Annotated in this window: 405 protein-coding genes and 2 pseudogenes (1 of these 407 only partly in view); 186 read left to right on the top strand and 221 right to left on the bottom strand. The window is 44.9% G+C overall.

What is annotated here, in order from left to right; translation table 11 throughout:
* Positions 1-273, bottom strand: partial view of a LysR family transcriptional regulator gene (locus ATB74_RS02010; RefSeq protein WP_061016185.1) — the 5' end (the start) only. 675 nt of this gene lie to the left of the window's left edge; 273 of the gene's 948 nt are visible here — the first part of the coding sequence; the start codon lies at positions 271-273; its stop codon lies off the left edge, out of view.
* A 126-nt stretch (positions 274-399) separates the two neighbouring features.
* Here ATB74_RS02010 and add point away from each other — a divergent pair, with 126 nt between their 5' ends.
* Both add and ATB74_RS02000 read left to right on the top strand, forming a co-directional pair.
* Positions 400-1,398 carry an adenosine deaminase gene (add, locus tag ATB74_RS02005; RefSeq protein ID WP_061016183.1) on the top strand — a complete coding sequence of 333 codons (999 nt, stop codon included), beginning with the start codon at positions 400-402 and terminating at the stop codon, positions 1,396-1,398.
* Positions 1,399-1,707: 309 nt separating this feature from the next.
* The gene (locus ATB74_RS02000) at positions 1,708-2,292 is read left to right on the top strand and encodes a sugar O-acetyltransferase (RefSeq protein WP_061016181.1); all 585 of its coding nucleotides are present in this window, start codon (positions 1,708-1,710) and stop codon (positions 2,290-2,292) included.
* 121 nt (positions 2,293-2,413) lie between these two features.
* Here ATB74_RS02000 and ATB74_RS01995 read toward each other — a convergent pair whose 3' ends face one another.
* The 3 genes from ATB74_RS01995 to ATB74_RS01985 all read right to left on the bottom strand — a co-directional run bounded on the left by ATB74_RS01995 (position 2,414) and on the right by ATB74_RS01985 (position 5,087).
* A complete protein-coding gene (locus ATB74_RS01995; RefSeq protein ID WP_061016179.1) occupies positions 2,414-3,247 on the bottom strand; it encodes a hypothetical protein in 834 nt (277 codons plus the stop codon).
* Positions 3,248-3,284: 37 nt separating this feature from the next.
* Complete coding sequence (locus ATB74_RS01990; protein ID WP_061016178.1) at positions 3,285-3,908, bottom strand: HAD family hydrolase; 624 nt, start codon at positions 3,906-3,908, stop codon at positions 3,285-3,287.
* 222 nt (positions 3,909-4,130) lie between these two features.
* Entirely contained in the window at positions 4,131-5,087 is a 957-nt protein-coding gene (locus ATB74_RS01985; protein ID WP_061016175.1) for a helix-turn-helix domain-containing protein, read from the bottom strand.
* 340 nt (positions 5,088-5,427) lie between these two features.
* Between ATB74_RS01985 and ATB74_RS01980 the strand changes: the two genes are divergently transcribed.
* The 4 genes from ATB74_RS01980 to ATB74_RS01965 all read left to right on the top strand — a co-directional run bounded on the left by ATB74_RS01980 (position 5,428) and on the right by ATB74_RS01965 (position 11,980).
* The gene (locus ATB74_RS01980; protein ID WP_061016173.1) at positions 5,428-6,672 is read left to right on the top strand and encodes a membrane dipeptidase; all 1,245 of its coding nucleotides are present in this window, start codon (positions 5,428-5,430) and stop codon (positions 6,670-6,672) included.
* 629 nt (positions 6,673-7,301) lie between these two features.
* On the top strand, positions 7,302-8,069 hold the full coding sequence (locus ATB74_RS01975) for a hypothetical protein (protein ID WP_060980727.1): 768 nt from the start codon (positions 7,302-7,304) through the stop codon (positions 8,067-8,069).
* Between the two features lie 179 nt (positions 8,070-8,248).
* Positions 8,249-10,939: an alpha-glucosidase gene (gene ygjK / locus ATB74_RS01970; RefSeq protein WP_061016170.1), complete on the top strand. Its 2,691-nt coding sequence runs from the start codon at positions 8,249-8,251 to the stop codon at positions 10,937-10,939.
* A 333-nt stretch (positions 10,940-11,272) separates the two neighbouring features.
* Positions 11,273-11,980, top strand: coding sequence for a GntR family transcriptional regulator (locus ATB74_RS01965; protein ID WP_060980729.1), 708 nt, complete (start codon positions 11,273-11,275; stop codon positions 11,978-11,980).
* A 120-nt stretch (positions 11,981-12,100) separates the two neighbouring features.
* Here ATB74_RS01965 and ATB74_RS01960 read toward each other — a convergent pair whose 3' ends face one another.
* Positions 12,101-13,195 carry a carbohydrate porin gene (locus ATB74_RS01960; protein WP_061016168.1) on the bottom strand — a complete coding sequence of 365 codons (1,095 nt, stop codon included), beginning with the start codon at positions 13,193-13,195 and terminating at the stop codon, positions 12,101-12,103.
* Between the two features lie 760 nt (positions 13,196-13,955).
* Positions 13,956-15,155 (bottom strand): enolase C-terminal domain-like protein, encoded by a 1,200-nt coding sequence (locus ATB74_RS01955; RefSeq protein WP_060980731.1) that lies wholly within the window; start codon positions 15,153-15,155, stop codon positions 13,956-13,958.
* 261 nt (positions 15,156-15,416) lie between these two features.
* Between ATB74_RS01955 and ATB74_RS01950 the strand changes: the two genes are divergently transcribed.
* The 3 genes from ATB74_RS01950 to ATB74_RS01940 all read left to right on the top strand — a co-directional run bounded on the left by ATB74_RS01950 (position 15,417) and on the right by ATB74_RS01940 (position 18,576).
* Complete coding sequence (locus ATB74_RS01950) at positions 15,417-16,850, top strand: PTS transporter subunit EIIC (RefSeq protein WP_060980732.1); 1,434 nt, start codon at positions 15,417-15,419, stop codon at positions 16,848-16,850.
* Between the two features lie 112 nt (positions 16,851-16,962).
* A complete protein-coding gene (locus ATB74_RS01945; RefSeq protein WP_061016167.1) occupies positions 16,963-17,931 on the top strand; it encodes a sugar kinase in 969 nt (322 codons plus the stop codon).
* Positions 17,932-17,946: 15 nt separating this feature from the next.
* Entirely contained in the window at positions 17,947-18,576 is a 630-nt protein-coding gene (locus ATB74_RS01940) for a bifunctional 4-hydroxy-2-oxoglutarate aldolase/2-dehydro-3-deoxy-phosphogluconate aldolase (RefSeq protein WP_060980734.1), read from the top strand.
* Positions 18,577-18,659: 83 nt separating this feature from the next.
* Here the strand turns inward: ATB74_RS01940 and ATB74_RS01935 are convergent, their stop codons facing one another.
* The 6 genes from ATB74_RS01935 to ATB74_RS01910 all read right to left on the bottom strand — a co-directional run bounded on the left by ATB74_RS01935 (position 18,660) and on the right by ATB74_RS01910 (position 24,896).
* Complete coding sequence (locus ATB74_RS01935; RefSeq protein ID WP_060980735.1) at positions 18,660-19,811, bottom strand: M20 aminoacylase family protein; 1,152 nt, start codon at positions 19,809-19,811, stop codon at positions 18,660-18,662.
* A 24-nt stretch (positions 19,812-19,835) separates the two neighbouring features.
* Positions 19,836-20,798, bottom strand: coding sequence for a DMT family transporter (locus tag ATB74_RS01930; RefSeq protein WP_060980736.1), 963 nt, complete (start codon positions 20,796-20,798; stop codon positions 19,836-19,838).
* A 3-nt stretch (positions 20,799-20,801) separates the two neighbouring features.
* A complete protein-coding gene (locus ATB74_RS01925; RefSeq protein ID WP_060980737.1) occupies positions 20,802-21,797 on the bottom strand; it encodes a DMT family transporter in 996 nt (331 codons plus the stop codon).
* A gap of 80 nt (positions 21,798-21,877) precedes the next feature.
* The gene (locus ATB74_RS01920; protein ID WP_052879296.1) at positions 21,878-22,840 is read right to left on the bottom strand and encodes a DMT family transporter; all 963 of its coding nucleotides are present in this window, start codon (positions 22,838-22,840) and stop codon (positions 21,878-21,880) included.
* 26 nt (positions 22,841-22,866) lie between these two features.
* Positions 22,867-23,637 carry a maleate cis-trans isomerase family protein gene (locus tag ATB74_RS01915; RefSeq protein ID WP_060980738.1) on the bottom strand — a complete coding sequence of 257 codons (771 nt, stop codon included), beginning with the start codon at positions 23,635-23,637 and terminating at the stop codon, positions 22,867-22,869.
* A 95-nt stretch (positions 23,638-23,732) separates the two neighbouring features.
* Positions 23,733-24,896, bottom strand: coding sequence for a M24 family metallopeptidase (locus tag ATB74_RS01910; protein ID WP_060980739.1), 1,164 nt, complete (start codon positions 24,894-24,896; stop codon positions 23,733-23,735).
* 342 nt (positions 24,897-25,238) lie between these two features.
* On the opposite strand from ATB74_RS01910, the gene ATB74_RS01905 reads away from it, so the two are divergent.
* From ATB74_RS01905 to dpaL, 3 genes are all read left to right on the top strand, one after another.
* On the top strand, positions 25,239-25,916 hold the full coding sequence (locus ATB74_RS01905; protein ID WP_017095787.1) for a helix-turn-helix transcriptional regulator: 678 nt from the start codon (positions 25,239-25,241) through the stop codon (positions 25,914-25,916).
* Positions 25,917-25,938: 22 nt separating this feature from the next.
* Complete coding sequence (locus ATB74_RS01900) at positions 25,939-26,322, top strand: RidA family protein (protein WP_004732389.1); 384 nt, start codon at positions 25,939-25,941, stop codon at positions 26,320-26,322.
* A gap of 123 nt (positions 26,323-26,445) precedes the next feature.
* A complete protein-coding gene (gene dpaL / locus ATB74_RS01895; RefSeq protein WP_061016165.1) occupies positions 26,446-27,624 on the top strand; it encodes a diaminopropionate ammonia-lyase in 1,179 nt (392 codons plus the stop codon).
* A gap of 79 nt (positions 27,625-27,703) precedes the next feature.
* On the opposite strand, the gene melR is transcribed toward dpaL, so the two are convergent.
* A complete protein-coding gene (gene melR, locus ATB74_RS01890) occupies positions 27,704-28,708 on the bottom strand; it encodes a transcriptional regulator MelR (protein WP_060980741.1) in 1,005 nt (334 codons plus the stop codon).
* A 327-nt stretch (positions 28,709-29,035) separates the two neighbouring features.
* Between melR and ATB74_RS01885 the strand changes: the two genes are divergently transcribed.
* The 3 genes from ATB74_RS01885 to ATB74_RS01875 all read left to right on the top strand — a co-directional run bounded on the left by ATB74_RS01885 (position 29,036) and on the right by ATB74_RS01875 (position 34,193).
* Positions 29,036-30,388, top strand: coding sequence for an alpha-glucosidase/alpha-galactosidase (locus ATB74_RS01885; RefSeq protein ID WP_060980742.1), 1,353 nt, complete (start codon positions 29,036-29,038; stop codon positions 30,386-30,388).
* Between the two features lie 72 nt (positions 30,389-30,460).
* The gene (gene melB, locus ATB74_RS01880; protein WP_060980743.1) at positions 30,461-31,888 is read left to right on the top strand and encodes a melibiose:sodium transporter MelB; all 1,428 of its coding nucleotides are present in this window, start codon (positions 30,461-30,463) and stop codon (positions 31,886-31,888) included.
* 94 nt (positions 31,889-31,982) lie between these two features.
* Positions 31,983-34,193, top strand: coding sequence for a hypothetical protein (locus ATB74_RS01875; protein WP_060980744.1), 2,211 nt, complete (start codon positions 31,983-31,985; stop codon positions 34,191-34,193).
* A gap of 107 nt (positions 34,194-34,300) precedes the next feature.
* Here ATB74_RS01875 and ATB74_RS01870 read toward each other — a convergent pair whose 3' ends face one another.
* The gene (locus tag ATB74_RS01870) at positions 34,301-34,561 is read right to left on the bottom strand and encodes a DUF5062 family protein (protein ID WP_060980745.1); all 261 of its coding nucleotides are present in this window, start codon (positions 34,559-34,561) and stop codon (positions 34,301-34,303) included.
* Between the two features lie 447 nt (positions 34,562-35,008).
* On the opposite strand from ATB74_RS01870, the gene ATB74_RS01865 reads away from it, so the two are divergent.
* A complete protein-coding gene (locus ATB74_RS01865) occupies positions 35,009-35,224 on the top strand; it encodes a hypothetical protein (protein WP_060980746.1) in 216 nt (71 codons plus the stop codon).
* Between the two features lie 131 nt (positions 35,225-35,355).
* Here ATB74_RS01865 and ATB74_RS01860 read toward each other — a convergent pair whose 3' ends face one another.
* From ATB74_RS01860 to ATB74_RS01765, 20 genes are all read right to left on the bottom strand, one after another.
* Positions 35,356-36,102 carry a phosphatase gene (locus ATB74_RS01860; RefSeq protein WP_060980747.1) on the bottom strand — a complete coding sequence of 249 codons (747 nt, stop codon included), beginning with the start codon at positions 36,100-36,102 and terminating at the stop codon, positions 35,356-35,358.
* A 17-nt stretch (positions 36,103-36,119) separates the two neighbouring features.
* Complete coding sequence (locus ATB74_RS01855; RefSeq protein ID WP_061016163.1) at positions 36,120-36,854, bottom strand: nucleoside/nucleotide kinase family protein; 735 nt, start codon at positions 36,852-36,854, stop codon at positions 36,120-36,122.
* Between the two features lie 10 nt (positions 36,855-36,864).
* On the bottom strand, positions 36,865-37,398 hold the full coding sequence (locus ATB74_RS01850; RefSeq protein WP_081090046.1) for an MltR family transcriptional regulator: 534 nt from the start codon (positions 37,396-37,398) through the stop codon (positions 36,865-36,867).
* Between the two features lie 42 nt (positions 37,399-37,440).
* The gene (locus ATB74_RS01845) at positions 37,441-38,712 is read right to left on the bottom strand and encodes a zinc-binding dehydrogenase (protein ID WP_060981133.1); all 1,272 of its coding nucleotides are present in this window, start codon (positions 38,710-38,712) and stop codon (positions 37,441-37,443) included.
* 50 nt (positions 38,713-38,762) lie between these two features.
* Complete coding sequence (locus ATB74_RS01840) at positions 38,763-40,166, bottom strand: PTS mannitol transporter subunit IICB (RefSeq protein WP_061016161.1); 1,404 nt, start codon at positions 40,164-40,166, stop codon at positions 38,763-38,765.
* Positions 40,167-40,192: 26 nt separating this feature from the next.
* A complete protein-coding gene (locus tag ATB74_RS01835; protein ID WP_060980750.1) occupies positions 40,193-40,636 on the bottom strand; it encodes a PTS sugar transporter subunit IIA in 444 nt (147 codons plus the stop codon).
* Between the two features lie 543 nt (positions 40,637-41,179).
* Positions 41,180-41,836, bottom strand: a complete 657-nt coding sequence (locus ATB74_RS01830) for a Qnr family pentapeptide repeat protein (protein ID WP_061016159.1) — start codon at positions 41,834-41,836, stop codon at positions 41,180-41,182.
* A gap of 445 nt (positions 41,837-42,281) precedes the next feature.
* Positions 42,282-42,764, bottom strand: a complete 483-nt coding sequence (locus ATB74_RS01825; RefSeq protein ID WP_017061075.1) for a MarR family winged helix-turn-helix transcriptional regulator — start codon at positions 42,762-42,764, stop codon at positions 42,282-42,284.
* A 487-nt stretch (positions 42,765-43,251) separates the two neighbouring features.
* Entirely contained in the window at positions 43,252-44,463 is a 1,212-nt protein-coding gene (choV, locus tag ATB74_RS01820; RefSeq protein ID WP_061016156.1) for a choline ABC transporter ATP-binding protein, read from the bottom strand.
* Positions 44,464-44,465: 2 nt separating this feature from the next.
* On the bottom strand, positions 44,466-45,308 hold the full coding sequence (choW, locus tag ATB74_RS01815; RefSeq protein WP_060980753.1) for a choline ABC transporter permease subunit: 843 nt from the start codon (positions 45,306-45,308) through the stop codon (positions 44,466-44,468).
* A 95-nt stretch (positions 45,309-45,403) separates the two neighbouring features.
* Positions 45,404-46,381 carry a choline ABC transporter substrate-binding protein gene (locus tag ATB74_RS01810; RefSeq protein ID WP_061016155.1) on the bottom strand — a complete coding sequence of 326 codons (978 nt, stop codon included), beginning with the start codon at positions 46,379-46,381 and terminating at the stop codon, positions 45,404-45,406.
* Between the two features lie 105 nt (positions 46,382-46,486).
* Positions 46,487-48,199, bottom strand: a complete 1,713-nt coding sequence (betA, locus tag ATB74_RS01805) for a choline dehydrogenase (RefSeq protein WP_061016153.1) — start codon at positions 48,197-48,199, stop codon at positions 46,487-46,489.
* A 72-nt stretch (positions 48,200-48,271) separates the two neighbouring features.
* Positions 48,272-49,732, bottom strand: a complete 1,461-nt coding sequence (gene betB, locus ATB74_RS01800) for a betaine-aldehyde dehydrogenase (protein ID WP_061016151.1) — start codon at positions 49,730-49,732, stop codon at positions 48,272-48,274.
* A gap of 101 nt (positions 49,733-49,833) precedes the next feature.
* On the bottom strand, positions 49,834-50,436 hold the full coding sequence (gene betI, locus ATB74_RS01795; protein WP_004732441.1) for a transcriptional regulator BetI: 603 nt from the start codon (positions 50,434-50,436) through the stop codon (positions 49,834-49,836).
* A gap of 402 nt (positions 50,437-50,838) precedes the next feature.
* Entirely contained in the window at positions 50,839-52,020 is a 1,182-nt protein-coding gene (locus tag ATB74_RS01790) for a M24 family metallopeptidase (RefSeq protein ID WP_061016149.1), read from the bottom strand.
* Positions 52,021-52,056: 36 nt separating this feature from the next.
* Entirely contained in the window at positions 52,057-53,400 is a 1,344-nt protein-coding gene (locus ATB74_RS01785) for a TRAP transporter large permease (RefSeq protein ID WP_061016146.1), read from the bottom strand.
* Positions 53,397-53,939, bottom strand: coding sequence for a TRAP transporter small permease (locus ATB74_RS01780; RefSeq protein ID WP_061016144.1), 543 nt, complete (start codon positions 53,937-53,939; stop codon positions 53,397-53,399). The genes ATB74_RS01785 and ATB74_RS01780 overlap by 4 nt, the downstream gene beginning before the upstream one ends.
* Positions 53,940-54,060: 121 nt before the next feature.
* On the bottom strand, positions 54,061-55,104 hold the full coding sequence (dctP, locus tag ATB74_RS01775) for a TRAP transporter substrate-binding protein DctP (protein ID WP_061016141.1): 1,044 nt from the start codon (positions 55,102-55,104) through the stop codon (positions 54,061-54,063).
* A 192-nt stretch (positions 55,105-55,296) separates the two neighbouring features.
* Positions 55,297-56,508, bottom strand: a complete 1,212-nt coding sequence (locus tag ATB74_RS01770) for a M20 aminoacylase family protein (RefSeq protein ID WP_061016139.1) — start codon at positions 56,506-56,508, stop codon at positions 55,297-55,299.
* A gap of 101 nt (positions 56,509-56,609) precedes the next feature.
* Positions 56,610-57,404, bottom strand: coding sequence for a maleate cis-trans isomerase family protein (locus ATB74_RS01765; protein ID WP_061016137.1), 795 nt, complete (start codon positions 57,402-57,404; stop codon positions 56,610-56,612).
* A gap of 310 nt (positions 57,405-57,714) precedes the next feature.
* On the opposite strand from ATB74_RS01765, the gene ATB74_RS01760 reads away from it, so the two are divergent.
* A complete protein-coding gene (locus tag ATB74_RS01760; protein ID WP_061016135.1) occupies positions 57,715-58,206 on the top strand; it encodes an Lrp/AsnC family transcriptional regulator in 492 nt (163 codons plus the stop codon).
* A 150-nt stretch (positions 58,207-58,356) separates the two neighbouring features.
* On the opposite strand, the gene ATB74_RS01755 is transcribed toward ATB74_RS01760, so the two are convergent.
* Both ATB74_RS01755 and ATB74_RS01750 read right to left on the bottom strand, forming a co-directional pair.
* On the bottom strand, positions 58,357-59,547 hold the full coding sequence (locus tag ATB74_RS01755) for a diaminopropionate ammonia-lyase (RefSeq protein WP_061016133.1): 1,191 nt from the start codon (positions 59,545-59,547) through the stop codon (positions 58,357-58,359).
* 306 nt (positions 59,548-59,853) lie between these two features.
* Positions 59,854-60,948: a hypothetical protein gene (locus ATB74_RS01750; RefSeq protein WP_061016132.1), complete on the bottom strand. Its 1,095-nt coding sequence runs from the start codon at positions 60,946-60,948 to the stop codon at positions 59,854-59,856.
* Between the two features lie 279 nt (positions 60,949-61,227).
* On the opposite strand from ATB74_RS01750, the gene ATB74_RS01745 reads away from it, so the two are divergent.
* The 9 genes from ATB74_RS01745 to ATB74_RS01705 all read left to right on the top strand — a co-directional run bounded on the left by ATB74_RS01745 (position 61,228) and on the right by ATB74_RS01705 (position 73,822).
* Complete coding sequence (locus ATB74_RS01745) at positions 61,228-61,932, top strand: response regulator (protein WP_061016130.1); 705 nt, start codon at positions 61,228-61,230, stop codon at positions 61,930-61,932.
* Between the two features lie 37 nt (positions 61,933-61,969).
* Complete coding sequence (locus ATB74_RS01740; protein WP_061016127.1) at positions 61,970-63,289, top strand: sensor histidine kinase; 1,320 nt, start codon at positions 61,970-61,972, stop codon at positions 63,287-63,289.
* Positions 63,290-63,389: 100 nt separating this feature from the next.
* On the top strand, positions 63,390-63,665 hold the full coding sequence (locus tag ATB74_RS01735) for a hypothetical protein (protein ID WP_017065177.1): 276 nt from the start codon (positions 63,390-63,392) through the stop codon (positions 63,663-63,665).
* Positions 63,666-64,228: 563 nt separating this feature from the next.
* On the top strand, positions 64,229-66,598 hold the full coding sequence (locus ATB74_RS01730) for a M4 family metallopeptidase (RefSeq protein WP_061016125.1): 2,370 nt from the start codon (positions 64,229-64,231) through the stop codon (positions 66,596-66,598).
* Positions 66,599-66,741: 143 nt separating this feature from the next.
* Positions 66,742-68,298, top strand: coding sequence for a M28 family metallopeptidase (locus ATB74_RS01725; protein WP_060980768.1), 1,557 nt, complete (start codon positions 66,742-66,744; stop codon positions 68,296-68,298).
* A 774-nt stretch (positions 68,299-69,072) separates the two neighbouring features.
* Positions 69,073-69,444: a methyl-accepting chemotaxis protein gene (locus tag ATB74_RS01720; protein WP_081090045.1), complete on the top strand. Its 372-nt coding sequence runs from the start codon at positions 69,073-69,075 to the stop codon at positions 69,442-69,444.
* Positions 69,445-69,643: 199 nt separating this feature from the next.
* A complete protein-coding gene (locus tag ATB74_RS01715; RefSeq protein WP_061017695.1) occupies positions 69,644-72,271 on the top strand; it encodes a hypothetical protein in 2,628 nt (875 codons plus the stop codon).
* Positions 72,272-72,283: 12 nt separating this feature from the next.
* Positions 72,284-73,033 carry an ADP-ribosyltransferase gene (locus ATB74_RS01710; protein WP_060980769.1) on the top strand — a complete coding sequence of 250 codons (750 nt, stop codon included), beginning with the start codon at positions 72,284-72,286 and terminating at the stop codon, positions 73,031-73,033.
* A gap of 15 nt (positions 73,034-73,048) precedes the next feature.
* The gene (locus tag ATB74_RS01705) at positions 73,049-73,822 is read left to right on the top strand and encodes an ADP-ribosyltransferase (RefSeq protein ID WP_060980770.1); all 774 of its coding nucleotides are present in this window, start codon (positions 73,049-73,051) and stop codon (positions 73,820-73,822) included.
* A gap of 85 nt (positions 73,823-73,907) precedes the next feature.
* Here the strand turns inward: ATB74_RS01705 and lhgO are convergent, their stop codons facing one another.
* The 4 genes from lhgO to ATB74_RS01685 form a co-directional block, all read right to left on the bottom strand.
* Positions 73,908-75,125 (bottom strand): L-2-hydroxyglutarate oxidase, encoded by a 1,218-nt coding sequence (gene lhgO / locus ATB74_RS01700; RefSeq protein WP_061016122.1) that lies wholly within the window; start codon positions 75,123-75,125, stop codon positions 73,908-73,910.
* Positions 75,126-75,151: 26 nt separating this feature from the next.
* A complete protein-coding gene (locus ATB74_RS01695) occupies positions 75,152-77,329 on the bottom strand; it encodes a TRAP transporter permease (RefSeq protein ID WP_060980772.1) in 2,178 nt (725 codons plus the stop codon).
* 128 nt (positions 77,330-77,457) lie between these two features.
* Positions 77,458-78,471, bottom strand: a complete 1,014-nt coding sequence (locus tag ATB74_RS01690; RefSeq protein WP_060980773.1) for a TAXI family TRAP transporter solute-binding subunit — start codon at positions 78,469-78,471, stop codon at positions 77,458-77,460.
* A 323-nt stretch (positions 78,472-78,794) separates the two neighbouring features.
* The gene (locus ATB74_RS01685; RefSeq protein WP_060980774.1) at positions 78,795-80,132 is read right to left on the bottom strand and encodes a sigma-54-dependent transcriptional regulator; all 1,338 of its coding nucleotides are present in this window, start codon (positions 80,130-80,132) and stop codon (positions 78,795-78,797) included.
* A gap of 229 nt (positions 80,133-80,361) precedes the next feature.
* Here ATB74_RS01685 and ATB74_RS01680 point away from each other — a divergent pair, with 229 nt between their 5' ends.
* Complete coding sequence (locus ATB74_RS01680; RefSeq protein WP_061016120.1) at positions 80,362-82,425, top strand: ATP-binding protein; 2,064 nt, start codon at positions 80,362-80,364, stop codon at positions 82,423-82,425.
* A 121-nt stretch (positions 82,426-82,546) separates the two neighbouring features.
* On the opposite strand, the gene ATB74_RS01675 is transcribed toward ATB74_RS01680, so the two are convergent.
* The 7 genes from ATB74_RS01675 to ATB74_RS01645 all read right to left on the bottom strand — a co-directional run bounded on the left by ATB74_RS01675 (position 82,547) and on the right by ATB74_RS01645 (position 91,302).
* Positions 82,547-84,997 carry a family 20 glycosylhydrolase gene (locus ATB74_RS01675; protein WP_061016119.1) on the bottom strand — a complete coding sequence of 817 codons (2,451 nt, stop codon included), beginning with the start codon at positions 84,995-84,997 and terminating at the stop codon, positions 82,547-82,549.
* A gap of 77 nt (positions 84,998-85,074) precedes the next feature.
* Complete coding sequence (locus ATB74_RS01670) at positions 85,075-85,728, bottom strand: oligogalacturonate-specific porin KdgM family protein (RefSeq protein ID WP_244270897.1); 654 nt, start codon at positions 85,726-85,728, stop codon at positions 85,075-85,077.
* Positions 85,729-85,945: 217 nt separating this feature from the next.
* Positions 85,946-86,575, bottom strand: coding sequence for a bifunctional 4-hydroxy-2-oxoglutarate aldolase/2-dehydro-3-deoxy-phosphogluconate aldolase (locus ATB74_RS01665; RefSeq protein ID WP_061016117.1), 630 nt, complete (start codon positions 86,573-86,575; stop codon positions 85,946-85,948).
* Between the two features lie 20 nt (positions 86,576-86,595).
* Positions 86,596-87,543: a sugar kinase gene (locus tag ATB74_RS01660; RefSeq protein ID WP_061016115.1), complete on the bottom strand. Its 948-nt coding sequence runs from the start codon at positions 87,541-87,543 to the stop codon at positions 86,596-86,598.
* A gap of 90 nt (positions 87,544-87,633) precedes the next feature.
* Positions 87,634-89,148 (bottom strand): sodium:solute symporter family protein, encoded by a 1,515-nt coding sequence (locus ATB74_RS01655; protein ID WP_061016113.1) that lies wholly within the window; start codon positions 89,146-89,148, stop codon positions 87,634-87,636.
* 206 nt (positions 89,149-89,354) lie between these two features.
* On the bottom strand, positions 89,355-89,747 hold the full coding sequence (locus tag ATB74_RS01650; RefSeq protein ID WP_061016111.1) for a RidA family protein: 393 nt from the start codon (positions 89,745-89,747) through the stop codon (positions 89,355-89,357).
* 121 nt (positions 89,748-89,868) lie between these two features.
* Positions 89,869-91,302: an N-acyl-D-amino-acid deacylase family protein gene (locus ATB74_RS01645; protein WP_061016109.1), complete on the bottom strand. Its 1,434-nt coding sequence runs from the start codon at positions 91,300-91,302 to the stop codon at positions 89,869-89,871.
* Between the two features lie 176 nt (positions 91,303-91,478).
* Here ATB74_RS01645 and ATB74_RS01640 point away from each other — a divergent pair, with 176 nt between their 5' ends.
* Complete coding sequence (locus ATB74_RS01640) at positions 91,479-92,753, top strand: amino acid deaminase (RefSeq protein ID WP_061016106.1); 1,275 nt, start codon at positions 91,479-91,481, stop codon at positions 92,751-92,753.
* Between the two features lie 177 nt (positions 92,754-92,930).
* On the top strand, positions 92,931-93,794 hold the full coding sequence (locus ATB74_RS01635) for a MurR/RpiR family transcriptional regulator (RefSeq protein WP_060980783.1): 864 nt from the start codon (positions 92,931-92,933) through the stop codon (positions 93,792-93,794).
* On the opposite strand, the gene ATB74_RS01630 is transcribed toward ATB74_RS01635, so the two are convergent.
* Complete coding sequence (locus tag ATB74_RS01630) at positions 93,791-94,333, bottom strand: hydrolase (RefSeq protein WP_061016104.1); 543 nt, start codon at positions 94,331-94,333, stop codon at positions 93,791-93,793. The two genes, ATB74_RS01635 and ATB74_RS01630, sit on opposite strands and share 4 nt — an antisense overlap.
* Before the next feature lie 192 nt (positions 94,334-94,525).
* Between ATB74_RS01630 and ATB74_RS01625 the strand changes: the two genes are divergently transcribed.
* The 10 genes from ATB74_RS01625 (at position 94,526) to ATB74_RS01580 (ending at position 104,189) form a co-directional block, all read left to right on the top strand.
* The gene (locus ATB74_RS01625) at positions 94,526-95,107 is read left to right on the top strand and encodes a porin family protein (RefSeq protein ID WP_061016102.1); all 582 of its coding nucleotides are present in this window, start codon (positions 94,526-94,528) and stop codon (positions 95,105-95,107) included.
* 225 nt (positions 95,108-95,332) lie between these two features.
* The gene (locus ATB74_RS01620) at positions 95,333-96,955 is read left to right on the top strand and encodes a phosphoethanolamine transferase (protein WP_061016100.1); all 1,623 of its coding nucleotides are present in this window, start codon (positions 95,333-95,335) and stop codon (positions 96,953-96,955) included.
* Positions 96,956-97,103: 148 nt separating this feature from the next.
* Entirely contained in the window at positions 97,104-97,919 is an 816-nt protein-coding gene (locus tag ATB74_RS01615; protein WP_061016098.1) for a GNAT family N-acetyltransferase, read from the top strand.
* Between the two features lie 143 nt (positions 97,920-98,062).
* A complete protein-coding gene (locus ATB74_RS01610; RefSeq protein ID WP_061016096.1) occupies positions 98,063-98,962 on the top strand; it encodes a helix-turn-helix domain-containing protein in 900 nt (299 codons plus the stop codon).
* Between the two features lie 52 nt (positions 98,963-99,014).
* Entirely contained in the window at positions 99,015-99,650 is a 636-nt protein-coding gene (locus ATB74_RS01605) for an esterase/lipase family protein (protein WP_061016095.1), read from the top strand.
* 302 nt (positions 99,651-99,952) lie between these two features.
* A complete protein-coding gene (locus tag ATB74_RS01600) occupies positions 99,953-100,810 on the top strand; it encodes a hypothetical protein (RefSeq protein WP_061016093.1) in 858 nt (285 codons plus the stop codon).
* Positions 100,811-100,899: 89 nt separating this feature from the next.
* Positions 100,900-101,817 (top strand): LysR family transcriptional regulator, encoded by a 918-nt coding sequence (locus ATB74_RS01595; RefSeq protein ID WP_061016090.1) that lies wholly within the window; start codon positions 100,900-100,902, stop codon positions 101,815-101,817.
* A complete protein-coding gene (locus ATB74_RS01590) occupies positions 101,814-102,575 on the top strand; it encodes a hypothetical protein (RefSeq protein ID WP_061016089.1) in 762 nt (253 codons plus the stop codon). The genes ATB74_RS01595 and ATB74_RS01590 overlap by 4 nt, the downstream gene beginning before the upstream one ends.
* 72 nt (positions 102,576-102,647) lie before the next feature.
* Positions 102,648-103,154: a magnesium transporter gene (locus ATB74_RS01585; RefSeq protein ID WP_244270896.1), complete on the top strand. Its 507-nt coding sequence runs from the start codon at positions 102,648-102,650 to the stop codon at positions 103,152-103,154.
* Positions 103,155-103,157: 3 nt separating this feature from the next.
* Positions 103,158-104,189, top strand: coding sequence for an HlyD family secretion protein (locus ATB74_RS01580; RefSeq protein WP_061016087.1), 1,032 nt, complete (start codon positions 103,158-103,160; stop codon positions 104,187-104,189).
* A gap of 70 nt (positions 104,190-104,259) precedes the next feature.
* On the opposite strand, the gene ATB74_RS01575 is transcribed toward ATB74_RS01580, so the two are convergent.
* From ATB74_RS01575 to ATB74_RS01545, 7 genes are all read right to left on the bottom strand, one after another.
* Positions 104,260-105,051, bottom strand: a complete 792-nt coding sequence (locus ATB74_RS01575) for a LysR family transcriptional regulator (protein WP_061016085.1) — start codon at positions 105,049-105,051, stop codon at positions 104,260-104,262.
* A gap of 138 nt (positions 105,052-105,189) precedes the next feature.
* Positions 105,190-106,275: a DUF1214 domain-containing protein gene (locus tag ATB74_RS01570; protein ID WP_061016083.1), complete on the bottom strand. Its 1,086-nt coding sequence runs from the start codon at positions 106,273-106,275 to the stop codon at positions 105,190-105,192.
* A gap of 218 nt (positions 106,276-106,493) precedes the next feature.
* Positions 106,494-108,188, bottom strand: coding sequence for an alkaline phosphatase family protein (locus tag ATB74_RS01565; RefSeq protein ID WP_061016082.1), 1,695 nt, complete (start codon positions 108,186-108,188; stop codon positions 106,494-106,496).
* A gap of 140 nt (positions 108,189-108,328) precedes the next feature.
* A complete protein-coding gene (locus ATB74_RS01560) occupies positions 108,329-109,153 on the bottom strand; it encodes a hypothetical protein (protein ID WP_061016080.1) in 825 nt (274 codons plus the stop codon).
* Between the two features lie 115 nt (positions 109,154-109,268).
* Positions 109,269-110,414, bottom strand: a complete 1,146-nt coding sequence (locus tag ATB74_RS01555) for a DUF1214 domain-containing protein (protein WP_061016077.1) — start codon at positions 110,412-110,414, stop codon at positions 109,269-109,271.
* Between the two features lie 159 nt (positions 110,415-110,573).
* Complete coding sequence (locus ATB74_RS01550) at positions 110,574-111,407, bottom strand: LysR family transcriptional regulator (RefSeq protein ID WP_060980798.1); 834 nt, start codon at positions 111,405-111,407, stop codon at positions 110,574-110,576.
* Between the two features lie 146 nt (positions 111,408-111,553).
* Positions 111,554-112,528, bottom strand: coding sequence for an arginine deiminase-related protein (locus tag ATB74_RS01545; RefSeq protein ID WP_061016075.1), 975 nt, complete (start codon positions 112,526-112,528; stop codon positions 111,554-111,556).
* Positions 112,529-113,112: 584 nt separating this feature from the next.
* Here ATB74_RS01545 and ATB74_RS01540 point away from each other — a divergent pair.
* On the top strand, positions 113,113-114,945 hold the full coding sequence (locus ATB74_RS01540; protein WP_061016074.1) for an ABC transporter ATP-binding protein: 1,833 nt from the start codon (positions 113,113-113,115) through the stop codon (positions 114,943-114,945).
* Between the two features lie 311 nt (positions 114,946-115,256).
* Here ATB74_RS01540 and ATB74_RS01535 read toward each other — a convergent pair whose 3' ends face one another.
* The 13 genes from ATB74_RS01535 to ATB74_RS01480 form a co-directional block, all read right to left on the bottom strand.
* Entirely contained in the window at positions 115,257-115,475 is a 219-nt protein-coding gene (locus tag ATB74_RS01535) for a hypothetical protein (RefSeq protein ID WP_061016071.1), read from the bottom strand.
* Between the two features lie 141 nt (positions 115,476-115,616).
* Positions 115,617-117,512, bottom strand: a complete 1,896-nt coding sequence (locus ATB74_RS01530) for a hypothetical protein (protein ID WP_061016067.1) — start codon at positions 117,510-117,512, stop codon at positions 115,617-115,619.
* Positions 117,513-117,548: 36 nt separating this feature from the next.
* Positions 117,549-117,668, bottom strand: a complete 120-nt coding sequence (locus ATB74_RS23605; RefSeq protein ID WP_258182968.1) for a GpE family phage tail protein — start codon at positions 117,666-117,668, stop codon at positions 117,549-117,551.
* 32 nt (positions 117,669-117,700) lie between these two features.
* On the bottom strand, positions 117,701-117,985 hold the full coding sequence (locus ATB74_RS01525; RefSeq protein ID WP_004737238.1) for a phage tail assembly protein: 285 nt from the start codon (positions 117,983-117,985) through the stop codon (positions 117,701-117,703).
* Positions 117,969-118,694, bottom strand: coding sequence for a phage terminase small subunit (gene gpM, locus ATB74_RS01520; protein WP_061016065.1), 726 nt, complete (start codon positions 118,692-118,694; stop codon positions 117,969-117,971). The genes ATB74_RS01525 and gpM overlap by 17 nt, the downstream gene beginning before the upstream one ends.
* An 11-nt stretch (positions 118,695-118,705) precedes the next feature.
* Complete coding sequence (locus ATB74_RS01515) at positions 118,706-119,071, bottom strand: phage tail tube protein (RefSeq protein ID WP_061016063.1); 366 nt, start codon at positions 119,069-119,071, stop codon at positions 118,706-118,708.
* A 3-nt stretch (positions 119,072-119,074) separates the two neighbouring features.
* Positions 119,075-120,211: a phage tail sheath subtilisin-like domain-containing protein gene (locus ATB74_RS01510; RefSeq protein ID WP_061016062.1), complete on the bottom strand. Its 1,137-nt coding sequence runs from the start codon at positions 120,209-120,211 to the stop codon at positions 119,075-119,077.
* Positions 120,211-120,429, bottom strand: coding sequence for a DUF2635 domain-containing protein (locus ATB74_RS01505; RefSeq protein ID WP_061016060.1), 219 nt, complete (start codon positions 120,427-120,429; stop codon positions 120,211-120,213). Before ATB74_RS01505 ends, ATB74_RS01510 begins: the two co-directional genes overlap by 1 nt.
* Complete coding sequence (locus tag ATB74_RS01500) at positions 120,429-120,968, bottom strand: phage virion morphogenesis protein (RefSeq protein WP_061016058.1); 540 nt, start codon at positions 120,966-120,968, stop codon at positions 120,429-120,431. The genes ATB74_RS01505 and ATB74_RS01500 overlap by 1 nt, the downstream gene beginning before the upstream one ends.
* On the bottom strand, positions 120,965-121,429 hold the full coding sequence (locus tag ATB74_RS01495) for a phage tail protein (RefSeq protein ID WP_061016056.1): 465 nt from the start codon (positions 121,427-121,429) through the stop codon (positions 120,965-120,967). The genes ATB74_RS01500 and ATB74_RS01495 overlap by 4 nt, the downstream gene beginning before the upstream one ends.
* Complete coding sequence (locus ATB74_RS01490; protein WP_061016054.1) at positions 121,429-121,878, bottom strand: head completion/stabilization protein; 450 nt, start codon at positions 121,876-121,878, stop codon at positions 121,429-121,431. The genes ATB74_RS01495 and ATB74_RS01490 overlap by 1 nt, the downstream gene beginning before the upstream one ends.
* Before the next feature lie 121 nt (positions 121,879-121,999).
* On the bottom strand, positions 122,000-123,037 hold the full coding sequence (locus ATB74_RS01485; RefSeq protein WP_061016052.1) for a phage major capsid protein, P2 family: 1,038 nt from the start codon (positions 123,035-123,037) through the stop codon (positions 122,000-122,002).
* 46 nt (positions 123,038-123,083) lie between these two features.
* Entirely contained in the window at positions 123,084-123,917 is an 834-nt protein-coding gene (locus tag ATB74_RS01480) for a GPO family capsid scaffolding protein (RefSeq protein WP_061016050.1), read from the bottom strand.
* A 134-nt stretch (positions 123,918-124,051) separates the two neighbouring features.
* Here ATB74_RS01480 and ATB74_RS01475 point away from each other — a divergent pair, with 134 nt between their 5' ends.
* Together ATB74_RS01475 and ATB74_RS01470 are read left to right on the top strand one after the other, a co-directional pair.
* Positions 124,052-125,803, top strand: a complete 1,752-nt coding sequence (locus tag ATB74_RS01475) for a terminase large subunit domain-containing protein (RefSeq protein WP_061016048.1) — start codon at positions 124,052-124,054, stop codon at positions 125,801-125,803.
* 21 nt (positions 125,804-125,824) lie between these two features.
* Entirely contained in the window at positions 125,825-126,793 is a 969-nt protein-coding gene (locus ATB74_RS01470; protein WP_061016046.1) for a phage portal protein, read from the top strand.
* A 24-nt stretch (positions 126,794-126,817) separates the two neighbouring features.
* Here the strand turns inward: ATB74_RS01470 and ATB74_RS01465 are convergent, their stop codons facing one another.
* From ATB74_RS01465 to ATB74_RS01360, 22 genes are all read right to left on the bottom strand, one after another.
* A complete protein-coding gene (locus ATB74_RS01465) occupies positions 126,818-127,339 on the bottom strand; it encodes a hypothetical protein (RefSeq protein ID WP_061017691.1) in 522 nt (173 codons plus the stop codon).
* Between the two features lie 2 nt (positions 127,340-127,341).
* Positions 127,342-127,878: a lysozyme gene (locus ATB74_RS01460; protein WP_061016044.1), complete on the bottom strand. Its 537-nt coding sequence runs from the start codon at positions 127,876-127,878 to the stop codon at positions 127,342-127,344.
* Positions 127,875-128,117, bottom strand: coding sequence for a hypothetical protein (locus ATB74_RS01455; RefSeq protein ID WP_061016042.1), 243 nt, complete (start codon positions 128,115-128,117; stop codon positions 127,875-127,877). The genes ATB74_RS01460 and ATB74_RS01455 overlap by 4 nt, the downstream gene beginning before the upstream one ends.
* A 152-nt stretch (positions 128,118-128,269) precedes the next feature.
* Positions 128,270-128,827, bottom strand: coding sequence for a hypothetical protein (locus ATB74_RS01450; RefSeq protein ID WP_061016040.1), 558 nt, complete (start codon positions 128,825-128,827; stop codon positions 128,270-128,272).
* Between the two features lie 9 nt (positions 128,828-128,836).
* The gene (locus ATB74_RS01445) at positions 128,837-130,015 is read right to left on the bottom strand and encodes a hypothetical protein (RefSeq protein WP_061016038.1); all 1,179 of its coding nucleotides are present in this window, start codon (positions 130,013-130,015) and stop codon (positions 128,837-128,839) included.
* Positions 130,012-130,491: a hypothetical protein gene (locus ATB74_RS01440; protein ID WP_061016036.1), complete on the bottom strand. Its 480-nt coding sequence runs from the start codon at positions 130,489-130,491 to the stop codon at positions 130,012-130,014. The genes ATB74_RS01445 and ATB74_RS01440 overlap by 4 nt, the downstream gene beginning before the upstream one ends.
* Positions 130,473-131,516 (bottom strand): baseplate J/gp47 family protein, encoded by a 1,044-nt coding sequence (locus ATB74_RS01435; RefSeq protein WP_061016034.1) that lies wholly within the window; start codon positions 131,514-131,516, stop codon positions 130,473-130,475. Before ATB74_RS01435 ends, ATB74_RS01440 begins: the two co-directional genes overlap by 19 nt.
* Positions 131,513-131,914: a phage GP46 family protein gene (locus ATB74_RS01430; protein ID WP_061016032.1), complete on the bottom strand. Its 402-nt coding sequence runs from the start codon at positions 131,912-131,914 to the stop codon at positions 131,513-131,515. Before ATB74_RS01430 ends, ATB74_RS01435 begins: the two co-directional genes overlap by 4 nt.
* Entirely contained in the window at positions 131,911-132,510 is a 600-nt protein-coding gene (locus ATB74_RS01425; RefSeq protein ID WP_061016030.1) for a phage baseplate assembly protein V, read from the bottom strand. The genes ATB74_RS01430 and ATB74_RS01425 overlap by 4 nt, the downstream gene beginning before the upstream one ends.
* Positions 132,503-133,441 carry a hypothetical protein gene (locus ATB74_RS01420; RefSeq protein WP_061016028.1) on the bottom strand — a complete coding sequence of 313 codons (939 nt, stop codon included), beginning with the start codon at positions 133,439-133,441 and terminating at the stop codon, positions 132,503-132,505. Before ATB74_RS01420 ends, ATB74_RS01425 begins: the two co-directional genes overlap by 8 nt.
* Positions 133,438-134,628 (bottom strand): DNA circularization N-terminal domain-containing protein, encoded by a 1,191-nt coding sequence (locus ATB74_RS01415; protein WP_061016027.1) that lies wholly within the window; start codon positions 134,626-134,628, stop codon positions 133,438-133,440. The genes ATB74_RS01420 and ATB74_RS01415 overlap by 4 nt, the downstream gene beginning before the upstream one ends.
* Before the next feature lie 295 nt (positions 134,629-134,923).
* A complete protein-coding gene (locus ATB74_RS01410; protein ID WP_061016026.1) occupies positions 134,924-136,636 on the bottom strand; it encodes a tetratricopeptide repeat protein in 1,713 nt (570 codons plus the stop codon).
* 144 nt (positions 136,637-136,780) lie between these two features.
* Positions 136,781-137,038: an ogr/Delta-like zinc finger family protein gene (locus tag ATB74_RS01405; protein ID WP_061016024.1), complete on the bottom strand. Its 258-nt coding sequence runs from the start codon at positions 137,036-137,038 to the stop codon at positions 136,781-136,783.
* Complete coding sequence (locus ATB74_RS01400; protein ID WP_061016022.1) at positions 137,032-138,957, bottom strand: rolling circle replication-associated protein; 1,926 nt, start codon at positions 138,955-138,957, stop codon at positions 137,032-137,034. The genes ATB74_RS01405 and ATB74_RS01400 overlap by 7 nt, the downstream gene beginning before the upstream one ends.
* Positions 138,958-138,960: 3 nt before the next feature.
* Positions 138,961-139,239 (bottom strand): hypothetical protein, encoded by a 279-nt coding sequence (locus ATB74_RS01395; protein WP_061016021.1) that lies wholly within the window; start codon positions 139,237-139,239, stop codon positions 138,961-138,963.
* Positions 139,236-139,457 carry a hypothetical protein gene (locus ATB74_RS01390; protein WP_061016020.1) on the bottom strand — a complete coding sequence of 74 codons (222 nt, stop codon included), beginning with the start codon at positions 139,455-139,457 and terminating at the stop codon, positions 139,236-139,238. The genes ATB74_RS01395 and ATB74_RS01390 overlap by 4 nt, the downstream gene beginning before the upstream one ends.
* A complete protein-coding gene (locus ATB74_RS01385) occupies positions 139,454-139,684 on the bottom strand; it encodes a hypothetical protein (protein ID WP_061016018.1) in 231 nt (76 codons plus the stop codon). Before ATB74_RS01385 ends, ATB74_RS01390 begins: the two co-directional genes overlap by 4 nt.
* Complete coding sequence (locus ATB74_RS01380) at positions 139,684-140,091, bottom strand: hypothetical protein (protein WP_061016012.1); 408 nt, start codon at positions 140,089-140,091, stop codon at positions 139,684-139,686. The genes ATB74_RS01385 and ATB74_RS01380 overlap by 1 nt, the downstream gene beginning before the upstream one ends.
* A 21-nt stretch (positions 140,092-140,112) precedes the next feature.
* Positions 140,113-140,370, bottom strand: coding sequence for a hypothetical protein (locus ATB74_RS01375; protein WP_061016010.1), 258 nt, complete (start codon positions 140,368-140,370; stop codon positions 140,113-140,115).
* A complete protein-coding gene (locus tag ATB74_RS01370) occupies positions 140,367-140,585 on the bottom strand; it encodes a hypothetical protein (RefSeq protein ID WP_061016008.1) in 219 nt (72 codons plus the stop codon). Before ATB74_RS01370 ends, ATB74_RS01375 begins: the two co-directional genes overlap by 4 nt.
* Before the next feature lie 10 nt (positions 140,586-140,595).
* The gene (locus tag ATB74_RS01365) at positions 140,596-141,138 is read right to left on the bottom strand and encodes a phage regulatory CII family protein (RefSeq protein ID WP_061016006.1); all 543 of its coding nucleotides are present in this window, start codon (positions 141,136-141,138) and stop codon (positions 140,596-140,598) included.
* A 110-nt stretch (positions 141,139-141,248) separates the two neighbouring features.
* Complete coding sequence (locus ATB74_RS01360) at positions 141,249-141,461, bottom strand: hypothetical protein (protein ID WP_061016004.1); 213 nt, start codon at positions 141,459-141,461, stop codon at positions 141,249-141,251.
* A gap of 271 nt (positions 141,462-141,732) precedes the next feature.
* Between ATB74_RS01360 and ATB74_RS01355 the strand changes: the two genes are divergently transcribed.
* The 3 genes from ATB74_RS01355 to ATB74_RS01345 all read left to right on the top strand — a co-directional run bounded on the left by ATB74_RS01355 (position 141,733) and on the right by ATB74_RS01345 (position 145,118).
* Complete coding sequence (locus ATB74_RS01355; protein WP_244270895.1) at positions 141,733-142,287, top strand: helix-turn-helix domain-containing protein; 555 nt, start codon at positions 141,733-141,735, stop codon at positions 142,285-142,287.
* A gap of 71 nt (positions 142,288-142,358) precedes the next feature.
* Positions 142,359-144,110: an AAA family ATPase gene (locus ATB74_RS01350; protein ID WP_061016001.1), complete on the top strand. Its 1,752-nt coding sequence runs from the start codon at positions 142,359-142,361 to the stop codon at positions 144,108-144,110.
* Complete coding sequence (locus ATB74_RS01345; protein WP_061015999.1) at positions 144,111-145,118, top strand: hypothetical protein; 1,008 nt, start codon at positions 144,111-144,113, stop codon at positions 145,116-145,118.
* A gap of 104 nt (positions 145,119-145,222) precedes the next feature.
* On the opposite strand, the gene ATB74_RS01340 is transcribed toward ATB74_RS01345, so the two are convergent.
* From ATB74_RS01340 to ATB74_RS01335, 3 genes are all read right to left on the bottom strand, one after another.
* On the bottom strand, positions 145,223-146,080 hold the full coding sequence (locus ATB74_RS01340) for a YDG/SRA domain-containing protein (RefSeq protein ID WP_155645115.1): 858 nt from the start codon (positions 146,078-146,080) through the stop codon (positions 145,223-145,225).
* A 152-nt stretch (positions 146,081-146,232) separates the two neighbouring features.
* A complete protein-coding gene (locus ATB74_RS24050; protein WP_155645114.1) occupies positions 146,233-146,643 on the bottom strand; it encodes a hypothetical protein in 411 nt (136 codons plus the stop codon).
* A 149-nt stretch (positions 146,644-146,792) separates the two neighbouring features.
* Positions 146,793-147,173 (bottom strand): hypothetical protein, encoded by a 381-nt coding sequence (locus tag ATB74_RS01335; protein WP_061015994.1) that lies wholly within the window; start codon positions 147,171-147,173, stop codon positions 146,793-146,795.
* A 134-nt stretch (positions 147,174-147,307) separates the two neighbouring features.
* On the opposite strand from ATB74_RS01335, the gene ATB74_RS01330 reads away from it, so the two are divergent.
* Positions 147,308-148,336, top strand: coding sequence for a phage integrase (locus tag ATB74_RS01330; RefSeq protein ID WP_061015992.1), 1,029 nt, complete (start codon positions 147,308-147,310; stop codon positions 148,334-148,336).
* Between the two features lie 468 nt (positions 148,337-148,804).
* Positions 148,805-149,509: a hypothetical protein gene (locus ATB74_RS01325; protein WP_061015990.1), complete on the top strand. Its 705-nt coding sequence runs from the start codon at positions 148,805-148,807 to the stop codon at positions 149,507-149,509.
* 111 nt (positions 149,510-149,620) lie between these two features.
* Here the strand turns inward: ATB74_RS01325 and ATB74_RS01320 are convergent, their stop codons facing one another.
* A complete protein-coding gene (locus tag ATB74_RS01320; RefSeq protein ID WP_017075645.1) occupies positions 149,621-150,109 on the bottom strand; it encodes an Lrp/AsnC family transcriptional regulator in 489 nt (162 codons plus the stop codon).
* A gap of 280 nt (positions 150,110-150,389) precedes the next feature.
* Between ATB74_RS01320 and ATB74_RS24210 the strand changes: the two genes are divergently transcribed.
* Complete coding sequence (locus tag ATB74_RS24210; RefSeq protein ID WP_179946884.1) at positions 150,390-150,560, top strand: hypothetical protein; 171 nt, start codon at positions 150,390-150,392, stop codon at positions 150,558-150,560.
* A gap of 891 nt (positions 150,561-151,451) precedes the next feature.
* On the opposite strand, the gene putP is transcribed toward ATB74_RS24210, so the two are convergent.
* The 4 genes from putP to ATB74_RS01300 form a co-directional block, all read right to left on the bottom strand.
* Entirely contained in the window at positions 151,452-152,978 is a 1,527-nt protein-coding gene (gene putP / locus ATB74_RS01315) for a sodium/proline symporter PutP (protein WP_170926838.1), read from the bottom strand.
* Between the two features lie 134 nt (positions 152,979-153,112).
* Positions 153,113-153,817: a hypothetical protein gene (locus ATB74_RS01310; RefSeq protein WP_061015985.1), complete on the bottom strand. Its 705-nt coding sequence runs from the start codon at positions 153,815-153,817 to the stop codon at positions 153,113-153,115.
* Positions 153,818-153,828: 11 nt separating this feature from the next.
* On the bottom strand, positions 153,829-156,966 hold the full coding sequence (gene putA, locus ATB74_RS01305) for a bifunctional proline dehydrogenase/L-glutamate gamma-semialdehyde dehydrogenase PutA (protein ID WP_061015984.1): 3,138 nt from the start codon (positions 156,964-156,966) through the stop codon (positions 153,829-153,831).
* 182 nt (positions 156,967-157,148) lie between these two features.
* Complete coding sequence (locus tag ATB74_RS01300; RefSeq protein WP_060980807.1) at positions 157,149-157,973, bottom strand: AraC family transcriptional regulator; 825 nt, start codon at positions 157,971-157,973, stop codon at positions 157,149-157,151.
* Positions 157,974-158,454: 481 nt separating this feature from the next.
* Here ATB74_RS01300 and ATB74_RS01295 point away from each other — a divergent pair, with 481 nt between their 5' ends.
* From ATB74_RS01295 to ATB74_RS01285, 3 genes are all read left to right on the top strand, one after another.
* Positions 158,455-159,558 carry a PEGA domain-containing protein gene (locus ATB74_RS01295; protein WP_060980808.1) on the top strand — a complete coding sequence of 368 codons (1,104 nt, stop codon included), beginning with the start codon at positions 158,455-158,457 and terminating at the stop codon, positions 159,556-159,558.
* 187 nt (positions 159,559-159,745) lie between these two features.
* Complete coding sequence (locus ATB74_RS01290; protein ID WP_061015983.1) at positions 159,746-161,575, top strand: formylglycine-generating enzyme family protein; 1,830 nt, start codon at positions 159,746-159,748, stop codon at positions 161,573-161,575.
* Between the two features lie 381 nt (positions 161,576-161,956).
* The gene (locus tag ATB74_RS01285) at positions 161,957-162,733 is read left to right on the top strand and encodes a helix-turn-helix transcriptional regulator (protein WP_061015982.1); all 777 of its coding nucleotides are present in this window, start codon (positions 161,957-161,959) and stop codon (positions 162,731-162,733) included.
* Between the two features lie 124 nt (positions 162,734-162,857).
* On the opposite strand, the gene pdxH is transcribed toward ATB74_RS01285, so the two are convergent.
* A complete protein-coding gene (gene pdxH / locus ATB74_RS01280; RefSeq protein WP_061015981.1) occupies positions 162,858-163,493 on the bottom strand; it encodes a pyridoxamine 5'-phosphate oxidase in 636 nt (211 codons plus the stop codon).
* A gap of 167 nt (positions 163,494-163,660) precedes the next feature.
* On the opposite strand from pdxH, the gene ATB74_RS01275 reads away from it, so the two are divergent.
* The 6 genes from ATB74_RS01275 to ATB74_RS01250 all read left to right on the top strand — a co-directional run bounded on the left by ATB74_RS01275 (position 163,661) and on the right by ATB74_RS01250 (position 173,266).
* Positions 163,661-165,598, top strand: a complete 1,938-nt coding sequence (locus tag ATB74_RS01275) for a sensor histidine kinase (RefSeq protein WP_061015980.1) — start codon at positions 163,661-163,663, stop codon at positions 165,596-165,598.
* A gap of 100 nt (positions 165,599-165,698) precedes the next feature.
* Complete coding sequence (locus tag ATB74_RS01270; RefSeq protein ID WP_061015978.1) at positions 165,699-166,985, top strand: sigma-54-dependent transcriptional regulator; 1,287 nt, start codon at positions 165,699-165,701, stop codon at positions 166,983-166,985.
* Positions 166,986-167,097: 112 nt separating this feature from the next.
* Positions 167,098-168,489: an HlyD family type I secretion periplasmic adaptor subunit gene (locus tag ATB74_RS01265; RefSeq protein WP_061015976.1), complete on the top strand. Its 1,392-nt coding sequence runs from the start codon at positions 167,098-167,100 to the stop codon at positions 168,487-168,489.
* Positions 168,490-168,548: 59 nt separating this feature from the next.
* Positions 168,549-169,217: a transglutaminase-like cysteine peptidase gene (locus ATB74_RS01260; protein ID WP_060980815.1), complete on the top strand. Its 669-nt coding sequence runs from the start codon at positions 168,549-168,551 to the stop codon at positions 169,215-169,217.
* Between the two features lie 5 nt (positions 169,218-169,222).
* Positions 169,223-171,133 (top strand): bifunctional diguanylate cyclase/phosphodiesterase, encoded by a 1,911-nt coding sequence (locus ATB74_RS01255; protein ID WP_060980816.1) that lies wholly within the window; start codon positions 169,223-169,225, stop codon positions 171,131-171,133.
* Positions 171,134-171,151: 18 nt separating this feature from the next.
* The gene (locus tag ATB74_RS01250) at positions 171,152-173,266 is read left to right on the top strand and encodes a type I secretion system permease/ATPase (protein ID WP_061015974.1); all 2,115 of its coding nucleotides are present in this window, start codon (positions 171,152-171,154) and stop codon (positions 173,264-173,266) included.
* Between the two features lie 145 nt (positions 173,267-173,411).
* Here ATB74_RS01250 and ATB74_RS01245 read toward each other — a convergent pair whose 3' ends face one another.
* From ATB74_RS01245 to ATB74_RS01230, 4 genes are all read right to left on the bottom strand, one after another.
* Positions 173,412-175,082, bottom strand: a complete 1,671-nt coding sequence (locus tag ATB74_RS01245) for a DUF342 domain-containing protein (protein WP_061015971.1) — start codon at positions 175,080-175,082, stop codon at positions 173,412-173,414.
* 418 nt (positions 175,083-175,500) lie between these two features.
* Entirely contained in the window at positions 175,501-177,594 is a 2,094-nt protein-coding gene (locus tag ATB74_RS01240; RefSeq protein WP_061015970.1) for a GNAT family N-acetyltransferase, read from the bottom strand.
* Between the two features lie 93 nt (positions 177,595-177,687).
* Entirely contained in the window at positions 177,688-178,662 is a 975-nt protein-coding gene (locus ATB74_RS01235) for a ParB/RepB/Spo0J family partition protein (protein ID WP_060980820.1), read from the bottom strand.
* Between the two features lie 5 nt (positions 178,663-178,667).
* The gene (locus tag ATB74_RS01230; RefSeq protein WP_060980821.1) at positions 178,668-179,885 is read right to left on the bottom strand and encodes a ParA family protein; all 1,218 of its coding nucleotides are present in this window, start codon (positions 179,883-179,885) and stop codon (positions 178,668-178,670) included.
* 1,259 nt (positions 179,886-181,144) lie between these two features.
* Between ATB74_RS01230 and ATB74_RS01225 the strand changes: the two genes are divergently transcribed.
* Entirely contained in the window at positions 181,145-183,124 is a 1,980-nt protein-coding gene (locus ATB74_RS01225; protein WP_060980822.1) for a replication initiator protein RctB domain-containing protein, read from the top strand.
* A 380-nt stretch (positions 183,125-183,504) separates the two neighbouring features.
* Here the strand turns inward: ATB74_RS01225 and ATB74_RS01220 are convergent, their stop codons facing one another.
* The 3 genes from ATB74_RS01220 to ATB74_RS01210 are packed head-to-tail and all read right to left on the bottom strand — an operon-like array spanning position 183,505 to position 185,786.
* Positions 183,505-184,023: a hypothetical protein gene (locus ATB74_RS01220; protein WP_061015968.1), complete on the bottom strand. Its 519-nt coding sequence runs from the start codon at positions 184,021-184,023 to the stop codon at positions 183,505-183,507.
* On the bottom strand, positions 184,020-184,952 hold the full coding sequence (locus tag ATB74_RS01215; RefSeq protein ID WP_061015966.1) for an ATP-binding cassette domain-containing protein: 933 nt from the start codon (positions 184,950-184,952) through the stop codon (positions 184,020-184,022). The genes ATB74_RS01220 and ATB74_RS01215 overlap by 4 nt, the downstream gene beginning before the upstream one ends.
* Before the next feature lie 9 nt (positions 184,953-184,961).
* Positions 184,962-185,786: an ABC transporter ATP-binding protein gene (locus ATB74_RS01210; RefSeq protein WP_061015964.1), complete on the bottom strand. Its 825-nt coding sequence runs from the start codon at positions 185,784-185,786 to the stop codon at positions 184,962-184,964.
* Between the two features lie 362 nt (positions 185,787-186,148).
* Between ATB74_RS01210 and ATB74_RS01205 the strand changes: the two genes are divergently transcribed.
* A complete protein-coding gene (locus ATB74_RS01205; RefSeq protein WP_004736928.1) occupies positions 186,149-186,343 on the top strand; it encodes a PA3496 family putative envelope integrity protein in 195 nt (64 codons plus the stop codon).
* Between the two features lie 263 nt (positions 186,344-186,606).
* Positions 186,607-187,092, top strand: coding sequence for an NADAR family protein (locus tag ATB74_RS01200; RefSeq protein WP_061015954.1), 486 nt, complete (start codon positions 186,607-186,609; stop codon positions 187,090-187,092).
* Between the two features lie 183 nt (positions 187,093-187,275).
* Here ATB74_RS01200 and ATB74_RS01195 read toward each other — a convergent pair whose 3' ends face one another.
* The gene (locus ATB74_RS01195; protein WP_061015952.1) at positions 187,276-188,034 is read right to left on the bottom strand and encodes a substrate-binding periplasmic protein; all 759 of its coding nucleotides are present in this window, start codon (positions 188,032-188,034) and stop codon (positions 187,276-187,278) included.
* 88 nt (positions 188,035-188,122) lie between these two features.
* Here ATB74_RS01195 and ATB74_RS01190 point away from each other — a divergent pair, with 88 nt between their 5' ends.
* Positions 188,123-190,531 (top strand): hybrid sensor histidine kinase/response regulator, encoded by a 2,409-nt coding sequence (locus ATB74_RS01190; RefSeq protein ID WP_061015949.1) that lies wholly within the window; start codon positions 188,123-188,125, stop codon positions 190,529-190,531.
* 99 nt (positions 190,532-190,630) lie between these two features.
* Here ATB74_RS01190 and ATB74_RS01185 read toward each other — a convergent pair whose 3' ends face one another.
* Positions 190,631-191,359 carry a UTRA domain-containing protein gene (locus tag ATB74_RS01185; RefSeq protein ID WP_061015947.1) on the bottom strand — a complete coding sequence of 243 codons (729 nt, stop codon included), beginning with the start codon at positions 191,357-191,359 and terminating at the stop codon, positions 190,631-190,633.
* A 211-nt stretch (positions 191,360-191,570) separates the two neighbouring features.
* Here ATB74_RS01185 and ATB74_RS01180 point away from each other — a divergent pair, with 211 nt between their 5' ends.
* The 6 genes from ATB74_RS01180 to ATB74_RS01155 are packed head-to-tail and all read left to right on the top strand — an operon-like array spanning position 191,571 to position 196,947.
* The gene (locus ATB74_RS01180) at positions 191,571-192,674 is read left to right on the top strand and encodes an ABC transporter substrate-binding protein (RefSeq protein WP_061015945.1); all 1,104 of its coding nucleotides are present in this window, start codon (positions 191,571-191,573) and stop codon (positions 192,672-192,674) included.
* 33 nt (positions 192,675-192,707) lie between these two features.
* The gene (locus ATB74_RS01175) at positions 192,708-193,592 is read left to right on the top strand and encodes an alkaline phosphatase family protein (protein WP_061015944.1); all 885 of its coding nucleotides are present in this window, start codon (positions 192,708-192,710) and stop codon (positions 193,590-193,592) included.
* Positions 193,589-194,482 (top strand): ABC transporter permease, encoded by an 894-nt coding sequence (locus tag ATB74_RS01170; protein ID WP_061015942.1) that lies wholly within the window; start codon positions 193,589-193,591, stop codon positions 194,480-194,482. Before ATB74_RS01175 ends, ATB74_RS01170 begins: the two co-directional genes overlap by 4 nt.
* A complete protein-coding gene (locus ATB74_RS01165) occupies positions 194,482-195,267 on the top strand; it encodes an ABC transporter permease (RefSeq protein WP_004732591.1) in 786 nt (261 codons plus the stop codon). Before ATB74_RS01170 ends, ATB74_RS01165 begins: the two co-directional genes overlap by 1 nt.
* The gene (locus ATB74_RS01160; RefSeq protein ID WP_061015940.1) at positions 195,267-196,286 is read left to right on the top strand and encodes an ABC transporter ATP-binding protein; all 1,020 of its coding nucleotides are present in this window, start codon (positions 195,267-195,269) and stop codon (positions 196,284-196,286) included. The genes ATB74_RS01165 and ATB74_RS01160 overlap by 1 nt, the downstream gene beginning before the upstream one ends.
* A 1-nt stretch (position 196,287) precedes the next feature.
* Positions 196,288-196,947 carry an HAD family hydrolase gene (locus tag ATB74_RS01155; RefSeq protein WP_061015938.1) on the top strand — a complete coding sequence of 220 codons (660 nt, stop codon included), beginning with the start codon at positions 196,288-196,290 and terminating at the stop codon, positions 196,945-196,947.
* Positions 196,948-197,041: 94 nt separating this feature from the next.
* Here ATB74_RS01155 and ATB74_RS24355 read toward each other — a convergent pair whose 3' ends face one another.
* Positions 197,042-197,224: a hypothetical protein gene (locus ATB74_RS24355; RefSeq protein ID WP_081090042.1), complete on the bottom strand. Its 183-nt coding sequence runs from the start codon at positions 197,222-197,224 to the stop codon at positions 197,042-197,044.
* Between the two features lie 83 nt (positions 197,225-197,307).
* Here ATB74_RS24355 and hppD point away from each other — a divergent pair, with 83 nt between their 5' ends.
* From hppD to maiA, 4 genes are read left to right on the top strand one after another with little or no spacing between them, the layout of a single operon-like run.
* Positions 197,308-198,381 (top strand): 4-hydroxyphenylpyruvate dioxygenase, encoded by a 1,074-nt coding sequence (gene hppD, locus ATB74_RS01150; protein WP_061015936.1) that lies wholly within the window; start codon positions 197,308-197,310, stop codon positions 198,379-198,381.
* Positions 198,374-199,504 (top strand): homogentisate 1,2-dioxygenase, encoded by a 1,131-nt coding sequence (locus ATB74_RS01145; RefSeq protein WP_061015933.1) that lies wholly within the window; start codon positions 198,374-198,376, stop codon positions 199,502-199,504. Before hppD ends, ATB74_RS01145 begins: the two co-directional genes overlap by 8 nt.
* 12 nt (positions 199,505-199,516) lie before the next feature.
* Positions 199,517-200,554 (top strand): fumarylacetoacetate hydrolase family protein, encoded by a 1,038-nt coding sequence (locus ATB74_RS01140; protein ID WP_061015931.1) that lies wholly within the window; start codon positions 199,517-199,519, stop codon positions 200,552-200,554.
* Positions 200,555-200,607: 53 nt separating this feature from the next.
* Positions 200,608-201,297: a maleylacetoacetate isomerase gene (maiA, locus tag ATB74_RS01135; RefSeq protein ID WP_061015929.1), complete on the top strand. Its 690-nt coding sequence runs from the start codon at positions 200,608-200,610 to the stop codon at positions 201,295-201,297.
* 313 nt (positions 201,298-201,610) lie between these two features.
* Here the strand turns inward: maiA and ATB74_RS01130 are convergent, their stop codons facing one another.
* Both ATB74_RS01130 and ATB74_RS01125 read right to left on the bottom strand, forming a co-directional pair.
* Positions 201,611-202,540 carry a carbamate kinase gene (locus ATB74_RS01130; protein WP_061015927.1) on the bottom strand — a complete coding sequence of 310 codons (930 nt, stop codon included), beginning with the start codon at positions 202,538-202,540 and terminating at the stop codon, positions 201,611-201,613.
* Between the two features lie 522 nt (positions 202,541-203,062).
* Positions 203,063-205,066 carry an acetoacetate--CoA ligase gene (locus ATB74_RS01125; RefSeq protein ID WP_061015926.1) on the bottom strand — a complete coding sequence of 668 codons (2,004 nt, stop codon included), beginning with the start codon at positions 205,064-205,066 and terminating at the stop codon, positions 203,063-203,065.
* A gap of 199 nt (positions 205,067-205,265) precedes the next feature.
* On the opposite strand from ATB74_RS01125, the gene phhA reads away from it, so the two are divergent.
* The 4 genes from phhA to ATB74_RS01105 all read left to right on the top strand — a co-directional run bounded on the left by phhA (position 205,266) and on the right by ATB74_RS01105 (position 207,661).
* Positions 205,266-206,060, top strand: a complete 795-nt coding sequence (gene phhA / locus ATB74_RS01120; RefSeq protein WP_060980841.1) for a phenylalanine 4-monooxygenase — start codon at positions 205,266-205,268, stop codon at positions 206,058-206,060.
* Positions 206,050-206,388, top strand: coding sequence for a 4a-hydroxytetrahydrobiopterin dehydratase (locus ATB74_RS01115; RefSeq protein WP_061015924.1), 339 nt, complete (start codon positions 206,050-206,052; stop codon positions 206,386-206,388). The genes phhA and ATB74_RS01115 overlap by 11 nt, the downstream gene beginning before the upstream one ends.
* Before the next feature lie 250 nt (positions 206,389-206,638).
* Positions 206,639-206,848, top strand: a complete 210-nt coding sequence (locus ATB74_RS01110; protein WP_004732615.1) for a DUF3283 family protein — start codon at positions 206,639-206,641, stop codon at positions 206,846-206,848.
* Between the two features lie 96 nt (positions 206,849-206,944).
* Positions 206,945-207,661, top strand: coding sequence for a YebC/PmpR family DNA-binding transcriptional regulator (locus tag ATB74_RS01105; RefSeq protein WP_017057670.1), 717 nt, complete (start codon positions 206,945-206,947; stop codon positions 207,659-207,661).
* 173 nt (positions 207,662-207,834) lie between these two features.
* On the opposite strand, the gene ATB74_RS01100 is transcribed toward ATB74_RS01105, so the two are convergent.
* The gene (locus ATB74_RS01100) at positions 207,835-208,065 is read right to left on the bottom strand and encodes a DUF2798 domain-containing protein (protein WP_061015922.1); all 231 of its coding nucleotides are present in this window, start codon (positions 208,063-208,065) and stop codon (positions 207,835-207,837) included.
* A gap of 85 nt (positions 208,066-208,150) precedes the next feature.
* On the opposite strand from ATB74_RS01100, the gene ATB74_RS01095 reads away from it, so the two are divergent.
* Both ATB74_RS01095 and ATB74_RS01090 read left to right on the top strand, forming a co-directional pair.
* Positions 208,151-209,053, top strand: a complete 903-nt coding sequence (locus ATB74_RS01095) for a LysR family transcriptional regulator (RefSeq protein ID WP_061015920.1) — start codon at positions 208,151-208,153, stop codon at positions 209,051-209,053.
* Between the two features lie 12 nt (positions 209,054-209,065).
* Positions 209,066-209,941 (top strand): NAD(P)-dependent oxidoreductase, encoded by an 876-nt coding sequence (locus ATB74_RS01090; protein ID WP_061015918.1) that lies wholly within the window; start codon positions 209,066-209,068, stop codon positions 209,939-209,941.
* Between the two features lie 175 nt (positions 209,942-210,116).
* On the opposite strand, the gene ATB74_RS01085 is transcribed toward ATB74_RS01090, so the two are convergent.
* Together ATB74_RS01085 and ATB74_RS01080 are read right to left on the bottom strand one after the other, a co-directional pair.
* Entirely contained in the window at positions 210,117-210,473 is a 357-nt protein-coding gene (locus tag ATB74_RS01085) for a nuclear transport factor 2 family protein (protein WP_061015917.1), read from the bottom strand.
* 45 nt (positions 210,474-210,518) lie between these two features.
* Complete coding sequence (locus ATB74_RS01080; protein ID WP_061015915.1) at positions 210,519-211,430, bottom strand: DMT family transporter; 912 nt, start codon at positions 211,428-211,430, stop codon at positions 210,519-210,521.
* Between the two features lie 103 nt (positions 211,431-211,533).
* On the opposite strand from ATB74_RS01080, the gene ATB74_RS01075 reads away from it, so the two are divergent.
* The 15 genes from ATB74_RS01075 (at position 211,534) to rlmJ (ending at position 231,352) form a co-directional block, all read left to right on the top strand.
* Positions 211,534-212,427, top strand: a complete 894-nt coding sequence (locus ATB74_RS01075) for a LysR family transcriptional regulator (RefSeq protein ID WP_061015912.1) — start codon at positions 211,534-211,536, stop codon at positions 212,425-212,427.
* Positions 212,428-212,623: 196 nt separating this feature from the next.
* Positions 212,624-213,304, top strand: coding sequence for a hypothetical protein (locus ATB74_RS01070; RefSeq protein WP_061015910.1), 681 nt, complete (start codon positions 212,624-212,626; stop codon positions 213,302-213,304).
* A 66-nt stretch (positions 213,305-213,370) separates the two neighbouring features.
* The gene (locus ATB74_RS01065; RefSeq protein WP_061015907.1) at positions 213,371-214,069 is read left to right on the top strand and encodes an ABC transporter ATP-binding protein; all 699 of its coding nucleotides are present in this window, start codon (positions 213,371-213,373) and stop codon (positions 214,067-214,069) included.
* Positions 214,057-215,346: an ABC transporter permease gene (locus tag ATB74_RS01060; RefSeq protein WP_061015905.1), complete on the top strand. Its 1,290-nt coding sequence runs from the start codon at positions 214,057-214,059 to the stop codon at positions 215,344-215,346. The genes ATB74_RS01065 and ATB74_RS01060 overlap by 13 nt, the downstream gene beginning before the upstream one ends.
* Positions 215,339-216,142: an outer membrane lipoprotein-sorting protein gene (locus tag ATB74_RS01055; RefSeq protein ID WP_061015903.1), complete on the top strand. Its 804-nt coding sequence runs from the start codon at positions 215,339-215,341 to the stop codon at positions 216,140-216,142. The genes ATB74_RS01060 and ATB74_RS01055 overlap by 8 nt, the downstream gene beginning before the upstream one ends.
* A gap of 9 nt (positions 216,143-216,151) precedes the next feature.
* Complete coding sequence (locus ATB74_RS01050) at positions 216,152-217,444, top strand: hypothetical protein (protein WP_061015898.1); 1,293 nt, start codon at positions 216,152-216,154, stop codon at positions 217,442-217,444.
* On the top strand, positions 217,444-218,478 hold the full coding sequence (locus ATB74_RS01045) for a sensor histidine kinase (RefSeq protein ID WP_061015896.1): 1,035 nt from the start codon (positions 217,444-217,446) through the stop codon (positions 218,476-218,478). The genes ATB74_RS01050 and ATB74_RS01045 overlap by 1 nt, the downstream gene beginning before the upstream one ends.
* A 72-nt stretch (positions 218,479-218,550) precedes the next feature.
* Complete coding sequence (locus tag ATB74_RS01040; protein WP_061015894.1) at positions 218,551-219,399, top strand: LytR/AlgR family response regulator transcription factor; 849 nt, start codon at positions 218,551-218,553, stop codon at positions 219,397-219,399.
* A 175-nt stretch (positions 219,400-219,574) separates the two neighbouring features.
* On the top strand, positions 219,575-222,337 hold the full coding sequence (locus ATB74_RS01035) for a M16 family metallopeptidase (RefSeq protein ID WP_061015893.1): 2,763 nt from the start codon (positions 219,575-219,577) through the stop codon (positions 222,335-222,337).
* Positions 222,338-222,699: 362 nt separating this feature from the next.
* The gene (locus tag ATB74_RS01030; RefSeq protein WP_061015888.1) at positions 222,700-225,474 is read left to right on the top strand and encodes a M16 family metallopeptidase; all 2,775 of its coding nucleotides are present in this window, start codon (positions 222,700-222,702) and stop codon (positions 225,472-225,474) included.
* 252 nt (positions 225,475-225,726) lie between these two features.
* The gene (locus ATB74_RS01025; protein WP_060980857.1) at positions 225,727-226,191 is read left to right on the top strand and encodes a hypothetical protein; all 465 of its coding nucleotides are present in this window, start codon (positions 225,727-225,729) and stop codon (positions 226,189-226,191) included.
* A 331-nt stretch (positions 226,192-226,522) separates the two neighbouring features.
* The gene (gene secD / locus ATB74_RS01020; protein ID WP_081090041.1) at positions 226,523-228,322 is read left to right on the top strand and encodes a protein translocase subunit SecD; all 1,800 of its coding nucleotides are present in this window, start codon (positions 226,523-226,525) and stop codon (positions 228,320-228,322) included.
* 2 nt (positions 228,323-228,324) lie between these two features.
* Positions 228,325-229,248, top strand: a complete 924-nt coding sequence (gene secF, locus ATB74_RS01015; protein ID WP_060980858.1) for a protein translocase subunit SecF — start codon at positions 228,325-228,327, stop codon at positions 229,246-229,248.
* A gap of 309 nt (positions 229,249-229,557) precedes the next feature.
* The gene (locus tag ATB74_RS01010; protein WP_061015886.1) at positions 229,558-230,169 is read left to right on the top strand and encodes a LysE family translocator; all 612 of its coding nucleotides are present in this window, start codon (positions 229,558-229,560) and stop codon (positions 230,167-230,169) included.
* 316 nt (positions 230,170-230,485) lie between these two features.
* Positions 230,486-231,352 (top strand): 23S rRNA (adenine(2030)-N(6))-methyltransferase RlmJ, encoded by an 867-nt coding sequence (gene rlmJ / locus ATB74_RS01005; protein WP_061015884.1) that lies wholly within the window; start codon positions 230,486-230,488, stop codon positions 231,350-231,352.
* A gap of 297 nt (positions 231,353-231,649) precedes the next feature.
* On the opposite strand, the gene ATB74_RS01000 is transcribed toward rlmJ, so the two are convergent.
* The 3 genes from ATB74_RS01000 to ATB74_RS00990 all read right to left on the bottom strand — a co-directional run bounded on the left by ATB74_RS01000 (position 231,650) and on the right by ATB74_RS00990 (position 234,773).
* A complete protein-coding gene (locus tag ATB74_RS01000; protein ID WP_061015882.1) occupies positions 231,650-232,738 on the bottom strand; it encodes an alkene reductase in 1,089 nt (362 codons plus the stop codon).
* 59 nt (positions 232,739-232,797) lie between these two features.
* Entirely contained in the window at positions 232,798-234,006 is a 1,209-nt protein-coding gene (locus ATB74_RS00995) for an MFS transporter (protein ID WP_061015880.1), read from the bottom strand.
* Positions 234,007-234,089: 83 nt separating this feature from the next.
* Positions 234,090-234,773 (bottom strand): SDR family oxidoreductase, encoded by a 684-nt coding sequence (locus ATB74_RS00990; protein WP_061015879.1) that lies wholly within the window; start codon positions 234,771-234,773, stop codon positions 234,090-234,092.
* A gap of 116 nt (positions 234,774-234,889) precedes the next feature.
* Between ATB74_RS00990 and ATB74_RS00985 the strand changes: the two genes are divergently transcribed.
* From ATB74_RS00985 to ATB74_RS00955, 7 genes are all read left to right on the top strand, one after another.
* On the top strand, positions 234,890-235,819 hold the full coding sequence (locus tag ATB74_RS00985; protein ID WP_061015877.1) for a LysR family transcriptional regulator: 930 nt from the start codon (positions 234,890-234,892) through the stop codon (positions 235,817-235,819).
* A 627-nt stretch (positions 235,820-236,446) separates the two neighbouring features.
* Positions 236,447-236,851 carry a hypothetical protein gene (locus ATB74_RS00980; RefSeq protein WP_061015876.1) on the top strand — a complete coding sequence of 135 codons (405 nt, stop codon included), beginning with the start codon at positions 236,447-236,449 and terminating at the stop codon, positions 236,849-236,851.
* Between the two features lie 14 nt (positions 236,852-236,865).
* Positions 236,866-238,428, top strand: coding sequence for an NAD(P)-binding protein (locus tag ATB74_RS00975; RefSeq protein WP_061015873.1), 1,563 nt, complete (start codon positions 236,866-236,868; stop codon positions 238,426-238,428).
* Complete coding sequence (locus tag ATB74_RS00970) at positions 238,425-239,216, top strand: hypothetical protein (RefSeq protein ID WP_061015871.1); 792 nt, start codon at positions 238,425-238,427, stop codon at positions 239,214-239,216. Before ATB74_RS00975 ends, ATB74_RS00970 begins: the two co-directional genes overlap by 4 nt.
* Positions 239,217-239,397: 181 nt before the next feature.
* Positions 239,398-239,790, top strand: a complete 393-nt coding sequence (locus ATB74_RS00965) for a GFA family protein (RefSeq protein WP_017070209.1) — start codon at positions 239,398-239,400, stop codon at positions 239,788-239,790.
* A 29-nt stretch (positions 239,791-239,819) separates the two neighbouring features.
* A complete protein-coding gene (locus tag ATB74_RS00960) occupies positions 239,820-240,305 on the top strand; it encodes an OsmC family protein (protein WP_061015870.1) in 486 nt (161 codons plus the stop codon).
* Between the two features lie 96 nt (positions 240,306-240,401).
* A complete protein-coding gene (locus ATB74_RS00955) occupies positions 240,402-240,746 on the top strand; it encodes a ribosome recycling factor family protein (protein WP_061015868.1) in 345 nt (114 codons plus the stop codon).
* 135 nt (positions 240,747-240,881) lie between these two features.
* Here ATB74_RS00955 and ATB74_RS00950 read toward each other — a convergent pair whose 3' ends face one another.
* The 15 genes from ATB74_RS00950 to ATB74_RS00880 form a co-directional block, all read right to left on the bottom strand.
* Positions 240,882-241,121 carry an RNA recognition motif domain-containing protein gene (locus ATB74_RS00950; protein WP_017057644.1) on the bottom strand — a complete coding sequence of 80 codons (240 nt, stop codon included), beginning with the start codon at positions 241,119-241,121 and terminating at the stop codon, positions 240,882-240,884.
* A gap of 131 nt (positions 241,122-241,252) precedes the next feature.
* Positions 241,253-241,516 carry a hypothetical protein gene (locus tag ATB74_RS00945; protein WP_017061275.1) on the bottom strand — a complete coding sequence of 88 codons (264 nt, stop codon included), beginning with the start codon at positions 241,514-241,516 and terminating at the stop codon, positions 241,253-241,255.
* A gap of 226 nt (positions 241,517-241,742) precedes the next feature.
* Positions 241,743-242,285, bottom strand: coding sequence for a DUF3833 domain-containing protein (locus tag ATB74_RS00940; protein WP_061015864.1), 543 nt, complete (start codon positions 242,283-242,285; stop codon positions 241,743-241,745).
* Positions 242,282-242,857, bottom strand: a complete 576-nt coding sequence (locus ATB74_RS00935; RefSeq protein ID WP_061015861.1) for a chalcone isomerase family protein — start codon at positions 242,855-242,857, stop codon at positions 242,282-242,284. Before ATB74_RS00935 ends, ATB74_RS00940 begins: the two co-directional genes overlap by 4 nt.
* Positions 242,858-242,860: 3 nt before the next feature.
* Entirely contained in the window at positions 242,861-243,382 is a 522-nt protein-coding gene (locus tag ATB74_RS00930; protein ID WP_048663953.1) for a DUF2878 domain-containing protein, read from the bottom strand.
* A complete protein-coding gene (locus tag ATB74_RS00925; RefSeq protein WP_061015859.1) occupies positions 243,360-244,640 on the bottom strand; it encodes an SAM-dependent methyltransferase in 1,281 nt (426 codons plus the stop codon). The genes ATB74_RS00930 and ATB74_RS00925 overlap by 23 nt, the downstream gene beginning before the upstream one ends.
* A 105-nt stretch (positions 244,641-244,745) precedes the next feature.
* Positions 244,746-245,552, bottom strand: a complete 807-nt coding sequence (locus ATB74_RS00920; RefSeq protein WP_061015856.1) for a DUF1365 domain-containing protein — start codon at positions 245,550-245,552, stop codon at positions 244,746-244,748.
* On the bottom strand, positions 245,549-246,820 hold the full coding sequence (locus ATB74_RS00915; RefSeq protein WP_061015854.1) for an NAD(P)/FAD-dependent oxidoreductase: 1,272 nt from the start codon (positions 246,818-246,820) through the stop codon (positions 245,549-245,551). Before ATB74_RS00915 ends, ATB74_RS00920 begins: the two co-directional genes overlap by 4 nt.
* Before the next feature lie 2 nt (positions 246,821-246,822).
* Complete coding sequence (locus tag ATB74_RS00910) at positions 246,823-247,554, bottom strand: SDR family NAD(P)-dependent oxidoreductase (RefSeq protein ID WP_061015852.1); 732 nt, start codon at positions 247,552-247,554, stop codon at positions 246,823-246,825.
* Entirely contained in the window at positions 247,554-247,985 is a 432-nt protein-coding gene (locus ATB74_RS00905) for a nuclear transport factor 2 family protein (RefSeq protein ID WP_061015851.1), read from the bottom strand. Before ATB74_RS00905 ends, ATB74_RS00910 begins: the two co-directional genes overlap by 1 nt.
* A gap of 14 nt (positions 247,986-247,999) precedes the next feature.
* Positions 248,000-249,445, bottom strand: coding sequence for a deoxyribodipyrimidine photo-lyase (gene phrB, locus ATB74_RS00900; RefSeq protein WP_061015849.1), 1,446 nt, complete (start codon positions 249,443-249,445; stop codon positions 248,000-248,002).
* Entirely contained in the window at positions 249,442-250,389 is a 948-nt protein-coding gene (locus ATB74_RS00895) for a YbgA family protein (RefSeq protein WP_060980880.1), read from the bottom strand. The genes phrB and ATB74_RS00895 overlap by 4 nt, the downstream gene beginning before the upstream one ends.
* A 139-nt stretch (positions 250,390-250,528) precedes the next feature.
* Positions 250,529-251,209, bottom strand: a complete 681-nt coding sequence (locus tag ATB74_RS00890) for a ChrR family anti-sigma-E factor (RefSeq protein ID WP_061015847.1) — start codon at positions 251,207-251,209, stop codon at positions 250,529-250,531.
* Positions 251,202-251,849 carry a sigma-70 family RNA polymerase sigma factor gene (locus tag ATB74_RS00885; protein ID WP_060980882.1) on the bottom strand — a complete coding sequence of 216 codons (648 nt, stop codon included), beginning with the start codon at positions 251,847-251,849 and terminating at the stop codon, positions 251,202-251,204. The genes ATB74_RS00890 and ATB74_RS00885 overlap by 8 nt, the downstream gene beginning before the upstream one ends.
* A gap of 110 nt (positions 251,850-251,959) precedes the next feature.
* Entirely contained in the window at positions 251,960-252,580 is a 621-nt protein-coding gene (locus tag ATB74_RS00880; RefSeq protein ID WP_061015845.1) for an LON peptidase substrate-binding domain-containing protein, read from the bottom strand.
* Positions 252,581-252,832: 252 nt separating this feature from the next.
* Here ATB74_RS00880 and ATB74_RS00875 point away from each other — a divergent pair, with 252 nt between their 5' ends.
* Positions 252,833-253,219 (top strand): tautomerase family protein, encoded by a 387-nt coding sequence (locus ATB74_RS00875; protein ID WP_060980884.1) that lies wholly within the window; start codon positions 252,833-252,835, stop codon positions 253,217-253,219.
* Between the two features lie 103 nt (positions 253,220-253,322).
* Here the strand turns inward: ATB74_RS00875 and ATB74_RS00870 are convergent, their stop codons facing one another.
* Positions 253,323-254,120 carry a DUF4344 domain-containing metallopeptidase gene (locus tag ATB74_RS00870; RefSeq protein WP_061015844.1) on the bottom strand — a complete coding sequence of 266 codons (798 nt, stop codon included), beginning with the start codon at positions 254,118-254,120 and terminating at the stop codon, positions 253,323-253,325.
* 326 nt (positions 254,121-254,446) lie between these two features.
* Between ATB74_RS00870 and ATB74_RS00865 the strand changes: the two genes are divergently transcribed.
* Positions 254,447-254,803, top strand: coding sequence for a YibL family ribosome-associated protein (locus ATB74_RS00865; protein WP_060980886.1), 357 nt, complete (start codon positions 254,447-254,449; stop codon positions 254,801-254,803).
* Positions 254,804-255,119: 316 nt separating this feature from the next.
* Positions 255,120-256,346, top strand: coding sequence for a sodium/glutamate symporter (gene gltS / locus ATB74_RS00860; protein WP_048660602.1), 1,227 nt, complete (start codon positions 255,120-255,122; stop codon positions 256,344-256,346).
* Positions 256,347-256,545: 199 nt separating this feature from the next.
* Here the strand turns inward: gltS and norW are convergent, their stop codons facing one another.
* From norW to ATB74_RS00840, 4 genes are all read right to left on the bottom strand, one after another.
* Positions 256,546-257,715, bottom strand: coding sequence for an NADH:flavorubredoxin reductase NorW (gene norW, locus ATB74_RS00855; protein WP_061015842.1), 1,170 nt, complete (start codon positions 257,713-257,715; stop codon positions 256,546-256,548).
* Between the two features lies 1 nt (position 257,716).
* On the bottom strand, positions 257,717-259,216 hold the full coding sequence (norV, locus tag ATB74_RS00850; RefSeq protein ID WP_061015840.1) for an anaerobic nitric oxide reductase flavorubredoxin: 1,500 nt from the start codon (positions 259,214-259,216) through the stop codon (positions 257,717-257,719).
* A 297-nt stretch (positions 259,217-259,513) separates the two neighbouring features.
* The gene (locus ATB74_RS00845; protein WP_060980889.1) at positions 259,514-260,170 is read right to left on the bottom strand and encodes an NAD(P)H-dependent oxidoreductase; all 657 of its coding nucleotides are present in this window, start codon (positions 260,168-260,170) and stop codon (positions 259,514-259,516) included.
* 325 nt (positions 260,171-260,495) lie between these two features.
* A complete protein-coding gene (locus ATB74_RS00840; RefSeq protein ID WP_060980890.1) occupies positions 260,496-261,362 on the bottom strand; it encodes a hypothetical protein in 867 nt (288 codons plus the stop codon).
* Positions 261,363-261,926: 564 nt separating this feature from the next.
* On the opposite strand from ATB74_RS00840, the gene ATB74_RS00835 reads away from it, so the two are divergent.
* The 3 genes from ATB74_RS00835 to ATB74_RS00825 all read left to right on the top strand — a co-directional run bounded on the left by ATB74_RS00835 (position 261,927) and on the right by ATB74_RS00825 (position 265,741).
* Positions 261,927-263,819, top strand: coding sequence for a PTS mannitol transporter subunit IICBA (locus ATB74_RS00835; RefSeq protein ID WP_061015838.1), 1,893 nt, complete (start codon positions 261,927-261,929; stop codon positions 263,817-263,819).
* A 186-nt stretch (positions 263,820-264,005) separates the two neighbouring features.
* On the top strand, positions 264,006-265,154 hold the full coding sequence (locus ATB74_RS00830) for a mannitol-1-phosphate 5-dehydrogenase (RefSeq protein WP_061015836.1): 1,149 nt from the start codon (positions 264,006-264,008) through the stop codon (positions 265,152-265,154).
* A 50-nt stretch (positions 265,155-265,204) separates the two neighbouring features.
* Positions 265,205-265,741, top strand: a complete 537-nt coding sequence (locus tag ATB74_RS00825) for an MltR family transcriptional regulator (RefSeq protein ID WP_208989042.1) — start codon at positions 265,205-265,207, stop codon at positions 265,739-265,741.
* 307 nt (positions 265,742-266,048) lie between these two features.
* On the opposite strand, the gene nagB is transcribed toward ATB74_RS00825, so the two are convergent.
* Positions 266,049-266,849, bottom strand: coding sequence for a glucosamine-6-phosphate deaminase (nagB, locus tag ATB74_RS00820; RefSeq protein ID WP_008216780.1), 801 nt, complete (start codon positions 266,847-266,849; stop codon positions 266,049-266,051).
* A gap of 566 nt (positions 266,850-267,415) precedes the next feature.
* Positions 267,416-267,769, bottom strand: a complete 354-nt coding sequence (locus ATB74_RS00815) for a DUF413 domain-containing protein (RefSeq protein WP_019819999.1) — start codon at positions 267,767-267,769, stop codon at positions 267,416-267,418.
* Between the two features lie 154 nt (positions 267,770-267,923).
* On the opposite strand from ATB74_RS00815, the gene ATB74_RS00810 reads away from it, so the two are divergent.
* Positions 267,924-268,814, top strand: coding sequence for a LysR family transcriptional regulator (locus tag ATB74_RS00810; protein ID WP_060980894.1), 891 nt, complete (start codon positions 267,924-267,926; stop codon positions 268,812-268,814).
* 185 nt (positions 268,815-268,999) lie between these two features.
* Here ATB74_RS00810 and ATB74_RS00805 read toward each other — a convergent pair whose 3' ends face one another.
* Positions 269,000-269,203: a hypothetical protein gene (locus ATB74_RS00805; RefSeq protein WP_061015833.1), complete on the bottom strand. Its 204-nt coding sequence runs from the start codon at positions 269,201-269,203 to the stop codon at positions 269,000-269,002.
* A 235-nt stretch (positions 269,204-269,438) separates the two neighbouring features.
* Here ATB74_RS00805 and ATB74_RS00800 point away from each other — a divergent pair, with 235 nt between their 5' ends.
* The 3 genes from ATB74_RS00800 to ATB74_RS00790 all read left to right on the top strand — a co-directional run bounded on the left by ATB74_RS00800 (position 269,439) and on the right by ATB74_RS00790 (position 271,932).
* Positions 269,439-270,815: an AlkA N-terminal domain-containing protein gene (locus ATB74_RS00800; RefSeq protein ID WP_061015831.1), complete on the top strand. Its 1,377-nt coding sequence runs from the start codon at positions 269,439-269,441 to the stop codon at positions 270,813-270,815.
* Between the two features lie 79 nt (positions 270,816-270,894).
* Positions 270,895-271,377 (top strand): methylated-DNA--[protein]-cysteine S-methyltransferase, encoded by a 483-nt coding sequence (locus ATB74_RS00795; protein ID WP_061015829.1) that lies wholly within the window; start codon positions 270,895-270,897, stop codon positions 271,375-271,377.
* A gap of 171 nt (positions 271,378-271,548) precedes the next feature.
* Entirely contained in the window at positions 271,549-271,932 is a 384-nt protein-coding gene (locus tag ATB74_RS00790; protein WP_061015827.1) for a hypothetical protein, read from the top strand.
* Between the two features lies 1 nt (position 271,933).
* Here ATB74_RS00790 and nhaD read toward each other — a convergent pair whose 3' ends face one another.
* Together nhaD and ATB74_RS24205 are read right to left on the bottom strand one after the other, a co-directional pair.
* A complete protein-coding gene (gene nhaD, locus ATB74_RS00785) occupies positions 271,934-273,373 on the bottom strand; it encodes a sodium:proton antiporter NhaD (protein ID WP_060980899.1) in 1,440 nt (479 codons plus the stop codon).
* 228 nt (positions 273,374-273,601) lie between these two features.
* Entirely contained in the window at positions 273,602-273,772 is a 171-nt protein-coding gene (locus tag ATB74_RS24205) for a hypothetical protein (RefSeq protein ID WP_179946883.1), read from the bottom strand.
* A 531-nt stretch (positions 273,773-274,303) separates the two neighbouring features.
* Here ATB74_RS24205 and ATB74_RS00780 point away from each other — a divergent pair.
* The 4 genes from ATB74_RS00780 to ATB74_RS00765 all read left to right on the top strand — a co-directional run bounded on the left by ATB74_RS00780 (position 274,304) and on the right by ATB74_RS00765 (position 277,054).
* The gene (locus ATB74_RS00780; protein WP_048610036.1) at positions 274,304-275,041 is read left to right on the top strand and encodes a nucleoside recognition domain-containing protein; all 738 of its coding nucleotides are present in this window, start codon (positions 274,304-274,306) and stop codon (positions 275,039-275,041) included.
* A complete protein-coding gene (locus ATB74_RS00775; protein ID WP_004737023.1) occupies positions 275,041-275,508 on the top strand; it encodes a YjiG family protein in 468 nt (155 codons plus the stop codon). The genes ATB74_RS00780 and ATB74_RS00775 overlap by 1 nt, the downstream gene beginning before the upstream one ends.
* A gap of 626 nt (positions 275,509-276,134) precedes the next feature.
* Positions 276,135-276,521, top strand: coding sequence for an MAPEG family protein (locus tag ATB74_RS00770; RefSeq protein WP_061015825.1), 387 nt, complete (start codon positions 276,135-276,137; stop codon positions 276,519-276,521).
* A gap of 8 nt (positions 276,522-276,529) precedes the next feature.
* Positions 276,530-277,054: a hypothetical protein gene (locus ATB74_RS00765; protein WP_061015823.1), complete on the top strand. Its 525-nt coding sequence runs from the start codon at positions 276,530-276,532 to the stop codon at positions 277,052-277,054.
* A gap of 33 nt (positions 277,055-277,087) precedes the next feature.
* Here ATB74_RS00765 and ATB74_RS00760 read toward each other — a convergent pair whose 3' ends face one another.
* Complete coding sequence (locus ATB74_RS00760) at positions 277,088-277,723, bottom strand: START domain-containing protein (RefSeq protein ID WP_061015821.1); 636 nt, start codon at positions 277,721-277,723, stop codon at positions 277,088-277,090.
* A gap of 232 nt (positions 277,724-277,955) precedes the next feature.
* Positions 277,956-278,432, bottom strand: a complete 477-nt coding sequence (locus tag ATB74_RS00755; RefSeq protein ID WP_061015818.1) for a YHS domain-containing (seleno)protein — start codon at positions 278,430-278,432, stop codon at positions 277,956-277,958.
* Between the two features lie 110 nt (positions 278,433-278,542).
* On the opposite strand from ATB74_RS00755, the gene ATB74_RS00750 reads away from it, so the two are divergent.
* Together ATB74_RS00750 and ATB74_RS00745 are read left to right on the top strand one after the other, a co-directional pair.
* On the top strand, positions 278,543-279,367 hold the full coding sequence (locus tag ATB74_RS00750; protein WP_061015816.1) for an AraC family transcriptional regulator: 825 nt from the start codon (positions 278,543-278,545) through the stop codon (positions 279,365-279,367).
* Between the two features lie 232 nt (positions 279,368-279,599).
* Complete coding sequence (locus ATB74_RS00745) at positions 279,600-280,478, top strand: 6-pyruvoyl trahydropterin synthase family protein (RefSeq protein WP_061015813.1); 879 nt, start codon at positions 279,600-279,602, stop codon at positions 280,476-280,478.
* A gap of 121 nt (positions 280,479-280,599) precedes the next feature.
* Here the strand turns inward: ATB74_RS00745 and ATB74_RS00740 are convergent, their stop codons facing one another.
* Together ATB74_RS00740 and ATB74_RS00735 are read right to left on the bottom strand one after the other, a co-directional pair.
* Positions 280,600-281,640 carry an acyltransferase gene (locus ATB74_RS00740; protein ID WP_061015812.1) on the bottom strand — a complete coding sequence of 347 codons (1,041 nt, stop codon included), beginning with the start codon at positions 281,638-281,640 and terminating at the stop codon, positions 280,600-280,602.
* Between the two features lie 123 nt (positions 281,641-281,763).
* Entirely contained in the window at positions 281,764-282,720 is a 957-nt protein-coding gene (locus ATB74_RS00735; protein WP_048610020.1) for an AEC family transporter, read from the bottom strand.
* A 161-nt stretch (positions 282,721-282,881) separates the two neighbouring features.
* On the opposite strand from ATB74_RS00735, the gene ATB74_RS00730 reads away from it, so the two are divergent.
* Entirely contained in the window at positions 282,882-283,475 is a 594-nt protein-coding gene (locus ATB74_RS00730) for a TetR/AcrR family transcriptional regulator (RefSeq protein WP_061015810.1), read from the top strand.
* A gap of 223 nt (positions 283,476-283,698) precedes the next feature.
* Positions 283,699-284,547, top strand: a complete 849-nt coding sequence (locus ATB74_RS00725) for an alpha/beta hydrolase (RefSeq protein ID WP_061015808.1) — start codon at positions 283,699-283,701, stop codon at positions 284,545-284,547.
* A 120-nt stretch (positions 284,548-284,667) separates the two neighbouring features.
* Here the strand turns inward: ATB74_RS00725 and ATB74_RS00720 are convergent, their stop codons facing one another.
* Together ATB74_RS00720 and ATB74_RS00715 are read right to left on the bottom strand one after the other, a co-directional pair.
* Positions 284,668-287,208 (bottom strand): glycosyl hydrolase family 18 protein, encoded by a 2,541-nt coding sequence (locus ATB74_RS00720; protein WP_061015806.1) that lies wholly within the window; start codon positions 287,206-287,208, stop codon positions 284,668-284,670.
* Between the two features lie 394 nt (positions 287,209-287,602).
* Positions 287,603-288,067 carry a DUF2850 domain-containing protein gene (locus tag ATB74_RS00715; RefSeq protein WP_061015803.1) on the bottom strand — a complete coding sequence of 155 codons (465 nt, stop codon included), beginning with the start codon at positions 288,065-288,067 and terminating at the stop codon, positions 287,603-287,605.
* Between the two features lie 307 nt (positions 288,068-288,374).
* Here ATB74_RS00715 and ATB74_RS00710 point away from each other — a divergent pair, with 307 nt between their 5' ends.
* A complete protein-coding gene (locus ATB74_RS00710) occupies positions 288,375-288,656 on the top strand; it encodes a pyrimidine/purine nucleoside phosphorylase (RefSeq protein WP_017057600.1) in 282 nt (93 codons plus the stop codon).
* A gap of 245 nt (positions 288,657-288,901) precedes the next feature.
* On the opposite strand, the gene ATB74_RS00705 is transcribed toward ATB74_RS00710, so the two are convergent.
* Positions 288,902-289,774 (bottom strand): pirin family protein, encoded by an 873-nt coding sequence (locus ATB74_RS00705; protein ID WP_060980912.1) that lies wholly within the window; start codon positions 289,772-289,774, stop codon positions 288,902-288,904.
* A gap of 158 nt (positions 289,775-289,932) precedes the next feature.
* Here ATB74_RS00705 and ATB74_RS00700 point away from each other — a divergent pair, with 158 nt between their 5' ends.
* On the top strand, positions 289,933-290,217 hold the full coding sequence (locus tag ATB74_RS00700) for a hypothetical protein (RefSeq protein WP_048614058.1): 285 nt from the start codon (positions 289,933-289,935) through the stop codon (positions 290,215-290,217).
* 25 nt (positions 290,218-290,242) lie between these two features.
* Here the strand turns inward: ATB74_RS00700 and ATB74_RS00695 are convergent, their stop codons facing one another.
* Complete coding sequence (locus tag ATB74_RS00695) at positions 290,243-291,433, bottom strand: GGDEF domain-containing protein (protein ID WP_061017686.1); 1,191 nt, start codon at positions 291,431-291,433, stop codon at positions 290,243-290,245.
* Positions 291,434-291,747: 314 nt separating this feature from the next.
* On the opposite strand from ATB74_RS00695, the gene ATB74_RS00690 reads away from it, so the two are divergent.
* The 6 genes from ATB74_RS00690 (at position 291,748) to manA (ATB74_RS00665) (ending at position 298,988) form a co-directional block, all read left to right on the top strand.
* A complete protein-coding gene (locus tag ATB74_RS00690; RefSeq protein ID WP_061015800.1) occupies positions 291,748-292,086 on the top strand; it encodes a DUF1840 domain-containing protein in 339 nt (112 codons plus the stop codon).
* Positions 292,087-292,489: 403 nt separating this feature from the next.
* Positions 292,490-293,884, top strand: a complete 1,395-nt coding sequence (uhpT, locus tag ATB74_RS00685) for a hexose-6-phosphate:phosphate antiporter (protein ID WP_061015799.1) — start codon at positions 292,490-292,492, stop codon at positions 293,882-293,884.
* Between the two features lie 147 nt (positions 293,885-294,031).
* Positions 294,032-294,640, top strand: coding sequence for a transcriptional regulator UhpA (gene uhpA, locus ATB74_RS00680; protein ID WP_017061545.1), 609 nt, complete (start codon positions 294,032-294,034; stop codon positions 294,638-294,640).
* The gene (uhpB, locus tag ATB74_RS00675) at positions 294,640-296,136 is read left to right on the top strand and encodes a signal transduction histidine-protein kinase/phosphatase UhpB (protein ID WP_061015797.1); all 1,497 of its coding nucleotides are present in this window, start codon (positions 294,640-294,642) and stop codon (positions 296,134-296,136) included. Before uhpA ends, uhpB begins: the two co-directional genes overlap by 1 nt.
* Before the next feature lie 8 nt (positions 296,137-296,144).
* Positions 296,145-297,485 carry an MFS transporter gene (locus tag ATB74_RS00670; RefSeq protein WP_061015795.1) on the top strand — a complete coding sequence of 447 codons (1,341 nt, stop codon included), beginning with the start codon at positions 296,145-296,147 and terminating at the stop codon, positions 297,483-297,485.
* A 297-nt stretch (positions 297,486-297,782) separates the two neighbouring features.
* On the top strand, positions 297,783-298,988 hold the full coding sequence (gene manA, locus ATB74_RS00665) for a mannose-6-phosphate isomerase, class I (RefSeq protein WP_061015793.1): 1,206 nt from the start codon (positions 297,783-297,785) through the stop codon (positions 298,986-298,988).
* A 115-nt stretch (positions 298,989-299,103) separates the two neighbouring features.
* On the opposite strand, the gene ATB74_RS00660 is transcribed toward manA (ATB74_RS00665), so the two are convergent.
* Both ATB74_RS00660 and ATB74_RS00655 read right to left on the bottom strand, forming a co-directional pair.
* Complete coding sequence (locus ATB74_RS00660) at positions 299,104-301,791, bottom strand: hypothetical protein (protein WP_061015791.1); 2,688 nt, start codon at positions 301,789-301,791, stop codon at positions 299,104-299,106.
* Between the two features lie 384 nt (positions 301,792-302,175).
* Positions 302,176-303,348 carry a DUF5666 domain-containing protein gene (locus ATB74_RS00655; protein ID WP_061015789.1) on the bottom strand — a complete coding sequence of 391 codons (1,173 nt, stop codon included), beginning with the start codon at positions 303,346-303,348 and terminating at the stop codon, positions 302,176-302,178.
* 84 nt (positions 303,349-303,432) lie between these two features.
* On the opposite strand from ATB74_RS00655, the gene ATB74_RS00650 reads away from it, so the two are divergent.
* Together ATB74_RS00650 and ATB74_RS00645 are read left to right on the top strand one after the other, a co-directional pair.
* Entirely contained in the window at positions 303,433-304,101 is a 669-nt protein-coding gene (locus tag ATB74_RS00650) for a response regulator transcription factor (RefSeq protein ID WP_061015787.1), read from the top strand.
* On the top strand, positions 304,073-305,344 hold the full coding sequence (locus tag ATB74_RS00645; RefSeq protein WP_061015785.1) for a sensor histidine kinase: 1,272 nt from the start codon (positions 304,073-304,075) through the stop codon (positions 305,342-305,344). Before ATB74_RS00650 ends, ATB74_RS00645 begins: the two co-directional genes overlap by 29 nt.
* An 81-nt stretch (positions 305,345-305,425) precedes the next feature.
* Here ATB74_RS00645 and ATB74_RS00640 read toward each other — a convergent pair whose 3' ends face one another.
* The 3 genes from ATB74_RS00640 to ATB74_RS00630 all read right to left on the bottom strand — a co-directional run bounded on the left by ATB74_RS00640 (position 305,426) and on the right by ATB74_RS00630 (position 308,317).
* Positions 305,426-305,683, bottom strand: a complete 258-nt coding sequence (locus ATB74_RS00640) for a YdcH family protein (RefSeq protein WP_009846137.1) — start codon at positions 305,681-305,683, stop codon at positions 305,426-305,428.
* A gap of 193 nt (positions 305,684-305,876) precedes the next feature.
* Positions 305,877-306,866 (bottom strand): rhodanese-related sulfurtransferase, encoded by a 990-nt coding sequence (locus ATB74_RS00635; protein ID WP_060980923.1) that lies wholly within the window; start codon positions 306,864-306,866, stop codon positions 305,877-305,879.
* A gap of 302 nt (positions 306,867-307,168) precedes the next feature.
* Complete coding sequence (locus ATB74_RS00630; protein ID WP_061015783.1) at positions 307,169-308,317, bottom strand: PLP-dependent aminotransferase family protein; 1,149 nt, start codon at positions 308,315-308,317, stop codon at positions 307,169-307,171.
* Between the two features lie 115 nt (positions 308,318-308,432).
* Here ATB74_RS00630 and ATB74_RS00625 point away from each other — a divergent pair, with 115 nt between their 5' ends.
* Both ATB74_RS00625 and ATB74_RS00620 read left to right on the top strand, forming a co-directional pair.
* Positions 308,433-309,302 carry an AraC family transcriptional regulator gene (locus tag ATB74_RS00625; protein WP_061015781.1) on the top strand — a complete coding sequence of 290 codons (870 nt, stop codon included), beginning with the start codon at positions 308,433-308,435 and terminating at the stop codon, positions 309,300-309,302.
* 24 nt (positions 309,303-309,326) lie between these two features.
* Entirely contained in the window at positions 309,327-309,569 is a 243-nt protein-coding gene (locus ATB74_RS00620) for a hypothetical protein (RefSeq protein ID WP_061015779.1), read from the top strand.
* 106 nt (positions 309,570-309,675) lie between these two features.
* Here the strand turns inward: ATB74_RS00620 and ATB74_RS00615 are convergent, their stop codons facing one another.
* The 3 genes from ATB74_RS00615 to ATB74_RS00605 all read right to left on the bottom strand — a co-directional run bounded on the left by ATB74_RS00615 (position 309,676) and on the right by ATB74_RS00605 (position 316,106).
* On the bottom strand, positions 309,676-312,531 hold the full coding sequence (locus ATB74_RS00615; RefSeq protein ID WP_061015777.1) for an FAD-binding and (Fe-S)-binding domain-containing protein: 2,856 nt from the start codon (positions 312,529-312,531) through the stop codon (positions 309,676-309,678).
* Between the two features lie 462 nt (positions 312,532-312,993).
* Positions 312,994-314,133: an FMN-dependent L-lactate dehydrogenase LldD gene (lldD, locus tag ATB74_RS00610; RefSeq protein WP_050620158.1), complete on the bottom strand. Its 1,140-nt coding sequence runs from the start codon at positions 314,131-314,133 to the stop codon at positions 312,994-312,996.
* A gap of 278 nt (positions 314,134-314,411) precedes the next feature.
* Positions 314,412-316,106 carry an L-lactate permease gene (locus ATB74_RS00605; RefSeq protein WP_061015773.1) on the bottom strand — a complete coding sequence of 565 codons (1,695 nt, stop codon included), beginning with the start codon at positions 316,104-316,106 and terminating at the stop codon, positions 314,412-314,414.
* Between the two features lie 234 nt (positions 316,107-316,340).
* Here ATB74_RS00605 and ATB74_RS00600 point away from each other — a divergent pair, with 234 nt between their 5' ends.
* From ATB74_RS00600 to ATB74_RS00555, 10 genes and pseudogenes are all read left to right on the top strand, one after another.
* Positions 316,341-317,258, top strand: coding sequence for a LysR family transcriptional regulator (locus ATB74_RS00600; protein WP_061015771.1), 918 nt, complete (start codon positions 316,341-316,343; stop codon positions 317,256-317,258).
* 65 nt (positions 317,259-317,323) lie between these two features.
* Positions 317,324-317,533: pseudogene (locus ATB74_RS00595) on the top strand (prolyl oligopeptidase family serine peptidase); the annotation flags it as partial.
* Between the two features lie 373 nt (positions 317,534-317,906).
* Complete coding sequence (locus tag ATB74_RS00590) at positions 317,907-319,196, top strand: carbohydrate porin (RefSeq protein WP_061015769.1); 1,290 nt, start codon at positions 317,907-317,909, stop codon at positions 319,194-319,196.
* A 622-nt stretch (positions 319,197-319,818) separates the two neighbouring features.
* Positions 319,819-320,826, top strand: a complete 1,008-nt coding sequence (locus tag ATB74_RS00585) for a LacI family DNA-binding transcriptional regulator (RefSeq protein WP_061015768.1) — start codon at positions 319,819-319,821, stop codon at positions 320,824-320,826.
* Positions 320,827-320,844: 18 nt separating this feature from the next.
* The gene (locus ATB74_RS00580) at positions 320,845-322,092 is read left to right on the top strand and encodes an ABC transporter substrate-binding protein (RefSeq protein ID WP_061015766.1); all 1,248 of its coding nucleotides are present in this window, start codon (positions 320,845-320,847) and stop codon (positions 322,090-322,092) included.
* A 67-nt stretch (positions 322,093-322,159) separates the two neighbouring features.
* Positions 322,160-323,146 carry a carbohydrate ABC transporter permease gene (locus ATB74_RS00575; RefSeq protein WP_017068577.1) on the top strand — a complete coding sequence of 329 codons (987 nt, stop codon included), beginning with the start codon at positions 322,160-322,162 and terminating at the stop codon, positions 323,144-323,146.
* A 46-nt stretch (positions 323,147-323,192) separates the two neighbouring features.
* Positions 323,193-324,041: a carbohydrate ABC transporter permease gene (locus ATB74_RS00570; RefSeq protein ID WP_179946899.1), complete on the top strand. Its 849-nt coding sequence runs from the start codon at positions 323,193-323,195 to the stop codon at positions 324,039-324,041.
* A gap of 17 nt (positions 324,042-324,058) precedes the next feature.
* Entirely contained in the window at positions 324,059-325,408 is a 1,350-nt protein-coding gene (locus ATB74_RS00565; protein WP_061015764.1) for a GH1 family beta-glucosidase, read from the top strand.
* The gene (locus tag ATB74_RS00560) at positions 325,408-326,499 is read left to right on the top strand and encodes an ABC transporter ATP-binding protein (RefSeq protein WP_019826228.1); all 1,092 of its coding nucleotides are present in this window, start codon (positions 325,408-325,410) and stop codon (positions 326,497-326,499) included. The genes ATB74_RS00565 and ATB74_RS00560 overlap by 1 nt, the downstream gene beginning before the upstream one ends.
* A 108-nt stretch (positions 326,500-326,607) precedes the next feature.
* Complete coding sequence (locus ATB74_RS00555) at positions 326,608-329,022, top strand: GH36-type glycosyl hydrolase domain-containing protein (protein ID WP_061015762.1); 2,415 nt, start codon at positions 326,608-326,610, stop codon at positions 329,020-329,022.
* Between the two features lie 115 nt (positions 329,023-329,137).
* Here the strand turns inward: ATB74_RS00555 and ATB74_RS00550 are convergent, their stop codons facing one another.
* On the bottom strand, positions 329,138-330,085 hold the full coding sequence (locus ATB74_RS00550; protein ID WP_061015760.1) for an aldose 1-epimerase: 948 nt from the start codon (positions 330,083-330,085) through the stop codon (positions 329,138-329,140).
* A gap of 64 nt (positions 330,086-330,149) precedes the next feature.
* Here ATB74_RS00550 and ATB74_RS00545 point away from each other — a divergent pair, with 64 nt between their 5' ends.
* Positions 330,150-333,248, top strand: coding sequence for a GH116 family glycosyl hydrolase (locus ATB74_RS00545; protein WP_061015758.1), 3,099 nt, complete (start codon positions 330,150-330,152; stop codon positions 333,246-333,248).
* 97 nt (positions 333,249-333,345) lie between these two features.
* On the top strand, positions 333,346-334,359 hold the full coding sequence (locus tag ATB74_RS00540; RefSeq protein ID WP_060980945.1) for a LacI family DNA-binding transcriptional regulator: 1,014 nt from the start codon (positions 333,346-333,348) through the stop codon (positions 334,357-334,359).
* Positions 334,360-334,555: 196 nt separating this feature from the next.
* On the opposite strand, the gene ATB74_RS00535 is transcribed toward ATB74_RS00540, so the two are convergent.
* A complete protein-coding gene (locus ATB74_RS00535) occupies positions 334,556-336,184 on the bottom strand; it encodes an ABC transporter ATP-binding protein (protein ID WP_061015756.1) in 1,629 nt (542 codons plus the stop codon).
* A gap of 12 nt (positions 336,185-336,196) precedes the next feature.
* A complete protein-coding gene (locus ATB74_RS00530) occupies positions 336,197-336,691 on the bottom strand; it encodes a hypothetical protein (RefSeq protein WP_029235272.1) in 495 nt (164 codons plus the stop codon).
* A gap of 240 nt (positions 336,692-336,931) precedes the next feature.
* Between ATB74_RS00530 and ATB74_RS00525 the strand changes: the two genes are divergently transcribed.
* On the top strand, positions 336,932-339,292 hold the full coding sequence (locus tag ATB74_RS00525; protein ID WP_061015754.1) for a Lon protease family protein: 2,361 nt from the start codon (positions 336,932-336,934) through the stop codon (positions 339,290-339,292).
* Between the two features lie 162 nt (positions 339,293-339,454).
* Here the strand turns inward: ATB74_RS00525 and ATB74_RS00520 are convergent, their stop codons facing one another.
* Complete coding sequence (locus tag ATB74_RS00520) at positions 339,455-340,201, bottom strand: flagellar brake protein (protein WP_061015752.1); 747 nt, start codon at positions 340,199-340,201, stop codon at positions 339,455-339,457.
* A gap of 273 nt (positions 340,202-340,474) precedes the next feature.
* Here ATB74_RS00520 and ATB74_RS00515 point away from each other — a divergent pair, with 273 nt between their 5' ends.
* Positions 340,475-340,759 (top strand): GNAT family N-acetyltransferase, encoded by a 285-nt coding sequence (locus ATB74_RS00515; RefSeq protein WP_060980948.1) that lies wholly within the window; start codon positions 340,475-340,477, stop codon positions 340,757-340,759.
* A gap of 11 nt (positions 340,760-340,770) precedes the next feature.
* Positions 340,771-341,895, top strand: a complete 1,125-nt coding sequence (locus ATB74_RS00510) for a phosphotransferase (protein ID WP_061015751.1) — start codon at positions 340,771-340,773, stop codon at positions 341,893-341,895.
* A 77-nt stretch (positions 341,896-341,972) separates the two neighbouring features.
* Here the strand turns inward: ATB74_RS00510 and dsbD are convergent, their stop codons facing one another.
* From dsbD to ATB74_RS00420, 18 genes are all read right to left on the bottom strand, one after another.
* Positions 341,973-343,769 (bottom strand): protein-disulfide reductase DsbD, encoded by a 1,797-nt coding sequence (dsbD, locus tag ATB74_RS00505; RefSeq protein ID WP_061015749.1) that lies wholly within the window; start codon positions 343,767-343,769, stop codon positions 341,973-341,975.
* The gene (locus ATB74_RS00500; RefSeq protein ID WP_061015747.1) at positions 343,766-344,743 is read right to left on the bottom strand and encodes an FAD:protein FMN transferase; all 978 of its coding nucleotides are present in this window, start codon (positions 344,741-344,743) and stop codon (positions 343,766-343,768) included. The genes dsbD and ATB74_RS00500 overlap by 4 nt, the downstream gene beginning before the upstream one ends.
* Complete coding sequence (locus tag ATB74_RS00495; protein ID WP_060980952.1) at positions 344,733-345,959, bottom strand: DUF3570 domain-containing protein; 1,227 nt, start codon at positions 345,957-345,959, stop codon at positions 344,733-344,735. The genes ATB74_RS00500 and ATB74_RS00495 overlap by 11 nt, the downstream gene beginning before the upstream one ends.
* 88 nt (positions 345,960-346,047) lie before the next feature.
* Complete coding sequence (locus tag ATB74_RS00490) at positions 346,048-346,548, bottom strand: DUF4266 domain-containing protein (protein WP_060980953.1); 501 nt, start codon at positions 346,546-346,548, stop codon at positions 346,048-346,050.
* Positions 346,548-347,012 carry a TlpA family protein disulfide reductase gene (locus tag ATB74_RS00485; protein WP_061015744.1) on the bottom strand — a complete coding sequence of 155 codons (465 nt, stop codon included), beginning with the start codon at positions 347,010-347,012 and terminating at the stop codon, positions 346,548-346,550. Before ATB74_RS00485 ends, ATB74_RS00490 begins: the two co-directional genes overlap by 1 nt.
* Before the next feature lie 85 nt (positions 347,013-347,097).
* The gene (locus ATB74_RS00480; protein ID WP_061015742.1) at positions 347,098-348,303 is read right to left on the bottom strand and encodes a hypothetical protein; all 1,206 of its coding nucleotides are present in this window, start codon (positions 348,301-348,303) and stop codon (positions 347,098-347,100) included.
* Entirely contained in the window at positions 348,296-348,856 is a 561-nt protein-coding gene (gene tadF / locus ATB74_RS00475; protein WP_061015740.1) for a tight adherence pilus pseudopilin TadF, read from the bottom strand. Before tadF ends, ATB74_RS00480 begins: the two co-directional genes overlap by 8 nt.
* Complete coding sequence (locus ATB74_RS00470; protein WP_061015738.1) at positions 348,846-349,289, bottom strand: TadE/TadG family type IV pilus assembly protein; 444 nt, start codon at positions 349,287-349,289, stop codon at positions 348,846-348,848. Before ATB74_RS00470 ends, tadF begins: the two co-directional genes overlap by 11 nt.
* Positions 349,289-350,029 carry a tetratricopeptide repeat protein gene (locus ATB74_RS00465; RefSeq protein WP_061015736.1) on the bottom strand — a complete coding sequence of 247 codons (741 nt, stop codon included), beginning with the start codon at positions 350,027-350,029 and terminating at the stop codon, positions 349,289-349,291. The genes ATB74_RS00470 and ATB74_RS00465 overlap by 1 nt, the downstream gene beginning before the upstream one ends.
* Positions 350,026-350,877, bottom strand: a complete 852-nt coding sequence (locus tag ATB74_RS00460) for a type II secretion system F family protein (protein WP_061015734.1) — start codon at positions 350,875-350,877, stop codon at positions 350,026-350,028. Before ATB74_RS00460 ends, ATB74_RS00465 begins: the two co-directional genes overlap by 4 nt.
* A complete protein-coding gene (locus ATB74_RS00455; protein WP_061015732.1) occupies positions 350,874-351,788 on the bottom strand; it encodes a type II secretion system F family protein in 915 nt (304 codons plus the stop codon). Before ATB74_RS00455 ends, ATB74_RS00460 begins: the two co-directional genes overlap by 4 nt.
* Positions 351,785-353,131 (bottom strand): CpaF family protein, encoded by a 1,347-nt coding sequence (locus ATB74_RS00450; RefSeq protein ID WP_081090040.1) that lies wholly within the window; start codon positions 353,129-353,131, stop codon positions 351,785-351,787. Before ATB74_RS00450 ends, ATB74_RS00455 begins: the two co-directional genes overlap by 4 nt.
* On the bottom strand, positions 353,131-354,291 hold the full coding sequence (locus tag ATB74_RS00445; protein WP_061015731.1) for a P-loop NTPase: 1,161 nt from the start codon (positions 354,289-354,291) through the stop codon (positions 353,131-353,133). Before ATB74_RS00445 ends, ATB74_RS00450 begins: the two co-directional genes overlap by 1 nt.
* A complete protein-coding gene (locus ATB74_RS00440) occupies positions 354,288-354,911 on the bottom strand; it encodes a CpaD family pilus assembly lipoprotein (protein WP_061015728.1) in 624 nt (207 codons plus the stop codon). Before ATB74_RS00440 ends, ATB74_RS00445 begins: the two co-directional genes overlap by 4 nt.
* A 7-nt stretch (positions 354,912-354,918) precedes the next feature.
* Complete coding sequence (locus ATB74_RS00435; RefSeq protein WP_061015726.1) at positions 354,919-356,313, bottom strand: type II and III secretion system protein family protein; 1,395 nt, start codon at positions 356,311-356,313, stop codon at positions 354,919-354,921.
* A complete protein-coding gene (gene cpaB, locus ATB74_RS00430) occupies positions 356,306-357,187 on the bottom strand; it encodes a Flp pilus assembly protein CpaB (protein ID WP_061015724.1) in 882 nt (293 codons plus the stop codon). The genes ATB74_RS00435 and cpaB overlap by 8 nt, the downstream gene beginning before the upstream one ends.
* 30 nt (positions 357,188-357,217) lie before the next feature.
* On the bottom strand, positions 357,218-357,400 hold the full coding sequence (locus ATB74_RS00425) for a Flp family type IVb pilin (RefSeq protein WP_061015722.1): 183 nt from the start codon (positions 357,398-357,400) through the stop codon (positions 357,218-357,220).
* A gap of 70 nt (positions 357,401-357,470) precedes the next feature.
* Positions 357,471-362,306 (bottom strand): DUF1566 domain-containing protein, encoded by a 4,836-nt coding sequence (locus ATB74_RS00420; RefSeq protein WP_061017681.1) that lies wholly within the window; start codon positions 362,304-362,306, stop codon positions 357,471-357,473.
* A 265-nt stretch (positions 362,307-362,571) separates the two neighbouring features.
* On the opposite strand from ATB74_RS00420, the gene ATB74_RS00415 reads away from it, so the two are divergent.
* On the top strand, positions 362,572-364,575 hold the full coding sequence (locus ATB74_RS00415; protein WP_061015720.1) for a hypothetical protein: 2,004 nt from the start codon (positions 362,572-362,574) through the stop codon (positions 364,573-364,575).
* A 201-nt stretch (positions 364,576-364,776) separates the two neighbouring features.
* A complete protein-coding gene (locus ATB74_RS00410) occupies positions 364,777-365,958 on the top strand; it encodes an MFS transporter (protein WP_061015718.1) in 1,182 nt (393 codons plus the stop codon).
* A 108-nt stretch (positions 365,959-366,066) separates the two neighbouring features.
* Here the strand turns inward: ATB74_RS00410 and ATB74_RS00405 are convergent, their stop codons facing one another.
* The 3 genes from ATB74_RS00405 to ATB74_RS00395 all read right to left on the bottom strand — a co-directional run bounded on the left by ATB74_RS00405 (position 366,067) and on the right by ATB74_RS00395 (position 369,830).
* Positions 366,067-366,981, bottom strand: a complete 915-nt coding sequence (locus tag ATB74_RS00405) for a DMT family transporter (protein WP_061015716.1) — start codon at positions 366,979-366,981, stop codon at positions 366,067-366,069.
* A gap of 878 nt (positions 366,982-367,859) precedes the next feature.
* The gene (locus ATB74_RS00400) at positions 367,860-368,783 is read right to left on the bottom strand and encodes a LysR family transcriptional regulator (RefSeq protein ID WP_060980971.1); all 924 of its coding nucleotides are present in this window, start codon (positions 368,781-368,783) and stop codon (positions 367,860-367,862) included.
* A gap of 153 nt (positions 368,784-368,936) precedes the next feature.
* On the bottom strand, positions 368,937-369,830 hold the full coding sequence (locus ATB74_RS00395; RefSeq protein ID WP_061015715.1) for a DMT family transporter: 894 nt from the start codon (positions 369,828-369,830) through the stop codon (positions 368,937-368,939).
* Between the two features lie 123 nt (positions 369,831-369,953).
* On the opposite strand from ATB74_RS00395, the gene ATB74_RS00390 reads away from it, so the two are divergent.
* On the top strand, positions 369,954-370,436 hold the full coding sequence (locus ATB74_RS00390; RefSeq protein ID WP_017054932.1) for a MarR family winged helix-turn-helix transcriptional regulator: 483 nt from the start codon (positions 369,954-369,956) through the stop codon (positions 370,434-370,436).
* 98 nt (positions 370,437-370,534) lie between these two features.
* On the opposite strand, the gene ATB74_RS00385 is transcribed toward ATB74_RS00390, so the two are convergent.
* Both ATB74_RS00385 and aceB read right to left on the bottom strand, forming a co-directional pair.
* Complete coding sequence (locus ATB74_RS00385) at positions 370,535-370,975, bottom strand: GlcG/HbpS family heme-binding protein (RefSeq protein WP_008220964.1); 441 nt, start codon at positions 370,973-370,975, stop codon at positions 370,535-370,537.
* A gap of 102 nt (positions 370,976-371,077) precedes the next feature.
* On the bottom strand, positions 371,078-372,703 hold the full coding sequence (aceB, locus tag ATB74_RS00380) for a malate synthase A (protein WP_061015713.1): 1,626 nt from the start codon (positions 372,701-372,703) through the stop codon (positions 371,078-371,080).
* Between the two features lie 313 nt (positions 372,704-373,016).
* Between aceB and gcl the strand changes: the two genes are divergently transcribed.
* The 5 genes from gcl to ATB74_RS00355 all read left to right on the top strand — a co-directional run bounded on the left by gcl (position 373,017) and on the right by ATB74_RS00355 (position 379,060).
* Positions 373,017-374,789, top strand: coding sequence for a glyoxylate carboligase (gene gcl / locus ATB74_RS00375; RefSeq protein WP_061015712.1), 1,773 nt, complete (start codon positions 373,017-373,019; stop codon positions 374,787-374,789).
* 115 nt (positions 374,790-374,904) lie between these two features.
* Positions 374,905-375,681 carry a hydroxypyruvate isomerase gene (hyi, locus tag ATB74_RS00370; RefSeq protein ID WP_061015709.1) on the top strand — a complete coding sequence of 259 codons (777 nt, stop codon included), beginning with the start codon at positions 374,905-374,907 and terminating at the stop codon, positions 375,679-375,681.
* Positions 375,682-375,718: 37 nt separating this feature from the next.
* Positions 375,719-376,615 carry a 2-hydroxy-3-oxopropionate reductase gene (locus tag ATB74_RS00365; RefSeq protein ID WP_061015707.1) on the top strand — a complete coding sequence of 299 codons (897 nt, stop codon included), beginning with the start codon at positions 375,719-375,721 and terminating at the stop codon, positions 376,613-376,615.
* A 311-nt stretch (positions 376,616-376,926) separates the two neighbouring features.
* Positions 376,927-378,237, top strand: a complete 1,311-nt coding sequence (locus tag ATB74_RS00360; RefSeq protein ID WP_061015705.1) for a glycerate kinase type-2 family protein — start codon at positions 376,927-376,929, stop codon at positions 378,235-378,237.
* Positions 378,238-378,445: 208 nt separating this feature from the next.
* Entirely contained in the window at positions 378,446-379,060 is a 615-nt protein-coding gene (locus tag ATB74_RS00355) for a TetR/AcrR family transcriptional regulator (protein ID WP_061015703.1), read from the top strand.
* A 96-nt stretch (positions 379,061-379,156) separates the two neighbouring features.
* Here ATB74_RS00355 and ATB74_RS00350 read toward each other — a convergent pair whose 3' ends face one another.
* Both ATB74_RS00350 and ATB74_RS00345 read right to left on the bottom strand, forming a co-directional pair.
* Positions 379,157-380,407 (bottom strand): sensor histidine kinase, encoded by a 1,251-nt coding sequence (locus ATB74_RS00350; RefSeq protein ID WP_081090081.1) that lies wholly within the window; start codon positions 380,405-380,407, stop codon positions 379,157-379,159.
* Between the two features lie 50 nt (positions 380,408-380,457).
* A complete protein-coding gene (locus tag ATB74_RS00345) occupies positions 380,458-381,162 on the bottom strand; it encodes a response regulator transcription factor (protein WP_061015699.1) in 705 nt (234 codons plus the stop codon).
* Positions 381,163-381,359: 197 nt separating this feature from the next.
* Between ATB74_RS00345 and ATB74_RS00340 the strand changes: the two genes are divergently transcribed.
* The 4 genes from ATB74_RS00340 to ATB74_RS00325 all read left to right on the top strand — a co-directional run bounded on the left by ATB74_RS00340 (position 381,360) and on the right by ATB74_RS00325 (position 387,911).
* Positions 381,360-382,193 carry an efflux RND transporter periplasmic adaptor subunit gene (locus ATB74_RS00340; RefSeq protein WP_061015697.1) on the top strand — a complete coding sequence of 278 codons (834 nt, stop codon included), beginning with the start codon at positions 381,360-381,362 and terminating at the stop codon, positions 382,191-382,193.
* A gap of 2 nt (positions 382,194-382,195) precedes the next feature.
* Positions 382,196-385,240, top strand: a complete 3,045-nt coding sequence (locus ATB74_RS00335; RefSeq protein WP_061015695.1) for an efflux RND transporter permease subunit — start codon at positions 382,196-382,198, stop codon at positions 385,238-385,240.
* 217 nt (positions 385,241-385,457) lie between these two features.
* On the top strand, positions 385,458-386,894 hold the full coding sequence (locus ATB74_RS00330) for an amidohydrolase (protein WP_061015693.1): 1,437 nt from the start codon (positions 385,458-385,460) through the stop codon (positions 386,892-386,894).
* Positions 386,895-387,167: 273 nt separating this feature from the next.
* The gene (locus tag ATB74_RS00325) at positions 387,168-387,911 is read left to right on the top strand and encodes an oligogalacturonate-specific porin KdgM family protein (protein ID WP_061015691.1); all 744 of its coding nucleotides are present in this window, start codon (positions 387,168-387,170) and stop codon (positions 387,909-387,911) included.
* A 108-nt stretch (positions 387,912-388,019) separates the two neighbouring features.
* Here ATB74_RS00325 and ATB74_RS00320 read toward each other — a convergent pair whose 3' ends face one another.
* A complete protein-coding gene (locus ATB74_RS00320) occupies positions 388,020-388,664 on the bottom strand; it encodes a MurR/RpiR family transcriptional regulator (protein WP_061015689.1) in 645 nt (214 codons plus the stop codon).
* 172 nt (positions 388,665-388,836) lie between these two features.
* Here ATB74_RS00320 and ATB74_RS00315 point away from each other — a divergent pair, with 172 nt between their 5' ends.
* From ATB74_RS00315 to manA (ATB74_RS00290), 6 genes are all read left to right on the top strand, one after another.
* Positions 388,837-390,240, top strand: a complete 1,404-nt coding sequence (locus tag ATB74_RS00315; protein WP_061015687.1) for a PTS fructose transporter subunit IIC — start codon at positions 388,837-388,839, stop codon at positions 390,238-390,240.
* An 84-nt stretch (positions 390,241-390,324) separates the two neighbouring features.
* A complete protein-coding gene (locus ATB74_RS00310) occupies positions 390,325-392,982 on the top strand; it encodes a glycoside hydrolase family 38 C-terminal domain-containing protein (protein ID WP_061015684.1) in 2,658 nt (885 codons plus the stop codon).
* Positions 392,983-392,992: 10 nt separating this feature from the next.
* Positions 392,993-394,729 carry an alpha-amylase family glycosyl hydrolase gene (locus tag ATB74_RS00305; RefSeq protein WP_061015682.1) on the top strand — a complete coding sequence of 579 codons (1,737 nt, stop codon included), beginning with the start codon at positions 392,993-392,995 and terminating at the stop codon, positions 394,727-394,729.
* A gap of 10 nt (positions 394,730-394,739) precedes the next feature.
* The gene (locus tag ATB74_RS00300) at positions 394,740-395,387 is read left to right on the top strand and encodes a fructose PTS transporter subunit IIA (protein ID WP_061015680.1); all 648 of its coding nucleotides are present in this window, start codon (positions 394,740-394,742) and stop codon (positions 395,385-395,387) included.
* 14 nt (positions 395,388-395,401) lie between these two features.
* Complete coding sequence (locus ATB74_RS00295) at positions 395,402-396,562, top strand: glycerate kinase (protein WP_061015678.1); 1,161 nt, start codon at positions 395,402-395,404, stop codon at positions 396,560-396,562.
* A 57-nt stretch (positions 396,563-396,619) separates the two neighbouring features.
* A complete protein-coding gene (gene manA / locus ATB74_RS00290; RefSeq protein WP_061015676.1) occupies positions 396,620-397,807 on the top strand; it encodes a mannose-6-phosphate isomerase, class I in 1,188 nt (395 codons plus the stop codon).
* 113 nt (positions 397,808-397,920) lie between these two features.
* Here the strand turns inward: manA (ATB74_RS00290) and ATB74_RS00285 are convergent, their stop codons facing one another.
* From ATB74_RS00285 to uraH, 4 genes are all read right to left on the bottom strand, one after another.
* Positions 397,921-399,282, bottom strand: a complete 1,362-nt coding sequence (locus ATB74_RS00285) for an 8-oxoguanine deaminase (protein ID WP_061015675.1) — start codon at positions 399,280-399,282, stop codon at positions 397,921-397,923.
* Positions 399,283-399,457: 175 nt separating this feature from the next.
* A complete protein-coding gene (locus tag ATB74_RS00280; protein ID WP_061015673.1) occupies positions 399,458-400,870 on the bottom strand; it encodes a nucleobase:cation symporter-2 family protein in 1,413 nt (470 codons plus the stop codon).
* Between the two features lie 224 nt (positions 400,871-401,094).
* Positions 401,095-402,438: an NCS2 family permease gene (locus ATB74_RS00275; RefSeq protein ID WP_055319166.1), complete on the bottom strand. Its 1,344-nt coding sequence runs from the start codon at positions 402,436-402,438 to the stop codon at positions 401,095-401,097.
* Positions 402,439-402,697: 259 nt separating this feature from the next.
* Positions 402,698-403,051: a hydroxyisourate hydrolase gene (uraH, locus tag ATB74_RS00270; protein ID WP_055319165.1), complete on the bottom strand. Its 354-nt coding sequence runs from the start codon at positions 403,049-403,051 to the stop codon at positions 402,698-402,700.
* 411 nt (positions 403,052-403,462) lie between these two features.
* On the opposite strand from uraH, the gene puuE reads away from it, so the two are divergent.
* The 9 genes from puuE (at position 403,463) to ATB74_RS00225 (ending at position 410,868) form a co-directional block, all read left to right on the top strand.
* Positions 403,463-404,398 carry an allantoinase PuuE gene (gene puuE / locus ATB74_RS00265; RefSeq protein WP_061015671.1) on the top strand — a complete coding sequence of 312 codons (936 nt, stop codon included), beginning with the start codon at positions 403,463-403,465 and terminating at the stop codon, positions 404,396-404,398.
* Positions 404,399-404,424: 26 nt separating this feature from the next.
* The gene (gene uraD, locus ATB74_RS00260) at positions 404,425-404,940 is read left to right on the top strand and encodes a 2-oxo-4-hydroxy-4-carboxy-5-ureidoimidazoline decarboxylase (RefSeq protein ID WP_061015669.1); all 516 of its coding nucleotides are present in this window, start codon (positions 404,425-404,427) and stop codon (positions 404,938-404,940) included.
* Between the two features lie 123 nt (positions 404,941-405,063).
* Positions 405,064-406,050: an allantoicase gene (alc, locus tag ATB74_RS00255; protein WP_061015666.1), complete on the top strand. Its 987-nt coding sequence runs from the start codon at positions 405,064-405,066 to the stop codon at positions 406,048-406,050.
* Between the two features lie 15 nt (positions 406,051-406,065).
* Positions 406,066-406,626: an ureidoglycolate lyase gene (locus ATB74_RS00250; RefSeq protein WP_061015664.1), complete on the top strand. Its 561-nt coding sequence runs from the start codon at positions 406,066-406,068 to the stop codon at positions 406,624-406,626.
* Positions 406,627-406,640: 14 nt separating this feature from the next.
* A complete protein-coding gene (locus tag ATB74_RS00245; protein ID WP_060981000.1) occupies positions 406,641-407,957 on the top strand; it encodes a urate hydroxylase PuuD in 1,317 nt (438 codons plus the stop codon).
* A 288-nt stretch (positions 407,958-408,245) separates the two neighbouring features.
* Positions 408,246-409,112 carry a hypothetical protein gene (locus ATB74_RS00240; RefSeq protein ID WP_061015662.1) on the top strand — a complete coding sequence of 289 codons (867 nt, stop codon included), beginning with the start codon at positions 408,246-408,248 and terminating at the stop codon, positions 409,110-409,112.
* A gap of 237 nt (positions 409,113-409,349) precedes the next feature.
* Entirely contained in the window at positions 409,350-409,589 is a 240-nt protein-coding gene (locus ATB74_RS00235; RefSeq protein WP_017092275.1) for a hypothetical protein, read from the top strand.
* 16 nt (positions 409,590-409,605) lie between these two features.
* A complete protein-coding gene (locus tag ATB74_RS00230) occupies positions 409,606-410,079 on the top strand; it encodes a GrpB family protein (protein WP_061015660.1) in 474 nt (157 codons plus the stop codon).
* Positions 410,080-410,346: 267 nt separating this feature from the next.
* Entirely contained in the window at positions 410,347-410,868 is a 522-nt protein-coding gene (locus ATB74_RS00225; RefSeq protein ID WP_061015658.1) for a hypothetical protein, read from the top strand.
* A gap of 125 nt (positions 410,869-410,993) precedes the next feature.
* Here the strand turns inward: ATB74_RS00225 and ATB74_RS00220 are convergent, their stop codons facing one another.
* Both ATB74_RS00220 and ATB74_RS00215 read right to left on the bottom strand, forming a co-directional pair.
* Entirely contained in the window at positions 410,994-411,626 is a 633-nt protein-coding gene (locus ATB74_RS00220) for a DUF3299 domain-containing protein (RefSeq protein ID WP_061015656.1), read from the bottom strand.
* Between the two features lie 166 nt (positions 411,627-411,792).
* Positions 411,793-413,169: a metal-dependent hydrolase family protein gene (locus ATB74_RS00215; RefSeq protein ID WP_061015654.1), complete on the bottom strand. Its 1,377-nt coding sequence runs from the start codon at positions 413,167-413,169 to the stop codon at positions 411,793-411,795.
* Positions 413,170-413,480: 311 nt separating this feature from the next.
* Here ATB74_RS00215 and ATB74_RS00210 point away from each other — a divergent pair, with 311 nt between their 5' ends.
* A complete protein-coding gene (locus ATB74_RS00210; RefSeq protein WP_061015651.1) occupies positions 413,481-413,900 on the top strand; it encodes a nuclear transport factor 2 family protein in 420 nt (139 codons plus the stop codon).
* Positions 413,901-413,916: 16 nt separating this feature from the next.
* On the opposite strand, the gene ATB74_RS00205 is transcribed toward ATB74_RS00210, so the two are convergent.
* The 10 genes from ATB74_RS00205 to ATB74_RS00160 form a co-directional block, all read right to left on the bottom strand.
* Positions 413,917-414,798 carry an AEC family transporter gene (locus ATB74_RS00205; protein ID WP_061015649.1) on the bottom strand — a complete coding sequence of 294 codons (882 nt, stop codon included), beginning with the start codon at positions 414,796-414,798 and terminating at the stop codon, positions 413,917-413,919.
* Between the two features lie 248 nt (positions 414,799-415,046).
* Entirely contained in the window at positions 415,047-416,381 is a 1,335-nt protein-coding gene (gene guaD / locus ATB74_RS00200; protein WP_061015646.1) for a guanine deaminase, read from the bottom strand.
* A gap of 59 nt (positions 416,382-416,440) precedes the next feature.
* Positions 416,441-417,322: a xanthine dehydrogenase accessory protein XdhC gene (xdhC, locus tag ATB74_RS00195; protein WP_061015645.1), complete on the bottom strand. Its 882-nt coding sequence runs from the start codon at positions 417,320-417,322 to the stop codon at positions 416,441-416,443.
* A 67-nt stretch (positions 417,323-417,389) separates the two neighbouring features.
* Complete coding sequence (gene xdhB / locus ATB74_RS00190) at positions 417,390-419,780, bottom strand: xanthine dehydrogenase molybdopterin binding subunit (RefSeq protein WP_061015644.1); 2,391 nt, start codon at positions 419,778-419,780, stop codon at positions 417,390-417,392.
* Positions 419,773-421,218 carry a xanthine dehydrogenase small subunit gene (xdhA, locus tag ATB74_RS00185; RefSeq protein ID WP_061015642.1) on the bottom strand — a complete coding sequence of 482 codons (1,446 nt, stop codon included), beginning with the start codon at positions 421,216-421,218 and terminating at the stop codon, positions 419,773-419,775. Before xdhA ends, xdhB begins: the two co-directional genes overlap by 8 nt.
* A gap of 451 nt (positions 421,219-421,669) precedes the next feature.
* Complete coding sequence (locus ATB74_RS00180) at positions 421,670-422,404, bottom strand: GntR family transcriptional regulator (protein WP_048611788.1); 735 nt, start codon at positions 422,402-422,404, stop codon at positions 421,670-421,672.
* A 194-nt stretch (positions 422,405-422,598) separates the two neighbouring features.
* Entirely contained in the window at positions 422,599-423,285 is a 687-nt protein-coding gene (locus tag ATB74_RS00175; RefSeq protein WP_060981011.1) for a DNA-3-methyladenine glycosylase I, read from the bottom strand.
* 101 nt (positions 423,286-423,386) lie between these two features.
* On the bottom strand, positions 423,387-423,884 hold the full coding sequence (locus tag ATB74_RS00170; RefSeq protein ID WP_061015640.1) for a GNAT family N-acetyltransferase: 498 nt from the start codon (positions 423,882-423,884) through the stop codon (positions 423,387-423,389).
* Between the two features lie 50 nt (positions 423,885-423,934).
* On the bottom strand, positions 423,935-424,561 hold the full coding sequence (locus ATB74_RS00165; RefSeq protein WP_061015638.1) for an HD domain-containing protein: 627 nt from the start codon (positions 424,559-424,561) through the stop codon (positions 423,935-423,937).
* A gap of 196 nt (positions 424,562-424,757) precedes the next feature.
* Complete coding sequence (locus tag ATB74_RS00160) at positions 424,758-425,417, bottom strand: HAD family hydrolase (RefSeq protein WP_061015637.1); 660 nt, start codon at positions 425,415-425,417, stop codon at positions 424,758-424,760.
* A gap of 412 nt (positions 425,418-425,829) precedes the next feature.
* Between ATB74_RS00160 and ATB74_RS00155 the strand changes: the two genes are divergently transcribed.
* A complete protein-coding gene (locus ATB74_RS00155; protein WP_010432780.1) occupies positions 425,830-427,158 on the top strand; it encodes an anaerobic C4-dicarboxylate transporter in 1,329 nt (442 codons plus the stop codon).
* A gap of 216 nt (positions 427,159-427,374) precedes the next feature.
* Here the strand turns inward: ATB74_RS00155 and nagA are convergent, their stop codons facing one another.
* Positions 427,375-428,511, bottom strand: a complete 1,137-nt coding sequence (gene nagA, locus ATB74_RS00150; protein WP_179946882.1) for an N-acetylglucosamine-6-phosphate deacetylase — start codon at positions 428,509-428,511, stop codon at positions 427,375-427,377.
* Between the two features lie 19 nt (positions 428,512-428,530).
* On the bottom strand, positions 428,531-429,223 hold the full coding sequence (locus tag ATB74_RS00145) for an N-acetylmannosamine-6-phosphate 2-epimerase (protein WP_060981015.1): 693 nt from the start codon (positions 429,221-429,223) through the stop codon (positions 428,531-428,533).
* A 227-nt stretch (positions 429,224-429,450) separates the two neighbouring features.
* Between ATB74_RS00145 and ATB74_RS00140 the strand changes: the two genes are divergently transcribed.
* Together ATB74_RS00140 and ATB74_RS00135 are read left to right on the top strand one after the other, a co-directional pair.
* Complete coding sequence (locus tag ATB74_RS00140; RefSeq protein WP_061015632.1) at positions 429,451-431,058, top strand: PTS transporter subunit EIIC; 1,608 nt, start codon at positions 429,451-429,453, stop codon at positions 431,056-431,058.
* Between the two features lie 93 nt (positions 431,059-431,151).
* Complete coding sequence (locus tag ATB74_RS00135) at positions 431,152-432,000, top strand: MurR/RpiR family transcriptional regulator (RefSeq protein WP_060981017.1); 849 nt, start codon at positions 431,152-431,154, stop codon at positions 431,998-432,000.
* Between the two features lie 107 nt (positions 432,001-432,107).
* Here the strand turns inward: ATB74_RS00135 and ATB74_RS00130 are convergent, their stop codons facing one another.
* A complete protein-coding gene (locus tag ATB74_RS00130) occupies positions 432,108-432,431 on the bottom strand; it encodes a DUF4144 domain-containing protein (protein WP_061015630.1) in 324 nt (107 codons plus the stop codon).
* Positions 432,432-432,516: 85 nt separating this feature from the next.
* A complete protein-coding gene (locus ATB74_RS00125) occupies positions 432,517-433,308 on the bottom strand; it encodes a CLCA_X family protein (protein ID WP_061015628.1) in 792 nt (263 codons plus the stop codon).
* 251 nt (positions 433,309-433,559) lie between these two features.
* Between ATB74_RS00125 and ATB74_RS00120 the strand changes: the two genes are divergently transcribed.
* A complete protein-coding gene (locus tag ATB74_RS00120) occupies positions 433,560-434,891 on the top strand; it encodes a ferredoxin reductase family protein (protein ID WP_060981020.1) in 1,332 nt (443 codons plus the stop codon).
* 139 nt (positions 434,892-435,030) lie between these two features.
* Positions 435,031-435,438: a hypothetical protein gene (locus tag ATB74_RS00115; RefSeq protein WP_061015626.1), complete on the top strand. Its 408-nt coding sequence runs from the start codon at positions 435,031-435,033 to the stop codon at positions 435,436-435,438.
* A gap of 68 nt (positions 435,439-435,506) precedes the next feature.
* Here the strand turns inward: ATB74_RS00115 and ATB74_RS00110 are convergent, their stop codons facing one another.
* Entirely contained in the window at positions 435,507-436,949 is a 1,443-nt protein-coding gene (locus ATB74_RS00110; RefSeq protein WP_061015625.1) for a hypothetical protein, read from the bottom strand.
* 287 nt (positions 436,950-437,236) lie between these two features.
* Between ATB74_RS00110 and ATB74_RS00105 the strand changes: the two genes are divergently transcribed.
* The 3 genes from ATB74_RS00105 to ATB74_RS00095 all read left to right on the top strand — a co-directional run bounded on the left by ATB74_RS00105 (position 437,237) and on the right by ATB74_RS00095 (position 441,386).
* On the top strand, positions 437,237-438,715 hold the full coding sequence (locus ATB74_RS00105) for a DUF1214 domain-containing protein (protein ID WP_061017679.1): 1,479 nt from the start codon (positions 437,237-437,239) through the stop codon (positions 438,713-438,715).
* 118 nt (positions 438,716-438,833) lie between these two features.
* Positions 438,834-440,327, top strand: a complete 1,494-nt coding sequence (locus ATB74_RS00100; RefSeq protein WP_061015623.1) for a DUF1254 domain-containing protein — start codon at positions 438,834-438,836, stop codon at positions 440,325-440,327.
* Positions 440,328-440,447: 120 nt separating this feature from the next.
* Positions 440,448-441,386, top strand: coding sequence for a LysR family transcriptional regulator (locus ATB74_RS00095; RefSeq protein ID WP_061015621.1), 939 nt, complete (start codon positions 440,448-440,450; stop codon positions 441,384-441,386).
* An 80-nt stretch (positions 441,387-441,466) separates the two neighbouring features.
* Here ATB74_RS00095 and ATB74_RS00090 read toward each other — a convergent pair whose 3' ends face one another.
* Positions 441,467-442,114 carry a glutathione S-transferase family protein gene (locus tag ATB74_RS00090; protein ID WP_061015619.1) on the bottom strand — a complete coding sequence of 216 codons (648 nt, stop codon included), beginning with the start codon at positions 442,112-442,114 and terminating at the stop codon, positions 441,467-441,469.
* A gap of 98 nt (positions 442,115-442,212) precedes the next feature.
* On the opposite strand from ATB74_RS00090, the gene ATB74_RS00085 reads away from it, so the two are divergent.
* Positions 442,213-443,064, top strand: coding sequence for a LysR family transcriptional regulator (locus ATB74_RS00085; protein WP_061015617.1), 852 nt, complete (start codon positions 442,213-442,215; stop codon positions 443,062-443,064).
* A gap of 101 nt (positions 443,065-443,165) precedes the next feature.
* Here the strand turns inward: ATB74_RS00085 and ATB74_RS00080 are convergent, their stop codons facing one another.
* The gene (locus tag ATB74_RS00080; protein WP_061015615.1) at positions 443,166-445,280 is read right to left on the bottom strand and encodes a methyl-accepting chemotaxis protein; all 2,115 of its coding nucleotides are present in this window, start codon (positions 445,278-445,280) and stop codon (positions 443,166-443,168) included.
* A gap of 403 nt (positions 445,281-445,683) precedes the next feature.
* Positions 445,684-447,474 carry a sigma-54-dependent Fis family transcriptional regulator gene (locus tag ATB74_RS00075; RefSeq protein ID WP_061015610.1) on the bottom strand — a complete coding sequence of 597 codons (1,791 nt, stop codon included), beginning with the start codon at positions 447,472-447,474 and terminating at the stop codon, positions 445,684-445,686.
* A gap of 327 nt (positions 447,475-447,801) precedes the next feature.
* Here ATB74_RS00075 and exaC point away from each other — a divergent pair, with 327 nt between their 5' ends.
* Positions 447,802-449,322, top strand: a complete 1,521-nt coding sequence (exaC, locus tag ATB74_RS00070; protein WP_061015609.1) for an acetaldehyde dehydrogenase ExaC — start codon at positions 447,802-447,804, stop codon at positions 449,320-449,322.
* An 88-nt stretch (positions 449,323-449,410) separates the two neighbouring features.
* Here exaC and ATB74_RS00065 read toward each other — a convergent pair whose 3' ends face one another.
* Positions 449,411-450,307 carry a LysR family transcriptional regulator gene (locus tag ATB74_RS00065; protein ID WP_061015607.1) on the bottom strand — a complete coding sequence of 299 codons (897 nt, stop codon included), beginning with the start codon at positions 450,305-450,307 and terminating at the stop codon, positions 449,411-449,413.
* Positions 450,308-450,424: 117 nt separating this feature from the next.
* Between ATB74_RS00065 and rhtB the strand changes: the two genes are divergently transcribed.
* Positions 450,425-451,048, top strand: a complete 624-nt coding sequence (gene rhtB, locus ATB74_RS00060; protein ID WP_061015605.1) for a homoserine/homoserine lactone efflux protein — start codon at positions 450,425-450,427, stop codon at positions 451,046-451,048.
* Positions 451,049-451,165: 117 nt separating this feature from the next.
* On the opposite strand, the gene ATB74_RS00055 is transcribed toward rhtB, so the two are convergent.
* From ATB74_RS00055 to ATB74_RS00035, 5 genes are all read right to left on the bottom strand, one after another.
* Positions 451,166-451,906 carry an NUDIX hydrolase gene (locus ATB74_RS00055; RefSeq protein ID WP_061015602.1) on the bottom strand — a complete coding sequence of 247 codons (741 nt, stop codon included), beginning with the start codon at positions 451,904-451,906 and terminating at the stop codon, positions 451,166-451,168.
* 188 nt (positions 451,907-452,094) lie between these two features.
* A complete protein-coding gene (locus tag ATB74_RS00050; protein WP_061015601.1) occupies positions 452,095-452,496 on the bottom strand; it encodes a hypothetical protein in 402 nt (133 codons plus the stop codon).
* A gap of 174 nt (positions 452,497-452,670) precedes the next feature.
* Positions 452,671-453,003: a DMT family transporter gene (locus tag ATB74_RS00045; RefSeq protein WP_061015598.1), complete on the bottom strand. Its 333-nt coding sequence runs from the start codon at positions 453,001-453,003 to the stop codon at positions 452,671-452,673.
* Between the two features lie 149 nt (positions 453,004-453,152).
* Positions 453,153-453,992 (bottom strand): S-formylglutathione hydrolase, encoded by an 840-nt coding sequence (gene fghA, locus ATB74_RS00040; RefSeq protein ID WP_061015596.1) that lies wholly within the window; start codon positions 453,990-453,992, stop codon positions 453,153-453,155.
* Positions 453,993-454,173: 181 nt separating this feature from the next.
* Positions 454,174-455,322 carry an S-(hydroxymethyl)glutathione dehydrogenase/class III alcohol dehydrogenase gene (locus tag ATB74_RS00035; protein ID WP_060981037.1) on the bottom strand — a complete coding sequence of 383 codons (1,149 nt, stop codon included), beginning with the start codon at positions 455,320-455,322 and terminating at the stop codon, positions 454,174-454,176.
* Between the two features lie 371 nt (positions 455,323-455,693).
* Between ATB74_RS00035 and ATB74_RS00030 the strand changes: the two genes are divergently transcribed.
* On the top strand, positions 455,694-456,257 hold the full coding sequence (locus ATB74_RS00030; RefSeq protein WP_061015594.1) for an outer membrane beta-barrel protein: 564 nt from the start codon (positions 455,694-455,696) through the stop codon (positions 456,255-456,257).
* An 86-nt stretch (positions 456,258-456,343) separates the two neighbouring features.
* Here ATB74_RS00030 and ATB74_RS00025 read toward each other — a convergent pair whose 3' ends face one another.
* Positions 456,344-457,366, bottom strand: coding sequence for a GGDEF domain-containing protein (locus tag ATB74_RS00025; protein WP_061015592.1), 1,023 nt, complete (start codon positions 457,364-457,366; stop codon positions 456,344-456,346).
* A 143-nt stretch (positions 457,367-457,509) separates the two neighbouring features.
* The gene (locus ATB74_RS00020) at positions 457,510-458,124 is read right to left on the bottom strand and encodes a hypothetical protein (RefSeq protein WP_061015589.1); all 615 of its coding nucleotides are present in this window, start codon (positions 458,122-458,124) and stop codon (positions 457,510-457,512) included.
* 395 nt (positions 458,125-458,519) lie between these two features.
* On the opposite strand from ATB74_RS00020, the gene ATB74_RS00015 reads away from it, so the two are divergent.
* A complete protein-coding gene (locus tag ATB74_RS00015) occupies positions 458,520-459,227 on the top strand; it encodes a response regulator transcription factor (RefSeq protein WP_061015587.1) in 708 nt (235 codons plus the stop codon).
* A complete protein-coding gene (locus ATB74_RS00010; RefSeq protein WP_081090039.1) occupies positions 459,220-460,569 on the top strand; it encodes an ATP-binding protein in 1,350 nt (449 codons plus the stop codon). The genes ATB74_RS00015 and ATB74_RS00010 overlap by 8 nt, the downstream gene beginning before the upstream one ends.
* 202 nt (positions 460,570-460,771) lie before the next feature.
* Here ATB74_RS00010 and ATB74_RS00005 read toward each other — a convergent pair.
* A pseudogene (locus ATB74_RS00005) lies at positions 460,772-461,373 on the bottom strand (iron-containing alcohol dehydrogenase); the annotation flags it as partial.

Genomic DNA, 461,373 nt, shown 5'->3' with positions numbered 1-461,373 from the left:
GTCCGGCACAGTTAGCTGTTCAACTTGCAGAAGGATCTGATGAATCTTAGGCGCTAAAGAGGTGGCTTTCGGGGTTGGAAACAGACCTTTTGACTCGCGTTCAAACAAAGGGTCATCAAACAAAGAGCGTAGCTTGGTGAGTTGTTTACTCACCGCAGACTGGCTAAGGAACAATCGCTCTGCCGTTTTGCTCACGCTGCGCTCTTCAAGCAACACGTGTAAACACAGCAGTAAATTCATATCACATTTGAGTAAGCTCTTAACATCTACCATGATATTCCTTAGATTCAGATTAATGATGACTTTATGTCACTTTAAATCATATCACAAACTTGTTAATTTAAGCCCATGTAACCTATGAGTTAATAACTCAAAAAATAATAGACCTAAGGAATACTCATGAACTTTCTAGCACTCCCTAAGATTGATCTGCACTGCCACCTAGACGGAAGCGTTCGTCCAGACACCATTATTGATCTGGCGAAACAGTACGGAATCGAACTTCCAGAAGACCGTGAAGCGGTAGTTAAGTCTCTAACAGTGCCTGAAGATTGCAAAAACCTTGATGAGTACCTAGCTTGCTTTAGCCTGCCGCTGCAAGTGATGCAAACGGAAGAAGCGATCGAACGTATATCTTTTGAGCTTTACGAAGACGCTGCACTAGAGAACGTTAAATACCTTGAAGTTCGTTTTGCACCGATTCTTCACGTAAACAAGGGCTTGTCTCTTGATGCGATCATCGCAAGTGCGGTTAAAGGCATGAAGCGTGCAGAAGAGAAATACGACATCAAGGGCAACTACATCATGTCTGTACTGCGTATGTTCCCTAAAGACTCGATCAAAGACGTGATCGACGCCGGCCAACCTTACCTAGGTAAAGGCGTGGTTGCATTTGATATCGCTGGCGGTGAAAAGCCTGGCTTCTGCGCTGAATTCCCGGAGTACACGCAATACGCGATCGAAAAAGGCTACCGTGTGACGGTTCACGCAGGTGAGCAATGGCATGGTCAGAACGTTTACGATGCCGTAACACTGCTTGATGCTGAACGTATCGGCCACGGTGTTCACATCCAAGGTAACGAAGACGCATACAACATCGTTAAAGAGAAGCAAGTTGCGCTTGAAACTTGCCCAACAAGTAACGTGCAAACTAAGTGTATTCACAAATTCAGCGACCACCCAATTGCTGAATTCAAGAAAGACGGCATCGTTGTAACGATCAACACAGACAACCGCACTGTGTCGAACACAACCATGACTAACGAAGTGAAGCGTGTATGTGAAACCTTCGGCCTAACACAAGAAGATTACGCAGAGATCTACAAGTACTCTGTAGAAAGCGCTTTTGCTTCAGACGAAGTGAAACAGCACTTGATGGGTTTCGTTAAGCAAATCTAATTTAAGCAATCTTGATTGCTAAGTAGAAAAACAGGAAGAGAAAGGCTGAGGCTTTTCTCTTTTTTTATGCCCGAAAATCGCTAATCTTGCAGTATTCGTCATTTATACCAATCACAATAAGTAAGTGCTCATAAATAGCGCAGGAAAAAGGCTTAAGAACAAGGCGGCTCTATTCTACAAAGAGTTTCGATAAGTAGTTATTCTACAATCAAAATTTCTAACGCAGTTATTGAGCGTTTTAACCAGCTAGGATGACCAGTTATTTACTACGATTGGTATTAAACCGAGACTCTCGGAGAGTGGGCAAGCATGAGTAATACAAACGTTAAAACTGAACTAGAAAAGATGCTATCTGGGCAAGTATATAATGGTGCAGACCAAGAAATTGAAACCATGCGTTCCAATGCCAGAAAGTCGCTAATGGCTTTCAACAGCCACCAAGACCCAGACCAGCAACACACATTGCAAGAGCAGCTATTTGGTAAGGTTGGTAGCAGCAGCTTAATCCAGCCCCCTTTTCATTGTGAGTTTGGTAAAACAATCGAGATTGGTGACGACACCTTCATCAACATGAATGTGGTGATGCTTGACGGCTCCAACATCAAAATTGGCAACAATGTATTGGTGGGACCAAGTGTCCAGTTTTACACTGCCTCTCACTCACTGAACCACCTCAGTCGTCGCAAGTGGGAAACTTTCTGTCTACCTATCGCAATCGAAGATGATGTCTGGATTGGTGGAAACTCGGTGATTAACCAAGGCGTGACCATTGGTGCTCGCTCTGTGATCGCAGCCAACTCTGTGGTCAACAGTGATGTACCACCAGGTTGCTTGTACGGCGGCACACCAGCAAAGCTGATTCGACACTTGAATGCCGAACAAGCCCACGACTAAAAAAGCAAGTTGCGTATCCAAATCTAAAAACAAAAAGAGCCATGTTTCAATAACATGGCTCTTAATCTAATAAACAGCGTTGTTCTATCGTACGGTTAACTTTCTACACAGTTAATCTCACTCACTGCTCTGAGGCCTGCAATGGGCTCCGTTCTAAAGCCTTCTCATACTCGCTTTGTGGTGAGCTAAGATAGGTATTTTTCACGAAATCCTTCCACCCTGAAAATAGCGACTCTATCGGCTCATTCGTTATTCCAGATACATCACCGTTACTCTTTATGAGCTTGATAAAAGCCTCCTCCCCCCAAGAACGCTCGATAAACTCACCGATGGTATAACCGACTTCATAGATTGTTGAACCACCATTAGGGTTGATATATAACTCTTGAACAAGCCCATCAAAACGGGCTTTGATGGCATTCCTGTTATTCATGTGGAACCAATAATCTTCAGATTTATAGATAGCCACCGCTTCCCACAACCAACGAGGGTTATTCGCAAAATTGGGGTTGATTTGAAGTGTCAGTAAGTGCACAAACTCATGCAATGCTATTCGTTGGATTTCACCACCAAAATAAAGCAGCCTGATTTCATTACTTTTAGGCTCGATGTAGCCTGTAGAAAACGCATATCGCTGTCCAATGCTACGCTCTTGCTCATCTAAATAGGCCTTTTGGCTTTGCCATACTCTCACTGTTATGACCGGTATTGAGTCCAGGCCGAAGCTCTTCATCAAAGGAGCCTGCTTGAGTAATAGCTCGTTGTGAATACTTGGAATTATCGCAGGTGAAGTTCCATCGTAAAGGACAAACTTAAACTGTCCTTTATCTGATTCATAGCAACTATCACATGTTTGTTCACCGCGAATTTGAAGCACGAAAGCCACGACTAAAACCAGCACCGACATAGTCAAAAACAAGAATGTAACGATAGACTTAGGTGGGTATCTTTTCATTTTCTACATCCTCAAATTTAACTCACTCGCCAAGGTGTCAATCTATTAAATTAACGCCAAGCGCCTGCAAGCTGTTTTCACACAGAACGGCATCGGTAAACTGGATAGCAGCCATACCCACAGATCTCGCACCTTCAACGTTATAAGGCATATCGTCGAGGAAGACGGTTTCTGAAGCTTTAAGCCCATAATTAGATAAAAGCGCTTGGTAGATTTCAGGTTGTGGCTTAAGCATACCAAGCTCAGCGGAGACTGCCGCACCATCAAACAACGCCCAAAATTGATAGGTATTTTTTAAGTAATCAACAATCTCGACCACATTGTCTGTAAGCGCGTACACACCATACCCAGATCGCTTTACACGCTCGATGAGTTCAACTGAACCGTGCAGTAAGATCTGCGTTTGCTTAACGTAATAGAACAGGCGATCGCACTCTAATGGAGATAAGCCGAGCTCATGTTGATAACGCAGCTTAGCCTCACTTTCGGTCAAGAATCCTTTGTTCAAATCCAACCAAATCGTGCTTTGGAAAACAGAACGAGCTCGAGACTCCAAGTTTTCAGTATCACCAAAAGTAAGACGGGCAATTTCCAGAGGTGCCCAACGCACAATGACATTACCCACATCAAACACCACATTTTTGATTTCATTAGAACTCATACATACTCCTGTGATCGCCATGTTATTGATGGAAAAAGACACAAAGTGCCACGCATCAAGATTCATAGCGAACGTTTATAAATTAAAAGTCTCGAGTAGAATATACAACCAATAGAGTACAAAAAAGACCATCATTACGACGGCCTTCTCAATATTCACTAACGAGTCAATCATCAACATAAATCAGCTTCAGATGGGAATATGGTCGGTGCTTTATAAGCGTTATACGTTTATGTCATCACCTGCACTCTTTTTGTTCTTTTTCCATTGAAGCGGTGTTATTCCGTTCGATCGCTTAAACGCTCTTATAAATTGTGAGGCATCTGCGTATCCCAAGTGAAGCGCAATATCTGAGATCGAATAGTCTTGCTCAGTCATAACGCGCTTGGCGAACTCAAAAGACAGAGCTTCTTTGATAGTCCGAAAAGTCGTCCCCTCTTCACTAAGCGCCCTTTGGACTGTGCGCTTACCCATTCGGTTTATCTGACCAAACGAGACCAAATCTACATCTACTCGACCGATATAAGGAAGTAATGCTTGTGTCACCTTGAAGGTAGAAGTAGTGGCCGTTGACACCGCTTTGATTGAGCAATCTCGATCAATGGGGTGATACGAAATGCACGTCTCATTTTGACCTATATACTGTGGCGTTTCCGTTTGTATTCTCAACTCACTTAACGCACTCGCCGACACCGAAACTAAATCGTAACGAATTGGCTTATCAATATTAGTCTGCTGAGTTTTGAAATAAGTGTGGCTATAAACAATCAAAAACAGCTCGGCTTCAATACCATTGAGCGAGCTATTAGATACTCGAAATGAAAGCTTCAATGACTGTGAAGACGATTCAACGGACCATTGTTCAAACGGAAAAAGGGCGAGAAAATCTTGAGCTGAATGGTTGGAAAAATCGAGTTCGAGAGCGGCTCGTTTAGCACTGCCTAATAACGAAGAAACAAACACCTCAGACGGTAATACCTTCCTCAAACCCTCTAAGAACTGAGTAAACACATTAAACGAGACATATTGAGCAACTGAAGTCTCCATTGAGAATGGCATGCTCACTTGAACTGCGAGCGCTTCTATCGCGGCATGATATAGATCTAATGACTTATCTTCCCGCACACACTGTTGAAAATGGCTCACAACACTCTTCGCAATCAATGGTAACTCAAGCATCAGTTCACGATTCCTTTATCTTGTTCAAAACAGGTAAAGTCCAAAACTCAACCCAATATCAGCATCAATATCTTCATCAATATCTTCATCAATACCGGCTCTAAGCTCATTGGCACAAAATGCGCATTTTACTTTTCTAGCTTAGCTACTATTACCTCAAGTTAACAAGAGACGCTTTAAGTTTTTGCATTAAGGCGAAATCACAATTCAGGACGTAACGCTTTGATTACAAAGTATGACAGGGTTATCAATTTTAAATGACTCAACGATACCGTCAGGGTCTACTATTAAATCTAGGCATAAATATAAATGGACTTAAGCCTGTAATTGAGAGGTTTTCATGTTTAAAAAGATCACGTTAGTAGCAGCAAGCATCGCAATGAGTGTTGGTGTTGCACAGGCAAGTGTTGAGAGTAAGACCTGGCCAGCATCAGACAAGGCTAAAACATTTGTCCAAGACACCATTGTCATTGGTATGCTCGCAAGCCCTTATGGTGCTGGTTGGCAGGACGAGCAACAACTGTTGGATTACTTCCAAGATGCTCGTGATGCAGGTATCACAGGGCATGAATACACCATTACCGCTGCTGATCACAACTTTGATGACTTCTTGTTTCACCATCATAAACACCGCTCTGCAATGGCAAAGCAACCTGACAATTTCATCATCGCGCATTCCAATAATGACATTGAAAAAGCGCACACCGAAGGCAAAACCGCCGTACTTTGGAACAGCCAAACCGCCACTATTCTGGAAGAAGATGTGACCAAAATGGCGATTCTAAAAGACATGGGTTTAAAAAGCATGATCTTGGCGTATAACGACATTTTCAGAACAGGCTCAGGGCAATTAGCAGCATTTAACGGTAGAGATATAGGCCTAACACCTTGGGGAGAATCTGTTATTGATTCGATGGTCGAGTACCAAGTCATTCTCGATCTCAGCCACACAGGCTCAAAGACTGCAAATGACGCGATGGATTACATGGAAGAGAAGTATCCTGGAACTCCATTTGTTTACACTCACTCAGTGCCTGCAGGGCTTTATAAGAGTGAGCCAGATGCAACACCACAAGGTTGCTACCGTGCTATTCCCGATGATGAGGCAATACGCGCGGCTAAATCAGGTGGCTACGTTGCCCCAACCTTCACGGAATGGATGATGGACGGCGTTTGGCCTGAAGATATACCTCCTGTTCAAGCTGCTGATATGATCGATTACTACGTAAAATTGGTAGGCGTTGACCACGTAGGTATTGCAACTGATGATATGTTCTCTACCGCAATGGTTGTGGATTTCGCAACCAAGAATGCAAAAATGTACGACGATGGCGGCTACATGATAGAAGCATTCAACAAAGGTGCGACCGGTAATGGTGAGCTGTCAAAGATCCTAGCGGCGATTACCGATGAACTGTGGAAACGCGGTTACAGCAACGATGATCTTGCCAAGATCTACGGTGGTAACAAGATGCGAGTGTACGCTCAAGTATCTGAGGGTACTGACCCAGACAAGTTCCAAAAAGAGTACGCAAAGCGTCTAAAAGCGCTCACCAAGTTAAGAAATGAAAACTTAGCTATGTAGCTCGCTACTAACAAAGCTCAAACACTCGAAGCACGTCCTATTGGGCGTGCTTTTTTCTTGCCTGCTTGTAGGCAATCTCCTCATTCCGCCTATCAAGCAAAGAGAGAAAGGTGAGATACCAAGTATTTTTAAGATCGAGTAATAAATAGGACAAATATATAGTAAGTTTAGGAAATAACTATATAATATGATTACGCTTCAATAATTAAACTCTCCATTTAACTAACCTCCTTACTCCTTATAACAATATTTTCACTGGTCACCTCCTCAATAAAATGCCAGTCAATCAGAAATATTTTGTGATATCAGTCTAGACTAAATTACCAAGTACAACTTTTTGATACTGCCCACCCAATAAACTAATCTCTCGTAAGAAAACTTTTACTAAAATCCACCATAAACTTAATTTTATGCATCAAAACAATTATACTCATCGCATACTGACAAAGAGATAAACAGCAATAATATTGAGTAAAACTTGTACAAATAACAACAAGTAAAAACCTCAAGTTTGGCAATTATTTAACTCACAGTAAATATTAGAAATATTTGGAACCAGAATCACAAGAGTAGGACTCTCTTGAAATTATTATCAAGGATGCTGACAAAAATAAAACAGGCATTGTTAGATGAATAATTCTGCAACGTATTTACTTGCTGCTTTACGAGAAAAAATCAAAGAGAAAGGTATTTGTTATTCCGATCTCTCTACTGGGATGGCAATTCCTCTCTCAACGATTAAAAGACAACTGCACAATACGTCTTTGGGGCTGGATAAAATACTTTCGTATGCCACTCATTTAGATACTGACTTAGTAGAATTATCTATGCGAGGCAAACAATTACAGCAAGAGAACGAGCAGTTTATTACCGACATCAACAGTGAAATATTTAACCAATATCCATATTTGTTTGATTTCCTGTATCTATTACGACGCAAGGAATGGTCACCACAAGATATTGCCAAAAAATACCAACTGAGCCATACGTCAGTCGCCATATATTTTCGCGCATTAGAAATGATGGATTATGTTGAATTGAAAGGTAATGACCAATACCGATTCAAAGATCAAGGCCGTTTTATTTTTGAAGAAGGTTCTAAGCTTGATACTTTATTCGCTAAACGTTTTCGAAATGAAGTTTTCAGCCATGATGTACGTCCCCCTATCTGTATGGGAAGCATTGCCATTACTGAAGAACAAGAAGAGAAACTGGCGAACGAAGTATACAACAAACTGATTGAGTTTGATGTACAAAACAAGAACAGTGAAGGTAGCGAACGACTCAGGAATGTGTTGATGACCTACACACCAGGCAATCAGATATTTCTTTCTGATACGATTCCAAATATTGATGGTGAATTATTAAAAGCCATATCGATGGCAAACGAACAATAATTAATTACTTGTTGTTTAAACAAGTTTAATAAATAAAGAAAAGACGTAAATAAGCGATCTTTTCTCATACCAATAAGTGAAATAAATAAAGCTGAATCTTCTTCACGAAACTCGGCAGGGCATGTCTCGACCTTTTTTCGCCTGATCAGATTCAAAAACCAATAAATGAAGGATATAACATGCAGTTTAAAACGTCTTTATGTGCGATTGCTGTCGGGGTTGCTCTAACACTAAGCGGATGCAACAGTAGCGATAATAGCTCGAATGTGGATGCTCCACTTAAAGCGACCGAATTCCACAACACCATCGATCGTGCTGGGGTACCAGTGGCATTACGTGATTTGCACGGCGGTCACCTGCGCTACATTCCGATGTTCGATAACGGCTCATGGCATGGTCATACGCTAGACACCAAAGGTGGTGAAATAACTCTAGGTGGTACAGCACTGCTGACCGAAGAATACGTGTCATTCATGGCCGCACGTTTTGACCGTTTGGCCCTAACTGTCGACGGCCAGCCAATGCCGCTAGAACTGACAAAAGCATACTCACAACCAGGTGCGTTGATCCAAACGTATACTGGCGATAACGGTATTCAAGCCGAGCTAGAAATGCGTTTTGTGACTAATCGAACTTCTCTTGTGAAAACCACCATCAAGAACCCAAATAAGCTGGATATTCAAGGCGAATGGGGTGGTGAATTGATGCAAAACTATCGTGCAGATGATGGCACGGCATACAAGAATGAAGACAGTACAGTCCGTAGTGTTGAAGAAGCTTACCCAACTTACTCCCGTGAAATTACAGCGACAGACAGTGGTGTAGAAGTCTCTTTTGGCGCAGTTCGTGATTCATGGTCATTGTTGACATCTGGCGATTCAAAGTTCGAAGTAACGCGTTCTATCAAACCAGAAACTTCTACCATCAATGATGATAAGAAAGGTTTCGTGCAAACGGCCTCTCTAGGTGATGGCGAAGAGATCACCTTATACACGGCTTACACTCACGTTCAAAACACCAAAGAGCAAGCGTCTGAGTTTGCAAAACTGGATAAAGTGATGGCCGATCCAAAAGGTTACATGCACGATTCAGCAATGCGTTGGGAAGAATACCTAGAAAACGGTCTCACCAACGATGCGGCTTCAAAAGAGCATGAGTTTGTTGCAGTAAAAGCAATGGAAACATTGAACGCGAACTGGCGTGGTGCTGCGGGTGCGATTGACCACGACACGGTAACCCCTTCCGTTACAGCTCCTTACTTCTCGGGCAACATGACATGGCCGTGGGATACATGGAAGCAAGCTTACGCAATGTCACACTTCAACCCAGATGTAGCGATGGAAAACATTCGTACTGTATTCCAATACCAAGTGCAGTCTGATGATCCAGTCCGCCCTTGGGATGAAGGCTACCTACTTGATGTCGTGACTTACAACCTACCAGCAGAACGTTGGCAAGGCATGTCTGCGGAATACAAAAAAGTATTCCCTCAAGCGACCGATGGCCTGAACTGGAACGAGCGTAATACTAAGCCATCACTGGCTGCATGGGCTGTTTGGGAAGTGTATACAGCACTGAAAGACGAACATAACCGTCCCGAAGAAGCACAGAAGTGGCTAGAAGAAATGTATCCGAAGCTAGTGGCATTCCACGATTGGTGGTTACGCGCTCGTGATACCAACAAGAACGGAATACCGGAATATGGCGCAGCGAAAGACCCAATTCATACCGTTTTCGAAGATGATGTGAATAACGGTTCTTGGGGACCAGATGCGTCTGTGGACGACATGAAGTTCCAATATAAAGACGAAGCGAATGGCGATACGTGGATCAAAGAAACGAGTATCGAGAAGTACAACGAATTACTGACTTCTGGTGAGTACACTGCGATGAGCATACCTGCGAAAGTTGCAGCGGGTTGGGAGTCAGGTCGTGACAACGCGGGGGTGTTCGGTTTTATCGACACCATCGACAACCTACAAGGATTAACTGAACAACCGACTCAAGAAAAAGCGGAAATGATAGACCAAATGGGTCGTTACGCTCATGACACTAATGGTTTCGACAATACGTATGACATCGCTATGGGCACAGACGGTTCAGTGGTGACTTACCTCGATGATTCAGTTGAGAACATGAACAAGCTGGCTCAGGCGAAGAAAGATTGGGAGGTGAAGTTCAACGAGAACACAGACGATTCAAACAACTTATCAGGTTATTCACTGATGCAAGAGTCGGTAGATCAAGCGTCTTACTGGTACTCAGACAACCTATACCTATCTCAAATCGCCGACGTATTGGGTAAAGCCGACAAAGCCGCTGAGTTTGCAGAAAAGGCGGCCGACACCAAAGAGTACATCAACCGTTGTATGTACGATGAGTCAACAGGCTTCTACTACGATATCGAAGTAATACCAAATGGACTGCCTAACCAATGTGCAGGTCCGGTATTGGTGAAGCGCGGTATGGGACCTGAAGGTTGGTCACCACTATTCAACAACGCAGCGACGCAAGAACACGCGGATAAAGTCGTAGAGAACATGCTAAATACCAGCAAGTTTAACTCACCTAAGATTCCGCTAGGTACGGCATCAATGGACAACCCGGCTTACGGCCCAGACATTTACTGGCGTGGTCGCGTGTGGCTGGATCAGTTCTACTTTGGTGTACGCGGTATGGACAACTATGGGTACGGTGTAGAAGCGCGTCAAATGGTCGACAAGCTATTCCAAAATGCGCAAGGCCTAACAGAAGCTACCCCGATTCAGGAGAACTACAACCCAGAAACGGGCGAGGTTCAGGGCGCGAATAACTTCTCTTGGAGTGCCGCGCACCTTTACATGTTGTACAACGGTTTCGTGGGTAAATAGCAGCCACACTCATTAGATATTAGGCGTTGCAGATCCCCCCCTAGCATCTGCAACCGCTTAACCCTCTTCAAGTTAGATTCAAAAGTCACAGTAAATGCTGTGGCTTTTTTATATCTGCTTACACGTAAGTTCGCCTTCACGCTTATCTAACCAAGAAAGAGAATGAAGTCACACACCCAGAAGTAATGCTCGAACTCGCCCTTCAAAACACCCTATTTCTCATCATCTAAATGGCCTTCTATGTTAGAATTATCGGCTAGTTCGGAATGTGCTGAGTCTCTGATTTAGTTAACTATAATTTTATCACCATGAGTGTTTTTTTAAGTTTTTAGAATGAAAAAATATGAATTAGTTGTTCAAGATATTGTGAGCAAAATTTGCCAAAACAGTATCAGCCATAAGCTTCCTGCTGAAAGAGAACTGTCTGAAATATATGGATTATCTCGTTTCACGATTCGTAAGGCACTAGCCAAGCTAGAGGCCATTGGAATGGTGAAATCTAAGGTGGGTTCTGGTTACTTCGTCAACACTTCTCTCATTGGTACACCACTGGTGTACAACTCCATTACTGAAAACAGTTTTGAAGAGATCTCTTATAAAAAGCTCCAGCTGAATAAAGCGCTACCCGACAACCACGAACAGCAGATTTTTTCTTTAGACGACAATGATTACATTTGGAAAATTAGACGGCTTCGATTGATTAACAACAAAGTAGTTCAGATCGAAGAAGCCAAGATCCCTGTCAATGTCTTCCCAGAGATGAATGCCGAGATCATTGAAAACTCAATCCAGAAACATGCGCTAGCAAAAGGCCTTCAGATCGATAGCTACTTAACGACGTACCAAGCGATCAATGTGTCTAAAGAAGATGCGGAGTTGCTCGGCTGCAAAAAAAATGCGGCGGCGATGAATATCACCAACCGAGGTTTCTTAGCATCGGGGGAGCTGTTTATCGTCAGCGATATCATCGACATCAACTACCAATGCACCTACCACACGCCTTTTAACAGTGAGAGCATGAGCTTCCGAGACAAAAAGTAACGGTTTTATTTGTATTCAGCTACTTTGTCTTCCCATGTTTAGTTTCTCTAGTTTCCGTTATTCCCTAAAAGCAACAACCCGCACAGTGGCGGGTTGTCAGTAGAATTGAATCAACTGTTATTAGAATTCGTAGTACAAACGTACGCGAGCACCAAAATCATCGTCTTCAGAGAACGCAGATGTATTGGTCGTTTTGTTGTCGACCGTCGTGTAATAAGTACCAAGAAGAACAGAGAAGTCTTGTACTTCGAGCACATTCTGGAACTCATAAGATGCGTAACCCGTGTTAACCGTCACATCACCTTTCGCCCATGTGGAATCATATTCGTTCGCACCATAGATGTAACCGATACCGAAGTTGTTATAAAGCGCGTTCAAACCCGCGGTTGCATTGGTCTCATCTACCGCATCTAAGTAAGCAAAGTTAGCGTTAACGCTCCAAGAATCATTAGACCAATTACCTGTTAGACCATAGCCAGTTCGGTCAGAGATATCTTTACCCGAGGTGTCGACAACGGCATCGCTAACTAAGTTAGTTTCCATTGAGGCTGCAACAGTAAAGTCACCCATTTTATATGACACAACCGGGCGAACAAGGAACGCGTCTTTGGCGTTGTCGTGGTCTACGTCCACACCATGGTAGCTATCAGAGAACAAGTCAGAGCGGTCACCGATCATCGTACCAACCTCGACATACAGATCCCCAAAACTTTGGCTATACATCAACTGACCATCAGAACCACGACCGCGAGCTTCTTTCATCTGGTAGATATAAGCGCTGCCACCTGTATAAAGTTCATTTGAGGTATCACCTGAATACTCTAGGAAAACATCAAGGCCGACAGGGAACATATCGTAGGCTTCAAAACGACCCGCTTTGATCGCCCACCCGTCTTTTTTGCCGAACTCAAAGTAGGCATCATCGAGTGCAACATTGCCTGTGCTTTCAAATAAAGGCTGCGCTTTAACCCCAACATAGTGACCATTACTGGTGTACTTTTCGCCAGCGAACTCAATCAGAACTCGACCATCTTGGTTGAACTCTGCGTCACCATTATCATTCGACTCTCGATCTTGGTAGTTGAAGTTCAGCTCCACGTTACCACCAACAGAGAAGTTACCTTCTTCTGTATCAACAATGGCAATGCCTGCATGAGCCCCCATTGCAGAAGTAACTAAAACAGCAGCTAAAGACAGTTTGAATGTGCTTTTCATATAAACCCTAATATTATTTTATTGTTATTAGTTGCATAGCAACTATTTGATCTTCAAGTTGAAATATATGGACAGTATTCGACTCGATTTCTAGGGCGTATATTTACTAATTAACTCCTCATTCACAATATTATTAATCTGGAATTGCAGACCTAAATCACTGTTTTACACTTATCAAAATAACCTTTAAATTCAACACTTTAAATATAAAACACAAAATCAAAAACTAAAATAACCTCTATTGCACAATACAGGCCAAATAACACTAAAAACTTGGGTAATTTTATAACAAACACGCTAAATTACTTAACTTTCAATACCCTGAAATTTATTTAATAACAGCTAAATTGTTAATTAAACTTTCAATAGCTAAAGGTTAATGAAGCCATATTAAAGATATTAATAGTGATAATTAATGTAAATCACTACTTTTTCATGAACCGATCAAATCAAACTTAAATTTTTATCAAAAATAAAACCCTAGTAAGTAGCCAAATTAATGTGCATTTATAATGAAGTATTTTCATGATAATCAGCCTGTTAATTCTGAACTATTTAAAGTCAGTTAATTGAAGGTATGTGAGAGGTAATACTAATAGTTTGGATATGAAAATTCTGATTACTTGCTGATTGATTAGCTAGGCCAGCAACAGCAACAGCAACAAATCGAGAACGAAGACTGACAAAAAAGCTAAAACTAACGATAAGTTTCAGACAAAAAAAGGCCGCTATCTGCGGCCATTTTAGTTAACTCAATGAGTTATGGAGTGTGAATCGCGCCATCAGGAAGGCGACTTTGAGTCCACTCGTGGGGGCGATACATAACGGGGAACTCGGCTGCAACCTCTCGGTCAATTTCAACACCAATACCTGCGATTTCTGAAGCGTATAAGTAGCCATTAATTGGCTCTGCAGCGTTCGGGAATACCTTGTGCGTATTCTCGTTATATTCGACATGCTCTTGAATCGCTGCATTATGTAAATGCACGTTCAAATGCGTATTCACCGCAGCGCCAATTGGCGTCATATCTGGCGGACAGTGCCACGCAATACGTACACCGAAGTTCTGGCATAGATGCCCGAGTTTCAGAGCTGGCGTAATACCACCGATTTGTGAAACATGACAACGGATGAAGTCGATTCGACGATTCGCGATTAGAGACTTCCACTCTTCAGGGTTATTAAATAACTCACCTAAGCCCAATGATACTGAGCTTTGGCTACGAATATTGTCTAGCCATTCCGTTTGGTTTGGCGGAAGAATATCTTCAATGAAGTACGGCTTATATTGCTCCACTTCTTTGGCAAATTGTATCGCTTGGTTCGGGAAAAGGCGCTCGTGAACATCATGAAGAATATGGAATTGATTACCATACTTCTCTCTCAACGACTTAAACATGGTTAGCGTGTTGTCCATGTACTGATCTTGGTCGTAGTACGAGCCTTCAGTCGGGCTTTGAGTGGTATGCAAATCGGTTGGAACGCCACCATAGAAACCAAGCTGACAACGAATGTGCTTGTAGCCTTTGTCTAAGAAAGATTCCACCAGCTCATAAATACCTTCCATTGTGTCGCTAGTCGCGTGTGTGTATACAGGAATAGCATCACGAGACTTACCACCAAATAACTGGTGTAACGGCATACCCGCCAATTTGGCTTTAATATCCCACAGTGCCATATCAACACCGGAAATTGCATTATTGATAACAGGGCCATTTCGCCAATAAGCGTTGACCATCATCATTTGCCATAAGTCTTCAATATTATTGGCGTTTTTACCAATAAGAATAGGTTTTAAATATTCATCGACCATTATTTTTACAGCAAGCGGTCTTTGTTGGAATGTCGCACAACCAAAGCCAGTCACACCTTCATTCGTTTCTACGACAACGGTAATGAGGTTGTGTCTGTCTGGTTTAGTAATAATACAATGGATATCGGATATAATAGTTTCTTTCACAATTAAATAACCTAAACTTAAGTCAACTCCTATTATCTAACCGCTTTAAAAATCACATTTCAAGCGCTAATTTTTGCCCAAAAATAATTGGTACGTTAAGTGTTTTTTTTTGATAAACAAAACATACCAATTGGCAAAAAACGCTGAAAAATTAATTTTTCGAATTTTAAATGTGATTGAGATCTCTTTTTTCTCCGTTGGATTTAAATTGGTTGTCGTTATGATTTCTCGAGTTAAATATATTCCAATAACAGGTGTAGTATGCAAATGGTAGAAAAGAGTGATGCCGTTGTGAATAACTCTAAGTCATCATCGAAAAAGAAAAATTTCAACGAAAATATACAGTTATTAGTCACCGCTGTTGGTGGTGAAGACAACATCGTGAGTATCACGCACTGTATGACAAGGTTGCGCTTCAAATTAGCAGACGAATCGCTGGTAGACGAAGAAGCGGTCAAGCAGATCGCAGATGTGAAAGGTGTGGTCCTTCAACAAGGCCAAACCCAGGTCATCATTGGAGTTGAGGTCGAGAAGTGGTTCAACGCACTCTCAAACACTCAGCAAGCTGACGCGACTCCTGCTGATGAGCTAGAGAAAGGCAAGCTATTCCAAGGTGTGATGCGCATTGTCGCGGGCATCTTTGGTCCTGTTGTACCAGCCATTGCTGGTGCCGGTATGCTCATGGGTCTGTTATCAGGTCTCATTGCAACCAATGTTATCTCTGAAACCTCAGACACGGTTTACTTCTTCCGTTCAATTTCTGTCGCGGTGTTCTTCTTCTTACCTATGTTGGTTTCTTTCTCTGCAGCTAAAGTATTCAAAGTAAACGAATATATTGCGCTTGCTGTCTCTTCAGCAATGCTAGCGCCTCTGCTTGTTGATAAAGCAGCAATGCTAAAAGACGCAGGTGCAGCTCCGGAGCTAACCGTTCTTGGCGTGGTTCCTATTGAGCTGCTCAACTACGGCGGTGCAATTGTTCCTGCGATTCTTGCAATCTGGTTACTGTCTAAAGTGACTCCGTTAGTTGACCGTCTAGTACCTTCTTCAGCGAAGCCTGTATTTACACCACTGCTTGCCTTTACGGTTACTTCAACCATCACGCTATCATTTGTTGGTCCTGCTGGCATTTGGCTAAGTAACGGTGCTGGTTGGGTAATGAGTTCATTGCTGGAGATCTCTCCGACGTTAACAGGCTTTGTATTTGGTCTAACTCGCCCGATTACTATTGTATTTGGTATCCACCACAGCATGACGCCAATCAGCCTGAACAACTTTGCACTGTATGGTAAGGATCTACTTATGCCAATCATGTGTTTGGGTAACATGGCAATTGCTGGCGCGACAATGGCTATCTGGCACAAGCAACGTAAAACGGTTTCTAAAGAGCAATCTTCAATTACGATGGGCTCAAGTGTTACCGCTATCTTAGGCATCACGGAGCCAGCTCTATTTGGTGTCCTAACTAAATATACCAAAGCGATGATGACTGCGAGTTTAGCAGCAGGTGTGTTCGGTGCTATCTCAGTAACGATTGATACTCACTTAACGAGCTACATTCTTTCGTCTGTATTCAGCCTGCCAGCTTACCTTGCAAGCGGTACACAAAACTTCCTTCAAGCAATCATGGGCGTGGTAGGTGTGTTCGCACTGTCTTACGTATTAACACTGTTGTTCGTGAAACTAGACAACAAATAATCGGCTAGTCTTACTCCCGTAAGATTAGATTCGAAAAAGCATGACCATATCTCGTTATGGTCATGCTTCCTCAATACGAACAAAACCAACCTTTCCTTTCTAAGGCTATATTATGACCCACATCGCAATCATCGGTGAGTGCATGATTGAACTAAATGGGGCTCCATTTGGCAACATGCATCAAAGCTATGGTGGAGACACATTAAACGCGGCAATCTACTTGAACCGTAGCGCTGCGGCTAGCAATCCCATGAGTAGCAATAACACTGCGAATCCAGCGATACAAACAAGCTATGTTACGGCGCTTGGCTCAGACGCTATCAGCCAAGAGATGCTTAACCGATGGCAGGATGAAGGGCTATCAACCGAGTTCGTACTGATTGACGAGCAGCGTTCACCCGGGCTCTATCTCATTCAACTCGACAATGTTGGTGAGCGCACCTTCCTATACTGGCGTAACGATTCGGCTGCTCGCTACATGGTACAGCACTCAGATTTCGATAAGATAGCGAACCAACTTCGTGACGTTGATATGGTGTTTCTAAGTGGTATTTCCCTCGCGATACTGCCACACAGCGATCAACTAAAGTTGCTCACTATCATAGAAGGCCTACGTGAACGTGGCGTTACCATCGCCTTTGATAGTAACTATCGACCAAAGTTGTGGGGCTCAGAGGCCGCAACTAAAGAGTGCTATCTATTGGGCTATAAAGCGACCGACATAGCTCTAGTCACGTTCGATGATGAACAACTGTTGTGGAGCGATCAAACACCACAAGACACCATAACAAGGCTGCATGCACTCGGTGTCAAAATCGTTGTTGTCAAGCTTGGAGCTGAAGGCTGCTTGATCAGCGAAAACCCCGCAAATGAGCCCGTAAAAATCACAACGACACCTGTCGAGACTGTGGTTGATAGCACCTCTGCTGGCGACTCTTTTAACGGCGGTTTCTTCTCTTGCTATCTCGCTGGAGGTTCTATTGAAGAAGCCTGCCACCAAGGTAATGCGTTAGCCAGATTGGTGATTCAACATCATGGCGCAATCATCCCAAAATCCATCACCGACACTCTTTCAAACTGATATTAAGAAGTACACATGTCTACAATTAACGAACAGCTAAAAGCACTTAAAGTTATCCCTGTTATCGCCATTGATAACGCAGAGGATATTATCCCTCTAGGCAAAGTATTGGCTGAGAATGGGCTTCCAGCAGCTGAGATTACGTTCCGTTCAGACGCCGCTGTTGAAGCTATCCGACTGCTTCGCCAAGCACAGCCTGACATGCTGATCGGCGCGGGCACCATCTTAAACCGTGGGCAAGCACTCGCAGCAAAAGAAGCGGGCGCGACGTTTGTGGTATCACCGGGCTTTAATCCGAACACAGTTAAAGCATGCCAAGAGAGCGGCATCGATATCATTCCAGGTGTGAACAATCCAAGCACCGTTGAAGCGGCATTAGAGATGGGCCTAACAACCTTGAAGTTCTTCCCAGCAGAAGCATCAGGCGGTATCAGTATGGTTAAATCGTTAGTTGGCCCATACGGCGATATTCGACTGATGCCTACAGGCGGTATCACGCCATCAAACATCGATAACTACTTAGCAGTGCCCCAGGTATTAGCCTGCGGTGGTACATGGATGGTGGACAAGAAGCTGGTTATAGACGGTGAGTGGGACGAGATCGCACGCCTAACGCGAGAGATTGTTGAGCAAGTGAATAGTTAAGCAAACTAAGGCGTTCACCAATTTGATAACGCCTTACATACAAAAAGAGCGAGTAGCTTACCTCTCGCTCTTTTTTCATCTATCTATTGTGACAATTGTTGCTCTACAAGCGTCTTCCAGAACCCAACGCCATGTTCCAGAATATTATCGTTGAAATCGTAGTGTGGGTTATGGAGCGCAGTGCCTCCACATTCACCGACACCATTCCCAACTAGCACATAGCACCCTTTTACTTCGCGTAACATGAACGAGAAATCCTCACTGATGGTGAAGCGTTCACAAGCTCCATTCACATTCTCTTCACCAACAACCGCTTGTGCTGCTTTCACTGCATGAGCCGTCTCTTCAGGCGTGTTAATCGTTGATAAGAAGCTGTTGTTGAAGTGGTATTGATAATCAACACCTGCCGACATGCACTGGCCAGCGACGACACGCTCAATCGCTTTCTCAATTTTATGCAATGCTTGATCGGTAAAGCTGCGAGTGTCACCAGAAATAGTCACTTGCGAAGGAATCACATTCACGGTGCCATTGGTAACAAAGTTAGTCACCGAGATAACCGCCGTCTCATCAATCGCGCTCAAATTACGCGAAACGATGGTTTGCAGTGCTGTGACCACCTGAGCTCCAACAACAATCGGATCGGTTCCCATGTGTGGCATCGCCGCGTGGCCGCCCGTCGCTTTGATCACAATCTCAAAACTGCTTTCACTTGCCATAAGCGAGCTTGGACGAGTCACAAATTTACCTTCTGGAATACCCGGTAAGTTATGCATAGCGTAAATCGCATCCATATTCCAACGAGTGAACAGGCCATCAGCGATCATCGCTTTCGCTCCTGTGCCTCGCTCTTCATCTGGTTGGAAAATGAAGTATACAGTGCCATCGAATTGCTTACTGGTTGCTAACTCTTGCGCCGCACCCAGTAGCATCGCGGTATGGCCATCATGTCCACAAGCGTGCATCGCTCCTTCATGTTTTGAAGCGTGACAAAAAGTGTTCTGTTCATGAATGCGCAGCGCATCCATATCCGCACGTAGACCAATCGAGCGATCGCTTGTGCCATTTTTCAGAATTCCAAGCACACCTGTTCCGCCAATACCGCGGTGAACTTCAATGCCGAACTCTTCGAGCTTGTTCGCTACAAATTCAGATGTTATGAACTCTTCAGTACCGAACTCTGGGTACTGATGTAAATGGCGGCGCCATTCTGTAACGTTGGCAATGTTAGTCATGGAAACTCCAATAAATACTTAAAATTAATTTGTTAAAACTGTTTTAGGTGTCATCTCGCGGGACTTGTTGGATGCAGCAAATAGCATCATTGCCACAATAATCAAGCCAACAGCCAGCGCCCTAAAAGGTGTGATGGGTTCTCCAAACACCAAAACAGCGATGAAAAATGCAGACATAGGGATGAGGTTTAAAGCCATACTGCTGCCTTCAACACCAACACGCTCTATGCCGTATATGTATGCGATGTAGCCCAGCCCTGATACAAAGCCACCTAGCACGATAATGCAGAGTAACGACCAAGAAGGGCGAATCACCAGTAACAGGCTTGGTACATCAAGGCCTGAAACCAGTAAGTAAATGAAAAATCCAACCGCCGCAAAACCAAATTGATAATGCATGGTGCAAGTTGCACCGTATTTTTCTGCAAGCTGAGCGCGCAAATGAGTCACCGACGCAAAGCTCAGCACACTCAATAGACAAATCAGGTGCCCGATGTTTACTCCTCTATCTTGAGACGTAAACGGAGGAGCGAGCACTAACATGCTGACGCCAACCAAAGCAATTCCGCTAGAGACGATTTGCATGCGAGTAAATCGAGCGCCGTAAAAAATCTGACCTATCGCCAAGATAGCAATGGGAACAAGTCCCTGAATGACGCCATTTTCTGACAGTGAAATATAGTCCAACGAGAGAAACGAAAGAAAGCTAAACAAACCTTGGCCAACGACACCGCATACCAACAACTTGAATAGATCGCTCCGATTAGCCCAACTAAACGCCAACTTCGGTTTGCTTTGAGTTTTCTTGTGGAGCATTGCCGAGAAAATCAGGACTAAAGATAAAACAAAGAATGCCATCATGTAGCGTAGCCACACCAACAATCGCGCATCAATGGTTTGTAATGGCAAGGTAGCTAATGCGCCCTCTGAACCCCATAACAACCCTACGCCAATCGCTGCCATCCAACCTTTAGTCACTGATTTCATCACTTAGCTAGCTTCTGGTGTTGCTTTTTTATCGCAAGCTAAATTTTCTGATGATTGCTCTTCCTGCTTTGTCTCAAACTTCGTAAACACGTAAAGTGCGACCACAATTAATGAAACAACGATGGTTTTACCCATTGCCATCTGTTCGCCAAGTGTTAAAACCGCCACTAAGTAGCCAACCAAAGGCATGAGATTTAATGCCATCGTTGCCTTTTCGACACCGATACGCTTGAAAGAATACAATTGAATCAAGTAGCTACCGCCAGAGATACCCGTACCTAAGAAAATAAGCAAAGCAATTAACAGCGGGCTAGAGAAGATAATGTAAATCTGAGATAGGTCTAAGCCCATGGTCAATACAACGATGATGCCCATTACTGCAACTGAGATGTATTGGTAAAGCATCGAAACAACTGAACCGTATTTGTCCGCTAAACTAGCTCGTAAGTGAGCTGTCCACGCTAACGCCAACATTGAACACGTCACGTAAACGTAACCTAGTAGTGGCGTACCACCTTCAATGGAGTTTGTCGGGCCAACACTCATTGCGTAAATACAAACCGCCGAAGCAATGAAAGCACCCCACTGAATCTTGTTCATGCGGAAGTTCATAAACATCATGCCAAAGAAAACCGTCGCGAACGGCTGCATGCCTTGAATAACACCGTTTTCAGTCGCACCAATGTGAGAAAGAGAAAGGAAGTTGAACAGTGAAAACACCCCTTGTCCAACGATGCCACAAAGCGCAATGCGACCAATATCTTTGGTATCGATCTTTAACGAAGAACCCAAGTCAGCGCTTAAGCTTTTGCTACGTGATGTAAAAAAGAAAATGGTGGAAAGGCCAATTACCGCAGTAACGTAGCGGAAAAATACCAATGTCATCGGGTCAACAGCCATAGAAAGCGGCTTAGATACCACCCCAGTTACGCCCCAGATACAGGCAACAGCAATGGCAGCAGTCCATCCTAAAAATGTGTCTCTGTTTGTTGTGTTCATCTGTCTATCTTCCATAATTTTTAGGTAACGGCGGTGCGCACACCGCCTTGTTACTCATAATTTTATTTAGTGGTTTTTCGCTAGTTAACGTCTGTCGCCGTTTTCAGCTGAGGCGCTTTTTTCTTCGCCTTACCAAACTTCATGAACAGCATCATTGAGCCAATAACGACTGCAATCGCTAGTAGTCGCATTGGCGTTACCGCTTCACCGAGAGCAAACACAGCCAGGACGAAAGAAGACAGAGGCATCAAGTTAAGTGCCATACCCGTTCCGTCTACGCCGACTCGTTCCATTGCATAGATGTAGATTAGGTAGCTGATACCTGAAATACCCACACCCAGAATTGCAATACAAGCCATACGAAGTGGAGAACTGAAAATACCGAGAGCTGAAGAGAAATCGGCGCCGACAACCAGTAGGTAAAGACCGAAGCCAATTGCCGCAAAAACAAACTGGTGATACATCGTCGCTACTGAACCATATTTCTCAGCAAGCTTGGCACGAGCATAAGCCATCGTAGAGAAGCTCGCGGCACTACCCAGACAGATCAAGTGACCAATGTTAAATCCGCTGCCTTCAACAGAAGGGTCCATGACCAAAATAGCGACACCAACGAAGGCGCCAACAGCTGCCAAGATTTGTAGTGGTGTAAAACGCTCGCCGTGGCGAAGGAAACCGACACACAAAATGATGATCGGGATAAGGCCTTGGATCACGCCGTTTTCTGAAGCAGTAATGTAATCAAGAGATAGGAACGATAGAAAACTGAAAGCACCTTGACCAATAATGCCGCAACATGCCGCCCAGAAGATGTCGTGTCGGTTTGCCCAATTAAGTTTAAAATCGACTTTTTTCTGTGGTTTACCCATTGCATTGCTGACTTGGATAATCACAAACAGAGTAATGAAAGCGACGGTATAGCGAACCCATACCAAGACTTGTGCGTCCATTACTTCTAAAATGGGTGTCCCTACGATCCACGGAATACCCCAAAGCATGCCAATGAAAATGGCAGCTAACCAACCTTTAGTTGTATTACTCATCTTAAAATTCCTTTATTCATTGGTTGCTATTGATTTAGCAATTGTCCGTAACCTGGACATTGAGCTTTGTTGCCGACTAAGTGCATGCAGTGCCAGAACATCGCAGAGTTGCTGCACACGACTGGGATACCAAATTGATCTTCAATCTCTTGAATGTGGTCAAGAACACGAAGGTTGGTGCAAGACATAAACACCACATCGGTACCAGAGCCCGGCAACATTTTGCTCAACGCTTCCATCATTGATTCCTTTGAAACCGTCGTGATGTCAGTGTCTTTCTCAATGCCAAGTGAACCTAAGACAGGAACTTCAAAGCCAGCAGCAATCAGTTGTTGATAAAGAGGGAAGTTCACTTCTGTTGGGTAGGGGGAAAACACGGCAACTTTTTTTGCACCCAAGTGCTTAAATGCGGCTTGAGCAGCTGTCCATGGATTGGTTGCGGGAATATCACCGCGATTTTGTGTAAGAAGGTTAGCGACTTTTTCTTCACCGATAATGATAGAAGCTGAAGTGCAACCAAACGCCATGACATCCATGGGTAAACCCGTCGCTATCAGATCGGATGCTTCGCTGATCCCAACCGCAATTTGGTCGAGTGCTTCTGGAGTCATTTCGCTACTGTAATAAACACGGGAGCTAAACACTCCTGCTTGTGTGCCCAGTAATTTTGCCCAGTCCATCTCTAAAGAGTGGTCAGTACTTAGTTGCACTAAACCGATATGAACTCGACCAATCCTTGGAGCCTGAACGTGCTGTAATGGGATTTCAAATTGTCGAAACTGTTCTATTGTTTGCATGAGAAACTCGTATTTTTATAGTTTTTATGTGCTGACTCCAGAGTCCAGAGTCAGCTTTTGTAGGGTGTTAAATTTGTACGGTGCTAAATTTTTAGCTAAATAATGATCAGTTCTGGTTCAGCTCGTTCGCTCAACCATTCAGCGCCGTCTTCAGTGATCACGATGTTCTCTTCGTGAACCATCGACTTACCCGGTGCGTAAACCATGCCCGGTTCTAGCGTCATCACCATGCCAGGCTTAAGTACTGTGTTGTCGGTAGCGGTGTTAGACGGGCGCTCTGTCAGTTCCATACCTAAACCGTGGCCAAGACGACCAACGTCGTTACCCAATGCACCATTAGCTTCTAGTACTCCCCACATCGCGTTGTAGATATCCGTCGTGGTTGCGCCCGGTTTCGCAGCCTCGAAACCTTTAGTTGTTGCTTCGTAAGTAGCGCGGTATGCCGCTTTGGTTTGCTCACTTGCATGACCAAATGCCCAGTTGCGGTCGAAATCAGAGAAGTAACCATCACGTACGGCGCCCGTATCGATGATCAACACATCTCCCGGTTCAATAATGCGATCGGTAGGACCCATGATGATGCTGTCATAACCATCAGGCCCTGAGCCTGCGATGATGTAAGGGCATTCGTCCGCACCTTCTAACAACATATCGATACGGAACTGTTTACAGATTTCACGCTCGGTCATGCCGGCTTGTGCGTAACCCGGAATCTTGCTAAACCCAACATTAGTAATGCGGCAGATTTCGCGAGTTTTTTCGATTTCAGCTTGTGATTTAATCTGACGAAGCTCATGCATTGCTAAAGACACATCAACAAAGTCTTTCTTAACCATGGTGGTTAATTTCAAGTAGTTGTTCACCGGCATACGTAGGTGAGATTCAATGCCCAGCGTTGCGCCCACTCGGCCATGACGACAAGGCAGAGAGTTCAATGCGCTAGCTACTAAGCTAATGCCATCATCTTCAGGACGAGGAGAAGGCCAAGTAATAATGTTGTCGACCCATGTTCCCGCCATACCACTTGCTCCGATTTCAGGAACAATCGCAATCGGCTTTCCTTCTGCAGGAACGATGACAAACCATGGACGAGTTGGGCTGTGCCAAAACTGAGTGTGGAAGCCAGTAAAGTAGCGAACGTTTGGCTCGGTTGTGAAAATCATCGCATCCAGATTCATCTCATGCATGACTTTTTGAGCGCGTGATGTTCTGTGTTCAAACTCAGCTTGTTCAAAGCCGCGGTTTAGGTAGTTAGTCATTGGAACCTCTAATTATTGTATTTAGGTAGGCACTTCTGCTGCTCTTCACAACCAGTAACCAACCCTATAGTTCAATTTTATTTACGTTACGCTGAGCATCTTACTGACATTTCAGTTAAATAATGTGACCAAGATCTTAGGGTTAACTATAGTGACCAGAAACCATCTAAAACTGGAAATATTGTTGATTACGATCAATTTTGGGTACTTATTTGTAACTTTAGGCTTGTGTAGGGAGCGAAGATATAGTCTTATAGTTACATAAAGTTAATTGGCAACTTGAAATACATCGATTAACCAAAGATAATGAAAGGCAATTAAAGTTAACAACAGTGGTCTAAAATGAACGCATCAGCATATAAATCGTTTAACGTTGAATTCACCGACAATGATAGAGAGCATCTCGCACTGAATTTTCGCTTAGCCGAAACTATTGCCGACTTTATTGGTCCGCACTGTGAGGTTGTGATTCATTCATTTGAGAGCTTTGAAAAGTCGGTAGTGAAGATAGTGAACGGCCACCACACGGGTCGAGAAGTAGGGTCACCTATCACCGATCTAGGGCTGAAAATGCTGAGTGTGTTTGAGAGCACTGGTGAGGTCACGCCAAAGAGTTACTTCACCACCAGCAAAGATGGGTCACTGCTTAAATCTACGACCTGTGTGCTAGCTGGAGAAAATGGCAAACCGATTGGGCTGTTCTGTATCAATATGAACTTGTCTCACCCGTTTCCTGAGATCATAAAAACTTTAATGCCAGACATGGCTCATGCCCCTGTGGGTGTGCATGAGAACTTTGGAGCTTCAACAACAGAAGTGATTGAGCAAGCGCTTGAGCACGCTATTTTTGAAGTCGACAACGATGAGTCAGTCAACTTAAAAGGTCGAAACAAAGCCATTACCAAGCTATTGCTTGAGAACGGTATTTTCGAATTAAAAGAGGCGACAGCATTCGTATCTGAGCGTCTTGGTATTACTCGCCACGCTATTTACAAATACATCCGCGAGTTTAGAGCATAGAAACCCTATAAAGAGAAACGAAATGAAAACAAAAATCCATACAGATCTAGCACCAGCAGCAATCGGCCCCTACTCTCAAGGTATGGCATTCAAAGACCTAATCTTCACTTCAGGTCAATTACCGCTTGATGCAAAAACAATGGCGTTTGTTGAAGGTGGCATCAAAGAGCAAGCTCGTATGTCACTAGAAAATCTAAAAGCAGTTTTGGAACAAAGTGGTGGTTCACTGGATACCGTTATTAAAACCACATGTTTCTTATCTGATATGGAAAACTTCGTTGCATTTAACGAGGTGTACACGGAAGTATTTGGTACAGAGAACGCACCTGCACGCTCTTGTGTTGAAGCGGCTCGTCTACCAAAAGACGCATTAGTTGAAGTAGAAGCGATCGCTTACATCAAGTAATCACGAACCGCTTTAATTGAAGACGTATAGCTTAATCCAATAACGTGAAGCTATAACGAAAAACAAGGTCATTAAGCATCGTTGATGGCCTTTAAATCCTCTGCCTGTATCTAAGTGTGCCCTATGTTAAAACTATCAAAAAATTCATTCTACACTGGTCAAGTCTGCGAACTGTTTACCGCTTCTCAAGCGCAACAAGCGCGTGAGTTTCACCGCCAGATCGAAGGCTACCAACCTACTCCTCTCGTGTCTCTTCCACATCTTGCTAAACAGCTTGGTGTTAAGGCGATCCTCGTTAAAGACGAATCAAAACGCTTCGGTTTGAATGCATTCAAGGTACTCGGCGGTTCTTACGCTCTGGGTCGCCAATTGGCAAAACACCTTGGCATTGATATATCTGAGGTCAACCTTAAAACGGTCGCTTCAAAACTAGAAAAACCACTTGTTTTTACTACAGCAACCGCAGGCAACCATGGTACAGGTGTCGCTTGGGCTGCTCGTGAAATGGGCCAAAAAGCCGTGGTTTATATGCCAAAAGGTTCATCTCAAGCAAGCGTTAACCGTATTCAAGGCCTAGGCGCTGAATGTATCGTGACAGAAGTGAACTACGACGACACGGTACGCATGGCGAACCAAACCGCTCAAGACAACGGTTGGATGTTAGTTCAAGACACGGCATGGGATGGTTATGAAGAGATCCCAACGTGGATTTCTCAAGGCTACATGACAATGGCAGATGAAGCAGTTGAGCAAGCTCAAGCATTGGAGTTTGGCGCTCCAACTCACGTTCTTCTGCAAGCCGGTGTAGGCGCAATGGCAGGTGGTGTGTTGGGTTACCTTGCAGATAAACTGGGAGCTGACACATTTGAAACCATCATTGCTGAACCAGCAGCGGCAGATTGTATTTTCCGCTCTGGCGAGAAAGGTGAAATGGTTAATGTAACGGGCGAGATGAACTCCATCATGGCAGGCCTTGCTTGCGGTGAGCCAAACCCAGTAACGTGGCCTGTACTGCGCGATTGCAGCAATCACTTTGTTTCGGTTGACGACAATGTTTCAGCAACGGGTATGCGTATCCTTGGCAACCCACTTAGTGGTGATGAACAAGTGATCAGTGGCGAATCTGGTGCTATCACACTTGGTTTACTTTACACGTTATGTCGTGAAGGTGCAGACCAAGCAGTACGTGATGAGCTAGGTTTAAACCAAGACGCAACCATCATGCTATTTAGCACTGAAGGTGATACCAACCAACCGCGATACCGCGACATTGTTTGGAACGGCTTACACCTATCTAGTTAACTAAAAGACTCCACAACTCCAATCAAAAAGCCACAGCAAAACGCTGTGGCTTTTCTTTTATCGGGTTGTATCAATATCGCTAACTGTCTGTCGTTGTTAGCGGCCGCTTACCGTCACACGCCCCTTTCTCAAGGTCGTATAGCGGACTGGCTCCATGGCTGCTCCATCGGTGATCTTCTCTAGCTAATTTTCTATATTGAGTCGGCGTGACACCAATGTACGTTTGGAAGGTTTCATAGAATCGGCTGCTCGAATTAAAGCCCACCGTGAGTGAGATATCAAGAATGGTTCTATCCGTATCACTCAGCAAAGCACGAGCGTGGTTGATGCGCATCGCAGTAATGTACTGCTTAATGGTCATCTGCATCGTACGCTGAAATACGTTCATCGCGTAGTTGCTGTGTAACCCGATATGTTCAGCGATATCTTTAACGGTCAATGGCTGATTATGGTGAGTCGCAATATATTCCAACATCTGGCTGACATAGAATTGGGAGTGTTTCGATACCCCTTTCTTGGTCGACTTATCCTGTCGATTTACCAACAGTTGTTGCCAGCCATCAAGGCAGATTCGTTTAAGCATCAAGCCAATTTCATCCATAGCCAACTGTTGACGACTTTCGGACGAATGCTTTATCTCTTGCGCCCAACGTGAGATTTCAAATTCACTGATCAACGAACAAGAATCCGATTGCAACACACTGCCGTGAGTGATCTGGTTGACTAAATCTCGACTGAGAGCCCACGACATAAAATGGTGAATCGGTATATTGATGATCCCCATATTATGGCATTGGCCTGGATTCGTAAGTCGATGAGGGACCGATGCCCAAAACAAGCCAATCGACCCACTTTTGACCACAACCGGACTGCCGTTAATGATGTACTCCACATCATCGCCAAAGGGTATATTCACCTCAATTTGACCATGCCAATGATAACCAGGCATGGAATGAGGGGCTCTGAGTTCAATATCGATTTTCTCATAGGAAGAATAGAGAGACAGCGGGCTTACCGACACGGTCTCGGACGAGTACTTGTCTAAAGTGATAATTCTCACCGTATCTGGGGCTGATTGCGACATGTCTCGCTCCTTAGGAAATCGTATATGTGACTTTTAGCAGCTCCTCGATAATAAAACTCAGAAGGCGATCATAGAGCTGCAATAGCCCATTTCATAAGATTATAACTCTGTGATTAGAGTTCAAAGCTTGAGTGTAAGACAGCCTTCATTGCACAACCTATCTCCTTAAAACCCGATAAATTATCCCATTTCCTAAGATTTCCATTCGTGAATTCAAAAATATTAGAAAACCGGAGAGCTCTTCGGTTATCTGAGACGAATCGGCATGGGTTCTAGGTGTAATTTATCTGCATCAACAAAGAACTAAGAGAGATAAAGGATTCCACTATGCAAAGCCCTAAAATCACATTCATCGGTGCAGGCTCAACCATTTTTGTTAAGAACATTCTTGGCGACGTTTTCCACCGTTCAGCACTACAAAATGCTCATGTCGCATTAATGGATATTGATGAGAACCGATTAGAAGAGTCTCACCTTGTCGTCAGTAAGTTGATGGAATCATCCGGCGCGACCGGCTCTATCTCATGCCATTTAGATCAAAAAGAGGCACTACAAGGTGCAGATTTTGTTGTCATAGCCTTTCAAATCGGTGGCTACGAGCCATGTACCGTCACAGATTTCGAAGTGTGTAAACGCCACGGTCTTGAACAAACAATTGCTGATACATTGGGGCCTGGCGGGATTATGCGTTCACTACGCACTATTCCGCACCTTTGGAGTGTCTGTGAAGATATGACCGAAGTTTGCCCGAACGCGACCATGCTCAACTACGTCAACCCAATGGCAATGAACACATGGGCAATGTACGAGAAGTATCCGCACATTAAACAAGTCGGTTTATGCCACTCTGTTCAAGGGACTGCAGAAGAACTAGCACGAGACCTAGACTTAGATTACGCAGACCTTCGCTACACCTGCGCTGGCATCAACCACATGGCTTACTACCTAACCCTCGAGAAGAAAACAGAAAATGGTGAGTACGTCGACATTTATCCAGACCTACTTGAAGCTTTTGAGAGTGGCAAAGCGCCTAAGCCGGGTATTTATCACAATGGTCGCTGCACCAACTTGGTTCGCTATGAGATGTTTAAGAAGCTTGGTTACTTCGTGACAGAGTCTTCTGAACATTTTTCTGAATACACCCCCTACTTTATCAAACCAAATCGTCCAGATTTAATCGAACGTTATAAAGTGCCACTTGATGAGTACCCTAAACGTTGTGTCGAACAAATTGCAGATTGGAAAAAAGACCTTCAAGAGTTCAAAACAGCCGACAAGATCACCGTTGAGGAATCTCACGAATACGCTAGTACCATCATGAACTCTATCTGGACAGGTATACCGAGCGTCATCTATGGCAACGTTAAAAACGAAGCCTTAATTGACAATTTACCTCAAGGTTGCTGTGTTGAAGTCGCCTGTTTAGTGGATGCCAATGGTGTTCAACCAATCAAAGCTGGACGCCTACCAAATCACTTGGCCGCATTGATGCAAACGAACATCAACGTCCAAACTCTATTAACAGAAGCCATTCTCACTGAAAACCGCGACCGTATTTATCATGCTGCGATGCTTGACCCTCATACTGCCGCTGTACTTGGAATAGAAGAGATATACGCGCTGGTTGATGACTTGATTGAAGCCCATCAGGGTTGGTTACCAGAGTGGGTTAACAAGTAATTTCATACTAATAAAAACATACAATAACGTGAATATTAACGCCTTCTCAGTGAGGAGGCGTAAGGAGTGGCAATGAGTATCTCAATGAATACCAAGCTAAGTTATGGCTTTGGCGCATTTGGTAAAGACTTCGCAATCACCATCGTCTATATGTACCTAATGTTTTACTACACGGATGTAGTCGGTATTTCTGCCGCTACAGTCGGAACTATTTTCCTCGTCGCACGCATCTGGGATGCAGTCAATGACCCTATTATGGGGTGGTTAGTCAACAATACACGTACTCGATGGGGCAAGTTCAAACCTTGGATTTTAATTGGCACACTCGCTAACTCCGTGGTTCTTCTGATGGTGTTTAGTGCGCATTACATCGAAGGTCCTTGGTTAATCGCATACGCCGCTGTCACCTATATCTTGTGGGGCATGACTTACACACTAATGGATATCCCTTTTTGGTCACTGGTCCCAACACTGACTTTGGACAAGCGTGAACGTGAAGAGCTTGTTCCATACCCTCGATTTTTCGCGAGCCTTGCATGGATAGTAACCGCAGCAATCGCTATGCCTTTCGTGAACTACGTAGGTGGGGACGATAAAGGGTTCGGCTTCCAGATTTTTACTCTCTTGTTGATCGCTTGTTTCTTGGTATCAACTTTCATTACTTTGCGTAATGTAAAAGAACGTTATTCAACCGCCAACCTAGACACAACACAACCCGAAGAAAAGGTTTCACTGAAAAAGCTTCTAGCGCTTATCTACAAAAACGACCAACTGACCAGTGTTCTGTGTATGGCGCTGTCTTATAACCTCGCAACCAACATCATTACAGCGTTCGCGGTTTACTACTTCACTTATGTGGTGGGTAATGAAGAACTTTTCCCTTACTACATGGCTTATGCAGGTATTGCTAACCTCATCACACTGGTGCTGTTCCCTAAACTTGCCCAGATGTTTTCACGCCGAGTTCTGTGGGCATGTGCGTCCTCTTTCCCTATTTTAGGCAGTGCAGTACTCATCTACGTTGGCATGTACGACAAACAGAGCATTCTGCTGATATCAACAGCAGGCGTTTTTCTACAAATTGGTACAGCACTGTTCTGGGTACTTAACGTCATCATGGTGGCAGACACGGTCGATTACGGTGAGTTTAAACTAGGGTCTCGTTGCGAAAGCATCGCTTACTCAGTGCAAACCTTGGTCGTAAAAGCAGGTTCGGCATTTGCCGCTTTCTTTATCGGTATCGCGCTCACCGCTGTTGATTATGTACCTAACGTAACGCAAAGCCCTGAAACCGTATTCGGTATGCAATGCATCATGGTCGGCCTACCTGCTTTCTTCTTTGCCATTGCGTTAATCATCTACTTCCGCTTCTACAAACTGAACGGTGCCTATCACCAAAAGATTCAAGATCACTTAACAGAGAAATACGACCATATTACAAACGAAGGCTCAGACAAAGGGGAAACCGCGAAACCGACAGAACCGGCACAAGCAACATAAATCATAAAGCGACGTCAATGTAGGTTTTCGACCACATTGACGTTCATACCAACACCCCTCACTAGCCTTTCTACTTCCAATAAAAGAGATCCGTATGAAACTCAAAGTACTTGCTTCTGCCATCACTTGTTCCCTCATGCTATCAGCTGGGGCACACGCACAAAAAAACGACAACATTCTTACTAACCCTAGCTTTGAAAATAAAGGGTTAGGATGGAGCTATTGGTTTTCTAACATCAAAAACGACTTCACTCATGAAGGAGAATACCGGGGTCGTATCGCTCAAGGTAAGAATCACCACATCAGTCAAATCGTAACGATTCCCGAGACAGGCTACTACGATTTATCTGCGTATTTTATTAGTCCTTCAAACGACGCAACCCTCGCAATGACTAACCTCACCGATCAAATATTAGTGAGTGACAAAATAAAACAAAGCACCAAATATCAACGAAAAAACCTAAAACACATCCCACTAGAAAAGGGCGAGCAGCTAAAAGTCTGGTTCTCAGGTTCTAACCAAGGAGGGGTCAGTGTCGACAGTGTTGCATTAATCAAAAGTAATAAAAGTAAACCTCTACATTTCAACCAAATTATTCAGCTCTCAACTCAAGAACAAGTCGGTGTCACTAGCGTTAATAAGATTTCTAGGGATATAAAGTTCCAGGTCCCGTTTGGCACAGATCTAACCGCATTAACCATAGGAAAGTTCCTAATCTCTGAAGGCAGCTATTCGTCTATCAACTCGGGTGATGTCATCGATTTCAGTCAGCCGGTACAAGTTGCAGTGATAGATGACAACAATAAAGAACAGCTGTGGACGCTCACCGCTATCGAGAGGGAAAAGCAAGTGGTGGTCACCTCTTCGAATACGAAGCTCCAAGACTCTTTCGAATGGGCTATAGATAAAACTCAGCGCTTCGTAATGACAGGTCAACATGACCTCGTGAATCGAGATGAATACAATAATGATGGTGATGGCAGCGCAGATTACATTCCATCTTATTGGGCTGGCTACTTTGACCGAACAGCCTTTTACTCAAGAGATTTCTTACATCAGGCAAGTGGTGCAAAAATCGCAGGGCTTGAACCAGAGAATTTCTCAATGTTCAAAACCTTCGCCAAGCATTCAACGGAATCAAGAAAGTGGTACACACTATGGGCCATTAATTTTGATGGTACGCCACACACTATTGATTATGATGACGACAATTGGTTTGTTCGTGAAGTGCCAGCACAGTTTGAATTTGTTGAAAAGGCATGGAAGCAATATCAATGGACGGGAGACAAACGTTATATAGAAGATGATGATCTCTGGCAGTTTTATACCAAGGTTCTCACCGATTATATCGAGCTACATGATGACCAAGATCCAAATGGTATCGCTGAAGGTTATGGTGGTATTTTTGAAGGTTCTGCCACGTACAACGAACGAGGTGAGTTTCCAATCGAAGCGGGAGACGGAATTGGTTCTCAATACCAAGCGACACTCGCTTACTCAGCAATGCTAGAAGCACGAGAAGAATACAACGAGGCGACATTATGGCGAGAAAAAGCCCAAGAACTTAAGCGTTATTTTAATGAAGACTGGAGCATCGTAGACCCAAATAAACCATTAGAAAACTACGTTAACATTGTTCAAAAAGATGGACTCCGCCTAAACGATTTTGGTAAAGAGAATAGTTGGTTCATGCCGATGAAACTCATTACAGAACCCGGAGAGCGAAATAACAGATACCTTGATTTCATTGCTAGCAATCTAGGTAATGGCATTGGTAGCACACCAGAGGCACCAAACAATATTGAAGCCTACACATACATTCCTGAAACCTACTTCCCATATAACCGCAATACTGAAGCATGGAAGTGGATGCAGTACATAATGGACACTAAAGATCAGCCACACGAACGTCCAACTCAAGGAACCAATGGTGACTACCCAGAAATATCCTTTACATTCATTTCGAACACGATTGAAGGCTTAATGGGCATCAAACCAAACGCAGCAGACCACAGAGTGACGACAGCTTCTCATCTCACCAGTGACATAGAATGGTTAAGTGTGGATCAGTTACCAATGGGTGAACATGAACTAACCCTACGTCATGATGGGCTCACGAAGTCAACGCTGACCAATAGCTCTGATCATGTCCTCGAATGGGAAGCATGGTTCTATGGTGATTACCCAACGTTAATCGTAGATGGCCAAGCAATCCGCAGCCAAAACAAACAAGTGAACGGGCAACAAGTTAGCTATGTGATTGTCCCCATAGCGAAAAACTCTACTCGTGTTATTGAAAGGTAACGCTTAAAACAGAGCCTAGCGAATAATCGCTAGGCTTCTTAGTTCAAATGTCAGGCTAGTAACAAGCTAAAAATAAACAAGTGAGGGCATTCCTGTTTAGCTACAGCTTACTTTAATGGGTCATTGTCCGGCAGTGCTTTGTGAATCCATAACGCCAAACGTTTTTTAATATTTGCCCCATCCAGCTTATTTTCAGGCAGAGGCGTAATCTGGTTAACTTCGACTAAGAACAAATACACCGCTTTAACCTTTATCGGTTGGGATGAATTTGGCAAATCAAAACCTTGTAGTTTTGCCATCTTAAAACCGACTTCAACTGCTTTTTTTACCAGTTTATCTTCATTAATGATCTTCGCGGTTTTCGACATATCATCTCCATCATCTTCATCGAATGAACACTAAGTATATCAAACCAAAAAATTCACAAGATTACTTCGCTCTCAATTTGAGGAGTCGCTTTGATAAATAACATAAAACGAATAACAGGCTCTAAACTGATTCTAATTAGATTTATATTTACGCCATCAATACCTATACGCAAACGATCTCTTAACAGAACACTCAATAAATGAGATCCTCAGTCAATAACTGAAAATCGAACCATATTTCACTTACTATTCCAAAGAATACGGAATACTATGATTCTCATTACAATGGTGTACACTCTATAAAAGATAAATAAACTCCTGTTATTTAACCAGTTTTATACTAAAACGACTTAGATCATATTTACAGAAACCTGTAACAGAATATTATTTACAAAACACTCACTAAGAAAATAGAATAAAACCACTAATATTATACTGGTGTTAAAAATGCGTTACCTATGGGCTTCATTCTGTCATAAAAATCCGGTCATCGGACGAATCGTTCATATCTTTGTTATGTTGGTAGCGTTAGCTTCTATCGTTGTTCCATTGATATCAAAAGACGCAACAACCATCTTAGTTTCACTGTGTGTCGCTCTGGTATGTTTCGTACTATTTATCTTCTTTGCTCTTGCCGACAAAATGCGCTCAGGTATGCACTAAACTCAAATTTTCATAACTCGCTGTCTGTTTTCTAACAATGATAATAGACGGCCAGTTTCCAGATACAAAAACGCCCAAAGTTATTAGCTTTGGGCGTTTTTGTATCTGGAAGGTTAATTTCGATAAAGTTCTTAATATAGTTCGGAGAACTCTTCTATTCGACTCTTACCGCGCAATAATAAAAAATTCAAAAAGCGAGATGTTGAGGTCGTGATTATTTTATCTTCTTCCACTCCGTGCTTTTCAAGTAATGCTTTTACGAGATCCAAACGAGCAATTTCTTCGCAGAAATGCGCATCAGAACCAGTAGAGAAATAAACGCCAATTCGCTTACCAAGCTCGACAATTGTTGAGCATCGCACATCACTTCCTTTACGGCTTTTACCCGTCAGTGATGTGTTGTTCACTTCAATCGCGACATTGTGATCCTTTGCGCACTGCAGAACCGCTTCCATATCAAACTGATAGTTTGGGTTCCCTAAGTGCCCCAACACATCAACTTTGCCACTCTTAATAACATTCATTAATGCCTGTGTGTGTTCTTGCTTCGTCGAGGGCTTGAAAACTGGTTCATGTAAACTAGCAATCACCCAGTCTAAATGTTGGTAAGAAGAAGGAGGAAGATCCAACTCACCTGCAATGTTCAGCGTGTTAGCTTCCACACCGCGCAAGATACCGACACCATGAAGAAAGCGGGGCAAAATCCTTTGGTTGTTGAAAAACCAGTAGTGGGGGGCTCCCGGCATTTCAGGAGCATGATCCGTTGTACAAAGGAGTTTTAGCCCCTTATTTTTTGATGCTAGAGCATTCTCAATAATGGTGCTATAGGCATGGCCACTTGCCAATGTATGGGTATGGCTGTCGACAACAATCTCCATCATGACCTCCTATTTGTTTAATTAATTTCAAACGAACCGTCTTGGTTCATATACAGAGTCAGATCAGCCTTAATCGAATGGTTTAAGACTTTGGCCACGTTCTTCGAATCCGACTTTTCGTAAAAATCTTGTGCCGCTTCCGGAGTTGAGCCGCCACGAATTTTTCGGTTAACAAGGCGCTCTTCCAGAAACTTGGGATCGGTATCGATAAAGATAGTGAAATCCGCCAACTCATGTAGCCCATTCCAGACAGGCTCATCTAGCAACAACCAATTGCCCTCAATCACCACGATCTCTTCATTGACGGCTATCGCATTATCTACTGGGTCATGAAGGTTGCGGTCATAATATGGCCACATTGGGTCTTTGATCTTAAGCTGTTTAAGTTTTTCAATCAGTGACGTTAAATTAAAGGTTTCGTAAGCCCCTTTAATGGTGCGAAGTTGAATTTTTTCATCTCCTCGAACGATATAGTTTGAATCCAATATTTCGTTGGGATAATGAAAACCATCAAATGGCAGAACTTGAAGTGGCTGACAATTCGCTTCTGTCTGTGACAAATGCTCCCAAAACGCGGCTAACGTCGATTTGCCACTACCAGGAGGTGCAGCTAAGAAGATGACCGTTCGATCATTTTTCTGTTTGTAGAGCGAGGTGAATTTTTCAACCAGCGGTTTATGAATAAGCTCAATGTCGCGATCGGGAAAAACAGCTTCTGTTTCAAAGCCACTGACGTTTAATGACACTTGCATGCTAACAACCTTAATTTAGTATTTCTTTCTCAACAGTTTCTAACAAGCTTTCACAAGATAGTTTGAGAACCGTCTTGATGAGCGACTCGTAGCGAGCTTTAGAAAATGCATCGAATGACGAAAATTTCAATTGATTAATAGAGTCTAAATAGATGTTGTTTTCAGCTTTAGAGAATGTCGACTGATTACAAATGAAGTCGTAAATCATGTCATCATCAAATTGAATCGCGTGAGGTTGCTTGGTAACAAACCCATGCATTTGTTCGAACAATCCAATATCGGCATAAGTTTCCAACGATATTTTTCCCATGGCGAACATCAATTTTGATACCACATCAATCTCGACCAAAGGGCCATTTTCTTTAAGGAGAGGCGTCACCGCATACTCTATAACCAACGGATCTTGCACAAACACCCTTGGGAGCAGTTGCTTTAGCTTTGAGTTGATCAGTTTATGAGATGCTTTAATGAAACAAGTCGCATTGGCGCACTCTTCTAGAGCATCTAATAATTCTTCTTGGACTGTAATATCTAACTTCCTCATGCATTGTGGTAGCAGGCTAGCTACCACAATATCAATTGTCGATTAAGCCGTTAAATTCACATCGTAGAACTCAAGCAGGGCTTTTTCTGCCTGTTCATTCCATACGTAATTGTTGGCTTTAACAATAGCGTCAAGTTCGTTAAAAAACGGATCAACATCCGCTAAGGTATGGAACTCATCTATCGCTGTTAGTGGCATATCTATATGAGGGTAAATCAATTTCTTGCCACCTGGAAGATCCAGCTGATTCAAAATGGTATGTGGCGCGGCTTCAAGGCCACCGATGTGCGTTAACATGAACGATGGGTTGATCTTGCCTGCTTCTGACAGCTCTACTGACTCAATCAAATCACCTGTTGAACCACCAGAGGTACCGACGATATGCGTTGATTCGTAGTGAACGTTGTAGAAATTAAACGGTACTTTGAATTGTTTATCCGTAGGACCAGCAAAGAAGTTTAAACAGCCATCATTACCAAGTAGTTCATCGGCTTGCTCTAGCACCTGTGCAACTGCTGCGTATACCATGACATCGTCATAGCCTTTATCTTTATTCAAACTTTTTAGGTAGGTAACCGGGTCATCAACTTTAGCAGTATTCACATAATGTAATTCAATACCGTTTTCCGCAGCTTTTGATACTGGAATAAGGCTTTCAGCGCGCGCTAGACGTGCTTCATCAATGTCAGTCACTACAATCAAGCTTGGTTTCACAGGTCCATTAATCGCATAATCAATCGCGCCGATGCCCATAGGACCAGCACACGCAAGTAAAGCGAGTGAACCACCTTCTTTAATACCCATTTGATGTTCATAGACATATTGCGTTGTATGGTAGCTCGCATGGAATGCACCAATAATGCAAGACATTGGCTCTGCTAACGATGCATTTGCGTAATATGGGCTTTTGTATGGGAGGACACAATCAAGGTCAATCGCCACTTTCGGGATAATCGAGTAAGTCGCATTCCCACCAAAGGTTTCGTAGCTATAACCTGCTGAGTAGCCAGTTGGTAGGCCCATTGCAGGTTGCAGTACAAATGGTTCGCCCGGCTTGAAGCGATCTTTTAGATTAGCGCCAACTTCAACAATCACACCCGCATATTCGTGCCCTGTCATCACTGGCACTTCAGAGATGTTGTCAGGAACTCGTTTATGATTACTACCTAGCAGTGCTGCTTTGTAAGTTGAGAGGCAAATACTATTAGAAATATTTTTTACTAGCAGTTCATCATCCGAAATCTTTGGTAGATCAAAGGTTCTAAGTTGAACGTCTTTCTCACCACAAATAACCGCTGCAGTTGTTTGAACCATGATTTTATCTCCGAAAGGTGGGGCCATGACCTGATCCCAAAATTTAAAATTTAGGCTTGTTGACCGATTGTATCCATTAGCGTGTCTAACGCTGGATCGTGAAGGAAGTTCTTAATTGTTACTACTGGTAGCCCTGTAGCTTTGATTGCACGACTCTCTAGGCTTTCGTGAGTAACCACCACATCGGCATGGCTCGGCACTTTCTCAATCGCATAGTTTTTTACTTCAACTTCGTAGCCTGCTTTTTCGAGCTTACGTTTGAACGTTGAAGCGCCCATGGCACTTGAACCCATCCCTGCATCGCATGCAAAAGCTACAAATTTGATGTCTTTCGCTTCAGTTTTCGCTGCTGAAACAGGAGTTTTAGCCACTGAACCTTCTGCTTTCATGTCTTTCATGTCAGTCATCGATTGTTCGAACTCATCTTCAGTTTCTTCCTTCTTGCTCACTTTTAGGATTGCACTTGCCACTAGGAAAGACACAATCGTTGCTGTTGCTACACCCGCGATGGTTGCGAAGAAGCTGCCTTTTGGTGTTAGAGCTAAGTAAGAGAAGATTGAGCCAGGGCTAGGGCCAGCAACCAGACCACCATCAAGCAGGTTGAATGTTGCGATGCCTGTCGCTGCACCCGCAATCATCGCGAGAATCATGATTGGCTTCATTAAAACGTATGGGAAGTACAACTCATGGATACCACCAAAGAAGTGAATGATGATTGCACTTGGTGCTGACTTCTTACTTAAACCTTGACCGAACTTAGCGTAAGCCAGAAGCATACCTAGACCAGGACCAGGGTTAGATGCCACCATAAAGAAGATAGATTTGCCCGTTTCCGCCGCTGCTTGCAGGCCTAATGGATAGTAGATACCTTGATCAATAGCGTTGTTCAGGAACAGAACTTTTGCTGGCTCATTAATAATGGCGAGTAAAGGGAGGAAACCAGTCGCTACAAGCGCTTCGATGCCCGATTTAACGAATAGGTTCGCTGCAGTCACAGCAGGACCAACAATCGCGTAAGCAAACAGACACATCAACATGCCGAAGATACCTAGCGAGAAGTTGTTTACCACCATCTCGAAACCTGAAGGGATCTTGTCTTGTAGACGTTTATCGATTTGAACGATTACCCAGCCACTCAATGGGCCCATAATCATCGCACCTACAAACATTGGAATTTCGGCGCCAGCGATAACCCCCATGGTACCGATAGCACCCGCTACCGCCCCACGCTTATCACCTACAATTTGGCCACCGGTGTAACCGATAAGTAGTGGCAGTAAGTAAGTTATCATTGGGCCGACTAACTCACCGAAATATTCGTTAGGCACCCAGCCCGTTGGAATAAATAATGCGGTAATAAAGCCCCACGCAATGAAGGCTCCAATATTTGGCAAAACCATGGCGGTCAGATGACCACCGAAGGCTTGTATTCTGGCTCGTAAATTTGTAGACACGTTATATTCCTTATACAAGGTTATTATTAGTAACTTTTGATTATTTCAAGTACGTCTTGTTTCGATGAAGAAGCGGCCAGTTTGGCAATATTTTCCTCATCACAAAGCATTTCGCTTAATGCTTGAATCACTTCAATGTGAGTATCTGAATCTTGTGCTGCTAGGGTCAGTAATACATGCGCTGGTCCCATATCTGAACCGAAGTCGACTGGGTTAGAAAACACATGGATACCAAGGCCTGTTTTTAGAACTCCAGCCTCTGGGCGAGCATGAGGCATTGCAATACCTGGACAAAGCACGTAATAAGGTCCATTATCATGCGTTGACTGAATGATCGCGTCTGCATACTTATCGTTTACATAACCTTTATCCTGCAAATAACGCGTCGTTTCTTTAACTGCATCTTCCCACTGATATTCTGAGTGGTTAATGACGTCAATTAAGTCATGGTCAATAAGGTCATAAAGCATAATAAATCCCAGTTATTCGTGTTCGTTGTTGTTGGGTTTATTATCAATGGAAGTATAGAATTAGAGAAATGACCAATAAAGTAGACATGGATCACTAAAAATATCGAGTCAATCAGCAATTAATGATGAACATCACGATAATTAAATGTTATTTAATTACAAATTTATAATTAACAACAAGTCAATAATGTTAATTAGATATAACCCTCATATTTGATATTATTTAAAAATCCATAAAACGTGACAAAAATCAAATTAACCCTATTGACCATAAATTAAACGTGATGATGATTAGGTTTATATCTAATGATAATTAAATGTAGCACGTAAAAATTAGTGACCTAGATCGCGTGTGAAATCCAAGCACCATTCAACTGAAAGTTTACGACATAACAAACTGCTAACTCACTCATCCAGCCTCACAACATGCAAACGACCTGCATAAAAAAGTCAGACGAAACTCCAAATACGGAAAAGCCCAAAGTTATTAGCTTTGGGCTTTTCTTCTAGCGACTGTGGTTGATTACAACCGAATGATAAGAATCAATCAGGCATTACAACAATACCCATGCTTTCAAGCAGTTGCTCTTGCTGCCAAGCGACAATTTTAATTCCAGATGTATCAACCTTACGAGGATCTAACCCTTCTAATTCAGCATGGCATAAATTAGCACCTTGCATACTGAACTGCCCCCAGACATCTTCCGAGAACACGCCTCGGCTGAGATCAGACTCTTTCAGTGACGCGCCTCCAAGGTAAGTACCTATCCAACGGTTCTCAAACAGCTCGCACTTCTCTAAACAAGCTTGCTCCAAGTTGGCGTATGACAGGTTGCAGCCCGTAATATACGCGGAGCAAAAATACATTCTATTGCTTACCTGGTTGGCAAAGTTAGCACGAGTAAAGTTCGCCCCTTTCAGGTTACAATCACGTAACTCAATACCATAGCAATTCGCGTTACTGAAATTCGCCATCGCCAGCTGGCAATTCTGAAAGCTTGCATCTCGTAAGTCGGCAATATCAAAGTGGCATCCCTCAATATCGCCTTGTTCAATAAACTTACAGTTAATAAACGTAGCATCACGTAAGTTCGAACGTCTGAAATCACAACGGATAAACGTGCAGGCTGTAAATGTAAGCTCTGATAAGTCTTGCTGAGCAAAACTGTGGTGATGATAAGTGCTGTTATTGGTGTCCATTTAACCCCCCAAAGAAATCAAGCTAAGACTACCATTGCGATCTTAAGAAAACACCAAATTAAAAACCAACAAAAACAGCAACTTAAAACACCCTATTTTGGCCAATTTAAGGCATCAAACAAGCTCTTTAAGGGTGTTATTTTCGTTTTATAGCATGCGCTTATCTTGAAAAAAGTTTTGTCGCTTAGAAGGAGTATATAAGATGAGACACAACGAGAAGATAATCATCATATGTCAGTATGAACTTGATGCATACCCTATACAGATACACTCGCTGACAATCGGTCTTTCTCAGGCCAATTTGTATCGACAGGCCACAACTAAAAGGTGACTTTTACCAGTAAAATCTGAGGTGTAGGGAGGCCAAGATCAAAAATGGCCGCTTAATGCGACCATTTGATAATTATTTAAGTTGTTGTTCTAAATAAACAATTTAAAAATAACGTTAGCTTTTGGCTACGTTTGCAATGCCTTCAAGCTGAAGTACTGGAGCGGCGTCGATGTCTTCTGCGTTCATCATTGATGATACTCGCTGCATTGAAGAAAGCAGTAAGCTTTGCTCCCACGGCTCTAGGTTTTGGAATTTTTTAACGAAGTTATCTTGCAGCGGTGGTGGCGCATTGTTTAGCAACTCTTGACCTTTTTCAGTCAGATTTGCGTGTACTTTGCGGCGATCTGACGAGCTGCGAACACGTTGTACATAGCCGTTCAGTTCCAAGCGATCGATGATCGTGGTTGTGGTGGCTTGGCTTACATTGGTGTGATTAGACAATTCTTTGATCGTCACATTACCCATTTCTTGGATTGCTCTCATTAAGATTAATTGAGGGCCAGTCAAACCATACTCTTTACTCAGCTTTTTCGAGTGTAAATCGATAGCGCGAATAATTTGGCGAATAGCGACCAGGATTTCGTCATGTTTGTCCAAGATGCAGACCTTTGTACTAATATACTGTGAATGGTTTTACAGCGTCGAAGCGATGAAATGTCCTGATTATTTACGTCAGGTGAGCTCGAATTACACTGTAAATTGATAAATTACTTCATTGATTTTTCCGCATTGTACTGATGTTCATACTATTCTCAATCTTTTATATGCCTCTGAATTTGCGCATGGCAACACTTTTGTACAATGAGTAGCGATCTTCAGTCTTAAAGTGGTAAACAAGGCAAGAAAAAGCGAGATATTGTCGGTAAATAAAAAGCCGCATACTCAAAATAATTGGATTTGCAGCTAGGCAACAAGTAAGTTCATCCTTATGAGCGTAGAAGTTCTATGTGATTAGGGTGCACTTAAGCAGTTAACAACGCTGCAGCTTCAAGAATGAAGAGTATAGATTCATCTAGGTAGCGAGATTTGAACACCTCACTACCTATTTTATTCGTTAGAGAACGAATTATTTCAGTTCAAACCACTAAGCGGCATTATTGAGTTGAAAATTACCCGTTAGCGCGTTGTAAAACTCGCTGTTATCCAAAATACCCACCAATTGATTGTCTTCCACCAGCAAAATCGGGTGATTACTTAGCTGTTTCAATTTAATCGCATCACGCATGCCAATTTCCGGGCTTGCCACAACTACACTCGACGCGCTGATCGCGGTTAGGTCGTCAGATTCGCTCCACTCGACAAGCGCCAAAGTAGATTCACCTTTTACTGATAAAGCACCTTCACTCTGTTCAATCCAGAGATCTTTAGAATCGCAGATCTTCCAGCTTTCATTCTCTTGCGTCAGCGAATCAAGAGGCTGCATCAAAGAACGGCCTTTAAGCACATTCAATGGGTTGGTGTGAGCAACGAAATCTTTCACATATTCGGTTTTTGGCGTCAATACGATCTCTTCAGGCTTACCGTGTTGAATCAGTTTGCCGGACTCCATGATCGCGATGTTGTTACCAATCTTCAGTGCTTCATCTAGGTCGTGACTCACGAACAGAATCGTTTTGTTGAGTTTGTTTTGCAGCGTGATCAGTTCATCTTGCAGTTGAGCACGAATCAATGGGTCAAGCGCCGAGAACGGTTCATCCATCAATAGAATGTCAGTATCCATTGCAAACGCACGCGCCAAACCAACACGTTGTTGCATGCCGCCAGAAAGCTCATGAGGGAATTTGGTCTCCCATTCCGCTAGGCCGACCATTTCCAGTTGTTCTCGCGCTTTTGCACGACGAACGTCTTTCGGTACACCCTGCATTTCAAGACCAAACGCCACGTTATCTAATACGTTAAGCCATGGCATTAATGCAAACTTTTGGAACACCATTGATACACGGTGAGTACGAAGATGACGCAGAGTCGCTTCATCACACTGTGCTAAATCGACTTGTTGGTCACCGTCTTTAATTGTTAGTGAACCACGGCTGATCTCATTCAAACCGTTAACTGCGCGAAGCAAAGATGATTTACCAGAACCAGACAAACCCATCAATACACAGATCTCGCCTTCTTCAACGGTCAGCGACACATTGTCTACGCCGACAACTTGACCGGTTTCATCGATGATCTCTTGGCGAGTTTTACCCTGGTCGAGTAGTTCCAGCGCTTGATTGGCTTTGTTACCAAACACAACATCAAGGTTTTTAATGGTAATCGCGTCCATTGCCTTTTGTTCCTGAGAGATAGACATGATTAAGCTTCCTTCTGGTTTGGTGTTTTGCACAAGCGGTCAAGGATGATTGCGACTAAAACAATCGCTAATCCGGCTTCAAAACCTTGTGAGATGTTCACTGTGTTCAATGCACGAACAACAGGTTTACCAAGCCCGTCAGCACCAACAAGAGCGGCGATAACCACCATCGAAAGCGACAACATAATACATTGGGTGACACCCGCCATGATGCTTGGCAGAGCGGCAGGTAATTCAACTTTGAGCAGTAACTTCATGCGACTTGCACCAAAGGCTTTACCCGCTTCAATCAGCTCTTCAGGGACTTTCGTTACCCCTAAGTAGGTCAAACGAATCGGTGCAGCTATTGCGAAAATAATGGTCGAGATTAAGCCAGGCACGATGCCTAAGCCGAATAGAACCAGAGTTGGAATCAGATACACAAACGTCGGGACCGTCTGCATTAAATCGAGAATTGGGCGCAACATCGTATAGAGCCAAGGACGGTGAGCAGCCATGATGCCAACCGGTACGCCAATTAATACGGAAATCGTTGTCGCCGCAAAGACGAGAACAAAGGTTTCCAGCATTTCTTGCCAATAACCAAGGTTAAGAATTGTCAGCAGTGCTGCGACCACAAAGATCACCAGCGAAGGTTTACGGTGCAAGTACCATGCAATCGCAGCGGTCATCACGATTGGCAATGCAGGCGGCATCCACTTAAATACATCGACTAAAAACATAATGACGGTTTCTAAAAAAATCGAAATAGCGTCAAAGAATCCTGCAGCATTGATTGTTAGCCAATCAACACCCGCTTCCATCCATTGACCAACAGGGATTTTGTTTTCCGTAATAAAATTCACAATATTGCCTTTTATTATGGGTGGGCTACTTCAAACCAATCGATAAATTGGCAAGCCCACCTTTATTATTTATGTAGCTGTTGAGATAGGTAGAACTAAGCTTTAACTTGCTTTAGGTATTCAGTAACCGCTTGAGTCGCTGATTCACCTTTATGCGTTTTTACGTTGTCTAACCAAGCTTCAACTTGTTGAGGGTTGTTGTTCAACCATTGTTGAGCCGCTTTTTCTGGCTTCACTTTTTGGTTAAGAATCTCTTCCATCAACTGGTTTTCCATTTCTAGAGTGAATTCTAAGTTTTGTAGAAGTTGACCGACGTTTGCACACTCAGATAGGTAGTTTGAACGAACGTTAGTGTAAACATTCGCGCCGCCGTAGTTAGGGCCGAAGAAGTCGTCACCGCCTGAAAGGTATTCCATCTCAACATTGCTGTTCATCGGGTGCGGAGCCCAACCAAGGTAAACAATCCACTGGCTACGGCGTGCTGCGCGTGATACTTGAGACACCATGCCCGCTTCGCTTGATTCCACTAGGCTGAAATCTTTCAAGCCAAACGCGTCAGAATCAATCATCGATTGGATTAAGCGGTTACCATCGTTACCCGGCTCAATGCCGTAGATGCGGTCTTTAAATTTGTCGGCATGTTTTGCTAGGTCGGCGAAGCTTTTCACGCCAGAGTCGTACACGTATTTTGGTACGGCTAGCGTGTATTTTGCGCCTTCAAGGTTGGCACGAACGGTTTCAACCGTGCCCTCTTCGCGGTACTTAGCAATATCGCCTTCCATGGTTGGCATCCAGTTGCCTAGGAATACGTCAATATCGCCGTTCGCCATTGAAGAGTATGTCACCGGTACTGAAAGTAGGTCGGTTTTGGTTTTGTAACCAAGACCTTTTAATAGTTCAGAAGTAACGGCGGTTGTTGCGGTAATGTCAGTCCAGCCTACATCAGCGAAGCGAACGTTTTCACATTGCTGTGGTTCTAATGAAGCGTTGGCGTAAGCACTGAACGCGAATGAACTGATTGCTAGCGTTGCGAGCGCCTTTTTTGTAGCGGTTTGTTTATGTTGAGTCGTCATAATGATTCCTTTTTATCTTTCCTTTTTCTGCCCTAACTCATACTCATCGGGGCTGTTTTGCTGACTTTTGACTAATTTTGCTATTTTTACCTCAATAACAGAGGCTTACGCATCTCTTACTGGTTTATTGATTCTTTGCTTCTCTTCCCACTCAGGTGCAATCCACACTGGAACGTCTTGCTCTTTGAGCATTGGTTTACCCAAAATCAAATCGGATGCACGCTCGGCAACCATAATGGTCGGGGCATTCAAGTTTCCGTTTGGAATGGTTGGGAAAACAGACGAATCAACAACACGCAGATTATCAATGCCGCGAACACGACACTCTTCATTAAGCACCGCCATTGGGTCGTTATCAGCACCCATTTTGCAGCCACATGAAGGGTGATACGCACTTTCAACGTTCTGTTTAACCCATTCGTCGATTGCTTCATCGGAAGTAATGTTTAGACCCGGCTGAATCTCTTCGCCTCGGTAAAGATCCATCGCAGGTTGCGACAGAATTTCGCGCGTCAGACGAATACAATCACGCCAATCTTGGCGGTCTTGTTCGGTTGAGATGTAGTTGAAAATGATCTCTGGCTTGGCATGCGGATCAGCAGAAGTGATCGCAACCGTGCCGCGACTCTCTGGCTTATTAGGCCCTACGTGTACTTGGAAACCGTGACCATCAAAGGCCGCTTGTCCGTCGTAACGCATCGCTGCTGGCAGGAAATGATATTGAATGTTTGGCCACTTCAATCCTTTACGAGAACGAATGAACGCGCACGATTCAAAGTGGTTAGTGGCACCAAGGCCTTTACGAGTCAGAATCCATTCCGCGCCAATCATGCCCTTGCTGACCAAGCCAAGCTTGCTGTTGAGCGTGATGGGTTCGTTGCAGTGATATTGGAAGTACACTTCTAGGTGATCTTGAAGGTTTTCACCGACACCGCTCAGTTCGTGTTTCAGTTCAACGCCGGCCTTTTCAAGCACCGCTTTCGGGCCTATACCAGAAAGCTGCAGCAGTTGAACAGAACCGATAGAACCCGCAGAAGAGATCACTTCTTTGTTCGCCACAGCCACCTGGGTATTGCCTGACTTTTCAAACTCAACACCAACGGCTTTTAAGCCTGATTGACCTGTTGAGTCTTGTGCTTCAAGTAAGAAACGACGCGCCACGATACCTTTCTTCAAGGTCAGGTTTGAACGCTTCAAGGCTCGACGTAGATAAGCGTTAGAGGTTGAGGCTCTAACACCTTTGTCCACCGTCATATGCATAGTGCCGAAGCCTTCTTGCTGGTAGCCATTGTAATCTTGGGTTTCTGGGTAACCGGCGTCTTTACCTGCATCGATGAATGCTTGGTAAAGCGGGTTTAGCTCCATATCGTTGCCATTACATGTGCCAACAGGGCCGTTATCGCCACGGTATTCGTCACCACCTTTATTCCATGATTCAGCACGGCGGAAGTAAGGCAAGCAGGCTTGGTAATTCCAACCGGCTGCGCCCTCTTCTTCCCACTGGTCAAAATCACACGCGTGGCCACGAACATAAACCATGCCGTTAATTGATGAGCTGCCGCCTAACACTTTGCCACGTGGGCAATGCAGTTCACGTCCATCAAGGCCCGGTTCTTGTTGGGTCTCAAATTGCCAAGCGTACTTTTCAGTATTCATCGGGTAAGAAAGCGCAGTCGGCATTTGGATAAAAATGCTCTTATCCGTGCCACCCGCTTCCAGTAATAAAACGCTATGTTCACCGCTTTCCGTTAGCCTATCCGCTAACACACAGCCGGCCGAACCCGCGCCGACGATAATATAATCGTAGCGTTGTTCCATGTTTTGATTTCCCTGAGATGAGTCAGTAGGGCTAGCTTTTTTAAGCTAACCCATAAAATTGAGTGTTACGCGTTAGGCATAAGGGCTGGCGTAATCGCCAAGTTCAATAAGAATGCTCTTAGTCTGCGTATAATGAAGTAGGGTTTCTGGTCCATTTTCACGGCCAATACCCGAAAGCTTGTAACCACCAACAGGCATTTCTGCCGGAGAGTCGCCCCACGTGTTCACCCAACAAATACCTGCCTGCATTTGATGAATAATACGGTGCGCACGAGAAAGGTTTTGCGTGAACACACCAGCTGCAAGGCCATATTTGGTATCGTTAGCGCGGCGAATCACATCGTCTTCGTCGGTAAACTTCAACACTGACATCACAGGGCCGAAGATCTCTTGCTGAACGTGAGGCATGTTGTCTTCGCAATCCACAAACACGGTTGGGATAACAAAGTTGCCGTTTTCGAGGCCGTTATCTGTCACTTGATAGCCGCCCGTCAGCAAGGTTGCACCCGACTGCTTAGCTAGCTCAATTGCTTCAAGGACTTTTGAAAGGTGTTCTTTAGAAATCAACGCGCCGATCTGAGTCTCCATCTCCATTGGGTTACCAATGATCAGCTTCTCAGTGCGTGTCTTAAGTTGGTCGATAAATGCATCATAGATGTTTTCGTGTACATAAACGCGAGTACCGTTAGTACACACTTCGCCTTGGGTGTAGAAATTAGCGACCATTGAAGCCGACACCGCATCGTCCAATTTCGCGTCATCAAACACGATCATTGGTGATTTACCACCGAGCTCCATCGTTACAGACTTGAGTGTTTTAGCACTGTCTGACATTACCGCTTTACCGGTACCAGTTTCACCAGTAAACGACACTTTAGCGATGTCTGGGTGAGCCGTTAGCATTTGGCCGACACGGTAATCGCCCTGAACTACGTTGAATACTCCATCTGGAAGGCCAGCTTCTGTGAAGATTTCAGCAAGTTTAAGTGCCGTTAGCGGCGTTTCTTCTGAAGGCTTGAAAATCATCGCGTTACCCGCGGCCAATGCCGGAGCCGATTTCCACATTGCGATTTGGATAGGGTAGTTCCACGCACCAATACCCGCACAGATGCCTAGCGGTTCACGGCGAGTGTAGAAAAACTGAGATTCGCTCAGCGGTTGTTGGTCGCCTTGTAGCGTTGGAGCCAAGCCAGCAAAGTATTCAATAACATCAGCGCCAGAAGCCACATCCACTTCAATTGCTTCTTGCAGCGGCTTACCCGTATCAACAACCTCAAGGTTTGCAAGGTCATCATTTCGAGCTCTAAGTATTTCCACTGCCTTCAAAAGAATACGGCTGCGTTCCACAGCGGTCATTGCAGACCATACCGCAAATCCGCGTTTCGCAGATTCAATAGCACTGTCGACATCTGCTGAAGATGCTTGGCCTAACGTCGCGATAGGTTCACCGTTTGCAGGGTTAATGCTATCAAAGGTTTCACCAGAGGTTGCTTTAACCGCTGCGCCATCGATGTATAACGAGTTCATTTCCATTTGAGATTCTGACTTAATTATTGTTATTAGACTCTACTGGTCTATATGTGAGTATTGGGTGTAATTAGTGGTCGTTCTAGGTCTAGCGCTACCACTGCGATCTATTTGCTGTGACACGAGTAGAAAGTAAGTTGTTTGTCTAGATAATCATTGATGATGGCACGTGCCTTTTGAGCATCGATACCATCTGGGTTTAGTGTGCCTCTCAGCCACAAACCATCAATCAGAGACGCAATCCCGTGAGCAACGAGATCCGCTTGTTCATGATTCAAAATACCTTTCAACTCAAGACGTAAGTGTGAAATCAAACGTTTTTCATTCACACGCTGCAGTCTTTTCAGCTGCTCGTCATGCATTGAATATGACCAAAATGCCAACCACGCCTTCGCGACCTTATTTTCAGCTTGGTAACCTTCGAAGTTACCATCGATGATCGCGTTGATTCTCTGTTGGTGAGCATCAACAGGAAGCGCTTTTAGTGAAGTCGTGATCGTGTTGGAGAGTTGGCGAAGGATTTCACGCATGGTCTCTTCGAGCAGCCCATGCTTCCCGCCAAAATAGTGATTAATAATGCCAGTGGAGACTCCCGCTTCTTTGCTGATCAACGCAATACTCGCGGCATGCAAACCAACTCGATCAATCACCGTCATGGTCGCTTGAACAAGCTGTGGTTTACGTATGTCAGGCATCCCAACCTTCGGCATTTCTTAGTCCTTTTATTTTTTATTGAACGTTCAGTTAAATATAAAATGACAGAAATTTAGTTAGGGTTCAAATGATTATTTAAAACAAACTTGTAACAACACAGCATTCAAAACAAACAAAGTCATTATAAAACAATGAATTAAATATCATTTAGAGCGCTAACGAAAACAATTAAAGATTTGAGGTGTGATAGTTAATGGTCAAATGTTTTTGTTCAATAAGTACAATATTCAGACAGAAAGAGAGATTATCGAAACAAGAAAGAATTCGGAAACTAGAGGGGGTTGGGTGTAAAAGATGAAGGGGTATGGTGAAGTAAAAAACAAAGAAGAGCATCCAAAAAGATGTTTGAATACCCTACGCTGTGATGGTTTGATATTAACGCTAGATTCTAAGCACAATTAGCCAATAATCGGCATCGATTGCCAAGCTCTTTGATGCAGCATTTCGCAGCCAGATTCTGTGATGACGATATTTTCCTCATGTACCATCATGCGATTTTTCGCAAATGCCATACCCGGCTCAAGCGTTAACACCATACCCGGTCTTAAGATCACATCACCGTTAGGCACATGTGATGGCCACTCTGTTAGCTGCATGCCTAAGCCGTGCCCCAGGCGACCCACATCGTTGCCGAGTGCACCGTTCTTTTCGAGCACCGACCACATAGCTTGCCACACGTCTCCAGTGGTGCGTCCCGGCTCTGCAATCGCGAGCCCCGCCTCTGTCGATTGATAAACAGCATCATAAGCTGCGATAGTGTCAGGTGTTGCATGCCCAAACGCATAATTCCTGTCAAAGTCACTGAAGTAGCCATCAAAGTTAGCCCCCGTATCGATGATCAAAACATCCCCTTCAGAGAGTACACGATCGGTTGGCCCCATGATGATGTTGTCATAGCCACCTTGCCCGGATGCCGAGATCAAGTAAGGACACGCATCGGCACCCAAACGCAGCATTTCTAAATGCATGGCTTTACACGCCTGTCGCTCTGTCATGCCTATTGCTAAATTTTGGCGAAGGTACTCAAAACCCGCCGCCGTGACTTGGCACGCAAAGCGTACTTTATCGATTTCGACTTGAGACTTAACACTGCGCATATCGCGAATCATCAGCGATACATCAACCACACTGTGTTGGCTTAGCTTCTGCTGTAACAATGCATAGTTAGTGGCCGGCATACGCAGATGTGTTTCTGGGCCGACCATCGAACCGATTCGACGAGAACCTCTCGATACTTCAGACAACGTGGACGCTAACAAAGAAATACCGTCATCTTCAGGCCTTGGTGACGGCCAACTGCGTACATCTTCAATCCATGTTTCTTCAAAGCCAGCGACACCGATCTCTGGCACTACCGCTATAGGCTTGCCAACCACAGGTATCACCAAAAACCAAGGTCGAGTTGGACTTTCCCAGAACTGCGATTTGAAACCACTGAAGTAGCGGAATTCAGGCTCGGTTGTGAAAAACGCAGCATCAATGTTTTGAGCACGCAGACGTTGTTGTAACTCGACAGTGCGTTGCTCGAGTTCTGCTGATTCAAACCCTCTCTGCGGAGGTGTTAACGGCAATATACTCATATCTCTATCCTTGAATGAAGAAAGGTAACCCTAGAATTAATTGAATAAAACATCTCTTGGTAGCAGAGCGATGCTTGGGAAGAAAATCAGCAAAGCAGACATCAATATCAAAATAAGGAAAAACGGTAATGTCCCACGGATCACTTCCATGTAAGGTCGCTCGAAAATAGCTATGGCAGTAAAGATGTCACAACCGAATGGAGGAGTTGCCGACCCAATGGCCATTTGCAGCGTTACCATCACACCGACCAAGATTGGATCAATACCTGCAGCGTCGACAATCGGCATGAAAATCGGCGTCAAGATCAGTAGCACCACCAAAGAGTCCACAAACATGCAGCCGACAAAAAAAGTCAGTGCGATGACAAACAGAATGAATTCAGGTGAAGCATCTTCTAAGTTGAGAGGAGCCAGTAATTCCTGAGGAATTTGTTCAAACGAGATATACCAAGAGAACGCCTGGCCGACACCCACCAGCACAAACACAACCGCGGTAATCAAGCCGGTATTTAACGCCGCATCACAGATGTCTTTTACGCCAAGTTTGCGATAGAAAATGCACTCAACGATGATTGCATACAACACTGCAAAGGAGGCTGCTTCGGTAGGTGTGACTACGCCAGAATAAATACCACCGATGATCAAAGCGGGGAAACCAAGAGGAAGAATCGCTTTCTTTATCGCTTCAATGCGTTCTGCGGTGTTGGCTTTTTCAACCAAAGAGATGGTGTCACTGTGTTTCACGCTGTAGGCGTAGCTATAAAGCGAAAACAGACTAGCGAGCACTAAGCCCGGACCAATACCAGCAATAAACAATTCCCCTACACTGGCGTTGGCTAAGGTGCCGTAAAGAATCAAGCCGATACTCGGCGGAATAAGAAACGCGATGTCACTGGCATTGATAATCAACGCCATCACAAAGCTGTCTTTGTACCCTGCTTGTAGCAACTTAGGGCGCATGATTTGCCCAACCGACACCACGGTCGCTTGGGTCGAACCGGAAACAGAACCAAACAAGGTACAGCTGATACACGTAGTAATAGGTAACCCGCCACGCAGATGTCCTACAAAAGCTTGAATCAGACCCAGTAGGTTATACGCCGTGTGACCACGCGTCATAATATCCGCAGCCAAGATGAACATCGGCACCGCAATCAGAGCGTTCGGCGAAATACCTGTCACCATCTGCTGAATCAATACACCGGGCTCAACCTGAGAGAAATGAATCAAGCCAATCAAAGCCCCAACCGCTAACGGCACAATCATAGGGAAGCTCAAAAACAGCAAAATCACCATCACAGAGACAAGAGTAAATGTGATGACATAAATATCTAATTCGCCGGCAATAATGTCCGAGAAAAACTGTGCAACATCGCTCATTCGAACTCACCTACTTTTGTATTTCTATTTTCAATCACGTCAAATGACACGTAGATCTCTTTATGCAGTAAGTTCATCAAGAAACTCATGCTGTATTGCAATCCCGCGATAAAAAACCCGATCGGAATGATCGCGTACACCCAATACACAGGGAACTGTAAGGCTGGACTTAACCGGTTGATATCTTTCAGCTCTTTAACGTAAAAGAACGCATGGTAGGTGAGATAAAACATCAGCATTGCAGTTAATAACGCAATGATGGTTGTGAGAATTTTCTGAGCTTTAGTGCTCAATGAATCATAGACCGCGGTCATGCGTATATTTCGGCCTTGGCGCACCGCATAAGCGAAGCCGATGAAGGTAACAGAGACAATCAGAAACTGGTTGAGCTCTTCCGAGAAAAATAGGCTTTTATTGAAGGCGTAACGACCAATCGCATTGGCTGTTGAGTTGATCATCATCGCGAGAATGGCAGTCATGATCAGAAAGCGCTCTAGCTTTTCTGTCGCGACACTTATTTTATGTAGCAGTTCTTTCATAGCAGGCAGTGCTCCATACTTCGTTCAGTGACACGAGTCCATTGCCACTATTTGGAGAAGGTTGGGATAAGCTATCCGCTGACACATATCAACGGATAACTATCATCCATACTCACGCTTTCTATTGCGTTGCTGAAGCAGCCTTCACTTCACCTAGGATCTCTTCGAGAATGGTTTTCGCACCCTCACGAGCTTCGCTTTGCTGACCCGCCGGGTAAGCATTCGCCACTACGTCGTAGTATGTCGTGTGCAGCTTCTGGCTTAACGTTTTAAAGCGCTCACGCTCTTCATCCGTCAAGACAACCACTTGCATGTTTGGACGCTCTTTCAAGATCTTGTCCATGTTCTCTTTGTTGATGCGGATCTGGTAGTCATAAGCAGCTTGGTCTGCGGCTTTGATCGCTTTGTCGACCATAGCTTGCTTCTCTTCCGACAGACCGTTGTACCATTTGCTGTTGGTCGAAACGGTGCTCACATACGGTTGCTGACCTGGGAACATCAAGTAGTCTTGAACTTCATGCCACTTCGCGTTGTAGATGAAGTAGATAGGGTTAACCATGCTATCGATAGTCTTAAGTTGCAGTGAACCGTACACTTCACCCCAAGAAAGAGGAGTAGGTGTTGCACCAAACGCTTTGTAGGTTTCAACAGGAATGGTTGAAGTGAAAGTACGGATTTTCTGGTTAGCAAAGTCCTCAGGTGTACGGATAGGTTTGTTACCACCCCATACCATTTCGCCTTCCGACATCATCGACAGCAGCTTTAGGTTTACGCTCTCAAACTTGGGTGCCAATTTGTTGTAGATGGTTGGGCTTTCCGTTAATACCTTATGCGTGATCGCTTCGTTGGTACCCAGTACATACGGCAAGCTCACCGCTTGTACTTCAGGAACATAAGACCCTAAGTGACCCGCGCCAACAGACACAAATTGAATCGTGCCTTTAGCAGCCAATTCTACGATGTCGTTCTCTGTGCCCAGTTGTCCGTAGTAATAGATGCGAACACGAATATCGCCATCAGATTCCTTCTTAATCACTTCCGCAAATTTTTGCGCATAGATGTCTTGAACGTCTGTTTTGTCCTCTTCTGAAGCAAACTTCCATGTTTCGGCATGAACGCCAAAAACCATGCTCAAACTTAGCAGTGCTACGCCTAATCGTTTCATCCTATCTTTCCTTTTATTATCCTAATTGCGCGCTGATGACTTTGGTCACTTCACGCGCTTCAGTTTTGGCTGTGTCGACAATAAACTCCGTTTAAAGTCAACCATCTTGCAGTGGCAAATACGTCACTGTCACTGCTGAATCTGTTTCTCTACTTGTTGCTTCTAATTGAGTTACTTCTAATTGAGCCGTTTCTAAATTGATCTTGCTAAACGATCGTTCACCAACTGAATCCAGTAACTCGCACCGAGCTTTAAGATGCCGTCGTTAAAGTCGTATTCAGGGTTATGTAATGCGCAGCCACCGACCGATTCCGTGCCATTACCCAACAACACATAACAACCCGGTTTTACACGCAACATGCTGGAGAAATCTTCCGAAATTGTCAGTGGGTCGCAGGCGTCATTAACGTTCTCGACACCAAGTACCTTCTGCGCGGCGGCAACCGAATATTGGGTTTGTTGCTCACTGTTGATGGTTGGGTAGAAGGTATTAATAAACTCGAAATCGTAAGTCGCACCTGCCGCCTGACAAATGCCCGCCACGATTCGCTCCATACTTTGCTTGATTCGATCGAGAGAAGGTTCAGTAAAACAACGGCAATCTCCCTTAATATTCACTTGAGTCGGGATGACGTTAACCGTGCCGTCTGTAATAAACTCGGTCGCAGAGACTACAGCCGTATCGTGGATCGCACTAAGATTGCGAGAGACGATGGTTTGCAGACCAAGGATTACTTGCGAGCCAACGACGAGAGGATCGACCCCTTGATGCGGCAGAGCGGCATGCCCACCCACACCGTTGATCGTGATCTCAAAGCTGCTCTCACTGGCCATTAATGATCCAGGACGAACCATCAATTCACCTTCCGCTAAACCGGGAAAGTTATGTACGCCATACACTTCATCAATCGAAAATCGCTCAAACAGGCCGTCATCAATCATCGCTTGCGCGCCGCAGCCATGCTCTTCATCGGGTTGAAAAATGAAATACACCGTGCCATCGAAGGTTGGGTTCCCTGCCAATAGTTTTTCGGCCAAATAGCTTGCAGCGCCAAGCAGCATTGCGGAGTGTCCATCGTGACCACAAGCGTGCATCTTCCCATCATGTTGTGAGCAGTGTTCGAAGTTGTTTTGTTCGTGAATATGTAGAGCATCCATATCAGCTCTCAGACCAATGCTCGCTTCACTTGATCCTGAACGAAGTATCCCTACTAATCCTGTTTTACCGATGTTACGCACCACTTCTATACCAAAACTGTGTAACTTGTCGGCGATGAAATCGGAGGTCAGATTCACGTCAAAACCACACTCAGGGAAACGGTGTAAATGTTGACGCCACTCCGTCATGCTTTGAATAAGCTGAGAAGACAGTTGGTCTGGTTTAATCGAGAGAGTAGACGGCATAGTAGTAGTCCCAAAGTGTAATTCTTTGTATTAACGTAAAATGTGGAGTTAGCTTGGCTGCTGAATGTAAACGCGAAGCAAGCAGCTTTAATCAAAGGTCGTTACAACGACTTCGACCTTCGGTAATTATCTGAGGGTGGCTCAAGATGGTGCTCTAGTAGTGCACCGAAACCTTTTATGGGTATGGGGTAGTTCATCAACTGAAGGGAGTGCCAAGCCAATACCTGATTACTGCTGACTACAGGTTTATCTAGTTCAGCTTCAATGATTTCGATGACTGATGCTGCACGCAATGCAGTACAAGAGATAAACAGCAAGTCCGCATTCGGGTCACAGACTTCAATCGCGGCTTGTTTAATGTCCTGTGGTGAAATGAACGTCATCGCGGTGTCATCTTCAAAGCCGAAGCCAGCAATGCTCAACACCTCAATGCCTTGCGACTCAAAAAACGCGGCCACGTCTTGATTCACAGCTTCGGTATAAGGCGTTAATACCGATATGCGCTTAGCTTTCAAGCTGTCGAAAGCCGCTAAGGCCGCGGTCACCGGATTCGTTACTGCCGCATTTGGGCAAGACTGATGAACCAGCTGAGTAATACGTTCACTGCCGATAGCAACCGTGCCAGATGTACACGCATAAATAACCACATCTAGATCTGTGCCGGGCAAAATGGTATCAGCACACGCTGCAATTCCCGGTTCCATTTTTCGCAGATTATCAATTGTCAACGGGTTGTAATTTCTAACACGGCTAGTGAAAGATTGAACGCCATCTGGGTAGAGTAGACTGAGGTCTTGCTCAATATTGAAATCGGTCGCCAAAGCGATCACACCGACACGTCCTGCGGGTGCCAATGTTTCTAATTCAAACTCTAAAGTTGCGATTCCAGATCTCATATTTGCCGATTCCTTGAGCTTATAAAGTTTTAATGAAATGTAGGATTACAAATTACAATCGAGCCAACCAAAGCTTTACATTTCATTTACAACATTAATAATGCCCCGATAAGTTTAAGGATTATCGTCAAATGAATGCTTTATTGTGCGGAAATTCCGCATTTTTATTGCGTTATAGTGGCTTTTCGTTCTCAACGGTAGATGGCTAATTGTTAAGGAAAAATACCTTTATCTTGATCACACAACGACCAATCAGAAATAATGAATTCACAAACTTGATATTGAGAAGCAGATACGAGGAAGAATAGGGATGACACAGCAAGCAACATGGGTAGTCGACAGTTTCGACAAAAAGATCCTCAACATCGTACAAGACTCAAATCGAGCGACTTCGGACAAAATCGCAGAAAAAGTTGGGCTCTCCCCTGCTGCTGTTCAGCGTCGTTTAAAACGCATGCGCTCACAAGGTGTGATACAAGCGGATGTATCTGTCATCAACCCCAAAGCGGTCGGTCATGCGATGACGTTTATCGTCCAAGTGACCTTGGAGCGTGAACGCGTTGATTTGATGCATAACTTCAAAAAAGAGATGAGTGCCAATCGATCTGTACAGCAGTGCTATTACGTAACCGGTAGTTCAGATTTCATAATGATAGTCACGGCAGCAGATATGGAGGGTTATGACAACTTTACTCGTGAAGCCTTCTTCGACAACGCCAATATCAAGAGCTTTCAAACTAATGTGGTGATGGATAACGTCAAGGTTGGACTGACTATTCCGATTGATGAGCAGCGTGATTAACAGGTTCAAGTGAATGGAATATATCCGCAATGACCATGCTCTAAAAACAAAAAAAGACGGCATGACATTACTTTGTAAAAGTAGCATCTATACCGTCAACTTGGGGCTTACGTTCTTGTTATGTAATCTTCTAAACTAGCAATAAAATCATTAACCTATGATCTGTTGGTACAGCTCAGGGTCAGTCGCCCCTTCTGTGCCAATCACCAGCACTCGGCTGTCTTGAGTTAAATTCAATTTTTCAGCGAATGTCCTATCTTGCTTAGCGATGATCGCAGCAGCAAAACCAGGAACCGCAGACTCGCCACCTTCAATCGCCACTTCCGTGTGTTCGCCACTCGCCAACATGCGCATTGCTTGTGGGATCGCATCCTCACTCAGGGTCATGAAATCATCGGCGCCGTTTTCTAAAATCGTCCAAGCCAAGCTTGAAACCTCACCACATGCGAGGCCTGCCATCAGTGTCTCTAAATCGCCTGTAACTACCACGGGCTTGCCCGCTTGAGCACTCTTCTGTAAACAGTTAGCTTGCTCTGGCTCTACGATGATAAAACGTGGACGCTGTGCTCCCCATAGATCCCAGAAATAGCCACAAACAGCAGAGGCGAGGCCGCCAACGCCACCTTGTACGAACACATGAGTTGGAATCGCGCCATCCAATTGATCGACAATCTCAGCCAACATCACTGTGTAGCCAAGTGCTACGTCTTTCGGAATTTCCATGTAACCTTCATAAGAGGTATCCGAAACAATCACTCGGTTTTTCGCTTTAGCTTCAGAGTCAGCCATCCGAACCGATTCATCATAGTTCCCAGTAATGCGTATAACTTCAGCACCGAACGCTTCCATTGCTTGTTTACGCCCTTCAGATACGTCACGGTGAATATAGATCACACAGCCACAACCAAACATTTGTGCGCCCCATGCCACTGAACGGCCATGGTTTCCGTCAGTTGCGCAGCTAACGACAATTTCTGCGACCTCTGATTTCCAGTCGCCATTGAGTAGCTCGCTGATGGTTGGACTTTTTCCATAATGCTTAGCAATTTCAACCTGTAGTTGACGAGCCACAGCATAAGCACCACCCAAGGCTTTGAAACTTTTTAAACCAAAGCGTTGTGATTCATCCTTATACCAAAACTGACTTACATCGATTTTCGCTGCGATGTCTTTAAGTACATGCAAGGGCGTCACAGAGTATCCCGGCCATTGCGAGATATCTTTAATCGCCTGCTCAGAGGCCACCACACTTAATATTTCACGTTGCTGACTTGAGTATTCCAGCTCAGAGTGAGCCTCAGGGTTAGAATAATGTGTCAAAGTGCCTGTCAGTAACTGCATAAATGATCGTCCTTATTAGTCATTCACATTGCTCCTTACAGTACTAAGCTTATTCTGCTTTGATCTGTAAGGCTTGCGGATAATAAATTCTATCGGTAAAAAAGTGCCGTGATCGTGCTTTCTAAAATCAAAATCTGCGGTAATTAATTGTTATAGTGCGTTTAAATGCAGTATTTATTCACCGCTAACTATCGGTACTTGACTCCTCTATAAGCCAGCACGTTAAACAACAGATACCAAAAAGGTTGGTGACAACAACGTCATCACCAACCTTTTAGTTATCTCTAATGTTATTACGAGCCTAAGCTACTCAATGCGTGTGATGAAACCGTATTTATCTGACTCAGCCTTAGTCACCCAGTGTTCACCAGAAGCCGGAGCAGAATCCAACGTGAAGATATAGAAGTCGATTCCTTTGTCTCCCATTACCTTTTTAAAGTAGGTCGCTTGCTTGCGATGACTTTCGTTCGTGTATGGGAAATCTTTGGCTGTTTTATCATCCTCAGCCCAACTGTGCACACCAACCTGCTTATTAAGCTCAATGGCTTTGGTGGTATCTGCTCGTTGCAAAACCCGTGGGTTACCCGCAGCGAAAAGATCCGTGCCGCCAGAAAACACCGACCCCGTAGGCGTTACGATCGTCGTCATGTTGTTACTGTGGATCATGCGCCCGGTATACATATTGATATCGTCGTCAGCGCTGCCACCAATATGGTTGGTAAACTTCAATGTCATCTCACTGCCTCGATACAATTTCACGATATCAAAAAGCTGAGAATAGGTTGATGCACCCAGAGTCGACTGAATTCGCTCAATAGCACCAGTCTCATTAAGCACATCGCGGTAAAAAGCGTTGAAAGCAAACGATGTGGTAATGGTTACCTTGTTGCCAGTTTTGGTGTTACTCAAAACCGTAGACCCGAGACTAGTCACGTATTGCGACAGCTCGTTTTGGTATTCAAGCTCAACAGCAAGCTTTCTATTGCCCGTTGTCGTTTGGATTAACGTCGTATCATTGCCAATTGAACGTAGAGCCGTACCACAATCAAATGAATCAAAAAAATTACCCTCGCTGTAAATCGCACAATCATCGACTCCTGCATCTGGAAAATACAGGTCAACGCTTTGGCCTAAGCTATCTGCAAGCCTAACTACTTTTTGCTTATCACTAATATCTTCAGCAAACTGAATTTTTTCATACTGAACACCATCATAAGTAAGCTTCATTGCTTCTTGGAGCTCTTGTCGCTCTTGATACAACTCACCAAGCTTAGCCGATGAAAATACGTAATCAGCTTTAGGCTTCGTTTGCGCCTTGGTGTCAGCCTTGCTTGAGCTTGAATTACAGCCAGCTAAAAAAATCAAAGGTAACGCCAGTAATGCCTTTCGATAGTCGTTCATAAAATCATTCCCATAATGTTTTGATGGAGATGATTCTATTATTTAAACCCGCAAGCATCTGTCCCGTGAATGTATGAGAATGTAATTCTTTTTGAACGTTGTTTTTTATTTTCCCCAAAAGTCAAAATCATCATTGAACTGACGTAGAAAGTGTTTAATCATTCACGTTAGGTATTTTTCGTGAAGCGTTTAAATTTAATATGCGATATCGACTTGCATAAGAGGAAAATCGCTCACGTCATCTCGATAAGTGAAATGCATGATAAGGCTGGGAGTGGAATGACAAAACCTAAAATGATCATCGTGGAAGACGATTTAAAACTTCAGAAAATGTTGCAGGATTACTTTGTCACGCAAGATTTTGATGTCTCCACGTTAGATGATGGCGGTGATGCCGCGCATACTATCCTATCTGAGCAACCTGATATCGTACTCTTAGATCTGATGCTTCCTGTAAGTGACGGACTTACAATCTGCCGACAGACGCGTACACACTACAAAGGTAAAATCCTGATGCTCACCGCTAGTGATGACGACTTCGATCATGTCGCTGGTTTAGAGACAGGGGCTGATGACTATGTCACCAAGCCAATCAAACCCAGAGTTCTGCTGGCAAGAGTTCGTTCACTATTACGTCGCCAAGATACCAATACAGCTTCAGCCGACGATTCAGGCAGCCTACAGTTTGATAAACTGGTGCTGAAAAACACCTATAAGAAATGCGAACTTTCAGGTGAGGTTTTGTCACTCACAGACAGTGAGTTTGACCTACTTTGGTTATTGGCAAGCAACCCCGATACTCCACTATCACGTGACTACTTGACGAAAACGCTGCGTGGTATTGAGTACGACGGAATCGACCGAACAATTGATAACAAGGTGGTACGTCTAAGAAAAATATTGGGCGACGACCATGCGCCAGCAGAGAAAATTCAGACGATTCGCGGAAAAGGCTACTTATTTGTTTCCACCGCCTGGCATTAAACCTCGCTCAATACGAGCGTAATGAAAGAGAGCGATTATGCGACGTATCTATTTGGAGTCCCTACTAGGGCTATTGATTTGTTTTATTAGCGGTATTGTCGCCTACGAAATTTGTGTTTATCAACTTAATACCGACTACGAATATGTACTGCAAGATTATGAAGCAACAGCCCACCAACAACTGATAGAAAACATCGCCAAGAATCAAGGCCTTGAAGCGGCTCATCAAGCGATAAACCAGTTTGTAGAAACCACACGAAATAAACTGGTTACGTTCAGCCCAGACGATGAAATACCAGGCCCCGTTTCTAAGTTTTTCAGTACCAACCCGAGTACCTTTATCTTTCATGATGAAGAGCGAGATCTTTGGTTTCGCTTAGCAAACAGTGATAACACCTATCACTACCTACCCAACAGTGAAGCATTCGTTAGGCAAAAAATCGAGTTAGAAGATGACCTGATTTGGTTGTTCTTTTTAGCAAGCTTTATCTTATATGGCTTATGCCATGTACTGATCATCTTCCGCCGAGTAAAAAAACTGGAATCAGCCACTCTGAGTTTTGCAGAAGGGGATCTCTCCTCGCGCGCTGAAACCTCAAGTGGCATTGCGATCGGTTCACTGAACAAATCCTTCAACCTAATGGCCGACCGAATTCATCGCTTAATTGAAAGCAATCGCTCACTCACTAATGCTGTCGCTCATGAACTGCGCACGCCAATATTTCGTATTCAGTGGCAAGCTGAAATGTTGAAGGACACCCAGCTAAACGCAGAGCAAGAAAGTACGATTGAGAGTATTGTCGAAGACACTGAAGAGATGGAAAAAATGGTTGATGAGCTATTGTATTACGCCAAACTTGACAGCTGTGACCTAGAAAATTTGCAGCAACCATTAGAGATAAGAGACCTTCTCGACCACGCAATGACGCGCTGGAACAAAGATACAGAGCTCGACATAAACCTATCACTGCCAGAGCAACCTTATGAGATTCTTGCGGATGAGATACTGCTAAACCGCGCTCTAGATAATCTAGTACGCAACGCTATGAAATTCGCACGCTCTCAAGTGCTAATTGAAGCAACCGCGCAGCAAGAGCAGCTGCAGATTGCGGTACATGACGATGGTGATGGCGTAGCACAAGAACATCAAGCTCGCCTATTTGAACCCTTTTACGTTGGCGACAAAGCGCGTAATAAAGCCAAGAGTGGCCATGGATTAGGGCTTTCTATCGTCGAGAAGATCTGTGCTCAACACGGCGCTACCGTGGAAGTAGGTCAAAGCCAAACCTTAAAGGGTGCAGTATTCACTATAACCATTCAGCTATGTAATGATTCAGCTGACAAACCCATACAGTAACTACAAAACACCTCTGGAATAATGTTCAACATCGGTCGGGAGATGCTGTCTCCCTGTGAACCTATTGAATCTAAACTCCAATCATTCTTAAGGTGTGTTTATGAAAAAGTTATTAGTTGTTTTAGGCATTGTTTCTCTAGCGGGTTGTTCTGGTATTAGCCACAATGAAGAAGTGTACACAGCGCACGCAGAGAGCTTCAACATTGTCGGTTTCCAAGTTCCAGGTAATACTCAAGACCGCGCAATGGAGTTGGTTCCTGAAGGCGCAACCGTTGATACGATTCGCTCAACAAACTCTGATACGAGCTCTGTTCTGGGTATCATCAACCGTATTATCGGTATCGACTACGTTCAAGTTGGCGGTAAAAAGCAGTAGTTCACTTTAGTTATATACCTAGATAAATACTTGAGTTACGTACCTTTAATCAGTAGCCTGTACAAACTAAGTTAATCTAAGCCAGTGACCCGTCGCTGGCTTTTTTCATCCAGCAGATTTTGTGCTCTGTGCCAAAGAAGTGCCCAATCACCCTTCCCTCTTGTAACTAACAATTCGAAAAATAAGCCTAAAAATCTTCAAATTCTTATCAAAACTGCCCTTAAAATCGCTTAATAACCTTCAGGCTAAAATGACACCTTCAAATCGTTGATCCTTCTATCAGCTCGGAACACCTTAACTGAGGCACAGATCAATTTACTCAAGAATCTTAATTTCCAATAGAAATTAACACTTAATAAAAGTGTCATGATTTTATAAATAAAACATATAGGTGCGTTCAAAAATAAACAGAAACGATAACTATCTGTAAATACGAAAAATATAAGTTTCATGAATAAAAGAGATCGTTGCCATGCTACTAATTAATCGGATCGAATGATGTAAATTCGCTGTGAGAATTTTGTTGCGTTTTCTTGGATTTTACATGGAAAGAGAAAATAACAATGAAAATAAGAAAGCGTTTAGTCGCCGTTGCTATAGCCAGTGCTATGTCTTTGTCAGTGCATGCAAATGAATCGGTTCAGATTGATCAACCGATCAACTTTACTAACTTTTCTGGGTTGAACGGCCAGTTAGGTGTTAGCAATGCTTCTAGCTTCAAGATGGTTAAAGAAGTGAACCTGAAAAAGCGCGGTATCTACAAAGTTAAGATCCAGCAAAACATCTGGGGAACGCCGGTATGGGGGCACTACCTAAATGCAACCCAAAGTGTCCAAGGTGGCGCACTTAAGTCCGTTCAAGGCCGCTACCTTAAAACAACAACCCTAGAGCGTTCTTTTGTTAAACCATCCATCAACAGCGCTCAAGCGATTGAACTGGCGAGTAAAGATCTTAAGATTCAAGGCTTAACCAGCAAATCTCTAGACAATGTCCAACATCAGCTATTTATCTATCAAGGTTCAGTGAAGCAAGGCATCGGGCAACAAAGCGTAGATAAAACACGACTAGTATACGTTGTCTCTTACCTAGTAGAAGGCAGTGAGCAACCGACTCGACCGTTCACCATGCTAGACGCACACACAGGCGAAGTTATCGACCGCTGGGAAGGTATTGCCCACGCTCAGATCGGTACAGGCCCTGGTGGTAACGAAAAAACAGGCATGTACGAATACGGTACCGACTACCACTACCTTGATGTTCAAGAAGTGGGCACAGAGTGTGTGATGGAATCGGAAAACGTGGTCACGGTTGACCTGAATGGTGCAACAGACGGCGACACCACTTACAGCTATGAATGTCCTCGCAACGAACACAAAGCCGTGAACGGCGCATTCTCACCACTGAACGATGCCCACTACTTCGGTAACATCGTGTTCGACATGTATAAAAATTGGTTCGACACAGCACCACTCTCTTTCAAACTCATGATGCGTGTTCACTACGGTAACAACTACGAGAATGCATTTTGGGACGGCAGAGCCATGACCTTTGGTGATGGTGAAAGCTTCTTCTACCCACTTGTAAGCCTGGATGTATCAGCGCATGAAGTGAGTCACGGCTTCACAGAGCAAAACTCAGGTTTGATCTACGCGAATCAATCCGGTGGTATGAACGAAGCCTTCTCTGACATGGCTGGTGAAGCGGCAGAATACTACATGAAGGGCACCAACGACTGGATGGTCGGCCGCAATATATTCAAAGGCGAAGGTGCTCTGCGTTACATGGACGATCCCTCACGCGATGGCTCTTCAATTAACAACGCATCCGAATACTACGATGGCTTGAACGTGCACTACAGCTCGGGCGTGTTCAACAAAGCGTTCTACCACCTAGCAACCACACAAGGTTGGGACACCAAGAAAGCGTTCGAACTGTTCGTGTTAGCCAACCAAATCTACTGGTCTGAAAACAGTGATTTCTGGCAAGGTGCTTGTGGCGTGAAAAACTCAGCAACCGACCTTGGCTACAGCACCGATGATGTTGTTTCTGCGTTCAACTTAGTGGGCGTGTCATCTTGTGGCGAGCCGCCACTTCCGCCAGAGCCGGAATATCAACGTCTTGAGAATGGTGTTGAAGCTGCAGTTGCTGGTGAAACAGGCTCTAAAACTTACTTCGATATCGAAGTGCCAGAGGGTCAAAATAAGCTGACGATTAACCTTGCTGTCACTACCGGTGACCCGGATATGTATGTCGGCCTAGATTACGCACCAAGCTCTCAAGAGAACATCTGTAAGAGTGAAACCGTGACCGATGAAGTGTGTGTGATTGAGAACCCAACAGCTGGTCGCTACACGGTGAACATTCTGGGTTACTCAGATTACGCAGGTGCAAACCTGAAAGCATCGTACGAATCAGGCAATGCTAATGTACCGCCAGTTTCTTCTTTCGAACACACGGTCGTAGGCAAAGAAGTAGAGCTGCGTAGCACAAGTTCGGACAGCGATGGCCAGATCGTTTCTTACCAATGGAACCTAGGCGATGGCAACACGCAAACTGGTGAAGTGACTCGTTATACCTACGCTGAAGCTGGCGACTACGTGGTGACTCTAACCGTGACTGACGATGCAGGCGTTGCAACATCGACAAGCAAGTCGATCACGATTGAAGGTGACTCAGCAGAAGGCTTCCCGCTAAAACTGAAGTTTGGTAACAAAAACCCGAACGGTAAGGCTCGCGTTAAGCTGGCATGGGATTACGACACCAATGACTACTTCGTGATTAAGCGTAATGGCAAGAATGTTGGTGCTACAGACTTTAACTCATACGTCGACAAGTTCCGTCACAACGGCACAGTGGATGTGGAGTACCAAGTGTGTACCTCAAGCGATATCTGTTCAGAAACCAAGCACTACCGTTTCATTAAAACACAATAATCGATAGTAAATTCAGGGCTCCGAAAGGGGCCCTTTTCGCGGTTATCTGTTCAGAAAATGAAACATCTACACAAAAACATCCACGTGTTACACAAAAATCACCCCCATCAACATAACAATACTCACCATAAAAAGGACGACAAATGGCTATTCAAAAAAGCATGCTAGCTTTGGCTGTACTCGGAGGCTCTTTAGCCTTAATCAACAGTACTTCGGCTTACGCATCCCTAGGCATCACACCACCAGCGAACGAAGAAGTCTGGATTACCACCGATGCTGACGCACAGCATATAATGACTCAACATGGCGCAACGGTTTATCCAAGCGTGACTGGGAACAAGCACTCCATCGTAGCTAAAATCAACCAGAAAGAGCTGGCGAAACTATCCAGCCACATGCATGAAGAAACTCACCGTTGTGGTGGCTACATGGTGCACGAAGACAAAGCAAGTGCACTCAAAGCCGCAGCGATGCCACTGACAATGAACACCTTCGAAAAACCGGTGATCAGCCATCAAGACACAGTGAACGATCTGCTATCTCAGGTCGAGCCGAACAACATGGTCACGACTATTGAAAACCTAACCAACTTCACCAACCGTTTTTATACTACTTCTACTGGTGTCGCTGCTTCAGATTGGCTTTTAGAGCGTTGGGAAACAGAAATTAAGGATGTGCCGTATGCGTCTGCACGCCAGATCACGCATGCCGAATACCCACAGAAATCCGTTGAAGTGACACTGCTTGGCGCTAAATATCCTGAAGAGATCGTCGTAGTTGGTGGACACCTTGATTCGACCGTTGGATCTTGGACAAGCGAAGGCACCATCTCACCGGGAGCCGATGATGATGCGTCTGGTATTGCAACGGTAACAGAGTCGCTTCGCCTGATGATCGCCAGTGGTATTCAACCAGACAAAACCATTAAGTTCTATGGTTATGCTGCAGAAGAAGTTGGGCTACGTGGCTCACAAGATGTCGCTAATGCATTAAGAGACGAACAAGCAAACGTTGTATCGGTACTGCAATTAGACATGACCAACTACAACGGTTCAGCACACGATATTACCTTCATCACCGACTACACCGACAGCAACCTAACGGCTTACCTGAGCGAGTTGATTGATACCTACGCGAGCGACATCAGTTACAGTTTCGACCGTTGTGGCTATGCCTGTTCCGATCACGCATCATGGCACAACGTTGGCTACCCAGCAGCTATGCCGTTCGAGAGCATGTTCAACGATTACAACCCTAGCATCCACACGCAGCATGATACGATTGAGAACTCAGATCCAACTGCAACCCATGCCTCGAAGTTCGCTAAATTGGCGATTGCTTATCTCGTTGAAACTAGTCTGGATTCACCTGTTGCAGGTCCAACAGAACTTCAATATGACGTCCCTGTTGAAGGACTTACTGCAGGATATGGTGAAGAGCAATTCTTCACATTTACGACGGAAAGTGCAGGTCAGTTAACGGTAACATTAACAGGCCCTCGTAGTGGAGATGCCGACTTGTATGTGAAACACAATGGTACCGTATCGAAAGCGAGCTACGATTGCCGTCCATACCAGAACAGCAGCAACGAACAGTGTGTATTGAACAAGCCAGCGGGTGAATTCAACATAATGGTGCGCGGCTACCGTAACTTTAACGATGTCACCATCGTCGCTAGCTTCGTGCCGGGTTTGCAGTAACTAACCAATAGTAGCTAATCATTAGTAACTGGCAACTGACAACCCAACGAATCTTGGTGGTAAGTTTCAATTAAGCATATACCAGATTTACTCAGCTAACCTATTGGCTAACCACTTAGACAAAAAACATAACGCAGCTTAATTGGCTGCGTTTTTTCAGTAGTAACGTAAGTGTAGATGTAGATGAAAATAGTTACTTCACCAAAATCTAATTAAGCATCTCTAAATATAAATCAAAAGTTATATTTAAATTAAGTAATTTGACCACCTTACCCCAACACACCCACCTTATATTCAATTCTATAAATAACCAACACGAATAATAAAGCGATCACTTAATTAGTTAATGCTTATTCTATTGCTCTCTAACCCGTTAAGCAAATACCTAGCACCCAAATCCAAACGCCAATTTAAATATAATTCCACAAACGCTCATTTAATTACTTATTTAACGAAGCTCAACATCATACCCATATAATAAAAGAGGATAAATACTAAAAAAGGAGTAAGCGACAACAAAGATATGGTCAACAAAAACAACAAGTAAGACCAGTTCATCGGCATAAGGAAGAACTGGTTCAATTAAATCCAGCACTCCACATAATCATAAAAACAGACAACAAACACATATAATAAATATTGCATATATCAAACGGATATATATTATCTATAAATTATTTTAGCCTATATGTGCATTTTGTAAGTTTTGTTTTCAATTCAACAGGGACAATCCTGAATTATAAAAATCAAACACGACTTATATTGGGATTAGTTATGAGTAATAAACTAAAAAACAATATTTATTTTACGGAATTAATTGTCATTTTAACCATGACGACGAGCTTATTGAATTGGAATAATTTCAAAAAATCGTCAACCGTAAGTAACAGAAAACCGTTGGGATACAAATTTAATGCCCCCACCGAAGCTGCACTCGCTGGTGTTCAAGGATTTGGCTTTGCCATCTTAGCCGATGAGGTTCGCCACCTCGCTAACCGTACTCAACAAAGTACCACCAAAGTTAAAGAAGTTATCACCTCACTTCAACACGAGGCTAGCAACTCAATCACCACAATTGAAGATATGAAGGCTCCCGTAAGCCGTAAGCACGTTCAAGATAAACGGTTAAAACCTGTGTTCATTTAACGCTAAGTAGGAGAAGCAGTTCCCCCTACTGACAACATCGAAGTTAAACAATCAAGCCACCTCTAAGGAGGCTTGATTCAACGATTTATCGCATCAACCAACAAACTAAATCCCTAGCGTTCTCTTTACCATATTGGCAAGGAGAGGCTTTTTGCTTTCTAAAACAAGCAAACAACTTCGCAAAAACAAGGATAACTCTATGAAATTAAATAGATTAGCGCTCATTTCAGCCATGATTTCATCTAGCGCCGGCGCTTTTGAAATCTGTAAGATTGGGGACGAATATAACGTCTTAGATAGCGAAAGCTTCCACCAAGTCCGTCAAAAAAACTACGACGCATTTAGTGATGGCATTACCCCTGAAAACCTATTTCCATCATCGCCAGAGCACATTGTCGACTTAAAACCTTCTCTCTCTGAAGCCAGTGATGTTTTCCCAGAAACTGCCACCTTACTAGAAACAGGACCCGCCTCAGCTGTTACGCTAGCACCTGAGGAAGCAGCAAGGCTGATGGACACTTTGGGCCGTTCAACGACAGGGCTAGCGCAAGGTGCACTAGAAGCTCTGGGACCGATTGGCGACGCAGTTGCCGTTGGACTTTGGGCAAATGAGGTCGCAACTAGCTTCCAAGATGAATCACGTACCTCTTACGATCGATTTGCCACAGTAATGGGACTCGTCGATTGGTTTGGCGTTTTAAAACTTCCCGCGAGGGAGATCGACCGCCAAATTTTGAGTAGTCGCTGGGATAGAATTGCAGCAGGTAACCATTACAGTTATCACGTTCATGAGGATCTCGTCACCCAGCAAGATTTAAGAGACAAAATTTATTGGGCCGAACTCGCCTCAGACCAGCAAGCGATGTGGAACGCCGTAGCACGCGGCTTTGCCACCGATCTTGCCCTCAAATACGAGCAGAATTATCAAGAAGTGGTAAAGGCTCAGACCATTATGGCGGAAGAGCTGATCACCGCGGTCGACCACGAGCTACGCAAAGCCATCTTTAGCCAACTGGCTCTCGACCATAAAGACTCTCGACTGTTTGCATCGGACATTGCCTCTAGCTGTAACGAGGAAACTAAAGTGCTCGCAGACCTTTATCCTGATCATGATATTGATATTGATATTGATATTGATATTGATATTGAAGAGAGTAATTCCCTACCACCAGCATTACCTTCAAAACGCCAAGCGAACCGCGCACTGGCTAAACTTCAGCATTGTCAGCAGAATCTGCTAGATCAAGCAATTACCAAACTGAATGAGTTACGAGCAGGTCAAATTGAAGGGCTTGACCAAGCTGCAGTTCAACAGCTTTATGCACGCACACTTGCAGCCAAAACCCAGATCATTGAAACCGCGGACAACCATGTCAATTTGCTCAAGAGTAAGCTGCAAAGAGATATGTTCACACAAGGTGAAATCGCCGTTGAACGACTATTCCGTTCAGGCTCTGTAGAGACCATGCATAACTTCTTCAAGGCGCAAGCTGAGCGCAGCGCCATTGACGAGATGACACGCAGCATTCTAGGGCGCCCAGCAACAACACAAGAAATACGCAACAAAGAGATCGTTCTTCAAAGTGGTTACGAAAAATGCGTTCGTATTGGCATTCTAGGAGGCGACCCAAACTTTAGAGGTTGCGTTGAGTACGCTTGGGTGCCAGCAGAAACTCGCCCATTTATTCCATCTGAAGATACCGTTATTGCTCAGATCTCGCCGCCAAGCAAAGAAGCTGTAAAGCGCGTGCTTTTCGATTCACTTAGTAACCTAATTGATCATGGTTGGAATGCCGAAGCTGAGGAGCGTTGGTTGGAACAACAGTTGCTGGACTTTTCTGCGCAGCAACGCCTAAAACAGCAAGCCGAATTCGACAAACAACAGGTTTATCACTGGTTACTGGACTCAAGCGCAATGCTTGAAGGTGAATGTGGTGGCGGTAGCGCATGTGCTGGGTGGAGCTTGTCTTACCTTCAAAAAGAGAACCTTTCACGACAAGCGTCGCTGCATTACATCAACAATTGGCACGCAAACTACTCAGGCAAAAGCGCCTATGTGCACTCGAAGCGCTATCAAAAGCTTGGTGGCTTGATTGCCGCTGCGCTAGAAAGCGAGTGGCAAGCTAAGAAAGCTGTCGAATTTCATAGCTTCACTTACCCAGGTAGCATTGATCTTCAAAAAAATGCACCACTAATTTATTCCGCACTGAAATCATCCTCACTGGATCTTGCTCATCTGGAAGGCAACACGCTGCAACTCGCGAAAGGGATCGTAAAAACTCGTCTTGCTGAAGCGATCAGTGTCTCCGACAGCAACGGTGTTAAGTGGCTACATTCACAAGTGGGCCAATTCCAGCGCTATACATCGATCATACATTCTCAGCATATCTCTACAGGGCACCACGCCTCTGGGGAAGGTGAAGTCACCGCTCTGTTTTCAGAGATGCTGCCTGCTCACCTTATGCGCTACCTGATTTCAGACATCATCCCTGATAGCTACGATGCGCGCATTGAGCGCTCTATCGATGCCATCTTTAACCTAACGTCTGAACTCAATCAAAAGCTCGATAAGTTAAGCAATACAAACGAAAACTTTACCGATAAACCGGGTCATAGCTGCATGATTTACTACCCATACCTTAAGAGCGCACTGCTTGATGTTGCGGCTGATGATGACCTGTATTGGATTTCTCCTATCTCAGAATGGTACGACGCCGTCACTCGCCAACAGCTCAATATGTTTGGGGCGTTGAAGTTTGCCGTCATCAATCAGAACAATTTCGGCATTCCATGTGATTTAAGCCCTAACAGCTACCAATACCAATAAAGGGCGGACACTATGAATACTCGTTTTTTATTACTTCTCTGTTGTTTGAGTTTTGCTGCCTTCTCTCAACCGTTTGATGCGATCAAACAGCCAAACCGTTCAGAGGAAGAGGTCACCCAGCTAGCAGAAGACTTCAAAGACTGGTCAAAGGCTTCCAATGGTTGGCGCTACTCCTTCATAACTGCCAATGAAAAGGAAGCGGTGGAAGACTTTTCAATTTCCGGCTATCAGACCGCTAATGACTACCTAAGGGCGACTGACACCTCAACATGGGGTGTCGCTGGAGCAGATGCGAGGTATTACATTCGCACGGTTAAATCGGCCCTCAACAAGCTGCCGAAATACAAAGGGACCGCCTATCGAGGGGCTTGGGTAAAACTATCTCTGCTTAACAAGCTCGAAGAGGGGGACGTGTTGGTCGAGCCAGCATTTACTTCAACCTCTACTCTCCCAGAAGTCGCTAAGCGCTTTTCGGTAGTGCATCCCAACTCACCGCAAAGACTCAAGCGAATAGTCTTTGAGGTAAAGGTCAATCAAGGGGGTCACACCATTGCAGGGCTTTCGGAGTACAGCAAAGAAGCAGAGGTTCTATTTGCACCAAATGCACACTTTCGAATCACCCAGATAGAGCGAACTTCTAACCATACCTACATCGGCGTTGAGACGGTGAAGGCGTCTGCCGTCAAAAATACTCAGAAATATAATCTCTATTCAGGCGAAGAAGTAGAAGCATCATTTTGGCACTCTCTCGTTTGCACATAAGCTAAGGATCAAACAATGAAAAAATTTATTGGAGTGCTTTGTCTCTCTTTAATGACAAGTTTTTCGGCACAAAGTGAGGAGTTTCCTGAGTTTAAAGGGCGTTCACTCTCCTATCAGGCGCAACAACAAATTGCGGATGACTTGATGGACTGGGCAACGACGCACCATGTAAAAGCTGAAAAAAAGATGGTGCCTGAAGAATATTCCGCAATCAAAAACTATGGCCGAGTGGATCACGACGTGGTCAATGAATACATGCGGGCGGGAGAACCAGAAGGATATTTGTCTGAAATGTTTGGTCGCACATTAAAGTCGCGAGTCTTTCATATGCGAAATGTCATGAATAAACTTCCTAACTACAAGGGCACAGTCTACCGTGGCTCATCGATAAAAAATACGCTACTGGATAAGCTAAATGTTGGTGATATTCTGCACGAGAAAGCCTTTTTATCGACATCGACACTGCCTAGTGTTGCCAAGAACTTTTCGTCAGCTGGTGTTTACGAAGGCGCCTCTGCAGCTCAATTCAAAATTGAACTCAAGTCAGCAGGTCGCGCCATTAACGCGTATACGTTCAAACCGGATGAAGCAGAAATACTCGCGAAGCCAAACACCTACTTTCGAGTAGAAGCGATTGAGCGAGTCTCACCAAACAAAAACTACATCAAGATGCGAGAAGTAAAGAACCCTGCTCGATACCTAAAAGCGGAGCCTGATATCCACATCTATGACAGTTACAGCGGTGAAGAAGTCTCCCTTCGAAGTCGTAGCTCACTCTATTGCCTGTAGTGTAGCGTGCCTACGATTTTGTAAGCGGCTGATAAAAAAAGACCATCATCAAGATGGTCTTTTTTATTACTGGGGCTAGGGCTATTTAACTGGCTGTTTTACGCATTATCTCGCCACAAATGTATTCGCCAATAGGCATCGCTGAAGTCGCCGCAGGCGATGGAGCATTACACACGTGCAGGCTTCTTGGGCTTTCCGCAAACAGGAAGTCATGAACCAAGGTGCCATCCTTGAGTACCGCTTGAGCACGAATGCCTGCTGGGTAAGGTTTGAAATCTGACACAGTAATGCTCGGGCAGTACTTATTAACTAATTTTAGGTAACCCGGTTTCCACCATGAGTTCTTAAACTCGACCAATCCCGTTTTCAGGTGATTTGCAGTGACCTTCCAAAAACCCGCAAAACTGAGCATCTGCATCGTGTCCTTGAAACTAAAGTTCAGCTTGCCATACCCTTCTCGCTTCCAGCCTTGAACCGCATTTGGCCCTACTGTTACGGAGCCATCAATCATGCGTGTTAAATGCACGCCCAAGAACGGTAGCTCAGGGTCAGGGATCGGATAGATAAGATGATTCACCACTTGGTTGTGCTTAGCGTCCAACTGATAATATTCACCGCGATAAGGCACGATTTGGAAGTCGGTTTCAATACCAAGCATCTTGGTCATTCTATCCGCCATCAAGCCCGAGCAAGTGATCAAGAATCGACTGTTCAGCTGCAAGGTCTGCCCATCCACTTTGCAGGTCAATTGAACCTCATCGTCTTGCTCATCGACTAAAATCACTTCAGTCCCTAAGCTCAATTCCCCGCCAGCCTCAACAAACTGCTGAGCCATTACTTCGGTGACTTTTTTGTAATCGACGATACTGGTGGTTTTGACATAAATCGCCCCCAATCCCGTGATGTTTGGCTCGGCAAGTTTGAGTTGCGCTTGATCCAACAAATCGACATCAATATCGTTATCATGACAACGTTGATAAAGCGCGTTCATGCGCTCCACTTCCTGCTCATTGGTCGCGACCAACAACTTACCGCAGTTTTCGACGGGGATATCGTGTTGGCTGCAAAAGGCGATGGTGCGCTCTACGCCACGCTTACAAAAATCCGCCTTTAAACTGCCTGGAGCGTAGTAAACTCCAGCATGAATCACCCCGCTATTATGGCCAGTTTGATGCTGCGCAAAGCCACGCTCCTTTTCGACTAAAAGGATACTTTTATCAGGGTGAGCTTGCTGTAATTGCCATGCCGTTGATACACCAACAATGCCGCCACCAACGATAATATAGTCGTATATTGAGTTCATAATATTCCTACATTCAATCCTTTTAATTATAGGGGAGACACGACAGTGTCAGCCTCGGTTTGAGGTAAAGACTCTTGCTCACCGTCCGATTCCTTTTTCACTTGATTGATGTCGTATTTACGACCGCTGTAGATGAAGATGCCCACAAACAGCGCTACACACACCAAGCGAATCACGATTGACACATCAGGCCAAACCAAAGCCACACCCAAAGCAATCAATACCGCGCGCAGCACAAGATTAATTTCACTCTCTAAGTACCCCTCAATCGCGGCAACAAACGCGTAAGTACCAATGATAGCAAAGCCACCAGTGACCAAAACCGAGGTCACATCCCAACTTACTAAGTTGGTGTAAGCGATAAGCAGTGGCACCAAGTACAGGCCTTTGGCGATCTTCCATGCCATTAAGCCCGTTCTCATTGGTGGGGTTTTAGCAATGGTCGCGGCTGCAAATGCGGTTAAACAAACTGGCGGAGTTACGTTGCTGTCTTGTGATAACCAGAAGATGATCAAGTGTGCAGAAAGCAGCGCAAGGCTGATCGCTTCCAAGCCTAAGCTTTGCTCAAGTAGCGTTTCGACAAAGTCAGCAGGGACTAACGCGATCATCTCTTTGGCTGTTTCGAGAGCCATTGGCGCATTCAGTAAATCTAACTTGTCTGGTGCCGCTAACATGAAGATGGCTTTCGCCTGCTCTGGTAGCTGACCCGAAACCAACAGATCAAGCAACTGACTCTCAGCAATCAATTTATACAAAGCTGGAGCCGACAAAGTACCCAACACGATATAGGCCGCGGTTACTGGCAAGCCCATACCTAGAATCAAAGACGCTAGTGCGATCAAGGCAATCATGACTAGCAAGTCTCCATTCGCCCAACTGTTGATCATCAACGAGAAGGTGTTACCAATTCCGGTGGTGCTGATAACGTTAATCACAAGACCAATACCCACCAACAGCACAGCGGTGGTCGCCATGTTTTTCGCACCTTGAGAAAGCGCTTCGATGATCGCCTTTGGACCCATTTTGTGATTTTTAGAGAACCATGAAGCCACCACAACAGACAGAATTGAAATACCTGCAGCGTACGTTGGCGTAAAGCCTTTAACTAACAAAGTCACCAATACCGCTAGCGGGATCAGGTTGTGCCAACCCGACAGCAATACCTTCAATAGAGGTTCACAACCAGAAGTGACTTTTTGCACGCCACTTCGTTTTGCTTCAATACGCACAAAAAAGGCCACAGACAAAAAGTAGATAAGCGCAGGTAAGAAGGAAACCGCAATGATATCGACATAAGGGATCTGCGTGTAAGACGCCATGATAAACGCACCTGCGCCCATCACAGGTGGCATCAACTGTCCGCCCGTCGATGCAGCCGCTTCCACACCAGCAGCAAAACGCGAAGGGAAACCGGCTTTTTGCATCAGAGGAATACTGATGACACCTGTCGAAACCGTATTTGCTACGCTCGAACCAGACACTGATCCCATCAAACCAGAACCAATCACCGCAATGAAGCCGGGGCCACCAATCACTTTGCCTGCTGCCGCACGAGACACATCGATAATGTAATCACCAACGCCAGATCGCACTAAGAATGCGCCAAATAGGATAAACATGAACACGAAGGTCCAGCTGATTCTTGAGATAGAACCAAACATCCCTTCTGATGAGTAAAAGCTTCGATAAAGCAGTGTTTCAAGGCTCAAACCCGGAAAATGGAAGATGCCGCTGGTCCATTGCCCCCACAGCACCACATAGCTCAAACACACCAAGATAAGCACCGGAATAAACCAACCCATGGTGCGTCGGATAAGCTCGATTACGATAGCGATCGCCAAGATAGAGAAGAACCAGTCACTGGCGACAAACTTCACGCCTCGCTCATAAAGGGCATCTTCTGCAAAGGGAATGTAGATAAGACAAGCTAGAGCCGCCAAGGCGATCCCGATGTCCACAGCCAAAGCAATTTTGCTTCTTTTCAATGAGATGTGGGCGGGATACCAAAGCGCGCAAATGACCGCAAAACCGGCGAAGTGGGTCGCTGAAATCCAAAGCTCTGGCAAAGTAGATAAGGTGTTAAACCAAATGTGTAATAGGGAGAGGATCACTCCCATGGTTGTTATCGCTTTACCCACCCACGGAAAATCCGTTCGGGTCGGCAGTTCAAATTTTTTCAGTTCCTGCTGCAGCGAATCGCTCATAGAAAACTCCTGCTCTCCACAGCAAACGCGCAGAGAAAATCCATAAAGTAAGGAGGTGCACGAACACATTGTTGAGCGAACGTGCACCAAGCAATTAAGTCACGAAGTGGTTAGTTGATGGCAAACAGCTAGTTGACGATCAACTCAGAAGGGATCTCGATACCCACTTCTTGGTAGTAACGTGCTGCGCCTGGGTGAAGTGGCACAGGTAGGCCTGCAATTCCTTTCTCTAGTGCCATTGCTTTGGTCGCTTTGTGGATACCTTGTAGGAAAGGTAGGTTTTCATAAATTGCTTTGGTGAGCTCGTACACATCTTCTTCAGAGATGTCTTCACGAACCGCTAGGAAGTTAGGTTGTGCGATAGTCGTGATCGGCTTATCAACACCTGGGTAAGTATTTGCTGGGATCTCATATTTGGTCCAGATATTGTAATCACCGTTCGCTTGTTTGATCTGTGCATCAGTAAACGACAGGATTTGAATGTCTTCACCCAAGGCTGCAAACGCTTGAGTTACCGCACCAACAGGCACGCCAGCGGGTGTGTTCATGCCATCAATAGTGCCATTCTGTAGTGCACTCGCACTGCCGCCGTAACCCATAAAGGCAAGTTTAAATTGTTCTGGGTCTACGGACAGGCCTCGCATGATTTGACGGCCTGAATTCTCGGTACCTGAGTTCTTCTTACCGATAGAAAACTTCTTACCGTTCAAGTTATCAAGGTCACTCATGGTGCCCGTTTCTGTCAGATCAGAGCGCACGATAAAGTGCTCCACGTTCTGCCAAAGCATAGACACTGAACGTAACTGCTTTTGACTACCGGACTTCTCATATGGACCTAGCCCTTGCCACGCCCATGCGCCATACAGGCCTTGTAAGATGGCAAACTGTGCTTCGTTCTCATTCAGAAGTTTTACGTTCTCGCCAGATCCTGCCGAACTGATCGCAGCCAAAGAAAAGTGCTGCTTGGGCGCAAGCTTAACTTTACTCAATGTCGCCAACGCTACGCCTACAGGGTAGTAAGTGCCGCCTGTTGAAGCCGTCGCTAAAATGTAGCTGCGATCTTCTTGAGCTGAGGCATTACTGATGAGGCCAATAGATGCCATTGCGATTGCCAAAGTTTTAACTAGCTTGTTGTATTTCATTGTTACTCTCCATGTAGAGTTATTCACGTTATATTTTTGTTAACAACAATTACTAGATAGCAAGCGCAATGCCAATTTTTAACCACTTGTTTTAATTGTGTTTTATTTTAAAGGCTACTTTATATGAGCCATTTATTGCTTATTTAGTTGCTATTGGATGAGCTGTTTTTTGCTTATCCAAAGCAAGCTTTAACATCTATTTAAAGATAGCTAAGTCACACTGCGTCGTATTTATGTGATCAATATTTATAAAGTGACAAATATGAGGTGAGCTATTTTTTGCTCATTGATTCAGGCTGCACCTCTCATCTCTTCATCACTGCTTAATCAACATAATCACTTCGGTTCAACGCATAACGCACCATTTTTTGGTTTAGTGTTCGACGGGGTAAATCCAAATCTTGCATCACATCATTAATACGCCCCTGATAGCGAACCAAAGCATCATGAATCACCTTCCTTTCAAAGCTCTGTACCTGAACCGCCAACGGGATACCCGCCGTAGTTGTTTCTGTTACTGAGTTAGGTCGACACGCCAAAATATCCCCAACGGTCAGGCTTTCATCTAATGCAAAACGAATAGCCACATTACGTAACTCACGCACATTGCCCGGCCATGCGTACGAGAGCAGTGCATAGCGATCAGCCTCACTGGCCACTCGTGTTTCAGGGTTAGCTTCTTGGGTAAAGTGTTCAAACAAAAGCAAGGCATCTTCTTCTCGCTCACTTAGCGGAGGTAAATGCAATTGAGCAACGTTGAGACGATAGAAAAGATCTTGGCGAAAATCGGGGTGATTGAGTAGATCGCTTTTCGAGGCAGACACCACTCGCAGGTCGACATTTTGTTGCTGATTACCACCGACACGTTCCACGACATTATCTTGAAGAGTACGCAGCACTTTGACCTGCATCGACAGCGGCATACTTTCTATTTCATCAAGAAACACCGTGCCTTTATCGGCAAATTCAAGCTTACCAATGCGTCGTTTGGCCGCGCCAGTAAACGCTCCAGCTTCGTGTCCAAACAACTCACTTTCAAACAGGTTTTCTGGAATCGCGCCACAATTAAGCGGTACAAAAGGATGAGGTTTACGCTGACTAAACTCATGCAGACAAGAAGCAACCAACTCTTTACCACAGCCCGTTTCCCCATAAATAATCACATTAGTGTCAATGGAAGCGACTTTTTGTATTTGTTCGCGCAATTCGCACATCACTTTACTGCGACCGATCAGCACCTGTTCAATGCCTTTCAAATTATCTAGATAGCTTTGGCGGCTGATTCTGTCTTGAACACTTTGATGCTTTTCGACGGCTTCAGATACCGTTTGAGACAAACGCTCTGGATCGAATGGCTTTTCAATAAAATCATACGCGCCCTGTTGTAACGCCTTTACCGCCATATCGACATCGCCATGGCCAGTGATCAAGATAACAGGCACATCTGGCACAAGGCTTTTAAAGCGCCCTAGCAGTTCAACACCATCAATATCAGGTAAGCGAACATCGGTGATGATGGTCTGAAAATCACCCAACTCGACAGCATCTAACGCATCTTGCCCCACTTCAAATGCGGTGACATCAAACCCCGCCAACTGTAACCATTGGCTGGTTGCCTGACGCACAATCGCGTCATCTTCAATTAAAGCAATACGCTGCATAGTTTGGTTCCGTCGCTTACATCTGGATAATGTCGCCCACGGTATGTAAAAAAGGCGCAGACGAAAAGGAGCTAGCTCCCACTTTGAATAACACTCCTTTAACAGTTTAATAATGTTTGCTAGCTTCGATTTGTCCCACACTCCACCTTCCAAGCAATAAAACAGTGAAGCTTCGTATCTCATTAATCTAGATAGGTAAATCACTAATTTAAAAAGGATTTAATCAAGAATGGTTAACAACAATCGATATTGGTTATTCCTATGTGCCTGTTTATTGATTGGATTGGTGCAGGTCACCACCAAGAATGGCATCAGCCAGTGGAAACTCGAGCAAGCCCAACGCTACGCCGAACAACGCTTCCTTGGTTACATTGCCGAAGCGAGGCGAACCCTTAAACGTTTCTATTATCTGCCCTACCTGGTAACCAACGATGAAACCACGGTTCGTTTTATCGATGGTGAAGACCGCCTTGAAAAACGTATCAAGAAACAACTGATTCAATTGGATAAATCCGCCAATACCAAGGGCTGGTATCTGCTTTCTGGCGAAGGTGGTTTGTTGGTATCGAGTGTCGAAAGAAGCAAACTGAGCAATAAGAACGCCAGCACGATTGTTTCTAAGATCCACCATCAAGGTGGTGCGATTTCAGTGGTAACAAAAAACAAAGGTGTGACGCCCGATTACTTCATTGCCGCACCCGTTTATCGAGCATCCGATGTAGTGGGAATTGTGGCGGTACAAATCGACTTGTCGTTACTGACCGATCAATGGTTCGCCGATGGTGAAGCGATACTGTTCCAGAACCCTAGAGATCAGTTCTTCCTCTCCAGCGACAACAAGCTGAGTGCCGATTGGTTCAATGACACCTTCAATTCCCAACCGACAGCCACAAAACGCGAGTTGTACGACCAAACCCATATTCGTGTTTGGCGACTGCAAGGTAAGGATTACCTGATTCAGTCAATCAAGTTAGACGACCTCAATTGGCGTTTAACCTACCTCACCCCATTAACTAGCCTTAATCAAACCACTAACTGGATCAGCTGGAGCGTTGCGGTTGGCTGTCTTTTCATTCTGTTGCTATTGGTTATTCTTTACCAAAGACGCCAGAAAAAGCTCAGCAACCTGCGAATCCAAAAGCTCATCGAAGAGTCAGAGAAGCGACTGTCTGGGATGATCAATAAGACACATGTTGGATTAGTGCTGATTGACAAACACGGTCATATCCACGACATCAATCTAATGGCGAAAAACTACTTTTCCCTATCCAATTCAATGATCAACAATATCAAGGTATGGCAGTTATTTGAGGCGGGCAACCCGAACTCAACCACCTTGCAGTTGCTCAAGAACTTAGAACAGCACCAAGAGTTAGCCGAGATAACCAGCGTCGAAACCATGGCAAGACGCAGTGATGACAGCTACTTCCCGGTATTGTTCTCTATTAGTGCTTTTCCTTGGCACACCACAACTTATTACCTGTGTACCGTGATTGATATCAGTAAACGTAAGAAAGCGGAGATCGCGGTTCAGGAAGCCAATAAAACACTTCAACTGCGGGTCGAAGAGCGAACACAAGACCTCAAAGATGCACAACAAGAGTTGGTTGAATCAAGCAAACTTGCCGCATTAGGGCGGATGTCGAGTGCGATCACTCATGAGCTTAATCAACCGCTTACCGGTCTAAAAACTCTGCTTTCAAGTAATCAGTTACTGATGGAGAGAGGTGAAACTAAGATGCTGAAGGCCAACATGGATCTCGTGATGAGCCTCATCGACCGAATGGCCAACATGACCAGTCAATTGAAATCGTTCGCCTTTAAACGCTTGGAAAGCCCCTACCCGATTTCACTGACAGAAGCGCTTCAAGAGACCCTGCGTATTCACCAAGCAGAGTTAGACAACGTCGATATACGCGTACGTGTCGCCTCTAATATTTCGATGGTGATGGGAGAGGAAGCACGACTGAGGCAGGTACTTGGTAACCTCTTAAGAAATGCTATCGATGCTACGCAAAACCAGAAACCAGCGACCATTGTTATCAGCGCTCATACCGAACAAGAGCGTGTGATCATCAAGGTTCAAGATAACGGTTGTGGCGTATCCGAAGACCAACTAGAAACCATTTTCGAACCCTTCCACACCAACAAAAAAATGGGCGAAGGCTTGGGGCTAGGATTAGCCATCACAGCAAACAACGTGCGTGATATGCAAGGCACCTTAATAGCAAAGAACAATTCAGACCAAGGTATGACATTTACGTTAACACTGAAAAATGTCGATAGTGAGTAATCACTCACATAAAACTTAGATACCACATTTCATTTGAGTGCTACAACTAAAAAACCGCCCACATAAGGGCGGTTTTGATTCACTTATTGGCGTATGCCTTATTAGCTAATCCGTTAACGACTTACTCCGCTAAATGCTTCAACAGTAGATCTGTCGGACGAACAATCGCGATGATCGATTCGTCATAAATTTTCGCTGATTCAGACAATATCGCTTGGTAGGCATTCACGTCTGCTTCTCTCACCTTTTCGCCAGCTTGCGCTTTAGCAATCAAGGTTAACGCCAAGTCTGCAACTTCCGCCGTTTTCTCTGCAACAACCACCGTCTCGACCGAAGATACGTTACCAGCGAAGACAGTCTCTGCGGCGAGAGCTGCCGATTTCGCTTGCTGATAATGCCCTGCAAGTTGCTCTAGTGCTTGTTGATTGCCTGTCACCACTTCATTGACCAAGTCTTGCATCTCATAAACGGCATAGCTTTCCACAGGCAGTGCATCAACGAAGCGATTTAGACGCTCGTATTGGCTGTATAAAGTGCCCTTAGGTTCCGTAGAGTTCCACTTTTCCCAGTTACGTGCGTAGTACTGTGCTGGCTCGGTGTATTTCGCTAACACGCGTAGATCGTGGATATCCTGCCCTTTAGCAATACGTTTTAACAACATGTCGGCATCCGCATGGTGACGCAGGCCAACCGATACTTCAGACCATGTGTCCATCGCCTTCATGCGCTTGTACATACTGCGCTCGTCAGTCAGTTCCGCATCAGACCAGAAACGCTCTGCAATAGCGTAACTACGCGGCCATAGGTAGTTTTCTACTGTGAGGCTATCTTTGTTCTCTAGCCACATGGTGATCTCACCACCTAAAATCAGCTCTTTTTCTTTATCTGTTAATTCCGCAGGGTAACCGCCATTTGGCTCTGGAATCACGCTGCCTTCAACATCACTGCTCGCAATCACTTCACCTGTGGTTGGCCAGCGCACGTTACCAATCAACTGATAACTGCCTTCAGCAAACCCATTTGGATTCAGATTCAAGTTGAATTCTGTGTACGACATGAAGTTATCGAAGTGGCCGACAAAGGTTTTACCCGGCACATAATCAAGGATGTGGATCTCTTCACGAGACTTACCGTTGTAATCACTAAACGCACGGAAAGTACCGTCTTTCGCTTCAATGATAGTCAATGTTCCCTTACGCGGACCGCCTTTTGAGCGTGGCTTCTCCCATTGGTACGTCACGAATTTTTCACCACTGTTCAGCTTGTCGTCAACCGTGATGCCGCTTGGCATTGGATCATTACGATAGTGGTAGCTAGTCGGCTGAGGTTGGTCTAGGTAGTAACCGGTAGAAAGAATCCCTGGGTAGCCCTCTTTAGCAGCACGGCCAATGCTGTCATGGCCTTGCCAGCTTTGAATCACGATCGAAGTTGGCAAATCTTTGTGCCAAATTTCATCCCAACCCGTCATCTTCTTACCGCGCTCTTCAAGCATCTTCTCAACTTTTACATTGAGATAAGACTGCAAGCCGCGTTCGCCGTCGATATTGTTCTCTTCGATGAACTCTTGGTGCTTTTCGCTGTTTTTCCACTGCGCATAGTTCGGCTCATCTCCACCAATGTGGAAGTACTCATCTGGGAATAGCTCGGTCACTTCATCAAACACATCACTCAGCATTTCATAGAGCTCTGGGTTAAGTGGATCCATCAATGGCTCAAATACGCCCCAGCCACGTTCTTGTTCGTAGCTTTGACCTTCACCACCCGACATCAAGCGTGGGTAAGCGTGCGCCACAGCAGAAGAGTGGCCCGGCAAGGAGACTTCAGGAATCACACGAATACCAAGGTTACGAGCATACTCAACTAGGTAACGAACTTGGTCTTTGGTGTAGTAGTTGCCATCGGCGGTTTCAGACCACAGACGCGGCCAAGATTCCGTTTGAATACGGATACCTTGGTCGTCCCAAAAGTGCCAATGGAACACGTTCATCTTCGCCGATGCCATCGCATCTAATTGACGAATCAGGACATCAAATTCAATGAAGTGACGAGAGGTATCGTAAGAGACGCCACGCCAGCGGAAACGAGGCTCATCGACAATTGTTACGGCAGGAATATGGTAGCCAGTCGCTGTGGTTTCAACGAGCTGTAAAAGGGTTTCGATGCCGTGGATAGCGCCGTATGGGCTTGGTGCACTCAACGTGATTTGTTCGCCTTGAGTGGTGATCTTGTAAGATTCTACAGAGTCGATGTTCTGAATTTCAGACTTTGATGCGGCATCAATATCAATGATCAGATTCGCTTGATCTGCGCTATCAACCTGCCAGTTTAGAATCGGCACACCTGTTTGACGCTCAAGGCGGTCGATAAAGCGCTTCGCCGTATATTCAACACGGTCAGAATTAAACCCTTTAATGTAAACTTTAAACTCTCCGTCTACATTCACTTGACCTGATTTTAATTCCACGGTCTGAGGATAAGGCATTAAATTTAAGTCTGTATTAGGTGCCATTGCAAAAGCCATTGGAGAAACTACTGAACCGGATATCAATAGTGACAATATAGTTTTTTTCATTATTAATTTTCCTATATAACTTTCATTGTATTTTATTTATCAGAGCCTATTCACAAAAATAAATAAGCTTTGTTGAATTAGAATGAGAAATTAACACCAACTCGGAAACGCCAATCCGTTTTATCGTTTTCAGATTGCACCGTATCCGCATCAACCACTTCTGCATACGGCCTCACTGTTGGCTTCCATTTATATACTGCTTTTACGGTATGCTCGCGAGCATGTAGATCGCCGGTTGCGAGCTCTGTCGTATGATGTGTAATCTGATCGAAATACGTAAAGGCATACGAAATCATGTATTTATCTGTATTGTATCCCGTCCAAATATCATAACGGTTTCGCTTTGCTGTCTCTTCGTTGCCATAGTCATTCACTAAAGCTTCGGTCGAAAAGTCATAACGATAACGACCATGTACAAAGAGGCCATTGTCAAAGTTGTAATTGAGCTTTAGATAAGGCATCAAGAAAGTATTTGAGCCTTGAAAATTCATCACTACGCCAGGGTTCAGCATAAAGTTGTCATTGATGGCATAGGTGTAATAATGGGTAAACTCGGTATTAACCACCTTCGTTTCGTCATACGCTCCCGCGGCATGTCGAACATTCGTCAGTGTTTCTAAACCATACCCATTATCAAAATGGTGGCCAACAATAAAACGACTTCGGTACTGATCTGTCGTACTTCGATACTCTGCCCTTAAATCAACATAACCCCCGGCAGTTGAGGTCATTGGTAATAATGCTAGTAGTGTTAAAGGAAGTAATTTTTTCATAGTTCACCGATATTATGATTATAAAAACCCACCGCACATTGATATATACAGAAAGGTGTAAATACGGAGACTACCTTTTTATTTTCTTATTAATTATTTTGATTGTATGAAATGTATTTATAGCTACTGCTCATATTCAGTAGCTATTATTTATTTTAATAAAAGTTAGATTTAACTATTTAACCAATTCTACGGCTTCACGAACTAATACAGCAATCTCATCCCACTGCTCGTTCTCAATCATCTTCGGAGAGACCATCCAAGTACCACCGCAACATACAACGCGATCGACTGCTAGGTAGCCATTGACGTTGTGTTTGCCGATACCGCCCGTTGGCATTAGAGATACATCAACATATGGCGCTAGCAAAGATTTCACCATGTTGATGCCACCAGAGGCTTCCGCTGGGAAGAACTTCAAGAAGTTAAGACCAAGCTCAAGCGCTTGCTCTACTTGGCTTGGGTTGTTTACGCCCGGAACGATTGGCATACCGAGCTCTTGGCAACGTTTTACTGTGTTTGGATTCAAGCCCGGTGCTACGATGAATTCGCTGCCCGCCTCTTTCGCAAGGTCGATCTGCGCTGGCGTTAATACTGTACCAGCACCGATACACATCTCTGGGTAGGCATCACGCATCGCACGAATCGAATCCGCTGCCGCTTCGGTACGGAACGTCACTTCTGCTACTGGCAGGCCGTTTTCTACCAACACTTTTGCTAGTGGAATCGCATGTTCCACCTTGTTGATTTGGATAACAGGGATAACTTTGAACTGCTTAAGTGTGTTGATCATTTCTTGAGACATAATAAATTCGCTTTGTTTTTCTATTTTTTAATTAAGTGATTCATAGCGCTTACCGGGATGATCGCGCCTGAGTACTGAATAACGGTAGAAGCCAGTTGGTGACCGAGTTCAGCTGCATCATTGGTGCTCTCACCTGCAAGACGCGCCGCCAGATAACCCGCAGCGAAGGAGTCACCCGCTGCGCAGGTGTCGACCACGTTAGAAACACGAGTCGCGGATACATAACTCTCAATAACATCGCCTTGTTCAACTTGAACAATCTTGCATGGCTCACAGCCACGTTTGATGATGACCTCTTGGCAGCCTAAGCGAAGGCAGCGTTGTTGAGCGCTCTCGCTATTGCCCCAAACCAGCAGGTCGTCGTCTTCGGTAATCAGTGCGATATCGACCAATGGCAGTAACTTGGCGTACCAATGCTGAGCTTGTTCAGTCGTCCAGAGCTGCGGGCGATAGTTGTTATCAAAAATCACCTTGCCGCCTTGATTTGAGAACACGCTGATTGCTTTGAATAGGCGATCACGAGAGGCGTCATCTAAAATCGCAATGCTGATACCGCTGATGTAAACCGCGTCGACTTGTTTCTCTGTCAAAGCGATTTCAAGCTTATTCAGATCACTAGCTTGAAAGTAAGATTTTACTGCCGCGTCGTTGCGCCAGTAATGAAAGTGTCGCTCACCCGTTTCGTCTGTTTCTACCATGTATAAGCCAGGCAACTTGTTTGGAATGCGTTCAACGAAATTGGTTTGAATACCTTCTAATTGCCAACTATCAATCATGCTCTGAGACAATTCATCGCTACCAAGGCCTGTAGCGTAATGCACCGATAGCTTTTGATGTTGAGTTAAGCGAGAAAGGTAAAGCGCGGTATTAAGCGTGTCACCGCCAAACTTTTTGGTTAATGGAGAGCCGCTGATTTCGACCATACATTCGCCAAAGAAAGCAATATTGAAATGAGAAGATGCAGGCATAGCCGATCCTAAAATAGAGAGATAAATGGGGAAGAAGGCCCTGCCATTAAGCAGGGCCTGAATTAAGCAAACCAGTTGTGGAGACTAGGTTTAGCTTGTTTGATTTGCAGGACGTTGAGGTGCCGCTTCTTCTTCAAGTACACCTGAATCAGACATTTCCATCTCCATCAGAGCGCGTTCATCATCAAGAATCGCTTTCGCCATTTCTGGTGTTACTTGGTTAGCCGGAGTACACAGGCTCACTGCCACACCTGCTGCTAGAGCAAACAGACATGAAGGAATCACAGGGTTGCCCCAGAAAGCTGTGTAGTCAGCGTTTAGCATCACTACGAATGAAGCCACAGAAGCACCCGCTAGCGTTGCAAGCGCACCCTGCCAGTTGTAGCGTTTCCAGAATTTACCCAACATACCGCACACGAACATGCCCGACATTACCGTTGAAATCATCTTAGTGATGTAGCCAATGATGTCGTTCGACGTCAGTGCGAACAGCAATGCAAAACCAATCACCACAATCAGTGCCAAGCGAGAGTAGTTCAGCATTGATTCTTTGTTTGGTACGCGGCCTGTGAACATCACGTACACGTCACGCAGTAGGATAGACACGCCCGCAATCGCATCTGAGCTTGCACTCGACATGGTTGCAGATAGGCCTGCGATAAGAACAATCATGCCTACGCCAACTGGAAGAACCGTTGCAGCTACGTATGGGAACGAGTAGTTCGGGTTATCCAGCGTTGGGTCAATAGCGTGTGCCGCCATACCAATGATTGCTGGAATAATAGAGAAGAAAAGGTACAACACACCAGAAGCGACGAATGAGCGACGGATAGTTGAAACATCTTTACCAGAATAGATGCGCTGGCGGAATGAAGGTGTTGCAAGTACGCCCACACCGATAACCACAGCCAGAGAAACAGCAGGCAGAATGCCCAGTTTATCGATTGCTAAAAAGCTTGTAGCAGCAGGATCCATCGCAGCGTAAAGGTTGTCCATGCCACCAATGTGATCAACAGACATTACCGCCATCAAGATGAAGCCAGCAAAAAGGATGATTGCTTGAATCGTATCGGTCCATACAACTGCTGTGTAACCACCGATAACAACGTAGATAGTGAAAGCTGCAGCAATAATAATTTTCGCAAGGTTAAGGTCGATGTCTGCAATCCACGCTAGGTACATGCCGCCACCTAGAATGTGCGCACCTAACCAACCGATTGACGCGATAAAGATAAGTAGGCCAACCACGTTTTTTACGATTCGGTTAGCGCCAACGTAATAAGCCAGCTCTTCACTCATGGTCATGAAGTTCAGTTTACGAACCGGAGCAAACCAAAGTGCAAGCAATAGGATGCCCACAGCACCGCCAATTCCGTACAGAGCACCTGCCCAGCCATTTGCGTAGCCGAAGCCAACCGCACCCATACTTGAGCCCGTGCCGACCATAGTCGCGACGGTTGTACCCAGAACTAAGAATAATGGCAGGCCACGGCCGCCTAATAAGAAATCTTCGCCAGATTTTTGATTACGCGAGACAAACCAGCCTAACCAAATTAAAAATAATACGTACACGCCGAAGCCTGTAAGAAAAAGTGTGCTGTTCATTTGACACCTCTCAGTGAAATATTAAGCTCATTCCTGAACTTTTATTTATGATTCATTCATTTTATATTTCATATAATTACTTTATTGGTTTTGTATATTTTAATTAAAGTAATTTTTATAAATGTAGGGTGAGAGTATTAAAAGATAATAACAGGGATGACTACCCTCTAGTACTCTCTAAGTAGGTTATTGTGATTAGGTTATAACTAAACGCGATCAGCGCGGTAGCAAGTCACATCTACTTCAACTTTCACGTCTACTACTAGGTCACAGACCATGCAGATACGTGCCGGTGGGTTAGCACCGAAGAACTCCTTGAATACCTTATTAAAAGATTGGAAGTAACGAGAATCCGTTAGCACAACCTTTACGTGTACAACGTCTTCTAGGCCGTAGCCCGCTTCAGTCATGATATCGACACAGTTTTGGATCGCTAGGCGAGACTGGTCAACAATGCCACCCTCAACCACTTCACCATCTGTCATCGGTGTCTGGCCAGAAACGTACAGGAAACCACCCGCTTCAGTTGCGCGTGCAAATGGTAAATGTTGTCCGCCTGTACCTGTACCGCCTTCAACACCGTAACGTTTAATAGTCATTTTTAACTCCACTTATTTATAGATAATATTGGCTTTATAGATAAAACAGTTTCTGTTCCAATATATTTAAATTAATTCGTCGTTTTTATATTTACCGTAAATTTAATTTGATAATTAAAATCTAATTTCGGTAAATAAAAACGCCTGAACGATTATTTTTCACTTTTCCTTGCTGGTAAGTTAACTCACCATTTACAAATACGCTTTCTATTCCCTCAGCAACTGAAATAGGATTTTCAAATGTTGCTGTGTCTTTAATATTCTTTGGATCAAATAAAACTAAATCGGCAAATGCACCGCAGCGAACTTCGCCTCGGCCCGCTAAGTTGTAACGCTGAGCCGACATTCCGGTCATTTTGTGAATCGCTTCTGGCAACGAGAACAGTTTTTCATCTCGGCAGTAGTGACCCAATACTTTCGGGAAGGTGCCCCACAATCTTGGGTGTGGATGCGGGTCATTCGGTAAACCGTCAGAACCGACCATGGTTAACTTGTATTTCAAAACGCGCTTTACGTCGTTCTCATCCATGCAGTGATACACCGCACCGGCTGGTTGAAGTGCTTTCGCTGCATCCATCAGAGGTAGATTCATTTGATCAGCAATCTGCTTAAGCGTTTTTCCTGCATGTTCTGGCTTTGCTTCAGACCAAGTAATGAAGATATCGAAATCGTCCGTCACCTGTTTCAAATCCAGTGTTGAAGAGCTCGCTGAATATGGGTAGCAGTCACAAGACACATCTTGGTGCTCAGAAACCTTGTCCATCAAATCAAGTACTTCAACGGTTCTGCCCCAGTTGCCCGCACCTGCACATTTAAGATGAGAGATAACAACGGGCACTTTCGCGTATTGTCCTGTCTCAAACGCTTCTTCCATCGCGCTTAAGATCTCTTCAAATTCGGTACGCATATGCGTGGTATAGATGCCGCCATGGCTAGACAGTACCTTTGCTAACTGCATCACTTCGTTGGCATTCGCTTGTTTCGCACTTGCGTAAGCCAGACCAGAACTCAAACCTAATGCACCTTGCGCCATCGCTAAATCAAGGTTGGTTTGCATCGCTGCAATTTCATCTTCGTTTGCGGTGCGTTGCAGGTCGTCCATCACTTGGTTACGCAGTGTGGTGTGGCCAACCAACGCTGCTACGTTTACTGCGGGTTGAGCTTGCTCTACCGCTTGTGCATACGCCGCAAAAGTTGGGTATTTAAAATCAGCCTGCGCACCTAAAAGATTCATTGGGTCAGGTGGATCACCAGCCAAAACCGTTGGTGATGCGCTGATGCCGCAGTTGCCAACAATCACGGTTGTCACACCTTGGCTGATCTTCGGTAGGCAGTCTGGGTAACGAATTACGTTGGTATCGTCATGTGTATGTACATCGATAAATCCAGGAGCCAATGCTAAGCCTGCTCCCTCAACCAACTGGCCACAATCTTCGTGATCGACTTGACCAATTTCGGCGATTTTTCCATCAAGGATTGCTACATCGGCACAAAACGATTGTTCGCCGGTGCCGTCAAACACCTCTACATTTTTGATTATCGTATCGAACAACATTTTTCACTCTCTCAATCCACTGTGTTGATGGAGCTATATTAAGAATCCAGCCGATTATTTTCAGTGACAAAACACACATAATATTTTAATTTGTGTGATAGTTTCTACCACAAATTAGATTACAGATATATTTAAAGATTAAATAACAACAACTTAAATCATGTTAGGAATCAGCAATGAAACATAACCCTGTACAAAAAGATGTTATAAAGTATCAAAAAGATAGTTTCGTCTTGACTGAAAAAGGCCAAAAAGGGAGAGCAGTATCACAATCTGAGAACGGTATTTACCGACTGGTTGATGAAGATATTTCGCTTCCGGTAGCAATTATCAAACAATCAGCGTTGACCAATAACCTGAATTGGATGCAATCATTCGCCGATCACCATCAGGTTAAATTGTCACCGCATGGCAAAACATCAATGACCCCTGCTTTTTTCCGCCAACAACTAGAAAATGGCGCTTGGGGTATTACAGTAGCGACACCTGCACAAACAGAAGTTGCCGCTATGGCGGGTGCAAAACGAATCATCATGGCCAACCAGTTGGTGGGTAAAACCAACATGGCGATCGTTGAACAGCTGATCAGTGAATTTGATGTCGACTTTTACTGTTGTGTGGATTCATCGGTAAACGTGCAGCAACTTAACCAGTATTTCGCCAACACCAAACAGACACTAAAAGTACTGATCGAATTTGGTGTACCGGGCGGTCGCTGTGGTTGTCGTTCACCGGAAGAAGTTCTAGAACTGGCACAAACCATCCAAGACACACCTGCCCTTTCGCTCGCGGGTATTGAGGTGTATGAGGGTGTGATTCACGGTGACAACGCAGAACAAGATATTCGCACCTTCTTGAAACAGGCACTGACTTCGGTCGAAAGCCTCGCATCAGATGGCCTAATTGTAGGGCAACCTATCATCACGGGTGCTGGCTCTGCTTGGTATGACGTGGTTGCAGAATGTTTAGCGAACCTAACCGATTACTTGGCGATCATCCGCCCGGGCTGTTATGCCATTCACGACACAGGGATCTACCTAGACGCTCAAAGCAAAGTGTTGCAGCGTGCCCAAGTAAACCAAGGTTACGCGTGTGAATTGGGTGGAGATCTGGAATCGGCACTTGAGGTATGGGCGTATGTCATCTCTCGCCCAGAACCGACCAAATTAGTGGTTGGGTTAGGCAAGCGTGATGTGGCCTTTGATGCGGGTTTACCTATTGCCGAACGCGGCTATCGCAATGGCGAAGCTATCTCAGTGAAAGGCTTAACCTCTACCGCCGTGATGGATCAGCATACCTTTGTTGAAACAGACGGCTCTTCTGAAATTGAAGTGGGCGACATGATTGCGTTCTCGACCTCACACCCGTGTTTAACCTTCGACAAATGGCGCTACATTGCCATCAGCGATGACGAACATCAGGTGATCAACTGGGTGGAAACCTGTTTCTAGGTCGATTTTTCAATAAGCTAGAATCAACGAAGCAATAAGATATACTAACGGGGCTAAGGCTTAGTTTTATATAGGTTAGTGCTAAATAGCCTAGTTCTAAATAGCTTTGTTCTTACGAGCTAAGCTCTTAAAAACTAAGCCATAACGGTTAGCCCCATCAACAAAGGATCAAGATTCTTGAGTTTAGAAGTAGATATCATTTCACAGATAACAGAGCGTTTTCCCGCTCTTCGTGATGCAGAAAAGAAAGTGGCTAAGCTGATCATGGACGACATTGATTTTGCTGCAAACGCCAGCATCACAGAGCTTGCTGAAAGCGCTCAAGTGAGTGAAGCCACCATTACGCGTTTTGCTAAGGCTATCGGCTGCAGCAACGTACGTGATATGAAGATCAAGCTCGCTCAAACACTGACAGTCGGCCAACGTTTTATTCTCGAACCTGTTGACCAAACGGGTTATCAAGGTATCTACGAATCGATCAAGCAGAGCCTAGACATCAACCGCACCTTATTCAAAGAGCAAGATGTTGAAACTGCAGTCAGCTGGCTGCATAACGCCAGACAGATCATTGCTATCGGCATGGGGGGAGGCTCGACCATTGCCTCTCAAGAGCTGCAACACCGATTGTTTCGTTTAGGCTATCCAGTGGTCTCTTACAATGATGGCTTAATGTCACGCATGGTTGCTGCGACAGCAGATGCCAATGACGTGATGGTGATGATTTCCGCGACCGGTTTTACGCCAGTGATTACTGAAACGGCAGAGTTGGCTAAGCAGTACGGGCTTAAGATCATCGCAATAACCCCGCAAGACACACCACTGGCGAAGATTGCAGATATCTTGCTGCCTATCAAACACATGGAAACCGACTTCATCTACAAACCATCGGCATCTCGCTACGCAATGCTGGCATTAGTGGATGTGCTTTCGATGGGTATGGCGGTCAATCATAAGAACCGTTCGCGCGACAAACTGCGCCGCTTGAAGGTTGCTTTAGACTCCTACCGAGGCGGTGGCGATAGACAGCCCCTAGGTGACTAACGAATTAAGGATAAAATGAGCTTAAATTCTGGCGAGCGGCAGTCCTTTACTAGCTCGTATAAGCTCATTTCTAACCCTGTAATTTGCACGCCTACAGCTACTAGTCGACGGATAGCCAAATTTTTATTCTGGGCTGCTCGTGAACTAACACAATCACTAACCACCTGAACCTTATATCCAAGCTCTAACAGCCCCATTGCGGTTTGATACACGCAAATATGAGCTTCAATGCCACACACTAACCAAGTATCGATATCCTTAGCTTGTTGCACCGCCTCAACAAATTTAGGTTCATCACACGCGTTGAACGTGAATTTAGGTATCGGCTTAATATCGTTCAATAAGTCATTTAGTTCGCTAACTGTGGGTCCCAACTTCTCTGGGTTTTGCTCCAAGCGAATGATTGGTAGCCCTAATGCCTGCGAGCCTCTAATCAGCTTTCTACAATTAGAGATCAGCGCATCGCTCTCATCAACAAGGCGTGCCAACTTGCCCTGAACATCTACAGCCACCAAGCCTGTCTTTTGTCTCATTAGCATGTGTATTCCTTATTTTTGGCAGCCTAACTGACTACGCAATCTGATGGATATATTTTCTACTATGTAACGATTCAGCTTACAAAGCCATACAGTAATAGGTATAAGACTACGGAATAATACTCACCAACGGTCGAAAGGTCGCAAAACAAAAATGATTGATACTGGCATGACATTAAAGAGTGAGTAACCAAGATGAACAAAATAACAAAATCAGCATTAGCACTGGGTTTAATCAGCGCAGTTTCTCTTCCAGCTTTAGCTGCAGGTACTGACGGCGGTGCGTACATTGGTGGCGGACTTAGTATCTACCAAGACTCTGACACAGACGGCCACGGTAGTTTAGATTCAGATGGCATGGGCTACAACCTATACGGCGGCTACCAATTCAACCGTATCGTTGGCGTTGAACTTGGCTACACAGATTACGCAGACTACAAGCAGGGTGCTACCAAACTATCACCGACATCTGTATCTGTATCAGCAAACCTAGGTTATACATTCGACAACACAATCCGCCCATTCGTTTTGGCTGGTTTAAGCTCTGTTGACCTAAACGCAAATAAAAGTGCAGGTTACGCTGATGACAGCGGTACGGGTTTCCACTTTGGTGTAGGTGTTGAATACACGCCAATCGAACACCTAACGCTACGCTTGATCTCGCAAGCGGATGCAGTAAGTGTCGATGACTATTCTTATGGCAATGGGTCACTCAAAAACGATGACCACACGCTTGCCTTCAACAGCATTAGCTTCGGTGGTTCATACAACTTCTAATGTGATTGAACCACATAGAATAAGCTGAACATACTAATTCACTTTGCTGTTCCACCTTGTCATGAAGGTCACTCAGTAAAGTGAATTTTTGTATTTACACACCTATCGCGTCATTTCACTTTAGTCGGTTTATCGCCGCCTATCTGAGCTTTATGCGTTGATATTAGAGCTTTCTTGGTAGCCAGACTAAAATAAAGGGATAAGAGACGCAGGAAAATAAGACCTATGAATCTACCAAGCTTAAACATGTCGATAAACAAGCTGCCTTTTGTGTTGGCCGTGTATTACCTGCTTGTCATCAACCTACCTCTCACCCAAGAACTGTTTAGTATTGTTCAAGCATCGAAGTCTGAAAGCGTTGCGTTTCTTATATCCATTCCTATCTTCTTCCTTTCTGCCTTTAATTTCATCTTCCAAGTCTTCAACTGGCCTATCTTCTCTAAGCCATTTTTCATCTTATTGCTGATCACCTCAACCTTAGTCAGCTACAGCATGTTCAATTACGGCATATTCGTCGACTACGGCATGATAGAGAATGTGTTTGAAACCAATAGCGGTGAAGCAGCCAGTTATATCAGTGGTCACTCGATCTTATGGCTACTAACGATGGGCGGTATTCCATCACTCATCTTGTTGTTTACCAAACTTGAAAAAGAGTCTTGGAAAGATTTCTTTGTCTGGAAATCGATTGGCTTACTTTCTTCTTTGATCGTCATTGCGATTATTGCCGGGCTTTTCTACAAAGATTACGTATCGTTTGGACGTAATAACTCTCACATCAAAAAGATGATTATTCCGACCGAGTATGTGGCATCAACGGTCAAATACATCAATAACACCTACATCAAACAGCCCATCCCTTATCAAGAATTGGGGTTAGATGCTCAACTCAAACCACAAGCAAAAGCCGCAACCAAACCGACCTTTTTGGTGTTTGTACTTGGCGAAACCGCTCGCGTGTATAACTACCAGTATTATGGCTATGAGAGAGAAACCAACGCTCATACCAAGCCATACAACCCGATATTTTTCTCTGATGTTCAGTCGTGCGGAACAGCCACCGCGGTTTCTGTGCCTTGCATGTTCTCGAACATGAATCGCAGTAACTACGATCGCGACAAAGCCTACAACCAAGATAACGTGGTCGACATTATGAACCGCGCAGGCATCCACTCTATCTGGCGAGAGCATGATGGTGGGGATAAGGCTGTCGCGCATCGAATCAAAGAGATGACGCTCGTCCCAAAGGACAGCGACCCGTTATGTAATAACGACGTATGCTACGACACAGCCATGCTAGAGAACTTCGAGCAAGATACTCAAGATCTTAAACAAGATAGCATCATTTTCTATCATATTTCGGGATCTCACGGCCCAACGTACTTTGAGCGTTATCCAGAAGAACATAAGAAATTTACGCCTGATTGCGCTCGCGCCGATATTGAAAACTGCACCAAAGAAGAAGTAGTTAACACCTACGATAACACCATCTTGTACACGGATTTCTTTCTCTCACAGGCTATTCAAAAGCTAGAGAAACTCACCGATAAGTACAATGTCGCGCTGATGTACATTTCCGACCACGGTGAATCTTTAGGGGAAAACGGCGTCTACCTACATGGCATGCCTTATTCGTTGGCACCGAAAGAGCAAACCCATGTGCCGATGATAATGTGGATGTCTGATGGTTTTGCCGAGCAAAAAGGGATAAACCAAACCTGCTTGAGAAAGGCAGGCAAAGAACAGAGCTTCTCCCAAGACAACCTATTCGACTCTTTACTCGGCTTGATGGACGTACAAACCAAAGAATACCGAGAGAGCCAAGATATCTTCGCTTCCTGTCGCTAGTATCAAAGAGCGACTGATACATATTCCAACCAAAGGGGCTCATTTATGAGCCCCTTTTTTGGTCCAGAAAAAGTTGTCGTTTTTATTCAATACCGGCCTAAAGCACTCGCCTACACTTGCTGCCATTGAAACGACAGGAATTAACGCGATGTTAGACATCAAAAAAATCAAAACACTTAACGACTTAAGTGAATTAAAAACGGCTTACTTTTCAGAATCGACAGCACCACTTGATGGCATGTGGCACTTTGGCTTTGTACCTATGTCTGACCATTACGGCTTTTACGAAGGCGACAAGCTTGTCGGTTATTGCGTATTGAATGGTGAAGGCTACTTACTTCAATTCTATCTAGCACCAACTGCCAACACCAATATTGCAGACTTGTTTACCTTAATCGTAGAAAACAACAGCTCTGTGGTTGGTGAGGTGAAAGGCGCATTTGTGAGTACGGCTGAACCACAATATCTGTCACTATGCTTGGACAATACTGAGTCCTTCAAAGTCAACGCACTGATGTTCCGCCAGTGTCCAACAGCCGTCGCAAGCAGCATTGAAAACATCGAGATGACTCTCGCGACGGAAGAGCAACTCGATCAACTAGTCGAATTTGCTTCATCAGCGATTGGCGCGCTTAAAGAGTGGCTCAGCGGTTACTACAGCAACTTAATTACTCGCCAAGAGCTGTGGGGTTACTGGGAAAATAGCAATATTATCGCAGCCGGTGAGTGTCGTAAGTTCGATGAACACCAAACGCAGTATGCCGACTTAGGCATGATTGTCGCTGAGCAAGAACGAAGCAGAGGCTTAGCAACACGCGTACTGAACTTTCTAACACAACACGCCACCAGCCAAGGTTTAGAAGTTATATGCTCGACCGAGAGCAGTAATATCGGTGCGCAAAAAGCAATTGAGCGAGCTGGTTTATCATCAAAGCATCGCATCTTGCAGTTTGACTTTAACTAATTAAATACTCAGCCTAGCCCTTGCTCTGCTGAGTATGCTCAGGTGCAGCTCCAATACTAGGCATAATCCCTAAGGATAAAACTGTCGCCGACAAGGATATCCACATATAGTTGTGATGATACTCATCAAAAATAGAAGTTCGAATGATCAATTGGTTACAGTCTCCTCAATCCTCCGTTGTTGCTCAATACATTGATTGTTATTGGCTTATCGAGAAAACGCCAGATGCTCAAACTCATCAGTTTCCGATACTCAACCCTGACCCTTCAGCACATTTGATTCTGTCGCCAAGCGATCAACCATATCACTACACAATAGAGCAACAAGTCCAACAAGGAATTGGTAGTCACCTACTACTGCCCCATCACAAAGCCATAAAACTGGATCACTCAAAGCCGTTTATCCACTTTGGCATCAAGTTCCATGTAGGGGCTCTGTACTCGCTCACTATCCCTGATTGCCCGCACCCAAGTTTAGATCGCGTCAACAACATCGACCTTGCTGTTCTACTCAACAATTATGATGCCGATGTAACGTCACTGATTAAACTTGCTCAAAGCGACTTTAAAGCTTGTTGCCAACAGTTGGATGATTTACTGCTGCCTTGGCTATCGACCGCTAAAACCGATAGACATAGCGAGCTCACTCGAAAAGTGCTGGGTGTGCTTGGTTCAACGCAGATTGCTGAACTTGGTGACAAGCTGTTTTGCTCACAAAGAACACTAGAGCGAGGCTTTAACAAGGTGACAGGCCTAACGTTAAAACAGTGCCAATCAATGAACCGACTCGAAGCGATGCTCGAATACCTTTATAAGAAAGAGTTGAGTGACATAGACTGGCTAGACGTTGCCTTTCAATTTGGGTTTAGCGACCAACCACACCTGATTCGGTACCTAAAGAAGACCATTGGTCTCACACCAAATACCTATGCCAAAGAAGGTGGGTTAACCATAGATGTTTATGGCGGTGTCAGGCCAGAGGAAAGAACTGCCTGCGCGCTAGATCTCTGTCTATCGTGTCCCATTCGTAGCAAGTTTTATTGAGTTTAGAATTGCGACTCCATATACTGGAAACACCATCAGACGGAGGGCAATAATGAATAATAAAAACAAACACATAGTTTTAATTCATGGTCTATATATGCCTGCGTTGATCATGCAATATCTAGATAGAAATTTTAAGAAACGCGGCTTCACCACCCATAAGTTCGCCTACAACTCACTGCGCTTTCCATCCGCAGCAAAACGCCTAAATCGCTTCGTGAATGCTCGCTTTGATGAGCACGATGAGGTCTATTTCTTTGGTCACTCACTCGGTGGCTTACTGATTCGTCATTACTTTAAATTCTACCAACCACACTTCGCTGACACCTGCATCATTACAGCGGGTACACCTCACAATGGGGCAACCATAGCCAAAACGCTCTCGAATCATGGACTTGGATTTATCTTTGGTTCTACCAAACACATCCTCAACGATGGGCTGGGCGACTACGATAATGATGTGCCAATTGGTGTGATTACTGGCACCTACGACGCTGGCGTGGGACGAATCGTATTAGGAAAAAATCATGGCGATGGTACGGTCACTCTTGAAGACGCAAACCTAAAAGGTGCTACGGATACCTGTGCACTCAACCTCAACCACACCGCGCTAGTGTATTCGAAAGAGGTGGTGCAGCGGTCGGTAGAGTTTATTCACGACAAAAAATTCTCACCGACGAAACATTAATCTTTCGCAACGTCACTCAGCTCCTAGAAACCTTAAACCACCTTTAGATATCGAAGCGTCATATCGCAAATGGAATAAGGGTTATTCTTCGATCTTTGTTATTCCCCGCCCCTCCAGAGCCTATTACTATTTCAATCAAAAACAGATAGTTAGCCAGAAAACCTTTACCCATCACCAGCTAAGTCGAAAGGCGACTTTTCACAACTCGAGTAAAGGTGTTAATCCAAGTCGAATTGTTATTGATAATCAGCGCCACAACGAAATTCGACTCAAACCAATTAATTGGTGACAAAGGATATAACATGACTAACTACAAACACTCTCTCATCGCGCTTGGCGTTATTTCAGCACTTACTCTGTCTCACTCAGTAACAGCAGCAGAAAATGAGGTGCACGATGCCGACCCTCGTAATACGGCTTGGCGTGGTGGTATCGCTTCTGATGATAACGGCGAGATCAAGCTTGTTGCGGGCGGAGGGTTCAATAACCTCTACGGAGGCGATGGTGTAGAAACTCAAACCATCATGATTGGTGAATATTTCACGCAGTCAGAGGACTTCCGTTTTCGCTTAGCGAACTTCGACTCACGTTTTGGTGGTGTCTATGTCGATACTTATCTCACCGACACAACAGACATGTACACAGCGGGCTACATGCTGCCATTGACCGCTACCAATGGTAAGACAATGTTCTTCCCGTCGGTCAATTATTCGTACGTCGATTTTGACACTGACCAAATCGCGCAAAACATCCAAGGAACCATTGTACCTAACTCCATGAGCGGATATTCAACAGGTACAGGTCAAACCGCGCTTAATAATGCCCTTATGAACATCAATGGTAGCGCAGTGAAAGACGTATTAGGTGGGGATGATGCGCATATGGCGTCGGTCAACTTATACGGCCTTCAGCCATGGAACGATACCTTCTACACCGTATTCCAAGCCTTTGGTGGTTCAAGCTACGGTGGCGTAGAGATGGAAATGGTGGATTTGATGCTCTTACAAGGTACGCGAACCGAGGTTGGCGGCGCGATTTTCAACATCTACCTAGAAGCGAAATACACCAACATTAAGCTGAACGACATCAACATGCCTCATAAAGACTACTTGCGTGGCGAGGAAACCAAGATCTCTGTCGGCTTCGACTGGCGTTTCTAACCCGCTCCTCCAAATGACACCAGAAAGGACTCTGGTTTCATAACACTTATTCCATTCTTACATTCGACTTCGCTTAATATGGGAACATGATGATTGACAATATTGACCTCAAAGCAATGAGAATGCTCATTGACCTAAACGAAACTCGCAACACTTATGTGACCGCCGAGCGACTAGACCTATCACAATCTGCCGTTGCTCGTATGCTGAGTAAGTGTCGTACCGCACTCAACGACCCAATTTTTGTTCGCGCATCTGGAAAGTTACAGCCCACTAGTTTTGCCGAACACTTGCTATCTCGCCTACCCAATATCATCAGCGAAATTGATGATGCCATCAGTGCCAACCAAAAGTTCGAGCCAGTACAACTAAAAGGTAAGATTCAGATCTGCATCAATCGCCCAATCCAGTCACGATTTGGTCCCGAATTGTTTACACGTTTATCTGCCGAAGCACCAAATGCGACTTGGTACTTAAAAAGCTGGGAATCTACGGCCGTCGAGCAGATCTTAGATGGGCGAGTATTAATGGGAGTGAACTATTACAGTGACCATTTTCCAAAATCAATCACGCAAAAGATGGTCGCAAAGGATCAATTTGTCGTGCTGGCTTCAGAGAATCATCCACTTGCCCAGCTCGACAGCATCTCTATAGAAGCCGCATTAGAATATGGTTTTATTTCACTGACTTTGCCGGGCTGGGATGAAAAGAACACTCACCTAAATAGAGTATTCGGTCGCTCAGAGCGCTCCCCTCTCATTCGCTTGCAAACCGATAGCTTACACTTGGCAATGCAAGTCGCTCGTACAAATAACATGCTCTTGCCCGCCTCTTTAAAAATGAACACGGGTTATACCGGTCTCGTTCCACTAAAACTAGACTTTAGTGGCGCACATATACCCAATGCGAATGTGGTGAGTAGTGTGGCGTATAAAAATGCGAATAAACCCGTAGTGAACTGGTTAAATGAGCTTTTAGCAAACCTAGTAAAAGATAAAAACCTATGAACATTTCCAACAAACTCGGGTTTGTGTATTCAGCGCAGCTTGGCAATAAAAAAGTCTGGGTCAAACGATGTGGTGAAGACAAAAGAGGATGGTTAAATCGAGCAATTCATCACCTCTCTACTAAGTTGGGAGTTCTAAAACATTGGCAATTGAGTTCCGCGTTATGCCCTCAGGCTCGCTTCCAACACGAACTCGCACACCACCAACATTTTCAAAGCTTGGGGTTACCTGTCCCAAAAATTGTTTATCATACCCGTCACTTTTTCATTACCGAAGACCAAGGTATGAGAATTGACCGCTGTAATAAAGCAGCTAACGCAACCCAACTTTCGCTTGCCTTTGATGCTTTAATTCAATTTCATCAAGCTGGGGTCGTTCATGGTCGCCCAAGTATGAGAGATATTGTGTACCACCCTACATCAGGAGTTCACTTGTTGGACTTAGAAGAAGCAAAAGTCAGCAAGTGTCCTAAATTGAAGGCTCGTGATGCATTCCTCTTAATATTAGATTCATACCGCTTGTATGGAGTATCTCAATCCACTCGTGTACATCTCTTACTGCGTTGGTTAAAAGTATCAGGGGCTAACTCTGCACAATACATGAACTCGATACTCACCTTGTTAAAACTGGGTTTATGGGTCCCTGCGATCATAGTCAAGTTCCGCAACAATAGATTGTCAAAACAATTGCTACTTACCTTTAGGCTTCTTGAAAAAACAAAAGATCAATATCTGAAAAACAACACCTTTGCCTCGTAATATCGGCTATTCCCAAACTTCACCAATAACTAAGTATCGTGTATGTCATCCAATCACTGAGTGACAACCGCTATGTTTCACTACAATCAAACCAACGACGCTAAGGACAGCTTCGGTAAAAAGATAAAGAATGGCTTCTTTACCATCACCAAGTTTATAGTCAAATCTTGCGTGATAATCGGTGCTCTCATTGGAGCATCTGTCGGCTTATCCAAACTTGGGACCATTCATGGCAAATCCTTACCAGAGAACTATTTCATTGATGGTCACCCGACGATATTAAAATTGCTCGATTCAGAGGTCTTTATGGGCTTCGTGTTTTTTGTCACAGTCGCCATCCTCGTTTATGTCTTATATCTGTTGTGGGAATTACACGAAATAGCAGTCCATAGAGCCGCCAAGATGTCGAGTGCGCATACTCAAATCGTCTTTGCGCTCTCCTTATGTGGCCTGTTTATCGATAAAACATGGTGGGTGCTCGCCATCATCATTGCCTTTGCCCGCTGGGATATCCTCGCTGACGCGATTTCGGGCATCATCCGCAACGGCAATTCAACAACCAAGACTGCTAAGGAGTAACCCATGAAAGAGATCATGCTTCCCTACATCTTAATCTGTTGGATTTTAGTTAAAGCAGGAATTGTTCGCTGGACACTGAAAAACGCGACAATCATCGTCGGCATTGGTGTGTTACTCGCCTTCGCTCTATTTACCGCCCACAGGTTCTGGTCTCCTGCTGACCTCACCGACAGTACGACAGTCAAAGCGCCTCATGCAGTGTTAAGCCCATTGATCGGTCAGGAGGTTGAGCAAGTGTTTGTCGATCACAACCAGTTCGTAAATAAAGGCGACCTGATTTACACACTACGTTCGGTCGATACTGAATCGCAAATGAAAGGGCTAGAAGCTCAAAAACAAGCCGCACAAGCAGAAATATTAGCGCTCACACATCAAGTAAACAATGATAAGCGAACACTGCAACGCTTAACGCAACTGGGCGATTTTTCACAAGAATCTCAACGCGATGAAATTCGCACTCGAATTGATACCACCAACGCGAAAATGGCTTCTGCTCATGCTCAAATACTAAATATTGAAGCGCAAATCGCGACCGCAAAATGGCAGAATGAACGCCGTGAAGTGCGTGCTCCATTTGATGGTCAACTCTCTATTTCGAACATTGTTGACGGCACCCGTGTAGGCAACATGCATCTATACGATGTAAATAAGAAGTTTGTTGAAATGCGCATAGCTGACCAAACCTATAGCCGCATCAAGGTGGGGCAATTTGCGGAGTTTTACGTCAACGCCTACCCGGGTGAAATCTTCCGAGGCCGTGTCCATAGCCTGACGACCGGTACTGGTGAAGCAAGGGTTTCGGTAATGAACGGGTCACAACACGTAAGACAGCATGTCGGCAACAACATGAATGATCATGGCCGAACTGTCGTCATCGAGTTTGATGAGCCAGAAGGCTATAACATTCCTATCGGAGCGACTGGTTCTGGTTGGGTATCAGCGACCAAGCCTCACCCTATGCTCGGCTTCATGGACATTATTGGCGGAGTGACCGTTCGACTCAAAGCCTATAAAGCTTATCTTTCGGCTTTATAGCTCACAGAGAAGTCACAAAAAGAGAGGCCTAAATTAGCCTCTCTTTTCGCACATGAACAACAAAACTGCCTCACTCTTGATTAAGAATAGGTGTGACTAAATCACACAGCCACTGTGTTTGAGGGGAATAACGACGCGACGACTTCATGATCAAAGCCACCTCTAGGCTCAAGTCCGGCTGGGTTTCATCCATCACTTTCGAATATTGCAACGTATAGAATTCATCCATTAACTGCGACATTAACTGATAGTTATCGACAAATACTTGAGGCTCAATCGTAGGGTCAAGCTTATGAAAGTGATGTATTTGGTCATTAACACCAGGAACGACAAATTTAACGTATTGTTTAGACTCAACGTTGCCAATAAATGCTCCAGAACCACGGTGAAGACGTTTTTGATAGAAGCTCTGAGGCTTATCACTTAGTACGTGTACTCCTAGATCGACCTCTCCTTGCAAGATCAAACTCTCACTGGTGTCTCCCCATGTACGAATATCAATGACGGCATTCGTCTGACTTCTAATAGCTTGAATTATCGCTTTTCCTCTAGTGACTAAATAAGGCTCTGCAATGTGCAGCGTGACCGTTTCTAGTTGTCTAGGGTCAAACTTTTCGGGTTCTAATGCTTGGTTTAACTGCCCCAGTGCAGCACTGATTTTCGGCTCTATAGAAACAGCATAAGTCGTTGGGGTTAACCCTGTTGAGTTGCGTAGAAATAGAGGATCACCCAAGTCTTCTCTCAACTTCGCTAGAACCTTTGAAACGTAAGACTGAGAACGACCAATAGCCATCGCAGTGCGACTCGTGGATTGCGTTTTCATCAGCGAAACAAAAACATGCAATGTATTTAAGTCATTCATAGCTGGACCTCATTAATAAATCGTCGCAAAGTAAACGTAATATGCGATTAAGAGACCAAAACATAAGAACTCACACACTGCTGTTTACTCAGGCACAAAAAAAGCGAGCTCCCTTGAGCTCGCATCACAGAAAACGCCCTATTGAGCAATAGATAAGGAAGAAGTGACTTCTTTCTGGAAATCCAGAATTGAATCTAGACTCACTGGAAGGTAGTTACGGAACAGAGCGTTCCAGTTCTCAGATGTCTCAATATTATTGATTGCGTTGGCACCGCAGTTGAAGCTCACTGTGTATGAGCCATCTTCGTTCTGAGTCGCATCTGTAGAGTTCATACGGAATGTGTCAGTCACAACCCAGCCATTCGCGTCATAAGCAGTCAGAGACCAAAATGCCGAACGATCATATTGAAGTTCAGGTGCGTCAAATGTCATTGTGGAGCACTTTGCTGCTCGGGAATTTTCATCACCTGGCATCACAACAAAGTAGAAGGCGTCTTGTGCTGTAAGCCCCGCCCAACCTGCCGTATTTGCCATGTGGTAATGTGGGTATTCGATATCTGCAAGGTCAGTAATAAAGCCTTTGTGGATAACGACCTCAGCTGGAGCACGACGAATGATGTCCGTTCTTAGCTTATTGAAGCTTTCTACATCATATTGGACTGGTGATACATAATCCGTCTTAGCTGAATTGGTCACCTTTACTTTATCTTGTCTTACGTTCACTTCTGCCATGCCAGCGTCATCAAATGACTTAGGCTGGGTACGCATAAACAGGTAAACATGATTGCCTTTCGTCAGCTGATCAGCATCAATAGTCATGACTTCACCAGGGTAAGCAACACCCAGTGTCACGTGGTTTTCATCAAAAACTTGTACTGACTGATACAGCTCGCCCTCAGGCATACTTATTGTCACACCTTCAGAAGCATCAAATACACCGTAAGAGTAGATAGCATCGAAGTTTGAGCGAATGATGGTTTGGTTATTCAGGTCGATACCGGAACGTTCGTGACGGAACTCATTACCGCCATACAAAGCAATTTCTTCGGAAAAGTATTTTGCCGTTTCAGCTTGGATTAGGTTATCGAGCGTGACTTCAACACCGCCTTTTTCAGAGAAAGACGTGTTGCTTGGTAGAGCGACACCATTTTGTCCTACACCACCATCAGCGATAGCACCAAAAGACGTTGCAGCGATGGCCACGGATAACATTGTTTTTTTCATAATTGTTCCTCGTTGGGCTACCTCCTTGTAGCCAGGATAATTGACTTAATTGTTCTGTGGTAAATATAACGAGTACGTATTAATGGAAGTAGGTAGAGGGGGCTATGCTGCTTATAAGCACTGTTTATGTCACAACGGGAGACGATTTCCACATTTACATACAAAGTAAATAGAGCAGTAATTAACAGAAATTAACCACTGCTCTACTCGCACGTGCGCTATTCAACAGGTTCTAATAGAACTTGACCTGTTGATCCTGATGGTGGAGCAATACCTAAGATTGCCGATAGGGTTGGCGCGATATCATAAGGCGTCACTTCCTGATAAATCTTATGACCTTTAATACCGCTTCCAGCAAAAATAACCGGCACATGAGTATCATATCGCCATGGCGAGCCATGAACGGAAGCAACAGAGAGGCTATCAAATTCATTGATGTATACGCCTGGGTTAAACACTAAATAGAGATCGCCTGAGCGAGACGGGTAGTAATTGTTTTCAACGAGTGCCGCTATTCGTGTGTTAGGTAGGCGACCGGTTTCAATCGCGTTTGCTGTAAATGCAAATTCAATGCCTTCGATCTTATTGAGCTCCTGAGATAGAAACTGTTGCACCTCTGATAAGTCCAGCTTGTGCTGTTGTATTACCTTGTGATCGAGATAAAAGTTCGGGTTTTCGAACGCTTCAAAAAGCTCCTCTCCGACTCCGAAGCGCGTTTTTGCTTTATCAAAGATGCCACTTTTTTCAAGCGTATTGGCACCGAAGTAATGCCCTTCGGTAGAACCATGATTAGTAATGTAGCTCGGGCTGTCTGGCGCACCATGGTCAGCAGACAACACAATCAAGGTGTTTTCTAGCCCAACATAACTATCGACATAGCTAAACAGATCCGCGAAAGTGCGATCCAAACGCAGCAGAGTATCTTCAGCCTCAAGACTAGAGGGACCATTCGCGTGAATCACGTAGTCTGTTGCGGAGAAACTCACAGAAAGATAATCCGTAAACTCACCTTTACCAAGTTGCTCTTTATTAATTAGTGACTTAGCAAAGTCCGCTACAATATCGTCTGCGGCAGGGCTCAAGCTCAGCATGGTCGTAAAATAGGGAAAACTTGCCGGTCCAAAAGGATACGGAAAGCTGCGTTGGAAGGTCGCAATCTCTGTTTTGAAACTCACGTCACCCTCTTGAGCAAACAAGTATTCCTCACGAGGTTTCAATAGTTCCCAACGTTGATTGCTGTACTGCTGAATAAAGTCCTGCTTGTTCCAATCGGTTACCCAATCAGGATAACTATCGTAATAGTAATCACTCGTCACAAAGCCGCCCGTACTCTTGGAGAACCAGAAGGCTTTTCCAAGCTCACCAGCCAGTGGCACAGCGCCGCGATCTTTGAATGATACGGCGAAAGAGCGTGACTGCCCGTTAGAGGCTTTGACCAATTCATCACTAAAAGTCGAGGATTTAATGTTCACCGGAGAGCGACCGCTACTTAAGGCAATCGCCTGTGTATCATCTATCTCTATGGCTTTTTCAGTTTCAACATCAGTAGCAAGCTCATTACGCTCAACATCCTCAATGTTATAAACCTTTCGATCCATTTGTCGGTCGAACCAGACATTTCCGACCATTCCGTTCACTGACGGTGGCGCTCCTGTTGCAAGGGCTGCGTGTCCTACAATGGTTTCCGTGTTGGCGTGTTGATAATGGGCATTGGCATAATGAAGCCCATGATCGAGTAAGTAGTTAAACCCATCTTCACCCATATTATCTCGATACCGTTCGGGTAAATCGCCACGCAATGCATCAACGGTGATTTGTAAAATGAGTTTAGGCTGAGTGGGCTCATTGGCTAATAAGACGGGCGCGACACTGAACGCAGCGAGCCCAAGAACTAATGGATGGTACGTGCTCATAAAAAGATCCTACAGATATTTATATTGGTACGTTGTTGGTAGTGACTACAAAAAAATGAGAAGCAATAACGGCTTCTCATTTCAGGAACCTCTTGTCTTATGATTTAACTGACATAATTCGTATAGCCATCAAGAGACACCTAGAATTGGTAGTTAAATTCGACGCGGTGATCGCCATCTTCGAAATCAACTTCTTCATTCCAGTTCGCAAAGTAGCGAACATTGAGGCGTGGGTTGATTTGGTATGACGCTGCAAACTCGTGAGTCATGATTGAATTGTCACCGTAGAACGCACCATTTTTGTAGGTATCTGAGCCACCAATAGTTCCCATGTACATCGGGTTATAGTTCAGCCAGATCTTGTCGGTAATTTCTATTTTCGCGTACATACCCGCGACATAAAATGTGCCATGCATGTCATAACGGTCATGCAGTTCATCGGCATCAGAGCGAGACTTATCAGTTAGAGGCTCACCTGCGGCAATACCTGCTCCTGCTAGAGGATATAAGTTCACAGGACCAAACTTTGGCAACGCTTGAATGAAGCTATACGATGCAGAACCTTGGTTGGTATCGAAGTTATAGTTCACGTCAACTTGAGCGCCTCGACCATTGGTTAGGTCGACAGTAAAGTTGCGGAAACGTACCGAGTCTATTGAATCATCGACATCTTTGAACTTGGATTTATCGTTATCACGGAAGCCAATGGCATCACCAGCGATCCCTTTCACTTCTAAAACGTTCATCCCCATCGTGGTGTCTGAACCCGTATCGTAAGTTTGACCAAACTTTAAGTTCAGTCCTTTATCGCTGTAGCCTGCACCGGCCTGAGTGTAAACAGCCAGTGGGTCACTCATGTCTTGGACAGAGTCTTCTGCTTTTGCGACAGAAGGAACACAAATTAGAGCTGTAACAATGCCTACCGCTAATGTGCGCGGCACAAATGTATCTAAGTCAATTTTCATGGATGAATCCTTGGTTAGACGCGCATGTTTATACGCGTATTACTGCAATTGAAATTGCTCATCCATGAGCGAAACGATCACTTTTAATCAAGTAACTTAAGTAACGATAAGAGTGTTAGATTTTTAGTGGCTGGATTTCTGGCATGTTAGCTTCCCAGTCTTGAACGTCAGCTACATCTGGTAGGTACACTCGTAGTGTGAAGCCCCAGTTATCAGCAGGAGTTGCTGCGTAGTTTACGCCAGTTTTTTCAGCGTATTCACCACACTGCTCGCCACCGAATACCACGGTGAATGTACCGTCTTCGTTAGTCGTTAGGCCTTGGTTCGTTGATACGATATTGTTCTCATTGGTCATTAGGAACTTATCTTCACCGTAAACAGTGATAGAGTAGTAACCTCGTGGGTCCACTGACTTAGGGGCGCGGTATGTCGCTGTGTAACACTCACCGCCTTTAACGCCTTCTTTAGCGTATACTGGGTACATTGCTGTATCGTGTGGAGATAGACCCCAAGCCCCAGCGTTTGCGTATGTTAGACCTTCCCAGTTAGTTACGTCAGAGATATCCCACTCGATGTGCTTGTCTTGAGCAACAGATAAGTGGTTATTGTACCCTTCCATCAATGCTGCACGTACTTTGAACATGCGGTCGAGATCAGGAGCTTCGAAACCTTCACCGTCACCACCACCAACGATTTCGATTTGGTCTTGAAGAACACGTAGGCGAGCCATATCTTCTTCAGTACCGTCAGTAGCTAGACGGATACCGATTGCTACGAAACGAGTATCGAACATGTCTGGAGTGAAGTGGTAAGTGCCTGCTTCAACTTCGTACACTGGGATTGTGTGGTTTGAAGTTTGAATGTGTAGAGACTGGAACTTATCACCGTTTGAAGGAACAGTTACAGAAAATGGCTTGGAAGTATCGACACCACCTACAGAGTACAGGTGATCAAGCGCAGGTGTTACAACCCATGTGTCACCAACTTGGTTAAGCTGACGGAAGTTGTGTACGTTATTCCAGCCTGCTTTGAAGTTGTTAACAAAGTTATTGATGAAGAAACGAGCTTCTTGGTGAACAAATTCTTGAGCCGTCATACCGTGATCTTCAGGATTAACAGCCCAACCAGAAGAATCAATAGCGCTCATAAGCTCAATCGACTCAGCTGAGTAAAACTCAGAGTTCGCTTCATAAGCTGGAGTAGATGCAACAGCACCGAAAGAGGTAGCAGCAACTAACGTCGCTAAGATGGTCTTTTTCATTACAGTTTCCTCGTTAAATTTCTAATTTTTACCAGTAACGGTGATATGGTTAATGTAATTAGAAATATTGAGAGGAAGTAGTAGCGGTAATTAATGCTCTACATAAACACGGTTTATGTAGAGATAGATAATCAAGTAAAAAGATCGTTTGGTAGGGCGCTATATGTTTTTCAGATACTGATGAAGCTGAGCGCGAATTTCCGCATGGCTTTGATTATTTGAGTATTTTTTATGATAGACCAGATCAACTTGAATAGGGTCAATAGGGAAAGGCACCTGAATCTTCTTCAATCCAAGCTCCTCGATTAACGGGTCGTTATCATTAGTTGCACAGATAGCATCGGAGTGTCGCACACACAGCAGCATCGAGCTTGGACTTGTTACCTGCTTAACAATCTTCCTCGGCAGATTCATTTTAGCTAGCTTCTCAATACCAGAGACCTCACGCACCGTATAAGTCAGCGTCACGTGTTCAAGATCGTAAAACTCTTCTAACGTAACTGAATCTCCGATTGTTGGATGGTCTTGACGGCAAACGTAAACAAGGCCTATCTCCTGAATATGTTCATACACAAATGCCTGCTCTTTTTCTTGCTTAAAGCGGGACTCAATCGCCATGTCGATCTTATCGTGACGTAAGTGGTCAAGAACAAGATACTCAGACAACGGGTTCTCAATTAACTTCACCCCTTCAATCACTGGCAGCTGAATCACGATGTGTTCGGGAGCATAGACGGTGAACTCTCTGGGTTTATCCAGCGCTAACTCAAGTCTATGTTCTATCTCTTTAAAATGTTCAGCAAGGGCGTGAGCATCAGATGTGGGCTCAAGCCTGCGACCATGACGAACAAACAACGCTTTACCCAACTGTTGTTCTAGACGTTTAATGCTTGCAGACATAGCTGGCTGGGTAACGTCCAAAACGTCAGCAGCCTGAGTAATGCTGTTGAGTTCGTAAACACGTAAGAAAGGGATAATTAGATTTAAGTCCATACATTCCAACCGTTAGTCGTTAAGTCGAGTCGCCGTTTGGTGACTCTTTTAAGTGTTTGGGAAAGAGGTTACACCCTAAAACAAAAATACCACCCTTTAACAAAGAGTGGTATTGAATAACTTAAACAGAAATGTCGAAAGCAGACCTACAAACGATTCACTCGCGTTGGTAAAAACACCTCACCCAACATGCATCGCACCGAACCACCACCAATGTCTTCGATCGTTTTCACGTTAAATGGTAGCAGCTTACCGTGTGTCGAAAGTTGCGCGAGTTGAGCTGGAGAAAACGCATCATAAGCCGATTGAGACATGGCAATCACCTTGTCGCCATTCACGGTTTCCAGTTGTAGGATATTGCCGCAGAATCGGTTCATCTGATCGATTGAGATAGAGATAACCTGCTTGTCTTTGGCAAGAGATTTCACTACAAAGCGACGCTCAAATTCAGGGATCACTTCATCACAGATCACGCAGAAGTTATCACCAATCGCCATCATTACATTGGTATGGTAGATCGGCTGACCAGACGGCAGCGCAGTTTGGAAAGAAACCACGCGAGAATAGCCAATGCGCTTTGCGTAATCTTCTAATACCTCGCGGTCACAACGTTGAGAAAGCGCCGCATAGATGGTCTTGTTGATATGGTCGATAACCATCACACCCGTGCTCTCTAAGTAAGAACCTTGCGCGATATAAGACTCTAGAGACTCATTGTGGTTAACAATTCGACCAGACGCTTCCAACGCTTCAATAAGCGCATTCGGCTTAACTTCATTTTGACGGTTTTCACACGCCATAGGGAAAGTGAATAAGCTTCCATCACTACAAGTACTGAACCAGTTATTTGGGAACACTGCATCAGGGGTTTCGACACCCAATTCAGGGTAATCAAACTCCACAACTTGCACACCTTCTTTACGTAGCGAAGCGACCATCGCCTTAAATTCGGCCATAGTTTCTAACTTTACCTCAGCTTCAGTCAGATCGACTCTGTGCTGAAACTCGTTATCACGTGCTGTTTCTTCGTTAAATTTAAACTCTTTTGGCGGCACCATAACAACGCAATTGGCGTTTTGAACATTAGTAATATGCAGTGATTTTTTATGTAGGTTTAACATTTCAACCGTCCCTATCTTTTATTTACCTCAGAATTGTAAACAACTTGTTACGACAAGATTCACTGAAAAGAATAATGATTTGAATATTTATCCCAAACAATTACTGCAAATCTTAGATTAATCGGTAATTTTTACTGCAAGATAACAGCACATCAGAAAGAACCAACTGTATGCATATTCGTTAAGTCACTTTATGGATAAATATTCTGATTCCATTTTCTCGCCCATCACGAGTTTTGATTACAATTCAATCCATTTAACGTTAGGATTATCACCGTTGCATAACAATCAATTACGTTTGAAATAAGCTTAACTTTTCCTGTCTAATTCAATCTAAAATAAGCGTCATGAAAGACACTCTTTGGACCTTTCCTGCATCGCTTCGACAAAGTTTTAGTGTTAAAAGCCAAGTGCTTAAATAAACGCTAGAACAAAATCCATCGAATGACTTAATACTGATAAGAACCCATGGGCGCTTATATAATTTCAAACTAAGACAGTTAAATTTAAATCAAGACTATAAAAACAAAGCTGCACCAACGATGCAGTCGCTTATAGATGCACTAGTTTATAAAGGGAAATCTATGTACAAGAAATTTGAAGGCTTTACTGAAGCCTTTCCAAAGGGAGAACCGATACAACCTCCTACTGGAATACTGGCATTCTGCCGCCATTACACCCGAGGTTTCGAAAAACCATTGATCTTGCTCGGGTTGATGAGCATGACCATCGCGATCATCGAAGTCGCGCTGTTCGGTTACATGGGGCAACTGGTTGACTGGCTATCAACAAGCAACCCAGACACTTTCTTAGCAGACAACGAGTCGACATTGATGGGGCTCGGTATTCTATTGTTGGTTGTGATGCCAATCTTGATCAGTGTTTACTCTCTATTACTTCACCAAACTTTGCTAGGCAACTACCCAATGTCGATTCGTTGGTTAGCGCACCGTTACCTTTTGAAGCAAAGCCTGTCCTTCTATCAAGATGACTTCGCCGGACGTGTCGCCACCAAAGTGATGCAAACCTCGCTCGCGGTGCGTGAAACCGTGACCAAGATGGTCGATGTGTTTGTCTATGTGACAGTTTACTTCACGGCGATGCTGTTCATGCTTGCAGAATCAGATTGGCGCTTAATGGCTCCGATGCTGATTTGGTTATTCGTTTACATCGGTATCCAACTGCACTTCGTGCCAAAGCTAAAAGACGTTTCTTCCGAGCAAGCGGATGCTCGTTCGCTGATGACGGGTCGTATTGTTGATAGTTACACCAACATCGCAACTGTGAAACTGTTCTCACACAGCAAGAGAGAAACCGAATACGCCGAAGAAGGTATGGAAGGCTTCTTAGATACTGTCCATCGCCAAATGCGCTTAGTAACCGGCTTCAATATCTGCGTTGAATTCGCTAACTACTTATTAGTGTTCAGCATTGCGGGTATCTCTATCTACCTATGGTTAGATAACGCGATCACCGTAGGTGCGATTGCGATTGCGGTCAGTTTGGCTCTACGTATTAACGGTATGTCGAAATGGATCATGTGGGAAATCGGTGGTCTGTTTGAAAACCTAGGCACTGTAATCGATGGTATTAAAACCTTGTCTAAGCCCATCGCTATTGAAGACAAGAAAGACGCAAAGCCTTTGGACGTTCCACAAGGCGGTATCCACTTCGACAACGTGAGCTTTAACTACGGTGAGAATAAGGGTGTAATTAACAACCTAAATCTCAACATTAAGCCGGGTGAAAAAGTGGGCTTGGTTGGCCGTTCAGGTGCAGGTAAGTCGACCCTAGTCAACTTACTGCTGCGTTTCCACGATGTAGAAAGTGGCCGCATCCTGATTGATGACCAAGAGATCTCGAGTGTTACCCAAGATTCGCTGCGCAGCAACATAGGTATGGTGACTCAAGATACCTCACTGCTGCACCGTTCGATCAAAGACAACATTCTTTACGGTCGGCCTGAAGCATCAGACGAAGAGGTATACGCGGCGACTAAACAAGCGCACGCTCATGAGTTTATCGAAACCCTAACCGACCCGTTTGGCAATGTTGGTTACGATGCTCAAGTGGGGGAACGTGGCGTTAAGCTTTCTGGTGGTCAACGTCAACGTGTCGCTATCTCACGTGTTCTTCTGAAAAATGCTCCATTACTTGTTCTAGATGAAGCCACTTCTGCACTCGATTCTGAGGTAGAGGCAGCGATTCAAGAGAGCTTGATTGAGCTAATGGAAGGCAAAACGGTTATCGCGATTGCACACCGCCTGTCGACTATTGCCGCGATGGACCGCTTGATCGTGCTCGACCAAGGTAATATCGTCGAAGAAGGCACGCACCAAGAGTTAATTAACCAGAATGGTATTTATGCACAACTATGGAATCACCAAACCGGTGGATTTATTGGTGTGGAAGAATAACCAATTAAAAACAATCAGTTAAAGTAATTTTAATCACCAAGTGGCGATAAAGTGGCGGCAGGTTTTTTATTTTGCCGCTATTTTTCATCTACCGTAATGGTTCCATTTTTATTGAGCGTTTACACACCAAACATCAAGCATGTAGATTATCAATATATATCTACCCCAAACGCCTTTGCTTGCTGCGTCTGGATAGGTCAAGTTCGGGGGGAACTTGGCCGCCCTCTAACCTCTTCATCGAAATAAAAAGCGCCCTACAAAAGAGCGCAATTTATACCGACTGACAATCTATTTATTATTGTGTATCCAACTCAAAGTTGAAATTTTGGAGTGTCAGATTCAGCGGCCATTTCGATAATTGACTGTATCGCTTTCACTTTGTCTGCGTCTAATTCACCTTTATTATCTGCTATCAACAAGCCCATTAAGTAGCACCCTACCTGTGCACTTCCCGCACGCGACTCACTCATGGAAATACCATCAATAATGATCTCAAGCGATTGTTGAAACAGTTCTTTTTTATTAGACATACAAATACCCCTACCAACGTTACAAGAATAATACTGTATACATATACAGTAGTAAACAGGTGTTTTTGCGAGCTATTTGTTTCGAGAATAGGATCACGTCATACGCGCCTTTGCCGATTTCTGACACTCCAATTTGGAAAATCAAAAACTCGTCGCCATATTCCCCACATCTAAGTTCAAGTCAGTTCCCTTTTCGCTCTTAGCTTTTTCAATTGCGACTGGTTTGTCTGACTTGATGGTCAATGACACTTCAGATTTGCTTTTCACGGTTTGGTTACCTAGAGGACTATAAGCTGTGCTTTGCTTCATAGGCTGAACCCCTCCAGCTTGATAAGCGTGGTATCCCCGCTCGGTTTGGGTTCGCTCAGTTTTGTTTTGGGTTTCATTGGTCGTAATGCCAAGCGTCGCGCTCTTATCTTCAATACGATTGAGCTTAGCGGCTAAGTTATCAACTTCTTGACCAGCTTCATCAGTTTGAATTTTCCACCCATCAGGGATGAGTGCATCCGGCAGTTTGTTGATTAGCGCTTTGAATTTATCCCACAACCAACCAATGCTGTCACCAATCCATTTAATGACTTTGTCTAAGCCAATGAACTTATCGATTAAATAAGTGATGGCGATTACTGCAGCGGCAACAGCGGCTACTATGAGCCCGATGGGGTTTGCCAGAACAGCCGCATTCAAAGCAATCAACGCCACTTTTAGAATGGCGACCGTCGCCAGAATCCCTTTAAAGTTTTGCGCTAACCAAATAAGCCCTTTACCCAGCAGTTCAAAGCCTTGATAAAGACCATCTACGGTTTGGATCAGCTTTTCGATAAAATCGGTTCGCCAGGCTACGTTCTTAAACTTCTCCGAAAACTGGGTGAATGCTTTGGTCGCTTTTTCCATGATGGGGGCAAGTGCTGCAAACTTCATAGAGCGAACGCTTTCTTCTATTTTTTGCAGAGCATCATTGTAGGCTTCCGCTTTCGCCGCATCTTCTGCAGTCGCACCGCCACCCAATGCATTGAGTTCTTTTCGTGCTGCCGTTAATCCTTCGGTGCCTTCACGCAACATGATCAGCATCTTGCGACCGTCTTGTCCAAAGGCCGCATCGGCAAAGGCCATTTGCTCTTGCGGCGTTTCAAGCTGAGAGAACTCTTCAAGGAGCATCTCATAAGCCTGCTTGGTGTCTTTTGCTCCTTGTAAGTCTTTATGCAGCGCGTTATCACTCTTCTTGAGGTAAGAGCCTAATGCACCTGAGCCCGTTTGTTGCAGCACGCCAAGTCGCTTGGTAAAACGAAGCATGGAGTTAGACAGTGCGTCAGAGCTTACCCCTGCATGTTCAGCTTGGGACTGCATAGCTTGGAGTTCTTCAATAGGTAAGGTTAGGGTCGCCGATGTCTTTGCAAGGTTGTCCATTTCACCTGCCGCGCCATTCACTTGTGTCACTAACCCAGCAAAGCTCAACCCACTTAAAAGCGCGGCTCCTTTTCCTGCCGCTGCAGCGCCGACCTTTGGAAACTTGATTGAACGGTTCAGCTTTTGAATCGGGTTCATGACTCTTTGTAAGGTGGTATAACGCTTACTAAGCCTTCCAATTTCCTTACCGTGCTTCTTATAACTTCGATTCAGTCGGTCGTACTCATCATCGAGATTCCCTGTATTTACTCCTGTCTTTTTTAACTGGGTATCGAGCTTCTCTAAATGGGATTTGTAACCCTCTTGCTCAGTGTTCAGTTTGCTCAGCTTAGCTTGCTGCTTTGTGATTTTCTCCGTGAGCGCAGCGCTTGGGGATTCAACGCCTGCTGCTTTTACTTTTAACTCCTCAAGCTTTTCGCTGACTGCAGCAACAGCAATGGCGTTCTTGTCCATTGCTTTTCGTGACGTTTTTAACGAGTCAATCATCCCCATTGCGGCAGAATCATCAGCCTGTGTCTTCTGTACCTTTTTGATGGACTTGGCGTAATAGTCACTCTCGCCACTCATCCCTTTGAGAACGGCTGAAGTTTTATCTTTCATATCCATGAGAACAGACAGTTTCATTTTCATTCTGGATAGCCTTTTGTTGATACAAAAAAAGAGAGCTTATTCGCTCTCTTGTGGTGTTTGTTCGTGCCTTTGCCTGGCTAGCTCTCGAAACAGTAATAGATCGTCGTAGCTGAGTTTGTCTATTTCGCTTGGGGGCCAATGAAACACAAGGGCGATATCTGCGTAATAGTCTTCAACTCGCTCTATTACTATTCCGTCGCGACGAAAAAAGAGGCAAGTGTCGTGAGTAATGGTGCCCAGTTCTCTGGAGGCATATTGATAATGTCACGCTCATTCAAGCAAGAGATTCGAGGCAATAGCGTTTGTCCTGCTTCAAACTTCATTCCGCACACATCTATTAAGCTCAACCCGCGCAAATGCCCAGAGTGTGGCTTGCTGATATCAATATGCGTCAGCGCTTTGCCGTCTTTTTCAATAGGCGAGGCCAGCTCCGCGACCTTGACTTGTGACTCGTCTTTAATGGGGTTGGTCATAGCCAAGCTCCTTTTGTAATGCTTCTAGTTTTTTCTTCACACCGCCTTTGTTTGGATCTAGCTTCATCACTAGCTCAAACAAGTTGTGCGCTTTTTCTTTGTCGCCTGCTTCAAAGTGCCAGTCACCGACAAGGCGGAACATTTTCACTTTGAGTGGGGGGTTGGTAGCAAGCTCACCCGCCAGTAAATCATTGACGGCTTTAAGCAGGTATTCGCGCTTGTACGCTTTCTTTTCAGTGTGCGCTTTGTGCGTGTACTTAAAGACGTAGTCACAGAAGCCCGTTTGACCATTCACTTTGAAATTAGCCGGTGTTTCTAATCCGCCATCGATGGCCGATCGAAAGTCATCGTGGATCTCTTCAAACTGGCCAAGGTCAAAGTGCCACATATAAAAGCACCACATCACATCAAGGTTGCCGTAGTCGCCTTTGTGAGTGTCCAGTAGCTTTTCAACCAATGGTCGGTACTTGTTAATGAGCTCTTGCTTGTACGGATCTTTCTCTTTCGAACCCGACAAGGTGCGCAAGTAGCTTTGGTCTTGCTTAAACACGAGTTGCGTTTCTTCCCAGGGCCTATCAGCAAAAGCGGTGCGAACGGCTTGGCTTACTGTTGACTCGTTCATAGCGTCAACACTGTCGATCGCTTCAAAGGCTTTAACCGGCTCTGGCTTTGCCTTCTGAGCCTCTCGTTTCATCAGTATGGATAACATGTTCTTTCTCCTTACTGCGGGATGAGTTCGTCACCGTTGAAGAGCACTTCAAGCTGACCATCTTTTATCGCAACCGTAAGCGGGTCGACTGTCCATGCGCCTTTCAAGGTGTAAGCGCGGTTTGTGTTCGTTTCTAAAGTGATGTCTTCACCCACAAAATCTGCAATGGCTTTCTCATCGGTGTCTTGAGCGTGAATGATGGTGCATTTGATAAAAGGCGCATCCGAGAATTGCTCAGAGAAACCCAAAGGTCCATCGTCACCCATTATGGTTTCGCGCTTCATGTTGCCGAGGCCATATTCCGCCCCTTCTTTGATGGGAAGGCGCCCTAATGAGCCTGCGTTAAGGACAGCACGGCTAGTAATTTTTGTTCCCATGACTTACTTCCTAAATTGAATTTTGCCTGCAACGATAATCAAACCGTTCACGAACTGCGGTGAATCTTGGTAGTTGACGCGCTGCTTGTTGGTTTCATCTAGCTCGACAATGAGCGACTTTTTGTAGCCATCGAAATCTTGCACGATGCCTTGGTATTCCAAATCTCGATACAAGGTCAACAGCTTGGCTTTGAACATGGTCGGCGTCACAATCGGCTGACCTTTGGCGAACTTGGTTCCGTCTTTCGCTACCTTGTGGCGAGGGTAGACACTTAAGATCAATGAACGCTGTTTCTGACGAAAATACATGGCGGTTGCCGGTGTCATGACATCAAGGTAACTGTTGTCCGTTACGCCAGCTGCGTTTTCCGTGTAAGCGGTAACGGCGCGCTCGACTAACACTTCATTCGCTGAGTTCACCGTGTAGGTACTTAACCCTTCATACAAAAAGAGGTTACGTTCAGCCCAGTCCCATTCTTGTGCTGCCAGTGAGTAAACACCGTTCAACTTGAGCGTTTGCAGGGGTCTACAAGGGTCGATAGCCAGTGAGGGGGCGATTTGACCAACCCATGCGCCAATCGCTGCCGCGTCAGACAGTGGCGCTTCTGCAGAGTCACCCAAGTTATTGATGGGCAGAAAGTTGATTAACGCGCAGTTGCTTGTTGGTGCAAAGGTGATGAGCTCTGCGTGTGTGCCTTTCTTGGGTAGATACGCGATGCCTGGTACTTGCTCTAATGCGCCATATCGCTCTTCAAGAAAAGTCCCTAACTCACGAATGGTGGTGCTGTCGTTCAATGAACACATGATGTGGTGATATTGAACATCCCCCAATGCGGCTAAGGCGCTTGCGGTATCACTATCTTCAACACTGACCGCAAAGATAGGCATGGTTTTATCTTGCTTACGGAAATAGGTGATCATTTCCACTATGTCGCTATTGGCACCAAACGAAGCTGCAGCAATCGTCTCATCCATACAAAGCGTGATTTTGTTGGGCGCGACCGTTGCGTCACTAACCGCATTACCGATCGCCAAGACAACTTGCAAGTCTTCTGCGCTGTTTGCCAGGCTATTGTCAATTTCAATGTAGACACCGGGAACGCGAGCGGTGCTTGGTACTTCAGCAAAACCAATACTCATTATTTAGTTTCCTTTTGGGCTGTGGGCTTGGCTGTTTTATCGATGACCACGATACTTTTTTCAGCGAGTCGACGTAGCCAGTAAGCGTTACGAGGTTTATCTTCACCTGCCGCTTTCAGTGGCTCTCGGGTTGTGGGGTCTTTCACGATCAAACTTGTTGTCGCTGGCTTAATTTTGAAAGTGGGTAGCGCGGTTTTCTCGACTTCTTGTTTATCCATTACGCTGCATCCTCTAGTGCAAAGTGTTCCGCTGCCATGGCGAGTAACTCTCGCTCTAGAGCAGGCGTCCAACCAATGAAGGTTCGTTTGGGCATTTGGTAATTGCGTTTGGTTTTCACGCCACCTGTCCATTGACCTGTTTTACTGTTGTAGTGACCATTAACGCGAGTCGTAAACGACACTTGAGCGCCTTGGTTGTGTTCTTGGCCAATGCGACCTGCGATGCCTTTTAGGCCAACCTCAAAGCTCTCTTCTGTCACATGAGTTCTTAACGCCTTGCCAAAACCCAGCAACATGTTTTTATTGTTCACGGTGTTCTGCGCTTGAGTGCCATCCCATAGTTGGGTTGCCTTTCGCCGCGTTCGGCTTTGGTACGGGTTATTGTCTATATCTCGCTGAGCTCGAATTTGCTGACGAAAGAATTGTCTTGCGCGGTTGGCCATCCGTTTGTTCAGTTCAAACTTATCACTGGCCGTCAGCACCAAACTTTCCACAACTTGAGTCAGTTGCTCAGGCGTCGCGAGGGTTAATTCACTCATGGCAAATCATCTAAGTGGCCGACAAAGTAGACCAATTTACCGAGTTGGTCTTCATCGGCTCGCGCTTCAAATCCACTGACACATTCATAACGGGTATCACCTTGCTTCCAATTGCCTTGTTCGTTTTCTTGAAGGTCGAACTCTTCACGAATATCAATTTTCAGCTTGAGATCAAACGCACCTTTGTCGAGAGGCTCTAGCGCGAACGTCGGCATGGGCAAGCCTTTTTCCGCTCGCTCTGGGTCGTACTTGTTGAGCCAGCTGACTAATTGCATAAACAACACTTGCGGCTCTAGCTTGGCGCTTTGCAAGAAAACGATGGCGGTATACTCAATTTCAAACCCATCGACATCCGCACCCTGACCACAAAATAGGGCGCCATCTTCCGCCCACACATCCATTTTGGCCGCATCGGTCACATGGCTTTTGAATAGGTCAGTTAAGCTTTGCAGCGCTTTCATTACACCCTCTCAAAGCAGTAGGTTTCTTCTGCGTGAATCAACATGTCTATGGCTTGGCGGTACTGCACTTCGCACTCTTCTTTCTTACTGGTGAGCGCTTCTTGTCTGTCTGCCGCTTCGGCGGTGGTGTCACCACTCATTTGCACACTGATTAGTTGAGCGGCGGTTAGTGCGAATACGGCCTGCTTATAAAGTGTTTCGGCCGAGTCATCATTACCAAAGCGTTCTTGAGATAACTCCGTCAAACTAGCAAAGGGGGTTAAGGTGTCTTTAAGTTCAGAATGCACTTTGATGCGTGACACCGTAGCGTGATGCAGAATACCTGCCTCTGTTTCATTACTTTGGAAATGGAACAGAGACTGAAACTCTGAAATCTTTAGTACTGGATATTTAGCCGTGGCTGGCAACTCAGATTCATAGAGCTCGTTTTTATCACCGACAAATTCCATGATGTATCCTTACAGGGTTAGGGAATGCAGGCCGACAATCGCGAATAACAGTTAGCACCAAAGCGCACCTGAAACAGCAATAGAGCCTGCATTGAGGGGGTGTTAGTTTCTAGCGGTTGGCTTAATGCCAAGCACCGTTAATCCAAAGCTTCACGTTTTTGAATTCAATGGCTGCGGCTTTGCCAACTTCTTCGATCACGTAAGCCATGTTCATCGACTCAAAGTTTTCAATTTGGTCTTTTTCGTCGTTCTTCTTACCTGTAGAGCGGCGAACTGAACCTTCTTGAATGTAGATGGATAAGTTGTCGTAACTGGTCACCATGATGCCCGTCGAAGGGAAGCCTGGTACTTTCACTGCAGGCAGACCGCCATAAGTACCGATGACTTGCAGCTCTTGGATTTTGCCTTTTTCGCTTGGCGTATTACCGTGTGCTTCGTAGAACTTGGCTTTGTCATAAGCGAGCAGATCAGAGCCGATGATGGCGACAAGGTTTGAATCGTTTTCACAGGCGTCATGCAGTAGGTTTTTCGTTTCAAGCACGGCTAGGTCTAGGTTGATGAAGTCACCACCTTCACCGATACGAATTTCACCATCCGCTTTTTGTCCCGTGGTAATTAAGCGATTTTCGTTATGATCACGCATGGCTTGGAACCAACCTTTATTCACATCTTCACCGTTCGGATTAGCGCTAGCATCGGTATTTTTAGCGACACTTACGCCATACCAACCAATGGTGATTTTATTGGCGTCAATCTGCTCTCGGGTTGCTTTACTGATCAAGGCGTTGAAGTTTTTATGGTGCGCCCACGCGTCCAGTTTTGTGTAACGAAGCGCGGTATCAAAGTTCGTTTGCTCACACATGTAAGGCATCGCCCCCATGCTTGAGTGATCTTTCGGTGTGCGTTTGCCCGAGCCCGATGTATCGGTACGACTGGCAATCATGCCCGTAGCGCCAAGACCAATGGATTCACCTTTTTGATTTTTCACTGAGATGATGTTGATTTTGCCTAGGAACCAGTTGCTTTCACGGATAGCCGCGATAATGCGCTGAGTGCCATTCGGGCTCACATTAAACTTCTCGGTTGCATCATCCACATCGTTTTGCGCTGCCACAGCTTTCACGTAGGCACTGAGTTTTATTTTGGTCTGCTTTTGCATGTTCTTACCTAATTCAATTCGTTATGGGTTGAGGGCGTGTCGAAGCCTATAAGTAGCGCTCTTCGTCATTACCTTCGCCGGCTAACTTGCGCTGCTCTTCATCGGTTAACTTACTGAACTTTTCAATTTGGCCAGTTAGGTTTTCTACCTGTGAAGACAAAGTCTCTACCTGGTCTTTGAGCTCGGTGACATCCGTACTGTCTTCAGGTTCATCGGGTTGCTCGGGCGGCTTACCATTGGTGTTTAACTTTTCAACTTGCTCATTTAACTGGCTGAGTTGTTGCTGATTTTCTTTACCTTGCTCAATGCTTTGCTTGAGTAGCTCTTCAAATTCTTTACTCATGTCGTCTTCTTCCTGTTGTTGTGAGAGCTGCTCAAGTTCATCTTCGCCCTTAAGCCAGCGCTTAAATGTATGGAACATCGAGGTTTCTTCCTCGGTGCTTTGCGATAATTGTTCAGGAGCGATTTGAAAGCTCGTTGGCACGCACGCTTTATCTTTGCTGTTAGCCGACAGCTTAATCTGGGTCGTACCTAACGATGCAGGCTCATCAGTCAGGGCCAATCCGGTCAGATAGGCTTTCCCTGTATCTGCAAACTTTTCATAGAACTCACATGAGGTATGTAAAAGCTGCCCCTGCTCAGCCATACGCAAAAGCATTGAGTTTGGTTTCAGTACTGCGAATAGCTTGTCTTCTTTCTTTTCGACAGAGAGGACAGAGCCGTACTTGCTGCTCCACGGGTAATGGTCTGCATTAATTCGAGCTGTATAAACGTCTGGGCTATAAGTTTCTGCAATCTCATCAATGATTTTTTGCTCAATGATTCGACCATCAATGGTTGCTCCTGCCTGTAAAATACAAATTAGCTCTGATTGGAACATGCCTAAACTCTCCTAAATTCGATGATTCCAATTTACCCAATGCCTCCGCCTTTTTGTATTTGTCCTAGTTCTAAACGCTTGATATAGAAATCGTTCAAGCTGAGTAATCACAAGCGCTGTAGCACTATGCAAACATGGAAAATAATGTTGTTAGCGAACCGCTCTATACCGCCGACCAAACGAAAGCTTTGGGACTGTTTTTACGCCAACGTAAGCCTGCTGAAATTGCAGAATCGGTTAGTGTGGCCACTCGTACGGTTCAAAAATGGATCACTCAGTTTGATTGGAAAACGCTGAGGGATGACGCGCCCGTCGAATTAATGATGAGACAGCGCATTGCTTACTTGATGTGGGTTGACCAAAAACTTGAGAGCCAAGAGCGTGAGCTCAAGATGTTGCTCGAACAGCAATTTAAACGTGATGAAGCTGAGCAAAGGCGCAACCGACCAGCTAGCCGAAACGATGGCGAGAATAAGCGTGGTCGCAAGCCAAATAAGACGAAGAACGATGTATCCCACATCACCAAAGATATGTTGGACGAATATCGCGAGAAAACCTTCTTCGAATACCAAAAGGACATTCACGGCCACAAGCAAAACGATGAGATCAATGAAGTGCGCTTTTATCTTAAGTCGCGCCAGATTGGTCTTACGTTCTATTTTGCCTTTGAAGCGTTTGAAGATGCGGTGCTGACTGGCGACAACCAGGTGTTTATCTCTGCGTCGAAAAAGCAGTCTTATATCTTCAAAAACTACATTCGTAAGTTTGCGCTAGAGATTGGCGACGTTGACCTAAAAGGTAAGGACGACATCGAGCTCAGCAACGGCGCGAACCTTGGTTTTATGTCCACTAACGTAGCGACCTCTCAAGGTTTTAACGGCCACATGTATTGGGATGAGGTGTTCTGGATCCCAGGCTTTGCGGATTTAGATAATTACGCGGGCGGTATGTCGATGCAATCGCAGTTCCGCACCACTTACATTTCAACACCTTCCACCATGGCCCATGAAGCCTACCCAAAATGGCAAGGCAAGAAAGAGCACGGCATTGATATAAGCCACAAGGCGCTAAAAGCCGGCGCTTTGGGTGTTGATTTTATCTTCCGTCAAATGATCACTGTGGATGATGCGATTAAGAAAGGCGCGACCTTCTTCAACATGGATAAGCTCAAGCGTAAATATCCAGTTAAAGAGATTTTCGACAATCTATTGCGTTGTAAGTTTTTGGACGACAGCGCTTCATTCTTCTCACTGAAAGCACTACTGGCGTGTAAGGCAGACAGTTCACTTTGGAAAGATGTCGACCACGAGAAAGCAAGGCCAGTAGGTAATGCAGAAGTTTTAGTCGGTTATGACCCAAGAGGTGGCGGTACGGGTGAAAGCTCGGATGATGCAGGCTTAGTGGTGGCGTTAAAGCCTAGACGTAAAGGCGGCGTGTTCCGATTTATTGAGCGGGTTCGCCTTAAAGGCTCCAGTTATGAGCAACAGGCTGACACCATTCGCGGCATTACTGAGAAATACAATGTAGTGTACATGGCCATGGATACCAGTGGTGTAGGCTCGGCTACCGCTGAGCTGGTTCGTAAGTTTTACCCAGCTCTGGTCGAGCTGGATTACTCACCCGAAGTGAAACGACTGATGGCCTATAAGTCGAGAGAAATCATTAACAGTGGCCGCTTACAGTTTGAAGCGGAATGGGATGATCTCGTTCACTCGTTCTTAATGATTCGCCAGCAAACCACCAAGGTGAGTAACCAAATTACCTTTGTTTCCAACCGCAGCAAAATTGGCTCTCATGCGGATTTAGCCTGGGCTTCGATGCATGTGATGCGTTGGGAGCCGATTGATATAAACAATGACACCAACACCAGTGTCGAGTTCTTCTAGCCTAATTATTGGAGAGGCCAAGTGATAGAGATTGAATTTTCTAACCCCGTGAGCGTGATGAACAGCGACATTCTCAGCTATTTAGAAGTGGCGTTGGTTGATGGTTTATACGAACCCCCGATTGCACTCGATACATTAGCCAAGGCACTGCGCACGAACCCGATGCATTCGAGTGCGATTGAGTTTAAGCGCAATACGTTAATGCATGCCATTGCGCTGAGTGGATTACTCTCACGCCAAGATGCAAAGCGCTTTATTCAAGACTACCTCACTTTTGGCGGTGCTCACCTTCAGGTGATTCGTGATTACAGAGGTTTAGGCGAAGTCGTTAAGCTCAAGCACTTACCGACACTTTACATGCGTAGGCGTGAAGACTTGGGTTGGACGTATAAACCAAGAGCTTACGATGATGAAGGGCGTATTAATTACAAACCTAACCAAGTGTTCTATTTGGGTGATTATGACGTTGCTCAAGAGCTGTATGGTTTGCCGAGTCACATTAGCTCTTTGACGTCTATCTGGCTGAACGATGATGCCACCTTGTTTCGTCGTCAGTACTACCGTAACGGTAACCATGCTGGTTACTTGTTGTATATGAATGAGCCAACCATGACAGAGAAACAAGAAAAGGCCATTAAGAAGCAGCTGCAAGCTCAAGAAGGGATGGCGTTTAAAAACTTGTTTGTGAATGCCAAAGGTAAGGACACCAAAGCCCCAGAGCTCAAACCAATTGGTCAGGTGGAGGCCAAAGACTCTTACAAAGAAGTGAAGAACCAAACCATGAACGAGGTGCTTTCGGTTCACCGTGTGCCAATCGAGTTGATGAGCATTCGACGTGAGAGTATTACGTCACTCGATTTGAACAAGGTCGATTGGCTGTTCCACAAGAACGAACTGCTACCGCTCATTGATATGATGCAAGAGTTGAATGATGTTGTGGGGCAGCAGGTCATCACCCCTAAAGAATATAAAAGTTTGGATGCGGCTTAGTATCGAGTATAAGCTGATTCGCCTTTACTGCAGCCTGTGTTGAAGCTGCGCTCTTATCCAAGTTTGTAGTGATAAAAGCTTCTGAGCATTTTCAGCACAGGTTTGCAGGTTTGCTACATCTTCGTCTAAGACTTCGGCGTCTCGCTCGTAACCTGTAGCGGTTTTGGCGGTACCATCAGGGACGGTGGAGGGTTGCTGAATACCGATTGCTCGATTATGCGCTCGCACTGATTGGGCGCGGATGTGCATCCATTCAGCATCATTAACAACGCACTGCTTATTATTGTTCTTTTGAGCATACTTGATCACCTCTTTTTCTATCTCTCGAAATTCAATTCGAATATCAGGCTTTTGGTTCGCAAGCTTCACGGCGAGCTGAAAAGCCTCGTTTTGTTTTTGCTCTACTTTGTCCCATAGGACATTTTGCGCTTTTAAGGCTTTCACCTCAGTGGTGGTTACGCCGTAGTCATACGAACAATAAGCAACACCGCTAAGAACGGCAGCACAGGCGATGGCTTTAAACAAAGTTAGATATTGGTTTAACATGATCACCATCCACTCAAACAAACGTCTTTTTCTTTGGTTCTGCGTTTAGGAATGCCGGCACAGTTGCTTTGCTTGAGTCGGCAGTCTTTACCATTCACAAACACCCATCTTGGGTACTCGTTACAAGCGCCTTGATGATCACCTTGGTTAAACTTCTTCAGTAAGGTAGAGCGCGTGAAATTGCCAGCGCCAAGATTAAAGACAAAGCTCACCATCATGTCGTATTCGCCCTGGTTAGCTGTTTGGGTAATGTGTTTGTTTACCACTTGTTCGGCAGCTGAGATATCTTCAACAAAATACTCAGCCGCTTGTAGCTCGGTGAACATCATCTCGGGTGTAACGCTTTTTGTATGTCCAAGCCCCGCAGTCCAAACATCGGCACTGCATTGGTAGGGTTTGAGTATGCAACCTTCTTCATTTGCGACATGGCTGAGGCCTTGCTCACTGGTAGTAAGCTCTGAATCAATGGTAAAAACAATGGCAAGAACGGAGGCAACAGAGCACACCACAGTCTGTACTGCTTTGGTTTTTATGCTCATGCTGAACCCTCTTTTTTTGAGTTCAACTTGTCCAACTGCGCTTGGCTGAGTTTGGTTGCAATAGCGTAGTGGCGAATAGCCATGATGCCTGCACCAATACCGACCGCTACAGACAAAACTTGGAGTACGTCATTCACGCCAAAACTGATTAGGGTTGCACTAATGGAAGCGAAGATTTTCTTTAGGCCAGTGACATCGAGTAGTGATACGACGAGTGCCTTTGCCTCTGATTCATTCATTGGTTTCTCTCTTATGGCTAGATGATTAGTTCCCCCATAAGCAGTGTATCTCGTTGAGTTTTAAAGAGGACTGATGGCATTTCTAGTGTCGAGATATAGAAGTTCAGATAGCAGAAAGAGAAAACCCAGCATCGGAGCTGGGTTTGATAAGGTTAAGTAGCAAGTCCTGATAGCGTTGGCCGCTCACAAAACGGGAAACCTTCGACATTCGGGTAGTCACTGAGTAACTTGCGGTCTAAGAGCAATAAATTGTATTGCTCGATAGTAAATGGGGACGTTCGTAACCCCGATGGGTAGCTCTGATCTTTTTCGTATTGGTCTATACGATCGAGCACCTTTACCAACAGTAGATTTCTCCAATCCAATTCACACTCTGTTTTGTTTGGCCGCTGGAGCGCCTCACTGTATTGCCAAGAGTTAGTCTCATAGCGCCAAGTATCGTAAGGGCCCGGCTTAATAAACGTATGAGAGCTTGGAATTGCTGCCAACTCATAGGTCCAAAAGTCAGGGCGAATTCTGTCTTTAGCATAGGCTTTGCATTCAGGTATTTGATGCCATGTACTATCAATGAGAACTCGATGAAATCCCTCAACACTAAAAGGAGGCTCATTAAAAGTGTGCTTACTTGGCAGTAAAAAGGCTTCATCCTGGACAATGAACTCGTTGCACTCGTGGTCCCAGTAAGGGGTGTTAATCTTGGTTGCCGTCATATTGATACTCTACTTAAAACGTGGATTTTGGAGGGTAACTTCTCCGTATAAAATCATGCTGGTAACCGTAGGGTAATTATTATTCACATCTCGAAAATCCAATTGAGGGCTGTAGAGTTGCAGTGCTTTATTGCTTCCATTAGGAACGATACGAAAAGGCATCGCCGTTTGGTCTGAGGTTCCATTTGACGTATAAGCAAGCCCCGTCCCTCTGGTGCTGTAAGCCCACCCATCGACTCCCGCAGCGGAAAAGGCTGAATTCAATGCTTGCCATTCAACTTCGATATTCATGCCTGAGTCATGGTTACCTAATTGACTGAATGACGACAGCCTTAACTCAAAAGTGACGGTAATAGCGGAAGGGGTTGTGGTTACCCATACATACCAATAACCATATTCAATAGAGGTATCCGCACCAACATTGCCATTAAACCAAGAGTTGTTCACGTTCGTATTGGAGTAACGTCCTGTCTTAAACTTATTTTGGTGCCCTGTTAACAGGTCTTTTACTGTTTTGATGGCTTTAGCGCTGGCGTAAATCGTTGAACTTGTTGAGGTCGTGCTACTACTGATGTTCCGGTTATTGGGGCTGAATACTCGTCCACCTTTTTCTTTGAGCTCACCTGTAAAGTTCCACACACCTGAAATCGTTTGAGCTAACGACGTAATTTTGTCCCACCACTTACCGACTTTTAGCGGTGTCATTATCTTTTCATCATCGGAACCACTTTCAGCATCGGACTGTGTTGCAATCATTGCAACTCCCGAACGCTCCTCAGTCGCACTGTATGCCTCAAGCAATGCCACGGTGATGTTATCAATGGTTGATGCAGCAAGATTAAGTTCACAGGCCTCAATAACAACCGTATCTTTCTGTTTATAAGTAATGACTTCACCATCGCGGCTATCAACGGCGAAAAGGGTTCCGTCATCGAGCCAATAACCGAGCTCCTTACCTTCGAAGGCTTCAGCTCCATCCCACACGGTTTCGAAATGCAGTCGACCTAACGCCGCAACCTCTCCGCGAGTAATGGCTTTGCGTTGTACTTCATTGCGTAGGTTGATTTGGTCTGCTGTAGGCGTATAGCCCTCAGTGCCAATACTGATTTCTGCTATTTTGTAACTAATGCCAAGCTCGCCAGCTCGAATTGAAGCCGCGATACCCGCATCAGTAATCAATAAACTCATTGTGTTACCTCGTATTTGTGCAGGTTTCTAATATGTCGATAGTTCGCCATTTGGTGGTGAGCAATAAAAGCTGAGTGATACACCCAAGACACTTCAGTGTGTGGTAAGCGGTACTTTTCAAAAGCTTGCCACGCTTGAATGCTCAAGTGCCTAAATGAATCGTACAAAGAGCCATAAATAAGATTGGGTTCGCTGACCTCATCAAACACCATTCCACTTTGCTGGCCAGCTGTAGTGTTTAACAAACTTTGATAGTCCGACACTTTCCAACCAAATTGTTGCTCTTCAAACTCCGTTAGCAGCGACAGTTCAATCTCGTCATGGGTTTGCTTGAAGTCTTTGGCAATACCTTTAATGGTGCTGGCAAGCTCTAGGTTCTCGGTGTCTTGCCAATATTCGCCTTTGGGTAATAACCCTCGATAGGCGCCTTCAAAATCACCGGCACTGTATTCAATAATTAAGTCGGAGGTGTCCACGTCACACCTCCTAATACATGTATCTGATTGTTGTTAATGGCGACTTCTCCAACCGGAGAGCGAACAATAAAGTTGTTGGTCACGGTAGAGATAGTTAAAACAATTTCGGTGTTGGTGATGGATTCCGGCTTTTGGGTTGTCGGGTCGATGTTGCCCATTTTCTCTTTCACTAAGTTTTCGAGTGCAGTGACCACATCGTCTCGCACCACTTGGTCTTCAATACCTTGGATCTCGATATTGATTGGGACTTGCGCTGGTAGGTGAGCCAATGGGTGACAACCTGCGAGTCGATTGTCCTCAAAGGTGTCTTGCACTAACTTGACCACTTCACCGCTTAACGTTGGGTCGTTTTCTCGCGCACCTATATACACTTCAACCATGCCTCGCTGTGGGGTGTTATCAAGCGCCCAAGCAAAATCCACATCCGAGTGAGCCGATACGGCCCACACTTCATAATCCACCGCTTTGCCAATCAGCTCGTTTTTTTCAAATGCAACGATGACACGCGCTCGCCAGTGCTCTAGCTCTTCAATATTGGCGCCTCCGCCAATGCCAAGTGAAAGCACATGGTTTGGATCAATACCGCTCAGCCCTTCGCTTAACGTAAGTACTGCGCCTTCGGAAAGATTACTATCTACGCCAGATTCAAGTGCAATGACATCAACGGGGACGTTACTGTATTGTTCTTTGGTGGTTTCGTATTCGTGATTGGCATGTGTTAAACGGGTGCCTTTTTTGATCACCACCGCGCCGCCAAGTTCAGTGAACTGTACTCGGCCCGTTGCGAACGTGGGCAGCAGTCGAGGGGCTTTATGGCGATTAGCGTGTAGGTATAACCACTCTTCAGAGCAGGTCTCTGGATGCAGTTGCCTAAAAAGCAAGTCTTGATAACCATATTGTCCATAGCTGACGCCTGCAATGGCAGCGGCTATCGCTTTGGTTGCGGGGTTGTTTTGCCCTGTAGTAGATACCAGATTAGCTTCTGCGCGTGCAATTAAACTGTCTAGGCTTCGTTGTGTACTCATTGGTTAACCTTTGAAAGTAGAACATCAAACTGAGAGCCATCGGCTAAGGTGATCATCACATTGCGACCCATCTGATTTGGCTTCTCTCGCCATACTGAAACCTCAACCGCTTTAGCGTGGCCGTCTGTAATGAGCCAAGCGAGCGACTCTTCACAAAACCGTTTAGCGAGGCTGAGCGTTTCGTCTGTCAGCTTTGCTCGCTTGAGCGTCCAATCACGAGAGCCGACCACGTTTATCAACTCATTGCTCCAAGTGCCGCCACGCTTATTGCTTGCCATACGGGCGCGATCGTTTTGAGTGGATTCGGCGTAGTTATAAACACTCTGCAGAACGGCCTGGGTTAATCCCTCTGTAGAGCTGAGCGGCGCTGTCAGGGCGGTTAAGTTGAAATGACTCATCCTTTATTTGGCCCCTTGGTAGTTCTTGTTGTCCCATCGTCGGTGTAGTCGTGGTCATGCTTTTCAACTTTGACACCGCCGAACGTACCGGACGTGCCACCCACAGAACCGGTGACATCAGCGTTCTTGGTGACTTTCAGATTACCGCCGATTTCTACATCACCGGAAAACGTGGATTTAGGTGCGGTAACGTTCACAGCCGTTGCGTTCACTGTGGTTTCTTGCGCCGATATCACTTCTAATTTTGCGCAGGCGTTTATCTTGATGCCTTGCTGCGTGAAATGAACAAGGTTGCCTTTGTCGTCAAGTATCGCGACTTCACCAGGCTGCAAATCTATTTGGTGACGTTCGTCTTCTACGTTCACGGTAATGCCGCGAGATGTGGTTCCACCAATGAACAGGTTGTAAGTTTTCGACCCTGGTAATGGACGGCTCATAAACCCGTAGTTGTGCACGCGTTTTATCTTGTCGTTGGTTCGGCCTGTCGCGGTTTTGATTTGTAGCCGACCTGTGGTTGCCCCTGTGACAGTGCCGGTACCAATTACGTTTTTGATTCTGGCCATTAATCGCTGTTGCTGCTGCAGAGCACTAGACATAGCTTTGCTCCTTAAACGGCCTAAAAAGCTCAACCGATGTTTCTGTAGAGCTTTCAGACACTGATAGGCCAAGCGACTTGATCACCAACATCTCACTGAAGCTTTGCTCTTGGTCAGCGACTCGAATCACTCGGTTTAATCCATCAATGGCCAACTCAAGGAATATGTCAGCAATCGTGCTTGATGCTGTCAGGCTTTGAGCAATGGCGAGGTTGCGCTCATATTTAGCACGAGACAAGCAAGCTTCACGGATTTGCAATTGGTCACAGGTGATCACCATGGTGCGTGAGCTATCGACGTTTGGATTGATGACCTGTGCGCTTGCGTCATCCCACTGGCCTTGCACATCAATGGTGTGAAATTGCTGATTGAAGGTGCGTTTGATGTTCAGGCTGTCGATGTTGTTGCCCGTTTCTAGACCGATGTTGCTGATAATTGCATGCGCGGTGTTTTCAATGATCAACACGCCATTGCGCTCAACCAACATAAAACCTTGCTCTCGAATGAGCTGCGCCACGTTCTCTACGGGTGATTCGGCATTTATCTGAAATTCAGGGATGACCGGCATACTCTTCACCAGGCTTTTAACTTTCAAACCAAATGGCCTGGCGATATGGCGAAGTAGCTCTTCGACGTTCAAGTTATAAAGTGCATCCATCGTGATGCGTGAATCAATCATGTTGGCACTCTTCGAGCGGCCAGAAATGGAAACAGCGTGAGCGCTTGAATCGGTATTGGAATCCACACCATCAATCTGACCAATCAGAATCGACTTGTCGTTAAGGAAGAACTCGACCGATAACGGGCTTTCAATACTCATAGGTTCAATTGAGCAACTGAACGTGTGGGCCAGCTGTTCAATGGAGTAGTTGAGATTCGCTTGATAGAAGGCACGTGGCTTGCCATCAATGTGCATCGTTAGCGTGTTCATGACACATCCCTCACGGCAATGTCACCACGAATGAAGAGCGGGTGCTGCAGTGCATTCATTTTGGTGATGACTTTTTCTTGAGTGAACTCATCGTGCGCAATCGTCAGTGCAGATTGAAAGCGTGGTGACTGCACTATCCTATGGGACGCGGTACCGCTGACGACTTTATCTTGCTGAACCTTCACATTGCTTTTCAATGTCGTGACTGCGTCGAACAACTCAATGCTTTCAAGCGTCGATACTTGGGTGGTCTCTTTGATACGCTCATCGATACCGACAATCAAAGTAGACAGATCATTCTTAATGGTTTCAGGCTGCTTATCCGACTGGGTAATATCAAAGCGGTCGCCTTTCTCTAGGTGTGTGATGTCTTTGTTCATCTTCACTGCTCCCGTCACCATTTGCACATTGTGGTGCTGAGTTGGCGTGTCCGGTTTGACTTCATTTAACAGCAAAGCTTGAGCACTACGCGAGTTGTCTACCGCTTCATTGCTTGAGCTTGGCTCAGCTTGAACACCATCGGCTACCGCATCCACTGACGTAGAAAACAGATCAGCGAACTCAGTTGGGTTGGTGCTGAGGCTACTCACTGCCGAGAATGCTTTATTGATGGCGTCGTTAATGTCTTGAAGGTTTTCATCTTCAAGGTTCAAACGGTTGGTGATGTCTACCAACACGTTCAATGCGCTGGTGACATCACTCTGAACCCTGTGAATATCCGATACATCCAAGCCGTTTACTTCTTTCACGAAAGAACGTTTCGACAAGCTCTCAACTATGTTGGCCTGCGTTTTTGTACGAACGGAAGTCGGTGCAGTGATTGAAGGGGAAGAGCCAGCGCGAGCAAACTTCAGGCTCAGCGTGACTAAGCCTTTCTTGGTACTGATGCTCTGGGATACGTCTTCAAAGACAAGCGGCAGTTCACCCAACCAAGGATGTTCTAGCTCGCCCGTTGGTTTTGCTTCTAGGTTTTCAATGAGGACATTGGCATCGGCCAGAGAACTGGGACCAACGAACACAACTTCAATCGTGTAGGTACGGGCTTTTGTTCCCATGACTTTGATGTGTGGTAGGTTCGCATAGGGGATTTCGCTCACTTGCAAGCGCTTACCACCATCAAAGGCGGTCGAGAGGATGTTGAGCTTAAGCCCATTCCATCTAGCGTGCTCGTACTGTCGTTCCCACATCAAAAAGCCACCAACTACAGAAGAAAATCAGAATTAGGCAGCGAGAATAAAATGAGTAATGGAGTTGGACGCTCAGGCCCTGTTCGGACTCACCCTCCCCTCCACACCAAAATTCCACACTGCAATTATGCGATCTTAGAACCGCATTTCATTTCGGTAGTTGTATTGGAACACAGCCCTCGATGTATCTACACCGAGGGCTGTTTTAGATAGGAGATTTAGAGATCGTCTGAGATCGTTTTTGTGCGTTTATATGATTAAAGCAATCCGCGCTTTTTTATCATTTTTATAGCTATTATTTTTTTGAGAGTAGTGACATTTCATTTGTAATATTCAACCTGAGCTCTTTTCCATAGGGACTGTCAGGGTTAAGTTGACGGGCTTTGTCTAGTGCATTTAATGCACCATCAAAATCCTTTGTCTTCCATAGTATTTCAGCTAAAGTTTCGTAAAAGTAGAACTTTGTCTGATCAAGTTCTATCGCCTTGTCAATGTTTTCCTTAGCTTTTTCATATTCCCCAGTAAGTCTTAAAAAGTAAGCATAATTATTAAGGTCTGAAGGTCTATTTGCTCCTAAAGATAGAACTTTAAGTAACGCTTGTTCCGCCTTCTTTAGCGTTATTTCATTCGATTTATCTTTTTCATCAAGCGTACTTTTAGAAAGAAGTGCAATTGCGTGAGCAGAGATCGCATTGAGATTGTTTGGTTTGAGTTGTAAAGTGCTTTCTGACATAGCTAGCCCTTCATCCACAGACCCCGACATCAATAATGTGTGTACAAGATTGCACTTAATATCAATATCGTCAGGGGCTAATTCCAAAGCCTCATAGTAGTAGCTCTTAGCTTTATCAAATTGTCCTGTGTGCATATAAACGATACCAAGGTTCATAAGAAGTTCAGAGGATGTAGGTAATGCTTTTAATGCTTTTTCATAAACGGCTATTTTTTCGCCGTTTGATTCACGCTCTGAAGCTTCAAAGTCCCAATCTAGCCAATCTCTAGCTTCACCTGAATCGTTATCACGCAAGATAATTTTCACTTCTTCTGGGCTATCGTTATAAATAGCTTTGGCTTTTTCATCCAAAGTACCAAGCATGCGCTTAGTATGCTTTTCTACTGCCGCTTTTTGCTTTCGTCTGTTGTATCCCCAAGCTGAGCCTATTTCTAACATTAATTGGTCAAAACCTGGAGCGGGAACCAAAACACCCTGATGCTTTTTCAAGAGTTTGATAATTTGTTCGTTTGGCACTCCACCGTTTTCGTAATAGCACCAGAAGGGACGCCCGCTAATATCTTGCGTATCTAACTCGCCAAGAAAGTTCATTAGACTGCCATCGTTACCACCATATCCAATAAAAATGGGAGTATAAAAGCGGAAGATATTTTTTAGAGCATCACTCCATTGCGAATGAAGTTCAGAAACGCCATTGGCATCATTTATGGGGTCGGTAAACAAATCTCTATGTATCTTCGCAATCATTGGGCGTCGGGCCATTGGTTTCAAGTAGCCAGCGAGAGACTCGTGACCAATAACATGAGGGGTCTTACTTCCGTATATATATAGTGAGTCAGCTACTAAATTATCGAAATTAGTTGTTATCACCATATTGTGTCTCTCTTGAGCAAGTACCCAAGCTAAGACAGCGTAACCAAAACTAGGGCTGCGGTTGTCTATGGCTTTTTCTAATTCAGCGTATCCCGACTCATGATCACCTTCGAAACACTTTTCAAAAATTTCAGGATAACAGGCTGCTAAATTAGATTTGTCCCAATGATTCTCGATTTTTAATGGGTTACTCTCTAACCACTGTTCAAATTCAAGAACAGGTGCTTTTTGTTCTCGATTGAACATGATTCGCATCCACTCTTCAGCTAGGCTAGCTGCCCCTTTGACATTAGACTCTATAGAGGCTCCAGCACCCAAGATAAAGACAAATCGTCTATCAGGCATAGTCTCGTGTATGCGTTTCATTTCAGCTAAAAAACCATTGAGTGACCATTTCTGCATGCAATTCATTTAAGTCAGAACCTTTTGAATGTATTAAGCTCATGTTATCAATCACTTATTGTTTTTTCGAGTAAATACTTTGTTTAGTGATGTAAATGCGAGCATGTATGTTGGGGTGTTCAAGTTGTTTTATAACATAGAGTTTTATTTATTCGTAAGATTACCAGTCGCTTCAAAGATATCCATCTGGTTCACATCACCTTTGCACAGCTCGGGCTGTAGCTCTGAGCTTGGCTTTTCGCCTGTCGGTTCGATGAAGTGTGAAAACGACGTATGCGCTACAAACACTTTCCCGCAATTTAGGTTTAAACATTGGCAGTACAGCTCTCGCGTTTCTGAACTGATGGAACGCGAGGTCGCAATACGAGTTTTGCTTTCACATTTTGGGCATGTCACTAGCATTCTTGTAATCTCCCTTCTAAATAATCCGCTTTGGCACTTTGCCAATAACTCACTTCATCCTCATTGGGTTCTTCGGGTATGTAAGGTTCGCCAAGAACCGATCGCCAATAAGCCCGCCGTTCTAAGAAGTGGTGATATTGCGCTTGATAAGTTTCATCTGCTTCTTGCTTTAAATCGCTACAATCGATATCACGACAAGTCATCGACCAACCTCTGGCACCAGCTGCCCACATCAAGAAGTTATCCATTCGTTCTTTGGCTTCGTCGCCGTCAAAAGTTATCGAGAACCGGTTACCACTAGAAGCATGCATTTGGCGTGACTTCATTTCTTGCGTGGTTTTCTTGGCCGCGTGTTCTAAGCGAATAATTCGCGACTGCAGTTTTTTCAGGTGATCTTCAGGCTTGCCTTGTTGCTTGGCGATACTCGATGCTTTCACGGTTTGAGCTTTCTGCTTATTGATACGTGAGATAGTTCGTAGTAAAGGCTTTTTCCACTGCTCAAGCTTGTAACCCAATTCACGGATAACAGCAGTGATATTGTCAGCTTCGAATGATGCGAGAGTTTCCCAACTTGGTGCGCGTGAGACTCTTGCTATGCTGTAACGATTCCCCTTAATCAAACCTTGGTCAGCATTGTTACCTTTGGCCGCGTAACCAACCGCTTTGATGAGATAAGTGCTGGCTGCTTTCGGCTGTCTAATTCTTTCGATGTGAGCCATGCCATGACCCCATAGCGACTCCAAACGTTTAGCCCAGTCTTTGAAATGCTTTTTATCGACCGTCCATTTCAACAACAAGTGAACGTGCGGGTTGGGTTCGCCATCTTCATTCATTGGGCTTTCGGCTACCCACATATAATGGAAATCAGCTTTCTCTCTATCAGGGCCAAAGGGTGAAGGCTTCGCTTTGAATTGCCCAGGAACGTAGTCACCATCCTCAGTGTACCAACCGCGGTGAAACATCTTTTTGCTGCCATCGAGAAAGCGGGAAGTTTCGCGCCCAATACTGGTATCGAGTGGTTTAATGATTTTGAATGGTTGTTTGGGTAACTGTGTATACAGGCCATCTTTGCCAGGAATAAGATCACCGGTATCTCGTTCAAACTCTACTGGAGTAAATGGGCCGTCAGCATCGATGCCTTCGTCCATTGCGCCAAAAATGGCGTGACGTTGTGCCGGTGTAAAAGTCAAAGTTAGAAATGTAGTAAACCCTTCATGGCATTGAGCAACATATGCACCGCTCTCGAACATGTTAGAAACGCTCTTTGGTGTTAGCTTTTCCGTATAACGAGTACCCGAATTAGCCTCGGGTGCATTTCCTGCAGGCGTCTGGGTAACAATTTGAGCGCGCATTTGCCCAGACCAGTCTCGTTTTTGCAGTTGAAGAGAGATAGGGGAGAGCTTCCTTTCGAAAGGGGGCCTTTTCTCATGCTTCAGTGGTAAAACTCGCGCGGTATTTCGCTCTGTACTTGCGTATAACGCATCATAGCTTTCATGGCCCATTCGGCTATCAAGCTCTGTCTTGGTACCAATGGGTTGCCCAATAACCTTCACACGCTTGTTGATTCGAGCCAACTTTAAGCGCTTTTTCTCGTGTCGGACTTTTGCGCCCTTGGACAAGCCTAGTGTCTCCGGCCTTTCGGCCGCCGCTTCGCGGTCGGGTTTGGAGTTTGAATTTAGCCTTTTGAAATGTTCAGTTGCTAACTTAACATCTGTTACGTGTTTTGATTTTTGATTAAAAACACGGTCGTAAATAGGAAGAGATTTAACTACGCCAGAATCGAGTAATTGTTGCTCGTATTCTGTGTAGTGAGGAATTTTGGAACCTAAAAAACCAGCTTCATAGCTGGCATTAGCAATTTTAACTTCATCAATAGGCCGGACGGCTCCGGCCACATGGTACAGAGTTTCAATCTTCATCGCTTACTGTTTCACATCCCCTGGATTCTCATTACTTACCGAGCCCCAAGGTTCAGCGCACCCGTTTTCACTACACACATAATTCATTGGCTGAGAGTTGCCCTTAACACGCTTTTTAATGCCGTGTTTTTCGCGCAACTTCGACACTAAAAAGCGCGCTCGCTCTCGTTTCTTTGGATCTGGATTCTCCATTCCCGCCATATCAGGACAGGGCTTATGTATTGGAGAAGTAATAGGCAAATCAGCCGTCGATTTAGCCGGTCTAAAAGTCACATCACTCATGCTGCCACCTCAACAAATATCACTTCTGGTTTCTTCTTCTTTTCTTCTAACTTAGCGAGAATCTCTTTTACTTTGCCGTCATAAACACTTAAATACAGGTTTGCCCCTGCAAGACTCCAAGCCGTTTGAACTCGTTGCTTCTTCCCAAAACCACAGAAGAAGCGATCACCAATTTTTATCGCTACTGCTTGTTTTTGCGCTTGCTTGTAAAAACTCATAATTCGCTAAACTCCTGTGTGTCCATAATCATGTGACCGCCAGTGTGATTGCCTTTTATGATCACGCCATTCATAACGTGTTCGCAGTTCAATGCTTCGCATGCTGACTCAATAGCCAGTTTTGGCGTTTCAAACTCGCCTAAGTGAAGGTTCATTACTTCATTGGTTTCAGCGTGACGAACTACGCCGCCACCGCTGTTCAAAGTTACCGCTATATAACTCAGCATCAGTTCGCTCCCACAGCTGACAAACAAAACTGTTCGAATTGATATAACGCTTCATCATCAAAATGGCCTAAGTCACGTAGACCAAGCATTTCAAGAAACAGGTGGCGGTTACCCATATCTAAGCTCGTCCAGTGGTGAAGCTGTGAAACTTGTTCGATCGAACCGTTGCGATACCAACTAGGAAATGAATTCCCGAAAAACAAACGAGCACGTTCACCGTCCATTGCCTTTTTAATATCGGCTAATACATCAGCTTGAGAACGATGTGTTTCAATGGGTGTTTGCTTCTTAGCAATTGCATCTAATTGGCATAGCAATTCATGCTGTTGCGTTGTGCTACTTGAACTAAAGCGCTGTGCAATGAGTTCGAATGATTGTTCAAAAAGGTGATTTTCGAGATTACTCATGACGTCATTGCTCCTAAAAAATTAGTTGTGGGTGAAGTACGTATTGCATGGTTCTGCCTCCATCCCGAGTTTCTCTTTAGCGAGATGAAGAAACGCACGAACCTGAACTTGGTTCTGTTCAAAATCATCCAATTTGAACAAAGGGAAATGCATAGAAACACCCCAACCTTGAAGCCCTTCAAAATAGGCTTCTGCAGCTTTAACACCATCAACAAAACCACCTTCATATATAAGCACCGTGTCTTCATCTAACGAGACTTTTTTGAGCAATCTTTTCATACTGCCCCCTTCTCGCTGACTTTCAGGTTATCGATTACCTCACCTGCCTGTTTGTGAACATCACGCCACATACGAACAAGCGCACTTTGTAAGTTTTCTTGCCCCTCAACCGGGTTTTGCGTGTACTTGCCAATATTCAGTGCCGCTGCATTTTCAAGATTTAGCGCTTCATCTAACGTGTTAACTTGGATAACAATTGATTGATTGGTTTGCATAAAATGCCCTCTAACTTAAGCCTGGGATTGGTGCACCGTTGGCGATAAAGTCGACCCCCATACTCAAGAACGGGGTTACGCCAGTTGTGCGGTTTTCAAGGTCGGTAATTAAATGCACAAGGTTTGAAATTCCACTTTGTGCTGTTTTGATAAGATTTTGTTTATGCGTTCGGGTTAAACGCGTTGTGCCGCCAAGGTCTAGTGCTTGTTGGGCTAGGTCACCCGAATAAATAGAATTGGCTAGTGCTCTTGCGGCTAACGTTTGTTCTTCGTTTCCTTCCATATCAAACCCCACAGTCACAACGCCGAGGTCAAGCAAAAGGCTGTTAACTAACGTGTGGTTGCCGCTCGCTTTGGTGATTAGTAAAAGCTCAACAGGGCTAAGCACATGCGGTTGCTCTGGGTTTAACTTATTGCGCAGCATGGTTGGGCTAATACCCGCCTGCTTGGCAATCTCTGTCATATTCTCAGTGGCTCGAAACGCATGGCATACTTCGTCAAATACCTTTTGTTTGCGCTCACGTAATACGCACATAGCGATTTGTTCATCCATGTTTAACAATCTCTATAAGAAAGGGATATACAAATGACAACTTAATCAATAGCCAAAAGGTAAACAGACTTGGGTATTTGGGCAGTTATCAAGAAGGAAGAACAAAAGATTTAGCCAAGCAGATCTTTCGCTTCACGAGCCGCAAGTTCATGCATGGCAATCATGTTTACAAAGGCTCTTCCTTTGGCTTTCCCTTTTTCCTTAACGAGGATTTTTCCTTGTGATACATAGTCTTTGATGGTGCCCAAAGGCAAGCCAGAGATGCGGGAGTACTCTTCGTAGGTCACGAAAGGGGCGGGTATGACTGGGCTGATGGTTAGCATAGTGGTATCCTTGCTCGTTAGTTCAAACACATTCAGGTTCATGCAGCTTTGGTCGGCGGGTGAACCTGAGTACGAGAAAGATTATTGATCCATTTTCAACGGATTTCAATTACCAAAAGGTAAAATATCCACGAGTGTGGATTATTTTTTACTTTTGGGTGGCATCTTGTCTAATTTAAAGAATAAAAAAATACCTGCTTATAACTATTTGTTAGGTTCTGATTTCACAGAAAATCTAAAAATCCTAACAAAGAGTAAAAATCAAAAAGATATGGCTGACTTATTAGATTTGAAAACGTCGCTAATAAGTACTTGGAATACCCATAACCGAACTTCACATGAATTAATGGTTAGGCTTCATTTAGCCCTAGGGATACCTATTGAAGAACTTGCTCTTTCTGAAGAGGAGCGAGCAAAACTTCCATTCCACCCATCAGCAACACCCAGAATTCCAGCACAAGAAGCTGACAGCATCTCTAGCCCACAACACGGGACTGTGATTTTGAAAAGCTACAACCTAGAGAATGGAAAGCTAATGCCTACAGGTGATATGCCCTACGCAAAGCGTATGTTTAACGGGTGGGATTTGAACGAGCTAGCGACCATTGAGGTTGAAACCAACCAAGCGCGTTACTTAGTGGATCAGTCGCAAAACGACGCAGTAAGTGGAAAGTATCTGATAAACATAGATGGCCGTCTGTCTATCAACTCAATTCAGCGCTTACCAAACAAGTTAGCAATCGCATTTGGTGATACCACCATGGAAGTGTCTGAAGAAGACATCAAAGTTGTTGGGCGTGTAGCTGTAGTGTTGGAGAAGGTGTAGTTGACACTAATTTTTAATGTATAAAGTGAACTTGTCAGAAATCTATTAATTATAAAAATGGCTAATAATAAATGAAAAGAATAATAAAAAGTGTTGAATTCAACAACTATAAAGCATTCAAAAGTGGAAAAATAAACTTATCACCGATTTCGATTCTTCTAGGAACAAATAGTTCAGGGAAGAGTAGCTTAATAAAGTTATTGCTAATGTTGTCTCAATCATCAAACATACCCCGAAGCAAAGATGATTTTCTAATCACATATGGTGAATTAGCTGATTTGGGAGATATTAAAAACATATTTTTCAATCAAGATGAAAGGTCCGCTATAACATTAAAATTCAATCTAGATAGTTTGGATACCGCTCCCCTAATTAGAAGGGCATTAGCTTCAGCTTCAAGTGTGTTAGAAGATTCCATTCGAGACACATACCAACTACTACATGATATTGAAAAACCAAGAACAAACCACTATAAATCAATAATATTTGAAGCTAGTAGTATTCTTCGAAAAACAACTCGAACATCAGATGAAAACTATATTGAATCTATCGTTTATAAGTTTGAAAAGACAATAAAAATGGCACTAAGTGCAATTAACTATGTAAATAGAAATAAAGATAACTTAGAAGAAAAAAACTTAGAACTATCAGAAATAGAATTTCAAGAAAAAGTGCTTTTCGATTTAGACGAAAGCACCATTGATAAAGGCTTGAAAATATCTAACAATCTAAAAAATATTGAACATGCTGTAAAATTATTTACTCAGTTATCCACTATAAAAACCATCGATTCTCTCTCCTATACTATATCATCTCGTAATAAAGGGTTATGTGTTGATAGTGTCAGGCTAGATTCATCTTCTAATTTCATACAACTTGATTTATGGAATAATAAAACCAAACGTTCTCATACAAAAATAACAAGTAATATTATTGACACTAGTTCTATTGATAAATCAAAAAGAAGAATAAAAGAAGTTATCTCCTTTCAGGGGTTTGCCATTGGTTTACCAAAGGTTAGGCTCTATCAGAATATGACCTCCCCTAGAATGATAAGAGAAAAGTTAACTGAGTATGGTCCACTTTTTTTCTTAGCTTATACATTTGGAGATGTTAGCCAAAAAATTCAAAGGGAATTTTCGAGTAGAAATATAAACCATGTAAGTCCATTAAGATTTACTCCCGAGCGATATTTTTTGATGGACAATAAACAGGAGAATCAAGCAAACATATCTAATAGCGGAAAGCAATTATTAGAGATATTGAACGACAAACCTGATCTTAAAAAAGATGTTAATAAATGGATGAAAAAGTTTGATTTAGAGGTCGATGTAAATGATATAACTCACATTATTCATTCAATTAAAATTAAGGATAGTGGGTTAGATTTAGACATAACAGACGTTGGCTTTGGTGTATCGCAAATACTTCCGGTTATTTTACAATCAGTAATGGCTGCACCAAGATCACTAACTATCATTGAACAACCTGAAATACATATCCACCCTAAGATGCAATCTGCTTTAGCTGATTTTTTTATCGAACAAATAAACGACACTGAAAAATATTTTTTGATTGAAACACACAGTGAGGCTTTATTAAAGCGATTAAGACGAAGAATGGCTGAAAATAACTCTGATAATCGTATTGGAGTATCATATGAAAATGTTGATATTCATTTTATTGAGAAAAGAAAAGATAAAAAGTCAGGAGCTAAAATTAAAACTATAGATATTAGCCCTACAGGTGCATTCGAATGGCCTAAAGATTTTAAAGAAAATGATATAGAAGATACAATCGAGTTTATGAAGCATCAGGGGTAAATGATGAAGTTGACCATTTGCCCTAGTTGTATAGAGAAAGCGGATTCTACTTGCTATTCTGCAGCATTAATGTATATATCCAACCCAAACACGCCCTATAAACTACTTGTAGATAGAGATAACATTTTATTCGATACGTATAAGAAAGCCGCTTTATCTACATCAAATGATTATATGTCAACGATGCTTTCATTACTTGCTGATCACTATCATATAAAAGTAAAAAAAGTACCGATTACACATACCCCGACAGACAACCTAAATATCAATATATTGGCTAATGCTTATACAGGAGCACAGAAGGTGTTATTAGCCGCAGATGATAGCCTTCTTGAAGAACATGCTCTTAAAATTGATGAATATAATATTGAAATCAAAGATAAAAGTGAAACTTTAGAGCTTATTAAAGGTCATAATGACACTTCCCCTCCTTGTATTCTATCGAAACTGATTGATAAGTTGTGTGCAATGATGAAAAAGAAAACCTCAATTAAGCTTGAGGATTTTCACAATGATGAATTGTCAGTAGCACTAGAAAACTTTAACTTTGGTGTAGATGAGCAAGCTAGAGCAGGAATCACAAAAAGCAGAAAGAACCCTGGTTCCCTAGATATATTGATAAAAGCTACCAAAACGAATAGACCATTAGCAATCGTCGAAGCACTGAGAGAAAGCTCGTGTGGAGATAAAAACACCAACATTGCAGATCATCTTGATAAATTACTAAACGATTATGACTTCGTTGGGTTAGAGATTAATTACCTCATTACTTATTGTGAAGCGGCTAATTTTGGTAATTTTTGGGACAACTATGTTTCTTACATGGAGAACATTAATGAACACAGTAATTTCAGAGGTAGCATCCCTCAAATTAGCTTTGTTGACACTGGTAAAGACATTAGCAACTACACCGACTTAAGAATCGGCAGAGGAATATATAGTCGAAGTGGCCGCGATATCCAGGTTTATCATATTGTTTGCAATATGCATGTCCCTCAACCAGACTAATGACCATCCATAAATTCGTTTTTAATATATTACAAGGCCCTTTTTAGGGCTTTTTAACTGAAGTAATCGAGTAAAGGTACATCCATTTCCAGGGTCCAATCAATTTAGCCTAGATTATGAATTTTCCGGTGATACGCTAAAAACTCTTTATCGACTTCGTGACAAATATTAAGCTTCCCTTCTACCTCACCTAACAAATCGAAATCATCCGAAATCGCTAAGCTTCCTTTATCAAACATCGCATGATGGTTAGGGCACAAGCATAAAATATTATTCTTTTGGTCTGGCCCTTCATGGGGCTTACCTACAGGCTTAATGTGTGCACCTTCTGCGTAAACTCCACCTTTTACAGGTAAAGCAAACCCACAAACTTGGCATTCGAAGTTATAGAGTTTTTTAATTTCCAACGCTAATGCACTATCCCTAACTAGCCTTATAACCGTACTGGTTGTGTATGTGCGCTTTCTGCCATTTGATGGGTCAACTCCGGTTGGCAAAGGTTCGGTATAGTCTCCACAGTATTCCAAACGAAAACGACAAATAGCAAAACCATGCTTGCCCTGTTCGCTCCAGGCCTCCGTCACACTGTATAAGCCACCGTATCGGTACCCTTTTTTAGGTGAGTAGTCAGACTTATGCTGATGTCCTCTGATAACACGAACTGGGATTCCCATGTTCATACTAGTCACAAGGCCCTCATTACCTAAGTTATCCCAGGTTTGGTCTGCAATTTGTTTACCGTCTTTATTTCCACCAGCGCCGGTATAAATAATTTCATCACCGTAATCAACATCGTCGACATACCCACTTGATAGCACTATAGCAGAAGCACCTAGCCCTCTGGTTGAGTCTATTCCAGCCGCCCATTTACGATGGAAACTGTCTTCCATCATTGTTCTACGGCCATCAAATAAATGCCCTTCCTCATAGCCAGTAATTTTCCCAAACGATATGTCAGCCATACTTCCACTCAACCATTTTTACGCGTCAAAGATTAATTGGAGATTAACCTAACACATACTAACTGTATATATAAAACCCTCTCAATAGCCTTTAGCATCAATAAGTTAAAATGAACATCAACTGTTAACTTTAACTACTTGGGCTTTGTTTTTTAACTTTTAGACCATCGAAAGCAACACAACATAATTATCGCTGTAGGTATGAGTACAAAAATATTTTGCTCATTGTAGAAGGCGTACCACAGCGAAGCGATGGCAAATACACCTGGAACCACGAATCGGTGAAAAGTAGTAAAACGTCCTGCTAGATATAACCCTGCCAATGCGTTTAACCCTAACCAAACAAAAGATTGCCATGCACCAATAGATGATTTGATGGGAGCAGGTAAGTAAACAAGCGCAAACCCTTTCATTGGCGACAATAAGTCAGCCGCTAAATGAATACTTATCCCTGCACACAACCCGGCAACAAAAGGCTTAGTGACGTTTGATTTAACAAACAGCAGTAGCAATGGGAGTAATAGACTATGGGTCACGATAGAGCGGTGATGTAAAACGCTCATCAATTTCAAATCTAAGTCAGGCAAGTACAACCCTAGATAAAGAGCAAAGGCAAATATGGGTACTGATATGACGTTATTAATACTGTAGCTCCAATATTGATATTTGATGATGGAAGGTGAATTATACGTTCAGCTAGCCTGGTGTTTCGTCAAAATAAACCAAATACATTGTTCTTGCCATCTAGGTCTAAGCCTTTCATCTGATGGTGTTTTGGTTTTCCTTCAAACAACAAGATATAGAGCTTGTTCTCTCTGCATGTTCCTACTACATAGTGATCTTTTTGTATCACGTATTCAATCACGTCAGCTTCTTCATCTGTGCATAAATACTTAATATCGACGAGCTTCACCTTCTTCAAACCGATAATATTTTTAGCCTCAATAAAGCCACCGAACGGCGCGGTAAATCGACTTCCTCGCTTAAGAAGCGCATCCACCGACCCATCATTTTTTGGGTTCATCCCTAGCGGCCCATCACCGTTCATTCTGAATATGCTATAGCCAGAGCTAACCTGAATTGATTGAAACATAGCGAACCTAATTAGCCTTTTCTAAAACCAGAATCTTAAAAAGTAAACATGTGCCTTAATCTCAATTTAAAACATTGTTCTACGTTTCAGTCCGACTTACACTGTATGGACATACAGTTATTTTAAGCTTTATTATGTCTATCCGCAATTTAAAAGACGGCTCTAACAAACCATGGATATGCGAATGCTACCCAAACGGCCGCGATGGTAAACGTATTCGAAGGCGCTTTGCGACTAAGGGCGAGGCTGCGGCTTTTGAACGTTTCACTATGAATGAGATCGACGACAAGCCATGGTTAGGAGAAAAAGCAGATAACCGTAGGCTAAAAGATTTGCTCGATACCTGGTGGGAGGTTCATGGCCACACGGTAAAAACGGGTCAGAACTCATATGATGTTATGGCCAAAACGATCGCAATGCTAAATAACCCCTTAACGCGACTATTCACGAAAAAAGACTATTTGGCCTATCGCGCTAATCGAGTTAGTCATCATCCTAGCCGTCCAAATATTACTATCTCAGCCGCTACCCATAACATCGAGCTAAAAACCTTGCGTGCTATGTTCAGTCGGCTAATAAAGTATGACTTATGGAAGCTGCCGAACCCATTAGCGGATATTGAACTTGTCAAAAGTACCGAGAAAGAACTTAGCTACTTAACAAAAGAACAAATACCTGCCGTTCTTAGTGCTATAGCCGCTGATAGCAGCCTTTCAGCAAAGCAAATTTACACTGCAGCTAAAATCTGTTTGGCTACTGGGTGCCGTATAGGGGAAGCTCTTTCCCTCAAACGTTCTCAATTAACAAGATACAAACTGACCTACACTGAAACGAAAGGTAAGAAGAATCGATCAGTTCCTATTTCTCCTGCTTTATATGAAGAGATACTAGGGAGTTCAGCAAGTGGGCACGCCATATTCGATGTTACTTACCACTCCGCTTGGAAATGTGTAAGACGATCATTACCAAATCATGTACCGGAAGGGCAAGCCACTCACGTTTTTCGACATACCTTTGCTAGCCACTTTATGATGAATGGTGGCGACATTCTGGTATTACAGCGTATTTTAGGTCACAAGAAGATAGACCAAACTATGGCTTATGCTCACTTCGCGCCAGAGCACTTAATACAGGCCGTCGAGCTTAATCCGTTAGAAAACTAAATGGCGACAAAATGGCGGCAAAGCTCGTTTATGGTCGGATTTCGTCGTTTATTCTCAATTTTTACGTTTTTTGCATAATTCTCCTATCTAATAAAATCAATAATTTATGATAAGTAGCGGATGAGATAGATAAAACCGGTGGCTTCATTGCCGATGATCTTGAGCAAGCTACGAACGCTTAATTTTTGTGCTATTTTAAAAGTGCGGCGAGATTCACAACAATTTGTTAATTGACGACAAATTACACATAGCAGAATGTTATGTCGTAATTATATAATGGCATTAATACCAAAGACGCCTCGCTTGCGCGTTCTGGAATAAGGCTAGACTTCGGGGGGAGGCTAGCCTTTTTTATGCCTGCTATTCAACACCCTCTCCTACCCGTCAGATAAACTTCATCGATCCTTTTGTTTTTTTCTTGGCGTTTTTTTCTTAAAATGCGCGCAATATTCTTTCTAGAGATCAACCATGAACAAAAGTGCCCTAACTAACGTCATCGCGTTAGCACTGCTTGCTGGCGGCTATGTAACAGCAAACCAATACTTGCTTTACGCAGGCCTATTCGCATTTTCTGGTGCCATCACCAACTGGCTTGCGATTCACATGTTGTTCGAGAAAGTACCCGGCCTATACGGTTCTGGTGTTATTCCAGCACGCTTTGAAGAATTCAAAGCAGCCATCAAGCAACTGATGATGGAACAGTTCTTTACTGAAAGTAACATCGACCGCTTCCTAAGCAGCGAGATGACAGGAAAGTCGCTCAATCTAGAGCCAGTGATTCAGAAGATCGACTTTAACCCTGCATTCGACTCACTTGTGCATGTTATCGAGAACTCTCAGTTTGGCGGTATGTTGGCAATGTTTGGTGGCACTGAAGCACTAGAGCCGATGAAAGCGCCGTTTGTTGAGAGAATGCAAGAGTCTGTGATTGAAATTAGCAAGAGTGACTCCGTAAAAAATGCCATCAAAGATGAGCTAGAATCACCTGCGATGATGGATGAAATCAAAGAGAACATTGAGGCTATCATTGATCAGCGCTTGAATGAGCTGACACCTAAACTCGTTAAAGAGATGGTTCAAACAATGATCAAGAAACACCTTGGCTGGCTGGTCGTTTGGGGTGGGGTATTCGGTGGTGTGATTGGCTTAATTTCGGCGGCAATTACGTTGTAAACCGGACAAGTCTATCGGGTTGCTCTTTCACTAACATTCAACAAAAATGGAAGCTTATTGTGGCTTCCATTTTTTATATCTAAATAACTTTGGTAAGGCGAAAGCAGACCACTATTTTAGAGTTGCCAACAACTCAGGATTCACACCGAAACCCTTTTTATGCTCTTCAATCACGACTTCACTGCGTGTTTGAATCACACCAGGTAAAGTACCCAGCTTAGTGGCCATAAACGCTTGATACGCCTTCATGTCTTTCACTCGAACCTTAATCATAGTGTCAAAGTCACCCGACAGTGAGTAGCACTCTTCCACCTCAGGCATCAGTTCAACCGCTTGGGCAAATTTGTCGAAAATCGAAAAGCTAGTCTGATCGAGACGAATATGGATAAAGACTTGGACATCGAGCCCCAGCTTTTCAGAACAGAGCTCGGCATGATAGCCTGTTATGTAGCCCTCTTTCTCCAATCGCTTCAATCTATCAGAGCAAGGTGAAGTCGTTAAGTTGACCTGCTTTGCCAACTCAACGACAGGCAAACGCCCTTTCATATGCAGAATTCTTAGTATCTCTTTATCGATACGATCGAGTTGATGCTGAGACATAACATTCCTTAAACATTCTAAGTTCCGCTCAGTATATTCCATACCAAGAGCAATCGAAGAAAACCTCGCTCACACATTTAGAAAACTAAACGTACCATTCGTATTCACGCTAAATATAAATCAACAAACAACGATAGCAACCCTTATAAATCAAGCTCTAATTATTAACAAATTATTAGAGAAATGACCCGATTAACAAACAAGTTGAGCCAGAAACGAAAGAAAGGACATAGGTCAAAGTGAATAATAGAATTATCAAAGAGAAAGGATAACTCTAATTATGAAAACACAAGAACTCGCATACAAGCCTTACGGTATTGGTTCATGGACACACGTAACGGTATCAAAAGATGTTGCTCAAGCACTTGCAAGTGAATACTCAAACTATGGATGGGAAGTGAGGATTGATGGCGACGCCATTGACGTTGAGCCAGCGCTCAAAGCCGCATAGAAACACAAAAACCTCCTAAAACGGAGGTTTTCTCTCTAAGTTAGTGAGCGCTTACTATAAGCTATGCTAAACCAACTTGGGGGACAGTACTTCCTGTTTCGCAACGGCAGTTACACGTTCGACAAAAGTGCTGAGTTTCCATATCGTAATACAGGTTTCCACTAAATAGCTTTGACGTCCATTGCATCATACGTCCAGAGGCTGTCTCGGGCTCTGATTCACAACGTTTCATTATAGACTTATGTAGTGTTGTTTTTTTACATCCTTTGCAATAGAGATCAGGCATACCTTTGTCCTATAGGTCTTTAGTGGTTACTGACAATTGACACATCATGTCCAATTCAGTTCAACAATTCACCGAGCTAATGACAAAAGTGAGCGCTAAGTTCAAAAAACAGCCAATTTTCCCTTTGTTTTTTGATATCAAGCGTCATCAAGATCCTTCTTCTTCTATATATCCCCCCTTTAATCATTCGGTTTCGATTTACATTGTAAAACCCGATAACGGCAGTACTTCACCCGTATTCACCCGAATTTGAAATAAGACAAAAGTCGCACCCGGATAAAGAAAACTCGGCTTTTAATGATCACAAAAAACAGATTGATCGAGCACGAAGCAATAAACACCAATATTGATAAAGAACGCTAGGGTCACGTCATGGAGAATTGCGGGGGCAATGAAAAATACATGTACAACTGATACAGGCTGTTTGAGATGATGGAGCCAAGTGCCCATCAAAAGAGTTTGGAGTCATTGAAGATAGACCAGCACGAGGTCGAAAGCATTAGGGAATGGTCAAAAAAATAGAGCCACCGAAGTGACTCTATTGTTTTTATCAATTGGTTGTTGCCAATGTTCTTAGCTAATTCACATCTGCTTTACAATGTAAATTAGTCTAGCTCAACTAGGTTCTTCTCGAACTCAGCATGTTGCTTCTTAACTTCATCTTCTGGCTCGCCAGTAATCAAGCTAACCACAACGATAGAAATCGTTGATAGGATGATTCCCGGTACGATTTCGTACACATCGAACCAACCGCCTGTGAACTGTTTCCAAAGTACAATCGTAACACCACCAACTACGATACCCGCTAGAGCGCCGTTACGGTTCATACGAGACCAGTAAAGGCTCAATACGATAGCTGGGCCAAACGCAGCACCAAAACCAGCCCATGCGTAAGACACAAGGCCAAGTACTGAACTGTCTGGCGTCATCGCTAGCACAAGTGCAATGAGAGAGATTAGGATTACCGCGAAGCGGCCGACACGAACGATCTCTTCAGACGTCGCATCTTTCTTAAGCACTTGCTTGTACAAATCTTCTGCCATTGCAGATGAAGAAACAAGAAGTTGTGAATCTGCAGTACTCATGATTGCCGCTAGGATTGCAGCAAGTAGGATACCTGCGATAACTGGGTGGAACATCGCGTTCACAAGAAGCATGAAGATCTTCTCGCCATCGTCTAACTTAGGTGCACCTGAGTTCGTCACGTAGATTAGACCAACAAGACCCACCAGCATTGCACCAATCATAGACAGTGCAGTCCATACCACCGCGATACGACGCGCTGTTGTTAGGTCTTTATTAGTACGTGTTGCTTTGAAACGAGCAAGGATGTGCGGCTGACCGAAGTAACCTAGACCCCATGCCGCTAGCGAGATGATCGCGATAGCAGAAAGAGGCTCACCTTTCGCATCATTCCATAGCGTTAGAAGCTCTGGGTTGATGTTATGTAGGTCGCTAGATAGCTGACCAAGGCCGCCGTTCATTGCTGCGATTGGTACAATCAATAGCGCAGCAGACATTAGCAAGCCTTGAACTAAGTCAGTCCAAGATACCGCTAGGAAACCACCAAACAGGGTGTACGAAACCACACATACGGTACCGATAATTACCGCCGTTGTGTAATCTAGGCCAAATACCGTTTCAAACAATTTACCACCTGCTACCAAGCCTGAGCTTGTGTAGAAAAGGAAGAATAAAAGGATAAAGAAAGCAGAAATTGTTTGGATCAGCTTAGAGTTATCGTTGAAGCGACGAGATAGGAACTCAGGCAGCGTCAGTGACTCTGTAGTAATACTGTAAGTACGTAGGCGTTTAGCACTGATTAACCAGTTTGCCCAAGTACCCACAAGTAGGCCACCAGCAAGCCAGAATGCCTCAAAGCCAGCAGCGTAAGCGTAACCAGGCAGGCCAAGTAACAGCCAACCACTCATGTCTGATGCACCAGCAGAAAGTGCAGCAGGCCATGGGCCTAACGAACGACCACCTAGGAAGTAGTCAGTTGAGTTAGATGTACGTTTGTAAGCAATAACACCGATCGCTAGCATCATAATTAGATACGCAATGAACGTCGTCGTTATTGCAAAACTGTTTTCTATCATTTGATAGTCCTCATTTTGTAGAAAGCCTTCCATGCCTAATTCAATGCAAGACACTCACCGTAAAGGCAAGCGAGTGCATTGAGTTAGGTATTCAGGCTCCAAAGCACTATGGGTTAAATCCAAAAGTGGAAAAAAACAAAAGTGATTAGAGCCAATTTTACTGAAGGTTAGTGAGCTTCGCTTCCAAGTTCGAGCAAGGTCGCGTTACCGCCCACGGCTGTTATATTTATAGTTCGCGTGCGCTCGGTAATGAAGCGCAGCGATAGGTGTGGATCATTAGCAACATTCATTGCCGTCAGATCCGTTTCAGCGACTAAACCGACGATTGCACCGTCACGCTTAGCAAGCTGTAAATTGATAGCTTGTGCCGTTTGTGAATTACCCACGTAACCTGCACTTCGCACATCGCAAGACAGCAGCTGTTGAGCAGCGTCGTACGAGGCAACCTGTACTAAGTTGGTTGGCAAATTCGCTTGTTTCGCAGCATCGGCAATTAAGGCGTTGAACTGCACGTCATCACTGCACAATTGAACGCTGTTACCTGCCAATAGTGCTGCAGTCATCATCGCTGTTGCGGTTTGCAGTGCCGGCACTTTCTGTTCGCAATCATCAACAATTACCAAAGCTACACCGCGGCCGGCAGCGTACAACTCATTGGTTTCACCCGTAGGGCCCGCCATGAGGTGATGCTCAGAAAGCAGCGCAGACGCTTGCTCTAAATGATAAGTTGTCACTGCCGCCAAAGGCGCAGATTGACTTTCGATCTCTGATTTGAATGAAAGTACCTGAGCACTCTTATGATCAAAGTCGGTAAGATTCCATTGTTCCCACGCTAACAAAGCATCAGAAAAACCTGTCACTTGATGAACCATGATACTGCTCCTTATGCCTTGTCTTGTGATTGAGAGAAATGAACATCAGTAAAGCGATATAGGTAGTGAGGACCGCCCGCTTTAGGGCCTGTACCCGACAAACCTTGACCACCAAATGGTTGTACACCAACAACAGCGCCCACTTGGTCACGGTTGATGTAGCAGTTACCCACACGAACGTGTTTTTCGATCCAACGGTAAGTTGTTTCGTTACGGCTGTGGATACCCATGGTTAAACCAAAACCAGTTTGGTTAATTTGATCAACCACTTGCGCCAGTTCACTCGCTTTGAAGCGAACAATGTGCAGCACAGGGCCAAACTGTTCTTCTTTCAAGCAACTGATGTCATCAATTTCAAATGCACTTGGTGGGACAAAGTCACCATGTTCACAATCCGTACCTAGAGAAAGTTGAGCCACCTTCTTCTGGGTATTGGTCATGTTTTCTAAGTGAGCCAACAACTTCTGTTTCGCGTTTTGGTCGATAACAGGGCCCACATCCGTTTTATGAAGATGTGGAATGCCAACACTCAATTCGTCCATTGCACCATGAATCAATGCAATCACACGGTCTGCGATGTCTTCTTGGATGTAAAGCACACGCAGTGCAGAACAACGTTGACCTGCTGAAGCGAATGCAGAACGAATAACATCACGAACCACCTGTTCTGGCAGTGCGGTACTGTCGACGATCATCGCATTCTGACCACCGGTTTCCGCGATAAACGGAACAGGCTTAGCGTTACGACTTGCCAATGACACGTTGATACGTTGTGCTGTTGGTGTTGAACCCGTAAAGGCAACACCAGCAATTGCATCATGGCTGGTTAGCGCACTGCCGATCTCAGCGCCACGACCCGGTAGTAACTGAATCGTGCCAGCAGGGAAGCCCGCTTCATTCATCAGTTCAACAGCGCGAGCTGCAATTAAGCTTGTTTGCTCAGCAGGTTTCGCCACAACCGTGTTACCCGCAACCAAAGCTGCTGTAATTTGGCCAAGGAAGATCGCTAGAGGGAAGTTCCAAGGGCTGATACAAACGAACACACCACGACCTTGTCGAGAAGCGATTCGTGTTTGGCCATCAAAGCCTTTTAGTTCGAAACCTTGCAGATTATCAGCTTGCTTTGCGTAGTAACGACAAAAGTCGACCGCTTCACGCACTTCATCAATACTGTCGTGAATAGTCTTACCCGCTTCTTGATGACAAATTGCCACCAGCTCAGCCAGGTTCTCTTCCATCAGATCAGCCAGCTTATCAAGCGCAGCGGCCTTAGTTTCAACCGATGTCGCATTCCAATCAGCGAATGCCGCGTCTGCGCCAGTGATCGCTGCGGAAACATGATCAAGGTTAGCGAAAGCCACTTGACCCACATTAATACGACGATCGTAAGGTGCCGTCACTTGCTCAATATTCTGATCAGCCTTGATCATGCTTTCGGCAAGAGATTCACCGTTGATCACAGGGCCTGCAGTCCATTGATTGTTAAGGAAGCCTTTTACTTGCTCTTCAAACAGATGCGCTTCGCTTTCGATATCAATGTTCACACCGTAAGAGTTTTTACGCTCAGGGAATACCGCTGGAGGCAGAGGAATCTTAGTGTTGTTCAATGTATCGAATGCCAGAAGCATGTCGACTGGGTGTTGAGTCAGCTCTGCCACTGGGCAACGTGCATCAACTAGACGGTGTACAAACGAGCTGTTTGCGCCATTTTCTAACAAGCGACGTACTAGGTATGGCAGTAGATCTTTATGGCTGCCAACAGGTGCGTAAATACGTACCGACTGTTGGTAAGCTTCCATCGCATGGTTGTAAAGAGAATCGCCCATGCCATGTAAGCGTTGGAATTCAAAGTCTTTATGATCGGTCATCACTGCAATTGCAGAAACCGTATGAGCATTATGGCTCGCAAACTGCGGGAAGATATTGCCACGAACGCTTGGGCTCAGTAGGTAACGCGCACAAGCAAGGTAAGCCACATCCGTCGCTTCTTTACGTGTGTAAACTGGGTAATCAGTAAAGCCCGCTTGTTGCGACCATTTAATTTCGCTGTCCCAGTACGCGCCTTTCACCAAGCGAAGCGGGATTAAATCTCCCTGCTCTTTCGCTAGACGGTTTAGCCATACTAGAACCGGTAGTGCACGCTTTGAATATGCTTGAATAACCAAACCAAATTTACCCCAACCTTTTACAAGGTCAGTGCGGTACAGTTTTTCAAATAATTTAAGAGAAAGCTCTAGACGGTCCGCTTCTTCAGCATCAATCGTAATTGCCACGTCTAGCTCTACTGCGCGGCGCAATAGCTGCTCTAGCGTGTCACAAAGTTCAGTCAGTACGCGGTCTTCGTTCGCCACTTCATAACGAGGGTGAAGCGCAGAAAGCTTAATCGATACCGATGGAGCTGGGCTCGATTTTGAAGAGACATACGTGTCTCGACCAACGGCTTCAATCGCCATTAGGTAATCTTTGAAGTATTTATTTGCGTCAGCTGTAGTCAGTGCCGCTTCACCTAGCATGTCGTATGAGTAGGTAAAGCCTTTGTCACGCATAGACTTACCGTTCTTTTGCGCTTCAGCAATGCTGCGGCCAAGAACGAATTGGTGACCCATCACCTTCATCGCTTGGTGCATCGCTTTACGAATCACCGGCTCAGAAAGCTTGTTCACTAAACGGTTCACGGCTTGACTGGCACTCTGCTCTTTAGATGAAAGCCCAACTACCTTACCTGTGAGCATTAAGCCCCAAGTGGATGCGTTAACAAACACTGAGTCAGAATTCTTTAGGTGAGATTTCCAATCCGCAACACTTAACTTGTCGCGAATCAGTGCATCAGCGGTTGCTGAATCAGGAATACGCATCAAAGCTTCCGCCAGACACATCAGCAAGATGCCCTCTTGAGTATCTAAGCTGTATTCAAGCAACAGAGCATCGATCATCTGGATAGAAGTTTTATCCGCACGGATAGCTTCGATCAAAGAAGTCGTTTTATCTGTGATTTGCTGCTTTTCAGACTCAGAAGGGGTAGCTAGCGGCAGAAGTTGCTCTAGCCATTGGGTTTCATCCACCATATATAATGGTGAGATAAGCGACCATAGATCAGCAAGCGACTGCTCATTGAATTCTGGCTTTAACACATCAGTAGCTGTAAACATGCGTTTTCCTTAATCTCACACCCGGAATTAGCCCGGGGATCTCTACAATGGCTGCAGTGTATTTAGAGTATATAAGGATTACTTGTCAAAAACTCCGAGTTTTTTGCTAAAAACTCGCTTTATTAACAAAACAAACACAACGTCACATATGAAACTTTAAAATAATATGCCGTTTTGTTTCACTATTTAACAGAAATTTTCTTTTTGTATTGGGATGGTGACATGCCTTGAAGGCGTGAAAAGGTGTGAGTAAAGGAGGATTGACCAGAGAAACCAGCAAGTTCTGCAACCTGACCAAGGCTCAGATTGCCTTGTTCGATCAAGCGGCGAGAGCGGTCAATACGCTTACCAAGAACATACTGGTGAGGAGTAATGCCCATTTGCTCTTTGAACAGCATATGGAACTGGCTTTCACCCAAAAACACACTGCCTGCCAGCTGCGCAACCGAGATCTTATTCGCGAGATGCTGCTCGATGTAGCGATCCAATGCTTCAAGATCAAAACGCGAGTCTTTAATGGAAGTTTCAAATGCCGAGATATGCCTTTGCATCAGGGCGATCACGGTATCATTACAAGCGCGACTTAATAGCAGATCATCAGGGCTTGCCTGCATCTCTTGCACCAACATATGGATAAGCTTTTGAATTTGCGCGTCTAATTGGAAGTAGACGTTCGATGATTCTAACTGGTTAATCTTCTCTAGCATCAGAGGGTCATCATCCGATGGCACAGGCATGTTGAGTACAAGAATATCCGACTGACCAACCACACCACCGAAAGCATGATCAGAGCTTGCCGTTACCACACAACCTTGACCAGGCCCGACAAGATTACCTTTACCGCTGACTTCAAATTCAGCCTGACCTTTTAAACCAATCACTACCTGAGAATAGTGGTGATCATGACAATCCATATGCGAAGGCAAAGTGATGATCTCCGCAGGGCGAGGACCTGTAAGGCCTAGCGGGGACAAGTCTAGATTTGGAAAGGGTAAAGGTTTTGACATGACAGCAAGTTACTCAGATCGACATAATGTGAATAATACTCTGAAATCAGCATAAGATGAATTTGTAAATGATCATGAGAGTCATTTCCTCGCCTTAAACAAAAGATCATTATCGCGATCGTCTTGATCATGCCTCCGGAAAGATGATCAAGAGTGTACAAACTACGGGCATTGTAAAACCAATCGTTCCGACGAGTTTAGGGACTTCACAAGCACTCACACAAGCACGAAAATCATGTCATAAATAAATGCTTCATCGCACCAACATAATGAATAAATTTTCTTATATAGCTCAAATATTTCGCTTTCAACTTGTAAAAAGTGTATCCGAAGTACCGAAACTTGGCTTTTGAGTAGATTGAAATGCAATAAAACGGTATAAAGACGGGTACTGTGTTAATTGCTAATAACTAGTGACTGACAACTAGGAAGTAGACACTTTATTAACGAGCCAATTTCAATCTATAAGTTGCAGGGACCTATGACTAACTTTCGAATTTCAGCGCTTTTACTTGCGCTATCCCCTCTTTGGGTATCTGCATCGGTATCAGCTGAAGAACTGAATCAAGTCGATCCCGTTTCAGCTATCGATGCAAAGCTAACAGAGAAAAACTCAGATATTGAGCGTATTTCAGCAACCAAAGTATCGGCGACTGAAAACCTAAAACAACTACAGAACAAAAACAGTAAGTTGTTACGCGAAGGTGAAGAACTTAAGGCAAAACGTAACAGAGCTAAGTCTGTACTCGACAAACAGTACAGTCGCTTACTTGACGATCCTGAAACTGATTTGGTCTCTTTCCAGAAAAGTTACCAAGATGCTTGGGCTGCGGTTAAAGAGAATCAATCGGCTCAGCTAGACAATGAACAAGCAATCAACGAGAGCGAAATTCACCTTTCTCAAATCAAACAAAAGCAAGCTCGCCTAAACAATGAGCTGGCTAATTTGAGAGAATCAAAAGTTGAAGCTCGTGTTAAACGTATTGCAACAGAACTGCGTGAAAGTGCGGTTCTTGAAACCAGCTACACCACTACATGTGCATCAACAATGACACTGGGTGAGTGTACTGCTCAAGGTAAATACCTAACCAATCAAAAAGCCGTGCAGACGTTCAAGAGTCAGTTACTTGAGCAGCTCACAGAAAGTACGTTGGCGAAGCAAAACTTGCAGGGTGTTCAATTGAATATCCATGTTCAAGACAGCCAAGCAATCAAGAGTGGCTTCTCTGGTAACAACTCTTACTTCATGCAAATGCAGGCTCAGCTTCAAGCAAAACCTGAAGCGGTTGCTGCGTGTAACTTATTGAACGTTTCAACGCGCTACTGTTTAACGGGCAGTGACGCCGCAGTCGTTAAGAAGAGTGACAAACAGTGGGCTAACGTGACGGTACGTTCTGATCAGTACAACGACTCAGTAACTATCAACGGAATTAAATATGGCAGTACACCTCTTGAGGTTGCGCTACCAAGTGGTCGTCACCAAGTAACCATTTCAAAACAAGGTTACGAGTCTTACAACCGCACAGTTACCATCAACGGCAGCGACACGATTTGGGTTAAGCTTCTTCCTAGCAAGGAAAGCTAAACACCCTTTCGACATAGAGCTGGGCCGATACAAAACGCTCAGTGCTGTATCAGATAGCCGTGCCTATTTCACAAAGTTGAATGAATACTCGCCATTTTGTTGATAGTTATAGAAAGTAGCTGCAGACGAAATGGCGTTTTCGTTTAGAATATTCGATTAACCTAAATTACGATTGAAGTAGCCCATCATGCGCCAAGGTCTTCCTACTCTATTATTTGCACTTGCTCCCTGCCTAATGACTCCTGCTGTTTTCGCTGAGGCAACACCACCAGCGATCGCGTCTTCTGTCACCGACATTGAAAGCTCACTATTCGAAAAGCATGCTGACTTAACGGCTGTTGAGAAGAAACTGGCTGACAAACAGAATGAAGTCGACAATCAGACGCAGCAAATGGCACGTCTAGTGAAGTTATCCGCTCAAGCAGAGCAGACACTCGCAAAAGCAAAAGCCAGCCTAGAGCAAGATTATACGCGCATGATTGATGAGCCTGACTTTGATATCTCGCCAGCTCAAATTCAATTCCAAGACGCTTGGAAAACCGTAAAAGAGAGCAAGCTTACGATTTCAGGATCAGAACAGAAGCAGCAAGGCTTGGTGATGGAGCTTGAGGCCATCCAGGCCGAAAAAGCGGCGGCAGAAGCTTCAATCGCAAACCTGAACCAAGACAAGCTAAGAGCAAGGGCAGAGCGACTAAGAAACGAGATCACTCAGACGGAAGAGCAGACCGTTAGTTTTACTAACCGTTGCAGCAGCGATATGACACTGGCGCAGTGTTCAGATCAAACGGTGACCTTGGCACTTCAAAAAGCGGTAAAACAGTTCCAGCACAGCTTGGTAGACAACGCGACTGAATCGAACACAGTGAAAGAGCACCTTGCGTCTGCTTCTCTGAATATTCACGTTCTGCAACACAAAGTAAAATCCTCAGGCTTCTCTGAAGATAACCGTTACCGAGCAGTGATTGCGGCGAACCTAGAAACTCGCCCAGATAAGAACACTCCTTGCCGGCTACTTGGTATTCAGTCATCAAACTGTTTCACGCAAAGCGAGCAACAAGCCAACGACCAGCAAAAAGAAGTCGCTTGGGTTAACTTGGTGGTGCGTTCAAATCAATACAACGACAATGTTTCTATCAACGGCGTGAACTATGGCAGCACACCGGTTGAAGTGATGTTACCGACGGGCCAACACATGGTCACGATCGAAAAAGAAGGCTATCTTTCTTTCCACCAAGAGCTGAAGATAGCCCGTGATCACAACCTACGAGCGGTATTACAAGCCAAGCAAAATTCATTGAATGTCGGTACTAAGTTTGCCGATCCGATGGGTAACGACATTCAGAGCCCTGAAATGATTGTTGTCGGATCAGGTCGCTACCTACTGGGTGAAAACAACGCACAACAAGTGACGATCAAACAGCCGTTTGCATTAGCAGCCACACCAACCCGTGTTCAAGACTTCAAAGCATTCGTAAAAAACACCGGCTACCAGACAGACGCTGAGCTGATGAACACCTGCGATACATTCGTCAATGCAGAGATCACAACCGTTTCAGACAATGACTGGCAGAGCCCTGGCTTTAAACAAGCAGATAGCTCACCCGTTGTATGTGTCAGCCAGAACGATGCAAAAGCTTATACTCGTTGGTTGTCTAAAAACACCGGCTTCACTTACCGTTTACCAACGCCACAAGAGTGGGAAGCCGCAGCAAGAGCAGGTCAAGACACCAACTTTTGGTGGGGTAACGAATTCCGCACAGGTAAAGCGAATACAGGCTGGGCTGGTACACCTTGGTCAAACGTAAGCACGTCTCCTGTTAAATCATTCATGCCAACACCAACGGGCTTCTACGACATGGTGGGTAATGTATGGGAATGGACAACCATTCAGAAAGGCCTAGCGAAGGGTGGCGCGTGGAGCTTCTCTCCAGAAGAAGCGAAAGTGTATAACGAACTGAACGTTGCACCTTCAACCGCAGCCAACTACCTAGGATTCCGAGTATTGCGAGAGCTGTAAGCTCTCCATTCGGTTCTGAAACTTTGAAATATTTACTCTAGGTTCTCAATTCTCACATTGAGCTGCATTTATAGGGGAATTCCCCCCTTATGCATTAGCATTCCTAGGAGTAGATTCGTCGATAGAGTAGTAAGTCACTCTGGGTATCAAATTGATGCCTCAGTTTAATTTACCTGACCCTCGTAAATTAGACTGAAAATCTTCTACATGTCGACAAGGCATATCTTGTCTTTAGCCAGCCCCTCTTCAGGCTGGCTTTTTTTTGCCTGTTTATCACTCTTTATGCCTACCCATCCTACGTAATTGAAGCAGTTCGTCAGCAATCCGTTTAACTGTCATTCACCCCTTATTTTTCGCACGGACTACAAACTCTAATAGCCATTGCAGCACTATAAGAAACTGATATCATTACCATACCTCAGCTTACGAGATAAAAAATTGCCCGAACAACTCAACACCATACATCGTTCTTTATTTGAACAACTTCCAGGCTGCTGGGGCTGCAAAGATACTGACTCGGTCTTTGTGTACGCCAATCTTGCTTACAACCAGTTAATTGGCTTAAAACCCGATGAGACTTGTACTGGCTTGACCGACTTCGATATGCCCAGTCAAACTATTGAGTGTGCACAGGATTTCAGAGCCCAAGACAAACATGTGATGGATACACACAGCACCCTTAAGATCCTCGATATTCACCCTTATCCAGACGGACGCTGGCACGCCCATATCTTTACCAAAACCCCTTGGCTTGATGATGACAACAACGTCCAAGGCACCATCTTCTATGGTCAAGAGCTCACAGATACTGCGATCTTAGAGGTCGGTCATTGGGTTTGTCAGGCAACAGGAGCAAAAGGCAATCAGGCATCGATTGCTGGGTCAGAGCCGCGCGTATCTAAACTGCAAAAGCGGCTGACCTCTAGAGAATCAGAAGTGCTGTTCTTACTGCTTTACGGCAAGAAACCTCAATACATAGCGTCTACGTTAAACATTTCAATCAAAACGGTCGAAGGTCATGTCGCGAGATTGAAGCAGAAATTCGACGCTCGCAGTAAAAGCCAATTGATTGAATATGCATTGGACTCGGGGTTAGGCTCAGTGATCCCAGAAACTCTGCTCAAAAAACAGATCTCCGTTGTTCTGCACAGTGACTAGTTAAGTAATTGAAGGCCAGTTGGTTATTGGTTTGACAAGAGTGCAGACAAAAAAATGCCGTTGATTAGATAAGTATCATCAACGGCACTTTTGGATCTATTAAGCAGCTAAGCGATCAAGCAACCTAAGGCGCTAGTCGATCAATATCCCAGCTGTCGTCTTGGCGTGAGAACAAGAAACGGTCGTGCAAGCGGTGTTCGCCCCCCTGCCAAAACTCAATGCTATCCACACGTACGCGGAAGCCACCCCAGAAAGAAGGCACAGGAATTTCGCCTTTGGCAAACTTCTGTTTAAGCTCTAGATACTTACCTTCTAGAATCCCACGCGCTGAGATGCGGCTACTCTGCTTACTTGCAATCGCGGCCAACTGGCTCTCTTTTGGACGTGACGAGAAATACTTCATATTTTCCATAGCTGTCAGCTTTTCAGCCGTGCCCGTAATATGAACTTGTCGCTCAAGTGGGTGCCAAGGGAAGTGTAAACTGATTTTACTGTTGTGCTGAAGCTGGTGCGCTTTACGGCTACCTAAGTTGGTGTAAAAAACGAAACCGTCTTTATCAACATTCTTCAGCAAAACAATTCGTTGGAATGGCTGACCATTTTCATCAACCGTAGCAACTGTCATGGCAGTAGGGTCCGTCAACTTCGCTTCAATGGCTTGCTCTAGCCATAGATTGAATTGCTCAATCGGGTCTGCGGCCAAGTCTTTGCGTCTCAATCCACCCTTAGCGTATTCGCGACGAATATCTGTCAGTTCCATTTGGTTGCTCCTTTCAATTTTTTTGTGATTTTGCGCTGTAATCCTTTGAAACACAAGTCTCAGTCATAGTTTTGTCTCACTGAAGATGCTCTGTGTTAACAAGATCTCGGTACTCTCTCCATCATATTGATAATCTTTACACAAACCGATGACAAGCTGAGAACCGAGTGACCAAAACACTGCCTAACCTAATGACTCCCTTTGTTTTATTCTCATTGTTATTGGGAGCTGCAGGGCTGACTGCTACTCATTTTTTGGCCGGTCAATTCCAAGAAAAAATCGTCACTCAGCAACTCGATGAAGCAGCTAATAAAGCCAATCTACAAATCGACTCTGAACTGGATAAATTCAAACAGATCCCTGATTTACTCAGTCATGACCCGCGCCTACTCTCTTATTTTGACTCCTCACCACAAGCAGACAAGGTTTCCGCTGCGCAGCTCAATCAATTGCTGTTTGAATGGTCGAATCAAAGCCAGGCCGACACCATCTATATTCATGACCCAAGCGGAACTGTGGTCGCTTCCAGTAATTACCAAAAGCCTCGCACTTTTGTGGGTGAGAACTTCTCGTTTCGTCCCTATTTTGCTTCTGCAATTCAAGGCAACAACACGCACTATGTCGCGCTGGGTGCCCGATCGAATGTACGCGGTTACTTTTTATCGTCACCGTTGTATCTAGAGAGTGATATTGTCGGAGTGATCACCGTAAAAGTAAGCTTAGAGAACCTTGAAAACATCCTAACCAGCGACGGCTTTGAGATCGTGGTACTCGACTCTAACCAAGTGGTCTTTCTCTCAAGCCAAGCTCTATGGCTTTACCATTCATTGTTGCCATTAACTCAGCAACAACAAACGGATATCGCACTTCAACGCCAATACGGTCAAAACGAAATTTCGATCATCGAAGCCTTTCGTTCTTCAAGCTCTCAGTCAGAAGCTAGCAACGCCAATCAATCTAATACAAATCGATCTAGCAACCTTCAATCAAACGAAATCCGAAAAGAACTCACCGCTAACCAATTATTTAAACTCGGGGCTTTCAATCTTTACCCTGCAACGGTCAGCAACAACCAGTACCAAGTTGTCGCCCTAAAAGAGACCAGAGCGGAACTTATTAAAGTCTTGCAGATCGATGTCATCTTCGTAGTGATTTACAGCTTGGTGATGCTCATCGCTTGGTCGTGGCGCCAGACTTATCTCGCGAAAGTGGCGTTGACCCGACTCAACCAAAACCTAGAGCAAACCGTTGATAAACGTACCCACTACTTGAAGCAATCCAATCAACAGCTGCAGCAAACCATCTTTCAGTACCAAGAGTCGCAGTTGAAGTTGAAACAGACAGAACAAGAGCTGACACAAACAGCGAAATTAGCAGTACTCGGTGAGCTGTCAGCCAGCATTAACCACGAAATCAACCAACCACTTGCAGCACTGCGAACCTACAGTGAGAACAGCTTAAAACTGCTTGAGATGGAACGAACCGATTTGGTGAAGAGCAATCTTGAGAAAATGATTGGCCTCAACAACACCATTACCGACATCATCGCGCGACTCAAAGTCTTTACTCGCAAAGTCAATAAACAAGAACATCATGTGGCCAACCTGCACCAAGCGGTCAACAATGCCACCAGTATTCTCAGTGCGCTGATGATCAAGCAAGGCATCACGCTGAGGCTAAGCACGGTGCCCGATGACATCAACATTGCGATTCATCCAACCGAACTTGAGCAAGTACTGGTTAATCTGATTCACAACGCGACTCAAGCGCTTCAACAGCAAGTTCTTGAACAGAAAATCTTGCAGGAGCAACAAAACCTGGAAAGCGCTGACCAACAGGCTAGCCCACAGATAGGCATAGAATGGCAACTGCATCATAACTCTTGTCAGCTGATCATTTGGGATAACGGAATTGGCATGCAGGATGACAAACTAGAACAGCTGTTCGACCCGTTTTTTACCACTAAACCGGAAGGCTTAGGGCTAGGACTTTCAATATCGAAACGGATTATTGAAACGTATCACGGCACGATCAGCGCGAACCGGTTAGAGCCTTCAGGCATGGTATTCTCGCTAAACATCCCGTTATATAACGATAAAAGCTAACGCGCCGTTGTTAACGTTGGTTAGAAAACGAATTTCACATACTGCTAATCTCACATATAGCTAACCTCACATACTGCTAAGGACTCGACTTTTGCACTCTATGCCTAAACTCTATTTTGTCGACGATGAACCCGCGATTCGCGACTCAGTAGAACAAGCCATGCTCATTGAAGGCATCGATATCGTCTGCTTTCCCAACGCTATTGAGACATTAAAGAAAATAGATACGTCGCAAGCCGGAATTGTCATCACCGATATTCACATGCCGGTGATGGATGGCATTCAATTAACGCAAAAATTACTGAGCCAAAACCCTCATTTTCAGGTCATCGTACTTACCGGGCATGGTGACGTGCAAACCGCGGTATCTGCGATGAAAGCCGGCGCTTATGACTTTCTGGAAAAGCCATTTGTGGTCGATGCCCTACTCACTGCCGTAAAAAAAGCCGCAGATAAACTCGCACTGGTTGAAGAGAACAACCTATTGCGTAAAGAGTTAGCAATGCAAAATCAAGTTGGCCCAAAACTGATTGGTCAATCACCATCAATGCAGGCATTACGCCGAGAGTTGATCACCCTAGATACCAAAACCAACCCACTTCTATTATTTGTTGGTGATTTAGGAACGGGGAAAAGGGTCACAGCACAATACACCCATGATCTACACAGTCATCAAACCGCGGAGCTTTGCCCTGTCGCAGCATTTAATTTGCCTCGCAGTGACGAAGCGACATTTCATCAATTTGTTTTGCAACTGTTCTTGAAGCATCAAGGTGGAACACTCTATATCCATGAGACAGCAGCATTAACTCAGGATCAATGGCTGTGGTTTGCCAATCTAAAACCGACTCTACTTCGTGAAAACTCATGCAAGACCAATGCAACTTGTATCATTATCGCAAGCACAATAGTTCCTACTACAATTATAAGTGAGTTCCGCCGATTTGATTTACTAACCTTGGCGCAACGAACCGAAGATATTGGCTCTTTGTTTAAGCACTTTGCTCGTGGTGCAGCAAGTCGATATCAACTACCTCCGCCCGTCATTACAGAAAAAGAGATTCAACGACTCATCGCGACTCATTGGACGGAGAACATTCGTCAGCTTCGCCAACATGCCGAACTCAGAGTGCTGACTCAAATTAAGCAGCCGTCGCTCGACAGCGATACTAATGAGCAAAATGAACTCGATATGAGCATTGAAGAGCAACAACAGTCGTTAAACCAACGCACCGATAGCTTTGAACAAATTATCTTGATTGAGGCGCTACATCGCCACCAGGGCCGTTTAAAAGAAGTACAACAAGAGCTGCAGGTGTCGCGAAAAACACTGTATGACAAACTAAGAAAGCATCAGCTCGATAAAACCGATTTCAAGAACAGATAGGTCTTAAAAAATATATAAATTCAAAGATTTAAAGGAACAAAATCTTAACATTTATCAGAAGTAAGAATACACTCAATAGGCTTGCACTTTTATTTAGCGAACAAGGACTGTTATGAGTCAGAAAAATTTCAGCAAATTGAACGAGACCGAGCTTGAGTATGTCGATGATAAAACAGCGGCACTGCTCCTCAATACGCCCACCAGTGCGCGTATTATGTTGTGGGTAATCGTTCTGTTTTTTGTTGCTGCTATTGGGTGGTCTGCTTGGGCTGAGATCGACAAAGTCACTGTTGGCCAAGGCAAAGTGATCCCTTCCTCTCAAATCCAAGTGGTGCAAAACCTTGAAGGGGGGTTGGTTAAAGAGATCTTGGTTAAAGAAGGTCAACGCGTTCAAAAAGGTCAACAGCTACTGTTAATCGATGACACTCGATTCCGCTCGGATTTCCGCGAACGTGAACAACAAGTGGCGAACTTAACCGCCAACGTATTGATGCTGTCCGCTTCTTTGACCAGTGTCGTCATTAACGAAGAGTTCTCTGTTGAAGAGTGGAAAAAAAGCGTGTTGCTTGATTACGGTAAACTCGCCTTCCCACCAAAATTCTACGAACTTCAACCTAAACTGGTTAATCGCCAAAAAGCAGAATATCGTCAGGATCTGAATAATCTAAAAAACCAACTTTCCGTTTTTGATCAACAAGTTGAACAGAAACAGCAAGACCTAGTTGAGATTAAAGCGCGTGTTCGAAACCTAAAACAGAGCTACCAGTTTGCTCGCCAAGAGCTGGATATCACCAAACCTCTCGCCGATGAAGGGGTGGTACCACGAATTGAATTACTTAAACTGCAAAGACAAGTCAACGACACTCGCCGAGAAATGACTTCAAGCGAGCTAAAAATTCCTCTTCTACGCTCAGCAATCAAAGAAGCTATGCTCAGCCGTATTGATGCCGCACTGAACTTCCGCTCCGAACAACAAGAAAAACTCAATCAAGCGCAAGATAAGCTCTCTGCAATGACCGAATCGGCTGTTGGCCTTGAAGACAGAGTAAACCGTACCGTGGTGGTTTCTCCGGTAACTGGCACCGTTAAAACATTGGGTATTAATACTGTCGGCGGTGTTATCCAACCGGGTATGGACATCGTTGAGATTGTACCGACAGAAGACTCGCTATTGGTTGAAGCGAAAATCGCCCCGCAAGATATCGCTTTCTTACGCCCAGAATTGACTGCAATCGTTAAATTCAGTGCCTATGACTTCACTAAGTACGGTGGTCTAGAAGGCGTGTTAGAGCACATCAGTGCCGATACCACTCAAGATGAAGAAGGCAACAGCTTTTACATCGTGCGCGTGCGCACAGAAAAACACAATTTTGGACAGAACGAAGAGCTACCGATCATTCCGGGAATGACAGCCTCGGTCGATATCATCACGGGTAAAAGAACCGTGCTGGAGTACATGTTGAAGCCACTATTAAGCGCTCAAAACAACGCACTAAAAGAGTAAGGACGTTTGATGCTTGATGACGCCTTTCAATACACAGCAAACAGACGAGAGCAGAGGCTATGAGATCTCGGGTTTCGCTATTGCTGCTGGTCCTCACCTCTTTTACCTCTGTGGCGCTCAATAAGAGCGACCAACGATGGATAGACGCGGTTACTGCAACCTACGGGGAAAGAGCTGGAAAACGAGTAGCAACATGGCGCTCAAATATGACGTCATACGAAGGGTTAAGTGAAAAAGAGAAGTTAGATTCGGTAAATCGATTCTTCAACCAAATGTACTTTGTCGATGACAACATACTGTGGGGAAAAAACGACTACTGGGCAACACCACTGGAGTTTCTAGGCAGTAACGCCGGTGATTGTGAAGACTTCACTATCGCAAAATACTTCTCTTTGCTTGAACTGGGCGTCCCAGATAAGAAATTACGATTAGTGTACGTAAAAGCACTTGAGTTAAACCAATTCCACATGGTGTTGGCTTACTACTCAACACCCAGTGCAGAGCCACTAATTTTAGACAACTTAAACCCTGAAATAAAACGCGGTTCTAAGCGCGGAGATCTGCGACCGATATACAGTTTCAATGGTAAAAACCTTTGGCTGATCAAGTCGGCAGCAGGCAGCGGTAAGTTAGCAGGGAAATCATCAAGACTGAGCTTATGGAACGACCTACGTTCTCGTGAGCGCAATCTAAAACTAAACAAACCCATTATCAATTACGATGAGTAGGTACAATGACTTTATATAAACAGCTTGTGGTCGGGATGGTTGCGGTGTTCATACTGCTGATGACGTCAGTTTTTATGATCGAATTCAATACCACCCGTGGATACTTAGAAGAGCAGCAACGCTCTGAGGTAAGTAATACCATTAATACTGTTGGACTGGCTCTCGCCCCTTACCTAGAAGAAAAGGATAAGGTGGCAGTGGAGTCTGTTATCAACGCCCTGTTTGATGGCAGTTCTTACTCCGTCGTTCGATTGATCTTTCTTGACAGCGGTGATGATATTCTCCGCTCATACCCTGTAAAGCCAACTGGCGTACCACAGTGGTTTACCAACCTTAACTTGTTTGAGCCTGTTCATGACCGCCGCGTAATCACCAGTGGCTGGATGCAGCTAGCAGAGGTTGAGATTGTGAGCCACCCAGGCCCGGCCTACGACCAACTTTGGCAAGCATTCATCCGCTTATTAACCATCTTTGGCACGATCTTCTTGTTAGGTTTAGTGTCTATATCTTGGATCCTCAAACGTGCCTTACGTCCGCTCTCGTTGATCATTACTAAGATGGATCAGATCGCTAAGAATCAGTTTGGTGAACCACTGGCTCGCCCGAAGACAAAAGATCTTACCTTGGTTGTTGATGGCATCAACCACATGTCGACTCAAGTTGAACTAGCCTTTAAGAACCAAGCGAAAGAAGCTCAAAAGCTTCGTGAAAGAGCGTATATCGACCCAGTATCTCAGCTAGGCAACCGCGCTTATTACATGTCTCAATTAACTCAGTGGTTAGAAGAATCGAGCTTAGGTGGTTTAGCGGTACTAAAAGCCGAATTTATTAGTGAAGAGTACGACGAAAAAGGCTACCAAGAAGGTGATGCCTTAGTTCATCAACTGGCTGAACAGCTACAGGCTTCAATTTCATCACCAGATATCACCATCGCCCGTATTTCTAGTGACGAGTTTGGCTTCATTATGCCGAACATTGATGAAAGCGAACTGAAACTTGTCGCGGGCAGCATCGTAAATTGCATTCAAAACCTAGGTTCAGACCCTACAGGTACGGCGAATCCACACATCGCATTAGGTGTGACATACAGCAACACACGAAAAACCAGTACCGAAATCATGTCGTTGGTTGATAACGCACTCTCAAGTGCCAAGGCGAACCGAGAGCTTGCTTACGGTTACGTAACCGCAGACGATCACGGCGCTGTGATGGGTAAACAACAATGGCGTATGTTGGTTGAAGAAGCGATCATCAACGACCTCATTACCTTCCGTCTTCAGGCTGCAAACAATGCTTTTGGTAAAACGTATCACCAAGAAGTATTCTCTGCGATTGAAAAAGATGGCGTGCGTTACGGTGCTAACCAGTACTTGTACGCACTAGAACAGCTTGAAATGAGCCATATTCTCGACCAGTACGTTATCGAGAAGATGATTGAAAAACTGAATGCGAAGGAAGTAACAAGCCCAGTTGCTATCAATATCTCGCCGAGCAGTATTTCTCAGCCAAGCTTTATCCGTTGGATCGGCAAAACGCTTGAAAACAATGCCTCAATCGCTCACTTGTTGCACTTTGAGATTCCAGAAAACTGCTTCATCAACGTTCCGCACTACACGGCACTCCTGTGTAACACCATTCGCAACGCCCAAGCGGTGTTTGGTGTCGATAACTACGGACGTAACTTCCAATCACTGGATTACATCAACGAATACCGTCCTAGTTATGTGAAGCTAGATTACCTATTCACACATAACCTTGATGACGAAAAACAGAAGTTCACCTTAACGTCGATCTCTAGAACCGCTCACAACCTAGGCGTCACCACCATCGCGTCTCGAATAGAAACTCAGACTCAGCTGGATATCCTGTCTGATAACTACGTAGAAGTGTTCCAAGGCTTCATTGTTGATAAATAGTTGTAAGGGTTATATCACATGCAAGATCCACTATTGAACTCACTGATCTACGTTAGCCGGTATTACGGGTTAGCTAACTCGCCCGAAGCGTTGATCAATGGGCTACCACTATCCGATGGAAAGCTAACCCCTTTCCTATTCCCTCGTTCTGCGGAGCGAGCGGGATTAGTGGCGAAAGAAAACCGTTCCGACTTAGAAAAGATCCCTCACCTGATACTGCCTGCGGTTTTACTACTTAAACAAGGCGAAGCGTGCGTTCTCAACAGTATCGATTTAGAGAAACAAGAAGCGGAAATCATTACAGCGGAAAGCGGAATGGTGCCAATCATCATTCCTGTCGAAGAGCTGAAAGAACAATTCATCGGCCGCTACTTCTTGGTAAAAAAACAGTTCCGTTATGATGAACGTTCACCAGAGGTTCTAAAAACCCGTAAAGGTCACTGGTTTTGGAGCACCATTTGGGAATCGAAAAACATCTACCGAGATGTGTTGATTGCCTCCATTCTGATCAACATCTTCGCGATTGCCGCGCCCATGTTCACACGTTTGGTGTATGACAAAGTAGTACCAAACCTCGCCTTTGAAACCTTGTGGGTGCTGGCAAGTGGTATCTTTGTGGTGTTCCTATTCGATTTGCTGCTCAAGTTGATGCGAAGCTACTTCATTGATGTTGCTGGTAAGAAATCCGATATTCTCATTTCCTCCAAGTTGTTCAGTAAAGTACTGGGGATTCGCATGGAAGCAAAGCCTGCTTCTGTCGGTGCTTTCGCTAAAAACTTGCAAGAGTTCGAATCAATCCGTGAGTTCTTTACCTCTGCAACCATCGGCTCGCTAATCGACCTTCCCTTCGCACTGATGTTCTTAGCGCTCATTTGGTTAATGGCCGGAAACCTTGTGTTCGTTCCTGTTATCGGCGTGGTCATTCTGATCATCTATGCACTGTTAATCCAAGGTCCACTGCGTCGTACTATTGAAGAAGGCTCTCGTCTTGCTTCTCAAAAATACGCGAACTTAATTGAGAGTTTGGCTGGTTTAGAAACCGTTAAACTGTTCAGTGCGCAAAGTCAGTTCCAATTCCGTTGGGAAGAAGCGGTTGCTCACATGGCGAATTGGAATATCAAAAGTCGTCGTATCACCGATAGCATCCAAAACACCGCAGGTTTTGTTCAGCAAAGTACCAACGTTGGTATGATCATCTTTGGTGTGTACCTAATAGCGGAAGGCGAACTGACGATGGGTGGCTTGATTGCCGCAACCATGCTGAGCGGCCGAGCGATTGGCCCTCTTGTTCAACTGTCTTTGCTTTCTACACGTTACAACCAAGCGAAGTCATCGATGACTCTGATTGAACAAGTAATGTCGATGCCTGACGAACAAGAAGAAGGCAAACGCTACATTCACCGCCCGATTATTCAAGGTCATATCGCGTTAGACAAAGTGACGTTCCACTACCCTGACTCGCCAGTCGCTTCTATCAGAGACTTAACGCTGCATATTAAACCTGGTGAAAAGGTGGCGATCATTGGCCGAATTGGTTCAGGTAAAACGACTCTAGAGCGCCTGATTATGGGCCTGTATAAGCCCACAGAGGGCCATGTACGCATTGATGACACCGACATGGAGCAACTGCATCATGTCGACGTACGACGCAATATAGGCTGTGTTCCGCAAGACAGTAACCTGTTCTACGGTTCAGTAAGAGACAACATTACCTTGGGTCGTCCATTGGTCGATGACCGTGATGTAATGGATGCAGCGAACCGTGCAGGTGTTACCGCTTTTACTCAGCAAGATCCAGCAGGCTTAGAACGACAAGTGGGCGAAGGCGGTGGTTTACTGTCTGGTGGTCAACGCCAGTCGATTGCCATTGCTAGAGCCTTCCTAGGCCGTCCTCCTGTGTTATTGATGGATGAGCCGACCAGTGCCATGGATAATCGCTCAGAGATGCACATCAAGCACCAGCTTAACCAATTGTTACCAAGTGAGACGTTAATTCTGATTACACATAAAACGTCGATGTTGGACATTGTAGACAGAGTGATAGTGATGGAGAAAGGCAGCATTATTGCCGACGGACCAAAAGCGCAAGTTCTGTCAGACTTGAAGCAAGGTAAGGTAAGAGCTGCAAGTTAAAGCGCTCATGTGACTTAAAGAGTCTAACTAAATCAATATCAGTAAAAAGCAAAGGGGGAGCATCAGCTCCCCCTTTTTTTATTCGAATATATAGAAAACGGTTCGAACCGATCTAGCAGATTCGTTCAGTTTGAGAGTCTTTCAATCACAATGAGATATCTTCTTGTTCCATCTTGAATGAACATTGAATCTCGTATTGATTGAACGAAAATACACTGCCACCATGCGTTCGCTTAGTCGTGACCGTCTCATCACCAAACTGGATCGTCACTCGGGTATACACTTTTTCATGAGCCTCTATGGTGCATTCTGCTAGGTTAGTTTCAAATTCCGCTTCGAGGGTATCCAACTGCGACTTAGTGTTTTCAATCGCAAGGTTGTTCTTTTCTCGTTGCTGATCAATTTCCAACGCTTGCTCTTCGCTTCTCTCCGCTTTTGGTCGCTTCTTAAATTCGAGCTCTTGGCGAATCACATCCATGGTTTGCTCTTGAGCGTGTTTATAGATTTCTTTTAGCTCGGCTATCTTTTGTCGGTAGCCGTCGTAGCGGGCAAAACCATGCACCTTGGTTACGGTATCTCCCTCAACACCTAAGAATACACATTCTACTTTTCCGCCGACTTTGGCTTCACCACCGCTGAGCGTACCATGCTTCTTCATGGTATCCATCACAATAAGATTATTACCACAACGAATTTCGTTTCCCATGCTGTGTACACCAAGTCGAAGATCGTTGGCCGTTTGTAGCTCGGCATTCTGTGCGTAGCTTGCTGTGATAGAACCTTTGCTAAATACCTTACAGCTTTTTGGCTCGCCCTCTTTGGTCGTATGGCCGATAATCCCTTTGGCGACTTTGATATCACCCTGAGCTTGAACTTCTGCCGATTCGATAAAACCACCAACCGTAACACTGCCGGTCGCTTTGACGATCATTCCCGGTTCGATGTTGCCAGAGACAAATACATTGCCTTTAAATTTAACGTGCCCAGTTGAGACATCGACGTTACTAACACACAAGGCGTCATCCACTTCAATGGTTCGATCTTTAATGATGGGTAGTCCAGGATATGAGGCGAGTAGTAAGTTAGGGTCGTCAGGAGAGATATAGGTGCCTTTGCCAGGCTTAATTAAACTATCTTGTCCGGGAAGAGGAGGGATAACTCGACCTTGGACGGTAAAGCCAGCGATGCCTTTGGTTGCGGGGGTACGTTTCATTAAGTGATCATTTTGACCAACGGTAATGGTTTGTCCCAAATCTCGCATATCGATCTTGCCTTCGTCTTTACTGCGAGGCTTCAAGACTTGGCGAGTAATGTCTTCAACCAAGGCGGCAAACTTAGCGTCTTTCCCCTTTACAGGTTGCGTCCCCTTGGCGACTGGCTGAGTAAACTTTTCGCCGGGCTTAAGCTTGCTACTCATCATCAATGCTTTTCTGAGCGCTAACTTGTTAATTCCTTTTGTTATGTGAGCTTGAGCTAAACAGTGAATGATGTCGCTACCACGCAGCGCGTGTCCATCATATGGCCCCGTTACCACAAGACTTGCAAGCATCTCATCATCAGACAATTCGACTGCAACACTTGCATTACGAACTTCAGCAATCAAGATTCCTTCATAAGCTTCACCCTTGCCTTCTTTAGCAAGAGTGACGAAGCGCAACACCTCTTCTTCGAAAAGAAAATAGTTAGATACGTTCAAAGCTTCCAAGATTGGTGGCAGCGTCTTGTTATCAAAGCTTGCGTCAACCACAAACCCAGTTGGCAGACACGCCATCACTTGTTGCTTATCTTCCGACAATGTAACGATGTTATCCCACATTCGAATTGAGTATCCCTAATGACTCAGTTGTTATTCAGTCTATATAATTCGTTCTGCGCTGAGTATCACATTATTAGAATAATCAGCGTCACATCACTTACTTTCGATTCTGCAAACATGACTCATAAATAAGACTGACACATTTTATGATCCGCTTCACCTTTACAAATACATTGATGAATTTTGCAAAATATTTAGTGCGATTGAATGTTGATTCGAGGTTGAGCCAGATAGTAAAGACGAGTCGGTTTAAAAGATTAGAGGCTGTCATGGAGAGATAAAACAGAAAGGATAAAGCAGGTAATCCGGGTAAAACCTGATTTCGATAGTGTGTTCCAGTTTACAGTGTAAATCCAAGATTCTAATTTACACTGTAAATCTAGTTCGTAGTGGTAAGTTTATTAAAATGATGGCCTGTCTATTTACACTGTAAATTTGCTAGCAAAGCATCGACATCTTTACGAAACTGAATCTCTGCTTGTTTACGACCAACAAGATTAAACTGTTCGACACAAGTCCCCCACTCTTTCTGTTGAACGACCTTTGCGATAAGTAAGTCAGAAACACTGGCTCCTCGATCGTTACTGAGCAGAATCAAGTTCAATACGCAGAAGCTAATCGCATCATAACTATTGCCACCGTTTACGTAATTTCTAACTAACTGAGTTTCAAACTCAATAATGGTTTGTACACTCTTTGGCAGCAGTGCTCGCACCATATCAGTTTCAAGTGAAACTAAAGAACCAGAAACAAGAAAACAGTAGCTGCGCTCAAAATGGTTTTTCAGTTGGTAGACCCAAGCTTGAGCTCTTGGGTTAAGCGCCTTAACCATCAGCACCGAGTGACAACCACTTGCCTGATCTCGCTGGTGGCCGATATGAACAGGCACAAATTCACTATCATGCCAGAAAGAAATCAGTTCACTGGTCGCACCGAAGCTTGTCGCCAAATAATCAGCTTGACGATTTTGTTCAGATAATTGCCCCAACATCCAACTGCCAATACCTAAACCTTGATGACGCGCTGAAACAGCAATGCGCATAACTCGAAGGCAACGACTGGTCGCTGCCTGAGTACAGCCAAGTTGGTTTGCAAGTAATACAGGGGCAAGGTGACCTTGAGGCCTGCGTTTTCCAAGTTGAATTTGAGCAATCAACTCGCTGTCCAAACCTCCTTCTTCCGTCACGAACATACAGCCTAAACATTCGTCTTGCTTCCAAGCGGCGTATAAACGGATTGCTGGGTTATTGAGAAACTGCATTAAGTCATTAGGCGAGGTCTGATAGTGCGCATCCACGAGAAGAGAAAAACATTGTTGTAGCTGCTCAGGATTAGCCAAGCATTCTGCTTTTGATAACTCGACCAAGTTTAATTGGTTGATTGCCTCGGCAGAAAAGCCATCGAGTTCATCAACCGCCGAGTCACTGAGTGATGCGTCATTACCAAGTAGGAAGCAATCAAACAACCAAGTCTCTAGCGGATCGTTGTTATTCCAACGAATCGGTTGTCCGAGCTTAAAGCCTTTCCACCCCGGACGATGTTCAGAAAGCCAAGACTCAAACTTAATACCAAACCCACGTCCACTACCCTCGTAACCGTGTACCGTGGTTGAAAAAACCATACGGTGATAGATATCGACCATGGATTTAAGCATTGGAATTGGAATTGCAGCGGATTCATCAACCAATAACAAATCGCAATCAGGCTTAGATTTAAGTAATTCATCTGGCGCGACGAATCTTAAACTGCCACCTTGATGACCAATGTGAGTAGCGTTAACCACTTCGCAAGATTCTAACCCTTGGCTAGCATGAGAAAATACCGGCTCTACCGCTTTGACTGAAGGTGCCGTAACAATAATATTAAACCCGTGACGCTCAACTAACAGCTGCGCTGCGGCAATACCCAGAGTTGAGCTTTTACCTCGACCTCTGTCTGCGGTCAGAATTAATGGGCGCTTTCGATGTCCCGTGACGACTTTCTTAACTAACTCAACAGCCATGCTTTGCTGTTCAAATTTGTCCAAACCATTTTTAGCGCTTTGCATCTGAGGAAGAGCGTTAGTCGCTTGAATAACATCCCCTACTTCATTGTGTTGTGAAACAGAGATCAGTTTATCGAAATGGCGTTTTAGCCAACGTTGAGCAAAGCACTCGCTATCTTCAGAGTCATCAACTTTTGGCGGCAACACCAACAACAGCCCCCCACCGACTAACGAACCCAGCGCGGCGCTAAAACCATTTGCATCGAATTGTTCTCTAAAATCACAAACAAGAACTTGGCACTCTCGACCAAGCAATTGTTGACCTTTTTTTACTGGAGCATGAATCACACCTTCAAATGGCGTACCGCCAATCTGGAAGATACTCGGAGTGTGTGAGTCTTGAAGGAAGGTAAAAACAGCAGAGTTTTGCCAATCAAAATCTCCATCAAAGACCACGCCGTAACGGTGATCGTTATGTTGAGCAATGTTAGAAAGTGTATGCAGAAAAGTGTTGGTTGGGTTTGTCATAGTTAGCGTCCAGATTCATCTAAACACAGTTTATCACAGCCAAATAAAAAGCCGCATAAAGCGGCTTTAGAGTAGTAATGAAAAGTCGTCGACTTAGTCAAGCTTCGATTGTACGAAAGCGAGGATTTCTTCCATTGTCGCATCATCAACTTTCTTAAGGTTCAACGCCAAGTTTGAACCCTTACGGCTGTATGATGCGCGGCCTTTAATAAGCTCAACTTTTGGAGACGTTTTCTTCACTGGCGCTGGCGCCAATTCAAGAATCCAACCTTCCAAAGTTTCTGTCACGTCTTTTGTTAGACGAGTTACGCCTTGAGCTTCACTACGTTGCCAAACAAAACCTTCAGAAGCATCACACTTAGTCAGCAATGTTTGTTGTTGTTCACTCGTCAATCCACCAAACTGTTTGTGTAGCTTAACAATAGTTGGACGACCAAGGTCGCTCACATTTGGGTAAGCTTGTAGCAATTCAAGTGGTAAAGCGGCCGCTTTCAATGCACCACTCACCAAAGCTTCACTGCACTGGAACATTTTCGCCAGTGCTTTCTGGTCCTCAGCTTCGCCTTTATCCAGCTTCGCTTGCATCTCTTTACCCTTCTCGTAAAGAGAAAGCGGTTTATGAGCGTTAGCTACGTCTGATAGAAACTTAGCGTGTTCGCCGTTAATGTTTTCAGCAACATAGATTAGGAACTCTTTGTCAGCCAAAATACATGACATACGACGACGGCTACCATCAAGAACTTCAATCTTACCGTCTTTATTCTTACGACCAACCGCTGGGTATTGCTGACCACGTTCTTTTAATGTTGTAAGAACATCAGAAAGCGCGTGCTCATTTAAGAAAGATTGCTCACGAGCATTCTCTTCAAAAACAACCGTTCGAGTTGCGACATCGGCTGCTGGAATACGAACCAATTCAAATGAAACCAACTCTTCACCCGCAACTGAAAGTTCAATCACTTGAGCCTGTTCTTTAGCAGCAGTTTGCGCTTCTTGAGGCGTAGCTACACGACGTTTGTTTGCTTTACCAAATAGCTTTGCATTTAAGTCAGATGTTTTAATTGCCATTGTTGTTATCCCTGATTAAGTGAAGGCCAGTTGCTATGTAATACGCGCTCTAATTCTAGAGCACTTTTTTGTACTGCGTCTTGAGCAACAGCTAGAGTTTTCTTGCCGCCCTCAAAGTCGCTCACCGTTAGATCGAAAACCGTGCTGTAAGTGTCGGCACAGGTTTCAAAAGCACGGCTTCTTGGAATGGTTGCCATCATTACTTGGTCATTCAACAGGTAGTTCATTTCAGTCAGAACTGACACCTGTTTCTTGTTATCGTCTTCAAACATGGTTGGCATTAGACGAACAAATTCGAGCCCTTTCCAGTCATCCGGGAACATTTCGTAAACCGTTGGTAAGTGCTGGAAGAAGTTAACCGTTGAAGCCCAATCCAAACGCTTAGCAGCACATGGAATCAGAAGTGCATTCGACGCGTACATTGCATTCCATACTAGAGGGTCAACGTGCGGGCCGGTATCAATCATAATCACATCGAAATCATCGGCGATTTTGTCGATAAGCTTCTCTTTTAACAGACGAACAATATCAAGTGACTGATCTTGTGAAAGGCTTTGCCACGCTTCAGCGTTAAACATCGCATCTTCTGGGAATGCAGAAATTGTCTTCAGGTTTGGATATTGAGTTGGCAATAGTACGTTCTTACGAAGAAACTCTAGATCGACGTCTTGGTCTTCAGGCACGTTGTCCAACATGATATCGACGGCAGAATAGATACTGTCGTGCTCTGCTCCACTAATTTGTGGATTTAGGAACAGACGCAAAGAGCCCTGAGGATCCAAGTCAATCAAACAGATACGGTAGCGCTTATCCAAATTCAGAGACAAACAAGCGGCTAAGTGAACTGCTGTCATTGATTTACCCGTACCACCCTTCTGGTTTTGTACGTTGATAATCCATGGCTTATTGTCAGCGTGCTGCTTACGTTGGTGGAACTTTGGCACTTCTGCCGCGTCCATCAACATGTGAGCTTCTGTCAATGAAATCGAGTAATGATTGGCGTTGTTCTTTGTAAACTGATGGCCATCAGCTTCAAGTTTAGTGATCGCTTCATCGAGTTTACGACGCGTCAAACCAGAACGAGTCTCCATCATAGCTTTAGACATTGGAGGGAAATGTTCATCACTTCGCTCTTCCAAAATAATCTCAATTCGGTCAGCCTGAACTTGTTGAGTTTGTTCGGCTAGCTGATAGAGCTTATCAATCGTTTGTTCTCTTTTCATTGCCAGTTTCCGTAATGATTAACTAAGCACAAATTGTACAGCGATTAACAACAAACACAACAAAAACATGAACATACATTTATGAGTAAAATCACATAAAATAGACTGTGTTTTTACAATTTGATGAAACATCGCCTTAGACAAACACAAAAATGACCGTTTCCATCATGTATAACCATGTTATTTCTGGTCTACATTTTAAATGTTACAGCATCACTTATTTACAATGTAAATGGAATTTCAGCGAAAAACCTTCGGAACGATTGAAATACAACCGTAGATTACGGTTGGTGTGATTTGCATTCGAATTTATAGATTTTCAATCCAATAAAAATTAAAAAACGTTCAATAAATAAAAGATTCAAAACAGAAGAGAAGATGGGGTGTCAAAAAACAACAGAGGCTTGGAGCATAACCGGAAGAATGATCATGGAACACATCCAGTGTAAGATAATTAATAACGCCAAATTATGAAGCATGATCAAGGAGTAAACTTAGCAATATTGATCCGAGCAACTGCACATTGGAAATGATCAACTTCCGGAAAAATGATCAAGTAAACATCGTTCCGGAAGCATGTAATTAATGAGCTAAGTTACGGACAAATGCTTTTGGAATGGGGATTCAACGCCTGTAAGGGCTCAATGATTGAAAATTCAATCGACACAGACCGAGAATACACAAACATGACAGTTTCATGATCATGCTTCCTAGTTAAGAGCCACCAGCGCTAAATACATCAAAGCAATCCATTTCCAGCGGATACAGACTAAATTTTGCACTCAATAGGATAGGAACGATAAAAAGTATGCTCTCTTGATCATTGTTCCGATAGATTAGCCGCTAGAAGTGTCCACATAGACAAGTCAAAAGCGACTTAGAAACCGATGTTGAATTCCGATCTGTGGATAAGCTGTATAAGTATAATGATCATGCTTTCGAACCAATAATGATCATGCTTACAACCACTTAATGATCATCGTTCTGATGCTCTGTGATCATGCTTTCTTAAGTTTAATGATCATAGTTTCGGAGCCTTTATGATCATGCTTTCCAAGTCGATTTATTTTAATACTTTAAATTCAGCCACTTAAAAGCAAAGTCACGTCCAGATCATTAGATCACTTAATCATTTAAGATCATATTAATCAAAAAGATCAGTTATTTAAAAGCCAATAAATTCTCTTTATTTATGATCATTCTTTCTTTATCATTCAGGAACTATAGTGAAATTACGGTTAGTGTGATACGGATCAAAAATGAAACCAGAAGAGAAATTGTTAATTAAGGCACGAAGCCACAAAGATGGTCATTTATTTGAGGTATCTGAAACAGCCGTTGAATGGATAGAACAATATCAACACTTCAAAGGTGTCACCAAAAGCATAGTTGAGCTTCTTAACCTAATTTCACTTCGTGGGTTTAGTAGCAAAGACGGGTACGTTTCCACCACTGAGATTATTGAATCAACCGATGGTCAAGTCACTCGCGCGGCCTTACAGCAAAGGCTGAGAGCAGCAGTCAATATTGGATTGTTCAAACAAATCCCCGTTCGCTTTGAAGAAGGCCTTGCTGGTAAAACCATGTTGCATCGCTTTGTGAACCCAAACCAATTGATATCGGTACTGGGTGCCACCAGCTTAGTAACAGAAAGCGTGAAGCAAAATGAAAAGCAAAAGCGCTCTAAAGCCCTAGCTCAAACCAAAGTAAACAAGCGCTTACTGAATGAACATGGACTGAATACCCCACCAACGATGAAAGATGAAGCGGATCAATTCATTGTTTCGCCAACCAATTGGGCGGGGATTATTGATCAAGCGTTAGCGCCGCCTAGAACTCGTAAGAGCTACCAGAAATCCATGGTTTCGATCTCTGGCACTCGAGCGGTGATCGAGACACGATCTTCTAAAAATATCATGACCGTTGACGATCTGATGACGCTATTCGCGTTATTCACGCTCACCGTTCAATATCATGATCATCACCAAGATGATTACCATTTAGACGCGAAACACACACCGAACAAAACACCACTCTACATCACTGATATTTTGTCTTTGCGTGGCAAGAAAGACAGCGGCCCAGCACGTGATTCGATCCGCGACAGTATTGATCGTATTGAATTCACTGATTTCCAACTGCATGAGCTTACAGGCCGCTGGCTTAGTGAGAACATGCCAGAAGGCTTTAAGAGTGATCGTTTCCGATTCTTAGCTAGAACCATTACCGCATCGGAAGAAGCGCCTACAGAGGGCTCTGACGGCGAAATTCGCATTAAACCGAACCTATACATCTTGGTTTGGGAACCTTCGTTCTACGAAGAGCTGCTGACGCGTGATTATTTCTTCCTATTTCCGCCAGAAATTCTGAAGCAACATACCTTGGTCTTCCAAATGTATTCGTACTTTAGAAGCCGCATGGCACGTCGTCATTCAGATTGTATGTTGCTCAGTGAGCTCAACCAGAAGTTGGCGCGTAACATCGATTGGCGTCGGTTCTCGATGGATCTGATCCGTGAACTCAGAAAGTTGGGCGAAGTAGGGGATCATGAAGATACCTTCCTGGTTAACCTTTGGGGTTATCACTTGACGATCACCGCGTTGATCGAAAAAGGCAAAACGACGGATTATCAAGTAGATATCAAATGTAATGTGGAAGAAGTATTACGATATTCAAGAGCGCGCACTACCAACGCCGGTAAGCGTAATATGGCGCCGACGCTACCGAACCCGCTTCGTAACGAAATGGTGTCTAAGCAGAAGCTGGAAGAGTTGTCTGAGATTATCGATGGTGAGTTTGAGCCAATTCAGCGTAAAGCACCGTCGCCAAGAGGCAAATTGGGACGTCGAGTTAAGCAACGTAAACACTCTGTTGAGATCAACGCTGACGAGATCATGATTACTCTCTCTAAATATACCTCTGCAGAGGCTCTAGAACGCAGTATAACGGCTTTATCCGCTATGACAGGGCACTCACATGCCTCAATCAAAGAAGAGTGCTCAGAGCTCATTGAGAAGCTTGATTGGTTGAGAGTAGGGGAGGACGTTATTCCATACGAAACACTGAGTCGTTTGATTGAGCTTTACAACGACCGTGATAGCACCAGCAATCGACATCTGTCCATTGAACGTTTGATCTCTGGTTTAGCGGTGCGTCGCAAAGTGTGTAAACAAGTTCATGAAGGTCATTTAGACGAAAACGTGTTCCTTGCACTCGATGAAATGGCGATTGGCCACTAGTCATTATCCTATTGCGATAAGCCTGTTTTATCGTGGCTGAATGGATAGTTTTGAACACATTAGGTGCTGATTAAAATCGCACCTAACGCTGACAAAGTGATGACAATGTAACGCATCCAGTTGATTATTATTTATCCCGAATAGACAACCTTTGTCCTTTCTTATGATTAATAGATTGGCTCATATTTTGTTACATCATACTGAATAGATTTTTGCGAGTTCCTAAGGGACTCGCTTTTTTTTGCCAAAAATTCAGTCAATCATTAAAACTCAATAGCTTACAGAGCTAAGTGCCGAAGCATGATCAAGGCTAGATCATGCTTTCTACGGATCTAACTCTGATGAGATTCTGATTTGATGTTTGATCGAGAAGAGCTTGATCAGTGGAGATGGCGTTGAATGCTACCTTGATCATCGTTTCGGGGATGGGTTGCCATAAAGCGTACATGCGATTCGATCAATTTCTCTGATTCTGCTTTCCAACGTGGTTCTTGCTGTTGGTTCGTAAACTCCAAAGCCAATACACACAAGTGTTGTAGCCGCAGTGTACACCACTCTTGCAAACCAGTTTCTGATTTTGGGTCGCATGACACCGCTTGCAGCTTGCTATAGGCAAACATCAGGTATTGGTAGGCCTTTTCTTGATGGCTTGAGTTGCTGGCCTCCTGCGAAGCCAACTCCGGATTCGATGAATCCGCGAGGTGGCGATAGAAAGTAAAGATTCTCAGACATCCGTCTAGCCAACATGCGATGCCTTTGCTCTGCTTATCCGTGATCAATGGCCCCCAGAGAGCATCTGGAGGCGTTAAGATCAAAGGTTCTAACCGGTCCACTTGATCATGCTTTCGGTCTTTGTACCAATCTCCGATCCGCTCTAACCAAGTGTCTAGTTCATTCATGCAACGTTATCCCACTGTTTTACAAAGTGATTATCAGCAACTTGTTTGATTTCATGCTGTATTTCACAGCTCTGCTCTCGAATACGATCAGCGTCTATTGAATAGTTTGGCTCATTTTTGACGAGTTCGCCAAATGGCAGATCGGGATCTGGTACGGCAGAGATCAACAACTTAGTGTACGGGTGTTGTGGATTGGTTAAGATCGACTGGGTTGATCCCCATTCGACGATCTGCCCTTTGTACATCACCGCCGTCTCTTCTGCGATGTAATGTGCCGTTGCAAGATCGTGGGTTATGTACAAAAAGCCAATCCCCAACTCTTTCTTCATTTTTTGCATTAGGTTCAACACGCCAAGTCGAATCGAGACGTCCAACATCGAGGTGGGTTCGTCAGCAAGAATAACCTCAGCGCCAACGGCCAGTGCTCTGGCTAGGTTAACTCTCTGTCTTTGGCCGCCACTGAGCTCGTGCGGGTATTTAGCGAGAGTTTCGATGGGTAACTCCACCAGCGTTAATAACTCTTTGAGGCGTTCTGTGTGAGCTTGTTTAGTGGCAACTTGCTTATGGATCTTAAGTGGGCGCGTTAAATGGTGCTCAATGGTGTGAGTTGGGTTGAGTGAACCAAAGGGGTCTTGAAACACCATTTGTACACGGCTGCGATAATCCAAGATATCTTTACGGCTTTTAAGTGTAGTGATGTCCCTACCTTTGAACAGTATCTCTCCCTCGGTGGCAGGGTAAACCTTGGTCATCAATCGTGCGCAGGTGCTTTTCCCGCAGCCAGATTCGCCAACCAGTGCCAGTGTTTTTCCTGCATGTAAGTTAAAACTCACCCCATGCAGTGCTCTAAAGATCTCCTCTTTGCCAAATCCACCGCCAACGGTGAATTCTTTAACGAGGTTTTTTACTTGAAAAATGGGTTGTGACATAGAGCTCTCCTAGCACGCAGTCGCGTGAGCATGTTCATGAATATTTGGGAAGGAACTCCATAGCTTTTGGGTGTAGGAGTGTTGTGGGTTATTGCGAATCTCATGGGCTTTATTGACCTCAACTATCTTGCCGTGGCGCATGATGGCAATGCGATCACACAGCTGGCTCATTAGTGCGAGGTCATGGGTGATGAAGAGTATTGAGAAACCAAACTCCTCTCTGAGTTGGTGTATCTGCTGTAGAATTTCGCGTTGCACAACCACATCCAGTGCCGTGGTTGGTTCGTCCATGATGATCAGTTTTGGGTTGAGGGCGAGAGCAATGGCAATCACCAAACGTTGACGCATGCCACCACTGAATTGGTGCGGGTATTCTGTTAAGCGATGGCGTGGAATATTCACAAGGTCGAGCAGTTTCTCGGCGCGATCTTTCGCCTGTTCATTGCTCATACCTTTGTGATGACGCAGCACATCAGCAAACTGCTCTTCGATAGTTAATACTGGGTTGAGTGAATTCATCGAGCTTTGGAACACCATAGCGATTTCACTCCAACGTAAGGTATTCAAATGCTTGTCCGATAAGCTCAGTAGGTCTTGCCCATCAAACAGTATCTGACCCCCAGAGATGAAAGCCGGCGGCTTGTGAAGTCGGTTAATAGCAAATGCGATGGTGCTCTTGCCACAACCTGACTCGCCGGCCAGGCCAAAGATTTCTCCTTGCCCTATGCTAAAGCTGACGGACTTTACGGCATTGAAGTCACCGTCGTCGGTGATGTAGTCGACGCATAGATTCTTCACTTCAAGAAGCGGTGTATCTGGATTTTCCATAGACATGATTGATACTTAGTTATGATATTGATAACTATTATCATTAACATGTGTTGGATTTAGTGAAAGCGATCAGCACAAAAACAATGAAGTGCCTCGAAATTTATCTTGGGTTATTTCACGAATTTTCAGCAGAAGATAAGCATTGAAAGCGGGGAAAATGAGAGTTGGATCAAACCACATTTCTTATGGGGAATCTTTTAAATGTAATTGCAGAAAATGGCTTTGGCAAAGTTTAAATGAGGCATTTATTAATTAGCTTTGTGAAGCGTCGGAATCATCACACTTCAGTACAGAATTTCTTAACAAGCGAAAAAGCATTTGCTACAGATTACCTGTCCATTACATGGTGCTTTTCGGAGGAAAACATGTCCATTAATTCTATCAACCATGATGAAATGACAAATATTGCAAACAAGTGGGATGCTGAAGAAGAAGTATCTTTCAAACCAGAAAAGAAAATGAAGTCTGCTGAAGCTCGTCGCCGTATCGAGGCTCTAAGAGAAATTAGAGAAAGTGGTTTGAGCCTGGAAGAAGCAAGGGAGCTAGGTCTTATTCACTAACAATCCCCATTGCATTTAGAAGGGTGGCGTAACGCCACCCTTTGATTCATAAGTACTTTTTCATAACTCCTATCTAGATTAAATCAACATTTTGATTCTTTAGATCACTGTTTCGCTTAGCTGATCCCTTTTGATATTAAGTTCTTCAGATGAAAAACACGCACATGGCATACTCTTGAACTAAGTTGTTTGACAGCAATATGCAACGCCACTAATTTTAAAGTTAAAGCAAAAATATGCGATGTCGTTGGTAAGGAGAGGCTATGTCTAATTCTGTGGCACAAGCTAAAGAAGTGCTGTTTTATGAACCTGAAGATCCGAACGGATACCTGTCAAATTTTGCCGCTTGTCCCATCAAGGTAGGTGATCAAGTTTGGGCAACCAGCGAACATTATTATCAAGCGATGAAGTTTGCTTCTGAGGCATTACGCAATACCATTTTGGAAGCCAGTACCCCTGCTGAAGCGTTCTCTTTAAGTCGTGACTATGAAGATCAAGTTCGAAAAGATTGGTATGACATTCGTGTTGAAGTGATGCGATTCATTGTGACCGAGAAGTTCAGACAGAACCCACAATTTGCTCTGTTCCTGACGGGGACAGGCGATTCAGTGATTAAAGAGCACTCTCATAAAGATCACTTTTGGGGAGATGGGGGCGATGGAACTGGTGAAAACCACCTCGGAGAGATTTTGATGGCGGTGCGCCAACAACTTCGTAATCAGTCGCTGTATTTGATTACTTCGCATTAAATGAATTGACTCGAGTTCTAGTGATACGTTTATTAAGTCTTCACTAATAAATTAAAAGGCCGCCCTGTAAGCTTGCAGAGCGGCCTTTGTCATTGTTAGTCACTAGGGTTGACCAAAAGTACAAAAACGTGTCACGAAGTCATTCATGGCCTATTAGCTAATCAAGTGAGCGCTAGCCAAATGCTATAGATAGCTTTGTACAATGTCGTCGAGCTGACCATCGCCTTTCATCTGATTTAGGCGTTGGTCGATGAAGTTTTGCAGCTTAGGATCCATTTCAGGATCAAACGCTAAATGGATAGGGTAGTTATTGATTACTGTTCCAAAGTCTTGCATCTGGTAATCATTAATACTTAACTTTTGCTCGTTAAGGTTGTATTTAATTCTCGATTCCATTTCAACAAACACTGTATCGCCAGGTGCACGGTTCAGGACTCGAAAAGCCGCGCTGTAATCCTTAACTCGAATCTCGTTGAGCTTGCCTTGCTGGATGTAAGGTTCTAGGTTCGGATATTCAAACCCCACCAGTAATACCACTGCTTTTCCGTCTAAATCATCAATTGTATTGAACTCAAATGGCTTCTTACCGCTGCTGAGTAACACATGTTTTACATTGTAAATTGGCTCTTCAGATAGGTTAACAGACTGGATGTTCCCCCAACTAGGGCTACCATAGGTTACCCAGTTTGGGTTCTCTCTTGCATCGAGTTTGTCGATCATTCGATTAAATGGGTAGGTGTGGTACTTGATCTCATACTGGCTGTCATCGAATACCGCTTCAACGATATCAGAAACCATTCCTCTGTGAGATGACCCGTCAGTTTCGATCTGAAAAGGTTGCGCTTGGCTCGCAATAATGTAGTAGTGGAGAGGTTCGCTTGCAAGAGCATAACTGCTTGAAAACAAACTGACTATGGATGCAACGATAAGATGTTTTTTCATAACCTTCCCTAGTTATTTGATGAATGACTACTATTATACTAGTTGAGTAATTGTAGTTTGCTAGGATAACAATAATGGTAATTTGTGTATGGTGAAAAAAGGAAAACGCTATATTGGACTCTCCCGACAGTTGATCGGGACTATCATAGCAATTAGTACCTTATTCACAGTTATAGTGACAGGTCTAGGGTTGTATGTAGAGTACCAAAGTCGAGTTTCTTTTATTAGTTCTCAGATCGAACAGGTTAAGGCTGGCTATCTTTCTGGCTTAACAGCGAGTTTGTGGGTTGAAGATCGAGAGCAGTTGCTTGTGCAAGCTGAAGGCATCTCTCGCCTCCCCTCAGTTAGCTATCTTCTTATCGAAAGCCCTGATGAAAAAATTCTAGAATTAGGTAAAAAGACTGAAGGTCAGTCTTATTCTCAGTCTTGGGAAATGGTGCACCAAATGGCGGGGACAGATTTCCCATTGGCGACGCTCACGGTGCAATCTGATTTGAGCATGATCCTCAATGACTTTGAAGAACGCGTACTATTACTACTCGCCTTCGAAGCCGTTAAAATCTTCTTGTTGTCTCTGGTTTGTTTAACCATAGTGTATCGCCTGGTCGTAAAACGCTTAATGACCATGTCTTCTCAGATCAACCAGCAACAGGTTGAGGACAATAAACCGCGCTTCATAACACCAACCGAATCTACTTATAGCGACGAGATCTCGACATTAGAGAGTAGCTATAATCAGTCTGTTGAACGTATTCGTCAACAGTATCAAGAGTTGATTAAAGCCAAAGAGACGGCTGAAGTTGCTAACCGTAACAAGAGTGAATTCTTGGCTAACATGAGCCATGAGATCCGCACACCTATGAATGGGATTATCGGGCTGTCGTCTCTGCTTTCTGAAATGGATATGCCGAAAGAGCAAAAAGAGTACGTCAACATGCTCAATACCTCTTCGTTAACTCTTCTAGACCTTATCAACGACATCTTGGATTATTCGAAAATTGAAGCGGGTCGTTTAGAACTTCAGCAAGAACCGATGAAAATGATGGGAATTGCTGCCGATGTAGAGTCGACCTTCAGAGTCAAAGCCGAACAGAAAGGGCTTAGGTTCCAGCTAGCGATTGATCCTAAGATCCCAACCATGGTGATTGGCGATGGAACCCAGTTAAGACAAGTCCTGAATAACCTAGTCGGCAACGCAATTAAATTTACTGAGCATGGTCATGTCACGCTCTCGCTTCGTTTGGAAGAAGTGGTTGAGCCTGAGCAAAAACTCAGAGTGAAGTTTGAGGTTGCCGATAGTGGTATCGGCATCGCAGAAGACAAACAGAAATCTGTATTTGATAAGTTTCAACAAGCCGACGGCAGTACCACGCGTATTTACGGAGGCACAGGGCTTGGTCTAACAATATGCGAGAAGATAGTGACATTGATGGGCAGTAAGCTTGAACTCACCAGTGTTGAAGGTCAGGGCAGTACATTCTATTTTACGGCTGACTTTGACCCGTGTTTAGAAGCCGACGAAAGCAATATCGATTTCACTAAGGTTTCGGTTTTGCTAGTGGATGATAGCCAGCTGAACATGCGTATAACGTCTACACAGCTTCAATCCTTCGGGGTTAAGTCTGAGTGCTGTGAAACGGCTACCCAAGCGTTAGAGTTGGTTTCGGAGTCTGTGGCTAAGTCATCACCCTATGATCTCGTGCTGATTGACAAAGTGATGCCGTCCGTTGATGGCTTTCAACTGGCAAGAAGCTTAGTCGAACGCTTTGGTAGCGAATGTCCAAAGTTAGTGATGATCTCTGCCGACCCACGAAAACAAGATGAAGCACGTGCTAAACAGGTGGGTTTTATTGCCTACATTGCCCGCCCTTATCAAGACAACCAACTTAAATGGACCATCAGCGAGGTGTTAGCAAGAGCGGCAGATACCTCAACCTTTACCTATTCAAACAGAGGTGAAGTTGCGTTCAAAGATAATGAACCTGTGTCGTCAACTAAACCGACGGTCTCTGTGAAAACCACACAAGCAGATAAACAATCTCCAATCAAAGAAGAGCCAAAACCTACGGCTGTCACTGCGTTATTTAGTGGTAAGGTATTGGTCGTTGAAGACTCAAGAGTTAATCAACAAGTTGCCAAGATGATGCTCAAGAAGCTCGGGTTTGAAGTCGACATTGCAGACAATGGTAAAGTTGGAGTCGATAAGTTCAAATACAATGAATATGTGATGATATTTATGGATTGTCAGATGCCGGTTCTTGATGGCTTTGAAGCGACGAAACAGATTAGAGCACTCGAAGAAGGGACGTCGAAACATATTCCTATCGTGGCGCTAACAGCCAATGTAGTGCAGAGAGATAAGCACTTATGTTTTGATGTGGGGATGGATGAGTTTTTACCTAAACCCGTGAACCAAGGCAAACTGAGAGAGATTGTCGCGAGTTTTTTGCCTGATAAGAGCGAGCTTACAGGCGACAGTGAGCAGAAGATTGTTTAGTCCGCGCGCCATTAAATCTCATCGTTAAAACCCAAAACTCCGACCTAATCAGTCGGAGTTTTTGTATATGTGGGGTTACCCATCTCAACGGATGCGGCACTAGCCAATGCTATCGATGTGGATCACTACTGAGTCAGGTCGCCAGTATTCCAATTCACAGTCCATTAGCTCGCCATCTTGTTTGTAGTTTACACGGCAGATCTTCAGCACTGGCTGACCTTCAGCTAGGTTTAACGCCTTAGCGACATGCGCAGGAGCGGAAGTGGGAATCACATCAAAGCGCGAATGTTTGGTCTCATAGCCATACTTCTCTCTATAAATACCTGTTAGTGACATGGTGAGGTTTTCCGACAATATTTTTTCAAATAGGGACGCTTTTAATACGTTTTCAACGAACAGTACCGCTCTGCCATCAATAAAGCGTAATCGCTCGAACACGTGTATTGGCGTTATCTGTTCTATCTCTAATGCTCTGGCGTAATCGCCTGATGCCATCTCTGTGCGAGTGCTCAGCAGTCGTGTTTCTGCGATGCGATCTTGTTCGCGAATCATTTGATGAAAGTGAGAACGAGACAATGGGTTGTAGCGGATACGTTCGGGTGACACATACCAGCCTCGGCGCTCCTCTCGGTATATCAGACCTTCGGTTTCTAACGACACCAATGCATCTTTGAGTGTGATTCGTGTGGTGGAAAACAGTTCGCTGAGCTCTCGTTCGGATGGCAGTTTTTGTCCCTCGGTGAAGATACCTGATTGAAGTTGTTCTCTGATGCTCGCCTTAATTCTACCTAGCTGTGTCCCTGATTGCCCTGTTGCCAATGTTCTCATTACTGATCTAGTCCATAAGTTCGTGTGCTCAATAAGGTAAACCATGGAGTTAACAGGAATGTGACAGTAAACAAAGGCTTACTGTCATATGAGTGAAATATAACTGCCACGAAAATGCACCCTAACTGTCAAATAAGTTGCGCGAAAGCGTCATATTCTGGCGATAGCATACAAAACGAACTTACTGACCTAGTCCAGAGGGATAGAGACAATGAAAACTTTGCTTAGCCGTTCAACTGTATCGCCAGCCAAACTTATTGGTTCACCTGCAAGATTAATCGGCGCAACGCTAATAACGGCAACACTTTCAATGCCAGCGATGGCGAAGGATGCCGATCTTGAATCACTGATTGAAGCTGCTCAAAAAGAGGGCGCGGTTTACAGTGTGGGCATGCCAGACAGTTGGGCAAACTGGAAAGGCACATGGGCTGATCTGAAAGCGAACTACGGTTTGAAGCATCAAGATACAGACATGAGCTCGGCACAAGAGATCTCGAAATTTGAAGCAGAGAAAAGAAACGCAACCGCAGATATCGGTGACGTTGGTTTCGCCTTTGCACGTGTTGCGGTGAAGAAAGACGTGACTCAGCCATACAAGCCAACGACTTGGAATGACATTCCAGACTGGGCGAAAGACAAAGATGGTCACTGGGCTCTGGCTTACACAGGCACTATCTCGTTCATCTCAAACAACAATCTTGTTGAAGATGCACCAAAATCTTGGAGTGACCTACTAGAAGGCGACTACAAAGTTACTGTTGGTGACGTAGGCGTAGCAGCGCAAGCAAACAACGCGATTCTCGCGGCTGCATTTGCTAACGGCGGTGACGAGTCGAACCTAAAGCCTGCGATTAAATTCTTTGGTGAGCTAGCGAAGCAAGGTCGTCTGTCTTACACCGATCCAAGCATCGCGAACCTTGAAAAAGGTGAAGTGGAAGTAGCGATCATGTGGGATTTCAATGCACTGAACTACCGTGACAAGATTGACCGTGAGCGCTTTACTGTAAATATTCCACAAGATGGTTCAGTGATCTCTGGTTACACCACCATCATCAATAAATACGCGAAAAATCCGAATGCGGCGAAGTTAGCTCGTGAATACATCTTCAGCGACCAAGGCCAGATCAACCTAGCAGAAGGTTACGCGCGCCCAATCCGTAGCAACGTGACGCTACCTCAATCAGTACAAGACAAGCTGATCTCGAACGAGCAATACAGCAACGTTCATCCCGTCACTGACTTCTCAGCATGGGAAAAATCAGCACGTCGTCTGCCGCGCCAATGGCAAGAAAGCGTCTTGATTCACCAGCAGTAATCCATATTCAAAACAAGCAACAGAGAATAGACCATGAGCAATAAGGTTATCCTTGTTGTTCTAGATGGACTGAATTATCAGGTAGCCCGTGATTGCATGGGCTACTTGAACGGTCTACTAGAACTGAGTGATTTGCATGATAAGCAAGGCGACTTGCATGAAAAACAGGGCACTTCGCAAATCATAAGCACGCAAAAAAACAAGCTGCGCGCCACACTTTACCCAATGCAGTGTGAACTGCCGTCCATGTCACGCCCACTGTATGAGTGCATTTTAACGGGAGTTCGCCCTGTCGAGAGCGGCATCGTTAACAACCAAATCGTGCGCTTATCGAATCACGAGTCGATCTTTAGCTTGGCTAAATCGCAAGGTAAAGTGACGGCTGCAGCGGCCTATCATTGGGTGAGCGAGTTGTATAACCGAGCGCCATTTGATGCTGTGCGTGACCGCTTTACCAACGATGAGACCATGAACATTCAACATGGCTGTTTCTATCACTGGGATCACTACCCAGATGAAGCCTTGTTCTTGGATGCCGAGCACCTGCGCGTGACTCACCAGCCGGACTTCTTACTGATTCACCCAATGAACATTGACGACATGGGTCACAAGCACGGGTTGGACTCTCGCCAATACCGCAATAGTGCACGTGGCGCGGATATCTACCTATCGAACTACCTTGAGAAATGGGTTGACGATGGTTATCAGGTGATCATCACCAGTGACCACGGCATGAACAATGACTTGTCTCACGGTGGCATTCTGCCTGAAGAGCGTGAAGTGCCATTCTTTGTGATTGGCGATAAGTTCACACACCAAGCCTGTTCAGTGAAACAGACTGATATTTGCGGCAGTGTGTGTCAGCTACTCAACCTTGAACACGATAAATCTTACACTCAGGAATTGTTGGCCCTATGAACAGTTCTGTAATCACGCAGAGCGATGGTTCTGCGCTTAAACCTCAAACCAAATCTTGGTTCAAACGCTTCAAGCCCGCTTTGTGGCTTGCGCCTTTCGCCCTGTTTTTCTATCTGTTCCAGCTGGCACCTATGGTTTGGGTGCTGATCAACAGCTTCTTCTACGACGATGAGCTTTCCTTAGAAAACTATTCTGAAATATTCGACTCTGCTTTCATGATGCAGGCCTTTGGCAACAGTTTATGGTTGTCTATTTGGTCGAGCATTGTTGGCTTGGCGATTGCGACTCTGTTGGTCTCTTCATTGCGCCGAGTTGATTCTAAAATCCGTGATGCGGTGATTGCCTTCACTAACATGAGCAGCAACTTCTCTGGTGTGCCTCTGTCGTTCGCCTTCATCATTATCTTAGGCACTAACGGCGCGATCACCTTATTGCTCAAGCAGTATGGATTGCTGGGGGACTTCGACTTGTACGGTAAGTGGGGCTTGCTGGCGATTTACATCTACTTTCAGATCCCATTAGCGGTTCTATTACTGTATCCAGCGTTTGATGCCTTAAGTGACGACTGGCAAGCTGCCTCAGCACTGCTTGGCGCGAAAACTTGGCAATACTGGACCAAAGTTGCGCTGCCTGTGCTGTCTCCGGCCTTATTTGGCACCTTCATCATCTTGATTGCCAATGCGATTGGCGCCTATGCGAGCGTGTATGCGTTGACCTCGGGTAACTACAACGTGATTACAATTCGAATCGCGAGCTTGGTATCGGGCGACTTGTTCTTAGAGCCAAACCTAGCCGCTGCAATTTCTGTGATTCTGATGGCGATGCTGGCCTTCATCACCGTGATTAACCAATGGCTGATCAGCAAAAGCTACGCAGGGAAGAGAAAGTAATGAACACCGTAAATACTCGCTTTCATAAAACGGTTGTCTATTCGATTGTCGGCATCATGATGATCCCGATCTTGGCGACTTTTATCTACTCGATCTCTTCTCGTTGGGGCGCAACGATCCTGCCGGATGGCTTCACGTTAGATTGGTACATCAACCTGCTGACGGATCCTCGCTTCTTACAAGCTTTTGGTCGTTCACTGTTTATCTGTGTGGCTGCGCTGTCATTGAGTGTGGTGTTGGTTTTACCTGCGATTTTCGTGGTGTTTTACTATTTCCCGAAGCTCGACAAGGTGATGAATATCCTCATCTTATTGCCGTTCGCAGTACCGCCAGTAGTGTCATCGGTTGGCTTGCTTCAATTGTATGCAGACAGCGAGATCTCACTGATAGGCACGCCGTGGATTTTGATTGGTACTTACTTCACCATTGCGCTGCCATTCATGTACCGCGCGATTGCCAACAGCTTTGAAGCGATCAACCTGCACGACTTGATGGACGCTGCTCACCTGCTTGGCGCAAGCACCACCAAGGCGTTCTTGTTGATTATTCTGCCAAACCTTAAGAAAGGCTTAATGGCGTCTCTGTTCTTGTCGTTCTCGTTCCTATTGGGCGAGTTCGTGTTTGCCAATATCTTGGTGGGTACACGTTACGAGACGCTGCAAATCTACCTATACAACATGCGTCAAACCAGTGGCCACTTCACGTCAGCCCTTGTGATGACGTACTTCCTGTTTATTTTCTTACTGACTTGGTTGGCAAGTCGTTTCAGCCAGGGAACAAAATAATGAGCTATGTAAATGCGAAAAACCTCAGCAAGAGCTTTGGTGACAATACAGTGTTTGAAGACATTGAATTTTCAATCGAGAAGGGCGAATTCATTACTCTGCTTGGCCCGAGCGGCTGTGGTAAATCGACTCTACTGCGCAGCTTGGCAGGCCTGAATCCTGTTGATGGCGGCGAGATCTGGGTTAACGGCGAAGAGATTACTCACCAAGTGCCGCAACAGCGTGGCATCGGCATGGTGTTTCAATCTTATGCGCTGTTCCCGAACATGACGGTTGAAGGCAACATTGCGTTTGGCCTCAAGATGAAAAAGCTTGCTGTTGACGAGATTAAACGTGAAGTCGCGAAAGTGATTGGGCTGGTGGACTTAACGGGCAAAGAGAAGTTCTACCCGCATCAGCTTTCGGGAGGTCAGCGTCAGCGTGTTGCCTTGGCAAGAGCCTTGGTGGTCAAGCCGCGTATTCTATTGCTCGATGAACCACTTTCAGCGCTGGATGCCAAGATCCGTAAACATCTACGCCAACAGATCCGAGATATTCAAAAAGAGATGAACCTGACCACGATCTTCGTGACCCACGATCAAGAAGAGGCGATGATCATGTCTGACCGCATCTTCTTGATGAATAAAGGTGAGATCGTACAAGCAGGCACACCCGAAGAGATCTACACTCAACCTGCCAATGAGTTTGTTGCTGGCTTCATGGGGCACTACAATCTGGTGCAAGCGAACAAGGCTAAACAACTGTTTAATATTGAAACCGAATGGAAAGTGGCGATTCGCCCTGAATCTATCTACGTTAAAGAACAAGGCCGACAATATGGCGAACATATCTCCGCGCCGAAAACGGGCACCATTCGTAACCACCAGCTGCTGGGTAACGTGATTCGCTACCAAGTGGATGTCGATGAATGTGAATTAACGGTCGATTTACTTAACCGTTCCTCTGAGCGACTGTTGGCAAACGGCAGCCAACTTGAACTCCTGTTTAACCTTAACGAAATTCAACCTGTGAGAGCCTAAGATGTTCAAACCTTTGTACGTATTTGATATGGATGAAACGCTGATCAATGCTGATGCAGCGATGCTCTGGAATGAGTTCTTGGTTGAAAAGGGCATTGCCACTGCGCCCAACTTTATTGAAGAAGATAAGCGCTTAATGGGCCTGTATTCGGAAGGAAAACTGAACATGGAAGATTACCTCACGTTTTCCATGCAGCCGTTAGCCGATATGCCAACAGAGCAAGTGACTGCCTTGGTGGAAGAGTGTGTTGAACAGCATATTTTGCCTAAACAGTTCAAGCAGTCGAAACCTTTGATTGAGCAGCTTGAGAATGATGATATCGACATGTTGATCATCTCGGCGAGCGTCACTTTTCTAGTAGAAGCTGTGGGACGCAAGATTGGTATCGTGAACGCACTCGGAATTGATTTGGTCGAAAATGACGGCCGTTTCACGTCTCAAATATCAGGTGTGCCAAGCTATCGAGAAGGTAAAGTGACGCGTTTAAAAGAGTGGTTAGACAATCAAGAAACCAACTACTCAGACATTCACTTTTATACGGACTCAATCAACGACTTACCTTTGTGTGAGCACGCTGATTTTGCTTACCTAGTAAACCCATGCCCGCGTTTGAAAGCGTTAGCCGATCAACCGAACTGGTCGATTCTCAACTGGGATTAACGCGATTCTGATATTCGAATTAGGTTCGTTCTAGAATTCATCAAGCCGCTGACTACAGCGGCTTTTTTGTATCATCAGTCTAATGTTTGATTTATCACCTTAGCTGATAAAAGGATGTATGTAACAATTCAATAACATCTCTTGCTCTGCTGTAAATCAAACCACCATCTTTCAATCCCTTGATAGCACTCACTTTGTTGTTGTGAGGTTTTGTGTGTAACAAATATTTTACAACTTGACGGGTTTTTAGCGTGATTGTCCATTTCCTTGCATGCATTCCAATCTGTCGGCTTGTGAGCCAAATTTAATTAAGGACAAAAACCACGTAATACAAAACCAATAGGTACAAGGAGAAAGTTCATGGTGGATACATACAACCCGCTTGGTACGGATGGATTCGAGTTTGTTGAATACACGGCCGTTGACCACAAGGGGATTGAGCAACTTAAAGCGCTGTTTGTGTCACTTGGTTTTGCTGAGATCGCCAAGCATCGTTCAAAAGAGGCTTGGCTGTATCGACAAGGTGACATCAACTTTATCGTTAATGAACAACCACACAGCCAAGCGGCAGCGTTCGCCAAGGTGCATGGGCCATCGGTGTGTGGCATGGCTTTTCGTGTCAACGAAGCAACCGCTGCCATGGAGCAAGCATTCAAGGGCGGTGGTGAAGAGTACAAAACAGAAATAGGGCCGATGGAGCTGAGCATTCCTGCCATTTACGGCATCGGTGAAAGCCTGCTCTATTTTGTGGATCGCTATGGCAAGCAGAGCATCTATGACGTCGATTTCCGATTCTATGACGATGCGGAACAGCGCATGGCCGAAGCCAATGTTGGCTTGTATGAAATCGACCATCTCACGCACAACGTGAAGCAAGGCAATATGGATGTTTGGTCTGGGTTTTATGAGCGCATTGGTAACTTCCGCGAGATTCGTTACTTCGATATCGAAGGTAAGCTGACAGGCCTTGTGAGCCGCGCCATGACCTCACCATGTGGCAAGATTCGCATCCCAATCAATGAGTCTTCAGACGACAAATCACAAATCGAAGAGTTCATCCGCGAATACAACGGTGAAGGCATCCAACACATCGCGCTCGCCACCGATGACATCTACAAAACGGTGAAAACCCTGCGTGATCGCGGTATGGACTTTATGCCAACTCCAGATACCTATTACGAGAAAGTCGACGAGCGTGTGAAGGGCCACGGTGAAGACACCGATCTGCTGCGCGAACTGCGTGTTCTGATTGATGGCGCGCCGACCAAAGACGGCATCTTGCTGCAAATTTTCACACAGACGGTAATTGGGCCTGTGTTCTTTGAAATCATTCAGCGTAAAGGCAACGAAGGTTTTGGCGAAGGCAACTTCAAGGCGCTGTTTGAATCGATTGAAGAGGACCAGATTCGTCGAGGAGTATTAGACGATGCATAAATGGATCTCGTTTCCTCATCGGGAGGGGGTGTGTTCTAAACAAGCGCATGCCGACTTCCCCGAAGAGGCAATCTATGAGCGAGAGGCGGGTCGAAGTGGTTTCTTCGGCCCTGCCGCTCACTTCCATCACCAACATGCCCCAACAGGTTGGTCTGAGTGGGAGGGCGACTTACGCCCTCGCGCTTTTGATTTTACGCTGGTGGACAAAGCCAGCCAGATAACTCCTTGGGCTGTGCCTCATCTTTTGCATAACGCGGACTGCAAGATTCGCGTATGGCGCATGGATGAGAAGATGGATTTCTTGGTACGTAACTCCGATGGCGATGAGCTACTGTTCATTCACCAAGGCAGCGCTGATCTCTATTGTGACTATGGCCATTTAGAAGTGAGTGAAGGGGATTACGTGATGATCCCGCGCTCAACCAATTGGCGCTTGGAGCCAAGCGAACCAATGTTCATCCTGATGATTGAGAACACCGACGCGGCTTATTCCTTGCCAGAGAAGGGCATGGTCGGCAATCACGCGGTGTTTGATCCGGCGGTTCTTGAAATCCCCTCGATCAACGAGCAATTCCGCGCTCAGTACTCCGAAGAGAAAACTCAAGTTCAGGTGAAACGCCACGACAAAGTCAGTGTGATCACTTATCCGTTCAATCCTTTAGACGCGATTGGTTGGCATGGGGATTTGGCTGTAGTGAAAGTGAACTGGCGCGATATCAGACCGCTGATGTCACATCGCTACCACTTGCCACCGTCTGCACACACCACTTTTGTTGGCGCAGGCTTTGTTGTGTGTACCTTTGTGCCGCGCCCGATTGAGAGCGACCCCGGTGCGCTGAAAGTACCGTTCTATCACAACAATGATGATTATGATGAAGTGCTTTTCTATCACGCAGGGGATTTCTTCAGTCGCGACAATATTGAAGCGGGAATGGTGACTTTCCACCCTGCGGGCTTCACTCATGGGCCTCACCCGAAAGCCTTTAAGGCTGGGCAAGCGTATAAGAAAAAGTTCACCGACGAAGTGGCTGTGATGATCGATACTCGCCACGCACTGCAGTTCTCTGACGAACTCGATAGCGTTGAGAACAAAGAATATGTCTACAGTTGGCAAGAGAAGTAAGGGGCAACAAGGATGAAATTAGCAACCAAGAAAAATGGTACTCGCGACGGTCTGTTGATGGTCGTGAGTAGAGACCTCAAACAGTGTGTGCCAGCGACGGAAATTTTCCACGCGATGCATCTGGCGCCAACCATGCAGGTCGCTTTGGATAACTGGGACAGTGTTGCACCTCAGTTAGAGGAGCTATACAACTCGCTTAACACTGGCCATGTGACGGGCAGTGAAGTGTTTTCGCCTCAATATTGTGAATCACCTCTGCCACGCGCTTATCAATGGGCGGATGGCAGCGCGTATGTAAACCACGTTGAGCTGGTGCGTAAGGCTCGTGGTGCTGAAATGCCAGAAAGCTTCTGGGTTGACCCGCTCATGTATCAAGGTGGCTCAGACGCCTTTATCGGGCCACGTGACAATATCGAATTTGCCAGTGACGAATGGGGTATCGATTTCGAGGGTGAAGTTGCGGTTGTCACCGGAGATGTTCCGATGGAAGCCAGTGCTAAGCAAGCGCATGATTCGATTCGTCTGCTGATGTTAGTGAATGATGTGTCGCTGCGTGGTTTGATTCCGGCAGAGCTCGCCAAGGGCTTTGGCTTCTTCCAATCTAAACCCTCTTCAGCGTTCTCTCCGGTTGCCGTTACACCTGACGAGCTAGGTGAGCAGTGGAAAGGCAGTAAGGTACACCTGCCACTGACTTCAACCTACAACGACACGCCTTTTGGCTGCCCGAATGCAGGTGTGGACATGACCTTCAATTTCGCTGAGCTGATTGTCCATGCAGCGAAGACTCGTCCACTGTCGGCTGGCGCAATCATCGGTTCAGGTACGGTATCGAATAAGCAAGGCACTGACCACGGCACCTCAATTGCGGAAGGTGGTGTGGGCTACTCCTGCATTGCTGAAGTACGAATGATAGAGACGATTCGTGATGGCAAGCCGTCGACTCAATTCATGTCGTTTGGTGATTCGATTCGTCTAGAGATGTTCGATGTCGATGGTGACTCGATCTTTGGCGCGATTGACCAAAAAGTCAGTCAATATCGACCACGCTAGTGAGAGCGACAAGAGTAAAGCGAAGAGAGGAATAGTATGGACAAGGGCTCTTTATGAACAAGAAGATCACACTCTATGGTTATTGGCGCTCTTCGGCAGCCTATCGAGTGCGTATTGGGTTGAATCTAAAGCAACTTAGCTATGAGTCGAAATCGGTGCATTTGGTGCGTAATGGCGGCGAGCAGCATGATCCACAATATCGCGAGCTCAATGCCAGTGAATTAGTGCCTGTGCTGGTGGATGGTGACGTTCAACTCAATCAGTCGCTGACGATTTTGCAATACTTGGACGAAACCTATTTGTGTGAGAGCAGCCCAGATACCTTGTTGATTCCTGAGCAAACACCACTGCGCTATCAAGCGTTGGCGATGGCTCAGGATATTGCGATGGAAATTCACCCTCTGAATAACCTGCGCGTGTTGCAGTATTTGGAGAGAAAATTGTCGTGCGAGCAAGAGGAGAAAATGGATTGGCTTCATCACTGGATGAGCCAAGGTTTCCATGCTCTAGAAGAGAAACTAGCGAAGCACAGACAAGCGCACGGCGACTCGGTGTATAGCCTCACGGATTCGCCTTGTATCGTCGATATTTGCTTAGTGCCGCAAGTTTACAATGCCTTGCGATTTGACCTTGATATGTCGCCTTATCCGCTGATTAACTCGATTGTTGCAGCGTGTAACCAGTTGCCTGCGTTCATTGATGCGATGCCAGAGAATCAAGCGGACGCGAATGAGCCCATGTAGATTCACTGATGTAAACGCCAATACTCGGCCCTTGCGCTACCAAAACCGTTTCTGGACAGAAGCGGTTTCCAAAATTAAACATTAGCAACGAGTGAATAGATATAGGTCTGGATAGTTATTCTTTTAGTACTCATAACTACCAGAGATGAATAACAAAACTCGTATTTATAATGTTAATTAAATAGATTAAATTCAGTAAGTGTATGAGTATTTATCCCGTTTAGCACTAATATGACCTAATAAAAAAGCCTCGTTATTAAATAAGAGGCTTTAACCAAGGTTTTATATTGATGGTGATTCTCATTCGAGAACATTAATAATAAATAATACCTTCGCCTTTCGTAATCAGAGTACCAGCTTCATTGGTAATTATTTTATCTAAATCAAATAATGAACCAATCGCCGCATTACCTAATCCAGCTTCAACGAATTTACAAACGGCATCAATTTTTGGCCCCATAGAACCAGCAGGGAATGAAAATTCAGCTAAACCAGCAGGCGTTGCTTGCTTCATTTCTGCTTGGTCTTCTTTACCATAGTTACGGAAAATCGAACCATCGGTTAAGATAATAAATAAGTCGGCATGGATTTTTTCAGCCAGTAATTCAGCCGTAAGATCTTTGTCAATTACGCACTCTACGCCAGTGCTCTTACCCTGTTCAATACTCACGGGAACACCGCCGCCGCCACAAGCAATAACAAGGTTTTCTGTATCTAGAAGTGTTTCAATTTGCTGAATTTCAACAATGTTTTTTGGCATAGGAGAAGGCACAACGCGACGGTAGTATTCGCCATCAGCTTTAAACTGCATTGTGCTTTGAGCCATCAACTCTTTAGCTCGTTGCTCTGTATATACAGGGCCAACAAATTTAGTCGGGTTAGCAAACGCAGGGTCTTTTTTGCATACTTCAGTTTGCGTGACTAGCGTCGCTACGTCTAATTCAGGATCAATGTTTCTGAGCTCTTGCTGTAACATGTAGCCCACCATGCCACAGGTTTGAGAGCCTAGTACATCCATTGGGTACGGGGTCGTCTCTGGTGAGTATTCGCTATAAGCTGCGTTTTGTTCCATCAATAAACCTACTTGTGGGCCATTACCATGAACGATAACAATCTCATGCTCGCGTGCGATCGCGGCAATACTCGCCGCTGATTTTATTATATTTTCACGTTGGTTCTCAGCCGTTAATGCTTGGCCTCTTGCTAAAAGAGCGTTACCGCCTAAAGCTAATACTATGCGCATGATAATGTCTCCGATCATTTAATAATGATTTTATTTTATGTAGGGATTAACCGCTTGTTTATAATTAAATTCAAGCTTATTAATAACAATGACTAGGTTTTTAATTACTCTTAGGTAATTAACATGCCGAGATAGTATGGGAAAATAACCGTTCTAAATGTGATAGCTATCAAATTATCATTTCACTAGAAATGGGCCTGTGTAAACGGAAATTATTATAATTCGATTAAATATCCATAAGCTTGAATACAACCCAGTGGTGGACTGTTTTTTTGTATAAATGATTCGTCTTTAGTGAATATTATCTCAGGCTATAAAATGATTAATTTTCTATTTTTGTTTTAAATATGATGAACAGATCGCATTAAGAGCTTTAGAAAAGGCAGGGGGCCATACTGAGGCGAGGATTCACGAGCTTAAATAGTCGTTTAGATTCGGTTTCAATCGGCTGCCTTTACTCCAGGTATTATCTGACAGCCAAGTGAAAATTCGAGATAGTTAGCCACTTTCTAAGGCTCAATGCTAGAGCGGAACAACGCGTTTTATCTCTTCTAAGACTGCGGCGTTAGCGATTGCTCCGAGGTTTTCTACATCCTTACCATTTACTACCTGTTTCACCGCTAATTCCACCAGTTTTCCTGAACGTGTCTTTGGCACATCGCTGATAGTAAAAATTTGGCTAGGTACATGCCTTGGTGAGCACGATGACTTGAGTTTGTTCTTAATTGTTGTCACCAACTGGTCATCTAACGCTACGCCTTGCTGCAACTGAACAAACAGCCATATCTGCTCATTGCGGTCGACATATTTACCAACGGCGATGGAATCAACAACGCCCTCAATAGTGTTCACTTGCTGATAGATCTCGGCAGTCCCAATTCTTACCCCTCCGGGGTTGAGTGTGGTGTCGCCTCGTCCATAGAATAGATAGCCGCCATGCGCGCTCTGTGCGACTTCGTCACCGTGATGCCACACATTATCGAACCTGTCCCAATAAGTGCTGTGGTAGCGCTCTCCTGTGTCATTCCAGAAGCCAACAGGGAAATTGGGTAGGGAATTCGTACACACCAGTTCGCCGCGTTCGTGATTGACCTTGTGGCCAGACGAATTGAACACCTTGATATCGACCCCGAGCCCTGCCTGTTGGCACTCACCGCGATACACAGGCGAGATAGGGTTACCTAATACAAAGCAGCCACAAATATCAGTACCACCAGAAATGGACGCCAAATGCAGGTCTTGCTTGATGTGTTTGTAGACATAATCGAACTGCTCTGGGTAGAGCACTGAGCCTGTCGAGCACAGTGTTCTTAATTGAGGCAGAGAGTGACTATCGATAGGTGAGAGTTCCGCCTTCTCAATCGCTTCTAGGTACTTGGCTGAGGTACCAAACAGCGACACATTCGCGCGCTGTGCCAAGTCCCATTGTACATTGGGTTGCGGATAAACCGGGCTACCATCAAAGATCACCAAACAGGCACCGCTCGCGAGTGCAGAGACATGCCAGTTCCACATCATCCAACCACAAGTGGTGTAGTAGAACACGCGATCTCTCGGTTTAATATCGCAATGAAGCTGATGCTCTTTTAGGTGGTTGATGATGGTGCCACCAACAGAATGCACAATACATTTTGGCTTGCCCGTTGTGCCGGAAGAGTAGAGCACAAACAGTGGTTCATTGAAGCCGACACGAGTAAATCGAAGAGGTTTTGGCTGATACTGATTGATGATGCTGTGCCAGCTTTGGAGTGACACGTCATGCTCAAAATCATTGTTCTTTAAATAGCCGATCTGACACACCTGCTTTAATTCGTTTAAGTGATCGATGATTTCACGGTTCTTGTCCGTCATATCGAACATTTTGCCATTGAAGGTGTAGCCATCACAGGTGAACAGCACCTTGGGTTTCACTTGGCCAAATCGCTCAATCACACTCTCGACGCCAAAATCAGGCGAGGTTGACGTCCAAATCGCGCCTAAGCTAGTGGTCGCCAGCATTGCAATCACGGTTTGAGGAAGATAAGGCGTATAAGCAGCAACCACATCACCTTGCCTCACGCCGCTATCGACAAGCCATTGTTGAGCGCAAGAGACAGCTTCACATAGGGCTTTCCATGTATAACTCTGCTGTTCGCCACGCTCATTCTCAAACCAAATCGCAATCTCGTTTGGCAACGTTTTTGCTGAATGCAGCAAGTTTTCGGCGTAGTTAAGTTGAGCATTCGGAAACCACACTGTATCTCGATTCGATTTCGGCTGTTGCCAGCGGCTCTCACCTTGAGTTTTGATGTGCTTGCTTTCTACCCTGTTAATACAGTCTTGCGAACCCACCATGCCACAAAACTGCCACACGTTATGCCAAAACGACTCCGGCTGCCCCACAGACCATTGATGAAGCTCCGTGTAGTTTTTCAATTTCCGCTCGAATACGCCCTGCTGATCGAGGTTATCCATAAATCGGGTTACGTTGGCGTGTGCGATACGCTGGTCGCTAGGTTGCCAAATTGGCTTATTGCTCTCGTGCATTCCTTTACCTTTAACAAAAAGTTAACGATTTCAGTCTGGTATTTAGGTTTTACAAAGTCAAAAGATCAGCCAAATAAGGGGGGGGTGGAATTGTGTAAATAAAATGTTACACGGGCGCCTATTTAGAAAAGTCGTGCAAATTGGCGGATATAAGGAGTGGAGATAGGCTTAAAGTGAGACATTCGAAAGGAGGTGTGTAATGACTCAATATCATTCTAAGCCCGTGAGCCAAGAGGGATGGGTTGAGTGGAGCCTCGAAGAAGACGCCATTTGGCATGACTTAGTGAAAAGGCAACTGGACGTCATTAATGACCGCGCATGCGATGCTTATTTGCACGGTTTGACCCTGCTGGATCTGCCATTAGACAGAGTTCCCCAGCTTCCAGAGATAAACAAAGTGCTAATGGAAACAACAGGTTGGCAAGTTCAACCTGTGCCTGCATTGATCGATTTCGACCGATTCTTTGATTTGCTCGCCAATAAGAAATTCCCGGTTGCGACATTTTTGAGAACGCGAGACGAGTTCGATTACTTACAAGAACCTGATTTCTTTCATGAAATTTTCGGCCACTGTGCCATGCTCACTAATTCTGATTTCGCAGCATTCACTGAGCATTATGGAAAACTAGGCCAAGCGGCGACATCCAAACAGCGTGCTTATCTGGCCCGTTTGTATTGGTTTACGGTCGAGTTCGGTTTAGTAAAAGAAGGCCAACAACTGAAAATCTATGGCGGTGGCATTCTTTCGTCTCCGGCGGAAACCATGTACGCATTGGGCGGTGATTTGGTGGTTCGTGAGCGGTTCGATCTTCAAACGGTGTTAAGAACGCCTTATCGAATCGACATCATGCAGCCGAAATATTATGTAATCGACGAGCTATCTGAGCTCTTCAACATCAGTCAGGAAAACCTATTACAGCAAGCTGATCTCGCCATAGACGCGGGGTTACTACCACCACTTTTTGAACCCAAGGAACCGACACATGTTGAATGAACAAAAATGCGAAGCCTGCAGTATCGATGCGATTGCACTCAGTAAAGATGAGCAACAATCTTTACTGTTGGAGTTGTCTGATTGGCAGATCATGGAAAGAGACGGCATCCCGCAGCTTGAGAAGGTGTTTAAGTTTAAGAACTACAAACAAGCATGGGTATTCAGCAACAAAGTGTCAGAGTTGGCAGAAGAAGAGTTCCATCACCCTTCGATCTTATTGGAGTGGGGCAAAGTCACCGTCACTTGGTGGAGCCATTCAATTAAAGGCCTGCACAAGAATGACTTCATCTGCGCCTCACGTTGCGATGTGTTTGCCGCGAGTGAGTAGTTTTGTAGGTTAGGGGTTACTCCTGCAACCTTAGTGATGTGATTACCTCATTATTCGGCTCATTAGGTGAGTCGAATACGTCACACTTTCTCATCATGGGGCGCAACTTCTCTCAAACTAGCTTGACCTGCATCAGCGACTTGCTTGGTTTCGGGTCTCATAAACCCTTTCTGTTACTCATAGTATTGGTTTTATGAGGCTGCTCTATGATATATTTCTCGGCCAAGTGTATTACAGACGAAGGCTAGCAATGTCTATCAACCTTTCACTCCTTCCACCCAGCGAGAAAAATAAAATCGAACTGGATAAGCAAGCATCGTTTCTTGTATGGAAACTGAAGCAAGCGAAATGTGGCCCTGAAGCCATTGTTGAAGAAGCAATGAAGCTAGGTGACCCAGAAGAAAAGGCTTGGTTTGATCAGTCTGTAGAAAAATACAAACGGGTAATGGGTGTCGCATAAACGCAGACAAACCTTGCCCAGCAGTGCTGTAGAATTGAAATGACACAGTAATTTGCTAGAATTTGCACCGTTAATTGAATCAGAGAGAAGATCCCGATGGGAAGAAGTTTTGAAGTGCGCAAGGCCTCAATGGCGAAAACTGCAGGCGCAAAAATTAAAGTTTATTCTAAATACGGTAAAGAGATTTACGTACTGGCTAAGAACGGCAGCTCTGACCCAGACATGAACCTACCTCTTAAGCACCTGATTGCTAAAGCGAAGAAAGACCAAGTACCAGCTCACGTTATCGACAAAGCGATCGATAAAGCGAACGGCGGCGGCGGTGAAGACTTCCAACCAGCTCGTTACGAAGGTTTTGGCCCAGGTGGCACAAGCGTAATCGTTGACTGTCTAACTGACAACGGCAACCGTACTTTCCAAGACGTTCGCCAATGTTTCGTTAAGACTGGCGCGAAAATCGGTGTTGAAGGTACTGTTTCTCACATGTTCGCTCACCAAGCTGTATTCCAGTTCAAAGGCGAAGATGACGAGATCATTCTAGAAACGCTAATGATGGAAGACGTAGACGTGACTGACGTTGAGCTAGAAGACGGTGTTATCACTGTATTCGCTCCAACGACTGAGTTCTTCAAAACGAAGACTGCACTAAACACTGCGTTCCCAGAGCTAACTCTAGACGTTGAGGAAATCACTTTCGTTCCTCAAACGACTACGCCAGTAGCTGAAGAAGATTCTGAGAAGTTCCAGAAGTTCTTAGACATGCTTGACGACTGTGATGATGTTCAGCAGGTTTACCACAACGCTGAGCTGTAATCTTTACAGTAACAACAGTTATTAAAAAACCGAGCCTAGTGCTCGGTTTTTTTATGGATATAACTAAAAGGTTAGAGGAGCGTATTGCAAAATGGTCTGTATGTTTCTAAAGAAGAGTATTGTCAGTCGCATTACCCCTTTCTTCCCTTGATCATCGTTCCATGATCTATAAATTAACAAAGCGTTCTCGGGCGACAGATCCATGCTGATAGTTTCCTAATCAAAGGGAGCACGGTGAGGTTGAGCGTGATGGCACACGGCCAAGCAATGAAAAAGCTTTGCATCCAGATTGGCGGCCACTCGGGGCTGAATCCCATTTTGTAGCCAGAAATCAACCCAGACATGATGGTCGCCATGGTCAGTGAAGATAAAATCGCGGTTACCCAAAATTGCTTGTTGTTCATACTGTGCTTCTCCCGTGATTTTCTGTTATTGATGGGATAAGGTTATATCTATCCATTAATGAGAAAAATAGGCACATGTAGAAGTATGAATTCCATATTTGGAAACATTGATGATCTGTTCTTATTCTGTGCAGTGGTTGAAGAGGGCTCTTTGCTATCGGCTTCGAAACGGCTCCAATTGCCTGTGTCGACAATGTCGCGTCGGTTAACTGCATTGGAAGATCGCCTCAATATCCGACTTTTAGAAAAGAAAGGTCGTGAGCTGGTGGCCACCAAAGACGGTGAGGCGGCTTTTTCTGCACTGAGCAGCGGCATGGAGTCTATCCATCAAGGCTTTAATAGCTTGCTGGAAGAGCGTGACGCTATCCAAGGTAAGATAAAGCTCGCCGTGCCTCATAACTTCTACAGTGGCTTTCTACGGTCGACGGTAGAGCAATTCCTCACTGAATATCCAAACGTTCAGCTCGACCTAACCCTGAGCCAGCAGCAGCTTATTCCACAGACCGATCGTGACTTACTGATCACATTTAAGATCTCGGATATGGAAGGCATGATTGCTCGACCACTTTTCAAAGCCAAACACGGATTTTTCGCGAGTCGGGAATACTTAGATTCGCGTGAAACAATAGAAAAGCCGGACGACCTAGAGCTTCAAGATTGGATTAACGTCGATGATGTGTTTGATATGCCGCTCTACAAGTCCGACAGCTTAGAGCAGATGATCACGATTAAACCTAAGTTTATTGTCAACGATATTCATGCGGTGGCAGCCGCGGCACAAAAAGGCTTGGGGCTTGCTTCATTGCCTTTTCGTCATGTCTCCCCAGACATGAATTTGATTCAAGTGCTGCCTGAATATCATCGGGGTGATCGCCAAGCATATTTAGTGTACAAAGAAAGAAAATATCAGCCAAAGGCTTTGACCCTGCTTATTGATGCATTGATTGAGAGTGTTCGATCTTTTCATAGCGATGGTTTGGTCAAATAAAAGGAGAAAGAAATGAAAGTAAGTTTTATAGGGCTAGGCGTTATGGGTTTCCCAATGGCAGGTCACCTAGTCAAAGCCGGTTTCGAAGTAACGGTATTTAACCGTACTCACAGCAAAGCGCTAGACTGGGCTGATAAACACCAAGGTAAAGCGGCAGAATCTGTGGCTGAATGTGTCGCTGAAGCTGACGTGGTTTTGGTTTGTGTAGGTAACGATGACGACGTGCGCAGCATGACAACCAGTGAAGCAGGCGCACTGGCTGCAATGAAGCCAAACGCGATTCTTGTCGATCACACCACAACATCTGCAGTTCTTTCTGAAGAGCTTGAAGTAGCTGCGAAGCAAGCAGGTGTTCGCTTTATGGATGCACCAGTATCTGGTGGCCAAGCGGGCGCAGAAAATGGCGTGCTAACCATTATGTGTGGCGGCGAACAAGCGCTTTTTAATGATCTTCAACCTGTGTTCAAAGCTTACGGTAAATCGTCAGTTCTGATGGGTAAAGTCGGCCAAGGCCAACGTGCGAAAATGGTTAACCAGATCTGCATTGCAGGTGTATTGAATGGTCTTTCTGAAGGCTTAGTACTTGCAGAGAAATCAGGTTTGGATATCCCAACTCTGGTTGATTGCCTTAAAAACGGCGCAGCTGGTTCATGGCAGATGGAAAATCGCGCGACCACAATGGCGCAAGACAAGTTCGATTTTGGCTTCGCAATTGATTGGATGATCAAAGACTTAGGATTCTGCTTAGATGAAGCAGAACGCCAAGGCATCCAACTTCCTTTGACGGAAAAGACCAACAACGCATACAAGGCACTGTCTGCCGAAGGACAAGGCCGCATGGATACATCAGTATTGATGAAAGCCGTGGTTGAAGAGACAAAGAAGTAGAAAGATCGAAGTAATAGAAACTTCGTTTAGATAACTAAAAATAGCCGCTGATTAGCGGCTATTTTTGTTTGGGTTGTGCTTTGGTGAATTCCCAGTCTTCGTATAGAAGAATAGGCAAATTGCTAGCTCTGAGGCTCTCAATTGGGCAAACATGCTTACTTAAAGTTTGCCGGCATTATAATTCAGAGACATCCGCAAAGATTTTATATTGATGTATCAACCCCTGATTGAAAGATAAGAAAGTCGCGAACTTAGCGGCATAGGTGCTGCCATTCAGGCGCACATAGTCAACTTGCCCCTCACATGCAACAGTATTATCGTTTACGTAGATTCCAGAAAACGTATGCGTCATTGATTCAATTGATCCAAAGAACGCTGCGTTGACCGCTTCGACAGCTGGCTTTCCTACTACTGGTGCGGCGTTCGAAAAATGAAACGACACGTCATCATGCAGTAGTGCCATTAGGGCGTGGACATCCTTTTGGTCGACGATTTGATATAGATGTTTTGTCTGTTCGATTAATGGTGACATAGCAGTTGCTCCTTTGAATTTGAACTAATTTGGATTTGAACGAGATTAAGATTTAGCGTGATTAAATAAGTACAGGCTTATCAACAACAGTATTACGGCTGCGATCAATTGCAGCGTTAATGGCTCGCCATACCACGTGATCCCAATGGAAACGCCGACGACGGTCACCACATTTCCCACTTGGCTAAAGCCCAGCCCATCGGTGATTCGCTGAAAACGAAACGTCAGTAAATAACTGAGTGCTGATAAGCTTGCCATGAGCGCGAGTACGCCAGTTCCGTTTGGAATGAATTCACCATCGACCGCATGAGTAAACGGAAGCCATATCATGCTCTGAAGTGTCAGCATGCCAGCAGCTAGAACAATTGGATTGGCAAGAGGGGGGAACGCGCGACTACGATAGATATTGCCAGCAGCCAAAAATATGGGTACGAGTAGCGCAATGGCCAGCGCTGACCAAGGAGATGACGTGTTCATTTGTGGTGACAAAGTCACAGAGAGTGCGGCAACGACCCCAACCATGATCCCGAGTACTTTTCGCCAGGTTAACGAGGAGCCTCGAAAAGGTAAGGTGAATAACAAGGTAAAGATGGGCGACAAAGTGACGAGTACACTGAACGTACTGGTATTGAGAGATTGTAGGGCATAGGTTGACGCTAGATTAGGAATTGCGACGCCCAGTAAACCAGCCCAAAGATAATAACGGTAATGCACCAATGCCGTTCGGTTGAGCTGACCTCGCATAACCAATAACGTCATCAACAATATAGCTGCACCTGCCATCGGTATAATCGCGACATCAATCGGTGGAATGCCAATGGTCACAGCATATTTGGCTAACGCAAAATTCACGGCGACAAGACTGCCAATGCTGACCACGTATAGCGGAGACTGGAATTGTCGACCGATACCATTAATGTGCCTTTTTGCCGCTGCCGGTTTTATCAGTGATTTCATGTCTTACTCTATTGTTGAAGTCGATGAAATCAGCATAATAGACCTAGATTGATTAGAGAATAGGCTCTACACTCTCCATACTGTATCCAAATTGGCGACAATCATGCAGCACTTAGACGCTATTCCCTATTTCCTTGCGGTGGTAAAACAATCGAGCTTTTCGGGCGCAGCGCGTGAACTGGGCGTGTCACGTTCGGCGGTCAACAAACGGGTGATCCAACTGGAGTCGAGCCTTGGAGTGCGTTTGCTGCATCGTACTACACGCCAAGTATCGCTTACTGAATCTGGTGAGCAGTTTTACGATCACCTCACCAAAGCCAATTATTGGCTGCAAAAAGCTGAAGATGCTGCAACCAGTCAGCAACATCAGGCAATTGGCACATTGCGGGTTAGTGCACCAATGTCTTTTGGTCGTCTGATATTAGCCCCTCTCATCCCACAATTTCTCAAACGTTATCCTCATATTCACATCGACATGACGATGGATGATGGTTACGTCGATATTGTCGAAGGAGGATTCGACGTCACGATTCGAGCTGGGGATTTAAATGACTCGAGTTTAGTGGCGAAGCGGTTAACCAGCGTCCGTAGCGTTATCTGCGCCTCGCCTACGTATTTTGATGAGAATGGTTTGTCCATGCCAACCGAGGTCTGCGAACTCAGTGCACACAACGCTTTGCTCTATCGTCATACATCTGAGAGTACCGAGTGGTTTTTTGGTCACCAAGATCAGGTGACCAGTGTTGTAGTGAAAGGCAATTACCGAGTCAACAACAGCGAAGCATTACTGTGTGCGACCATGGCAGGGCTTGGGATCGCTAGGCTTCCCGACTTTATTGCCAATGCGCCTATTCAGTCTGGGAAATTGCTGCCCTTGCTACCTAACTATCTGATGCCAGAGAAGAATGTCTATGCATTGTTTCCTGAGCGAGATCCAATGCCACTCAAACTACGACTGTTCATCGATTTCCTTGCAGCTTCGCTCAATGATCGCTGAAAGTTTACGAAGTTGATAAGAGGCTTTAGGCGTACCTAGCCTTTTTATCTTTTCACTACTTGTGCTTTTTGTTCCCACCACTCACGCCCCGACTCAACCATTCACTCCTTGTTATTACCATTCGTCGCATTGATAAAATTGCACGACAATTTCTAGTTAACCTTTCAACGTCAACATTTGAAAGGGATTAGAAATCATGACTATTTCACACTTATTTAATTCAAACTCTACCACCTCTCAGCTTAAGCGTTCATTACTGATTGCACTTGTTTCATTTACACCCACTTTGGTGCTAGCTAATCCAAGTTCAGACGTGCTTGATATCTACAACCAAGCGGCGCAAGGCAATGAAGACCTAGTTGAAGTGGCTTACGAACGCCTTAATGACACGTTGCAACAAGACGGTGCCACGCCACTGACTTTGGTTTACCTAGGTAGCACAGAAACTCTGATGGGCCGTGATGCGTTCTTACCTTGGAACAAGATGAAGTATGTCGAAAAGGGTTTATCGACCATTGATAAATCATTGGTGCTGCTTAAAGACGAAGACCAGCCGATTCATGAGCAACCTCGTGTTCAAGGGCTGCCAGATTCTTACCTGACTCGCGCCATGGCTGCAGTGACTTACACCTCTCTGCCAGACATGTTTAACCACTTTGATCGCGGTTATGACCTGTTCCTCTCGTTACTCGCGGAAGATGATTTCCAGCAACAGCATTTCGCTGCAACCTCGTGGATTTACCGTTATGCCATTACCGCATCGATTCGTGCTGAAGACTTCGAGCAAGCACAGGTGTGGCTTGAAAAAATGGAAAGCACCGATGCCGGAAACATCGAGACAATGACAGCTAAAGCCCTAATAGCGAAAGCCAAATAGCGGTTTACTAAAGCTCATTAACAACTGCGAACGCTTAAGAATGATGGGTCAGTGGAGGACAAAGGAATGATTGAATTTAAAGATATCGGCAAAGCATATGTCACTGGCGGTCAACGTGTTGATGCATTAAACGGGGTCGATGGACATATCCAGCGCGGTGAAATGGTGGCGTTGTGCGGCCCGTCGGGATCGGGGAAAAGTACACTGTTGAACATCCTAGGTTTGTTGGATATGGACTATCGAGGTGAGATAAACATTGATGGCAAAGCGTATCCAACAGAGCAAATTTCCGCTGCGCGCTTTCGTCGTCAGTCGTTGGGTTTTGTGTTTCAGCGCTTCAATCTTGTTCCGGTGATGACGGCGCTTGAGAACGTCGCATATCCATTGATGTTGAACCAATGCACGAAGCAAGAACAACAGAGCAGAGCACTACATATGCTGGAGCGCGTTGGTTTGGGGGATTACGTTCATCACCGCCCAGACAACCTTTCAGGTGGTCAGCAGCAACGTGTCGCGATTGCCAGAGCGTTAATCCACAACCCAAGCCTAGTGATTGCCGATGAGCCGACTGCCAGCTTAGACAGCCACACTGCCAACCTTGTGATCGACATTATGAAAGAGCTCGGCCACGAGATGGGCACCACCTTTATTGTCGCAACGCATGATCCAAGAATGGCGCAGCGTTGCGACAGAGTGATTGAGTTAATCGATGGAAAACTCGCTCCACAAGCCGCAACTACGGAGGCGATCTCATGGGCAAGTTAACGCAAAGAATGAGCACGTTTTTACTTCCAACTTCGGTGCGTTTGGCGTGGCTTAATTTATTAAGAAACGGTCGACGCAGCCTGCTTTCGGTATTGATCATCGCGATTGCGGTATTTGCGCTGACCAGTGCGGGCGGCTATGGGCTTTACACCTATGAATCTCTGCGTGAATCGACAGCGCGAGATACTGGTCATCTTACTTTGAGCACGCCGGGATATTTTGAGCAAGACGAAGACATGCCGCTGAGCAATGGTCTGGACAACGTTCAAGCGCTAACCAAGAGCATTATTGGCGATAGTGACGTGCGTGGTGTGCAGCCGCGAGTCTATTTCAGCGGTTTGGTGTCTAACGGCAGTAAGTCGACCATCTTTATGGGAACGGGTGTTAATGAGCGTGAGTTCGACATGAAAGGTCCATTCCTTGATGTGCGCAGTGGGCAAACCCTGTCGGATGTGAAATCCCCAAGATACGACAACCAAGAGCCACAAGTGATGCTGGGAACTGACCTTGCTCGTAACCTCAAAGTTGCGGTTGGCGATTGGGTAACGCTGCTCGCCACCACCAGTGACGGTGCTTTGAATGCTTTTGATTTTAAGGTGCAAGGCATCTACTCGACTGGGGTTCCTGAGCTAGACAAACGTCAGCTGTACGTCCACATCACCACAGCCCAAGAGCTTTTGGCCTCAGACAAAGTCAGCACCTTGTCGGTGTTCCTTTTCGAAACCAGCAAGACATCGATCGTGCAGCAACGCATCGAAGTGTTACTGAATAGACAAAGCGATCCACAAGCTCCCGAAATAGAGATCACCCCATGGCAAGATCGCGCGTTTTTCTACACCAAGGTTAAAGACCTTTACGACCGTATCTTCGGCATCATGGGCGCAGTGATGGCGTTGGTGGTGTTCGTGTCGCTGTTTAATACTATGACCATGTCGGTGACGGAACGCACTCGTGAAATTGGCACCTTGTCGGCACTCGGCAGTTACCCTTCTGAAATCGTGGCAGGCTTCTTAAAAGAGGCGGGTTTGCTGGCACTGATTGGCAGCGCGATCGGCGCGTTAGTGAGTGGTTTGGTGTCGCTGTTATTACTGGTGGTTGATATACAAATGCCACCACCTCCGGGTCGAACCGAAGGTTACCCACTCAACATTTACTTCTCATTGGAATTGGTTGGTTACGCCACTTTAGGTGTGCTGACGATATGTTTGCTGGCTGCTTATTTCTCTGCTCGCAAAGGCGTGAATAAGCCAATCACGGAGGCACTGGTTTATGTGTAACTTAATAACTCGTTCATTCAATACCTTGGGTTTGGCTTTCGCGTTGGGCTCTGTTTTGGCTTTGGTTCTAGTATCGGCACCGAGCTGGGCAGTCGATTCACAACAAGTAATAGAGATGATCGCCAAGGCGGATAGTTACCGATTGAATAGCGCCCAAGCGTCTAAGGTAGTGTCTCTGGTGGCGCTGTATCAAGACGAGCAACTGGACAAAACCCGTGAATACAACGTCTATACAAGACCAAACCGAGAGTCGCTAGTGGTCTTTAAATCAGCTGTTGAGGCTGGGCAAAAGATGCTGATGATTGAAGATAACTATTGGCTGCTGATGCCAAAGTCACGCCGTCCGATTCGTATCACACCAATGCAAAAGCTATTGGGTGAAGCCTCAGTAGGGGACATCTCGACGCTAACGTGGAGCGAAGACTACCAAGGTGAGTGGGTTGCCGAGCAACAGGTTGAGAGGCCGACTGGTGAGACACTTGATACTTATCATCTAAAACTAACGGCGAAAACCAAGGGTGCCAGCTATCAATCGATTGATCTGTGGTTAACGGCAGACCGAGCGTTTCCAGTTAAAGCGGATCTTTATCTGCGTTCAGGAAAGCTGGCGAAACAAGCTTGGTTTACTGAAGGCGTACGTGATGGATTACCCACAGTGGTGTCGATGACCTTGCTCGATAAGATTCAACCAAGCAAGAAAACTGTAATTGAGTATCGCGAAGTGACTGAGCAAAGCTTGGAAGACAAGTATTACAACCCTGCTTACTTATCGCGTAACAGCGTGTCTGGGCTTTAGGTGAGCGTCATGAAAGCTTCCAATCGCCGACTCCACATCAAGTCTTCAATCGCTACTTTACTTGCCTTGTCTTGTGTGAGTCACACAGTTCAAGCGGACGACCTGAGCTTGGCGTGGGATTGGCAACTCAGTGCAGAAGCCGTTGAATCGCGAGAGTCGCCATTCAGCCCTTTAGCATCTAATAATCGTCAGTCGTTCAATGGCTTGCTGGATCTTGAAGTTGGATACAGCAATTGGCTTGGCCTGTTTGCAGTGAAAGCCAATGATATTTTGAACAACACCCCTCAAGGGCAAGAGGCGAGCTTTGAATCGGAATTCATTGTGCGTGAGCTGTTTTGGCAAGGTGGTGTTGAACTGTCTAATTCAGCGTTCGGTGACCACTATCTTGATGTGACACTTGGCAAGGTTCGCCTCGATTGGGGTGTCGGTTATGGTTACCGACCGTTAGACATCATCAAGCCTTATCGACAAAACCCAGTAGGTATTGTTGCAGAAGAGGGCGCGGGTGTGGCTTCGGCGTCACTGTTCGATATGACGGGAGAATGGACACTGCTTTACAGTGATTCATCATGGACTTCGCAAGATGTGAATGAGTTTGAAAAGCAGAACCAGCAACAAGGTATTGGCTTACGTCGCTACAATTTGATTGGTGACCACGAATATCAATGGGTCGCTTATTACGACGATGTACGCCACGGCTTGCTTGGAGCGAGTCTAGTGTCGGTATTAAACCTCGCGTGGGAGTTTCATGGCTCGGTGGTCTATCAACGACAAAGTCTTGGCTACAGCCAGCCTGATTCAATGTTTAAACCAGTTTATCTTGAAGAGCAGGGCGAGGCATATCAAGTGTTGGCAGGATTAACATGGGCCAATGATACTGGCCACAATGTGGTGTTGGAATACTGGTTTGATAGCCGCGCCTGGAGCAATTCTGAGTGGCAAAGTGCGATGGAGAGTGCAGAGTCTTTGTCTCTTAATCCAATGACAGCATCACTGGCCGGTTCTTACGCACAAGGCTATCAGCATGCCAACTTGGTTCAACACAACATCATGTTCCACTGGTCATTGGATTCAACACATGGCTGGCTTGAAGATATCACGCCGACATTCGACGTCATGTTGTCTCCACAAGATGGCGGCTTTATTGCTACCCAGTGGCTCAACTATCAGGCTTTAGATAATGGCAATTCATCGTTGGATTTGGAACTTGCTGCACGCTTTCTAGGCGGTAAAAGTGATTCTGCTTACGCCAACTTACCCGATAGTCATATGATTCTTTTAAATATCAAAGGACGATTTTAATGAACACTTCTTCAAACAGTCAGTTTTCATGGATTAAGAGCTTCACGCTGACCACTCTGTTTTGTTTCGTCATCGCCATCACCACGCAGACAATTTGGGGCGGCGATCTTGTGGTCAATCTCGCGATCAGTTTTGGCTTTGGTTACAGTGCGGTGGGTTCCTCTTTCATCTTGGTTAAGTTGTTCAAGAGAACATCCCGAACGCTTGAAGTGGGTATCTCAATGGTGTTCGCGATGACCTTTGGTACCTTGAACGCGCACTATTGGTTGAACGGATATTTCGGGGCCAGTATCTCGGACCTTAAATCCGTAGTCTTGCTCGGTGTGATCTTCTGTTCGGTTTGCTATTACTATTTCTACACCAGAGAGCAGCAGTTACGTGCCGATAACGAATTGGAAGTGGCCAAGCGTCGTCAGGCCGACCAAGAAAAGGTGGTGGTGCTCAGTCAGCTTAAACAACTACAGAGCCAAATTGAGCCGCACTTCTTGTTCAACACACTTGCGACCATCAATGTATTGATTGAGAGTGACAGCGCCAAAGCTAAGTTGATGCTTGAAAAATTGACTGACTTGTTGCGTGTGACCCTGAAGAATAGCCGCACTGAGCAATCGACCATCGCACAAGAGGTCGATTTGCTAGACGCCTATCTGAACATCCAGAAGATACGATTAGGTGAGCGTTTGACGTTCTCGATTGAAACACACGAGATTAGCGATTTGCAGGTGATTCCACCGTTCTTGATTCAACCCTTGGTCGAGAATGCACTCACGCACGGCATCGAACCCAAAGCCGCTGGTGGCCAAGTGAATATCCGCATAGTTCAACAAGCCGATCAGATGAAAGTTGAAGTGGCTGATAATGGCGCTGGGCTGAAAACGCCTTCGGTGAATACTGGCAATGGTGTTGGGTTGAGTAATATTCGTCAAAGAATCGAAACCCTGTATGGTGACAAAGCGAGTCTAACGATTACTGAACACGCTGAAGGTGGGGTGGTGTCAACGATCTTGTTACCGCTGACTGCCGCAACTGCCTAGGTCTACACACCAGAAAGCACCGAACAGTGGCGAAAAAGAGACGATTTACAGTGTGAATTTAAAGGACTAACCATGAACAACTCAGCAATACAGCCGAGCGTAACGGCGATTATCGCAGACGATGAAGCACTGTTAAGGCACCACCTAGACAAGAGTTTGGCTGAGGTTTGGCCGGAGCTAGAGATCGTCAGCAAGGCAAAAAATGGTTTGGAGGCGATGCAGAGTATTCAGCAGCTTAAACCCGACGTGGTTTTTCTCGATATTCGTATGCCGGAGCTGGATGGTATCTCGCTGGCGAAACAACTCAACAAGCTAGCTTCACCGCCATTGATTGTGTTTATCACGGCTTATGACGAATACGCAGTTAAAGCCTTTGAGCACAATGCGATGGATTACCTGCTGAAACCCATTAATGAAGAACGCTTACTGGCCACATGTCAGAAGGTTCAAGCACGTCTGTCGAGCAACCAAACGCAAACAGGTAGCACGCCGGAACAGCCCGATATCACAGCGTTAATGGCTCAGCTTCAACAGCTATCACAAGCGACCTCGCAGCCAACGCAGGCTCCTTATCAACCGCAGCAAAAGCATCTCACATGGCTCAAAGCCAGTGTCGGAGAAGACATCCATCTTATCGCCGTCGATGATGTCGCTTACTTCAAAGCCGAAGACAAGTACGTCTCGATATTCAAAAAAGGCCAAGCTGGTTTGCTAGAGGAATTTATTCTTCGCGTGTCGCTAAAAGAGCTGATTGCGCAGCTTAATCCGGATGAGTTTTGGCAAATCCACCGCTCGGTGGTGGTTAAAGTCTCCGCCATTGATAAGGTGAAGAAAGGGCTCTCAGGTCAGATGTCGGCGTATGTGTCAGGGGAAAAGCTACCGATCAGCCGTGCCTCGCAAGCGTTGTTTAAGGGTATGTAGCCAACAAATAAAAGGCGCTACATATCGGCTTTATAATTTATTTATGTAATTTATAAATCAAACATTTTCATACTTATATCGAGTGACTCTAAAATTTTAGTCGTTTGATTTAATGGCGAATTATTACACTTTTGCGATCGGATATATTGGGGTAAAGCCCTTCAAAGAGATCGTTATGAAAGCAAACTATTTAGTCATCGTATTGAGCTCCACATTGCTAGGTTGCACTTCTACTCCTCAGCAACAGACGTTATTGAAATCTGACCCATACTGGGTCACCGGTGAATTAGATAACGGCTTAACCTACCACGTTTACCCTGACCGAGAACAACCGGTATCGGTACGCTTACTGGTGCATGCTGGCTCTTTCCAAGAGAGCGAACAACAAAAAGGTTATGCCCATTTTGTCGAGCATATGGCGTTTAATGGCAGCAAAAACTTTTCAGGGAATGATGTAGTAGCGTTGTTTGAGCAATCTGGTGCTAGCTTTGGCGTTGACTTAAATGCTTATACCTCCTATCAAGAAACCCTCTATAAGTTAGATCTGCCCGACAACAAGAATCTAGATAAAGCGTTAGCTTGGTTTAGAGATATTGGCGATGGTTTACTGCTGTCCGGAGATGAGATCGAAAAAGAGAAAGGTGTGATATTAGGGGAATTTCGACACACACGCGTTGAAGATAAACCTCTCTCATTTAAGTTCTACGATCATATGATTGAAGGCACGAATTACCAAACTAACGATCCCATTGGTACTAAAGAATCCGTTTCTAATGCGAATATTCAAGAATTAAATAACTTTTACCAAACGTGGTATCAACCTCAGTTAAGTGAGGTGATTGTTTCTGGTGATATCACACTGGCAGAAGTGATCCCTTTGATTGAAGAAACCTTCTCTGACTGGCAAAGAGGTACAACATCGTTACCCGTGAAAAACCAGTCAACGGATTATAATACTCAAGATTTTGTGGAGTATGTATCAGGAAGCGAGCCACCAAGCATCGGGGTTGTTATTGATAGAGGGGAGAGAGTGACACGTAGCCATGAGCAACAACATCAGCTTTGGCTAGATGACATTGCTCAGCAACTCATCCAGCAAAGGTTGAATTCGGATTTTGTTGACGCTGCATTACCAGTGCAATGGGTTGCTTCGACTCCCTATTTCTTAGAGTACCAAAGGTATTCCATTACTACGGTTGGTTTTCCTGTCGATAGTCGAGAGCAAAGTCAGCAGCAGTTTATTTCTACTCTCGCCTCATTGCGTGATCATGGTGTGAGCGAATATGAGTTTACGAGTGTGATACATCAATACCAAGCAAACCTTGATGACATTCAAGCTAACTGGGAGAGAATGAACGCAGTCACTCATGCTGACGGTAAGTCGACGTCACTGGTGATTAACCAGACGGTTCAATCACAGCTTGATTATAAGTCGAGTTTGAAAGCGTTTCTTGTGAGTACGGATCTGGAAGCAGTAAATGATAATTTAGATGATTTACTTTCTAGCCCTTATATTTTGGGACTAGGTTTATCGTCTAAAGAAGACTTGCAGGCAATGAATAGCGGGCTAAAAGATGTCCGGAAAGCCTATAAAAAGACAGGTAGCAGACCATTGCTAGTGACTGCAAGCTCGGCGTTTAGTGTTCCTGCATCTCAAGGAGAAATTGTAAAACAAGTTCAGGTGAGTGGCGATCCTAATTTGAAGCAATGGACATTAAGCAACGGCATTGAAGTTTTGTATCTCCGTAACTCTGAGGCAGGTAATAGTGTTGGGGTTTACTATGCAAGTGAGGGGGGGAAAGCGGCGTTGGATCCTTCACTGTTTCCAGCTGTAGAGGTTGCCCTGCCAGCTTCGATTCGTAGCGGTGTTGGTAAATTTAGCGGTTCGGAGTTAACTGCTCACTTGAGACGCGAAGACATTGAAATCTATCCCTTCATCAACTTTACCCATCATGGCTTTGAGATAAGCGCTAAGAAAAAGACGCTCGCAGAGGGTTTAGCTGCGCTGCACACCATTATAACCGAACCTAAAATAGACAGTGATCAGCTTGAGGCTGTGAAGTCTGAATTTGCTCAAGATCGTACAGCATATTTAGAAACGCCAGTTGGTCAGTTTATTCAGATGGTTAATCGAAATAGCTATCAAACAAGCAGCCGCCACATGATGCTTGAAAGTGACGATATTAAGGCTGTTACGTCGCAAGATATACTTGACGTTCAGCATCAACTCTTCCAAAAGTTAAGAGACAACACATTGGTTATTGTTGCTGATATTAATCCAGCTGAAATTAAGCCTCTTGTGCGTCAATATGTTGCTTCACTGCCATTAGAAGCCGCTGTGTCTCCTCAGTATCAGGTGGCTTATAGTACTGATTCGAAAGAACGAATGGATATATCCATCAATAATGAAGACAGCAGTCAGTATTTATTGCGTGTGATTTCCCAGCAAGCTCGGGATAAAACCGCAAAAGATGTGTTTATGGACGATATGCTTCAGCGTGTATTGTCGAGCCGTCTAACAGCGTATGTTCGTGAAGAGTTAGGTTTGGATTATGCGCCTTATGTGTACTCGGTCTCACAAGACAGTGAGCCTAGTTATGACTGGTTAATAGGCTCTTCAACTGCTCCAGAAAACTCAGATAAAATTGAGCAGGCGATTGATGAGATCATTGTTGAAGCCGCAAAAGGGATTTCTGAAGATGAGACTCGAACGGCAGCTAAGCAGCTTGTGGCGGACCTTACTCCACTAAAATATAAGCCCACTCAGCAAGCTTGGTTTATTTCTCGTTATTTCATTCATGACTATGGTTTTGAGGCGTTGTTTGATCTACAGGGAACGGCAGACTCAATTTCTAGTCAAGATATGACAGAGTACGCGAAAGAAATTTTTGGTGATAACAGCTATCAGTTGAAGAATTTGTTGAGACCACAAAGTTAAATCTAGTTAGGTGAGTGGTTTTTCTTGAAAGCCGCTTCTACCCTTTATATGTGAATTCACTTAGAAGCCAAATGTTCAAGCATTTGGCTTTTTTATTGCGCTGAATCTTGATGAATTTTGGCAAAACCACTCAGAAACAGTGCCTCGCAAGCGCTGTTTAAGGGGATGTAGAGAACTAGCTTAAAGGGATGTAATAGGTTCTTATTAAAACGCTAATTCAAATGAATACAGTGATCTTACATATCACTTGGTAATTTATAAAATAAAGATCCAGATCACAAAGATACTCATCCGGTTCAATATTAAATAATAATCGTTAACTCAATCTGTATATTGTCGATGAATGACATTAAGAGGTTGTTATGAAAACATATTATTTAGCAACGGCAATATGCCTATCTGTGGTGGGGTGTAGCTCAACATCAAACATCACTGAACAATTAATCCAACCAGATCCTGCCTGGACTTCTGGTCAGTTGGAAAATGGTTTCACTTACCATGTTTATCCAGATCATGAAGCATCGGTATCTGTACGTTTAGTCGTGCACGCGGGCTCCATTCAAGAAACGCCTCAACAAGAAGGCTATGCTCACTTTGTCGAGCACATGGCATTTAATGGCAGCAAGAACTTTTCTCAAAACGATGTGATTCGTCTTTTTGAAGATGCGGGTTCTAGTTTCGGTGCGGACCTAAATGCTTATACCTCTTATGAAGAGACGGTGTATGAATTAGATTTGCCAGATAACCTCCAATTAGAGTCAGCGTTAACTTGGATGCGTGACATTGGTGATGGTCTCGATCTTGCCAGCTCAGAAGTTGAAAAAGAGAAAGGCGTCATTCTCGGTGAGTTCCGTATGGCTCGCCTTGATGATAAGTCATTCGGAGAAATATTTTACGATCACTTCATTGAAGGTGGTCCCTACGACTCTCAAGATTCATTAGGCACTAAAGCGTCCGTTGTCGATGCAACTTCTCAAGGCCTAGGCGACTTTTACCAGACTTGGTATCAACCTCAGATCGCTGAGTTAGTTGTTTCAGGTGATGTTGACCTCAAAACCTTGGTTCCATTGATTGAAGAGAAGTTTTCGGGTTGGGAGCGCGGCGAAACACCAAGACCAGAGAAACAGAATTCGACTTCGTTTAATGAAGGTGATTATGTTGAGTATGCAGGAAGAGAAGCGCCAAGCATCACTTTAACGTTCAGCCGTGGTCTGTATCGCATCGAAAACCATGCTCAACAACACCAGCGTTGGTTAGATGAAACTGCTCTACAACTCATTCGTCAAAGACTCGAAACGGTATTCAACGACGCGGCCTTGCCGACCCAATGGGTAGCATCTGAAAACTATCAGATGGGGGCTCTGAATTATTCATCAATCAGTGTTGGTTTCCCGAATGGTGGGCGTGACGTAATCCAACAGGAGCTTCTCTCTACGTTGGCATCACTGCGTGATTTTGGAGTGTCGAATACGGATATCGTTGCCGAGCAGCACTACTACCAAGACCTGCTGGATAACATCGAACACGATTGGGATAAATTTGATAGCGCTGATCACGCGGGCGATAAAGCGAGTGCTCTTGTTAGTGGTCGAATCGTCCAGTCACAGAAAGACTATCAAGCCAGCTTAGAAGCATTCATCGCGAATCTAAGCCTTGAAACGATCAACGACAGCATCAAGAATCTGCTCTCTGATGATTACTTCCTGGTTATCGGGATGGACGACTCTGAGGATAGAACAGCTGTCGTCAACTCTCTAGATAGCTTAAAAGCGACTTACAGCGAGCCTGGAACCCCGCCGCTCGCTATTGCTTCTGCAAGTGCCTTTGCCGTTCCTAGTTCGAAGGGCGAGGTTGTGCTTGTAGAACAAATGTCGGTAGATCCATACATTCAGAAATGGACGTTAAGCAATGGCATCGATATGTGGTACCTGCGTGATTATGCTGCGGGTGATGATGTTGGTGTGATGTATATGAGCCTCGGTGGTAAATCAGCTTTAGATCCTAGCTTGTACCCTGCCGTTGAAGTTGCGTTACCGACGTTTGCTCGAAGTGGTGTCGGTGAATTTACGGGATCTGAGCTGCTAGCTTATTTTGACCGTGAAGATATTCGAGCTGATAGTTTCATTGGGAATACCCGTCATGGCATTGAATTTAATATTCAGAAATATGGGCTTAAAGATACATTTGCTGCGCTGTATACCTTCATCACTGCGCCTAAAATTGTTCCCGAGCAGTTAGAGGCAGTGAAGCAGGAGTTTGTACAAGGTCAAGAATCTTTCTTAAGTAGCCCTGTTGGTCAGTTTGAACGAGCAATAAACCAAAATATCTATAGTCCGGACAGTAGTCACCTTTTTGTTGATAAAGAGCGTGTTGAAGCGGTTTCAGTGGAAGATGTCGATAACCTTCATCAGCAGCTGTTTGGTCAAATGAGACACAACCAACTAGTGGTCGTGGGTGATATCGACCCAAGTGTATTGAAGCCTTTGGTTCAGCAGTACTTGGCTTCTATCCCATTGGAAAAAGCGGCGGTACCTGAGTTTAAAGTGGCTTACAACCAGCCACTAGAGTCACGTATTGATTTGGCGATTAACAATGTAAATAGTGCAGAGTACGTCTTGCGAGTGATCTCTGAACCAGCAAGCGATACCGAGCAAGGCTTTACGGCAAAAGATGTGTTCATGGAAAGCTTGCTAGAACGCCTACTGACGACTCGATTAGATAGCTATATTCGTGAAGAGTTGAGCTTGGATTACTCGCCTTATACGTATTCGGCGTCTGCAGACAGCGAGTTGAGTCATGAATGGGTTATTGGTGCGATGATAGCTCCAGAAAATGTCGATCAAGTCGAGGTGGCGATTGATAAGGTGATTGCAGACCTCCTACAAGGTGTTTCTGAAGAGGAAATGCGAGCGGTTGTGAAACAGTTTGAAGCTGACTTCACACCTCTTGAGATGAGCTCTATCGACCAAGCGTGGTATGTGTCTCGTTATCTGCTCCATGGTTACGATATCGAAGCTTTGTCTCAAGTAGAGCGAGTGGCGAGATCGATTTCTGCGGAAGATATGAATGCGTTAGTGCAACGTATCTTTGGAGAGAACAGTCGCAAGGTTAAGAACATCATGCGACCTGAAGCTTAATCGCTTTTATACAGTGTAATAGCTATAAACGTCGTAACGATAAGCGTTGGACGTATAGGTAATTGAAAGCCAAGCCTAGTTGCTTGGCTTTTTCTTTTTTTAGAAGCACTGAAGATTAATCGGTTGCCTCGAATCATTTTCTAAAAAAATGTTTTAAATCAAGACAGCGTTTCATTTGTATTGTAGATTGGCGATCTACGAGAATGTTGTTTGGATATTAGATTGCTTAAATTAGGTACCCGATTAGTCTTAATGTTGTTTTTACTGAGCTTTGGCTTAGTGAACTCTAACGGCTATTCGTTCCCTTCTAAGCCATTTCAAATATACTCAGCTCAAGAGCAATCTTCGCAGAATGATCTTTGTAAACAATCGGCTACGGATAATCCGTCGAGCTACTTAGAGTGCGATAAGGCTCAGTTTGGCACCGATCCTTCTGGTGACAGTTCCAACTATCACGATACAGAATCAAGCCTTCAAGCAGCAAACTTCAGACGCATGCTCAGCAATGAGCAAGAAAGTGTGGCCGATCTTGAGCCTGCTTATCATCTACTGATCGACTTCTCCCCCCCTTCATTGCTGGCTTCTCTGCTTTTCAACACACCGTTGTTGGATTCCAAGCAGCACTGGACCAGCATTGTGAGTTCTCCGTCCTCCCGGCTTTCTGGGTGGAAAGAGGGCAACATTCAATACTCGCATTTCCGAGAACTTCTTAGCTAATCGTTTGACCCTAAATTGGTCGTATCGATGGTCACTTGTGCCCGTTGAACTCACCAGTTAACCCAATATAGCGACACACAATTATTAGCCTCACTATTACTCAATCAGCTTGTTTTGGTTGTGACTAGTTGTCGTTCGTGTTCGCAAAACATTAGACATACCAATCGTAGTAAATAACTGAACACCCTAGCTGGTTAAAATGCTCGATAACTGCGTTAGAATTTTTGATTGTAGAATAGCTACTTATCGAAAAATCCTGCCTTGTTCTCAAGCCTTTTTCCTGCGCTAGTGTCGATCATTTATTCACCGTGATTGGTAAAAAGAAGAGATCTTGACTGTGAAAAAACGCATTCCAAGAAAACAAATTAACCACTACTCAAAGTGGAAATACGTGGTACTTATCGCCACTATCATCATCATGGTTCTGAGTGCTTTACCTTCTTGGTATGGCGAGAATGCATCGGTTCAAATTAATAATCGTTCTGAACAGACCATTGATGCGAGTCAAATTACCCAATACCTTGCGAGCGAAGGCATCCAAGCCAAATCTGCATTTCAAAAAGACAACCGTTTGGTCGTGATCTTGGAAGATGCAGAGCAACAAGCGAAGGCTAAAGAGGTGCTGAATGAACGCCTATTGGACAACGCGACTGTTGCGCTAGCGATGGAGCCTGCAGCCCCAAAATGGCTGACTGACATGGGCTTCGCGCCGATTCAGCTAGGCCTTGATTTACGTGGTGGTGTGCAGTTCCTGCTAGAAGTGGACATGGAACCGGTTTATCACGCACAAGCGCAATCTGTGGTCGACGAGATCACCAGCCAAGTGCGTTATGCACGCGGTAAAGTGGTGAACAACCAAGTTGAATTTAACTTCCGTACAGATGCAGATTTCGAAAAAGCACAGAAACTGATTCGTGAAGAGTTCCCACAATGGCAACGTGACCGTTCAGATAAATCGCTAACGTTAACTCAGTCTGAAGAAGAGCAAAGAACGCTACGTAACCTAACAGTTCAACAAAACCTGCAGATCATGCGCAGCCGTATTGAAGAGCTCGGCATCACGGAGGCATCGATTCAACGCCAAGGCGAAAGCCGTATCCGTATCGAACTTCCGGGTGTTCAAGACCCAGCAGCCGCGAAAGACGTGATTGGTGCTACTGCTTCGCTTGCATTCTACTCTGTATACGACAATGCAACTCGCAATACTCAAACTCTGAAAGATTCGGATGGTAACCGTGTGGTGGTTGCTCGCAAAGCGGTGCTGAGCGGCGAACACATTATCGATGCCCGCAGTGGCATTGGTGAGATGGGCAGTGCTGAAGTAAACATCACGCTGGATTCTTCTGGTGGTAAGAAAATGTCTGAGTTTTCTCGCCATAACATCGGTAAGCCAATGGCGACTGTTTACAGCGAATACAGCCGTGACAGAGCCGGTAACAGCGAAAAAACCAGTGAAGTGATCAGTGTGGCGAACATCCAATCTCAACTGGGTAGCCGCTTCAGAATCACAGGTGCAGGCAGCATGGCAGAAGCACAAGAGCTTGCTCTACTGCTACGTGCAGGTTCATTAACAGCGCCTGTTACCATCATTGAAGAGCGTACTATTGGCCCGTCTCTGGGGGCAGAAAACGTAACTAACGGTTTTGCTGCTTTGGCTCTTGGTCTTGGACTTACTCTCACGTTTATGGCGCTATGGTACCGCCGTCTTGGTTGGGTCGCGAACTGTGCATTGGTGGTTAACATGACCACATTGTTTGGCTTGATTGCCTTGTTACCGGGTGCGGTTTTAACTTTGCCGGGTATTGCGGGTTTAGTACTGACCGTCGGTATGGCGGTAGACACTAACGTGCTTATCTTCGAACGTATTCGAGACAAGATGAAAGAAGGGCGCAGCTTTGCTAGCTCTATCGACCGTGGTTTTGATAGCGCATTCTCGTCAATTTTCGATGCTAACGTCACCACCATGATCGTTGCTGTAGCTCTATACACAATCGGCAATGGACCGATTCAGGGCTTCGCTCTGACACTGGGCTTAGGTCTTCTAACCAGTATGTTCACGGGCATTTTTGCTTCACGAGCGATCATCAATTTGGTTTGGGGGCGTGACCAGCGCCACGATGTAAGGATTTAAGCATGAGTACTTCAAAAATGACTATTTCAGACAGCAATATGACTCGCCTTCGTAAGGTGATGTCGGTGATTTCTATTGTGCTGTTCATGAGCTCTGTGATGCTGGTGGCGGTGAAAGGTTTTAACTGGGGCTTGGACTTCACAGGCGGTGTGGTTGCCGAGGTTCAGCTCTCTGATCAAGTAACCAAAGATGCGTTGAAAACAAAACTTGATACCGCTTTCCAACAAGACGTGCAAGTGGTTGGTATGGCAGAACAAGATCGCTGGACAATCCGTTACAGCCAACTGACAGACGCACCGCAGCCAAACCTAGTCGATGCTTTGTCTTCTGTGAGTGACCAAGTAAAAGTGCTCAACAGCAGCGTGGTTGGCCCTCAAGTGGGTCAAGACATGGTTGATCAAGGTGGCTTGGCGGTATTGGTGTGTTTCCTAATGATCATGCTGTACCTGAGTGTACGTTTTGAATGGCGCTTGGCACTAGGCGCGCTTGCCGCGATCATCTATGACGTGACGCTTATTTTGGGTCTGTTCGCGTTTACTCAGTTTGAGTTCAACCTGACTGTATTGGCGGCTGTGTTGGCGATTTTGGGTTACTCATTGAATGACTCGATTATCATTGCCGACCGTGTTCGTGAAATGCTGCGTGGTAATCCAAACGGTGATACAGATAACCTGCTTAACGAATCGGTTAAAGCGACCTTCTCACGCACTATGGTGACTTCAGGTACAACGCTAATCACCGTATCAGCACTTTGGCTACTTGGTGGCGCGGCACTACAAGGTTTCGCTATTGCACTGGTTGTGGGTATTGTCAGTGGCACGTGGTCTTCAATTTCTGTCGGCATCACGCTGCCTAAGCTACTTGGTTTGCAGCCTTGTCACTACCAAGTGAAGCCACCAGTAGAAATTGAGGGTGAGTACCCTTAGTTGAGCCAAGTTGGCTTACTCACGCTATTAATCTAAACCAACAATGACAGCCCCTGAACTCACTCAGTTCAGGGGCTTTATTTTTAAATTAGTAATGATTTTAATGTATCAGCACTATGATTAAATATCATAACTTATAGCTATTGCTATGATTTTTTCGTCATGGCAACATTCACGAAATGAAACGATTCAAAGCGTCAGTAGCGTATGCTGCAACACATAGCAATTTATTAAATGTGCCTTGGTAACCAGTCACTCATAGACATAGTTATATTCAAAATTCACACATATTAATAAATTGAGGCATTTATGACTCTTTCAGTATTTACGTCGCTATTCATAGTGACGCTATTAGGTACTATGACACCAGGTCAATCCGTTATCATGGTTTCACGCAATACATTAGCTAGTGGTCGACTACATGGAGTAGTTACAGCTTGCTCTCATGCTATAGGGGTTGGGATATATGCAGTACTTTCACTCGCTGGGTTGGCAATTGCTCTTAAAAACTCCCCTATATTTTTCAATACCATTGCATATTCCGGGGCTGCGTATTTAGCGTACTTGGGCTATTGTTCATTGCGTTCTAAAGGTGGATTGTCTGACAAGATAGCGGCAGGAAAAAAGAGTACATTATTTGAGTCAGCTCGTGACGGGTTTCTTATCTCTCTCCTAAATCCCAAGATTATTATTTTTTTCCTAGCACTGTTTAGCCAGTTCGTAGTGTATGTAGACCACTTCACCGATCGATTGATCATTGTTTCTGTTCCAGTAATCCTAGATGCCATATGGTACTCATTGGTTGCTTGTTTCCTATCGAGACCAAGTACGATGATAAGACTACGCAAATATGCGGTGACTATAGATCGATTATCAGGGGTAGTTCTTGTTGGGCTAGCTATAAAAGTACTAACTGTCTAACGGTGGCTGAAATGAGCAAATTTGAAAAGTCGTGCTTTTATATTGGAATAATTTTATTTCTGATTGGTGCTGGCATAAGTCTGTGTAAGTGGTAAGCAATAAGTAAGAGAAAGGTTTCTTTCGTTTTTTAGTCGCCACCTTTGCGAGAAGGTGGCTATTTTTTCAATTCTAGCTAATTCTATGTTGGGCTTTATTTTTTATAAGAGTCAAACAGTTACAGAAAAGAGAGCCTATTTCAAAAAACGATGGATTGAGCAGGCAAGCCCTCATGATATGAAGTATGTTTAGATGACGTTCGTAGAAATGAGGCAAGGGAATGGAATATCGACATCAATGTCATGTAGGCGACCATGGTGATGCGCTAAAGCATCCAGTATTGAGTGCTCTGGTTAAATCATTAATGCAGCAACACTCACGCCTTAATGTTATCGACACACATTCAGGTACAGGGTGTTATGACCTCACTACAGCTCCAAGTAATCACGCGGGTGAGTTTGCTGAAGGGGTCGGGTACTTGTGGCGAAACAAGGCTTATCTTCCTCCGGCATTTGCTTCTTTTATGTCGGTGCTGGAATACTACAATCCGAATCAACTTATCTCTCTCTATCCGGGCTCAGCGGCCATCACTTATCAACAAGGTCGTAGCCAAGATAGCTTCTATTTTTCAGACATTCAGCAAGATGAAGCCGACCTATTACAAACTAACATTGAGAAGCTGCAACGCGATCTCGATGTTTCAAGTAAGCTCACCATTACCGCTGGCGATGGCTTGAAAGCACTGCCTGATGACATAGCAAAACACGATAAGCATCACCTGATTGTTATCGACCCTCCTTATGAAACTGATTCTGAATATCTCGCGGTGATTGATGCCTTAGTTAAGGCGTATCAGCAGTCTGAGAAGGTATCGGCCCTGATTTGGTATCCGCTTTACACGGATGATAAGAGCTCATTGATTCTGAACCACTGCGTGACAGCGGTGAAAGATGGCTTACTACCAAGTCCGATTAAGTCGGAGCTTCGCCTTCGAGATCCTAAGGGGGATGATCGCCTGATCGGTAGTGGCTTGCTATTGTTCAACCCACCACAAGGCATCGCTGGAACGGTCGCAGATACGCTTGAATATTTACACAGCCAACTCGCAACTAATGGTGAGGGTTATTGGCAAATGAGAAGTCTATAAATCTGATTTAAATGGGTTTTCTGATTAATTTCTAGACATCACTCGCTAAATCACTGTTATCTATGTGGTTTAAATTGACCAAACGCTAACTTTTATCGATTGATTAATTGCAGTGAATCATTTAAAAATAGAATATCAATGCGCACAGGTGCATACTGGCTCATAAGTTAAATAATTACCCCTAATTAATATCAGATTGTGGTTTACCCCCTAAACTGCATAAGGCTCGCACTAGTCACGCGAGCCTTTCTTTTGCCTGTCGGAAAACTCAAGGCAGCACTATCACTTCAAAGTTCGCTATAAAGCTGGATAATCGATGTAGCCTTTTTCGTTGCCGCCAAATAGGGTGGCGCCATCGAGTTGTGCTAGCTCACTGTCGTTTTGCAGGCGTGATACGAGATCTGGGTTTGCTACGAATGGGCGACCAAATGCGACGAGATCGGCGTAGCTCTTACTCAATACTTCTTCTGCGCGATCTGGTGTGTAACTGCCAGCAACGATGATGGTGTTGGAGAACAACTCTCTTAGCTCAATGCGGAAGCTTTCAGGTATCACTGGCGCGTCATCCCAATCGGCTTCTGACAGGTGCAGATAAGCAATATCACGAGCTTGCAGTGCTTTTGCAGCCTCTAAAATTGTTGGCACTATGTCTGGGCAGTTCATGTCTTTGAAGGTGATGAATGGTGCCAAGCGCACGCCCACTTTATCGGCACCGATTTCTGCAATCACTGCATCAACCACTTCAATCAGAAAGCGAAGTCGGTTCTCACGGCTTCCGCCATAGTTGTCGTTGCGCTTGTTTGAGTTGGTTCTTAGGAATTGATCAATTAGGTAGCCATTGCCGCCGTGGATCTCTACACCATTAAAGCCTGCTTCGATGGCTTTCTTTGCTGAGTTCGCAAAATCTTGAACCACTCGATCGATGTCTGCTTGGGTCATCTCTCTTGGTTGGATGCAATCGACCATGTTGCCGTTGCCATTCTCATCAGAAATCCACACCTGAGTTTCTATTGGAGCCAAAGCTGACGGTGCAATCGGCAGTTCGCCCTTTTGAAAGGTAGGGTGAGACACTCGACCTACATGCCAGAGCTGACAAAATATTACTGCACCTTGCTCTTTGGCGGCTGTGGTAACTGACTTCCAACCTTCGATTTGTGCATCGGTGTAAACGCCGGGAGTGAATGAGTAACCTTGAGAGTCATCAGAGATCTGCGTCGCTTCAGTGATGATAAGCCCGGCACTTGCACGTTGTTGGTAATAAGTCGCCATCATGTCATTTGGTACATTGCCAGGTTGACTAGTACGAGCGCGTGTCATAGGTGCCATAACGACACGGTTTTGCAGTGCGAGACCTTTGAGTTCTGATGTTTCGAATAATTTGTTCATGGTATCTACCTTGTTTTAATTCGGTGTTTTTTAGTTTTTTATTGGGGCGATAAGTCGCGTTATTTGCTTTCTGCTGGGCTGAAAATAGAGTTGCTCTGTGGCTTTTCAGCTCGGTTGGCTTTCGCAATAAGCAGCAAACCAATAACAGGGACAACAACGGCTGCGAATGGAATCATGCCTGCGCCTAGTTGGCTGTCGAGTACCATGCCGCCAAGGAATCCACCAAAGGCATTGGCCAAGTTAAACGCTGAGATATTCGCGGTTGCTGCTAGCTCTTGGCCTTCGCCACCGTTGTTCATTACTCGAAGCTGCATAGCAGGAACATTGGCAAATGATGCAATACCAAAGACAAATGCAGCGGCAACGAATAGGATTTTGTTGTCTACAACAAGGCCAACCACTACCAATGAAACGATCATCGCGATAGCCCAAAACATCGATGCTTTGCCTAAACCTTTGTCAGAAGAGCGGCCGCCCAAGGTGTTACCGATGATTAAGCCGACACCAACAATCACTAAGATCCAAGTTACTGACTCTTGACCGTAACCCGTGATGTGCATGGCGATAGGCGCAAGGTAGCCGTAAAGCGTCATGAAGCCAGACCAAGCAAAAGCGGTGATCGCCAAGCTGATGAGAAGCATTGGATTTTTGAATGCCAACAGCTGAGTTTTGATGTCTTTCGCTTCGCTGTGACCTGAAGATTTTATTGACGTTAAGATTGAAATCATGGCGATGGTGCCAAGTGCTGCCACGGTAAAGAAAGTGGTGTGCCAACCGAATTGCAAGCTCACCCAAGTACCTGCGGGAACCCCTAGAACGTTAGCGAGTGTTAAGCCAGCGAACATCTGACCAACAGCACGACCTGCCATTTTCTCAGACACTAAATTGGTCGCGACAACTGCACCTATGCCATAGAAAGGACCTTGCACTAAGCCTGCGATAACGCGGCTTGCAAGTAGAAGTGGATAGCTTGGAGCTAAGGCTGACAAGATATTGCCGATGATGAACAAAGCCATTAAGCCAATCAGTACCATCTTTTTGTTAAAACGTGCGAGGTAGATGGTTAAGATCGGGCCACCAATAACGATAGCCAATGCGTAAGCACTGATTAGGTAGCCAGCTTGACCTTCGGTGATCGAAAGGGATATGGCAATTTGTGGCAGGATGCCTGCAATAACAAACTCAGCGGTGCCGATGGCAAAAGCTGCGAGTGTCAGTATCCAAACTTGGAATGGGATCTTTTCTTTATGGATCGCTTCTGATTTCATTGTGAAGTACCTGTGTTAATTCTTGTTTGTTAGGACGTTTAGATACACGCCCTAACGATTGTTCTTTGCTTCTTTGCGGAGTGTTAGCCGAGTAGAGCACCGCCATCGATGTCGATGATTGAGCCAGTCACGTATGGGTTATTAATCGCGAGCAGGTAACCCATCGCGATTTCTGAAGCTTCGCCAACCTTGCCTGCGGGTAAATTGTTTTTGGCATTGTCGTACATGGCTGAGCGAGCTGTGTCGTCCATGTTTTTGTAGGCTGTTGTCATGGTTAAGCCTGGGCTTACGGCGTTCACTCGAATTGGTGCGAGTTCTTTCGCAAGCACCTTAGTGACGCTTTCAAGTGCGGCGTTGATGGCTGTTTTTACGTAAGTGCCTGCGACCACTTTGCGTGACAACATGCCTGTGGTAAGTGTGATAGAGCCGTTGGGCTTCATGTAACGCGCAACATGCTTAGCAACGTTTAAGCTGCCCCAAAATTTGGTATCAAATGCTGTTTTTGCATCTTCAATCGCAACGTCTGTCACCTTTCCCGCCGGAGCGGATGATCCCGCTGTCACGACTAAATGATCGAAGGGACCAATGGATTCAAAGTATTCACAAATCGACTTTTCATTGCTGATGTCCACACCTGTATGTCGACTGGCAATGTGTACTGTGTTGTTGTCGTTTCTCAATTGCATCGCTAATTCTTTGCCGATACCTGATGTGCCACCAATGATGACAAAAGTGTGCTTTTCTTGGTTTGTAAGTTCGTTGTTCATGTTCTGAATTCCTGCGTGTTCTGCTGATGGTTGTCATTATATTTATTCGACTAAATTTGATAATTGGCTAAAATATAAAATCATTATTCGGATTAACTGAATAGTAGGAGAGGTGAATGGACAAGTTTTCAGATATGGCGATGTTCGTGAGCATTGTTAAGCATCACGGGTTAGCAGCGGCGGGGCGAGAGTTAGGGCTTTCTCCTGCGACCATGACAGCAAGGCTTCAGGCGTTGGAAGAGCGTTATGGTGTGAAACTGCTGAACCGAAGCACAAGACATGTGTCTCTAACTGACTCTGGGGAGCTGTATCACAAGGCATGTCTGGAAATATTGGATAATGTCAGCGAGGCCGAAAACCTGATTCAAAATGGCGTCAAAGAGGTTAAAGGCCCATTAAAGATTGCGGCACCTAAAGATATCGGAAAGCAGTACATCCTTCCTATTTTGTCGGAATTTTGTCAGCAGTATCCAGATGTGATTCCTTACCTGTATTTGAACGATAACCTATCGAATATCGCCGAATCAGGCATGGACATCGTGATCCGCTACGGCGAGTTGGTCGACAGCAGCTTGATATCCAGACGTTTATCTCCGAGTCGCCGCGTGTTGTGCGCTTCTCCTGAATATCTTGCTAAACATGGAACACCGTTAACACCACAAGATTTGGTTGATCATGCGTGTCTGGCGATGCTGCGCAGCAATGAAGAACTCAAGACTTGGCACTTTCAAGACCATGACACAAAGAAAGCCGTAACGGTTGTACCCAAACGCTTTTCGGACGATGGCGAAGTGATTCGTTATTGGGCGTTACAAGGCGAGGGGATTGCACTGAAATCCATTTTGGATGTGCAAGATGACATCAATAACCAACGCCTTGTGACTTTGCTTAATGGCTACATGAAGAACTTTAACACCTCGACTTCAGTATCGAGCGCCGACTTGAGTGTGGTGTACATCAGCAAGAAATATCAGCCGAAACGTATTCGGCTGTTTTTGGATTATCTTCTTGAGAACTTCATTGGTTTGGTCGAGAGGTCAAGCTGAGAACAATTATTGTTAATTTATCAATAGTGAAGCCCCAATGCTGGCCAGCTTTGTCTGGCGGCAAATGTTTATGATAAGAGGTCTGTCAGTGAAAAGATCTCTTCATCGAAAATGACACCATTCCTCCTCTGTTCGTCACACGTTCGTACTTCATCCATATTGAAATATATCCTCCTATGTAATCCCCTTTTGCTGCTAAAAATAGAGGTCGGAAGGAAAGATCAAGCTGTCTTCTCGCAAGTTTAGGTGAGAGATTGTCCTGTTTTATAAAATATTAATAATCAATGTGTTAGTAAGGAAGCCTTTGAGTTGTTATTTGAGCTTTTTATGATTTAAAGCGCATGTAATTATTCAGGTTTATTAATTCCCTCATCCAGAGCCTGAATAAATCACGACGTCAAAGAAACTCTCGTAGAGCTCTTCTTCTACCCATTTGGTCATTTGTTGTCTTTTTTATCTATTTAACCATCTAATATTTATCAGTTTTTTATTTTTTGTCGCCTTCCCTATCAATGGTGTATCTCTCACAGAATTAAAATACATAAGCCAATAGTTGTGACATTGAATTTGAGATAGATTCTCATTTGGGAACATTCCCGCTAATAAATATAATAATGGAGAAATATAATGAAAAACGTTCTTGGCTTCGTGACCCTTCTTGCTGCTTCTTTTGTTCACGCCGAAGACGCTATAACTTTCCCAACTCAACAAACTACTGAGGTGAATGAGTCGATAGTCTTTCCGACCGTTCAGCATCCAATCGCGTTAGTTGGTGGATACGAAATAGAAAATGGTATTTTGCATTCTCGCACTTACGATTGCGGAATTAATATCAGTGATCTAAACCTATCGGCACAACTTGTCTGGGAGGGTGCGACACCGAAAGTGATGATTGTTGGGGATGACCTAATTATGTGTCGTTCACTGGCTAATAGTCCGTTTGAATTAGACATCAACCCAGTATTGAATCAGCTTCCGAATCACGACCTATATCGTTTAGAGCTCGCGAATCATGTCATCTTGAACCGATAGTTTAAGGAGAAAATATGACCTGTCATTATGTCAATGAGAGTGAAAGTGAGGTCGGTGTTAGCACCGGCCCTACGCGGCCCAAAGTTGCCATTTTCGGTGCTGGGATTTCTGGCTTAGCAGTGGCTCATAATTGTGTAAAACAAGGCTTCGATGTGGCTATTTACGATAAGGAGCTCTACACCGGAGGAAAATGTGTCGGAACGGTGGATGAGGGAGGCATGGTTCATGAGCTTACCCATCGACAGTTTTTCGCCAAAAACTACAACTTGATAAACTTCCTTAAAGAGGTTCCTCGTGAGTCTGGCAATTGTTTAGATTCACTGTATCCCCAGAATATGGTTCAGTTTTCTTGGGCGCAAAATAATAAGACGATACAGTTTCAACGCGGGTACTTTTCCCGCTTTGAAAAGCTATGGGATGACGCAAAGTCTGCTTATTCAATGCTTTATGCTCAAGTTCCTATAAAGGACACGCTTTGGTTTAAGCAAAGGTTACAGAAACCGTATTCGATGGAGGAACTGCTTGGGGTTCCTGTTAGTGAGTTTTTTTCTTATGAGTCTAGGCCTGGACTTGCTGGCTTCCTTCGTTCGGTCTTATTAGGTTGGATTGGAGCAACGGATGATACGCCAGCGTTGGCCATTTTGGATTTGCTCAACAATAAAGATGGAGAACTGCATGCCTCTGCCCCCGACGCGTACAGTTTGGGAATGAAAGAACCGATTAGTGATGCGCTTATTAATCCGTTGACTCACCATCTTAAAAAGCAAGGCGTTCAATTTCACTTAGGCTACAAAGCCAAAGCCATTTATCCCAATAAAAAACGAACTCGGATTGATAGTGTGCTGCTACATAATGATTGTCGTGTCTTAGCTGATTATTACGTCTTCGCGCTTCCCGCTCACGTTATCAAACCTTTATTCTCAGAGATCAGTTCAGTATTAAATTATGAGTATGTACTGAGCCACGGGTTTCAGTTCTATTTCTCTCAAGTCCCTTCGGTATTGAAGAATAGGACGGTGGGATTAGTTCTCGATTCTCCTTGGGGATTGAGTTATCACGTGACGACTCGAAGTACGTCTGAAGGAGAGGTGACATGTCTATCGGTAACAGCGACTGATCTTGATAAGGCGCTCGGCCTCCTTTATCAAAAGCCGATGTTGTCTTGTACAGAGAAGCAGGTAAAGGATGAATTACTGTTCCAGCTTTTTGGGCAATTAGATTTACTCGACCATTCTGCTTATCAAGGTTTCAGAGTTGGTCTTGGTGCGAAAATGGTGACACCTCAAGAATTGGAAACCTTATATTCCGATTACTTTTGTGGCGATGTGGTGACTAATGAGCGTGGGCAATCCCGTTATTGGGTCCTGCAACACGCATTAACTCAGCCAACAGCTCAGAATTCGCTATCAACAACGATGAATAACTTTTCTAACGTCTTTTTTAGCGGTGAGTATCTGTCTGATCCAAGACAAACTTGGCGAGTCCCCGTTACGCTGGAACGATGCATTGAAACTGCCAATCTATGTGCTGCAGATCTGGTTGAGCGTGTCTCTTCTGAACGCGAGGAGCATCGATGAAATCAAGTGTCTATTCTCCTTTATCATCCGGGCTATTTTTACTTATTTGCCTAGTGTACGGCAGTGGCTTCTATCTACTTGTGCAAAGCTCGATTTGGCTTGCACTAGCTCTGACTTTAGTTTTGCCTGTGTTGTTCTGGCCGTTGACAAAACCAGTCGAAAACGCCAGTGAGATAAAGCGAATCCTTGGTCTCGAAATGGGGTTTAACCTACTGTGTTTTATGGCGGTGAGTCAGTGGGTGAGTGTCGAGTATGTCGATAAAGGTTTGGTCGTGTTTTTTGTCCTCCAGTCTGTTGGTTTTGTATTGGTGCAACTCAAAAAGCAGGCCTACCTGTCGATGTTTATCTCGATGGTGCTCGCGGCGACAATTGCGTATTGGGTATATACGGGTGAACAAACCTTACTGTTAGGAGAGGGCAAGATTCTCTTATTTGGTGAAGTGGTTCCTTGGCAATTAAAAGTGATTTATGGCTTTTGGTTAATTCAATTGCTGTTGGTGGAGTATCGCTCAGTTTTGCCGAAACTTACTCTCGCTATCTGCCATATTGCATCCTTTATGATAGCGATTGGTGCGGAGGATTTTTTCCATGCTCGTATCGTGACAGCCTGCCACCTTCTGTTTCTCAGCTTATGTTTCGATTTTAAGCGTTTAGATTGGGGAGGGAAGGACTTTGCTGTATCAAATCGATTAAGCAGCTTTATTCAATTGCCAATAATTAGTAAGTCGCTCTCTGGACTGATTCTGGGTGTCGTTGTTATCACTTATCTCGGAATTTTCTTTATGTAACTTGGTTCCGTTTTTCAATATGGAATGACGTGGGTGTTTAACTTGCCTCAAACTCTCCACGCCATTCCGAGGCACCTCTCTTAACCCATGATGGAGCTCTCGAACTCAACGTCAGCTTAAGGACAGAGTTCATTGAACTGGTTATGATGCGTGCAATACAAGGACGTGATTGGAGAGAGAAATGAAAGTAGTCGGTAACACGGTTATCCAACCTTTTCACAAAGCCACCTGCCACTGTGGTGCAGTTGAACTAGAACTCAGCCTACCCAACGGAATAGAAAAGCCGCGTCGATGTGATTGTTCTATCTGTCGTCGTAGAGGCGCGATTGTTGGCTCTGTTGCGCTTGATGGCATCAAGATCCTCAAAGGTGCAGAGCATCTCAAGCTTTATCAATTCAATACCAACACCGCGAAGCATTACTTCTGCTCAAACTGCGGTATCTATACCCATCATCAACGTCGCTCTAGCCCAAATGAATATGGGTTCAATATTGGTTGTTTAGAAGGGGTGAACCCTTTTGATATTGGAGATGTGGTGACCAATGATGGTGTCAATCATCCTGCTGATCGTTAATTTATTGAGCATTAAAAAGGGAAAGGATTATGTCTGAATATGGAGCGATCATTCGCTGGCAAAAATCAGAAGATGAAGCCTTTAGCGACAATCAATATAGCCGGGGCCATACATGGGAGTTTGATGGTGGCGTTATTGTACCTGCGTCGTCATCGCCTCATGTTGTGCCATTGCCACTCTCTGTTGAAGAGAATGTTGATCCAGAAGAAGCGTTTATTGCAGCACTTTCTAGCTGCCATATGCTGACTTTTTTGGGCATTGCTGCTAAACAAAAGTACGTAATTGAGTCTTACGTTGATGATGCGATAGGTGTACTTGAGGAAGATGAATCAGGCCGCTCATCGGTAACTAAGGTGACTCTGCGACCTGACATTGTGTTCTCAGGCACTAAGGTGCCAACCGCCAAACAACTCGACAAACTGCATCATTTTGCGCACAAAAACTGTTTTATCGCGAACTCGGTCAAGACAGAAATTGTGATAAGAACTGAGATCGTGCCAGAAATCATAGGGTAATCTTTCGTTACGCTTTGTTGTATAAGCTAGGGTGAACAATTATTTGCTGCGGTTGGTATAATACTGAGCCCAAGTGTCGAGTTTCTTATATAGGTTATGTTTAGCGTCCCTTTAAATAGTTTTGTTCATCGTGTGAGTGATAAAGGCCAAGTCATGGCTAATGCAGCTGAATGTGGATGTCAGTTGAAACGAGTTCGCCGTTCACGTAATTGGTTGCTGGTCGCTCAAGAAGATCAACTCGTTGAATTTAAAACGATGTTAACCCACGAAAAAGATGGTTGGATCGTCATTGCGATAGACAAAGTATTGCCTAAACCTGTGGTGTGTTTGGCTTCGCTGCTAGCGGCAACACCCTCGATGACGGTCGCTCAGCTGGTGATGGAGTCTGGATGTTCAATGGCAGAAGCAAGACGTGCCATTGATGAACACGAAGGACTCTAGGCGTATTCGAATAGTGTGAAAAGAGAATTGCAAGCAGCAAAAAGCCCGTAACGATATTGCGCTGGAAAACGTAATATCGTTACGGGCTTTATCATCTGTGCTGCTAAGCTATGCGGCTTATAAAGCGTGACTCGATTAAGAGTTAGCCACTTTTACACGAATCGTGTTTTTGCCAAGCTTAGTCATGTTCAGCTTGTTTAGTGCCGCTTTCGCTTCTTCGTGCTCTGGCATTTCAACAAAAGCAAAGCCTTTTGAGTCGCCAGTTTCTTGGTCTAAAACTAGGCTGCACTCTTTTACTGAACCGAACTCAGAAAATAGCACACGGATGTCTTGCTCAGAAGTAGAGCGCGATAGGTTACGAACTAGAAGTTTCATAATAAACCTTGAATATGAATTTACGCTGGGCATTGTCGCACATTTTTGTGCTCACCCTGACATAATAATTTAAGATCACGCTTGCTTGGTTTTACTACGCAGAGCCAGCGCTTTTGAGTAATCAAACGTGATTATTCGTCGTCGAACTGTTTGATCGTGAACGCGTCTTCGATTCGGTTAAGCTCTTCTTGTTCTTTTACTCGCTTCTCTTCTTGAAGAGTCGCTCTCGTTTCGTTGAAACGTTTTTTCTCGGACTTAGTCAGGAATTTTACAGCTTTTTTGTTGGTCAGTGCGTAAGCAACTACGTCTTCACCTTTTTCTCTGCGGTCGTTTACGCGTTGTGAGAAACGTTCATTGTCGCGAGCTTTACGCTCCGCTGAGGTCAACTTGCTCATGCTTTAAAGCCTTTTCAATTATTCATGGTAGGGAATCTACGCTTAGCGAAACAAATGGGGACTGCTTAGTGTGAGTCTAGCCCATTTGCGTGCTGGTGGCGCATCTTAGCACAGAGGCTTGAGCTTGCAGGTATGCAATTCGCGGGAACAAACAAAACAGCCCACAATTTTCATTGTGGGCTGCGTGCAGAAGTGGCGAAGGCCAGAATCCGAAATGACAATTATATCAAATCTTCTCTATGTATAAGATGACCTCTCCGACTTTAAAGCCGAACTTGGACATCTCAGTTTTGTTGAACAAGCGTTTGTCGTCCATCAAGAACATCCAGTCATCTAGCACCACTTCATAGGTGCTGCCGTCTACTTCAATCTCTAAGTCGTATTTCCAATATAGAGCAGAACCTTGAGTCTCCCCATAAGCGGTTCCAACGACATCGTTGGCAGTCCCAGAGTAGGTGTTTTCGCCAGTTTTCATCAGGTTCCAAACGCGGGTTGATCGCTCGCCATCAGCAAAAGAGAACCACTCTTTTATCTCTCCGTTGTCACCGTCCCAAGTCGCGACCAGTTTGGCATCGAAGCGTCGCAGTAGGTTACCAGAGCGGTCGAGCACCATGCCGTAGGCCATTAGCTCGCCATTAAAAAAGGTTTCAAGCTTGAGCTCTGGCGTAGTGTCGACATGGTCTTCTAAACTTGCAGAGCCACAGCCCACTAGCCAGGTGAGAGAAAAAAATGCCAGAGCGAATTTTATTATTGTTGTTTTTGGATTCATTTGTTCAAACCTAAAAGTTGTTTACGAAGAGCGGGTTCAGAAGTGTTTTCAGATAACCAAATCGCTAGAAAGGCTTCGCCAAATTGTTTGTCTTGAATGATGCCGATCGGTTGTTCATCGAAATAAAAGCGACTCACGTTATCTTCAGCGACACGAATCGTGAGTGTGCTTCCTTCTTCTACGTTCGGCCACATCGCGTACAAGGGTTTCAACCAACGTTGAATGTTGCTGTTAGAGTAGCCAAGCTTGTTCCACTGATCTTCGGTAGCGTCTACGAGGTCTTTGCTATCGATAGAGCGGTAGTACTCAAGTTTTAAAGCTCGTTCAGAGTTGGTTGGAGTCGCGTAGAATTCTGCCGAGTAGAGAGTCCAAAATAGGTAGCTCATTTCACCTTCACCACGTTTGTTTAGATCGCCGACAGCAGAGGCTTTAACGCTTCCGGCGAATAAGAGCGCAGCAAAAATTAACGAGAGAGTGATGAAGCTTAAAAGTGTGTTTTTTGCTTGCTGATGAGGGTGAACAATACCGCGCTCAGGTTTGAACGTTTGTGTCGGTTTGCGTGGATAAGCCATAAGTCACCTCGATATTGCCATTTTAGGTTGTACTAAGTTGGAGTAGGCGGCCACCAGTAAGGGCAACAAAATCCCCCAACTTATTGCAAGGGCAGCAACTACCGATGCATCTGGCCAAGTAGTCAGGAGGGCGCCTGCTTTGATGCCTCCCCAATAACTACTAGTACCTGCTACGAACCCTATGACAAACAAGATCACTTTTGAGCATTTTAAAAGCCAATTTAGGCTGTGGTTAAAACTGATTAAGAACATGATCCATAGGCAAACAAGCCACACTGGAAACCACGATTGATTAGCAATTGCAGAGTCGACGGCAAACACGCCGAAGTGAAAGAAGAGGCTATCAAGTAATAGCCCTAATGGTAATAAGATGAGTATCTTAAGATCGCTACTGCGAGTCGGTGATAGGAGGAAATGAACCACTACAATCAGTGGTGTGACGAACGGGGCTTGCGCGGTAAAGAAGGCACTGCAAACCCAGGTCGCTTGAAACAGTACGAGATTAATAATCCAAAACCGTTTCATCTTTTGCTCCAAAGTAACGAGGTTTTCTTGCGACTAAATGGTGAGTACTGATCACTCGCTCTTTGAATGCACCTTCACAGTAACAGAAGTAGAAGATCCATAAGCGCTTAAACTCTTCTGAATAGCCGAGAGACTCTAGTTCTTCCCAACTATTTTCAAAGGCGATGTTCCAGTCGTTAAGCGTTCGAGCATAGTGCAGACCAATGTCGTCAATTTCTTGAACCACAAGATCTGTACTAGTCGCAAGGTGTTGGGTCATCACTGAAACCGAAGGTAAACAGCCGCCGGGGAATATGTACTTCTGAATAAAGTCAACGCCCTTACGGTATTTATCGTAACGGCTGTCAGCAATCGTAATTGCTTGAATCAGCATCTTGCCTGAGGGCTTAAGTAGCGACGAACATTTTTCAAAGAAGGTTTGTAGATATTCATGGCCGACCGCTTCTATCATCTCGATAGAGACCAACTTGTCATACTCTCCTGTAAGGTTGCGATAATCCTCTTTAAGCAGGGTGATTTTGTCGGTTAAACCAAGTGCTTTGACTCTCTGTTCTGCAAGTGCGTGTTGGGCATCTGAGATTGTGGTGGTAGTGACATGACAACCGTAGTGTTGCGCCATGAAGATGGCTAAGCCACCCCAGCCAGTGCCTATCTCAACCACGCTATCCTTCTCAGACAACTCTAATCGCTCACAAATGGTTTTCATTTTGTTCTGTTGAGCTTTGGATAGGGTTTGTGCATCTTCGCTGTAGATAGCGGCAGAGTACTGCATCGAGCTATCTAAGAAGCGCTCATACAGCTCGTTGCCAATATCGTAGTGGGCGAGAATGTTGCGCTTGGAGCCTTGTTCGGTGTTGGCATTCTTACGACGCAGCAAGAGGTTTTTGATGCGAGAAATCCACTGTGTCTTGTCATCAAGTTCATCCAATTGGGCTTGGTTACGAGCCATGATTTGAATCACACGCGTCAGATTTGGACTGGTCCATTTGCCATCGATATAGGCTTCAGATGCCCCAATGCTGCCGTTGATAACGACATCTCTAAAAAAGGTCGCATCATGAATCACGATTCGACCTTTCAGTTCGGCTTCTCGATCACCAAATACTGAATGCTGGTCGCGCTCAATGATCTCAAGCGTCGCGAATTGTAGGCTTTCTAAAACCTTGAAAATTAAAGCTCGATATTTACAGTTGCTTGAAACAGCAACGGCTTTAGCTTGTTGTTCAATATTGTTGTTTTGTTTGGCAAGCTGTTCCATGTAAACCTCGCTGATAACTCATTCTAATATTTTGTGCCAACTAAGCTGAGTTTTGCTCCTTGATTGGAGCGAACCTAAGCTAGAATTGATTTCTGTTTTAAGCGCTTAAGATGTTGAGTCTGGATGCGCCACAAACGGTACTTTTTTCAGGAATAATTTGAGAGCCTGATAATAAATTCCCATCACGACTTTTATGGTCATAGCCGGAATCTTGAATACCGTTCGTCTAATGTTTGTCTTGGTTACTGACTGTTTGGTCAGGGCCAGTGTCGCATCGAAAAGCTTGTTGTCTCGGCGGCTTTCGATGTGAACTAACGTGCGTTTCGCTGGTGGCTTAATCTTCCAAAAATAAGTCATGTTCAAGTCCATAAACGGCGAAACGTGAAACTCTTTTTTTACCTTCAATTCTTGTTGCATGTTGATCAGATAGTAGTGTCTTTCTCGCCAAGGCGTGTTACTCACTTCTGCCAACATGTATTTACAATCTCCAGTTTCGTCATAGCAGAAGAAACAGTTGATGGGGCTGAAATAGATGCCTAAACAGCGGCACTGAGCCAGCATCGTCACACGGTTTGATTCAGACCAAACACCACCAAGTTGTTGCACTTTGGAAGCTATACGTTGCTTAAGTGATTTTGGTTCATCCGTAGTGACATTTACTTTTTTTTCAGCGAGATAATCCGATTCGACAAAGCGAATCGGGTTGAACCAACGAGTTCCAAACAGCGCACTGCGCGCTGTGGTTTGGGGCAGTTCGTCAAGATCGAGCCCCATCATATACAGTTGATAACTAAACTCATGTGTGATGTTGCCAAAGCGGCGATGTCTGACGTTTCCCCAATAGATACCGCTGAGTTCTTCACTCTTTTCGGATGCGGTCCCCATCTCGGGTGTCAGGGTTTGACTGTTCATAGCGCTGAACTCGAACTCAAATCTAAACCGAAGCGTTTGGTCACATCGAGTGCACTGTGGACACCGTCTTCATGGAAGCCGTTATACCAATAAGCACCAGCAAAGTGCGTCTGGTTTTTGCCACAGATTTGCTCACGCTTGTGTTGAGCTTCGACCGTGTTCGAGTTAAGTACCGGGTGATGATAAACAAAGCTGCGAATGATTTTTTCTGGGTCGATGGCTTCGTTTTGATTCAAGGTGACACAGAAGGTGTCTTGGCTTTCGATGCCTTGCAGAATGTTCATGTTGTAAGTGACACAGGCTGGTCGTTTACTGTCGCCATCCAACATGTAGTTCCAGCTTGCCCAAGCCAGTTTTCTGTCTGGTAACAAGCTAGTATCGGTGTGCAGAACCACTTCATTGCGGCTGTATGGGATCTCGCCCAGTACCTGTTGCTCTTGTTCTGTTGCATCACCAAGCAGACGTAAGGCTTGGTCTGAGTGGCAAGCAAAGATTACTTCGTCGAAGTCTTGTGTGCTGCCATCTTCAAATTCAATCGTGACGCCCGTTTCTTGGCGAGTCACTTGTTTAATCGATGTATTCAGTGCAACAGGTTTACTCAAGCGTGAAAGGATGATTTCAACGTAAGAACGCGAGCCTTTTGGAATCACATACCACTGAGGACGGTTAGCAATATCAAGCAGGCCGTGGTTGTAGAAGAACTGAATAAAGAATTTAAGTTCGAACTCTTCCATCTCTTCAAGGCTTGTTGACCAAATCGCAGCACCCATCGGTAAGATGTAGTGCTGGCTGAAAAAGTCGGAAAATTGGTTATCGCTTAGGAAGCTGCCTAAGGTAACATCCGGTGTGAACTCATTGCTTTCGAATTGAGCCTTACACAGTTTGTTGAACTTAAGAATGTCAGATACCAAAGACCAGAATTGCGGCTTGAAGATGTTACTCCTTTGCGCGAATAACGAATTAATGCTGTGGCCGTTGTATTCAAACTTGGTGGTGGTGTTGTGGACGCTAAAGCTCATTTCAGTGGGCTGTCTTTCAACACCGAGTTGTTCGAGTAGCTGATTGAAGTTTGGGTAGGTTCGATCGTTGAATACGATGAAACCTGTATCTATCGAAAACGCCGAGCCCTGATGTTCAATATCAACAGTCGCGGTGTGTCCCCCAACATAATCATTCTTTTCGAATACTGTTACGTCGTGGTGCTTATCTAATATGTGCGCGCAAGTGAGTCCAGAGATGCCTGAACCAATAATGGCTATCTTCTTCATTGTTATACCATCCTCGAAGCGAGTTTTTGCCAAACTGGAGTTGGAAGCATTCTTAATAGCTTCATCAACATGATGAATCGTCTTGGGAAATTGATTTCACTCTTTCCTTGAGCAATACCATTTACAATTCGCTGAGTGGCGGCCTCACTACTAATAATCATAGGCATAGCAAACGTGTTTCTCTCGGTTAAAGGCGTTTCAACAAAGCCAGGGTGCACAATTGAGACATGAATATTGTGCTCGGCCAGATCAACCGACAGTGTTCTGCCTAAGTAGGTGAGGGCTGCCTTTGAAGCGCCATAAGCCTCGGCTCTTGGCAAAGGTAAAAAGCTGGCGCTGGAACTTACTAAAACCAAACGGCCGCCGGGCTTGATGTTTTTTAGCCAGGCTTTAAGGGCGTAGCCAATTGAAATTAGATTGATGTTGATGACGCGCTCGAAAAGCTCAGCATCAAAATTCACTGGGTCGTTGATGTATTCACAATCACCCGCATTTAAAATCAGCAGATCGAGCGGCTTGTCTTGGTCGAGCTCTGGGAAGTTGTGGTAATCGGTCAGATCGAAACAGAGCGGTGTAATGGATGAATGCGCGATGTCTGTTTCGTGCGAATCAACTAAGGCTTGCAGCTTGTCTGGATTACGGCCACAAGCAATCACCTGATGCCCTTGCTGAGCGTAATCTTTAGCAAGGGATTGGCCGATACCTGAGGTCGCGCCTGTAATCATAATACGCATTATCTGCTCGCTCTCTTTTTGATGGATTTAATCGCGCAGCCCAGTACTGGAATGTGTTCGTACAACATAGAACCGACGTCGAGGTAATCTCTGTGGTAGATCACTTGACCGTCGAGCATCTTGAGATGACTGTGTCCTTGTACTTCGATCGGCTTTTGCCCATTTAACTGCTTGTGAGCAAATTGCATCGTCCAATAAACAGAAGCTTCGTTGCTCGCTTCGAAAGTGTGTTCAATGTGGAAGTAACAGCTCGTCACTTGGGTGTAGAGGTTCTCAAAGTAGTGGGTAAGCGCAGAAATACCGCTGACATGGTGCAGCGGATCTTGGAATTCAATATCAGGGTGATAAACCGTCTTCAGCACGTCGAAATTGTCGGTTCCGAGCTCTCGATACATGTTGAGAAAGTTATCAAGCCATAGAGAGTTATCCATAATATTCGCTCTAATTATTTGAAGAAGGCTAAGGCTCTCAATCGTGCTTCTTTGTGCTCAACGATGGGGTGCCAGTATTCGCTGTCTATCCCGTTTTTAGCGATAAAGTCATGTGGAAAATGAACATGCTTATCTGGGATGTTTTGCAGCTCTGGTATGTACTTACGAATAAAAATTCCTTTTGGATCAAACTTTTCACTCTGGGTGATTGGATTGAAAATTCGAAAGTAAGGTTGAGCATCACAGCCAGTACTTGAAGCCCATTGCCAGCCACCATTGTTGGCGCTAAAGTCACCGTCGATAAGGTGCGACATAAAGAAACGTTCGCCCCAACGCCAGTCAATAAGCAGGTGCTTGGTCAGGAAGCTTGCCACTACCATTCTTAGCCTGTTGTGCATCCAGCCCGTTTCGAGCAATTGACGCATGGCCGCATCAACCAATGGATATCCTGTTCTTCCTTCGCACCAAGCTTTGAAGCTAGCATGGTCGGGATACCAATCTAATCCATTGTATTTTTGCTGAAAGTTTGCCCCTTTAACCAGTTTAGGATGGTGGAACATCAAATGCTTATAAAAATCTCGCCAAATCAATTCATTGAGCCAAGAAAAGGCCGGCAGTTGAGTATCAAACAACAAATCCGGTTGCTGCTGAATCAACTGAATCGCTAGCCAACGTGGGCTCACAGCGCCAATCGCCAAATAAGGGGATAGACCAGACGTGCCTTTTACCGAGGGAATGTCTCTCAGACGCGCGTAGTCGTTGACTTTATTGCCTAAGAAATTGGGAATCACATTGCCTAATACATCTTGGCTTAATGGCCAGCGACTTGAGTCAACACGCGGAAAGTCAAAATCATAGTCAGCGGAGATTCTTGAAGCTTTTAAGTCGTCAGGAAGTTGTAATTGTGGACGCTGAGTTTGTTGAAGCTGTGTTTGTTGAAGCTTAGCGGGCACGATAGGAGCTGGGCTACAGATGATGCCTTTCAACTGAACTTCTTTTAACCACGCGTTCTTAAATGGCGTAAAGACTTTGAACATCTCGCCCTGTTTATTCAGCACGTTACCCAATGGCAGCATAACGTCGCAGTCGCTGATTTGTAGATTCACACCGCATGATATGAGTTTTTGGTCGCGAGCTTGTTCATCTACCTCAGGCTCTGAATTTGCGTATACGCACTTCGCATCAAGTTGTTCGTATAATTCGATGAGCTGTTGGGCTTGGTCATCAAAATCACTGGCTTTGAGGTGCAGTAATGAAATCCCAAACTCAGCGAGTTGGGATTCGAGCTGTTTTAGGTGACGATAGATGAAATCGGCTTTGATTGGTGCAAGGTGGTGTTGCTGCCATTGCTGCGGTGTTGAAATAAAAACGGCGATAGACACGCCGTTTTCAACTGCCGCGACGAGCGCTGGGTTATCGTGAATCCTCAGGTCTCGTCTTATCCATAGAATGTTGCTCAATATCCGTATCTCAGTTTAAGTTCTTGTGGGTGAGGGTTTAGGTAAACCTGTGACTCCAAGTACTCGTTTGGGTATTCCATTAGGTAGTGGTTTATCAACGTTAGGGGCACTAGCAGTGGAATTACGCCCTCTCTAAATGATGCAATCTGATTGGTGAGCTCTTGCTTGTGCGTGCTGCTCAATTGCTTCTTAAAGTAACCTTGTAAGTGATGCAAAGTATTGGCGTGACTGCCTCGATTGGCGTGATGCGATAACGCCGTCATCAAGCCTTCGATGTATTGAGCCGCCAATTCGTCAATCTCTAACTCATTACCTGCTAACAGTTTGCCTAAGCTTTTGTAGCTCTCAACGTGGTGACACATTACCAAGTACTTGTGTGCACTATGGAATAGGATCAGCTTGTGTTTGGTCACACCTTCATCAACGAGGTCGAGCCATTTTTGATAGGTGAAGACACGAGTCATGAAGTTTTCACGCAAAATGGGATCGTTTAGGCGGCCGTTTTCTTCAACGGGAAGTAACGGATTAGCGTCCATAATTTGTTGGGTGAACATGCCTACGCCAGTCGATTCAGAGCCGCGACCATGGTGGTGGTACACTTTCACTCGCTCCATGCCGCAAGTTGGGCTCTTTTGGCAAACAATGAATCCAGCAATGTGCTGGTTGTTCTTCGAGTAGTTTTGACCGAACTCGATCAGCTCGTTGGTCACATCACCTGAACCGTCTGGGCGAGAAACATGAATGATGTCATCCAGCATTCTTGTTTGACGAATAGTAGGTCGAGGAGTTGGAAGGCCGACGCCCATTTCAGGACAAACCGGTTCCAACTCTACGTAATCTGCAAGATCGTCTGTGCAGAAACGCGAACGTTTGTGCCCAGTATCGAATCGAACTTTATGACCGGCGACACATGCACTGATGCCTATTTTTATTTTCTTATCCATTGGTCAAATCCTCACGTTCATTGCTCTTTGTTCTTATTGTGTGTGTTGTTGCTTATTTCGTGCTGTTTTAGCTCGGTTTATATCATTTTCTCTAGCCAGCTTCTCAAGTCTTGTGATGAAGTCAGTAAACGTTTCTAAGCTAATAAATGTATTTACCAAGTGGGTTGAAAAGTTGGCTCACACCTTTAGTGAAGTACAAGGCATCACTTGAGACGGTCAAGCACACACAACCTTCTTTGGTCGCAGGCTGGTGAGTGTGATTGCCATCTAGCCAGATGAAGTCGCCTTTGTTGTAGACGCCCATTTCGTCTTCGAAGCTACCCTCTAAAAGAAGTGTTATCTCGAAGCCTTTATGGGTGTGGCAAGGCACTTGTCCATCTTTATCGATATGCAACAAACTCGTGTGGTGTGCTTCATCATCAAAGTCGAGTCTTGCGCGTGAAATTTTGCCGAGGTTCATCCAATCTTTTCTCGCCACTGAATTGAGAGCGCGAGGGATAGTGAATGTGGTATCTGCAACGGAAACTTGCTCTACCTTTGGCTCAACTTCCACTGACTGAGATAAATCAGCAGTAATCTGCTCAATTGCATCAAAGTCGAAATCCATGTCGTCCATTGAAAAGCCGTCTGACTCTTCGTTCGCGAACGCAGGTTCTTTATCAAAGGCATTGTTCGCTGCTTCGGCCGTTAGCTGTTTCACTTTCTCTTGGCAGTGTTCACATAGCTCTACATGGCTCGACACAATTAGAGACACTGAGTCAGCAAGCGTGCCGTCAACAAAGTCTTTCAAAATTGCTTCGTTAGGGTGATGTTTAATCATGGCTTTGTTCCCCCATGTGAACCTTAAGTTTGGCTAAGGCGAGTCTTAGACGTGATTTCACGGTTCCAAGTGGGACGCCAAGTTGTTGTGCAAGCTGTTCTTGAGAGAGCTCTTGAAAGTAGACTCCTTTGACAATGGTTTTCTGAGCCAGAGGCAACTTTTCTATTTGTGTCATTACGTGTCGGCTCATCAAATGATCGCCAAACGGTAATTCATCACTTTGAGATTCCGCAACCATCGCGTCAATAGGCCAGATGTCGTCTGCGATTGTCTGTTCCGCTTTGGCTTTCACTTTACGTAACATATCAAACGCAGCATTTCGCATGACGGTGTAGACCCAAGTCGTCGCAGCGCCTTTGTCTTCGTTATAAAGATGGGCTTTCTTCCAAACGTTGGTCATGGTGTCTTGAACTAGCTCGTTTGCAGCAGCTTCACTGCCTAACTTACTAATTCCGAAACGCTTTATCTTAGGAGCAAAGAACTTGAACAAACAGGTAAATGCTTGCTTGTCTCTGTCTGTACCAACCAAGATCAACCAATTTGAAAGCTCTGCTGGAACCTTGGATTCGGTCGTTGTTTTTTTGTCTGGGATAATGACATGCTCCTTGCCTTTCCCTGAACTTCTACTTTCGACTTGCATAGTAAATAACCATCATGCGAATTTGAGTGGCACTACGTGAAAGGAGAAAGTCGGGATCACTTTAATTTAAATTAATTTCTACTATACAAAATTATAGTGAAGAAAAGTGATTACTGCCCCGTAATGATTTGATTCAAAAAAGGAACTAGAGACGGAAAACTGGCTGGCTTCGTAAATTCTGTTTTCTTTTCCAATGGGATAGGCATCATTTCGAGCAATCGCGCACAGATCCATTGTGGGCTCTCGAAATCTGGAGTGGGATAGAGTGTTCTTATCGAATCGTGGTCGCGAAACAACTGAACCAAAAATGCGGTAAACACGTTTGGCACTTTATATTCATAGGCTGGCCAGTGAGGCAACAAGCTGAATTTACTTTTAATTAGGTTATCATCGTCTCGAAACGAGTCATGAAGTTGCACCAACTTTTCGCCTTCGACATCAATTTCCAATATCTGGTCATCCGACATATTGAAGTCGACGATGTTCACTTTTGTTCCCCAAGAACTGAGATGATCAGGATTCGAGTTGTCTTGAGTGGCGATAATGAAACCATCGCCCTGCGCTGCGTGAGCAACCATCGCGAGATACTTTGGCTCAAAAATGCGCAGTCTTTGACGACCTCCTGGTAACAGGAAGATGGGGAGAGGAAACACAGCGAGCTCTAGAGAAGACTCTACGGGTGTTTCTGGTTCGGCGTCTGTCCGCGTGGTCTTCCTCGGTGAATTCGGCACATAGCACTCCTTAGTTCAAATGTGATTTGAGAAGATATACGCGGGGAGGGTGGTGTTCGATCAATTCGCTTCGGCTTATGTTTGCAAAGGGATAGGTATTTTGTTGCACCTGTTCATAAATTCATTGTTTTTACCTTTTCTCATACGCGTCATTAGGTAATATGTGTACAAATAGTAAGCGAATGGGTGGTCGCAAGACGATGCTTCTATCTGACGTTCTTCTATACTTAACATTGCATCAAAGGAATGGTCATGATTGTTATTTATGGTATCAAAGAGTGCTTAAATCCAGTTAAGTTGCAGCTCTCTAATGTGTTGCAGCAGTGCTTGAACAGTGAGATGGGTTTACCCGATGACAAGCGAGCACATCGATTTGTGCCATTGGAACGAGATGACTTCTTTTACCCGGAAGGAAGAACAGAAGCCTATACCGTCATTGAGATCAACATGATGGAAGGTCGGGCGGTAAACACCAAAAAGCGCTTAATCAAGAAGATATTTTCTGAGATAGAGAAGCAGTTAGCTATCTCTCCAATTGATATCGAAATCACCATTAAGGAACAGCCATCGCACTGCTGGGGATTTCGAGGCATGACGGGCGATGAAGCTCAAGACCTGAAATATAAAGTGAAGGTCTAGGGTTTAAACTCTTAACTCTTAACACGTAAGACTTAAGCCAACCTATCGGGTTACGGCTTTGGAATTTGATACCAAAGCCGTTTGTCTCGTTCTCGACACGCATTTAAGCATCGTCGCTCCCTTTTAAATATTGGTGCCAATTTTCATTGATCACGTCAAAGTGCTCGACGCAGAACTCTTTTCTGTCTTTCAAATAGTCGTTTTCCACTTCATCGAGCAAGTTCTTATAGGCATCAGGATCGCTGCCATACACTAAGCATAACGTGGAGAAGTAACGCTGCAGGTCGAAACTGTGCTCGTCGATGTATTCCCCCAAGTCGTAATACTCCGGGCGGTTTTCTGACTCGAAAGCGAACATGTCAGCAGCGCTGATTGCTGCATCGGCGCCATGTTCCACATAATTCAGTAATAACACTGTCGCGAGGTTATCAACGGCATCTTCCTCTTTGCCCAGTATGGCAATTCTCTGGTCTTCGATATACGCATGGCCAGCTTCGTGCAGCAGAGTATGCAGCAAAGTATCGATAGCGCCGGTTTGCGCGGATTTCCCATACTCTTTTTCGTATTGGTTCTTTTCAAAATAATTGAGTGATTCAGCGTAAAAGCTATACGGGATTAGCACTTGATGCGTTTGTGGATCGTACAGCGGCCCTTCTTCCCCGCCGTATTGAATGGTTAATGGCTTTTCAAACATGAACAGTTGGTTTGACAGGTCGATCACGGTGTCATTAACACCACTGCTTTGAATCTCGCGTTTGAGCTGCTCTTCTTCGGCATTTTTCGGTGCAAAGTATTCGACGATTAAGTTACTTTGGGCTGTTTGTTCACTAGATGCATAAGTTGCGGCAAACATTGCACTCAGGGCTAGGCTACAGGTCAATGTTCTTTTCAATAATGTCATCGGCTATCCTTGTGATTACGCTGCGAATCAGAGTCGCTGCAGGGGTGGATACCCCAAGCTGTGTACTCTGAGTTAGTTACTGCGTTAGAGTATAAGTTTAGACGGAATTTTGATGCATCGAGGACTGCAATTTTTGAAGTAGGCGCTATCCTATCAATGAATAATCTGCTTAGAGGTTCGCCATAAAGAATAGGCAAGCTGAATGAGCGGTGTCGATGTGATTCGTTTCTGTTGGTAATTAACAGATAAATTTCGGTTCAAGTGAACCCTTGTGCTATACTCCGCGCCCCAATCCGAATTGGCTTGTTAAATCTTAGGAAATTATTATGAGTGTTAAAAACGAACTTCAACAAATTAACAACCGTCTAGACAAGTGTCGCCACAAGTTAGATGCTGCTAAAACTCGTAATGATCGTCCTGTTGTTCGTCAATTCGAGGAAGAGATTAAGAAGCTAACTAAGAAAATTGCCCAGCTTAAACACAAAGAAAGCTACGATGTGAATCAAGAGCGTAAATCTCTGATTGATATGCCATTTAGCCGCGAGATTACTAAGGCTGAGCAAGCGGATATGGGCAAACTTAAGAAGTCTGTAAAAGGGCTTGTAATTGTTCACCCAATGACAAAGATCGGTAAAGAGCTTCGCATTGAGGTTATGACTGGTTACGCACCGAAAAAATTCTAATTACCAGCGATGGTAATGAAAAAGGAGCTAGCAATAGCTCCTTTTTGCTTTTTTAGGTATTAAAAAAGCAGAATCAACGGCAAAAATACTCACGCCGTTTTTAACTTTTTGGAGGTGATTGTTGTCACAAATCCTTTTATCTCCTATAAAAGTTAACGTGCTACTAACATGGCACTAAGTGATCGCAGTAATGTGTTCGCTTTTCGAATCTACAATTTCTCTCCAGTTTGCATAAATATAGGTAGAGCAGCACCGATAATTACAAATAAAACTAGACTCATTAAGGAAGATGAGAACGTAAAAAAATAGAGGTTATATGAATCAATTAATTTCAATTGGACCACTAGAATCCTTCCTAATCGCGATTAGTGTTTTGTTTCTAGGTCATTTCGTCAATGCAAAGCTTCCGGTTCTCAAAAAGTACAACATTCCAGAGCCCATTGTCGGCGGCTTGATTGTCGCTTTTGCTATTACAGCCCTGCACTTTAACGGCCTTGATCTTGAGTTTTCTTTGCCCTTGCAGAACACCTTCATGTTGATGTTCTTTGCAACGGTCGGCCTTGCGGCTAACTACACGCAGCTGATGAAAGGTGGTGCCAAAGTCTTCCTATTTTTAGGGGTGGCTTCGGTTTACATCATTATCCAAAACGGTGTAGGCGTAACCTTAGCAACGGCACTAGGCCTTGAACCCTTGATGGGTTTGATTGCTGGCTCTATCACGCTTTCGGGTGGCCACGGTACAGGCGCGGCTTGGTCGCAAACTTTTGCAGATACGTTTGGCATTGCAAATACGCTAGAAATCGCAATGGCTTCAGCGACCTTTGGTTTGATCATCGGTGGTATTATCGGTAGCCCAGTGGCGCAAAAGCTGATTGATAAAAACCAGCTTGAATCTGAGTACGGCACTGGCACGCAAACGCACGAACGCTTCCCTGAACTGGTTACTTACAACGAGTATGAAGAAGACAAAGTGACGGCGAAGAAGGTGATTGAAGTGTTGTTCATCCTTCTTATCTGTATCACGGGTGCGAAGTACCTAGAGCAGTGGGTGGCGACTTTTGAAATTTCTTGGTTGATGATTCCTGACTTCGTTTACGCGTTGTTTATCGGTGTGTTCATCACTAACGTGTTTGAAGTGACTAAGCTGCATAAGACTGACAGCGAAACGGTCGATATTCTTGGTACGGTGTCATTGTCACTGTTCCTAGCAATGGCGCTAATGAGCCTTAAGCTTTGGAACATCTTTGACCTGGCGATTCCGTTCTTGGCTATCCTTGCAGTTCAGGCGGTTGTACTAGGTATTTTCTCTTACTTTGTGACATTCAAAGTAATGGGTTCTAACTACGACGCAGCGGTTATGGCGGGTGGTCACTGTGGTTTCGGCCTAGGTGCAACACCAACGGCAGTAATGAACATGGGTTCTTTGGTGAACAGATTCGGTCCGTCGCCACAAGCCTTCATGGTTGTACCAATTGTTGGTGCTTTCTTTATCGATATCGTTAACCTGATTATCCTTCAAGGTTACATCTCGTTTATCGGTTAAAGTTCGCTTTTGTTTAAGTGCGATAAGCTCATCGCACTAAGATGAATACAAGAAAGCCAGTCTGTTGACTGGCTTTTTTATTGCTTGCTTATACTAGAGTTGCTCTAGTATAAGCATCAAATTTTCCCGAATTTGATGCATTTTTGTGTTGAGTACAGTCGACCGATATAATGCGTCGACTGCTTTTACACCTTTGTACTTATGATGGTGAACTTATTTGCAACTCCTTTAGCAAAGGAAATGCGGCTTTGATGTGCTCTCCTGTGACAATGAACCCAACCAACTGGTTATCTTCATTGAAGCCTTTGGCGACTATACCTTTAGGATCGAATCGAGTTTCCCAGCTCTGAGCAGTGTGAATATCGCGCCCTGCAAGCTGAATAGGATAACTCGGTGTTTTCACCTTGGTGATCATATGAGGTAAGCTGAGCTTTGCTTCGCCTACTTTGCTCTCTCCTTTATCCATAGTCAGCTGCTTCGCCAACACGTTTGCCGACAAGATTGCTGGCTGCAAATAGGCCATCACACGACCTTCAATTTCAGCGCAATCACCAATCGCATACACATTGTTGGCACTGGTTTTCAGGGTGTCATCGACCACAATACCTCTGTTGACCTCAATTCCCGCTTGCGTGGCTAAAGCCGTATTTGGCCTTAACCCTGCTGCGGCAATCACGATATCTGCTCGTATTAATCGAGATGCGGTAGTTTGTAGCCTGACTCCATCATGAAGATAAGTCGCTCGACAAATCGCAGAGTCGGTTTCGACGGTAACCCCTGCTTTTGTCAGCTCCCTTTCTAACTCAAGTGAAACGAAAGGCGGCACAAGGCTATTCAATAGGTAACTTGCGGGTTCGATAATCGTGACATCTTTGCCCGCAGTTTGAAGATCGAATGCGAGCTCGACCCCAATCAAGCCTCCACCAATCACAGTGATACGTTGGGCGTCATCGATCTGAGCTTTGTGTTTCTCGAACTCTTCCAAACTATTTAACGTAATGGTCTCGCTGCGTTTAAGCCCTTCTGCTGGTGGTATGAAAGGTGTCGCGCCCGTTGCTAATACCAACTTTGAATAGTGGATGATTTGCCCATCAACATGAATACACTGCTGCTTGGTATCGATTTCATTGACTATAGCCTTGGTTTTGATGACCATGTTGTACTGCTCAGCCAATTGCTGAGCGTTATTAACGGCTAACGATTGTGGTGTTTGAGCCTGGCTGAATGCGTGTGAAAGATTCGGCTTACTGTACTCAACCCCTGCATCTGCCGTGATCATGGTAATCGCGATATCTTGGTCAATTTTCCGTACTATCTTTATGGTTTGTAGGGCGGCGAAACCACCACCCACAATCACAATGTTCGACATGTTACTTCTCCACAAACACTTCTTTGCCTAAATGGCATTCTGGGCAAAGGAAATCATCCGGCACTTGTGCCCATGGTGTTCCCGGTTCAACACCTTGGTACGGTTCGCCTAGTTTTGGGTCGTACACCCATTCACACACAGTGCAACGCCAGCACGTGCAATCTGCACTATGTATAGGCTTAACTTGCGTTTGTTCTAGGTTCAGTTCTGCTGTGTCCTTTAGCTCTGTTGTGGTGCTTGTCGGTGCTGATTCGATGCGTTGAACGTTGCGCTCCACTTGCTTAGGTTGGCTAACCTCGGTTTCATCGGTGCGCCAAACCTCGGCCAGTGTCATCCCGTAATCAATACATTGACGAAGTGCGTCTGTATCTGGTTTCCAGTGGATGTGCTGAGGTGCGCTAACCTCGAAGTTGGCTTCACGTAAGCGAGAGTCGATGCGTTTTACTGCGCCGCCAGTCCAACCTGAAGAACCAAATGCTGCGGCTCTTTTTCCTGCAAAGCGCAGGCCGTGTATTTCTTCAAGTAGCGCGGCGATTTGCGGCATCATCACGTTGTTCATGGTCGATGAACCAACAAGCACACCCTTTGAGCGGAAGATATTGGCAAGGATGTCATTCTTGTCGTGCTTAGAAATATTGAACACCTTGATCGCCGTTTCTGGGCTGCCTTTGCGGATACCTTTAGCGATCGCATCAGCCATCATGCGAGTGTTGTTCGACATGGTGTCGTAGACAATGGTGATGCGATCTTCTTTGTAGGCCTTCGACCACTCGTAATATTGCTCAACGATTTGGGTCGCGTTGTCGCGCCAAATACAGCCGTGAGAAGTAGCAATAACATCGATTGGCACGCCTAAGCTCAGCACTTCTTCAATCTTTGCTTTAACCAGCGGCGCAAACGGTGTCAGGATGTTCGAGAAGTAACGCAGACATTGTTCATGCAGCTCGACTTGGTCTAGTTGGTCATTGAATAGGTTTTCGTCGCAGTAGTGTTGGCCGAAAGCGTCGTTACTAAACAGGATCTCATCACCAGTTAAGTAAGTCGCCATTGAATCTGGCCAGTGCAGCATTTTCATCTCAACGAAGATAAGTTGCTTGCCGTTACCCACATCAAGGGTGTCACCGGTTTTGACGGTTCTGAAATTCCAGTCTGGTTGGTGGTGATGGCCAACAATGGAGGTCACTCCAGCTTCAGTACAATAAACCGGCGTGTTCGGGATTTTAGCAAGCAGCGCAGACAGCGCGCCTGAGTGGTCTTCTTCAGCGTGCTGACAAATGATGTAGTCGATCTCGTTGATATCGATTTCCATCTCTAGGTTTGCAAGGAATTGCTCAGTAAAGCGATGATCGACAGTATCGACAAGCACTGTCTTCTCTTCACGGATCAGGTACGAGTTATAACTCGTACCTTTGTTCATATGGTATTCCTTACCGTGGAAGTGTTCGGTTTCCCAATCGTGGACGCCGACCCAATGAACATTTGATTTAACGTGAATAGTCATAATGATAATACCTTATTGAAATATCTAAGGCTCTCATTGCACTAGTTGTGCCATGTTTTTAACTTATTGTTTTAGTTGTATTTGTTTGCTTTTTGGGCTTTCAGTTGTGTCTTAATGACTTGTTGTGTTTTCATGTTAAAATGAGCTTGTCGAGTCATTTTAACATTTTAGGTTGATAGTGGTTTGGATAAATAACAGATACAAAAAAAAGGCCAGACGAGAGTCTGGCCAAGTAAAGCAGTGCGATTTGTTTGTTTCAGCTATTACAGCGTTGTGCCTATTATAGCGCGGTAACTGTTATAGCGTGGTAACGACTTCATCAAGAGCTAGGCGCGCTTTTGGTTTACCGTGGTTGTAGTCTTCGCCGTCTTTGTGGTAGCCGATAGCCAGTGCAACATCAACAACGTGGCCTTCTAGTTCGTCAGCAAACTCTTCGCCGATCATAGCTGCGTCTACACCTTCCATCGGTGTTGAAGCGATGCCAAGACGAGCTAGCGTGTGCAGTATGTTACCTAGTGCGATGTAAACTTGAGACTTAGTCCAGTTTCCGTTGAAACCAGTCTCATCTGTGTTCATTTCTGCGAATGCGTAAGCACCTAAGAATTGCTCGTACATTTCAGCGGGTAGGTGACCAGAGCTAACTTCTGTATCTGCACGCTTCGCGAATTTCTCTTTAGTGTATTTAGGATCGTGAGCAAACAGGATCGTGTGTGACGCTTCTTTCGCATGTGGTTGGTTAAACTGGAACATGTTTTCGAAAGTATTGTGGAAGCGTTGTTTTGCTGCGTCACTCTCAATGATGATGAATTTCCAAGGCTGAGAGTTGATAGAAGAAGCTGACAAACGAAGTGCTTCTTTGATTACTTCCATGTCTTCCGCAGAGATGCGCTTTTCTGCATCGTATTTTTTAGCTGTGTAGCGAGTGTTTAGATCTGAAATGATTGGATGAGTCATGTTGAATCCTAATATCTATCAATAATAAATGTTGTAGGGTTTTATGTTCGGTAACGTCAACAATAAACGGATAACGCATTTAGGCTGTATCTCTATAGAAGTCGTTTCTAGAACAGTCAGCCCCTAAAAGGCTGAACGCTTAAATGGCTATCGAACATGCCCCAATAAATCGAGTATCTGCGGTAGCTCAAGTCGATGGGTGTAAGATAATAGAAGAGTTACTCGGGAAAAATAGCGAACATATCAAATCACTATGGTTAATAATGTCCATAATGATTCGATAAGTGTGATCTTAGTGGATGTGGGGATGTCTAGATTCAGTAGTTTAGTACGCCTTGATACCATATTGACGCAACAATGGTGGAAGTACGCTGTCTAGGTTTGGAATATCTTCTGGCGTGATTTCGATTAAGCCAAAACCATGCTCTTCATAGATTTTTCTCGTAGTTTCACGTTTATCTTCGGCGATGGGCGCAGAATCGGTTCCCCAGAACTGGATGTACACTTTGCCACTTGGTAGATAAAAATCGCTGATCACTTCTTTTGATATCGGAAGCGGACGCTCGTACGCATGAACCACTCCTGCCATATAAAGCCAGTTATCGATGATCAGTTCTCCCTTTGAACGAACATAATGCCCATCTAAGCTTCGGTGCTTCGCCTCGAATTTCTGACGAAAACTGGAGAATGACACATCGGTCGAGTGGCTTTCAGCATCATGCCCTAGGAATTCAACAACAGACTGCTTCAAACGTTTATTGCGAACCAACGAGTCGTGCCATACGACGAATAAGTTTTGAGTCGCTTTGTCTTCTCTTTGTTCACCTCCGGCTTTTAAGCCTGTAGAGGTGACGTGCCAACCATCTTCTTCTTTTGTTATCCAACCAAGCTCATTGAGCAGTAAGTTGATCTTCTTTGCGCTAAGTTGAAAAGCACTGCCCAGTTGAGTCGCGGTTAGTGTTTTTCCAGAAAATGAATCTAAGTCGATAAGCAGTTTTTCCGGCCAGACAATAAAGACACCAAACTTTTTATGCTCCACATACTCTCCACCAAAACTTTCACCTCGCTCAGTCAGTACCCAACGCTCTTGTGAACGTACGATATAGCCGGCCATTTTTAGGTCACTAAATAGAGTTTTAGCTTCTATGTCTCTCTGTTTCGCGAGAGCCGATGTGGAGATCTTGTCTGACATAGTCTTCTCTTAAGTCGTTATTGGAATACTGGATAATGTTGGGGTAGGAATTACAAACTAGAATAACACAACTATTTTACGCAATTTCGCTCCTTCATTGTTCATGTATTTTGAGGTTTGGGCGTTAGGAGAATCAGAATATTGAAAGATAGGCTTTAGTTTGTTTTTGTAATTAAATTACAAAATGATGGGTTTAATTCATCCGGGTGCATAGAAAACACACTTAGAATGGCGTTCTTTCATACATGGCTTATAGTTTTTAGGGTGTGTCTTTTATTAAGTGTGATCTGTATCGCTAATTATTTTTGATGGCCAAGTCTTCAAGTGTGATCTAGATCTTATGTGAATGAGATTTATTATCGTTAATTTTGCTTTGTAATTTTAATTCATGGTGTTTTTGTGATCTAAGTCGTTTGCAGTAACCCCTAAGTGTTTTTCGCGCGTGACTGATATCACGAAAATTGGCTTGAGGTGCATTTTGGAAATGTTGTGATACATTTCAATCAACTTTTGAGCACACACTTTCGGTCATTTGACCAACCAATACACTACGGGGTTCTACCTATGTTATCACCAGAAGCGAAGATCAAGGTTCAAAACTTTGGTCGTTTCTTATCCAATATGGTAATGCCAAACATCGGCGCATTTATTGCGTGGGGTTTCATTACTGCACTATTCATTCCAACAGGTTGGTGGCCTAACGAAACGTTAGCATCAATGGTTGGTCCTATGATTACATACCTACTGCCATTATTGATTGGTTACACCGGTGGTAAAATGGTTGGTGGTGACCGCGGTGCGGTAGTCGGTGCCATCACAACAATGGGTGTGATCGTTGGTACTGATATCCCAATGTTTATGGGTGCAATGATTGTGGGTCCACTAGGTGGTATCGCAATCAAGAAATTCGATGAAGCTGTTCACGGCAAAGTGAAGAGTGGTTTCGAAATGCTAGTGAACAACTTCTCCGCTGGTATCATCGGCATGATCTGCGCGATCATCGCGTTCATCGTGATTGGCCCTGCAGTTAAAGTTCTATCTTCTGGTTTAGCGGCTGGCGTTAACGTAATGGTTGAAGCGGGTGCACTACCTCTTGCTTCTATCTTCGTAGAACCTGCGAAAATCCTTTTCCTAAACAACGCAATCAACCACGGTATCTTCTCTCCTCTAGGTATTCAGCAGTCAGAAGAGATAGGCCGTTCAATCTTCTTCCTAATCGAAGCGAACCCAGGTCCAGGTCTAGGTCTACTACTTGCTTACATGGTGTTTGGTAAAGGTAGCGCAAAGCAATCTGCTGCTGGTGCATCTATCATCCACTTCTTAGGTGGTATCCACGAAATTTACTTCCCTTACGTTCTAATGAACCCACGTCTAATCCTTGCGGTAATCGCAGGTGGTATGGCTGGTGTATTCACTAACGTAGTGTTCGACTCTGGTCTTATCTCTCCAGCATCACCAGGTTCTATCTTTGCAATCTTACTGATGACGCCAAAAGGCTCTTACATTGGTGTTGTTCTTTCTGTTATCGCTGCAACAGCAGTATCTTTCGTAGTCGCTTCAATCCTACTTAAGACTTCAGCTCAAGATGACGAAGAAGATTCTCTAGAAAAAGCTTCTGCACAAATGAAAGGCATGAAAGCGTCTTCAAAAGGTGCAGCATCAGAAGCAAACGTAAACCTGGCGGATGTAAAAGCAGTTTATGTAGCGTGTGATGCGGGTATGGGTTCAAGTGCTATGGGTGCAGGTCTACTACGTAAGAAAGTAGCAACGGCTGGCCTAGATATTGAAGTAACCAACTACGCAATCAACAACCTACCGGCTGATTCGCAAATTGTTATTACGCATAAAGACCTAACAGACCGTGCTCGCAAAACCATTCCTGGTGCAATGCACATGTCTCTTAACAACTTCTTAGACGGCGCAGTATACGACAACCTAGTAGCAGAACTGGTTGAAGCACAAAGTGGTGAAGCGAAGGTAGAAGCTCCGGCTCCTGCAGCAGCGCCAGCTCAAGAAGGCAACAAGCTTGCACTTACTAATGACAGCATCTTCCTTGGCCTTAAAGCGACTCAGAAAGAAGACGCAATCAAGTTTGCTGGCGACCAATTGGTAAAACTTGGCAATGTATCTCCAGAGTACGTAGATGGCATGTTTGCTCGTGAAGAGCTTGTATCTACTTACCTTGGCGAGTCTATCGCAGTACCACACGGAACAATCGAAGCGAAGCAATACGTACAAAAAACCGGCATCGTTTTCTGTCAGTACCCTGAAGGTATTCAGTGGGGCGAAGATGAAGACGATATCGCGAAGATGGTTATCGGTATTGCCGCACAAGGCGATGAGCACAACATGGTGCTGATGGCTATTACCAATTCACTTGATGATGAAGACGCTGTGGAATGCCTACAGAACACAACAAACCCTGCTGATGTTCTACGTATTCTCAACGGAAACTAAAAAGCTCTAGTCAAGCTCCTAAGTGAAGGAGGCCGGTATCCCCCTACTGGCCTCATTTTCGGTCTAAATCTGTCTTAACAAGATTCAGTCTGAATAGCTTACTGCTTAATGCTTTTAGGGCACATCGTCAAGGCATGTTGTTGAGCAGTTAGCTATCTAGATTCAAATATTTATAAGGTCAAAATTATGAAAGCGTTACATTTTGGTGCAGGTAATATCGGTCGTGGCTTCATCGGTAAACTTCTTTCTGACGCTGGTATGAAGGTTACTTTTGCTGACGTAAATGAAACGGTTGTTAATGCGTTAATTGAACGCCAAGAATACCCAGTGAAGATTGTTGGTGAAGAGTGTGTTGTTGAAATCGTTAAGAACGTGACGGCAGTAAACTCAGCGACAAGCGCTGTGGTAGATTGCATTGCTGAGTCTGACATTGTGACCACTGCGGTTGGTCCAACGGTTCTTAAAATTATCTCTAAGTCTATTGCTCAAGGCATTGAAAAGCGTGCAGCGGCAAACAACACCGCGCCAATGAACATCATCGCAGCAGAGAACATGGTTCGTGGTACTAGCCAGCTTAAAGCTGCTGTTTTAGAGCACCTTTCTGACGAAATGAAAGCGTTCACTGAAGCGCATATTGGCTTTGTTGATTCAGCGGTTGACCGTATCGTACCACCAGCAGAAGCAGGCGAAACAGACCCACTAGCAGTAACAGTTGAAACGTTCAGCGAGTGGATCGTAGACCAAACACAATTCAAAGGTGATATTCCAAACATCCCTGGTATGGAATGCACTGATAACCTAATGGCTTTCGTTGAGCGTAAACTGTTCACATTAAATACAGGCCACCTAGTAACAGCATACCTGGGTGTACTTGCTGGTCACGAGACAATTAAAGATGCTATTGAAGACCAATCGATCTACTCTGAAGTAAAAGCAACAATGGAAGAGAGTGGTGAAGTTCTGATCAAGCGTTACGGCTTTGATCGAGATGCACATGCCGCTTACATTTTGAAAATTCTTGGCCGTTTTGCAAACCCATTCCTGCGTGATGAAGTAGACCGCGTGGGCCGTCAGCCTATTCGTAAACTGAGCCCACAAGACCGCTTAGTTAAGCCATTGAACGGTACATTAGAGTACGATCTTCCGAACGCTCACCTAGTAAAAGCGATTGCTGCAGCATTTCATTACAAGAATGAAGACGACCCACAAGCGGTTGAACTTCAAGCAATGTTCACAGAAAAAGGTTTTGCTGAGACATTAGCGCATTATTCTGAGCTGAATATCGATTCAGAAGTTGTTAAACTAGCGGAACAAGCTTATCTAGCATTGAAATGATAAATCATCAAAGTGCCACCCCGGTGGCACTTTCTTATTGCCGAGCCGTTATGCCAATACAAACTAGCCATGAAACTGAATTACTTGAAGCCCTATCAGAAGCTGAGAGTGCTGGCGCCTGCCTAATGGCTGCTTACGATGCATTGGATGACACGGTAGATGCCGTATTAAAGAATATCTTTAAGAAAGATGACACTGCAATTAAGTTCGTTGTAGAACCTCTTCTTAACAGCGGTGGCCCGTTAGGCGAGATTATGATTCGCGCTAAGCTACTATTAGGGCTTGGTGTCATCAGTAAAGAGCTTTATGACGATTTAGAGGTTTTCGTTACCTTGAAAGAGTGGGCGAAAATACAGGGTGACGACACCAGTTTCACAGAAGTTGATGTGATATTTGAGCTCAACAAGGTACACGCGATTCAGCGTATTATGCCAATCGAATATGATGCGGAGATGGTGGAGACCATGTCTGGTCCAATGCTTGAAATGTTTTTGGGGCGACATAATCAAAAAGTGAAGTCGACGATCGTTTTAGCTATCACTGACATTATCACTACCTTGTGCAGAGATAACGCTCTGAGTTCTTAGCTCTAGTTTATAGTCTTGCTTATCTTATCTTATCTTGTTTTGCATCCTACATATCTTGTAGCTATTCGTTCGTTTCAATCCAAAACTTAAAATGATGGCGGTTTCTCTAGTTTGAGAAATCGCTTTTTTGTATTAACTCCAGCCCCCTACTGCTTCCGAGCTAAGCATGACACGAATTGACGATTCTGATGTCGATTACAATCTGCACGTTTTGTTTTAATTGTTGGATAGTCTTGTACCTTGACCGCGAATTTCAGGTACAAAAAAAGCCACATAATGTGGCTTTTTGTCTCAACAAAACCTGAGATTATAGGTCTTGGATGTTTTCAGCTTCTAGCTCTTGGAAGTAGCGTAGAGTCTTAACTTTTAGCTCTTGTTGAGCTGGCTCATCAGCAACGATGATAGCTTTACGGTGCATCTGTAGAGCTGTAACAGTCCACATGTGGTTTACAGAACCTTCGATAGCCATTTGAAGTGCTTGAGCTTTGTTGTGGCCTAGAGAAAGGATCATTACTTCTTCTGAATCTAGAAGAGTAGCAACACCGATAGTTAGTGCGTATTTAGGAACTTGGTTGATGTCGCCATCGAAGAAACGAGAGTTCGCGATACGAGTGTCTTCAGTCAACGTTTTGATACGAGTGCGTGAAGATAGAGAAGAACCTGGTTCGTTGAATGCGATGTGACCGTCGATGCCTACGCCGCCCATGAACAGGTTGATTTTGCCGTATGAACGGATTTTCTCTTCGTATGCTGCACAGTGAGCATCGATGTCTTCAGCTTGACCGTCTAGCAGATTGATGTTTTCTGCTTGAATATCAACGTGGTTGAAGAAGTTCTCGTGCATGAATGTGCGGTAAGACTCTGGGTGGTTAGGGTCGATACCAACGTACTCATCCATGTTGAATGTTACAACGTGCTTGAAGCTAACTTCGCCAGCTTTGTAAAGTTCAATTAGCTCAGCGTAAGTAGTTAGAGGTGTGCTACCAGTAGGAAGACCTAGTACAAATGGACGCTCAGCAGTTGGCGCGAATTTGTTAATAGAATCTGCGATATGACGAGCAGCCCATTTACCTACTTTAGCTTTGTTGCTTAATGGAATAAGTCTCATTGATTTTGCCCCTAGAAATAAAATTTTATTGTGTTCTGAAACATTAATTCGCATTATAAAATAAGTTATCATGTTCCGCTATTGTTTTAGGTCAAGTTTTTGCTTTTTTCGTCATATGTGTGACTAGAACTCTCAAAATTGCACAATTATTGTATGGATATTTAGTTACGTTAAACAAGATTAATACGTTTGTCATATAGAGCAATATTGATCCAATTCAGCGCCTGAAAGGGACGGGGTTTCTACGTATTAATAAGTATTGAGGTATTGATATGCTTCGGCGTATTAACAAGCTTTGAAAGTATAGTTGAGGTTAGAAAATAATGATGGCAATGTGGAGTTCTCGTGATAAAAGAAAGGCGTGGGACGAGAACAATAAATCTAATTGGGATGAATACTCATGTGCTCGAACCTGAGTTGTGTTGTATTTATGCTATCACCATGAATTTTATATAAATATTGGTAAAATTGTCCAGGTTAGCTAAACTTATCAGTCATGATGAAGAAATGTGTTTTGAAGGCAAAAAAAAGCCCAAAGTGATGAGGAATCACTTTGAGCGGTTTTACTAATCTTCTAACACTAACTCACTTTCGTATTCTTCCCTAGGCACTTCGCCGCGTTTGCAGCCGTTTAGGGTATGAAAGCGACGGCGTCCACGAGCCAGTTGAATGTACTTCAACCAAACACGCTCTAACTTGGACTTTGCCTTATGAGGGTGAGATAACACTTTAATGAAGTGTTTTTCTTCTGCATTGATTGGTGCTAGTTCACCAGTCTCAAGTGCAAGCATAGTATCACCAAACAAGGTTAGGATTTCCTCTTCTGAAAGAGTAAAATCACCCGACTTAGCGAACCCTCGTGGGAATTTAATGGTGTCATAAAAACGTTTTTTTCCGTGTCGGAATTCGGTCTCAGACATATCAGCCTCAGTAATGTGGTTAGATAGAAATTAGTGTTTATTGCTCACGCGAAAATATTGTTAAAAGGCTAAAATAGGAAACAAAACGTTTTTGCCTTTACGATAAACAATCCTAGATCGGCTAGTTAGCAGATTTATTACAGAGATGTATTTGATGGATGTGAAAGTATTTAGAACCTTTCTTGAGGTTGCAAGGGTGCGCCATTTTGGGCGTGCAGCTGAAAACTTGTATTTAACACAAGCGGCGGTGAGTGCGCGGATCAAACAGCTTGAAGGCTATTTTGATACTCAACTCTTCATTCGTGATCGCAATAACATCAAACTCACATCTTCCGGTGAACGTTTGATTGGTTATGCCGAAGTGATGGTGTCCACCCTACAACAAGCCAAATTTGAGTTGTCGTTAGAGAGTGGTAAAGCCTTGCAGTTAACGCTGGGTGGCACGCCGAATATTTGGGATGCGTATCTACAAAACTGTTTAAGTGTGGTGACCGACTCTTTTGGTGGTTACGGCTTTATGGCAGAGGTGATGGGGCGCGAGCAACTGAACCGAAACTTGTTAGAACGAACTTTAGATATGGCGTTCGCGTTCGATCAGATCAAAGCGGAAGAGCTGAACTGTAAAAAAGTGGCTGATTTGGTTTTGGTGTTGGTATCAACACAGCAAGATGATCTGGAATCGGTATTCCAACATAAATATGTGTATGTTGATTGGGGAACGCGCTTCGGTTCAGAACACGCAGAGCGTCACCCTAAAGTTCCGGCACCTTATCTTCGTACCTCTACAGCGCGTATTGCCCTCGATTTCATTTTAGAGAAAGGCGGTAGTGCGTATCTTCCGGTGTCTCTAGTCGAACCTTTTATCGATTCGGGTCAGCTATACAAGGTCAAAGGGGTTGAAGACTGGTATCGCCCAATTTACCTAAGCTACCGTAAAAGCAGTACCTCGGTTGATGCGATCATGCAGGTTGAGAAGTTGGTTAATGAAATTGACCCATCGACTGCTTACACGTTGCAACAAGCCGCTGAACAAGCACCTGAGTAACGGCAGTTGCTGTATTCAATGTGCTTTGTTGATTAAATAAAAATGGCTCCTAACTAGTTATATAGTTGGGAGCCATTTTTGTTTTTAACGAGCTAGGGTGACCAGTTACTTACTACGATTGGTATTAGCCTCTAATTCTGATAAAACCGTTTAAGCCTGGTATGTGTAGCCTTTTAAAAAAAGCCCTATAGGTTCATTAGATTCTCAATAGATTCTTCAAGAGAGTGTGACATGTATGAATGAATTTGATTGCCATCCGTTGCGTCAATCTCAATCATAGAAATCCCGTTGTCCGCTTTGTCTTCAAGAAAGCTCAGAGATTGCTCGACTGATCGACTGGTGAGAACCTGTTGATTTGATAAAACAATACGACATGTGTGTAGAACCATAGCCTTTTCCTTTTTATATTCGATAGGTCTCTGCATCTTGGCGTGCTAAGTACCGATCGTTGACGTTGTGAGAAGAATGCCTTCTCAAGGTTAAATTTAGTCGAATTGAATAAAAAGAAAACCTTTTTTGTGATTTATCTAACCTTCACTTCCGAAAGTGGCTAGCGACAATGGTGGTTCACGGTAAACTTTTAGTTATCGGATCAAACGCTATGGCAAACGGGAAGAGTACAGCATGTCGAAAAAGATCAATCACAACAGCACCTTAACCAGTGAGCAGTGTCATTTGGCTCGATATGCGCGAGATGCTCGCTTTGATGGTATGTTTTTTACGGCAGTGAAAACGACAGGGATTTTTTGTCGCCCGATTTGCCCAGCAAGTCCACCCAAAGAAGAAAATGTCGAATATTTTTCCCATCAAGCTCAAGCATTGAAAGCGGGGTATCGCCCATGTTTGCGTTGCCGACCAGACAGCGCGCCTTTTTCTCCAGCATGGAAGGGCGTTGAAACCACTTTCTTACGTGCGATGCGGTTGATTGATAACGGCGCGCTGAATTCAGGAACTATCGTTGACCTTGCAACGCGGTTAGGTATTTCCGATCGTTACTTACGAACCTTATTCGATAATTACATCGGTGTGTCGCCCAAGCAGTACAGTCTTTATAGCCAATTGATGTTTGCCAAGCAGTTGCTACATACCAGCAGCATGAGTATTACTGATGTCGGCTTTGCAAGTGGCTTTAATAGCACGCGCCGCTTCAATGATGCCTTTCTAAAAGAGCTGCAGCTTTCGCCAAGCCAAATTAGGCGAGCGAAGCCGAGTGACACTCTGGGGAATCATATTCAGCTTGGTTTTAATGGACCCTTAGATTGGAATTACTTGTTGGGTTTCTATCGACGAAGAATGATTGAGGGCTTAGAAGACGTTGGCGAAGATTATTATAAGCGCACGGTAAATGTGAACGGGTCAAAGGGTTGGTTCAAGGCGACTTTAGCCAAAGAAAATCGCTTGGATATTGAATTTGAGTTGGATGATATAAGCCAATTGAGAAGCTTGATTGCGAATATTCGACGTATGTTCGATCTTGATGTCGATATTGCAAAAATCGAGGCCTTCTTTGAGACTATCGATCCTAACTTGGTGGCCAAGAGTGGTATCCGTATTCCCGGCGTATGGAATCCTTGGGAAGCAGGAGTGAGAGCGATCCTCGGGCAGCAAGTCTCGGTAACCGCAGCGATTGGCCAGCTCAACTTATTGGTTAAAGAGCTTTCTGATGCATCCGAGAAAGCGTATTTCCCAACGCCTAAGCAGATAGCGGAGGCTGATGTTAGCTTTTTAAGAATGCCGGGAAGCCGCAAAGAGACCCTAAAGCGTTTTGCCGAATACATGGTCGACAATGAAACTGAGCATCCTTCTAAATGGATTGAGCTAAAAGGCATTGGGCCTTGGACAATTCAATACGCGCTGCTTCGCGGGTTAAGCGAGCCTAACCACTTGTTGGTTGGTGATTTGGTAGTGAAGAAGTTCATCGAGTATCGTCCTGCCATTAATACAGAGAGTGTTTCACCTTGGGGGAGCTACGCCACGTTCCATTGCTGGAATCAGTCTTAATAGAAGCAACCCGCGAACATGAGCAATCTACAAACTGTTGCAATACACAAACATTTGCAGTACCAGGCTAGGAGATATTATGGCTAACCGTTTTACATATTATGAGAGCCCATTGGGAACCGTAACTTTACAGGCGAACAATGAGGGCTTGCTCGGCCTTTGGTTTGAAACGCATACCACTAAGCCTGAACAGTTAGGCGTTCAAGATGATAGCTTTCCAATCTTTGTAGTGGCGATCGAGCAGCTTAATTGCTATTTCTCAGGCGAAGCTATCCAATTTTCTGTGCCGATCGCAGCCAAAGGCACTCCATTTCAGCAGTCGGTTTGGCAGGCGCTGACTACCATTCCTTATGGAGAGACTTGGAGCTATGCACAACTGGCTGATGCGATAGGTAATCCGAAAGCCGTTCGTGCTGTTGGCTTAGCGAATGGCAAAAATCCGGTTTCTGTGATTGTGCCGTGTCACCGTGTGATTGGCAAAAATGGCAAGCTGACGGGTTATGCGGGTGGTGTAGAACGCAAGCAGCGCTTATTGGTGATAGAGGGCAGAGAGCAAGACTAGTAAGCGATTTGGCAACGAGCCTGTCGCGATGCTGGCTGAGGATCACGTACTACTCAATGGTGAAGGCTAGTGGTTCTTAAAATGTGACTTTGCATTAAAATCAACGCTTTCTGGAAAATGTCGATTTGATTGCATATTCTTTGACTATGTTCTCTAGGCAAGGATGCCCAAATGAATAGATTCCCTTTACTAATATCTGGTTGCAGCTGTGCATTATTGCTGACCGGTTGCTTAACTGATACCAGTCGACCTTTCGAGGTTCCACAACTCGTTATGTTTAAAGGCGTGTACGAGAATGCTGACAATGACAGCTACTTGCATTTCGAGTCGGGACAAGTGATTTATCAAACAACGGATAATAACGTGACTCGAACCTATCGTGTTGACGGTGATTTAATCATCATTAAGTTGAATACAGCGAATAGCCGAGAAGATTCTGGATTGGTGATGCGGATTCAACACGAAGGTGCAGTGCTAACCTGTAACCGGTGTCCAGCAATGCAGTTAAGCAATATCTGGACACGCGTTGAGAAGCCTTTAGTTGATACACCTTAAACTAGAAAAGCCCGCCATTAAGCCATAGGTGAGCAGCGATACTGACGGCATAGCCAATCATGATCACTGGCATCCATTTCAAGTGGCCAAAGAAGGTGTATTTGCCATGCGCTGCCCCCATTAATGCTACTCCAGCTGCACTACCAATAGATAATAAGCTACCACCAACCCCTGCGGTTAAGGTGATCAGTAGCCAGTTGCCCATCGACATTTGTGGCTCCATGGATAACACGGCAAACATCACCGGAATGTTATCGACAATCGCAGATAGAATCCCGACCATAATGTTGGCCCAAATTGGATCCCATTGGCTATACATCACACCAGACGCGAGTTCCAAGTAACCAAGTAAGCTTAAGCCACCGACACACATCACCACGCCGTAGAAGAACAGCAGGGTGTCCCATTCGGCATGCGACACTCTTCGAAATACATCAAAGGGCACGACTGAACCGAGTCGTTTCAATGCCCCCTCATCATTATTGGCAATCGCCACTGCCTTTTTCTTCGCCAGTGAATTCGGTAAGGTCTTACGTAAGAAATACCCAAAGAACTGTAGATACGCCAGTCCCATCATCATGCCCATCACTGGCGGGAAGTGGAGCACGGCATGGAAAGCAACCGCAGTTGCGATGGTCATGATGAACAAGAACACGATGCGTCTAGCACCGCGTTTTAATTCAACGTGTTGATGAACCGTATCGGGTTGGGTTGTTGGTACAAAGTAGGACATGATCAATGCGGGGACGAGGTAATTCATCACCGAAGGAATAAATAGGGGAATGAACTCACTGAAACTCACATAGCCAGCCTGCCATACCATTAGCGTTGTGATATCACCGAAGGGACTGAACGCGCCGCCAGCATTGGCGGCGATCACGATATTCACACAGGCTAGGTTAACGAATTTAGGGTTAGAACCTGCGACCTTAAGAACCACTGCACACATCAATAGAGCTGTCGTGAGGTTGTCGGCGATAGGTGAGATAAAGAAGGCCAGAATACCGGTTAACCAGAACAGAGAACGGAAATTAAAGCCTTTGCCCACCATCCACGCTTGCAGTGCATCAAACAGTCTTCTCTCTTCCATGGCGCTGATGTAGGTCATGGCGACGAGTAGGAAAAGTAACAGCTCGGCGTATTCGAGTAAGTTGTGTTCGAGTGCTTGTTTAGCCACTTCAACAAGGTTGTACTCTTGGTAGGTAAAACCGATGATTATCCAGATCAGGCCTGCCGCAAGTAACACAGGTTTGGATTTCCGGAGCTTTAGGTACTCTTCCATCATCACCACAATGTAGGCAATAACAAAAATGGTCAGTGATAGGTAGCCAACAAATGAGTTAGTTAGCTTGAGAGGCTCTCCTAACTGAGAGGTAGTCGCGCCCGCTACCGAAGAAAAGAAGAATAAAGAGAGAACAGCAGATAGCTGGATACCTAACATGGATTACGCTCCGAAGTTAATAAGTTATTAACACGGGTAAAAGCGTAGACCTAAATAATCATGTGCAGTGTGATAGATATCTTAATAATTCAATAGATTATAGTGAAAGCAATAGACTGTGATGAAAACGAAATACTTGTTTGAAGAGAAAAGAGAAAAGAGAAAAGAGAAAAGAGAAAAAGCCCTATCGGATTTAATGCCGATAGAGCTTACTCGGAATTGCCAATACTATGCAGCATTGAGATCAAACGTCAGTGTTTGTTCTGCAGCACATACTTCAACAGGCCAGCCATAGGATTGGTATTCCAGCGCAAGTTTGTCCGCTACTAGGCAAGATACCGTTGCTGTAATCCACATGCCTTTGCCCATTACTTGATATTTAAGTGTTCTCATTTCCATTGTAATTACCGTTTTTCTTTAATATTGGCTGCGCGAAGTCTATAGCACCTCTGAGGGCTGAAATTTCGAATCAAGCTCAAATTCTTTATAAACGGGCTCACCGTTTTCGCTAGGCTCAAAACTCAATCAACTAAGGGTAAACGGTTGCATTTTGGAAGCGAACTCACTCTTTAAGTCTCTGTATTATAATTGAATGAAAATTAAACAAAAAACCATGTAAGAGATCACTTACATCACTATCAGAGATCTGATTAGGTAAAAACCTCTCACTAGAAGCCTGATTTGTGTGTTGATTGTGTGCGTTTTTGGTTGCGGTGTTGAAGCAAGGTTTGTTTAGTTTTGTATGTAAAATATTCCAATTTATTTAGCGTATGGCCCTGCTTTTAAATCCAAATCACAGTTTTATATGTTGCTGTGCTTCTTTTATTCAAACCGATACGCTATTTGATTTTGGTCATTAACCTTTTGCTCATTAGTTTGCACTATCTATACGTGTTCTGTTCCACATAAACGAGATGTATAGAGGTCCTTATGACTAATCCAACCAAAACCGATCGTAAAGTCACGATCGGTAGCTATATCGCACTCGCATTCGCGATTGTGTTCTTTTCAGGCTTAATGCAGTCCAATGAATGGTATGGAGTGTTCGATTTTACAACGCTCAACGGTTCATTCGGTAAGGTTGCTTACGATGTGAGTGAAACGGCTGATGGTATTCAAGCGGCAACGACGTCACTGCGTGGTAAAGGTGGTAGTGGTGCTCGCGACGGTTTCATTTTTGCTTTGACACTTATTCCGACCGTGATGTTTGCACTGGGTATGATCAACGTACTTGAGCATTACGGTGCACTGGATGCAGCTCGTAAACTGCTGACACCTCTGCTTCGCCCTCTGATGGGTATTCCGGGTAACTCAGGCTTGGCATTGATCGCTTCTTTGCAAAGTACCGATGCGGGTGCAGCGATGACACGTCAGTTGAAAGACGAAGGGCATCTAACTAAGCGCGAAACTGATGTCTTCACCATGTTCCAGTTTACGGCGGGTGCAGCGATCGTTAACTTTTTCTCTTCAGGTGCGGTGCTGTTCACTCTAACGGCGATGGATGGCTCTTTAGCGGTAACATCGTCAATTGGCTTGGCTGTCGCTGTGATGTTCATCTTTAAGTTTGTCGGCGCGAACCTGTTCCGTATCTACCTGAATATTACCGAAGGCAAAGAAGACAAACCAAAATCAGACAAAGAACAAAAACTGGAAGAGGAAGTAGCATAATGAGCGAAGTGAAAGCAAAGAAACCAATGGTTACTGATATTTTCGTTGAAGGTGCTAAGAAAGGCTGGGTTATTGCGACTACCTCTACGGTACCGAATGTTCTGATGGCATTTGTGATCATCAAGGCATTACAGATAACTGGGGCGCTGGATTTGATGGGCAGTGTATTTGCTCCAATCATGGCGGTATTTGGTTTACCTGGAGAAGCGGCAGCGGTATTGATCGGTGCGTGGATGTCGATGGGGGGCGCGGTGGGCGTGGTTATCACGCTGTTTGACCAAGGCATTCTGAACGGCAACCATATTGCAATTTTGGCACCGGCTATCTATTTGATGGGTTCTCAAGTGCAATACATGGGTCGTATTATGGGGCCAATTGGTACTGAAGGTCGTTACATCCCAGTGATGATCGCGATTTCGGTATTGAATGCGTTTGGTGCAATGTTTTTGATGAACATTATTTTGTAACGTGACTTTGAACGGTTAGCTGCTAATAGCTTTTAGACGTTACAAAAAAGGAAACCCCGTTTGGCTTTCACCAAACGGGGTCTATTCTTTTCGTAGCCATCCTGCTACTGCGCGTTACTTATCTTTCAATAGGTAACTGGTGCTCCCTGCATCGTTCCTTGACGTGGCTAAATCCTTTAACCTATCCAATTCATCGCCGTCCTAGCGGTGTCCTTGCTAACTCATCATCCTGATAAGTGACTCTATCCTAGAGTATAACTTCCTTGCTGATAACTCATCCTAAGTCATCAAATCTTCATCCTGAAGATACCTAATCCGTTAGGCTTTTTCCTGTTCCTGCCAACTCCCTGTCGACATGTGTATTAAACACTGCAGAGGCTTTACTCACAATCCACCTCAAGAAATAAATGTGCTCATAAACCAGAAGAAATATGCGTGGATTCATACAAAACAAGGGCTTGGGTTTGTATTTTAGGAGTTTTCTGCGAAGCTTGATTTTGATCTCTTACGTTCGTTGTGAGAGATCTCTTACAAGTGCTCGGGCGTGATTTTCATTTTATCTCGGCGGTTATTGTCGAACAGATAAGAAAGAGCACTGAGTAAATACAAAATAATAGGGAAATATGATGGTTACAGCACTTTACGCAGCCTTGCTGACGGTCGTAATGATTTGGTTAGCGATAGAGGTGATCAAGCAAAGGCGAATCAATCTTGTTGCTCATGCTGATGGCGGTGTTGAGTCGTTACAGATAGTACGTTCGGCACAAAGTAACGCAATGGATTACATCCCAATTACGGTGATTTTGATGGGATTGTTAGAGATGAATGGTGCCGGTGTGTGGCTAATTCATGTCATTGGTGTGGCGTTTATTGTGGGTCGTGTGATCCATGCGAAAGGGATCTTGGCGAAAAATTTCAAAGGTAGAAAAGTGGGGATGGTGTTAACGCTTATCTGCATGATCTCTTTGATTGTCCTAAACTTGGCTTACCTACCTTTTGATAAAATGTTCTAGGGAGCATTATGGCGTTGCACCTTCCCCCTGCTTGGGCGATTGTCCTCGCAGGCTTGATACTCAACATCATGGCGATTGTCATGTCGAGCTTGGTGCTCGATAAAATTGAAGCTGAGAAAGCGGAATACAACGATCGCAAATACGGCAATGTGTACTCAATACAGCTTGCTTGGAATACGATAGAAACCCTAGAGCGCAAGCGTGAAGCGATTCTGATCCACCTTGATAAACCAGAAACGGTGCAGCCGACCACTGTTCTTGATGAAGCACTGCGTGGGCAGCTTAGGCGTTGGGTGAGTGGCGAAGTGCCAAGTATCTCTTTGGCTCACTTACCGAAACTGATGATGCTGATAAACAGTGCACAAGAAGCGCAACGAACTCGAATCGATGACTACTATTTGGATAACCTGACCTTGGTTGAGTTAATCCAAAGGCTTGATGAGAAAATGTCATTTTATAAGAATATTGCCCTGTTTCTTCAGGTGTTTGGTTTGGCGCTTATCTTAGCGCGTGATCTCGCTAGAAGACCTTAGTCTCTAACCTTATTTACTCATCTATTTTTACCGTTAGCGAGACTCACTTGGCAGGTTAGGGTGCTGTTGGCCTTGGTACTTTGGTAACTGTTTTTTCAGCCCCTTGAACGTGCTCAGTGCACTGCCTATCGATAACTTGTTCATCAACCAATTTGGCAAGATGCCACCTGCGTTCGCATACGCGGTGTAGGTGATGTAGGTATTGCCATTGGTCAGCGGTTGCAGCGTCCAAAGTGCATCGACATCGTAGATTCGAATGTATCTCGGCTCTTTCGCTAAATAGTTCGATGCATCCTTTATCGACAAGATAAACTGCCCATCCTCGATGCTGTATTTTGAGTAGGTCACCATGTCTCGATCTCTGGCAGGCCAAGGTGCTTTGAATTGGGTATAGACGATGTTTTCATCTTCAGATATCTGCATCAACACACGACTTTGCGACACGTTATCTATCCAATTTGGCACGTTCTCGCTGTCTTCCAGCAACAGCAAAAAACCGGAGTAAGTGGTGGGCGTTTGCATTTGTGCGCGTATTTCGACCAAGCCTTCGCTGTGTGTCCTTTTATCAATCATGATGCCATCTTCACTTTTGACGAACTGCCACGGGTTGGCATAACTCAGTGTCGATAGGGCGCAGAGGCCGAGTACCAAAATCCTAGGTAATGTCATTATTCTTCCGTAAAAAGAAAAGCTTATCTGCTAGGAGTATAGAATAAAAATGGGCTTAGTAGGTGTTGCCTATCGTTTTGGGTTTACCTATTTGGGGAAGGTCACAGTGAAAACGGAAACGTTCGGTCGCTTCCGTTTTTGTTGGTGGGCAATGGATAAGCGCTGTAGGCTAAAACTTAGAACTTAGAACTTAGAACTTAGAACTTAGAACTTAGAACTTAGAACTTATAGCTTATAGCTTATAGGCTTCTACGGTTTTGATGGTTGTCCAGTTGTTGTTGGCATCTTGGATGAATTCTTGGGTATTCTCTAGCCAGCGTTTTTGAACCGATTTGTCTAAGTTCAGATACAACTTCCCATCTTCCACCTTCCAAGCGAGAGGGTCGGTTTCAAACTTCTTACCCATCGCTACCCCAAAGGCGCAGTAACCGCCATATTGAGGGGCATAGGCTTCTGGATTGGCTCGAAATTCATCTCTGTTTTCACTGCTTGCAAAGTTATAGATCGCATTCTTATAGGTCGCTGTGAACTCAGATGTGCCTTTAACTGGCCCTTCATTGGCAAAGTAAGCGACAGGGTCATAGCCTTTGATCGCGAGATCATTGCTGTCGACACTCATATCAAGGTCTGCTGCCATTAACGAAAAGCTGGTGCCTAGTAACGCGGCCAATAGAGTGATTTTTTGACTGGTTGATTTCTTGGGTGACATATCAAGTTCCTTGTCAGTGTTGGTTATCTTGTTTGAAATAATTTAGTCCACTCGTCCGGTCTATAGAGGGACAAAAGAACTAAAAACTAAGCGAATCGTTCGGAGGATGCATGGATCTGCTTTCACAACTAATGGAACACTTCTCGATACGTACCGGCGTTTTCTATTCAGGAAACCTGTGTGGGGTGTCGTCATTTAACGCGCAACAAGGTAAAGAGGGGCACCTTCATGTATTGAGCGCAGGGGAGTTGAGCTTGTCTAGCGCTCACACGGAACACCGGCATTTGTCGCGGCCTTGCATTGTTTATCTGCCGAATAGCACACCACATGTGATTGAAGGTGTGGGAGACGGCGCGGAAGTCGTGTGCGCGAATGTGGAGTATCGTTCGGGTCAGATGAATCCTTTATTGTCGGCTCTGCCTGACGTGATAGTGATTCCGTTTGAGGTGGCACCGAATTTGATGCCGGTAATTGAGGTGTTATCTAACGAGTCGAGCCAAGAATCGTCGGGTCAGCAGTACTTAATGGATAAGTTGAGTGATGCCTTAATGGCTTTGATTTTCCGTCATCTCATCGAACAACAGAAAATTGATAGCGGCGTTTTCTCGGCTCTTGCTCACCCACGATTGGCTTCTGTGGTGACAGCTATTCACCGATTGCCTGCTCGTCATTATTCGATTGCCGAAATGGCCTCACTAGCCGCGATGTCTCGCACTCAGTTTATTGAAGCGTTCAAGCGAGAAGTGGGTGAAACGCCGGGAGATTATGTGCAAAAGTGGCGAGTCTCTGTGGCTCAATCTTTGTTATTGCAAAATAAGCCGATCAATTGGGTAGCTGATGAGGTGGGTTACAACAGCTACTCAGGATTCTCACGTGCTTTTCAACATGTTGCCGGAGTGTCGCCGCGCCTTTGGCTAAAGCAAAATGCGTCGTGAAACGCCGGGCAATCCCCACTCGGTTTATGGCTATTCGCATCAGGCTGGTCTATGTTTTAGCGGAAATTGTATGTAGTTTGTTCTTTTATCGGGAGAGGGTGTAAAAAGGTGGACTTTATAAGCTCGTTGTAACATCCTGCCCGTCCTATTTTATCTAGACACCAATGAGACGAAGTGCCTGCTGAACATTATTCAGCCTCCCGTATCTCATTAAAGTATTAAGGAGTTCAACTTGAACCTATTTGTAAGAGACCTTACCGTTATCGATTCTTCATACATCTGTGAACACAGAGGGGTCGTAGGAGATAGTTGGATTTTAGATGTCACCATGTCTGGTGAACTTAATGAAATGAGCATGGTGCTGGATTTTAGCAAGGTCAAAAAGCAGATCAAACAGCTTGTCGATGAGTACGTTGATCACCGTTTACTGCTGCCAATGCAAAGCGCTGCAATTGTTCTTCAAGCGAGCAAAGCGGGCTACTCTAAGGTTGACGTGCTGCGTGGTGACAAGAGCCTTCATCTACATTGCCCTGACGAAGCATATTGCCTGATTGATGCAGAAGCGATCACCATCGAGAGTGTGACCGCACACGTTTACAATATTCTTCGCGATAACCTACCAAGTAACGTCACAGGGTTAGAGATCACCCTACGTCATGAGAACATTAATGGCGCGTTCTATCACTACACCCATGGTTTGAAAAAGCATGATGGCAACTGCCAACGCATCGCGCATGGTCACCGTTCTCCAGTAGAAATCGTGGTTGATGGTCAGCGTGACGAGCAACGCGAACAAGCATTTTCTCAGCGTTGGGAAGACATCTATTTAGGCTCTAAAGAAGACCAAGTTTCAGTTTCATCACTTAACCTGAGTGAACACGCGAAAAGCGTTAATGATGAAAGCCACTATGGTTTTAGCTACACGGCGCCACAAGGTGAGTTTGAGTTAGCGATTGCTAAGAGTGAAACAGAAATCTTGCCAACCGATACCACGGTGGAATTATTAGCAGGTTACATTGCGGATCAAGTTGCTCCAAGTTTGACAGAAAACCAATCACTACAAATTGTGGCTTATGAAGGGGTAGGTAAAGGCGCGATGGCGTTCCGATAACACCTCATGAAAGGCGTAGGTTCACTCTTTATCTGAACAAAAAGGCAAGATACTAAGTTATCTTGCCTTTCTTTTTTGTGGCTAGTTAAACCGAGAGGGTTAACTAGCCATTTTGTTGGTACTAACGAAGCAGTATGTGTCGCAGTGGCGTTTTCTCGATTCCAGCAACCAACCCAAAGCTCAACAATACGGTGCCAAAAAATACCGTAACGTCTTTTGCCAATTCCGTAATGCCTAAGATTCCACAGACATTGAACAACACGATAATGATCAGTAAATGGCTTACGTAGATACCCAGCATGCGATTTGAAATGGCACGAACCCAAGCGTAGTTACCCATGTTTGGATTTGCTAAAAGCCACATAAACACACCAATCCCCCACAAAGCCGTACCAAATAAGAAATCGTGAATATTAAAGGCGATATCAAACTGGGTTAACCATACTGCTTCTGAAAAATGGATGATCATTCCCACAGCGACTAACCCCAACGCTTTTGCTGATGATAGCTGCCATTGGTGTTGGCGAATTAGAAAACCAGCGGTAACGAGTAAAGTGCTAAAGAACGGACCATTGCGCGTGAAGAAGGGGGCTTCTAATCCGGTTAGCGTTGCGTAGCTTCCTGCCAAAGCACCGTAGCCATAGAGCACAATAGCGATCGGCAATAGAAGCTTATTGAGCTTCAATTCAACCAATAAAGCGATGATCAACACTGCGCACACAAGGGCTGGAATGAACCATAAGTGTACCAATCCGCCCTCTAAGAAAGAGTTAAGTGGAGTGTTCATTAAGAAACCCCAATAGCCTTCGCGCTCACCTAGGTAGCCAAACTCTTCTACCTTTGCGAGGTTGAATGGCATCACTAAGCAAATGATGCTCCATGCCAACCATACCTTAAGCAGTGGTTTAGAGTAGTTAATGACGGTTTGCCACGGGGAGGCAGTCAGCTTGGGCTGAATAAGATAACCGGAGATTAGGAAAAACAGAGGTACCGCAAAACGAGCGGTTTGGTTGAGTACATAACCGATCCAAGGCACTTCATCTATTTGCCAATAAGTGAGTGCCATTTGACCGTGTAAACCAATGATCGCCAAGATAGCAATCACTCGGCCTAACTCGATACTGGCGATGTGTTGTGAAGGCGTATGTTGAACGGAAGACATATCAGATCTCTTAGTAAAATTTTTACGAAATCTAGCAGTCTTTATGCCCAACCAGTTAGTCCTAAATCAAGGCTTATGACCTTTGTTTCAAGGCTTGTGTCGGTTTTTTGAAGCCTGTCGCAGCTATATTAAATCCATTGCAGTAAGTACAAAAATACCGAGAGTACAAGTGATAAGAGAAACAACAGTAGTAAGCGCTATGATGTTAGCCGCCAGTGTTGAGTTTCCTCCCATCGCACGAGCCATAACGTAGCTTGCCGCTGCTGTTGGTGCTGCGCTCATCAAGAAGATAAGCCCGAGATCGAGCCCTTCAAATCCTAAGTACCCAGCCGCCAGTGTAATCAGTAACGGTGAGGCAACTAACTTGTAGCTAGAGGCGAACCACGTCGACAATTTTTCTTGTTTGAGCGAACTGATATCGAGCGACCCACCAGTACACAGCAGTGCTAAAGGCAACGTCATGTTGGCAAAGTATTGACCAGCGTCAGTGACCATTTTTGGGATAGGGATAGAAAGCGCATAGAAGACGACCGCTAAGAAAATAGCGATGATCAATGGGTTTTTGGTAATCGACTTGGCGATTACTTTAATCGCTTTCGCGCCAGTGTCTTCGCCTTTGGGTGTCAGTGCAATCACGGCTTGAATGTTATACAGCACGGTTAGGGATGCGACATAGATAGCCGCCAATGCCACGCCTTGGTTGCCATAGATATTAGCCACATAGGCGAGGCCGATGATCGCGGTATTAGCGCGAAATCCACCTTGGACAATCACACCTTGATCTTTCGAACCTTTAAATACTAACTTGGTCGAGAAAATCGTGAACAAGAAAAAGACAAAGTTAGCAATGACGCCAAAGGCAACTAACGCGCTACTGGCTGAAAAGTTGTGATTCGATTGAACAATACTCAGAAATAGCATTGCGGGCAGGGTGACTTGAAATACCACCTTAGATGCGACATCAATGAAATTGTCATTGATTAAGCCGATTCGCTTGAGCATCACACCAAGAAACAGCATTAAACAGATAGGGCCTGTTACTGAAGCCGAAAATGCAAACTGTTCCCAAAGTGTGTTCATTCTTTTTCCTTTGTTAGTCGATTTCAATTTCCTTTGAATACTGTCGCATTTTTCCACAATTATTAGATAAGAGAAATTAATTCCCAGTGCTTAGGCAAAAAACTTTTAAAAAAAGAACGAACGTGCTAAAAATGAACCATCAGATTTATTATTGGTGAATAATGAGCAAAGGAAAGATAACCAAAGAGTATATTTTGAGTCATGCATTCGCACTTGCGAGTGAAAATGGGCTTGAGAGTTTAACGATTGGTGAGTTAGCCAAGCAGTGTGGTATGTCTAAGAGTGGCTTGTTTGCACACTTCAACTCTAAAGAGAACCTGCAACTCTCTGTACTCGAGTATTCCAACGCCATATTCACCGAAAGAGTCATCATTCCCGCAAGAGAGCTGGGGGATGGTGATATTGAAGCGAAATTGAAACAGTTGCTCGACAATTGGCTGGGGTGGAACCATTCGTTCCAAGGCAGTTGCATGTTTATTGATGCATGGAAAGATGCGGGCAGTGAAACGTCTGTGATTCAGAAAGCACTGCAGAAAACCATTTCAGTGTGGATTGATTACTTGACGATTCAGGTAGCAAAAGCGGTTGAGAGCAAACAGTTCAGAGCCGATTTAGATCCTAAACAGGCAACCTTCGAGTTATACGGTCTCTACTTGAGTGCGAATTTGTTCTACTCGTTACGAGGCCAACAAGCGAGCCATACTCACTTTTGGAGTGGTGTACAGCGCTTAATTGCTAGCTGGAAAGCGCTTTAACTCGCCAAGCCAGTTAGTTCGCAAACCACTTAGCTCGCAAACCATGAAGTTCGTAAAGCATGTGACTTTCCTTAACTAAGGTTTGCAAAACATTTTAGAGAAGTGGCGGCAAGCAGTCATAAAAAGCGCTATCGCCATTTTTTATACTAACAAATAGCACGGTCGTTCGATTTTTAGGGCCGAGCTCGATCCGCCAATGATGATGGCGATACAAGGAACGGTCATGAGTGACAAAATCTACTTTAATACATCGAACAAATTCAGCTTTAAGCGCAGCTTAATTGGCGCAACAACCAACCTGCATTACATCCTAGCGCCGAGTCATGCGAAGAAAACAGCACGTAAGCTGCTGCTCACTCCAATGCGTACTGAACAGAAGAATGCTGATCCGCAAGGGCTTATCAAGAGTGAAATCAAAGGTCGTGATGGCGTTTTAAAAACCTATTCTTTGGGTACAGGGCCTGTTTGGGTGCTGACTCATGGCTGGTCTGGCACCGCAAGTCAGTTTTTCCCTCTGATGGAACATATCGCTGCCAAAGGTTTTACGGCCTTGGCTTACGATCATCCTGCTCATGGTGGCAGCGATGGTGTACATGGTCATATTCCTGCGTTTGTGAACGGCCTTGAAGCCATTCTTGATTCGGTGGGTGAGGTAGTAGGTTTGGTCGGTCACAGTATGGGTACCGCTTCTGCGTTGGAATGTAAGCACGTTAAATTGGAAAACAAGCCATTATTGCTGATTGCACCTGTACTGGATTATCTAGAAAACCTATTTGGCAGCGTTGCACGTTCAGGTTACTCAATGAAGCTGTTTGAGGCGGTAGTAGGAGAAGTAGAAGAGCAGTTTAACTACCCAATTCAGTCTGTCGATCCCTATGGAAAGCTAGCGCTTCGTGAGTCTCAGACGATCATCGTTCATGATGAGCAAGACAAGTTTACTAAGTTTGATGTGTCTCAGCGTGCTGCTAATGAAATGGGTCGCGTTACTTTGATCGCGACTCAAGGCCAAGGCCACGGTCGAGTGATGAAGTGCCCGCAAGTATTCGAGAGCTTTGAGAACTTAATTGGTTAAGTTTAACTACTCAAACAACTAGAACGTGGGTTGAGAAAAAAAACACTAAAAAGGCCAACCAGATATTCTCTGGTTGGCCTTTGCTTTTAGTTGCTTAGTTAGCTTTAACTAATCTTGTCCTTAGTTAGCACAGCTTGCTGGGCCGATCTCTTTCCACACGCCCCATTGGCCTGTCGTTGTTGGATCTTCACCTGTTGTCCACCATTTCGCTTCCCAAACCTTACCGCCTTGAGTCACTTGGTCGCCGCCAGTGTAAACCGCGCCTGAATCCCAAGCGTTAGTACACGTACCGCCGCCTGTGGTTTTCTTAAGAACTTTCACTGATGCAGCCGCGACTGATGTATCGGTACCATCACTCACTGTCACAGAGAAGTTCAGTACTGTGTCTTGCGCGTATTCAGCCGCGACAAAGCTTACTGAAGCGCCTTGTACTGTTGCGTTGATACCTGCTGGTACATCCCACGTGAAGGTTAATGTGTCTTGATCCGCATCGCTAGACGCTGACGCATCAACCACAACAACGTCACCCGCATTGACTTCAGCCGGAGCCGTAACCACTGCTACCGGAGCGGTGTTGACTGGGCCTGTGTCTTTAGGGGTTACCGTTACAACAACCGTGTCAGTTGCAGTAGCACCTTCGTTATCAGTTACGGTTAGACTAAAGGTTAATGTCTCTTGCTGAGCAACTTCCACAACATCGAAGCTTGCAACAGCTGCATTCGCGTTCGCTAGCGTTACTGCTGTTCCGCTTACTTGTGACCAAGCGTAGCTCGCGATTGTGCCGTCGCTGTCTTTTGAAGCGCTGCCATCTAGAGAAACAGAAGCTGGGCCTTCAACGGATTGGTCGGCACCTGCTGCTGCAGTTGGTTTACGGTTTACAGGATCGGTGGTGCCACCTGCTAGACCTTCATGCATTGCATTTAGGATATCGCCGTTATCTGCATCAATTTCCCAAGAGAATAGACCTGCAAGACCAAGACTACGAACGTACGCGCCTTTTGCTTTTACCGAGCGGTCATCATCAAATGTGATTAGCTGACCTGAGGTGCGGTTCCATACGTAAGGCGCTTCTGCCATTTCGTCGTAACCGTATTCGAAGCCATTGATACCTTGGTTATTCGCACCAAGCATGTTCGCCTTAATGCCTTTGTAGTCGATAACGCCATCTTCCCAGACGCCTTGCGCAGAGCTACCTTTCAGTTTGCCGTTACCAACACCTGTCATAGGGTCGCTAGGATCCGAAAGTGATGAGGGTAATACACCTTCCCAACCACGACCGTACATTGCTGCACCTACGACAAGCTTGTTAGCTGGAACGCCTTGTTCGAGCAGCAATTGGATGCCGTTGTCCGTTGTGTAAGCTGGGCCTGTGTATGGTTTGCCATTTTCATCAATGCCTGAGCCATCACACTGACCAGGGCGCATGAAGTTACCGCAGTGTAATGCTGCTTGGTGACCTAATACGTTGTTCCAACCGCCGTAGAAGTCGTAAGTCATCGCAAAGATGTAATCCATGTATTGGATAGCATCGCCGTAGTTCACGTCTTCAATTTTATCGTGGCCAACACCTATCGCAGATGTTAGCTCGTAAGTGCGGCCATTTTCTGCTTCTAGCTCATCGAGCATCGCACGTAATTCTGCCATCAGTGCAATGTAGGCTGGGCCATCATTTTCTGGGTCACCAAGCTCTGGCGCAGCACCGCCACCACCTTGGTATTCCCAGTCGATATCTACACCATCGTAGAATTTCCATGTGTTTAGGAATTTTTTAACAGATGCAACGAAGGTGTCACGGTTGGCTTTGGTTGTAAAATCAAAGAACGGGTCAGATAATGTCCAGCCACCAATTGATGGGATGATCTTCAAATCAGGATTACGCTGTTTGAGCGCCATCATCATTGCGTAGTTACCCTTGATCGGTGAGCTGTATTCGTGACCCGCTTGAGGGAAGCTCTTCTGGAAAGCCGCCCAAGGGTCATGGATCACCACCTCGTAATCGTTAACGCCCTGACATGCTGTCATGAGTGCGTTGTAGCTGTTACCACCTACTGATTTAACTGATTCGTTCGGACCACAAATTGGGATGAAGCCATAAAGGATATGGGTCAAGTTGTCAGCGGGTAGGTTATCTACCGTGTAGTCACGACCATAAATACCCCATTCAACAAAGTAAGTACCTACTACCGTGTTTGGATCTGTGTTGTATGACTTGTTGTTTGGATCCACATTCATCGCAAGTGGCGCTAAGTGGGAGCCATCGGTATCTGCGATGGTGATTTTAGCGGGTGCGCTCTTGCTACAACCAGTTTCGTCACACGCTTCAATTTCCATATCGAATAAGCCGCCTTGGCCGTATTCGAATGAGGCCGTGGTTTGGCTGCCAGTGATTGGGCCGGTGGCTACTTTAACGCCATCAAAGTAGATGTTGTACGTGTTTCCTGACGTTCCGCTCCATTGGTTGAACTTGACGTCGACCTTTGCTTTATCGTGATATTTCACCATCTGGTTGTAGCCAGAGGTGGTTTCCATCGCGAGTTCAATTTTGGAAAATTGCAGGTTGTTGGAACCGTACATGTCGATGCTAGGTGCTGTTGGAGCAGCTAATGCTGTACCAGCTAGCGCTAGAGCAATGCTCGCAGCACAGGTATTTATACGAATCATACTTTTTCTCTCATTCCTTGAAGGTTACGAGAACCAAATGGCCCCATAAAACGGCTCCAGTCAGTTTTGAAGGAGCTTCCCAGTCAGTATTCGAGAGAGTTTTAATTTTATAACTGAAAATAAATCCGTTTTCGATGGACAACTAAAAAATTGTATCTTGTTACAATTCTGTTGCTTAATGAGTGAGATGCTGAGTCCATGTTTTATAAAATAAAACATCCTTCAGTAGGAAAATCTCACAAGTGAAAATTCACGACATGAAGTTATGAAAAGGTGCGACAAACTATAAGAAAATACTGTGAATTGAAGCAGAATCACAAAGTGAAGTGTGTTGAGCGAGCGAGGCCAATCGACGAGTAGGCTAATGCTTCTGGAAGCAAGGAGAAGGGGAGGGTTATCTTTTGAATTGCTCAGCTAAGGAAGCGCGTCGTTGTTGCATGACACTATGAGTATCACCAGCCGCAGTATCTTCGTAACCTTCCTTTATGAATTGCTGAGATGGCACGCTTGGCTCTAATCGCTTCAAGCGAGGTGAATCATAGGTGCCACTGATGGTGTAAACTGTGGTTCCAGAGCCTGTATTGATCGTGACGATTTTACCGTCAAAATCGAATGAGGTAGTGATAAGACGATGATTCATCATCACACCTTTCTCTGAAAGTGTCAGGATATCGGTGTTGTAAGGTGGCGCCGCAATCTCTATCCATGTGCCATAGACGTTGCTTGGGCTGACCGATTGCTGGTGGGCTTGGTAAGCAAAATAGCCGGCGGTGAGGGCAACCATAAAGCCAGCTAATAGGAAGCCGTAGAGTAACGAGTTGGCAAATAGATCTCTGCTTTTAGTCGGCTTTTTTGCCATTATCTCTTCATTTTTCGACTGATATTGTTTTAGATTCTATTAACTAAAACCTTAGTTTGCAAAAATTGTTCTAAGAGTTAGAAGCAGGATCGAATGTTCTAATAAATTTGGTTGCGTTAGTGGTTTTTAGCCTTGCTCCTCAGTATTTACGTTATCAATGAAAGCGAATTCCAGAAATGCTTAAGCTATGCGTATTTATTTCTTGTAGGAAAGTCTCGAATTGGTTAAAACAATTATCACCTAAATTTACGCATAGGCTTACTCGGTGAGCTCAATAATTGCAATTTGAAGATAACAAGGAAGTACAATGATTAAAGAAAACACATACTTTGAAGGTGGCGTTAAGTCGTTAGCGTTTAACCAGTCTGGTGCTGATGTGAGTGTTGGTGTAATGGCGGCTGGTGAGTACACTTTTGGTACTGCGGCTCCAGAAAAGATGACCGTTGTTAAAGGTGCTTTGATTGTAAAGCGTGTTGGCGATGATGATTGGACGACATACCAATCTGGTGAGTCTTTTGATGTTGCGGGTGATTCATCATTCGACCTACAGGTAAAAGAAGCGACGGCTTACTTGTGTGAGTACTTGTAATCAGGTCTAAATTTGTTCAATCAGGCATCGTTTGTCTCTGATTTAATAGAAAAAAACCACGCTCTAGGAGCGTGGTTAAATAAGTGATATTAACCGGCAGTGGATAGTGTCACTTGTTTTTGTAGTCATCAAATGGATGACCAAATCGTTGTTCGTTGCAAAATCTCTTCAATCTTCAATCTTCAATCTTCAATCTTCAATCTTCAATCTTCAAAGCTCAAAGCTCAAAGCTCAAAGCCAAGACATCAGTAAGTCTCAAACACACCGTTGTTGTAGTCTTGAATTGTTTGTTCAATCTCTTCCATCGAATTCATGACAAACGGACCATAGTGCACAACAGGTTCATTAATCGGTTCACCAGAAAAAATCAGTACCCCTGAATCTTCTAAGCTACCCAAAGACAGCAAGTCAGCTTTGGTAAGCAGGGCAAGTTGACCTTGGTTGATCACTTTGTCGCCGATCTTAATACTGCCTCGGTACACGTAAGTCATGGCATTGTGATTAACATTAGTCCCTAACGTGACTTTTTGCCCAGAATGAGAGCGCCAATCCGCAACGCTTAACGGCACACCTGTTTTCTGTAATGGACCTTGCGATCGTAAAGCCTCTGAACCATCGTCTGTTTGGTTGTGCAGTTCAAACCCTCCGGCAATCACTCTCAACAAACCACTTTGTTCACTTTGATGTTCCGCGATGCTTTCATTTTGGAAGTCGTGATATTGCGCTGGCTGCATTTTGTGTGTCGCAGGTTGGTTTATCCAAATCTGAAAACCATGCAGCGCGCCTTCTTCCATCATTGGCATTTCGCTGTGAATAACACCACGGCCTGCGGCCATCCACTGTGCGCCACCGCTGCGTAGCTCTCCAACATTCCCCATATGGTCTTTGTGTTGGAAGTGACCTTGCAGCATGTAAGTGAGCGTTTCTATCCCACGGTGAGGGTGTGGAGGAAAGCCGCCAACATAGTCTTTGCTTTCATCCGATTTAAGTTCATCAATCATCAAAAATGGAGAGAAGCGCGTGTTATTAAAACCCGTGAGTCGTTGGATTTTGACACCATCACCGTCTGAGGTGGCATGGGCTGCAATCACATGATCTACTGCTCTTACATTCGTCATTTTGAAACCCTCATATACTTGAATAGCTGTAGTTTATGTAATTTGATTGAAAAAGAAGATGGCACAGCGTTGAGTGACTTATTCGAAAATCTTGAACAGGTAACAATATGAAATTATGTCTATACTTGAATAGAGAGTAGACCGCCAAGGAGGCCGCTATGGCAGTTCAGCAAAAACATGGCGAAAGGCATGGTCGGATGGGTTTTGATAACGACTTTACAACGGAGCAAAGTCAGCGTTTTACAGAAGTTGCAAACAGCGCGGTTAAACGCCGCGTCAAAAAACGTGAGATTGAAGCACCGTTTATTCAGTCGGCTAAGCAAGCTGCTTTTAAAACAGTGGTGAGGCGACCTAAAGGTAATAACCCAAACCGAACACGGCAAGTCATATGGATTATTATGATCGGGTTAGTGAGCCTTTGGCTTATGTACCTTGCAGGTTAGCAGCGCCGCTAAGTTATAGGGCTGGCTAGCGTTGACGGGTTTTTAATAGCGTAACATTGTTCCCTTCGACCTTTGCTTCAAGACAATCTTCAAGTTCAGAAGAATCTGACCCTGAGCAGGTTAGATTCGTAGGTAGTTCTTCTATCAAGGTTGATACTGGGTTGTCGTGATAATAAGCGTATCGGTTTTTTCCTGAATGCTTGGCGACATACATCGCTTTATCAGCACACCTCGTCAGCTCATGTAATTCTTGGGCGTCTTGTGGGTATAAAGCAACCCCAACACTTAGCGTCAATTCCTTGATTCTCTCGTTTGTTTGGCAACCACTTTCGAACAGCCCGCAAATCCTATCTAAAATACCGTCTAGATCTTTACGAGAGGGTACATCGTAGAGCATTAAAACAAACTCGTCTCCAGCAAAACGCGCAATCGAATAATCGTATTCATGGCTTTTTCTGTCTCGGGTTCGAATATTGTTGCTCAAGCGATTGGCAAAATGCTGCAAGACACTGTCTCCGACGTCGTGTCCGTAGCTGTCGTTAATGCCTTTAAAGTCATCAATATCCAAAAAGACCAATGCCGTAAGTGATCGCTCACTATCGACTGTCGCAAGTTTTTCAGCCGCCCAGCGTTCAAAGCTCCAACGGTTTGCCAAGCCGGTAAGTTGGTCTCTGTAGGCAAGATCTTCGATGCCTTCTTTATACAGACGTTGAATATAACTGACGGCTTTTGTGTAGTAATAGGCAGATGTGTGGCACACCAAGCTCATGGTAAATAAGCTAAGGATAAATCTGTGTGTACTGTTAAATGGTAAAGAAAAGTTGTTAGGCATAGCGGTAATCAAGGTACTGATAAACACACAAAATGAGGTGCTCAAAACAATGCCAATTCTGAAATCGTTAATGAAAATGACTGCTGCCAGAATCGGGTAGAGCCAAAGTATCCGATCGGGAATAGCATAACTGTACAAAAATAAGATGATGCCTTGAACTAGAAGGACTCCGCTCAGGATCAATTCTGAATACTCAGGATTAATAACTTTTTTTACGTAAAATGCATTGGAGATAGCGATAAGTGCAAAACACAGTTCGAAAATCGACAGTGTGTAATGCTGGCCTTGGAAGTAAGCCCAAGTGTAGAAAATGAATAACACAGCGGCAGTCAGTGAAAAGGAGTGGACAATTTTTTGCTTGCGGGTGGATCGTATGTCCGCCATTTCTTCTAGGTGTCTGCCGACGAGCCTTTTCATGTGATTTATGCCAAAGATTTTGATAATGGAGTTAATAGTAGATTAAATAATAGCCGTTGCGGAGTGCTAGTCGTCTTTTTAGTGTGACTGCTATCAATATTTTGAATTAAATGCACCAAACCTATAATTGCCGGTGATACTTGTCGCTGAAGGTGCAAAACTGCCTGGTAACGAGTAACTTAAGGTTCGAGTTAGAAGAAGCGATTTGGTGATTATCTACTTGCTTTCCAGTGAGTTAGTCAACATAGTTTGTAAACTACCAAAATTAAGAGAGGCTCATTATGTTAATCACCTTTAGTTGTAAAGCCCATGCTAGCGTCACGATGTTTGGTGAAGTCGGCCTTCAGTTCATCAATATGCTTGGGCACAGCGGCACTATCCCTGGCGCTATTGATGCTTCAGAGGTTCCTCAAGCGTTAAATAACTTACGTGTTGCGATTGCCTCTGAGCAGAGCAAGCAGGTAGAGCAAGAGAATGTTGGTGACGACAATGAAGAAGAGGCTGTTGAAGCGTCTGTTAATCTCGGTAGCCGAGCGTTCCCACTGGTTGAATTATTAAAAGCCGCCATCAAGGATGAATGCGAAGTGATGTGGGAAGACGGTAGCGGTAAGCGACTGTAGTACGATTTGCGCGAAGCGTAACAAGCCTATTGCATCTATTTTAATAAGAATGAATGTTGAGCTAGTATCGGTCATACCATGGAAATTGACGGTGATGAACCGATACTGGCGCTTTGTTTGTTGCGAAGTGTTTAGCTTGTTTCTGTTTGTTTACAAGGTTCATCAGTCTTGAAATGAGTGACTTTTGTTATCGTAATATCAATCCATAACAGATCGTAAACAAAGTGATGCTGTTCACGCTTTCTAGACTCCCAATTCTGAACTAAGAATTTTTCCTAGTTATTCTAAGACCCTCTCTCATGCGGTCGATTTTTAGACTCCTTATTATTTCACGGTCAACTAACAAACAATGCATGGCCGCAATTATGCCGTGCAGACCTCACAAAAAATAAGAGAGTTCACAATGTTAAAGTTCCTAGATCAGGTTCGAAAACCGACGCTGGATCTTCCGGTCGAAACTAGAAGAAAAATGTGGTTTAAACCATTCCTGCAATCTTACCTAGTCGTGTTCATTGGTTATCTAACCATGTATTTGATCCGTAAGAACTTCAATGTCGCGCAAAACGACATGATTTCTACTTATGGGTTATCGATGACGGATCTAGGTCTTATCGGTCTGGGCTTCTCTATCACTTACGGTATCGGTAAAACCGTCGTTTCCTACTACGCCGATGGTAAAAACACTAAGCAGTTCCTGCCATTTATGCTTGTCCTTTCTGGTATTGCTATGTTGGGCTTCAGCTTCAGTATGGGCGGCGGCAGTGCTAGCTTATTCATGATGGTTGCCTTCTATGCATTGAGTGGCTTCTTCCAAAGTACAGGCGGCCCTTCTAGTTACTCAACCATCACTAAATGGACGCCTCGTAACAAGCGTGGTTCTTATTTAGGCCTTTGGAATATGTCGCATAACGTGGGTGGTGCAGGTGCTGCTGGTGTTGCTCTGTTTGGTGCAAACTACCTATTTGATGGCAACGTGATTGGTATGTTCGTGTTCCCATCGATCATTGCGATTGTGGTTGGTTTTATTGGTATGCGTTTTGGTAATGACTCTCCAGAAGCATACGGCTTAGGTACGGTTGAAGAGTTGTTTGATGAAGAAGTGAGCGAAGAAGATACCGCTGCTGAAGAAAATCAAATGACTAAGAAAGAGATTTTTGTTGAATACATCCTTAAAAACAAAGTGATCTGGTTGCTCTGCTTCGCGAATATCTTTTTGTACATTGTTCGTATCGGTATCGATCAATGGTCTACCGTTTATGCGTATCAAGAGCTAGGTCTATCAAAAGAAACCGCGATTTCAGGTTTCACACTGTTTGAAGTTGGCGCACTGGTCGGCACGCTAATGTGGGGCTATTTATCAGACCTTGCGAATGGACGCCGTGCTTTAGTTGCTTGTGTATCGCTTGGCCTGATTATCGTTTCGCTGGAGTTCTACCAGCATGCAACGAGTGAGTTCATGTACCTAGCGTCACTGTTTGTGCTTGGTTTCCTAGTATTTGGCCCTCAGTTGCTGATTGGTGTTGCTGCGGTAGGTTTCGTACCGAAGAAAGCAATTAGTGTTGCGGATGGCGTGAAAGGCACATTTGCTTACTTAATTGGTGATAGCTTTGCCAAACTTGGCTTAGGTATGATTGCGGATGGAACGCCTATTTTCGGCTTAACGGGTTGGAAAGGAACGTTCGCTGCACTCGATACGTCAGCGGCTATTTGTATCGTATTGCTGCTATTCGTTGCGGTTGCCGAAGAGAAGAAGATTCGCCACGCTAAGAAAATGCACTTAGCGTCTCAAAACGCGTAGCGAGTCTCACGTGCTTTATTGGTTTAAAGCACGTGAGATCATACCAATCGTTAGTTCGATTCAGTATCATCTCTATCAATAAACTTAATTTTAGATAGCTCCTGTTGGGGCTATTTTTCTTTCTTACTCTTAATTTTGGTTAATATCATGATTAATGTTGCGCTTGTTGATGACCACGTCATTGTTCGATCGGGCTTTGCTCAATTACTCAGTCTTGAAGCTGATATTACGGTCGTGGGTGAATTCAACTCTGCGGCAGAAGCGCGCCTTGGACTGCCAAGCTGTCATCCTGATGTCGTGATCTTAGATATCTCAATGCAAGATGAAAGTGGCCTGAGCTTATTGGAAGAGATTCCATCAGGTATTGCCAGCATCATGTTGAGCGTTCATGACTCTCCGGCGATGGTTGAGAAGTCATTAGAGTTAGGAGCCAAAGGTTATCTCAGCAAGCGCTGTAGCCCTGATGAGTTAATCCAAGCCGTACACACGAGCGCAAATGGTGGCTGTTATCTCACGCCTGATATCGCCATAAAGCTTGCGACACCCATGAAGAATAAAGCCTCTTTAAATCAGCTCACCCGCAGAGAAAGCGAAGTGTGTCAGCTATTGGCAACAGGGCTCGATGTAAAATCTATCGCTGTTGAGCTAGGGGTTAGCCATAAAACGGTGCATGTACACCGTGCCAACGCGATGGACAAACTCAATGTTAAGAACAACGTCGAGTTAGCTAAATTGTTCACACAAGACCAGTACTAATGCGTTCTTATCTCGCCACCTCCTTGTGTGGGGTTTTTATGGCTGGCTGTGCATGGTTTTGTTTGTGGGTTATTGCCTTCTATTTCATCAATGACCCTGAGTTAGCCATCCTGCTTTTCCCATTTTCACTTCGACTGGGAATGACACTGCATACTCGCACTCACTATTGGCCTGCTATCTATATTGCAGAGTGGGGGCTCGCGATCGCTTTAGCTCTATTACTTGATGAACCTCAATGGCTGACGATACTCATCGCCAGTGGATTGAGTATTCCTGCCACTCTAATTGCCAAGCGTTATTACTATGGTGACCAGAATCGTCACTTGTTAGTGATGGCGAGCTTAATTATGGTTACTGCGTTGATCAACGTTGCCGTGGTGGGCTCTCATGTTCCGACTGTTTACATGGTGTGGTTGGTGAGTATCACCGGCGGACTGATGTTAGTGCCGATGTGTTATCTAGTCTGGAACTACCTATTCCAAAATAAGTGGGCGCCACTGAGCTCTTACTTAATCAACAATGTCGTTGAGTTCAAAATCCGTCACATCGCTTTATACAGCGTCTTGTTGGTCGCCAGTATTTTGATACAAACCAGTTTGCCTGATGAGCTAAGGCGCTTTGCCCCATTTTGTATGGCGATCCCTATTATCTTGCTCGCGGTTCGTTACGGGTGGCAAGGTGCTTTGTTAGCGACCCTGTTAAACAGTGTCGCGTTGATTGCAGCTCACAGCGGAACATCCAAACTCGAAATTACCGATTTACTTTTGTCTCTATCTGCTCAAACCATCACAGGTATATTGCTTGGCCTTGCGGTTCAAAAGCAGAAAGATCTCAATTCGAAATTGCGAAACGAACTCTCAAGAAATCAAAATCTTTCACGCCAGCTAGTTACCGCTGAAGAGTCGGTTCGTCGTGATATAGCTCGTGAGCTGCATGATGAAATAGGCCAAAACATTACGGCAATTCGTACACAGGCAAACATTATTAAACGCGTCGATGCCGCTGAGATGAGTGTTCGTTGTGCGGGTACGATTGAGTCATTGTCTTTGAATGTTTATGACACCACCAAACGTTTACTTACAAAACTAAGACCTAAAATGTTGGACGATCTTGATCTAAAAGATTCCGTGGAACAGCTTATTCGAGAGATGGAGTTTTCGGACCATGGCGTTGATATCCAGTTAAATTGGCAAGGTGATTATTTATGTTTGAGTGACACGCTCAAGGTCACTCTCTTCAGGCTGTGTCAAGAATCCTTAAACAATGCCCATAAATACGCGAGTGCGAGCGAGATTAAAATTGAACTGATTTTAGATGATCAGGCTTATCTTAAGATATCAGATAATGGCGTTGGTTTTACAGCACAAGATCTTCTCAAAGGAATGGGGGTTCGCGGTATGCAAGAGCGTGTTCAGGCGCTCGGCGGCAAGATGACCATTAACGCTAATGGTTCATCTTCGGGTACCAATATCAGCGTTACATTACCTAAAGTGTGAGAACGAATATGTTTGGATTTCTGCGCTCAGCTACGTCAAAGAATCATTCTCTAACTGATGATGAGGTCAATCAGAGTTATCGCTACTGGCGCCTACACATCATGATAGGAATGTATGTCGGCTATGCAGGTTTTTACTTCACCCGTAAAACCTTTAATTATGCTGCGCCAGCCATGATCACTGACCTTGGCTTGGACAAAGGCGATATTGGCTTAATGGGCACGCTCTTTTATCTTTCTTATGGCTTATCGAAATTTATATCAGGCACGATATCGGATCGGTCGAACCCGCGTTACTTCATGGGGCTCGGCCTAATCGCGACAGGTTTGATCAATATCGCGTTTGGTTTTTCTAGTTCGTTGGCTGCTTTTATCTCGCTTTGGGTACTGAATGCATGGTTCCAAGGTTGGGGCTGGCCATCATGTTCCAAGTTATTGACGACTTGGTATTCTCGCTCTGAAAGAGGTTTTCGCTGGGCAATCTGGAATACAGCACACAACGTTGGTGGGGCGCTTATTCCTATTCTTGTAGGTTATTTGACGCTGCAATTCAGTTGGCGAGCAGGGTTTATCTGGCCGGGTGTGATTGGTGTTTTTATTGGTCTTATCGTCTGCTGGCGCTTGCGCGATAAGCCCACCACCATGGGACTTCCGACGGTTGGGAAGTGGCGCAATGACCATCTAGAATTGGCGCAAGAGAGCCATGGACAAGGGTTAAGCTATCGAGAAATCCTGAAAACTTACGTGTTCAGCAATAAGTACATTTGGTTGCTCGCTTTTAGCTATGTGTTGGTCTACATCGTAAGAACGGCGGTTAACGACTGGGGTAACTTATACTTAACCGAAGAACACAATTACAGTTTGATCAACGCCAACGCTGCCTTGTCTCTGTTCGAGATTGGCGGTTTTGTTGGTTCACTTGTTGCTGGGTGGGGATCAGATAGGCTGTTTGGTGGCAACCGCGGTCCAATGAATATCCTGTTTGCGATTGGTATCTTCCTCTCGGTATCGGCTTTATGGCTTATGCCTTTAACCAACTTTGTGTTTCAAGCGGCTGGACTATTTTGTGTCGGCTTTTTTGTTTTTGGCCCTCAAATGCTTATTGGTATGGCTGCTGCTGAATGTTCGCACAAAGATTCTGCTGGGGCGGCGACAGGCTTTGTTGGCTTATTTGCTTACATGGGGGCAGCACTCTCTGGTTACCCATTAGCGCTCGTTCTAGAAACTTATGGCTGGAGTGGATTTTTCATTACCATCTCTACTTGTGCGGCGGTCATCGGGTTACTGCTACTGCCTTTCCTACAAGCTCAATCACCTCAGAAAAGTGCAGAGGCTCGTTCTGGTTTTTAAGGAGCCTTCTCGATAGCAAGATAGTCACTGGTGTTTGTATTCAGATGCTTGTATCGCTGCTGTAACCAGTGCGATACAAGCCGCTATCTTCTTTTCGTCGCTTTCTATACGTGATATTCAAATGTGACTCTTTTCACGCTTTTCATCGTTCTCACCTGTTTCTAAGAATTTTTCCTATTGCGTCTAAGACCTCATCTCATGTGGGTTCTAGCCGCGCTCTGTAGTCTTTCTAATTATTTATGTTATTAGAAATCAGCTCTCTGAATTGTGTTCAAAGGGCTCACTACGGAAAACGCTATGTCACTCAGCCACTTCTCAGAACACTCATTTTTCCCAATGGAAAACACCATCCAAAATTATGCATGGGGGAGCATTTCTTCGATACGTGAACTGTTTGGCTTTAAGAATGAGTCACAAGAGCCGCAAGCGGAAGTTTGGATGGGAGCGCATCCGAAAGGTTGCTCAATGGTTAAGCTTGACCAACATTTGGTGCCTCTATCTGAGCTGATTAACAAGAATAAACCCGCTTATCTATCAAGCGATATTGCGCAGGAGTTCGGTGAACTGCCGTTCTTGTTTAAGATCTTGGCAGCAGAAAAAGCGTTATCGGTTCAAGTTCACCCAAACAAGCATCAAGCTGAAATTGGCTTTGCGAGAGAGGAGCAAGCTGGAATCCCTCTGACTGCAGGGCATCGTAATTACAAAGACTCAAACCACAAACCTGAATTGGTTTACGCGATCACTGAATATCAAGCGATGAATGGCTTTCGAGAATTCAATGAAATATTAGGTTTGTTCAAAAAGTTGGATTCGAGCGAGCTTACTGGTTTGGTTGAAGAGTTTGGCAACCATCCTGATCCTCACGGTTTAGAAGCATTTTTTCGTGATCTGCTAACGTTGAATGACCAACGTAAACACCGCGCATTAGAGCAACTTCTGACTTACGCAGCCGCTCACCAAGATCAATCTGAGTTTGCTTTGGTTACTGAGCTTAGCCATCAGTACCCGAACGATATCGGTCTGTTCTGTGTTCTGCTGCTTAACTTGATCACATTAAAGCCGGGTGAAGCAATGTATTTGAATGCAAACACTCCGCATGCTTACATCAAGGGGACTGGGCTCGAGATTATGGCGAATTCAGACAACGTGTTACGTGCTGGTTTAACGCCAAAACACATTGATGTCGCTGAGTTGGTTGCCTGCACTGAGTTCACCCCAATCCCGTTCGAACGCTTGTTGTCAGCGCCCTCAAAACAGGGTCAATGTGATCGCTATGATATCCCAGTTAGTGACTTTGATTTCAATATCTTTCATAGCCCAAAGCAAGAAGAAGTCATCACAAGCGGCGCTGAAATTTTAATGGCAATCGATGATGATTTAACGCTAATGAGTCAGAAAGGCGAGCACTTAACACTCACCAAAGGGCAATCGGTGTTTGTTCCTGCTTATATTGGTCATTATGAACTGAGCAGCAACGGCCGCGTTGCTAGAGCGTTTAATTGAGGGCGTGGTCTGCTGGAAATGCTATCAAGTTTGGTAAATTAATAGGTTGGCTTAAAGGTCTAATAATAAAAAGAACAAGCCAATAAGATGCTGGCTTGTTCTTATTATTTATCGATTATTGAATAGAAGGTAAGCTTTTTGCTTCCATATTAATCGACATGCCCCAAGAAGATTCTTCACGGGTGGACTTAATTGAACCTCGGTTGGTAATCCAGGTGGTTTGAGTATCAATAGGTCCGTAGTTTGCGAACTGTGTCTCACTTGTTACTTTACATGCTGCAAAAGTACCTGCAGGCACCGTGATTTCCTCTTTACCTAGGTAGGTTTGTTGGTAGTCGAAGGAGGATAGATAGATAGGGTTCGCATAAATAATTTCATCCAGTGATGTTTCTACAGAAACGGTTCTTAAGCCAGGATACTCTATTTCGATTACCTCCCCGCTCTCTTCGTCCCACCAATAATCGAACTGAGAGGTGAGTGGTGCGTTAGTTGACGTTCCAAAGTCTACCGTTTGATTGATGATTTTTTGGTTATCAGCAATCGCTAGTGGTAATACTGCTTTAGCTGACCCCCAACCTAGTGAGTCATCAGAGTTAAAGCCTTCTTGACCTAGATAGTGATCTTCAGAGCTATATGAATACTCATACCCTATTAAAACACCTTCCGAATCTTTAATATCGATACGCGTTTTTTCTAGGTTACCCGCTAGGTCCGAAATCCAACTTGGAAGTCCGGTTACTAACGTAACGTCATTCAGCCAAGAGAAAGAATCCCCAAGATAGGTAAACTCATAAGTTAGGTTCTGTGTTACTGGCTCCAGCTCCCACATAGGTGTGCGCTGTACATCGTAAACCGTGACGTCATTGATTGCTGGTGCGAACCCAGCATCTGGTAGCGAGTCAAGACAAGCCTGTAGGTTCAGAGGGTGCAGAGGCTGTGGCGTTAATGCGTTATCCAAAATGAACTGTTTAGTCGCTTCATCAAAGATATAGGCTTCACTATCAATCTCTTCGTTCTCTTTGTAGGTTATACGTACAAACCCGTCGACAACAGATAGGTAAGCAGAGTTATCTTGTTTTTGATAATTTGACCATGTGGTTTGTGAGTGGATTGATTGTGGAATTGTAACTTGGCGTAATACCTCACCGTTCAATGATATATCTTTCCATGAACCAAGATCTGCTAACCTCAAGAACTGAGTGTTTCCTTCCCACGCTCTTGAATAATAAACAACGGTACCGTTAGACAGAATCTGTGCAAATACTTCAGCATCTTCTAAGCCTGCCATCGGGATTAAATCATCATGATTGTTAGATGCTGTTTCATGACGATCTGATTCATCGTCAGCAATGGTTGATGCTAAAGTTGCAAGCCATGTATCTGTAACGTCGCCATTTTTAAAGGCGCTTATTCCGTTACACGAGTTATTGAGCGCTTGGTAACGGTCTGGATCGTACTCTGCACACCAATCACCCTTGTAAAAGGTAAAAATATTGTCGTAGATATCCGCTACAGACAACTTGTATGCCGTTGTGTTATCTAGGAATTTTAATCCTACTGGCATAATGTGAGACCAAACGTTCTCATCGTCCGTTTTATCCATTATTGAACGAACATCGAGTCCACTGATATCTAATTGCTTGGCGCTAGCAACCTCATTATAAATTGAGCTTTTAGATTCTAGAGTTATGCTACCGTCCTTATTCGGTTTAATACTGGTTAAGGTATAATCACTCGCTTCCCAACCGTTTTGACCCAATACCATGCTATTTGTGTCTGGGGCATTTTCTAGCTGGACGAACTGTTCTGCAAAGTAATCATAAACATAACTGGTTTCGGTGACTGAGTTATCGGAGTCCGCTTTTAGCGTTCCATAGGCGACCACTAAATCTTTGCCGGTGTCGTTATCGCCACCAAACCAATTGATACCGTCTGTTTTGATAAGCTTCGCGAGATCGGCTTTCTTAGAACCTTTGTTTGCTTCGTTTTCTTTAATTTTATCTTCAAGATTAGAGTCATCAATAGCGATATGATCGCGATTAATGCTGTCAGCAATGTCGCTTGGGTTGAAGTTTTCTCCAGCTGCTTCAATATTCTTAACGACTTCGTCGAGAACTCGTGTTACTTCCTCAGTAATCAATGCGGTGAGTGCTTCGACAGAAATACCAGCACCCGCTGCGGTTTCTGATAGTGCGTCAGTATTCTCTGCCATGACCGACGCGGTCACTTGAGCAACACGGTGTAGGTTTTCAAAAGCCGTTTTTTGTGAATCGGCTAAGTCATTATTGTTTTTGGCTTCGATATAATCTTGCGTTAAGTCGAGTGTTGTTCCCAACTTTTCTTGAATCGTTGTTTTGGCTTCTTCTAACGAAGAACCACTCTCGATTTCATTTTGAATCAGAGTCGTTAATGGACTAATAAATGCGGATTTTGGTGGGGCAGTTAAGCGATAGCTCTTGCTTAGAACGACTCCTGGATTATCGGTATCGATGGTTTGTCCGGCAACCACTTCGATCAACAAAGTACCTTGTTCAAGTTGCTCTTGAGTTAGATTATCAATCGTAAACGAACCATCGTCACCCGTTACGGCACTTGGCTCATCCTTATCACAAACTTTATTGCTGTTTAGATCCAAACACGCATTGGCTCCTACCAAATAGCCATCAGCGGCCTTTGCTGTTAAAGACGCTGAAGTTGCTGTTGAACCGCCAGTATCAGTTGTGGAGCTATCCGAACTGTCGCTACCACATCCTGCTATCCCTAGGGCTATTGCCACTGCTAACAGTGAACGTTGACCATTCATGTTAGTTCTCCTATTAAGTTATTGATAAAAATTCACTACTCTGGAATCAATTGGGAGAATGTCATTGATAAATATGACTATTTATAAATTGAACACCATTGGTGAAAAATGTATCAAAACGGAATGTAGTGGAAATAGCAGGAGTATTTATTCTAGAGACATATCTAATTGATGGGATTATATATGCGAGTGATATCTATAGTGAATGTTTGTTTTTTGTAATTTTCACATTTATCAATTACTTAACTTCTGGACTAAAGATCACCCTGGATGTAAATCGATTATAATTGATGAGGTAATCTTAATGTGTGTATTTACTAGTATTAAAACGAAAAAGCCACGCGTATGCGTGGCGTTTAAAGATAATAGTAACGACATTATATCTTAGTCGTTATCGTCAGCTTCAATTTCGCTCGCGATGTACTGGCTGTTAACCTTGTACGCTTCAGCTTCAACACGTTGATTTTGTAATGTATTGAAAGTTAGGCCGTCTTCATAGCGAGTATTTTGGTTAACGTAGACAGTTTGATTGCCAAATGGCGTCTGAATGATAAAGCTCAATGCTTCGTCATCGGTGCTCTGAACTTCACCCTCAAAATCAACGTCATTATCATTCCAATCTTGTGAATCATCGTCGTGTTCAAATTCGATTTCGGTAGCAACATTTTCGCCGTTAGCTTGTTTCGTGGTTACTTCGACTTCTGTACCTACAGTTAAATTTGACTTGTTGCCGTCTTCGTAACGAGTATTGTCATTGACAAGAAAGCGACCTTTGTAGCTTAAATCAAATGATAATTTGTCATTAGCCACCCAAGTAATAATGCCTTCGATTTCCGTGTCATTGCTTACTTCGTCGAAGTCTTCGACTTCCACTTCATTGGCCGTTAGTACAGAGTCTGCCATTGAGCCTGTCACTTCAACCCAAAGACCGTTAGATAATCTATTGCTGCTTCCATCGTTGTCGACATGGGCAATTGAATAATCAACACTTAGATTAGCACCAAGTTTGAAAGTCGATTCATTTAAATCGCTTATTAGCCCTTCAACTTCAACGGATTCAGTTAAGTTAGAGTACTCAAACTTAACAACAGAAAGTACTTTGTAACCTGCATTCGCTGTTGGTAAAGAAGAGACCATAACCCAATCGCCATTTTCAATTTCACGTGACAGATCTGTAAAGGTTAATGCGATGCCATTGACTTTAAATGTGCCATTATCATGGTTGGCGTCTGAAATAAGACCAACGATGGTCGGTTCAAGAGCAACTTGAGCCCCGCCAGTGTGAGCTGAAGCGCTACGAGCAATAGATGAAATAGAGACCATCATGTTCTTTTCTAGGTCTGCAATTGCCACGTCTTCGCCTGCATAGTTCGCACTGTCTACTTGATAGCTATAGCCATTCACAACAATGGTGTTGCCAGAAACAGAGTCAATGGTACCTTGAATTGCTGATGGAGCTTGCGTGTTGTTATCGTTGCTTCCATTGTTATTACTGTCACTACCGCCACAGCCAGTTAGAATTAAACCGACAACCGAAATCAGCGCTAACTTTTTCATCTATATACTCTTTATTTAGTTTAATGAGGGTGTATCTTATAAACTCAAACGTGAAGCACTCGTGAAGAAAGGTGAAATAAATCGATGAAAGTTTTGATCGTTGATGACAGCCACAATGTTGCAGAAACCATTGCCGATTACCTAGAGTTAGAAGGGATGGTGATCGATTGTGCTTATCATGGTGAAGCGGCGTTGAAGTTAGCGTCTGATAATTATTATGACGTGATTATCATGGACATCATGATGCCTAAATTAGACGGAATCTCCGCTGTTAGAAAGTTAAGAGAAGAGGTGCAGTGTCCTACGCCAATTCTATTTTTAACCGCTAAAGATAGGTTGGATGACAAAATCGCGGCTTTTCAAGCGGGTGGAGATGATTACTTGGTTAAGCCTTTCGCCATGCAAGAGCTCAGTTTAAGACTCAACGCATTGGCAAGCCGAGGGCCACGGCAAGATATTGGAAAGCAGAGTTTTGCCGATATTACTCTCAACTCGCAGACCGACGAGGTATACCGAGAAGGTAGGCTTATTAAGTTGAGTCGTATTCAGCTTAAGATACTAAAAGTCCTTATGCGTCATGCACCAGCGATTGTTTCAAGAACTGAAGTGATTGATTCTGTTTGGGGTGATGAATCGCCAAGCAGTGATGCACTACGAAGCCATATTTATGGCCTGCGTAACACGCTCGATAAAGGGTTTGAACATTCACGATTAGAGACTATTCATGGACAAGGTTACAGACTTAAAGCCTAACGGTTCGAACCATGGTGATTACCCGAGTATCTACCGAAAAATCCGCCGAAGTTTTGGCTTGATGACCTTGGTCATGTTTGGTCTTTTCTGGACTGTTATTTATATCGCTGAAAACCAGATGGAAGTGATCAGCCTGCACCACTGGTTAGACACCGAAGCTAACCGTTATACGTCTGAATATCAGCTGCTTGGCGAAGAAGCGTTGTTGCCGAATCAAAACGAGTTTTCGAGTTACTGGAGTGAGGCTGAACTGCCCAACTGGTTAACTCAATATAAGAAGCCCGGTTTTTATGAGCATTTGTTAGGTACAGAAGATAAGCACTTTTATGTCTTTGAGCACCCGTCAGGCAAAGGGTTGATGTATATCTTGTTTCAAGATGACGCCGACGACTACCTCGACGAGTATGAATGGAGCCTCCACAACTACACCCTCATACTTGGCGGTTTAACGTCCATCTTCATGGTTTTGTATGGGATCTATGTTGTGCGCTCGCTGTCGAGGCCACTCAATCAGATAGAAAAGAAAATCGGGCAAATGCACCCTGAGCAGCCAAGTTTTAAAGTCGAGACATCCTACGCTGAAACACGACATATTGAGCAAACACTTTTAGATTCAAAGAATCATATTTCAGGTTTCTTTCAGCGGGAAGAAGAGTTCAATCGATTTGCTTCTCATGAACTTCGAACCCCGATAATGGTGATAAAAGGGTCGGCAGAGCTGCTAACTAAAGTACCCAATCAACCTCCTGTTGCGTTAAAAGCGATTAATCGCTTGCAAGAAGCGAGTGAACAGATGCGAGTGCTGACTGAAATGTTTTTGCTACTTGGTAAAGAGAGTATCGATGAGCACTATTTCGGTCACTATGACTTGGCAGTCGAAGTTCAGAATCAGTTGCTTGAAATGGCGCCTTTGTTTGCCAAGCAGGATGCGAGTTATGCTCTGGACGTCAAAGAGACTGTCACGGTATATGCGCCAGAGAGCTTTATTACTATTGTACTGAATAACTTAATTAAAAATGCGTTTAGCTACAGTATTGGCGATGTTGGAATTGTGGTGACAGGTTCTCAATTAGTGATCACTAACCGTCATGATGGCAACGAGACTTACAATGCTGGCTATGGTTGTGGCCTAGTGATTGTGCAACGAATTTGTGAGCGAATGGGTTGGAGTTTTGAAACTCAAGATGATGGGCTTCAATTCAGTACTTACTTAGATTTCTCAGCGGATAAGCAGGCAAGGTAGCAGCTAGTTTCGATTACAAAAAATGAACCCATTGAGAAGGAGAGTAGTGTGGCTAAGTTAGCCACACTAGCATATGAGTTGTTATACGATCTTAAGCGCGTGATGGCGTGTGAGCTGTTTGTGTAGCGAGTCTTTTAGCTCCATGCGTTCTACTTTGAGGTTGTGCATGCTGTCGTCATCGATAGGGCTGCCAGAGATTTCTAGCTGACGGATGTCGTAGTCGAGTTGGTGGTACTTCTGCATGTCTGCTTTGAATTTTTCGTCGTCGTGGTTGAGCTGAACAATGTCTAATTTAAGATCTGGGAAATCTAAGATAAAGGCATGGTTTTCATTGAGCATTGGCACTTCCTCTCTAGTCGAATTACTAACAGTATAGAAGCTATTTTTTGAAAGAAATGTGGCTCAAAACACAAAGCCGTAAAGCGAGCAAAAAAGGGCACAAACTCGATGAATCATCTTCGAACTTGCGCCCTTTTTAATGTTCATAGCTATATATTCAAAGCTATACAGTTATAGATATAAATCAGAAAGCCTATTTAGCTTTCTTACCAGAGCGTTGCTGCTCTTTGTGTGCAAGCTTCTCTTTCTTACGTTGCTCGATAAGGTGAGCAGCTTCACCACCTACGTGGGTTTCGCCACGAGCATTCGACAGTTGAACTTGCTTTTCACGTTCGCGGAAACGGGCTTTCTGCTCGTCGCTGTGTTTATCAATACACTTAGGGCAGCTTACGCCTTTCTCGAAGTGTTCAGAGGCTTTGTCTTCGTCAGTGATTGGCAAACGACACGCGTTACACACATCGTAGCCGCTTTTTTCTAGCTGGTGGTTTACTGCAACACGACCGTCAAATACGTAGCAGTCGCCTTCCCACATGCTCTCTTCTTCTGGTACTTCTTCTAGGTACTTAAGAATGCCGCCTTCAAGGTGGTAAACCTCATCAAAGCCTTGTTCTTTCATGTAGGCTGTTGATTTTTCGCAACGAATACCGCCAGTACAGAACATCGCGACTTTCTTGTGCTTCTTAGGGTCAAGGTTGTCTTCAACGTATTGAGGGAATTCACGGAAGGTTTCTGTGTTTGGGTTTACAGCATTTTTGAAGGTGCCGATGTCCACTTCGTAGTCGTTACGAGTATCAACCAGAATCACATCTGGATCAGAAATCAGTGCATTCCATTCATTTGGTTTCACGTAAGTGCCGACAACGTGGCGTGGGTCGATGCCCTCAATGCCCATGGTTACGATCTCTTTCTTAAGCTTAACCTTGGTGCGGTTGAACGGCTGCTCGTCGTTGAACGACTCTTTGTAAACAACATCAGCTAAGCGAGGGTCTTGCTTGAACCATTGAAGAAGGGCGTCGATAGATTCGCGTTTACCTGCAACGGTGCCGTTGATACCTTCGCTCGCAAGTAGCAAAGTACCGCGGATTTGGTTGGTTTCTAACACGTCAGTGAGTGGCTGGCGAATTTCTTGGTAATCATCAAGTGCTACGAATTTATACAGAGCACATACAACATATTGAGACATGGTTTTTCCTTTCTGCGAGCTGGAACGTAAATCCAGAGCGGTTGCCTATTCAGATCAAAACTTAGTATTTCAACTCAGCTCAGTCTGTTGGCTTATTAAAATCAGCCGCAGTATAACCAAGGCGGTACGGGACAAAAACCAACCAAAGGTAGGGCTATTTATCACCAAATGTTATGTGGATTTACTATTTAAGAAACCGAGTTATTTCACCATCTTTCTTGAAGGCGACATTACACAAAAAAGGCCCTGCTGTAAAAATACAGCAGGGCCTTGGTATCTAGTCCGTTTTACTTAATCGGCGATTACGCTTGGTTAAGTACTTCCGCTAAGCGTTTCACCGCTTCTGTTAATTCTTTTGGGTTGGCGTTAGTGAAGTTTAGGCGCAGTGCGGCTTTGGCTTCATCGGCCTTTGGATAGAATACTGGGCTTGGTACAACCGCCACGCCATTCGATAGTAAGGTTTTTGCTAATTCGAAGGTGTCACACTCTGGGATTTCAACCCAGATGAACATTCCGCCATCCACGGCTTTTAACACGCAATCTGCAGGCAGTTGTTTCTCTAGCTCTGAGAACAGCACTTCATAACGAGATTTGTACAGGGTGCGAATGTTTTCCATATGCACGCCAAAGTCTTCATGTTTTAGAAGACCAACAAGCAGTGCTTGCATCGGTACACTTGAGTGCAAGTCAGCGCCTTGTTTCACTTTGATCAGTGGCTCAAGGTAGCTGCGTTTACCTGTTACCGCGCCAATACGTAGACCTGGCGATGCAATCTTAGAGAATGAACGAAGAACGATAGAGTTATCAGGGCAGAACGAAGAAACCAATGGCAGTTCAGTGCCTGTAAAGCGCAGCTCGCGGTAAGGTGCATCTTCAATGAATGCCACGTTATATTTGATACACAGCTCAGCTACTTTTTGACGAGTTTCTGTTGCCCAGCACACACCGGTTGGGTTGTGAAAATCAGGCACGGCATAGAACATCTTCGGTGATTGCTGTGCAAAGCACGTTTCCAGTTCGTCTAGGTTCGGGCCAAATTCAGTTTGAGACACGGTCGCGATGTTTGCTTGAACTAGGCCAAACACCTGCATCGCACCTAAGTAGCTTGGCGCTTCCATCACAACCACATCTCCCGGATCGACATAGGCACGGGCAATCAAATCCAAACCTTGCTGAGAACCGGTACAGATCATCGCTGTGTGAGTCTCTGGCAATCGGTAGCTTTGCGTCAGGTGCTCAAGCAATGGGCCGTAACCCGCAGTAGAACCGTATTGGAAAACTTCAGGCATGTTCGCTAGGTTTTCTAGCGTTGGCTTCATCAAATCGATAGGGAATGTTTTCTCGTCCGGTAAACCACCGGCCAATGAGATGACATTTGGATCACTTGCGGCTGCGAGGATCTCTCGAATGTATGAAGATTGAATCTGTTGTAATGACTGTGCGATTTCCATGTGTTGTGTCTCGTCGTTTATCGTTTTTATTCTATCGCTTGATATTACACGGCAATTGTAAAAAGTAGCGTGTCCGTTTATGCTCTTAAACATGTCCATTTATGCTATTTAAGCGATGTCACGTCAACACATATCACGAATCAATGATGTTTTGTTTCATATTCACCAGGACATCAGCCAGCCTCTGTCGGCAAAAGCGCTCTCCGAGATTGCGGCTTATTCAGAGCAACATTTTCATCGCACCTTTAAAAGCGTGGTTGGGGAGTCGTTGCATCAGTACATTCGACGAACTCGAATGGAGTATGCGGCCAATCAATTGATGTTCGATACCACGTCATCAGTGGTGGAAATTGCCAGTAAGTGTGGTTTCAGTTCGGTGTCTTCGTTTAGCCGCGCGTTTAAAGCGACCTTTAACATGTCACCGGGTGAGTGGCGTAAACACGATTTACAGATCGCCGAAAAGCCCTATTTGAAAGACCCGGAAGTCGCGGCAGGCTATTTGAATGTCGCGCAGCGAGTATTGCCTGAACCTAAGATCATTGAAGTGCCTGAGCGCATGGCAGCCTATGTTCGACATACGGGTTATAACCGTTCTATTCGCAATGCCTGGCTGATATTGAAAGCGTGGGCGAACTCCGAACAACGTGATTTTTCGAGCCAATTTGGTTTGCATCATTCGAATCCTGCTTGGGTTGAGATGGATCAATGTAGATATGTGGCGTGTATCGCGATTAATGAACCGATTAAGTATCGTAGTGTGGTTAATCAGATGGTGATTCCGAGCGGCTTACATGCGGTGTTTCGATTGAATGGGCGCTATGGAGAACTGCTACCACAGATCAGCATGGTATTAGAAAAGTGGCTACCTACGTCTGGCTTCAAGCAACGTTCTACTCCGGCTTATGTGCATTATCATCAGAATCACTTTCTTAACACCGATGAAGTGTTCGAGCTCGATTTCTACCTTCCCGTGAGTTTTTATTAGTAACCCCGTTTTTGAGGAATAATTATGTATCTCGTTTTGTATTGCCACAATATTGGTATGACCGATTTTTCCTTCTTTGAAACAGAAGATTTTGACAAAGAAGATGGCTATATCGTACGAGGTAAGTGGCCGAATGAGAAAGCGTTTCGTGATTACTTGACCAAGGAGTTTGGTGACATGAACGAGTTCCGAGTGATCGACTTAATCGCCAAAGGTGCAGAAGCAGAACACTACTCGCCAGAAGAGTTGATGCGTTTAGCTCTCTAACTGTTAGCTCAGTAGCACGTTTTAAATCGAATAAAGAAATGGCAGCCTGATTAGGCTGCCATTTTTCGTTTTAAGCTAGAGCTCGTCACTCGCAATGAGAGTGAAGCTACTGTGCGACTTCGTCCACCAAGTACAAGATTGATTGATATGGAATGCCACTGTGATGTGACAAACCGATCTCACAAGTTCGGCTGTTACTGAATCCACGAGTACAGTTGCTCGGCACTTGCTCTTTGAGTGGGTGTACCGCCGCTTCATTCAACTCTGGCGTAGTGAAACCTTTATCACCCGCCCAACCACAACATTGAATATGCTCAGGGACAATCACTTCTTCAGTACACGCTTTAGCAAGGTTCAACATCGCGCCTTCTAAGCCCATTCGACGAGAACTACACGTCACATGCAGCATTACGGTTTCTTTAAGTGGCTCAAGCGTCAGGTGCTCAAGCAGGTATTGATTCACAAACCCTGTCGGTTCTAACACCTCTAGTGGCTTGGTGAATTGCTCAATACTGCGCTTGGCACACGGACTGGTGTCCATTAATACTGGGTATTCACCCTGACGACTGGCTTGCCACAACACTTCTTCTAACTGTTGAGCCTTCGATTGCGCGAGGTCGGTCATTCCTTTGCTGTCGTAAGGCATACCACAACATTGGTCATCTAGCTTCTTCGGAAGAATAACCTCGAATCCCGCCTTGCTGAGCAGGGACATAGTCACTTCAGTAAGAGGACGCTGATCGCCCGCATCGCTCTGTTGACCCATGGTTCGACTGGCACAGGAAGGGAGGTAAACCACCTTCTTATGATTACTTGAAGATTCTGCCGTCACTGTTGATGAGACTAGCGAGTGACTATTGGATTGCGGCATCTCTGGCATCCAAACCGGTGTTGCGCCTTTGGTCACTGAACGCAGGCCATTAGTGAGCTTGCCGACCGTATTTGCGCCCAGAACTTTACTCGCTACTTGATTGGTTTTGAGACCTGCTTTGGTCAGCTTAGTGGTGGTCGAGAAGTGATCCGCCGTCCACTTAGCGATTGGTGTGAACTTCTGGTACTTGGCAACACGAAGCTTCTTCACCAAGTCGCCAGTATTAATGCCAACCGGGCAACGCTCAGCACACAAGCCTGTCGCCGCACAGGTATCAATGCCTTGGTATTCAAACGTCTTCTTTAGCTCGCTTGCTTCTATTTCTTCGCCTGCAGCTCGGCGGCGTTGCAGTTCTCGGTACAACACAATACGTTGTCGCGGTGATAAGGTCAGTGTGCGAGATGGGCAGACTGGCTCACAAAATCCACACTCAATACAGCGGTCAACAAGGTCGTCGGCAGCAGGCATTGGCTTTAAGTCTGTGATGTGGGAGTTTGGATTGTCGTTGATGATAACACCAGGGTTAAGCAATCTTTCTGGATCGAACAGTGCTTTGATCTGTTGCATCAAGGCGTAACCATCTTTGCCCCATTCCAACTCGACGTAAGGTGCCATGTTACGGCCCGTACCGTGTTCCGCTTTCAGAGAGCCTTGATATTTCACGGCGACAAGCTCGGCTACGTCATCCATGAAACCGCCGTAACGATCGATCTCTTCTTGGCTATCAAAGCCTTGGGTAAATACAAAGTGTAGGTTGCCTTCTAGGGCGTGACCGAAAATGATTGCTTCGCTGTAGTCGTATTTATCAAACAGCTCTTGTAGCTCTCGAATGCCATTTGCAAGGTTTACTACTGGGAAAGCAACATCTTCAATGATGACGGTAGTACCGACTTCACGCACTGCGCCAACGGCTGGAAACATGCCTTTTCGAATACCCCATAGGGTAGCGACAGTCTTCGGATCGGACGTAAAAGGGACCGATTCAACAATCGTGTAATCAGCCAATGCATCTAAAATTGATTTACATTGTAAATCTAAGTCCTGCTGGGAGCTGGCGTGTGATTCCACCAAAATAGCCGCTGCTTCTAAATCCAAGTTTGGCATAAACGCAGGCATACCAGGTTTATCCGCCACTGAACGCAGCGCCCTGCCATCCATCAGCTCAACGGCTGCAACCGGAGTTTTGGATAGCGTAGTCACGGCTTTACTTGCTTGCTCGATGTCGGCAAACACCAGCAGAGCAGAGGCTTTATTCGGGTGTTCAATCACCGTGTTGTAAGTGATCTCGGCGATGAAGCCTAGCGTGCCTTCTGAGCCAATCATCAGGTGTTTGATGATCTCCATTGGGTCGTGGTAATCGACCAAGGCATTCAGAGCGTAGCCAGTGGTGTTTTTGAGGCGGTACTTGTGGCGGATTCTGTCTGCAAGTTCTTGATTTGAGATGGTTTGGCGGTGCAATTCAGCAATACCATCAAATAGCGTTTTGTGTGACTGCTTGAAGGACTCAACGCTAGCACTGTCTGCTGTATCTAGTAGGGTGCCATCGCTTAGGACGACTTTCATACTTTCTACAGTGCGATAGGAGTTTTGCGCGGTACCACAGCACATACCGCTAGCGTTATTCGCGGCAATACCACCGATTTTACAGGTATTGATAGAGGCTGGGTCTGGGCCGATTTTACGTTGGAAAGGGGCTAGGTATTTGTTGGCATCAGCGCCAATTACACCGGGTTGAAGGATGATCTGATTACCGTTATCGACGATCTCGTGACCACGCCAGTCATCGGTCAGTGTGATGAGTACCGAGTCTGAAACAGCTTGCCCGGAAAGGCTGGTACCTGCGGCGCGAAAGGTAAAATGAATGCCCAGCTCGCGACAGCTTTGAATGGTGAATATGACTTCGTCTAAGTTTTTGAGCCTTAGAACCATTTTCGGCACCAAGCGATAAAAACTCGCATCGGTGCCGTAAGCCAAGCGCTTTGCCTCTTGCGTGACAATGCGTTCTGTTTCTATTTTTTGAGCCAGGATTGCTTCAAGCTGCTGATAAGCTTGTGCGTCTATTACTCGCTCATGGGATGCGGTTGTCTCCATCTTTGCTTCCTTGTGCTTCTTATTTGGCACTGGTTAGGGCGTGTTGACCTTTCGTGGTTAAATTTTGTTCGCATGGGGGCGCCTAGTCAAAAGCGTTTTAATCGCGGCGAGGGGGAAGTAGCCTAGTCATTCTAAGCAAATCCCTCTCAACAAAGAGTAAAACGCTTTTTGCGGGGGCGCCCAGCTCGAACCCTTCGGGCAGCGTTTGCTGGCCATTTCTACTACGTTATCGGCTTCTCATGTAGGCTAGCTACACATCGACGCCTCTGCCTTGTATAAATACCCAGCAACTCGCTGCAAAAATCAGCTCGAAAGATCAACACGCCCTAGCTTTTCATTTTATTTTCCAGTGCTTAAACGGTGTCACAACGGCAGTGGAATTGCTGTGACACCGATTGAACTTCAGTCTAAGTAGACCAAAGCATTAGTCCGAGTCTGAATCTGAACTTGAATTGTTGCGGCTTAATCTAGCCCTACCAAAGATTCACGAGTTAAGTCTTTAATTGTTTTCGCGCCTGTTAATGTCATCGCAACGCGCATCTCTTTGTCGTACAGATCGAGTAAGTTCTCAACGCCTGCTTGTCCTTGAGCCGCTAACGCGTAGACGAATGAGCGACCAAGCAAAGTACAGTCCGCACCCATCGCCATCATGCGTACTACATCTAAGCCAGTACGAATACCAGAATCGACCAGAATCTTGGTGTCGCCTTTTACTGCGTCTGCGATCGCAGGTAATGCTTTGGCACTTGATAAAACACCATCGAGCTGACGACCGCCGTGGTTTGAAACCACGATACCGTCAGCACCAAATCTCACGGCGTCTTTTGCATCTTCTTCGTCAAGAATGCCTTTGATGACCATAGGGCCATCCCAGAAATCACGGATCCACTCTAGGTCTTTCCATGAGATCGATGGGTCGAAGTTGTCACCCAACCAACCGATGTAGTCTTCCAGTTTGGTTGGAGAACCACGATAAGTTGAGATGTTGCCTAGGTCGTGTGGTTTACCCAACAAACCAACATCAACCGCCCAGCTAGGATGACGCATAGATTGGAATACACGACGCATTGCCGCATTTGGGCCACTCATTCCTGAGTGCATGTCACGGTAGCGAGCGCCAGGTACTGGCATATCAACGGTGAAAACCAATGTTGTTACGCCTGCTGCTTTTGCGCGTTCAAGAACGTTCTTCATGAAGCCGCGATCTTTTAACACGTAAAGCTGAAACCACATTGGGCGTTCAATCTTAGGTGCGACTTCTTCAATCGGACATACCGACACCGTCGACATCGTAAAAGGGATACCTTTGTTGTCTGCGGCTTTTGCTGCTTGCACTTCACCACGTCGCGCGTACATGCCCGTTAGACCAACGGGTGCTAAGGCAATCGGCATCGCTAGCTTTTCGCCAAACAGCTCAGTTTCCAAATTCAGATCTGACATGTCATTGAGGACACGCTGCTTGAGCGCGATTTCTGCCAAATCAGCCGTGTTGCGGCGTAGGGTATGTTCTCCGTAAGAACCTCCGTCAATGTAGTGGAAAAGAAACGGTGGCAATTTCGATTTTGCTGCGGCGCGGTAATCAGTCGATGCGGATATGATCATAATTTCAGTCCTAAATTTTTGGGATGTTGCCCTTCTATGAGAGCTTGGTTTGGGCTGCTTTAATTCTTGAAAGTAAGTATTCGGTCTTTCTTAAGCTTTGAAGCTGTAAACGATAAAACGATAAAACGCTAAAATGATAAGCGGGAAAATGGCGTTAATACCCGAGGGTGTTGATGTGTTTTAGTATCCATTCCGAAACTCATCAACTGTCTTGTTAGACGGTGTTGCAGTCGGGGAATTGAGTATTAACGCCAAGTGCTTTTGTAACGACTTACGGTTTACATAAGTGCGTCTGTCATTTTGAAGCCGTAGATAACCACTAGGCCAATGATTCCTGTCATCACCAAGTAGTAGAACGTTGGGATGATTGTCTTACGTAGTGTTGCGCCTTCTCGTCCTAACAAACCTACGGTCGCTGATGCGGCTACCACGTTGTGAATCGCAATCATGTTACCGGCTGCTGCACCAACGGCTTGCAGAGCGACAACCACCGCACTAGAGATAGTCAGAGTTTGTGCTACTTCGAACTGGAATTGGCTGAACATCATGTTGGAAACGGTGTTCGAACCTGCAATGAAGGCACCTAACGCACCTACCGTTGCACTCAACGCTGGGAATGCGCCGCCAACTAGGTCAGCTGCAAAGTTCGCTGTGGTTACTGGCATGCTTGCCAAATCTGCACCGTTCACACCAGAGTTAATAAAGATACGTACCATTGGGATGGTGAACACCAACACAAAGCCTGCGCCTATCAGAGTCTTGCTTGATTCACCAAAAGCTTTAGCCAGGGGAGCAGCACTGCGAGATTGCATTAGAACCGCAACTAGCGCGACGAATACCAAGATGCCGCCAGGTAGATACAGAGGTTGAATTGCAGTGCTTACGCCAGTCTCGCCAAGGATGTTGCTGAAAGAAAGGCTAACGCTCTTAAGCAGGCCTTTGAACTCAGGGCTCACACGGCTAGCAACCAGAGTCACAGCGAGGAGCACGTAAGGTGCCCATGCCATCGCCATGCTCATTTTCTTATGGTTCTGACTGTTGTCATCAAGGTCAATTTTCAGAGAACCTAACCATTCAGCTGGCCACTTGTCTTCGCTCTCAAAATCCCATTTTGATTTTGGAACGAGGAAGCCACGTTTTGCCGCTGTAACCACAATTGCTAGGCCGACTAGACCACCAATCAATGATGGGAATTCTGCGCCTAGGAAGACGCCAGTCAGTGCGTAAGGAATAGTGAAAGCAGCACCCGCGAACAGTGCGAACGGTAGGATATCTAAACCTTCAGTCCAGCTTTTGTTCTTACCGAAGAAGCGAGTCAGCATCATCGCCATCAATACAGGCATCATCACCCCAACAGAAGCATGAATCAGCGCAACGCTCGACGTGATTTGTTGCAGGTAAGCATCCCATGTTGAGCCATGAGCAATCAGGCTTTCACCGATGTTGTGCGTGTCCAAGCCTTTGTTCACACCAACGATAATTGGAGTGCCAACCGCGCCGAATGATACTGGCGTAGATTGAATCATCATGCCCATCAGTACCGCAGCAAGTGCTGGGAAGCCGATAGCAACCAGTAGCGGTGCGGCAATAGCTGCAGGTGTGCCGAAACCAGATGCGCCCTCAATGAATGAACCAAAACACCAAGCAATTATGATTGCCTGAACGCGACGGTCAGCGGATATATCCGTGAAGCCGTTACGAATAGTGGTGATAGCTCCGGTGTGTTTCAAAGTGTTTAATAAGAAGATGGCGCCGAACACAATCCAGAGAACCGACACGGTAATGCCGAAACCTTGGAATACAGAAGCCAACACGCGAGTGCTAGACATATCCCAAGCAAATAGGGCAATAGCAACGGTTAGTGCAAATGCCACTGGCATCGCTTTTTTCGCTGGCCAGTTCAGGCCAACCAATAGAATCGCTGCAACAACTATTGGCGAAAAGGCCAATAAAGCTAGTAGAGTTTCACTCATGGGTACTTCCTCGTACTGTTTTCAAACGTTCATGTTTGAAGTAAAGATCACGTTATGGTTTGTCGTCATTTGAATCGCTTTGGCCTCTAAACGGGAACCTTGTTTGGGCGACTCTTGTAATTGGAATGACTGTTTTTGTAATTGTTTTGTTAATTTGGCGTGAATTTACCCCTTTATTTTTTATTGATATAGGGAAATAATGAAAATAATTAATTCCAAAATTGGCATAATCAGATGCGAGCAGACGATTTGATCCTGTTTTCACAGGTAGTTGAACTGGGTAGTTTTAGCAAGGTGGCAGAACAAAATAACCTTACAAATTCGGTAGTTAGCAAGAGGATTGCGCGCCTGGAGGAAGAAATTGGCGTGCAATTATTATATCGAACGACGCGTAAATTGACCCTGACTGAGGCAGGTAAGGCAATGCTACATAGCGCCAAAAATGTGAAGCAGGCGGCTCAAGAGGCTATGGATGCAGTTTCAGGCTTTGGTGAAAATGTCAGTGGTCATATCAAAATGTCAGTGCCTACTATCTCCGGAGATTTGATTCTCGCAGACGCTGTGGCCGAGTTTTGTAATATGCACCCAGGTTTAACGGTCGATATGTCTCTGAACAATCGCTTTGTAGACTTGGTAGAGGATGGTCTCGACTTAGTGATTCGAACCGGCTACTTGGAAGATTCAAGCCTCATTGCTCGTCATATATTGGATTCACAATGGGTGGTGTGCGCTTCGCCGTCTTATATTGCTAAGAACGGTAAGCCGATGTTGCCTAAAGATTTAGTGCAACATAACTGTCTGCAATATGCGTATCAAACCACGGGTGCTAGTGAATGGCAGTTCCTGCATAGTAAAGATGGCTGTACCGACAACGACAAATACATTGTGCGTGTTTCGGGTTCTTTTTCTACCGATAACGCGACGGCATTAAGAAAGGCGGCGTTGGGCGGTCATGGTGTGGCGTACGTGCCACGTTGTCTGGTTTATCACGATATTCGAAACGGCCAGCTAGTGGACATCTTCCCAGATTTAGTCGGTAAAAAGTTGGGTATTTATGCGGTGTACCCTTTTACTCGCCAGCCCCCAAACAAAATTAAGCTACTGATCGAACACATCAGAACGCGTTACTTAACGATTTCACACTATTTCTAATTCTATGAGTTTTCGCCATGTTTTGATGAGTAGAGTCATAGCGTTACAGCATATAAAAGAAGGGTCACGTCGACCGCGTGGTATCTGCACACTCTTATAAGTTCATTGCTGAGCTGCAAGACAAGCATGAAGGTGGTGCGCCTGGGATGATTCACATAGATGTGAATGCTGGGCATGGTGTCGGAATGCCGCTGAATAAAGCGACCTACTTAGCCGTGGGTATCTACGGATTTACTCTGTTCAATATGGGAATAGAGTATCTGGATTCACTTTAGCGAATACTTGATTTTAGATAACTGAGTATTTGAGTCAGACTTAAAAGCCTCAAAATCAACGTAAGATTTTGAGGTTTTTCATATATATGAAAATCAATCAAAACCACACCGTATTCCCCTTACTTTCATGTACGGTTTTCCGTGATAGACCCCGCCATTATTGATGAAATGAAAGCGATTTCAAGCTGCTATTTCACGCGTTTTTTAATATAAACTATTGATCTTAAAATGATAAATTTGGTCATGAGTCTTCTAAAAGTTTCATGGCTTTTAAGCTGATTTATCAGTGTGAACAGCGACTAACTTTTCAACGCTTTCATTGCTTAATATTTCCCTGTTCGATGAAAACTCAAAAAAATAATAGGGAATTACAATGCAAAAATTTAAGCTTTTGCCAATAACAGTCGCAGTGGCGGCTTCGCTTGCTTCACTCTCTTCTTTCGCTGCAGAGACGGATCTTGCTGCTTTGGAACAACGAATCCAAGAGTTGGAGTCTCAGGTTGGAGATATCAAGTACACTGATGACCAACAACAAGCGGTTCTAACTTCAGAAACGAATGTACCAGACGGTATCGTCTTCTCTGGTTATGCTCGTTACGGCGCTCACTACAAAAGTGGTGATGAGCGCTACGTAGACATCGGTACAACAGGCCGCTCTGTTGGTCGTTTAGGTAACGAAGCGAACGGTGGTGAAGTCCAGTTAGCTAAGCTTTTCCAAGCTGACAGCGGAGCTATCTGGGACATCGTATTCATGGCTGACCACTGGGAAGCAGACGCATGGGCTGATGACGGTGGCCTAAGCATGAAAAAAATGTATGCCGGTGTAACCAACGTCTTTGAAAGCCAGCCTGAGCTTTACATGTGGGCTGGCCGTGACTTCCATCAACGTCCGCAACAAGGTTTGAACGATTACTTCTGGATGACACATGATGGTCAAGGTGCTGGCTTTAACAACCTAGATTTCGGTGGCGCCAAGCTAGACATGGGCTTTGTTGGCCAAGTGAAAGGCGGCCTCGTAAATGACAATGGTCGATATGCAATTACTTCTAAACTTCACTCAATCAACGCGGGTATCGGTCAATTAGACCTATATGCTAACTATGGTTTTGCTTCAGATGAAGCAGACTCAGACGTAGCGGGTGAGCCGAAAGTCAGTGACGAAACGGCTTACTTGGTAGGTGCAACGTTAGGCTTGGGTGAGTCTAACAAGTTGGTTGTGAAGTATGGTGACGGTGCAGACACTTCGGTTTATGACCTTAAAGGTGATTACCAGACTTTGTACGCAAGCGTCGAGGGTAGCTACGCGGCATCAGAACAATTTATCATCGATTACTTAGTGTCGTACAAAGACAACTCTGGTTCAGATCTAGACCGCGAGAACACGGAGTACGCTGGTATCATTCGCCCGCAATACCAATGGAATGACACACACTCTACATGGTTAGAAGCTGGTTACGGCATGGTTGATTACGATGACGACGGTGAAGAGAACGCGTGGAAAGTAACGCTTTCTCAAAACGTTTCTCTAGGTGGTTTACCTTGGAGCCGTCCAATGCTTCGTTTCTACACAACAGTGGGTGATGTAGAAACTAAAGGCAACACTGTGAATACAACTAATGTAGATACATTGTCGTTCGGTGCAATGTTTGAAGCTTGGTGGTAATCACTGATATAGAAAGAGTGGTTCTTTGAATCTGGCATATTTTCAAGGAGCCATGCTTTCGAATATCCATGCGTTTCAATAGTACGTAAATACTGTCCATTTTAGCCCTAAAGGCAGATTGATTAGGGCACGTTATATAACTCCATTCTTGGGCACATTCTTTGTGCCCTTTTTTCGTCTTGAATATCTGTTTTATCATTTGGGATTGCCTCTCCCTCTATTCTCCATGACATCTTCAATACCTCATTTCATATTATTTTAATTTATCTCGCGCACCCTGCTTTATCCCTAGTAACTGTAATGGTTAATTAGCGTCGTGGCCCTTGCATATAAATAGGTTTGCTAGTGAGAAATACTAGATATCAATCGTATTTGATACGCCAATAAGTATGTTGAAACCCCTTCACTGAACTAAGTTTTTTAACAAAACTGACTAATCAGTGGTTCATGAATCCATGAAACAGTTTCATGGTGTGAAGGTAATCTGTAAGCGCTTTCATGATTTCCATAACTGGCCTTTTTAGCTCGAGGTTTAGTGTGATGTCACTCACTTCTACTCAGACTTAATTCTTTAATAATCGTTTTGTAAGCGGTTACAAGCTAATGAAGTATCGAGGTTCGAGTGGCGACAATTAAACACGTATCAGAGCATGCAGGTGTGTCTCAAGCGACAGTGTCTAGAGTGATCAACGGCACTAGTAGAGTGAGTCATGACAAGAAATTAAAGGTTGAAAAAGCGATCAAGGAGTTGGGTTATCGTCCGAATTCTATCGCTCAAGCCTTGGCTTCAAGTCGTACCGGTAGTGTTGGCGTTGTTGTTCCAGAGCTTGGTGGCTCTTTCTATTCAGGCATCTTGCATAGCATAGAAGAAAACCTACGCCGCTTTGGTTACCACGCTGTTGTTGCGGCGGGCTCGAACACCGAACAAGGGCAGCGCGAGTCGGTGGAGTTTCTGTTGGGGCGTCGTGTTGATGCTTTGATTCTTCACACTCAACTGCTCAGTGATGACTATTTAATTGAATTGGAAGAACAGGGGACCCCTGTGGTTTTAATTAACCGCTTCATCCCAGAAATGGCGATGAGTTGTATTGATATTGATAACGAAGTCGGGGGGCTACTCGCTACTCAATATCTTTTGCAAAAGGGACATACAGATATCGCGTGTATTACCGGGCCTTTAGATAAAGCAGACGCTAGGGGGCGTTTGCAGGGGTATCGAAAGGCCTTGGAAGAAGCGGGTGTGCCTTACGATGAAGCTTTAGTCTCGGAAGCGGGCTTTACTGAAGAGACGGGCATCAGTGCTATGAAGAAGCTGATCAACCGTAAGTGTCACTTTACGGCGGTGTTTGCTTCGAATGATCACATGGCGTTTGGTGCCTTTGAGGTGCTGCATCAAGAGGGACTGTCTGTTCCAAAAGATGTATCACTGGTGGGTTTCGATAACACCATCTTCGCGCGCTATCTGACCCCTAGTTTGACCACCATTAATTTCCCAATCGAAGAGATGAGCACTGAAGCAGTACAGCTCACTCTTCAGAAGCTAAAAAAAATTAAACATGACGTGAACTTTAAATTGCTGCCGACGTTGGTCACAAGAAACTCGGTATCGGATTTACTCGTTACCCTATAAAAACATTAAGGATAGAACATGAAATTTAAGACCTTAGCGCTCTCGTGCGCGGTTGCTTTAGGATTAGGTACAACGGCTGTTAATGCGGCTGACAAAGAGATTCGTTTCGATGGCTTCCCTGATTTCGATAGCAGCCTGAAGGTGTTACTGCCTGATTTCGAAAAGGAAACAGGGATTAAAGTTGATTACCTTATGAACAACCACGGTGACCACCACACCAAGCTAACTACCAACTTGGCTACTGGCTCGGGGGCTGGTGATGTGATTGTTGTGGACGTTGAGAAAATCGGTCCATTCGTTGGCTCTGGTGGTCTAGTTAACCTGTCTGAAAACTACGGTGCAGATAAATACGAAGAACGATTCGCACCTTACGCATGGGCGCAAGGTAAAGGCGCTGACGGCGACATGTATGGCATTCCTGTCGATCTTGGTCCAGGTGTTATGTATTACCGTACCGACGTATTCGAAAAAGCGGGTATTGATGTAGAAGAAGCCATCAAAGATTGGGATTCATACATCGCTGCCGGTGAAAAACTGAAAGAGCAAAACGTACAACTTATTGCTTCTGCGGCAGACGTTGCACAGGCAATTATCTTCACAACGGTTCCTGAAGGTGAAGGTCTTTACTTTGATAAAGATGGCAACCCAGTTGTGACATCTGAGCGTTTTGTTCACGCTTTTGAAGTAGCAAAAGAGATTCGCGACAAAGGCTTAGACGGACGCATTCTGGCTTGGTCTAACGAATGGTACGAAGGCTTCCGCAACGGCACATTTGCAACTCAACTTTCTGGCGCTTGGTTACTTGGTCACCTAAACAACTGGATTGCTCCTGAAACCAAAGGTAAATGGGCAGTAGAAAACCTACCTGATGGCATCTACGGCAGCTGGGGCGGTTCATTCCTTTCAATTCCAACTCAATCAGATAACCCAGATGAAGCTTGGGCTCTTATTGAATACATGACAACTGACCGTGAAGTACAGCTTAAGCACTTCGAAACGATTGCTGCTTTCCCTGCGAATACAACAACGTATGACGATGAGCTGTTCCAAGAAGAGATGGAGTTCCTAGGCGGACAAAAAGCCCGTCTTCTATTTGCTGAAGTTGCGCAAAATATCAAGCCAGTATCTCCAGCTCAAGGCGACCATGTAGCACGTTCTATAATTTTAGAGAACGCATTGATGGAAGTGCTTGATGAAGGTAAGGACATCGAGACTGCATTGAAAGAGGCAGAGCGTCTAATCAAGCGTCGTACGCGTAATCTTTAATTTGTTTTTATTTTGAGTAAGTGAGGAAGCGTGGATAACGCGCTTCCTTTTTTAAGAGGTCGTTACTATGAATCATACAGCGAGCACAACGATAGAACCTGCGGACAAAAGCCTTTTTTCTCGTCTGAATTTGAAAGCGCTTACACCGTATGGATTCCTTCTGCCGTTTCTGATCATTTTTTCTGTATTTGGGATCTTCCCGCTGTTGTTCTCTGTTTACCTGTCGTTCCACGAATGGAACCCAGTACAGGGCATGGACGCAATGCAGTTCGTTGGTTTTGAGAACTATCACATTGCATTGACTGACCCGTGGCTATGGCGTTCGTTAAAGAACACATTGTGGCTAGCAATCACTTCGGGTGTGGCTCAGCACTTAGTCGCTATTCCAGTGGCTTACATGTTGGTTTCAATGGGTGACCGTATGCGTCACTGGCTAACATCGGCGTACTTTCTACCGTTCATCACATCAACGGTCGCAGCGTCACTGATTTTCTTCAATATGTACTCTCCTAACTCAGGAATTATTAACCAAACGCTAATGGCTCTGGCCGATAGCACGCTGTTTGGTTGGGCATTTGCTTGGGTTAACGATTTTCAACCAATCCGCTGGTTAGACGATGCCACTATGGTGAAGCCGTCTATCGCGATCATGGTTTTTTGGAAATACACCGGTTTTAACATCGTCCTTTACACCACTGGTTTAATGACGATCCCTAAAGATATTCTAGAAGCTGCTCGTATGGACGGTGCGAATGCCTTCCGCCGCTTTTGGAACATTTCACTACCAATGATTCGCCCATTCATCTTCTTTGCTATCACGATGACCATCATCGGCAACCTGCAAATGTTTGAAGAACCGTTCGTCCTAACGCGTGGTACAGGTGGTACGGGGCAATCAGGTCTAACTATCTCTATGTACCTCTACAAAGTGGGTTGGGAATGGTTAGAAATGGGCACAGCGTCAGCGATTTCATGGCTTCTATTTGCACTTATCGCAACGTGCACCTTGGTTCAATTTTTATTCTTCGGTAAGAAAGGCTTAGGGGAACATTAAGATGTCGACATCAATTAAGACAAATACTTCACCACTAAGTGGCCTAATGCCAAGCGAACGCACCATGTACATCATGACTAAGATCTTGATGGTTATGCTCGGCATATTACTGGTTGTTTCTGCAATCATTACGGTGTTCCCGTTTGTGTGGTCAGCTCTGCTTTCAACACGTGATCGCTCGGAAATCTTCGGCTCAGGTATCAGCTTTGCGATTGGCGATAGCCTAATGGTGAACTACGCAAAACTGCTGGAAATCATGCCGTTTTGGAAAGCGATGTTTAACTCGATTTACGTTGCTTTCTTAGGCACCACTATCTCGTTGCTGTTCTGTAGCATGGGCGGTTACGCGTTTGCTGTGTTTAAGTTCCGCGGTAAGAACGTGTTGTTCGGCATGCTGGTTGGCTCAATGGCGATTCCGCCGGTGCTTAGCTTGATTCCTTACTTCATGATCGTGAAATTCTTAGGCTTGCTAGATAACCACATGGCGGTATGGCTACCGTTCACCACCACACCATTTGGTATCTTCTTGATGCGTCAGCACGTGATTGCATCGATTCCTAAAGAGCTGTTAGAAGCAGCGAAACTGGATGGCGCAGGTGAGTTCAGAACGTACTGGAGTGTGGTATTGCCACTGATGAAACCAGCTCTAGCAACATTGGCTATCGTTCAGTTCGTTTTCTTCTGGAACATGTTTATGCAGCCTCTCGTGGTGCTAAACAACCCAGATAACTATGTCATTACACAAGCACTACGAAGTGTTCAAGGTATTCCGAATACGCCATGGGGCGCGGTAATGCTAGGTACCACAATTTCTATTTTACCACTCGTGATTACATACCTGTTCGCCTCGAAACAGATGATCAGTGGTTTAACGTCCGGCGCAGTTAAAGGTTAGGTTTAAGGGTTATAACAATGAATAAATTTCAACTTCCAAGTGATTCAAAGTTACGCAGTAAGGAATTTGTATTCGGTGTCGCGACATCTTCATACCAAATTGAAGGCGGCGTTGAAGAGGGCGGTCGTACACCGTCTATCTGGGACACGTTTTGTAAGACGCCAGGTAAGGTAGATAACGGCGACAGTGGTGATGTGGCGTGCGACCACTACCACTTGTGGAAGCAAGATATCGAGATGATTCAAGGTTTAGGTGTTGATGCTTACCGCCTGTCAATTGCATGGCCCCGTATTCTGCCGCAAGACGGTGTGGTGAATCAACAAGGCCTTGAGTTTTACGGTCAGATTATCGACGAGTGCCATGCTCGTGGCATGAAAGTGTATGTGACTTTGTACCACTGGGATCTTCCGCAATATCTTGAAGACAAGGGCGGCTGGTTAAACCGAGAAACATCTTACAAATTCGCTGAATATGCAGAAGTGGTGAGCAAGTATTTTGGCGATACCATCGACGTATACACCACACTCAATGAACCGTTTGTGTCTGCGTTCCTAGGTTACCGCTGGGGCGAACATGCGCCGGGTATCAAGGGTGAGAAAGAGGGCTACTTAGCATCTCACCACCTAATGTTGGCTCACGGTTTAGCAATGCCGATTCTTCGCAAGAATGCGCCTCATGCTAAGCATGGAGTGGTATTTAACGCGACTCCAGCTTACCCGCTAACGCCACAAGATCAAGGCGCCGCAGACTACTGTGAAGCAGAGAACTACCACTGGTTTATCGACCCAGTATTGAAGGGTGAATACCCACAACTGGTCGTCGAGCGCCAAGCGATGAATATGCCGATGATTTTAGAAGGTGATTTGGACATCATCAGTGCACCTGTTGATTACATCGGTATCAACTACTACACACGCAATGTCGCTCGCTTCAACGAGAATGGCGACATTGAATCAGTGAAACAGACTGACGCAGAGCACACTTACATCGGCTGGGAAATCAACCCACAAGGCCTAACGGATTTGCTAATGCGTTTGGATGCTCGCTACGAAAATATGCCACCCATTTACATCACAGAGAACGGTGCTGCAGGTAACGACGAGCGTGTTAATGGACAAGTGATGGACGACCAACGAGTTCGTTATTTCCAAGGTCATATCGAAGCGGTTCACAACGCCATTGAAGCTGGCGTGAAAGTCGATGGCTACTTCGCTTGGAGCCTTATGGATAACTTTGAGTGGGCATTCGGTTATTGCCAGCGTTTTGGCATCGTCCACGTTGATTACACCACCCAAGAAAGAACATTGAAACAGAGCGCAATTGCGTATCGAAATATGCTTCTAGAGCGCGCTGAGGAGAACAGATAATGGCTAAAGTAGAATTTAAGAACATCAAAAAATCATTCGGTGATGTTGAAGTTGTCAAAGAGTTTGATTTTACGGTTGAAGATGGTGAATTCGTGGTTTTCCTTGGCCCATCAGGCTGTGGTAAATCGACAACGCTACGTATGCTTGCCGGACTTGAAAGCATCAGCTCTGGTGACATCGTAGTTGGCGGCAAGTTGATGAACAAAGTCGATGCGAAAGACCGCGATTTGGCGATGGTATTCCAAAGCTACGCTCTGTACCCACACATGACGGTTTACGAGAACATCGCCTTCGCACTAAAACTGAAAGGCATGCCGAAAGCGGAAATCGACGTAGAAGTACTAAAAGCGGCGAAAATGCTGGAGCTTGATCCACTACTGAACCGTAAGCCAAAAGAGCTTTCTGGTGGTCAACGCCAGCGTGTGGCAATGGGGCGTGCGATGGTTCGTACCCCTAAGGTTTTCTTGTTCGACGAGCCGTTATCTAACCTAGATGCAAAACTGCGTGGTGTGATGCGTGAAGAGATCAAACACCTACACCGCGAGCTTAAAACCACCACGATCTACGTAACACACGACCAGATCGAAGCGATGACACTGGCAGATCGCATTGTGATCCTGAAAGACGGTTATGTCGCTCAAGTGGGTACGCCAACAGAGGTGTTCCAACGCCCGGCTAACAAATTTGTTGCGCAATTTATCGGTAACCCGTCAATGAACATGTTGGAAGCTAAGCTGATTGAAAAAGAAGGCGAATACTTCGTTGAACTTGGCGATGTTCATATCCCATTGCCGGAACGCTTTAAGTCTCTGGCCTCTAAAAATCTAGCGCTGCATTTTGGTGTTCGTCCAACAGATATTCACCTACGTGCCGAGCAAGTGGACCACGACCGTGTACTGCCATTCCCTGTGAAAATCAAAGACAAGGAACTGCTAGGCGCGAGCATTCTTCTGAAAACAGAAATCGGCGGCCAACCGCTGATGGTTGAGACCCAAGCCGCTGAAGTGGATGTGAAAGAACTGACACTTTACTTGGATTTGGATGCCTTCCACCTGTTTGACGCACTTAGCGAGAACTCGCTAGCGAGCTAGTCAATTACGAGCTAACCAGTCAACTTAAGTCAGCCATTGAGCTGATACCAATCTACTTACAACAAATTGTTTTGGCTCCTCCTGATTTGGGAGGGGCTAGGGATAGTGATGATGAAATTCGGATATTTTGACGATAAAAACAAAGAATACGTAGCAACCACACCGTGTACGCCGATCAAATGGTGTAACTATGTCGGCACATTAGATTTCGGTGGCATTGTTGATAGCAACGGTGGCGTGTTGTTATGTAAGGGCGATCCTGCGCTCAACCGTATCACTAAGTACATTGCACAACTGCCAAATTCAGATTTTAAAGGCTCGACCCTATACCTCAAGGTGCGTGATGAAGCGGGCAATGTAGAAATATTCTCACCTTTCTATACGCCAACCTTGAAGCCGCTAGATAAGTTTGAAAACCACACCGGTTTGTCATACACCACAATCATTGCAGAAGCTTTTGGTGTACGTTGTGAAGCGACTTTCTTCGTACCAAAAGCTGACCAAGTACTGCTACAAGACATCAAAGTCACCAACATTTCAGACAAAGCGCTGCACGTTGATGTGGTGCCTGTGTACGAATTTACGCACTTCGATGCGCTTAAACAGCTACTCAATGCTGACTGGGTTCCACAAACCATGACATTGAAAGCGCACCAACAAGAATCGGGCCATACCGTGCTTGAGCAGTACGCCTTCATGAAGCGCGATTACGCGGTGAATCTGATGACAGCGGATCGCCCTGCGACGTCGTTTGATGGTGATCGCCAGTCGTTCTTAGGTAATTTGGGCTACGGTACATGGGCAGCACCAGAAGCACTAAACAATGATGAATTAGGCAATACTGAGTGTTTGCGTGGCGACAACATTGGCGCGCTTAACCTGCGTTTGGGTTGGTTATCTCCAGAGCAGACTGAACGTACAGTGGTACAAATCGCACAAGAACAGAGCCTCGAAGCAGCACTTCCTCTGCTGGCTAAATATCGTGACCATCAAGTGGTTGATTCAGCTTTCGCTGAACTGGCTGAACATTGGGATGGTTACCTACAAGCGGTTCAGGTTGAAACGCCAGATCCGGCAATGAACTCGATGCTTAACGTACATAACCCACGTCAGTGTCACACCACCAAAAACTGGTCTCGTTACCTGTCTCTGTACCAGCTTGGCTATGGCGCCCGTGGTATTGGTTTCCGTGATTCGTCTCAAGATACTTTAGGCGTAATTACTCACATGCCGGAAGAAGCGCGTGAGTTTATCGAGCGTCTGTTGTCTGTTCAGAACACCAACGGTTCTGCGATGCATCAGTTCTTCCCATCAACGATGGAAGCGAACGCAGGTGACTCGCGTGAAGAGGAAGATCGCCCGGATTATTACGGTGACGATCATCTGTGGATCATCTACGCAGTCACTCAATATGTGAAAGAGACAGGCAATGCTGATTTCTTGAACAAAGAGATTCCGTTCTACCAAAAAGACAAAGCGGGCAACCCTGTGGAAACAGGAACTGTGTGGGATCACTTGTGTCGCGCGATCGAATTTACCTACACCAATACGGGTGAGCACGGCCTACCGTTATTAGGTTTTGCAGACTGGAATGATACGGTGAACCTGCCAACGGGTGCAGAGTCGATGATGGTAGCTAACATGTACGGTAAAGCCCTGCTTGATATGCTGGACCTTTGTGAGCTACGCGGTGAGGAACAACTGACGGCTAAGTTTAAAGATCAGTACCAACAGATGCAGAGTACGGTCAACGAGTGCGGCTGGGATGGTGAGTGGTTTGTGCGTTACTTCGATGAGCAAGGTCTGCCAATCGGATCTCATAAAAATGAGCAAGGGCAGATCTACACTAACGGTCAAAGCTGGCCTGTGATCTCTGGTTTCGCGACTCAAGAACGTGCAACGCAAGCGCTAGACTCGGTTTACAACAAACTAAACACCACCAATGGCATCAAGCTTTCAACACCGGGCTACAACGGTTTTGATCCACAGCTAGGTGGCGTATCAACGTATCCACCAGGTGCGAAAGAGAACGGCGGTATCTTCCTGCATTCAAACCCATGGGTGATGATCGCGGAAGCGAAAATGGGTAACGGCGAGCGTGCTTATGAGTACTACCGTCAAATCAACCCTGCTTCAAAAAATGATGACATTGATACCTTTGAATCTGAACCCTACTGCTACCCACAAAATATCTTGGGTGACGAACATAAACAGTTCGGTTTAGGACGCAATGCGTGGCTTTCTGGTACTTCATCTTGGACATACGTTGCGGGTACACAATGGATTCTGGGTGTTCGTCCTGAAGTGGATGGCTTGCTGGTGGACCCTTGTATTCCGGCGGAGTGGCCTGAGTTCAAAGTCCGTCGTCAGTTCCGAGGTGCGACTTATCATATCCATGTCACGAACCCGAATAACGTGTGTAAGGGCGTGGTTGAGATGAAGGTCAATGGTGACCTGATTTCAGGTAATAAAGCGCCAGTGTTTACTTCTGGTGAGCACACCATCGAGGTGGTTTTAGGTTAACAAAGAGAAGGGCGCTTTATGCGCCCTTTATTGCTTCTTTCGTTTGGTTTTCTGTTTAGCAATGCGTTCTCTGGGGGCTGATTTCGCATTCAGCGGCTGCCTTGATTTGATTTAGTTATTTAGGTTGATAGGTTGCTTGGCATTGCCAAATGAAGGTTTGAGATTGGTTCGGGGCAAGCGTCAGTAGGCCAATCTGGTTATTGAATGCATCAGCAGGGCAAGTCATTGGTTCTATTGCAATACTTTGCTCACTAGTGGGCGTGTATAGCTGAACGAATGGGTAGCTTGCATCTTGTTGATAGTGAATCTCAGCGGATGAATCTGAGCGTGTCAAAGTTAGCTGGTTGGTTGCTTTCGAGTCAAATTCAAAGCAGTGATTTAGGCTTTGATTCGTTAGGGAACCACCCAGAGACAAACGGTCAAAAGCGCGTTTTTGACCATTAGGAAGATCGTTCTCGTGCATGACCTCAGCACAAGGTGACATGGTCAGTTCACACTGTTCTAGCTCGGTGCCGAGCGAGAAGTAAGGGTGCCAAGCATCACCGAATGGGAAGGCAGAATCACCAAGATTAGAAGCGGTTGTTGAGCAAGAGAGCTTGCCTGCTATGTCGATAATGAAGGTGACTTCAAGGTTAAAAGCAAACGGGAAAGCAGGGTGCAAAGAAGACGTTTGATACTGAAGTGTCACACTGGCTGACTCTTCGTTGGCTACGCTGTTTGTGATTGAAAAAGGTTGGTTGTAGAGCAGGCCATGTACGGCGTGCTCAGACCAAGGAAAGTTAGCTGGGAGTTGATGGTTTTGGTTATCGAAACTGTAACGACCTAAGTTTAAACGGTTTGGAAAAGGGAATAATTTAGCACTGCGGGAAAAGAACGGATGTTGGTTGATCAGTTCATCATAATTCTGATAACCACAAATAAAAGAGAATGGGCTGTTATTTACAACGTATTTATTTATAACAGAACCAAATCCATTGATTATTTGAAGTTCTATACCGTGTTGCTGATTTATTAATGTGACAGAGTCAATATTTCCAAACTTTTCATTTATAATTTTAAACATGTTGATGTCTCCATTTTTGAAAGATATTAACAAGAAGAAAAAAATATTCAATGGCGGTTTTAAAATGAATAATAAAATTCCATATACAAGCTATTCAGGAAATTCAAAACATCTGTGTAAAAAAGGTGATGCAGTTGAATTTATTCAACCTTGGTACACGCCAATTTCTACGACACCAGAAAATACCGGCATGGCCGTGGGTGGTATTGGTAATACATTTACACTGACGCCAAATGGCAACACGCCAAACTTTAGCTTTATCCCTGGTATATTTGTGGATTGTTCAGAACAAGTTGTTAATTTTAATGATTTTTATGCTTCTGTGATGAATGTGCCAACCATCGATACGCTGCAAGTCCTTAATGAACAAGAGCTGAGCGTTCATCTGAACTTTTATCCTGCTTTGTTCGATGGCAAGAAGATTGAAAGTGTAGAAATGTCGAATGCGATTAACCACATTCGCGCGGCATTAAAAAATGGTCACTTTTATCAAGAAAATAAAACTAACTTTGTAAAGTGGAACGTTGAGTTTTCAAATAAGACTCGATTATTGATTGATTCGGATTCATCTTCAATTATTTGTCAATTATACGTAGCCTTGGATTTCTTTAATGGTTTATTAGTAAATGATACAACGAAGTTATTATCACTTACCTCGGGTGATGATAATTATATGGATAGTCTCAATGGCAGTGATATAGATAGCGTTAATGGCAGTGATATAGAATATCAAGCTTTGTATCCACTAGCTGAATATCAATATAATAGTTTTGATGATATTAAAATAAAGCGTAAGGTAGTCTCGCCGATCGTTAAACAGGACAAACGCTTGTGTTCTTTACCGATGCACTGGAATCACTTCGAATTAATCAATAATTCATCGCAAACACGCGTGATTACGCTTGCTCAGTCGCTACAAAACCTGATTGGCTCAACCTACCAAAAAGGTCGCGATGGCATTCAGGATTCGGCGTGTACTTTGTCTCAAAATCCAATCGCTCAGCAGCATCAAGCGGTAAAATTAAAGGGTGACGGTCGCAGTTTTACGGGGGTTCAACTGACGAGCGAATCGCCTTATCAAAGTGATATTGAAGGTGAAGTCGTGTTTGGTGTTCAAGCAGACAATCACTTGACGGAATCTGGCAAGGTGTCGGTGTCTGTTAAGCCAACGCTTTATACCTCTAAGACTGCTCAGCAAACAGAGTTCGCACTGAAAACAGGCCGTACCAACGCTGAATTTCAAACAGGCATCTACACGGGGCGTGAAGCATTGAGCGCATTGGTTGTGGTTCAGATTGAGTTAGAACCTGGAGAGTCTGCTGACCTGCGTTTTGCACAGGTAATGGCACACAGCAAAGTGATGCTTAATGGTTGGCATTCAGACAAGGCTTACACGCAATTCTACCCTCAAACGCAACCAGCACTGCCGATGTTAGAAGATCTCTTGCCAAAGCTTGAGGTGATTGAGCAACAGATCGTCGAACAACAAACGGCCTTCCTAGAGCAAGCTAAAAGCAAGATATCTCAGCCTGATTCTGCACTTCGCTATGCGACGATGGCGATGAACTCATTGTCTTTCCTAGCAGAATCAACGGTATGGGACAAAGAGGATAAGTTCCTAGTCAAAGAGTGTGTTGATTACCCATTCTTTAACTCTCTGGATGTGTATTTTTACGGTTCATTTTCGCTGCTTTATTTGTTGCCGGAGCTTGATGGCTGCGTGATGAAAGAGTTCTCGAAAGCCATTTTGGCTGAAGACTTTACTCAGCGTCGCTACTGGGAATACGAAGCGACGCCGAATGCTGAACTGATCGATGACAAGTACCAAGGTGTGCGCGCTATTCGAGGTGCGGTAATCCACGATTTGGGCAGCCCATTCGACATCCAGCCAGATGCGTATAGTTGGCACAATGTGAAAGAGTGGAAGGACTTAGCGCCGAAATACATTCTGATGGTGTACCGCCATTATCAAAACACACAAGATATTTCTGTGGTTAAAGAGTGCTGGCAGGCCGTAACAGAGAGCATCGATTTCTTATCGAACTTGATCGCTGAGGGCGATGATTTACCGCTAACCCGAGGCACAGACGATACCTTTGATAACCTAGCGTCTCACGGCATCTCGATTTACTGTGCTAGCCTTTGGGTAGCAGGGCTACAAGCCGCGAGTGAGCTTGCTCTGTTGATGGATGAGAACGAACTAGCCGCGAGTTATTTAGCGCGTTCGAAAAAGGCGTTAACAACGGTTGAGCAAAGCTTGTGGGATGAAAAAGAAGGCTACTACCATTTCTTCGTCACTCCCGTTCAAGCTAAGCATTTAACGGGTCAGGGCTATCAAGCGTTGGAAGTATTAGGACTTTCATTGACCGGTGACGCGATTGCTGACAAGAGCGCTCTCAACGACTATCTCAATGAGACCGATACTTCAATCAACATCAGTAAGGTGTCTCAAAGAGTCTCTAAGAAACGCTTACTAAGTGAAACTGCACCACAAGTCTTTACCCAAGAATACTTAGATTTAGTGCCAGATTCTGACAACAGCTTTGGCGATGCCCTGTTGGCTGATAGCTATCTAAAGTTGATCGGACTCGAGGGTATTTTCCCGCAACAGAATATCCAACGCGCACTAGACTATGTTTATAAGCACAACTTTGAGATCAATAGCCCTAAGCTTGGTGTCGCGAATATGACGCTGGCTGACGGCTCACCGCATGAAGCGTTCCAAGCGCAAGACGTGTGGATTGGCGTGCAGTTTAGTGTCGCGACAGCGTTGAGTCTGGCGGGTAAATCTCAGCAAGCGGAAACATTGATGGATACCGTGTATACCGCGCTGTATGACTATTCAAAAATTCCATTTGCAGCACCAGAGGGATTCAACTGCTCAGTCTCATTTGATGAGAAAGATCTTTCAGAATCTTTTAAATTGTCACAAATTGATGCGAAAAAGTGGCTTACTGCGCTTAAATTACAAAAGTGTGTGCTATCTGACGGTCGAGTGAGTCCTAACCTGACTAAAGACAGTGATAAATTTGTTAGTATGCTGCAAGGCGAGATTTCAGCGGAGCAAGCCATCGCTCTTCACAAATGGCTATTGAGCACTGGGTTGAAGTATACCGCAGGTCGCTATTTCAGACCGGGGATGATCTTCGCCTACATGTATTAACTTAATGACACGAGTTTCAACAAAAGCAGTGGTATGCAGATTGAAACGGGTGGGGAGCTTTCGGGCTCCCCAAATGTCACTGGATTAGGGTATCGAGATGCGCACTAAAACTAAAAAAACCACCGTATACGATGTAGCGAGGCTCGCCGGCGTTTCTCCAAGCACGGTTTCTCGTTTTCTTAATCGAACAACATATGTATCGGATGATAAAAGCCAGAATATCGAGCAGGCAATAAAAGACACCGGCTACAAACCTAATTTTCAAATGCAGGAAAACATTAATCGCCGTTCATTAACGATTGGTGTATTGGTGCAACACCCTGACAGCCCCTATACCAGTCGTATCCTTAACGACATGGAGAAAACTCTGATAGCCCAAGGCTACTCATTGGTGATTGCGACGGGGCACTGGCAAAAAAAGCTCGAGATACACGCGCTAGAGTATCTGGCTAAAAGTAACGTGGATGGCATGATCATCGTGACGGGTAGTATTACTAAAGAGGATATCGCCAAGTACGCTCAAGACATTCCGGTCGTGGCGGTGGGTTATGACATCGTTGAAGATAATGTACGCTCGATCAATATCGATAATGTGTTGGGTGGCTATATGGCGACTTTGCATTTGCTTCAACAGGGGCATGTGAACATTGCTCATATCAAGGGGCTTTCAAGCCAACCGGATGCGGGGAGTCGCTTTGAAGGCTACAAGAAAGCGCTTCAAGAGGCGGGTATAAAAGTAATGCCAAAACTCGTCAAACAGGGTGACTTCAGTAGCGAATCGGGCTATGAAAAAACCGTTGAATTGATCGAGTCGAAGGTTCATTTTTCTGCTCTGTTCGCGGCTAATGATCAAACCGCTTATGGGGCGATTAAGGCGCTACACGACCACGGATATAAAGTTCCAGAAGATGTGTCTGTGATTGGCTTTGATGACTTGCCGACGTCTAAGTATTTCACGCCAGCCCTGACGACGCTGAGACAGCCGATTGAAGAGATTGGCGAGGTGTGTGCTCAGTCGATTTTGAACTTGTTATCTGGTGAGAGGCATGAAGCGCGATTACCACCGATTGATTTAATCGTCAGAGAGTCGACTAAGTCTTTGTATCGTTAGTTGTGAAGTGTTTGAATCGTAGGGAGTGAGATTCAAAGACACGTTATTTCCCTTCAGAAACGAAAAATGTCGCATCCATGCGACATTTCTCTTTTGGCGGCCAAACCAGTTTTGCTATATCCATTCTAGATTTCAATCCATTAGGAGATTATTCAGAATGTACCTATAAGACGCTGTTAATCTTGATTAGTTCCCTTTAAGCGGCATTTTTTCCCGATTTATTTTCTAAGTCGAATGACGCAGCGATCAGTTTCTTGGTGTAGTTGTTTTTCGGCGCATTGAAAATCTCTTCTGCAGACCCTTCTTCCATCACTTCGCCCTTCTGCATCACCAATACGCGATCCGACAGTGCTTTTACTACCGAGAGATCGTGGCTGATGAATAGGAAGCCGATATTGTGCTTAGCTTGAATGTCTTTCAGTAGGTCGATCACGGTCAGTTGTACTGAGCGATCGAGTGCCGAAGTTGGTTCATCCAGCAAAATGAAAGAAGGTTCAAGAATCAGCGCGCGAGCAATCGCGATACGTTGTCTTTGTCCGCCAGAGAACTCATGCGGATAACGGTTAATTGAATTCGGCTCTAAGCGAACTTCAATCAACGCTTTGCGAGCTCTTTCTAAACGTTCCTGCTTTGACAAGTTAGGTTGATGCACCGTTAAGCCTTCGGTGATGATCTCCCCAACCGTCATACGAGGTGATAAGGAACCATAAGGGTCTTGGAACACCATCTGCACATCTTTCTTAAGCTTGTGACGCTCTTTGTCGTTCAACAAGCTAACGTCTTGGCCTTTGTAAACAATGCGTCCGCTGCTTGGCAGCAAGCCGATCAAAGCTCGTCCAAGGGTCGATTTACCGGAACCAGACTCGCCCACAATGCCTAAGGTTTCGCCTTGTTTCAGCCTCAAAGAAATGCCTTTAACTGCTTCGAAGTACTGGTTCTTACTTTGGATAAAGTGAGATTTGATCAAGAACTTCACGCGAATGTCTTCTGCACAAAGCAGTTCAGGTGCGGATGCCTCAACAGGAACCTTAGCGCCTTTCGGAATGGAGTTAATCAGCATGCGTGTGTAATCGTGCTTAGGGTTTTCGAATAGCTTTTGAGTAAGCCCTTCTTCGACCAACTCACCCTTACACATCACTAGCACGCGGTCAGCAAAGTGCTTCACTACACCGAGATCATGGGTGATGAACAAAATCGCCATGCCCATTTTGCCTTGAATCTCTTTGATAAGAGAAAGCACTTCCGCCTGAACTGTTACGTCCAATGCGGTTGTGGGTTCATCGGCAATCAGAATATCCGGTTCATTAATCAGCGCCATTGCGATCATGATGCGCTGTAACTGACCACCTGAAAACTCATGCGGGTACTTGGTGTAAGCCTGCTCTGGCATCGGTAAATGCACCAGATTGAACAGCTCTAAAACACGCTGTTTTGCTTTTGATTTCGATACCTTTCGGTGACACATAATGGCTTCTGCCACTTGAATGCCAACACGAAGGTAAGGGTTGAGAGAGGTCATCGGCTCCTGAAAGATCATGCCGATTCTGTCACCACGAATCGACTGCATTTCTCGCTCAGTTTTTCCAAGAATCGATTGCCCCTCAAATTCGATGTCTGATTGCTGATCAATAATCGCGTTATCAGGAAGCAAACGCATAAGCGCGTTGGAAGAGACTGATTTACCTGAACCTGATTCACCAACAATGGCCAAGGTTTCACTTGAGTTAAGGGTAAAGTTAACCTTTTTGACCGCATCAATGATTCCATCATTGGTTGTAAAGCTAACGGAGAGGTTATTGACTTTAAGTATGGCCCGGTCCGACATGATAGATCCTTATCAATTTAAGACATTAGGTGAAGATTGAACTTCTGACGTTGTTTTAAGTTGCCCAAAGTGGTGATGAGCACGTTGAATTTGTTCTAGTTCGAGCATCCAATGCGAACTGCGCTGAGCGCTGCAAAAAGCGATCAGGTGATTGAGCAAATCTTCGCTCTGCTTTTCCAATAATCCAAAGGTACGTTGAATCAGCTCAGTGTTCTCAAGAGAGATAAATTGCATCAGAGCGTAAGATTGATTCAAGGTATCGAAGGCTTGTTGGTGCTGACCTAATCGGTTGAGTATCTCAGATTGAGCGACGCTCGCGTCTCTTAACCCGGCAAGCAGGCAGGCAAATTGGCAAGGCTTAATATCGCTTTGGTATGCTGCATCTTGGATGTGATGAGGAAGTGAGGTTAGAACATCACCATACAGGCGCTGTGCTTCAGGCCAGTGACCTTGTTCCATTAACTGTTCAGCTTTTAGGTAGTGCATCCAGCATCGTTCAATTTCCATATCCACATCCTCAATTTATAATATCCGAAAATGTTAATGATATTTATTATCAATTGCAAATTAAAATCATTCACATGTTAAGTTGGTGAATTAAATAACGGGCTATTCCTAAAAAGGGCTTAAATTGTGTGTTATTTGTTCAGTTGAACAGCTGTGCAGCGTAAGTCACTAAATTTGTGGGAAATTACATCTACACTTATTTTATCTACACCCAAGTAATGAAGGACTAAGGAGGCGGCGATGGCGATGCAAAGACTCAATACAGAACAGCTGTATCAGGTAGCGGATTTAGACAAGCTACCATGTAAGTCGACCAAAGAACTGGCTCCAATTGACGAAATCGTCGGGCAGGAACGGGCACAAAAAGCCGTGGAGTTCGCGATGTCAATCAAGGAAAAGGGTTACAACATTTATGCGATAGGGCGAAATGGTCTTGGCAAACGTACCATGATCTTGCGCTATTTAAACCGTCACCCTCAAGAAGTGCAGGAACTTTTTGATTGGTGTTATATCGCGAACTTCGAAGATATTCGTACACCGAAGGTACTGAAATTACCGCGCGGTGTTGGCAGCAGCTTAAAGCAAGATATTGAAAAATTGATGCGTAAACTGCTGAAAGGTATGCCTCTAGCGTTTGATAATGAGATGTACTTTAGTCGAGCTGACAGGCTTAAAAACCAACTGGCAGCTAAGCAACAAGCCGCGTTAGAAAGCATTAGCCAAGAAGCGAAAGACAAGGGCATTAACCTGACGATCACCACTCAGGGTGATTACCAATTTGTGGCAATGAATGGCGATGATCTTCATACCGAAGAGAGCTTTGATCTGCTTTCGCCGGAAGAACAAGATCAATTTGATAAAACCATTGATGGGTTGGAAGTCGGACTGCGAACCATTTCTCGTGAATTAACGGAACTTGAAGAGACGTACACTGAGAAAATTCAAAAGCTGAATGATGACACAGCACGAGATGTGATTACTCACTTTATCAAGCAGTTGAAGCAGGACTATAGTCAATATCCAGAGATCAAGAAATACCTCACTGCATTGCGTAAGGATATCGTTGATAACGCAGATATTTTTCTAGAAGAGAGCACAGAGCAAGCAGAAGTTGCAACGGCCTCTTTGGATAAGAAAATGCCGCGTCGCTACAAGGTTAATGTGATTGTTAGCCAGAAGGAGGAGGCGATGCCGATCGTGGTAGAGGAGAACCCAAATTACCACTCTCTGTTTGGCCATGTGGAAACCGCGACTTTTAAAGGTACCGTATTTACCGATTTCTCCTTGATTCGCGCAGGTAGCTTGCACAGAGCAAACGGCGGCGTATTGTTGATGGATGCGGTCAAGGTACTTGAGCAGCCGTACGTTTGGGAAGGTTTGAAGCGAGCGCTACGCTCACGTCAACTGAGCTTCACTTCACTAGAGAAAGAGGTAACCTTAACGGGGGCTGTATCGCTTGATCCTGAGCCTATTCCATTGGACGTTAAGATCATCCTATTTGGCGACTACCGAACTTACCAGCTGCTGCAACATTACGATGCGGAGTTTGGTGAACTGTTCCGTGTGACAGCTGACTTTGAAGATGAGATGAAGCGCACCGCGGATTCTGAAATGCATTACGCGCGCTTTATTTCAAGTATTGTGCACGACAACAACATGTTGCATTGTGACCGCAAAGCGATTGCTCGCATCATCGAGCACAGTTCTCGTCAGGCGGGTGACCAAGGTAAATTGTCTCTGCACTCGGCACACATTGCTAATCTGCTTCGTGAGTCAAACTATGTGGCGAGAGGATCAAAATCGAACCTGATTCGTGCAACACACGTTGACCAAGCGTTATCTAACCAACAGATGCGTGTTGGACGATTGCAAGACAGCGTAATGGAAACCTTCACCAACGGTACAACGCTGATTCATGTGGACGGTGAAGCGGTTGGGCAAGTGAATGCGCTGTCTGTACTCAGCACAACCGATCATATGTTTGGTGCGCCAAACCGAATCACGGCTACCACCGCTTATGGTGATGGTGAAGTGATTGATATTGAAAGAAACGTAGACCTAGGTGGCAGTATTCACTCGAAAGGTGTGATGATCTTGTCGGCTTACCTTTCTTCTGTGTTTGGTAAGACAGCGAAAGTACCGCTCACCACCAATATCACCTTTGAGCAATCTTACGGTGGCGTCGATGGTGACAGTGCGAGTATGGCCGAGTTCTGTGCGGTGGTATCGGCGTTTTCTAAGCAACCAAACCGTCAAGATATTGCGATTACAGGCTCGATGAACCAGTTTGGTGAGTCTCAGCCAATTGGTGGTGTGAACGAGAAAATTGAAGGCTTCTTTGATGTGTGTGAAATCAAAGGGCGTTCAAACGAACAAGGGGTGATCATCCCACGTTCAAATGTTCACAACCTGATGCTGCGTAGCGACATCGTAAAAGCGGTTGAAAAGGGCGAGTTTAATATCTGGGCGATTGACCATGTAACAGAAGCGATTGAGCTGTTCACAGGCAAAGCTGCAGGTGAGGCAAGTGATGAGGGTAGCTATCCAATTGATACTATCTTTGGTATCGCTCAAGCGAAACTGAACGCACTGCGTAAATAGCTAAATACATAGTTTAATAGCGAAACAAATAAATAACAGCCAAAACGCAAAAGCCATCGATTTAGAGTCGATGGCTTTTTTATTGGTTGAGGTTTGGCTCGCTAGGAGCCATTTGTATTTGGTCAGCTTACGGTATTCGGAGAAAGTCGCATCTTAAAGGCGTTAACCGTTTCGTAAGCAGAGCTTGGTGCCATCGAACTTCAGCTTTGCTAATAATTGTTTGGCGTTAGCTCGACCAATATCATCAAATTCAACGCCGTATCGAGCGTAGTGCGTCGATTTTTGCAGATTACAGATAATGCCTCGCAATGGCGGAATCAGCGGACCGTTGTAGTTCTCAGGGGTTATCTCAATAGACACTCGATCGGCAATCTGAATTGCACGAGAGGTCGGCGAGGTAACGAAACGACAACCACTTTTCGATAAATCTCTTATCTCGCAGTTTGCTCGTTGGTCGTTGAAGATGATTCTTGAAGCCAGATTCACTTCATAGCGTGTCTCTTTACGCAGCTGAGTCACTTGCATCGTGCTTGGTGTAGACAGCACAAGAATAGGGAAGGGTTCACCAATCTTATGGTGAATTTGGCTTCTAAAATGGATAAGCGCGCCTTCACCTCGCAGAGAATACGCACGAGCGGTCATCCAAAAACCTTCTTGAAAGAAAAAGTTCAGATCTTCATTGGATACCTCAGGAACCTCAACCACAATACAGTTATCACTGTGCGTACCGATAAATTTGGTGGTGGCGAGAAACTTAGTGCCAACGGGAGTCGAGACATTTAATGTCAGCTCACTGCCGTGCTCAATCATCGCTAGCGCATCAGTGCTATTGATGGTGGAAACGGTGCGATTACGAGGGTCTTGAAGTGCCTGATTATGCTCCAAAGGCTTCTTCAGGGGTGCGTTCATTATAGGTTCTCCATGCGCCAACATGCGTCTGTTAGTTATATTGGTAACTTGCTAACAAGGGGTTATTACGTGCTAGATTTAGTGGACGTACTCACATAGATTTATAGAGTGCCTTTATCATTGCTGATTTTATATTAAGCCAATTGCACTGAATTATTTACTGTGTTTGTAAGTACTTAGTTTTATTTATATGCACTTGCGTTAGTCTATTACAAGGAACTCATACTTCAAACTTTTATTGTTTGTCGTATCAATTATTTGCAGGAGTTGAGAATGCAGGCAGTAAAATGGGATCAAGAAGTGAACCAGATCACGGTTGAGCTAGAACCCGACCAGTTCGCAGTCGTTAAGTATAAAAAGGACGGAGATGTACTACATATCACCTCGACACGCATTCCTGATGAGCTGCAAGGCAAGGGCTTTGGTAAGGTGATGATGGAGTCGGTTTTGCCCGAGATTGAACAAGCGGGCTTCAAAATTGTGCCGGTTTGTAGCTATGTCGTTCACTATATGAATAGGCAGCCACAGTGGTCACATCTTGTATCAGACAAAGCATAGTAAAGAGTAATATGTCTCAATCAATACCGTCAAAAAATCTCGCTCAACTTCAAACTAGCTCAGATAAAAATCAGCCAGAACTCTATCAAAAAATTGCAGTCTCACTTGGCTTTAACCAAGGGTTTGGTGTCCAAGTGATTCAACGCCTGTGGGGTGGGTATGGCGAGTTAGTTCGCTTGGTCTTTTCTCAAGAAAACAGTGCTGAACTCAAGAGTGTGATTGTTAAACATTTCGCATTGCCAGATCAAGCCGAACACCCAAAGGGTTGGAATACCAAACTCTCTCACCAACGAAAGGTGCACTCTTACCAAGTTGAGACCGCATGGTATCAGTCGTTCTCTCAGCAATGGGATGAGCGCTGCCCTATACCTGTTGGGCTGCAATGTGAACTAGCAGAGAACGAATGGCTTATCGTGATGCAAGACTTAGCGGATATAGGTTTTCCGTTAACCTCTCAGTTTAATGTGCTTGCTGTTTTTGATGATCTGACAAACAAAGATACTCAGTCTGATCTGGCGTCTGGTTATACACTAGAAGAGCAGAAACAACGCGATGCTTGCCTTAAATGGCTCGCTAACTTTCACGCAAAGCACATCAATGTAGATCAAGAACAATCAGCCTCATTGTGGCAAGTCGGCACATACTGGCATTTAGACACACGGCCTGATGAGCTGAACGCATTGTCCGATTTACAATTAAAGCACCAAGCACAGCACATCGACCGCATACTCCGAGAGTGCCCATATCCAACCTTAGTGCATGGTGATGCCAAGCTCGCCAACTTCTGCTTTGATCCTGAAAGTGAAAAAGCTGCTGCAGTCGATTTCCAATACGTCGGTCACGGCTGTGCGATGAAAGACGTGGCTCTGTTTATGAGCAGCGCGGTTAGGCCGCAAGATTGCCAAGAGTATGAGCGAGAGGTCTTAGATGTTTACTTCCAACACTTGAAAGAAGCATTGGCGCACTATCAGACACCCCTTTCCTTCGATGATGTTGAAGCCGCATGGCGACCAATGTTTTACGTGGCATGGGCTGATTTCCAACGTTTCGTAAAAGGCTGGAGTCCAGATCATTGGAAGATTAACCCGTATACTGAGCAGTTGACTCAAAAGGTTGTCAAACAGTTAGAGAGCTGAGTAATAGACTTATCGTCAATGGATCAAACAAAAACGCCCAATCATTGATTGGGCGTTTTGGGTTATTGAGTGACGGTCTAATTTGTTTGGCTTTCTGGCTCCGTTGTGCGGGATGCTACAAGCTGATTAGCAAGTTTGAGCTTACTGTTAAAGCCAGCCTTGTCGATATCCCCCATGACTCGTGCCGGTTCTAACTCACCGCTAGTGGGTGAGTAAAAGAAAATGGTTGGTGGACCAAACACATTCTTATTGTTAAGCCATGCCATTTGTTCTGGCGAGCTTTCTGTCACATCCAGTTTTATGGTCTGCCACTCTTTGAGTTTTTGGCTGATTTGTTGATCGTTAAACACGTTGGTCTCAATCACTTTACAAGAGACACACCAGTCAGCATAAAGGTCCACTAGCACCTTTTGATCAGCATTGGCTGCAGCTTGTAATTGCTGCTCTAAGTGAGTGACTGAATCGGTTTTCTCAAAAGACGTGATGGCCATAGGTTGTGCGGACTCTCGGTTCGCAAGTGGGTTGAGAGGATCGGAATTTCCTAAGAAATAACCCACAAATAGAATCAAGCCATAGCACAGTGGCAATAGTGCAGAAAACTTACGAGTACGTGCCCAGCCCGGTTGTGCCGCTTCTAACGCGCCGAAGTGTACACCCGTACCAATAGCAAGGAGCGCCCACAAAATCATAATGATTGATGGGTCTACCAAGCGGCTTAATAAGACGATAGCCACCGCGAGTAGCAGTACGCCAAATACTTGCTTAACCGATACCATCCACGCGCCACTTCTTAACAGTAAGCGTCCTCCACTAGCACCGATCGCGATAAGCGGAACACCCATGCCTAGAGCCATGACAAACAGGGTAGCACCACCAAACATCCAGTCTTGAGTGGTGGATACATAAAGCAATGCGCCAGCTAGTGGCGCACTAACACAAGGTGAAACCACTAGTGCAGATATCGCGCCCATCGCGAATACGCTAGCAATTTTACCGCCGCCCAACTTGTCTGAACCACTGTTGAGTTTCTGCTGTAGTGCGGCTGGCAGTTGAAGTTCATAGAAACCGAACATAGCTAACGCCAATAAAACGAACACGGCGGCAAAAATGCTGAGCAACCAAGGTTGTTGCATTGCTGCTTGTAAATTGATGCCTTTTGCTAATGTGGTGACCAGAATGCCCGTCATAGCATAACTGGTCGCCATACCCAGAACGTACGAGCTAGAAAGCGCTGCACCTTTCTTGCCTGTCATTGCTTTTTCACCACCTATGATGCTGGCTAAGATAGGAATCATAGGCAGCACGCACGGCGTGAGAGATAGGCCTAAGCCAAGCAAGAAGAAGACAAGCAGTGCCTGCAACTTACCTGCTTGAGAGAGAAACGATGACAAGCCATTGGTATCGTCACTGATCTTACCTAGCGTTTGAACCAAAGAGTTTGATGGCTTCTCAGAAGCGACGTCTGCCAATGCCTTGAGCGTAGGTAAATCCAACTCTAGTTTTTGTGGCAGGTAACAAAGCCCTTTGTCTGCACAGCCCTGATAGCGGACGGTGAGCTTGCCACTTCCGGTGTAAGGCACGGTAACGGTAAGTGGATCGTGAAATACCACTACATTGCCGAAGTTAGGGTCTTGCTTTTCTTCACCTGGCAGCGAGTATTGAGGAGCTAATGTCGATAATGAGGGCTCTTCTTTAAACAAGAAGCGAGATTGGTAAAGATAGTACCCCGAGTGTGTATGAAAGCGGATAACTGCGCCTTGGTCTGTGGCTTCCCATGTAACAGGGAAGGCTTCTTCAACCGGAAGAAACTCGTTGTCTTGAGCATGCAAAAAGCTGCTAAACAATAGAATTAACGTGAGTAGGTAGTTTTTCATGAATGCAAAAACTCCGTGCTTTGGTGAATGTGTAATTGATCGTCGATGTAAATAACGGCGCTTTCTTCCGGTACAGAAATGTTCGGGTTGAGCGTCAAGGAAGTGCTAAGTACACCCGCTTCTAAAGTGGAAGAAGCTATTGCCGTAACAGATAGAATCTTCTTTTCTACGTCTTGTTTCGACAAAATATGAGACGTTGCTTTATCGCCGAACTGCATTTGACGTTCACTGTGGGCTGATGTGGTCAGCGCCGCGTCGGTAATCGGAACGGCAAAAAAAGGTGTCTTGTTGTCTCTTGGATTCAGAACCGCAATGTTAAATGGCGAACCATCTGGCTTTGTACCTAATGCATAGATATCGCCGCCAAAATTCACCAACATTGAACTTGCACCAAGTCGCTTGCCTATCTTTACCGCTTGGTCGACCGCGTACTCTTTGATGACGCCACCGAAATCGAAGCGAGTGCGTGGGTCAGGGATGTGTAGCCTTGTCCTTTTTCGATCGATAGCCCTTTGTCGTTCGACTGTTCCTTGTAGAGGGACCGTCTCTTCTAGAACAATTGCCTCTTTTAGCTCCCATGCCTGCTTGCCTAGCGCGGAAGAGAGGGCTTGAAAGGCATGGCTGTGTGACATCTTCGGCTTCTGCTGTAAAAGATGTTTGATGCTGCCAACAGTGGTATCAAACGTGTCGAATGTTAGTTGGCTTAATCGGTCGAGATGCTCAAAAACTTCCGCAGACTCTGAATCGAGTTCGACTTCATTGGCTGTACGCTGATTAACATGTCGTGTTAGCCATGAATCATCGCTGTAGAAGTTATATTTGTCTTCTAAGCGGTGTGTGTTCTGCTCTATCTCATCAGCGATGTCTTTTGCGCACGCCTTTGGGAAGTGGGTCAAATCAAGCGATAAGATTTGCACTTCGCAAGGTACTGTCATGGCATGAAAGCGATGGACAAAGGACAGCTTAGAATTCATAAGTTGCTCCAACCGCCCACCACTGCGCTTCAAATCCGTTGCTCTGTTCGTAGTAAGCCGCAAGCGCATTTAAACGCACGGTTTTATGGATCTTAACGCTCGCGCCTAGCTCATAAGCATTCGCGGTGAAGTTACCTAGGCGAAGGTCAGAAGTCGCGTAACCTGTCGAAGCAAAAGAAGGGTCAGCGCTGCTTGGATCGCGATAGAAATCTGCTGCATCTTGCGTATACCAGAAATAACCTGGCGCTAGGGTTAGCCACTCACTGACACGCCAAGATAATTTGCCGCCTATTTGATGAGACATTACCCCCCAGTCATCCATGAACCATTTGTAACGTGGTCGGATTTTGATGCTATCGGACAGCGAGTAGAAGGCCTGAAGGTTAATACCGCCAGACAGTCGGGTATCTGGCCTAGAGTCTTGCCCCAAGAACACTTCGTCATCATCGATTTTGCCATCGTCATTAATGTCGACTTCACGAAGAACCGTCAAATAATGGTTGCTCAAGTAACCACTACGGTAGCCTGCGTAAGCGGTAAAAATGCTGTACAGATTTGGTGTAAAGGTTTGAGATAAACCTGCTTCTAAGCTGCCAGTGAAGATGTCTTCCCAGCTCTGGCTATTAGAAGAGCCAATAACGTATTTGCCAAATGCCTGAGTTTGGTCGAAAAGAGCAGAGCCTCCCAAGCTGTACGAACGGTTTTTAGTGCTATCGGCATAAATCAAACCTTTACCATTGATACCAATGCTTTCGTAATCTTCTTCTTGAGATATATTGCCACCAAAGGTCCATTCATTACGCAGTCTGTCACGGTAGGTGGCACTCAAGCTGAGTGCTTTTCTGGTGTCTTCTAGGCCGACTTTCTGGACCTCATAACTGTCTCGGTGAGGATCGTAACCCGCACGGATGACCTCGTTAGTTTTGTCTTGAGCTTGCTGAGTTTTCAGGGCGCGATTTATTTTGTCGGCATCCGAAGCTGGAGGCGTCGTAGGGCCCCATGCTGGAGAAGCACCTGAAACACTGTCGTAGCTTATTTCTGCGTTTAGGGTCCAATCTAAGCCGATACTTTTTTCAATCGAAACCATGGTGTCCTTAGCTGAAACTCTGTCGTCATACTCTTCATAGTTCAGGTAATGCACAGAGACATGATCTTCAGCTAATGCCACATTAGCCACTGCCGCTGCACTGAGCAGCGTAATTGGTAGTTTTTTCATTTTGTTCTTATTTTGTTTTTGAAGTACTGAATATTTTTTTATTGATTGAGTGTTTTTGTCGATTGAGTTTTCTGGGGCGATTTAATGGTTAGTTACAGCCGCAGCCGCCACCGCCAACACCGCTGCCACCCACAGAGCCTTGTTTGTAGGCGAAGACTTTTTCAGAGAAAACATCGAATTCCGGTACTGGACCGCCCGGTTTCATCTCTTTTTGAGCTAGCGTTCCTTTCTCCCAAGGCTTTACCGGCTCAATGCCAAGAAATTCATCGACAAACGCTAACGCTGAAGGCTTGTTAGTCTCTTCTGGCTCTTTCTCTTTGATAACCAGTTGCTTTGCCTTTGGTGTAACCATGTCGATGTTGCGTCTTGTTGCGCTTTTGGGAGTTTGGTTTGAGTGCGTGCCGCCACTGGAGTAAACCGTGCTGGAGATGATCTCTTCTTCTACGATGGGACCATCGCTATTAGTGCTGTTATTACTGGTTTGCTGTTCGACGGGCTTTTTTCCTAAACCACTAAGGTCGAGTTCAAGAGCGGCGTTCGTGGTCATTGGAATAGCGAGCAATCCAACAAGGGTGGCTTTCATCAACATCACAATTGCACTCCCATTTTCACTAGGTCATCAGTAATGACGTCGCCAATGTGGTTGATTGCGCCAAAGCGAATCTTGATAACCTTGCCTTGGTAGATGTAATACAGTGCAGGCATACCGATAGGTTTAAACTCTGCGATCAATGCTTGCTCTGGATCGTTGACTACTGGGAATTCCAATCCGAGTTGCTTTTGAAACTCAAGACCAACTTCAACGTCCTCATCGACATCAACACCTTTGAATGTCACGCCAGTGCCTTTAAGTTCTTTGTAGAGTTGGTTTACTTCTGGAAGCTCTTCACGGCAAGAAACGCACCACTCAGCAAAGAAGTCGACAATGGTGAGCTCCTCGTTGTTGAGTTGCAGTTTCTTGATAACGTCTTGCGATAAAGCATCGCCTTCTTGATAAGCCATTGCAGGCAAAGAAAGGCACAGCGCCAATAACGCTAGGGCTCGTGTAAACATGTTTTTCTCCATATTGTTTTTAATTTATCTGTTTTAAATTCAATGCTTTAAGTTTGGGGCTTTTGAATCAAACGCTTTATTTGAATTATCGAGTGAGTCGGATGCTTGCCGAGTATTCAACCGCCAAAATGTCTGAGAAGTACTCGTTAAGTTGTGTCGTATTGGTGGCACTGAATACGCGCAAAGGGTTTCCTGCACAGTTCTCGAATTGAGTAATTCGAGATGGGCTGACCCCATAGCCGATGAAATTCATTTCAATGCCGTATTGCTTGATAGCCGTAGTGCAGAACCCAGCGTTTACCAGTTGATTGAACGCGTCTCCTTCGTCAGCGCCATCGGTGAATAACACCAGTTTTCTTCTGGTCTCGGGTACAGAGCTAACCTTCATTCCCCATGCTTGTTGCCAACTTGGGATAAGCTGCCTCACTCCCCAAACCAAACCTTGATAAGAGCGAGTTCCCCCGTTTGCAGTTAGGCTGTTTATCGAGTTTTGGACGCGGGAAAAGACGTTAGTCAACGGCAGCATTGGTGACTCTTGATTGCAGTCGCTTAACCACTTACTTGGCGGTGTAAACTTCACAGCTCGCTCTGAATGCAGCGTCGCGAGGTTATCCACGGTCAGCACCGCAGAGAAATCACCATTACGATAGCTAAGCCCGTCGATACAGTAGATTCCGGCCGCTTCTTTGGATAACCAGGGCGGGCGATGTGTTGCCACCCCAGAATCGAAAGGAACGATCGAGATACTTACTGAATCCAAATCGTTAGCGTTATTGCTCTGAGATTGAATCGTATTCAATGCGTTGGACAAAATAGATTTTAGTGATGACATGTTTGAGCCCATGGAGCCAGATACATCGAGCACTAGCACCAACTCTGTTGGGATTGCAGAGTGTTTGCTTTCAACCACCCCCTTAAAGCCACCACCTGTGGCAGTCACTTTTTGGTCGTACTGCTCACGGTTGAAATGAGGCAGTAGAGGAGTAACGGAGTAACCTAGGCTAATTCGACAGTCTTGGTTTTCCGGCGGTAACCCACTCACACCTTCCAGTGTTGGGTGGTAGTAATTTTGGTATGCGCGCATCATTCTCGGAGTTGCCTCATCAGCAAAAGCACAAGCTAATGCGGCAGAATCAGCGGATTGCGCAGCTCGATTAGAAACCATCACCTGCGCGGAGATCATCAGGGTGCTGACAGCGATAAGTAGTGCTGGGAGCAGCAGTGCCAAGAAGGAAAGGGTGATCGAACCTTTTTGCTGACGGGCTAGGCCGATAAACATTGAGTTAACCATAGTGCTTACCTACCACTACTGATGAGCTTTTTAGGCTTTTCGGAAGAACGAGCCTTTCGTAGCTAAATGGTGTCTCCACGCATAAGGTCAGCTGAACCAAGGTGGACGGTCTTCCATCCAACGCAGGATCGCCGCTGCCCACAACGAGCATCTCCGTAAGCCGCTCAATCGGTTGAGCACTTTTGCAGTTTCTTCCCGCGTAAAGACGTTTGTATTCCCACGTTGAAGTAGCAATATCAAACACACGACTTTCAAGTAAAAGCCCAATATCGCCGTGGGCAATGCTACTCGGCAGGTAACTTTCAGCGAGCACGAGCAATGGACCTTTAAGAGTCTCGGGTAAACCATTCTTACCTTGATCAGGTTTGAGTTGAGTTGAAGAAATCGCATTCACTAGGTTGTAGGTAACATTGTCTAACTGAGTCTGCATACTGAATAAGCGGTAGATAGCAACGAATCCCCATAGAATGATCATCATGGCGATCACGACAAACGGGAACTCAACTACGGCTGAGCCCGCCTGTTTTTTGGTGTGTGTGTTATTAACCGTCATAACTCACCAATACCTTTCTTTCCAAGGTTGTCATTTGGCCGGTACGTTCTAAAAAACGAGTTGAAAGGCTAGGCAGTAGAGCGAATGAAAACGCGTAAGACACCGTGTATTCCCCTAATACGGCTTTGCTTATCGGTGCCGCTTTCCTGTTAACTAAGTCCGGTAGGTTTTCAACGAACAAAGGTTGAGACAACTTGATCTTGCTGCGATCGATCAGCGGGAACTTGTCGATAGTGTCGATGAAAACTTGGTTTGATATGGGACCAACTGGTCGAGTTTTGACTTCTCGAGCACCTGCATGAACGGCGACATCGAAGATGATGTTGACCAGTAGCAAGCGGCAGATCTCAAAGAACCCTAGTATCAGCAATAGAAACGGTAGGGTGATCATTAGAAACTCAACGCTATTCGCACCTTTCTGACGAGAGAGCATTATTCTTCTCCTCGATCAGCGTGTGCGGCTAGGGTTTGGTAATACAAACTATTGTTAGCGTATTCCGGTTGCGATAAGTGTTCACGAGCGATCGCTTTCGCAGACTCGCTGTCACCAGAAAGCGCGTAAGCCAACGCAAGGTTAAGCTGGAGTTTTACGCTAGCTTCACCTCTGACAAAGATCGGGTGCAGAATACGAATCCCTTGATCTGGTTTACCATCGAGTATCCACGCCATAGCGAGGTTGTTTCGGTATTCGTTGCTTGAAGGCGTTAAGCTAAGGGCATTTGAGTAACACTCTCTGGCTTTGGAATACTGCTTATTGAGCGAGTAACTGACTCCTAAGCTATTTTGAGCAACGTCATCGAAAGCCTCCAGTCGAACAGATTCTTCAAGAGCGGAGGTCGCTTGTTCAAGCTCTCCTAAAGCTAGCCATGAACGGCCTAACTCACGGTAGATCGCACTGGATTGATTAAGCTCGATACCACGCTTTAAGTAATGCAGTGCTTCGTCATAACGACTGGCTTGATTGGCTGCGGAGCCCATCAACAGCAGTAACTGCGGGTCATTGGGCTTCGATACCAGCATTTTGCGGTAGAGATCCATGGCGCTCTCTGGCTTACCATTCATTAACGCAACTTCTGCCACCTTCATGTTTTCGGCGGTATCTTTTTCAACGTGGTTGGTTGATTGACAGCCGAACAATATCAGCGACAAAAAGAATAACGGGATGGTTCTCATAAGCCCCCCAGAGTTTGTGTAAGAGACAACATGATTGGCACGACGATGATGCCCACCACTGGTAGCATGATGAAAACCACCAAAGGGAATGACATTTTGGCTGGTATTTTCCCCACCCACTCTTCCAGTTCTAAGAAGTGGTATTGACGGCTATCCGAAGCGATCAGTTTGAGGGCATCAGCGATAGGCGTACCGTATTGCAGCGCTTGGTTCATGGTAGTGACAACGTTGTTGATGTCAGACAGTTGTACACGTTTGTCTAAGTTGTTGAGTGCCGTTTGTGGTGAATCTAGAACAGAGATCTCTGTCGCGGTTAATAGCCACTCTCGTGACAAGGCAGGAGAGATCGAACGCATCTCTTCACCAACGCAGCGAAATACCGCTTCGAGTGTTAAGCCAGATGCAACACACACCACCATTAGGTCGACGGCATCGGGTATTACTCGGCTGATCTGCATTCGAACTTGGTTCACACGCCATTCAAGAATGCGATCGAATAGAATGCCGACCACGATGCCGATAGCAATACACTCTGCCGCCGAATTCATCGTTAGCACTTGAATGCGAGTGGCGTACCAAGTAATAGCACCTGCGGCCATGGTGATTAATCTAAGCCCCAAAAAGTACATCTCTGCATTAGGGTTAAGCCAGCCAATCAGAACCAGCTTTTGACGTCGAGATTTCTCACCTTGGAAGCGCCACTTACTCGATGTGTTTTTGTACTTTGAAGAATAGCTTGATACGCGACTCAGTCGCTCAGCCACAACGTCTCGTTTGAACGAAGATAGGTGTACGATCAGCGTGAGAAGCAGAGCTAATCCCAGTAGCAACATGGCAACATACATCATGATGAGAACCTCTTATTGCGAGTCAGAGCATTCAAAATTAAGGTGCCGATGCTGATGCTGATTAGTGCATAGGTCAGCACTCGTTGACCCAGTTCAGTGTTAAACAGCTGCTTAATCATGTAGGGCTCAATTAAATAGATGCCACCTAGCAACCCAATGGGTAAGACAGAGAGAAATAACGCTGTGATACGAGGTTCTGAGGTTAGGCTCTTCACTTTCTTTCTCATCGCTCGGTTGTCATGCATGGTTCGGCTTAAGCTATGAAGAATATCGCGCAGTTGACCACCATTCGACTGGTTAAGGATCAGTGCAACAGAGAAGTAACGAAAGCTGCTGTAAGGGAGGCGAATGCACGCATCATCGAGGCTCTGGCGAAGGCTAAGACCAAGCGCGAGATTATCGCGAAGGTAAGAGAACTCTCGTCCTAGCAAACCAGGTTGCGTCTGTGCCACTTGATCAATCGCTTGTGGGATAGATAACCCTGCTGATACTGCTCTGGAAATCAATCCAAGGACGTTGATGATGTCTTTTTCAAACTCTTCTACTTGTCTCTTTCTGCGATAAAACACAATGGTACACGTGCATATGAGCCACAGCCCAACTGCTGCAAGCAATCGAAGATGCACTGGAAGCTCCGGTACTAACAGGTAACCAGCAACAGGAAAGCCAACAACCATTGAGGCGATAAAATACTTATCCCAAACAGGCAGCAACGCATTTATTCGCAGGAAAAAGGCATGCAGTTTGTTGGTGCGCTGGTGGCTCGACTTTTTGATAGAAACTTCTGCAGGGCTTACTTTGTAAGCACTTGATACCAAGGATAGTCGCTTATTTACAATGGCTTGTTTTGAGTTGAGCTTTATTAGCCAAACCGTAGCCAGCAGCGCAGAAATAGTAAGAACAAGAATCATCCGGCTTCAAGCTCCATTGCCACCCTTAGTTGAGCGTCTAGCTGGTGATATTTCGCTTTTTCGTTGAAGCTTGGTACGCACTTGGCACTCTTGTATTCACCAATTAGGTTGCCTTGCTGGTCTTCCGATAGCGTTTTGAAGGCGAACAGCTCTTGAGTGACGTATTGCTCGCCCTCTAACCCTTGTACCTCGGTTATTGAAACAATGCGTCGCTTGCCATCGCGCATTCGTTCTACTTGGATAACCACATCAATGGTGTCGGCGATTTGGCGACGCAGTGAAAATAGAGGTAGCGTCGCTTGGCTCATCATTAGCATGTTCTCCATGCGTACCAGCGCATCCGTTGCAGAGTTGGCGTGAAGTGTACACAGCGAGCCATCGTGGCCTGTGTTCATTGCTTGCATCATTTCAAAGGCTTCATCGCCACGAACTTCGCCTAAAATGATGCGATCTGGTCGCATACGTAGGGCATTTCGTACTAACTCTCTTTGAGTAATCGGCGTTAAGCCTTCTGCATTGGCTGGGCGAGTTTCTGCACGTACCACATGGGGTTGTTGCAGGCGCAGTTCAGCTGTGTCTTCAATGGTGATGATGCGCTCTTGAGGCGAGATGCTGAAAGACATCGCATTAAGCAGGGTGGTTTTACCTGCACCTGTGCCACCGGCAACAAGAACGTTGAGACGAGAGCGAACGATAATATCAATAAGCTTAATCATCGAATTCGACATCGCACCAAACTGTGCCAATTGGCTCAGTGTCAGCTTCTTTTCATTAAACTTACGGATAGAGATGTAGGTTCCATCAAGCGCGAGCGGTGGGATCATGACATTGACACGGCTGCCGTCGTCTAGCCTTGCATCAACTAATGGATTGGATTCATCGATTCGGCGACCTACTTTGCTTACGATGCGTCGTGCTAAGTTAAGAAGCTGCTCTTCGTTACGAAATTGGACCGTGGTTTTTTGCAGTTTGCCTGAACGCTCTACGTAAACTTCACGGTAACCATTGACCATGATGTCAGTGACCGTTTGATCTTCAATCAGAGGCTGGAGCGGCCCCAAACCTAAAAACTCATGTAAGAGCTGCTCTACAGAATGAGTCACATCCTGATGGCCGAGTGGTAGCTGCTTAGAAACCACAATTTCCGATACCATTTCTGAAATTCGAGCTTCAAGATCGGACGCACTTAAACTCACAACCGCTGATGGATCGATTGCCTTGATGATCTCTTCATGAATCACATGGTAATGATCACGTAGCGAAGGAGCGGATGTTAACGTTTCATGCAATCTAACTTGGCCGACTTCAATAGGATCAACCGTGTTTGCTTTTTGACCAAACATTATGCACCTCGCTTCCAAAAACGGCGGCTGCTTTGCTGCGATTCACCTGTGATTAATTCAACTAAAGCATTGAACGCCACTTTTACTTTCCTGTTGCCTTTGTGGGCTGGTTGACCAAGTGATGACTTGCTCAAAAAGTGGTTCGGGGAGAATGGAATGACAACGTCTACCGGTACACCTAACGATTTTTTCACATCGTTGACTGAAATCATTGAGCCTGAATCGGACTTGGTATGATTAAGTACAACGAGCGTTTGGGAGTCGGTTTGATTCTGAAGTCGTTTGATTATCTGACCGGCATTGCGGATAGAGCCGAGTGTAGGCTCTACGACAATCACTCGGATATCGGCACTTTTCAGTGCGTCAAAGCCAACTTGATCACGCAAAGAGTAAGTCGGGATATCCACTAATAGGTAGTCTGAGTTTTGTAGGCAAAACTTAGTAAATTGGTCTAAAGCGCTCTTTTGTGGCCAAAATGGTGTGGCATCTAGAGGTAGATAGCCAGTAAAGAGGGTGTGCTTTGCAGATACACTGACCCCACTACGTTCGAAAACTAACGGGTCTAGTCTCTCTGGGTATTGTAAAAGCTCGATCAATGCTGAGTTTCCCTCAACATTGAGTAGCAGATCCAAATCGCCCATTGAGAAGTCAAGGTCTAGACAAGCCACTTTCTTATCGAGCTCTGCGAGTTGTTGAGCAAGAGTTGCAGTAATGGTGCTACTGCCTGAACCGCCTTTTGCACTGACAACCGAGATGACTTTTTCATTTCGTTTTTCGCTGTTGTTCTGTAAAGCCGAGAAAGAAACGTGTTCCAGATCTTGCTGAGTCACAGGAGGTACTAGATAGTCACTCGCGCCTGATGCAAGCATGCCTCGGTAGATGAAAATTTCATCTGAGTGGCCAAGAGCGATAACTTGACAACCTGTACGCTTAATCAAGCGCTGCACTGCTTGTTTCGACTCAGCCAGCTCACAATTCAACACATCGAGAAATACCGTCTTGATGCCATGCTTTAACACTTGTCGCACAACGTCGTCTTCTTGATTTGAAGATACAGTGATGTTGTGGATACCAAAGTCATTCAGAGTGTGCGTAAGCGCTAGGGTGTCGAGTTGCTCAGACGCTGCGATCAGTACCGTTAACTGGTGTACTTGATTCATAGCGAACCTCCTTGCGTGGTCGTCGAAGAACCATTATTTATCTGTTGGTTTTGGGCTGGTGGAGCAAAGTAGTTATCGATACTAGACACGGCTTTCTGCCCTTGAGCGCCACTGATCGGTTGACCGACGATAAGGTCTTTAGGGTTGGCTACCATTTGTGCAAGCGCGTTGGCATTTGCACACCCAAAATTGCGCTGAGTGCGGTAGGCGTTGAGCGTGGTTCTTGGCGTTTTACCCGCGTCACAGGCTGTGACTTTAGCGCGGTAAGATTCGACTAAAATAGTGATGTCGCCTTTACCTTCTGTTGCTTCGTCTGATACCCAAATTTGTGATGGGTAGAGGCCTGATTCGATAAGGTGAAGCCTTACTTTCTCTAGCTGACGTTCACCTTTCTGAGTCGTTTTTTCGATTTTGACCATCAAGTTATTTGAGCTGCCTCGACGAGCGATAAAGTCAGAAATATCCGCCTTTTCCTGAGCCGACAGCGTTTTTCCTGCAAGCGTCAGAGAGAATTTGTTAGTCACAGACACCACATCGACTGATGGTTGCTGAGTGGTTGGTGTAGGTGCGCATCCCGCAAACACAAATAGGGCAGGGAGCAATAAGGATAATTTATTCATGATGTCCTCAGTAATAGAACCCGTTGTCACCCAGCAAGCGAGGCTTGTGGTTGTCGGTGTATGTGTCTTGGTCGTGTGTTCTTTTACGTTGAACTCTTGGCCACGCTAGAAGGCGTTCTACATCGCTTAGTGGAATGAGACCGTCGGTTGGTAGCTGCATTGAATCTGAACGAGTTGGCTGCACTAGGTAAGCCGTGACAATGATGATCAACTCTGTTTCTCGGCGAGTGAATTCAGTTGAGCGGAACAGACTTCCTAGTACAGGTATCTCCGCGATAAGCGGCACTTTTTGCAGTTGTTCAATGTCTTCTGACTTCAATAAGCCGCCCAAGGCAAAGCTCTGTCCACTGGCTAATTCGATGGTGGTCGCTGCACTACGGGTAGTAAAAGAGGGGAAGTTAGTTCCGTTTACCACTTGTTGGTTTTCGATAGAGACGTTACTGACCTCTGGGTTCACCTTTAGACTGATGCGATTTTGGCTGAGCACCGTTGGCGTAAAGTTGAGTTTTACCCCGAAGTCTTTGTACTCGATTTGAGTCGTATCAGCAGTGATCAAAGGTAATGGAACCTGACCACCCACCAGAAACTCAGCGTCTTCGCCGGACATCGCCGTCAAGTTAGGTTCAGCCAGTACAGACATCATGCCGTTTGTCGCTAATGCATCAATCAGTGCGGTAATGCTTGGTTTGCCCCAGCTACTGACATTCGGCAGCTTTGAGAATGAAAACTGTCCAACACCACCTGCGATAGATCCCCACTTGATCCCCAACTTGTTCGAAACATTTCTCGATACTTCAGCGATTTTCACTCGAATGTTGACCTGGTTTGGCATAGTGACTACCAATTGATTAATCAGCTCATCTTCATTGGATTGCATTGGCTGATCTTTCGTCGTCGTATTGTTACTACCTGCATTGTTTTGAGCGTTTGAGCTGTCTTGTTGCTGGGTTTGGTCAACAATAGGAGACAGGTAGCCTTTCGCTAAAGACACGATATTGTGCGCCATCATAGGTGAAGGCACTTGCCCTTTTAGCCATAGCTTTCCACCCAGAGATTCCGCGTTTACGGACGCTTCTGGGAACTTGTTTTTGACCAGTTCATTGAATTCGTGGCTGTTGTGAGTCACGCGAATCTTATTGGTATAGATGACGCGTTCTTGCTCGTTCAAAACAGTGATAGTGGCACTACCAGCTCGCTTACCAAATACCATGACCTTGGTGTTGGTTAAGGTCTGGTAATCCGCAATGTGGGTGCTAGATATGAAAATCGACTTCGCTTTTTCTGGTAAGCGAATCATTTTTGCCTCATTGATTGTTACATCAAGCGCAGATGCTGCTGACGCAAAAGAGAGGTACAGGCTTGATAGCAGGAGAATCCCCCACCAACGACAGATACTAGCCATTGTTATCAGCTCCGGTTTTATTGTTGATCGTTTTGTTGTCGGCTCTAAACTCCACCAAACCGACGTCAGGCAGTACCTGAGTTGTGTCTGGTGAGATGGCTTTCAGCGTCGCTGAATTTGCGTGCTGAGTTTGATTTGGGTCTTCGTTTTGTCCGCGTAAGACAAGCGTTAACTTGCCTAATTGCTTAGCCAAAACAACTTGGTTTGCTTGCTCGGGTGTTACCTCTAAAGAGACACTGCTGTCATCGGGGATACCGTTTTCATAATGATTAGATTCGCGGGCCTTTTGATAAGACTCAGCCGTTTGTTTGTCATTAAATGCCAAGACTCTCACATCATGAGCGATCGTTGTGACATACAAACCCTGCGATGAATTGCCATAACGAAGTAGCTCACCATCTTGTGAACCGAGCAGGAGAATATCCACGTTGTCGCCTGGTTCAATAAATCCCGAATTTGATGTCACCTGATCAACAGGCACTGATATAGCGCGATAACCTGGTTGTAGCTTTAATGAAAGCGAGTAGCCGCCTTCTGGCTCGGTAATATCCGCTTTCGACAATATCGAGTCTTTGACAAGCTTGGTACGCGCAAGCCCCGACATAGAGTGATCAGCAGAAATATCTTCCGGTGTTACATGGTCGATGTAGTTCTCCAACTCTTGTTGTGGAACTTCTTTCCATCGGAACGAGTTTGGTGTGTAGGCTTGACCTATCTCTATCGTGCGAGTTGGAACCAGCACTTTGACCGTTTGCTTAACGGCTTGTTTAGAAGAGGTGGTCGCAGACTCGCTATTGGTTTGGCTCAACAGTAAAACGGATATTCCGAGCACCGAGCAAAATAACGACAGCAACATGAGTCGCTTGGCAGTCATAACTATTCCTTTAATTTGCAATAAACGGGTTTACTCTGAGGCTTGTTGTGCTTTTTTTAGTTGTTCGACTACAGTACCGTAGGTATCACTGATAGCTGTTGTTAGCTCACCGTTCTCACCGCCAACAAAATTGAGTAGTACGACTGCCATTGCTGCTGCGAGAATGGCGTATTCGATTGCGGCTGCACCGCGTTGCTTTTTCTTGTTCAACATTTCTTGTTTCCTAGATGAAAACAGCCTCAGCAGAGGCTGCTGTAGTCATTAATAAAGGTGTTTTGAGTGCCTATTTGGCAACGAGTCGGTATAGGTAGCGGCCGTCGTAACTTTGAGTGCCAACTTGTCTTTCATCCATGGTTGTCATATTCAATCCGAGGACTCGACCGTAAGGAGCGGGGTCGCTGGTAATATAGGAACTATGGTTGGAATAACCTCCACCAGTCACTTCGTTAAATTTAAAGACATCCGCATTGATAGGTAGCAACCCGTATAGCTCTGCTTTCGATGGGTAGCGCCAGCTCGCCTTGCCACATACTGTTTGTGTATTTCGTGTTGAAATTAAAGGCGTTACCTCTACGTACTTCTTGAAACGACTGCTGTCTCCGTTGGTAAACAGTTGCCAAACGAGCTTACTGTCAGTGTCTTGCGCGCAAATTGCATTTTGGCGCTCGGCAACAACGTTTCCTTGCATATCTAGATACTGGTATGTGTTTGCCTTTTCTCTAACCAGACGTCCTAAGATGACTGCATCTTTAGTGCCGCCGACTTCCGAACGACGGACATCTTGGTAGCTGCGCTCAGAGCTGTAGTTTGTGATGTATTGTTTGGTGTCCTTTGTTTGATTCGACCAGTAGTAAAAAATCACGCCACCGGAATAGCTAGATTTGTCATACTCAGGATCCAGCCCTCGGTGATGAGGGAATGCATCGGTATCGATTGTTATGGTCGAGTTTGAGCTAGAGATTGCTTTAGTTTGTAGTGAAAGTAGCTGAGACAGCGCTGGTACTTTCCAATCATTGAAGCCACATAAGTTCGCATTATTAGTGCTCTCTAGCAGGCCGTTACTGCCTAATACACTCGCTACACCAGAGGCCGAAGCGTCATAAGCAAGATCGTCAGCACCTTTTGGTCGACCGTCTTTGAGCAGTGTCCAAACTCGGCGTTTGCCTGTGATGTTAGTGTCTTCAACACAACGCCAGCCTTGTTGGTAGGTAGTGCTTTTGGGTAGGTAGTTGCCTAATTCGTCCAATTTAGCGAAGCGACTGCTTACCGTCGCGTCTGCTTGAGAAACACTAAAGCCATTGTCTTTTGCTAGTTTTAGTCCATCTTTTGCTAGCACTTTTGATTGTACTAAGTTGTGGATTGTGGCTGTCGTGTTCATCTCAGTGACAAACTTCTGGAACAATGTACTTAGGGTGGCAAACTCCGAGCCTAGCGTTTGTGTTGATGTATTCAGTTCGCTTGCGAACGAATTAACCATTCCATATTGATGCTCTAGGTCAGAGATAGCCTTGTACAGGTCTAAACTTGCTTGGTGAATATCCTTAGCCAGTGACGCAGAGCTTAGTGCGTTGGTTGAGCTGGATAGAGTTATGGATTTTTGCTGCATGAACGCCAATTTTTGAGCAAATTCAGAACCAGAGAGTAATGCGCTTAGTACTACGGTGTTTTGCTCTAATTTAGCGACTTGCTCCTTATACGCTTTGACCTTGTTAATGAATTCAAGGCTCTCAGCATCAGTTCGGCTTTGAGCAACAGATGCTTGAAATTCAAGAGCTGTTCGCTTTAGCTTCGTATTCTTAAGATCATCTGACCATGGTTGGGTCAAAACCTGCAGTTCTACGACTTTAGCTTGAGCTTCCGTTTCTAATGCAGCGTAACCTTTGCTCTTAGATTGGTTGGCGGTTAGCCAGGTTTCTAAATATAGCTCCGTAGCGTTAATCTTCGTATCTTGTGTACTCAGAAAGGCGACTATTTCAGTCGTAGCGCTATCTACACCAGTGAGTAACTCTGCACCTGATGGCAATTGCCATTTAGCGTATGCGTATTTGGAGTAATACTGCTCAACAGATTCTTGGCCTTTGTTGATAGTGACAGCGACGCCATTTTTATCCGCTAATGTATTCATTGACTGATTCGATACCAAGTAACCACCACTTCTTAGATTTGAGGGCAGTGTTGCAGGATCTCTCTGCGACAACGTGATTACTTCACTAGTGTCTGGAAGCGTCCAACCAGTGATATCACAAGCAATGAGTCGAGCGACTTTATCGAAGACGGTATTGATTTCTGAAGAGAATCGCTTCGCCCAAAACGTCGGCTCCCCTTGTCCTTTATCATCGTATTCAGCAATACAATTGAGCGAGTACGTGTTCCATGAGCCACCATAACCAAAATCAGCAGCTTGAGAACGGGTCTTCATCGGTACGAATTTTAATGCCGTGAAGCGACTACTCGCCGCTGTAGCCCAAAGGGTGTTACTGATTGAGTTTGATACACCTTGTTTCGCATTCTCTTTTAGTCGAACACCGACATTGGCTTTGTCGTACGCTTCTGGGCCAATAAATTGAGGAATCGAAACAACAGGTTGCCAGGTCAGGCCTTTGTCGTTGGTGAATTCATAGTATTCGGCTTCATCAAAGCGAACAGATTGACCATCAACGTTAGCCGTTAAGTAGTCCCATTCAAAACCATTGGTCTTGATTGGGTTTGAGCCTGTAAAAGTGTTGGTTATCTCAGGCGATGTTGGTGCTGGAATCTCAAACACTTTGGTGAAGGCTTGTGTGGTTAATGCTGCTACGCCATGAGGCATGCCTTTCGTCGGGTTTTGAGCGACGCGCAATTGAACCTCACCGATACTTTTGTCGACGTTACCGATCACAACCGGTTTTGCGGTGACCTTAGTCCAAGTAGAACCTGAGTCGAGCGTGATTTCGAAATGCTCTGGTTGTGTGAATTCGCCAAAGTATGTCCAATCTAGCGTGTTGTCTGTATCGTTCACCACTAGGCCCGTTGGAGCATTGGGGGCTGATGGACGAACGGTAAACGCAGCATCATTTGTCAGCTCTGATCCACTAGGACGACCGGTAATTGGGTCTCGTTTGACTCGCACTTGAATTGAGTCAATAGCGTAAGCTTGATCGTTTAATTGATAAGGTTTCTGAGTAACCGTTGCCCAACCCGTGTTGAGTACATTGATCTCGTAATCCGCAGCTTCTGAGAAGCCTGTTACAAATGTCCAATCAAATGTGTCTAACCCATCGTGAGTGATTGGAGATGTTGGTGCCGATGGCTTGTCAGGTGTTACTGAATATGGTTTATCTGAGCACAGCGTTTCACCAGAATCATGTTGAGGATCTGTTCCTGCTCTCACTCTTACACAGACGTGCCCCTTAGCAAACATCTCATCTGGGACTGCTTGTGGGTTGCTAGTTACCGGGCTAAATGTAAGACCTCTGTCTAGTGAGTATTCGTAGAAGTCATTGCCTGCAAACTCTGTAACTTCTGTCCACGCAAACGTGTTTTCAGCATCATCAATAATCGGCAGGGTTGGCGCAACAGGTTGGTTTTCTGAGCGAGTGAAAGCTGTACCAATCACTAGTGGATTGCCTGCAGGGCGAGCATCTTGCACATTGGATTTTACACGGATAGAGATGCTGTTAGCCGGAAGTGAAACGTTGCCAACCACATATGGAAGTTCAGTGACAGTATTCCAACCGTTACCTAGATTAATCTCGTAGAAAGATGGCGCATCATATCCTGAGACCCAAAGCCAGTTGATCTGATTGGTGCTGTCGTTTGCAAAATCTAGCACAGGTTTTACTGGTTGCGCTGGGGTTACTGTCATCGGTTCGTCTGAAATAGCACTTAAGCCGGTCGGGTGACCTAGGGAGTCGTCCTTCGCGATACGTACTTTTAGATGCCCAACTGGAATATCTAAGTCTTGAATGCGTTGAGGCTTTTCAGTTGCTTTTACCCAGTTAGCCCCGTTATCTAGAGAGTACTCGTAAAGAGATAGTTCATTAAAAGAATCGACCAGCGCCCAATCAAATTCGTTGCTCGCGTTGTCCACGGTGACCCAAGCGGGTGCTGCCGGGACCGTCGTAAGCGTAAATGCTTTGTGTGAAAGAAGCGGTTTACCTGCTGGAGTATTACGCGCACTAGAGGCTGCGACTCGAACCTGAATAGCGCCTTTATCGAATGCCTGTTTTCCAACCACGATCGGTTTGCGAATGACAGTCGACCAGGTGCTACCGGAATCTAAGGAATATTCGTAATCTGTGTTTTGATTGAATCCACGCACAAACTGCCAGTTGAAAGTATCTGATGCATCATTGACTTTACCGTGCTTGGGTGGTGGTGGCTTAACCACGATTTCACTACCGTCGATATCTTCTTGCGAGACTTTGAGCTGCTCTCGGTATTCCTTGCCGAGTTGCTCTAGAGCACTGTCTGTCCCAGACGCACCATGTGAAAGTCGATCTGTTTTGGCTTTGAACTCGACCAAATCAAGATCAGCAAGTTTATACATTGCACCTTTACGGGCGTTAACTTGGTCGACACCTCCGTCTACCGAAGCTTTTTGGGCTTCTTGCAGTACGCGAGTCACACCGCGCGCAAACATATGCACTTCACGGCTTTTTGCTGAATTTGAAGTAGAGTAATCACCCAATGCTAGGCTTTTGTCGATCCCTAGGTCTTTGGCAACAAGCTCAGTCGCATCATCGAAGCTGATACCGCTGGTTTTTGACACACTGGCAATCAGTGAGGTAACCGGGCTTACGACGTCCGAGTTGTTGCTTGGTACTTCTAAGGTAAACCCAGACTCAATTGCTTGGTTGGGGGAGTCCATATCTACAGTTATGCCTGCTACGGCTTCGACCAGCACTTTGTATTGAGCCACATCATCATCGACATCAAGTTGGAATTGTCCTTTGGCGTCCGTTGTCGCAATGTCTCCATCGGCAGAATCACACATCGCATTGCCATTTTTGTCTAAACAGACCTTGGCTTTGTGCAAATAACCATCTAACGCTATGCCTGAAATATTCGAGGATTTTGGCTGAGTTTGTGACTGGCTAAGCTTGGGATCTGATTCTGCACCACCACAAGCAACAAGCATTGTAGAAACGAGTGAAACACCCGCCAATTTGTATGGATTCCTTACCACTTGAACTCCAAAGATTTATAAATTACCCGCAAGAAAGGCTGAGAATATTAATTTAAATGATAGTAGTTATCAATATCATTTGATCTTTTATTTGGTTAAGTGATTTAATAGAAAAATAAAATACTACCCATACAACAATAAACTAGGAGAATCGGTCGAAAAAATGCGCAATAAATTTTTAGTATGCAAATTGTCACTAGCTATATCTAGTGCCTTAATGGTCGCAGGATGCGGAGGCGGTTCTGATGGCGAAAACCCTGTTGGATCTACTACTTCAGGCCATGCTTTTCAAAGTTCATTAGTATGTGCTGATGCAGATCTGAATGGTGTATGCAGTGAGCAAGAAAAGCTCATTTCAGACGTTTCAGGGTATGCAAAACAGAGGCAATATAATGGTGCAATTTTAACCGCTTCTCCCGGTATGGATTTGGTGACGCCTTTCACGACTTTGATCCATAGCGAGATGATGTTTAATCCAACGGTTAGCAACGATGTAGAGCAGGCTAAAGCATCGCTTCAAAGTAAATTAGGTGATCATGTCGGTATTAATTTTGCGTCACTAGACACAACATATGGACCTAAAGATAAATCTAATGTGTTGCTAAAATCGCTGAAAAAAGCACAAACTGACGGAAAGCAAGCTGCATACACAAATATTGCCCATGCTCTCGACCTCATGATCGAGCATAAAACGCTAGACCTATCAGATGTCGATGTCGCTGGCACTGCTTCAAGGCACTTGCAAATAGAGGATGCTCTGGTTGTTCACGGGTCACAATCGGTGCCAGAATTCTCTGGTGCCAAATCTATCGCTCTGAATCCAGCGAGCAGTCAGATAGTGTTTTTAACGGCGAACGATGTCGTGATGCAAATCGATAGCTCCTCACGTAATAAGGCTGTGACAATTGATGGTGACCTTGCTTCCCAAGCGAGTTTTGATGTGGTTGGTATTCGTTCGTACGACGACGATTACGATGATCATGATGACGACGATGACGACGATGATGATGACCACCATGGAGGCGGAACTGGGGGCGTAGAGATACCGGTAGAGTCTAATGAAATCATTCAGCTAGTACCTGCACTGAATGGTAGCCAAGCCTATAAAGTTTATAAGCCTACGTCTTACGCTTCACCGACGGTGAGTGATATTTGTAATAGTAAAGGTGCTAATGGCATTTTCTTATCGAGTCTAACCAGTACCAATAATAATAGTGGTGCAAAGTCGTTTAAGATTGATAGCTACAGTAGCCGAAGTGGGGGAACACTACCGCCAATTCCTACGCCGAAACCTAAACCTGCTGAAACTCCTGATTCTAGTCAATCATGCCTCAACGATAACTTTACAAAAGTGATTCCACTACTACAAAGTGGTTCGTTATTGGCAGTTAAAAATACTGGCAGTTCGATTTACTCGCAGCAAGAGCTGAAATCGTTAAGCGCCGACAAGTTAACTATGAAAAGTTGGCGTCATACTCTTAAATCTTCTTCACCTCAAATCATGCCATCGTATGATCAGAGTGAAGCTTTGATTGTTTACAAAAATTATTTTTCGAGCGCCAATTTAGCGGCTGAGGTTATCAATACAACTAACTTATCCACCAAGATGACGATTGATAAGTTGAACCTGAAAACCGCCAATATTGTAGCGAACCAGCAAATTTTGTTGGGGCTAGACAGCAACAAGCTTGAATGGGTTTCAAACTCGATTCAGCAAACGGTACTTGGGGAGTTGGATGTTGATTCCACCATCAGTAAGATAGCAACATCGAAGGATGGCACTATAAGTGCGGTTGCTACAGCGAACACTCTCTATATCGTTGATAACAAGAATAGAACCTTGGTAGTGAAAGAGGTGTTGAGCAGCTCGGCAATTAACTCTTTATACGTATTGGCTGAAAAAGTGATTGCATTAACTTCTTCAGGAGTGGATTACTATCAATTCCGAAATATTAGTGGTCCGGCTCTTAAAGTTGGCAGCCAACTGGTAACAAAAGAACTCCTAAAAAAATGGGAATACAGTGGAAACTCGAGCTGGAACTCTACTAACTTGGGCTACATTCTTTCTCAAACAGGAACGGAAAGTAGCATCTCTGATAAATTCAAAAATGTTAACCTTTCATTTTCTCCTTCTAACGCAACAACCTCGAGTGGTATCACTGGAGTAAATGTTAGCGGCTTAGAGCGAGGCGAGTGGTTAACCTTTTATAAAGGTCTTTAAAGGTTTTTTGCATCAAAGAAGGGAGATTTTCTCCCTTCTTATTCGATTCCCTTCCATATTAAAGACTATTTACCCAGTCTATAGCTTTCTCCAGACTCTATTTGTAGCTCTTATAAATATCAAAAGCATAAAAGTTAATCGTTTGTTAATTGTCATAAAACCGGAGTATGATACTGGATTACAATTTAGGATTTTGTTGTCATGAGTGTATCAACCGCGAGCTGGAAAACGCCACAAAACTTTTTATTACTGATTTCGATTGTTGTACCTATCGCGTTTTCGAGCTGGATGGCTCTGCTAAATAACTTCGTGATTGAGAAAGCGAACTTTGATGGTGCGGATATTGGCTTACTGCAAAGCGTTCGTGAGATCCCAGGGTTCTTAGCGTTTACTGTGGTGTTTGTGCTGGCTTTCATTCGTGAGCAACGTTTCATGTTGATATCGCTGGCGATGCTCACTGTGGGCACCGCGATTACAGGTCTGTTTCCCTCACTCACTGGCTTGCTGCTGACCACCATTTTGATGTCGACTGGCTTTCACTATTTTGAAACACTGAAGCAGTCTTTGTCACTGCAATGGTTGAGTAAAGAAGAAGCGCCAGAGATGTTGGGTAAAATGATCTCGGTTGGCGCACTGGCCTCGTTAATCACTTATGGCTCTATTTGGGTGATGTTAGAGCAACTTAAACTCGACTTTGCTTGGGTGTATGGCATCACTGGCGGTATTGGTTTTATTTTGGTTTTGGTGATGACCTTTGGTTTCCCGGAGTTTCAGACCAAGACTCAACAGAATAAGAAGTTGGTGCTGAGAAAGCGTTACTGGCTCTATTACGCATTAACGTTTATGAGTGGAGCAAGACGACAAATCTTTACCGTGTTTGCAGGCTTCTTGATGGTAGAGAAGTTCGGTTACTCGGCTGCTGAGATAACGCTATTGTTCTTAATCAACTACCTATTTAATTTCTTGTTCGCAAAACGCATTGGCCGATTTATCGGTGTGGTTGGCGAGCGCAAGGCGTTGATCTTCGAGTATGTCGGTTTGATCGGTGTGTTCGTCGGGTATGCCTTAGTACAAACGGCGGAATGGGCGGCAGCATTGTATGTTGTCGATCACCTGTTTTTTGCTTTAGCTCTAGCAATCAAAACCTACTTCCAGAAGATTGCCGACCCGGCAGACATGGCATCAACAGCTGGTGTCTCTTTCACCATTAATCATATTGCCGCGGTCGTTATTCCAGTCGTATTTGGTGTTATTTGGTTATCGTCCCCTGCAACGGTTTTTTACATTGGTGCAGTGATGGCGGCGGTTTCTTTGGCGCTGTCTTTAAATATTCCTAAAAAGCCTGAAGAGGGCAATGAAGTTCGGTTGTTTAGCTGGCGCTAAATTGGTTTCAATCTGATGAGATAAACAAAAAGCTCCAATAGCGATATTGGAGCTTTTTTATATGTGTTAGGTTGAGAGAGCTAATCGAGCAAATAGGTTCCAGTAGGATTAGCTTCTTACGGTTTTTAACCCTGTGCGTAACTTGAAGATTCCCTTTGGTGCCTTGGTCAGTAAGATGCCACAAAGTAGAGGGATCATCATAAGTAGAGACTGTTCAGATAGAACTTCACCATTGATGTAACAAGAGATCAGCAGCGCAACCACTGGGAAAATAAGGAAACAAATTGATGCTTGGAACGGTGTCGAAACCTGCCCTAGTTTAAAGTAAGCCACAATACCGCCGACACTCGCCACAAGACCTAGATAAACTACAGCTGAAATTGAATCCCAAGTGAAAGATTCAACATTCACGTTTTCACCTGCTGCCGATACAGCAAACAAGAAAATCGCAGCAATAAAACTCGGCACAGCGTTGTAAGTTAGTACCTCGATGCCTTTACAGTGCTTTTGAACCAACACGTACATCACCGCGTGAATCGCAACCGCAAGGCCTAAGCAAACTGTTCCGATAAAGTAGTCATCACCCCCCATCTGCATTTCGTTGCCAAGGATCAAACATAGGCTCACAACAGCTGTGACTAAGCCGAATATTTGATGCTTCGCTAGTCGTAGACCTAAGAATAAGCCAGACATTAGCATCACAGCGACTGGCATGTTGGCGAAGATGATCGAAGCCAAACCAGAAGAGATGTATTGCTCACCATAGATCATCAAAGTGAACGGAATTGCGAAATACATTAGCGCCACAATAAGCAGCCATTGACGCTTGCCCTTAGGGAATAGCAAAGGTTGATTGAAGACTTTCGCTAATACTGCAAGCAGTGGGGCTGCAAGCAAAAAGCGCAGTCCGGTAGCAAAAATTGGTGGGATAGAATGCAATGCCACTTCCATAGCGAACCAAGTGGTTCCCCAAATTAAGCAAACAGAGACAAAAAGCAAGATAGTTAGCGACTTCGAATTCATAGTGACTACTCATTAATAATTATTTTAAATCATAGGCTTGTAGCGCCTTAATGACGTGGCACAGTATAAGTAGGTCACCGGAGAAAAATTTTGTCTTTTTGTCTCTAATTGACATTAAAAGTAGAAATTAAATCTCTAATACAATCTTTTTGGGTAAATAATTTTCATAAAAATAGATTAACTTAAAGGCATCATTCTTTGTGAGGTTTTTATTGAACGATGGAAAGTTAAAATTGAGGAAGAAGAGGCGAAATTGATTTAAGTCGATTACGGTATTCGCAACTGATTGGAAAGGCTACTACATGAAGTAAAAAGCCCCTTTATTCAAATAAACTATAAAGGGGAGAGAGCTACCACACGAAACGGTAAACTTAAAAACGCAGGTTGAAACCTAGTTCGACACTGCCATTGGAATGTAACTAGTACCTATTTCTAGATAACCTTCCGAGTCAACTTCTGCGTTGATGTTGATTTCTTCAGTGGTTTGAATGACTCCGGTTGTCTCCTGCCTTTGAAGTTTGAAAGATTAGGCTTAGCTCATGATAGTTTAATGCTTGTAGTTGATGGTAATTGGCAATAGTTTCAAAGGGTGACAGTAAGGAAGCCGCTAATAAGCGGCTTCCTTGAGTTTACATTTGTTTTTATTAGCTATGGCTAGCTAGATCTTTAATTGTTTGTTTTAGTGTTTGACGTTGTTCTTGAGGTAAGTTTTGTTTTTAACGAAGTTCTGCAGGCCTTGGTATTTCTTCTGTTGGGCTCGATGGCGTTCCTAGCCGATGAGAGAAGTATATGGATTGCACAAAAAAGCCTCTAATCCCTTACAGGAATAGCGGCCTTAACGCTTAGTTATTAATAAAATTTTGGAAAGGGTGTGATAACTACTGGTTATTATTGAGAAGGTTATCCAGTATCTTTTTGAGCCATAGCGTTGTTGGGCTGTTTCGATTCTTGTGATGAAAATAAGCACAAACAACAGGGTTAATATCTTTGTTATCAAACAAGATATCGATAGCTCGTAAAGAGGTTTTCTTCTCTATCCCTAAAAACTTCGAGGCGGGAAACATCATATCGGAGTTTTGCACTACGTCGATAACAGCTGATGGCAGCTCGGAACGAAAGCCTATTCTGGCTTCAAGTCCTTTGATTTTTAGAATTTTTTCAGCAATTGTTTGATGAGAATTCCAGTCTATAGCAATGATCGTCGCCAGTTCAAACTTCACACCATCTTTGATTTCAATGAAATCTTTCTGGTAAGGATGCCCTTCTCTTAGATAGCCCTTAAAGCTGTCTTGTGCGATCGGTTGTTGTAATAGTTCTTTTGGGGCGTGGTTAATTTCATAATTAAAGCCAATCAGAACTTCATCATTGATGATGTCTGACATCGTTGTTTTAGACCAATTTAATAGCTGAACTTGAACGTGTGGAGCTTGAGAACGAATTGCATTGAACAGCTTACTAGATAGTGAACTTAGAAGAAATGGAGACAAAGCTAATTTCAATGGACCGCGTAATTCACTAGGATCGAACTCATTACTATTATTGAGTGCCGAGGATAGGTCATCCAAGATAGGTGAAATACTCTCAGCCAACATATTCGCGTGTTCAGTTGCGCGTAAGCCGTGATGCGTTTTGACAAATAGTTCATCGTCGAAATGATCGCGTAATCGTTGTAGAGCTTTACTTATCGCTGGCTGAGATACGAATAGGCGCTCGGAGGCTTTACGCATGTTTCTTTCTTGATGAAGAATGATAAAAGTGCGAAGTAAATTTAAATCTAAGTTCGAGAATAGATCTTTTGCCATAAGGAGCACCGAATGATTATGAGTTCTTTAATCATAAGTTGGTAACCGCTTGAGAACAAATAGAAAACTTATATAGATGTGATGCTAATAAAACAAAACCCGCACTCGGCGGGTTTGTTGGGCTCTGGAATAGGTATTTTCTATATGCGCTTGCTATTGAGTAACAGGTTTAATTTGCTTGGACTGTCTAATTGCCAAAATAAGTTGTGGGAGCAGCGACATCACGATCATACCTGTCATTAGTGAATACTGCACAGGAGTAAACGATTCACCCATCAACACCATGCCAGTCACGATACCTGCTACTGGGTTAGCGATGCCACCGAAGGTGAAATCAACCACAGACATACGTTGCAGCAACCACACATACATGCCGTAACCAAGTGCCGTATTTAGCCCAATCACCCAAACCAATCCCATCGCATTACGAGTGTCGAAATGAGTTACCGCATTCACATAAGGTTGTGGGTCGATGAAGGCATGAACGCCAGACGCGACAGACAAAATCGTACCGCCCAAAATCAGTTGCCACGTTAATACCTTCCACCAGTGCATGCGATTACCCAGTGACTTGGTAATACTGCTGCCGATAACGATACACATGATTGCGGCGAACATGGCACCCAAACCGATTGGGTTCAATGCTATCTGACTCGGGTTAAATAGCACCCACGCCAACGTGATTAAGCCAATACCAGACAAGGCTTGAATCAAATGTGGGCGTTGCTTTTTCACGACCCAGTGAAAGATCATCGCAAATACAGGTACAGAGATCATACCCACGCCAGAAATCGCTGACGGTAGCGTTAATGCCATCACAAAGATCAAGCCAAAGAAGGTCGCAATATTGATAAGGCCCAATGTGAAAATGATCTGCCACTCGCCTTTTTTAGGCAGTGTAGGTTTTACTGCTAGCAATAACAAACCAGCAGGTAACGCACGCAAAGCACCCAGTAATAATGGTGGCCATTCCTGTAGCGTAAACTGCGTCACTGCATAGGTTGTTCCCCAAAAGAACGCGGGGATCATTGCTAATAATATGTTCATCTAAAATATCTTTACGTTAAGATAATTGTTGTGTGAACTGTATACTGAGAACTAGTGGTTGTAAAGTATCTTTATGTTAAACTAGTTTAAAGTAATCAGACTAACAACGGAGCGAGATTGCAAATGGATGCTATCGACCGCGTAGTAGAGCAATGGGCAAAGGAAAAGCCTGAGCTAGAAACTGAGCCTATGGCAATGATGGGCCGGATTATGCGAATTGCCAAGTATATGGAGACGCAAGTTGCCGAGCTTCATAAAAAATACGACATGAAATTGGGTGAGTTCGATGTATTAGCCACCTTGCGACGTTCTGGAAAACCTTACCGACTGACGCCATCTGAACTGATCGGCTCGATGATGCTGACATCTGGCGCGATGACCAATCGCCTTGATAAACTTGAAGCTAAAGGGTTGATCAGCCGTGAGCACAGCAAAGAAGACCGACGTAGTGTGAGTGTTCAGTTAACCAAAGATGGTCTCATTCTGATTGACCAAATGATGACTGAGCATGTCGAAATGCAGAAGAAGCTGGTTAAATCCCTGTCTGCGAGTCAGAAGAAGAACACTAACCAACTCCTGAAAACGTGGCTGAGTGCTTACGAATAGTTTTGCTGATCTTTCTTTAGATTCATTAAAAAACCGAAGCCTAATAGCTTCGGTTTTTTGTTCCTGTCTAAGAGTTTCAAGTACAGAGAATTGGCGAGTTAAGCTTGGAGCATCTCGTCACTGAATAGCTCTGCACAACCAATACCATTGATGGCGCAGCTCTCGTCGATGTCTGAAATATCACCGCTTACCCCGATAGCACCCAGTACCGTTTTATCCTTATCTCGAATCAGTAGCCCCCCAGGTACTGGCACCATGTTTCCATGTGCGAGTACGTTTACGGCGGAGATAAATGCAGGTCGGTTGTCAGCATCTTGGGCGAGTTTTCTAGAGGAACAGCCCAGTGCGAGTGCCCCCCACGCTTTAGCGATCGCGATGTCTGGTCGCATCATGCTAGAGCCGTCTTGACGTTGCAAAGAAATCAGTTTGCCACCGCTGTCTAAGACGGCGACCGTCAAAGGTTCAGTGTGGATCTTGTTTCCTGCTTTTAAGGTGCCATCAATGATGGTTAACGCTTGTTGTAGAGTCAAACTTCCCATGTTATCTCCTAGTTTTTCAAGGGGCTGTGTACCAAGCTAAGTCAGTCAATCACTACTCTTGTTGGTGAATATCATTGCCTGATTCAGCTCGGTACAAGAGTCCTAACTGGACTCTTGTAATAGCCCATAGCTGGGTAAAGTTAGGAAGGCAGCGAACTCATCGGCGGTAGAAAGTTGATAGAAAAGATCAGCTGTCTCTTCAAATCGACCTTCTGCATAGCGCGAGTCTCCGACTTCATGTTTTATGGTGTCTAGCTCTTGGTAAAGCCAAGAGTGGAATAGTGATTTGGTAAAAGTTTGGCCATCATCGAGTGTTACCCCGTGGTGGATCCATTGCCAGATGTTGGCTCTCGATATCTCAGCGGTCGCAGCATCTTCCATAAGGCCATAGATAGGCACACAACCGTAGCCTTGAATCCAAGCTTCGATGTAATACAGCGCAATGCGTATGTTTTTGCGTACGCCTGCTTCGTCGCGACTGCCTTCACAAGGTTTGAGTAGCGTATCAGCATTAATCACATGCTCTGGGCTTTGGAAATCCATTTGGTTTACTTTGCCATCAAGGTGCTTATCGAATATCGACATCGCTAAATCAACCAGTGCAGGGTGCGCGACCCAAGTACCATCGTGTCCGTTTTGTGATTCTCTCTGTTTGTCTTCAATTACTTTGGCTGTCACACGCGCCATTTCTTGCGGATCTTTCGCAGGAATAAAGGCTGACATGCCACCCATTGCTAACGCACCACGAGCATGACAAGTTCGTACCAACAGTTGGCTATAGGCGTTGAGGAATTCTTGATCCATGCCGATTCCGTGACGATCTGGCAGAATGCGGTCTTTATGGTTCTTCAGCGTTTTGATGTAGCTGAAGATGTAATCCCAACGGCCACAGTTCATCGCTACGATATGATCGCGCATTGCATACAAGATCTCTTCCATTTGGAATACGGCTGGTAGCGTTTCGATCAATACTGTCGCGCGAATAGTGCCTTTGGGTACGTGGAAATAGTTTTCGGTGAAGCTGAAAATGTCGTCCCACCATTGTGCTTCTTCCATACTTTCAAGTTTTGGAATGTAGTAATAAACCCCTAAACCTTTTTGTGCTCGTGATTGATAGTTATGGAAAAAGTACAAAGCGAAGTCCATCAAGCAACCGCCGATAGGCTGATTGTTGAATTGGATAGACTGCTCTGGTAAATGAATGCCACGTGGGCGAGCAATCAGTAGCGCTGGGTCGTTATTTAACTGGTAGCGCTTTTGCTTTTTCTCATCGAAGTAACTAATGGTGCCAAGGTTGGCATCTCTTAGGTTGATTTGTCCTTCGACCATATTGGCCCAAGTCGGGGAGGACGCATCCTCAAAGCAACACATGAAGACTTTCGCGCCTGAGTTTAGAGCGTTGATCACCATCTTTCTTTCGATGGGGCCGGTGATCTCTACGCGGCGATCGAGCAACTCTGGTGGCGGCGTTGCCACTTTCCACTCTTTATTCTGACGAATGGAAATGGTGTCTTTTCTGAAATTGGGTAACTCACCCTCGTCATATTGAGTTTGTTTTATGTCGCGGTCACTTAGCAGGGCATGACGGCGATCTCCAAACTTATTGACGAGAGCTTCTAAGAATTTTACTGCATCTTTAGACAAGATCTCTTTGTACTCGGAGTTGTCCATATTCCCGAGTACCTGCATACACTGTACTTCTTCTCTCTCTTTTACGTCATTCATCATTGTTGTCTCCTTTGAACAATACGATGCTATTTTGTATACAAAATGCTCTTTTTAAGGATATTTATATTGCATAAATTGTAAACAAGCAAAGGGTATTTAACATTTATTTATCATTTGGTCTTTTTTGGATTTATTTTTACGTAAAGATATTTTATGTAAAGCAATGAATTGTAAGCTTTTCAGGGTGGGTGCTTACTCAAAGTGGCAGTGGAGTGTAACAAAATTGTTTCATTTGGGGGTTGATAAATAGCGAGGATGGTTCATAGTACACAAAAGTTAGTTTAATTGTATACAATCTGAACTGGAGGTTCGAATGGCAATTATGAAAGCGATTGAAGCAGCGGTAGAAGTGCTTAAACGTGAAGGTGTAGACATCGCATTTGGTGTTCCCGGCGCAGCAATAAACCCTATGTATGCGGCTATGAAAAAGCTCGGAGGAATCGACCACGTCTTAGCTCGCCACGTAGAGGGTGCATCCCATATGGCAGAAGGCTACACACGTACCAATCAAGGTAATATAGGTGTGTGTATTGGTACTTCTGGCCCTGCGGGAACGGACATGATCACGGGTCTTTATTCTGCGTCTGCAGATTCGATTCCAATTCTATGCATCACAGGCCAAGCGCCACGTGCTCGTCTTCATAAAGAAGATTTCCAAGCGGTCGACATTGAATCTATCGCTAAACCTGTGACTAAGTGGGCAACCACGGTACTGGAACCTGCACAAGTGCCACGCGCATTTCAAAAAGCCTTTCATTTAATGCGCTCGGGTCGCCCTGGTCCAATCCTGATTGATCTACCGGTTGATGTTCAACTGGCTGAGATTGAGTTTGATATCGATACCTATGAACCGCTAGAACCTTATAAGCCACAAGCAACACGTGCGCAGGTTGAGAAAGCATTAACCATGATGTCTCAATCGGAAAAGCCGCTGATTGTGTCCGGTGGTGGTGTGATTAACGCTGGCGCATCTGAATTGCTCCAACAGTTTGCTGAGATTACGGGTGTACCAGTGATCCCAACCTTGATGGGTTGGGGCTCTATCCCAGATGATCATGACTTAATGGCAGGCATGGTAGGGCTACAAACGTCCCACCGTTACGGTAACGAAACCATGCTCAACTCCGACTTTGTGTTTGGGGTAGGTAACCGCTGGGCAAACCGTCATACCGGCTCTGTGGATGTTTACACCGAAGGCCGAAAGTTCGTACACGTCGACATTGAACCGACCCAAATCGGCCGCGTGTTCTGTCCTGATTTAGGTATTGTCTCTGATGCGAAAGCAGCACTTGAGCTAATGGTTGAAGTGGCGCAAGAGTGGCGTGACGCTGGCAAGCTGCCAAACCGAAATGCTTGGGCAAGCGAGTGTCAGGAACGCAAATCGACTATGCTGCGTAAAACCAATTTCGATGAAGCGCCAATGAAGCCGATGCGTGTTTATGAAGAGATGAACAAGGCATTTGGTCGTGATACTTGCTATGTGAGCACCATTGGTTTGTCGCAAATCGCCGCCGCTCAGTTCCTGCATGTTTATAAGCCGCGTAACTGGATCAACTGTGGTCAGGCTGGTCCGCTAGGTTGGACAACACCAGCCGCATTAGGCGTGCGAGCGGCCGATCCAAATCGGGATATTGTCGCTATCTCTGGAGATTACGATTTCCAATTCATGATCGAAGAACTGGCGGTAGGTGCACAATTCAACCTGCCATACATTCATGTGTTGGTAAACAACTCGTATCTAGGTTTGATTCGCCAAGCACAGCGCCAATTTGATATCGATTACTGTGTACAACTGGCGTTTGATAATCAGAACGCGCCAGAGCTTGAAGGCTACGGGGTTGACCATGTTGCGGTTGTTGAAGGTTTAGGCTGTAAAGCGATTCGAGTTCGTGAACCAGAGCAAATTGCTGCTGCGTTTGAGCAAGCAAAAGAGCTGATGAACAAGCATAAAGTACCGGTTGTTGTTGAGTTGATTCTTGAGCGAGTAACCAACATTGCGATGGGCGTTGAGATTAATGCCATCAACGAATTTGAGCCACTTGCTGAAAGCCGCGGCGATGCCCCAACGGCGCTAGCGTACAAGTAATCATTAAGTCATGTGTATCCGTAGAGCAGAGGCTTAGCTCTACGGAAAGTCTCCAATTGAGCGAGGCTTCACTAAACAGTCATAGTTTCACCAAATAAAGAATAAGGACAGAGTCATGGCAAAATTTGCAGCAAACTTGTCAATGTTATTCACGGAAGTTGATTTTATGGATCGCTTTGAAGCCGCCGCAGAAGCGGGCTTTCAAGGCGTGGAATACCTTTTCCCTTACGCCTTTGATGCTCAGGTAATCAAAGCAAAGCTCGACGCTAATGACCTAGAGCAAGTGCTATTTAACCTGCCCGCGGGTGATTGGGACGCTGGCGACCGTGGTATCGCGGTCGACCCAGCACGAGTTGAAGAGTTTCAAGCGGGTGTACCTAAAGCCATCGCTTACGCAAAAACACTGGGTTGTACTCAAGTGAATTGCTTGGCAGGGATTGTTCCACAAGGTGTGACCCAACAAGATGCGCAATCGGCATTTGTGATTAACCTGCATTACGCGGCGAACGCGCTAGCAGCAGAAGGTATCCGCTTAGTGATCGAAGCGATCAATACCCGCGATATTCCGGGCTTCTTCTTGAACACCACCGAGCAAGCCAAAGCGATCATCAAAGAGGTAGGGAGCGATAACCTTTCTATCCAATACGATATTTATCACATGCAAATTATGGAAGGCGATTTAACGCCGACCATGCAGCAGAACATTGGCCAAATCGCACACGTGCAACTGGCTGATAACCCAGGCCGACACGAACCGGGTACTGGCGAAATCAACTACCCATTCGTGCTCAACTATCTTGATGAGCTTGGCTATCAAGGTTGGGTTGGCTGCGAATATAAGCCGAAAACAACAACGACAGAAGGCCTCGGTTGGCTACACCAGTACCGTTAATTGCGTCTGGTAACCCTCAAACGTTAAGGAGAACAACATGTCTAAAATTGCATTTATCGGAACTGGCATCATGGGTAAACCTATGGCGAGTAACCTTCAAAAAGCAGGTCACGATTTGATTCTTTCGGATCATTTTAATGCAGCACCAGCTGATCTCGTTGCCGCTGGCGCAACAGTTTGTCATTCACCCGCGGAAGCGGCAGAGGTGGCGGATGTCATTATCCTAATGGTGCCGAATACGCCTCAAGTGGAAGATGTCCTGTTTGGTGATAACGGTGTCGAGCAAGGTCTCGCCGCAGGTGGCGCAACTGGAAAACTGGTTATCGATATGAGTTCAATCTCGCCAATCGCGACCAAAGCAATTGCAGCGCGAATTAACGAAGGCGGCGCTTCATACCTAGATGCACCGGTATCAGGCGGCGAAGTAGGCGCTATCAATGCGGCGCTGACTATCATGGTTGGCGGTGAGCAAGACGCCTTTGATAAAGCCCGTCCGTTATTTGAAATCATGGGTAAGAACATCACGCTGGTGGGTGATAACGGTGCAGGCCAAACGTGTAAGGTGGCTAACCAGATCATCGTTGCTCTGAATATCGAAGCGGTGTCTGAAGCGTTAGTTTTTGCTTCAAAAGCCGGTGCCGATCCAGCACGCGTACGTCAGGCTCTATTGGGCGGCTTTGCTAACTCTAAGATCTTGGAAGTGCACGGTGAGCGCATGGTTGAAGGCACCTTTGACCCGGGCTTTAGGATCTCGCTTCACCAGAAAGACCTGAATCTGGCGCTAACGGGCGCACAAGAATTAGGTGTTGCACTACCGAATACGGCGAACGCTCAGAAGTTGTTTGGCGAGTGTGCCGAAATGGGCGGTGAAGGTTGGGACCACTCTGCGCTTATTCAAGCGATTGAGAAACGTTCTGATCACTCGATTCGTTAATCTAGTTAACGGTTTATCCGTCAACAATTCATTGGTCTTTTTACTTAAATAGGGTCTAGGGCCAATGAATCTGGGCTCCCATTACATGTAATGTCGAATCGTGAATCTACTTTGCGCCTCGATAGAGCTGCGATGTGCGAGCCCACCAGTTTCAAACAGTTTGTTTATAAATCGCGTAGTTTCGTCTCCTTTTATACGCGTTCCTGATACGAGGCAGAGGTTGAAGTTGTTCCTTTCCAACTTAATCTTAGCAGGCACCCTTTCGCCTTGTATCGGGGTTCTTTTTTTCTCCGTCAACTAAGGAGTGGCTGATGGACATTGATGCTAAGCAGTTTCTGCAAACCCTTTTCTCAAGTGCTGTAAATGAGGCACTACCAAAAAATCACATCGAACCTTTTCTACCTCAAGACATTTTTTATCGCTCTGCTAATCAAGCTGGGCGCACTGTCGTGATCGGAGCGGGAAAAGCTGCAGCGTCAATGGCGGCGGAGCTTGAAGCCGTATGGCAAACAAAGAAGCAACAAGATCTTGCACTGCGTGACCTTGAAGGTTTGGTCGTGACTCGCTATGAGCACACGGCTCCTTGCGAACACATTGAGGTGATCGAAGCGGCGCACCCAGTTCCAGACGCGATGGGTTTAGAAGTGAGTCAACGTATGTTGCAACTCGTCAATGATCTTAGCGCCGATGACACGGTGATCTGCTTGTTGTCGGGTGGAGGCTCCGCTCTATTGAGTCTACCGGGTGGCGATATCAGTTTGGCAGAGAAGCAACAAATCAATAAAGCGCTGCTTAAGTCGGGTGCAGCCATTGATGAGATGAATTGCGTTCGTAAGCATTTATCTTCAATCAAAGGTGGTCGACTTGCCAAAGCCGCCTACCCAGCAAGAGTTGTGTCTTTGGCAATATCAGATGTGCCGGGAGACGATATTAGTGTGATTGCCTCTGGCCCAACCGTACCTGACACCACCACTCGTTTTGATGCAATGGCAATCTTAGAACGCTACCAAATTGAAACACCACGCTCGGCATTTGAATGGCTCAATAACCCTGAGTCAGAGACCGTTAAGCCGGATGATGTGTGTTGGAAGAATGCAGAGCATCATATTATCGCTACTCCAATGTCAGCATTAGAATCTGCCGCTGCAGAAGCTGAAGGTTTGGGGATTCCCGCTTACGTATTGAGTGACTGTATTGAAGGAGAAGCGCGAGAAGTGGCGAAGGTTCATGCTGCTTTGGCCAAACAAGTTGCTAATAATAAACATCCATTCGAGACGCCTTGCGTGCTGCTTTCAGGTGGTGAGACCACGGTGACGGTTAAAGGAAATGGTCGTGGCGGGCGAAATTGTGAATTCCTTTTAAGCTTGTATAACGAACTTAAAGGTCAAGACAATATATTTGCTCTGGCTGCCGATACTGATGGTATAGATGGTGTAGAAGATAACGCCGGTGCATGGATCACTCCTCAAACATGGCAGCAAGGTTCGAACCTGTCGCTTAAAGCGCAAGACTACCTTGACGCGAACAACAGCTACGACTTCTTCAAGCAAGTTGATGTGCTTCTTACGACAGGCCCAACGCTAACTAATGTCAATGATTTCAGGGCTATATTGATCTTGTAGTCTGCAAACTCGTCTGTTGTGAGTTGGTCTCAGAGTGTTCAAATGGTCGCCGGTGTACTGACATCAAGGCGGCCATTTTGATTTTATCGATGCTGGCAGTGTTTCGTCAGATGAGATAAGCGCTGGGGTTGAGTTATGGCATTATCTTCTGGACTAATGAAGCACGTTGATTACTATGGCTTAAGTAATGAGTTGTAAAGGATGCAATATGTCTAGGATCAGACAAAAGAATCAAGATTTAATCATCGAAGTCGCGTGCGAACAATTTGCGACTCATGGTTATGCTGCGACAAAAATGGCAGATATCGCTAAAGCTGCTGACATTCCCAAGCCCAATGTATTCTATTACTTCAGCTCCAAAGATAAGCTCTACAATGCCGTGCTTGAAACTGTCACTCAACCATTATTGGAAGCGTCTCGCCCAATTGAAGATCTCTGCGATCCTGTTGAAGCTTTATCTCAGTATATTCAGACTAAGCTCATCATTTCTCGCGACCATCCATACGCCTCTAAAGTGTTTGCCAATGAAGTGATGTCGGGCGCTAAGGTGTTGCCAAAAGAGATTGGCGATGAGCTGTATAAGCAATCGCAGATGATCCTTGATAAATTCTCGACCTGGTCTGCACAAGGCTTGATGGATGAAGTTCCCGCACACCACCTGATGTTTACCATCTGGGCTGCAACCCAAACCTACGCTGACTTTGGCTGGCAGATTTGCAGCGTGATGCAGAAAGAGCAGCTTGATGACAAAGACTACGAAGAAGCCGCTGAGTTCATCACCCAATTAGTGATAAAAGGGTGCGGTGTGAAAGGAAAGTCTTAGTGTTTTACTTTCGGTTTATTGGGAAAGGACATCATTTGATGTCCTTTTTTGTATACGCAGGTTCTTGTAAGAATCGCTTTTGAATAGATGCAGCTTTTATACATCGTTTCGAGCAAAAGTTGCAGTGCAGCCCGCGGGATGTAGGCTCGTATCCGACTGGGCGTTATCGATCAGTGTGGATGTCCAGCCGTAACTGTCTCCGATGCGTTTTACAATGATTAGGCCAAGGCCGTGTTCCGTTTTTGTATCATCATTCAGCCCTGAGCCAGTATCTGAAACCGAAATCGTGTTGGAGTTGATGGTCACTACAATCTTACCTTGTGTGGTAAATCGAATCGCATTTTCAATGTAGTTCTTTAATACCATATTCACCAACGGTAGCGGCATGTTGAGCGTGGTGTTTGGCTCAACATTCAGAACTAACTCCACGCCTGCAGCTAGCATCCCGTAGTACTTCGATACATCGATGGATTCTTGGCTAATCGCTGTAAGTGTTTTGTCCGTTGAAGAGTTCTCTTGCTTAACGATGTTCAGTAGTACTTCAACAGTAGAACTCATGCCGTTTGCGGCTCCAAGAATACGTTCTCGTTGCTTAGCTTGAAATACAGGATCATCGGGCTTCATAGCTTGTAATTCTGCTGCGCCAATAACAATTGAGATCGGTGTTTTCAATTCGTGGCTAGCGTATTTCGCAAACATCATCTCTTGTTTGGCAAGCCTGTCTTTCATTGTCGAGTAACTGTTGAGGTGCGAGGTGAGCATCTGCAACTCATCAACCGTGTGGTCGGGTACTTTGAAGTTGTCAGATTCAAGTTTAGTGAGTTGAGTACTGAGCTCTGAAATGGGCGCCATTAGTTGGTCGAACACTCGCTTGAGTGTAATCCGCAATACTATGATCAGGCCGATCATCAACAGCGTAGAGATTGCCATCAATACGCCCCAACTGTCGTCCCACAGGTCCATGTCAAATGAGCTGATGGTGATGTAAGTAGGAATGGTTTTCCCCAGGTCTTCAAAGGCAAAGTGGTAGACGAGCACACCGGGAATAAGAATATCCTCTTCAGATAGTCTAATCTCAAACCGTTGACGATCGACCGTTTCCAACGCCATTGGCGGTAGCTTTTTCAATTGGTCGGTAAAGTCTGCCTCACCATAGTAGGCCGTTACGTTTTCTGACAGCTTGAGGCTGCCTTCTGGAGAAAGAAGGCGGTAAAACTGCTGTGCCACCCCTTTATATGATTTTAGGTGATTCTCGATTTGAGCCTCTTCTTGCCACACTAAACGTAGCGAGAAAACGAAAAAGACAATGCATGAAGAGACTAGCGCGATCACCGAAAACGTTCGCATGGTGCGAATTCTGACATCCTCAATTGAGTTGCCTAGCTTTGTGCGAATTTTCATTCGGATTGAGACTCATTGTTAGACGCGAGCAATTGAAAACCGTGTTTAGGAATGGTCTTGAGCATCGGAAAATCGAAGGGTTTATCAAGCGCGTTTCGTAATAGGTAGATATGGCTGCGGAGCACATCTTTGTCTGGAATGTCATCCCCCCACAGCATATAGATCAAACTATCGCGAGTGACGACCCCGCCTTGAGCTTTGACTAACTCTCTCAAAATCTGAAACATGATAGGAGTTAGGTTGAGTGATTGACCACTTCTTGATGCGGTATGTGTTTTTTCATCGATGATCACTTCACCAAAGCTCAACGACTTTTTGGCGACTAAGCCTTTATTGCGTTTTATCAGTGCTGACAGGCGAGCTTCTAATTCAGGAAACTTGAACGGTTTGGTTACGAAGTCGTCGGCACCTGAATCAAAGCTATTTAATAGATCTTCTTGGCCATTCAATGCTGTTAGCATCAATATTGGAGTGGTTACACCATTTTGACGTAACTTAGACGCCACCTCCATCCCGTCAAGCTTGGGTAGCATTACATCGAGAACGATAGCGTCGAAGTCGTTGTCCATTGCAAGCTTAAAGCCTTGTTCACCATCAGAAGCGAAGTCTGCAATGGCCTCTTTCACTTCTAAGAAGTCGGCAATAATGCCTTGTAGTTCGATATTGTCTTCAACAACCAAAATACGACTGCGTTCAAGCATCGCTCTGCTCCCACCCAAAATATACGGTCAGTAAAAATGTAGCCTATCTAAAATTATGTCGAATTTATGTCTAATTGATAGTGTTGCGCACAAAAATACAACGCCATCAGATTATTTTTCATTGTCGAACCGACTTCGACTTTAATTCGACAAAGCGAATTCAACAATAGTTCACATCAATAGGTGAGGGTTGAATTATGAACACTAAAATTATCGCGCTTGCAGTTCTTCTGGGAGTCTCCACAACTCAAATATCAATAACTCAAGCAACGGAGTTAATCGGACATGTTCAAGGTTTAAATAAACACAGTGTCGTGGCAGAGGTGCCCGGTGTGGTTGAGATGAATAACCTTGAAGTGGGTGATGCGGTAAACCAACAACAGATACTGGCTCAGATAAAAGCCGATGATTTTAAGTTTAGCGTGAACAAAGCCAAAGCAAACCTAGCTCTGGCAGAGGCGGATCTCGCATTGCGCAAAGCGACCTACAACCGCTATCAAGCACTTATTAAAAAGAACAGCCTCTCACTAGGAGAGTTAGACTCCGCGCGCGCAGAGTTTCTTAGCGCCAAAGCCGCCGTTTCCGTCGCGAAAATTGAATACCAACAATCGCAAGTGGATCTTGAAAACACTCAGATTGAATCCTTAATTTCGGGTTACATCTCCAATAAACCCGCGCAATCAGGCGCTTGGGTAAGCGAAGGGGATTTACTTTATGAAGTGGTCAATATCGATAAGGTGACTCTGTCATTCATGGCGAGTGAGTATGACTTAAAGCATTTTACCGTTGGTCAGGAAGTGGTGGTGTGGTCTGAAACTAACCCTGAAATCAAGATGGAAGCGAACGTGCAGCGCATTGGCGTCGAGATGCAAAACTCAACCTATCCGGTACTCGTAGAAATCACCAACCAAGGTCATCAGTTCAAACCGGGCATGTCGGTTTATGCCTCGACCGACCTTTCTATGCAAAGCATGACAACCGCTCAAACAAAATCGAATCAAACTGCATCAAATGAAGGAAAAGGGCTGTAACAATGAACTTTCTAGCATACTTCGCCAAACGTCAGTTCTTGGCTCGTATTATCACGGTTATGGTGCTGTTAACCGGTGCTATGTCGTTAATGCAGCTCAATTTACAAGAGTACCCAGATGTTGCGATGGACACCGCGGAAATTGAAACCATCTACCCCGGTGCAACGGCTCAAGACATCGAATTGAACATTACCAATCCAATCGAGAAAGAGCTTCGCTCAGTGGATGGTATTGCGTATTTTTCGTCTGAATCTTCAGAGGGGCGTTCTTTCATTGAGGTTGAATATCTGCCCGGTGAAGATGCCGCAGTGATCTTACGAGACATTCAACAAGCGGTCGATCGAGTCGGTAACCTGCCGAAAGATATTGACTCGCCACCGGTAGTGACTCAGCAAAAAACGTCTTCTTTGGATGTGTACCATTTTGGCGTCAGCCTAGCGGGTAACAATACAGATTCGGCGTCTTTGCAGCACTACACCTATCAGTTAGAAAAGAAAATCAACAACCTTGGCGGTGTTGGTTCTATCACTATGTCTGGCTTTAATGAGCGAGAGTTTTGGGTTGAGGTCGATCCTGAAAAAGCGCGTCGTTATCAAGTTGCTTTCGACGATATCAGCACCGCGATAGAGCAGCACAACCTGTCGCAATCGGGAGGCTTTGTTGAGTCGTGGAGTCAAGAACAGAAGATCGTCACCATGACCAAAGTGGAGTCGACGGATGATGTGTCTAACATCGTGATTAAGGCGTTGGATTCTGGTCAAGTTGTGCGAGTTTCTGATGTCGCGACAGTCATCGATACCTTTGCTCGAGCAACGCAAGCTCCAGTCATGAGCGGCAAGCCTGCAGTTATCTTCTCAATCACCAATAGCGGCAGTGCCGATGTGATCGCCACCATCGATAGCATCAAGGCATTGTTGGACAAAGAGAGCGAACGCATTGGTGATCAATTCATTTTCCAGACAAGCCTGGATCTTGGCAAAGACATGGGCGAGAAGTTCTCTATCGTGGCAACCAACGGTGCAATAGGGTTAGTGTTAGTTCTGCTGATTTTGAGCATGATCTTGCAGCGTCGCGTGGCTTTCTGGGTATCGGTCTCTATTCCATTTTGTGTGTTTGGCGTGATGATGGTTCTACCAATCTTGGGGCTGAATTTAGACAGCATCACACTGGCTGCATTGTTGTTGGTGATCGGTATTATTGTTGACGATTCAGTGATCATTGCTGAGAGTATTTTCCAAGAGAAAGAAGCGGGTAAAACAGGCGTCGATGCAGCGGTGTCGGGTACTTTAAAAGTGATTAAGCCATTGATGGCAAGCTTAGTGACAACCGCCTTGGTGTTTATTCCAATGATGTTCATTCCGGGCACCATGGGTAAAGCCGTCGCAGTGATCCCAATTACGGTTATTGCAGCATTAGTGTTTTCCTTTATCGAGTGTACGTTAACGCTACCTGCTCACTTATCTTCTGCAAAAGAGAACACCAAAAAAGTCGAAGAAAAAGACCGTTTTGAATGGGTTTCTAACCAATATCGTTCATTGCTGAATGTGGCACTCAACTACAAAAAATCGGTTATCGCATTGGCCATCGTTGGTTTCGTCGCTTCAGGTTATTTAGTCTCTTCGTTGAAAGTGGATATCTTCCCGACAGAAGCGGGCAAATACATTGATGTGTATACCGAAGTAAAGGCCGGCACTCCGTTATCTCAAGTGCGAGAGGCTCATCAAGTTATTGAACAAGCGATTGAATCTCTGCCTGAAACCGAGCTAGTCAGCTATGAACTGATTTACTCGTCACCAGTCTCACAAGGCATCATTAACCTAACGAACTTTGATCAGCGTAGCCGTTCCGCTGAGCAGATCATTACTACACTGAATAAAGAGTTGGCGTCGTTGTCTGATGAGATGTTTATTAAGTTCTCAATTGATGCTGGTGGTCCGCCTCCGGGTGACCCGGTTGAAGTCCGCGTGCTTGGCGGAACGGAGAGCGAGCGTAACCAAACGGTTGATTTGGTGATGGCTTGGTTAGAAGACTACCAAGGGGTAACCAGCATTAACCACAGTGAAGCGCTGAAAGATCTCCAGCTTAATATTGTTCCTCAGTATCACTGGTTGGCGAAATACAACCTAACGGTGAGTGACTTATCGAATGCGCTGCGTGTCGGGTTTGATGGTAATAGCGTGACATCCACTTGGCTCGGGGATCAAGAAGTCGATATTCGAGTGGTATTGGACGAGCAGTTCCGCGATATAGAGAAACTGAAAACCACCAAAATTTACACGGCAGACGGACAACAAGTGCCACTGAGCCGCTTAGCTACGGTTGAGCAGATAGAAATCCCACGTCTTATCAAACACTACAATGGTGAGCGCGAGGTGACAGTTTCTGCGGGGTTGTCTGACGAGAGTATTAGCTCTGTCGCGTTAGCTGATGAGTTAGTGGCTGAGTTGGCAGGTCAATACCCGACAAGCGTGACCATTGACGTCGGCGGCGAAGCGGAAAGCACTAATGAAACCATGAGCGGTTTTATGGTGGTGTTCCCTGCAGCGATGGTGGCGATCTACTTCGTATTAGCGGTGATGTTCAACTCATTACTGCAACCACTGCTTATTATGGCGGTTATCCCGTTTGCGATCATGGCTTCACTGATGGCGTTAGTCGTACACATGCAGCCGATGTCTCTGTTTGGACTGATTGGCGTACTTGGAATGACTGGAGTTGTGGTCAATAACTCTTTGGTTCTGATTAACAGGATCAACGAGTTAAGAATCGAAGGGGTGAACGCGATAGACGCCGTGACGCAAGCTGCAATCAGCCGTTTACGTCCGATTGTTATGACCTCTCTGACCACAGTTGCTGGTTTGCTACCGCTCGCCTATGGGCTAGGCGGAACGGATGTGTTTATGGGGCCAATGTCGCTCACATTAGGCTATGGCCTGTTGTTCTCATTACCAGTTGTACTTTTGGTGATTCCGGCCATGTATGCGTTGTTCTTTGCAAAAGGAATGCCTTCGCCAGTTAAGGAGAATGTGCACGCAGAGAGCTCGTAGTACGCCAACATCAACGAGGCGTGAAGCTCGGTTTTGTGACCTGTTGTGCAATTACATATTTATCTTGAATCTGGCTCGATTAGGTATGCCATTTCATTTAAATAACAGGTTATAGTGTCGCGAAAATTAGCGGCACTGTCGTTCTCAAGCGCGAATAGCGCAGAACACTAAAGTGAAGCTTCTAACAATATTACACGCACAACATATAGGTTTAGCAATGACGCTTAAAAGCTTGGCATGCACCATTAGCGCAGTTTTACTGGCTGGCTGTGGTTCGACAGTGGCAACTCAAACATACAACGCCGATCTGATTATCACTAATGGACAAGTCCTGACTATCAACTCTGAAATGGATGTGATTGAAGATGGTGTTGTCGTCGTTAAAAACGACCAGATCATCGCAGTAGGTAATGAGGATTTGATTACTCAATATCGCGCTGAAAAGGTGATTGATGCTCAAGACGGTATTGTTATGCCTGGTATGGTCAATGCTCATAACCACCTTCCTATGATTGCGTTTCGCGGTTTAGGCGAAGAGGGTATTTCCAATCGATTATTCGCTTATTTCTTCCCGCTTGAAGCCGAAAAGCTAAGCCGTGAACTGATTTATAACGCGACCAAGCTAGGCAGTATCGAGCTGGCACAAAGTGGTGTCACGACTTATGCCGATATGTATTACCACATGGATGAAATGGCCAAGGCGACCAAAGAAGTTGGCCTGCGCGCTGTGCTCGGCGAAACCGTGATTAAGTTTCCTGTTGTAGACGCTAAAGAACCTTATGGCGGCATCGAGTATGCCAAAGGCTTCATTGAACAGTACAAAAACGACGAGCTGATTACCCCTGCTTATGCACCACATGCGGTGTACACAGTGAGCAAAGACAAGCTTCAAGAAATCAACAAACTGTCTGCTCAATACGATGTGCCGGTATTAATTCACGTTGCTGAATTCCCGAATGAAGAGAAGCGTATCAAAGATGAAACTAAGGCAACATCGCCAGTCGAATACATGGATGAAATTGGTGTGCTAGACGAGCGTGTCGTCATTGCTCACGGTATCCATCTTTCAGAGAACGATCAAAAGCTTCTAAAGCAAGCTGACGCAGGGATCTCATACAACCCAATGGCGAACGCTAAAGGCGCAACAGGCATTGCGCCAGCATGGGATATGTACCGTGCTGACATGCGAGTAGGTTTGGGAACAGATGGCCCAATGAGCTCAAACCAAGTCGATATCATGCGCACATTAAGCTACGCAGCCAACATGCAACGTTTGAAGCACTCTGATCGCACCATCATGATCCCTGAACAGGTTATTGAGATGGCAACCTTAGGTGGCGCTAAAGCTCTACATATGGAAGACCAGATTGGCTCTCTGGAAGTGGGTAAAAAAGCAGACATCGTGATTGTCGAAACACACTCAGCGAACATGATGCCTAGCTACGACCCGTACGCAACCTTGGTTTATCAAGCGAATCCGAGCAACATCGACACGACGATTGTCAACGGCCAAATTGTAATGGAAAACCGCGTTATGCAGACGGTTCAACTGGATGACATCCGTCAAAGTGTCGATGAGTTTGAAGCCGACATTACCGAGTTTGCGAAAGAGCTTTCTAAGAAGGCAATTAAGTCTAAAAGTTTGATGGATTAGGTTAATTTAGGGGTAATGGTACCTGTCAGCTTTGTATGCACCGATCTGACCGGTAGTTAAGTTATGGTTTGTTCTTATCATTTCTGTTTTGGAACAATTACTCATTGGCTACTGTAAAAATTAGTTTTGATACCGTTTTTGAATGTGACCAACCTTCAAGTTGAACCGTGATACATCGAATGTATCACAATACTTTTTACTCATTGAATCCTTGAGTTTTATAGTAGCGACGACGTAAAAACTCGTCCCTCTAATAAAATATAAAGGTTGAAAATGAAAACCCAAGTCCTACTTTGTTCTACTCTTATTGCCCTTTCTTCAATGCCCACTTTTGCTGGAGAAACCAAGTTAGATGTGCGTTTTGGTCACAACACTGCATCTGATATCCGTGATAGCCGTGTCAAATTTATGCACACTTTTGATACTGGTTTCTACTTTAGCGCTGAGGCAGCCCAGATACATAATGATGGTTACTTTGCAGGTAATGATTCAAATGATGAAGACAAAAATGGTCTAAAAGCAGCGGCTCAAGAATTTGAGGCTACTTACAAATTCCAAATAAATGATCAGTGGTATTGGGCTCCAGGTCTGGTGACGGTCACAGCTCCAAACTGGACCGAATATCGCCCTTATTTAAAACTAGGGACAAGTTTCGAAAACGGAGTGTCTTTAACCGGCCGCTACCGTTACAACTGGTCGAACGATGCAAATGGCAAAGACTACCTAGATGGTAGCGGTACGACTCGTGGTGCTTCTAATCAGTTTGATATTTGGCTATCGAAAAGTTTTGGTGATATAGGCTTAATGTATAACCCTCGTTACCGCTATCAAGACGGTGTCGATCAAGGTACAGGTCGTGACGATTACTGGGAACACACAGTTATGGTTAACTACAAGGTTAACGAAACTTGGACGCCTTACATGGAGCTCGTGTCTGTCGATGAAACTTACGTGGATTCTAATGGTAATAGAGAAAATGACTATGCGGTACGTTTAGGGTTTGTTATGAACTTATAAGCTACTGAGCTTGATGTATATTTATTGTCCGTAATATCGAGTCAAAATAAAAGAGCAGCCGGAATCGCTGCTCTTTTTGCATCTGGAGAACTGTACAAGAGGGAGGAGTTAAAAAGTGAGCAGTTCTTTACCAATTTGGTCAACGATTTGCAGTGAGTGAATTTGAGACTCCCTTCCATACAAAGAAATCCCGTCCACTTGCTCTTCTAGCGCTACGTTTAGGTGACAAATCTGGTCAAGTGTTGAGCCTTGGTGGCTTATTCCTACTACTTTGAGCCCTTTACGCTTCGCATTTTGTGCCATTTCAATTACAGCGTTGGTTTCACCAGATTTACTGATCAGTAGCAGAGTACCTAGTTCGGCACGAGTGAGCTGATGAATGTCTGTTATTACCAAATGGGGTACGTTGGCTAGTGACAAAAAGCGAGATAGGTAATTTACGCTAACAATGGATGCACCGCGAGAATACATATACACCACAGGGGACAACTTTAACGTATTGGCAACAATGGCAATTTGTTGTTGGCTCATGTCATTTTCAGGGATTGGCTCAGTTTTTTTGAGCTCATTCGCGAGTTTGTATCGCAATTCAGTATAACTTGCGTAGCCCATTTTTTTACAGACTCGGTTTACCGATGTCGTTGTTGTTAAAGCCTTATTTGCAATGGTTTTAGCGGAAATATCATGTAGTTCACTGGCATGGCCTATCAAATATTCGTAAATCGCGCGTTCTATGCCTTGAAATGTGTTCATTGCTCTCAGCTATTATTGAAGAAACTATCAATATTACGCGCGAAAATGAGGCGAATTACCATGACCTCAGTCACAGATGTATCGTGATACTACGGTTGTACGATGAAACAGTGTCGGCATACATTCACGCTTCATATACTGGCTGCAGTTGATAAGAACAAGGTATTAAACCATGGCTAAGAAAAAACTGGTTGCAGTGACTGCCTGCCCTACAGGGATTGCGCACACCTTCATGGCAGCTAAAAAAATTCAGAGCTGGGCTGAAAAGCAAGGCTATGAAGTTAAAGTTGAAACACAAGGTAGTGATGGTGTCAAAAATAAACTAACGGCGCACGATATCGCAACAGCAGACGGTGTCGTATTAGCCGTAGATGTGCCAATTATGGATATGGAACGTTTTGATAACGCGAATCCGCTACAAGTTCGTACCCAAGAATTGATTAAACGAGTCGACGATTTGCTTCCGACGGTTTTTCTGCGCGGTAAAGAAAAGTCTGACTCTGATGTTGAAGTTCAGGACGAAAAGCGCTCCGCCTACCAAGTCGCGATAGGCCACATCATGACAGGTATCAGCTATATGCTGCCTGTGGTTGTTCTTGGTGGCTTGCTGATGGCGGTCGCTAAAATTACTGGCGAGTTTGTTGATATCTCGGGTACGCCAATTGAGACGCTGGATAAGCTTGGTTTTATGACTATCAAGTTTATGTACCCAATCTTTGCTGGTTACTTAGCCTATTCGATTGCGGGTAAACCAGCCTTGATTCCTGCTTTCATTGGCGGTTTGATGACAGACGAACCGTACAAACGATTTTTCGACTTGGAAGGTTGGGCTCCCTCGGGCTTCTTTGGCGCGATAGCGATTGGCTTCATCGTCGGCTACTTGGTTCGCTATCTTAACGATGTGATTCGTGTAAGAACCGATCTTACGACTCTAAAAACCATGTTGCTAGTACCAGCCGTAACCGGTGTGGTGATGGTACTGACCATGGAGTATGTGATTAACCCGTTTTTTGGCGCTCTGAACCTTGCGATGATTAACTTGTTCACTGAAGCAGGCGACGCAGGCCGAGGCATTTATTCTATGGTGATTGCTGCGGGTACCGCTTTTGACTTGGGTGGTCCAATTAACAAAGCCGCTGGCTCCGTAGCTCTGGGTCTTAACGGCATGAGCGAAGGCTTCGATCTTATTGCACGTGAATTGGGTATTGTTATCCCACCAATTGGTGTCGGTTTGGCTGCGATGTTAGATGGCAAATTCCGCAAGCGCGTATTTACACCAGAAGAGCAAACCGTCGGTAAAACCTCTTTAATGCTTGGCATGATTGGTATTTCAGAAGGTGCAATCCCGTTCATTCTAAAGAACCCTAAGATGATCCCAATTATGATCCTTGGTTCAATCATTGGTACTCAACTTGCGGTTGTCCTGAACGTTTTCCAAAGTCTACCGCTCCCAGCCGTTTGGGGCTGGTTCCTATCATCAGACCCAATTAGCTACACCTTATCAGTGTTCGTTGGTTCAGGGTTTATCGCAGTCGCACTACTGCTATGCACTAAACCTCAACCGAGCAATGCCTAATTAGGTTACCGCTTTATTCGAAAATTATAGGGGGAAGTGGTTACTTCCTCTTGATCAAAAATTAAGACAAGTCGAGATAAATCAATGGCTAAAGTTCATGTAATTCCACATACACACTGGGATCGTGAGTGGTATTTTACCCAACAAGACAGTGACGTCTTAGCGACGTATAACTTCACCAAAGTTATCGAAACGTTGGAAACTCAACCAGAGTACAGCTGCTATCACCTAGATGGACAATCATCCATCGTAGAGGATTATCTCAAAGTCCTACCACATATGCGTGAACGTCTAGCAGCGCTGGTTTCTGATAAGAAGTTGTTTATTGGCCCTTGGTACACTCAAACCGATACTTACAATGTGGCGGGCGAATCGATCATCCGTAACCTTAAGTACGGTATGCACATTGCTGAAGGTTTAGGTCACAGCATGAAAGTGGGTTACTTACCCGATACATTCGGTCATAACGCACAAATGCCAACTTTATTTAAAGGCATGGGGATCGACAACATCATCTTCTGGCGCGGGATTGATTACGACCAACAGGTAGAGCGATCTAACTTTAATTGGTGCTCGGCAGGCGGAGACGAGATTTACGCATATAACCTTGTTCACGGTTATGGCGCTGCTAAAAACATGGTGGCGACAGCGGACCATTTGGATAAGAAAATCTTCCCTATGGTCGAGAAGATCAAAGCGCTTTCTGGCTTAGATGAGGTGCTTATTCCATCGGGTGGCGATCAAGTGAATATTGATCCCGAGCTTCCAAAAACACTCCAAACCGCAACCCAGCGTTCACCAGAACAAGACGTGTACGCTATTTCATCGATGGAAGCGTTTGTGGATGTATTGCGCGACAACAGCGATAGCTTTGAAACTTATCACGGTGAATTTAAAGCGCCGCGTTACGCACGAATTCATAAGACGATTGGCTCAGTCCGATACGACATCAAAAAGCTCAACTTCGATATAGAACAGTTCTTGATTAAGAAGCTTGAAGTGGTGATTGCAATTGCTAAAGCGCAAGGCATTACCGTGCACACCGAACTTATTGATATCGCTTGGAAGAAGATCCTTGAATGTCATGCGCACGATAGCATTGGTGGTTGTAATAGCGATGCCACTAACGCTGATATTATGCACCGCCTAAAGCAAGCTCAAGAAATCTGTCATGGTTTGTATAACCTAGTGATCAAAGAAATCGCGAGTAGCTGTCATGACTACGAGCTAATGTTATTCAATGGTCAACTTCAACCTTACACTGGCCTAGTGAAGGCTGTGGTATTCAGTTCATATGAAAACATTGCAATATCAGATGGTAATGAACACTGCGCTATCGAAGTGATTACGCGTGAGACGTTAGATGGCGGTAAAGTCATTGAAGTCACGAAAGACGGTGAGAAAGAGGTTGCGGTTCCGCCGTACTACCGTTTTGAACTGAACATTTCAGTGAACGACTTACCTGCAATGGGTTATCAGGTATTTGAAGTGCAGCCAAGCGATGTGAACAACCGTCAAATGGAAGTGCGTAAGCAAACCGCGATTGAAAACGAATCGCTTATGTTGGCGTGCGAAGGCGGCCAGCTTCAGTTAGTCGATAAAAAGACGAGCCGTATTATTCCTCAACTTCTTACGTTTGAAGAACAAGCGGATGATGGCGACTCGTATGACTTCTCACCTTTACAAGGTGACACTCCAGTATATAACCAATCCATCGAGCTTATCGAAACTCAGGTTGGTGAAACAGAGCAAGTGATGACGGTACGCGCGACACTCGACATTCCTGTCGATCTCAACGCACGTACTGCAAACCAGAACGATCATCAAGCGGTATTTGAGGTAAGCCTAACGCTTAGCCAAGGTCGTGAGCAGCTAGTAGTGAACATCACAACACTCAACCAAGCGAAAGATCACCGAGTTCGTGTGTTGGTTAACTCTGACGTGCAGTCCAATACCTCTATCAGTACTCAGCCATTCGCATTGATGGAGTGCCCAATTGAACCGTCAATTGAAGGTTGGCAGCAGAAGTTCCGTGAATGTCCAATCGATATCGAAACTACAGAAGGGGCTGTAGCGTTAGCAGAACAAGGTAAAGCACTAGTGATTAACGGCAGCGGGCTTAAAGAGTTCCAGATCATCAAAGGAGAAAGCTCAGATAAGGTTGCACTAACTCTATTCAAGTCTACCGGAGTACTGGGTAAAGATGACTTAGAGTGGCGACCAGGCCGAGCTTCGGGCATTAACAATACCGTGGTTCACACTCCGGATGCGCAGCTGCAAAAGTCTATGCAATTTAGCTTTGCTTTGGCTTTAACTGAAGATGCTAACCACGACACAGTTCGTCAGCTAGAGCGAGAGTACCTCGATGCGCCGTTCAGTTACCAAAAGCAAACGCTAAATAGTTTTGAAAACCGATTAGAGCGCTTCCAAGTTCGATTTGATTCACGCGAGCGTTTGGCGTCATTCAGCCTACTTTCGCTAGAGCAGCCGCTTGAGCTATCAAGTATCGGGCACTCTTTCTACAACAAAGACGCCGTGATCGTTCGATTGTTCAACCCAACGCCTTCAGCTATCGAGCTCGATCTGACTGCGTTCAAACAATTTGCTCAAGTCGAGCTGGTGGATTACAGAGAACAACCGAAAGTGTACGCAGAGTCTACAAGTGATGAGAGCACCGTTAACGCTGCGGTTAAGCCAAACAACAGCATCGATTTACGTGTAACGTTTTCCGTTGCTCAATAAGGACAGAGACATGATTGAAAAAACAATCTTCAATAAAGTTGCCGATATTTATGGCGAAGAGGATGCGCATTCGATTACTCAAGAAATCTTAGTCTTGATTGAGAAATGGAAGCCAAGTGCACCACAGTATTCCCAATGGGTAGATGAGACGACGTCATACTTGATTACTTACGGCGACAGCTTTTCTCGTAGTCGCGAAAAAACCTTGGGTAGCATGAAGTCGTTTGCGGATAAGTACTTGAAAGACTCAATCAGCAATATCCATATTCTGCCAATGTTCCCATATACATCTGATGACGGGTTCAGCGTGGTTGATTACCGCAAAGTCGACGAAAAGCTCGGTGATTGGGAGCATCTCAACGCTTTGTCTGAAAACTTCGATTTGATGTACGACTGCGTTATCAATCATATTTCTAAAAGCAGTGATTGGTTTCAAGCGTACTTAGCTGGTGATGAGCAATACCAAGATTACTTTGTTGAGTCTGACCCAAGCCTAGACTATTCGAGTGTTACGCGCCCCCGCGCATTACCGCTCCTGACACCGTTTAGTAAGGCTTCGGGTGAGACCACACATGTATGGACAACCTTCTCGGATGATCAAATTGATATCAATTTCCGCAGTCCTAAAGTGCTGTTGGAAAGTATTGATATCTTGCTGATGTACGCCGCAAACGGTGGTCGTTCAATTCGTTTGGATGCGATTGGCTTTATTTGGAAAGTGCTTAATAGCACTTGTATCCACCTTCCTGAAGCGCACCAAATTATTCAACTGTGGAGAATCATCTTTGATGAAACGATCCCAGGGGCGCTGCTGATCACTGAAACGAACGTGCCGCACCAAGAAAATATTTCGTACTTTGGTCAGGGAAATGAAGCGCACATGGTGTATCAGTTCCCTCTGCCACCTTTAACTCTGCACGCTTTCATGAGCCAGAACAGCTCTGTACTAACCAAATGGGCGAAAGGCTTAACTGAAGAAGCTATGACGTCGTTAAATCAAGGAAGCAAGACGACCTACTTTAACTTCCTTGCCAGTCACGATGGCGTGGGGGTTCGCCCAACAGAAGGCATTCTTAGCAACGAAGATCGCCTATTGATGTGTGAGCAAGTTGAACGAAAAGGCGGACGTGTAAATTACAAGAATAATGGTGACGGTACGCAATCGCCTTATGAATTGAACATCAATTACTTAAGTGCTCTAACTGATGCAGAAAACAGCGATGATTTTAAAGCGAAGAAGTTCTTAGCAGCGCAATCTATTTTGCTGTCGTTTATTGGCGTACCAGCGATTTATTATCACAGCCTATTGGGTAGCGAAAACGACATTCAAGGCATGCTGGAGTCAGGCATCAACCGCAGAATAAACCGCGAGAAGTTCGACCTAGATGAGTTGGAAGCTGAGCTGGCTGAGGCAGGTTCGTTACGTCAACAAGTGTATAGCCAGATGAATGAATTGGTGAAACTGCGTAAGACTCAATCCGCGTTTTCACCGCTTTCTAGCCAAGCGATCTTAGATCTTGGCGATAAGGTATTTGCACTACAGCGCGGCGAAGGCGCAGAGTCGATTCGATTTGCAGTGAACTTAAGTGAATCTTCGCAAACCGTGCGTCTAGAAGAAAGCGGACATGACCTGATCAGTAATGAGCCACTAGAGAACGTCTTTACATTAAAACCGTATCAATTTGTTTGGCTGAAGCAGCAAGCTTGTTCTGCTCAAAAGCAAAGTCAGATTGCGAAAGCGCAATAAGGAATCACACATGAAATTATCTAACTTAACGTCTGAAAACTTAATCCTGTTAGATGCAGTGTTCGACGACCGATTTGCAGCAATTAATGCACTGACAGACAAGATCGACCAAGCAGGAAAATTGACTAATAAACAGCAGTTCTTAGATGCCGTATTACTGCGAGAAGAAGAGGGCCCGACCGCTCTAGGTGAATATTTAGCGGTGCCTCATGGTAAATCCCCGGCGGTAATTGAGCCTGTGTTTGCTTGCGCTTTTGTAAAAGATGAACTGATGTGGCAAGGCATCGACGGAGATGAGCCCGTCAATATGATCTTCTTGATAGCGATCCCACCAGCAGAAGCCGGTTCCACGCATATGGAAGTATTGACGACACTAACATCATCACTTGTTGACGATGATTTCCGTGATGAATTATTAGCCGCGAATTCGACTCAACAAATCATGACATTGTTTGGTGCGGAGGACGATGGTTCTCAAAGTGCGAATGGCCAGCAAGCAGAGACCAATGAAGGTAGCAATACGGAAAGCGACACGGCTTCAGATGCGAAACCGCAGCAAGAAGAACCGGAAATGGCAAAAGACATCAGCCAAATAGCGTATCCAGTGGTACTTGGAGTCGGCTTACTTATTTCAGCGTTTTTGTTCTTACTGCTTTAGAGTGAATATCGTCGATGAAAATAGTGATTGCTCCTGATTCATTTAAAGAGTCACTGACAGCTAAACAGGTTTGCGAGTGCGTTGAGCAAGGCTTCTCTCAAGTTCTCCCCGACGCCGAATATGTGCATCTTCCTCTCGCCGATGGTGGCGAGGGAACCGTTGAGGTGCTGATGCAAGGGTTAGATGGTGAGATGCGAATCTCGCCTGTCACTGGCCCATTAGAGCGAATCGATGTCGATTCTAGGGCTAGTGCACAGTGGGCGCTGCTCGATAACGGGAATACCGCTCTGATTGAAGTGGCGGCAGCATCGGGCCTAGATTTACTTGATTCTGGTGAGCGCGATCCTGCGGTGACGACCACCTATGGCACTGGTGAGCTGATCCGAGAAGCGTTAGATCTGGGCGTAAGTAAGATTCTTCTGGGTTTAGGTGGCAGTGCAACCAACGATGGCGGGGCAGGTATTGTCCAAGCTTTGGGAGGACGGTTGCTGGACCGAGATGGTAATGAGCTGCCAAAAGGTGGGGCTGCACTTTCCGACCTAGATCGTATCGACTTGTCACAAATTCACCCGCGTTGTACGCAAGTTGAGTTCATAGTGGCGTGCGATGTTGCGAATCCTTTGATTGGTGAAAACGGAGCAAGTGCGATTTTTGGACCTCAGAAAGGCGCGTCCCCAAGCTTAGTTACAAAGCTGGATCGCTGTTTAGCTCACTTTGGCAAGGTGGCTTGCTTAATCACAGGTTTCGACCGCAGCGAGAGCATTGGGTTTGGCGCGGCTGGCGGAACTCCGCTGGGGTTATCGCTGTTATTTGATGTTCAAATCAAGCCGGGCATTGAGATGATTTTAGATGCGTTAGATGCCGACAAAGTCATTGAACAAGCGGATTTGGTGATCACAGGTGAGGGTCAAATGGACAATCAAACCTTGCAAGGCAAAACCCCATTTGGCATTGCAAAACGTGCCAAGGCGAAGTCGATCCCAGTCATTGGTATTGCGGGCTCGTTAGGGGCGGAAGTTGAAGACTTGTACAGCACGATTGATAGCACTTTTGCCACTGTTCGCTCTCCTCAAAGCTTTGAACAAGTGCTGAGCGAAGCCAATAGCAACGTGATTCGAACCGCTAGAAACATCGCCGCGACCCTTAAGTTGGGTGCCACCATTAATATCAAGTAGCTGACTTCTCCGGTGATTACCGCGTTTGGTTACTTGTCAGTAATGCAAAGAAATATTATGTCGTTATTTAAATTAGATAATGTTATTCAACATTACCCATGGGGCAGCAAGCAGTCTATTTCGGAACTGTTTGGTATTCAAAACCCTGATGCTCAACCTCAAGCTGAAATTTGGATGGGTGCACACCCGAGAGGCTGCTCAAGAGTGGCGGAAACCGGGCAGCTGCTTTCGGACGTATTGAGTCAAAACAGCAAAGGAATGTTTGGAGAGTACACACAAGCAAGGTTTGGAGAATTGCCATATCTGTTTAAAGTGCTGGCCGCCGAAACTCCGTTATCGATACAGGTACATCCTAGTAAGAAGAAAGCTCAACTTGGCTTCGAGCGAGAAAACCAATTAGGCATTAGCCTAGATGCGTCTAATCGTAACTATAAAGATCCAAACCATAAGCCTGAGCTTGTTTACGCGCTTACTTTTTACAAAGCGATGAATGGTTTTCGTCCGGTATCGCAAATTGTTGAGCTGTTTGAAGAAGCTGTAATTACGGTTTTAGATACCGAAATTACGGCTTTAGCAAACAACCTAAACCACGAAGGCTTGAAAACGTTTTTTACCGCTGTGATGACTCTTGAAGGTGAACGTAAGCGGTTGGCCCTTGAGCAGTTGTATTGTGCTCATGAACGTAGGCCGAAAACCGCGATGGGACGAGAAGCATTGGAGTACAGCAAAGGTTTTAAACAGCACTACGCGGATGATATCGGTTTGTTTTCGCCTCTGATGCTTAATACGGTAGAGCTTGCACCGGGAGAAGCGATGTTTTTACACGCTGAAACACCACATGCTTATATCGAGGGGACTGGGTTGGAAATCATGGCGAATTCGGACAACGTATTACGCGCTGGCCTGACTCCCAAGTTTATCGATGTCTCTGAGTTGATTGATAATACTCGTTTTGAAACGACAGAAATTGAAACTATTAAGCTACAGCCGATCGTGAAAGAAAGTAAGTTAAGCTTTCCAATTCCAGTGGATGATTTTGGGTTCGATATTTTATCCGTGAACGAGGCTGGGAACCAACAATACCTCCGAAGTGCAGAGATACTATTTTGTGTTGATGGAAAGGTGACGGTTGAGACCAAAGACCACAAGTTAACGCTGAGTTCAGGCGAATCGGTGTTTATCAGTAACGATGCTGGAATGTATGAATATCAAGGACAGGGAATACTTGCTCGAGCATACAATTAAGTCTAAAAGTTTGATGGATTAGGACGCAAACCTGATTCTAAAAATCGAATAAAAATAACAAGGCCGACATTACGTCGGCCTTTTTGTTTTCGTGTTGCTTAGATAACACATACCTAGTTATTCATCGCCAGCTTACCTAACTTCATGGCTACCGCATGGTGGCGGTGCATCAGTTGCTCCATGTCTACGCCAATCACGGCACCATCGTTAACTCGCCACCTACCTGCTACCATCACTTTATCCGCTTGTTGCGCACCGCAGAGTAGCAATGCGGCCAGTGGGTCGTGGCTGCCAGAGAAACGAATATCATCGAGCTTGAACATCGCGATGTCGGCTTGTTTGCCAACCTCTAGCGTACCAATGTCGGTTCTACCCATTGCGGCGGCAGAGCCTGATGTTGCCCAGCGCAGTGCATCGAAGTGTGAAACGTTGGCCGAGCCATATTGCAGGCGCTGTAAGTACATCGCCATGCGCACTTCGGCAATCATATTGGAACCGTCATTCGAGGCTGAACCATCCACTCCTAGCCCGACTTTAACGCCAGCGGCTTCAAGATCGTTGTTCTTACAAATGCCGGAAGCCAACATCATGTTGGAAGTTGGGCAGTGGCTGATACCAATGCCTGCTTTACCCAAACGTTTGATCTCTTCTGGATTGAAGTGAATACCATGAGCAAGCCAAGTACGTTCGTTGAGCCAGCCAACATCTTCCAGATAATCGACAGGGCGCAAGCCAAACTTCTCGATACAGAAGTCTTCTTCATCGAGCGTTTCGCATAGGTGCGTGTGCATCATCACGTTTTCACGTTCGCTGATTTTGGCTGTCTCTTTCATCAGGTCGGTAGTGACCGAGAATGGCGAACAAGGCGCGAGTGCGATTTGAATCATCGCCCCTTCATCACGCTGGTGGTAATCACGAATCAAGCGTTGGCTATCGTCGATGATGGTCTGTTCGGTTTGAATGGTGTGTCGTGGCGGTAACCCACCTTCATCTTCCCCTAGGCTCATGGAGCCGCGCGTAAATATCGCTCTCACGCCAAGCTTCTCTGCTGCCTCGACTTGTAAATCGATGGCGTGTTCAAGCCCATTTGGCAGTAAGTAATGGTGATCAGAGGCGGTGGTACAGCCCGACATCATTAACTCGACCAGCGCCAGCTCTGTAGCAAGGCTCATCATCTCAGAATCGAGGTTGGCCCAAACAGGGTATAGGCTTTGTAGCCAATGGAAGAGTTCTTTATTCAGTGCGCCAGGGTAGGCACGCGTTAGGGTTTGATAGAAGTGATGGTGCGCATTGATAAGCCCAGGAGTCAAAACATGACGAGAAGCGTCCACGCTGTAATCAACGGGTAAGGTCGGCTCTTTGTGTTTGCCAACCAGTTCAATGATTGTATTACCTTTAATGACAATTCCGCCTTCTGCATCAGCCAGTGAGCCGGTGTAGATTGCGAGAGGATTCTTAATCCAGATGGTTTCCATTCATAGTAGTCCTTAGCCATCTCAGCCTTTTCAGGGAAGAGGGTCTTTATTTGGTATTTGTAGTTAAAAGATAAATTCGAATCAGGGTCGTTAAAACGTTCAATGCTCTAATCAGCCCTGATCCTACGGAAATCGGTGTTACGTTAGTCTGAGACTTAGTTAGTTTGAGAATCAGTTAGTTCGTTTTGGGCTCAGGGTTATCTGATGCCGCTTGAACGTCTGCTTGAAGCGCTTCTTCAGCTTGTTCTTTCATTTCTAACTCAACTTGCGCTTGGCTCTCGGCTAACGCTTCTTGCTCTTCTGCTCGTGAAGATTTCGGCAGAATAAGGTTCAGCAACACCGTCATAATAGTACCGGTAGTGATGCCTGAGTGAAGAAAATTCGCCAAATCATGTGGCAAGTGTTGCAGCAATCTTGGTTCGAAAGTGACGGCCAAACCAGACGCCAAACCGACACAGATTACCAAGGCATTTCGCTTGGTGTCTGCGGCCTTGATCAACATGCGGATACCCGCGTAAGCGATCATACCGAACATCACAAAGCCTACACCACCCAGAACAGGTTTCGGAATTGTGACGGCAATGGCGGCTAATTTCGGGAATAAACCACCTAAAATCAACAAACAACCGGTTGCAGCCACTACATAACGACTCGCTACACCTGTGATACCCACAATACCGACGTTTTGACTGAATGACGCTAGTGGCATTGCCGTTAAAATTGAAGATAAGGTACTGCCAAGGCCATCGCCTAGAAGACCACGTTTTAAGTCTTTACCGGATACTTGGGTTTGGCAGTTGTTACCGAGTGCCATGAAATCACCGGTCGCTTCAGCGATAACCACGATGTAAACCAAGCTCATGCTGATGATGGCACTCGCAGAAAAGGTGAAGCCGTATTTGAAGGGTTCAGGGCCGCCAACCCAAGCGGCAGAACTGATTTGCTCAAGGTCGACCATGCCGAGCGATAGCGCCACAATGTAACCGCCTGCTAAACCAATCACGATAGCTGAAGCGGCAACCGCGCCTTTACAGTAAACCGAGACGCCAACCACGATGCCCAAAGAGACCAGTGCTAGAAACAGCTTTGGTAGTGTGGCGAATTGTTCCGTGTTGGCAGGGGAGTCTCCGACCCAATTCATGGCAACCGGTAAAATGGTTAAACCGATTAAGGTAACCACCACACCACTTACCACGGTCGGGAACAGCTTTCGAACCTTGTCCATGTAGAAGCTGGCACCAATTACCACGAATGAGCCGATAAGTGCTGAGCCCATAATAGCGGCGACGCCACCTTCGTTACCAATCGAGATAGCGACACCCAAAAAGGCAAAGCTCGAACCCATTACAACGGGCAGTCGAATACCGACAGGGCCGAAACCAAGACATTGAGCGACGGTCACAATACCTGACGCCAGTAGCGCAGCATTGATCAGCGAGACGATCTCTGTATTAGGTAGGCCGATAGAAGCGCCGACAATAAGGGGAACAGCCACAATGCCACCAATCGAGGCGAGCATGTGTTGCAGAGCGAGTAGGAGGGTTAGCCCATGAGGCGGTCTTTCATTTAGGGTGTACAGAAGTTTCATTTGATATTCCTCTGCCTGCGTTTCCGTTTCCGTTTACAGGCGATTGGCGGTCAAATAATGACTTCTACAAACTGCGTAGGGTCATAAAAAAGGTGCACTAAAGGAACGGATTGCTTGTGCGTTCCGCTGATTAGCACAATTAGCTTTTTCTTAAAAATGTTGTTGTAACCTGTTTCTTGATAGCTCGGCCTGCGAACAGGCCAAGCGATAGTCACGTTTGGTGATTAGCCGATGAACACTAGCTTGGCGATGAAGATAGCCGCTAGGAAGTACATCGAAATTGATACGTCTTTTGTTTTACCTGTCGCCAGTTTCAGTACTGTGTAGGTAATGAAACCCAGTGCGATACCATTCGCGATGGAGAACGTCAGTGGCATCATTAGCGCAGTAATGGCTGCAGGTGCACCGTTGGTGAAGTCTTTCCAATCAACGTGCTGCATGCTGCTCATCATCACGAACGCCACGTAAATCAACGCGCCAGAGGTTGCGTAAGCTGGGATCATACCTGCAAGTGGAGATAGGAAAATCGCCGCTAAGAACAACACACCAACCACAATTGCCGATAGGCCAGTTCGTGCGCCTGCTGCAACGCCCGCTGCACTTTCTACGTAACTGGTTACTGGCGGACAACCCACACACGCACCTGCCACGCTTGAGATACTGTCAGCTTTCAGCGCTTTGCTTAGACCTTCGATCTTGCCTGTTTCAGGGTTGGTTAGGTTTGCACGCTCAGCCACGCCCATCAAAGTACCCGCGGTATCGAACATGTTTACAAAAAGGAAAGCCAAGATAACGCTGATCATCGAAACATCTAGCGCACCCATAATGTCCATTTTTAGGAACGTAGGCGCTAAACTTGGTGGCGCTGCGAAGAAGCCGTTGTAGTGCACTAAGCCAAGCATCATGCCGACCAGAGTGACACTCAAAATGCCGATTAACACCGCACCAAACACTTTGCGCTCGCTGAGAACCGCGATGATAAGGAACGCGATAGCAGCCAGTAGCGCTTCTGGTTTAGTGAAGTCACCTAGTGATACCAAAGTTGCTGGGTTTTCGACGACGATGCCTGCTGTTTTTAAGCCAATCAGACCTAAGAACAAGCCAACACCCGCTGTCATGGAGTAACGCAGACTCACTGGGATACTTTCAATGATCCATTGGCGGACTTTGTAGAAGCTCATCCCGACGAACAAGATACCGGAGATAAACACCGCACCTAGCGCGACTTCCCAGCTGTAGCCCATTTCGCTTACTACTGTGAACGAGAAGAAGGCGTTCAAGCCCATGCCCGGCGCAAGTCCGACAGGCCAGTTCGCAAATAACCCCATTAGCAAACAACCGATCGCAGCACCAATACAGGTTGCGACGAATACCGCACCTGAATCCATGCCTGAAGCGGCCATTATTTGTGGGTTAACGAAGATGATGTAAGCCATGGTGGCGAAAGTGGTGACACCACCGATTAACTCATTTTTTACGCTACTTCCGTGTGCCTTAATTTTAAAAAACTTCTCTAAAATTCCGTTGTTCGCATCTTGGTTGAGTATTTCTGTTTTACTCTCACTCATGTCAGCAAGTCCTTTTATGTTGTGATCCATTTATTGAATACAGCGAGATTTCAATATTAAGTTTTAAGGTTTTTCCTAGCCGCTATTTCTTTAGTTATCAGTTTCTAACCATCTGTTTTCTAGCTATTAATCTCTAACTATTAACGTTGTTAGTATTTTTATATGAGCGTGTTTAATGAGCGCGCATCATTTTGGATGCACGCACTAATCTGTTTAATATTTGTCGGTTGAGCCTAGTTCGAAGTTCTAGGTCACGGGACTAACTGCCCCGATAGGTTGAGAAACTGTAAGGCGAGACGAGAAGAGGGACATGATAATGCGCTTCTGGGTCATCTAAGCCAAAACGAATCACCACATCATCTAAGAAGGGCACACCATCCAATTCTACACCTTTGCTTTTGTAGTAATCCGCAACGTAGAACACCAATTGATATTTCCCCGGTCGGAAATCATTCCCTGCCAGAATCGGCGCATCGGTTCGGCCATCGGAGTTGGTGAGTACCGTCGCCAGCTTTTCTGTTGAGTCTTCATTGACCTTATAAAGCTCTACCTTGATTTCTGCACCTGGTAAGCCGTGAGTAGTGTCTAATACGTGTGTTGTTAGTCTTCCCATAGTCCCTTAATAGCGCTTTTAGCGCTCCTCTGTTCCGTGGTTTATCTGTCTGTTTCGACCTTGCAAAGAATGCAACTGGTCACTTTGTTATCACTAACTATGTACGAACTGTACACAATTAGTAAAGCTAATTGTTGGAAAAATGTTAACCATTGTGTCATTTTTTCTGATTTTATAGATCTTAATTATCGTTTTTTAGTGAGTTTGCACTTTGTTAAGTTTTTGTTTTTAAATGATTAAAGAGCTTAAATTTAACTTGAATAACAAAATCTTTACATTGAGATAAATAATTGTATACAATAAATGTACAGGGGTAAGGTTGCTCTGTTTGTCGAAAATCCATTTGATTGAAACATTTGGTGACTCACTTAAAGAGCGGCTAAGCCAACCACTTATGTTAGGAGTACTTGGATGAATAAGGATTATTCAAGAAATTTGATCGGTTACGGAGCTAACCCTCCAAACCCTCAATGGCCAGGTAATGCGCGCGTCGCGGTTTCTTTTGTATTGAACTATGAAGAGGGCGGTGAGCGTTGTTTGTTACATGGAGACGACGAGTCTGAAGCCTTTCTTTCAGAGATCCCGTCAGCACAACCGATCAAAGGCGAACGTCACATCAGCATGGAATCCATCTATGAATATGGCAGCCGTGCGGGTGTATGGCGTGTTCTTCGCTTGTTCGATGAATATGAAATCCCACTGACCGTATTTGCGGTCGCTATGGCGATCGAACGTCACCCAGACGTTGCCAAAGCCATGGTCGAAGCGGGGCATGAAATCTGTAGCCACGGTTACCGCTGGATAGACTATCAATACATTGATGAGTCTGAAGAGCGTGATCACATGACCAAAGCGATTGAGATCATCCAGCAAGTGACGGGCCAACGTCCACAAGGCTGGTACACAGGTCGTACAGGGCCGAATACTCGTCGTTTAGTGGCAGAAGAAGGTGGCTTTCTTTATGACTCAGATGCCTACGATGATGACCTGCCTTATTGGCACACTGAAACCGGTCATCCACAGCTAGTGATTCCATACACACTTGATGTGAACGACATGCGTTTTTCTACCGCGCAAGGTTTCAACTCAGGTGAACAGTTCTTCCAGTATCTAAAAGACACTTTTGACACCCTTTATATGGAAGGCGAAACCGCACCGAAAATGATGTCGGTTGGGCTGCACTGTCGCCTGATTGGTCGCCCCGGTCGTATTGCTGCGTTAAGACGTTTCCTAGATTACGTCAAACAGCACGACAGTGTGTGGCTATGTCGTCGAATCGATATTGCCAATCACTGGCACCAACATCATCCATACCAACAACAAGCTCATCATCAACAGAACAAATAACGAAGCGAGAAGCAAGGAGGCTATACGTGACTGAATTTCGATCATGCCAACCAACAACCATGGAACGCGATACCTTTGTCGCTCATTTCGCTGATGTTTACGAACATAGCCCATGGGTTGCAGAAGTGGTGTATGACCAAGGTTTGAATGCCGAAGATGACCATATCGAGAATCTTCATCTGAAAATGGCAACAACCTTGTTAAATGCAGACCAAGGCAAACAGTTGGCTTTGATCAACGCTCACCCGGATTTAGCCGGCCGAGCAGCAGTAAACGGCGAACTTACAGAGTCGTCGACTAAAGAACAAGCGGGGGCGGGCATTGACCAATGCAGCGCCGAAGAATTTGAAAAATTCACTTCTTACAACAACAGCTACAAAAGTCGCTTCAATTTCCCTTTTATCATGGCGGTGAAGGGAGCCAATCGTTACCAAATTCTTGAGTCGTTCGAGATGCGATTAGGAAATGATAGTGAAACTGAGTTTGCTACGGCGATTCAAGAGATCAATAAGATCGCGATGTTTCGTCTCTGGGATATGTAAGTTAACGGAGTTAACAGCTATCTCAGCCCAGTCTTAGTGCGCTAAAGGTTTGATTTGTAAAAACATAAGCCACTAAGTTCTCATTTTATTATTACTTGATTAATTTCATAGGATTACACGGACATGACCCATAAATTTGAACAGTACATAAACCTTGCAGACGAAAAACTCGGCTCAGAAGCTATATTCGCAACAGACGATTTTTTCGCGGATAAAAGCCGTCTACTCAGCCACGCAGCGCCAGAGTGGAAAGACGACTTATACGACGACAACGGCAAGTGGATGGACGGTTGGGAAAGCAGACGCAAACGTGGCGAAGGTTATGACTACTGTGTCGTTCGCCTTGGTCTAGCTGGCACTATTGCTGGCGTTGATATTGATACCTCTTTCTTCACAGGTAACTTCCCACCTTCGGCATCAATTGACGCGTGTTATTCACCACAAGGTGAACCGACGGACTCAACAGAGTGGCAAGAAATTCTGCCTTCAATGGCATTACAGGGTGATCATCATCATCTTGAAGCAATTGAAAGCGACCAAGTATTTACTCACCTACGTTTGAACATCTACCCAGACGGCGGTGTTGCACGCTTGCGTGTTTACGGTCGACCAAGCGTGGATTGGGACGCAATAGATTCTCAGCAACAAGTTGACCTGGCAGCCGTTGAACACGGTGGTCGAGCACTCGCATGTAGCGATGAGCACTATGGCAACAAAGCCAATATCTTAGGCCCAGGCCGCGGCGAAAACATGGGTGACGGTTGGGAAACAGCACGTCGTCGTACACCGGGTAACGACTGGGTTATCGTGGCACTAGGCCACCCAGGTAACATTGAACGTATCGTCGTTGATACGGCTCACTTCAAAGGTAACTACCCAGACAGCTGCTCAATTCAAGCCGCTTATGTGAAAGGCGGTACCGACGACCAAGTAGAAACACAAAGCCTATTCTGGCGTGAACTGTTGCCTGCACAAAAGCTGCAAGCGCACGAAATTCACGAATTCATTTCTGAGGTTAATGACCTTGGTGCGATTACCCACGTACGTGCAAACATATTCCCAGATGGTGGTATCAGCCGTTTGCGTCTATTTGGTACGAAGGCGAAATAGGTAAGGAAATCAGATATGAGTAATGGAATACGTCGTTTATCCATCGAACCGTTAACCAAGCAGGCTTTTGCAGAGTTTGGCGATGTTATCGAGTCCGATAATAGTGATTTCTTCATGATCAACAGTGGATCAACACGTCGCTACCACAAGCTAGCGACAACGGATGTGCAAGACCAAGGCGGAGAAGCCATCATCAGCATCTTCCAAGCCACACCGTTGAGCTACCCACTGACCATCAAAATGTTAGAGCGTCATCCACTTGGCTCTCAGGCATTCATTCCATTACTTGGTCAACCCTATTTAATTGTTGTTGCACCAAAAGGCGATGATCCAACATTAGCCAATAGCCGAGCTTTCTTGAGCAACGGCCGTCAAGGAGTGAACTATCACAAAGGGGTGTGGCACCACCCAGTTCTCGCCCTCACCGATCAAGACCAGTTCTTGATCGTCGATAGAGGCGGCGAAGGACACAACTGTGATGAAGTTTATTTCGACAACGACCTAGTGGCATTGCATTTGGACGATCTGCCAACGGACGACAATAAGGAAGAGCAACGTTTAGCTAAAGCGTTGTGATACAGGAGTTTATTATGGATCCGCATATTACAGAATGGTTGAACTTAGCGATACGCTGGGCTCACATGATTGTTGGTGTTGCGTGGATAGGCGCATCATTTTACTTTGTTTGGTTAGAGAACAACCTTAACCGAGTAAACCCAAAAACGGGCCTTTCTGGCGACTTATGGGCAATTCACGGTGGTGGTATTTATCACCTAGAAAAATACAAACTTGCACCACCAGAGATGCCAGAGCACCTGCACTGGTTCAAATGGGAAGCTTACTTCACGTGGATCACCGGTGTGTGTCTACTGGGTGTGGTTTACTACCTTAACGCTGAGATTTACCTGATTGCACCGGGCTCTGGTCTTGATTCAACCACTGCAATCGCGATTGGTATTGGTTCTTTCGTTGCCGGTTGGTTTATCTACGACCTACTGTGTGACTCACCATTAGGTAAAACTCCAGTGTTGCTTGGTGTTGTGCTGTTTGTGCTGCTCGTTGCAGCAACATATGGCCTAACTCAAGTGTTCAGTGGCCGTGGTGCTTACATCCATGTTGGTGCGATCATTGGTACCATCATGGTGGGTAACGTATTCCGCGTTATCATGCCAGCACAGCGCAACTTGGTGAAAGCGATTGAAGAGAAGCGCGAACCGGATCCGGCATTGCCTGCGAAAGGTCTACTGCGTTCTCGTCACAATAACTACATGACACTGCCAGTGCTGTTCATCATGATCAGTAACCACTTCCCAAGTACTTACGGTTCGGAATACAACTGGTTGATTCTTGCAGGCTTAGCGATTTTCAGTATCTTGGTGCGTCACTACTTCAACACGCGTCATGGTAGCCAGAAGTTTGCATGGACAGTACCAGTAGCTGCATTGGGTATGATCACGCTTGCGTTTGTGACCTCACCTTACGCGAAAAAGCAGATGACTCCGGTTGTACAAGCGCCAGTGGTTCAAGAAGTGCAAGTCAGCGCGACGGAATCAGCGACAGAAGAACTTGCTGCAAACGACACCGCTTCAACGACTAGTTCACAAGCTGCACCTGCAGACCACGCAACGCAACCTGCTAGCGCAGGCGTCAGCTTTGAAACCATCAACAAAGTCATTCAAGAGCGCTGTTCTGTGTGTCACTCATCAACCCCAAGCCACGCCGCTTTTGCTGCTGCGCCAGGCGGTGTGATGTTTGATACGCCAGAAGAGATTAAAGCCAACGTACCAAGAATTGTTGCTCAAACCGTAACAACCAAGGTGATGCCGCTCGGTAACATGACTCAAATGACCGACGAAGAACGCGCACTCATCGGCACTTGGGTAGAGCAAGGCGCTACGCTTCAATAATGCTGTGAAATCCTTTACCTAAGAGCATGAGTCTTAGGTGAGGCTTGGGGAGAGTTTGGTTTCGGGCACGCACCAAACTCATCCCACCCTGTTTCCCCGGTTCCTATAACCGGGGCTTTTTGTTTTTGGAGAAAGGTAATGTAGATTTATCATTCAGTTGGTGACTCTATATGCATATGTGGATTAAAGTGATCGGAATGAAATGTTATTAGTGATATTCGCTTAAATGCGGGCAGAACTATATGTTCGATTTACCTTAAATACTATTCAAAGTTGGAGTTACGATATATGTCGGGACGAAAGCCTATCCCTAAAGCGGTAAAGAAGGTGCTTCGCACAGAAGTTGGTTTTGGCTGTCCAGTAAAAGGGTGTGGAAACCCTTATCTTGAATACCATCACTTTGATCCTCCAGTAAGCGTGAGAGCTCATAATGAGCCTGAAGGTATGATCGCTTTGTGTGCACAACATCATAAGAAAGCAGATGGTGGAGCTTATACGGTGGATCAACTCCATGCTTTAAAAAGGGATAAGGTAAATGCAGATTTGGTTAAGGGAAGTCTGGACTGGCTACGTAAGGACTTGTTAGCAGTTGTAGGTGGCAACTTTTATTATGAAACGCCAAAGATAATTACTATCGATAATGTAGACCTAGTTTCATTAGTACGAGACGAACATGGTTATTTACGGTTGAATGTAAATATGCTGAGTTTAGAATCAGAAGAGCGAATTATAATTGAAGATAATTCTTGGGAAAACATCGGCTCACCAATTGATTTAAGAAGTCCTCCTCAAGGGAAAGAGCTAGAGGTTAGTTACCCTAATGGAGACTATCTATACTTGCGTTTTATAGAGCTTAAAAGTAAAGAACAAGCAATTAAGAAGTATGGTTATGATGTGTTCGATGACTTGACCTTTCCAATAACTGCTGTAGAAGTCAATATGACGATCGCGGGGACAAGAATCGAACTGACTCCTGACAGTTCACAGATTGGTGGTATACAAATGACAGGGAGCTTATCTTCACATTGTGGTTGCGGCATATTAATTCAAAAAACAGGTTTGTGCTGGAAGCAAAACCAGGTTTGGAAACGTCAAAATCTGGTTGAGCAGACTGAGCATCATAATGTCTTGAAAGTAAATTTTGGTCGTCGGTAGTTTGTTACTTAGACAAATTGAAGCTCTCAATGTGCTATCGAAATATCTCCAAACTTCTAACGGAACGTTAAGCGTCAATATTTATTGGCGCTATTTATCTCTCTCCTCATTGCACAATTCTGAATATCTAACCAAGTACCAAATAGCTAATTCCATGCGCAGTCCTGTATAAGGTTCTTGATATGAATCTCTACCCATGGCATTTTTAGTCCAAATTGACTTTAGTTAGGACAAAAAATGGAAGACTTGATAGTCGCGTATTTTAGGGCATTGAGCTCATTCTTTAGGTATCTGTTTCAGTCGATATTGATTGAGTTCATTGGTTACGGAGCTGGCTGGATAGTCTGTAAAGTATTCACATTAGGGCGCTTCCCCCCATTGATTCCAACTGAAAAAGAGCGAACCAGAATCTCTTATATCGGAGCTATTAGCATCGTGTTATTTCTGTTAGCAATTGGTGTCTTCAATAGTTTGTGATTCGGAGTGAGGATATATGAAATTTTACCCCGAGGAACAATACCAAGCGGCTTGCAACGAGCTGTTTATCCGATACGAGCGTGACATCAAAAAGCTAATCCCTAACGCGAGAGTTGAGCACGTAGGCGCATCTTCTATTCCTTTTGCCGTGTCTAAGGGCGATTTGGATATCTTCGTAGGTGTTGATCTTGGCGAATTTGAGGATGTTATAGAGAGACTCACAACACTCGGCTTTACAGAGAAACTCGATACCTTAAGAACGCCGGAACTGTGTATGTTGGAGTCTACATCAGGGGATGATGTGGCCTTGCAAGTGGTCGCCAACGGTTCTGAGTTCGAATGCTTTCTGAGGTTTCGTGACAAGCTACGTGCGACCCCGGCATTAGTTCAGCAATACAACACCCTCAAAATGGCTTGTGAAGGTTGGTCTCAAGAAAAGTACCGTGACAAGAAGTCGGTTTTTATCGAGCATGTGTTGGCCTCGAAATAACGACAAGTTTCAATTGGATGCTATTTATCCAAACTCTAACTTTTAGTGCTGTTTTTACTTTCCCCTTACACTCCTTTCAAATATCGAATTTAGTATCAAATTTCTCTTTGTTATACAGGCAAGTCTCTCATTATGAAGAACTTCTTTGATAGCGAACTCATGCTCTCTAGCTCTTTGAATTTCGTTTTGCTATCGCTTGGGCTAACGCTCCTTTTTCATCTTCCGATTTGGTGTGGGTTCAACTTGAGCCGACGAAAATGGAAGCTCATGGATTATTTATGGCCGTTTCTAGCGGGTATCGGGATGCTGGGTGCAGTGTCTGAGATTCGTGCGAAAGTAGCGGGTGATTGGGTTGAAACCGAACAAACCAGAGCGGTGGCGATTTTAGAATCGGTTCAGCAGTTTTCTTTGGATAAGTTGAGAAGTGATACCTGCACAGGTCAGCCGTCTTTAGATAATCACGCTCAGCATCATGAAGCGTGTTTGTGGTATTTGAATACAGCGATCACGTTCAAAGATGTCGATTTCACTTTGTTACCCAACGCATCGGATTTTACGGTTCCTGCGCCGAGCGTATCGCTGGTTGAAAGTGATGCGGTGTGGGTGGATGGTATGCTGAGTCAGTATGAGAAGCAGAAAAACCAATACATAAGAACCAGAGAAGCGCAGGTGAAGCAGCCATTAGAAAGCCTCTTCTGGTATGTGAGTCCTTACTTAGTCTGTTTCGCAATAGCGCTGCGCCTTACCAAGGTAACGGCAGAGCTTAAACTGGATAAATGTGCGAAGTAAATATCTGTCGAGATATGAAAAAGAGCCTACTATTCAGGCTCTTTAGATTTCGATTGATCATGAATTTAGGCGCTCATGTTGTCGCCTAAATATGCGTTAATATTTAGTTGTGGTTCGACTGTAGGTTAGTGATAATTCACTACCATTGAGGCATTGAGTTTGTATCCCATGGTGACATCGGTATCTCCATCAACGAGGTATACATTGTCTGTTGTCAATTTTGAAGAAATCACGCCTTCCACCCAAACAGGGTATTGAACCGTTTCTACTTTGTAGCCTTCAGGGTAAGAGACCCTTACGATTTGATTGGCTGGTGGCGGCGGCATATGGATACAAGCGCCAGCCGTGGGAACTAACAAGAACTCGGTGGCGACTAGCGGCGCTGAAAACTCGATAGGTACTAGAAATCCAGGAATACGAACACTTTTACCATCGAAGTCATGTGTTACCGTTTCTGCCGCACGTTGTTGATTCACAATATATTCTGAGCGTAGTTTCAGCAACTCATCCGCGTCCAATCCTTCTGACTTTAATGTTTCTTTCAGTGCTACTAACTCCTCATTGTTCTTTGGGTCATCGTATTGGCTTAGGGTGAATATTTGCTGAAGGATTAGCTTTTGTTGATAGCTTATTTCCGGAAGCACAACTTGGTTCTGTGCATGTACTGGTCTCAGATCTTTCCAATCTAGTTCTGTTGGTTCACTAGCAAAACTGCCAAACGAAACAATGGATACAAAGAGGGTAATTAGTCTATTCAATGTTTGGTTCACTTATTGGTTAGTGGATTATCAGTTACTGAGTTATCGGTCACTGGAACGTTGTTATCAATTGGTTCATCGGCTTGATGAGAGCCGATGAACCAAGTTACTTCTTTAAAAAGCTTTGAAGTCTAAAGCTTGAAACTCAAAGCTTTAAACCTAAGCCTTAAAGGCTGTTTTTGTAGATAACACCATCTTTCATAATAAGTTGGATGGACTCTGGAGATTCTGGTCGCTTATCGGCACCAAACCATTGGTCTCCCGTACCGACCACAGAAAAATCTTCGAATGGGTTGCCATCTAGCAGAAGGATATCTGCATAAGCACCTTTTTCAATAACGCCTAATTTTGCGTCTGGGTATGGGTTCATGAAGTCACCTGATAGTGTGGCAATCTCGCCACCGACTGAAGTGAGTGTTTTCAATGACTCGTAAGGACCAAAGAAATCGTTGTTCAGCTTTTTCTCGTAAGCAATTTGAATGTTACACGCATCAACAGAGCCTACACAGTCAGTTTGAAAGCCACGAGGAGCTGGGCATTTCTTCATATTCGGAATGTAATCTTTGAATGCAGCAGAAGCTGATTTTGCTTTGGCTAGGCTGGATGCAACGTTCTTAACTGCAGGGATCTCAAGAAGGTTAGGGTCAAAAGCGGTGAGGTTAGTGGTGATGTACGCCCCTTTTTCTTCCATGAGTTCGGAAATTTCACAGTCGAACATGAAGCCGTGCTCAATGGATTTAACGCCTGCGTTCAGTGCGCCAATGATCGCTTCTTTTCGATAGGAGTGCGCCATAACGTAACTGCCGTAGGTATCGGCTACCTCAACGGCTGCACCTACTTCTTCAGGTGAACCTGCGAGTAATTGCCATGGGTCAAAGGCTGAAACCACACCACCTGACTGCATGTATTTCAATTGCGTAGCACCCATACGGAAGTTGTTACGAGCGTACTTTTTCACTTCGGCAACGCTGTCGACTTCTTGTGCCATGTTTAAGCGGCTGAAGTTGGTTTCCTCTCCAACTGGGGCTGTGTAGTTTGCAAAGTCAGCATGGCCGCCACGGGTACTCAAAAACGCGCCCGATGGGTAATAACGAGGTCCGAGAATTTGGCCAGCATCGATGGCTCTTCTTAAACCACCATTTGCGCCACCGGCATCACGCACAGTGGTGAAGCCTTGCATCAAGTACATCTCAGCCATACGCGTTCCGTGTATCGCGAAATCTTCCCATGTGGTGTTGGATTCCATTGTCGGTAAGCTTGGCCCCATTAACATCAGGTGCGCATGGTTTTCGATAAAGCCTGGGGTTAAGGTTTTGCCTGTGCCGTCAATAACAACAGCATCATCACGAACATCAATCGCTTTGGCTGAGATAGAGGTAATGATATTGCCTTCGACCAATACAAAATGATCTTCGTATAACTTGTTTTCAGTGCCGTTGAAGATATCTACGTTTTGAAATAACGTTTGTGGGAGTTGAGTCTCTTCGGCATAGGCAAATGACGCCACCAATGCCAGTGACGAGGCAAGTAAAGTCTTCTTCATTTTTATATCCTTATAATTAACGTAGAAATGAACTTATGATAGGTAAACCACTGTTAACTATAGGATATGCATTAGGGCTCTGCTGTGATTAATATGCTGGTTACGAGATGTGTCACCAAATGGCTGCTTTTGAATCCATTTAGAATGAAGTATTGAAGCCAACATTTTCATGTCGAGTCGGGTTTTCTCGGTTGCGTGAGTGTCGCTACGTCGTTACCAAAGCTTCAAAATACTCTACAGGTGGCACTTTGATTTGGAGCGAATTGTTTTAAAACATTGGTCTACAATTCATGGTAACCAAGGAGTGCACCATGAAAGATCTCGACGACATTATGGCTACGTTAAATGATTACGCAGACGCGTATTGTGCAAAAGATATTGAAGCACTGATGCGTGTATTTGATGCGAGTGGCCACATTTCAGTGATAGGGACGGGCGAAGATGAGCTATGTTCAGGTGCAGAATCAGTAAAGCAGCTATTTCTGAGAAATTTTTCTGAAGCTACAGCGATAAGATTTGAATGGGGTTGGTCAGATACTGTGATATCGGGTGATCATGCTGTGGTTTCACAATGTTTAACCATCCATTTGAATGTGGGTGGATCGATTTTGTTTATCCCTGTTCGTTGGAGCGTGATGCTCAAGAAAACGGACCGCTGGGTGTGGCTGCACAGACACGCTTCATCGGCCGCGACTTCTCAGGGGGAAGGGCAGGCTTATCCGACTCGATAGTAAAAGGTTATGGTTTTCAGGTCGACAAAGACAATGCAAAGGACAGCAATATCGGTAGCGTTACAACGCTTAAGAAGTTGCCGAACAACACCATCGACGCGACTTTGGGCGGCTCGACATTGAACCTTTCTGCGAACAAGTAGTTCATCACGGCAGGTGGCAGCATGGTGAACAGTACCATCATCTGCAGATGTAGCGTCGGTAGCGGAATAAAGAAGTAGATGATGCAGAAAGCGATGGCTCCGGTGAACAGAGATTGGGCGGTGCACAACAAGCCAATTTTTAAACCGCTCAGCCTTAAATTAACCATTTGCGAACCCAGTGACAGCAGCATAATGGGTACTGCGGCTTGTCCGAGCAGCGATGTGGCTTCGTAGATTGGATTCCACACTGCAATGCCAGATAAGTTGAGTGTCATCGCTAATGCTGCGGCTAAGAATATCGGCATCTTGAGGATCTGTTTGATCGGATTACCATCGCTTAATAGCGCTAAACCAACACTAATGTGCACGCAAGCCGACACCACGAATAGCAATACAGCAGGAGCTAATGCGCTCTCGCCAAAGGTATAGGTAAATAAGGGAATTGCCAGGTTGCCGCTGTTACGGAACATGTGTGGCGGAGCCCAAGCTTTGAAGTTGAGCTTAAAGATCTTACAGATCGGAATCATCAACAGTGCGGGCACTAACACCGCAACCAAAGAGGCAGAAATCAGCGGCAATTGCTCGGTGTCGAGAGGCATGGTGGTCAGCGATGCAAACACCAAAGCAGGAATACAGACATCCATGTTGATGCGATTGATCGGTTTGAAATCGGGCTTGAGCCAACGACCGACCGTAAAGCCAGCACTGGCTAAAGCAAAAACGGGAAACAGAATGCTGACGACCTGTTCGAACATAGAAATCCTTTCTAAGCGTGTGTGGATGTTGTTTTAAACGGACAAAGCTTGACCGATCATCGTCTAACCTACCAACTTAAATCGGTTGCGTCATGGGTGTGGAGCACACGTTAAGCAATAATTTGTATTTCTTTGAATTAAGGACAAAAAAAGACCAGCGGCGTTCACGGCTGGTCTTTAAAAGCTAGGCGAATCTGGACGGGTTCTTTAACAACAAAGGTTACCTAGCAGTGTTTATTACTAGCAAATTAACTCACAAGCTTTTTGTAATCTTTAAAGTTTACATCGTAGGCTTTCTCACCGTAGATGTAAGTCTCGCTGACGGTTCTGTCATCACCCAAGCTCATTAGTACAAATAGTTTTTCTTCAAGCTTGGTCGCTTGTTCCATTCTAAAGCGCATCAATTGTGTAGCATGTAAGTCGAGTACTACGAAATCCGCCTCTTTACCCACTTCCAAGTTACCAATCTTGTCTTCTAGATGCAGTGAACGTGCGCCACCTAATGTTGCTAAGAACAGTGATTTGGCTGGGTGCAACTTCTTGTGTTGTAGCTGCATGATCTTATAGGCTTCGCTCATGGTCTGCAGGATCGAGAAGCTAGTGCCTGCGCCTACATCTGTCCCCATACCAACGCGAATGCCGTGCTCTTCCATTTCTGGTAATCGAAATAAACCTGAGCCTAAAAACAGATTTGAAGTCGGACAGAAAGCGATGGCTGATTCGGTGTCCGCTAGGCGCTTACATTCGCAGTCAGACAGGTGAATACCATGGGCGAATACCGAACGTTTGTGCAGCAGGCCATAGTGGTCATACACATCTAAGTAGCTGTCGCGTTCTGGGAACAGTGCTTTTACCCATTCAATCTCTTTCTCGTTTTCAGAAAGGTGAGTGTGCATGTATACGTCTGGGTACTCTTCTAATAACTTACCAACAGTAGCAAGTTGCTCTGATGTACTAGTTGGGGCAAAGCGAGGCGTCACGGCGTAAAGCAATCGGCCGCGGTTATGCCATTTTTCAATCAACTCCTTAGAGTCTACGTAGCCTGATTCTGGTGTGTCTGTGAGGTAATCAGGCGCGTTGCGATCCATCAAAACCTTACCTGCAATCATACGTAGATTACGCTTCTCGGCTTCTTCGAAGAATACGTTGACCGACTCTTTATGCACGGTGCCGAACACCAGTGCTGTGGTCGTTCCGTTACTGGCTAACTCATCTAGGAATAGCTTTGCCACTTTGTGTGCATAGACTGGGTTTTTGAAGCGTTTTTCTTCTGGGAAGGTGTAGTTCTCTAACCAATCAAGTAGCTGCTCACCGTAAGACGCGATCATCCCTGTTTGAGGGTAGTGGATGTGCGTATCAATAAAACCAGAGGTGATCAGCTTGTCTTTGTATTCTTTTACTTCGAGTGTTTTAGGCTGACGAGCCAATACTTCATCGGCATGGCCTAAGTCGACGACGTGGCCGTTTTCAACCACTAAAACACCGTCTTCAAAATAGTCGTAAGACTCATCGATACCGACGTCTTTTGGGTCGGCTACGCTGTGTAAAATACTGGCGCGATAAGCTTTGCGTTGCGTTGTCATGTTTACTTCCTTTTAATGACTTCAGTAACGTTATGGCTACTGAAGCTTTGCGACTTGTATTAGGCGATCTTCTCTTCCAAAGGAGGTTCGTCTACATCGCTTGGTTGACTGTGTTGCTCCGTCAAATCCCGATTTTGATATTGTTTGGTTGGGCGCTTTTGTTCAAGTGCTTGGCCTTGATAGTGTGCGATCAGTTCACCCGCAACCGATACCGCAATTTCAGCGGGATGTTTGCCATTGACTGCACTAATGCCGATAGGGCAGATCATGGTTTCAATTTGTTCCTGGCTGTAACCACGCTGCTCTAGTCGGAAATCGAATTTCTTACGCTTGGTTAGCGAGCCGATCATGCCGAAGTAGCGACTGTCTTCACGGTCGATGATGGCCTTAGTTAAATCGAAATCAAGCTGGTGGTTGTGGGTCATCACTAGGTAGTAGCTGTTCGGTGGCATCTGTTTTACTTCGCCAACCGGATCATCTGTGACCAGCTTTTTCACACCGTGAGGAAGTGTGTCAGGGAACACTTCTTCACGTTCATCAATCCAGGTCACGCGGAAGGGCAGAGTCGCGACAATATGCAGCAGCGCTTTTGCCACATGGCCAGCGCCAAACAACACGAGATGGTTCTGTTGAGTGCCAATCGGTTCAAAGCTTAATGTTGCCATTCCGCCACAACATTGGCCTAAACGAGCGCCTAGATTGAAGCGTTCTACTTTGAGTGATTTTTCACTGGCAATCAGCATCTCGCGCGCCATTTTAGTGGCCACATGTTCAAGGTGACCACCACCAATCGTAGCGATGATTCGGTCACGAGTGACAAGCATCTTGGTACCCGCATCACGTGGCACTGAGCCTCTGTCTTCAAGCACTGTCACCATCACACATGGTTCGTAGTTCTCTTCCAGTTTTGCCAGTTCGTGAATCCAATTATCCTTAAACATATGTCCTCCTAAATCCCTTCTATGCTTCCTAAGCTGTTTATTACGTCCTAAGCCGTACCTATCAGCTCTAAGCCGTTTCTGATTGAGCATCGACCGAGGTCGGGGCTGTTTCAGAGACTTCCTGAATCGCCATCAGAATACGCTCTGGCGTTGCAGGTGTGTTGAGCTTAGGAATCGCGCCATCAACGGCTACGTAGCTAATCGCATCTTTCAATGCGCTCCATACCGACATACCTAACATGAAAGGTGGCTCACCCACGGCTTTCGAGTTGAATACTGTGTCTTCTGGGTTGCTGCGGTTTTCCAAAAGGTGCGTTCTGAAATCAATTGGCATATCAGCAATCGCAGGGATTTTGTAGCTTGCAGGGCCGTTGGTCATTAAGCGGCCTTGCTGGTTCCACACCAACTCTTCCGTTGTTAACCAACCGACACCTTGCACAAAGCCGCCTTCGACTTGGCCGATATCAATCGCCGGGTTCAATGAAGCGCCCACGTCATGCAGAATATCAACACGCAGAATCTTGTTTTCACCGGTTAGGGTATCGATGATGACTTCTGAACAAGAAGCACCATAGGCGTAGTAGTAGAACGGACGACCGCGTGCCTTCTCGTGATCGTAATAGATCTTCGGAGTGCGGTAGAAGCCAGTGCTTGATAGCGAGATTTGGTTGAACCAAGCCAGTTCAACAAATGAGTTGAAGGTCATGATCTCATCGCGGATCTGCACCATGCCGTTCTTGAACACCACTTCTTCTGGGGACACTTTGAAGTGCGAAGAAGCGAAGTCTATCAGGCGTTGCTTAATGGTTATTGCGGCGTTTTGCGCGGCCTTACCGTTGAGGTCGGCGCCCGATGAGGCTGCGGTTGGTGATGTGTTCGGAACTTTGTCTGTGTTTGTAGCGGTGATCTGTATACGTTCGACATCGACTTGGAACTCCTGTGCAACGATTTGTGCCACTTTGATGTTCAAGCCTTGCCCCATTTCCGTACCACCGTGATTCAAATGAATACTGCCATCGGTGTAGATATGGATAAGCGCACCTGCTTGGTTCAAGAAAGTCGCAGTAAACGAGATGCCGAATTTCACCGGTGTGATAGCAAGACCTTTCTTCAAGATAGGGCTCTGCTTGTTGAACTCAGCGATTTCTTTACGACGTGCGTGATAGTCACTGCTGCGTTCAAGCTGTTCGGTTATCTCAGGTAAAAAGTTGTCTTCAACGGTTTGGTAGTAATGGGTTACGTTACGGCCTTCTTCGCCGTAGTAGTTCGCCTTACGTACTTCCAAAGGATCTTTTTTCAGGTAACGCGCAATCTCGTCCATGATGTGTTCGATGGTCATCATGCCTTGCGGGCCACCAAAGCCGCGGTAAGCGGTGTTCGACGCTGTATTGGTTTTGCATCGGTGACCGACCACAGTTGCATCGCCTAAGTAATAAGCGTTGTCTGAGTGGAACATCGCGCGGTCGACGATAGAGCTTGATAAATCTGGTGAGTAACCACAGTTACCTGCAACGGTAATGTCGGCACCTTGAATCACACCATTGTCGTCAAAACCGACGGTGTATTGGTTGTAAAACGGGTGTCGTTTACCGGTTTGTTGCATGTCTTCGTTACGCAGCAGGCGCATTTTGGTCGGTCGACCTGTAAGGTGGGCAATCACCGCTGCCATACAGGCAGGAGAGGCTGCTTGAGTCTCTTTGCCACCGAAACCACCACCCATACGACGCATATCGATCACGACTTTGTGCATCGGTACGCCAATCACTTCCGCGACCAGTTTTTGTACTTCGGTCGGGTTTTGTGTTGAGGTGTAGACGATCATGCCGCCATCTTCGGTTGGCATTACGCTACTGATTTGAGTTTCTAGGTAGAAGTGCTCTTGGCCGCCGATCTCTAGGTCACCAGAGATCACGTGTTTCGCTTTTTTCAGTGCTGCTTTTGAGTCACCACGCTGTTGAGTGTGGCTTTCTGTTACGAAGTGCTCTTTCTCTAGCGCTTCTTTGACATCAAGAATGGCAGGTAGCTCTTCGTATTCAATAATCGCTGCGTGTGCAGCTTTGCGTGCCGTTTCTAGATCGTTCGCTGCTACAGCAATCACGGGTTGGCCGTAATATTCTACTTTGCCGTCGGCAAGCAGTGGGTCACCCGGTAGGATTGCACCGATATCCAGCTCACCCGGAACGTCTTTGGCTTGGATAGCAATGGCTACACCATCAAATTCGTAACACGGTGAAACGTCGATCTTAGTGATCTTCGCATGTGCTTGAGTACTCAGGCGTGCGTACACGTGCAGTTGATTGGGAAACTCTAGGCGGTCATCAATGTATACCGCTTCGCCCGTTACTTGTTTGGCTGCACTGTCGTGTTTAACGCTTTTACCTACGCCAGTTTTTAGGTCTTGTTTTGCAATGGTAACCATCTCTTCGTGGGTCATCGCATGCTCGTGTGATTTAGACATAAGACGTTACCCTTGTTTCGATTTGGTTGTTTTTATTCTGTTGTTCAATGAAGTAGCGACGCAGCATGTTAGCCGCCGACAATGAACGGTATTCTTGGCTTGCACGGAAATCAGATAGCGGTTCAAAGTCGTTATACAGTTCTTGCATCGCTAACTTAATATTAGCGTCTGTCCATGGTTTGCCTAATAACGTATTTTCACAACGGGTTGCGCGCTTAGGCGTTGCAGCCATACCACCAAAGGCGATACGAGCGTGTGTTACCTTGCCATCTTCAATTTGAATATCGAACGCACCACATACTGCAGAGATGTCATCGTCTAAACGTTTAGACAGTTTGTAAGCGCGGAAGCTGTCGTTGGTTGGTTTAGGGATGATGATTTGTTCAATGAACTCACTCTCTTTCTGCGCCGTCACCTTGTAGCTGATGAAGTAATCTTCGATCGGCATGGTACGTGACTCGTCGCCGCAACGAAGTTTGATCTTCGCGTTCAGGGCAATCAGCAGAGGAGGGGTGTCACCGATAGGCGAGGCATTCGCCACGTTACCGCCGATGGTGCCTTGGTTACGCACTTGCAGTGACGCAAAGCGATGCAGCAGTTCACCAAAATCTGGGTAGTGTTTTTTCAATAGGGAGTAAGAATCACTGATAGGCAGGTTGGCACCAATGATTAAATCGGTGTCGGTCTCTTCGCATACCTTCATATCTTCAACAAGGTTTACGCTAATCAGTGTTTCAATCTCGCGATGGAATTGCGTCACTTCCAATGCTAAATCCGTGCCGCCAGCAACCAGCTTAGCGTTCGGGTGGGCTTGAAAAAGCTTGGCCAGCTCATCGGTGCTTTTCGGGGAAAAAGCGGTGAGGTGACCAAGGCGTAAGTTGGCCTCGGTGTCTTGAATACTTTCTAGCTTCTTGATGGTGTTACGTTCAAGTTCAGCAAATTGGTCGATCAAAGGTTGGTCTGTTGAAAGCGACATCGCGGCATCAACGATTGGTCGGTAGCCTGTACAGCGACATAGGTTACCCGCCAGTGATTCCATGACGTCTTCTTTGCTCGCATCGGGTTTGTTTTTGCCTAGTGCAAACATCGACATGATGAAGCCCGGCGTGCAGTAACCACACTGTGAACCGTGAAAATCAACCACCGCCTTCTGCACTGGGTGCAATGAGCGATCTCGATTTTGCAGATCTTCTACCGTGATCAGTTGTTTGCCATGCAGCGCTGAAACGAACGTAAGGCAAGAGTTCACCGAGCGGTATTGCAGTTGTCCATCAACCACTTCACCCAGAACTACCGTACATGCGCCACAGTCACCTGATCCACAACCTTCTTTCGTACCCGTTTTATTAACCTTGGTACGAAGGTAGTTGAGTACTGTCATATTTGGCGACAGATTATCTTCACGTCTTATTTCCTGATTGAGCAAAAAAGTAATCAAGAGACCTCCTTGTAAATCGACATATATCCATGTGTATTCTTTTTGACTTCTAGGTCAATAATTATCCATCCTGACCCTGCGGTCAACTATTTATTTACAGAAATGCAACAATAATGTGCTGCATTTAATTGTATACAATTTATTCTATTGTCTATTTATTTGTTTTATAAAGATTTGAAGGCCTTTTGATAAGTTTGATGGTGTGAATGTTTTTTAGCGATGTATACAAAAATTGTAGAGGGTTAAGGAGGCGGGAACATCGGTGTTATTCAGTTCTATAGCCTCATTCAGGCTACTAATAACAAGGCGAACAGGGGAAGTTGTGGTGATTTTCTAGCGATGGAAGAGGGTTTTACGCATAAAAAAGAGAAGTAAACGCTGAGGCTTACTTCTCTCCTGTTTTGTTAATAAAAAGTTGTTAACAAAAGATTTGGCTATCTAGTTAGCAGAACTATGACTTGCTCTTGAGCAGATCAGAGAACACCACATGCAGGTCGCTCGAAGCTGTGTTGCTGTCTAGGTTGAGCTTCGAACGAATATGGCTCAAGTGCTCTCGCATTAGGTCAACGGCTTGCTCTTCATCGCCAGACTCTATCGCATCAAGCAATCCTTCATGCTCATCCAAAGAGCAGTTCGAGTGGCTACCGGTTTCGTATTGGGCAATAAGCAGAGAGGTTTGCGATACCAAGCTGCGTTGGAAAGCCAGCAGTGGCGCGTTCTCAGCCATTTCAGCCAGTTTGATGTGGAACTCACCAGACAAACGTAAGCCAGAACCATAGTCACCTTGGTCAAAGGCGCAGTTCTCTTTCGCGACCAGTTTTCTACACTCATCGATTTGGGCTTTGGTGGCATTCTTAACCGCTAGCTCAGTGATAGCAATTTCCATCACTTCACGTGCTTTAAATATCTGTTTGGCTTCGTCTACTGTGGGTGCTGCAATCACAGCACCTCGGTTAGGACGGATCACCACAACTTGCTCTAAAGATAGGCGCAGCAAGGCACGACGGATAATAGTACGGCTAACACCAAAGATTTCTGCTAGTGCTTCTTCGCTTAATTTGGTGGCTGGTGGCAGCCTTTGTTCTAGTATCGCGTCGAAGATATGGCAGTAAACAACATCGTCTTGAGTCTGGCCTGTTACTTTCGTTTTTACACCTTTGGAGACAGAGTTTTTGAGAACTGTCATAGAGATAAGGACCCTTGTTTAGTCGAGTTGGGTTGGTCGAGAATAATTCATGAGTATTACTCTATATTGTATACATTTATCTATACAATGCCACTGGATGAAAGTGCGATGTACGCTTATTTGTTAATGACTTATAACATTTAGTTTGCAGTGAACTGTGTGCAATCTAAAGCTTTAAGCCATTCTTCTTAAAACTAGACGCGATTATCGCCACAGCTGTAGGCGACGATCTGGCTTATTTCACTCAGGCTACGACCTGATTGTTGCTGCCATTCGTTGAAAGCCTTACTTGCCGCGACTTGTGCTCGCTTGGTATTGCGACCGCTATCGATCACATCCGTACTTCGTAGGTGCGCTTCTACGTCAGAAGACAGGATGAAGGTGTCTTTACCCATTTGGCGCAAGGTATAAGCACCTGTATTTCCGCCCAAGCGCTTGCCGTGTTTCTTCAAATAATCCCACAGTTCTGTAATGCGTTCTGATGGCCAGTCGGCAACCATTTGTGAGAAGGAATCCGCTTCACGCTTGGCATTGTGGATCATCATTGCGTTCGCAGGAATTGTCATTACTTTGGTGAGGTGGCGAATAATACGTGGATCTTGTGCTTTCTGTTCCCACATCTCATTCGGCAGCATCAGCATCTTTTCGATGTCGAACTCAAAGAACACTTCTTCAAACTGCGGCCATTTCTTTCTCACTACACTCCACGAAATACCACACTGGAACACCTTTTCTGTAAAGGCTGCAAGCCAACGATCGTCGGTGATTTGTGATAACTCGGCTTGTGAAAGAGGCGCACGAACAATCTTTTCGAGCTCTTCAGCGCCGCCTTTACGGTGAGCGGCACGTTGATAAATGGTGTCGAATTTTTCTTGGGTCATTGAAGGTTCCAAATTACATCTGTGTATCTTGAGTGTGTAGGTAATGCTTAATGATATGGGGTGAATCTGGTAATTAAAACCAGTCTGTTGATCAAAGCGAACTAGCAGAGCTTTAATTCCATCTGATACAAGGGCCATGTTTTGCCATTGAACTCTTTCACGCTTGGCTCTTTGTCGACCACCTCAAAGCCCGCTTTGTCGTAGCAGCGTTTTGCGCCGTGGTTTTGCTTGAAGACGGCCAAGGTGATGGTGGTGACATTTGGTATTTCTTTCGCCGCTTCTAAGGCCGTTTCGATCATCGAGTGTCCTAACCCTTTTCCTCGTTGGTTTGGGTGAATTGCGACTCGGCAGAAGCGAAGTTCGCTGCCTGACATGCGTTGAAATTCCATAAAGCCAAGCAATGCACCTGTGCTAGAGCCAACATTAGGTTGAGAAAATGTATACAGCTCAACATGTGGTTCTTGAGATCGTTCGATGATAGAAGCCGCTTCTAACGGCCAACCAAAGGTTCGCCCGCCCCATAACACGTAATCTTCCAGTGAAGTGAACCAAGTGACGATCTCGTCGGCGTCGGATTCCTTAAAGCGATTAATTTCCATATTCGTACTTCTCCCTTGTTGGCTAACTATTTTTCTAAGCAAGTAAGCCGTTAAACTTCTGTGCTCAACTGATCAAGAAAGCCACGCATATAGTCAGTGCGCTTGTTAGCTTCTAACTTGGCGGATTCTGTATTCATGGTTTCCGCGAGCTTAAACAGCTTCACGTAGAAATGGTCGACGCTGTAATGCTTGTCATCCAAGTCTCGATGTTCAGCGAACGGGTCTTGATGGTTATAGAGTTCGGCATTAAAGCTCTGACCCACGTACAGGCAACGAGCAATACCAATTGCACCGAGAGAATCAAGGCGATCAGCATCTTGCACGATTTGAGCTTCTAAGGTTTCCGGTGTGATGTTGGCGCTATAGCTGTGCGTGACAATGGCATGATGGATCTCATCAAGATAGGACGCGGGGTAGTCGATAGTTTTGAGGAAAGAAATCGCCTTGTCTGCTGCCATTCTTGAGCTTTGGGCTCTGTCTTGGTGGTTCTTAGGAAAGGTGAAGCAATCATGAAGATAAGCAGCGGGAAGAACGACTTCAAGTTTAGCCTGTTCTTGAGTACACAAAGCTTTGGCAGTTTTGACGACACGCTTAATGTGGCTGATGTCGTGCGCTGCATCTTGTGTCATTTCTCGCTGTGCAAAATCAAGCAGTTGGCCTTCAAATTTCTCAATCACGTGTCTCTTTCTCCATCTTTAGGCGTTAGCAATCTTGTTCATCATTTGGCATATGTTTAACATCGACTTTAACAGCTTCAAGCGCGAGTTTTTATCTTTTATAAAAACTATACCAACAAAAAAACCGACTCTGTGAGTCGGCTTAATAGAGAGGCTTGTCTACGTTGATAAAAGCATTATCAACGGCAGTTAGAGCTTAAGCTGCAGCTTGTTGAAGCTGTGCTAATACATCATGCAGAGAAGGGCTGATGGTGTGACCAAGCGCTTTTACTTCGTCACATGGCTCTACTAAATCAGGGATTTGGAAGCTGATCATGTTGGCTGCCATAGAAGCTCGAATGCCGTTATTTGAATCTTCAAACGCGAGACAAGTTTCAGGTGCAACCCCTAGGCGTTCTGCCGCCAATAAGTAGATCTCAGGGTGAGGCTTGCCGTGAGTCACTTCACAGCCTGTGCTTAGTGAAGTGAAGTAAGAATCTAGGCCTGCTAACTCAAGCTTCTTCTTTGCGATATCAAGCTGAGTGGAGGTCGCCACCGCGATTGGAATATCGTTTGATTTTAGCCATTCAAGCAGCTCAATCACGCCATCTTTAACTGGGATAGCCTGGTGTTTCACAATCGCGCTATAGCGAGTGCACCATTCGTTGTTCAGCGCTGAGTAATCTAATCCTTCACCGTAGCCATTTCTAAAAATCTGTTCGATGGTTTTTGCGTTACAGCCAATGATGCCTAGGTACACATCTTGCAAAAACGGAACACCTTGCGCGTGACATGCTTCTTCAAAAACCAGCATACAAAGTCGCTCGGTGTCGAGCAGCAGTCCATCCATATCAAAAATAGCAGCTTGAAAATTCATATTCGTGGTTCTTTCTGTATTGCCATCGTAAGGGCGGGTATTTTGACACAGTGTATGGGGATAGGCGAGTTAGAGTTAAGTCAAAATGGCAAGAATTATATTACAAAGATTGAGGAGAATAGGGGCAGTCCGTTATGGGTTTCTGAATGGGTGATAGCGTTTAGTTATGATATTTAAATTTTATAGATTCAGGCGTTCTAAAAGAAACAATGACTATCAGAATGCATAACAATCCTAGAGTTTCACATGAGTGAAAAATTACATTTTAGATACTTAATCGCCTGTTATCGTGACCCTAATCTTATAAAAAACAATCCATTAAAACGCTCAATGATTGTGTGATCTACCAATAAGTAACGCATTGAACATAAAGACAAAATAACATTAGTCCACACTTTTAGCAGGGTTGATTATGTTGTATTTTGAGTTTCTATTTTTATTAGTCGTCCTTTATATCGGGTCTCGGTATGGCGGTATTGGCTTAGGTGTTGTTTCTGGTATTGGTTTGGTGATCGAGGTGTTTGTCTTCAAGATGCCACCAACGTCTCCACCTGTCACCGTAATGCTGATTATCCTCGCCGTTGTTACCTGTGCCTCGATCCTCGAAGCCGCAGGTGGCTTGAAATACATGCTGCAAGTGGCGGAAAGGGTGCTAAGAAAGAACCCGAAACGCGTCACCTTGATAGCTCCGTTCGTGACTTACTCGATGACTTTCCTATTGGGTACTGGCCACGCGGTTTACTCCATCATGCCGATCATCGGCGATGTCGCACTGAAGAATGGTATTCGTCCTGAGCGTCCAATGGCGGCAGCGTCAGTTGCGTCTCAACTAGCCATTACGGCATCACCAATTTCAGCAGCTGTCGTTTATTACTTAGCGCAACTTTCAGATATTCAACACTCTATTACTCTGCTTTCCATTTTGATGGTGACGGTGCCTGCAACCTTGTTTGGTACGTTTTTACTTTCTTTGTACAGCTTGAAACGCGGTAAAGAACTGAACGACGATCCTGAGTATCAAGCGCGCCTAAAAGATCCTGAGTGGAAAAAGCGTATCGAAAGCACCACAGCGACATCTTTGGATGAAGTGCTGCCAACTTCGGCTCGTAATGCGGTATTGATTTTCCTACTTTCAATTGTCGTGATTGTTATCGTGGCGATGGTGCCTGAAATCAGAACCATCGTAGACGGCGACAAGCCAATCAAGATGTCGGTGATCATCCAAATGATGATGCTCTGTTTCGGCGGTATCATCTTGCTGGCAACCAAAACTGACCCGCGAGATGTGCCAAACGGCGTGGTATTCAAATCCGGTATGGTGGCGGCGATTGCTATCTTCGGTATCGCTTGGATGTCGGATACTTACTTCCAATACGCAATGCCTCAGTTCAAATCGGGTATCGTGGAAATGGTAACCAACTACCCATGGACGTTCGCACTAGCGCTATTCATCGTATCGGTTGTAGTGAACTCTCAAGCGGCGACTGCACGCATGATGCTACCTGTTGGTCTTGGTTTAGGACTAGACCCAGCACTGCTTATCGGCTTGATGCCAGCGGTTTACGGTTACTTCTTCATCCCGAACTACCCATCAGATATCGCAACGGTGAACTTCGATGTCTCTGGCACCACCAAGATTGGTAAGTGGTACTTCAACCACTCATTCATGTCGGTTGGTTTGATCGGTGTCGTCGGCGCATGTTGTTTAGGCTACGCACTGGCACAGATTTTTATCGCTTAATTTATTTAGATATCATTTGGTTTAAACGTAAAACAGCGTCAGTTTGGCGCTGTTTTTGTTTGTCATTAAGGAGATATCGCCAGTCGTTTTGATACTTACGACGGCTTAAGAATAGGTGGGTTAACTGAGTTTTGAGGTATCGATGATCTGAGAGGAAATAAAAAAGGCCACTCAATAGGGGGGCAGAGTGACCTTCAGGAGTTTTAGGTTGGGCTTTTAGCAGGTGTACAAATTTCCGTCGACTAAAACAGAATTTGGTTCGCCGTTTTTATCCAGAATTGTTGCAGACGCTCGGTACCCTACTTTTAGGTAGCCTAGCTCACTTTCAAGGTTCATCGCATGGGCTGGGTTCGTGCTGGCCATTTGATAGGCGTGTTCTGGATCTACGCCCCAATCAATAAGGTTTTTTAGTGACTGAGCCATGGTGACATGCGCGCCAGCTAGGTTGCCTGCTTCGTTAACTAACTTACCATCTTTGACTTGAATCTTTTGACCATCAAGCGTGAAACTTTCATCAGGGTTTCCTACGGATGCCATAGCGTCGGTAACCAGCACCATTTTGTCTTTTGGTTTAAGTTTGATAGCCATTAACAAGTTTTTGGGGTGAACGTGAATACCGTCAGCAATGTAAGATGCCCAACAGTCATCATCACTTAGCGCAACACCTACCGCACCAAGTTCGCGGCCAGTTTGTGGTGACATTGCGTTGTATAGGTGGGTAAATCCATCGATGCTTTCAAGTTTACCAGCAAGGTCTCGTTCGACAAGGTTAGTGTGTCCTGCAGCAATGATACAACCTTTATCTGATAGCCATTTTATGGACTCTGAATCTACTTGCTCAGGCGCTAAAGTGATGAAGTTAATGCCTTGCGTTAGCCACGGAAAAGCGTCCAACTGTTCAATGCTAGGGCTGTAGAAGTTGTTTTCATCGTGCGCCCCCTTTTTTACAGGGTTTAGCCATGGACCTTCTAAGTGAATGCCTAGCAAACCATCAATTTTTTTTTCTATCCCTTGCTCAATCGCGTTTAGCGCCGCTGCCATAGTAGATGGCTTTTCGCTTACAAGGGTAGGCAATAGATACGCTGTTCCGCCTTTGCGGTGTGCTTCTATGATGGTTTCAATCGCGGAAACGGATTGAGTATCATTGAGCATCACGCCACCACCGCCGTTGACTTGGATATCGATAAATCCAGGGGTAATGATAGCGTCGCCGTAACTGAGCAATTCGATATTTGAATCAAGTTTGTCAACTGGGGTTATTTCAAGGATCCCGGTGTGATCAAATACTAAAGCGTGGTGCTCTAAATAGCGTTCACCGTCAAACAATGTGTGTGCGGTAATGGCTTTCAACATGATGTTGTCCTTTTCTTATTTAGCTATTTTTTGCACTAGCGGTAGCTTCGAGGTACCAAGATGTCGCAACTTCTAGGCGTGTTAGTGCGGAACCAACGGTCACTGAGAGTGCACCAGCTTGGATTGCTTGTTTGCATAGCTCTGGAGAGTTGAATCTTCCTTCCGCCATAGTGAGGTAGCCAGCTTGAGCAAACTTGGTGACCAATTCAAAATCTGGCTCTTCCGGTGTTATTTCTCCAGTGTAGCCAGAAAGTGTAGAACCTATTAATTCAATGCCTTGGGAGTGCGCCCAAAAGCCATCGGCAAACTCAGCACAATCGGCCATACCAATACAACGCGATTGAACAATAGTTTGTGCTATGACTTCGCGAGTTTCCGGCCTAACTCGATCTGTTGCGTCGAAAGCAATAATCGCTGCACCCGCTGCTTCTAATGCTTTCACGTCATCAATAAATGGTGTGATACGCACCGGGCTGTCAGGTAAATCTCTTTTTACAATGCCAATGATTGGGATGGATACGGCTTTCGCTACAGCCGCTACGCGTTCAGCGCTTTCTATTCTTAACGCAGGCGCACCTGCTACTTCTGCAGCTTTTGCCATAGCAACAACAAACTCAGTGGTATCGAGTGGACTTCCTTCAACTGGTTGGATAGAAACGACGATAGTGTCGGCCAGCGTTTTGGCTATTTTAGTGATATCCCAGTTCTTCATTACTCGCCTCTTAATATGATCTTTATTCTTTAGAACTTGTTTATGAGGCAGTTATACTACTGAAAATAATCTTCATCCATAGTGAAGATTATATTTTTTACAGCGATCACAGATTTTCTTCATCATGTTTGAAGAAAATTTTCATTGTGTTGATAATTGACTCGATTAAGGGAAGCTGCATAGCGGTTTAAATACAATTTTAATAAATCAAAGGGTTTGGAGGGTACATGAACGGTATCTTTTCTGTACTACAAAAGATCGGTCGGGCATTTATGTTGCCCATTGCTGTTTTGCCAATGGCGGGTATTTTACTTGGGGTTGGTGGGGCATTTACGAGTGGGCCACTCATTGAAACTTATAATCTGACCTTCTTAGCTCCAGGGACGCTTGCCAATCAGTTTTTGGTACTCTGTTTCCAAGCGGGTCTATTCGTGTTTGTAAATTTACCATTGCTATTTGCGGTTGGTGTTGCGATTGGTATGGCAAATAATAATAAAGAAACGGCAGCGCTTTCCGCGGTGCTTGGCTTCTTGTTATTCCATACAGTAATTGGTGCAGTACTTGGTTTTCAAGGATTCTCGCCAGAGACCACCAGTGTTGAAGGACTTATTGCGGCTGGCGCCAATGCGGATGAAGCGGTGGGTTTAGCTTCTCTATATACCAAAGAGCTTGGCATATTTACCCTACAAACAGGTGTGTTTGGCGGTATTACGTGTGGCCTACTATCGGCGTTTATTACTAATCGTTTCTCAAATGTGACACTGCCTGATTACTTGGCGTTCTTTAGCGGAAACCGCTTAGTACCCGTCATGACAATGGTGTTCTTTATTCCGTTAGCATTTGCGTTCCCATTCATCTGGCCACCAATTTTTAAATCTATCGTTTTTGCAGGTGAAGCTTTCTCTGCAATGGGCTACATCGGTACTTTCTTCTACGGTTCATTGATGCGTCTATTGAACGTATTTGGTCTCCATCATGCGATTTACCCACTGTTCTGGTATACCGAACTAGGTGGCGTACAAGAAGTTGCCGGTGAAATGGTCGCTGGTGGTCAAAAGATTTTCTTTGCTCAGCTCGCAGATCCAGCGACGGTGCACTTTAGCTCTGAAGCAACACGCACAATGACAGGTGGCTTCTTACCTATGATGTTTGGCCTGCCTGCAGCAGCTTTAGCTATGTACCGCTGTGCAGACGATAAAAATAAAGCCAAAGTAAAAGGTATCTTGTTCTCAGCTGCGTTAACGTCGTTCCTAACCGGTATTACTGAGCCACTAGAGTTTACTTTCTTGTTTGTTGCACCCGCATTGTACGCGGTACACGCCGTGCTAGAAGGTATAGCTTACATGCTGATGCATATGCTAGACGTCGCAGTTGGCATTACTTTCTCTCGCGGTATCATCGACTTTACCTTCTTTGGACTGTTACAAGGAACAGCAAAAACATCGTATCAATGGATTCTGATCCTTGGCCCAATTTACTCTGTGATTTACTACTTCGTATTCAGCTTCATGATTCGCAAGTTCAATTACTCAACTCCGGGTCGTAACGATGCAGAGAGCAAGCTTTACACTCGTAAAGATTACAGCGGTAAAGAGGGCGGTTTGATTGATGACATCGTGACGAATTTAGGTGGTAAAGAGAACATTGCTTCGATTGACGCTTGTATCACTCGCTTGCGCATTACGGTGAAAGACAGTGAATTGCCAGCTAGTGATGAAGTTTGGAAGTCGTTAGATGCTAAGGGGGTGATTCGCTCCGGCAATGGTATTCAGTTGATTTACGGAACTCAGGCTGAAACTTATAAGAATCAGATAATAGAAAAATATCAGTTATAACAATTGATTGAGATAAGAGCCTAGCAAACGCTAGGTTCTTGTTGTTTGAAATTGCGTTATACTCCCAGCGTTAGTTACGGAATCAAGAGCACTATGAACGCACAACCTCAAGTTAATCTACTCTCTCGCCTTCGTTATGGCATGGAAGGTTACAGCCCTAAATTAAAAAAAGTGGCTGATTTTATTGTATCTAACGCCGATAGCGCTCAGTACCTTACCATTACAGAGTTAGCAAGAGATACAGTGACAAGTGAAGCGACCGTGATTCGCTTGTGTCGAGACTTAGGCTTTAAAGGTTATTCTGACTTTCGAATGGGATTGGCAATTGAGCTCAGCCAGCCGCGATCACAGAAAGCAAATGAACCCCTTAATGAGAATGCAGATCGAATTGACAACGCGACCCAAAGTGCGATTACCAGTCTTCAAGACACCAGTACACTGATAGACAGGAAGCAGATTGATCGTATTTGTCAGATGATTCATGGAGCTGACAATATTCACTGCGTTGGTGTTGGGGCATCGAGTATTGTTGGCCGTTATTTGTCTTTTCGCTTAACCCGAATTGGTAAATGCTCGACCATGTTTGAAGACACTCATATTGCAGCGATGCGTGCTATTAAGTCGAAACCAAGTGACCTGTGGTTTGCGATTTCAAGCTCGGGTTCGACTAAAGATGTGGTGTACGCCGCGACAAGAGCAAAGAGCCAGCAATCTCCAGTCGTGAGTTTAACTAACATTCGTCATAGCCCATTATCTGTGACTTCTGATGAAGTATTAGTTGCCGCTAGACCAGAAGGCCCTTTAACAGGCGGTGCATTCGCATCAAAAGTGAGTGCATTATTGTTGGTAGATGTTTTGATTAATCAGTTAGTGGCCGAGTACGAAGAGTACGCTGAATCGGTAAAAGATACCGCTGAAGTAACCATGGCGTTTATGGTCTGAGTACTGAATTTATTGGATACTCGATTCTATTTTGAAAAACAGCGCCTAAATTGGCGCTGTTTTTGTATCCACTGTTTAACGAGCCTGACTTGTATCAGCAACCAATCTTAACGTGGCTCAAAAGCCAAAGACTGAATCGCTTCTTCGATAGTCAGGAAGTGAATCTTCATTAGGCACACTTCTGCTTTCTGAAATTCATGATTTCGAATCAGTTTAGTCACGCTTTCAACCGAGTACTGCTCAGCTCGTTTAGCTAATTCTAGTTGGTTTGAGTTTGATTGAAGCGAGTAGCTGTTACCCTCTGAATCAATGAGGTAATCATCTTCACCTAGGATCATGTCTGAGCATTCTGCCTGAAAATCGTTCTCGGATGCGACGTAAATAAGCTCATCATCACCGTCGAGTTTTACCAAAGATGGCCAAGTGATCATTATTGTCTCGAAATTATGCATGTTGAAATTTGTAGTTTACGACTATAAAGGCTTTCGAACCTTTGGTCATGTGCTGTCCCAAACGTTACTTACTTAAAGACCGCCCTAATGGTGCGAAGTAACCTTGCAGGGCTTGGTAAATCTCTTCTCGATGCGCCATATCAGGATACACGGGGTACATATCAGGCTTGGTTGTGCCATTGACTAAATAAGCGTTCTTGATATCTGAACAGGATTCAATCACCGACTCAAAAGCACGCGCCATCATCTCTGTGGGTAGTGAGAAGTAACGGGCAGACATCGCTTTATCGGCAATAACGCTGCGCGCAACGTAGTCGTGTTTATCTAGGTTGTTGTCACTGAGTAGTGTGGCATCGAACACAGACATCAAACTCTCGTTTAATGGATGAGGTCGCACCTTTCTATCGTGTAGCCAACAATCACTGGCGAACAAGATGTGTTTTCGGGGGCCAGAGGTATCACCAATCTCAAACGCCTTTTCGGCAATGTAGTGGTCAAACGCATGCCAGAACTCATGTGCTAACGCACCAGCCCCTGCGTTTTTAGCGAGGGCTAATTCTCTTTGATTTGGTGCGTAGTGTGCTTGTACCCCCTTTCTTCCACCACTACCGAACGCTAAGCCTAATGTGCCACGCAAGCCAATTGCTTCTGGTGGCAAAGCCAAGATGTAAGCCAAGTCTGCTAGCGAGTCGAATATCAGATTCGCTGCTAGCTCTTTTTCTTCTTTAGTGACCCAAGCACCCACACGAATGCTGCCCATACCGAAGGTCTGTTTAATGTCCATAAAAGACACCTGGTCGCCATGTCGGTAGTCCGGGCCTTCGCGCGTTTTGTATTTAAAGTAGGTTAACTTCAAAGGATTCCTTGGAAACAGACGTAAGGAGTGCGTAACGTGGTTTTAGCAATGGGTATGATGAACTTGTATCACGCACTTTTGCAAGCTAAAGGAAAGTACCACTTTTGTCGATCAATTGCTGAGTGTAATTTATCTATATTGCGCTTTCTATAAAATGACAGGTGTGAGCCTTTGCATAGATTTACGCTCGTTGACGTCCCTTTACATCACAGGAGCTAAAGTAATGATGTCGTCTTTATGAGTGTTAAAAAATGAAAACAGTCCGCAATATCCTTTGGGCAATGATTGCCACAATGTCAGCCTTTTGGTTTGCGATGGAACCGCAATTATTCGCTTCAAGCGATGTCTTCGAATGGCGCTCTGCCATGATTCAGTATTCGGGTATTTTGTCTCTGATGTTAATGTCCATCACCATGATTTTGGCGATGCGTTTGCCTATGGTCGAGAATTGGCTCAAAGGTATGGATAAAGCGTATCGAGTCCATAAATGGCTTGGCATCGGTGGTGTGGCGATGGGTGTGACACACTGGTTGTGGTACCAAATCCCTAAGTCCCTCGTGATGTCTGGCGTGTTAGATAAGCCTGTTCGACATGATAGTTCAGGGCCGCAAGCGGTGTTGACTGGTTGGGAGCTGTGGGTCAATGAACTGCGCGGTATTGCTCAGGATATTGGCGAGTGGGGCTTCTACTTATTACTCGTTTTACTTGTAGCGTCACTATGGGCGGCAGTGAAGTACAAACCGTTTAAATTGTCTCATCGCCTGATGTCGGTCGCGTATCTGTTTATTGCTTTTCACTCGGTAATACTGCTTAAACGAGCGTATTGGGGAGAGCCTATTTATTATCTAACTGTGGCATTTGCTGTGGTTGGATCTATCGCAGCGATTTACAGTTTGTTGGGCTTGGTTGGGCGTCGCAATCGCCACTCTGCTTCTGTCGTGTCCACTCGCTACTTTCCACAAGCTGAAGTGATGGAATTAGTGATAAAGCCAAGTACATCATGGCGAGGACACAAAGCTGGGCAGTTCGCATACCTGCGTTTTGGTAATGAAGATCCTCATCCGTTTACTATTGTTTCTGGTAGTGAAGACTCAGAGCTACGCTTTTTGATCAAAGAGCTGGGTGATTTTACCAATGGCCTATATGAACGAGTGAAAGCGGGCGATGCGGTAACGGTTGAAGGGCCCTATGGTCGACTTGATTTTGACCTAAGCAAACCACAAATTTGGATTGCTGGTGGTGTCGGGATAGCGTCGTTTTTTGCAACACTAGAAGCGCTCAAAACAGAACGAGATCATCCTCGTATTGAACTGTTTTATTGTATTCGCGGTGTTGATCAGCAATTAATCGATGAGTTATGGCACCTTGCACACGCGGTTGGTGTGAAGTTGACCGTGATAGATACATTACATTCACCTCGACTGAACGCCGGAAGAATGGTCAATCAATGTGGTGACCTCAACGAATACGAGATGTATTTTTGTGGGCCGGAGTTGTTCTCTACATCACTGAAAAAAGAATTAGACACCTATCAATTTGATATTGAAAAGCACTACCACGAAGAGCTGTTTGTGATGCGTTAAAGCCAAGTATTGGGGCTGAGACTGTTAAATTCGTTAATCGGCACAGTACAAAAAGGCGTAAAGTCGCTCAATTTGTTATTGCAGCGGTTTGCTATTGAGCGATACCATATAGGGCTGTTTCTTTGGTAAAGATGTAATTATGTCAGATGAAAAACTCGCACTAGAGTGGATGCGCCAACAAGCTCATAAAGTTGACCCATACGTTATCGAACCATCGTTTGATGAATGCGTTGAGTTGCTTGATCCTGCCTTCAAGAAAGGCAAGAGTGTTGCTCAACTAAAATATCTGTTATCTGAAGCCGATCGCCGAGCGGGTGCTGCTGAGCGTAAACATGCGGCTTTAAAATATGCCAAAGAGAAAAGCCCAAATGCAGGTCAGATCCTGCGTTTGCAAAGCAAGCTTCAACAAGTTCAGTTGGCTCTCAAACTTGCTACTGGCGACAGCAACATGACCATTTCTCAGTTCTGTTCTGAATATGATGTGACCAAGCGTGACGGTAACACTGCATGGAATGAGAAGTTGGTTGAACAGGGTAAAAGAAAGTAGTCATTAAAAAGCCTGAAAATTGCTTTTCAGGCTTTGTCGTTAATTCGTTTATTCAGAGCGCCCCCAGGCTAAGGTCGAATGTTATTGAAGCTGACCTTCTGCATTCCGCCCTCAAGTCTCTCCAACTTAACCACATCCCCTTGATAGTAATACGGTTCCATTGGCATCTCGCTGTTGGTCGGCCTTGCGTAATGTAATACTGCTGGCTTTGCGTCGACTTGCTGAGCGAACAAATAGCCAATCAGTGCATGTTCAAACTGGTGATAACCGTTGCCCCAATGGAAAGCTTTGGTGCGTTTTGGATCAAGCCCAGCGCCGCCGTACTTGTGATCAACCCATACATCATGAAAGGTGGATAGGGTGTATTGCAGTACGTCTTTCATTGAACCATCGACAAGCGATACCGTCATGGCGGCTTGATCGAGCTCTGCCCATTCCCATGATGAAGCCCAGTTTGTGTTTGGTCTGCTTTGCCATCCAGTAATCTCTTGTCCTTCCCACGCTTGCTGAAGTTCTTCGCCAAAGTATTGAGATACGCTGACGAACTCTTTTTGATATTGAGCTTGGGCTAAGGTGTGCTTCATCCCTGTGATGCCAAACTCTTTCCATTCAGAGTTATCCAATGTTTGTCCCGTAAGGTAAGTCATCCAATACGCTTTGATGGTGTGTCCAAAATCGTTGTGATTAGCATTCGGCATCATTGCTGCTTTATCGTGAATTGCACCGTAGAAGCGTTGTTCATCTTCAGAATGGTATTGGTCAATCATGGTTTGCGTGAGCCAGTTTAAGTCATCAAGCCATTTTGATTTGACGGGCTCTTTGAGTAGAGGTGCGACGAGCAACAGGTAACCGTTAATTTGATCAAGTTGTGCGACAAGCTCACGTCGTTTTGCACTGCCATCCTCACCGTCAGCAAGTACCCATGCAAGACCACTGTTGTCGCTAACTCGATATTTATCAAAGATAAAAGATTGTTGGGCGATGAGTGCTCCTTCTACCTTTTTGTCTTGAGTCAGGTAGTAGTACATGGCGAGGCCAACCAGCGCATACGCTTGATCTTGAGAGGTACGCTGTTGCCAATCCTGGCCGGTTTTTCCCTCTTTTGTGTAGCCAATAAAGCCGCCATTTTGCGTATCTTCTAGTTGATCAATGATGTAGTAGGCACCTTGCTTAGCTAGCTCTAACGCCTGCTTGTCTCCGGTAAGATGGTAGAGCACGCCATAGGCATAGGTTTGACGTGACTTCATCCGCGTAAATTCTTTGCCAAAGTGTGGCGTGATCCAGCTTTTGTTCAGTTCAGGGCACACATCAGAAACATCGAGCAAGGTACCGTCATCACAGCGGAAAGTAGGGCAGTTGCCTATCGGTTCCCCTTGAGCGCTAGGCATCAACCAGTAAGGTGCTAACCCTTCAGTAGCGTGGTTGAGCCACTCTTCTCCAGAAGGAAGAGGGGCGTTGGCAGATACGGCGAAGCTAGTAACACTGAGTAATGCGATCGTTGATCGTAACATGATGTTTATCTTAACTATTTGAATTTCGTTGAATATAAACAATCAGGTCTGCACATTGTGGTTAGGCGATCACAATCGACCAAAATATTGCGGAGTAGAGGAAGGTTTACAGATCATTGAGTCGTACCGGGATGGTCGAACAGTATCTAGCATTATCCTAAAATTGAATAATTATAAATGACTATAAGTCATTGGATGAATTTTGGTCTCATTCGTATACTTGGTTCAAACAAAGGATGTTTTTTAAACAATTGAATGTTTCACCTTTACGAAGAGATATGCTCAACATGAAAAAACTTCTCCTAGCTTCGCTACTTGCTATCAGCACAATGCCGGTCTATTCCCAATCATTCGACGATACAGATGACATCCTTAATCGCGCATCGCAGATCGAAAACCTTGAATACAAAATGATGGTGCAGCGTGCCACTCAAACCGCAATCCATTATATGCCGGCTGTGACTCAGATTGATTTTTTGAAAGCGACTCGTCGAGACCTGAATGGCGATTTCAACGATGTGGTTTACGTTAACGAACCTTTTGGCTCAGAAAAAGGCTTCCTCACGGCTAACGACACCACTGCTTACGCTTGGGCAACCACAACCTCCAAAAATGGCCCTGTCGTTATTGAAGTTCCGGCGGCGACTGACAAAGTGAATTACTTTGGCTCGGTTGTGAATCAGTGGGAAGTACCGATCACGGATGTTGGCTACAAAGGTGCAGACGAAGGTAAAGGAGGGAAGTATCTATTCTTGCCACCAGGTTACGACAATGAGTTAGGTACAAAACAAGAACTTGAAAGCCAAGGCTACTTGGTATTTGAAACGGATACTTACCTGTATGGATTCTCTTTTAGACCATCGTTAACCAATGGGGCAACAGACTTAGATGCGGGTAACTACGCGAAGAAAATCAAAATCTACAACCTTGCGGATGCCAAAAATCCACCCAAGACAGATTACTTGGATGCAACCGATGTCGCTTATGACAGCCTCCCTTATTACAACGAGACGTTCTTCCAAGACATTAATGATGTCATTCAAGAGAACCCTGTTAGAGCACAAGACAAGGCGATGGTTTCGTTATTAAAAGATCTTGGTATTGAGAAAGGCAAGAAGTTTGCCCCGTCAGAAGAGCAGAAAAAAGCGATTCGTGAGGGGGTACTTATGGCGTATGCGCACATGCAGTCGAAATTCGTAGAGCCTGATCAAACGGTGAGTGCGCTATGGAAAGATAAAAACGGTAAGCCTTTATCGCAATGGTCTTTCTGGAATTTTGGCCCTCAAGCTCAACTTGGTTTCCCATTTGTGGATGAAGATGAGGTGTTAGTTGATAAGCGAGCAGCGTCGTACTTCTACGTGACTTACTTGCCAAAGCAATTGGGCGGTTCAACCTTTTATCTAACGGGCTTACGTGATTCACAAGGTGAGATGTTAGATGGCAAAGCGACGTACAAGCTCAATGTACCAGCCGACACACCAGTCGAGGATTTCTGGTCAGCGATTGTTTACAACATGGAAACCAAGAATTTTGTTAAAGGGGTCGATCGAGTAGGGCTATCGTCTCGAAACGCAGACACGATGAAAAAGAATCCAGATGGTTCGTATGATTTGTACTTCGGCCCAGAAGCACCAAAAGGGCAAGAGAATAACTGGGTTCCTACAGGTGGTGAAGATTACTTCTTATTGTTCCGACTTTACCGTCCAACATCGAAGACTTTCTTTAAAAACTGGATGCTAGAAGACATGGAAAAAATCAGTGGCTAGCCAGCAATAGAGACTCAACTGTCTCTGCAAGTAAATGGCTTAATGCGTGGCACCCAAATGAAGAATACAAATGGGGTCGATTAGGCTATGAGAATCACTTTAGACAAGAGAAACTATTATGAAAACATCGATTATTGCTACGTTGCTGATTACTTTAGGTTGTTCATCTATGGTGCTCGCTGAGCCTAAATTTAGTGCGCAAGTACCAGATAGCATCATCACGCCAAACAAGGTCGAATCTGCCTATCTAGGTGAGCTGAACTATACCGATGGTGCACCTACTGAAGAAACGCACGCTAAGGTGCAAGACTTTGTTCAAGTCTCCAATGCGGTTCGTGTGTTTCTATCCGGCATTCCTGTTGCTTCAATACAAGGACTGCTACTGGGGCACGAAAGTATTGGCATGAAGCCGAACCAAACCATTGCGATTTCTGAAGACAACTTAGACGCCAATAGCTTGTGGTTAACCGCGAATACAACCACGCCGTATATCACTTCTGAAATTGATGTGAAAAACGGCCCGGTTGTTCTGGAAATTCCAACCCCAGTACTTGGCTTACTCGACAATGCTACATTTAAATACGTTGATCGAATTGGTGTCACTCATCCAGATAACGCAGCTAAATCAGGCAAGTATTTTATCCGTCACTCTTCGTGGAAGGGCAATGTTCCAGAAGGGTACATTGAGGTTGTCAGCGAAGGCTATCAGCATTGGCTGTTGCTGCGCTTGGTGAGCTCACCAGAGAGTATGGAACAGAGCATTACAACATTAAAAAACACCACCAAACTGTATCCGTATGGTAAAGAAGATAAGACAGAGTTCATGAATATTTCTGGCGTTGATTACAACACTATTCATGCTATGGACGAGACATTCTACGATGAGGTGAATGCACTTATTCAATACGAACCTACGGCTATTTTTGATGCTGAATGGTTGTCGTTAGCCAAAGATATCGGAATCGAAAAAGGGCAGGAATTTGCTCCCAATAAGCGCATGCAGCAAACCCTGTCGGAAGCGGCAAAAATAGCAACCGCTGAAGCGCGCTCTACCTATTTTCATCCTAAGGAAGAGATGTTTCGCTACGAAGATAGACAATGGTTTACTCCGTTAGTTTCAGGGCATGAGTTTAAAGACGCAAATGGCGTGATTGACTCTGACATGCGAGCCACTTTCCACTTCATGGCAACGGGAATTACCCCTGATATGGTGACGAAAACCGTAGGCAAAGGTTCGGATTACTTATTGGCAACACGTGATGCCAATCAGGAAGTGTTAGATGGTAGCCAGCACTACACGGTAACAATGCCGCCAAATGCGCCTGTAGAGAAGTTCTGGTCATTTATGATCTACGATAACCAGACGCGTTCCATGTTAGAAACCGACCAAAAATCTGCGGGTATCGATGGTTTGAGTGAAGACATTAAGAAAAACAGTGATGGTTCTATCACCATACACTTTGCACCTGATGCGCCAAAAGGAATGGAAAACAACTGGGTGCAAACGACGGAAGGGAAAGGTTTTAATATCATCTTCCGTATGTATTCACCGACAGAAAAATGGTTTGATAATTCATGGAAGCCAGGTGACTTTATTAAAGTAAACGAGTAATTCTATCAAAGTAAAGTAGCAGGCTAATCAAGATTGGATACACCCTTAAGTGGGTGTATCTTTTCGTGTTATGGTTAGTTCGTTCTAAACAATGTCGTTGTTCAATATCGCAGAGGGATTATGCAAAAAGATATTTCATATCAATTGAATCGAGTCGACCTGAATTTGCTGGTGGCCTTTGACACATTACTTAGAGAACGCAATGTAACCAATGCTGCAAAGGTGTTATTTGTCTCGCAGTCGGCTATGAGTCGCAGCTTAAAACGGTTGAGAGAAACCTTCGATGATCCCCTTTTTATCCGAACCTCTACTGGCCTGACACCGACATCAAAGTCGCTAGAGTTAGGTCAAGAGCTGCAACACATTCTTCCGCAGTTGGGTGCGTTGTTTCAACGTAGTCAATTTGATCCTCGAGAATGTAATGATACGTTTTCGATCTCTTTGCCTACCTTTCTAGGAAGTACCATTCTTCCCAATCTAGCCTTAGGGTTATTTGAAGAAGCTCCTGACGTCAACTTGATAGAAATGGCCGCGAAAAGTAACCCTTACGACTTACTCGACAAAGGGAAGTTAGACTTTGCTATTCATTATTCAAGCTCGCTAGATCAAAAATACCAAGCGACAAAAATAGGAACAATCTATCCCAAACTGTTTGTTCGTAAAGACCACCCTCTGGTTGGAAAAGACACTACGTTAGACGAAATCATGCGATACCCTATAGTCGCTATGAACGTAGAAGAAGACCACAAGCAAGCATTCAACACGCCTCTTCAACAAGTTCTATTACAGTTGGAAAGTGACAAACGTCCAAAACTTCGAAGCACCCAAACTCATGTGTTGATGGAGATCGCGTCTCGTTCAGATGCGGTGATCTTTGGTATGAATGCGTTGAATGCACTACCGGGTTTCGATAGCCAGTTTGTGGATATTTACGATTTTGTAGCCAGTAAGCAATATCACGTCGACCTATATTTACTGCAACATCAGCGTACATTTGCATCAGCTTCGCATCAGTGGATAGCGTCGAAGTTCAGTGAGTTATTGAAGAGTACACTCTGAGAAAAAGTGCCCTGTGAAACCTTTGTAATGAGCAAAAATGAATGAGTCTCGATAGTGCATCGAGACTCATTGGAATCTACTTATACAGGCTCACCGGCCTCATCCTCTTCAACCACTTCGGTTTCTAAGCTTGCCTCGGCTAACCATTTTTTAATCGACGGGCTATTGAGCACACGCTGTTGATATTGTGATGCCTTTTCTGAAAGCTTGATGCCGTAGGTTTCGACTCGCAGTGCTACTGGTGCAAACATCGCATCAGCAATCGACCATTCACCAAATAGCCAGCCCTCTGGGTATTGATCCATTTGTTCTGACCAAATGGCATCGATGCGGGCGATATCTTTCTGGGCACCTTCACTCAAAACCAATTTTCTTTTGGCTCGGCAATTCATTGGTAATTCATTTCTGATGTTGAAAAAACCAGAATGCATTTCTGCCGAGATAGCTCGGGCTAAGGCGCGTTCAGCAATGGAAGTTGGCCATGCAGTACCGTTTAGGTAGGCATCGTTAACGTATTCGAGAATAGCGAGTGAATCCCACACTGCAACGTCACCATCAACCAGAGTCGGCACTTTTGCAGTGGGTGTAACTGAAGCCAGCGTGTCATAAAAATCTGGGGTGAATAGCTTAAGTTTGATGACGTCAGCGGCGAGGTTGTAGTGATCGAATATTAGCCATGCGCGCAGTGACCAAGTTGAGTAGTTCTGATTAGCGATATAAAGCTGCATAAATGCTTCCTTGCGTCTGGTGGGTATGCATTTGAGCTTAAGGGATTGTATTACGGCGCACTAACGGATAATTTTGATGCAATACATTAATAAAAACGATGGGTGGTGATTTCAATATGGATATTGATGCGTTGCGAGGCTTTCTCGCGTTTGTGGAGACCAGCAGTTTTACACGCGCTGCAAAGCAGATTAATCGCACCCAATCAGCCTTCAGTGCTCAGATGCGCAAGTTAGAGGAAGAACTGAATGTCATCCTGTTTCAAAAGGAAGGACGCAACCTGGTTTTGACTGAGGCGGGCTTGGCATTACGTTCTCATGCGGAGCAGCTCGTCGCACTCCACAATACGGCATTGAAACAAGTAAAACGTTATGAGGACAAACAGCCACTGAGATTAGGTTGCCCTGAAGACTATAACGACAGCATCTTGCCGAAAGTGATTAAGCTTTTGCAGAACGCTGAACCTACTTGTTCCATTCAAATATTTAGCTTGCCGAGCATTACGCTTAGAGAGTGGCTTGATGATGGTAGGCTTGATGCTGCGATTGTGACTCGCGCTCCCGATAGCGAAGAGGGATATTGGTTAACCAATGATGTGGGCGTTTGGATAAGCAGCCCTGATTTTGTGTTTGATGATTCTAAACCTGTCCCACTGGCTCTGTTCCAGACGGATTGTAAATACCATGCTGCGGCGGTGAATGGTTTAACCAAACAAGACACGCCTTATCAGCTTTTAGCGTGTAGTAATACGGCTTCAGCGCAGCGCGCAATCGTCAAAGCAGGGTTGGCAATTGGTGCGATGGGCAAGCTCAGTGTCACACCTGATTTGAAAATTCTCGATGACATGCCACCGTTACCTGCGGTAGACATCGTACTGCTGCTCGCGAGTAAGCATCATCCGGTGTTGGACAAAGAGGTGCTCAATCAGTTGATTGAGTTGGATTCTAATTAGATTTTTCTAGGTGAGAGGCATTGATGCTGAGAGCGAACAGTAAATAGAAAGGCCGAGAATATTGCGTTTCTCGGCCTTGTTGTTATGGAAGAGATAGCGAACTAAGAGAGCTTAAATTTACTTAATTCTCCGTGTAAATCTCCGGCTTTTACTGTCAGCTCATTACTGATTTCTACCGAGGATGTCATGGTCTCCATCACTTCCACTGCGGTATCGTTAATAATGACCACGTTACGGTTAATCTCCTCGGATACTGAACTTTGCTCTTCAGCCGCGGAAGCAATTTGATTGTTCATGTCGTTGATGACTTCAATGGCTTGGTTAATCTCAGACAGCGCTAAATGAGCGGCTTGAGTTTCGCCTTTGGTATCGTTCGCTTGCTTTTGGCTTTGCTCCATCAAGACCACGATAGATTGGGTCTCTTGCTCTAGGCGCGCCAGCATTGAGCGAATCTCTTCGGTCGAGCCTTGAGTACGGTTTGCTAGGTTACGCACTTCATCGGCCACCACCGCAAAGCCACGTCCGGCTTCACCCGCACGAGCTGCTTCAATCGCGGCGTTGAGCGCAAGTAGGTTGGTTTGTTCTGCAATACCGCCAATTTCACTCAAAATACCTTGAATGGCGGTGCTTGAATCAACTAAGTTTTGCGTTTGTTGCTGAGCATCATTCACTTGAGTGGCCAAGCTATCAACTGCGCTGGCGGCATTGTCCATGCGTGTCATGCCGTTAAGGCTATTACTTTGTACCTGGCTAGCGGCCGCAGCGGCTTGAACGGCTGAGTTCGCTACTTCTTGTGCAGTTGCACTCATCTCATTGATTGCAGTGGCGAGTGAGTTCACTTCGTTTACTTGAGCGTTCAACTGGTCACGGGATACCTCTGCACGAGCTTGACCCTCAGTCGCGTTCTTATCGACTTGGTCTGCTGTCGCCATTACAGTGAGCAGCATCTCTTGTATGCGAGATAGGAAGGTATTGAACCAGTGAGCCAGTTGCGCGGTCTCATCTTTCCCTTTTACTTCGATGCGATAGGTTAAATCGCCTTCGCCTTGTGCGGCATCTTTGAATCGCTCGACCAAGTTATTGAGAACTTTGCCGAGAGAGTTGGCGATCAATGCCATCGATATGATGCCTAGAAGAACGGCGACGATCCCCGCCCACACACCTTTTTCAAGCGCTTTCGAATTCTGCTCATCACTCCACTGGGTGTATTCGTCGACACTTTTTGCAAGGTGACTACTGGGAACCGATACCATGACTACCCACGGTGCGTCGCTAGTCTCTATAGCAGTAATGGCGTACTCATCTCCGCCAAATGTAACCAACCCAGCTCCAGACTGTTTAGCGATAGACTGAACTCGCGACCACTCTTTTTCTAGCTCTGGTGAGACTTTCTTACCAACCATGTTTCCAGCACTGCTGTTGGCCAGTGTAATGCCTTTCCAGGAAGTGATGAGGATCTTGCCTTTGCCATCAAACAGGTCACGCGCAAACAATTCACTCTGGCTTTGAAGCTCGAACAAAGACAAATCAAAGCCAATTGAACCAATGATTTTACCGTTCTCTTTGATCGGCTGGCTGATGGTGGTAATGAGTTCTTGCTTACCACGAACCGGATAGAAGTACGGTTCCATTACGAACGTTTTACCTGTTTGGTAAGGCATTAAGTGCCAGTCGTCTTTGCGTTCACCATTGCTGTTGAGTTCAGTATTGCTGAAGCTCTCCATCGCGACTGCATCAAAGCTGTTTTGGTCATTGGGAGAGAAGAAAGGGGCAAGGTAGCCCTGACTGTTGAAACCTAATTCGCTGTTCAAGCTAATCTCGCCATTCAGATCGGTTTGTTGTGGCCAAGTTTTGTTTTCCCACACCATGTAGCCAGCAAATACGGCTTTGTTTTGTGCTTCTAAAGCGGCAGTAAACTGTTTAACGATAAGGTCTGCGCTAGCGTCCGTTTCTGAACTCAACTCAATGATTGAACGTGCTTGTTTTAAGTTGGCTAATACAGGGTTAAGTTGGTTGGAAATGTTCAACCCTTGTTGAAGTGCTGTGTTTTGTAAATCGGTTGTCGTAGCGTCGGTTAACTGTAGTTTTACTTTCTCTGTGACTTGTTTATTCACATCAGTAAAAGCGCTAGTGGTCATGCCCATTGCGATCAATAGGGTGAAAGCCATCGCCCCGCCTGCACTCACCGCAATTCGCGTTCGTATACTGTTAAACATATGATCTCTCTAGCTAAATAGTGGTAGTTTTGCAGAGATTTTAAACAAGATAAATGAATGAAAAATTCAAGATAATGAACAGATAAAGAATGGGAAGATCAAATTTATAAACAGGATTGTGTTGGGCTTATCTTTATATTTGATGCATGGGTTCTGAAAGAGAAATAAATGTTTGTTTAAGGTTAAGTAACCAATTGTATTTATTGATCTTTAAACCTTATTGATAAAGTGGTCTTTTATTAGGCGAGAGTAGTGTTGTTTTCGCTTGTTACTGAATGTGGATTATTCATTATATGACAATGGTCACACTTAATTTTACTCAAAATCATTCATTCCTCCTATTTATGCGAGTTTCTATGTTTGTTTTATAAATCCATGCAAGACAAAGCTTGGTTCATTCTCTTCATTGAAGAATCCCCAAACTCTTTAGCTTTCGATAAATTGTGTTACGACTGATCCCAAGGATCCGCGATGTCTTACTGATGTTCCCTTGGTTAGCCTGATAGGTTTGCAGCAAGGTTTCTTCAACGGTACTTCTTAAATCTGCATTTGGTTTACCTTCGATGATACGAGAAGCAGTAATCTGGTGATGACCATCTTGAGCTAAAGAGGTGAGGTGCTGAGCAAGGTGGCTAGGCACATGCTCGAGTGTGAGTTGTGGTTCATCACTTGCTAGTAAAGTGGCTACTTTGAGTAAGTTGTCTAATTCACGGATGTTGCCTGGCCAAGAATAGGCGCACAATAAACTCATTAGGTGCGGGCAAATAGACTGCTCAGCTTCGGCGTATTTACGATGAATATACTCAATTAAAGCATGCTTATCTTGTCGCTGCTGCAAGCTTGGCAAGGTAAAGGCCAAGCCATTGAGTCTGTAATACAGATCTTGCCTAAACTCACCGGTTGCGACCAACTGCTCGAGGTTTTTGTGAGTGGCAGCGATGATCTGGCAATCGACTTGATAGCTTTGATTGGAACCAACTGGCACCACGGATTTGTCTTGCAGAACATGCAGTAGTCGGCACTGAGCTTCTAAAGGCATGTCGGCAATCTCATCCAAAAACAAGATCCCTTTGTCAGCTTGACGGATCTTCCCTTGAAACCCTTGTTTGTTTGCGCCAGTAAAAGCTCCTGGTGCGTAGCCAAACAGTTCAGATTCGATAAGATCTTTAGGCAGCGCACCACAATTCACGGCGACTAGGGGCGATGATTTACGTTGGCTTTGCTTATGTAACGCCTTAACAAACTCGCCCTTTCCAACACCTGTTTCACCAAGGATTAATAGGCTAATGCCTTTGTCGATAACTTTATTGGCCTGCTGCCAAGCGTGTTCTATCTGTTGTTCACCATGGTGTAAATCACACGATGCTGAAATAGAGCGTGTGCGCTTGGCTGATGAGCGTTTGAGATGCTGTTTTTCAAACACAAAGGGTGCATCTATTGAAGTTCGGTTGAAGAGGGCATCGATACTCTCACCGACGATCGAGGTTTGATCCAACAGTTGAGAGGCGACCTGATTGTGCGCGACCACCTCTCCAGCTTCGTTGGCTATTACAATCCCTTGCCAACCGCTGTGCAATAGCGATTTATCGCACGCGAGATCAATACGAGTCGTTCCTTGTGGGATATGGCTCAATAGCTGATTCTCTATAAGCTGAACCATGTTTTGAACAAGCAGCTGTACCGAACTGTCGTGTTGTTGCTGCTCACTGGTGATGTCCAATACGCCAACCATGTTTCCTTGGTGATCAAATACTGGGTTCGCTGAGCAGCTGATAAACCGATGCTGGTGGATGAAGTGCTGCTCACCAATGATGGTCACGGGCTTGGCTTCTACTATCGCGGTGCCAATGGCGTTGGTGCCTTTGAGTTGTTCCTGCCAACACGCTCCAGAGCTGAGTGCAATCGAAGTCAGCTTTTCCTTAAACCGCTCTTGCCCCCAACTAGCTAGAATCACCCCTTCAATATCGGTCAAGATCAAACGACTGTCGGTGCGTGCAAACATCTGGTTAAACAGAGGCAGTGCATTGCGCTCGACGATTTGAATCAAGCTTGATGATTGATGACGTCGCTGCTTAAGAATCGACTGTGGCAGGCGAATATCTTCGGGAAGACGCCTCTGTTTTAGCCCCGCTTCAGTGCTGCGGTGCCAAGAGGACGAAAGCCAATCTAAGGTGTTTGCTTGTTGAAGGTGCATGACTGTTCCATGTCGTAACAGTGAGGGTGTACCAAATTGGAACAGTTGAACACTGGAGTGCTTTCCATACGGCCGTTCAATGCCAACTCACTTTGGGTTGTAAATGTTTGGTAATCATAGTTTTACAATTTATTAACAACAAGTTTTGAGGTTGTGGCGTGTGATTTGCGTTGTTCTTGTTGTGAAGAAAACACGAAGTATCAATGTTTTAAACAGAAAGTATAAACATGGGCGACTTGTCATGAGTTCTTTTCTCAAGAGAAGTCGCCACAAAAATAAGACAGCTCTCGCTCAATAACGAACAACAAATCAAAGAAGGATCTAACTATGATTTACGCACAGCCGGGTAGTGACAACGCAGTAGTGAACTTTAAAGCGCAATACGATAACTTTATCGGTGGCGAGTGGGTGAAGCCTGTCAGCGGCGAGTATTTTGATAACACGTCCCCCGTGAATGGTCAGGTTTATTGCCAAGTCGCGCGCTCAACCGAGGCGGACATTAGCTTAGCACTCGATGCGGCGCATGCAGCTCGTGCGAGTTGGGCTGCGACCAGTGTGACAGAGCGTTCGAACATCCTACTTAAAATTGCTGACCGCATTGAAGCGAACCTAGAAGAAATCGCAGTCGCTGAGACATGGGAAAACGGCAAACCAGTTCGTGAAACTTTAGCGGCAGATATTCCTTTGGTTGTCGATCACTTCCGCTACTTTGCGGGTTGTATTCGAGCGCAAGAAGGCAGTGCAGCCGAGCTCGATTCAAACACTGCAAGCTACCACTTCCCAGAGCCAATCGGTGTCGTTGGACAGATCATTCCTTGGAACTTCCCAATCTTGATGGCGGCTTGGAAGTTGGCACCTGCGCTAGCAGCAGGCTGCTGTGTGGTGATGAAGCCAGCCGAGCAAACGCCAACCTCGATTTTGGTGATGATGGAGAAGATCGCTGACCTTCTGCCTGCTGGCGTTGTTAACATAGTGAATGGTTTCGGTAGTGAAGCCGGTCAAGCTCTTGCGACTAGTGATCGTATTGCTAAGTTGGCATTTACAGGTTCGACTGAGGTTGGTCATCATATTCTAAAATGTGCGGCTGAAAGCTTGATTCCATCAACCGTTGAGCTTGGCGGTAAGTCTCCAAACATCTACTTCCCAGACATTTTTGATTATGAAGATGAGTACCTAGATAAGTGTGTAGAAGGCATGCTGCTGGCGTTCTTTAACCAAGGTGAGGTGTGTACCTGTCCATCGCGTGTGTTGATCCACGAATCGGTCTACGACAAGTTCATCACCAAAGTTGTCGAGCGCGCTCAAACCATCAAGCAAGGCAACCCGTTAGACACTGACACTCAGGTTGGCGCACAAGCCTCTCAAGAGCAGTTCGATAAGATCTTGAGCTACCTAGAAATCGGTCGTCAAGAAGGCGCAAAAGTGCTAACAGGTGGTGAAATCGCGCAGCAACCGGATGATCTCGGCAACGGTTACTACATTCAGCCAACCATGCTGGAAGGGCACAACAAGATGCGTGTATTCCAAGAAGAGATCTTCGGCCCTGTTATCGCGGTGACGACGTTTAAAGATGAAGCAGAAGCGCTAGAAATAGCCAATGACACTGAATATGGCTTGGGTGCAGGCGTGTGGACGCGTGATGCAAACCTAGCGTATCGCATGGGTCGTAACATTGAAGCGGGGCGTATTTGGGTGAACTGTTACCACGCTTACCCAGCTCATGCCGCGTTTGGTGGTTACAAAAAATCGGGCATTGGCCGTGAGACACACAAGATGATGCTCGACCATTACCAAAACACTAAGAACCTGCTGATCAGCTACGACACTAATCCGCTAGGCTTTTTCTGATTACACAAAAATGGACTCAAGGGACTATTTGGACTCAATACAAAGCGCCGTATCAACGGCGCTTTTTCCCATTTTATTGTCCCGTTCCTTAATGCTCTGACTCACTTTTTTGCAGTGTAATCGAGTCGAGTTCACCTAAATGTTTTACAAACAATTCGAGTAGTTTGGGCTGTCTAGGGTGGTATGCACTCAGTAGTACCATCTTCCGGTTGTATTTCTTGTTGGTTATTGGTGTGATGGTGATGTGTTCATCAAAGAGTTCCAAGCCTGGCCAGACTGGAACAATTGATACTCCAACCTCTTCCACCACCAGTTGAGCAATCGCCTCAAGGGAATCCAGGTCAAAAATGGTATTTTTAGTCATCCCCGTGTCGTTCATGAATCGTTCAGACATCTGCCCGCCCCAACAGGTAGGGTCATATCTAATATAAGCGTTGTTATCGAGTATACTTGCAATAGAGCCTTGAATCGTTTTGTTATGAATTAACGCAAGAGGCTCATTTCTCAGTTCTCTACATCGCAATGTTTTTGGAATGACAGAGGGAGGGGCAACGATAATCGCTGCATCAAGGTCGCCATTGATAAGGCTCCGATTTAAATCGATCGAATTCCCAGGAATGATATGAAATTTTGCCTGTGGCGCAACTTCCCGAATGGACTTGAGAGTCGATGGGATAAACGCGGTTAATGATGTTGAGTTAGCTCCCACTCTTAACGTGCCATCTAATCCTGACCCTTGTGCAACTTCAATAAGATCACGAGTCTCCCTGATAATCGATTTTGCTTTTGGGACAACCGCCAAACAGGCATATGTGGCCTGAACAGTACTTCCTGCTCGTCTAAATAGCTTACAATTAAACTCGCCCTCTAACGCTTGAATCCTTTGACTGATGGCTGCCGGTGTTATGCCTTGGGCACGAGCTGCAGCGGCTATTGATCCTTCCTCTACGACTGCGACAAGGCTTTCAAGAAATCGAGTGTCCATAGGTTTCCTTACGAATGAATATATAAAAACTTAGTTTTTCTACTTTTGTGTTGTGAGTAAACTAGCTACAACGACGACTTAAGTCTAGAGTCGATGTCACTTTAGAAGGGATCTTAAATGAATTTTGATTTGTGGTTTGCGTTTTTGATGGCGTGCATTGTTTTAGCTGTTTCTCCTGGTGCAGGGGCCGTGAATATGATGTCAATAACAATGAAATACGGCTTTCGCCGAAGCTTGATTTCAAACATTGGGTTACAAGTTGGGAATATGTTCAATATTGCGATAGTTGGTGTTGGACTTGGTGCTGTTCTTGCCCAATCAGAAGTTGCGTTTATTGCTATAAAGTGGGTCGGGGCATTCTACTTAATTTATTTAGGCATCAAGAAGTTTACCGAGACGGTGGATAATACAGATTACAAAGGACACCAGCAGAAAGTAAGTGGCTTGAAAATGTTTTGTCAGTCAGTGATTGTCAACGTTACCAATCCTAAAAGTATTGTTTTCCTTGTTGCTCTTTTGCCCCAGTTTATTGTGTCAAGCAGTCCCCATGTAGAGCAGATACTAGTGCTAGGCAGTACTTTACTTACCGTCGATATGCTTGTGATGTGTGGTTATGCATTATTAGCTAGTCGGTTGAGCGGATTGGTTAAGAATCGCCGTCATATGATTGTGCAAAACCGTATTTTCGGCAGTGTATTTATTGGTACAGGCAGCTTGTTGGCAATGGCTGGGCGAAGCTAATACGGGCTTTAAAGGATACGATTAGTTTATTGATTTACTTGATTCAGACATTTCCCCTTTGAAAGCGCCTATTAATGGCGCTTTTTCATGGTGTAAACTTCTCGAACAACCGTTTTATTATTCGTTTTTAGAAAAGAAGATCTCGGGCTTATGAGTGGGGCCTGAATTGCCTTCGAGCTGCGTCAGTTCCAAACCTTGTTTGCCAATTAAAGATGCAACCATTTGTCGGTTGAACGGGTAGTTTTCAGTATTGTTGATGAACTCTTCTACATCTACCCATTTGGCTTCAGCTATTTCATCAGTGTCTTGAATCGCAATCTCTTGAGTTTGAGCAATAAGGTGACAAACGAAGTAGAGGTTTGATTTGCCAAACTGATATGGGTGGCGCGTTGCCATGCCAACCACTGAAACAAACGTGGCTTCGATGCCTGTCTCTTCCAAGGTCTCTCGAACCACAGACTCTTCAATACCCTCGCCAAGTTCAATGTGGCCACCCGGTAATTTATAGCCTGCCATACCATGCTCTTTGATCATCAGCACTTGGTTGTGTTCGTTGGTGATCAGGGCTCCAGCCCCCAAAGTATGGGTTGGGATGAAAGGCACAAATTCGACGATTTCGGATTTATGGATCAGCGTAATCTCGTCTTCTAGACAGTTATGGAACACAAAGCCTAGTTCAGTGGATATTGGGATTAGATGCGACAACGAAATAGGCAAACTAATCCAGATAATGCCTTTATTGTTCTGCTGTGAAAACTCGGTGATTTCGCTGAGCTCAGAATGGAATGAGTCAGCATCGTGTGGTGCAGTTAGCGGGTCAATGATGATGCCGTTAAATTTGTCGAGCGTAAATTCCACGGGTGATCCTTTATTATTTTTGATTTATTGAGAGCCTTTTATAGAGCGAGCTTATAACAGATGTAGAGGTTATGACACCCGAAAAGCCGGTGATAGGGAGATTGCTGGGGAAAGCGGTAGGTAAGAAACAAAAACTGCGCTTGGAAACCAGAGCGCAGTTTTAAAGTTGGAGTTATTTGAGTTCGTATCTAACGAACGTAGTTCGCATCAACGCTGACATACCAGTGTTGAAACTTACCGTCAGATTTTTCAATCCACAAATCGTTGGTGTAGCTCTCTATCTTGCCGTTTACCGTTAACTTGAATGTGTTCTCGTCGAAGTCGCCAAGCTTCACAAACTGATCGGTTGTAATTAGGAACGGGTCCATGTTGTCAACGCCAACTACATCTGAAATCACATAGTAGTGGTAAGTAAATGGCTTGCTCGCATCATTTGGATTACTGCGGTACGCCACAAGCTTGAACGGTTCCGTCAGTGGGACATCGAGCGTTTGCTTGTCTATGGTCGCGGGGATTGGAATAAATAACCAAGCCGTAAATAGGCCGCAAGCCAAAACCATCAGGAAGAAAAGAGTCTTAATTGCTTTCATAGCAACCTTCAAAATAGGTAATGTTGAAGGTGCTATGGTAACAGGTTTGATTTGTTGATTGTAAGAGTATGAATAAGTGAAGGCGACACCACTCTGTTAGGAAATTTGAACGAATTGACGCACTGTTCATAACTTACCTTTCAGACGCTTTCTATCTAAAAGCGCCTGGGCAAATTAGTGCGCGTGGCCTTGTGATAGGTTGATCAACATGACGCCTGCGGCAACAAGCCCCATGCCAATCCAAACTTTAGTGTCCAGATGTTGGCTGTAAACGAAGGTCGAGATTAAGCTCACTGTCAAAATCGCTAATCCTGCCCATAGCGAGTGCACCACACCAACTGGCATTCCCTTCATTGCTTGGCTCAAAAATAGAAACGCTGCCAAGTGCCCAGAGATCACCAGCAATGCGGGCACTGGCTTAGACAAACTAAACCCGTCAGTGGCTTTAAGTGCAACGTGAGAAAGTGCTTCAGCCATTACGCCCATTATCAAGAAAAACCAGCTCATATTCGTACCTTTATCATTGTGTTATTTGTGTTGGTATAGCGTTGGAGTTTAAAAGTGTTAATCGTTGTTTAAGATAGTTGAAGCCAAACAGCAGGCACAAAAAAGCCCACACCTCACGCTTTTGCAAGGTGTGGGCTAAATAGATGTGACTATTTGTTTAGGTAAGCAGCGTGGAACTCAATATGCTCATCAATAAAGCTAGAGATAAAGTAGTAGCTGTGGTCGTAACCTGGCTGTATACGTAGCTCTAAATCGGCATTGGTTGCCTTAGCGGCTTCAACTAATTGTTCAGGCTTTAGCTGCTCAATTAGGAAGTTATCAGCTTCACCTTGGTCTACCAACATTGGCAGCTTAGTGCCTTTGGTTTTTAAAAGCTCAGAAGCATCGTACTGTTTCCATTCTTCAATATCTAAGCCTAGATATTGGTTGAATGCTTTCTGTCCCCAAGGGCATTGCATTGGGTTCGTTATCGGGCTGAATGCAGAGATAGAACGGTAGCTATCTTCGTTCTTGATGCCAATCGTTAGTGCACCATGTCCGCCCATGCTGTGACCAGAAATCGATTTTACTGATGTTACAGGGAAGAACGATTCAATCAGCGCTGGGAGCTCTGTTACTACATAATCGTACATGCGGTAATGGCTGTCCCACGGTGCTTGAGTCGCATTCACGTAGAAGCCTGCACCTTGGCCTAGGTCGTAGTTTTCATCGTCGGCAACGTTTTCGCCACGTGGGCTTGTATCTGGGGCAACGATAGCGATGCCTTGCTCAGCTGCGGCTTTGAAAGCGCCGGCTTTTTGCATGAAGTTTTCATCGGTACAGGTTAAGCCTGATAACCAATACAAAACAGGAACTGGGTTTTCTTTACTTGCATTGGGTGGCAAGAAAATCGCAAAACGCATGTTGCAGTCAAGCGTTGCTGAAAAGTGGGTGTATTGTTTGTGCCAACCACCAGCAACCTTTGCTTGGCTAATGTTTTCGATTGTCATTTATTGTGCTCCGTTAGGTTGATGGTTTCGGAATTAATGTGTTTGGGTTGTTTAATACTAAAGCCAAAGTTATAGCTAAAGGTTTCACCACCTACCGGGCAGGAGGTGGTGAAGACAGTTTCGCTCTGATGTTTAAGTCAGAACTGTGGTCTCGACACCGAAGTGTCGAGACCAAGGAGAATTACTTATCCATGTGTAGAACAGTACGGATAGATTCACCTTTGTGCATTAGGTCGAATGCTTCGTTTACATCTTGCAGACCCATAGTGTGAGTAATGAACTCTTGTAGACCAAACTCACCCGCCATGTAACGGTTTACGATTTCTGGAAGCTCAGAGCGGCCTTTAACACCACCGAAAGCAGAGCCACGCCATACACGACCTGTTACTAGTTGGAATGGACGAGTTGAGATCTCTTGACCTGCGCCTGCAACACCGATGATTACAGATTCGCCCCAACCTTTGTGGCAGCACTCAAGTGCTTGACGCATAACGTTAACGTTACCGATACACTCGAAAGAGTATTCAACGCCACCGTCTGTCATCTCAACGATAACGTCTTGGATTGGTTTGTCGTAGTTCATTGGGTTGATGCAGTCAGTCGCGCCAAGTTGTTTCGCTAGCTCGAATTTGCTCTCGTTGATATCAACACCGATGATGCGGTCAGCACCAGCCATGCGAGCGCCAATGATTGCAGATAGACCGATACCACCTAGGCCGAATACAGCAACGTTGTCGCCTTTTTCTACTTTAGCTGTGTTCAGTACTGCGCCCATACCTGTTGTAACGCCACAACCTAGAAGACAAACTTCTTCAAGTGGTGCTTCTTTGCTAACTTTCGCTAGAGAGATTTCTGGAAGTACTGTGTACTCAGAGAAAGTAGAACAACCCATGTAATGGAAAATAGTTTCGCCATTTACAGAGAAGCGGCTAGTACCGTCTGGCATTAGGCCTTTACCTTGCGTTTCACGAACCGCTTGGCAAAGGTTAGTTTTACCAGACTTACAGAACTTACATTCGCCACATTCAGCTGTGTAAAGAGGGATAACGTGGTCGCCGACTTCAACGCTTGTCACGCCTTCGCCGATCATTTCAACGATACCGCCACCTTCGTGACCAAGAATTGAAGGGAAGATACCTTCTGGATCGTCACCTGAAAGAGTGAATGCATCAGTGTGACAAACGCCAGTAGCAACGATACGAACTAGAACCTCACCAGCTTTAGGAAGTTGTACATCAACTTCTTCCATTTTTAGCGGTTCACCAGCTGCCCATGCAACCATTGCTTTTGATTTAATATGAGTTTGACCAGGTTTAATTTCGATTGTCATTGGATATTTCCTATATATGTCAGTACAGCGGATAACTGTTCAATTAACGTTAACTCGTTAAGAGTAGTTGAGCTTAATTGTTTCCGCTCTCTCGTTTTGTTGGCGCTAGTATAGGTGTGACTGTGGCTTTTGATAATCCCATTAAATGGAAAATGATTATTACACATATGTAATAATTAGAGTGTCGGAGGGAGTATCTAGAAAGTAATGTAAAAAGGTGGGAGAGCTCTTTGTAAATGTCACTCGTTACGTTGATTACACTGCCTTACCAATGGCGATTTAGAAAGTTGGTAACCTACTTCAAGTTTCAATGCCCTTTAAATTTCTGTGTGAATAGGGCATTCCAATTGATGTTTTAACTTGAGGTTCATATGAAGAAAACGCTTTTAACTCTAATGCTTGTGTCTGTTTCTAGTTCAACATTTGCGAACGGTTTTTATCTTGGTGCAGCTTATTCACAGCTAGGGCACGGTAAGGTGGCCTATTCAGAAGAAGTAAGCAGTGATGATGGCTTTGCTGTTAGTGCCGGATACGATTTTGAGTTAGGGAGCGTTTTCACTTTGGCGGCTGAAGTTGAGTATAAAGATTTGGGTGGCGTTGTAGTAAGAGAGTACGTTGGTCAGGGGAGTTACGCTCAAGTTGATCTGTCAGCTACTTCCATTGGTATTAATGCTATCCCTAAATTTTACGTTAGTGACAATTTCTATCTTCTTGGTAAGGTTGGTCTGCATAATGTTAGCTATACCGCTAAGATAACGACAAACGTGACTAATCAGTTCAACAGCACAATTGAAGAGTCTGTGGTTGAGCTAGGTTATGGCGGCGGCCTAGGCTACCACTTTGGCCCATTGACGGCTCAAACGACCTATGAAGTGGTGAGCGTTAAGAATTCAGATATCAGCTCAATCAATATCGGTGCAAAATACAACTTCTAGTCTGTTGAGGTTGGACTCAATGATTAGTGAGGTGCGAATGTCAGGCTCGTATCTCACTATGTTCTTACCTGAAAGAGTGCCGCAAGCTAGTTAACGAGACTAGTACGATTCTTAAAAATGCTTGATGAACCATGGCTTCGAGCTAGCACTAGGTTACCCTCAGCTTCATACCATACATGCTCTATCGTATTGAACTTACTGAGCTCTGCGATTCCTGAACTGAGTGTCACTGCAATTTTCTGCTCGTTGACGGCGAAAGGGGTAGCGGAGACCGTTTGTTGAATATCGTTGACCAAACTGAATTCATTCACTGCACTTTCTCTAAATCTATCGCTTTTGATTAGTACAACGAATCGTCCTTCACCCAAGTAATATAAGTAATCCCGATTAATGATGGTATAGGTTCTTTGAACGACTTCTTTAATCAACTTATCCGAATATGCGTAACCAAACTTGCTACTGATTTTTTTTAGGTTGTCGATATCGAACATAATGAATGAATTGTAATCATTGAAATCATTATTGAGTGTTTGCAGTAAAGAGTTACGGCTCAGTGCTCCTGTCAGTAAGTCATGACTGCCAAGGTATCGAGCGTAGAGCTTAGAGCCTTCACGCTCCTTCTCATATTTACGACTCACAGCTGTTATTACCAAGTAAACACACAAAAAATTGACGACTGAGAGTATGTATTCGTGCTTATTGTAGAGGGCTATTTCATGCAACAAGATCGAGAGTTGGATAAACAATAGCCCCATCGAGTATGTGAATGAGTTACGACTTCCTAACAGTAAATAAAAGAGAAGAGGCACACTGCAAGACCAAATGTAGATGCCTTCTTCGATGGGCTTAGCGTATTCAGCGAAACAAATTGCCGCAGCAATAAAGAAGACGTGAAGGTGAGAGTGCAGTGTGACGTTTTGGTTATCTCGAATTTGATAGAGAGTGTATCCACCCAATAGGATATAAAATACTTCTATTATTGATAACGCATAAGATTTGTTAGGAAATACAAAGCTGTTACCAATGGACATGGGAATAGCCATAACCATCAGTGTTATGCAGAGAGCACTTAAAACTTGTTTACGCATGGTTTCATTGGAATCAATCATTAGATCTCTCTGGATAAAGGGATAAGATTTTAAATATTCCAATTGTAGCTTAGACAAAATAGTGGATCTTAACCTGTTTTGTAATCGTATGTATGCGATATGGAAGTATTGGCTCTACTCATGCGTCAAATTCTATAGTCGGTTTACATCGTGAATTGAACACCTAAATTAAAGGCTTTCTCGGAGTACCGGCGTTTAGATGTTTCGATGCCGGCTACTAACCCAAAGACGCGTCCAAATTGAAACACGTTGTTCATTTTGAACGTGTCTTTATCTGCGTCTAAAAAGTCGTGTTGATAGGAGAGATCGATCAGCCAATGTTTTGCTGCTTGAACGCGAGCTCCGGTTTTACAGTAGGCAGCTTGTTCGCTGTATGAATTACTGTAGTCACTGTCTGCTCGATAGTTGACTGCACCACATGAGGTAGGTATCGAAAAATGGTCGTTGATCGACGCATTAAACCCCGCCCCAAGTTTCCAAGTATCTATTTCTGAGCTTACGCGAGTAACAAAGTCAGCATCGCCTTCAATAAATAGTGACTCGGTAATATTTACACCAAGGTTAAGGTACAACCCACCGAGTGCTTTGTCTTCATTATTGGAGTATTGGTTATCCAAATAATCTGCAAATGCCCCTTTTTCAAGAGTTGCATGTTTATATCCAAAGCCTATGTAAGTGAGTTCGTGAACGATGTTACTGCTAGCTAAGACAGGAGATACCGTCAATAAGGTGGCTAGCGCAGTGAGCATTACTTTCATACATTAAATCCAAAAATGAGACAGTAACGGTATATTAAATCTGTTTTATAACTCGGTCGAATAAAGAGATGTAAGTTTTGTAAGGGGCGTGAGTGTTATGAAAGGAGTGAAATTTTGGTGATTATATTTTGGCCTTTATACAGTGAAATTCCATGGTTACTTATTAGGCTATTAAACAGCAATTTTCCGAATTGAATTGCTTTAGGGTCATACAGCTGAAAATAATAGAAAATAAGTCAAATTATTACAGGATATGGCATCAACTATTGGGATGATGAGATCTTGAGGTATGACTTTTGTAAGTTATGTATCCATTTTACTTTTTTACTGAAGCTTTAATTTACAATCACTGGGTATATATTTAGTAAGTAATCTTGATTTATTTAGGTGAGATTTTGAGTAAAGGTAAAATTCTAATCGTTGAAGATGACTTAGAGATTCGTCGTCTTGTACAGATGTATCTAGAGGCCGATGATTATGAGGTCCATGCGATTGATGATGGTGCTGATGCAATACAAATGATTCAAGATGTACACCCCGATTTGGTTTTACTGGACTTGATGCTTCCTGGGATGAACGGAGCCGATATTTGCGTGAAGGCAAAGCAATTTTATCAAGGGATGATATTAGTTCTCACTGCATCTGAAGAGGAAATGAGCGAAGTCAGTTTGCTGCGGTTTGGCGCTGATGATTACATGACGAAACCGGTTCGAGGGCATGTTCTTTTAGCCCGGATAGAAGCATTGTTAAGGCGTAAAGAAGGAAGGTTATTGAGAAGTGCTAAACCTGAATTTTCGTTGCCGAATAAGTTCCCTTATGCTTTTCAAATCGATGAAATAAAAAAAATAGTGGCTTGCCAAGGTCAGGACCTTCAATTAACAGCGGCACAATTCGAGATTTTACAAATATTAATAGATAACAAGGGGGACATTGTAAGCAGGGAGCAGTGTTGCCAGTTGTTGCGAGGTATGGAGCATGGCTTTAATGACCGTTCAGTCGATATGAGAATATCAGGCCTGAGGAAAAAATTAGCGAGTGCTAAGTGCTCTGGAACCATGATTCGAACTATTCGAAATAAAGGGTATATGCTTGTCGATGATTAACAAATGTTCGAGTATGTTTTGTCGGCTCTATATCGGAATTGTCGTTTCGATTGTATTGATTATTACCTTTACTTTTGGGGTAGGAGAAAGCTATTTATATAAGAGTAACGTAGAGTCGTTTCTCAGAGACAGCCATCTCTTTTTAGAGAAATATATAGCGAGTGAACAGAAAAGTGTTGGGTTGTATGCCGATTTACAACTACAGGATAAAATTCACTCCTATACAATGGAACTCGAGCTTATTAGACAATGGGATGGTTCTCCACCTTGTCCGTCGTGTCAGGAACTAACTCAAATCGATGGTTCTGTTATTTACGATCGTGAACAGTACTATACATCGGTAATGGCTATCCCAAACAGCTCTGATTACCTCGTTTTTTCCAAAGATAAAGATTACTTCACCTATACAACCCCTTGGTTTAAAACCACTTCTATTCTGTTTTTGTTTTCTTTGATATGTGGTGTTATTCCGATTTTTATTTTTGCCATTTACCTTCCTACAAGACAATTACAATATCAGGCGCAGGAATTTCAGAGCACTCAAGCTCAATTTGGTGATGGAAACTTTTCGAAGAGAGCCGATCCGAGTGTGCCTGACCCTGTTGGTAATGTGGCTAAAAACTTCAACCGTATGGCTGATGAAATTGAGAGCCGCCTTGTTCAAAGTCAGGTGTTTGCTCAGGCTATTCCTCACGAAGTTCGCACTCCATTGAGCCGTATTCAATTGGTCAGTGATCTTATTCGCGTAAAAAATCCCTCTATCGATCCTAAATTACTTGATGATATTGACCTATATATCGAGGATATTAATACGTTGACCGAAGATATTATTAAGCTGTCGCGGTTAACTTCTAAAGAGTCGTCATTCTACGAAGCTCGTAAAATGGATTTAGAGTTTGTGGGGTTTGTTCGATCTCGTGTTGCGGCATTACCTCATGGAGAGGTGAGTGTAGAGTGCAACTTTGTCGATGAAGTGATGATTTTATGCGACCACACTATGGCTCGCTTAGTCGTAGATAATTTAATAAAAAATGCCATTAAGTACGCAAGTAAAAAAGTTTTACTGACCATAGAAGTTAAACCTAATGAAGTTTGCATGGTTGTTGAGGATGATGGGGAAGGCATTCCAAAAGACAAACGAGAAGAAGTTTTTGTCCCTTTCTCGAGATTAGATAAGAGCCGAACTTCAAAGACGGGAGGTTTTGGGTTGGGTCTTGCAATTACTCACGCAGCAGTGAAACGTTCAGGCTGGTGTATAGAAGTGGAAGAGAGTCGTTTTTCTGGTGCAAAGTTTAATTTTTGTATTCCATATCAAGGGCCATCAGAGTTACCAGAATCATAAGATATAGGTTTTTGCCCTGAGTGATTTTGCCTATGGAAAAAGCTCGATATTGACACAATCATTGGGATTGTTTGATTCAGTCTTTGGTAGTGAATCGTTCTCCGTAAATACTATAACCTGTCATAATATTGGTTGACATTGGCAAGATAAAGCCCAAAGAAAGCGATAATCGATGGGCTCGTTCTTATAGAGTTACGTTGGATTAAACTTCAACTAGTTTTTTGCTTTCCGATTTGTTTTTTTTTGTAGCATCTTTTTTAGTTGCGTTTTTGGCGACAGGTTTTTCAACGTACTCTAACCCAAAGAAAGATGCTAGCAGCACATCACGTAGCTCAGTAATTAGAGGGTAGCGTGGGTTTGCACCAGTACATTGGTCATCAAACGCTTCTACCGCTAGCTCATCCAGTTTAGCAACGAAGTCTGCTTCGTTAACCCCTGCTTCTTGGATAGATAGTGGGATGTCTAAGTCTTTCTTAAGCTCTTCTAACCAAGTCAGTAGACGCTCAATCTTCTGTGCAGTGCGGTCACCAGCTTGGCTTAGGCCTAGGTGGTCAGCAACTTCAGCGTAACGACGACGTGCTTGTGGGCGGTCGTACTGAGAGAATGCAGTCTGCTTAGTTGGGTTATCGTTCGCGTTGTAACGTACAACGTTTGAGATAAGTAGTGCGTTAGCAAGGCCGTGTGGTAGGTGGAACTCAGCACCAATTTTGTGAGCCATTGAGTGACACACACCTAGGAATGCATTCGCAAATGCTACACCAGCGATAGTTGCTGCGTTGTGTACTTTCTCACGAGCGATTGGGT

It is taken from the genome of Vibrio splendidus (assembly GCF_001557875.1).
GTDB lineage: Bacteria > Pseudomonadota > Gammaproteobacteria > Enterobacterales > Vibrionaceae > Vibrio > Vibrio splendidus_F.
This window is presented reverse-complemented; position numbering and strand designations above follow the sequence as displayed.

Coding starts and splice junctions, on each gene's coding strand:
- ATB74_RS01365 (WP_061016006.1), bottom strand. CDS start 141,138: ATGGATGAACAAATCGCTATGTGCGTATTACGTGAGCGCAAACAAAAG.
- ATB74_RS00725 (WP_061015808.1), top strand. CDS start 283,699: ATGAGTGACAAAATCTACTTTAATACATCGAACAAATTCAGCTTTAAG.
- ATB74_RS01065 (WP_061015907.1), top strand. CDS start 213,371: ATGATTGAATTTAAAGATATCGGCAAAGCATATGTCACTGGCGGTCAA.
- ATB74_RS00525 (WP_061015754.1), top strand. CDS start 336,932: ATGGCGATGCAAAGACTCAATACAGAACAGCTGTATCAGGTAGCGGAT.
- rhtB (WP_061015605.1), top strand. CDS start 450,425: ATGAATTTTGATTTGTGGTTTGCGTTTTTGATGGCGTGCATTGTTTTA.
- ATB74_RS01175 (WP_061015944.1), top strand. CDS start 192,708: ATGAGCAATAAGGTTATCCTTGTTGTTCTAGATGGACTGAATTATCAG.
- putA (WP_061015984.1), bottom strand. CDS start 156,966: ATGTTTACAGCTACTGATGTGTTAAAGCCAGAATTCAATGAGCAGTCG.
- ATB74_RS01450 (WP_061016040.1), bottom strand. CDS start 128,827: ATGACGGCAACCAAGATTAACACCCCTTACTGGGACCACGAGTGCAAC.
- ATB74_RS01945 (WP_061016167.1), top strand. CDS start 16,963: ATGACCCACATCGCAATCATCGGTGAGTGCATGATTGAACTAAATGGG.
- ATB74_RS01640 (WP_061016106.1), top strand. CDS start 91,479: ATGAAACATAACCCTGTACAAAAAGATGTTATAAAGTATCAAAAAGAT.
- ATB74_RS00460 (WP_061015734.1), bottom strand. CDS start 350,877: ATGATGTATGTTGCCATGTTGCTACTGGGATTAGCTCTGCTTCTCACG.
- ATB74_RS01790 (WP_061016149.1), bottom strand. CDS start 52,020: ATGAGTATATTGCCGTTAACACCTCCGCAGAGAGGGTTTGAATCAGCA.
- ATB74_RS00905 (WP_061015851.1), bottom strand. CDS start 247,985: ATGGATAACTCTCTATGGCTTGATAACTTTCTCAACATGTATCGAGAG.
- ATB74_RS01710 (WP_060980769.1), top strand. CDS start 72,284: ATGAATACTCGTTTTTTATTACTTCTCTGTTGTTTGAGTTTTGCTGCC.
- ATB74_RS01785 (WP_061016146.1), bottom strand. CDS start 53,400: ATGAGCGATGTTGCACAGTTTTTCTCGGACATTATTGCCGGCGAATTA.
- ATB74_RS01905 (WP_017095787.1), top strand. CDS start 25,239: ATGAACGCATCAGCATATAAATCGTTTAACGTTGAATTCACCGACAAT.
- ATB74_RS00710 (WP_017057600.1), top strand. CDS start 288,375: ATGATTAAAGAAAACACATACTTTGAAGGTGGCGTTAAGTCGTTAGCG.
- ATB74_RS00620 (WP_061015779.1), top strand. CDS start 309,327: ATGTATCTCGTTTTGTATTGCCACAATATTGGTATGACCGATTTTTCC.
- add (WP_061016183.1), top strand. CDS start 400: ATGAACTTTCTAGCACTCCCTAAGATTGATCTGCACTGCCACCTAGAC.
- ATB74_RS01950 (WP_060980732.1), top strand. CDS start 15,417: ATGCAAATGGTAGAAAAGAGTGATGCCGTTGTGAATAACTCTAAGTCA.
- dpaL (WP_061016165.1), top strand. CDS start 26,446: ATGTTAAAACTATCAAAAAATTCATTCTACACTGGTCAAGTCTGCGAA.
- ATB74_RS01550 (WP_060980798.1), bottom strand. CDS start 111,407: ATGGACTTAAATCTAATTATCCCTTTCTTACGTGTTTACGAACTCAAC.
- ATB74_RS00580 (WP_061015766.1), top strand. CDS start 320,845: ATGAAATTTAAGACCTTAGCGCTCTCGTGCGCGGTTGCTTTAGGATTA.
- ATB74_RS01860 (WP_060980747.1), bottom strand. CDS start 36,102: ATGGAGATTGTTGTCGACAGCCATACCCATACATTGGCAAGTGGCCAT.
- ATB74_RS01625 (WP_061016102.1), top strand. CDS start 94,526: ATGAACAAAATAACAAAATCAGCATTAGCACTGGGTTTAATCAGCGCA.
- ATB74_RS01730 (WP_061016125.1), top strand. CDS start 64,229: ATGAAAATAAGAAAGCGTTTAGTCGCCGTTGCTATAGCCAGTGCTATG.
- ATB74_RS01255 (WP_060980816.1), top strand. CDS start 169,223: ATGACTTTATATAAACAGCTTGTGGTCGGGATGGTTGCGGTGTTCATA.
- lhgO (WP_061016122.1), bottom strand. CDS start 75,125: ATGAACTCAATATACGACTATATTATCGTTGGTGGCGGCATTGTTGGT.
- ATB74_RS01680 (WP_061016120.1), top strand. CDS start 80,362: ATGGTTAACAACAATCGATATTGGTTATTCCTATGTGCCTGTTTATTG.
- ATB74_RS01335 (WP_061015994.1), bottom strand. CDS start 147,173: ATGTTTCAATCAATTCAGGTTAGCTCTGGCTATAGCATATTCAGAATG.
- ATB74_RS01885 (WP_060980742.1), top strand. CDS start 29,036: ATGCAAAGCCCTAAAATCACATTCATCGGTGCAGGCTCAACCATTTTT.
- ATB74_RS00090 (WP_061015619.1), bottom strand. CDS start 442,114: ATGCAGCTTTATATCGCTAATCAGAACTACTCAACTTGGTCACTGCGC.
- ATB74_RS00735 (WP_048610020.1), bottom strand. CDS start 282,720: ATGAACACACTTTGGGAACAGTTTGCATTTTCGGCTTCAGTAACAGGC.
- ATB74_RS01465 (WP_061017691.1), bottom strand. CDS start 127,339: ATGTTAAACCAATATCTAACTTTGTTTAAAGCCATCGCCTGTGCTGCC.
- ATB74_RS01080 (WP_061015915.1), bottom strand. CDS start 211,430: ATGAAATCACTGATAAAACCGGCAGCGGCAAAAAGGCACATTAATGGT.
- xdhB (WP_061015644.1), bottom strand. CDS start 419,780: ATGTCTAAATCACACGAGCATGCGATGACCCACGAAGAGATGGTTACC.
- ATB74_RS00135 (WP_060981017.1), top strand. CDS start 431,152: ATGAACGCACAACCTCAAGTTAATCTACTCTCTCGCCTTCGTTATGGC.
- norV (WP_061015840.1), bottom strand. CDS start 259,216: ATGACTATTCACGTTAAATCAAATGTTCATTGGGTCGGCGTCCACGAT.
- ATB74_RS00920 (WP_061015856.1), bottom strand. CDS start 245,552: ATGAACAGTCAAACCCTGACACCCGAGATGGGGACCGCATCCGAAAAG.
- puuE (WP_061015671.1), top strand. CDS start 403,463: ATGAATAAGGATTATTCAAGAAATTTGATCGGTTACGGAGCTAACCCT.
- ATB74_RS00965 (WP_017070209.1), top strand. CDS start 239,398: ATGAAAGTAGTCGGTAACACGGTTATCCAACCTTTTCACAAAGCCACC.
- uhpA (WP_017061545.1), top strand. CDS start 294,032: ATGATTAATGTTGCGCTTGTTGATGACCACGTCATTGTTCGATCGGGC.
- ATB74_RS01845 (WP_060981133.1), bottom strand. CDS start 38,712: ATGGTTCAAACAACTGCAGCGGTTATTTGTGGTGAGAAAGACGTTCAA.
- ATB74_RS00940 (WP_061015864.1), bottom strand. CDS start 242,285: ATGAATCCAAAAACAACAATAATAAAATTCGCTCTGGCATTTTTTTCT.
- ATB74_RS01090 (WP_061015918.1), top strand. CDS start 209,066: ATGAAAGTAAGTTTTATAGGGCTAGGCGTTATGGGTTTCCCAATGGCA.
- ATB74_RS00405 (WP_061015716.1), bottom strand. CDS start 366,981: ATGAATTCGAAGTCGCTAACTATCTTGCTTTTTGTCTCTGTTTGCTTA.
- ATB74_RS00010 (WP_081090039.1), top strand. CDS start 459,220: ATGATTAACAAATGTTCGAGTATGTTTTGTCGGCTCTATATCGGAATT.
- ATB74_RS01705 (WP_060980770.1), top strand. CDS start 73,049: ATGAAAAAATTTATTGGAGTGCTTTGTCTCTCTTTAATGACAAGTTTT.
- ATB74_RS01100 (WP_061015922.1), bottom strand. CDS start 208,065: ATGAACAACAAGCAATTTTGGGTAACCGCGATTTTATCTTCACTGACC.
- ATB74_RS00520 (WP_061015752.1), bottom strand. CDS start 340,201: ATGAACGCACCCCTGAAGAAGCCTTTGGAGCATAATCAGGCACTTCAA.
- ATB74_RS01620 (WP_061016100.1), top strand. CDS start 95,333: ATGAATCTACCAAGCTTAAACATGTCGATAAACAAGCTGCCTTTTGTG.
- ATB74_RS01675 (WP_061016119.1), bottom strand. CDS start 84,997: ATGAAAAAAACTATATTGTCACTATTGATATCCGGTTCAGTAGTTTCT.
- ATB74_RS01655 (WP_061016113.1), bottom strand. CDS start 89,148: ATGAACAGCACACTTTTTCTTACAGGCTTCGGCGTGTACGTATTATTT.
- ATB74_RS01495 (WP_061016056.1), bottom strand. CDS start 121,429: ATGAAAGCGCTGCAAAGCTTAACTGACCTATTCAAAAGCCATGTGACC.
- ATB74_RS00530 (WP_029235272.1), bottom strand. CDS start 336,691: ATGGAAATTGAACGATGCTGGATGCACTACCTAAAAGCTGAACAGTTA.
- ATB74_RS00335 (WP_061015695.1), top strand. CDS start 382,196: ATGAACTTTCTAGCATACTTCGCCAAACGTCAGTTCTTGGCTCGTATT.
- ATB74_RS00340 (WP_061015697.1), top strand. CDS start 381,360: ATGAACACTAAAATTATCGCGCTTGCAGTTCTTCTGGGAGTCTCCACA.
- ATB74_RS00250 (WP_061015664.1), top strand. CDS start 406,066: ATGAGTAATGGAATACGTCGTTTATCCATCGAACCGTTAACCAAGCAG.
- ATB74_RS01075 (WP_061015912.1), top strand. CDS start 211,534: ATGCAGCACTTAGACGCTATTCCCTATTTCCTTGCGGTGGTAAAACAA.
- ATB74_RS00395 (WP_061015715.1), bottom strand. CDS start 369,830: ATGAACATATTATTAGCAATGATCCCCGCGTTCTTTTGGGGAACAACC.
- ATB74_RS00410 (WP_061015718.1), top strand. CDS start 364,777: ATGAGTGTATCAACCGCGAGCTGGAAAACGCCACAAAACTTTTTATTA.
- ATB74_RS00095 (WP_061015621.1), top strand. CDS start 440,448: ATGCAAAAAGATATTTCATATCAATTGAATCGAGTCGACCTGAATTTG.
- ATB74_RS01390 (WP_061016020.1), bottom strand. CDS start 139,457: ATGAGTTTTTACAAGCAAGCGCAAAAACAAGCAGTAGCGATAAAAATT.
- ATB74_RS01110 (WP_004732615.1), top strand. CDS start 206,639: ATGTCTATCAACCTTTCACTCCTTCCACCCAGCGAGAAAAATAAAATC.
- ATB74_RS00030 (WP_061015594.1), top strand. CDS start 455,694: ATGAAGAAAACGCTTTTAACTCTAATGCTTGTGTCTGTTTCTAGTTCA.
- ATB74_RS00535 (WP_061015756.1), bottom strand. CDS start 336,184: ATGTCGGACCGGGCCATACTTAAAGTCAATAACCTCTCCGTTAGCTTT.
- ATB74_RS01975 (WP_060980727.1), top strand. CDS start 7,302: ATGAATAATTCTGCAACGTATTTACTTGCTGCTTTACGAGAAAAAATC.
- ATB74_RS01985 (WP_061016175.1), bottom strand. CDS start 5,087: ATGCTTGAGTTACCATTGATTGCGAAGAGTGTTGTGAGCCATTTTCAA.
- uhpT (WP_061015799.1), top strand. CDS start 292,490: ATGTTAAAGTTCCTAGATCAGGTTCGAAAACCGACGCTGGATCTTCCG.
- ATB74_RS01645 (WP_061016109.1), bottom strand. CDS start 91,302: ATGTTGTTCGATACGATAATCAAAAATGTAGAGGTGTTTGACGGCACC.
- ATB74_RS00045 (WP_061015598.1), bottom strand. CDS start 453,003: ATGAGCTGGTTTTTCTTGATAATGGGCGTAATGGCTGAAGCACTTTCT.
- ATB74_RS01540 (WP_061016074.1), top strand. CDS start 113,113: ATGTACAAGAAATTTGAAGGCTTTACTGAAGCCTTTCCAAAGGGAGAA.
- ATB74_RS01140 (WP_061015931.1), top strand. CDS start 199,517: ATGAAATTAGCAACCAAGAAAAATGGTACTCGCGACGGTCTGTTGATG.
- ATB74_RS01615 (WP_061016098.1), top strand. CDS start 97,104: ATGTTAGACATCAAAAAAATCAAAACACTTAACGACTTAAGTGAATTA.
- ATB74_RS01245 (WP_061015971.1), bottom strand. CDS start 175,082: ATGTGGGATAACATCGTTACATTGTCGGAAGATAAGCAACAAGTGATG.
- ATB74_RS00515 (WP_060980948.1), top strand. CDS start 340,475: ATGCAGGCAGTAAAATGGGATCAAGAAGTGAACCAGATCACGGTTGAG.
- ATB74_RS00775 (WP_004737023.1), top strand. CDS start 275,041: ATGAGCGAAGTGAAAGCAAAGAAACCAATGGTTACTGATATTTTCGTT.
- rlmJ (WP_061015884.1), top strand. CDS start 230,486: ATGGAATATCGACATCAATGTCATGTAGGCGACCATGGTGATGCGCTA.
- ATB74_RS01290 (WP_061015983.1), top strand. CDS start 159,746: ATGCGCCAAGGTCTTCCTACTCTATTATTTGCACTTGCTCCCTGCCTA.
- ATB74_RS00330 (WP_061015693.1), top strand. CDS start 385,458: ATGACGCTTAAAAGCTTGGCATGCACCATTAGCGCAGTTTTACTGGCT.
- ATB74_RS01105 (WP_017057670.1), top strand. CDS start 206,945: ATGGGAAGAAGTTTTGAAGTGCGCAAGGCCTCAATGGCGAAAACTGCA.
- ATB74_RS01325 (WP_061015990.1), top strand. CDS start 148,805: ATGAACAAAAGTGCCCTAACTAACGTCATCGCGTTAGCACTGCTTGCT.
- ATB74_RS00910 (WP_061015852.1), bottom strand. CDS start 247,554: ATGCGTATTATGATTACAGGCGCGACCTCAGGTATCGGCCAATCCCTT.
- ATB74_RS00435 (WP_061015726.1), bottom strand. CDS start 356,313: ATGGCTAGTATCTGTCGTTGGTGGGGGATTCTCCTGCTATCAAGCCTG.
- ATB74_RS00875 (WP_060980884.1), top strand. CDS start 252,833: ATGATTGTTATTTATGGTATCAAAGAGTGCTTAAATCCAGTTAAGTTG.
- ATB74_RS00575 (WP_017068577.1), top strand. CDS start 322,160: ATGAATCATACAGCGAGCACAACGATAGAACCTGCGGACAAAAGCCTT.
- ATB74_RS01300 (WP_060980807.1), bottom strand. CDS start 157,973: ATGTCAAAACCTTTACCCTTTCCAAATCTAGACTTGTCCCCGCTAGGC.
- dsbD (WP_061015749.1), bottom strand. CDS start 343,769: ATGAAAAACTACCTACTCACGTTAATTCTATTGTTTAGCAGCTTTTTG.
- hyi (WP_061015709.1), top strand. CDS start 374,905: ATGGCAAAATTTGCAGCAAACTTGTCAATGTTATTCACGGAAGTTGAT.
- ATB74_RS00230 (WP_061015660.1), top strand. CDS start 409,606: ATGAAATTTTACCCCGAGGAACAATACCAAGCGGCTTGCAACGAGCTG.
- ATB74_RS01395 (WP_061016021.1), bottom strand. CDS start 139,239: ATGAGTGATGTGACTTTTAGACCGGCTAAATCGACGGCTGATTTGCCT.
- manA (WP_061015676.1), top strand. CDS start 396,620: ATGTCGTTATTTAAATTAGATAATGTTATTCAACATTACCCATGGGGC.
- ATB74_RS01760 (WP_061016135.1), top strand. CDS start 57,715: ATGACACAGCAAGCAACATGGGTAGTCGACAGTTTCGACAAAAAGATC.
- ATB74_RS00810 (WP_060980894.1), top strand. CDS start 267,924: ATGGATGTGAAAGTATTTAGAACCTTTCTTGAGGTTGCAAGGGTGCGC.
- ATB74_RS01745 (WP_061016130.1), top strand. CDS start 61,228: ATGACAAAACCTAAAATGATCATCGTGGAAGACGATTTAAAACTTCAG.
- ATB74_RS00890 (WP_061015847.1), bottom strand. CDS start 251,209: ATGATTAAACATCACCCTAACGAAGCAATTTTGAAAGACTTTGTTGAC.
- ATB74_RS01750 (WP_061016132.1), bottom strand. CDS start 60,948: ATGAACGACTATCGAAAGGCATTACTGGCGTTACCTTTGATTTTTTTA.
- melR (WP_060980741.1), bottom strand. CDS start 28,708: ATGTCGCAATCAGCCCCAGATACGGTGAGAATTATCACTTTAGACAAG.
- ATB74_RS00980 (WP_061015876.1), top strand. CDS start 236,447: ATGAAAAACGTTCTTGGCTTCGTGACCCTTCTTGCTGCTTCTTTTGTT.
- manA (WP_061015793.1), top strand. CDS start 297,783: ATGTCACTCAGCCACTTCTCAGAACACTCATTTTTCCCAATGGAAAAC.
- ATB74_RS01220 (WP_061015968.1), bottom strand. CDS start 184,023: ATGAATGAACTAGACACTTGGTTAGAGCGGATCGGAGATTGGTACAAA.
- ATB74_RS01830 (WP_061016159.1), bottom strand. CDS start 41,836: ATGGACACCAATAACAGCACTTATCATCACCACAGTTTTGCTCAGCAA.
- ATB74_RS00565 (WP_061015764.1), top strand. CDS start 324,059: ATGAATAAATTTCAACTTCCAAGTGATTCAAAGTTACGCAGTAAGGAA.
- ATB74_RS01355 (WP_244270895.1), top strand. CDS start 141,733: ATGGCTGACTTATTAGATTTGAAAACGTCGCTAATAAGTACTTGGAAT.
- choV (WP_061016156.1), bottom strand. CDS start 44,463: ATGTCTATCTCTCAGGAACAAAAGGCAATGGACGCGATTACCATTAAA.
- ATB74_RS00360 (WP_061015705.1), top strand. CDS start 376,927: ATGGACATTGATGCTAAGCAGTTTCTGCAAACCCTTTTCTCAAGTGCT.
- ATB74_RS00655 (WP_061015789.1), bottom strand. CDS start 303,348: ATGAAAAAGTTAGCGCTGATTTCGGTTGTCGGTTTAATTCTAACTGGC.
- ATB74_RS00085 (WP_061015617.1), top strand. CDS start 442,213: ATGGGTGGTGATTTCAATATGGATATTGATGCGTTGCGAGGCTTTCTC.
- ATB74_RS01340 (WP_155645115.1), bottom strand. CDS start 146,080: ATGGCTGACATATCGTTTGGGAAAATTACTGGCTATGAGGAAGGGCAT.
- ATB74_RS00825 (WP_208989042.1), top strand. CDS start 265,205: ATGCCAATACAAACTAGCCATGAAACTGAATTACTTGAAGCCCTATCA.
- ATB74_RS00865 (WP_060980886.1), top strand. CDS start 254,447: ATGAGTGTTAAAAACGAACTTCAACAAATTAACAACCGTCTAGACAAG.
- ATB74_RS01270 (WP_061015978.1), top strand. CDS start 165,699: ATGCCTAAACTCTATTTTGTCGACGATGAACCCGCGATTCGCGACTCA.
- ATB74_RS01010 (WP_061015886.1), top strand. CDS start 229,558: ATGACTCTTTCAGTATTTACGTCGCTATTCATAGTGACGCTATTAGGT.
- ATB74_RS24355 (WP_081090042.1), bottom strand. CDS start 197,224: ATGCATGCAAGGAAATGGACAATCACGCTAAAAACCCGTCAAGTTGTA.
- ATB74_RS01155 (WP_061015938.1), top strand. CDS start 196,288: ATGTTCAAACCTTTGTACGTATTTGATATGGATGAAACGCTGATCAAT.
- ATB74_RS01585 (WP_244270896.1), top strand. CDS start 102,648: ATGTTTCACTACAATCAAACCAACGACGCTAAGGACAGCTTCGGTAAA.
- ATB74_RS01850 (WP_081090046.1), bottom strand. CDS start 37,398: ATGAGGAAGTTAGATATTACAGTCCAAGAAGAATTATTAGATGCTCTA.
- ATB74_RS01580 (WP_061016087.1), top strand. CDS start 103,158: ATGAAAGAGATCATGCTTCCCTACATCTTAATCTGTTGGATTTTAGTT.
- ATB74_RS00660 (WP_061015791.1), bottom strand. CDS start 301,791: ATGAATGGTCAACGTTCACTGTTAGCAGTGGCAATAGCCCTAGGGATA.
- ATB74_RS00570 (WP_179946899.1), top strand. CDS start 323,193: ATGCCAAGCGAACGCACCATGTACATCATGACTAAGATCTTGATGGTT.
- ATB74_RS00110 (WP_061015625.1), bottom strand. CDS start 436,949: ATGTTACGATCAACGATCGCATTACTCAGTGTTACTAGCTTCGCCGTA.
- ATB74_RS01695 (WP_060980772.1), bottom strand. CDS start 77,329: ATGAGCGATTCGCTGCAGCAGGAACTGAAAAAATTTGAACTGCCGACC.
- ATB74_RS01410 (WP_061016026.1), bottom strand. CDS start 136,636: ATGCAGAAATGGTCACTCAATGGTTTTTTAGCTGAAATGAAACGCATA.
- secF (WP_060980858.1), top strand. CDS start 228,325: ATGAGTACTTCAAAAATGACTATTTCAGACAGCAATATGACTCGCCTT.
- ATB74_RS01605 (WP_061016095.1), top strand. CDS start 99,015: ATGAATAATAAAAACAAACACATAGTTTTAATTCATGGTCTATATATG.
- ATB74_RS01735 (WP_017065177.1), top strand. CDS start 63,390: ATGAAAAAGTTATTAGTTGTTTTAGGCATTGTTTCTCTAGCGGGTTGT.
- ATB74_RS00560 (WP_019826228.1), top strand. CDS start 325,408: ATGGCTAAAGTAGAATTTAAGAACATCAAAAAATCATTCGGTGATGTT.
- ATB74_RS00315 (WP_061015687.1), top strand. CDS start 388,837: ATGGCTAAGAAAAAACTGGTTGCAGTGACTGCCTGCCCTACAGGGATT.
- ATB74_RS00225 (WP_061015658.1), top strand. CDS start 410,347: ATGGATTATTTATGGCCGTTTCTAGCGGGTATCGGGATGCTGGGTGCA.
- ATB74_RS01195 (WP_061015952.1), bottom strand. CDS start 188,034: ATGAAAAAACATCTTATCGTTGCATCCATAGTCAGTTTGTTTTCAAGC.
- ATB74_RS01445 (WP_061016038.1), bottom strand. CDS start 130,015: ATGAGTTTATTGATTACTGATGCGGGTATCGCGGCTTCAATTCGAGCT.
- ATB74_RS01210 (WP_061015964.1), bottom strand. CDS start 185,786: ATGTCTATGGAAAATCCAGATACACCGCTTCTTGAAGTGAAGAATCTA.
- ATB74_RS24050 (WP_155645114.1), bottom strand. CDS start 146,643: ATGAGCGTTTTACATCACCGCTCTATCGTGACCCATAGTCTATTACTC.
- ATB74_RS00235 (WP_017092275.1), top strand. CDS start 409,350: ATGGAAGACTTGATAGTCGCGTATTTTAGGGCATTGAGCTCATTCTTT.
- ATB74_RS00445 (WP_061015731.1), bottom strand. CDS start 354,291: ATGAATCAAGTACACCAGTTAACGGTACTGATCGCAGCGTCTGAGCAA.
- ATB74_RS00355 (WP_061015703.1), top strand. CDS start 378,446: ATGTCTAGGATCAGACAAAAGAATCAAGATTTAATCATCGAAGTCGCG.
- xdhC (WP_061015645.1), bottom strand. CDS start 417,322: ATGTTTAAGGATAATTGGATTCACGAACTGGCAAAACTGGAAGAGAAC.
- ATB74_RS01925 (WP_060980737.1), bottom strand. CDS start 21,797: ATGAACACAACAAACAGAGACACATTTTTAGGATGGACTGCTGCCATT.
- ATB74_RS01765 (WP_061016137.1), bottom strand. CDS start 57,404: ATGAGATCTGGAATCGCAACTTTAGAGTTTGAATTAGAAACATTGGCA.
- ATB74_RS01535 (WP_061016071.1), bottom strand. CDS start 115,475: ATGTCTAATAAAAAAGAACTGTTTCAACAATCGCTTGAGATCATTATT.
- ATB74_RS00345 (WP_061015699.1), bottom strand. CDS start 381,162: ATGCTTGAACGCAGTCGTATTTTGGTTGTTGAAGACAATATCGAACTA.
- ATB74_RS00795 (WP_061015829.1), top strand. CDS start 270,895: ATGGCTAACCGTTTTACATATTATGAGAGCCCATTGGGAACCGTAACT.
- ATB74_RS24205 (WP_179946883.1), bottom strand. CDS start 273,772: ATGGAAATGAGAACACTTAAATATCAAGTAATGGGCAAAGGCATGTGG.
- ATB74_RS01510 (WP_061016062.1), bottom strand. CDS start 120,211: ATGAGTATTGGTTTTGCTGAAGTACCAAGCACCGCTCGCGTTCCCGGT.
- ATB74_RS00790 (WP_061015827.1), top strand. CDS start 271,549: ATGAATAGATTCCCTTTACTAATATCTGGTTGCAGCTGTGCATTATTG.
- ATB74_RS00510 (WP_061015751.1), top strand. CDS start 340,771: ATGTCTCAATCAATACCGTCAAAAAATCTCGCTCAACTTCAAACTAGC.
- ATB74_RS00625 (WP_061015781.1), top strand. CDS start 308,433: ATGTCACGTCAACACATATCACGAATCAATGATGTTTTGTTTCATATT.
- ATB74_RS00295 (WP_061015678.1), top strand. CDS start 395,402: ATGAAAATAGTGATTGCTCCTGATTCATTTAAAGAGTCACTGACAGCT.
- ATB74_RS00205 (WP_061015649.1), bottom strand. CDS start 414,798: ATGTTCGAACAGGTCGTCAGCATTCTGTTTCCCGTTTTTGCTTTAGCC.
- ATB74_RS00970 (WP_061015871.1), top strand. CDS start 238,425: ATGAAATCAAGTGTCTATTCTCCTTTATCATCCGGGCTATTTTTACTT.
- ATB74_RS00550 (WP_061015760.1), bottom strand. CDS start 330,085: ATGTTTAAAATTATAAATGAAAAGTTTGGAAATATTGACTCTGTCACA.
- ATB74_RS01865 (WP_060980746.1), top strand. CDS start 35,009: ATGCGTTACCTATGGGCTTCATTCTGTCATAAAAATCCGGTCATCGGA.
- ATB74_RS00425 (WP_061015722.1), bottom strand. CDS start 357,400: ATGTTGAACAAGAAAAAGCAACGCGGTGCAGCCGCAATCGAATACGCC.
- melB (WP_060980743.1), top strand. CDS start 30,461: ATGAGTATCTCAATGAATACCAAGCTAAGTTATGGCTTTGGCGCATTT.
- ATB74_RS00080 (WP_061015615.1), bottom strand. CDS start 445,280: ATGTTTAACAGTATACGAACGCGAATTGCGGTGAGTGCAGGCGGGGCG.
- ATB74_RS00180 (WP_048611788.1), bottom strand. CDS start 422,404: ATGACAGTTCTCAAAAACTCTGTCTCCAAAGGTGTAAAAACGAAAGTA.
- ATB74_RS00925 (WP_061015859.1), bottom strand. CDS start 244,640: ATGGAACAGCTTGCCAAACAAAACAACAATATTGAACAACAAGCTAAA.
- ATB74_RS00845 (WP_060980889.1), bottom strand. CDS start 260,170: ATGACTCATCCAATCATTTCAGATCTAAACACTCGCTACACAGCTAAA.
- ATB74_RS01215 (WP_061015966.1), bottom strand. CDS start 184,952: ATGTCACAACCCATTTTTCAAGTAAAAAACCTCGTTAAAGAATTCACC.
- ATB74_RS00960 (WP_061015870.1), top strand. CDS start 239,820: ATGTCTGAATATGGAGCGATCATTCGCTGGCAAAAATCAGAAGATGAA.
- ATB74_RS01920 (WP_052879296.1), bottom strand. CDS start 22,840: ATGAGTAATACAACTAAAGGTTGGTTAGCTGCCATTTTCATTGGCATG.
- ATB74_RS01915 (WP_060980738.1), bottom strand. CDS start 23,637: ATGCAAACAATAGAACAGTTTCGACAATTTGAAATCCCATTACAGCAC.
- ATB74_RS00390 (WP_017054932.1), top strand. CDS start 369,954: ATGGATGCTATCGACCGCGTAGTAGAGCAATGGGCAAAGGAAAAGCCT.
- ATB74_RS00705 (WP_060980912.1), bottom strand. CDS start 289,774: ATGACGAATGTAAGAGCAGTAGATCATGTGATTGCAGCCCATGCCACC.
- ATB74_RS01420 (WP_061016028.1), bottom strand. CDS start 133,441: ATGAACACGCTAACGATGCACATTGATGGCAAGCCACGTGCCTTCTAT.
- ATB74_RS00440 (WP_061015728.1), bottom strand. CDS start 354,911: ATGAATAAATTATCCTTATTGCTCCCTGCCCTATTTGTGTTTGCGGGA.
- ATB74_RS01430 (WP_061016032.1), bottom strand. CDS start 131,914: ATGAGTCATTTCAACTTAACCGCCCTGACAGCGCCGCTCAGCTCTACA.
- ATB74_RS00760 (WP_061015821.1), bottom strand. CDS start 277,723: ATGACATTACCTAGGATTTTGGTACTCGGCCTCTGCGCCCTATCGACA.
- putP (WP_170926838.1), bottom strand. CDS start 152,978: ATGGAAGGCTTTCTACAAAATGAGGACTATCAAATGATAGAAAACAGT.
- ATB74_RS00075 (WP_061015610.1), bottom strand. CDS start 447,474: ATGCACCTTCAACAAGCAAACACCTTAGATTGGCTTTCGTCCTCTTGG.
- ATB74_RS01455 (WP_061016042.1), bottom strand. CDS start 128,117: ATGAATGAATCAGAGGCAAAGGCACTCGTCGTATCACTACTCGATGTC.
- ATB74_RS01930 (WP_060980736.1), bottom strand. CDS start 20,798: ATGAAATCAGTGACTAAAGGTTGGATGGCAGCGATTGGCGTAGGGTTG.
- ATB74_RS01555 (WP_061016077.1), bottom strand. CDS start 110,414: ATGAAAAAGACCATCTTAGCGACGTTAGTTGCTGCTACCTCTTTCGGT.
- ATB74_RS00615 (WP_061015777.1), bottom strand. CDS start 312,531: ATGGAGACAACCGCATCCCATGAGCGAGTAATAGACGCACAAGCTTAT.
- ATB74_RS00770 (WP_061015825.1), top strand. CDS start 276,135: ATGGTTACAGCACTTTACGCAGCCTTGCTGACGGTCGTAATGATTTGG.
- ATB74_RS00280 (WP_061015673.1), bottom strand. CDS start 400,870: ATGAAACTTCTGTACACCCTAAATGAAAGACCGCCTCATGGGCTAACC.
- tadF (WP_061015740.1), bottom strand. CDS start 348,856: ATGACGGTTAATAACACACACACCAAAAAACAGGCGGGCTCAGCCGTA.
- ATB74_RS00105 (WP_061017679.1), top strand. CDS start 437,237: ATGAAAAAACTTCTCCTAGCTTCGCTACTTGCTATCAGCACAATGCCG.
- ATB74_RS00695 (WP_061017686.1), bottom strand. CDS start 291,433: ATGGCGGACATACGATCCACCCGCAAGCAAAAAATTGTCCACTCCTTT.
- ATB74_RS01565 (WP_061016082.1), bottom strand. CDS start 108,188: ATGAGCACGTACCATCCATTAGTTCTTGGGCTCGCTGCGTTCAGTGTC.
- ATB74_RS01600 (WP_061016093.1), top strand. CDS start 99,953: ATGACTAACTACAAACACTCTCTCATCGCGCTTGGCGTTATTTCAGCA.
- ATB74_RS00605 (WP_061015773.1), bottom strand. CDS start 316,106: ATGAGTGAAACTCTACTAGCTTTATTGGCCTTTTCGCCAATAGTTGTT.
- ATB74_RS01330 (WP_061015992.1), top strand. CDS start 147,308: ATGTCTATCCGCAATTTAAAAGACGGCTCTAACAAACCATGGATATGC.
- nagA (WP_179946882.1), bottom strand. CDS start 428,511: ATGTTGAAAGCCATTACCGCACACACATTGTTTGACGGTGAACGCTAT.
- ATB74_RS01310 (WP_061015985.1), bottom strand. CDS start 153,817: ATGGTTCATCAAGTGACAGGTTTTTCTGATGCTTTGTTAGCGTGGGAA.
- ATB74_RS00485 (WP_061015744.1), bottom strand. CDS start 347,012: ATGTTTACACGAGCCCTAGCGTTATTGGCGCTGTGCCTTTCTTTGCCT.
- ATB74_RS01055 (WP_061015903.1), top strand. CDS start 215,339: ATGTGTAACTTAATAACTCGTTCATTCAATACCTTGGGTTTGGCTTTC.
- ATB74_RS01725 (WP_060980768.1), top strand. CDS start 66,742: ATGGCTATTCAAAAAAGCATGCTAGCTTTGGCTGTACTCGGAGGCTCT.
- ATB74_RS00870 (WP_061015844.1), bottom strand. CDS start 254,120: ATGACATTATTGAAAAGAACATTGACCTGTAGCCTAGCCCTGAGTGCA.
- ATB74_RS01500 (WP_061016058.1), bottom strand. CDS start 120,968: ATGAGTGAATTAACCCTCGCGACGCCTGAGCAACTGACTCAAGTTGTG.
- ATB74_RS01965 (WP_060980729.1), top strand. CDS start 11,273: ATGAAAAAATATGAATTAGTTGTTCAAGATATTGTGAGCAAAATTTGC.
- ATB74_RS01900 (WP_004732389.1), top strand. CDS start 25,939: ATGAAAACAAAAATCCATACAGATCTAGCACCAGCAGCAATCGGCCCC.
- ATB74_RS01935 (WP_060980735.1), bottom strand. CDS start 19,811: ATGACTAACATTGCCAACGTTACAGAATGGCGCCGCCATTTACATCAG.
- dctP (WP_061016141.1), bottom strand. CDS start 55,104: ATGAAACGATTAGGCGTAGCACTGCTAAGTTTGAGCATGGTTTTTGGC.
- ATB74_RS01145 (WP_061015933.1), top strand. CDS start 198,374: ATGCATAAATGGATCTCGTTTCCTCATCGGGAGGGGGTGTGTTCTAAA.
- ATB74_RS00155 (WP_010432780.1), top strand. CDS start 425,830: ATGTTGTATTTTGAGTTTCTATTTTTATTAGTCGTCCTTTATATCGGG.
- ATB74_RS00050 (WP_061015601.1), bottom strand. CDS start 452,496: ATGAAAGCAATTAAGACTCTTTTCTTCCTGATGGTTTTGGCTTGCGGC.
- ATB74_RS01235 (WP_060980820.1), bottom strand. CDS start 178,662: ATGGCAATTAAAACATCTGACTTAAATGCAAAGCTATTTGGTAAAGCA.
- ATB74_RS01265 (WP_061015976.1), top strand. CDS start 167,098: ATGAGTCAGAAAAATTTCAGCAAATTGAACGAGACCGAGCTTGAGTAT.
- ATB74_RS01630 (WP_061016104.1), bottom strand. CDS start 94,333: ATGCTAATGAGACAAAAGACAGGCTTGGTGGCTGTAGATGTTCAGGGC.
- ATB74_RS00305 (WP_061015682.1), top strand. CDS start 392,993: ATGATTGAAAAAACAATCTTCAATAAAGTTGCCGATATTTATGGCGAA.
- ATB74_RS00160 (WP_061015637.1), bottom strand. CDS start 425,417: ATGAATTTTCAAGCTGCTATTTTTGATATGGATGGACTGCTGCTCGAC.
- ATB74_RS00885 (WP_060980882.1), bottom strand. CDS start 251,849: ATGCAAGTCGAAAGTAGAAGTTCAGGGAAAGGCAAGGAGCATGTCATT.
- ATB74_RS00495 (WP_060980952.1), bottom strand. CDS start 345,959: ATGAAAAAACTACCAATTACGCTGCTCAGTGCAGCGGCAGTGGCTAAT.
- ATB74_RS00130 (WP_061015630.1), bottom strand. CDS start 432,431: ATGATCACTTGGCCATCTTTGGTAAAACTCGACGGTGATGATGAGCTT.
- ATB74_RS01875 (WP_060980744.1), top strand. CDS start 31,983: ATGAAACTCAAAGTACTTGCTTCTGCCATCACTTGTTCCCTCATGCTA.
- nagB (WP_008216780.1), bottom strand. CDS start 266,849: ATGAGACTTATTCCATTAAGCAACAAAGCTAAAGTAGGTAAATGGGCT.
- ATB74_RS00950 (WP_017057644.1), bottom strand. CDS start 241,121: ATGAAACTTCTAGTTCGTAACCTATCGCGCTCTACTTCTGAGCAAGAC.
- ATB74_RS02000 (WP_061016181.1), top strand. CDS start 1,708: ATGAGTAATACAAACGTTAAAACTGAACTAGAAAAGATGCTATCTGGG.
- ATB74_RS00455 (WP_061015732.1), bottom strand. CDS start 351,788: ATGATTCTTGTTCTTACTATTTCTGCGCTGCTGGCTACGGTTTGGCTA.
- ATB74_RS01690 (WP_060980773.1), bottom strand. CDS start 78,471: ATGAAATACAACAAGCTAGTTAAAACTTTGGCAATCGCAATGGCATCT.
- ATB74_RS01720 (WP_081090045.1), top strand. CDS start 69,073: ATGAGTAATAAACTAAAAAACAATATTTATTTTACGGAATTAATTGTC.
- ATB74_RS00975 (WP_061015873.1), top strand. CDS start 236,866: ATGACCTGTCATTATGTCAATGAGAGTGAAAGTGAGGTCGGTGTTAGC.
- ATB74_RS00215 (WP_061015654.1), bottom strand. CDS start 413,169: ATGAAGAAGACTTTACTTGCCTCGTCACTGGCATTGGTGGCGTCATTT.
- ATB74_RS01360 (WP_061016004.1), bottom strand. CDS start 141,461: ATGCTAACCATCAGCCCAGTCATACCCGCCCCTTTCGTGACCTACGAA.
- ATB74_RS00635 (WP_060980923.1), bottom strand. CDS start 306,866: ATGTCTCAATATGTTGTATGTGCTCTGTATAAATTCGTAGCACTTGAT.
- ATB74_RS01240 (WP_061015970.1), bottom strand. CDS start 177,594: ATGACAAACCCAACCAACACTTTTCTGCATACACTTTCTAACATTGCT.
- ATB74_RS01025 (WP_060980857.1), top strand. CDS start 225,727: ATGTTGTTTTTACTGAGCTTTGGCTTAGTGAACTCTAACGGCTATTCG.
- ATB74_RS00065 (WP_061015607.1), bottom strand. CDS start 450,307: ATGGACACTCGATTTCTTGAAAGCCTTGTCGCAGTCGTAGAGGAAGGA.
- ATB74_RS00120 (WP_060981020.1), top strand. CDS start 433,560: ATGAAAACAGTCCGCAATATCCTTTGGGCAATGATTGCCACAATGTCA.
- ATB74_RS00555 (WP_061015762.1), top strand. CDS start 326,608: ATGATGAAATTCGGATATTTTGACGATAAAAACAAAGAATACGTAGCA.
- ATB74_RS01200 (WP_061015954.1), top strand. CDS start 186,607: ATGTCTAATTCTGTGGCACAAGCTAAAGAAGTGCTGTTTTATGAACCT.
- ATB74_RS00930 (WP_048663953.1), bottom strand. CDS start 243,382: ATGAAACGGTTTTGGATTATTAATCTCGTACTGTTTCAAGCGACCTGG.
- uraH (WP_055319165.1), bottom strand. CDS start 403,051: ATGGGAAGACTAACAACACACGTATTAGACACTACTCACGGCTTACCA.
- ATB74_RS01755 (WP_061016133.1), bottom strand. CDS start 59,547: ATGCAGTTACTGACAGGCACTTTGACACATTATTCTAACCCTGAGGCT.
- ATB74_RS01990 (WP_061016178.1), bottom strand. CDS start 3,908: ATGAGTTCTAATGAAATCAAAAATGTGGTGTTTGATGTGGGTAATGTC.
- ATB74_RS01570 (WP_061016083.1), bottom strand. CDS start 106,275: ATGAAAAAAACAATGTTATCCGTGGCCATCGCTGCAACGTCTTTTGGT.
- ATB74_RS00170 (WP_061015640.1), bottom strand. CDS start 423,884: ATGGAAATTAATCGCTTTAAGGAATCCGACGCCGACGAGATCGTCACT.
- hppD (WP_061015936.1), top strand. CDS start 197,308: ATGGTGGATACATACAACCCGCTTGGTACGGATGGATTCGAGTTTGTT.
- ATB74_RS01460 (WP_061016044.1), bottom strand. CDS start 127,878: ATGAGCATAAAAACCAAAGCAGTACAGACTGTGGTGTGCTCTGTTGCC.
- betB (WP_061016151.1), bottom strand. CDS start 49,732: ATGGAAATGAACTCGTTATACATCGATGGCGCAGCGGTTAAAGCAACC.
- ATB74_RS00945 (WP_017061275.1), bottom strand. CDS start 241,516: ATGAGCAAGTTGACCTCAGCGGAGCGTAAAGCTCGCGACAATGAACGT.
- guaD (WP_061015646.1), bottom strand. CDS start 416,381: ATGACAACGCAACGCAAAGCTTATCGCGCCAGTATTTTACACAGCGTA.
- ATB74_RS00955 (WP_061015868.1), top strand. CDS start 240,402: ATGTTTAGCGTCCCTTTAAATAGTTTTGTTCATCGTGTGAGTGATAAA.
- ATB74_RS00115 (WP_061015626.1), top strand. CDS start 435,031: ATGTCAGATGAAAAACTCGCACTAGAGTGGATGCGCCAACAAGCTCAT.
- exaC (WP_061015609.1), top strand. CDS start 447,802: ATGATTTACGCACAGCCGGGTAGTGACAACGCAGTAGTGAACTTTAAA.
- aceB (WP_061015713.1), bottom strand. CDS start 372,703: ATGATGAATGACGTAAAAGAGAGAGAAGAAGTACAGTGTATGCAGGTA.
- ATB74_RS01040 (WP_061015894.1), top strand. CDS start 218,551: ATGAACAACTCAGCAATACAGCCGAGCGTAACGGCGATTATCGCAGAC.
- ATB74_RS01180 (WP_061015945.1), top strand. CDS start 191,571: ATGAAAACTTTGCTTAGCCGTTCAACTGTATCGCCAGCCAAACTTATT.
- ATB74_RS01370 (WP_061016008.1), bottom strand. CDS start 140,585: ATGCAAACCAATCAATCAATTGTTATCCAAGTTAACACGTTAGATGAA.
- ATB74_RS01230 (WP_060980821.1), bottom strand. CDS start 179,885: ATGAAAAGAGAACAAACGATTGATAAGCTCTATCAGCTAGCCGAACAA.
- ATB74_RS00025 (WP_061015592.1), bottom strand. CDS start 457,366: ATGATTGATTCCAATGAAACCATGCGTAAACAAGTTTTAAGTGCTCTC.
- ATB74_RS01480 (WP_061016050.1), bottom strand. CDS start 123,917: ATGTTCCAATCAGAGCTAATTTGTATTTTACAGGCAGGAGCAACCATT.
- ATB74_RS00385 (WP_008220964.1), bottom strand. CDS start 370,975: ATGGGAAGTTTGACTCTACAACAAGCGTTAACCATCATTGATGGCACC.
- ATB74_RS01665 (WP_061016117.1), bottom strand. CDS start 86,575: ATGTCTCAAGAAATGATCAACACACTTAAGCAGTTCAAAGTTATCCCT.
- ATB74_RS01835 (WP_060980750.1), bottom strand. CDS start 40,636: ATGCTTTATGACCTTATTGACCATGACTTAATTGACGTCATTAACCAC.
- ATB74_RS00915 (WP_061015854.1), bottom strand. CDS start 246,820: ATGAAGAAGATAGCCATTATTGGTTCAGGCATCTCTGGACTCACTTGC.
- ATB74_RS00300 (WP_061015680.1), top strand. CDS start 394,740: ATGAAATTATCTAACTTAACGTCTGAAAACTTAATCCTGTTAGATGCA.
- ATB74_RS00320 (WP_061015689.1), bottom strand. CDS start 388,664: ATGAACACATTTCAAGGCATAGAACGCGCGATTTACGAATATTTGATA.
- ATB74_RS01485 (WP_061016052.1), bottom strand. CDS start 123,037: ATGCAAAAGCAGACCAAAATAAAACTCAGTGCCTACGTGAAAGCTGTG.
- ATB74_RS01995 (WP_061016179.1), bottom strand. CDS start 3,247: ATGAAAAGATACCCACCTAAGTCTATCGTTACATTCTTGTTTTTGACT.
- ATB74_RS01545 (WP_061016075.1), bottom strand. CDS start 112,528: ATGTTAAACCTACATAAAAAATCACTGCATATTACTAATGTTCAAAAC.
- ATB74_RS00540 (WP_060980945.1), top strand. CDS start 333,346: ATGCGCACTAAAACTAAAAAAACCACCGTATACGATGTAGCGAGGCTC.
- ATB74_RS00670 (WP_061015795.1), top strand. CDS start 296,145: ATGTTTGGATTTCTGCGCTCAGCTACGTCAAAGAATCATTCTCTAACT.
- ATB74_RS00145 (WP_060981015.1), bottom strand. CDS start 429,223: ATGAAGAACTGGGATATCACTAAAATAGCCAAAACGCTGGCCGACACT.
- ATB74_RS00240 (WP_061015662.1), top strand. CDS start 408,246: ATGTCGGGACGAAAGCCTATCCCTAAAGCGGTAAAGAAGGTGCTTCGC.
- ATB74_RS01940 (WP_060980734.1), top strand. CDS start 17,947: ATGTCTACAATTAACGAACAGCTAAAAGCACTTAAAGTTATCCCTGTT.
- ATB74_RS01670 (WP_244270897.1), bottom strand. CDS start 85,728: ATGACCTCAACTGCCGGGGGTTATGTTGATTTAAGGGCAGAGTATCGA.
- ATB74_RS00650 (WP_061015787.1), top strand. CDS start 303,433: ATGAAAGTTTTGATCGTTGATGACAGCCACAATGTTGCAGAAACCATT.
- ATB74_RS00310 (WP_061015684.1), top strand. CDS start 390,325: ATGGCTAAAGTTCATGTAATTCCACATACACACTGGGATCGTGAGTGG.
- ATB74_RS00895 (WP_060980880.1), bottom strand. CDS start 250,389: ATGGATAAGAAAATAAAAATAGGCATCAGTGCATGTGTCGCCGGTCAT.
- ATB74_RS00835 (WP_061015838.1), top strand. CDS start 261,927: ATGTTATCACCAGAAGCGAAGATCAAGGTTCAAAACTTTGGTCGTTTC.
- ATB74_RS00100 (WP_061015623.1), top strand. CDS start 438,834: ATGAAAACATCGATTATTGCTACGTTGCTGATTACTTTAGGTTGTTCA.
- ATB74_RS01685 (WP_060980774.1), bottom strand. CDS start 80,132: ATGCAGCGTATTGCTTTAATTGAAGATGACGCGATTGTGCGTCAGGCA.
- maiA (WP_061015929.1), top strand. CDS start 200,608: ATGAACAAGAAGATCACACTCTATGGTTATTGGCGCTCTTCGGCAGCC.
- ATB74_RS00780 (WP_048610036.1), top strand. CDS start 274,304: ATGACTAATCCAACCAAAACCGATCGTAAAGTCACGATCGGTAGCTAT.
- phhA (WP_060980841.1), top strand. CDS start 205,266: ATGACTCAATATCATTCTAAGCCCGTGAGCCAAGAGGGATGGGTTGAG.
- ATB74_RS00210 (WP_061015651.1), top strand. CDS start 413,481: ATGAAAGATCTCGACGACATTATGGCTACGTTAAATGATTACGCAGAC.
- ATB74_RS01575 (WP_061016085.1), bottom strand. CDS start 105,051: ATGAATGACTTAAATACATTGCATGTTTTTGTTTCGCTGATGAAAACG.
- ATB74_RS00720 (WP_061015806.1), bottom strand. CDS start 287,208: ATGATTCGTATAAATACCTGTGCTGCGAGCATTGCTCTAGCGCTAGCT.
- fghA (WP_061015596.1), bottom strand. CDS start 453,992: ATGACAATCGAAAACATTAGCCAAGCAAAGGTTGCTGGTGGTTGGCAC.
- ATB74_RS00420 (WP_061017681.1), bottom strand. CDS start 362,306: ATGCTTGTTGCTTGTGGTGGTGCAGAATCAGATCCCAAGCTTAGCCAG.
- ATB74_RS01070 (WP_061015910.1), top strand. CDS start 212,624: ATGACTATTTCACACTTATTTAATTCAAACTCTACCACCTCTCAGCTT.
- ATB74_RS01770 (WP_061016139.1), bottom strand. CDS start 56,508: ATGCCGTCTACTCTCTCGATTAAACCAGACCAACTGTCTTCTCAGCTT.
- ATB74_RS01400 (WP_061016022.1), bottom strand. CDS start 138,957: ATGAAGATTGAAACTCTGTACCATGTGGCCGGAGCCGTCCGGCCTATT.
- ATB74_RS01715 (WP_061017695.1), top strand. CDS start 69,644: ATGAAATTAAATAGATTAGCGCTCATTTCAGCCATGATTTCATCTAGC.
- ATB74_RS00715 (WP_061015803.1), bottom strand. CDS start 288,067: ATGGCAAAAAAGCCGACTAAAAGCAGAGATCTATTTGCCAACTCGTTA.
- ATB74_RS01425 (WP_061016030.1), bottom strand. CDS start 132,510: ATGTCTAGTGCTCTGCAGCAGCAACAGCGATTAATGGCCAGAATCAAA.
- ATB74_RS01185 (WP_061015947.1), bottom strand. CDS start 191,359: ATGAGAACATTGGCAACAGGGCAATCAGGGACACAGCTAGGTAGAATT.
- ATB74_RS01160 (WP_061015940.1), top strand. CDS start 195,267: ATGAGCTATGTAAATGCGAAAAACCTCAGCAAGAGCTTTGGTGACAAT.
- ATB74_RS01490 (WP_061016054.1), bottom strand. CDS start 121,878: ATGGAATTTGTCGGTGATAAAAACGAGCTCTATGAATCTGAGTTGCCA.
- ATB74_RS01595 (WP_061016090.1), top strand. CDS start 100,900: ATGATTGACAATATTGACCTCAAAGCAATGAGAATGCTCATTGACCTA.
- ATB74_RS01190 (WP_061015949.1), top strand. CDS start 188,123: ATGGTGAAAAAAGGAAAACGCTATATTGGACTCTCCCGACAGTTGATC.
- ATB74_RS00690 (WP_061015800.1), top strand. CDS start 291,748: ATGTTAATCACCTTTAGTTGTAAAGCCCATGCTAGCGTCACGATGTTT.
- uhpB (WP_061015797.1), top strand. CDS start 294,640: ATGCGTTCTTATCTCGCCACCTCCTTGTGTGGGGTTTTTATGGCTGGC.
- ATB74_RS01405 (WP_061016024.1), bottom strand. CDS start 137,038: ATGCTAGTGACATGCCCAAAATGTGAAAGCAAAACTCGTATTGCGACC.
- ATB74_RS01205 (WP_004736928.1), top strand. CDS start 186,149: ATGTCCATTAATTCTATCAACCATGATGAAATGACAAATATTGCAAAC.
- ATB74_RS01250 (WP_061015974.1), top strand. CDS start 171,152: ATGCAAGATCCACTATTGAACTCACTGATCTACGTTAGCCGGTATTAC.
- ATB74_RS01525 (WP_004737238.1), bottom strand. CDS start 117,985: ATGACCAACCCCATTAAAGACGAGTCACAAGTCAAGGTCGCGGAGCTG.
- ATB74_RS00245 (WP_060981000.1), top strand. CDS start 406,641: ATGGATCCGCATATTACAGAATGGTTGAACTTAGCGATACGCTGGGCT.
- ATB74_RS01435 (WP_061016034.1), bottom strand. CDS start 131,516: ATGAGTACACAACGAAGCCTAGACAGTTTAATTGCACGCGCAGAAGCT.
- ATB74_RS01475 (WP_061016048.1), top strand. CDS start 124,052: ATGGAAAATAATGTTGTTAGCGAACCGCTCTATACCGCCGACCAAACG.
- ATB74_RS01780 (WP_061016144.1), bottom strand. CDS start 53,939: ATGAAAGAACTGCTACATAAAATAAGTGTCGCGACAGAAAAGCTAGAG.
- ATB74_RS00750 (WP_061015816.1), top strand. CDS start 278,543: ATGGATCTGCTTTCACAACTAATGGAACACTTCTCGATACGTACCGGC.
- ATB74_RS01350 (WP_061016001.1), top strand. CDS start 142,359: ATGAAAAGAATAATAAAAAGTGTTGAATTCAACAACTATAAAGCATTC.
- ATB74_RS00465 (WP_061015736.1), bottom strand. CDS start 350,029: ATGAGAACCATCCCGTTATTCTTTTTGTCGCTGATATTGTTCGGCTGT.
- betI (WP_004732441.1), bottom strand. CDS start 50,436: ATGCCGAAGGTTGGGATGCCTGACATACGTAAACCACAGCTTGTTCAA.
- ATB74_RS01960 (WP_061016168.1), bottom strand. CDS start 13,195: ATGAAAAGCACATTCAAACTGTCTTTAGCTGCTGTTTTAGTTACTTCT.
- nhaD (WP_060980899.1), bottom strand. CDS start 273,373: ATGTTAGGTATCCAGCTATCTGCTGTTCTCTCTTTATTCTTCTTTTCT.
- ATB74_RS01650 (WP_061016111.1), bottom strand. CDS start 89,747: ATGACTATTAAACGTTACGGTGTTGAAGGCGGTACAGGTACAGGCGGA.
- ATB74_RS01130 (WP_061015927.1), bottom strand. CDS start 202,540: ATGCGCATAGTATTAGCTTTAGGCGGTAACGCTCTTTTAGCAAGAGGC.
- ATB74_RS00140 (WP_061015632.1), top strand. CDS start 429,451: ATGAACGGTATCTTTTCTGTACTACAAAAGATCGGTCGGGCATTTATG.
- ATB74_RS00765 (WP_061015823.1), top strand. CDS start 276,530: ATGGCGTTGCACCTTCCCCCTGCTTGGGCGATTGTCCTCGCAGGCTTG.
- cpaB (WP_061015724.1), bottom strand. CDS start 357,187: ATGACTGCCAAGCGACTCATGTTGCTGTCGTTATTTTGCTCGGTGCTC.
- ATB74_RS01030 (WP_061015888.1), top strand. CDS start 222,700: ATGAAAACATATTATTTAGCAACGGCAATATGCCTATCTGTGGTGGGG.
- ATB74_RS01320 (WP_017075645.1), bottom strand. CDS start 150,109: ATGTCTCAGCATCAACTCGATCGTATCGATAAAGAGATACTAAGAATT.
- ATB74_RS01345 (WP_061015999.1), top strand. CDS start 144,111: ATGATGAAGTTGACCATTTGCCCTAGTTGTATAGAGAAAGCGGATTCT.
- ATB74_RS00415 (WP_061015720.1), top strand. CDS start 362,572: ATGGTCGCAGGATGCGGAGGCGGTTCTGATGGCGAAAACCCTGTTGGA.
- ATB74_RS00990 (WP_061015879.1), bottom strand. CDS start 234,773: ATGAACAACGAACTTACAAACCAAGAAAAGCACACTTTTGTCATCATT.
- gcl (WP_061015712.1), top strand. CDS start 373,017: ATGGCAATTATGAAAGCGATTGAAGCAGCGGTAGAAGTGCTTAAACGT.
- ATB74_RS01225 (WP_060980822.1), top strand. CDS start 181,145: ATGAAACCAGAAGAGAAATTGTTAATTAAGGCACGAAGCCACAAAGAT.
- ATB74_RS00500 (WP_061015747.1), bottom strand. CDS start 344,743: ATGAATTCTAAGCTGTCCTTTGTCCATCGCTTTCATGCCATGACAGTA.
- ATB74_RS01980 (WP_061016173.1), top strand. CDS start 5,428: ATGTTTAAAAAGATCACGTTAGTAGCAGCAAGCATCGCAATGAGTGTT.
- ATB74_RS01165 (WP_004732591.1), top strand. CDS start 194,482: ATGAACACCGTAAATACTCGCTTTCATAAAACGGTTGTCTATTCGATT.
- ATB74_RS01660 (WP_061016115.1), bottom strand. CDS start 87,543: ATGCCTGCATCTTCTCATTTCAATATTGCTTTCTTTGGCGAATGTATG.
- ATB74_RS01380 (WP_061016012.1), bottom strand. CDS start 140,091: ATGAGTAATCTCGAAAATCACCTTTTTGAACAATCATTCGAACTCATT.
- ATB74_RS01260 (WP_060980815.1), top strand. CDS start 168,549: ATGAGATCTCGGGTTTCGCTATTGCTGCTGGTCCTCACCTCTTTTACC.
- ATB74_RS01415 (WP_061016027.1), bottom strand. CDS start 134,628: ATGTGGGAACGACAGTACGAGCACGCTAGATGGAATGGGCTTAAGCTC.
- ATB74_RS24210 (WP_179946884.1), top strand. CDS start 150,390: ATGAAAACACAAGAACTCGCATACAAGCCTTACGGTATTGGTTCATGG.
- ATB74_RS00400 (WP_060980971.1), bottom strand. CDS start 368,783: ATGGCAAAAGATCTATTCTCGAACTTAGATTTAAATTTACTTCGCACT.
- ATB74_RS00995 (WP_061015880.1), bottom strand. CDS start 234,006: ATGAAATCAGAAGCGATCCATAAAGAAAAGATCCCATTCCAAGTTTGG.
- ygjK (WP_061016170.1), top strand. CDS start 8,249: ATGCAGTTTAAAACGTCTTTATGTGCGATTGCTGTCGGGGTTGCTCTA.
- ATB74_RS00740 (WP_061015812.1), bottom strand. CDS start 281,640: ATGTCTTCCGTTCAACATACGCCTTCACAACACATCGCCAGTATCGAG.
- ATB74_RS01385 (WP_061016018.1), bottom strand. CDS start 139,684: ATGCTGAGTTATATAGCGGTAACTTTGAACAGCGGTGGCGGCGTAGTT.
- ATB74_RS00800 (WP_061015831.1), top strand. CDS start 269,439: ATGTCGAAAAAGATCAATCACAACAGCACCTTAACCAGTGAGCAGTGT.
- ATB74_RS00285 (WP_061015675.1), bottom strand. CDS start 399,282: ATGGAAACCATCTGGATTAAGAATCCTCTCGCAATCTACACCGGCTCA.
- ATB74_RS00545 (WP_061015758.1), top strand. CDS start 330,150: ATGAATAATAAAATTCCATATACAAGCTATTCAGGAAATTCAAAACAT.
- ATB74_RS00815 (WP_019819999.1), bottom strand. CDS start 267,769: ATGTCTGAGACCGAATTCCGACACGGAAAAAAACGTTTTTATGACACC.
- ATB74_RS00035 (WP_060981037.1), bottom strand. CDS start 455,322: ATGACAATCGAAATTAAACCTGGTCAAACTCATATTAAATCAAAAGCA.
- ATB74_RS00325 (WP_061015691.1), top strand. CDS start 387,168: ATGAAAACCCAAGTCCTACTTTGTTCTACTCTTATTGCCCTTTCTTCA.
- ATB74_RS01000 (WP_061015882.1), bottom strand. CDS start 232,738: ATGAACAAATTATTCGAAACATCAGAACTCAAAGGTCTCGCACTGCAA.
- ATB74_RS01870 (WP_060980745.1), bottom strand. CDS start 34,561: ATGTCGAAAACCGCGAAGATCATTAATGAAGATAAACTGGTAAAAAAA.
- ATB74_RS00645 (WP_061015785.1), top strand. CDS start 304,073: ATGGACAAGGTTACAGACTTAAAGCCTAACGGTTCGAACCATGGTGAT.
- ATB74_RS01095 (WP_061015920.1), top strand. CDS start 208,151: ATGAATTCCATATTTGGAAACATTGATGATCTGTTCTTATTCTGTGCA.
- ATB74_RS00700 (WP_048614058.1), top strand. CDS start 289,933: ATGGCAGTTCAGCAAAAACATGGCGAAAGGCATGGTCGGATGGGTTTT.
- ATB74_RS00640 (WP_009846137.1), bottom strand. CDS start 305,683: ATGCTCAATGAAAACCATGCCTTTATCTTAGATTTCCCAGATCTTAAA.
- ATB74_RS00590 (WP_061015769.1), top strand. CDS start 317,907: ATGCAAAAATTTAAGCTTTTGCCAATAACAGTCGCAGTGGCGGCTTCG.
- ATB74_RS00985 (WP_061015877.1), top strand. CDS start 234,890: ATGGACAAGTTTTCAGATATGGCGATGTTCGTGAGCATTGTTAAGCAT.
- ATB74_RS00630 (WP_061015783.1), bottom strand. CDS start 308,317: ATGGAAATCGCACAGTCATTACAACAGATTCAATCTTCATACATTCGA.
- ATB74_RS01810 (WP_061016155.1), bottom strand. CDS start 46,381: ATGACGACTCAACATAAACAAACCGCTACAAAAAAGGCGCTCGCAACG.
- ATB74_RS00730 (WP_061015810.1), top strand. CDS start 282,882: ATGAGCAAAGGAAAGATAACCAAAGAGTATATTTTGAGTCATGCATTC.
- ATB74_RS01560 (WP_061016080.1), bottom strand. CDS start 109,153: ATGAAAATTGACTTAGATACATTTGTGCCGCGCACATTAGCGGTAGGC.
- ATB74_RS01295 (WP_060980808.1), top strand. CDS start 158,455: ATGACTAACTTTCGAATTTCAGCGCTTTTACTTGCGCTATCCCCTCTT.
- ATB74_RS00755 (WP_061015818.1), bottom strand. CDS start 278,432: ATGTCACCCAAGAAATCAACCAGTCAAAAAATCACTCTATTGGCCGCG.
- ATB74_RS01910 (WP_060980739.1), bottom strand. CDS start 24,896: ATGACTAACTACCTAAACCGCGGCTTTGAACAAGCTGAGTTTGAACAC.
- ATB74_RS01125 (WP_061015926.1), bottom strand. CDS start 205,066: ATGCACGAGAGCAATAAGCCAATTTGGCAACCTAGCGACCAGCGTATC.
- ATB74_RS01515 (WP_061016063.1), bottom strand. CDS start 119,071: ATGGGAACAAAAATTACTAGCCGTGCTGTCCTTAACGCAGGCTCATTA.
- ATB74_RS01050 (WP_061015898.1), top strand. CDS start 216,152: ATGAAAGCTTCCAATCGCCGACTCCACATCAAGTCTTCAATCGCTACT.
- ATB74_RS00175 (WP_060981011.1), bottom strand. CDS start 423,285: ATGACCCAAGAAAAATTCGACACCATTTATCAACGTGCCGCTCACCGT.
- ATB74_RS01115 (WP_061015924.1), top strand. CDS start 206,050: ATGTTGAATGAACAAAAATGCGAAGCCTGCAGTATCGATGCGATTGCA.
- ATB74_RS00805 (WP_061015833.1), bottom strand. CDS start 269,203: ATGGTTCTACACACATGTCGTATTGTTTTATCAAATCAACAGGTTCTC.
- ATB74_RS00365 (WP_061015707.1), top strand. CDS start 375,719: ATGTCTAAAATTGCATTTATCGGAACTGGCATCATGGGTAAACCTATG.
- lldD (WP_050620158.1), bottom strand. CDS start 314,133: ATGATCATATCCGCATCGACTGATTACCGCGCCGCAGCAAAATCGAAA.
- ATB74_RS01590 (WP_061016089.1), top strand. CDS start 101,814: ATGAACATTTCCAACAAACTCGGGTTTGTGTATTCAGCGCAGCTTGGC.
- alc (WP_061015666.1), top strand. CDS start 405,064: ATGACCCATAAATTTGAACAGTACATAAACCTTGCAGACGAAAAACTC.
- ATB74_RS00490 (WP_060980953.1), bottom strand. CDS start 346,548: ATGTTGATGAAAGCCACCCTTGTTGGATTGCTCGCTATTCCAATGACC.
- ATB74_RS01530 (WP_061016067.1), bottom strand. CDS start 117,512: ATGAAAATGAAACTGTCTGTTCTCATGGATATGAAAGATAAAACTTCA.
- ATB74_RS01060 (WP_061015905.1), top strand. CDS start 214,057: ATGGGCAAGTTAACGCAAAGAATGAGCACGTTTTTACTTCCAACTTCG.
- norW (WP_061015842.1), bottom strand. CDS start 257,715: ATGTCGAACATTGTGATTGTGGGTGGTGGTTTCGCCGCCCTACAAACC.
- ATB74_RS00600 (WP_061015771.1), top strand. CDS start 316,341: ATGCGAGCAGACGATTTGATCCTGTTTTCACAGGTAGTTGAACTGGGT.
- ATB74_RS01740 (WP_061016127.1), top strand. CDS start 61,970: ATGCGACGTATCTATTTGGAGTCCCTACTAGGGCTATTGATTTGTTTT.
- ATB74_RS00020 (WP_061015589.1), bottom strand. CDS start 458,124: ATGAAAGTAATGCTCACTGCGCTAGCCACCTTATTGACGGTATCTCCT.
- ATB74_RS01085 (WP_061015917.1), bottom strand. CDS start 210,473: ATGTCACCATTAATCGAACAGACAAAACATCTATATCAAATCGTCGAC.
- ATB74_RS00840 (WP_060980890.1), bottom strand. CDS start 261,362: ATGTCAGACAAGATCTCCACATCGGCTCTCGCGAAACAGAGAGACATA.
- ATB74_RS00830 (WP_061015836.1), top strand. CDS start 264,006: ATGAAAGCGTTACATTTTGGTGCAGGTAATATCGGTCGTGGCTTCATC.
- ATB74_RS01855 (WP_061016163.1), bottom strand. CDS start 36,854: ATGCAAGTGTCATTAAACGTCAGTGGCTTTGAAACAGAAGCTGTTTTT.
- ATB74_RS01170 (WP_061015942.1), top strand. CDS start 193,589: ATGAACAGTTCTGTAATCACGCAGAGCGATGGTTCTGCGCTTAAACCT.
- ATB74_RS00935 (WP_061015861.1), bottom strand. CDS start 242,857: ATGGCTTATCCACGCAAACCGACACAAACGTTCAAACCTGAGCGCGGT.
- ATB74_RS01045 (WP_061015896.1), top strand. CDS start 217,444: ATGAACACTTCTTCAAACAGTCAGTTTTCATGGATTAAGAGCTTCACG.
- betA (WP_061016153.1), bottom strand. CDS start 48,199: ATGGAACAACGCTACGATTATATTATCGTCGGCGCGGGTTCGGCCGGC.
- ATB74_RS01375 (WP_061016010.1), bottom strand. CDS start 140,370: ATGAAAAGATTGCTCAAAAAAGTCTCGTTAGATGAAGACACGGTGCTT.
- ATB74_RS00275 (WP_055319166.1), bottom strand. CDS start 402,438: ATGAGTGAGAGTAAAACAGAAATACTCAACCAAGATGCGAACAACGGA.
- pdxH (WP_061015981.1), bottom strand. CDS start 163,493: ATGGAACTGACAGATATTCGTCGCGAATACGCTAAGGGTGGATTGAGA.
- ATB74_RS01610 (WP_061016096.1), top strand. CDS start 98,063: ATGATCAATTGGTTACAGTCTCCTCAATCCTCCGTTGTTGCTCAATAC.
- ATB74_RS00350 (WP_081090081.1), bottom strand. CDS start 380,407: ATGCGAACGTTTTCGGTGATCGCGCTAGTCTCTTCATGCATTGTCTTT.
- gpM (WP_061016065.1), bottom strand. CDS start 118,694: ATGTTATCCATACTGATGAAACGAGAGGCTCAGAAGGCAAAGCCAGAG.
- gltS (WP_048660602.1), top strand. CDS start 255,120: ATGAATCAATTAATTTCAATTGGACCACTAGAATCCTTCCTAATCGCG.
- ATB74_RS00470 (WP_061015738.1), bottom strand. CDS start 349,289: ATGCTCTCTCGTCAGAAAGGTGCGAATAGCGTTGAGTTTCTAATGATC.
- ATB74_RS00480 (WP_061015742.1), bottom strand. CDS start 348,303: ATGGTTAACTCAATGTTTATCGGCCTAGCCCGTCAGCAAAAAGGTTCG.
- ATB74_RS01035 (WP_061015893.1), top strand. CDS start 219,575: ATGAAAGCAAACTATTTAGTCATCGTATTGAGCTCCACATTGCTAGGT.
- ATB74_RS00450 (WP_081090040.1), bottom strand. CDS start 353,131: ATGTTTGGTCAAAAAGCAAACACGGTTGATCCTATTGAAGTCGGCCAA.
- ATB74_RS01505 (WP_061016060.1), bottom strand. CDS start 120,429: ATGGATAAACAAGAAGTCGAGAAAACCGCGCTACCCACTTTCAAAATT.